A 461,373-nucleotide genomic window follows, 5' to 3' on the forward strand; every position below is an offset into this window, starting at 1 on the left:
CGTCGCGCAGCGCCGCCGCCAGCATCGTCAACTCGTATTTGTCGGTCAGCAGCCCAGTCAGGACCGGCTCGTTCATCTCGCAAACGATAATGGCCGGCGGCAACGGCCCCGGGTCTCGGTATCCTAGGGGCCATGGTTGTTGCGTCGGCGCCCACCGAGCCGAAGTCGAGGCCGGGCACTATCGGGCAACGCGAGTCGGCCCCGGTTGACGCCACAGTCAGCCCGTGGGTCACCATCGTGTGGGACGACCCGGTCAACCTGATGACGTATGTGACGTATGTCTTCCAGAAGCTGTTCGGGTACAGCGAGCCGCACGCCACCAAGCTGATGCTGCAGGTGCACAACGAGGGTAAGGCGGTGGTGTCGTCGGGCAGCCGGGAATCCATGGAAGTCGACGTGTCCAAGCTGCACGCCGCCGGTTTGTGGGCGACGATGCAGCAGGACCGGTGAGGTTCGAGGTCGTCCGGGACTTTTTGTGCGCAAATGGAAGCGCGTCGAGACTGCCAACGGTCCCCGTTTTCGGTCCGCTTTGGCCTCCCATGAGGCTGTCCTGCTCAAGAATCTCGTCACGGCGATGATCGGCTTGCTCGACGAGCGCGAATCTTCCGCGCCGGCAGACGAACTGGAAGAGATCACCGGCATCAAGACCGGGAACGCGGAACCCCCGCGCGATCCGACGCTGCGCCGGCTGCTGCCGGATTTCCACAACCCGGACGACCCGGGCGACCGGGACGACCCGGACGACGAGGCCCCGTCCCGCGGCGATGGCTACCAGAGCCTCAACGCCGCGCTGCGCAGCCTGCACGAGCCGGAGATCATCGACGCCAAACGCGCTGCGGCGCAACGGCTATTGGACACCCTTCCCGAAGGTGGCGGCCGCTTCGAGCTGGCCGAGGACGACGCGAACGCGTGGGTCGCGGCGGTCAACGACGTTCGGTTGACGCTGGGGGTCATGCTCGAGATCGGGCCCGAGGGGCCGGATCGCCTGCCGGCCGACCATCCGCTGGCCGTGCACTTCGACGTCTACCAGTGGCTGACCGTCCTGCAGGAATACCTCGTTCTGGCGTTGATGGGGCCCCGATGAACTCCATCACCGACGTCGGGGGCATCCGCGTCGGTCACCATCACCGGCTCGACCCTGACGCGTCTCTGGGCTCCGGTTGGGCCTGCGGCGTGACGGTCGTGCTCACCCCGCCCGGCACCGTCGGCGCCGTCGATTGCCGCGGCGGCGCGCCCGGCACCCGGGAGACCGATCTGCTGGACCCGGCCAACACCGTGCGGTTCGTCGACGCGGTGCTCCTCGCCGGCGGCAGCGCCTACGGCCTGGCCGCCGCGGACGGCGTCATGCTTTGGCTGGAGGAGCGCGAGCGCGGCGTGGGCATGGACGGGGGCGTGGTGCCCATCGTGCCGGGCGCGGTGATCTTCGATTTGCCGGTCGGCGGCTGGGGCTGCCGGCCGACGGCGGAATTCGGCTATGCGGCGTGTGAGGCCGCCGCCGGCGGGGACTGCGCGGTGGGCACGGTCGGGGCCGGCGTGGGTGCGCGCGCCGGGGTGCTCAAGGGCGGTCTCGGGACGGCGTCGACGACTTCGAAGACTTCGACGGCGTTGCCGTCCGGCGTCACCGTCGGCGCCCTCGTCGTCGTGAATTCCGCCGGGGACGTCGTCGACCGGGCGACCGGCCTGCCGTGGATGGCCGACCTGATCGGCGAGTTCGGGCTCAGGCCACCGCCGGCCGGGCAGATCGACGCGCTCGCGCGGCTGCCCTCTCCGCTGGAGCCGCTCAACACGACGATCGCGGTGGTCGCCACCGACGCGGCGCTGAGCCCGGCGGCGTGCCGGCGGGTCGCGATCGCCGCCCACGACGGCCTGGCCCGCACCATCCGGCCCGCGCACACCCCGCTGGACGGTGACACGGTATTCGCGCTGGCCACCGGGGCCGTCGAGGTGCCACCGCCGGCCGACACACCCGCGGCGATGTCGCCGGAGACGCGGCTGGTCACCGAGGTGGGCGCGGCCGCGGCCGACTGCCTCGCCCGCGCGGTGCTGGCCGGTGTGCTGGCCGCCGAGTCGGTCGCCGGAATACCGACCTACCGCGACATGTTGCCCGGAGCATTCGCGAGAGGGAGCAGCTGACGTGCTGGTGATCCGCGCCGACCTGGTTGAGGCGATCGTGGCCCACGCGCGCCGCGACCACCCCGACGAGGCGTGCGGGATACTGGCCGGTCCGGAGGGCTCCGATCGTCCCGAGCGGCACATCCCGATGCTCAACGCCGAGCGCTCGCCGACGTTCTACCGCTTCGACTCAAGCGAGCAGCTCACGGTGTGGCGGGCGCTTGACGAGGCCGACGAGGTCCCGGTCGTCATCTACCACTCGCACACCGCGACCGAGGCCTACCCGAGCCGCACGGACGTGAACCTGGCCGCCGAGCCGGACGCGCACTACGTGCTGGTGTCCACCCGCGACCCCGACCGCCACGAGCTGCGCAGCTATCGCATCGTCGACGGCGCCGTCACCGAGGAACCCGTCAACATCGTCGAGAAGTATTCGGAAAGGTCCGCATGAGCGTCACCGTGTCCATCCCGACCATCCTGAGGCCGCACACCGGCGGCGAGAAGCGCGTCGCGGCCAGCGGCGACACGCTGGGCGCGGTCATCGACGACCTGGAGGCCCACTACTCCGGGATCTCCGAGCGCCTGATCGATGACGGCAAGCTGCATCGCTTCGTGAACGTCTACGTCAACGACGAGGACGTGCGATTCTCCGGCGGCCTGGACACCGCGATCGCCGACGGCGACTCGGTCACCATCCTGCCGGCCGTGGCGGGTGGGTGAGCCCGTGCTCACACCAGGCGCATGACGCGCTACGACTCGCTGTTAGAGGCGTTGGGCAACACGCCGCTGGTCGGCCTGCGGCGGCTGTCGCCGCGCTGGGACGACGGGCCGGACGGTCCGCACGTGCGGCTGTGGGCCAAGCTCGAGGACCGCAACCCGACCGGGTCGATCAAGGACCGGCCGGCCTTGCGGATGATCGAGCAGGCCGAGCGGGACGGGCTGCTGGCGCCCGGTGCGACGATCCTCGAGCCCACCAGCGGCAACACCGGCATCTCGCTGGCGATGGCCGCCCGGTTGAAGGGGTACCGGCTGATCTGCGTGATGCCCGAGAACACCTCGGTGGAACGGCGTCAGCTGCTGGAGCTCTACGGCGCGCGGATCGTCTTCTCGCCGGCCGAGGGCGGGTCGAACACCGCGGTGGCCACCGCCAAGGAGCTGGCCGCGGCCAACCCGTCGTGGGTCATGCTGTACCAGTACGGCAATGCCGCCAACACCGACTCGCACTACCACGGCACCGGCCCCGAGCTGCTCGCCGACCTGCCCGAGATCACCCACTTCGTCGCCGGCCTGGGCACCACCGGGACCCTGATGGGCACCGGCCGGTTTCTCCGTGAGCGCGTCCCCGGCGTCAAGATCGTGGCCGCCGAGCCCCGCTACGGCGAGGGGGTGTACGCGCTGCGCAACATCGACGAGGGCTTCGTGCCCGAACTGTATGACCCCGACGTCCTGACCACCCGCTACTCGGTCGGCGCGGGCGACGCCGTGCGCCGCACCCGCGAGCTGGTGGACGCCGAGGGCATCTTTGCCGGCATCTCGACCGGCGCGGTGCTGCACGCCGCCCTGGGCCTCGGAGCCAAGGCCGTCACGGCCGGCGAGCGCGCCGACATCGCCTTCGTCGTCGCCGACGCCGGCTGGAAGTACCTGTCCACCGGCGCCTATGCCGGTAGCCTGGACGATGCCGAAAACGCTCTAGAAGGGCAGCTATGGGCATGAGTGCGCCGGCGACGATGCAGAGCGCAGCGATGAGTAGGAGCGGCGCGTAGTGACCGGGCCGGCGACACAATCGAAAAAGCGACCCCAGTGGATGGTCGGCGGCGCCACGATCCTCACGTTCGTGGCGTTGCTGTACCTCGTCGAGCTGATCGATCAGCTGACGCACCATTCGCTGGACCGCAACGGCATCAGGCCGTGGGAGGCCGACGGGCTGTGGGGGATCATCTGGGCGCCGTTCCTGCACGGGAGCTGGACGCACCTGTTCGCCAACACGGTCCCCGCGCTGGTGTTGGGGTTTTTGGTGACGCTGGCCGGCATGTCCCGGTTCGTCTGGGCCACCGTGATCGTGTGGATCGTCGGCGGCCTCGGCACCTGGCTCATCGGCAACTGGGGCGGCTGCCGCTTTGAGTCCGACCACATCGGGGCCTCGGGCCTCATCTTCGGCTGGCTGACGTTCCTGCTGGTCTTCGGGATATTCGTGCGCAGGTTCTGGGACATCATCACCGGCCTGGTGGTGCTGTTCGCCTACGGCGGGATCCTCGTCAGCGCCGTGCCCGTCCTCGACAAATGCGGCGGCGTGTCCTGGCAGGGCCACCTGTGCGGCGCGCTCGCGGGCGTCTTGGCCGCCTACATCTTGTCCGGCCCCGAACGCAAGGCCCGCGCCCGGCGGCCGACGACATGAGCTCGCCGTTGGCGCCCGTCGGGGTCTTCGACTCCGGCGTCGGGGGGCTGACCGTCGCGCGGGCCATCATCGACCAGTTGCCCGACGAGGACATCGTCTACGTCGGCGACACCGCCAACGGCCCCTACGGCCCGCTCACCATTTCCGAGGTGCGCGCGCACGCGCTGGCCATCGGGGACGACCTGGTGGACCGCGGCGTCAAGGCGTTGGTGATCGCCTGCAACACCGCGTCGGCGGCGTGCCTGCGGGACGCCCGCGAGCGCTACGACGTGCCCGTCGTCGAGGTGATCCTGCCCGCCGTGCGCCGCGCGGTCGCCACCACCCGCAACGGGCGCATCGGCGTCATCGGCACGCGGGCGACCATCAACTCGCACGCCTATCAGGACGCCTTCGCCGCCGCCCGCGACACCGAGATCACCGCGGTGGCCTGCCCGCGGTTCGTCGACTTCGTCGAGCGCGGCGTGACCAGCGGGCGTCAGGTGCTCGGGCTGGCCGAGGGCTATCTGGAGCCGCTGCAGCGCGCGCAGGTCGACACGCTGGTGCTGGGCTGCACGCACTATCCGCTGCTGTCCGGGCTGATTCAGCTGGCGATGGGCGACAACGTGACGCTGGTTTCCAGCGCCGAGGAAACAGCCAAGGAGGTGGTCCGGGTGCTCACCGAGCGCGACCTGCTGCGGCCCCATGACGCGCCGCCCGCCGCCCGGGTGTTCGAGGCCACCGGCGACCCGGAGGCGTTCACGAAACTGGCGACGCGGTTCCTGGGCCCCGCGATCACCGGCGTTCAGCCCGTCCGTCGCTCCCGCGTCCACTAAGGGCCCCGGAGAGATTCTCATCACACCAAAGCGGTGATGTTTTCTCCATGGTGCGATCGGGCATGGCACAGTAGTGTCCGTGCGAATTACCGTGCTCGGCTGCTCGGGCAGCGTCGTGGGTCCGGATTCGCCCGCGTCCGGTTATTTGCTTCGAGCGCCGGATACCCCGCCCCTGGTCCTTGACTTCGGCGGCGGTGTCCTCGGCGCGCTGCAGCGCTACGCCGACCCCGGTTCGGTGAACGTGCTGCTGTCTCATCTGCACGCCGACCACTGCCTGGATGTGCCCGGCCTGTTCGTGTGGCGCCGCTACCATCCGTCGCGCCCTTCGGGCAAGGCGTTGCTGTACGGCCCGAGCGACACCTGGTCCCGGTTGGGCGCCGCGTCCTCGCCCTACGGCGGCGAGATCGACGACTGCTCGGACATCTTCGACGTTCATCACTGGGTCGACGGTGAGCCGGTGACGTTCGGCTCGCTCACGGTGACGCCGCGGGTGGTGGCGCACCCGACGGAGTCCTACGGCCTGAGGATCACCGATTCGAGCGGCGCCTCGTTCGTCTACAGCGGCGACACCGGCATCTGCGATCAGCTCGTCGAGCTGGCCCGCGACGCCGACGTTTTCCTCTGCGAGGCCTCCTGGACGCACGCGCCGGATCGTCCGCGCGCGCTGCACCTTTCGGGCACGGAAGCCGGCAGGGTCGCCGCACAGGCCGGCGTTCACGAGCTGCTGCTGACGCACATTCCGCCGTGGACTTCGCGCGAGGACGTGATCAGTGAGGCCAAGGCCGAGTTCGACGGTCCGGTGCACGCGGTGGTGTGCGGTGAGACGTTCGACGTCCGCCGCTCGGAAAGGGTCTAAGACCCACGTTAGGGTTGCCTCGTGTCCAAACGAGAAGACGGCCGCCTCGATGACGAGCTTCGCCCCGTAGTCATCACCCGCGGATTCACCGAGCACCCGGCGGGTTCGGTGCTGATCGAATTCGGTCAGACCAAGGTCATGTGCACCGCCAGCGTCACCGAGGGGGTACCGCGCTGGCGCAAGGGATCGGGCCTGGGGTGGCTGACCGCCGAATACGCGATGCTGCCGTCGGCCACCCACACGCGCTCCGACCGCGAGTCGGTGAAGGGCCGCCTGTCCGGGCGCACCCAGGAGATCAGCCGGCTGATCGGCCGGTCGCTGCGGGCGTGCATCGACCTTGCGGCGTTGGGGGAGAACACCATTGCCGTCGACTGCGACGTGCTGCAGGCCGACGGCGGCACCCGCACCGCGGCCGTCACCGGTGCCTACGTCGCGTTGGCCGACGCGGTGACCTACCTGTCGGCGGCGGGCAAGCTGTCGGACCCGAGGCCCTTGTCGTGCGCCATCGCGGCTGTCAGCGTCGGCGTCGTCGACGGTCGGGTCCGGGTGGACCTGCCCTACGACGAAGATTCGCGCGCCGAGGTCGACATGAACGTCGTCGCCACCGACACCGGGACCCTCGTCGAGATCCAGGGGACCGGCGAGGGCGCGACGTTCCCGCGGTCGACGCTGGACAAACTGCTCGACATGGCGTTGGGCGCGTGCGACACATTGTTCGCCGCCCAGCGCGAGGCGTTGGCGCTGCCGTACCCGGGCGTGCTGCCGGACGGACCCCCTCCGCCCAAGGCGTTCGGCAGCTGACCGTGCCTGATGGTGACGACCCGCTACGCCCGGCTTCGCCGCCCTTGCGATCGTCACGGCTGCTGGTCGCCAGTCTGACCCTGGCCTAACTGCCCCGCGGTCTATCACCGCCGACACCGCGGCCAAGACGAGACCCATTCCAGTCGGTCATGACTCGTCCTCCCGCAGCTCGAATATCGGGATGGTGCGCGTGGTTTTTGACTGGTAGTTCGCGAACGCGAACGCGGGTACGGTCGCGTTGATCTTGGGGATGATCGCCTCACGTTCGGACGAGTCGAGCTCGCGCGCGACGACGTCGAACGAGCCGGTGGCGACTTCAACGCGCGCCCGCCGGTTGGCCCGCAGGTTGTGCACCCACGCCGGGTTGACGTCGGCGCCGCCGTAACCGGCGACGATCAGCAGCTTGCCGTCGATACGGAAGACCACCAGCGGCGCGACGCGCGGCTCGCCGGACCTCGCGCCCTTCGTAGTGAGTAGCAACAGCTCGTTGCCTTCGAATCGCCCGCCGACCTTGCCGGCGTTGGCGCGAAACTCGTCGGTGATGTTGTTATTGAGCGCCTTGAGGGTCTCGGTATCGGGTCTTTGACTCACTCTGGAGGAAGCTACTTGGTCGCCCCGTCTATTCCTTGCGCTATTCCTTGCGGAGCGTGCCGTGTTGTACGCCGTGCCGGCCTCGGGCCCAAGGCACTCGCAACTAGAGATCCACCAGGGTGGTCAGCAGCGTTGAAATGGCGGTGGCGGCCGTCGGCATCTTCACCCTCTGCACTGCTTAATGCTATTCGCGTCGCCAACCCATCGTCTCGCAGTCCGTAAGGTGTTCGGGGTGCATCGGCAACGGCCCAGACCGCACGTTTAGGAATAGATGATGACCCGCCTGCTGGTCGCCAGCCGGGTGGGCCCAAACGCACCATGACAGGGTCGGTGCAGAACAGCGTGAGGGCTGCAATCGCAGGGTTTTGGGCAACTTATTCGGCTACTACCGTGAGATGCCGCGGCTACCGGGAGCCGAGGCATAAACCTGCTTGACCACTGGTTATACGTGCGGCGCGGATGGCTACGTGTGGTAGCCTGGCTGCTAACAAAGGGATTGCTGAGGAGGTGGAAGAGTGACTCCCCCGACTTTAGACACGAGCCTGCCGCGTGACGAACGCTGCATTACATTCGCCGATCACGGTCGGGCGATGGAGGCCGTCGACCGCCAGCTCTCCCGATGGGGCAATCTTCTAGACCGCCTCGCCGAGGAGTGACCGAGTACCTGTCTGCGCAGGTAATCATAGATATAAACGCCGGTTTCGGCGGATATCCACTGGATCGGGACGGCATCGAAGCTGCTGTCTATCGGCCGGCGACGTCCGCCTTCGGCCAGGAAGCTTTTCCCAGTCTGTGGGTGAAGGCGGGCGTCTACGTCCATTCGTTCAGTTCGACGCAGTACTTCAGCGATGGGAACAAACGGACTGCTTGGATTGCCGCGGTCGTGTTTCTCGATATCAACGGATATCAGGTCCGTGACAACATCGCAGACGTGGAAGCAGAGGCGTTTGTGCTGGCTGTCTCGCGGCGGTTGTTCGACGTCGAAGAGGACCCCGACCGAACCCTCAAGAGGGCAGGCGAGTGGTTCGAGGTCAACGCTTTCCCCACAAGCGGTGCTGTATGAACAAGATGTTTGGGATTTCTTGGTGACACATCTGCTGGTTGCCAGCCGCAACCCCAAGAAGCTGACGGAACTGCGCCGGGTGCTCGACGGCGCCGGCCTGTCGGGGCTGACGCTGGTGTCGCTGAACGACGTGGCGCCGTTCGACGAACCGCCCGAAACCGGCGCGACCTTCGAGGACAACGCGTTGGCCAAGGCGCGGGACGCGTTCGCCGCGACCGGTCTGGCCAGCGTGGCCGACGACTCCGGTTTGGAGGTGACCGCGCTGGGCGGCATGCCCGGCGTGCTGTCGGCGCGTTGGTCGGGTAGCCACGGCGACGACGCCGCCAACACCGCGCTGCTGCTGGCACAGTTGCGTGACGTTCCCGACGCGCGGCGCGGCGCGGCGTTCGTGTCGGCGTGCGCGCTGGTGTCGGCTTCGGGGGAGGTCGTCGTCCGGGGCGAGTGGCGCGGGACGATTGCCCGGGAACCGCGCGGCGACGGCGGGTTCGGCTACGACCCGGTGTTCGTTCCGTCCGGCAGCGACCGGACCGCCGCGCAGCTGAGCCCGGCGGAAAAGGACGCGGTCTCGCACCGTGGTCGGGCGCTGGCGTTGCTGGTGCCGGCGCTGCGGGGGCTCGGCTGATCCCGGGTGCTCGTCCGGCCCTGGCCTAAGCCACAGCCGTCACACCAGTCTCGGCGGAGAGGCACCTACTTTGTTGCCCGACTCGTGAGCGACAATCCGTTGCGCCGCTTGCGTTGTCGCGCAGAGGCGGGCACATCGTGTGTCGCGCCTGCGTGGGACCGCTGTGGCAGGTGCGCCCCTAAAGCCCGAAGCGGACCTTGACGTCCCTGCTCTGGAAGTGCTCGACGATGATGCCCAGCAGCGGGATGGTGCCGGACAGCAGCACACCGACCGTCTTGAGAATTGGCCAACGCACCTTGACCGCCAAGTTGAATGCCGCCAACACGTAGACGAAGTACACCCAGCCGTGCACCACCTCGATCCACCGGATCTCGTGGTGGAAGACCAGATGCGAGACGATCTCATAGCACAGGGCGATGAGCCAGAGACCCGTCGTCCACGCCATGATCCGGTAGCCGAGCAACGCGGTGCGGATCTTCTCGACGGGCACGGCGGGCGCCGGTGTCTCGGGTGTGGTCATGCGATGGTCCTGTTCTGTTTTTCGGCATCGGTCTTGGCGAGCTCGGCCAGGTAGGCGTTGTACTCCCGCAGCGCGGGATCGTCGGGCGGCTGCCGCACGGGCGCGGGCCGTTCGGGCAGCAGCCCGGCGGGGATCTCGGTCATCTCGCCGCTCTTCCGTGGTTCTGGGGGTTCCTCTTCGTAGCGGACGAACTTGCGGTACGCGTAGACACAGAACCAGGCGAACAACGGCCACTGCAGCGCATAGCCGAGATTCTGAAACGTACCCGAGACCGACTGGAACCTCGTCCACTGCCACCAGCCCAGGGCCAAACACCCACACGCCGCGACGATCACCAAAGCGATCAACGCGGCCCTGCGACGACGGGTGGTGGGCACCCCTTGACGGTACCGCTCACGATTTGGGCCCAAGCTGAGGCTGTACGATCGGCACGCGCGCGGGCGTGGTGAAATTTCGGCAAACACGCCGGCTTTAGGTGCCGGTGCTCGTGAGAGCTTGAGGGTTCGAGTCCCTCCGCCCGCACCGTTTTTCGACGCTACGCGTCCAGAAAACGGGCGCGCACCTCCGGCGGCGGCAGCGGACAACTCTCGTACTTGCCGAAGACGCGGTAGCGGATATCGGCGAATCTGTCGTAGAGCCAGTCACGCAGGGGAGCCGGTATGACGCGGGCTACCTTGAACAGCTTCCACGGCCCGCCAAGGTAGTCCGCCACGCGTAACGCGGCCGCCGATCGGGCCGCCACCCGTTCGGTGGGCCGGCCGGGTTCATCGACAAACACCATGGAGTCGACGTTCTGGACGTCCGGGTGCCGATCGATGATCGCACGCGCGAAGTCGCTGTCGAGGGCCGCAAAGCGCAGGGCGCCGCGTGGATCGAACCGAAGCACCGCCCGCACGGCCCGATTGCAGAAGCCGCAGACGCCGTCGTACAGCAGCACCGGTGCGACCTGCGTCTCCACGCGGCCCAGGCTACTGGCTGGCCAGCGCCGCGGCACGGCCCCGAGGTTGACGGAAGGTAAGGCAACCCTTAGTTTGTGGGGGTAACTTACCTACTCGGAGGGTGCCGGATGCAGTCGGTTGCGTCGCGTCAGGGAGGCCGACCCGCGCTTATCGCGGTGGACGACGTCGTCCGGGTCGGCCGCGAACTCGGCATGCAGCGGCTGAGCGTCAACGCGGTCGCGCTGCGGCTCGGCGTCTCGGCGACCGCCCTGTACCGGTATGTCGAAAGCCGGTGGGAGCTCGAGCGCCTGGTCGGCGAGAGCCTGCTCGCCGAACTCGAATTGCGCGACGACCCGACGGCGGACACCGAGCGGCACCTGCTGTCGTTCGGCCTGCAGCTGCGCGACTTCACCGCCGGGCGCCCCGGGCTCGCGTCCTACCTTCAGGTGCTGTTCCCGCGCGGCGACGCCGGTGCCCGGTTGCTGGCCACCGAGGTCGAGGCGCTGAGCCGGCGCGGATACTCCGCCGACGCCGCCATGGTGTTGAGCAGCGCGGTCGCCACGCTGGCGATCAGCCTGGCCGCGCGGGAAGAGAGCAACGCCAACGCGACCGGCGGAGACCAGGCCGGCGGTTTCGCGGTGGAGCGCGACGCGGCCGCCGAACGGTTGGCCGGCAACGCGCAGCTCGGCGCCGCCCACGTCGGGTTGCCGCGGGTCTCGGATGTGGAGTTCGTGCGGCTGCTGCTGGCCGCATCGATTCGGGGTCTGGTGGCGGTGATTCCGCCCGGGCGCCCGATCGGCGAGGTGGTGGCGGAGTTGCGCGCCGCCGGAGAGGACCGCTGATGGCGCGCGGGTTTCAGGGGGTGATGCTGCGGAGTTTCGGTGCCCGCGATCACACGGCGACGGTCCTCGAAACCGTCCGCATCGCACCGCATTTCGTGCGGGTGCGGATGGTGTCACCGACCCTGTTCGAGGACGCGGACGCCGAACCGGCGGCGTGGCTGCGGTTCTGGTTTCCCGACCCGGACGGGTCGAACACCGAGTTCCAGCGCGCCTACACGATCTCCGAGGCCGACGCCGCCGCCGGCCGCTTCGCGGTCGACGTCGTGCTGCATGAGCCGGCCGGCCCGGCGTCGTCGTGGGCGCGCACGGTGCAACCCGGCGCGACCATCGCGGTCATGTCGCTGATGGGCTCGTCGCGTTTCGACGCGCCCGACGAACAGCCGGCCGGCTACCTGCTGATCGGTGATTCGGCATCGATCCCGGGCATGAACGGGATCGTCGGAACCGTCCCCCACGACGTCCCGATCGAGATGTACCTCGAGCAGCACGACGACAACGACCCGCTGATCCCGATCGCGAAACACCCCCGGCTGCACGTGCATTGGGTTGCGCGTCGCGACGAGACGTCGCTGGCGGCGGCGGTCGAAAGCCGCGACTGGTCGGACTGGTACGCGTGGGCGACGCCCGAGGCGACGACGCTCAAGCACGTCCGAACGCGGTTGCGCGACGAGTTCGGGTTTCCCAAATCCGAGATACACGCGCAGGCCTATTGGAGCGCCGGGCGCGCGATGGGCATCCGCCGCGGTGACGGCCCGGACGAAGCCGCCGCACCACCGCCGGACGACACATCGCCGGAAGTGGCTGCGGCACAGCATAAGTCACCTATGTCCCGCGGCCGGTGGCGCGCCCAGGCCGCGGGCCGGCTGCTGGCCCCGCTGCGGCCGGCGCTGATCCTCTCCGGCGCGCTGCAGGTCGTGCTGACGCTGGTGCAGCTGGCGCCGTTCGTGCTCCTGGTCGAGCTGGCCCGGCTTCTGGTGTCCGGCGCCGCGGAATCCCGGCTGTGGACGGTCGGCGTCGCGGCCGTCACGCTGCTCGGAACGGGCACCGTGCTCGGTGCCGCCCTCACGCTGTGGCTGCACGTCGTCGACGCGCGATTCGCCAGCGACCTGCGCTCACGGCTTTTGACCAAGCTGTCCCGACTTCCGTTGGGCTGGTTCACCGCCCGCGGCTCGGGCTCGATCAAGCAGCTCGTCCAGGACGACACCCTGTCCTTGCACTACCTGGTCACGCACGCCATCCCGGACGCGGTCGCCGCGATCGTCGCGCCGGTGGCCGTGCTGATCTATCTGTTCGTCGTCGACTGGCGGGTGGCGCTCGTCCTGTTCCTGCCCGTCCTGGTCTACCTGGTGCTGACGTCCTCCCTCACCATCCAGTCCGGCCCGCGCATTCCGCAATCGCAGCGTTGGGCCGAAAGGATGAGCGGGGAGGCCGGCGCCTACCTCGAGGGGCAACCGGTGATTCGCGTCTTCGGGGGCGCCGCGGCGTCCAGCTTCCGGCGCCGCCTGGACGAGTACGTCGGGTTCCTGGTGGCCTGGCAGCGCCCACTGGCCGGCAAGAAAACGCTGATGGATCTGGCCACCCGCCCCTCGACGTTCCTGTGGCTCATCGCGGTCACCGGCACCGTGCTGGTGGTCACCGGCCGGATGAATCCGGTCGACCTGTTGCCGTTCCTGTTGCTGGGCACCACATTCGGCGCACGCCTGCTCGGCATCGCCTACGGGCTCGGCGGCATCCGCGCCGGGATGCTGGCCGCCCGGCGCCTGCAGAACACCCTCGACGAGCCCGACCTGGCCGTGCGACAGCGGGAAGCGCCCCACGACGACTCGTCGGCGACGGTGGTGTTCGATCGCGTCGGCTTCGGCTATCGCCCCGGGGTCCCGGTGATCAACGACGTGTCGCTGACGCTGCGGCCCGGCACCGTCACGGCGCTCGTGGGCCCGTCGGGGTCCGGCAAGTCGACCCTGGCCGCGCTGCTGGCCCGCTTCCACGACATCGGCGAGGGTGCGATACGCGTTGGGGGACAGGATATTCGATCGTTGACCCCCGACGAACTCTACACGCGCGTCGGTTTCGTGCTGCAGGACACGCAGCTCGTGCACGGCACCGTCGCGCAGAACATCGCGCTGGCCGTCCCCGACGCCACCGCCGCACAGATTCAGGACGCCGCCCGCGCGGCGCAAATCCACGACCGAATCCTGCGATTGCCCGACGGCTACGATGCCGTGCTGGGCGCCGGCACCGGACTGTCGGGCGGGGAACGCCAGCGGCTCACCATCGCCCGCGCCATCCTCGCCGACACCCCGGTCCTGATCCTCGACGAGGCCACCGCGTTCGCCGACCCGGAATCGGAATACCTTGTGCAGCAGGCACTCAACCGGCTGACCCGAGACCGCACCGTGCTGGTGATCGCGCATCGACTGCACACCATCACCCGGGCCGATCAGATCGTCGTGCTCGATCACGGCCGGGTCGCCGAGCGCGGCACCCACGACGAGTTGCTCGCCGCCGACGGCTGCTACCGCCGGCTCTGGGACACCGGCCACGTCGATGCGGTGCCCGCGACCGCGGCCCGGGAGGGGGCGCGATGATCCGCACCTGGATACGGCTGGTTCCACAAGACCACCGCGGCAAGGTGATTGGGTACACCGTGCTGGCCGTGCTGTCGGTGGTGGTGCGGGCGGTGGCCACGGTGCTGCTCGTCCCGCTGGTGGGCGCCCTGTTCGGTGACTCACCGCACCGCGCCCTGGTGTGGCTGGGCTGGCTCAGCGCCGCGACCGTGACCGGGTGGGTGATCGACACCGCGGCCGCGCGCATCGGCTTCGATCTGGGTTTCGCCGTCCTCGACCACACCCAGCACGACATGGCGGACCGGCTTCCCGATGTCCGGCTGGAGTGGTTCACCGCCGAGAACACCGCGACGGCGCGGCAGGCGATCGCCGCAACCGGGCCGGAACTCGTCGGCCTCGTGGTGAACCTGCTGACGCCGCTGGTCACCGCGATCCTGTTGCCGGCGGCCATCGCGCTGGCCCTGCTGCCGGTTTCCTGGCAGCTCGGCCTGGCCGCCCTGGGCGGCGTGCCGCCGCTGCTCGGCGCGTTGTGGGCGTCCGCGCGGCTGGCCCGGCGCGCCGACGCCGCGGCCGCCGACGCCAACACCGCGCTCACCGAGCGGATCATCGAATTCGCCCGCACCCAGCAGGCGTTGCGCGCCGCGCGGCGCGTGGAACCCGCCCGCAGCCTGGTCGGCGACGCGCTGGCCGCACAGCGCGGCGCGACGATGCGGCTGCTGGCCATGCAGGTCCCGGGCCAGCTGCTGTTCAGCCTGGCCAGCCAGCTGGCTCTGATCCTGCTGGCCGGCGCGACCGCGGCGCTGACCGTGAACGGCACGCTCACCGTGCCGGAGGCCATCGCGCTGATCGTCGTGATCGCCCGCTACCTGGAGCCGTTCACCACCATCAGCGAGCTGGCCCCGGCCCTGGAGAGCACCCGCGCCACGCTGGACCGCATTCGCTCCGTGCTCACCGCGCCGGCCGTCGACGCCGGGGCCGCGACGCTGGCCGACGGCGCCCCATCTTCTGCGGGGGCTCCGCGCATCGAGTTCGACGACGTGGCCTTCGGCTATGAGGGCGCCGGTGCGCCCGTACTTGATGGCGTGAGCTTCTCGCTGCGGTCCGGGAGCACGACGGCGATCGTCGGTCCCTCCGGCTCGGGCAAGAGCACCATCCTGGCGCTGATCGCCGGCCTGCACGAGCCCACCCGTGGCCGCGTCCTCATCGACGGGGTCGACGCGGCGACGCTGGCCGCCGAGGCTCGGCGCGCGGCGAGCAGCGTCGTGTTCCAACACCCGTACCTGTTCCATGGCACCATCCGTGAAAACGTCTTCGCCGGAGACCCGTCCGCCGACGACGACCGGTTTGCCAGGGCGGTGGCGCTGGCCCGGGTCGACGAACTCACCGGCCGGCTGCCCGACGGCGCCGACACCGTCGTCGGCGAGGCCGGGTCGGCGCTGTCCGGCGGCGAGCGACAACGCGTCAGCATCGCGCGCGCGCTGCTCAAAGCGGCGCCAATCCTGTTGGTGGACGAGGCGACCAGCGCCCTGGACACCGAGAACGAGGCCGCCGTGGTCGACGCGCTCACCGGCGATCCGCGGCCCCGCACCCGGGTGATCGTCGCGCACCGGCTGGCCAGCATTCGGCATGCCGACCGCGTTCTCTTCCTCGACGACGGCCGGGTGGTCGAGGACGGTGCCGTCGACGAATTGCTCGCCGCGGGTGGGCGTTTCAACGAATTCTGGCGGCAGCAACGCGACGCCGCGCAGTGGCACATCCTCGCCGACTAGCCACGGGGCTCTTGCCGTATGCCTTACAGTTGACCGGTCAGTCGGCCGTGCGAGTGCTGGAGGCGTGCTGCGTATGAGCGCTGTGGTGTCGATTCCGCGCTACCCCGGCGACGTGACGCCGGAATGGTTGTCGGCCGTGCTCAGCGACGGCCGCGCACCCGTCCGGGTGTCCGCGATCGACGTCGTGGCCATCGGCACCGGGCAGACCGGGGCGACGTTTCGTGTGACGGCCGGGTACGCGACCGACCCGGGTGAGCTGCCGCGAACCTTTGTGATCAAGCTGCCCGCGCAGGACGACGCCGTGCGCGACCGGGTCACCATCGGCTATCGCAGCGAGTGCGCGTTCTATACCACGGTGGCCGACCGCGTTCGCGTGCCGAGCCCGCGGTGCTTCTATTGCGAAATCACCGAGGACGCCAGGGATTACGCGCTGCTGCTTGCCGATCAGGCGCCCGCGGTGCAGGGCGACCAGATCGCCGGCTGCGGCGAGCGGGAGGCGCGGCTCGCGGTGGTGGCGCTGGCCGGGCTGCACGGGCCCAGCTGGTGTGACCCGTTCTGGCTGAACGTGCCCGGCCTCGCGTTTCCCCGCCCGGACGAGGCGTCCGCGAAGGGCCTTGGGGACGTGGCGAAGCTGAGCGCCGAGATCACCCTGGAGAAGCTGGGCGACCGGATGAGCGCCGAAGACCGCGAGACCCTCACCGCGGCAATGGGCAAGGTGGCGCCCTGGCTCTTCGCCGAGCGGGACCGGTTCGCTCTGCTGCACGGCGACTATCGCCTCGACAACCTGCTGTTCGACCCGGACCGCGGTGGGGTGAGCGTGGTCGATTGGCAGACGCTCGGCGTGGGCCTTCCGGCGAGGGACCTCGCGTATTTCACGGCAACCAGCCTGGATTCGCGGCTGCGCGCGGCGATCGAGAAAGACCTCGTCGGCGAGTACCACACGGCGCTGCTGGGCCACGGGGTCACCGGTTACGACCGCGAAACGTGTTGGCGCGATTATCGTCTGGGGATGATTCAGGCCCTGCTGATCTCCGCCCTGGGGTTTGCGTTCGCCGCCGCCACCGAGGCGGCGACGACATGGTGTTGACCATGCTGCGGCGGGGCGGCCAGGCGATCCGGGACCTGGGGACGGTGGACCTGATCGCCTGAGTCAGCGGCTGATGCGGCCGGCGAGGTAGTCGGCGCGGCACGCGTTGCGGGCGAGCTTGCCGCTGGTCGTGCGGGGAATCGTGCCCGCGGCGACAAGGCGGACGTCGGCGACCCGGACCTGATGCTCCCGCGAGATCACCGCCCGCACGATGGCCTCGATCGGGGTCGGGTCCACGCGTCCGACGCCCGCGGCGCGTTCGGCGACGACGACCAGTTGCTCGCCGGAGTTGCCGCCCGGTGCGTCCAGGGCGTCGGCCGGAACCGAGAACGCGGCCACGTAGCCGGCGCGAATGGCGGGCGACGCCTGGCTGACGGTGGTCTCGATGTCATGCGGGTAGTGGTTCCGGCCGTCAACGATGATGAGGTCTTTGATCCGCCCGGTCAGGTACAGCTCACCGTCGAGGTAGACGCCGAGATCGCCGGTGGCCAGCCAGCAGCAGTTGTCCGGGGCGCCCTCGGCGTGGCTACCCTGTTCGAGCCGGGATTGCAGCTTGTTGCCGAACGTGCGTTGCGTTTCGTCCTCGCGTTCGAAGTAGCCGCGGCCGACGTTGTTGCCGTGCAACCAGATTTGTCCCACCGTGCCGTCCGGCACCTCGGCGCCGTCGGGGTCGGTGATCACCGCCCACAGGTCCCGGATCGGCTGGCCGCACGAGACATAGGGGACCGCGCCTGGGGTTTCCGGCGTGACGACTACCGCGTGCCCGGCGGCGAGCCGGACGCGGTCGAGGAATACGGCGCTGGCCGCCGCGTCCGGGCCAATGGTGGCGACCGCCAGCGTCGCCTCCGCCATTCCGTAGGAGGGTTTGACCGCCGTCGCGGGCAGGCCGTAGGGGGCGAACGCGCGCGTGAATTTCTCGATGGCCGATATCGTCACCGGCTCGGATCCGTTGAGCAGGCCGACGACGTTCCGCAGGTCGATATCGACGCCCTGCGGGGGCAGTCCCCGCTCCGCCGCCAACTCGAACGCGAAGTTCGGCGCGGCCGCGAACGTCCGGCCGTTGGCCGCTTCCGCGCTCAACTCCTTGATCCATCGGAAGGGCCGTCGAACGAACGCCATGGGGTCCAGCAGCGTGAGGTATCCGCCGCCGCACAGCGCCGGGAACATGATCATGATCAGTCCCATGTCGTGATAGAGCGGCAGCCAGCTCACGCTTCGGATTCCGCGGTCCAGCCTGTCGGCCAGGATCATCTGCAGCACGTTGGTACAGATGCCGCGGTGGGTGATCTCCACGCCGGCGGGGCTGCGCGTCGAACCCGACGTGTACTGCAGATAGGCGACATCATCGGTGCCGATTGTCGGGTCGGCGAACATCGACGCCAGGGTCCCCGGCACCGCGTCGACCGCGATCAGTCGCGGCCGCCCGGCCACCGGATTTGTCCGCAGGGATTCCCGTACCGCCTCGGCCGCCGCGTTGGTGGTCAGCACCACGGTGGGCCGGGCGTCGGCCAGCACCGCCGTCAACCGCTCGGCGTGTCCGGCCAGCGTCGGCGCGAACAGCGGCACGGCGACGTTTCCCGCATGGACGGCGGCGAAGAAGGCCGCAACGTAGTCGATGCCCTGCGGCGCCAGGATCGCCACCCGATCACCCGGCTTGGTGACTTGCTGGAGACGCGCCCCGATCGCGCGGACCCGCGTCCACAGCTCGTTCCAGCTGAGCTCGATGATGCGCCCGTCCTGCTCCCTCGCGTAGTCGATGAACCGGTACGACGGGAGGTCGCCGAACGCTCGCTGGTTCTGTTCGAAAAAGGAGGTGAGTGTCACCCCCTCGGGTATGACGATGGTGCCGTCAGCACGCACGTAGTCATTGATGTCAGCCATCGCGGGCTGAGCAGCATTGATCGACAGAGGGGCCCGACCCATGCAAGAGAGAATAAGAGGGCCGCCAAATGTTTTGCTGCCTCTTTGGGGTGTGGTGGCCATCACTATTCGTGATGGCTGCGATGCGCGTCGCCGCTGACCTGGCGTCCGCCCTGTTCGGCCGGGCGGAATTCGCCCTCGTTCACGACACGTCGTTCCGGCGCGGCGGCGGCATATCCGGGCCGGGCGTCAGTATTGCGTGGAGCCTTGGTCGACCGGGATCTGGGCGGCGGTGACGTTGCGCGATTCGTCGCTGGCCAGCCAGCAGACGGCGTCGGCGATCTGTTCTGGCTCGGCGATCCAGCTGGGCAGGAACGGCGTCAGCATGTGGGACAGCTGCGGGTTGGTCTCCATGGCCTTGCCGATCGCCGCGACCATGTCGCCCGATCCCATGGGGGTGTTCACCGGTCCGGGGTGCACGCTGTTGACCCGGATCGAGTGTTTGCCCAACTCGGCGGCAAAGGCGCGGGCCAACCCGGTGACGGCGTGCTTGCTGGCCGTGTAGTGCACCATGAACGGCTGCATCTTCACCCCGGCCGCCGAGCTGATCAAAATGATCGAGCCGCCGCGGCCCCCTTCGATGATCCTGTCCGCGCCGGCCATCACGGTGTTCCAGGCGCCCGTCACGTTGACGTCCATCACGTCGCGAAAGGATTCGGCCGTGATGTCGTGCCACGCCTGCGGAGCCGAGATGCCGGCGTTGGCCACGATGATGTCGAGGCGTCCCAGCGCGGCGAAACCGTCGTCGACGGCCTTGCGGAGCCCCTCCAGGTTGCGGACGTCGACGACCGAGGCGAGGATCCGGCGGTCGGTCTTTTCCACCAGGCGAACCGTTTCGGCCAGGTCCTCCTCGGTCGCCGGGGGATATGGGACGCAGGACGGGAGCTTGCCGGCGATGTCGACGGCGATGATGTCGGCGCCCTCCTCGGCCATCCGCACCGCGTGCGCCCGCCCTTGGCCGCGCGCCGCTCCAGTGATGAACGCCACCCTCCCCGCAAGCCGCCCCTCGCGTCCTCCGCTCATCGCCGTGCCGCCTTGACGAGGTTCGACCCGATGATCAGGCGCTGGATCTCGCTGGTGCCCTCGTACAGCCGCAGCAGGCGCACGTCGCGGTAGATGCGTTCGACGGGGACCCCGTGCATGTAACCGGTCCCGCCGTGGACCTGCACCGCGACGTCCGCGACCCGGCCGGCCATTTCGGTGCAGAACAGCTTGGCCGCCGACGGCGCGATCCTGCGGTCTTGGTCGGTGACCCACAGCCGTGCGGCGTCGCGGACCAGCGCCCGCCCGGCCAGCACCCCGGTCTGCTGGTCGGCGAGCATGGCCTGCACCAGCTGGAAGTTTCCGATCGGCGTCCCGCCCTGGGTCGCGGTGGCGGCGTACGAGACGGATTCGTCGAGCGCGCGTTGGGCGGCGCCCACCGCCAGGGCCGCGATGTGAATGCGGCCGCGCGCCAGCGAGGTCATCGCCGCGCGATAGCCGATGTCCTCGCTGCCGCCGACCAACGCGCCGCTGTCGACCCGGACGTCGCCGAAGCTGACATCGGCGGTCCACGCGCCCTCCTGGCCCATCTTGGCGTCCTTGGCGCCGACCTCGACACCCGGCGCGTCCGCGGGGACGAGGAAGACGGCGATCCCGGGCCCCCGGTCGTCGGCCGGCCGGGTCCGCGCGAACACGACGAACAGGTTCGCGACGGGAGCGTTGGTGATGAAGCGCTTCTGCCCCGAAATCACCCAATTATCTTCTTCGCGAACGGCTTTGGTGCGCAGGCCGGCCGGGTTCGATCCGGCCCCGGGCTCGGTCAGCGCAAAGGAGGCGACCACGTCGCCCGCCGCCATCGGCGCGAGCCAGCGCTTCCTCTGCTCGTCGGTGCCGAACCCGACGAGCACCTGCCCGGCAATGCCGTTGTTGGTGCCGAACATCGACCGCAGCGCCAGCGACGTGTAGCCCAACTCCATCGCCAGCTCGACGTCCTGCACCAGGTTCAGGCCGAGGCCGCCCCACCGTTGGGGGATCGCGTATCCGAACAGGCCCATCTCTTTGGCCTGGTCGCGAAGGCCATCGGGCACCCGATCGTCGGTCAGGATCTGCTGCTCGCGGGGAACGACGGCGGTGCGCACGAAGTGTCGGGTCTGGGCAAGGATCTCCCGAAAGTCCTCGTCGGACACTTCCTGGGCCTCGGCGGTGGTCATCGGGCAGACGCTCCTCGTTGGCATCCTCGTTCGGGCGACGGGCGCGCTCGGCCACCCGGTATCGGGCAAGATCCTATATGAAATATGATATTCGACCGACGGGGCGTCTCGGGACGCGGGCAAGTCAAGGGAGGCGGGATTCAGGTGTCGTTGCTGGACGGTCAGACCGCGGTCGTCACGGGTGGTGCGCAAGGCCTGGGCTTCGCCATCGCCCAGCGATTCGTCGCCGAGGGCGCACGCGTCGTGCTCGGTGACCTGAACCTGGACGCAACCGAGGCCGCGGCCAAGCGGCTGGGCGGCGGCGATGTCGCGGTTGCGGTCCGCTGTGATGTCACGCGGGCCCCCGACGTCGAGGCTCTGATCTCGACGGCCGTCGAGCGTTTCGGCGGCCTGGACATCATGGTCAACAACGCGGGCATCACCCGCGACGCGACGATGCGCAAGATGACCGAAGAGCAGTTCGATCAGGTCATCGACGTGCATCTGAAAGGCACCTGGAACGGCATCCGGCTGGCGGCCGCGATCATGCGGGAAAACCAGCGGGGCGCCATCGTGAACATGTCGTCGGTGTCGGGCAAGGTCGGGATGGTCGGGCAGACGAACTACTCGGCGGCCAAGGCCGGGATCGTGGGGATGACCAAGGCGGCCGCCAAAGAGCTTGCTTACCTGGGCATTCGGGTCAACGCGATCGCTCCTGGCTTGATCCGGTCGGCGATGACTGAGGCTATGCCGCAACGCATTTGGGACTCGAAGGTCGCCGAGGTGCCGATGGGCCGGGCCGGCGAGCCCAGCGAGGTCGCCAGCGTCGCCGTGTTCCTGGCCTCCGATCTGTCCTCGTACATGACCGGCACCGTCATGGAAGTCACCGGCGGCCGGCACATCTGACTATCACCGCGAGCAGACGCAAAATCGCCTTTTTGGCGGACAATTAACGCGATTTTGCGTCTGCTCGGCCTCAAGACAGGAGTCGCGATGCGTGAAGCCGTGATCTGCGAACCCGTGCGGACGCCGATCGGCCGCTACGGCGGAATGTTCAAATCGCTGACCGCCGTCGACCTCGGCGTCGCCGCCCTCAAGGGACTACTCGAGCGAACCGGAATCCCGCCCGAGGCGGTGCAGGACGTCATCCTCGGGCACTGCTATCCCAGCAGCGAGGCGCCGGCGATCGGGCGGGTGGTGGCGTTGGATTCCGGCCTGCCGGTGACGGTTCCGGGGATGCAGGTCGACCGGCGCTGCGGGTCGGGCCTGCAGGCGGTGATCCAGGCGTGCCTGCAGGTCGGCAACGGCGACCACGACCTCGTCCTCGCCGGCGGCTGCGAAAGCATGAGCAACGTGGCCTTCTACTCCTCCGACATGCGCTGGGGCGGCGCCCGCGGCGGTGTCCGGGTGCACGACGGGCTGGCGCGGGGGCGCACCACCGCCGGTGGCCGCCACCACCCGGTGCCGGGCGGGATGCTGGAGACCGCCGAGAACCTGCGCCGCCGGTACGGCATTTCGCGCCGGGAGCAGGACGAGCTCGCGGTGCGCTCGCACCAGCGCGCGGTGGCCGCGCGGAAGGACGGCATCCTGGCCTCGGAGATAGTCCCGGTCACCGTGCGCGGCCGCCACGCCGAGGAGGTGATCGACACCGACGAGCACCCGCGCGCCGACACGTCGGTGGCATCGCTGAGCAAGCTCAAACCCGTTCTGCTGGACGAAGACCCGGAGGCGACGGTCACGGCCGGCAACTCCAGCGGGCAGAACGACGCGGCGTCGATGTGCGTGGTGACCACGCCCGAGAAGGCCGACGAATGCGGCCTGACGCCGTTGGTGCGCATGGTGTCGTGGGGGGTGGCCGGTGTGGCGCCCAACGTCATGGGCGTCGGCCCGGTGCCCGCGACCGAGGCCGCGCTCGCCAAGGCGGGCCTGCGCCTGTCCGACATCGACCTCATCGAACTCAACGAAGCCTTTGCCGCGCAAGCGCTTGCGGTCATGCGGGAATGGAAGTTCGGGGCCGCCGACCACGACCGGACCAACGTGCACGGGTCGGGAATCTCGCTCGGGCATCCCGTCGGCGCGACCGGCGGCAGGATGCTGGCCACCCTGGCGCGCGAACTCGACCGCCGCCAGGCGCGCTACGGGTTGGAGACCATGTGCATCGGCGGCGGGCAGGGCCTCGCCGCGGTCTTCGAACGGGTCGCCTCGACATGAACCCGTTGAGCGGCCTCACCGTCGTCGAGGTGTCCAGCTTCGTCGCCGCGCCGCTGTGCGGCATGACGCTGAGCCAGCTCGGCGCGCGAGTGATCCGCATCGACCCGATCGGCGGCGCCTCCGACGTCCGGCGCTGGCCGCTGGCCGACGGCGGCGCGTCGATCTACTGGACCGGGCTGAACAAGGGAAAGCGTTCGGCCACCATCGATCTGCGCTCGCCCGAGGGCCAGGATCTGGTGCGGCGGCTGATCGTCGAGGGCGACGGCATCGTCGTCACCAACGCCGCCGGCCTGTCCTGGCTGAGCCATGATCGCCTGGCCGCCAAGCGTTCCGACGTCATCCACGTTCAGCTGCTCGGGCGCGGCGACGGCTCCACCGGGGTCGACTACACCGTGAACGCCGGCGTCGGGTTCCCGCTCGTCACCGGCCCGGCCGATCATGCCGGCCCGATCAACCACGTGCTGCCCGCCTGGGACGTGTGCTGCGGCCTGTACGCGGCGCTGGCCGTCGTCGCCGCCGTCCGCCGCCGCGACCGGTCCGGGGTGGGCGCGCGGATCAGCCTGGCGCTGGAGGACGTCGCGTTGGCCACGGCGGGAAACCTTGGGCTGCTGACCGAGCCCCAGGTCAACGGGACGCAACGCGAGCGGCTGGGCAACGCCATCTACGGCCAGTACGGCCGGGACTTCACCAGCAGCGACGGCGCCAGGTTCATGGTTGTCGCCTTGACCGGCAGGCACTTTCGTGACCTGGTCGAGGTGACCGGAACCGGCGCGGCGGTGTCCGCGCTCGCGGGGGCGCTCGGCGTGGACTTCGACGCCGAAGGCGACCGATACCGGTACCGCGACGTGCTGTCCGGGCTGTTCGCCACCTGGTTCGCCGACCACACGGCCGACGAGATCACCGCCGCGCTGTCGGACACCACCGTGCTGTTCGAGCGGTACCGCACCTTCGCCGAGGTCGCGGCAGGCCCGAAAGTGACCGCGAATCCGCTGTTTTCCCGGCTTCGCCAGCCCGGCGTCGGGGACTACTTCGCCGCCGGCATGCCGGCCGCGTTCGACGGCGCCCACCCCGAACCCGCACCCGCCCCCGCGCTGGGACAGGACACCGCCGACGTGCTCACCGAGTGCCTGGGTCTGACGGCCGCCGACATCGCGCGCCTGACGGCCGCCAACACGATAGGGAAAGACAGCGCATGACCAAGCTTGCCCAGACCCTCGGGCTGACCGAATTCCAGACCGAGATCCTCGCCACGGTACGGCAATTCGTCGACAAGGAAGTCATTCCCCACGCGGCCGAACTCGAACGCGGCGACACCTACCCGCAGCGCATCGTCGACCAGATGCGCGACATGGGACTGTTCGGGTTGATGATCCCGCAGGAACACGGCGGGCTGGGGGAGTCGCTGCTGACCTACGCGCTGTGCGTCGAGGAGCTGGCGCGCGGCTGGATGAGCGTGTCCGGCGTGCTCAACACCCACTTCATCGTGGCCTACATGCTGCGCCAGCACGGCACCGACGCGCAGAAGCGTCGCTTCCTGCCGCGCATGGCGACCGGCGAGTCCCGCGGCGCGTTCTCCATGTCGGAGCCGGAGCTGGGCTCCGACGTCGCCGCGATCCGAACCCGGGCGGGGCGCAATCCGGACGGCACCTACACCATCGACGGCCAGAAGATGTGGCTGACCAACGGCGCCAGTTCGACGCTGATCGCCGTACTGGTGCGCACCGACGAGGGCGCCGACAAGCCGCACCGCAACCTGACCGCGTTCCTGGTCGAAAAGCCCACGGGATTCGGCGAAGTCGTGCCCGGCCTGACGATCCCCGGCAAGATCGACAAGCTGGGCTACAAGGGCATCGACACCACCGAACTCCTCTTCGACGGCTACCACGCCAGCGCCGACGACATCCTCGGTGGAACCCCGGGCCGGGGCTTCGTCCAGATGATGGACGGCATCGAGGTCGGCCGGGTCAACGTGTCGGCGCGGGCGTGCGGTGTCGGCATTCGCGCCTTCGAGCTGGCGGTGCGCTATGCCCAGCAGCGGCACACCTTCGGCAAGCCGATCGCCGAGCATCAGGCCATCGCCTTTCAGCTCGCGGAGATGGCCACCAAAGTCGAAGCGGCACACCTGATGATGGTCAACGCGGCGCGCTTGAAGGATTCCGGGGAGCGCAACGATGTCGCCGCCGGCATGGCCAAATACCTTGCCAGCGAATACTGCTCGGAAGTCACCCAGCAGAGCTTCCGGATCCACGGCGGCTACGGCTACTCCAAGGAATACGAGATCGAACGGCTGATGCGCGACGCGCCGTTCCTGCTGATCGGTGAGGGAACCAGCGAGATCCAGAAGTCCGTCATCAGCAAGCGGTTGCTCGCCGAGTATCGGGTGTGAGGCGATGACCGTTCCGGATTTCGCCGCGCGGCCACAACTTTCCGACGACATCGCGCGCTTCATCCGCACGAGGATCTTCGACGGCACCTACGCCGCCGGGTCCTACGTTCGCCTGGACCAGTTGGCCGCGGAGTTGGGCGTCAGCGTCACACCGGTGCGTGAGGCGCTGTTCGCGCTGCGCGCCGAGGGCCTGATCGCCCAGCAGCCCCACCGGGGTTTCGTGGTGCTGCCGGTCACCGGCCGGGACGTCACCGACGTCGCGAACGTGCAGGCACACGTCGGCGGCGAGCTCGCCGCGCGAGCCGCGATCACCATCACCGACGACCAGCTGCGCGAACTCAAGCAGATCCAGGCGCAATTGGAAGAGGCCTATGCCGGTGACGACCACGAGCGCACCGTTCGGCTTAATCACGAGTTCCACCGGGCCATCAACGTCGCCGCGGACTCGCCGAAGCTGGCCCAGCTGATGCTGCAGATCACCCGCTACGCACCGGAATCGGTGTTCCCGACCATCGCGGGCTGGCCGGAGCAGTCGATGAAGGACCACCGACGGATACTGTCCGCGCTGAACAAGCGCGACGACAAGCTGGCGCGCGCCGCGATGTCGGAGCATCTCGCCGCCGGCGCGGACCCGTTGATCGACCACCTCGTCGCGCGCGGGGTCGTTGTCGACACGGGCGATTCGCGCTGACGTTACGCCACAGGCGCTTTCACGCGCCCGAGGCTCAACGGGCCGCGACCGGCCGGGTCCGCCCCCCGGCCACCTTGCGCTGCCGGGCGGGCGCGGGCTTGGTCGCTCCGTTCCCCTTTTTCGTCTCCTCGATCAACCGGCCGGCGTGGTCGAGGATGCAGTCGAGGCCGAATTCGAAATTTGTTTCGTCCGGCGCGCCGATGCGGTGGCCCTTCTCGGTGACTTGGGCAATCAGCGGAGTGGTTTGGGGATCGATGGCCACCGCGTCCTCGATGGCACGCCCCCCGCTGTCCGAGGACCGGTTCTTTTCGTAGAGCCGTTGCAACACCACCGATCCGCGGACGTGCATCGAAACCGCCGAATAGGTGTCGAAGGCGTCATCCGCGGATAGGCCGGCCTCGACCAGGTTGGCGATCGCCTTCTCCATCTCCTGGGCGCCGACGCGTGCCGCCTTGGGACTGAGGGCGGCGCGAATCAAAATCAGATCACACAGGATTGGGTTGCCCATGAAGGTCTTCCGCATCGAGCGCGCGTGATTCCGCAGCGTCTCGCGCCAGTCGCTGGCTTTGACATACGGGGTGGCGAACACGTACTCGCTCAAAGCGCGGTCCGTCATCGCGTTGAGCAGATCGTCCTTCTTCCGGAAGTACCAGTAGATGCTCGTGACGCCGACGCCCAGGTGTTTGCCGAGCAACGGCATGCTGAGGTTGTCTATCGACACCTGCTCGGCGAGTTCGAATGCGCCGCTGATGATGTCGTCGGGATTGATGGAACCGCGTTCGCGTCGCTGACGCTTTTCAGCGGTTGCCTGCTTAGCCACTACGGGCACCTCCATCACAATCTGTCCTGCATATGCGCGCGCGTGTCGCGGTTGCGCTACCTCCCTGGACCTTACCGGCCGCGGTCACCGGTGCCGATTCCATCGGGGTTTTCCCTCTGCTACTGTAATGGCTATCGTAGGCTTTTTGGTAACTGCGGCTGGACGGGCGAACATGACAGGGCCGAGGCCGTCGGGCGCGCCGCTCGGCAGGGCATGGATCTAGGGCTGGCAAATGCCGCCACGGCCGTGGTCGGCGGCGGTGGCGGGATGGGATTGGCCACGGCGCGATGCCTTGCCGAGGAAGGCGCGCGGGTGGCCGTCATCGGCCGCTCACGGTCGGCGCTTGACCGTGCGGTCGCCCAATTGAGCGGTTGCGGTAGTCCCGACGCCCTGGGGATGGTCGCGGACGTCCGCGACGGCGCGCAGGTCGACACGGTGTTCGCCGAGCTGGGCGAGCGGTGGAACGGCGAGCTGAACGCGCTCATCAACGCGGTCGGTCCGGGCTCGGTGGGCAGCTTCGAAAGCCTGACCGACGACCAGTGGCACCAGGCCGTCGAGGCGGGCGTGATGGGAATGGTGCGCTGCGTTCGCGCGGCCCTTCCGTCGCTGCGCAAAGCGCAGTGGGCGCGCGTCGTGAACTTCTCCGCGCACTCGATACAGCGGCAAAGCGTGATGCTGGCCGCTTACACCGGGGCCAAGGCCATGCTGACCAGCGTCTCCAAGAACCTGTCGCTGCTGCTGGCCAAGGACGAGATTCTGGTCAACGTCGTCTCGCCCGGCAGCATCGCGTCCGAGTCGCTGATCGGCTGGGCGGAGTCGGTCGGCGTCGACGGGAGCGACCCCTACCGCTTGATGGATGCCATCGCCGAGCATTTCGGGCATCCGGCGCACTTGCCGCGGGCCGGCCTGCCCGAGGAGATCGGGCCGGTCGTGGCCTTCCTCGCGTCGCGGCGTAATTCCTACATGACCGGGGCCAACGTCAACGTCGACGGCGGCTCCGACTTCATCTGACCTTGAAAGCGCTTGTCCGGCAAAAGGAGTGGATCGTGGCGGCAGTCGGGTGCGGGACCTGCGCGTTAAGAGTACGCCGATGAGCGCCGTCGAGCCCGAGGACGCGGTGCTCTACGAGGCCACCCCGAGCGGCGTCGCGATCATCACGCTCAACCGCCCGGAGCGCCTCAACGCCTGGGGGCCCGACATGGCCCCGGCGTTTTATGCCGCCATCGATCGCGCCGAGCTGGACGGGGCCATTCGGGTCATCGTGCTGACGGGCCGGGGCCGGGCGTTCTGCGCCGGCGCGCACCTGGGCTCGTCGGGCGCGACCGACGCCGTCGGCGATTCCCTGCAGAAGGCGGGGGAGAAGGACGTGGCGGACTTGGTCGGCGAACGCCCGCCCCATTTCGTGACGGAGCTGCGCAAGCCCGTCATCGCGGCCATCAACGGCGCCTGTGTCGGCATCGGATTGACTCAGGCGCTGATGTGTGACGTCCGCTTCGCGGCGGCCGGGGCCAAGTTCGCCGCGGTGTTCGCGCGCCGGGGGCTGATCGCCGAGTTCGGCATCTCCTGGATACTCCCGCGGTTGACGGGGTGGGGGGTGGCCCTCGACCTGTTGCTCAGCGGGCGCACGTTTCTTGCCGACGAAGCCGCCGAGCTCGGCCTTGTCAAGGAAGTCGTGGCGCCCGAGGACCTGATGAGGCGTGTCATGGAGTACGCCGAGGACATCGCCCAGAACTGCTCGCCGACCGCCATGTCGGTGATCAAGCGGCAGGCATACGGCGACGCGAACCGCGATGTCGCGGCGGCGAATTTGGCCGCCGAGGCGCTGATGTGGGAGGCGCTGCCGCGGCCGGACGTCATGGAGGGGATCGTGAGCTTCCTGCAGAAGCGGCCGCCGCGCTTTCCCGCCCTGAACCCATAGCCCCAACCCCGTGCCTTCTTGCGCGAGCAGCCTTCTTGCGCGAGCAGACACACAATCGCATTATCCGGCGCTAAATCATGCGACTCTGTGTCTGCTCGCGCAACAAGGCGCGGAGCCTTCGGATGTCGGGTTTGCCGGTGGCGCCCCGCGGGATACCCTCGTCGGAGTCCACCAGCAGCCACAGCGTCGGAACCTTGAAGGCGCTCAGCAGCTTTCGGGCGGCGCTTCGAAGCCGATCGGGTGTCATGGCGGCGGTGTCGCATACCACCGCGGCGCCGACCCGATCGCCCGTGTCGTCGGCCACGTTGGTGACGACGGCGTTTTCGACGCCGTCGATCGACCGCAGCGCCCGCTGCACCTCGCCGGGGTACACCGTCGCGCCGCTCACCTTGAACATGTCGTCGGAGCGACCGTGGTAGAAGAGGAACCCGTCGCCGTCGAGGTGGCCGAGATCGCCCGTGGGATAGAAGCCGTCGGGTGTGAACAGCTCCTCCCGGCCGCGCCGGCACATGCCGCGCATGACGTGTGGCCCGCGGATCTGGATCATCCCGCCCGTTCCGGCGGGCACGGGCGAGCCGTCCTCGGGGTCGACGATCCGAACCTCCATGCCGCCGAACGGCTTTCCGCAGCTGCCCCGGGCCGATTCGGGCATGTCGGTGTCCGCGGGGTAGCCGCAGTAGGGCCCGAACGCCTCGGTCATGCCGAACAGCCTGGCCCGCGCCCCCGGTTCGGCGCGCAGCTCGGCGGGCAGCAGCGCGTCGAGGCTGCCCGGCCGCAACGCCGACAGGTCCGCCCCGACACCGGCCGACTTGCGGGCAAGGTTTTCGGCCTGGTCCGGCCAGCCGCGAAACAGGGTGACGCGCTCGCGTTCCAGCAGCCGCAGTGTGGCTTCCGCCGAAGGGATTTCCTCGGTGATCAGTGTGCAGCCGGCCAACAACGCCGAGAGCACCCCGCTGCCGAACCCGCCCACCCAGAAGAACGGCATCGGCAGATACAGGCGGGTGTCGGCGCCGATGCAGCGGGCGGCCAGGCCGGATCGCACCGCGCCCAGCGCGTTTCCGTGCGAATGAATGACGCCCTTGGGCGCCCCGCTGCTGCCCGAAGTGAACATGATCACCATGGTGTCGCTGGGTGTCACGGTCCGCGTCATCGCGTCGGCGAGCCGAAAAGCCACACGAGGGGCGCCCAGCGTCAGCCGTTCCGCATTCCAAACGCGCTGCAGCGCGGGCAGATCAGGGTTGTCGACGACGTGCTCGAGGTAGCGGTGGCCCCGGAATTCTTCGACGCCGATGAGGAACTGCACCGAGGCGACGCGCAGCTGGTCCCGCAGCTCGCCCGCCGTCAGCAGCGTGCTGAGCGGCACCAACACCGCACCGATACGGGTCAGCGCGATGGCGGTCTGCACCCATCGCACGCCGTTGGGCATGATCAGCCCGACCCGGCTGCCCTTGGCGACGCCGGCGTCGACGAACTCCGCGGCGATCGCGCGCGTGGTCGAGTCCAGCTCGCCGTAGCTCAGGCGGGCCGACGCATCGATCACCATCGGCTTGGGTCCGTCGCGTGCCGCGCGCGACCGCACCAGCCGGTCGATGGTGGACGGGGCGTCAGCCATCGAAAACCTTTGCGAGCCTACGCATGTCGACCTTGCCGCTGGACATCAGCGGCACGTCGGAGCGGCGGATGGGGACGATTCGGCGTGGGATCTTGTACGCCGACAGCTCGGACTTCAGCTCGCGGCGCAGCGCGCCCTCGTCGACCGTGGCCTCGTCCTCGACGACAATGGCCGCCGCCACCGCTTGGCCCCGTTCGCGGTCGGGGACACCGACGACATACGCGGTCAGCCCGCCGGTGACCCTGGTGATCGCCTTGGCCACCTCTTCGGGTGACACGTTGGCGCCCGCGGTCTTGATCATCGACCCGCGCCGACCCAGGAAGTAATAGAAGCCGTCGGCGTCGGCGCGGACCAGATCGCCGGTGTGGAACCAGCCGTCGGCGTCGAAGCTTTCCTCGCGGCTGCGCCTGTGGTACCGCTGCATCAGATAGGGGCCGCGGAGGCACAGTTCACCGTCGACGATCTTGACCTCGAATCCCGGGGCGGGCCTGCCGAACGATCCGCGCCGCCGCTCGGGCTGATCGGTCTCGTCGCCGCTGAGCAGCACCACGCCGCCGGCCTCGGTCATCCCGAGCATGTTGTGACGCAGCTCGGGATCGGCGGGGCGCGCGTCCGGCGCCATGATGGGATACAGGTTGCCGCGTCGCATCGACGACAGGTCCCGGTGCGGGAAGCTCGGGTGCCGGGTCAGGTGGGCGACCGCGGCGGCGAAACCGTTGGTGATCGTGGGCTTTTCGGCCTCCAGCAGGTCGAGGGTGTCGCCGGCGTCCGCGGCGTTCGAGCACACCAGGGTCGAGCCGGCGACCAGCGTGGCAAGCAGCCCGAACGCGAACCCGCCGATCCAGAAGAACGGCGAATTGCAGAAGAGTTTGTCGTCGGCGGACAGGCCCCGGATCCCGTTGAGGTTGCGCTGGTGTTCGAGCAGACCCGCGTGGGTGTGCACCGCGCCCTTCGGGGTGTCCGTCGACCCGGACGTGTAGACGATCGCGAGCGGGTCGCAGCCGTCGACGTCGTCTTCCATCGCGGCCAGCCGCGCCTGGTCGGCCGATTCGCCCGGCTCCCAGTCGAAGAACACGTGACGCAGCAACGGGACGGCGATATCGTCGAGGACCCCGGCCAGCCGTTCGGTATAGTCGTGGGACCGAAAAGCCCGCGCGGCAAGGAGGATTCGGACGTCGCCGTGGGCCAGCTGCTCGCGCAGCTCGCGCGCCGTGCAGAACGTCGAAAACGGGACGACCACCGCGCCGATCCGTGCCGCGGCGAGCGTGGCCACGACGAAAGCCGTGCCGTTGGGGTACAGCAACCCGACGTGCGTGCCCTTGCCGGCGCCGAGCGAGAGCAGCGCACCCGCCAGCCGGGCCGAGCGGCCATCCGCCTCCGCATAACTGATCACGTCGTCGTCGCAGACCAGCAGCGGACGGTCCGCGCGGGCGCGGGCCTGCTCGCGCAGCACGCCGGCCACCGTGCTAGTCGACATGTTCGACGGCATCGCCGAAGAAGCGGCGGACCGCGCCCAGGTCGGCCTTGCCGGACGGGGTCCTCGGGATCGTGTCGACAATGGCGATGCGGGTGGGGATTTCGTAGCGCGCCAGCCTGTCGCGCAGGTACTCGGCGAGCTCGGCCGAGTCGGCCGGTGAGCGCAGCTCGACCATGGCGGCCGGGGTCTCCCCGAGCCTCTCGTCGGGCTGGCCCACCACCGCGGCGCCCCGCACGGCGGGATGGCTTTCCAACGCGGTGCGCACGTCGTCGGGGATCACCTTGAAGCCCCCGCGGATGATGGCCTGGTCGGCCCGGCCGACGATCCACAGGAATCCGTCCTCGTCGATGCGCCCCAGGTCCGTGGTCCGGATCCAGTCGGCGGACGGACCCAGCTGGCCGGGCTTCACCTCGAGCAGGCCCGGTCGGTTGGGGCCGACCGGCACGCCGTCCTCGACGACGCGCAGCTGCGCCCCGGGGTTGGCCCGGCCGACGCTGCCGCGCTTGGCTTTCCAGTACTTTTGGTAGTCGGGCAACGTCCAACCCGCCACGCCGCCACCGAATTCCGTGGCGGCGTAGGACGTCAGCACCGGGATGCCGAACTTCTCGGTGAACGCGTCGGCGTCCTCGGCCGACAGCGGCGCGGTGCCGGACGTGACGGCGCGGATGCCCGCCAGGTCTTCCCGGCGCAGGTCGGAATGCAGCACCATGCGCAGCGCGGCGGGCACCAGCGACACCGCGGCGGGCCGATGCCTGCGCACCACCGCGGCCCACCGGTCGAGCTCGAACCGCTCCAGCAGCGCAAAGGGCCGCGCCTCGGTGACGCACTGCAGCACGCGAAAGACGCCGCCGATGTGCACGAGCGGGGAGTTGACGATCGCCACGCCGCGCCGCGGCTCGGTCGGGGCCGGCGAGTTCCGCGGGTCGGGCCCCAGCACGCTGCGCGCCAGCATGTCGTAGGTGAGGTCGACGCGCTTGGGCGGGCCGGTGGTTCCGCTGGTCAGCATCCGGACCGCCACGCCGGGCCGGGTACCGGGGCCGGCGCCGGCCGACCGGGCCGGCGTCACCCGCGCGGCGTGATCCACACCGGAGATCGACACCACCGTCGTAAGCGCCGGTGGCGCACCAAGATTGGCCAGATCGTCGGGATCGCCAACCAGCACCGGCAATCCCAGCGATTCGACGTCGGCCCTGGTGCGTTCGTCGCCGCGGGAGGGATTGACGGTCACCACCGTGCCCCCCGACAGCAGGACCCCGAGGAAGGCCGCGACGTGGGCGGGCCGGTTGCGCAGCAGGATGCCCACCTCGCGTTGTGCGGCAAGGGAACCGATCCGCTCGGCCATCGCGGCGACCTGGCCCCACGAAAACCACGTGTCCGCATACTCGATCGCGCGCGCGTCGGGCGCCAGGCCCAGCACGTCGGCGATACGCCGAGTGAGCGGGTGGGTCATCAGCGGATTCTCGGCGTGCTGGGCGCGGCCGTGCCGCCCCGGGCGGCCAGCTCGGCCTTCCCGAGCGGATTGCCCAGCCGGGTATAGATCAGGCCCTGCTCCAGGGCCGCGCGATAGGGCTTGTCCAGGGACTCCCAGATGGCCTTGACGGTGCCCTGGGTCGCCGACGGCGGCTTGGCGGCGATCGTGGCGGCGATCTCGTGCGCGCGCGCCCACAGCCGGTCCGGGGGGACCACCTCGGTCACCAGACCGATCCGCAGCGCGGTGTCGGCGCCGACGCGTTCGTCGCCGCCCATCAACGCGATGCGCAGCGTCTCGCCCAGACCGATCCGACGCATCAACCCGATCGGCTCCAGCGCGCACACCAATCCCGCGCTCACGTGCGAGTCGAAGAACGTCGCGTCGGTCGAACAGAGGACGACATCGGCCTCGTTGACGAAATAGAACGCGCCCGCGGTGCACATTCCCTGCACGGCGCACACCACCGGCTTCCACATCTTCTGCCACTTCGGGCTCAGCGCCTCACCGGGATCCTCGTGGTTCCACACATTCTCGGGCTGCCCGTAGGGCGTCTTGATGTCCAGGCCCGCGCTGAAAGCCCGGCTTCCCGCCGCCCGCAGCACGACGGCGTTCACGGAATCGTCGAGCTTGACGATGCGCCATGCCTCGGCCATCTCCTCGCACATCGTCCGGTTGAACGCGTTGAGCGACTCCGGCCGGTTCAGCGTGATGGTGGCGACGCGGTCGGCCGCGTCGACGTCGAGCAGGATCGTGTCGAAGCTCATCGGCATCGCCAATTCGGGGCGCGCTTTTCCAGGAACGCCCGCGGACCCTCGAGCGAATCCTCGGTGTGCAGGTTGCGCTCGCGGAACGCCTCGGCCAACGTCTCGGCCTCGTGCAGCGGCAGGTCGAGGCCCTTGAGGATGGCCAGCCGGGTTCCCCGAACGGCCAGTGGCGCATTGGAATTGACGACGTCGGCGAGTTCGTGCGCCCGCTCGAGGAGACGGTCGTGCTCGACGATCTCGCTGATCATCCCCAGTTCATAGGCCCGCTGGGCGGTCATCCGCTCGTGCTTGCCCAGCAACGCCATCCGCAGGGCGGTCGATCGGGGCAGCACGCGGGCCAGTCGCACCACTTCGCGCGCGGCCACCAGGCCGATGCTGACGTGCGGGTCGAAGAACGTCGCCTTATCCGAGGCGATGACGATGTCACCCGTCGTCACCCAGTCCAGCCCCGCGCCGCAACAGATCCCGTTGATGGCCGCGAGCATCGGCTTGGCCATCCGCCGAAACGGCGGCGTGCCCTCCTGCGGCGCCTCCCACTGCTCGTAGGTCGACAGGTACGCCCGCTCGTCGACCACCTTGCCGTCACCGGGGATCTCCTTGACGTCGGCGCCCGCGCAAAACGCGCGCCCGGTCCCGGTGACGATGAGCAGCCACACCTTGTCATCGTTTTCGGCCTCGTCGTAGGCGGCGCGCAATTCGGTGATCATGTGCGGGCTCAGGGCGTTCAGCGCGTCGGGCCGGTTGAGCGTGATGGTGGCCTTATGTCCGTCGACCTCGTACTTGATGTCGTTGAACGACATGGTCTTCCCTTCGTCAGCGGCCACGGAAGTCCGGCCTGCGCTTCTCCCGAAAGGCCGCCAGCCCCTCCTTGAAATCGCCTGTGCGGCAGGACAGTTCGAGGTTGAAGAGCTCTTGCGTCATGGAATCGGCCAGCGAGGCATGCAGGCCATGGTGGATCGCCTGCTTGGTCAGGCCGATCGCCACCGTGGGCGCCGACGCAAGCCGTGCCAGCAGTCCTTCGACGGCTTCGGTCAATTCGGCTTCGGGCACGGCGTCGTGGATCAGTCCCCAGTCGGCGGCCTCGGACCCGGCCACCTTGTCGCCGAGCAGCAGCATCGACTTGGCCCGCGCCAAACCGACCAGCCGCGGCAGCAGCCACGTCGAGCCCGAATCGGCGCTGAACCCGCGATCGGCGAACGGCTCCCAGAACAGGGCGTCGTCAGCGGCGATCGTGAAGTCGGCGGCCAGGGCCAGATTGCAGCCGAGGCCGACGGCCCAGCCCCGCACGCCGCAGACGACCGGCAGCGCAATGGTGTGGACGAGGTCGATCACGCGGTGGGCGGCGTGCGGGATACGGCGCACCAGGTGACCGGCGCGGGGTCGCTGCCCGTCGGCGTTCGTCGCCACCCAGTCCGCACCCGCACAGAAATCGCCGCCGGCGCCCTGGATGTGGATGGCGCGCAGGGCGTCGTCCGACGCGGCCGCGGTGAGCGCGTCGACCAGCGCGTCGACCATCGAATGGCTCAGCGAGTTGCGCCTCGACGGACGGTCCAGCGTGATCCGCAGGACCTCGCCGTCACGGCTCGTCGTCACCGTTCCGTCGGCAGCGTCAACCTCGTGAGTCACCGTCGAGTAGGCCCTTCCCCGGTTGATACGGTTACCGCTACAGTAAGCAATTCGATTGCTATCGTGTACAAGTTAGCGCAGAAAGGTCGCCGACGGAACAGGCGGCCGGTGAAGAGGGTGCATGGCGGAGGACAAACCGCAATACGGTGAACGGCCGCTGCCTCAGACCATCGCGTTCGCCGGCGCCGTCCGGCGCCTGACCGGACTGGTCCTGTCGCTCGAGCATTCCGACCCCGCCGTCGACGCGATGCTGGCCCAGTTCGGCCGGTGGGAGAACGAACTGGCCGCCGCGGTCTCCCCGGACAGCGCGCCGCGCGTCGGACCCGACGCGGGCGACACCAAACGCGTCTACCTCGATCACGCCTTCGACGTCGGCGCGTACAACCCGTGCTATCCGGAGTACGAGTTCGACCGGCTCGACGCCGAAACCGCCTCCGGCCGTGTGAATTTCCCGCTGGTCTTCGAGGGGCCACCGGGATTCGTCAACGGGGGGTTCGTCGCGGTCTTCTTCGATTGCGTCACCCAGCACCAGAACTGCGCGGCGAGCCTGTCGGGCAAGACGCGTTCGCTGGGCGTCACGTTCCGGCGACCCACCCCGATCCTCACCGACTTGCGGTTCGACATCGTCCGGTCGCCGGTCGAGCGGGGTGTCCGGTCGACGGCACGGCTGCTCCGCGACGACGACGTGCTCTGCATCGGCGAGTTCGATTCGCTGGCCGCCCGTCCCGAGACCCTGACCGGCTTCCACTTCGGCAAGCGACGAACCCGATGACGCTCCGGCGCGCCGCAACGCCCTCGCCTACGGGGTGGACAAAACCATTGAGGCGAGGCCCATTTCGGGCAACGGCCGGCCTGCGAAGAAAGTGACATGCGATGACCAGCGACGAGCGCGTACTGTTCGACGTCGATCCCGGCAAGCGGATCGCCACCATCACGCTCAACAACCCCAAGCAGCGCAACTCCTATGACGCCGCCATGCGCGATGCGATCGCCCGCTGCCTCGACCGGGTCGCCGCCGACGACGACCTGACCGTCGTGTTGTTGCGCGGCGAGGGAGGCGTTTTCAGTACCGGCGCGGACATGAACAACGCCTACGCCTGGTACGGCGACCGGGACGCGGCCGCGGCACAGCGGCGCCCGAGCCAGCGTCGTCGGCTCACGGTCGACCGGAACTCGTTCGGCTTCTACCACAACTTCATGGGCTTCCCGAAGGTCACGGTCGGCGAAATCAGCGGCTACGCCCTCGGCGGCGGATTCGAGATGGCCCTGATGACCGACATCTCGGTCATCGCGCGCGACACCAAGATCGGGATGCCGGCCACTCGCTTCCTGGGGCCGGCGCTGGGAAGCCTGCACATGTTCTTTCACCGGCTCGGCCCGGTCCTCGCGCGCCGGTTGTTGCTCACCGGCGACATCATCGAGGCGGGTGCGGTCGAGCATCTCGGCATCTTCACCGATACCTGTGCGGCCGAAATGGTTTCGGCGCGGGCCAGGTACTGGGCGGAGAAGGCGGCCAAGATGCCGGCCGACGGGGTCGTCATCGCCAAAGAGGCGTTCCGGTTGGTCGAGCAGAGCCAGGCGTATCAGGGCGAGGAAGTCGCCAGCTACCTCTTTCACGCGTTCGGAACGAACCTGCAATTCGCTCCGGGCGAGTTCAATTTCGTCAAGGCCCGGGCGGAACACGGCACCAAGGAGGCGTTCCGCCTGCGCGACGAGCACTTCGAGGTCCCCGAACCGGAGTCGAGGTAGCTTTCGCCGGTGCGGTGGGTGCGGTACCGTTGCGACAACGGTAAGGCAGTCGGGTGGGAAATGCCGAAGCGTCGACCGTAAGAGTTTCGGCGGCAGGAGTGGACTCAGTTGGTCAGGGTGATGGCGGGCTTCCGGGTCCTCGAGGTCGCGCAGTTCACGTTCGTCCCGGCGGCCGGCGCCATCCTCGCCGATTGGGGCGCCGACGTCATCAAGGTCGAGCATCCGGTGCGCGGCGACACGCAGCGCGGGTTTCTGCACATGGGCGGTTTTCGCCTCGACCCCGACCGGCACCCGCTGATCGAGCACCCCAACCGGGGTAAGCGCAGCGTCGGCATCGACCTGTCGACCCCCGGCGGGCGGGAAGTGCTGTACGAACTCGCGAAGGCCTCCGACGTGTTTCTCACGAACTATCTGCCGTCGGCGCGTCAGAAGAACAAATTCGACGTGGAGCATATCCGTGCCGCCAACCCGGCGATCGTGTACGCGCGCGGCAGCGCGTACGGGGACAAGGGAGCCGAGCGCGACGTCGGCGGCTACGACGGGACGGCGTTCTGGACCCGCAGCGGCATCGGCCACTCGCTGACGCCGGCCGAGCTGGGCGCGCCACTGGCGCAAGGAATTCCCGCGTTCGGCGATTCCATCGGCGGGATGAACATCGCGGGCGGCATCGCGGCCGCGCTCCTGCATCGCGAACGCAGCGGCGAGGCCGTCGAGGTCGACGTGTCGCTGCTGAGCACGGCGTGGTGGGCGGCGGGCGCGAGCGTGACGCAGGGCATGGACACCGGCGAAGCCATGCGCGCGGAGATGCCGAAATCCGGTGGTTCTGAGGTCAACCCGTTTCTGGGCAATTACCAGACGTCCGACGGCGGAACGATCAATCTGTGCATCGTGAGCCCCACCGGGTATATTCGCGACACGTTCGAACACCTTGGCATCGCCGAGGCGGCCGATGACGCGCGCTTCGCGACCGTGCTGGCGCTGATCGAGAACGCCGAGGCGGCAAGCGATTTGATCGCCGAGGCGATCGGGGGCAGGCCGTTCGAATACTGGTGCCGGCATCTCAAGACGATGAAGGGTCAGTGGGCGCCGTTCCAAAGCCTCGTCGACCTGGGCGCCGACGAGCAGGCCATCGCCAACGACATGATCGCCGAGGTGGAGGCCGCCGACGGCGGTCCCCCGTTCAAGGTCGTGCGCGGACCGGTGCAGTTCAACCATGAGCCCCTGGTCACCACGCGGGCCCCGCAGGCGTCCGAGCACACCGAACTGGTGTTGATGGAATTGGGCATGGACTGGGACCGCATCGAAGAGCTCAAGGACTCGGGCGCCATCGCCTAAGGGGTTGGCGCCAAACCTCATTGGGCCCCGGGTTGAGGACCGGACAGCGAGAGGAGCGACATCGTGGCGACGGCAGGCCAGGCCCGGTCCTGGGCGCGAGGCGCCCTGCGCGGCATCGGCGACTCGTTGTATACCCCCTTTGCCGGTCCGGACGGTGACGAGATCGACTGGGACGCCTACCGCGAGCTCGTCCGCTACTGCGTCGCCGACCTCCAGCACCCCATGCTGTGGTGCACCAGCGGAGTCGGCGAGTTCTGGTCGCTGACGCTCGATGAGCGAAAGCGGTTGCTGGAGTTGGCGATCGACGTGGGACGCGCGGCCAACCCCGGTCTGGTGGTGCAGGCCTGCACCACGGCGGCGTCGGTCAAGGATTGCCTGGAACTGACCCGGCATGCGCAACAGGCGGGCGCCGACATCGCCTACATTCAAACGCCGGTGATGGAGACCCACGGCGGCGAAGGGGTGCTGCGCTTTTTCGCCCACATCGCCGAGCGCACCGACATCGCGCTGGGCATGTTCAATTCGCCCTCGTCGGGATACGTGCTCACCGCCGCCGAAAGCGCCCGGATCTACGAGCAGATACCGGCGGTGTGCGCGACCAAGGAGGGGGCGTTTCGGCCCCGCAACAGCAAGGCGCTGCACGACCTGGCGCCGGGCCTGGTGATCTGGGAGTGCGACCTCACGGTGTACCGGGCGGGCTGGCTGCGCGCCGGCATCGTGTGCCCGGCTCAGCTCGGCACCGTCGGCTATCTCCACGAGACGCCGCAGCGCCGGATCGTGACCGAGTACTGGGATTTGGTCTACAACGACAAACTGATCGAGGCGATGGACTTCGCGCGGGAATCCGGAATGGATCGATTCGAGGCTGACATGGGCTCGTGGTTCACCTGCTATCCGGGAAGGCCCGACTACTTCACGCACTGGGGCGCGGCGTTCAAGCACGCCGCGGCGGTCCTGGGCCTGCCCATCGGCGGCTACCCGCATTCCCGGCCCCCACAGGCGCTGCTACCCGACGCGGCGAAGAGGCAGATCGAGGGCGCCTACCGGCGGCTCGGTCTCGTCGGAAAGCGCTAGCCGACAGCCGCTTTGATCAGGCGCTTCGCCGAACCGGCGGGGGCGTTGACGCGCGTTGCAGAAAGCTGTACCGATAGGTATACAGTATCTACTACGCGGCCACGTTCGGGTGGCCGCCGATGAAGGGGACGGGTCCGAATGAGCACCGACGGCAGCGTGGTTGCCGAACGCCCGATCGCGTCGAACGAGCCGGTGCTCTACGAGGCCCACGACGGCGGCGTCGCCGTGATCACCCTGAACCGTCCCGAGCGGATGAACGCGTGGGGCGGAACGTTGACGAGCGGATTCTTCCGCTGTATCGACATGGCGGAGGCCGACCCCGACGTGCGCGTCATCGTGATGACCGGGACGGGGCGCGCGTTCTGCGCCGGCGCGTACATGGGCGATCTCGATTCCCTCTCGTCGACGACCGTCGAGTCGGCGAGCAAGACTGACGTGAGCGCCCTGGTGGCTGAAAAGCACCCGTATTTCCTCACGCAGCTGAGCAAGCCGGTGATCGCCGCGATCAACGGGTCGGTCGCCGGGATCGGCCTGTCGATGGCGTTGATGGCCGACATCCGCTTCGCGGCGGCGGGCGCGAAGTTCAGCACCTCGTTCGCGCGACGAGGGCTGGTCGGCGAGTACGGCATCTCCTGGATCCTGCCGCGGCTCGCCGGCTGGGGAGCCGCCGCCGACCTGCTGCTGTCCGGTCGCACCTTCCTCGCCGAGGAGGCCGCCGAACTGGGCCTGGTCAAGGAAGTGGTGCCGGGCGAGCGACTGATGGACCGGGTCATCGGCTACGCCGCGGACATGGCCAGCAATTGCGCGCCGAGCTCGCTGGCCGTGATGAAGCGGCAGCTCTACGCCGACGCGGAGCTCCCGATCGTCGAGACCAGCAACAGGGCCGAGAAGCTGATGCACGAATCGATGACCCGCCCCGACTTCATCGAGGGCATCACCGCCTTCTTCGAGAAGCGCTCACCGAATTTCCCGCCGCTGACCGCGCACGGCGGCCAAACTTAAGCAGCCGAAGAAGATTGAGAGGACGTCCGACCATGACGACGCTGGACTATCAGGCGATCGACGTCGACAACCACTACTACGAACCGCTGGACGCGTTCACCCGCCACCTGCCCAGGGAGTTCAAGCGCCGCGGCGTGCAGATGGTCAGGGACGGCAAGCGCACGTGGGCCGTGATCGGCGACCGGATCAATCACTTCATTCCGAACCCGACGTTCGACCCGATCATCGAGCCGGGCTGCCTGGACTTGCTGTTCCGCGGCGAGATTCCCGACGGCGTTGACCCCGCGTCGTTGATGAAGGTCGATCGGATGGAGAATCATCCCGAGTACCAGAACCGTGACGCCCGGGTGAAGGTCCTGGACACCCAGAACCTCGAGACGGTGTTCATGCTGCCGACGTTCGCCTGCGGCGTCGAGGAGGCCCTCAAACACGACATCGAGGCCACGATGGCGTCGCTGCACGCGTTCAACCTGTGGCTCGACGAGGACTGGGGTTTCGACCGTCCCGACCACCGCATCCTGTCCGCCCCGATCGTCTCGCTGGCCGATCCCGAAAAGGCCGTCGAGGAGGTCGAATTCGTCCTGGACCGGGGGGCCAGGATGGTGCTGGTGCGGCCCGCCCCGGTGCCCGGCCCGGTGAAGCCGCGGTCGTTGGGCGACCCGCTGCACGACCCGGTGTGGGCGCGGCTGGCCGAAGCCGGTGTTCCGGTCGGCTTCCACCTCAGCGACAGTGGCTATCTGGCGATCGCCGCGCTGTGGGGCGGCAAGTCCACCTTCGAGGGGTTCGGCAAGAAGGACCCGCTGGACCAGGTGCTGCTGGACGACCGGGCGATCCACGACACGATGGCATCGATGATCGTGCACCAGGTGTTCACCCGCCACCCCAAGCTGAAGGCCGTCAGCATCGAGAACGGCGCGTACTTCGTCTACCGGTTGATCAAGCGGCTCAAGAAGGCGGCCAATACCGCCCCCTACCACTTCAAAGAGGATCCGGTGCAGCAGCTGAAAAACAACGTCTGGATCGCGCCCTATTACGAGGACGACGTGAAGCTGCTCGCCGACACGATCGGCGTGGACAAGATCCTGTTCGGCTCGGACTGGCCGCACGGCGAAGGGCTCGCCGATCCGATGACCTTCACCGCCGACATTCCCCAGTTCCCGGAGTTCAGCGCCGAAGACACCCGTAAAGTCATGCGCGACAACGCGCTTGACCTGCTCGGCGTCAACGTTCCCGCGTCGGCGTAACGCGTCGCCGGGGTGCCGCCGATGAGCGAATGGACGATCGGGGCGGTCCTGGATGCGGTCGCCGACGCCGTCCCCGACCGGGTGATGACCATCTGCGGGGCCCGAAGAAGCACCTTCGCCGAGTCCGCGGACCGGACCCGTCGGCTCGCTAACTACCTGGCGCACAACGGCTTCGGCGCACACACCGAGCGCGACGCGCTCGGCAACTGGGAGTGCGGCCAGGACCGCGTGGCGCTGATCATGTACAACGACCTGTACCCCGACATGGTCGTCGCGTGCCTGAAGGCCCGGGTGGTGCCGGTCAACGTCAACCACTACTACACGCCGCGGGAGGTCGCCGACCTGCTGGCCTACGTCAAGCCCCGCGGCATCGTCTACCACCGCGGTCTGGGCGCCAAGTTCGCCGACGTCCTGCCCTGCGTGGGCGCCGACCTGTTGATCTCGGTCGACGACGGCAGCGACTACCCCGAGCTGGCCGGCGCCGTCACGCTGGAAGACGCGCTGGCGCAAGGCGATTCCGACCACGGCAACACGCCGTCACCGGATGACCTGCTGATGATCTGCACCGGCGGGACGACCGGCCGGCCCAAGGGTGTGCTCTGGCGGCAGTCCGACATCTACGTGATGTCGATGAACGGCGACGACCACGCGGCCGTCGACGAGATCCACCGGAAGGTACGGAACGCCGGACCGCCGTGGTTCGCGGTGTCGCCGCTGATGCATGCCGCCGGCATGTGGACCGCCTTTTCGGCGATCCTGTCGGGTCAGACGGCCGTCCTCTACGACACCCGGCGGAAGTTCGACCCGGCGTCGGCGCTGCAGACCGCCGAACGTGAAAGGGTCGGCATGATGACGATGGTGGGAGACGCCTACGCGGGGCCGGTGGTGGAGGAACTCGGCCGCCGCGGCTACGACCTGTCGTCGCTGTTCGCGATCGGCACCGGCGGGGCGGCGACCAACCTCAAATACCAACGGGCCCTGCTGAAATACCTGCCGCACATCACGCTGATCAACGGCTACGGCTCCTCGGAGACGGGGAACATGGGTTTCGGGCGCAGCAGGCTGGGCGCCCACGCGGATACCTTCACGTTCCGGCCCGGCGGCCTGGTGGTGTCCGAGGACTACACCCGGTTCCTCCAGCCGGGCGAACCCGAGGTCGGCTGGGTGGCCCGCACCGGTCGCATCCCGTTGGGCTACTTCGACGATCCGGCCGCGACCGCCGAGACGTTCCCGGTGGTGCGGGGGCAGCGGGTGGTGATATCCGGCGACCGCGCCAGCGTCGACCCCGACGGCACGCTGCGGCTGTTCGGCCGGGATTCGTTGGTGGTCAACACCGGCGGCGAGAAAGTCTTCGCGGAGGAGGTCGAAGAGGTGCTGCGCGCGCACCCCGCCGTCGCCGACGCGGTGGTGGTGGGCCGCGAAAGCGAGCGCTGGGGACAGGAAGTCGTCGCCCTGATCGAGCCGCGCGACGGAGCCGAGCCCGACGACGCGGCGCTGCACGCGCACTGCACGGCCGAGCTGGCGAGGTTCAAGGCGCCCAAGGCGTTCATCGCGGTCGACCGGGTGCGCAGGCTGGGCAACGGCAAGGCCGACTACCGATGGGCCAAACAGACAGCGACACAGCTAGTTCCGGCGTCGACGAACGTCGCCGGCGCCCCGGGGAGCGCAAGGACAACTCGACAATGACGCATGGTTCCGCCCGACCGGCCATCGACTGCCTGGTCAATGTGCACTTCGGCGAGACAGAGGTGCAACCGGAGTTCATGACGAAGGTCCGCGACGACTACTTCAAGGGCCCCGCGTCGATGTTCGACCCCGTGGACCTGTCGGAGTTGCTCGGCGAGATGGACGAACACGGCGTCGAAAAGGCCATCCTGATGGACAACCTGGCCAAGCCGTCGGTGACCGCCCGCAAGTTCGTCGATGCGCGCCCGGACCGTTTCGCGCTGGCCATGGGGGGCGTCAACCTGCTGCGTCCGGTGGCGTCGCTGCGGCAGCTGGCCTCGACGGCGGCCGACCTGCCGGTGGCCTACGCCGTGGTGGGTCCCAGCTTCTGGGCCGACGGCCAGTACCCGCCCAGCGACGCCGTGTACTACCCGCTGTATGCCAAGTGCGCCGAGATCGGCCTGCCGCTGTGCGTCAACACCGGCATCCCGGGGCCGCCCATCCCCGGCGAGGTGCAGAACCCGATCCACCTCGACCGGGTGTGCGTGCGCTTCCCGGAGCTGAAGCTGTGCATGATCCACGGCGCGGATCCCTGGTGGGACGTCGCGATCCGGATGCTGATCAAATACCGGAACCTGCGCCTGATGACCTCGGCGTGGTCGCCGAAGCGGTTGCCGGACAGCCTCATCCACTACATGCGCACCCGGGGCCCCGACAAGGTGATCTTCGCCTCCGACTGGCCGGTGCTGCGCCAGCATCGCGTGATTCCCGAGGCCAACGCCCTCGACCTGCCCCCGGAAGTCCTTGACAATTACCTCTACAACAACGCCAACGAGTTCTTCTTCGGCGGTGGCGCGCGGCCCGACCAGAATCAGGAGCGGTGAGGCGATGGATCGCTACGAGTTACGCCGGCAGGACTACAGCCTGACCGAGGACCACAAGGCCCTGCAGGCCGCCTACCGCCAGCTGCTGGAGGCCCACTGCCCGATCGAGACGGTGTGGGCCGCGCAGGACACCGGGTTCGACAAGAGCCTGTGGGAGCGGTTGTGCGCCATGGGCGCAACCTCCATGGCGGTCGGCGAGGACGCCGGCGGTGACGGGGCGACCCTGGTGGATCTCGCGCTCGTCGCCGAGGAGCTGGGCCGGGCGCTGGCCCCGGTGCCCTGGATCGACCACGTGTGCGCCGCGCGGCTGGCCGAACGACTCGGCGCCGTCGAGGCCGACGTGATCGAGGGCGGCCGGATTCTGGGGCTCGACGCCGCACCGGAACCCGTCGCGGGGCCGCGACTCGTCCCCTCGGCGGCGGTCGCCGACGGCCTCGTCGTCCGCGACGGCGACAAGGTGGTCCTGTTGACGTTCGCCCCCCGGCCCGCGCGGGTGCCCAACATCGGCCAGCTGCCGATGGCCTGGGTGGACCCCGGCGCGGCCGATTCGCGGACCGTGCTGGGTTCGGGCCCCGAAGCCGTTGCGGCGCACCGTCGCGCGCTCGACGAGTGGCGGCTGCTGACGGCCGCGGCGCTGGCCGGCCTGGTCGAGCAGGCGATGACCATCGCGGCCGAGTTCGCGAAATCCCGGTACACGCTTGGCGTTCCGATCTCGACGCTGCAGGCGATCTCGCATCCGCTGGCCAACATGGCGATCGTCGTGCAGGGCGGCCGTAACCTCGCCCGGCGCGCCGCCTGGTTCCTCGACAACGAGCCCGGCGAGCGCCCGGAACTGCCCGGCTGCGCGTTCGTGTTCATGGCCGAGGAAGCGGCCAAGGCGGCCACCATGGCGGTGCACATCCAGGGCGGCCTCGGGGTGTCCACGGAAGCCGCGGCGACGGCGTATCTGGTGCGGGCCCGCGGCTGGGCGCTGGCCGGGGGCGATCCCGGTGTCACGGCCAGGCACGTGGGGCGGCACGTCGCCGAACGCGAAAGCGCCGCCGCGATCTCACCCGTCTCCGTGTAAAGGATTATCGAACAATGGATTTCAGCCGCGTAGCACTCGACGACGACGACACGGCGTTCCTCGCGGAGGTGCGGGCCTTCCTCGCCGAGCACGTGACCGACGAGGTTCGCCGGCGCGACCGCGAAACCGGGGACAACTTCGACGAGGGCGTGCACCTGGCGATCGGCGCGGCCGGCTACCTGGAGAAGGAGTGGAAGCCGGCGGCCGAAGGCGGATTCAGCCGGGTTCGCCGCCGCATCTGGGAGCTCGAGAAGCGCCGGGTGCATACGCCCTGGGTGACCTGGGGTACGACGGCGATGGTGGCGCGCGCCGTCGCGACGTTCGGCAGGCCCGAACTCGTCGAGGAGGTGCTGCCCAAGGTCTTCAGCGGGCACGTGCGAATGTGCCTGGGCTACACCGAGCCCGAGGGCGGATCCGACGTCGCGACCTGCAAGACCCGGGCGGTGCGCGACGGCGACCAGTGGATCATCAATGGCTCGAAGATGTTCACCACCGGCGCGCACAACTGCCAGTACGTCTTCCTCATCACCAACACCGACCCGGACGCCCCAAAACACAAGAGCCTCACCATGTTTCTGGTGCCCCTCGACCTGCCGGGAATCGAGATCCAGGGCATCCGCACCGTCGACGGCGACCGCACCAACATCGTGTACTACAGCGACGTCCGGGTCGACGACAAGTACCTGCTCGGTGAGGTCAACGGCGGCTGGACCGTGCTGCGCGGGCCCTTGGACACCGAACACGGCGCGGTCGCCGCGGCACCGGACGGGTTGCAGGACGTCGCGATCATGGCGCACCAGGCCGGGTTCATGTCCGCGGCGGTGGACGCGGTGGCGGCCACGGTCGCACGACCGGGCCCGGACGGCGCACGCCCGGTCGACGACGGGTCGGTGGCATACCGGCTGGGCCGCAGCGTCGCCCGCGTGGAGGCGGCCCTGTCGACCCCGAGCATCTTCGGCCGCGTCGCGCAGGCGCAGGCCATGCGCGACATCGCGCCGGACCTGATGGACATCGCCGGGCCCGCCTCCGCCCTGCCCGTCGACACCGACGGCGCCGCCGACGACGGGGCCGCGGAATATCTCTACCGATTCGCCCCGCTGGCCGGGATCTACGGCGGCACCCTGGAGGTCTTCCGCAACATGATCGCCCAGCATGCGCTGGGCCTCGGCAAGCCCAACTACGCGGCGCCGGCCGGAAAATAGCAGCCCGCGAGCAGACACAGACTCGCACACGATCGCGCGAATCGATGCGAGTCTGTGTCTGCTCGGCGGTGAAAGTTTCAGGTGGTCAGGATGGTCGCCGCGGCCGTGCCCGGCGCCCCGTAGAGCTGGGTGAAGCCGACCCTGGGTTTGCCCGGAACCTGACGATCCCCGGCCTGACCGCGCAGCTGTCGGACGATCTCGTGGATTTGGCGCAGGCCCGACGCGCCGATCGGCTCGCCGTTGGCGATCAGGCCGCCGTCGGTGTTGACCGGCATCGAACCGCCGATCTCGGTGGCGCCGTCGGCGAGCAGCTTTTCCTGATCGCCGTCGGCGCAGAAACCGCACTCGGCCATGTGGATGATCTCCGCGCCGGCGTCGGTGTCCTGCAACTGGATCACGTCCACGTCGTCCGGGCCGACGCCGGCCCTCTCGAAGGCGGCCATGGCGGCATACACGGTGGGTGCGACGTCCTCCTCGACCGGGGCGAAGGTGGTGTTCACCTCGTAGGCGCCGTATCTGCGCGTGCGCACCTCGACCGCCTTCAGATAGACGGGCTTGTCCGTGTAGCGGCGGGCGATGTCGGCCCGGCACATCACCACCGCCGCCGCGCCCTCGTCCGGCGCGCAGAACATGTACTGGGTGAGCGGATAGTTGAGCATCGCCGAGTTGAGGATTTCATCCTCGGGGATCGGCTTGCGCCGGAACGCGTTCGGGTTCAGCGCGCCGTTGCGGAAGTTCTTGGCGGCCACCCTGGCCAGGGTTCGCTGGGAAATGCCATGGTCATGCAGGTAGCGGTTGGCCTTCATGCCGAAGAACTTGGTGGTGAGGTACTGGCCGTTCTCGGCGTACCAGCGCGGCATTCCGACCAGCGCGGGATCCTCGGTGAACGCCCCCTTGGGGTGCTTGTCCAGTCCGACGGCGACGCCGATGTCGTAGTCGCCCAGCCGAATCCCGTCGGCACAGGCCTTGGCCGCGCTGGCCGCCGTGGCGCAGGCGTTGAAGACGTTGGTGAACGGAATCCCGGACAGGCCGACCATCCCGACGATCGCGTCCGGGTTGGCCACCGTCCAGCTGCCACCGGTGGCCGCTTGGACATCACCCCATTGCACGCCGGCGTCCTCGACCGCGGCGAAGATGGCGTCGACGCCCATCCGCATCGCCGTCTTTCCTTCGAATCGGCCGAAGGGGTGCAGGCCCACGCCGATGATGGCCACGTCGTTCATTGCGCTTCCCGCTTTCCTGCCGGTCCGCTGTCGGCGTTCTTGACCGATCCGGCGGCTTGACCGTAACGATGCCAGAAATACTTGTCTATACTACTGTAACCATTACCGTAGATCGTGCCGAATGGGCCTGGCGACGCCCCCTAGCGAGCTGGGAAGGGACAGGAGATGACCACATCGGAGTTGGCCGTCGACGGTGCGCCCAAGGATCGGCCCGGTGCGCGCGCGAGTTCGACGCACGGATGGGGGGCGAGCGCATGACCACCGCCACGGTGCTTTTCGACCCGTTCTCCGAGGACTTCTTCAACAGCCCTTACGAGACCTACCGCCGGATGCGTGAGGAAGCTCCCGTCTACTACAGCCAGGAGTACGACTTCTACGCACTGACCCGCCATGAAGACGTGGCCGCCGCGTTCAAGGACCACGAGACCTACTCGTCGGCCTACGGGGTGGACCTCGCCCAGGTGCGCAAGGGCCACGTGACCGAGCACGGATCGATCATCGCCATGGACCCGCCCGCGCACCGCCGCATGCGCAGCCTGTTGAACAAGGTGTTCACCCCGCGCGCAATCCAGGCGTTGCGGCCGTTGGTCGCCGACGTGGTCGACAAGCATCTGTCGGCGGTGAATCCGGAAGGTTTCGACTTTGTCCAGGACTTCTCGGCGCTGTTTCCCGTCGACGTGATGGCCACGCTGCAGGGCGTGCCGGAGGACGATCGCCAACAGATCCGGCTATGGATCGACGACCTGCTGCACCGCGGCCCCGGTGAGGTCGAGATGAGCGAGGCGGGTCAAAAGTCCGCCATCGACATGGCCATCTACTATTACCGGCTCATCAAGCAACGCCGCGAGAATCTGGGCGACGATCTGCTGAGCAAGCTGATCGAATCGGAGATCGAACGCGACAACGGCGAGATGACGCCGCTCGACAACGTCGAAATCACCGAATTCGCCACGCTATTGGGCGGTGCCGGCGCCGAGACCGTGACCAAACTGCTGGGCAACGCCGCGGTGGTGTTCGCGAAGAATCCCGACCAGTGGCAGAAACTGCTCGACGACCGCGGCAAGATCCCGCTGGCCGTCGAGGAGCTGCTGCGTTACGAGGCGCCCGCGCAGTACAACGTGCGGTGCTCGTTGCGCGAGGTCACGCTGCACGGTGTGACGATCCCCGCCGGCAAACCGGTGTTCCTGGTCGGCGGTTCGGCCAACCGGGATCCGTTGGCGTGGACCGATCCCGACGCCTTCGACATCGATCGCGACCGTACTCAGGCGCAGAATCTGGGCTTCGGCTACGGCATCCACAGCTGCCTCGGTGCCGCCCTGGCGCGCATGGAGAGCGTGATCGCGCTGGACCGGATGCTGGATTTCATGCCTCGCTACGAGGTCGATTGGGCGGGCTGCAAGCGGGTCAACATGCAGAACGTGGCGGGCTGGAGCAACGTGCCGGTCCGCGGCGGGTTGCGAACCGGCGTGTCGCGTTCGCGATGACGGCAATGTCAACTGCCGCAATCAAGATCGATGGGGGCATCCCCATGGATCTTGCGCGCGTGCCGGGGGCCGCGGCCGCGCTCGAGCGGCGGCGCTACGACGGATGTTGGTGCGGTGAGATCAGCCACGATCCCTTTTTGCCCATGCTGCTGGCGGCCGAGCACACCTCGACGATCGAATTGGGCACCGGCGTCGCGGTCGCGTTCGCGCGCAACCCCATGACCGTCGCCACGGTCGCGTGGGACCTTCAGTCGTACTCGGACGGCCGGTTCATCCTCGGCCTGGGTACCCAGGTCCAGGCCCACATCGAGAAGCGCTTCAGCATGCCCTGGAGCCAGCCGGTGCGGCGGATGCGCGAGTTCGTCCTGGCGCTGCGCGCCATCTGGGACTGCTGGCAAGCCGGATCCCGGCTGAGCTTCGAGGGTGATTTCTACACGCACAAACTCATGACGCCGATGTTTACCCCCGAGCCGCTATCGTGTGCGCTACCAAAGGTATTCGTGGCGGCCGTCGGCGAAGCCATGACCCGGATGTGTGGTGAGGTCGCCGACGGCCTGATCGCCCACGCGTTCACCACCCGCCGGTACATGGACGAGGTGACCCTGCCGGCACTGCTTGCCGGCATGCGGCGGTCCGGTCGCGGGCGCGGTGATGTCGCGGTGTCCTGCCCGGTGTTTGTCGTGACGGGGCGAACCGAATCCGAGATGGCGGCCGCCGCGGCAGCCACCAGAAAGCAGATCGCCTTCTACGGGTCGACGCCGGCTTACCGCAGGGTGCTCGATTTGCACGGCTGGGGCGAGCTGCACACCGAGCTGCACCGGTTGTCCCTGCGCGGGGAGTGGGATGCCATGGGCGCGCTGATCGACGACGAGGTGCTGGGCGCCTTCGCGGTAGTCGCTCCAGTCGACGAGGTCGCCGCCGCGCTACGAGCCCGGTGTCATGGCCTGGTCGACCGTGTGATGCCGGCGTTTCCGGCGGCCCTCCCGTCGGACGTGGTCGCGGGGGTCGTCGCAAAGTTGCGTCAGGACGACAGTTCTGGGGCACGGCGCTAGAAAGGTTCGACATGGCGGAGACGTCGTGGTGGTCACATGTGTCACTCGCGTCTCGGCTTCGGAGGCACATACTTCTCTGCCCGCCTCCGAGCGACTGTGCGGTTGGCTGTCGCTCGGAGGCGGGCACATCGGTGTGTGCCGGCCGGCTGGTTACCGATGTGACACCTGGGGATTGACGCGCCACCTTGGCCCACCGCGGCCTACGTGAATACCAAACCGAGCCATCCGACGCTAATGCCGATGAGCCCGTTACGAATTCCCCTGTCCGGCCTGTTCGCGTGCCCACCGGTAGTCGGCCTTGCCCGACGGGCTGCGCTCTATTACCGGACGGAACACGATCGCCTTGGGAAGTTTGTAGCGAGCCAGCGACCGCGCGGCGTGTGCGATCAGCTCGTCGGCGTCGGCGTGGGCGCCGTCGGCGAGCGCGACGACGGCGACGACCTCCTGGCCCCAGCGCTCGCTCGGCCGCCCGGCGACCACCACGTCGCCCACCGCGGGGTGCGACGCGATCGCGGTTTCGACCTCCTCGACGAAGATCTTCTCGCCGCCGGAATTGATGGTCACCGAATCGCGGCCCAACAGCTCGATCGCGCCGTCGGCGCGGTGGCGCGCGCGGTCGCCGGGTACCGCGTAGCGCACCCCTTCGATCACCGGGAAGGTCTCGGCGGTCTTGGTCGCATCGCCCTTGTAGCCCAGCGGAACGTAGCCCCGCTGCGCGAGCCAGCCCATGCCGTCGTGACCCGGCCGTAAAATCGACAACAGGTCTTCGGTCGCCACGAACGTGTCGGGTCCGGCGTTGAAGGTGCCGGTCGACACCGCCCCCGACAGCGACATGTGGTGCATCTGCGCCCCGGTCTCCGACGATCCGACGCCGTCGACGACGACGGCGTTCGGCAGAGTTTCGATCAAGCGTTGCTTGACGAACGGCGTCAGCAGCGCGCCGCCGTTGGCGACCACGGCCAACGACGACACGTCCGCGATGCCCTTCTCGATGGCGGCCACCAGCGGTCGGGCCATCGCATCACCGACCACCGTCACCACCGTCACCCGCTCACGCTCGATGGTGCGCACGACGTCCTCGGCGTCCAAATGGTCGACGACCGAAGGGAAAACGACGGACTGCCCCGTGGTGATCGCCGTCATCACGCTCCACTGGGCCGCGCCGTGGATCAGCGGCGGCAAGATCATCAGCTTGGTTCCCGGGCCCCCGACCACCCCGGCCACGATCTCGTCGACGGAGCCAAAGGGCTCGCCGGTCATGAGATTCCGCCCGCCGAAGGACGTCATGAAGATGTCGTGCTGGCGCCAGAGTACCCCCTTCGGCATCCCCGTCGTGCCACCGGTGTAGAGGACGTACAGGTCATCGGGGGAGTGCCGCACCGCGGGAGGTTCCGGCGAACTGGATTCCAGGGCGGCCTCGTAATCCACTGCGCCGTCGAGCAACTCGTTGCCCGAGTCGTCGGCGATCTGAATCAGGACCCGCAGCCGCGGCAGGTCCGGCAGGATCTCGGCCACCCGTGGCGCGAACGCGGCATGGTAGAGCAGGGCGGTCGCCCCGGAGTCCGTCAGCAGATACTGCAGCTCGTTTTTGACGTACCGGTAGTTGACGTTGAAGGGGGCCACGCGCGCCTGGAAGCTGCCCAGCAACGCCTCGACGAATTCGTTTCCGTTGTACGCGTAGAGGCCAAGCAGGTCCTGACCGACCTCGTGGCCCTCGAGCGCGGAGCGCTCGGTGTGGCATCCCAGGCCCCGCGAGCGTAGATACGTGGCGAGCCGGTTCGACCGCTCGAGGATCTGCGCGTAGCTGTAACGCCGTTCGCCCCGGATCACCAGGTCACGGTCGGGAATCGCCGCGGCGACGGCCTCCGCGACGGCGGGCACCGTGAATTGCGTCGTGCTGTCCACTATTTCCTTTCCGCCGAGCAGCTATCTGGGGGGCTGAGGCCCCGCCGTGGGGGATGAAAATTTGGTGGTGTCGTTCGGCGTGGCTAGGTGGTTGCTTGGCGTGCTGGCGGGGTTGACGCTGGAGGGGTGTTTCGGTGGATCCCGTTGCGTCTGTGTTGTCGTGAGCACGCCGAGCAGCTTGGGACGAAGGGTACCCCGTGGTTGTGCGGGGGCCGTGGTTTGTTGCCTGTGAGCACGCGAGTGAGACTCCTGTTTGTTTTCACTCTTCCCGGAACACGCTGATTAACAACAGGTTCTAGATGATGAGGTGATTGATCATGGAGGTGGTCCATCGGCGGTGTGCAGGCCTTGATGTTTCCAAGAAGGACGCCAAGGTCTGTGTCCGGGTTCAGGGTCAGGGTCGGCGCGCCACCACGACGACGGTGAGCACGTGGGTTCGACCACCAGCCAGATCCTGGCGTTGCGCGAGCATCTGCTGGCTGAGCAGGTCAGCTGTGTGGTGATCGAATCGACGTCGGATTATTGGAAGCCGTTTTACTACCTGCTTGAAGATGCGCTGCCGGTGATCTTGGCCAACGCTAAGGCGGTGCGTAATGTGCCTGGCCGCAAGACCGATGTCTCGGATGCGATGTGGCTGGCTGACCTGGGCGCACACGGGCTGGTACGCGCCTCGTTCGTGCCGCCGCAGCCGATTCGGGAGTTACGCGATCTGACGCGGGCGCGCACCATGATCACCCGGGCGCGTACCAAGGAGATTCAGCGGCTAGAGAAACTGCTCGAAGACGCCGGGATCAAACTGTCGGCGGTGGCCTCTGACATCGTCGGGGTCTCCGGGCGGGCGATGCTCGAGGCGCTGATCGCCGGGCAGCGCGATCCGGCGGTGCTGGCTGATCTGGCCAAACAACGGCTGCGGGAGAAGATCCCCGCGCTCACCGAGGAGCTGCGCGGGCGGTTTAACGACCATCACGCGTTCATGACGCGGTTGTATCTGGATCGCATCGACGCCCACGACGCCGACGTCGCCCGCCTAGATGAACGCATCGAGGAGGCGATCCAACCCTTTCAAGCCATCCGGGAGTTACTCATGAGCATCCCGGGCTTTTCGACGATCGTGGCCGATGTGTTCATCGCCGAGACCGGCGCGGACATGAGCGTGTTTCCCACTGCGGCGCACCTGGCGTCGTGGGCTGGGGTGGTGCCCGGTTGCAACGAATCAGCGGGCCGGGTCAAATCAGCGGCCACCCGAGCGGGCAACCGCTACCTCAAAGCCGCCCTCGGGTCGCGGCCCTCTCGGCGGCCCGCAGCAAAGACACCTACTACAACGCCCGCTACCGACGCATCGCCGGCAGCCGCCCACCCCAGCCAAAACGCAGGAACAGAACCAAAGCCCAGCACAGCTCACCAGCGGGCATGATCGCCCTGGTCGCCCTGGAACACAAGATGCTCACCGACGCCTACAACATGCTGATCAACGGCGCTTTCTACCGCGACCCCGGCCCCGGCTACTACACCCGCCACCACCCCAGCAAGACCAAGGCCAACGCCATCAAGCAGCTCGAAGCCCTGGGATACAACGTCATCCTCGAACCACTCACCGAAGTCGCCTAACACCAGGGGCCAGCGACTCACCCGCTTCGGGTCACCACATTTTCGAGTGAGACACAGAATCGCACGCGCAAGCCTTGCGCGGTGCGATTCTGCGTCTGCTCGCGCAACCAACTCGGGGCGGTCATGGCCGCGTCCAGACCCGCAGCAGGTCGTCGGTCGTGGTGATGGTCGCCAGCAGCGACAGCGTGTTGGCGATGACGGCGGCGCCGTACTCGGCGGGTATGCCGGCGACGGCGTCCTTCGGGACGATGACGCGATAGGCGGCGTTGACCGCGTCCATCACGACGTTGGGGATCGCGATGTTCAGCGAGACGCCGACCACCACAATGGTGGACACCCCGAGGTTTCGCAGCACGGCGTCGAGGTCGGTGCCACCCATCGGCCCGACGCCATGCCACCGACTCAGGACCAGATCGCTTGGTTCGGGCCCCAATTCGGGTAGCAGCGCGGCTCCGGCAGTGCCGGGGGCGACGTCGACGGAGCCTTTTCCGGGGCCGCGGCCCCGGCTGAAGATCTTGGCGTTGTGGTTGGAGCCCAGCCCGTCGGGCCGTCGTTGCACCAGGCAGTGCACCACGCGCACCCCGGCCGCCCGCGCCGCCGGCAACAGCCGCACGATGTTGGGCAGCGCGACCCGGCGCGCCTCGTCGGCGAGCAGCGCCAGCCCCGCGTGCGGGCCGATGACCGCGCCCTGGCACTCCTGGGTGACGATCGCGGTATGCCCGGGCGCCGCGAGGTCGTCGAGCGCCGTCATGCCGGCACGTCGTAGAACTGAGTCGCCCACTTCCGCAGCGCCATATAGCCTTTCGCGTCGACCTTGGACAGCGGCGGATGTTCCACGTACTTCTGGTAGCGCCAGACTTCCAGATCGTCGAAGACGGTGGACAGGAACTGCCTTTCGATGAGCTCGCGCAGTTCGCCGCGCGGCACGTCGGCTGTGTCGCCGGGGATCCGTGGCCACCAGATGGAGTAGAACAGGTCCGAGCACCCGTCGTCGACCGGCGTGCAGGTGAAGATCAGCCGGTGGTTCTGCGCACCCTCGAAGACGCTGATCGCCCCGCCGAGACCGAACAGGTGGCTGTGGAATCGCAGCGCGAGATCCTCGGGGTCATCGCTGCGCGCGTCCGGCCAACCCGCAATGAATTGCCATTCGTGGTCGACGATCTTCCAGTCCAGCACCCTGGGTGTGACCGTGGCGTGGTGCACGTACTCGAAATGGGCGCTGTCGGGAGCATTTTCGGCCACGATCTGCGGATGCACCGGTTCGCGCTCCGCGCGTCGGGAGAACTCCGGATACGCCCGGTAGTAGGCCGCCGGATCGGTCTCGAATTGTGGGAATTTGCCGAAGATGTCCGGCATTTCCCACTGCGGCTCCTTGCCTTCCGGCTGATGCCAGATGAACACGCAGTCGTGCTGCTCGACCACCGGGAACACCCGCAGCCGCAGCGCGCGGTTGGGCCGGTCCGGCTGATAGGGAATGTATCGGTTGGTGCCGTCGGGGCCCCAGCGCCAACCATGAAACGGGCACTCGACGCAGTCGCCGACGACCTTGCCGCCGTGGCCGATGTGCGCGCCGAGGTGTTTGCAGTGCGCCTCCAGGACGTGCAGCTCACCCTGGTCGTCGCGGTAGGCGACCAGATCCTCGCCGAAATAATGCAGCGGCCGCGCCTCGCCGATCGGGAACTCGGGCGACCACCCGACCATGAACCACCCGGTGACCTTCCAGGTGAACGGCACTTTCACGCCGGCGCCTCCCGTGATCGTTGATACTAAATCCGTTACAGTATAGATTTCAGCAGTTCGGCCGATGCGCGGCAAGGAGTGAAATGGGTGGAGCGGCTGACGAGCTGGAAGCGATCCGTCAGCTCAAGGCGCGCTACTGCCGGTTCCTGGACATCAAAGACGTCGAGTCCTGGCGCGGCGTGTTCACCACCGACGTGGTCGTCACCCTGGACATGGCGGTCTCCACCGGCGGGGCCGACCCGATGACCGCGCCGCCGATCGAGGGCGTCGACAACTTCGTTCCGATGGTGATGGGCGGCCTGGAGAACGTCGCCACCATGCACCACTGCCACACCCCGGAGATCGCGCTGACCTCGCCCACCACCGCGACCGGCATCTGGGCGATGGAGGACCTGCTCATCTTCGGCGACGGCCGCGAGCTGCACGGCGCCGGCCACTATCACGAGACGTACGAAAAGCAAGACGGCGCCTGGCGGATCAAGACCCTGCATCTGACCCGGACCATCCTGAAGATCAGCGGCGACGATGGCTGAAGCCCGGCGCCGCACGGGCACGGCCGAATGGCGATGCGGGTCACCGAGCGATTCCTGCAAGGAGTGGTGAATTGACCGATCGCGTGCTCGACGAACTGGGCTACTACCTGCTGGCCGGGGCCGGCGGTGACGGGCCGGCAACGTTGATGGACGAGGCCCGCCGCGGCGAGGAGCTGGGCTTCGGCACCGCATTCATCTCCGAGCGTTGGAACGTCAAGGAAGCGTCGTCGCTCGCCGGCGCCGCGTGCGCGGTGACCACCCGGATGCAGATCGCCACCGCCGCAACCAATCACAACACCCGCCACCCGCTGATCACCGCGTCCTGGGCGACCACCATGCATCGCCTGTCGGGCGGCCGGTTCACGCTGGGCATCGGCCGCGGCATCGCCGCGATCTACGGCGCATTCGGCATCCCGGCGGTCACCACCGCGCAGATGGAGGACTGGGCCCACGTCATGCGCCGCCTGTGGCGCGGCGAGGTGATCGTCAACCACGACGGCCCGATGGGCAAGTACCCCATCCTGTTTCTCGACCCGGACTTCGACGAAGACATTCGCTTGGCGCTGGTGGCCTTCGGACCCAACACGCTCGCGCTCGGCGGCCGGGTGTTCGACGACGTCATCCTGCACACCTACTTCACGCCGGAGACGTTGCGGCGCTGCGTGCGGACCGTCAAGTCCGCGGCTGAAGAGGCCGGCCGCGACCCCGACAGCGTGCGGGTGTGGTCGTGCTTCGCCACCGTCGGCGACCACCTTCCCGAGCAGCTGCGGCTGAAGAAGACCGTCGCGCGCCTGGCCACCTACCTGCAGGGATACGGCGATCTGCTGGTGCGGACCAACGGCTGGGATCCCGCTGTGCTGCAACGGTTTCGGGCAGACCCGGTGGTGACGTCGATCCCGGGTGGGATCGACCACAAAGCCACGCCCGAGCAGATCGAGCACATCGCGACGCTGATCCCCGACGAATGGCTGGAACCGTCGGCCACCGGCTCGGCCCAGCAGTGCGTGGACCGCATCCGCGGGGAATTCGACTACGGGGCCGACGCGGTGATCCTGCACGGCGCGACGCCCGACGAGCTCGCGCCCGTCGTCGCGGCCTACCGAGCCGGCGCCTGACGCCGCCTAGCGAGCCGGCGCCTGACGCCCCGAGCGTGCGCAGAATGCCACGCAACACCGGCGTGTCGTGTACAAACACGCACGCTCGCGCCAAGGCGCCAAGGCGCCAAAAAACCTTAGGGCAGGATGGCGGTCCGGGTCACCGGCTCGGCGGCGGCCTGCCGGCTGGACAGGCCGCGCAGCAGGGAAGCCAGCAGGGCGTCGCGCGTCTCGCGCGGATCGATCAGCTCGTCGAAGCCCATCCCCTCGGCCGACCGATACGACGCCTGCAGCTCGGCGTTGCGCAGCTTCTCCGATAGGTCTTCGCCGGCGTGCGACGCCCTGCTCAAAGCCGCGGCACTCATCGCGCCCATCGTCGCGCCCGGATAGGCGAAGGTCGCGACCTGATGGTCGAAACCCAGCAGTGACATGACCATGGAGCCAAAGCCGTACGCCTTGCGCAGCGTGAGGTGCAGCTTCAACGTGCTGGCCGCTGTCTGGGCGGCGAACATCCGCGCGCCGGCACGCAGCACGCCGCTGCGCTCGGATCGGCTGCCGGGCAGCATGCCGGGGTTGTCGGCGAGGAAGACGATCGGCAGGTGAAACGAGTCGGCCACCATGATGAAGTGGGCCGCCTTGTCGGCCGCGTCGGCGTCGATGGAGCCGGCCAGCACCCGCGGCTGGTTGGCCACCACCGCGACCGGGTGGCCGCCGAGATGGGCCAGCGCGCAGATGATCGCCCTGCCGAACTGCGGTTGCACTTCGAACCAGTCGGGACTGTCGAAGACCACGTCGAGCACGGCGCGCATGTCGTAGACGCGGCGGTTGTCGCGGGAGACGACGTCGAGCAGTTCCGGCGTCGCTCGTGGCCCGGTCGCCTCGGAGGCCGGCAGCGGCGAAGGGTAAGACCACGCGCTCGGCGGAAAGTAGGACAAATAGTGCCGGATGTCGCCGAGCACGGCTTCGTCGTCCTCGGCGACATTGTGGATCACCCCGCTGGGCAGGGCGACGTCCGGCCCGCCGAGGTCTTCCTTGGAAATGTCTTCGCCCGTCGACTCTTTGACGACGGGAGGTCCCGCGGTGAAGATCGCGCCCTGCCTACTCATGATCCGGAAGTCGCACGCCGGAGCCACCAGCGCGCCGTGTCCGGCCGACGGTCCGAGCACGGCGGCGACGGTCGGGACCCGGCCCGAGCACTGCGCTTGGGCGAGCAGATCGGTCGGGCTGCGCCCGTAATGCCCACCGGTGGGACGAAAGCCGGCGCCTTCGAGCAGCATCACCAGCGGAATCTTGTCGCGCAGCGCCAGTTCGGCGATGCGGTATCGCTTGGAGTTGCCGCCGGGCCCGATGCTGCCGGCCATGGTGGTGAAGTCCTCGGCGCCCAGCATCACCGGCGAGCCGTTGATCGAGCCGGAGCCGACGACGAGCCCGTCGGCCGCGATCTCGCCGCCGACCAGCGTGCCGAGCTCGCGGAACGTGCCCGGGTCCAGCAGCCGCTCGATGCGCGCGCGGGCGTCGAGCTTGCCCTTGCCGCGGTGCTTGTCGAGCCGCTCGGGCCCGCCCATTCCCCATGCGCGCTCACGGCGGCGCTCGAGATCGTCGAGCGTCTCCCCCCAATCCTGGGCTTTCGTCATCCTTATGTCCTACCTCATGGGAGATTCGCCGCGCGCCTAGACCGATGGTGGCGACCCACTGCGCCCGGCTACGCCGCGCTTGCGATCGCCACTAGACCAGTAGGGTCACATACTGGATTGCTTACTGTAAAGTTACCCGCATGGGTAGCGCCCCCCGCCTCAAGCTCGACGGGGGCATCCCCAATCGACTCGAACGAGCAACCGAGGCGGCCGTCGCTCTGGAACGCGGCGGCTATGACGGCGGCTGGACCGCCGAAACCAGTCACGACCCGTTTCTGCCGCTGCTGCTGGCCGCCGAACACACGTCGCGACTGGAGCTGGGCACCAACATCGCGGTGGCGTTCGCGCGCAATCCCATGACCGTCGCCAACATCGGTTGGGACCTGCAGGCGTATTCGCAGGGCCGGTTCATTCTCGGCCTGGGCACCCAGATCCGGCCGCACATCGAGAAGCGATTCAGCATGCCGTGGAGCCACCCAGCGCCCCGGATGCGCGAATTCGTCGGCGCGCTGCATGCGATCTGGTCGGCGTGGAAGGACGGCACCAAGCTGCGCTTCGAGGGCGACTTCTACACGCACAAGATCATGACCCCGATGTTTACGCCCGAGCCCCAACCCTATTCGGCGCCGAAGGTGTTCCTCGCCGCCGTCGGGGAGGCGATGACCGAGCTGTGCGGCGAGGTCGCCGACGGTCACCTCGGTCACCCGATGGTCTCCAAGCGCTACCTCGACGAGGTGACGATGCCGGCGCTAGAGCGCGGCATGCGGCGCTCCGGCCGCGCTCGCGGCGACTTCGAGGTGTCCTGCGAGGTGATGGTGGCGACCGGCGCCAACGACGCCGAGTTGGCGGCCGCGACGGCCGCCGTGCGCAAGCAGATCGCGTTCTACGGGTCGACGCCGGCCTACCGCAAGGTCCTCGAGCTGCACGGCTGGGGCGATGCGCACACCGAACTGCACCGCCTCTCGCTGGAGGGGGAGTGGGACACCATGGGCTCGCTCATCGACGACGAGATGCTGGCGGCTTTCGCCGTCGCCGGCCCGGTCGACACGATCGCCGTCGCGCTTCGAAGTCGTTGCGAGGGCGCGGTCGACCGCGTCCTGCCGATCTTTGCGACCGCATCCCAGGACTGTATTACCGCCGCACTGAAGGAGTTTCGCGAGTGAGCACGACGACGATGGACGAGGCCGCCAGGCTGTTGGCGGATCCGCTGGCGTACACCGACGAGCGGCGGCTGCACGCGGCGCTGGCTCAGCTGCGCGCCAACGCGCCGGTGTCGTGGGTCGACGTGCCGAACTACCGGCCGTTCTGGGCGATCACCAAGCACGCCGACATCATGGACATCGAACGCGACAACATGTTGTTCACCAACTGGCCGCGCCCGGTCCTGACGACCGCGGAGGGCGACGAGATGCAGGCCGCGGCGGGCGTGCGCACGCTGATCCACATGGACGACCCGCAGCACCGGGTGGTGCGCGCGATCGGTTCCGACTGGTTCCGGCCAAAGGCGATGCGGGCGTTGAAGGTTCGCGTCGACGAACTGGCCAAGATCTACGTCGACAAGATGCTGGCCGTGGGCCCCGAGTGCGACTTCGTTCAGCAGGTCGCGGTCAATTACCCGCTCTACGTGATCATGTCGCTGCTGGGGCTGCCGGAGGACGACTTCCCACGCATGCTCAAGCTGACCCAGGAGCTGTTCGGCAGCGACGACTCCGAGTTCAAGCGCGGCACCACCAACGAGGATCAGCTGCCGGCGTTGCTCGACATGTTCGGTTACTTCAACGCGGTGACCGCGTCGCGCCGCGAGCACCCGACCGAGGACCTGTCGTCGGCGATCGCCAACGCCCGCGTCGACGGCGAGCCGCTGTCGGACATCGACACCGTCTCGTATTACCTCATCGTCGCCACCGCGGGGCACGACACCACCAGCGCGACCATCTCCGGTGGCCTGCAGGCGCTCATCGAGAACCCGGACCAGCTCGCGCGCCTGCGCGACAACCTCGAGTTGATGCCACTGGCCACCGAGGAGATGATCCGCTGGGTCACCCCGGTCAAGGAGTTCATGCGCACCGCCGCCGAGGACACGACCGTGCGCGGAACACCCATCGCGGCAGGCGATTCCGTGCTGCTGTCCTACGTGTCGGCGAACCGCGACGAGGAGATTTTCGACGACCCGTTCCGCTTCGACGTCGGCCGCGACCCGAACAAGCATGTGGCCTTCGGATACGGTGTGCACTTCTGCATGGGTGCTGCCCTGGCCCGCATGGAGGTCAGCAGCTTCTTCTCCGAGTTGCTGCCCAGGTTGAAATCCATTGAGCTGACCGGTGATCCGGAATTGACAGCCACCACCTTCGTTGGCGGTCTCAAACACCTGCCGGTCCGCTACTCGCTGACCTGAGCCAGAGCCATGTGACATACGCTGGTTCAGCGATGCCATAACCGGCAGACCAGGGACGCCACTCGCTACTCCACGACTCGGAGATGTCTAGTCGCGCCGCGCTTTCGCGGATCTGCGGGGAGTTCGAACCACGCTTCATCGGAAACTCGAATCGGCTGTTCGCTTTCAGCGAGCAAATCAGTGAAGAGCACGAGAGTTTCACCCATCCTCGTGGCTGCGGGTGCAACCAGACCGTGATACCCGAGCTGATGAGCCGCTGCGGAGACGTCTTGACAGGCCGCATAGGCGGCTCGGTCGTACGGCTCGGACTGCAGCTGCTGCCTCGACAAGCGGGCGAGGCTACGGTTGCGCGCGAGCCGCAGATCCAAGATGTCCGCGACGGATAGCTCACACGTGACGAGCACCCGGGGCCTGATGCCAGGAACGGGTCCGTCAGGTTCGGCGATGGGATCGATCAAATGTCGGTATGCCTCGACGACGACCGAATCTGTCGGCTTACCTAGGTAGAGGAGGGGAAAGCCGCCCTCGGTACCCCAGCGCCCCACGGTCGCTCGCCCGACAAGTGCGGTGTCGGTGTACTTCGCGGGGACGTGCCGCTGCCAGATGCCATCGACGGTGCTCAGCGAGGCTTGCGCCAGTCTGGCTGGCAACGGGTCCATGGGGCTACATGCCTCCGGCGACCCACTTGACTTGGTCAAGCACCTGATCGACTTGGCCCTCGGTGAGGAGGTCAATAGGGCGGCGCATGTTGAGATTTCGATTGCGCGAATGTAGCCAGATGTCGATGCCCTCGTCGGTGTAGGAATCGCCGAGTAACTCCACGATCGTGCGGATGTCCAGCAACCGTTCAGCAGCCTTGCCGCGCGGGGCATTGTGTCCGCTGGCCCAGTTCTGGACGCTCCGCGCGCCCGCACCAACCGCCTTGGCGAGTTCGGCCTGGGTGATCCCGGAACGGGTCACCTCGTCGACCACTCGCATGTAGGTCACCGACCCCGTCGAGGACGCGCCCCGGGCAGGCCGTCGCGCTTTCTTACGATTTGCAGTCTCTGTCATGGGTCGACCTCCTCCAGCCACATGCCGATCGTACTGCAAGTCCAATTGCTAACCAAATTGCTAACTGACTTGCCCATAAGTAGGCCGTCCTCTTGGTACCAGGATGGAGCGCTATGGCGCGCACTTTTGCATGGGTGCTGCACTGGCCTGCATGGAGGTCAGCAGGTCAAACACCTGCCGGCGCTACCGATCGGCGAGTTCGGCTGTGAGCTTCGATCGCAGCACCTCATTCATCGGTCACGACGGCTACGCCGAGGTCGGCGGCGTGAGCCGCGAGTCTGTCATCAAATGTGGCGATTGCCGCGCCGTGTCGCTGCGCGGTGTATAGCACGCAGCAATCGGGCATCTTGAGTTTGGTTGCGGCGCGTAGCTCGCCCAACCGAGGGGCGGCGTCAGCGGGAAGGTCGAGGGTCTGGATTTTTAGCCGAGTTAGTAGTTGGCGCAGCCGATCAGCCAACCCCGCCCGCGCTGCGCCCGCGTAGACCTCGGCTAGCGTGATGACGCTCGACGCGAACACCTCCGACAGATGATTCCGCAGTAGTGCAGTCGCGTCAGCGTGGTGCGCATCGGCACGTTCGAAATGCCCAATCAGCACGCTGGCGTCGAGGAGGATCACTCGGGCCAGTCCTCACGCAGTTCCTTCAGGTAATTGGGTCCAAAGGCACCAGTTAAAGCACCGGCGGTTGCCTCAATCGTTCGGCTACGCGTCTGGTCGCCCACAGCGCGCCGGTGAATAAGAGTGTTGCGACCGACCAGAATGAGCTGACGCAATAGCGCACCGGGCTTATTGACGAGATCGGGCCATGTTCTGCCCGCAAGTTCCAGCGCCTCTGTGATGTCGTCAGTTTCGGTAATCGCGTGGCGCCGGCGAGCTGTTGGCATCACGCAAGTGTAACACTATGTGCAAAGGTGTCACACTTTGTGCTGCCCGATCCATCGCAAGCGAGCCCGACTCGGCGGATGACCGTAAGGCGCCCAGTCCAGCCAGATTTGAACCGCCCGCTCAGTTAGGTGATCTTGGCCAGGGTGCGGTCCCACAGCTCGCGCGCAAGGTCGGGATCGTAAGCCGCGCGGTTGGCTTTCGCGATTTTGCCCTTCGAGTAGTACTCGCCGGGCGTCCAGTCAACACCGGGTTTGCTTGACGCCAGCCAGACCAGTTGGTCGGCTCCCTGGTCCGCGGTCGCGGCGAAGCGGGCCGTCAATGGCACGCGATACTTCATGAAGCCGAGGAACCGCGATCCCGACGCGTCGCCGAAGTTGGAGTTGACGTAGCCCGGGTGAAACGTCGCCGCCGACAGTCCGCCGGCATGGTATCGGCGATGTAATTCCCTGGTAAACAAGACGATTGCCAGTTTGGTCAGGGCATAGGCAGTGCTGGGCCGGCGTTGAACCGTGTTCTCCAGCCCGCCGATGGTGACCCTGGGAAGCAGCTTTTGTGACGAGCTGGTCGTGTTGAGGACGGTGGCGCGGGAATCGACGAGCGTCTCCATCAACTGCGTGGTGAGCACAAACGGCGCCAAATAGTTGACCTGGAAAGTGATCTCGTGACCGTCGGCCGTCCTGTGGACATTCGTGAACATGCCGCCGGCGTTGTTGGCCAAGACGTCGATGCGCGGGTACTGCGAACGGATTTTGTCCGCCAAGGCCCGCACCTGAGACAGGTCGGCGAAGTCGGCCACGAAGTAGTCGGCGTTCAATTCCGCGGCGACCGCGGCGGCCTTGGTTTCCGACCGTCCCACCACGACGATGTTGTCGCCGATGCGGTGTAGCCGACGGGCCGCCGCGGCGCCGATGCCGTCGCTGGCGCCGGTGATGACGATCGTCCTACGCGTCATTGCCTAGTCCTCCACGGGGAGTGTAACGATCGCCGCCGGGGTTCTCCGCGGCAGTTTCTCCGGGTGATTCCGGTGGCGATGATTGGCGCCAATGTGGTCAATCCGCCGCGCAGCGCGATGCTGTATACGTCGACGTCTGACGCTGCCGGCGTCAAGGAACGCGGCAACGGCGCCGGGTCGGCCAGTGAGGCGATGCGGATCCCGGAGATCGCCGTCGGCAAGTCCAGGTCTGGTTGCCAGCCGCCTTTGCTGGCGAGTGAGGCGAGTTCGTTCTTCGCTCCGGCGAAACAGATAGCGGACATGCCGACCTGCGAGAGCTGGTGGTCCAGGTGAGGGCGGGGAGGCGCGCTGGGCAGTCGCACCTGCGGCGATGACACCCGCGGCCATGTCCTTCGTCGGTTCTTACAGGTCGACGGGCTGGACGTACCCAAGAAGAACCAAGCCTCGTGGGACTTTCGACCGGCTTTGGGTGATCGTTTTAGCGAACGCGTACTCCGCAACTTTTGGTGAGCAGAGAAACCGCTGTTAACTATATGAATCCCAGTATCATAGCAAACTCTGTCGGCCGGCAAATAGTTAAATATGAAAATACCTATCGGTAACAAACAGGCCAGCATTCATCCCGGTGCTTAAGGTAGCTGTTGCCGCTACAACGCAATTGTTTGCCAGCGCATAGCGGACGCCGCTGTGTTTGCTGGGGGATAGCTCTTTGCCGCCGACACCGATGCCGCCGGCCGTGCTTGTCACCGAGGCGTTGTGACCTGCTGCAGCACGCGTCCCCACGATGACATTGGGAAGTACCTCGTTCTCCGGCCACCTGATCTGCCGCAGCCAGGTTTCCGCCAGCGACCAAAACCCATCCCGCGCATTCGGTCCACTGCTGCTTCGAGTTGGCCGACCCATTCGGCGATAACCCCCCATCACCGCCAGGGCCCACCTCCGTGCACACCGCTTACGGTCCACCCCAAGATTGGTGGTGGGTGCGGTACGCGCGGCCTCGTCCCAGGCGAGTGCTTGTGGTGAGTCGCCGGGCATGATGGGTATTGGCTTGTGCCACAAGCGCATACAGGCGCTGTCTGGCCTGGCGGTGCTGCTGCTCCGTGGTCGTCTTCTAGAGGCACCTATGGGCTGTCTCCTCCGTGCTGTAGCGGCACAGACAAGCCGTACGAATGTTTTCACCGCCCAGCTCGCGTCAGCATGCTGCCGCGGCTCGGTGAAATCCACCGGCACGTTGAGGGGAGTCAAATGCCTAGATATGAACGGATGGAGACGTTCCAATCATGGCTTTGTCGACACCCGACAACGACGCGCCGTGACCCCACTTCAATACTGCCACTAAATGATTGTGCCGAGGCCGCCCACTTAGCGCAATTCAGGCAGTAGTTTTCGCATATTTCGGACAGGCTTTGCTGAATATAGATATCCACCACGTCGAATTTCCTATTCTGCTGCCACGATTCGCTTAACGTAATTCTTGGGTACGTTTAATTCGTCGTTATCCAGAATCGTACAAAGGAGATGGTCGTGGATCTCGCAGCCCGCCCCCACATCACCGCTGGAGTGGCCTTGGCCAGCGCCGCTGTCCTCGCCGCAGGCCCCGTGGCCCAGCACCTACCCGACCTTCACGTCACTCGCCAGCTCTCCCAGGTGAGCATTTCCAACATCCAGCTCACCGACGCCGCCAGCAGTGTGATGGATCTGTTCTCCGGCGTGGAAAACGAACTCGCCTCATTCGCAAGCGGAGCAAGCGCGGCCGCGGTGCCTGTAGCTGCCCTCACCGACTTCATCAACCCCGCCGCACTACCCCTGCCCCTCGCGACGTGGGTGACCACTTTCCAGAACGCGGGCACCAACCTGCAGACAGCCGCTAATTTGATCCAGCAATTGCCGTTCCCGACCTTGCAACAGATTATCGCCAACTGGGCCTCATACGGCGATCTGTATGTCTCAACATGGCAAACCGCCGCGCAGGCTGCTGTCACTTACTACACCGGAACCACGGGTAACGCTTTCTGGCCACTTCTGAACACGGTGTTCACCGACTTCGCCTTAGGTAGAATCGGTGGTAACAATGGTGCAGTAGCGAACTTAATCAATGCCTTCTGGGTCACCCCACTCACAAAGATCGGGCTGCCTCTGGAAAAGATTTTGCAGATTCCCGCGAACTTCACCCAGAATCTGGCGAACGCGACCGAATATCTGACGACGACCGGCATAACCCAGATTGGTAACTTCTGGGTCAACACAGCTCCAAGCGTGGTCGGTACACCGCTCGAAAGCAGTCTTCAGGCTGCGTCTACCGCGTGGTCCCATGGGGATCCGGTGGGGGCGATCAGCAACCTGCTCAACACCCCCGGCGCAGTGGTCAACGGCTTTCTCAATGGTACTGGGAAAACGGGTTTGCTCGGCACTTTCTTCAACACCACCGTGTTGAAGACCGTTGCCCCGGGTGTGGCGAAGTCGATGGTGGCTCCCAATGCGGTGAATATCGCGACTGGTGGAAGCCTCCAAGCTGCGCTCCAGGGCTTTGTGACCCAGCTGACCAATGGCTGGCCATCCCTGAGCAACGCGGTGAGCGGCATTAGCACGGGATTGACCACGCTGCTGCAAAACGTTTCATCGCAAATGCCGTCGCTGTTGTCCGCCTTCGGTGCGACGTTCGCAAGCAATATTGGGTTGTTGATTTCTAACCTGCTCAAGTTGCTCTGAGACCGGTGTGGTCGCCGATGCGAGCCGGTGGCCACCGAACGGCGATTGGCCCCCTTCGGCAAGGAGGGGGCCAATTCGCTTTCGGTGGTGCGCTTCTCAGCTGAGCGGTTCGCCCCCGAAGTCGATGATGCCTCTGATGATGTTGCCGTTGAGCAGGTCGTCGTAGGCGTTGTTGATGTCTTCGAAGCGATAGCGTCTGGTGATCATCTCGTCGAATTGGAGCTGTCCGGTTTGGTAGAGCCTGGCTAGACGGCGATGTCGGCCTTGGGGTTGCACGAGCCGAAGATGGTGCGCGCCAGGGTCACCGCATACGTCACCGCGTATGACGCGGCGCCCTTCGCTCTCGTCGGAGTCCCCACCCAGCAGGGCCTTTGCGCCGCTACCTATTCGGCGCCGTGGACAAAGACGGGGTCAAGGTAGGAGGCGACCAAGGTGATCTGGTCTTCGAGGTTCTCCTCGCATGCGGATTCGAGGTGCTCCTTGCGGCGCCATGCGGCCCATTTCGCTTGTGCGACTGCGCCGTAACCAGCGAGGTGTGGTGCGACGGGTTCGAGGGTGACGCCGCGGTGGCGTGCGACGGCTCGTGCCGAGCGGAGCAGTTCATCGGGGTCGATGCCGTGGCGGGCGAGTGCGACGATATCGAGGTAGTCGCGCCAGCGGGTGCTGGTGATGCCGCGTTCGAGGATGGTGATGCCCTTCTCGGCGATGGTGGTCTCGGGCGCATAGCCGAGGAGTGTGATTGGGTCGCCGATGATCCGGTCGATGGTCACTTGCCGGGGTGGCGGAACGATCGGGTCTCCGGTGGATACATCCCAGGCCGCGGCGCCCTTCCATGGACCGATCGACACGGAGACCCGCACGCGCAGGCCCGGGTAGTGGGCCTGCTCGCGGATCTCCTGCACGCTGATCGTGTCGAGGTCAAACACCACCCCGTCATCGACCTCGATTGCGGCGATATCGCGGACCACCTGGCCAAGATGTTCGGCGGTGACGTCGGCGTTGACGGCATTGGAGTCGGCGTCCTTCGTTGGGCGCCGTATCCCGTAGGCGGCCAGCAGAATTCCGCCCTTGAGGACGAAGTCGCCGCCGCGGGAGGTGCGGGTGAGCCGGTCCAGGAACGATTCGAGGGTGTGCCGAATCAGGTACTCCTGTGTCGGTGCGCCGGTCCCGCTTTTCGCCGCTGTGGAACGGGCGAGGGACTGAATCCGGCGGAACACCGTGTCGCCGGAGCTCACGCCAGCATCTCTAATGCGTGTAGGACAGGGGATTTCGCTCGTGGGAGGCGGGAGGCGATGTCGATCAGGTGGGTCGGTTTGCCGCCTCGGCGTAGCCATTCGCGCAGCGCGTCTCGTGCCAGTTCGTAGCCGACCTCGCCGCGCAGCCGGAACGCGTCGGCGATCGACCGCTCGGGCGAGTAGATCCCGATCGTCTGATCTGATCCTGGGATTGTGATCTCGTCGCGTCCGATTTCGAATGTGGCCCGGTCGAAGTGATGCCAGGCGATCGCACCGGTGCTCGCCGGTGTTCTCGTCCCGCGGGGGATCGCGACGTCCAGCGCGGCGGGGATCGTGTCGGTCAGGTCGTGATGGGCGAGTGCGGAGGTCAGGCAGATCGTGGCGTCGGGGCGCCGCGTCGCGGCCTCGATCTGGTCCCAGTCGGCGGCCGAGGCGTCTGCGGGCAGGTAGATGCCGCGGGCGATGCGGTCAAACTGGCCCGCCCGTGCGCCGCGGTAGAGCGCGCTGCGCGACAGGCCGGCCTGTGCCGTCGTGCTCGGCGTCAAGGCATCCACCGATGCCACCTCCCCTTCCGAGAATGATACGGAACGTCTACAGGCAATCGTACCTGTAGACGTTCCGTATCGGGCGGGACGAGGCCGCGGATGAGCGGCGGGCAAGACGGCGGCGGCTCACCAAGACGTCTATGACTGTTCCCCCGGCCCCAGAAAAGTATGCAGCCGCGCGGACGCGGCCCAGCGGGCTGGACTATTACCGGAAGGGCCCGCAATACTATGATGCTATGCGCACCACTCTTCAAATCGATGACGATATCCTCGAAGATGCGCGGAGCATCGCTCGTTCGGAGGGCCGGTCGGTCGGTGCGGTGATTTCCGATCTGGCGCGTCGGTCGCTTCGGCCCGTCGGGATTGTCGTGGTCGACGGGCTCCCGATGTTCGATGTGCCGCCAGATGCGCCAATCATCGCCGACGAGGACGTCGCCCGGGGGCTCGAGGAAGACGTGTGACAGCGCTGCTCGACGTCAATGTGCTTATCGCGTTGAGCTGGCGTAACCATGCTCATCACTCAGCGGCACGGGAGTGGTTCACGCGGTCTTCGTCGAATGGATGGGCTACCACGCCGATCACCGAGGTGGGTTTTGTCCGGATTTCGAGCGATCGCAGGGTGGTGCAGGTGTCGACGACTCCGGCGACTGCGCTTGCTCAGTTGGAAGCGCTGAGAGCTCTTCCGGGCCATGCGTTCTGGCCTGATGACGTGCCGTTGGTGGTTGGTGAGGGGGGTGATCGTGGTGCTGTGTCGAGCCACCGCCTTGTCACTGACTGTCATCTCATCGCGTTGGTCGCCCGGTACGGTGGCCGGCTGGTCACATTCGACGCTGCACTGGCCGATTCAGCACCCGCCGGCCTGGTCGAGGTTCTGTAGTCAGCCGGTTTGCCACCCCGGCGCATCGGGCCCCAACGTCGTCACGGTGCGCTATGTTGCCCACGTCAGATGGTGGATATGCATCGCTTCCGTCAAATCCGCGTCCTGTTCTGTAATATCCTGTGTTCCAGAATAATTCGCGATTTACGGCGGCGGTGCGGTCGATGCCGAGCGCTCGTAGATAGCCCAAAGTGTGAGTTGATCGCCATGGCGCGAATCGAATTGTATGCCCGTGGTGGGATCGCCGTTAGGAGTGCTGAGCGTGTAGATCCACGCCGACATAGCCTGTGTGAGCCGCCGGTGCTTACCATCGCGGATTGCGGCAGCATCAAGATCCTGGAGTCCGCATTCCTTTGCCATAGGTAGGAATTGCCGTCTCAGCGTCGGCAAAGTCTCGTAGTGGCCGACGAGAACGAACCAGCCAGACAGCTCCGCCGAGCAGATCGAGCGAGGCTCGCGCCAGGCCCGCGGGATCTCCCCTGGACGGATAGTGGGATACAGATCGTCGGCATCCTCCACTGCGATGTCGTCCATGTCGCGGGCAGCAACAGGATCGGCGCGAAAAACCGCGAGCACCTCCAGATAGCAGGCAAGCGCCGACGAGCCCACGTAAAGAGTCCGCCAGATGCCCGCCGGATCATCCCATCTGCCGGTGAAGCGGCCGTGCTCATCGGCGAACTCCCAGGGAGTCCAATGCCATGGATCGGGCTTGTAGCCCACCCGGTAAACCGGTAGTGCATCGACACGAGAGCCATGCACCAGCCCAAAGACGGTTCTAATTCGAACCGCGTCGGCAGGCATTCAGCCGACGGCGGAGAACTGGCGCGCCGCGGCAAGAACCAAGGCGCCGTCGGTTTCCAGATCGCCGTCGCGCAACACCCGCGCCGGCGATCGGTCATCGAGGACCGGATTGAGTCCCTGGAACCACGCTTGGGCGACTTCCTTGCGATCCCGTTCGGTGATCAGTCGCGCTGCGCGGTAGGCCAACCGAAGCCGTTCCACATCGGCAGCGTTGGCGATCTCACGGCTGCCCTCGGCCCATTGGCGTACCGCGCGGGTCTCCTTGACTTTCCCTAGGTAGGCGACGAGTTTCGACCCCAGAAGCTCTCGCAACGCGGATACCAGCTCCGGGGTCGACATGGTGACCGCTTCTCGGTATGCGATCAGATCGGGCCGTGCGGGTGTCACCGTCGTCGTAGCCGCCTAACTCCACATAGAACTTAGAACACAAACTTTTAGCGTGCTAAAACACTGAACTATCACACTCTAGATCACAGGCCAGTGTACTTCGCGGGGGCGCGCTGCGGCCACGGGTCGTCGACGGTGTTCAGTGACACTTATGCCGGTCTGGCGTCCGTGAAGAGGCCGTATAGGGCGTCGTATGTCGAGAATTTTCGACGCCGCGCACGACAGCCGGGCAGTCGCCGTTGGCGGTGATAAACGAAGGTAAGACCACCACAGCGTCGGCCGTCGCATCACCCTCATACGTCAGGTCTAGTGCCTCGGAAGGCCTGTCGGCGCACCGGTTTCGCTTTGGTGCATGGCTGACGTCACTGGGCAAGTGTCTTGACGAATGCTTTGGGGACGCGGTGTTCGCATAGTCCTTGAGCACCTGCAGTTGGTAGACGAGGTGTCCGACGAGGCAATCTTGCTCAGCCGGCCGGGCGTGGAGCGGGAGCCCGGTGTGGAGTCGAGGTCAGGCAGGCCGGCAAGCTGGATGTACTCGTGAAGAACGTGGGCCCGTGGCGTTTTCGACAGGCTGTGGGTGATCGCTTCAGAAATATGCGGCTTCGCAACCATCGCGAGGTTGAAAATTACCTGTTAGTATGCGGTTGCTTTGCTTTATAGCAAACTATGTCTGCCGCTAGAATAGTTAAATACGATATTACCGATCGGTAGTGCACTGGGCCGCATTCGCTCCCGCACCTACGATAGCTATTACCACAGCAATCCAATTATTCGCCAGGACATACAGGGGCTCCTCTGGTATTTGCTGAGAGATAGCGTTTCGCCGCCGACACCGACGCGGTCAGACGGCGCTCGTCGACGACACACTGCGCTCTGTCGCGGCCGGCAACGCACGAGGACCTCGCGAGGCACCTCAATCTCCGGTCCACGTGATCTGCGACAGCCAGGTGTCCGCCACCGATGAAAACCCCTCCCATGCCCACCGGTGTTTCCGAGGCGGCCGACCCACCCGGCGAATCCTTCCGCCGTGATCGCCGGGCCACCTGCGTACGGATCGGCTATAGGTTCACCCCAAGGTAGGTGGGTGTGGTGTGCCCGGCATTGTCCTGGGTGAGCGCTTGTGGATCGACGGCGTGATCGGATTGGCTTGTGCCACAAGCACACCGGCGCCGTCCGATCCTGGTGTGCGCTGACTCTGGTTGTCGCTGGCTCTACCGACGGTGATCTCCTCGTCTCGTGGCGGTACGGGCAAGCCGCACGACTGTTTTCGCCGCCCGCTCGCGTCATTCAGCTCGGGTGCTGCTCGGTGAAATCCACCGACACGTTGAGGGGCGTGAACCGGCTGGCTGTGAGTGAATCGAGATGCTCACCTCATGGCTTTGTTGGCGCCCGGCAGCGATGCTGTGTCACGCTCTTGCTGACTAATTCAGGTTCCGCCCATAAATGATTTTAGCAGGCCACCAATGTGCTCTAAATCAGCGATGGCTTTCAATGCACTTCACACGGGTTTTGCTGCATGGGTATATCACCACAGTTAATTTTTCATTTTATTGCCGTAATTCATCCAACGTATTTCACGAGTACGTTTAACACGCCATTATTCAGAAATCATACAAAGGAGATGGTCGTGGATCTCGCAGCCCGCCCCCACATCACCGCTGGAGTCATCCTAGCCAGCGCCGCCGTCCTCGCCGCCGGTCCCATAGCCCAGCACCTACCCGAGCTTCACCTGACCCAACCGTTCTCTCGGGTGAGCATTTCCAACATCCAGCTCACTGACGCCAGCAGCAGCGTGATAGATCTGTTCTCCGGCGTCGAAAACGAACTAGCATCCATCGCCAGCGGAGCAGCCGCGGCCGCAGTGCCCGCGGCTGCCCTCGCTGACTTCATCAACCCCGCCGCACTACCTCTTCCACTCGCGACCTGGGTTAACACTTTCCAGAACGCGGCCATCAACCTGCAGACGATTTACAACACCTGGAGCAAAATTCCCTTCCCAGTCGCGCAGCAGGTCGTCGCCAACTGGGCCTCATACGGCGACTTGTACGTCTCAACATGGCAAGCCGCCGCGAAGGCCGCCGTCGCTCTGTACACCGGAACCGGCACTACCAATGTCTGGCCTACCCTGAACTCGGCGTTCAACAGCTTCGCCTCAGGCAACATCACACAAGCGGTCCAAAGCTTGTCCAATGCCTTTTACTTCAATCCAGTTGTCGGCATCGGGCTGCCTATGGAAAGTATGTTGAAGATACCCGCCTACTTCACGCAGAATCTGGCGAACGCAACCAACTATGCGATCACCGGCATAACCGATATTGGTTTGGTTGGGCTCGACACAATTCCAAGACAGGTTGCGACGGCGCTCGGACAAAGTCTTCAGGCTGCATCCTCCGCGTGGGCGGCCGGGGACCCGGTGGGGGCGATCAGCAACCTGCTCAATACCCCGGGTGCGGTGGTCAATACCTTCCTCAACGGCCCTACTGGGAACACGGGCTTGCTCGGCACCTTCCTCGACCGAACCGTGTTGACGACTATCGCCCCGGGTCTGGCCTGAGTTTGGACACCCTCGGCGATTCTGACGTGGCGTAGTTCTCTGACCTGCTGTTTCTGTCGCGCGGGTGGGTGTTTTGGGGTACTAACCGGGTAGGTTCGTGCGGTGGCGTACGTGCGGAAGGTGCGCACTGCCTCGGGTGCGGTGGCGGTGCAGGTAGCGCGCAAGGACCAGGGCAAGGTGGTGATCCTGGCGCATCTGGGCTCGGCGCATACCGATGCTGAGCTGGGCATTCTGCTCGATGTGGCCCACCAGGTGGTGCTTGACGGTCAGGCCGCTCTTGACTTTGAGGTCGGTGCTCGCGCTCAGTCGATGGCTCGGGTGGCCGACTTCCGGGAGCGCGCGTTGCTCGTTGCGCCGGTCCGGCCCAGCAACCCAGCAGCGGTGGTGGCACCGGGGCGCACGCTGGGCACCAGTTCACGACTGCTCTATGACGTGCTGGCCCACGTGTATGACTGGCTCGGTTTCGGCGAGGTCGGCGATGAAGTGTTGCGGGACCTGGTGATCGCCCGGATCGTGGAGCCGACCAGCAAGATCGACGCGCTGCGAGTGCTGGCCGACCTCGGAGCAACACTGGTGTCGTACAAGACGATCGACCGCCACGTCCGCAGCCTCCATGCCGGCCCGGCCCGGATGTGCTCGCCGCGAAATGCTTTGCGCATTCCCGTGATTGCGGCGGTCTGTCACTGCTGCTCTATGACGTCACGACCTTGCATTGGGAAGCCGAGAAAGAAGACACGCTGCGCCGGGTTGGCTATAGCAAGGACCGCAAGGTCGACCCTCAGATCGTCGTCGGACTGCTGGTGGACCGCACCGGGATGCCTTTGGAGATCGGCTGTTTCGAGGGCAACACCGCCGAGACGACCACCATCGTGCCGATCATCCGCGGATTCGTCGAACGCCACCAACTGCAAGGGACGCCGATGGTGGTGGCCGCTGATGCCGGGATGCTCTCAGCGGCCAACCTCAAAGCCCTCGATGAGTTGGAGTTGTCGTTCATCGTCGGCTCCCGAATGACCAAGGCGCCTGGGGATCTGGAGTCCCATTTCCATTGGAACGGCGATGTTTTCACCGACGGGCAGATCATCGACACCGTCACACCCCGGCACGGAAACAGCACCGTCAACGACTGCAACAAACGTGCTGAGCCGGTCTGGGACCCCGAAGCCCACCCGGGCGCCTGGCGGGCGGTCTGGGCGTACTCGGCCAAACGGGCCCGCCGCGACCAGAAAACCCTGGCCGCCCAAGAAACCGCGCGCGAGCCATCGTCGACGGCTCCAAGCAGGCCAAGACCGCCCGGTTCGTGAAGGTCCGCGGCGATGACCGGGCCATCGACGAGGCCAGCTTGGCCCGTGCCCAATCGCTGGTGGGCTTGAAGGGGTATGTGACCAATGTGCCGGTCACCGTGATGACGGCCAGCGAAATCATCGCGAAATACCACGACCTGTGGCACGTGGAGAAGTCGTTTCGGATGTCCAAGAGCGACCTGCAGGCGCGGCCGATGTTCAACCGGGTGCGTGACGCGATCGAAGCGCACCTGACCGTCGTGTTCGCCGCCCTGGCCGTCTCTCACGTCATCCAGTCGCGCACCGGCATATCCATCGCCAAAGCCGTCAAGGCGCTGCGACCGCTGCGCAGCGCCACCATCAACATCAACGGCGCCACCCAGACTTTCCCACCGGACATCCCCGACCCCGAGCGCAGGATCCTCACCGACCTCGGCTTCAAACCCGGGTACTAAGCCAAATGTCCAAACTCAGGAGGTTGCGACGGCGCTCGGACAAAGTCTTCAGGCTGCATCCTCCGCGTGGGCGGCCGGGGACCCGGTGGGGGCGATCAGCAACCTGCTCAATACCCCGGGTGCGGTGGTCAATACCTTCCTCAACGGCCCTACTGGGAACACGGGCTTGCTCGGCACCTTCCTCGACCGAACCGTGTTGACGACTATCGCCCCGGGTCTGGCGAAGAACTTGGTGGCTCCCAATGCGGTGAACATCGCGACTGGTGGAAGTCTTCAGGGCGCTCTGCAGGGGTTTGTGACCCAGTTGACCAATGGCTGGCCATCCTTGAGCACCGCCGTCAGCGGCATCAGCACGGGATTGACCACGCTGCTGCAAAACGTTTCATCGCAAATGCCGTCGCTATTGGCCAGCTTCGGTGCAACCTTCGCGACCAACATCGGGCTGTTGATCTCCAACCTGCTCAAGTTGCTTTGAGACCGGTGTGGTCGCCGATGCGAGCCGGTGACCACCGAACGGCGATTGGCCCCCTTTTCAACGAAGGGGGCCAATTCGCTTTCGTTGGTGCGCTTCTCAGCCGAGCGGTTCGAGACCGAAGTCGATGATGCCTCTGATGATGTTGCCGTTGAGCAGATCATCGTAGGCGTTGTTGATGTCGTCGAGACGGTAGCGTTTGGTGATCATCTCGTCGAGCTGGAGTTGTCCGGTGTGGTAGAGCCTGGCCAGTCGGGCGATGTCGGCTTTGGGATTGCATGAGCCGAAGATGGTGCCGGCCAGGGTTTTGTTCGTAAGGATGAAGTCCTGCAGGTCGAGGTTGACCGAGTGGGTCAGCTGTGAGGTCATGCCGGTCAGCACGCAGGTTCCGCCCTTGCGGGTGAGCTTGACCGCGTCGCGGACGTCGTCGGCGGTGATCAGGGAAGGGGAGACCACCACGGCATCGGCCATGACGCCGTAGGTCAACTCTCGCACCAGGTCCAGAGCCTCGGCGACCGTGGCGGCGCTGTGCGTCGCGCCGAACTGCAGCGCCGATTTCTGTTTGAAGTCCACCGGGTCGACGGCGACGATCTGCGCGGCGCCGTTGATCCGGGCTCCCTGGATCGCGCCGGTGCCGATCCCACCGACGCCGATCACGACGACGGTGTCGCCGGCGCGCATGTTGGAGCGGTTGGCGACGGAACCGTAGCCGGTCGGGATGGCGCACGACAGCAGCGCACTCGGCGCCAGCGGCAGGTGCGGCTCGATCTTCACCAGCGAATTCGTCGACACCACAGTGTGTTCGGCGAAGGCGCCGACCTTGGCGATGTGGCCCAGGTTCCGGCCGTCGGCGGTGTGGTGGCGAAACGTGCCGTCGGTGGGCATTCCAGGGATCATGGTGCCGATGCCGACGTCGCAGAGGTACTCGATTCCGCTTGCACACCACCGGCATTGGCCGCACACGGCGACAAAAGACATCACCACGTGGTCGCCCGGCGCGAAATCGGTGACCCCGGGACCGATTTCGCGCACGATGCCCGAACCCTCATGCCCGCCGATGGTGGGGAACATGGTGGGCAGCCCGAGGGATCGCATCACCTCGTTGGGCGCCGCCATATCACCCTTGAGGATGTGATCGTCGGAGTGGCACAACCCGGCGGCGGCCAGCTGCACCAGGACCTCCCCGGCGCGGGGCGCGTCCAGCTCGAATTCCTCGACCGACCACGGCCCGCCGACGTCGTGCAGGATCGCCGCGTGGCTCCTCATGCGACCGGGTCGAACACGACGGGAAGTTTGTTGGGCGACCGGAACGTGAGCCCGACGATCTTGGACTCGACACCGGTTCCGTCGTCGGGAACAAACGCCAGATTCTTCAGGCGATCCAACAGGCTGTTCAACATGACCCGGGTTTCCAGCCGCGCCAAGTGCATTCCGAGGCACATGTGAATGCCGCCCGCGAACGCGATGTGCGCCTGGCGCGGGCGGCCGATGTCAAAGGTGTCGGGGTCGGTCCAGCGGGTCTCGTCGCGGTTGGCCGAGCCCATGCACATGTCGATCTGCGCGTCGGGCGGGATTGTCTTGCCGCCTATTTTGACCTCCTCGGTGGTGGTCCGCATGACCATGGTGAGTGGGGTCTCGACGCGAAGGCCCTCTTCGATGGCGGCGGGGATCAGGGACCGGTCCCGCCGGATCATCGCCAGCTGCTCGGGGTGCGTCAACAGCAGGTACAACAGGTTGCCCGACGAGCGGTAGGTGGTCTCCAGCCCGGCGGGCAGCAGCAGGCGCAGGAAGGCGATGATGGCCTCGTCGGTGAGCTTTTCGCCGTCGATCTCGGCGGCGACCAGGTCGCCGATGATGTCGTCGGTGAGTTTGCGGCGCCGCTGCTCGACCTGCTCGAGGAAGTAGCCGTGCAACTCGGTGGCCGCGTTCAGCCCCGCCATGATGTCGGTCGGAATCGAGATGAGGTCCAGCGACAGCCGCCGGAACAGGTCGAGATCCTCGGCGGGGAGCCCGAGCAGCACCGAGATGATCCGGGTCGGAAACTCGAACGTCAGCGCCTTCACCAGGTCGGCGTGGCCGTCGTTCTTGATTTCGTCGATCAGCCGATCGCAGACCGGCCCGATGACCGACGGCTCCCAGCGTTCCAGCGCGGTGGCCCGGAACGCCTTGGCCACCAGGCTGCGGTGGTCGTGGTGTTCCTTGCCGCCCATCGCCAGGATGGTGTGGCCCATGACCAAACCGATCGTCTTGTCGTAGGCGGCCGACGTGAAGATCCGGTCGTCCCGGAAACCCTGGAACACACCGTCATAACCGAACAGCACCCACTCGTCGTTCGGCCGCAGCTCCTCCGGCATCTGATCGTGGTCCATGAGGGCGCCATGCCAGACCGGATCGGTGCGCCTCATGTACTCGAAGAACGGATACGGGCTGGTCTCACCGGTGGTGTCGAGGGTGACGGGCTGGCCTTTGACATCGAGACGGTTGGTGCTGAGCGTCATCAGCGCTCCTCCTGAGGTTGAATGTCGCTATCATAATATAAATAGCAACGAAGCCGAGCTCGCGCGGAGGCGGTGATCCTCAGGTGCCCCAACGTCGATTCGTGTGCTCCCTCGACGAGCTGCCGCCGGGCGAGATGAAGCTGGTCGACGTGGGTAAGTTCGGTGTGGGTGTGTACAACGTGCGCGGCGAGCTGTACGCGATCGTGAACTATTGCTCGCATGAGGGCGCCCCGCTGTGCCTCGGCCTCATCGGCGGCACCAACGAACCGGCACCGGACGAGCCGGGCGGGCTGCGCCGGGCGCGTGACGGGCAGATCGTCCGTTGCCCTTGGCACAATTGGGAATTCGACGTCACCACGGGTCAAAACGTCGCCGACCCGACGCGCCGCGTCCGCACCTACCACGTCGATGTCACCGACGGGGAGGTGTATTTAACGGCATGATCATCGACACGAATGTCCAACCGCACTTCCGCTACAACGCCGAGATCCGCCGCTACCTCCCGGAAGCCCACAAACTGCGGTCGATCCCCGACGTCGAGCAGCAGTGGTATCAGGCGCCCGGCGGCGACTACCGGCAAGACCTCTACGGCGAGCACTACCCGGGGTCGGACCCCGAGACCGTCGGCCGGCACCTGTTCGACGACATGGGGGTCACGTACGCCATCCTGAACCCGCTGACCCGCGGCAACATCGCCGATTACCTACTCAACAGCCGGATCTGCGCCGCGGTCAACGACTGGCTGCTCGACCGCTGGCTGGAGCCCGACACCGCCGATCGGTTCCGGGGCACCATCCGCGTCAACCCCGAAGACCCCAAGGGCGCCGTCGCCGAGAGCGAACGCCTCGCCGGCCACCCGAAGCTGGTGCAGGTCGGGGTTCCGATGCAGTCACGCGAGCCCTACGGCAAGCCGATGTTCGAGCCCATCTGGGAGGCCGCCGCCGCCCACGGGCTGCCGGTCGCGGTGCACATCAACGGCGGCAACGGCGTCGATCATCCGCCCACCTTCGCCGGGCACGCGCACACCTACCCGGGGTACGCGGCGTTCATGCCGCTGAACTACTTCGTGCACCTGGCCGCGCTCATCGTCGAGGGCGTGTTCGGCCGGCATCCCGGCCTGAAGTTCGTGTTCGCCGACGGCGGCTACGACATCCTCACCCCGCTCATGTGGCGGCTGGACACGTTCTGGCTGTCGATGCGCGACCAGACGCCGTGGGTCGACCGCTATCCCAGCGAGTACCTGCCCGGTCACGTCCGGTTCTGCTCCTCGGTGTTCGACGGGCCGATGGAGGCCGAAAAGACGCGGCGTTGGATGGACTTCTCGGACAAGGCCGGCCTGCTGATGTACGGGTCGAGCTACCCGCACTGGTCCACGTCGCCGCCCGAGGCCATCGCCGACGGCCTCGACGACGCACAACGAGCAAAGATCTTATGGCAGAACGCCAGTGAGCTGTACGGACTCAAGGAGCGCGTCTGATGACCACCATCGAACGAGCCGAAGCGCAGACCGGACAAGACATAGCGGTCACCATCGTCGACACCGACGTGCACCCGCTGCCCGTCTCGGCCGACGTCCTGAAGTCCTACGCGCCCGCCGACTGGGTGGACAAGATCTGGCCCACCGGAAACGCCGCCACCCCCGTTCCGCATTTCTACGACACCCCGGACTCGTACAAGACGATGTCGCTGCGCCTCGACGCCGCCCCGCCCGATGGTGGATTTGCCGGCAGCGACCCGGATTTCGCGGCCAAGCAGTTGCTTCTCGACGCCGGCGTCAGCATCGCGACGTTGGAGCCGATGTGCGACGCCCAGCTGCCGCAGGCCGAGCACGTGCTCAAGTCGAGCTACAACGACTGGCTGGCCGACGTCTGGCTCGACCGGCACAACTGGCACGGGCGCTGGCGCGGGTCGATCAGCGTGAGCGCGCAGACGCCCGAGCTGGCGGCGCGCGAGGTCGAACGCTGGGCGGGGCACCCGTACATGGCGCAGGTGCTGATGACGCCGCAGACCCGCGGAATCCCTTTCGGCAACCCGCATTTCGATCCGCTGTACGAGGCAGCGTCGCGCAATGGGTTGCCGGTGGCCACGCACCTGATGGGACAGACGCCGTTCGAGCTGATCCCGCTGTACCCGGTCGGCAACCCGGCGCACTGGCACGACTTCTTCGCGTCCTGGCCGCTGCTGTACGTCTCGCACCTGATGAGCCTGGTGTTCGACGGCGCGTTCGACCGCCATCCGGATCTGCGGGTGGTCTTCGTCGAGGGCGGCTTCACGTGGGCGATGCCGGTGATGTCGCGGATGGACCGGATCTGGGAGGCCCGCCGCGGCGACCTGCCGCACGTGCGTCGCCGCCCGTCGGAGTATGTGCGCGAACACGTCCGGTTCACCACCCAGCCGCTCGAAGACGCCGACACCGTGGCCTTCCGCGAGTACCTCGAGATGATGGACCTCGGCGACAATCTCATGTTCTCGACGGACTACCCGCACTGGAGCTACGACTCGCCGACCTACGCGATCAACCGGTTCCCCGCCGACCAGCGCGAGCGGATCATGCGCGGTAACGCGACGGCGCTGTACGGGCTGCCGGCGACGGTCAAGGCGCTTCCCGGAGAATGGCGGGCATGACGCAAACCAACACGGCCCGGCCGCAAGGCCTTGCCCGCCTCGACCCGGTGCTGCGGGACGCCGCGATCGAGCTGGGGATAGTCGAATTCCGCGCCGAGACGCTGCCCGCCGAGCGCGAACACGCCAACCTGCGGGCCGCCGAGCGGGCCGCGGCGGTCGACACCGACGGTGGTGTCGCCGTGGAATCGCGATCCATCGTCGGCCCGGACGGTCGGCCGCTGGGACTTCGCCTGTATCGGGGTCGCACGGGATCCCCGGCGCCCCTGGTGATCTACGCGCACGGCCGCGGCTTCGTGACCGGGAACCTGGACACCGATCACGCCCAGTGTGTGGAGCTGGCGGGGGAGGCCGGCTGTCTGGTGGTGTCGGTCGACTACCGGCTCGCGCCGGAACATCCATGTCCGGCGGCGCTGGACGACGTCGAGGCGGCCTTGCGCCACGCCGTCGACAATTGCGCCGACCTGGACGCGGACGCCGGCCGCATCGCGGTGATGGGCCGGGACGCGGGTGCGGCACTGGTCGCGGGCCTGACCCAGCGCATGTTCGACGAGGAGGGTCCGCAGGTCCTGGTGCAGATCCTGCATCAGCCGATGCTGGATTCCGACGCGACGCCGTCGCGACGCGAGTTTCAGCGCACGCCGGGCCTCAACGGTCCCGCTGTGAGCCGGGCGTGGAGCCACTACCTCGGCCACGCCGCCGCGAACGGTCAACACGTTCCGGCGCACCGCGCGAACCTGGAGGGGCTGCCGCCCACCTTCATCAGCTGCTCCGAAATCGATCCCTGCCGCGACGAAGCCATCGACTACGCCAACCGGCTCCTGCACGCCTACGTCCACACCGAATTGCACGTTATCGCAGCGACATTCAACGGTTTCGACACGTTGGTTCCGGATTGGGTTGTCTCCCAAGAGAACCGGGCCCTGCACGCGCAGACGCTCCGCCGCGTGTTCGCCATGTAGCGGGTCTAGACGGGGGTGAACTGGGTGATCAGCCAGGTGCCGTTGACCCGCGTCATGTGCACCAGCACGCTGCTGACCGCCAGGGACGGTTGGGCACTGTCCTTGGTGGTGGTGACCTGATCGACGAACACCAGAACGACGGCCGAATCGGGGTGCAGCTCCGTCGCCGCGGCGCCCGTCACCTTGGCCGTGGTTTTCATCGACTTCTGTTTGGCCATCGGGGCCACACTCTGCTGGGAGAAGTTGTCGTAGTAGGACAGGAAATCCCCGCCCAGGTGTGACCGGGCGGCGGCGAAGTCTTTGTCCAACGAGTCATACGAATAGGACAGCAACGCCGCCGTCCCGTCGGACGCGGCGCCGACCACCGCCTGGCCGACGCCCGCGTCGGTCTGTTGGTCGGGCCGGTACTGCTTGAAGTACAGCCACGTGGCCACGCCGCCGGAGATCAACAGGAGCAAAATCGCAGCCACGGGAAGGATTTTGCGCAGCCTGGGCGGCAGGACGCGTCGCGGGCGTTCGGGCGGCGCGGGGGCCTCCGCCTCCGCCTCGTCCTCCGCCTCGGCGGTGTCCGAGTCGTCGACCTCGGACGTGGCTTCTGGTGCGTCCGAATCGGTCTCGGCCGCAACAGCGGTTGTGTCGCGCACTTCGTCGGTCACGGTACGTACTCAACTTTCGACATCTTGTACTGCCCGCCGGCTTCCGCAACGGTCACCCTGAGCCGCCATATTCGCGGCGGTTCGTCCTTCCCGGGTGGGGAATTGGTGATCTGCGAGGTCGCCGAGACCAGTACCACCGCGGAGTCTCCGTTCATGGATTCGAGGGCGGCGGCGTTCACCGTTCCTTCGGTGACCGCTTTCGACTGCGTAACCACCGATATGAAGTCGTTGGCCCGCTGTTGGAAGTCGTCTTTGAATTGGCCGGTGGAGTTGTCGATCACGCGCTGGACGTCTTCCTTGGCTTTGTTGAAGTCGAGGGAGATCAGATTGAGGGTGCCCTGTTTGGCCCCGGCAACGAACGCCGCTTCCCGCTGTCGGTGCTTGGTGGTGTCACGGTGCTGCAGCGCCATGTATGCGCTGACACCGACAAAAACACAGCTGAGCGCGATCGCGACCACCACGGCGATCGCCGGCACCCAGCGTCGCCATCCGGCCCGCTCCGCGACGGGTTCCTCGTAATACTCGGCGGCCGATTCGTCGTAGTCCTCGTCGTAATAGTCCTCGCCGTCCTCGCCTTCTTCGGCGTCTTGGGCGCCTTCGGCGCCTTCGTCGGCGTAATACTCGGCCGGGTCGGGCAGGCCGAGGGCTTCGCGTCGCGCCCGGGCGGCGCGGGCGCGGGCCTGCGCTGCGGCGGCCACCGCCTCGGCCGCGGCGGCTTCCGCCTCGGCTTCTTCGAGCAACGCCCTGGCGTCGGCCTCCGACGGTTCGTTCGTCTCAGCCATCGCGTCTACCGCTCGTCACCATCATTATCGACTGCACTCCGGTATCTCTTACCGTATCGCCCATTGCTAACATCGAAGTCTCCGGCGAACTTCGACGAGAACCGATCAGGCGGATGATCAACCACCTCAGGAACCTTCCGGCATCATGACCGCTGTCGACTCTCCCGAAAAGATACTCTTCGCTTCCACAACCCAGGCCTTTCTCCACAAAGAAGCGTCGCTGCGTCGCGTCCGGGAACTGCACGCCGCGGGGGAATCCTTCGATCCGCAATGGTGGCGGCGCGCCGCCGAACTCGGATGGACGGCCCTGCTGGTTCCCGAGGATCTGGGCGGCGGCAGCGTCTCGGTCAGCGGCGTCGAGGATCTGGCCATGGTCGCCGAACAACTCGGCAAGACCGTGGCACCCGGACCGCTGTATCCGGTCAGCGTCGTGCTCGCGGCGCTCGTCGACTGCGCGGACCCGCAAGCGCACGCCGGCACCATCGAGTCGCTGATCTCCGGCGAAACGGTGGCGTCGTGGGCGGTCGCCGAGCCCGGCCGGGGCTGGGCGCCGCTGGATCCGTCGGTGACGGCCACCCGGACCGAGACCGGCTTCCGCATCGACGGCACCAAGGACCGGGTCGAGGCGGGGGCCGAAAGCGCGGTGCTGCTGGTCGCGGCGCGGTGTGGCCCGCACGCCTCCGAGATTCGGCAGTTCCTGGTCCCGACGGACGCGCCGGGCGTACGGATCGAGCCCCAGCAGTCGGTGGACCTGGTCAAGCGATACGCGCGGGTGCATTTCGACGGTGTGACCGTGGAGCCGTCCGCGGTGGTCGGCGGCGCGGCGGAGACCCCCGCGCTGATCGACCGGCAGGGCCAGCTCGCCCAGGTGCTGCAGTGCGCCGAGGTGGTCGGCATCCTGCAGACGGTGTTCGACTTCACCGCCGCGTGGGCGCTGGACCGGCACACGTTCGGCCGTCCCCTGGCGTCCTACCAGGCGCTCAAACACGGGTTCGCCGACATGAAGCTGTGGCTGGAAGCGAGCCGCGCCACGACGGCCGCGGCGGTCGCCGATGTCGCCGCGCGCTCACCCGCGGCGGGTTTGTCGGCCAGCATCGCCAAGTCCTACGTCGGCGAGATGGCCGGCCGGATGGTTCAGGCGTGCGTGCAGATGCACGGCGGCATCGGCGTCACCTGGGAACACGACCTGCACCTGTACCTGAGGCGAGTGACGTTGTACCGCTCCATGTTTGGCACGCCCGAGGAACACAACCTGAGGGTGTACGAGTCGGAGAAGGCGGGCCGATCCGCGAGATGACCGAATCCGTCGCAGAGTTCGCCGCCCGCGCGCGGGCGTGGTTGGCCGACAACATGCCCGCCATCGACCCCGAGTCCCCGCCGCCCGCCCCACGCGACGACCAACGGTCCTGGGACAGGGCCCGAGAACTGCAGAAGCGGCTCCACGAAGGCGGATTTGCCGGCATCTGCTTCCCGCGCGAGTACGGCGGCCTGGGTCTGGATTACGCGTACCAGAAGGCATTCGACGCCGAATCCCTCGGCTACGAAATGCCGTTGATCCTCAACACCCCGACGTTCACCATCTGCTGTGCCACACTGCTCGACACGGGCAGCGAGGAGCAGAAGACGCGGCACGTCGCCGCCGCCCTGCGCGGCGACGAGGTGCTGGTGCAGCTATTGTCCGAACCCAGCGGCGGATCGGACCTGGCCGGCGTCCTCACCCGGGCCGAGCGCCGGGGCGACCGTTGGGTGATCGACGGCGCCAAGACCTGGAGCACCAGCGCGTTCGCCGCCGACTACGGGCTGTGTCTGGCCCGCACCGACTGGGAGGTGCCCAAGCACGAGGGCCTGACCATGTTCCTGGTGCCCATCGCCCATCCGGGAATCACGTTGCGGCGCATCACCATGCTGAGCGGATCCACCGAGTTCTGCGAGGAGTTCCTGGACGGGGTGGACGTCGGCGACGACGCCGTCGTCGGCGGGGTCAACGGCGGCTGGGCGGTGGCCTCGCGGCAGCTGTATCACGAACGCCGGGCGGTGGGGCAGGGCTCCGAGTTCGCCAGCGGCAGCGGCAACGAGGGTGGCACCGCGAATCCCGTTGACTACGTTGCCCTTGCCGAGAAGATCGGCCAGGCGGACAACGAGCGCGCCGGCGAGATGGCTGGCCGGGTGCTGGTGCACCGCGCGGTGGCCGAGCAGTTGATCGACCACGTGAACCGCAGCGTCCGCGCTGGCGCGCTGCCGCCGGCCGCCGGAACGCTCATCAGGCTTTTCCATTCCGAGACCGTGACTTTGGACATGGATACGGCGCTGGCGATCGCGGGGGTCGCCGGCGTGGTGGGGGAAGCCGGCGAGGGCCTCGAAGCGGGGCTGCGGTACCTGTCCCGGCAGAACGTCGCCATCGGCGGCGGCACCACGGAGATGGCCCGCAACGTCATCGGCGAACGGGTGCTGGGCTTCCCGCGGGAATACGCCGCCGACCGCGGGGTGCCGTTCAATCAGGTTCGCCACGGCCGGGACCGCTGACCGCGGGCCGCCCTACTCGTCGCCGAAGACGTCCTCCTCGGGGTCGACGGCGACGGGCATCTGGACCAGCGACAAGACGTGATGCGCCGGGCTTCCGGGCGGGGCTATCAACACGCATTCGCCGCCCTGTCGGAGCGCCCGGTCACGGGCGGCGGCCAGCGCGTTCACACCCGCGGATCCGAGATGGGTGACCCCGCTCAGGTCGATCATCAAAGGTGCTATGCCGGAACGGCTTTCGACCGCGATCTGGCGATCCAGGGTGGATGCGGTGATGGAGTCCACCTCGCCGCTGACGACGATGCGGCCTGCGTCGCGGACCAGGGAGACGAATTCGGAGCTGACCGGCCGCTGGTGGGTTGACCGGCCCACCACCGTGTCGGTGACGAAGTTGGCCGGCCTCGACAGGCGGTGCGTCAGGCTGGCCGTCGTCCCGCCGTCGTCGTGCGCGATGTGTGCCTCGGACACCAGTGCTTCGGCCATCGCGAGCCCGCGTCCGCGGCCCCGCTCGCCCTCGCGGTAATCCTTCCACCGGCCGTGGTCGATTACCGAGGCGTGCAGGTTGCCGTCACCGGCCAGGGCGGCCTCGACGACGATCCCGTTCGGGACCCCGTCGGCGACGTCCGTCGCGTAGCCGTGCTCGATCGTGTTTTCGACGAATTCGGAGACGGCGTGCACGATGTCGCAGACGTCGTCGGGGTCGGCGCCGATCTCGGAGAGCCAGTCACGGAGCCGGGCGCGAACGGTGCGCGCGGCGTCGATCGTCGCGTCCAGCGTCATGTGCAGCGGCGGCGGCGGGGTGCGGCGCTGCGCCGCAAGCAGCGTGACGTCGTCGTTGTAACCGGTCGACCGGAGCAGCAATTCCAGTGTCTCCGAACAGATCCGGTCGATCGGCCGCCCCGGGGCGTCGATGATAAACCCGCCACTGCCGCCCGCGATATTCGCGGCCAACTCGGCGAATTCCGCGGTGCTGGCGCCCAGCGGCCGGCCGGGACGTTCGATCAGGCCGTCCGAATACAGCAGGACCGAGTCGCCCACGTCGAGCACCTCGGTGCGCACCGGAAACCCGGTGCCGCTGCCGAGCGGGCCCGCGCCGGACGGTTCCGCGTACCGCGAGTTCGCGTCGGCGCTCACCAGCAGCGGCGGCGGGTGTCCCGCTGTGCAGTACTGGAATTCGCCGGTGGCGAAGTCGAGCGAACCGACACACACGGTGGCCGACTTCGACCCGGGCACGTGTTCGCGGAAGCGGTCGACCGCCTCGAGCGCCTCGGCGATGGTGTGGCCCGCCGAAATCTGCATCCGCAGCGCGGTGCGCAATTGCGACATCACCGCCGCGGCCTCGACGCCGTGGCCCACGACGTCGCCGACGACGAGGACCAGCCGGTCCCCGAGGGCTATCGCGTCAAACCAGTCGCCGCCGGCCGCCGTGTCCTCCGCGGCGACGAGATACTCGGCGGCGATGTCGGCGCCGGGAACCACGGGCACGGACGGGGCCAGCAGCGCCTGCTGCACCACGGTGGCCGAATCGCGGACGTTGCGGTATCGCTCGGACAGCTCCTCCATGCGCGCCTCGGCGGACAGCCGGGCCCGCACCCGGGCGGTGACGTCGTCGAAGATGAGCTGTACGCCCTCGATCGATCCGTCCTCGCGGCGGCGCGGCGTGACGACGAAGTCGAAGAACCGTTCCTGAACGCCCGAACCGTCGTAGTCGGCCTGCAGCCGCCACTCCGTCCCGGATTGCGGTTCGCCCGTCTCGTATACCCGGTCGAACATCTCGAAGATCTGCTGGCTCTGGAGCTCGGGATAGACGTCGCGCGCCGGCTTGCCCACCGGCTCGAACGTCGGGCTGAACGCGCGGTAGGCGGCGTTGACCGCGACGAACCGGTGGTCGGGGCCCTCCAGGCCGACCAGCATCGCGGGAACGTTCTCGAAGACGCGGCGAACATCGTCGGCCGCGCCCACGCGTTTGTCCCAGTCCTTTTCGGCCACCAAGGGCGCCACCCAACCCGGTCAAATGCGGCGACTTACCCGCCACACGCAGGTAACCAGGTTATCAACGGGGGGCGGGCCGTCACCGAATCAGTTTGCTAACGGCGCGTTGCCGCGCTCAGGCCGAGACCGGCTTCTTCGCGGGCTTGGACACCTTCATCAGCTTCATCAGGTTGCCGCCCATGATCTTGGCGACATCGTCCTCATCGAAGTCGGTGAGCTCGTCGACGAACGAGATGGGGTCCTTCAGGCCCTCGGGGTGCGGCCAGTCGGAGCCGAACAGCACCCGGTCGGTGCCCACCATGTTGACGATCTCGGTGAACCGGTCCTCCCAGAACGGGGTGATGTAGACGCAGCGCTTGAACGCCTCGACCGGGTCCTCGCTGAACGACTGCGGCATCTTCTTGTAGACGCCCTTGAGGCCCTTGAACAGGTCGGGCACCCAGTCGGCGCCGTTCTCGATCGACAGGATGCGCAGCTCGGGGTTGCGGGACAGCGCGCCGTGGCACACCAGCGCGCCCATCGCGTCCAGGATCGGGCGATGGCCCATCGCGAAGCTGCGGAAGGCGGTCGGCTTGAACGGCAGGAACTCGTCGCCGGGCTCCCACACGTTCGCGAACTCGGAGTAACCACTGTCGGAAGCGTGCATCGAGACTGGCAGCTCGGCTTTGACGCAGGCCTGCCAGAACGGGTCGAACTCCTCGAGTCCGAACGATCGGCTGCCCTTGTAGCCGGGCACCGGCGCCGGGCGCACCAGCACGGTGCGGGCGCCACGCTCCAGGCACCATTCGAGTTCTTCCAGCGCGCGCTCGACGATCGGCAGGGTGATCACCGGGGTGGCGAAGATCCGGTCCTTGTAGTTGAACGACCACTGCTCGTGCATCCACTGGTTGAGCGCGTGGATGACGTCGTGGGTCATCTCCGGGTCGTCCTTCATGCGCTCCTCGACCAGGCTGGCGAGCGTGGGGAACATCAGGGCGTAGTCGATGCCCAGCTCGTCCATGACCTCGAGGCGCGCGCCCGGTTCGCGGAACGCGGGGATGGCCTTCATCGGCTCGCCGAGGATCTCGCGGTAGGTCTTGCCTTGCGCGCCGTTGCGGAAGTACTCCTCCTGGGCGCCGGGGCGGGCGACCACCTCGAACGTCGGGTTGGGGATGTACTCGCTGATGTGGCCGCGCACCACGATCTTGGTGCGACCGCGGACCTGCACGTAGTCGATGACGCGCTTGCGATTGTCCGGCAGGAATTTGGTCAGCGCTTCCTGCGGCTCGTACATGTGGTTGTCGGCGTCGAACACGGGGAAGGAAAGTTCGCGAGACGGCATGGCGATCTCCTTGCGGAAGTCTTGATTCTCTGTGGGTGGTAATGACGTTACCACTCCTGCGGGGCGAGGTGTAGGGGGGCCTAATCGTCGGCCCGGAGGCCCCCGGTTGGCGTCGCTCCGTCGATGATCGCGAAGTTCACGGTCGCGGTCGCGGCGAGTTCGTCGCCGTCGCCGTAGATGTCGACCTGCATGACCATCGCCCGCCTGCCCGAGCGCAGCATCCGCGGCACCGCGCGCGCGAAGCCCTGCTTGATTGGCCGCAGGTAGCGGACGAAGAGGTCGGCGGTCGTCATCGTGGTGCCCGGCCGTAGGTGTTCCAGCCCGAACTGTCCCCCCGCCACGTCGACGAGCGTGGCGATCAGCCCGCCCTGAAGGGCGCCGGACGTGTTGACCACGTGGGGGCTGACCGGCATCGTCATCGCGAACTCGCCGTTGTGGATGCCCGGGCGCATCCCGATTTGGGCGAACAGCTCGGCCAGCGAGGGCGCGGCCGACTCGTCGTCGGTGTCCCGGATGCCGAGGGCGCGGCTGCAGAAGTCGTACAGCTGGCCGACGTCGATGGGTGTGCTGATCAATTCCCTGCCGAGCCAATGCAATCGCTGCGCGCCCATGATCGTCTGCATGACGATCGCGGCAGCGGCCCCGACGTCGAGCCCGGGGTTGAAGACGCCCTCGGTGATGCCCTGGCCCACGATGTCGCGCATCAGCTGATGCAAGGGGGAGAGCACGCGGGCGTATTCGCGGGGCCGGGTTTCGGCCAGATGCTGGTTGTAGAGGCTCAACGCCCGGTTGAGGCTGTCCTGGGTGCTCGATTCGGGTTGTTGGCTGATGCGGTCGATCACCAGCTTCAGCGCGGCGGTGCTGTCCAGGTCCGTGATCTCGGCGCGCCAAGCCCGCACCGATTGCGCGATGGTCCTGTCGAACAGCGCGAGCAGCAGCTCGTCCTTGCTGCTGAAGTGCTGGTAAAAGGCCCGCAGGGAGGTCTTGGAGCGTGCGACGACCTCCTGGACCGTGAAGTCGGTGCGTCCCGTTTCGCCCAGGATCTCGACGGCCGTCTTGATGAAGCGGTCGCCGCGCGTTACGTCGGCTTCCTCGGTCGGTTCAGCCATGAGAATGAGGTTACCGTGCGTGGCGCCGCCAGACGACCCGCCGCTCGGTCACGCCTTAAAACGGCGGCGGGTCGTCGTCGTCGGCGGGTGGGGGAGATTGAAGTAGTTGGGCCTGGCCGCTCTTCGGGTCAGGCGGGTTTGGCGGTTGTGGTGGCGTTCGGTGGCGATGCGGGTGGCGCGGTCTTGGGTGCGGGTGCGGCGGCGTCGGGGCATCATCGCGGTGCGCTCGCCGCGGCGCTCGCGGTGGCACTCGGTGGTGGACGTGGTCGGTGGGGTGGGTAGTTCGCCGGTGGGTGCGCACAGGCTGGGGAATAGCAGGGCGCTGCCCGGGGTGCTGACGTAGGTCTGTCCGGTCGGGGAGGTCAAGATCAGTGTCGCGTCGGGTAGTTGCTGGTCGGTCCAGCCGCAGAACGTCTTGATTAAGTGGTGAGTTCTGCAGTAGCACTTGAGGTTGGACGCATGCGTGGCCCCACCGGCGGTGTAGGGGATGGTGTGGTCGATGTCGCAGCCGACGGCGGGGCGATCACAACCGGGCCAGCGGCACGTCAGATCCCGACAGCGCACGAAATCAGCGAGCGCTTTGGAGGGCACGTAGCCGTTCTCCGGCGCGGCATCCAGGGGGTGGACCAGCGACACCAGCCTGGCCGACATGGCCAGTTCGGCGATCAGCTCCGGCGCGATGAGCCCGTCGGCGCCCAGCGCCGAGGCGGGTCCCGCCGAGCGGCCCGCGAGGGTGGCCTGCTCGGCGATCACATGAATGACCACCGGGCCCGCCGCCGGCCGCTTTCCGGCCGCGCAATCGCCGCGTCCACAGCGGCACCCCAGCCGGTCGGCGCCGGCGGCCAGCGCCCCCACCGCGTCGGCGCGGCGCTGGGCACGGGTGCGCGGATCGTGGGTGCACACCGTGGCCGCCAACGCCGTGAGGCGCTGATCGAGGCGCGGGCATCCGGGTCAACACGGTCGCACTGATGTCGGAGAGCCCATCACCCACCGGCCCGATACACACCTCGCGGCCGGTCACGCGCTCGCGGCGCCGCCGCACCGCATCGGCGTCAGCGTTGGCCACGATCTTGTCCACCTGCGCACCCAACCGGCCCTGCGTCATCGACGGCCACCGCACCACACTGGCCGCCAGCTGCGCATCGACGGTGGCGAGCACGTCGGGATCGGTGATCAAATCCGTGCGATACACCAGTAGCTGAAATGTCCGGTAGTCGATATCGCCGGCCTTGAACACCTCACCCACCTTCGGTAGGCGCTCACGCAGCGCCCGGGCATAGCGCAGCCGACTGGACGCCAACCCTTGGCTGATCCGCAGCGCCGCGCCGATCTCGGCGGCCACCGCCTCCATCGTGTCAATCGCCCACTCCTCGGTCTCACCACACCGCGACAACCGATACGCGAACAACTCCCCGATCCCCACCAACTGGGCCGCCGCCGCCCGATTCTCCGCCCGCGAAGCCGCACCAATCCGATCCAACAGGGCCGCCGACTCCGCCGTCGTCGACGGATAACGCCGCTCGAACATCTCGTCAAACCGGGCGATTATCTCCGGCGACGATTGCTTGGACTCGAACATGTGTACTGCTTATCTGCTTAAGTGGACTTGATTCCTTAGAATTCGTCGAATGTGTTGCTAGGCAGTGATTGAGCGGTCAATAGCTGAGTTTGCTGGCGGGGTTTGCCGCCGATGATTTCGGTCAGTGGGTGAGGATCGGTGTTCATGCTTTGTTGCAGGAGCCGGTAGAAGAGCATTCCGCGTGCCTTTGACCTGCGGCGATTGAACCTGAAGGTGAACTCGTCGAGGTAGTAGGGCAGGTGCTCGCGTTCCACGCGGTAGTGGTGGGTGCCGGCGTTCCACCGTTTGAGCAGGGACGCCACGCGGTGCGGCCCGGGCAGGGTCACGTGCCCAGGCTCCGGCGAGCTGTAACCCGAGGTGTATTCGTGGCGGTAACCCTCATCGGCCAGCACTCGAAACATCCGAGCGCCGTCGGTGCGGATCAGCGAGCCTGGCTCGGCGGTCGTGCGGGCGAACTCCACCAGTTGTTTGGAACCTGGGGCATCAGCAACACCAAGTCGCACCCGACCCAGCTTTAGTTTCCGATTCACCTGTATACCAACATTTTCCACCGCGATCATCACAGGTACTTTTTCAGTGGAAGCTCCGTCTCGGCCCGCGGCGCGTCCGCCAACAAAGGACTCATCGACTTCGACCACGCCGCAGAGTAACTCGCGCTCTGGACGCACCATCGCCCGGCGCAGCTTGTGCAGCCACACCCAGGCCGTCTCGTAAGAGCCCAGGCCGAGCATGTCATGCAGGTTCTGCGCCGAGGCCCCGTTCTTCTGCGAGGTCACCAACCAGATCGCGGCGAACCACGTGCTCAGCGGGTACGCGTGCGATGAAAGATCGTTCCCGCTGTCACCGACGTCTTGCGCCCACAGCCGGCGCACTTCCAATGTGCCGTCGAGGTCTGCCAGGCCCGCTCGCCGCCACACACCGGACACCGGAAGCCCTCTGGCCAGCGCAAAAGCGCCAGATATGCCACACACGATGCATCATCGGGAAACCACGCCCGAAATTCCTGATACGTCCGGGGATAGTCCACTCCGCCGACCGGACTCTCGTCAGCTAAGTACATGCTGACCAGCATAAGTCCACTTAAGCAGATAAGCAGTACATGTGTTCGATACTACCACCCGCGACTGACATTGGTCCGGCCGGCAGCGTCGAGTCTGAGCGAAGGGGTTTGGTGAGGTGCTGTAGCGGTGGTTGCGGGCATAGGATTGACCGACATACGCCTGCGGGGGTGCGGGAGGGGTACCGGCCCTCGACCCCGGACAAGAGCCCGCGGTCGGGTCGTTAGCCGCCCCGGGCCTCGATCATCGCCGAGCGATTGACCTTCGTGGCCGCGGTACGGGGAATCGCGTCGACGAACTCGACGGTCTTGGGGACCTTGTACGACGCCAACCGGCTCTTCGCGTACTCGATCACCTGCTGCTCGGTCAGCGGCGCCGCGAGCTGGACCACCGCGTGCACCCGCCGTCCCCAGCGCTCATCGGCAAGCCCGATGACCACGACGTCGGCGATGTCCGGGTGGCCCGCGAGCGCCGACTCCACCTCCGCCGGAAAGACATTGGCGCCGCCGGTGACAATCATGTCCACGCGGCGGTCGACGATGTAGAGGTAGCCGTCGGAGTCCAGGTAGCCGATGTCGCCGGCGGAGCGGAAGCCGTCGTCGGTCGACGGCAGCGGCGGCGCGCCACCCAGGTAGCGGGATCCCGCGCTCATCGGCGCGCGCAGGTAGACGTCGCCGTGTTCCCCGGGGCCCAGCGGCTTGCCGTTGGCGTCGAGGATCCGGATCTCGGTGTCGCGGAAGCCGCGGCCCACACTGCCCGGATGCGCGAGCCACTCGTCGCCGCGCAACGCGGTGAGTCCCAGGTTCTCGGTCATGCCGTAGGCGGTCACGATCTGCTCGGGGCTCAGCAGCTCGAACCAGGTATGCATGAGCGACGGCGGCATCACGGCGGCGCCCTGCAGGATGAAGACGACGCTGGACAGGTCGCGGCGCCGGACGTCGGGCCGGGCGGCGATCCGCGCCAGCATCGTGGGTGTGGCCGTGAAGTTGGTGATCCGGAAGCGTTCGATGACATCCAAAACCAGTGCTGCGTCGAACTTTTCGAGTACCACCAGATGGTCACCGGCGAGCAGGAAGAGGAAGGTGGCGAAGCCGTTGGTGTGATACATCGGCGCGGGCACCATGATCGTCTGCGGCTGGGCCACCGGCGTCCAGTTCGTCAGGAATGGTTCGCCGTGCTGGGGTGTCCAGAGCGAGGGCGCCAAGCTGAGGATCACCTTCGGCACGCCGGTCGACCCGCTGCTGCAGATTCCGTTGGAGTTGGGGGAAACGGCTGCGGGGAGCGGGCTTTCGGACTCGCCTGCCGCGCGCCCATCCAGCTCCCACCGGGTGTTTTCGTCGACGACCACGGCGGGGTCGATCACGTCACGCACCCGGTTGCGCTCCCATTCGGGCAGATCCCAGTGCATGGGAACGGGAACCGCGCCGATCTTCCAGCACCCCAGCGCGGCCAGCACCAGGTGTTGCGAATTCGGGATCGCAAGCACCACAAGCGAACCCGCCCCAGCTCCGCCGGCCGCCAACGCCCGCCCCCACTGGTTGGCGCGGGCGTCGAGTTCACGAAAGGTCAGCGAGCTCGCGGTGCCGTCGAGCGCGACATTGGTCACGGCCGCCTCGTCGCGGCGTTGTTCGGCGAGCTGTTGGAGCTTGGCGCCGAACGGAATACCGTCCGCTAAGGGGTTGGCCGTCCCCGATTCTAGGGGCTGGGTGCTCATGCCGATACCGGCCCGCTGAACAGCGTCTCCAGGTGGCTGTCGCGGACGTCGGGTATCAGCCGCAGGGCGAACGCCTCGGCGCCCAGCGGCAACCGGATCAGCGGCTGGGTGTGCCGGTCGAGCACGCTGACATCGGATTCGTCGCAGAAGCCGAGCGCGCCCAACAACTGATGGGAGGTGCGCAGCACCTGCCGCGCGGTGTCGGCGGCCTTGCACCTGAGAACGAGTGCGTCGGCGCAATGCACTTGTACCGGCAGCGATTCCGGTCGGCAGATGGTGTATTTCGCGAGTTCGTGAAGTCCGCGCACCGCGACGGCGGCGTCCGCGACGGCGAACCTGACGGCCTGGAAGTCCGCGAGCGGCTTGCCGAACTGAACCCGGGCGCGCACGTGTTCGGTGACGATCTTCAGGGACCGCTGCACCGCGCCCAGAATCCGCCACGATCCCAGCACGAGATGGAGGTTGACGTCGGCGGCGGGGACGGTCCCATCGGGTGCGCTCAACACGGCCGGCACCAGAAACGGCCCCAGCTTGGCGCCGGTCCGCGCCCCAGGCCGCACGAGGTATCGGGTGCCGTCCAGGTCGGCGGCGATCCAACCCCCGGGCAGGTCGCCGTGGTCGATGCGCGGAGCCTCGGGGTTGACCAGGGCGAGCCGGGCGCCGTCGATCGCCAGTAGCTCCTCGACGAGGGGATAGGGCAGGGCGTTCGCGCCGGCGGCCTGGCAGACCACGGCGGCGGCCAGCAGATCGTCGGCCGCCGAGCGCACGTCGAGCTCGAACGTCCCGACGTCGCGCAGGGCCGCGCGCGCCGCGTCCCGAATGCCGTCGTCGCTCTCGGCCCGCAGCGCCGCTTGTGGCCCGCCCAGGCGGGCGAGCCGCTTGGCGGCGACGGCGGCGAAGTCGCTGATATCTTGTGGCAGTTCGGTTTTCACCGGTGCTCCCCCAGGACGTCCCTCGCCACCAGCATTCGCTGCACCTCGATGGTGCCCGACGCCACGGTGGCCGCCTGTGCGTAGCGCCAATGGTCCTCGATCGCGCCGTGCAGGGGCGCCGACGCGCCGCTGTCGAGCGCGGCCGGGCCCAGCACGTCGAAAAGCAGCTCGGCGACCTGCTGATCGCAGGTGGTGGTGGCGATGCGGGCGGCGCTGGCGGCCGCGCCCGCCGACGGGTCGTCCTGCAGCGAGATGGCCCGATAGGCCAGCAGCCTGGCCACCCGCAGGTCGACGAGAGCCCGCACCCAACGGGCCCGAATGCTCTCGGGAAGCAGGTCCCAGTCGTCGCCCAGCCCGGCGCGCACCCGGTCCAGCAGCGATTCACAGCGCGCGTAGCGCGCGATGCCGACCCGCTCGAAGGCCAGCGCTTCCCGCATCACCCGCCAGCCGTCGCCGGGCTCGCCGAGGACGTCGCCGGGGTAGGCCGGCACGTCGTCCAGGAACATCTCGTTGAGGTGATGCGGTCCGAGCATCGACGGGATCGGCCGGACGGTGAGACCGGGTCGGTCCATCGGCAGCAGAAAGAGCGTGAGCCGCTTGGCCTTTGGCGCGTCGGGATCGGTGCAGGCCGCCAGCACGCACCAGGACGCCATCTGAGCATACGACGTCCACACCTTCTGTCCGGTGATGCGCCACCCGTCCCCGCCGGGCATCGCGCGGGTGCGCAACGAGACGAGGTCGGTTCCGGCCTCCGGCTCGGAAAACCCCTGGCACCAGATCACGTCCCCGGACGCGATGGCCGACAGGTGCTTGGCCTTCTGTTCGGCCGTGCCGTAACGCATCAGCGCCGGGCCGACCCAGTTGATTCCCATGTACTGCGGACCGCGCGGCTCGTGCTGGGCCCACATTTCCTCGCGCAGCACCGTCTGCTGCCAGATCGAACCGCCTCCGCCGCCATGTTCTTTCGGCCAGGCCAGCGCCAGCAGGCCCTCGGATGCCAGCAGCTTGCAGAACGTCTCGGTGGTGGCCAGGTCTTGCGGATCCTCCGTGCAGGCGCCGAGGAAGTCGGCGGGGATGTGATGGGATATCATCTCCCGCAGGTGATTTCGCAGTCGTCCGGCGTCCTCGCCGAGGTCGTAATCCATCGTCGTCATCCCTTCGGCAGCCCGAGCAGCCGCTCGGCGATGATGTTGCGCTGGACTTCCGATGTCCCGCCGTAGATGGTCGCGGCAAGCGCGTCCTGGCGCTCGAAGAGCAGATCCGGGTCGCTCGTCGAAACCGGTCCCTCGGCGGCCGCGGCAAGCTCCCAAACCCGTTGCAAAGTAACCGATCCGAGCAGCTTCAGGATGTCGGCCTCCGGGTTGGGCCGTCCGGCCAGTTCGTTGCCCAGGGCGCGGTATCCGGTGGCCCGCAGCGCTTCGGCATCGGCCAGCAGCGACCCCAGCTCGGTGCAAAGGTCCTCGCCTCCGAGCGCCTCGCCTCCCGGCGGCGCGAGCGTGCGTGTTTGTACGCCACCGCTCGGCGCGTCGGCGTACAAACACGCACGCTCGCGGGTAAAGGCGAGGCCGCGCTTGATCTCGACCCAGTTCATGATCCAGATCATCTGGCGTTCGTGGTGCAGCGACGACAGCGCGACGTTCCATCCGCCATGCAGCGGCCCCAACAGGTTTTCCACCGGCACCTCGACGTCGTCGAGGAAGACCTCGCAGAACGTCTCGTCCGAGATCGAGGCCATCCGGATGGGCTCGACCCTCACCCCCGGGGCGTGCAGGTCGAGGATCAGGCAGGAAATGCCGCGGTGTTTCGGCGCCGCCGGATCGGTGCGGGCATACAGGGTGCACCACCGCGACTCGTGGGCCTGGGTGGTCCAGATCTTGTGGCCGTTGACCCGGAACACGTCCCCATCGCGCTCGGCCCGGGTGCGCAGGCCGGCGAAGTCGGATCCGGCCTCCGGCTCGGACATGCCCAGCGCCCACCATTCGTCGCCGCGCAGCAGGGGCACCAGCAGCCGGTCGATCTGGGCGGGCGTGCCGAACTGACAGATGCCGGGCGCGGCGACGTTGGGACCGGCGATGTTGGGCAGCTTGGGCGCGGACCGCATCGCCGCCGCGAGCCGGACCTCCATCGCGTCGCGCAGGCCGAGCGATCGGCCGCCGTGCTCGCGGGGCCAGGTCGGCTGCAGCCAGCCGGCCTCGAAGGCGGCCCGCTGGTAGTCGCGCCGCAGCGGCAGGTCCCAGCGGTACTCGCGATACCTCTCGTCGTAGTCGTTCGGCAGGAACTCGGTCAACCACGCGCCGAACTCCTCGACCACCGCCGTCATCGCGCGCCCCCCGCGAAATGGCGGCCCACCTCGTGGTAGAGCGCGCGGCTGTCGCCCAGCATCGCCGCACCCTGCCAGGCGCGCCGGACGTAGAGGTGGATGTCGTGCTCCCAGGTCTGCGCCAGCGCGCCGTGCACCTGGACCGCGGTGCGCGCGCAATTGGCCGCCGCGTCGCCGGCCGCCGCCTTGGCCAGCGCGGCCGCGGTCCAGGCATCCGCGGGCGCGGCCCCGGGATCGCCGAGGCGGGCCGCCGCCGCGTAGGTGAGGCTGCGGGCGCGTTCCACGCCGACGTAGTTGTCGGCCAGCGCGTGCTTGATCCCCTGGAAGGCGCCGATCGGCGTGCCGAACTGGCGACGTGCCTTCGCGTGCTCGACGGAGCGGTGCAGGGCGGCGCTCGCCACGCCGACCAGGTCCGCGGCGGCGGCCACCAGCGGCGCCGTCAGCGCGGATTCGAGGTCCACGGGCGCGGTGGCCAGCGGCTCGGCGTCGATCTCGACGTCGGCCACCGGTTGGGCGGGGTCGGTCGACTCGCCCGCCGTCACGGTCACCCCGTCACCACAGCGCGCGACCGCGACCACGACGCCGTCACCAGCCGTGGCCAGCGTGACGATCAGTTCGGCGCGAGACGCGTTGGGGACCGCGACGGCCCGCCCGCGCAGGCGCCCGTCGCGCAGCGTCGCCGGCGCGCCGGGGAGCCGAGACCCGGGGGAGTGGACCGCCAGGGTGGCGACGACGCCGCCGGCGATGTCGGCGAGCACCGCGTCGAGGCCGCTACCGCGCAACGCGCCGGCGGCCAGACCGACGCTGCTGAGCAACGGGATTGGCGCCAGGGCGGCGCCGCACTCCTCGAGAACCACCGCCAGCTCGACGGGTCCGTAGTCGCCGGCGGGTGCCGCGAGTTCCGTCCAGCCGAGATCGACGATCGTCTTCCACGGTGCGCGCCAGCGCTCCGGGTCCGTCAGGGCCTGGCGAGCGGCGTCGGGCGGACATTCGGCGCGCAGGATGTCGCGCACGGCGTCGCGCAGCGACAGTTGCTCCGAGCTCAGACCGACATCCATAAGACCCCTAACATAATAAAAATAGTAAACTAGCGCCTTTGTTGCAATCGGCACGAGCACAGGTTGTCGCATGGTCGAGTGGTATCTATTCCTGCCGCAGGTGCGGCTATCGGCGGCCGACATCGCGGAACGGGCCCGCCACGCCGAGGCCAGTGGTTTCGATGGGATGGCGTTCATCGATCACCTCGAGGCTCCCGGGCTCCCCGATGAAAACATCTGGGAGGCAATGGGCATCGCCACCTGGGTGGCGGCCAAGACGGAGCGGCTGCGGATCGGCCATCTGGTTCTGTGCGACGCCTTCCGCCACCCCGCCGTCCTCGCCAAACAGGCCGTCACCCTCTCCGACGCGTCGAACGGCAGATTCGAGCTCGGCCTCGGTGCGGGATCATGGCCCGCCGAATTCACCAGATTCGGTGTCGGCCAGCAGGATCCGGTCGCCAGGGTCGAACAGCTGGGGCGCCACCTCGAGCTGATCCGGCAGTACTGGGGCGACGCCGCGGGCGACACCGCCCAGGCCCCGCGCAGGTCCCATCCGATACCGCTGGTCCTGGGTGGCACCGGGCCTCGGATGATGAAACTCGTTCGCAGCTACGCGGATTGGTGGAACCTGCCGGCCAACCACCTCGATAGGTTGCCCGAGCTGGCCCCGGCGGCGGGAACGGCCCGGGTGTCGGTCCAGCAGATGGTGGGCTTCGTCCGGTCCGGCGGCGATCCGAACGCCGTGCGCGACGTGAGCACCCGGCGATTCGGCACCCTGGGGTCGGGGCTGGTGTGCGGCGACGCCGACGAGCTGATCCGGCACTTTACCGGCCTGGCCGCCCAGCGCGTCGAGCGATTCTATGTCTGGTTCGCCGATTTCGCCGTCCCGGATTCCCTGCACGAGTTCGGCGAATCGGTGATCAAGTCTTTCGCCGGCGACGGGCTTCCGTAGGCACGATCGGCGGCCGGGCGAACGGACCCCGCTGCACCGCGCCGAGCCGGATCTCCGGCAGATCAACCGACGGGTCGACGGTGTCCAGCCAGGCAACCGCCTCGGCGACGTCGGACACCCGGATCGCGTACATCTCGAAGGGAACGTCCTGCAGCATCTCGGTTTCCACCGGGCCCGGGGTGACGACGTGCACGCTGATGCCGTCACGGTCGACCTCGAGCGCCAGCGCGCGGGCGAACGCGTTCATGCCGGCTTTCGATGCGGAATACGCCGTCCGGGCCGGCATCGGCTCGTGCGCCGCCGACGACGAGATGAACACGAACCGCGAGCCCGCGCGCATCCGCGGCAGCGCGGCGGCGGTCACCACGAAGCAGGAATCCAGGTTGGCGGACATGATGGCCCGCCACTGCTCGAAGGTTTGCTTGCGCGCGTAGGTTCCGCCCAGCGCGCCGGCCGCATGAACGACGAGATCGACCGTCTCCACAGCGCTTATCGCGGCGGAGAACCCGTCGGGATCGGATGCGTCGGCCACGACATGGCGCGCACCGATCTCCTCGGCGGCCGCCCGCAGGGGTCCTTCGCGTCGTGCGGCCAGCACCACGTCGTAGCCCAGCTCGCTGAGCTTGCGGCCGCATCCCTTTCCGATCCCGCCGCTGCCGCCGGTGACCAACGCGGTTCGCGGGGACATCAAGTTCCTGGCGGCGTCAAGGGCGCCGCATGTCGCGCGGGCGGGACCCCGAACGTGAAAGGGCCTGCGGCGAAAGGGCATAGATGCGTTGATCGGGCCGGCCCGACAGCACATAGGTCTGCGTGTCGGCGAGATGGCGACCCGCGATCCGGCGAGCCCGGTCGACGTCACCCTCCGCGATGGTCTCGGCGAGCTTGACATGCGTGCTGAGCACCGCGCGGCGCTTCGCCAACGATGGGTAGGTGCCGCGCGCCGCGCTCTCGTCCGCCCACTGCTGTTCGTGACTGGTCCACAGCGTCTCCAGGCTGCCGACCACCGCGATGATCGTGTGATTTCCGCAGCCCCGGACGATGAGATCGTGGAATTGGCGGCCTATTTCGGTGAACAGCCGACCGTCGTCGAGGTGTTCGGCCATCGAATCGTTGACCCGCTTGAGTTCGGGCACCAACGTGTCCGCGCGGTCGGGGCGCTGGGCCGCCAGCGCGGCGCAGGCGGGCTCGAGTTCCTGCAACGCCATGCCCAGGTCGGCGACCTCCACGGACTCGCTCTGCAACAGCAGGCCGAGCATGTAGGCGGCGCTGGTCTTCGCCGGCGCGTGCACGACGGCGCCGCCGCGGTTGCCCCGCCGGACCGAGACCAGCCCCTCGGTTTCCAGGATTCGCAGCGCCTCCCGCAGGGAGACAAGGCTGACGTTGAACTGTTCGACGAGCACCTCCTGGCGGGGCAGGAGGTCGCCGTCGGCGAGTTCGCCGTCGATGATCTGGCGGCGCAACTCGTCGGCTACAATTTCGGCGATCCGCGGCGCCGACAATCGGCGACGGGCATCGGGGCCAATTCCCAGGGCGGTCATCCAATCCTCAGAACTCGACAGGCTTAGCTATTTTAGCAGTAATGGTATAAATAGCCGGGTGAGTCGCGCGTCCGAAAGCCGGCCGACACCGCTGCACGAGTTGCGTGTCGTCGAGATCAGTGACCGGATAGCCGGCGGTTACTGCGGGAAGCTGCTGGTCGACGCCGGGGCGCGGGTGCGGAAAATCGAACCGCCGCAAGGGGATTGGTTGCGGCGGTATTCGGCCACCTGTTCGCCGGTCGCCGACGGCGATGCGTCGCCGTTCTTCAGCTACCTCAATGCGGGCAAGCGCAGCCTGACGTGCGCTCCGGATTCCGGGCGCTACCGCGCCGAACTGGCCGCCGCCGACGTCGTGGTCGTCACCGCCGGCCGGTCGCGGGCCGCGGCGCTGGGCGTCGATCCGCGGCGGCTGCTGGCCGAGTCGCCGCGGGCGATCATCGTCACGATCTCCGACTTCGGCTGGGCCGGGCCGCATGCCGACCGCGCCGCCAGCGAGTTCACCTTGCAGGCGTGGGCGGGCTCGCCCGGCTTTCGCGGCGATCCCGCGGGGCCGCCGATCTCGATCGGCGGCGACCTGGGGGAGTACATGGGCGGCGTGTACGCCGCGTTCGGCGCGCTGGCCGCGCGCCGCCGCGTCGAACGCGGCGGCCCCGGCGAGCATCTCGACCTGTCCATGCTCGAGGCGATGACGGCGATGCAGAGCAGCGAATGGCTGCACTCGCAGCTGCTGCGCGTGCCGCCGATCCGCCGCACGCTCGAAGTGCCGTCGATCGAGCCGGCCAAGGACGGCTACGTCGGGATCACCATGGTCACCGGCCAGCAATGGCTCGACTTTTGCGCGATGGTCGAGTGCCCGCGGCTGGAGGAGATCGAACAGCTGCGTTTCCAGATCGGCCGATGGCAATACCGCGACCTGATCCGCGAACAGATCCATCCGTGGCTGGCCGAACGGACCGTCGACGAGGTCGTCGAACTCGGGCAACTGTTCCGGCTCCCGATCGCGGCGCTGGGCAACGGCTCCACGATCCGCGACATGGAGTACGTCCGGCAGCGCGGGGTGTTTGTCCGCAACCCCGCCGGCTTCGACCAGCCCCGCCCGCCGTGGCTGATGTCGGCGTGCGCGCCCGCGCAGGTGCGCGACACCCCCGCTCCCGGCGAGGGCAACGACGAACCACCGTGGCGCAGAAGCACATCCGAGCCTGATCCGGCGCCACACGGATTGCCGCTGGCGGGCGTTCGCGTCGTCGACCTGACCGCGTTCTGGGCCGGGCCCGCCGCGACCCACCTGCTGGCCGCGTTCGGCGCCGACGTCATCAAGGTGGAGTCGATACAGCGGCCCGACGGCATTCGCTACTCGGGCGGGATGCGCACCGACGTCGACGACTGGTGGGAATACGGCTGGGTGTTCCACGCCATGAACACCAACAAGCGTTCGGTCACACTGGATTTGGGCTCTAGTGAAGGACGTAGGCTGTCCCTCAAGCTGGCGGCCGGCGCCGACGTCGTCATCGAGAACTTCTCCCCGCGCGTCATGGACCAGTTCGGGCTCACCGCCGACGTGCTGCTCGACGTCAACCCCAGACTCGTCGTCGCCCGGATGCCCGCGTTCGGGCTGGACGGCCCGTGGCGCGAGCGGGTCGGATTCGCGCCCACCATGGAGCAGATCGCCGGCCTGGCCTGGGTGACCGGGCTGCCGGAGGCCCCGCCGGTGACGCCGCGCGGCGCCTGCGATCCGCTGGCCGGCGTGCACGCCGCGTTCGCCGTGCTGGCGGCGCTGAACTTCGCCGAACGCACCGGATCCGGGCAGCTGGTCGAGCTGCCGATGCTCGAAACCGTGCTCAACGCCACCGCGATACAGGCGATCGAATCCGAGGTCTTCGGGGTGACGCTGAGCCGGCGGGGCAACCGCGGCCACGGCGAGTCGATCCAGAACATCTACCGGTGCGCCGGCTCCGACGACGACTGGATCGCGGTCACCGTGCGCGACGACCGGCAATGGCGCGCGCTGGTCGACGTGATGGGTCGACCCGACTGGTGCGACGAGAGCCTGGCCACCGTCGCCGGCCAGCGGGAGCGAGCCGACGACGTCGATCGCCGGCTGCGGGATTGGTTCGCCGGGCAACCGCGGGAATCGGCGGTGGAGCGCTTGGCCGGCGCCGGTATTCCCGCCGCGCCCGTGGTGTCGCCGTCGTTGGTGACCGAGAATCCCCAGCTGCTCGACCGGGGCTTCTTCGAGGCCCTGGACCACCCGAGCACCGGCGCGGGCCTTTATCCGTGCCCGCCGTTCGCCAAGCTGGCCGGCCAGGACAGGTGGCTGCTGCGTCCGCCGCCGAGGCTGGGCGAGCACAATGACGAGGTGCTGCGCGAGCGGTGCGGGCTGACCGACGAAGAGTTGGCGAACCTGGCGGCCAGCGGGGTGATCGGGACCCGTCCGAAGGGCGTCTAGCGGCCCAGGCTACTTTTCCTGCGTCGAGATCGACGTTAGCGCGCCGCTTACTCGAACTTTCCCACGATAACGTCGATCTCGGCGCGTCGTCGACGACATGGTGGCATGGACTATCGCGGACTATCGCGGACTATCGCGCATAACGCACCAATGGCCACATGATGACCAGACGTATCGTTGATTACTCCTTTAGGGAGCGATGATGCCGACGAACTCGCCGACCAGACCACTTCGGCAACGCTGGTCGGCCCATCGGCTGAGCCGAACACCCATCGCAAAACGCCAAAGCCTAGCCTATGAGGCATGCGCGTGACGGTCGACGAGAACTTGTGTGAGGCCAATGGTTTCTGCGAATCGCTCGCCCCGGAGGTGTTTGAACTGGGCGACGCCGACGTGGTGCAGATCGCGGACGGACCGGTGCCGCCGCGCCTGGAGATCGACGTGCGCGCCGCGGTGGACCAGTGCCCCAAGGCCGCGCTGCGGCTGAGCGACTGACGCGTGACGGGGCGCCCTACTGACCTATTGCCGCTCGGACAGCGAGATCGCCATCTCGTCGTAGATCGACATGTTGGTGAGCAGGTTCGGGTGGGCCACCGTGGCCGGGCCGAGTTCGATGTCGTCGCAGCGCAGCAGCAGTTCGTCGAACACGGCGCGAAGTTCCGCGCGCGCGAGCATGGCGCCCAGGCAGTGATGCGGTCCGCCACCGCCGAACGCCACCTGCGGGTTGGGCTGGCGGCCGATGTCGAAGGTGAACGGCGAGTCGAAGACCTCCTCGTCGCGGTTCGCCGAACGCAGCATCGACACCACCCGCTCGCCCCGCGCGATGTGCTGGCCGTCCATCTCGACGTCGACCTTCGCGGTGCGCGTCCAGTACGCCACCGGTGACGCCCAGCGCAACATCTCCTCAATGGCGCTGGGCCGCAACGCTTCCCGCTCGCGATACCGCTCGATCTGCTCCGGGTTCCGCACGAACGCCTGCACCCCGGCGGCCAGCGCGTTCTTGGTGGTGTCGCTGCCGGCGAACGCCAGCACGAAGAAGAAGAACTCGAGTTCGTTGGCGGGCAGGCTGAATTGCTCGCCGTCTTCGCCGGTGATCACCGCGGTCGCCAGCGTGCTCCAGATGTCGTCGGTGGGATTGCGCCGCTTGTCCGCGGTGAGCTCCATCGCGTACCCGAAGATGGTGGCGTAGAGATCGGTGTAGTCCTGCCAGCTCGGCCGCGCGCCGACCGCGTTGGCCTTCAGGATGCGGTCCAGGCAATCGAAGATTCGCGGCCGGTCGGATTCCGGGATGCCGATGATGTCGCCGATGACCGTCATCGGCAGCGCGTCGGCGACGTCGGTGATCCAGTCGCCGCCGCCCTCGGCGAGCAGACGGTCGATCATCCGCGCTGCGCGCGCCCGGATGCCGTCCTCGAGTTTGGCGATCGCCCGCGGGTTGAACGCGTTGGCGATGAGCTTGCGGCGTTTGTTCAGCTCCGGCGGATCCATGTTGATGATCGTCGGATACGCCGAGAACATGCCGACCGGCTGGATGAGGGGACCGTCGACCGCGGTGAACGAATCCGCGTCACGGTGCAGGCGCACCGTGTGCCGGTGCTTGGTGGTTATCCAGAAGTCGCGCTGGATGCCGATCTTGGTGACACCGGGGGTGAGGTCGTGCCGGAAAAGCGGCCGGCTGCGTCGTAGCTCGGCAAACAGCTCGTCCGGAAATCCGTTGTGCCACAGCGTGAAATCGGAGAGGTCGATGTGAGCCGTCGTCGTCATGGGTCGCCCTCGTTTCGTGCGCAGCGGCCACGGATAGCAAATGGCGCCAAAGCCGCTATCTTTGCTATTTAAGCATAGGAAGGGGCGCAGTCGACGGGGACCGGATGTTGACAGACGCGCCGTCCGGTGTGATAGTTCAGGGACGCTCAAATCGAAAATGCTGTTTTCGAAAATAGGTGTCAGGATGTCGATGAGTGAGCTGGACAGATGAGCGGCCGGACGGCGAATCCCGCGGCGTGGTTGCCGTTTTCCATCGCCGAGGCGTCGTTGTCGGAGGCCGCTGACGCCGACGACCTCGATCCGGCGCGGGGATGGGCGCACCTGCTCGGCCGGTTGGCGGCGGCGGCGGAACTGGTGACGGCCAGCCCCTTCGCGCATAACGGGCTTGACCTCGCTTCCGGTCTGCGACATCTGTTGGTGCTGGCCGCAATCGGCATCGACGAGGCGCTGCGATTCGATCCGGATCCGATCCTGGCCATCTCACGGACTTCCACCGACGACGTCCTGACCTGGGGTATGGATTGTCCCGACGCGATCTATACCCGCGCGATGATGCGGGGCGGCGAGACCTATCGGCTATTCGGCAACCGGGGCACCGCCCGCTACGTCGGGCTGCAGACGATGGATGGGATCGTCGCGACCGCCAACGTCCTGGTCGACGAGCTCGAGGTGGATCCCGAGGGCAACTTCGAAGTGATCATCTCCGCGGATGAGTGCGCGGGAAACTGGATGCGGATCGACGGCGACAACCCCACTTTGGTTGTCCGCCACTTCTTCTACGACTGGGACACCGAGGTTCCTTCGTCGTTGCGGATCGAACGGATCGGCGGCGGCTCAGAGCGCGAACGCCGCACGATCGACCGGGACGCGGCGATCTCGCGGCAACTGGTGGCGCTGGGCGAGTTCGTGTACGCCAACCTGAAGTTCTTCCACGACTGGGGTGGCACGCCGACCGCCAACGGGTTCCTGGCCCCGATGAACCTCTCCTCGGTGGGCGGCGCGGCCGAAAACCGGCCCGTCATCGGACGCTGGGAACTCCAGCCGGACGAGGCGTTGATCCTCGAGGTGAAGCCGCCCAACGGCGTCTACTGGAGCTACTCGCTGGGCAATCCATGGTGGGAGACAATCCATTACGGCCGCCACCAATCCAGCCTGAACGCTCATCAAGCCGTCGTCGACCCCGATGGGCTTGTTCGCGCCGTCGTGTGCCCGCGCGACCCCGGCGTGGCGAATTGGCTCGACACCGCCGGATACAGCAACGGTGCGATGATCCTGCGCTGCGTGCGCACCGACACCGCCCCAACGCCGAGCACGCGCGTGGTGAAGTTCGACGACGTCGCATCGGCGCTGCCGAAAGAAACCAAGACGGTCACGGCCGCGGAACGGGCGGCAATCATTGCGGCGCGCCGCCGGGCCGTGCACGCGAGGTTCGCGCGGTGAGTTTCTCGGCCGACGAACTCGAGGCGGGCGCGCGCGCGGCCACCGGCCTCGACGACTTCGGCTCGCACTACTACCGCGAGGGCCTCGAACGCATCGTCGAGGCGCTGAACGCCGAGGCCGGCCTGAGCGAGGTCGGGGAGGTGATCCAGCACGCGACCATCAGCAACGCCCTCATCCAACGCCTGAAGATCGAAGACGCCTACCGGCGACACCCGGAGATCGACGACGGGGTGGTTGAGGGACCGGTCTTCATCATCGGTCTACCGCGCACGGGGACAACGGCTCTCAGCCAACTGGTGGGGGCCGATCCCCAGTTCCGCTCGCTGCGGATGTGGGAGTCGCAGGCCCCGACGCCGCCGCCCGAGGCGGCCACTCAACACGACGACTCTCGCATCGCACAGGCCCAGGCGGGTCTGGACATGTTGAACGACATGTTCCCGCGGATGAAAACCCTGTACAACTCCGAAGCCACCGCGGCGACCGAGTGCCAGGACCTCATGGGAATGAGCTTCCGTACGGTGCATTTCGACGGGGTCGTGCGCGTTCCGCGGTACCTGGACTGGGTCCTGGCCTGCGACATGCGTGAGACATACACGTATCACCGGCGAGTGCTCAAGCTCCTCCAATGGCGCTGTCCGCCCAACTTGTGGCACCTCAAGACGCCGGTGCACATGTTCTCGCTCGACGCGCTCGTCGCCGCCTACCCGGAAGCGAAATTCATGTGGAGCCACCGCGATCCGGCGAACGTGATGGGGTCGGTGTGCAGCCTCATCCGGTATGTCCGCAGCTGGAGCAGCGACCGCGACGATCCCGAAGAGCTCGGCGACGAGCAACTTCGGTGCTGGGCGGAAGGCGTTCGCAGGGCGATGGACTTTCGGAAGCGGTTCGGCGACAACCGCTTCGCCGACGTCTCTTTCGCCGAGTTGCAGACCGACCCGGTGAACACGCTGCAGAAGGGTTACGATCAACTCGGCCTGAGCTTCACCGACGACACGCACCGGTCCGTGCGGCGGTGGGCCGGCCGCCACACGCCGGGAGCACGCGGGGCCCACGAGTATGAACTGCTCGACTACGGGCTGACGCCCGAGCGCGTCCGCGAACACTTCGCCGACTACCTTGCGACGTACGATGCCACGGGTTGAGCCGGAGGCCGCTTCGACGACCGCGAGTTCGGTTGCGGCACGGCGAGGACGCGAGAGGCTGCGCCCGGACGCCGGCACGCGAGGCGCGTTGTTCTCCGCGGCGTCAAAGATCATTCGCGAACGCGGCGTACACGCGCTGACGGTGGCCGACGTCCTGGCCCGCGCAAAGCTGGGCACACGCGCCTTTTATCGACATTTCGACTCGAAAGACCAACTCGTACAAGCGGTGTTCCTGGAGATGGCGCGCGTCGAGATGCGGCGATTGCGCCGCAAGATGGCGGCGGCGTCGAACCCGGTTGCGGCGGTGGCGGCCTGGATCGACGGCCGGCTCGATCTCGCCTTCGACGAGACCGTTCGGTCCGACCTGCGCGTCCTGTCGCTCGAAGCGCAGTCGCAGATGTTCGCCGCCCCCGCGGTGGTGAGCCCGGCATACCGGGAGATGTTGACGCCGCTCATCGACCAGCTCGAACTCGGCCAGCGGCAGGGGATTTTCACCAAGACCGACCCGCTGACCCACGCGGAGTTGTTGCACGGCGCGATATGGGCATGCGTCGAACGGCAATGGGCCACCGGGGACTGCGATCACGCCAAAGCCAGGGAAGCCGCGCTGCGGTTCTGCCTGGGCGGCCTGGGCGCCCCGGAGCACCTGATCGCGCCCGTCGTCGGCCACGGCTGAGACCGCCAACACCGAGGAGACACCATGGATTTGGGCTTCGCCGGCTCGAAAGCCGTTGTCACCGGAGGCAGCAAGGGGATGGGACTGGCCATCGCCGAGACGCTGGCCGCGGAGGGCGCGAGCGTCGCCGTCATGGCACGGGGCAAACCGGCGCTCGACGCCGCGGTGGACTCCCTGAAAGCGGCGGGCGCGCCCGACGCCGTCGGAATCAGCGTCGACATGTCCGATGCCGAATCGATCGCGGCGGGATTCGCGGCGGTGGCGGATCGCTGGGGCGAACTCAACAGCCTGGTCCACACGATCGGCCCGGCCGACGGGTACTTCGAAGAGATGGACGACTCGGACTGGGACGCGGCGTTCGCGCTCGGCACCATGTCGGGGGTGCGATCGATCCGCGCCTCGTTGCCGATGCTGCGGGCCGCCGAATGGGCTCGCATCGTGACGTTGTCCGCGCATTCGATCCAGCGGCAGAACCCCCGCATCGTCGCGTACACCGCATCGAAGGCGGCCCTGAGCAGCGTGACCAAGAACTTGTCGAAAAGCCTGGCCGGGGACGGCATCCTGGTGAATTGCGTGTGTCCGGGCACCATCGTGACGGCGAGCTTCACCGAGACGCTCAGGGATATCCTCGCCGCCGACGGGCTCGACGCCGCAAACCCGCATGACGTGATGAAGTGGATCGACGACAATTTTCATCAGCCGTGCGACCTTGGCCGAGCCGGGCTGCCCGAGGAAATCGCGTCCATCACCGCCTATCTGGTGTCTCGGCGCAACGGGTACGTCACCGGCGCGACCGTGAACGTCGACGGCGGGTCGGACTTCGTCTGAGGTGATCGGCGGGCGAGTTGACGTTGAATTCCTAAGATAGTAAAAATAGACAGAAGTCCGCCCAGCGTGGCGACCAGCGGTGCGGCCGTCCGCCACGAGGCTGTGCGGGGAACGGAGAGGCAGTGACGCACACGGTTTCGGACTCCGCCATGGACCCCTCGGAACGAGAGTTCGGACAGTCCGGCATTGCGTTGTCGACCTACCGGTTCCCGACGGGCTGGTTCATCGTCGCCTTCGCCTCCGACCTCGCCGCCGGTCAGGTCAAGCGGGCCCACTACTTCGGCGAGGAGCTCGTGCTGTTCCGCGCCGAATCCGGCCGGGTGCACGTGATGGACGCCTACTGCCAGCACCTGGGTGCCAACCTGGGCGTCGGCGGCACCGTGGAGGGCGAGAACATCGTCTGCCCCTGGCACGGTTGGCGCTGGCGCGGCGACGGCACCAACGCGCTGATTCCCTACAGCAAGATCGGCTGCAAGAACAACGTCCGCATCCGCACCTACCCGAGCATGGAGTGGTACGGCTTCATCCTGGCCTGGCACGAGCGTCACGGCCGCGCGCCGTACTGGCAGCCGCCGGTGCTGCCCGAGCTGGAAACGGGGGAGTACTACCCGCTGCACCCGCACACCCAGATGCTCAACCGGGTCAAGGTGCACCCGCAGATGATCATCGAGAACGCCGCCGACCCCTACCACGTCCAATACGTGCACAAGGCCGCCAATCCCGCCACCACCGCGTCGTTCGAGGTGTCCGGTTACCACCTGCACGCCACCGTCAACGCGCATTTCGGCGGCGGCCGCGCGTCGACCTGGTTGACCCCGAACGGGCCGGTCGACGCCAAGATCGTCTACGACAACTACTCGCTGGGGCTGGGCATCGTGCGTTTCCCCAGCGAGCTGGTGGCCACCGTCCAGGTGACCGGGCAGACGCCGGTCGACGAGGACTACACCGACTACTTCTACACCCAGGCCTCCGTGCGCGAGCCCGGCGACGCCGGCGACGTGCCCACCGGCCGCGCCGCCAAGTTCCTTGCGCTGCAGCAAGAGGTCATCAAACAGGACTTCTTCACGTGGGAGAACATGAAATACCTCGAGAAGCCGAACCTGGCCCCCGAGGAGGCACACGACTACGCGGCGCTGCGCCGCTGGGCGCACCGCTTCTACCCGGGCGCGCAGCCCTCGCCCTCCGACTTCGGCTACACCGCCGAGGGTGAACCCGACCCGGCGGCCTCGAAGGCCTGATGCCGGGGCCCGCCGACTTCGGCGTCGATCGTTTCACCGTGCCGGCCGTGCTGGATCGCCGCGCCGAGCAGCACCCCGACCGGGTGATGATGTCGATCGCCGGGGTCGACGTGACCTTCGAGCAGATGCGCCGGCGGTCCTGCGCGGCGGCCAACATGCTGACCGACCTCGGCGTCGGGCGCGGCGACGGCGTGGCGTTGTTCACCGCGACCTGCCCGGAGTGGGTCTACTTCTGGCTGGGCGCGGCGCGCATCGGCGCGGTGAGCGCGGCGGTGAACGCCGCGAGCAAGGGTGACTTCTTGCTGCACACGCTCCGGCTGTCGCGGGCCAAGGTGATCCTCACCGACGGCGAGCGACGGCCCCGCGTCGACGAGGTCGCCGACGGGTTGGAGACCGTGACCGACGTTGTGGTGCAAGGTGATTCGCTCGCCGAGGCCCTGGGTGGTGCCGACCGCCCGCCGGCCGACGCTGTCGTTGGGGTGGGTGACGTGGGATCGCTGTTCTATACCTCGGGCACCACGGGACCGTCGAAAGCGGTTGCCACGACGTGGCATTACCTGTTCTCGGTGGCGGCGACGGTCGCGTCGGCCTGGGACTTTCGCGCGGGGGAGGTGCTGTGGACGGCGATGCCGCTGTTCCACCTGAGCGCGGCCCCGAGCGTGCTGGCCCCCATGCTGGTCGGTGGAACGACCGTGTTGGCCAAGGCCTTCCATCCCGGCGAGGTGTGGGACGACGTCCGGGCCCACGGCGCCATCGGCTTCGCGGGCGCCGGCGCGATGGTGTCGATGCTGCGGAATCTGCCCGAGGATCCGCGTGACGCACAGCTGCCGCTGCGGTTCATCTCCGCCGCGCCCATCGACGCGAATTCCTACCACGACATCGAAAAGCGTTACGGCTGCTGCATCGTCACGATGTACGGGATGACCGAGGCCTTCCCGATCGCCGTCAAGGGCGTGGCCGACGAGGGGGTACCCGGGACGTCGGGACGGCCGAACCCCAACTTCGACGTGCGGATCGTCGACCAGCGTGGCGACCCGCTGCCCGCCGGCACCGTCGGGGAGATCGCCTGCCGGCCCAGGCGCGCACACGTGATGAGCGAGGGCTATGTGGGCCAGGGTTCGCGGATGGACCCGCACCCGGAGTGGTTCCGCACCGGCGATCTGGGCCGGCTCGACGCCGACGACAACCTGACCTACGTGGACCGCATCAAGGATTCGCTGCGCAGGCGCGGCGAGAACGTCTCCTCGGTCGAGGTCGAAGCCGTCGTGATGCGCCATCCCGCGGTGGCCGAGGCCGCGGCGGTCGGGGTGCCCAGCGAGCTGGGCGAGGACGACATCCTGCTGATCGTGACGTTGCGCCCCGGCGCCGCGCTGGACTGCGCGGAGTTGCTCGACTTCTGCGCCGCTCGCATGCCGTACTTCTGCGTGCCGCGATTCGTCGAGACGGTCGATGAACTTCCCAAGAACGTCATAGGGCGGATACGTAAAGATTTGTTGCGTACTCGGGGTTTAAAAGCGGGCGTCTGGGATCGCGAAAAATACGGTTATGTCGTTAATCGCTAAGTTAAGTTAGTGTTACATGAGCCATTCTTTTCCGTCATTTCCCCGAGAGGCTGGAGAGCCACGATGACCCTGACCTATCAGCAAGAGCAGCTCCTCCAAGCCGTGACGGGCCGCGCCGCCATCCTGGATCTGGACGCCCGGCACAATCGGGCCTATTCCGATGGCGATCGCGAGCGCTGGATCGCCACCTTCCGCCATTCCGGCGCCAGCTACACCCGCGATAGCGAGCAGTTCACCGATCTGCGCACGGCGTTCGACGGCGGCAACGGGCAGCGCCTGGTCACCGTCGATCACGAGATCCACATCGACGGCGTCCAAGCGACCCAGCGTTGTGTCGTCGTGCTTTTCGCCGCCATGTTCGGCGACACCGCGCTGCGGGCCACCGGCACGTACAAGGACGCGCTGGTCTACGAGCGCGGCGGCTGGTTCTTCACTTCGCGCGTGCTCGAATGGGATTCGGTGCCCAGCCGGCACCCGCTCGTCATGTGAGCGGCACCGGTGAGGTGGATCAGGGCCTCAGCTACCAGCTGGCCTTCGGCAGCTACGACGATGCGCTGCGGATGGTCGGCGCGAAGAGCGAACCGCGAACCGCGCGAACGCCGGTCAGCGGCGCGCGCATTCAATTGTTCGCCGCGATGGTCCACGACGGCAATCGTTCGTATTGGGACCGCGAGTTCGCCCGGGAGAAATGGGGAGGTCTGCTCGCCCCGCCGGCTTTGTTGATGGGCTGGCTCATACCCCCACCGTGGGAGCCGCGGGGTAGGCCGCCGGCGGCGTCGGTGGCGCTGCGGGTGCCGTTGCCGGGCACCACCTTCGTCAATGCGGCCAACGACGTTGAGTTCCTGCGGCCCATCGTCGAGGGCGACCTGCTCAGCGTCGTGGAGGAGCTGGTGTCGGTGTCGCCGGAAAAGCGGACCCGGCTGGGGGCCGGGCATTTCGTCGAAACGCTGGAGACGTATCGCCGGCAGGACGGAACCGTGGTCGCCACATGCCGAAACACGTTGTTTCGCTTCACACCCGGCGGTTCGTCGTGACCGGTGCGGATCTGGACTGGGACGACATCACCGTTCCCGTCGACCTGCCCGAGGTGGTCGACCACATCAGCTATCAGCGAGTGGTCGAGAACGCGGGAGCGACGTGGGACTATTTCCCCGGCCATTTCGATCCTGCCTACGCCCAAAGCCAGGGCAACCCAACGATTTACGTCAACACCATGCACCTCGCCGGGTTCGCCGACCGCGTCGCGACCGATTGGGCGGGCCCGAGCAGCCGCGTGGTGCGCCGGTCCATGCGGCTGGCCGGTTCGGTGTATGCCGGCGACACCATGGTCGGTCGGGGCCGGGCGGTGGCCAAGCGGCGGGACACCTCGGTGGACCCGCCGCGCCGCCTCGTCGACATCCAGATCCAGGTGACCAATCAGCATGGCGCGCTGTGCTGTCCGGTCGAGCTGACCCTGCAGCTGCCCGACCGGCGGGCATGATGGATTCCGGCGCGGGCGAACTGCATCTGGCGGTGTGCCGACGGTTCGGCGAGGCCGCGACCCTTCGTGGCGCCCGGACCTTTCATAGCGGCGGCATCGGCCCGTTGCAGACCACCGATTGCAGCTCGACGTATTCGTCGAGGCCCTCCGGCCCGAACTCCCGCCCGAGGCCCGACTGCTTGAAGCCGCCGAACGGGCTGCTGATGTCGAGCATGTACATGTTGATGCCGTAGGTGCCGGTGCGCACCCGGGCGGCGATCCGCAGGCCGTGGGCGGTGTCGGCGGTCCACACCGAACCGGCCAGGCCGTAGTCGCTGTCGTTGGCGATCCGGATCGCGTCGTCCTCGTCGCGGTAGCGCAGGACGGTCAACACCGGGCCGAAAATCTCCTCCCGCGCGATGCGCATCTCGTTGGTGGCGTCGGCGAACAGGGTTGGCCGCACGTACCAGCCGCGCTCGGCCGGGCTGTCCTCGCCGCCGAGGATCATGCGCGCGCCTTCCCGCTGCCCGGACCGGATGTAGTCCTGCACCCGGCGCTGTTGCCGTTGCGCGACAAGGGGTCCGACGTCGGTGGCCTCGTCGGCGGGATCCCCGACGCGCAGGCCCGACATCATCTCCGCCAGGGCGTCGACCAGCTCGTCGTGGCGTCGTTCGCTGACCAGGATGCGGGTCTGCGCGACGCAGGCCTGGCCGTTGTTCATCAGGCCGGCCGTCTTCAGCCCGGCCACGGTCTTGCCGATGTCGGCGTCGTCGAGAACGATCGCCGCCGACTTGCCGCCCAGCTCCAGGCTCACCCGCTTGAGCTGCTCCCCGCACAGCGCCGCGATCCGGCGCCCGGTCGCGCTGGACCCGGTGAACGCGATCTTGTCCACGCCCGGATGGCGCACCAGCGCCTCGCCGACATCGGGCCCGCCGGGCAGCACCGATACCACGCCCTCGGGCAGGCCCACCCGCTCGATCATCTCGGCCAACCACAAAGCGTCCAAAGGCGTTTCGGGTGCCGGCTTGATGACGACCGCGCAGCCCGCGACGAGGGCGGGGATCAGCTTGGGCATGATCAGGAATTGCGGCACGTTCCACGGCACTATCGCGCCGACCACCCCGACCGGGGCCCGGTGCAGGTGCACGTCGCCGAGCACGCCCCGGCGGCGTTCCACCCACGGGAAGTCCCGCGCGACCGCCAGGGTGAGGTGCATCATCGACGCCGCCCCCGCGGCCTGGCCGAGTCTGCTGAAGCTGCGCGGCGATCCCATCTCCGCGGTGATCAGGTCGGCCATCTCGTCGATGTGACCGGAGTAGATCGCGGCCAGCTCGTCGAGCTTGGCCATCCGCTCCCCGGGGGTCATGCGCGGCCACGGGCCGTGGTCGAAGGCCCGTCGCGCGGCGGCGACGGCCGCGTCGACGTCCTCGGGGCCGGCCGCCTGAGCGTGGCCGATGGGCTCCTCGGAGTGCGGGGAAATGACCGTCAGGTGTTGGGGGCTGGCGGGTTTGCGCCAGTGACCGCCGACGAAAAGTTCGTCATACGAACGGTGGCAGGAATTTTCCGTCATCGGGCACTACCTCGGGGCAGGGTGAGAACGCGACCGTTACTTCGCTATTGCTGCTAACATAGCAAAAAAGCAGGGTCGAGGAAGCGCGTGACATGAAGAGCGACTGGCGCAGTTACCCATTCCGGTTGGTGCCCGGCGATCCGCAGCTCGATTTCCCGGCCGCCGAAGGCGAACACCCCGACCAGGAGTCGGACACCTGGTTCATCGCCGGTCGGCTCGACGCCACCGAGACGGACCGGTCATTCGCGTTCCTGACCATCTTCAACAAGAACCGGCCCGGCGGAACGGTGGTCGCGGACTTCTACACCATGGCGCTGTTCGACCTGGACACCGGCGATTACGGCACCTATACGGATTACGACATGCCGCCGGCCAACCTGGAGCCGGGCGCGCAGCGCAAGCTGGACATGGCCCTGGGGTATCTCGACGTCAGCTACCACAGCGGCGCCGGAACCGCGTCGTGGACGGCGTGCCGCGACGCCGACGGGAAACTGTTGCCCTACACCTACCGTGTCAGCGTGGTGGGCGAGGACCACTCGGGTCGGCGGATGCGGCTCGACCTGGCCGTAACGCCAACGCGCGCACCGACACCGGTGGGCGCGTCGACCTACAACGGGAAGATCGTCTGCTTCGGTCAAAGCGACACCTACTCGTATTTCCAGACCGGAATGGCGATGACCGGGACCTTGCGCTGGGGCGATGTGGTCGAGCAGGTCTCCGGCAGCGGGGGGCACGTCGACCGGCAGTGGTTCCCGAAGTACGCCGGCGGCGGGGGAACCGGGGGAGACCCGCGGGCCAGGTCCCACGAATGGCGCACCATCAACTTCGATAACGGCGTGGACGTGAGCATCTGGCGGCAGTTCGACCGCGCGAACGGCAATGCGCTGCAGCCGTTTACCGGCGTGACGACGAGTTATCCCGACCCGGGCATGCCGCCGCGGTGCGCCGAGGACGTCGAGGTGACGATCAGCAGCTACGTCCGGTGGCCGAACGCGGTGCGGCCGCTGGTGCGGCCGGTCGCCGCGGCCCGCTACATGCCGGATCGGCACCGGATCACTTGCGCCACACTGCAACTGGATGTCATCGGGGAGCCGCTGGTGGCGGCCCCGGCGCACGGGTTGCCGATCGAATACATGGAAGGGCCGTACCGCTATCACGGAACGCTGTGGGGCAAACCCGTGACCGGGTTCGCGTTCAACGAGCGCTCGTTGGCGCTGTACCGGGACTGGGAGCTGGTCGAGGTGCTGGCCACCACTGTCGCGAGCGCCGAACCCGCCGTCCCGGAGCTGCGGGCGATGGTGGATCGGGTGGCGCCCTTGGTGGCCTCCGGCCGTCGCGGCGAGGCGGTGGAGCTGTTGAGCGGGGTGGCGCCCGTTGAAAACGAGCTACTGGCAACCATTCTCGACGACCTGATCGCCGTGCTGTCGTCGGGCGATTAGGGCGGCCCGGGCGCCGAGCCTGTAAATCTGCAGGTGCCTACTCGCACTTCTTCTGCAAAATTACAGCCTCACCGCGGCTTGGTCGGTAGCCGAGGCGAGCGCCCGGGCCCAGGTGGCGTGGCGATGCTGCAGCCCCGGTTCGTTGCGGCCGAACAGCAGGTGATCGCGGGCGCCCGACTCGAGGTTGGCCTGCAATCCCTCGACCAGCCGGTAGTCCTCGTCGCGCACCGTGGCGTGCGCGTAGTCGAAGACGGCCTGGGCGCCGGCGGCCACGGATTCGTCGGACAGGTCCAGCGGTGTCGAGTTCTGGTGCACGGTGATCGATCTGCCCGGTCGGTCGCCCGGGTAGATCCGGAACAGCTCGCCGTTGGCGATGGTCACCGACAGCACGATGTTGGGGAACAGCGCGTAGATCACGACCATGTTGTGGAACGGGTTCCATTGCTCCTCGGGCATATCGTCCAGTTCCAGGATCGTGTTGAGCGGGAAGATCAACCGGTGATGGGGCCCGTACGCATCGAAGACCGTGCAGTTGCTGCGGGCGATCGTGGCAAACGTCTGCCGGTGCACGGTGGCGAAATGGTAGTTCTCCGAAAAGGTGTCGACCGCCAGCTTCCAGTTGATCGGGCAGTCGAGCACCTTCTCGCCCAGCGGGGACCAGCGCCCGATGCCCCAGGAGTCGAGCTCGTCGGCCAGCGGCCCCAGGTGCGCGGCGACGTCCAGGGTCGCGCCGGGATCCAATGCCACCCAGAGGAATCCGGCGAACTCGGCGGCCGGAAGCTCGGTCAGGCCGTCGGACTTGACGGTCACGTCGGGAAAGCCCTCGCGGCCCGGCACGCCGACCAACCGCCCGGTGTTGTCGTACGTCCACGCGTGGTACGGGCAGGTGAATCGCTTGGCGCTGCCGCGCCCCGTCACCACCGGCGACTGCCGGTGCAGGCAGACGTTGTCGAACGCCTTGACGGACCCGTCGGACGTCCTGGTCAGCAGGACCGATCGCCCCATCACCGTCTTGGTGCAGTACGCGCCGGGACCGGCGAGCTCCGAGACGTAGCCGACCAGCTGCGGGCTGGCCAGCAGCAGGGCCCTGTCCCGGTTGTGTCGGTCGACCGAGGTGTAGTCGGCCGCGTCGACCCGGTGGGTCGCGGGGGCGAGGTCGGTCGCCTTGTCGCGCGCCAGTTTCAAGGCGCGCCGGGTCAGGTCGACGAGCTGGTCACGGTCCATGGGCCCAGTACAGACCTTGCGACGGTTGTAAGGTCAAGGAGTGGCTGAGCAGTTGCTGATCGGCGACGTCACGGCCCTGACCGGGATCGCCTCGGGCCGCATCCGCCACTACGAGAAAATCGGGTTGCTGCGCGCGGAGCACCTGTCCAACGGCTACCGGGTCTTCGACGTCGAGCAGGTCCTCGACCTGTTGCGCATCGACCTGATGCGAAGCCTGGGCGTCGGCATCAACGACATTCAGCGGTTGGTCGACGGCGGGCACACCACCCTGGCCGATCTCCTCGACGAGCACCGCGGATTGCTGGTGCGCCAGCGGGACCGGCTGGATCAGCTGATCGCGGCCATCGACCGCGCCGCCGCCGGGAGCGCCGACGACCTCAACGAACACATCCTGCGCAGGCTGGCGACCACCCACCGCGACAGCATCGGCGTCATCGGGCGGCTCAGCGCCCCGCTGCCCGCGCCCGTCGCCGCGATGTATGCCGACCTGTTCGACGAGTGGGAGCTGCCGGTTCCGGCCCTGTTCGGGCAGATGGTTTTGCCGCCCGCGGCCAGCACGCTGCTGGCGCAGCTCGCCGAGACGCCGGGACGCCAGGTGCTCTTCGACCGATTGCGCACGCTCGCCGGCGAAGTGGTTTCGTTGGGCGAAAACGAGTCGGCCGCAGGGGAACTCGCGCGCGACTGGATCGACGAGCAGCTGGCCGACCCGTTGCCCGACGACGTGGTCGGCGCGCTGCGCGGCGTGCGGCCGCTGCTGGAGCACGAGCCGGTGATCGTGCAGGGATTCCGGGCCTGGGCCCAGTCGATCAACGCCGGGGCCGCTCACTTCCTCGACGAGATCGCCGTCCAGACCGCTCGCCGCCGTCTCGAGGCCGTGAGCGTCATCGTGCTTCCCGGCGATGCGCCAACGTGACACAGATGTGACCAATGTGGCTAACGTGTCATTTGGGGTTTGTGTCGTACCCTGTGGCATGTGTCGGTTTCGCGGCGTGACGTGCTCAAATTCGCCGCCGCCACCCCGGGCCTGCTGGGCCTGGGCGTCGCGGCGGCGTCGTTGCGCGCGGCACCGGCATCGGCATCGCTCGGCACCCTGCTGGATTACGCCGCCGGGGTGATCCCCGCCAGCCAGATCAGGGCCGCCGGGGCGGTGGGGTCGATCCGGTACGTGTCCGATCGCCGGCCAGGTGGCAACTGGATGCTGGGTAAGCCGATCCAGGTCGCCGAGGCGCGTGACCTGGACAGCAACGGGCTGAAAATCGTGTCGTGTTACCAGTACGGCAAGGGCAACACCGCCGACTGGCTGGGCGGGGCCGGCGCGGGTCTGAAACACGCGCAGCGGGGGATGCAGCTGCACGCCGCCGCCGGGGGCCCGGCCAACGCCCCGATCTACGCCTCGATCGACGACGACCCGTCCTATGACCAGTACAAGCAGCAGGTAGCCCCCTACCTGCGGTCCTGGGAGTCGGTGATCGGACACCAGCGCACCGGCGTGTACGCCAACTCGAAAACCATCGACTGGGCGCTGCACGACGGTCTGGGCTCCTACTTCTGGCAGCACAACTGGGGTTCGCCCAAGGGGTTCACCCATCCGGCCGCGAATCTCCACCAGGTTGAGATCGATAAGCGCAGCGTCGGTGGGGTCGGGGTGGACATCAACGAAATCCTCAAACCCCAATTCGGGCAGTGGGTCTGAGCGCGCTACCGCCGACAGCTCCAGCAAACACTCGTTCGCTCGTTTCCCGCCGCCGCGGACGCGGGTGGCCGCCGGCCGACGCGGCGCCGGCCGTTCACACACAACCCAATTTTCTTAACATAACGATTGCGTAACAATACTGCCTTGATCAGCGCAGTTATGGCTACTCGACCGTAACCACCTGCATGCAGGAGGTTTGTTCGCCACGACGGTGTCGCCAGTTAAACCCGGTGTTACCCACGACACGGTTACCCATGCGTAGAACTCGCCAGTAACCGATCGGCACGCAGAAAAGGCATTGATCCTTATGACACCCTTATTAGAGCCGATGCAGTCCGCCGCGCCGCCCGATCCCCGGGCGACGGCCCACCGACAACACACCGGTCAGCCGTTTTAACTGCGATTCGACGTGGAATCGACTGAGACCGACCAGGCTCCCGCCTGCCGGTGGTGCTGACGAACGAACCGAGACGTAAAGAAGCATAGGGGGATACAGCAAGGTGACGATCCACGAGCACGACCGTGTGTCCGCTGACCGCGACGGGAATAGCCCCCACACCACCCATGCTCTGGTCGACCGCCTGACGGCAGGAGAGCCGTACGCCATCGCATTCGGCGGCCAGGGCAGCGCCTGGCTGGAGACCCTCGAGGAGCTGGTGTCGTCGGCCGGGATCGAATCCGACCTGGCGACCCTGGTCGGTGAGGCGGAGCTGCTGCTCGAACCGGTGGAAAAAGAGCTGGTCGTGGTTCGTCCGATCGGTTTCGAGCCGCTGCGCTGGGTGCGCGCGCTGGCGGCCGAAGACCCGGTCCCCGCGGACAAGCACCTGACGTCGGCCGCGGTGTCGATGCCCGGCGTGCTGCTCACCCAGATCGCGGCCGGGCGCACCCTCGCGCGGCAGGGCATGGACTGGAGCGCGACGCCGCCGGTGGCCGTCGCCGGGCATTCCCAGGGCGTGCTGGCGGTCGAGGCGTTCAAGGCCTTGCAGGACGGGGCCGACCGCGACGTCGAACTGCTGGCCCTGGCCCAGCTGATCGGCGCGGCCGGGACGCTGGTGGCCCGTCGGCGCGGCATCTCGGTGCTGGGCGACCGCCCGCCGATGGTGTCGGTGACCAACGCCGACCCCGAGCGCATCCGCCGGCTGCTCGACGAGTTCGCGCAGGACGTGCGCACCGTCCTGCCGCCGGTGCTGTCCATCCGCAACGGCCGGCGGTCGGTGGTCATCACCGGCACGCCCGAGCAGCTCTCGCGCTTCGAGCTGTATTGCCGGCAGATCTCGGAGGCCGAAGAGGCCGACCGCAAGGGCAAGGTCCGCGGCGGCGACGTCTTCGCCCCGGTCTTCGACCCCGTGCAGGTGGAGGTGGGCTTCCACACCCCACGGCTGGCCGACGGCATCGACATCGTCGCGGGCTGGGCCGAGAAGGTCGGCCTCGACGTCGCGCTGGCCCGCAAGCTCACCGAGGCCATCTTGGTGGAGGGCGTCGACTGGGTGGACGAGATCACCCGGGTGCACGCCGCCGGAGCCCGGTGGATCCTCGATCTGGGCCCCGGGGACATCCTGACCCGGCTGACCGCGCCGGTGATCCGCGGCCTCGGCGTCGGCATCGTGCCCGCGGCGACCCGCGGCGGGCAGCGCAACCTCTTCACCGTCGGGGCCGTTCCCGAGGTGGCCAGGGCCTGGTCGACCTACGCGCCGACCGCGGTTCGCCTCCCCGACGGCAGGGTGAAGCTGTCGACGAAGTTCACCCGGCTGACCGGACGGTCGCCGATCCTGCTCGCGGGCATGACCCCCACCACCGTCGACGCCAAGATCGTCGCCGCCGCGGCCAACGCCGGGCACTGGGCCGAGCTGGCCGGCGGCGGGCAGGTCACCGAGGAGATCTTCGCCGACCGCGTCGAGGAGCTGTCCGGCCTGCTCGAGCCCGGCCGCACCTACCAGTTCAACGCGCTGTTCCTCGACCCCTACCTGTGGAAGCTGCAGGTCGGGGGCAAGCGGCTGGTGCAGAAGGCCCGTCAGGCCGGCGCGGCGATCGACGGCCTGGTGATCAGCGCCGGGATCCCGGACCTCGAGGAGGCCGTGGAGCTGATCCACGAGCTGGGCGAGGTCGGCATCAGCCACGTGGTGTTCAAGCCGGGCACCGTCGAGCAGATCCGCTCGGTCATCCGCATCGCGACCGAGGTGCCCACCAAGCCGGTGATCATGCACATCGAGGGCGGGCGTGCCGGCGGCCACCACTCCTGGGAGGACCTCGACGACCTGTTGCTGGCGACCTACTCGGAGCTGCGGTCGCGTTCCAACATCACCGTCTGCGTCGGCGGCGGCATCGGCACGCCCGAGCGGGCGGCCGAATACCTGTCCGGGCGCTGGGCCGAGTCCTACGGCTTCCCGCTGATGCCGATCGACGGCATCCTGGTCGGCACCGCGGCGATGGCGACGCTCGAGTCCACCACCTCGCCGTCGGTCAAGCGGATGCTGGTCGAAACACACGGCACCGACCAGTGGATCAGCGCCGGAAAAGCCCAGGGCGGCATGGCTTCCAGCCGCAGCCAGCTCGGCGCGGACATCCACGAGATCGACAACTCCGCCTCGCGGTGCGGCCGGCTGCTCGACGAGGTCGCCGGTGACGCCGAGGCGGTCGCCGAGCGCCGCGACGAGATCATCGCGGCGATGGCCAACACCGCCAAGCCGTACTTCGGCGACGTGACGGAGATGACCTACCTGCAGTGGCTGCGGCGCTACGTCGAGCTGACCATCGGCGACGGCGACTCGACCGCCGACACCGCCTCACCGGGCAGCCCATGGCTGGCCGACACGTGGCGCGACCGGTTCCAGCAGATGCTGCAGCGGGCCGAAGCGCGGTTAAACACAAGCGATTTCGGCCCGATCGAGACGCTGTTCGCCTCCGACGAGGCCCTGCTGGAGCGGCCCGACGAGGCGATCGCCACGCTGCTGGCGCACTACCCCGACGCCGAATCCGTGCAGCTGCACCCGGCCGATGTCCCCTTCTTCGTCACGCTGTGCAAGACGCTGGGCAAGCCGGTCAACTTCGTGCCCGTCATCGACAAGGACGTGCGGCGCTGGTGGCGCAGCGACTCGCTGTGGCAGGCGCACGACGCCCGCTACGACGCCGACCAGGTGTGCATCATTCCGGGCACCGCGGCCGTGGCCGGCATCACCCGGATGGACGAGCCGGTCGGCGAGCTGCTGGACCGCTTCGAGCAGGCCGCCATCGACGAGGTGCTGTCGTCCGCCGGGCAGCCCCGAGCCGTCACGTCGCGCCGGCTGGGGCGCCCCGACGTGACCGGGCCGCTGGCCGTCGTGCTCGACGCCCCCGACGTGCAGTGGGCCGGGCGCACCACGACCAACCCGGTGCATCGCATCGCCGGCCCGGCCGACTGGCAGGTCAACGAAAACCGCAGTGCCACACACTCTTCCACCGGCGCCCGGCTGCAGGTGGATTCGGACGAGCGGGTCGTGCTCAGCGTGCCGGTCTCGGGCACCTGGGTCGACATCCCATTCACGTTGCCCGCCAACACCGTTGACGGCGGCACCCCGGTGGTCTCCATCGAGGACGCCGCCACCGCCATGCGCGCCGTCCTGGCGATCGCCGCCGGTGTGGACGGGCCGGAATTCTTGCCCGCCGTCACCGACGGGACGGCCACCGTGACGGTGGACTGGGATCCGGAGCGGGTCGCCGATCACACCGGCGTCACCGCCACCTTCGGCGAGCCGCTGGCGCCCAGCCTCACCACCGTGCCCGACGCGCTCGTCGGCCCTTGCTGGCCCGCCGTTTTCGCGGCGATCGGCTCGGCGGTCACCGACGCCGGCGTCCCGGTGGTCGAGGGCCTGCTCAGCCTGGTGCACCTCGACCACGCCGCCCGCGTGGTCGGCCAGCTTCCGGCGGTGCCGGCCCAACTGACGGTGGCCGCAACGGCTTCGCGGGCCATCGACACGGACCTGGGCCGCGTCGTCCCCGTCTCGGTGACGATTGTGGACGCCGACGGCACCGTGATCGCGGTCCTCGAGGAGCGTTTCGCGATCCTTGGACGCATCGGTGCCGCCGAGCTGACCGACCCGGTCCGGGCCGGCGGCGCGGTATCCGAGAACGCCACCGACACCCCGCGCCGGCGCCGCCGCGACGTCACGCTGGCCGCGCCGGTCGACATGCGCCCGTTCGCGGTGGTGTCCGGCGACCACAATCCCATCCACACCGACCGGGCGGCCGCGCTGTTGGCGGGCCTGGAATCGCCGATCGTGCACGGCATGTGGCTGTCGGCCGCGGCGCAGCACGCGGTGACCGCCACCGACGGTCAGGCCCGCCCGCCCGCCCGGCTGGTCGGCTGGACCGCACGATTCCTGGGCATGGTGCGGCCCGGCGACGAGGTCGACTTCCGGGTGGATCGCGTCGGAATCGACCAGGGCGCAGAGGTTTTGGACGTGGCCGCCCGCGTCGGATCGGATCTGGTGATGTCGGCCACCGCGCGGCTGGCCGCCCCCAAGACGGTCTACGCGTTCCCCGGCCAGGGCATCCAGCACAAGGGCATGGGCATGGAGGTCCGGGCCCGGTCCAAGGCGGCCCGCAAGGTGTGGGACGCCGCGGACAAGTTCACCCGCGACACGCTGGGCTTCTCGGTGCTGCACGTGGTGCGCGACAACCCGACCAGCATCATCGCCAGCGGTGTGCACTACCACCACCCCGACGGCGTGCTGTACCTCACGCAGTTCACCCAGGTCGCGATGGCGACCGTGGCCGCCGCGCAGGTCGCCGAGATGCGCGAGCAGGGCGCCTTCGTCGAGGACGCCATCGCGTGCGGCCACTCGGTCGGCGAGTACACCGCCCTGGCCTGCGTGACGGGCATCTACGAGCTGGAAGCCTTGCTGGAGATGGTGTTTCACCGCGGCTCGAAGATGCACGACATCGTGCCGCGCGACGAGCTGGGCCGCTCCAACTACCGGTTGGCGGCGATCCGGCCCTCGCAGATCGACCTCCCCGACGACGAGGTCCCGGCCTTCGTTGCCGGAATCGCCGAGAGCACCGGTGAGTTTCTCGAGATCGTGAACTTCAACCTGCGCGGCTCGCAGTACGCGATCGCCGGCACGGTGCGCGGCCTGGAGGCGCTGGAGGCCGAGGTGGAGCGCCGCCGCGAGATCACCGGTGGCCGACGCTCGTTCATCCTGGTGCCGGGCATCGACGTGCCGTTCCACTCGCGGGTGTTGCGGGTCGGCGTGGCCGACTTCCGCCGGTCGCTGGAGCGGGTCATGCCGCGCGAGAAGGATCCCGAGCTGATCATCGGGCGCTACATTCCCAACCTGGTGCCGCGGCCGTTCACGCTGGATCGCGACTTCATCCAGGAGATCCGGGATCTGGTGCCCGCCGAGCCGCTCGACGAGATCCTCGCCGACTACGACACCTGGCGTCGCGACCGGCCGCGCGAGATGGCCCGCAAGGTCTTCATCGAACTGCTGGCGTGGCAGTTCGCCAGCCCGGTGCGCTGGATCGAGACCCAGGATCTGTTGTTCATCGAGGAGGCCGCCGGCGGCCTGGGCGTGGAGCGGTTCGTCGAGATCGGCGTCAAGTCCGCGCCGACCGTCGCCGGACTGGCCACCAACACCCTCAAACTGCCCGAATATGCCCACAGCACAGTGGAAGTGCTCAACGCCGAGCGCGACGCCGCCGTGCTGTTCGCCACCGACACCGACCCGGAGCCGGAGCCGGAGGACGAAGAGGCACCCGGGGAGTCGGAAGCGGTCGCCGGAGCGCCAGAAGCCGCCGCGCCGGCGCCGGCGCCTGCCGCGCCGTCCACTGGCCCCCGCCCCGACGACCTGACCTTCGACGCCGCCGACGCCACCGTGGCGCTGATCGCGCTGTCGGCCAAGATGCGCGTCGACCAGATCGAGGAGCTGGACTCCATCGAGTCGATCACCGACGGCGCGTCGTCGCGACGCAACCAGCTGCTGGTGGACCTGGGCTCCGAGCTGAACCTGGGTGCCATCGACGGCGCCGCCGAGGCCGACCTGGCCGGGCTGCGCTCCCAGGTGACCAAGCTGGCACGCACCTACAAGCCTTACGGCCCAGTGCTTTCCGACGCGATCAACGATCAGCTGCGGACCATTCTGGGACCGTCGGGCAAGCGGCCCGGCGCCATCGCCGAGCGGGTCAAGAAGACCTGGGAGCTCGGCGACGGTTGGGCCAAGCACGTCACGGTCGAGGTCGCGCTGGGGACCCGCGAGGGCACCAGCGTTCGCGGGGGCGCGATGGGCCACCTGCACGAGGGCGCGCTGGCCGATGCCGCGTCCGTCGACAAGGTCATCGACGCCGCCGTCGCTTCCGTCGCCGCGCGGCGCGGCATTTCGGTGGCGCTGCCGTCGGCGGGCGGCGGCGGTGGCGGCGCGACCATCGACGCCGCGGCGCTCTCCGAATTCACCGACCAGATCACCGGCCGCGACGGCGTACTGGCTTCGGCGGCCCGCCTGGTGCTGGGCCAGCTGGGCCTCGACGATTCGGTCGGCGTGTCGGCCGGTTTGGCTAAGGCCACCGACGCCGAGCTCATCGACCTGGTCACCGCCGAATTGGGCGCGGACTGGCCACGTTTGGTGGCACCGGTGTTCGACGCGAAGAAGGCCGTCGTGTTCGACGACCGGTGGGCCAGCGCCCGCGAAGACCTGGTCAGGCTCTGGCTGACCGACGAGGGCGACATCGACGCCCAGTGGTCGACCCTGTCGGAAAGGTTCGAGGGCGCCGGCCACGTCGTCGCCACCCAGGCCACCTGGTGGCAGGGCAAGTCGCTGGCCGCGGGCCGGCAGATCCACGCATCGCTGTACGGCCGCATCGCCGCGGGGGCCGAGAATCCGGACCCGGGCCCCTACAGCGGCGAAGTCGCCGTGGTGACAGGCGCTTCGAAGGGTTCGATCGCGGCGTCGGTGGTCGCGCGGCTGCTCGACGGCGGCGCCACCGTCATCGCGACGACGTCCAGGCTCGACGAGGAGCGGCTGGCGTTCTACCGCGGGCTGTATCGCGACCACGCCCGCTTCGGCGCCGCGCTGTGGGTGGTGGCGGCGAACATGGCGTCCTACTCCGACATCGACGCCCTGGTCGAGTGGGTCGGCACCGAGCAGACCGAAAGCCTTGGGCCGCAGTCGATTCACATCAAGGACGCGCAGACCCCGACGCTGCTGTTCCCGTTCGCGGCACCGCGCGTCGTCGGGGACCTGTCCGAGGCCGGCTCGCGGGCCGAGATGGAGATGAAGGTCCTGCTGTGGGCCGTGCAGCGGTTGATCGGCGGCCTGTCGAAGATCGGCGCCGAGCGCGACATCGCGTCGCGGCTGCACGTGGTCCTGCCGGGTTCGCCCAACCGCGGAATGTTCGGCGGCGACGGCGCCTACGGCGAGGCGAAGTCGGCCCTGGACGCCGTGGTGAGCCGCTGGCACGCCGAGTCTTCGTGGGCGGCGCGAGTCAGCTTGGCGCACGCGCTGATCGGCTGGACCCGGGGCACCGGGCTGATGGGCCACAACGACGCCATCGTCAGCGGCGTCGAGGAGGCCGGCGTCACCACCTACTCGACCGACGAGATGGCGGCGATGCTGCTGGACCTGTGCGACGTCGAGTCCAAGGTGGCCGCGGCCGGCGCGCCGATCAAGGCGGACCTGACCGGCGGGCTCGCCGACGCGAACCTCGACATGGCCGAGCTGGCCGCCAAGGCGCGCGAGCAGGCCACGTCGGCATTGGACGACGACGCTGAAGCCCCCGGGACCGCGGGCACCATCGCGGCGCTGCCGTCCCCGCCGCGCGGGTACACCCCCGCGCCGCCCCCCGAATGGGCCGACCTCGACGTCGACCCGGCGGATCTGGTGGTGATCGTCGGCGGCGCCGAAATCGGCCCGTACGGCTCGTCGCGGACCCGGTTCGAGATGGAGGTCGACAACGAACTGTCGGCGGCCGGCGTCCTGGAGCTGGCCTGGACCACCGGGCTGATCCGCTGGGAAGACGACCCCCAACCCGGTTGGTACGACACCGAATCCGGCGACCTGGTCGACGAGGCCGAGCTGGTCGAGCGCTACCACGACACCGTGGTCCAGCGCTGCGGCATTCGCGAGTTCGTCGACGACGGCGCCATCGACCCCGACCACGCCTCACCGCTCTTGGTGTCGGTGTTCCTGGACAAGGACTTCGCCTTCGTGGTGTCGTCGGAAGCCGACGCCCGCGCCTTCGTCGAGTTCGACCCGGAGCACACGGTCATCCGGCCGGTGCCCGACTCGAGCGACTGGCAGGTCATCCGCAAGGCGGGCACCGAGATTCGGGTGCCGCGAAAGACCAAGCTGTCGCGCGTCGTGGGCGGCCAGGTTCCGACCGGGTTCGACCCGACGGTGTGGGGAATCAGCGCCGACATGGCGAGTTCCATTGACCGGCTGGCGGTGTGGAACATCGTGGCGACCGTCGACGCGTTCCTGACGGCCGGCTTCAGCCCGGCCGAGGTGATGCGCTACGTGCACCCGAGCATGGTGGCCAACACCATGGGCACCGGCATGGGTGGCGGCACGTCGATGCAGACGATGTACCACGGAAACCTGTTGGGCCGTAACAAGCCGAACGACATCTTCCAGGAAGTGCTGCCGAATATCGTTGCCGCGCATGTGGTTCAGTCCTACATCGGCAGCTACGGCGCCATGATCCACCCGGTTGCCGCGTGCGCGACGGCCGCGGTGTCGGTCGAGGAGGGCGTCGACAAGATCCGGCTGGGCAAGGCCGAGCTGGTGGTCGCCGGTGGCATCGACGACCTCACGCTCGAGGGCATCATCGGCTTCGGCGACATGGCCGCCACCGCCGACACCGGCATGATGCGCGGCCGCGGCATCGAGGACTCGAAGTTCTCCCGGCCCAACGACCGGCGCCGGCTGGGCTTCGTCGAGGCCCAGGGCGGCGGCACCGTCCTGCTGGCCCGCGGCGACCTGGCGCTCAAGATGGGCCTGCCGGTGCTCGCGGTGGTGGCCTTCGCCCAGTCCTTCGGCGACGGTGTGCACACCTCGATCCCGGCCCCGGGGCTGGGTGCGCTGGGCGCGGGCCGCGGCGGCAAGGATTCGCCGCTGGCGCGCGCGCTGGCCAAGCTGGGCGTGGGCGCCGACGACGTCGCGGTGATCTCCAAGCATGACACGTCGACGTTGGCCAACGATCCCAACGAGACCGAGCTGCACGAAAGATTGGCGGTCGCACTCGGTCGTTCAGTGGGGGCCCCGCTGTTCGTGGTGTCGCAGAAGAGCCTCACCGGCCACGCCAAGGGCGGCGCGGCGGTCTTCCAGATGATGGGGCTGTGCCAGATGCTGCGCGACGGCGTGATCCCGCCGAACCGCAGCTTGGATTGCGTCGACGACGAGCTGGCGGGTTCCGCCCACTTCGTCTGGGTGCGCGAGACGCTGCGCCTCGGGGAGAAGTTCCCGCTCAAGGCGGGGATACTCACCAGCCTCGGGTTCGGCCACGTGTCCGGGCTGGTCGCGCTGGTGCACCCGCAGGCGTTCATCGCCGCGCTGGATGCCGGGCAGCGGGCCGACTACCGGCGGCGCGCGGACGCGCGCCTGCTGGCCGGCCAGCGCCGACTGGCCTCGGCCATCGCCGGCGGTCCGCCGATGTATCAGCGGCCACCGGACCGTCGCTTCGACCACCACGCGCCGGAGAAGCGTCAGGAGGCGGCGATGCTGCTGAACCCGGCCGCTCGCCTGGGCGACGGCGAGGCCTACGAGGTCTCTGCCGAATGACGTCGGCCTATTGCCCGGCTTCTCCTCGCTCCGCTGCGCGGACCGCATCGTCGCCGGGCTCGGCCATCCGTTAGCCTGTCTAGCCATGGGCATAGTCGGTGTGGGGATCGATCTCGTCTCCATTCCTGATTTCGCCGAGCAGGTCGACCAGCCGGGAACGGTGTTCTCCGAGACCTTCACGCCGGGCGAGCGGCGCGACGCCTCGGACAAGAGTTCGTCGGCGGCGCGTCACCTGGCCGCCCGCTGGGCCGCGAAGGAGGCCGTGATCAAGGCGTGGTCCGGGTCGCGGTTCGCCCAACGGCCCATGCTGCGGGAGGACATCCACCGCGACATCGAGGTGGTCACCGACATGTGGGGGCGTCCGCGGGTGCGGTTGACCGGCGACATCGCCACGCACCTGGCCGACGTGACCATCCACGTGTCGCTGACGCACGAGGGCGACACCGCGGCCGCGGTGGCCATCCTGGAGACTTCCTAATTTCCGCGATTTCCGCGAGCGTGCGTGTTTGTACACGACACGCCGGTAGTAAGCGGCATTCTGCGCACGCTCGCGGCTCGTCGAGGCGCGACTAGCCTCGAGGCCATGACTGATCTCGTTGAGCGTGTGCGCGACGTGCTGCCGTCGGTGCGCCGCGACCTCGAGGACCTGGTGCGGATCGAGTCGGTGTGGGCCGACCCCGCGCGGCGTCCCGAGGTGCACCGCAGCGCACAGGTGGTCGCGGATCTATTGTCGCAGGCCGGTTTTGACGATGTGCGGATCGTCAGCGAGGGTGGGGCGCCGGCGGTGATCGCCCGGCATCCGGCGCCCCCTGGTGCGCCCACCGTGCTGCTGTACGCCCATCACGACGTGCAGCCCGAGGGCGATCCCGGCCAGTGGGCGTCGCCGCCCTTCGAGCCGACCGAGCGCAACGGCCGGCTCTACGGCCGCGGCAGCGCCGACGACAAGGCCGGCATCGCAACGCATTTGGCGGCGTTTCGGGCGCATGGCGGTCGGCCGCCGGTGGGCGTGACGGTCTTCGTCGAGGGCGAGGAGGAATCCGGGTCGCCGTCCCTGGGCCGGTTGCTCGCCGCCCACCGCGACGCGCTGGCCGCCGACGTGATCGTCATCGCCGACTCGGACAACTGGAGCGTCGATGTCCCGGCGCTGACGGTATCGCTGCGCGGGCTGGCCGACTGCATGGTCGAGGTCGCCACGCTCGAGCACGGGTTGCACTCCGGTATCTGGGGCGGCGTGGTTCCCGACGCGCTGAGCGCGCTGGTGCGGCTGCTGGCCAGCCTGCACGACGACGACGGCAACGTGGCGGTGGCCGGCCTGCACGAATCCCAGGCCGCAGATGTCCAGTACCCGCCCGAGCGGGTCCGCGCGGACTCCGGTCTGCTGGACGGGGTTTCAGAAATCGGCTCCGGCTCGGTGCCGCAGCGGCTGTGGGCCAAACCGGCGATCACGGTGATCGGCATCGACACCACATCCGTTGCGGCCGCGTCCAACACGCTGATCCCGCGGGCGCGCGCCAAGATCAGCATGCGGGTCGCGCCCGGCGGCGACGCCACCGCGCATCTGGACGCGTTGACCGCCCACCTGCAGCGGCACGCCCCGTGGGGCGCGCGGGTCAGCGTCACGCCCGGCGAGATCGGTGAGCCCTATGCCATCGAGGCCAGTGGCCCGGTTTACGACGCCGCGCGGGCGGCATTTCGCCAGGCCTGGGGTGTTGAGCCGATCGACATGGGCATGGGCGGCTCGATCCCGTTCATCGCCGAGTTCGCCGCCGCCTTCCCGCAGGCCAAGATCCTCGTCACCGGCGTCGAAGACCCCGCAACCCAGGCACACAGCATCAACGAGAGCCTGGATCTGGGTGTGTTGGAACGCGCGGCGATCGCCGAGGCGCTGCTGCTGGCCAGCCTGGCGCCATAGCGCTAAGTGGACGGGGCCAACCGTTAAATTCTGGCCTTTGCCGGGGATGGCGTCGTCCTGCGTCCCACAGGGACTCGATTGACCGGATGATGAGCGAGTTCTTCATCTATGTGGGTAGTGGCGGGCCGGTCCAGGGCGGCCAGCGCCACGAGGCGAGCGTCTTGACGAACGCCGTGGGGTGCGGTGTTCGCGTATTTCCTCGAACACCTGTGGTTCGCGTTGGGTGACGGTGCCCGGTGGGTGAGGTGAAAGGCTCTTGCTCAGCTGGTCGGGTATCGCATGTGGGCGCGGTGTGGAGGCGACGTCAGACAGGCCCGTGAGCTGGACGTATCTGTGAAGAACCTAAGCTCGTGGCACTTTCGAGAGGCTTTGTGTGATCGGTTCAAGAACGTGTAGCTGCGCAATCCTTGCGGACCAGAAAAACTCCTGCTAGATGCGCTGAAGACAGAAGGTGTAGCAAACCTATCTGTCGGCAGACTAGTTAAATATGAAACTACTTATCGGTAACCAACCGGTCCGCATTCACCGTCACGCCTAAGATAGCTATTTCCGCAGTAATCCAATTGCTTGCCAGGGAATAGTGAACACTCTTGTGTTTGCTGACGAATAGCGCTTCACCGCCGACACCCATACGGCAGGCCGCGCTCGTCGCCACGGCGCCGCCCGATCGCCCCGCCACGATGACTTCGCGATGCACCTCGATCTGCGGCCCCACTGATCCGCCACAGCCAGGTACCCGCTGGCGAGGACAACCCCTCCCGCACCCGCCGGGCCCACCTGTTGCTTCGAGTTAGCCGCCCCGCCCCGCCGTCACCGCCCGGGCCCACCCGCCGTCCGCACCGTTTTACGGTCCACCTCAAGAGAGGTGGTGTACCTGGGTTTGTCCCGAGCGGAGCGCTTTCGGCGAGTCACCGGACGTGGTCGGTATTGGATTGTGCCACAAGCACATACCGGCGTTATCCGGTCTGACGAACGCTGATTCTCCATGGTTATCTTCGAACCCATCGACGGTTACTTCCTTGTGCGGTGGCGGTATGGACAAGCCGCGCGACTGTTTTCCTCGCCTGCTCGCGTCAGCATGCTGTGGCGCCGCGCGGCTGAAACCCGCTGGCGCGTTGACGGGGGAGCCACCTGCCTGGATATGAGCGGATCGAGACGCCGCAATCAAGGCGTGTCGACACCTGACAATGATGCCGTGTCAGGTTACTCCCATGCCGTCAAATAAATATTTTGGTGGGGCTTTTCATTTAGCCCAATTAGGGTAATAGTTTTTGTGTATTTTAAGCAGGCTTTTGCTGCACCCGCATATCGTTGTAATTAATTGTCTATTTTGTTTGTCGCGATTCATTCGCAATATTTCACAGCTACATTCAATTCGTCATTATCCAGAATCCGCAAAGGAGACGGTCGTGGACCTCGCAGCCCGCCCCCACATCACCGCTGGCATCGCCCTGGCCAGCGCCGCTGTCCTCGCCGCCGGGCCCATGGCCCAGCACCTACCCGACCTCCATGCCACCCAACACCTACGTGAAGTCAGCGTGCCTGGCATTCAGCTCACCGACGCCGCTGACAGTGTGATCGACCTGTTCTCCGGCGTGGAAAACGAACTCGCATCTCTGGCAAGTGGAGCCGCCGCGACCGCGGTGCCCGCGGCGGCCCTCACCGATTTCATCAACCCCGCCGCACTACCACTACCGATAGCGACGTGGGTTAAAACGTTCCAGAATGTGGGCACCAGCCTGCAGACAACTGTGAATTTGATGCAAAAACTCCCGTTTCCGGTTGCCCAGCAGGTCGCCGCGAACTGGGTCTCATACGCCGACGTCTACGTCAATGCGTACCAAGTAGCCGCGAATGCTGCTGTCAAATTCTACACCGGAACCGCAACTACCAATTTCTGGCCGTATCTGAACGCGGCGTTCAACAGCTTCGCTTCAGGAAGCTTCACTGGCCTCAATAAGGGCGTGGTTCCCGACTTAGTCGAGGCGTTCTACGCATACCCACTCCTAACTATCGGGCTGCCTCTGGGAACTATTTTGCACATCCCCGCAGACTTCACCCAGAATCTGGCGACCGTGACCACATACCTGTTGGAGAACAGCGTCACCAGCATTGGTACGTATTGGGCCTCCACCCTGCCAACGCAGGTCGAGACTGCGTTCGGTGGCAGTTTTCAGGCTGCGTCTACGGCGTGGTCCCATGGGGATCCAGTAGGGGCGATAAGCAACCTGCTCAATACCCCCGGCGCACTGGTCAATGACTTCCTCAACGGCAGTACTGGGTCGCAGGGCCTGATCAGTTTCTTGCTAAACCACACCATATTGACGACTCTCACCCCCAACCTGGCGACGTCGATCGTAGCTCCCAACGCCCAAAATATTGCGTCCGGCGGCAGTCTTCAGGCGGCACTGCAGGGCTTGGGGAACCAGCTGATCAATGGTTGGCCATCCCTGAGCAACGCCGTCAGCGGTATCAGCACGGGATTGACGACACTGTTGCAAAACGTGGCGTCGAAGATGCCGTCACTGTTGGCAAGCTTCGGTGCAACTTTTGCAACCAATATTGGTTTGTTGATTTCCAACCTGCTCAAGTTGCTCTGATCCCGGTGGCGGTCGCCGATGCGAGCCGGCGACCGCCACCGGCAATCGCCGCTCGCACCGGGATTCTTCTCACCTCAACCAGCTACGGATTGCCCTCATCCGAATACCCAGATCAAAGGAGATGGTCGTGGACCTCGCAGCCCGCCCCCACATCACCGCTGGCATCGCCCTGGCCAGCGCCGCTGTCCTCGCCGCCGGCCCCATGGCCCAGCACCTACCCGACGTTCACGTGGTCCAACAGCTCTCCCAGGTGAGCGTGTCGGAGATTCAGCTCACCGGCGCCGACAGCGTGTTGGACCTGTTCTCCGGTGTGGAAAACGAGCTCGCCTCCCTCGCCAGCGGCGCAAGCGCGGCCGCGGTGCCCGCGGCTGCTCTCACTGATTTCATCAATCCCGCCGGATTACCCCTGCCTATTCAAACTTGGATCAACACCTTCCAGACGGCGGGCACAAATCTGCAGACGACTGCCAATTTGATCCAAGCGCTTCCGTTCCCGACTTTGCAGCAGATCGCCGCTAACTGGGCCTCCTACGGCGATCTCTACGTCGGGCCGTATCAGGTCTCCGCGAATGCTGCTGTCAATTTTTACACCGGAACCGCAAAAGCCGACTTCTGGCCCCTCCTGAACACGGCATTCAACCAGATCGCCTCCGGCAACATCAGTACCGCAGTAAACAACTTGTACCTTGCGTTCTTCCAGGACCCATTCGTAAGCATCGGGGAACCTCTGGAAAAGATTTTGCAGATCCCCGCCTACTTCACCCAGAACCTAGCGAACGCTACCAAGTATCTGACGACGACCGGCATAGCCTTGACTGCTGCCGACTTGCTCGCAGCCCTATCGCAGACCCAGTCCGCGCTCGGAAAGAGTCTTCAGGCCGCGTCGAGCGCGTGGGCGGGTGGGGACCCGGTGGGGGCGATCAGCAACCTGCTCAATACCCCCGGCGCAATGGTCAATGGCTTCCTCAATGGCACTAATGGGACAAACGGTGCGCTCGGCTTACTCAACACTGGCGTGTTGAAGACTATCGCTCCGGGTTTGGCGAAGTCGATCGTGGCTCCCAATGCAGTAAATATCGCGACCGGCGGAAGTCTGCAAGCCGCGCTGCAGGGCTTCGCTAACCAGCTGATCAATGGCTGGCCGTCCCTGAGCAACGCCGTCAGCGGCGTGAGCTCGGGATTGACCACGCTGTTGCAAAGCGTCTCGTCGAATCTGCCGTCGATGTTGTCGAGTTTCGGTGCCACCTTGGCCACCAACATCGGGCTGTTGATTTCCAACCTGCTCAAGTTGCTCTGAATTCGTGGTGGTCGCCGTTGCGAGCCGGTGACCTACCAACGGCGATTGGCCTCCTTCACCCATGAAGGGGGCCAATCGGCATGCTCGGCGCAGTTGTCGGATGCCGATCAGGGTTGCCTGTGGGGTCGCGGACGGCGCAGTCGCGCAGTCCACAGGGTCGTTGGGTTGGCTCCTGGACGATGTCGGCGTCGCCGGGCTGCAGCTACGCGAAGGTGCCGTCGAGATCGTTGGTCGCCAAAAGGAGCATCTACAGAACATGGCATTAAACCGGAACAGCCTGCACGCAAGCGGTAGCGTCAACGATTGAGGCTGCTCTGAGCTGCATGTTCCGGATATAGGTGATTTCCGCTGGCAGCGGAACGCCGGTTTAAACCGAACGATCGCACGGCAGCCAACCCTTGGGACCTGTGCTCCGCAGCGCCCGTCGGGCACGTTCGAAAGCAGTGCACCCAACATCTATGAGAGCTATTGATCTAGCTCATCCGAACTGGCCCAGGATCTGCTTAATCTTTGACGTCGTATGTGCAGCCTTCACGTTGTACTGCGCGACGGCGATCTTGCCCTTCTCGTCGACCACGAAGGTGGAGCGAATCACGCCCGTGACGGTCTTGCCGTACATCTGCTTCTCGCCGTAGGCTCCCCAGGCCGTCAGCACCTTGCGGTCGGGATCGGACAGCAGCGGGAACGTCAGCTTCTCGGTGTCCCGGAACTTGGCGAGCTTCGCCGGTGGGTCGGGGGAGATGCCGACGACGTCGAAGCCGGCATCGTTGAGGTCGCGCAGGTTGTCGCGAAAGTCGCAGGCCTGCTTGGTGCATCCCGGTGTCGAGGCCGCCGGATAGAAGTACACGACGACGCGGCGTCCCTTGTAGTCGGCCAGCGATACCTTCTTGCCGTCGGCGTCGGGCAGGCTGAAGGCGGGCGCCTTGTCGCCCGGCGCGAGCCGCGTGGTCTCGGTCAACTCGATCCCTCTCTATTCACCGGAGCGTCGGGGTCGGCGCCAGCTGATCTAGGGTAGTTCGTCAGGTGCAGCAGCCGGACTTGGAGGGCAGACACGTGGCGGATCGGGACCCCGAGACCATCAAGCAGGACATCGACCTCGCCCGTGAGCAGCTGGCGACCACCGTCGATTCACTTGCCGAGCGTGCCAATCCCCGCCGTCTCGCCGACGACCTCAAGGCCCGGGTGATCGGATTCGTGAAGAAGCCCGTGGTGACGGCGTCACTGGCTGGAGTCGGGATCCTCGTCGTCGTGGTGGTGGTCCGCAGGATCAGGGATCGCTGACCCGCGATAACGCCCCGCCCCGGGCTCGGGCTCCCGAAATAGACAGACAGCTCTGTCTGCGGTCGAGGCTCTGCTAGCGTCGGCGTCATGGAGATCCTCGACCGGGAGGCCGCCAAAGCCACTGCCCAGTCCGTGGGATTGGTGTCCCCGGCCGTCCGGATACTCGCGGCGGCAACGGAATTGTTTGCTACACAGGGGATTCGGGCGGTGGGTATCGAGCGGATCCTGCGCGAGTCGGGCTGCGCGAAAGCGAGCCTTTACGACTCGTACGGCTCCAAGGCGGCTTTGGTGCTGGCCTATCTGGCGCAGTTGGATCGCGCTGATCGCGATCGGTGGGTGAAGGCCACCGAGGGCTTGGCCGGTCCGGTCGAAAAGGCTTTGGCCTTCTTCGATCTGGCGATCGCCAACGGGCTCAAGGGCGAATTTCCCGGTTGCCTGTATGCCAACGTGGCGACCGAGTTCCCCGGCGTGCGCTTTGAACCCATCGACGGGCACCGCCGGTGGGTGCGCTCATGCCTGACGGAGTTGATGAACTCCGCGGGGGCCGAGCAGCCGGACTTGATCGCCCGGCAGATCCAGCTGCTGTACGACGGCGCGCTGGCGGGCTCCAAGCTCGACGAATCGGTGGTGCCGATCAGGCTCGGCCGGAGCCTGGCGGCCGATTTCATCGCCCGCGCCCGCGGTCGATAGCGCGCGCCCGCGTTTCCGGTCGATTCAGATCAGCCCGATCCGATCTCGGGTGTCGGCGTCGGTCACGCCGCGTTCGGCCGTCGAGGTCATCCCTGCGCGGGTTTGCGCGGTCCGATGCGGGCAGGATCTATTCGAGCTGGTCCCTTCAAATACGCAGCGCGACAACCGGATTCCGTGCCAGGCGTGGTACACCGCGGGGCGGACGGCGGCGACGGTGGGCCACGGCGGCCACCTCGTGGAGGATGCGGGCCTCCCCGGTCTCCTGAGGAGCGCGTGCGTAGACAGAGCGGTCTGTCTGTGGCAGCGTCACCGTCGTGCCGTGCCCGGCGATGTGCGAGGCACGAGCGCGTTCCGGCCTCCCGAAAGGACAGCAAACGTGGCAACCGGCACGGTGCGAATAGTTGAGGGCCACAAGAGCTTTGGGGCGACCAAACAGGCGCTCACGAGCATCGACCTGACCATCGACGACGGCGACTTCCTGGCGATCCTCGGACGCAGCGGAAGCGGCAAGTCGACGCTGTTGCGGGTGATCGCCGGGCTGGAGAAGCTGACGCTGGGGACCGTCGAATGGTCCACGGGAAGCGGTGTGGCACGACCGCACACCGGTGTCGTGTTTCAGCAGCCCCTCCTGCTGCCGTGGTTGACCGCCGGCGAGAACGTCCTTTTCGCAGGACGTTTCGCGGCGAACCGGAAATCCTTCCAGCCCGAATACGCCCAGGAACTGCTGCGGCGCTTTGACCTCGAGGCGGTGGCCGACCAGTACCCCGACCAGTTGTCCGGCGGGCAGGCGCAGCGCGTCTCGATAATCCGTGCGGTGGCTACCCGGCCCCGACTGCTGCTGTTGGACGAGCCGTTCAGCGCGCTGGACCCCGCCATCCGCGGCGATTTGCGGGCGTGGCTGGCCGACCTCGCCGCCGAGCTCGCGATCACCGTGGTGCTGGTCACCCACGACGTGGACGAGGCCTTGCAACTGGCCAGCCGCATTGTGTTGCTCGGTCCCGACGGGCGGATCCGCCGCGAATGGCGACCCGCCGTCAGCGCCGACAACGGCGAGCTTAGGCAGCAAATTCTCGACCATTACCGCGTGGCCGAACGATGAGTACCCGCCCGGTCTCGCGCCGGTCGCTGCTGGCCGGCGCGGTCACGCTGGCCGCGGCGGGGGGCCTGGCCGGTGCGGCCGATCTCGCTCACGCCGCGACCGTCGACCGGGCCAACACCGGCGGGCAGCTGCGCATCGGATACCTGCCGATCACCGACGCGGCGCCGCTGCTGATCGCCCATGCGGCCGGGCTCTACCAGCCCGGCGTGGTCAGCCCGGCCAAGCCGGTACTGTTCCGCAGCTGGGCGTCGCTGGCCGAGGCGTTCGTCACCCGTCAGGTCGACGCCGTCCACATGCTGATGCCGACGGCCATTCAGTTGCGGTTCTTTTTGGGCAGCGCCATCCGGGTCTTGGCCTGGAACCACACCAACGGTTCGGCGTTGACCGTCGCCCCGCACATCACTGACTTCGGCCAACTGGCCGGAACACAAGTGGCGATACCGTTTTGGTGGTCGATCCACAACATCATCCTTCAGGACCTGCTGCGGGCCCACGATTTGGTGCCGGTGGTGCGCCGAAGCGCCTCGCGCAGCGCCCGGACGGTCGAGCTGATAGTGATGAGCCCGTCGGACATGGTGCCGGCGCTGGCCAACCGCTCCATTAGCGGCTACGTGGTGGCCGATCCGTTCAACGCCATGGCCCAGGTGCGCAAGATCGGCCGCATCCACACGTTCCTCGGCGACGTGTGGCGCGACCACGCCTGCTGTGTGGTCCTGGCCCACGAAGACCTCATCGAGAACCGTCCGCAGGCGGCGGCCTCCCTTGTCAACTCGATCGTGCTTGCGCAGCAACGCATCGACGGCAACCGGCCCGCGGCCGCGGCGGCCCTGTCGACCGGGGCCTATCTGCCCCAGCCGCTGCCCGCCATCAAGACCGCGCTGACCTATAACCCCAAGGATTACCGCTTCGCGCATCCGGATTGGCAACCGCAGCGGTTGGGTTTCCAGCCTTTCCCGTTCGCGAGTTTCACCCGACGGCTCGTGCAGGCGATGCACGACACCGTCGTCGACGGCGACCGGGGGTTCCTGGATCGGCTCGACCCCGCGACGGTGCACTCGCAGCTGGTCTACGACAGTTTCGTGCGGACCGCGCTGGCGGCCCACGGCGGCCCCGAAAGCTTTGGGCTCCCTTCCGATCTGATCCGAGTCGAACAGGTGCAACCCTTATGACCACACAGCGAATCAGCCCCGTCGATGCCTCGGCGTCGGGCGAGGTCGTCCTACCGGCGGCGACGTCCAGACCCAAGTGGCCGCTTTTGCGGCGCTGGTGGCCACCGACGCTCGCGATCGCGGCGGCGGTCGCCCTTTGGTGGCTGGTCACCGCCGTGCTCGCTTCCCCACGGTCCCTGTTGCGCCAGACCACGCCCGGTCATGTGGCCAAATCGCTAGTCGCGCTTTACAACCGGGGCGTGCTGCTGGCCGACACCGAGGTCAGCCTGTGGCGGCTGCTCGTTGGCTTGCTCGTGGCCGCGGTCATCGCGATTCCCGCAGGACTGCTCATCGGGCTGAGCGACGTTGCTGATCGCGCCAGCCGTCCCGTGGTGCAATTTCTGCGGATGATCTCGCCGCTGTCGTGGGCGCCAATATCGGTGGCGATCTTCGGAATCGGCAACGAGCCGGTCATTTTCCTGATCGCCGCGGCCGCGGTGTGGCCCATTTTGATCAACACCGCGGCCGGGGTCCATGCCGTCGATCCCGGCTACCTGTTGGTCGCCAGGTCATTCGGCGCAAGCCGGATCGAACGCCTGACGGCGGTAATATTGCCGGCCATCCGCGGTCACCTGCAGACCGGCTTGCGGGTCGCGCTGGGAATCGCGTGGGTGGTCTTGGTGCCGGCCGAAATGCTGGGTGTGCGTTCCGGTCTCGGCTACCAGATCCTCAACGCTCGCGACCAGCTGGCCTACGGCCAGGTGGTCGCGGTGATCGTGGTCATCGGCGTCATCGGGTACGTCCTGGATCTCGGTGCGCGGCGTGCGTTGTCGACGTCGCGCCGGGACGGGTCAACCGCGGGGTAGGGCTGTGCTCTCGGCTATGGGGCGGTCGGCAATCTTCGGCCACTCGATTTCGCCCAGCACCGCGGCGAGCATCAATTGCTCGGCGAAGTCGACGTCGTACACATCAGGCAGGTCAATGCCTAGATAAACTCGATGAGCTCAATCCACGGATCGTTGAAATCCATCAGATGCGTGGCGGCATATTCCACGTTCACGTACGCGAACTCGGCCGCGCCTAACAGCTGCGCGAACTGCGCCTGCCAGGCTGCGGCTTGCGCCGCGATGTCCTGCCAAATCGCGCCGTAGCCGTTGAAGATCGTTGCAATGCCGGCTGATACCTGGTCGGCTGCCGCCGGCACCATGGTGCTGGTCGGCGCGTTGGCCTGCGCGTTGGCTTCACCGAGCGTTCGACCGATCGCGTGGACGCCTTGGCCTGCGCTGGCGAGCGCTGCAGGGGTGACGGTGAGACTCATTTCAAACTCCCAACTCGGCCATCAGCTTCCCGGTCAATACGGTGAACCCTGGGTTGGGCCCCTGGGACCACATTCAGCCACATCGGCACCGCCGCGCTTCTCCGCGATCGATCGTCAACGTGATAGCGCCCCCCAGACTGCATCGTTACCCGCTAAGCGGCGACTTCTGGCGTTGATGTGACCAGTGTTGCGTGGTGTGCGCCACCCACCGACGCCGAGATCTGCGTTAGCGCGAGAAAGTTCGAGTGGGCGGCACGCTAACGTCGATCTCGACGCAGGGGAAGCAACCGGCCCGGCGTCGAGATCCGCGATTCCCGGAAATGAAATAGCCCGCTGTGCTCCCCGCAGCGGCTCGAACGGTTGTTTGCCGGGCGCCCCCTTTGGGCGCCGACGCGCCCACAACGCCCCACCAATGAAACGGAGCCCTGGGCCTCACGAACCCAGGGCTCCGGCAACCACACCACCCGACGCTCCCGAAAGAGCGTCGGGTTCGAGCTTAGCTTCCGCAGGCACTGGCGCCTACCCCCCTTCTGTGCCCACGCGTGGGCGGTTGCCGGTCCGGTCAACGGGGCGGCAACCAGAGTGGCGGTGGCGAGGTGTTGTCAGACCGTTGAGGCAACATATCCGATGACTAGCTGAACAGCGCCTTTGCGGCGCGCGAACCGCGTTGTGTGCCACACTGGCAGGGGTGCACGATGCGGGAAGGGTGTGAAATGACAGCTTTGATAGAACCCGACGACACCGTCGTCGTAGCGAAGGCTGCCGATCTTCGCTCTGCGGTGGCGAACGCCCTCAGCCGTGCCCATTGCAGCTTTGACGACCTCGCCACGCAGGCGCGGACGGGCAATTTCGACTCGATCCAAGCACGGCTCGCATGGGTGGCCATCGGCGACCTGTACGGTGTCGACCTTGACCAGACGTTTTGATCTGGAACGGGATTCTCGAACACTTGCTCAGGAGTTCAACGAGCTTCTCAACGGCACCGTCTGCGACGGCCCACGGCTAAGTTGCGTCATATCCCCTGGTAGAGACCGGTCGCGCGCAGTCATCGGGTACGAGCCCGGCACGCTCCTCAACACAGGGCATTCAGGCAGTGTTACTGGGCAGGGCTAAGTAATGCCGTTGAGCTGTGCGCCGTCAGGGTTTCGAACCCCGGACCCGCTGATTAAGAGTCAGCTGCTCTACCAACTGAGCTAACGGCGCCTTGGTCGGCCGAGACCGCTTGGCGACAATAACAGGGATTCCGCCGGAGGGCGAAATCCCAGGACCTTCCCAGTGTAGAACCTGACGAGCAAACCGGCTGATGTCGCCGCGGTCAGAAGCTCACACCCACTAAAATGTTGGCAACATAATTCAGGGTCAGCGGTGACCGAAGTAAGCGGAGTGATGTGAAAGGTCACTTGATGACGCCTTTGCGACGACCCCGAGCGTGGCTGGCCGCCGGGCTGGTCGTGTTTGCTGTGGTTGGCGCCGCGTGCGGCGGCGGCCGCAGTGCGGCGCCGGCAAAGGTCATCTTCGACAAGGGCACACCGTTTGCCGATCTGCTTGTCCCCAAGCTCACCTCCTCGGTGACCGACGGCGCCGTCGGCGTCACCGTCGACGCGCCGGTGACGGTGAGCGTCGCCGACGGCGTGCTGGCGTCGGTGACCATGGTCAACGAGAACGGGAAGACGATAAGCGGTCAGCTCAGCCCGGATGGGTTGCGCTGGTCGACCACCGGGCAGCTCGGCTACAACAGGCGCTACACGCTGAACGCGAAGGCGCTCGGGCTAGGGGGCGCCGCGAACCGGCAGATGACCTTTCAGACCAGCTCACCGGCTCACCTGACGATGCCCTACGTCAACCCGGGCGACGGCGAGGTGGTCGGCATCGGCGAACCGGTGGCCATCCGCTTCGACGAGAACATCGCGAACCGCACCGCGGCCCAGAAGGCCATCAACATCACCACCAACCCGCCCGTCGAGGGCGCGTTCTACTGGCTGAACAACCGCGAAGTGCGTTGGCGTCCAGAGCATTTCTGGAAGCCGGGCACGGCCGTCGACGTGGCGGTCAACACCTACGGCGTCGACCTGGGCGACGGGATGTTCGGCGAGGACAACGTCAAGACGCACTTCACCATCGGCGACGAGGTCATCTCGACGGCCGACGACACCACCAAGATGGTGACCGTGCGGGTCAACGGCGAGGTCGTCAAGACCATGCCGACGTCGATGGGCAAGGACAGCACCCCGACGGCCAACGGCTTCTACATCATCGGCGGGCGCTTCAAGCACATCATCATGGACTCCTCGACCTACGGGGTTCCGGTCAACTCGCCCAACGGATATCGCACCGAGGTCGAGTGGGCCACGCAGATGTCCTACAGCGGCGTCTTCGTGCACTCCGCCCCCTGGTCGGTCGGTGCGCAGGGCCACACCAACACCAGCCACGGATGCCTGAACGTGAGCCCCAGCAACGCCGAGTGGTTCTACGACCACAGCAAGAGCGGCGACATCGTCGAGGTGGTCCATACCGTCGGGCCCACGCTGCCCGGAACCGAGGGGCTGGGCGACTGGAACATCCCGTGGCCGGTGTGGAAGGCGGGCAACGCCAACACCTAGATGCGCAGCACGGGGGCCAGCGCCGCGAGCGGGATGTGCGCTTCGACCGTGCCGCCGTCCATGAACCACTGCAGGGCTCCCGGCGTGAAGTTGATCGGCTCGTCGTGCGCCACCGGGTAGTCGGGCATGTAGAGGATCAGCTCATCGGGGGTCAGCGCCCACGCTTTGTATGCGCCGGAGTAGACCTTGTCGGGGGTCCAGCGGTCGAGGGCGAACGGATAGCTGCCCGGGTCGTGCGGCGGCGGGGCCTGGTCGAGCGCCGTTTGGATGAACGGCGCGCCCAGCGGGGGGATGGCGGTGAGGGGATCGGACGTCGTCAGGTCCGACAGCTGCACCCGCCGGCCGCTCGCCATGTCGAACGTGAACGTGCGGTAGGCGTTGTTGGGTCTGGGCCCGTCGGCGTGGTAGTCCTCGTGGAACACGGCGCTGAGCATGCTGCCGTGCTGGAACACCTGGTAATTCTCCTCGCCGAAGCTGTCCGCGACCGTGTGCGCGCCGGCGGTCTTCCAATTGTTGACGAGGGTGCGCAGGTAGTCGCGGACGACGGGGCCCGCGGTCGGGTTGTCGACGAGGTCGCCCGGCACGGCAACCTTGATGTCGCGCACGGCATTGCGTTCGGAGGTCACCGAGGTGTGGCAATACTGGCCATCCCAGTCACCGCCGAGCTCGCCGCAGAACGACTGCGCGGATGCGTGCGCCGCGCCCGCATCGAAAACGGTTGTCGCCGCGACCAATACCGACGTTGCGATGACCCTTGTGATCAGCATCCTTGCTCCGAACGATTTAGAGCAGCTGGACTTTGCTTGCCCGCCAGCGGCCGTCGATCTTCTCCATGGTCATCTTGATCCGGCTGCGGTCGATACGCGGATCGGGCGCGGCCGTGTTGGTTACGGTCTGGTCGACGAAGACCAGCACGACAACCTTTTTCGTGGACTCGGAGGCGATCGCGGAGTCGACCACCACCCCGTGCGCGGTCGCCTTGTTGTCGATCAGCAGCTGTCGAAGCTGCACGCTGGACTGGGTGTACATGTCCTTGAACTCGCCGGTGGCGCCGTCGAGCACCTGACGGAAGTTCTGGTCGACGTTGTTGGAGTCGATGCTGGTCAGCACCTCGGCGTACTTGACGGCCGCTTGCTGGGCCTGCTGGCCGGCCAGCTTCACCTGGTGCTCTTGCCGCTGCTTCCATCCGAGGAACCCGGAAACCGCAAGGGACGCAATGAGTAACAGCGGCAATACGCTGCGGCGCAGGTATTGCCTCCATGGCCGTCGCCGCCAGCTTTTGGATTTGTCGCCGTCGGCCTCGAGGAGCGTTCCCTCTTTTGCTTCGGCGTCTTCGACGTCTTCAACGTCGCTGTCTTCAGTCTCGACGTCTTCGCTTGTGGTTTCGGGCTTTTCGTCTTCGGCATCGGTTGTCACGCCACGATCATCTCCTTGTGCTTGGCGGGATCGGTCTTAGTGCGGCGGTTCGATCGGCAGGGGCGGGCCGCCGTAGGGAGTCGGAATGGTGAAGCGGCCCCGTGGCGTGGGGTCAGTTTTGCGCCCCAGATCCGCGCCCAGCGGCGGGCCCGCGGTGTCGTCGCCTCCCGGCCGCGGCGCGTTCTTGGCCGCACGGATCCCGACCCCGGGATCGTCGTCGCGGCAATAGGTGTACATGAACGGCTCGTAGTAGTCGGCGGCAGAAGGCGGATGCGACGGTGTGCCGTAGTCGCACACGTATCGCGGGTAGAGACTGGCCGTCGCCCAGACGCCATGGTCGTGGAACGCACTTGCCACGGCGTCCAGCACCGAACCACGGTAGTCGGGGAACATCGCGTTGAGCGCGGGCACGCGCAGGTAGAGAAGCTGCGACATGGTGGCCATGCTGCCCAGCAGCTGCACCATGGTGTCGGAATTGTCGGCGAACAGGTTGTCGACGGCCGAAAGTGTTTGGGGCGCCTGCCCGGTTAAACGCCGGTAGCCGCCTTGCATTCCGGCGAGGCCGGCCAGCGTTCGGTTGAGTTCGGTGGTGGTGGCGGCGAGGCCGGCGTTCTTGTCGCTCGCCAGGGTGAGCACCACGCGGCTGGTCTTGATGATGCTGGTGGTTTGGGGCAGCACCGAATCGAGCGTCGAGAGCAGGAACGTGCCGCCGTCGACGATGGCGGCCAACTTCGCGGGTCCCTCCTTGCTGAGGCTGAGTTCCCTCTTGATCAGCTCGACCTTGTGGGGATCGACCTGTGCCAGCATGCCGTCGGCGTCGCCGAGCAACTTTGCCAAGCTGACCGGGACGCTGGTGCGGTCCGGCGCGATGACGCTGCCGTCGTGCAGGTAAGGCCCCGCATCGGATTCGGCTTCGAAATTGATGTATTGCTCGCCGGCGGGCGATAGCGCCGACACGTGCACGACGCTGTTCGCCGGGATCCGCACCTTTGATGTGATGTTGGCGACGGCATCCACGCCCCTGTCGGTGATCCGCAGCGACTCGACGCGTCCGATTCGCACACCGCGCAGGGAGACGTCCTGATTGGGCAGCAAGCCACCGGATTCCGGCAACTGCACGGTCACCTTGTAGGACGACGCGAACGGCGTCACCCGCAACGCACCGACGAGCAGGTAAGCGGTTGCCACGACCAAGGTGAGCACCAATCCCGCGACCGACAGCCAAATCTGTTGCCGGTGGCCTGCCCGCACCACGCGGACCACGGCATCGGCGAAACCGGCGACTGCTCCGGTCATCGCTGAGGTCCCGGCGCGGGCGGGGGAGGACCGGGGGCGATATCGATCTGCCCGGGGATGATCGGATCCGGCATGACGGGAACCTGCGGGGAGTTAGGGCCCCGGCCGACCACACGTTCCTGCAGGCGCCACAGGGTGTACTTGAAGGTCCCGATGAGCTCGTTCCAGTTGTATCGGTGCGGTCCGTGCAGGCCCATGTCGCCGGGGAATCCGATGTCGGGGATCGATCCGAGTATCAGCTTGTCCACGCTGACGTGCACCGAAATCGAGTTCCCCGCTGTGGTTTTCACCATCGGTGCGATCAGCCGGTTCAAGGCCAGCAGGCTCGTGTCCGGGCTCACCGCAACGTCGTTGGCGGCCCCGGCGATCGTGTTCAGGTCGCGGATCACGCTACGGCCGCTGGTGTCGGTTCCCCCGATCGACGGGAACCTGGCCAGCAACCGGGCGGTATCGCCGACCTGCGTGACCAGATCCGAAAGCTCGGTGGTGTTGGCGGACAGGGCCGAGGTGGCCGGGCGGGCCTCGGTCATCAGTTCGGTGATGGCGCGGTTCTTGGCGTCGAGTTGCTGTGAAAGGCCGGACAATTCGGTCAGTGCGGACGAGATCTGGTCGGACCGGGAGTTGAGCGTCCCGACCAGCTGGTTGGACTTGCGGATCAGGTCTCCGAACGCCTGGCCCTGGTCGCCGGTCGCCTTCCCGAAACCGTTGATGATGTTGGTGAAGTTGCGCACCGCGCCACCGTTGACCAGGATTGCCGCCGAGCTGAGCACCGATTCGACGGTCGCGGCTGCTGCCGTCGAACCCAGACCGATGGTGTCGCCGTTCTTCAGCAGCGGCGCGCTCGGATCGGCCGGCGCGGGCGGCCGAACCGACACGAACACGTCGCCAAGCGGTGTCGCCGTGCGCAATTCGGCGGTGCTCCCGCGTGGCAGTTGGACGCCATCGCGGATGCGCAGGGTGGTGACCGCCGTGTAGTTGCGGGCAACCATCGTTTCGACCTCGCCCACGTCCGCTCCGGCCAGTTTCACCTTCGCCTTCATCGGCAGGTTGAGCGCGTTGGAGAACACCGCGGTCAGCGTGTAACCGCCCGAACCGAGCCCGGGGGCCGGAAGGGGCAGGCTGGCAAGGCCATTCGTGGCGCATCCGGAGCTGACGATCGCGGCGGCCAGGATCGCGACCCCGGCCTTCCCCCGCGTGGTCATCATTTCTGTCCCATCGCGGCCAGGCCGTCCAGCACGTATGTCAACCCGAAATCCGGGCCGAAGTCCTGCAGCGTCCCGGTACTGCATCCGAGTTGTCGAAGGCCCATCAGGTTGCAGATCTCTTTGGTGTACTGGCTGTCGAAGACCATTCGGTCCGTGAGGAAACGCGCACGCACGGCGCCGTTGGCCCGGTCGACCATGTTGTAGGCGTTGTCGGCCACCAGTGGGCCAACGTCCAGAAGTTCGGCAAGGTCGCGGCGCTCGTCGGTCACCGTCTGCAGAATGCTGTTGCCGTTGGGCAGGGTGTGCTTGATGCTGTCGCGATTGGCGTCCAGGAGGTCGCCGGCCCGCTGGACCAGTTGCTGGAGCTTCTTCCCGGTGTCGCCGCCACCGATATCCTCGTCCGCCATGATCTGGCTGACTTGGTGGAGAGTGGAGGAGAATTCACGCAGCTTTGAGTCGTTGGCGGACACGGCGTCGAACAGCGTGCTGATGTTTTTGACGATGGTGGTGATCTGCTCGCGCGTCTGGGCGCCACCGTCGCTGCTGAGCCGCAGCGCCTTGGACAGTTCATCGAGCGCCGCCTTGATCTTGCCGCCGTTGCCGTCGACTACCCCGGCGCCGCTGTTGAGCACGCCGGCGATGGGCCCGCCGCCGTGGCCGTCTCCCTCAAGCGATTTGGTCACCTTGTCGAGAACGCTGAGCACGCGGCTGAACTCGACGGGTGTCCTGGTTCGGGTCAAGCCGATGGTGTCGTGGTTCTCCAAAGCGGGACCGCCGTGATAGGGCGGGGTGAGCTCGATCTGCCTGTCGGTGAGGATGGACGTCGAGACGGTCACGGCGGCAGCGTCCGCCGGGATCTTGACGTTGCGGTCGACGGTGAACTGGACCTCGACGTAGCCGCCCTTGGGGATGATCTTGGTGATTTTGCCTACCGGCATGCCCAACACGGCTACCACGTTGCCTTCGTACAATCCTGAGGCGCTGTCGAATTGGGCGGTGACGGTGATCGGGGCGTCCCTGGCGCCCAGGTACCACCACCCGGCGCCGATCGCCGCGGCCACCGCCATGACGGCGATGATGGCCGTGAACCTGAGCCTGACCCCGGGCCTTGTCACTTGCAGTCCTTGAAGTATTGGATCATGCCAAACTGTTTGGCGCGGCCGCTGATCGCGCACATCCATGAGTCGACGGCGGGGATGTTGGGGGCGTTGAAGTTGATCGCGTTGCCGTCGCCGGTGAGGTTGGCCGCCTCGCGGAAGAAGATCGGCGTGACCTGCAGGAGGTTGCGCAGCAGGTCGTCGTGTTTTGCCATCAGGGCGGTGAAGTCGCGCATGTCGTTGATCAGGGAATCAAGACCCGAACGGTCGTTGACCACGATCAGGCTCATGGTGTCGACAAGGCCGGTCAGTGATCGCATCATCGCGTGGAAAACGGCTCGCCGCGCGACGAATTGGCCCAGCAGGTCTTGCCCTTGGTCGACCAGGTTGCCGATGCCCGCCTGCTGGCGCCGCAGCGTGTTGGTCACCTGCTCCGTGCTGCGCAGGAGCTGGCCCAGTTGGTCGCGTCGCACGGCGATGATCGACGAGAGCGAGTCGATGTTCGCGATTGCCTGCGGCACGACCGAGGGCAGGCCCTTGAGTTGCTTGCCGAGCACCGTCAGGGATTGCGCAAATCTGTCAGAGTCGACCTGCTCGAAAGTTGTTGTGGCGTCTCGCAATGCGGCTTGAAGGTCGTAGGGGACTTCGGTGTGTGACACATCGAACGTGTTGTTGGGCAGGGACGCCGGGCCGTTGGGCTCCAGGGAGAGGTAACGCGAACCCAGGATGGTAGTCACCTTGATCTTCGCCTTGGAATCCCTGCCCAGCACGACATTGTCGCGAACCTTCAGGCCCGCCTCGACATGGTCGCCGACGAGTTTCATGCTGGTGACGTTGCCGACGGGGACGCCCGCGACCACGATCGGGTTGCCGGCCCGCAGGGAGGCCGCCTGCAGAAACTCCGCGGTGTAGTGCCGATACCCGGCGCCGAGCGCGTGAACCAACAACATGATGCCGATCAGCACGGCTACCACGGCGACCGCGATGGACCCAAGCCACATCTTGCTGTAGCTCTCGAGCGGACGCCTCGTCATGCTCGTAAGTCGAAGCCGCACGGACGAATCAGCCACCAGCCGTGCTCCGACATCTCGGGCTGTGCCACGCCGTGTTTCCGGGTGTGGCGGCATTGATGATGATCGGCACGATGTCGTTGAAGCCGGGCTCGAACGCCATGAAGTTCACGTCGCACACGTAGGCGTTGCCGTAGGCGCCCTGGTTGCCGACCCGGACAAGCCCCTTGAGCAGCAGCGGGATGTTGTCGCCGAAGTAGGCCAGCTGGGGTTCGATATCCATCAAGTGTCTGGTGGCGCCCGGCTTACGATCGATGAATTCGCGAAGCGCCGGATACACGTCCGTGGCGGAGGTCGACAGCCGGCCCATCACCCGGGCCAGCGTACCGACCGAGGCCTGCAACTCGGGACGACGCTGATCGAGCTTGGAAACCACGTCACGGGCCTGCGTGATGACGCCGTCGAGGTTGTCGTTCTGCTGCGCAAGGTTGCCAACCACCTTGTTGAGGTTGGTGATCACATCGCCGAGCGCCTGATCCCTTCCGGCGAAGGTCTCTGTCAGCGTGGATGTCTGGCTGATCAACGTGGCAAGGGAGGACGTATCGCCCTGCAGCGACTGGATGATGCCCTTGGTGAGGTTGTCGGCATCCTGTGGGTTCAACAGACTGAACAGCGGCTCGTAGCCGTTGAGTAGCGCGGTGACGTCGAAGGACGGTTCCGTGCGCTCCAACGGGATGACGCTCCCGGGCGGGAGCACACCGTGATTGCCTTCCTTGTCCAGGGACAGGCCGAGGTAACGCTGCCCGACGATGTTCTGGTACGTCACGGAGGCGAGCGTGTTCCCGTAGAGGCGCTGTTCCTGCTGCACCACGAACGTGACTTTCGCGAGTTTCCCGTCGAGCTCGATCTTTTCGACCCGGCCCACGCGGACACCGGCCATCCGGACGTCGTCGCCGTCTCGAAGGCCGTAGACGTCGGTGAATACCGCCGAATACGAGTCCGTCTTCCCGGCCACGTCGCGCCGCAGGCTCACGTAGACCAGCCAGGTCAGCGTCACCGCGACGATCATGAACAGGGTGAGGCCGATCAGCGGTCCCCGGAATTTCATTTGGGCCCCCCGCCTGATGGTGGATGAACAACCGAAACCGTTGTCCCGCGCGCGACCGGACCCAGCAGGAGTTGGGTGGCGTCGGATGCGGGTTGGCCGGTGATCACGCTCAACATGTTTCGTTCTTGTTGGCTGCCAACCGGTCCGACGTTGCCGCCGAAGGACATCCGAAATGAGGACTGTGGAATCCACGGCGCCTTCGGTGCCACCGGTGCGACCCACGGGGCCTCCAGCGGCGGTGACGCGGGCGCGGGCAACCCCGGCGATGGGTTATCGGGGTTGGCGCTTCCCGGCACCGGGGGCGACGGCGTCAGCCCCGCGGGGAGAGGGGGATTGGGATCGGTCAGGTTGGGATTCGGGTTGATCAGCGGCGGCCCGACGGCGACGAGGTTGCCGTCCGAGCCGATAACGGTTCCCGGTGGCGGTGCCAGATCCTTGGGCGGCTGATAGTTCTGCGGCAGCAGCACTTCCGGCAGATCGGGCCGTACCGGGACCAGCGGTGCGGTGAAACAGCTGGGTCCCTTCAGTTCGCCGTAGTGGGGGCAGTCGGCGCGTGTGTAGTCGTAGTTGGGCGTGAACGTCAGCATCGTTCGCATGTTGCCGATGTTCTTGTCCGGCATCCAGACTTCCCCCATGAATTTGTTGGCCAGGTTGTCCAGCTTGGTGACTCCCGGCACGAAGTTGTTGGACTTTTGCGCCAGCACTCCCAGCACCGGCGTGAGGTCGGTCGTGATCTTGATGAGCTGATCGATGTGATTGCCGAACGATTCACGCGTGGTGCCCACGGTGTGATCGGCGCCGGAGAGCAGCGTGGCCAATTGTCCGCGCGTCTCTGCAAAGGTCCGCATCGGCGCGACGGCCAGATGCAGGGCGTCGAAAAGATCGGGCGCGGTCGCCCGTAGGCCCCGGGTCGCGTCGACGAGGGCGGATAGCGTCGACGGGCCGGAGTCGGTGCTGACGATCGAATTAAGCTGGTCGAGAAGACGATTCAGCTGCGCCCCGTCCTTGAGCAGGGTCACCCGGCGATGGTCGGTGGCGGCGGCCAGGGCTGCCAGGATCCCTTCGGACCGGTCTTCTCGCCCGCGCCCCGCCGCGGCGAGCAGGTCCCGCAGCTTGCTGATTGTGGTTTGGAATAAGACGGTCGGCAGCCGGGTGTCCTCGGGAATGTGGGCGCCCGCGCGAATCGATGCTCCGGGGCCGTTGTCGACCAGCTGAACCGACGACACGGCGAACACATTGCTGGGTACCACCCGGGCTGTTACCGCAGCCGGGATCGACGTGGCGTATTCGGGTTTGAGGTTGATCTGGACGTAATTGGGTCTTCCGTTGGCCGCGGGGACGACGTCGTTGACGCTTCCGACGAGCACCCCGTGATACTTCACGTCGGACTTTTCCGGGAGCCCGTCGCCGACGTTGACGAGATCGGCCACCACGCGCACGTGGTCGTTGAGCCGGCCCGTCGATTTGACCAGCAGCGCCGCCGTGAGCAATGCCGCCACGACCACCACCGCTACTCCGCAGGCGAGCAGCTGTCGATCCGAGGGGCCACGCCCGTCCAGCTCAAAGGAATTGGGCATCAGCCACCAACCTAGCCATCTGCCTAGCCACCGAACCTCGCACCCGCGTCGGCGCCCCACAATGCCATGGTGAGCAGCATGTTCACCATGATCACGACGGTGATGCTGGCCCGCATGCCGTGTCCCGCGGCAACGCCCACGCCCTCGGGACCCCCGCTCGCGTAGAAGCCGTAGTAGCACTGAATCGTGGAGGCGATCCACACGAAGATAACGGCCTTGAACAACGAATAGACGATGTCCTTTCCCGCCAGCATCAGCGAGAAGTAGTGCAGGTAGGAGCCGGTGGAGCCGCCGCTGCTGATCCCGACCACCACCTGCGTGGTCAGGTAGCTGACCGCCAGGCACGCGGCGTACAGCGGGATCATCGCGATCACCGAGGCGATCAGTCGGGTGGTCACCAGGAACGGAATGGGCCGGATCGCAATCGATTCCATGGCGTCGATCTCTTCGGCGATGCGCATCGATCCCAGCTGCGCGGTGAACCGGCAGCCGCCCTGCATCGCAAACGCCAGCGAGACCATCAGCGGAGCCAACTCGCGGGTGTTGATCAACGACGAGACGAACCCGGTCGCGGGGCCCAGGCCAAGCAGGTCGAGAAAGTTGTAGCCCTCGATGCCGACGAGCGCGCCGACGGTCATCCCGAGCACAAGAGCTACGCCGGCGGTGCCGCCACCCACCACGAGCGAGCCGTTACCCCAGGTGATGTTGGACAGCAATCGCAGGAACTCGCCGCGGTATTGGCGCAGGGCGATCGGCACCGCAACCACGGCCCGGAAGAAGAAGACCAGCATGTGCCCGAGCCGGATGATCGGCTTGGTGGCCCTGCGGTGCAGCCGAACCAGCCGCCCCGCAATGGGTGCCAGCGGTAGATAGGTGGAGACCGTCATCTCAGAGCCCCGTCCTGGGCGACAACATGACGTAGAGCTGGCTGACGACGACGTTGACGATCATCAGCAGCAGGATCGCCTCGACGACCGCCGCGTTCACCGAGTTCGCGACGCCCGTCGGGCCGCCTTTGGTGGACAGTCCTTTCTGGCAGGCCACGACGGCGACGATGGCGCCGAACATGATGGCCTTCAACAACGCCAGGATCATGTCGCCCGTCGTCGCGAACGACGCGAACGTCGTGACGAAGCTGCCGGGCGCACCGTTCTGGAAGTACACGTTGAACATGTAGCTCGCAAAAAACCCGACGAAGCAGACGACTCCGGTCAGCGCGAACCCGATCATGATGGCCGCGGCGAAGCGCGGCACCACCAGGCGGCGGATGACCGATACGCCCATCACCTCCATCGCGTCGGTCTCTTCGCGCATGGTCCGCGAGCCCAGGTCGGCGGTGATGGCCGACCCGACCGCCGACGCCATGAGGATGGCGGCCACCAGCGACGCGCCCTGGCGGATGACGGCGAGCCCGCTCGCCGCGCCGGCGAGTGAGGTGGCACCGACCTGACCGGCCAGCAAAGCGAACTGAACCGACAGGGTGACGCTGACCGGCAGCGACACCAGAATCGTCGGCAGCACTGCCGTCCCGGCCATGAACGCGCCCTGCCGGACGAATTCTTGCCACTGGAACCGGCCGGTGACGAGATCAACGAAGAAGTATTGAACGGTGCGCACACCAAGTACGAACTGTTCACCGACCGTTGTGAGGGAGGCGAGCGGGTGGCGTTTGACGTACCCGACGGTCCAGTCCCGGATGGCGTCCGCGCCATCGTCCGTGCATTCGGCGCCCAATGCGAGTTCGTGTTTCGTGGTCATCGCGGCGAGACCGGCAGCTCGTCAAGCAAACCAATACTACCGGTCATCGCGTACCAGCAACCCCCGTCATCGATGATCTCATTCCCTGAGCGCCAAACAAAAGATACCGGGCTCCGTGGCGCGAAACTTGCCTAACGTGGTGCGATCAGGTTCCGCGAATCCGCAGTTCAATCGGTTTTGCGCTAACACGCTAGCCTAGTCGATAGGCACTTTCAATAGCGCAGAAACGCCCACTTCCGATCCTCGGCGGATTGCAAAATTGTGTTGAAATGTAAGATTTCGCCCCAGGGCGACGGCATGAACCCAGCAAACGCGGCGGCACCGACGACGCGGCGAGTTGCCCCGTTGATCTCGACATGGACGCCCGGCTCGGCCGTCCTGGCCGCCTCACCCGCCGATCCGATCCGCATCGATCAGCAGGGCCGACCGCCACAAATTCATTGAGCGTCGGGGCTGCTTTCCTGCTTCGATGTCGACGTTAGCGCGCTCCCAACGGCGGTCTGGCGAGCCGTCGCCGGAAGCCACCCTGCTCACAATGCTGTTGGAAATTTGATGGCGTATGCGCTATCACGCTGCTCAGGTATGCGTTCCTTTGGGGATGATTGGGCACCGCTGTGGGTAGGGGTGGTGCATCATCAGACCATGCCGTCTATCCCTGCTCCCGTGGAGACCTCTGTACTCCGCTGGGCACGTGAGTCGTGCGGATTGACCGAGCTTGCGGCAGCCCGCAAGCTCAATTTGCCCGACGACCGGGTGGCCAAATGGGAGACCGGCCAGGCGGTGCCGACCATCGCGCAACTGCGTAAGGCCGCGGAGGTTTACAAGCGGTCGCTTGCGGTGTTCTTCCTCTCCGAGCCGCCCGAAGGATTCGACACGCTGCGGGACTTCCGACGGCTCGACGGGGCCGGGTCGACGCAGTGGTCGCCCGAGCTGCACGAGGAGTTCCGGCGCGCGCACATACAGCGGGAATTCGCGCTGGAACTGGCCGAGACCGATGACAGGGACACGCCGACCACCTGGCGCATTCCGGTGTCGGCAGACGACAGCGACGTCGAAATCGCCGCCCGCATCCGCGGGACCTTAACCGAGGTCGGCCCCCTGCCAATCCCGACCGGCTCGCTGAACCCATACGAACACCTCAACGCGTGGGTGTCAGCCATCGAGGCATCCGGTGTTCTGGTACTCGCCACGCGAGGCGGCAAGGTCGCTGTCGGTGAGATGCGCGGCATGTGCCTGTATTTCGACGTGTTGCCGGTGATTGTGCTCAACGGCGGCGACTACCCGCGGCCCCGCCTTTTCTCGCTGTTGCACGAATTCACCCACCTGGTGCTTCATACGGAGGGGCTGTGCGACGTGACCGCCGACGACCGGCCACGCACCGCCGACCGGTCGTTAGAAGCTCGATGCAACGCCATCGCCGCCGCTGTGCTGATGCCCGCCGCCGCGGTTCGGGCGCGGCCCGAGGTCCTTGCCCGCACTGAAATTCCGTCATCGTGGGACTACGAATCACTGCGCCCTATTGCGGCTTACTTCGGTGTGAGCGCCGAGGCGTTTCTTCGACGGCTTAGCACGCTCGGCATAGTGTCGGTCGAGCTGTACCGTCAGCGCCGCGCCGAGTTCATTGCCGCGCACGAGGACGAGGCTGAACGCACGAGGACTAGTGGCGGCGATTGGTACCGAAACACCGTGCGTGACCTGGGCAAGGCGTACGTGCGCGCTGTCGCCGATGCCCACCGACGTCGCGTCATAGACAGCAATACCGCCGCCGTCTACCTGGACGCAAAAGTGAGCCAGATTCAGAGGCTCGCCCAATCTGCCGAGTTGCGGAACGCCGTCTGAGACCTGTCGTGCTCTATTCGTTCGACACCAGCGTCATCATCAACGGGCGACGCGACCTATTCCGGCCCACGGTATTTCGCGAACTGTGGACCTTGGTAGAGGACGCCATCACTGCCGGGGAGGTGCGCTCGGTTGACGAGGTTCGCCGCGAACTCGCCAAGCGTGACGACGCTGCAAAGCAATGGGCCGATGCACAATCCGACCTGTTCTGCCCTCTTGATCTCCCGATACAACAGAGCGCGATACAGATTCTCCGATTACACCCCGACCTCGTGAAGCAGGGCGGTCAGCGCAGCGGTGCCGATCCCTTCGTGATCGCACTCGCGATGGCCAATAAGGGCAAGGTCGTTAGCCAAGAGACCGCGAGCGGCAACATCGACAAACCCCGTATTCCCGACGTTTGTAACGCCATCGGTGTGCCATGTCTGACATTGATGGATTACATCGAGGAGCAGGGCTGGGCATGGTGACGACGGTAGACGCAGCGCCTTGGTCGGTGGAATTGGCCGCAGTGTGCTGTGCATGCTGATCATGCGGCCTTCCGGGTGTGCGCGGGGTCGAACCCGGCCGCCCTCCCCGCATTCATGCAGGTAGGGCGGCATTCCGGCGCGGGGTGAGTGACGGGACTCGAACCCGCGACCCCCAGGATCACAACCTGGTGCTCTACCAACTGAACTACACTCACCATGGCCGCCAGCCGGCATCCCGATGGGAGCCAACGAACGGCGACTGTCGATATTAGCCGCTCGGCCGCTTGGTGTCCGAATCGTTTGTTCGAGCCCCGTTCGCGTCGCCCCGAAGAGTGGCGGCCACCGCCTCGACCTCGCTGGTAGACGGCCCAGGTGGGTGGACGAACGCGGTGCGCCGGTAATACCGCAGCTCGCGGATCGATTCGTGGATATCGGCCAGCGCCCGGTGCGCGAGCCCCTTGGCCGGCTGACCATAGTAAATGCGCGGATACCAGCGGCGGCAGAGCTCCTTGATCGAGCTGACGTCGATCATCCGGTAGTGCAGGTAGGAGTCCAGTTTGGGCATGTCGCGGGCGATGAACGAGCGATCGGTGGCGATCGAGTTGCCCGCCAGCGGCGCCATCTTGGGCTGCTTGACGTGGGCGGCGACGTAGTCGAGCACCATCGCCTCGGCGGTCGCGAGGTCGACGGCGGATGCCCTGACCTCGTCGATCAGCCCGGAGCGCGAGTGCATTTCGGCGACCACGTCGATCATCGACGTGAGCGCGGCGTCGTCGGCGTGGATCACCACATCGACCCCATCGCCGAGAACGTTGAGATCGGCGTCGGTGACCAGGGCTGCGATCTCGATCAACTTGTCCGAGCCGAGGTCGAGCCCCGTCATCTCGCAGTCGATCCACACCAATTCGTCGCGCACAGCGCTCAGCGTAGGCCCGCGTCAGGCCGCCGCGGGCCCTGCCCCCGCCCGCCCCCGGCAAGTAGTGTGAGCGTTGCCGAACTTGCACGGGGAAAGACTGGGGTGAGAGGGGCGCAGCAGGATGAGCACCGAATCGGCGGCGACGTCCGCGCAGCGGATCGCCAGCGGCTACGCCGTCGAAGGCCAGGCGCTGGAATTGGGCACGGTGGTCGTCGACGGCGCGGCCGACCCGACCGCACAGATTCGCATCCCGCTGGCCACCATCAACAGGCACGGGCTGGTCGCCGGGGCAACGGGCACCGGTAAGACCAAGACGCTGCAGCTGATTGCCGAACAGCTCAGCGCGGCGGGCGTGGCCGTGCTGATGGCGGACGTGAAGGGTGACCTGTCCGGGTTGGCCCGGCCGGGGGAGGCCAACGACAAGACCGCCGCGCGCGCGAAAGACACCGGCGACGACTGGCAGGCGACGGGATTTCCGGTCGAGTTCCTGTCGCTGGGCACCGGGGGAGTGGGCGTGCCGGTGCGCGCGACCGTCGCCAGCTTCGGTCCGGTTCTATTGTCAAAGGTGTTGGGGCTCAACGCCACTCAGGAGTCGACGCTCGGCCTGATCTTCCATTGGGCCAAGGAAGCCAACCGTCGGCTGGTCACCCTGGACGATCTGCGCGGTGTCATCAGCCACCTCGCCAGCGACGAGGGCAAGGAGGACCTGAAAGACCTGGGCGGGGTGTCGTCGACGACGGCGGGCGTCATCCTGCGCGCGCTGGTGAACCTCGCCGGCGAGGGCGGGGACACGTTCTTCGGCGAGCCGAAGCTCGACCCACAGGACCTGCTGCGCGTCGACGACCAGGGCCGCGGCATCATCTCGCTGCTCGAGTTCAGCGGTCAGTCGTTGCGCCCGGTCATCTTCTCGACCTTCCTGATGTGGGTGCTGGCCGATCTGTTCACCGTGCTGCCCGAGGTGGGTGACGTGGACAAACCCAAGCTGGTGTTCTTTTTCGACGAGGCGCACCTGCTTTTCGCCGACGCCTCCAAGGCCTTCCTCGATCAGGTCGAACAAACCGTCAAGCTGATCCGCTCCAAGGGCGTCGGGGTGTTCTTCTGCACCCAGTTGCCCACGGACCTGCCCAACGACGTGCTGTCCCAGCTGGGGGCTCGGGTGCAACACGCGCTGCGGGCGTTCACCCCCGACGACCAGAAGGCGCTGAGCAGGACCGTCCGCACCTATCCGAAAACCGATGTCTACGAACTGGAGTCGGCGCTGACCTCGCTGGGCATCGGCGAGGCCGTCGTCACCGTGCTGTCCGAGAAGGGCGCGCCGACGCCCGTCGCGTGGACCCGCATGCGGGTGCCCCGGTCGCTGATGGCCTCGATCGGCACCGATGCGATCACCGCCACGGCCAAATCCAGTCCGCTGCAAGGCAAGTACGGCCAGACGGTTGAACAACCGGCGCAGCCGGCGACCACGTCGGCCCCAGCGCCGCAAGCTCGGTCCGACTACCCACCGGTCCCCTCGAATGACCCGGTTCCGCCGATGCCGGAACCGGCGGAGCCCAAGGGCCCGTCCATGTGGGAAGAAGTGCTGAAAAACCCGACGGTGAAAAGCGGCATCAACACGGCGATACGCGAAGCGGTGAAGGGCATCTTCGGGACCGGCCGGCGCCGCAAGTAGCGCCTAACCGCCGCCGAGCTTCCGGTAAAAGCTGCCCACGATCGGCGCCACGATGGCGCGGGGGGCGTACCCGCTCGCCACCGACATGGCCTTCGACGTCAACCCCGGGACGACGCGCATCTTGTTGCGGTTCAACGCATCCAGCGACGCCTGGGCGGTGTGCTCGGTGGAGATCCAGAGGAAGTCCGGCACCAGCCGTTCCACCAGCGTGGCCTCGGCGTCGTCGGGAAGGTCGGTGCGCACCGGGCCCGGCGCCAGCAGCGTGACGTGCACACCGGAGCCGCGCAGTTCGCCGCGCAACGACTCGCTGAAGGTGTTCACGAACGCCTTGGTGGCCGCGTAGGTGGCGTTGTAGGGAATCGGCGAATTGCCCGCCGCCGAACCGGAAATCAGGATCCCACCGGCCTTGCGCTCGACCATGCCCGGCAGCACCGCCAACGTAAGGTCGTGCACCCCTAGGACATTGAGCTGCAGCTGGGCCTTTTCGCCCGCCGGGTCAAGGCCGGCGACCGGACCGAACGTCGCGGTCCCCGCGTTGGCGCACAGGATCGAAATGGGGCGGGCGGCCAGTTCGTCGCACAGTTTCGCCCGTTCCGCCGGGTCGGCCAGGTCGGCGGGCCGTACGTCGACGGCGACACCGTACTTGCCGGTCAGCCGGGCCGCCAGGTCGTTGAGGAGGTCTTCGCGTCGCGCGGTGACGATCAGGCTGTGTCCGCGGGCCGCCAGCTCGGTGGCCAGCGCTTCGCCGATGTTTTGCGAAGCCCCGGTGACGACGGCGCGCGCGTCGGGACTGGGAGTTGGCACCGGCATGGCGCCAATCGTAGACAGCCGCGGGGCGCGGCCGGGCGCGGCGGGTCGTCCGCCAAACACATTAGAGTGCCGGGCATGAGTGAGCGGGGGTCGCGTCCGGTCACACCCGTGCGATCCCACATCGTGGCGTGGGCGCTGTGGGACTGCGGTTCCACCGGTCTGAACGCGATCGTGGCGACCTTCGTCTTCTCCGTCTACCTCACCAGCAGCGTGGGGGCGGGACTGTCCGGCGGTACGTCGCCGGCGAGCTGGTTGGGCCGCGCGGGGGCCATCGCCGGGTTGACCGTCGCGCTGCTGGCGCCGGCGGTTGGCGTGTGGGTGGAGTCCCCGCATCGCAGGCGGGTGGCCCTGGGCGTGCTGACCGGCCTGGCGGTCGCGCTGACGTGCGCGATGTTCTTGATCCGCGATCGCCCCGGCTACCTGTGGGCCGGGTTGGTGCTGCTCGGGGCGACGGCCGCGTGCGGCGACCTGGCCAGCGTTCCGTACAACGCGATGCTGCGCCAGCTCTCGACGCCGCGGACGGCCGGCCGGATTTCCGGCCTCGGGTGGGCATCGGGTTACTTCGGCAGCGTCCTGCTGCTGCTGGTGATCTATGCGGGATTCATTTCCGGGTCGGGCTCGGGCCCGGGCGCGGTGCGTGGGCTGCTGCGGGTGCCCGTTCACGACGGGCTCTACGTCCGGGAGGCGATGCTGGTGGCCGCGGCGTGGCTCGCCGTGTTGGCCCTGCCGCTGTTGTCCGTCGCGCACCGGTTGCCGGAGACGGCGGAGGTGTACCAGCCGACGAGCATGCTGGGCGGCTATCGCAAGCTGTGCAGAGAGGTCTCCGCGGAATGGCGGCGCGACCGCAACCTGGTCTATTTCCTGGTGGCGAGCGCGCTCTTCCGGGACGGGCTGGCGGCGATTTTCGCGTTCGGCGCCGTGTTGGGCGTCAACGTCTACGGCATCTCGCAGGCCAACGTCCTGATATTCGGCGTGGTGGCCAGCGTGGTGGCCGCGGTGGGCGCCGTGCTGGGCGGGTTCGTCGACCACCGGGTCGGATCCAAACCGGTCATCGTTGCGTCGCTGGTCGCGATCGTCGCCTTGGCGCTGACGTTGATGGTGCTATCCGGTTCTCTGGCGTTCTGGGTGTGCGGGCTGCTGCTGTGCATGTTCATCGGGCCGTCGCAATCGTCGGCGCGCGCCCTGCTGCTGCAGATGGCGAAGGACGGCAGCGAAGGGGTCGCCTTCGGCCTCTACACGATGACGGGACGGGCGGTTGCGTTCGTGGCGCCGTGGCTGTTCTCCGTCTTCGTCGACGCGTTCGGCGCCGTGCGCGCCGGCCTCGGCGGGATCTGCCTGGTGCTGATCGCCGGGCTGCTGGGGATGTTGGCGGTCCGTGTTCCGGCGCGCGGCCAACACGTGACCGCACTAACCCAGCACTAACCCGTCGCTAACCCCGCGCGTCGCAGATCGTCAGGCCCACCCCGGCCCGCTGGCTCACCTGTACTCCTCCGATGGTGACCGAGCAGGTGACGTTGTGGCCGAAGTTCACGATCGTGACGTTGGCCGGGTGGACGGCCGACTTCGCCAGGCTGACCTCTTTGCTCCACGGCAGCGCGACATTGAACTCGGTCTGTATGACATCGCCGGTGGCGATGTACATGATGCTGAGCGCGCGGCCTTCGCCGGTGACGGTGTAGACCACGTCCTGCATCGCGGCCGGGCCGGTCGTCTGGGTCGGCGGCGGCGCCGGCACGAGGGTGCGGGGCGGTGGCGGCCGTGTCGATGGGGTCGGCGTCGAAGCCTTTGTGCTCGGCTCGGGCATGGCCGGCAGCGGCGGGACGGCGGTCTGGGTCCTGATCGCGTCGTTGACGAGGACCAGGGCGATCGCCAGCGCGATCACCAGCAGCACCGCCGCCCCCGCGGCGATCCACATCCAGCGTCGCGACTTCGGGCCGCCCGGCGGCGGGGAAGCCGGGCCGTACGGAGGCAGCCCGTCCGACCGCGGCAACTCCTGCTGCCAGTACGCCGGCAGCTGCTTGGTGTCGTTCAGGCCCGGCGCCCATTGCGGGACGTGTCCGCCGTAGGTGGGCGCGTAGGGTCCCGCCTGGTCGGCGTACGCCGGGTCAGCGGGCGGCGGCGGATACGGGTAACCCTGCGATCCGGCCGGTCCTGGCCCCGGTAGAGGGGGACTCAACCGCCCGGATCGACGTGGATCGTTCATGCCCACCTCATGGTTTGCAGGGTACCTGGGGCCCGGCACCCGAGCGGTGGCTTTATCCGATTACGCGAAATTCAGGGGCATTGATTCGCGGCGCTGAGCGCGGCGACGGTCATGGCCCGCATCACGACCCGGGACCGCGCCGCGCGGGCCGCCTTGGTGCGCGAATTGTCCGGGGACTTCATGCTGTGCGGTGTCGAATTCAGCAGACCGAAGACCGCGTGCGCCGTCAGCCGGGCGTCGGCTTCGGCCAGCTTGGGATTCAGCTCACGCAGCACGCCCACCCAGACCTCGACGTATTGGCGCTGCGCCTTGCGCACCTGCTTCTCGGCGGCCGCGGGCAGGTGCGCGAGGTCGCGGTCCTGAATGCGGATCAGGTCGGGTTCGCCCAGCGCGAAGTCGAGGTGAAAGTCGATGAGGTCGTCCAACGCGGCCGCCGCCCCGGAGCTGCGGGCCCGCGCCTCCCGGGCGCCGGCGAGTAGCCGCGTGCTGATCCCCACCAGCAACTCGACCAGCAGCGCCTCCTTGTTGGGGAAGTGGCGGTAGATGGCCGGACCGCTGACGCCGGCGGCGGCGCCGATGTCTTCCAGGCGCACCGCGAGGAAACCGCGCTCGGCGAATAGGCGTTCAGCGGCCGACAGAAGTCGCAAGCGGCGGTCGGATTTCAACCGGCTGCGGCGATTTGGGGTGTCGGCGCGGCTGGACCGGCCCGCTGGCGCGGACGCCGTCATGACGACCTCCGTCCACAACTCGTCCGGTCGGTTAATCGCCACTAACGTAGCACGAGTTATTCGCCATTAACTCGCGAGTGAGCGATGCGGCGGCCGAGCGCCTCCCTTTGCTGGACGCGGCACGCGGGCGATGGTATTCTCACCCGAGTTAATCAGGATTAACTGAAGTTGGGACCGCCCGGACGGCAAGGAGGCTGCTGCGGCGATGGACGAGGTGGTGGCGACGGCCGCCGAAGCGGTCGCCGACGTAAGGGCCGCGCCGTCGTTCGCCGACGAGCACCGCCGGCTGGTCGGTGAGCTGAACGCCACGCTGGCGGCCGCGGCGCTGGGCGGCAACGAACGCGCGCGCGAGCGGCACGTCGGCCGCGGCAAGTTATTGCCGCGCGAACGCGTGGATCGCCTGCTCGACCCGGGCAGCCCGTTTCTGGAGCTGTCGCCGCTGGCCGCCCATGGAATGTACGACGACGAATCTCCGGGGGCCGGGATCATCACCGGGATCGGCCGGGTGTCGGAGCGCGAGTGTGTGATCGTCGCGAACGACGCGACGGTCAAGGGCGGCACCTACTACCCGATGACCGTCAAGAAGCACCTGCGCGCGCAGGAGATCGCGCTGCAGAACCGGCTGCCGTGCATCTATCTCGTCGACTCCGGCGGCGCCTTCCTGCCGCGCCAGGACGAGGTGTTTCCCGACCGGGAACATTTTGGGCGGATCTTCTACAACCAGGCGACCATGAGCGCCAAGGGAATTCCACAAATCGCGGCGGTGCTCGGGTCCTGCACGGCGGGCGGCGCCTACGTGCCGGCGATGAGCGACGAGGCCGTCATCGTCCGCGAGCAGGGCACGATCTTTCTGGGTGGCCCGCCGCTGGTCAAGGCCGCCACCGGGGAGATCGTCACGGCCGAGGAACTCGGCGGCGGCGACCTGCATTCGCGGGTCTCCGGTGTCACCGACCACCTGGCCGACGACGACGAGCACGCGCTGCGGATCGTCCGGTCGATCGTGGCGACCTTCGGCCCGCGTCAGCCCAGTCCGTGGGAGGTGCGGCGCTCGGTCGAGCCCACGCACCCGCAGACCGAGCTCTACGACGTCGTGCCCCCGGACCCACGGGTGCCCTATGACGTGCACGAGGTGATCGTGCGGCTGGTCGACGGCGGCGGATTCAGCGAGTTCAAGGCCAACTACGGCAAGACGCTGGTGACCGCCTTCGCCCACATCCACGGCCACCCCGTCGGCGTCGTCGCCAACAACGGCGTGCTGTTCAGCGAATCCGCCTTGAAGGGCGCGCATTTCATCGAGCTGTGCGACAAGCGCAAGGTCCCGCTGCTGTTCCTGCAGAACATCGCGGGTTTCATGGTGGGTCGCGACTACGAGGCCGGCGGCATCGCCAAGCACGGCGCCAAGATGGTCACCGCGGTGGCCTGCGCCCGGGTGCCCAAGCTGACCGTCGTGATCGGCGGATCCTATGGCGCGGGCAACTATTCGATGTGCGGCCGGGCCTACTCGCCGCGCTTTCTGTGGATGTGGCCGAATGCGCGAATCTCGGTCATGGGCGGCGAGCAGGCCGCGTCGGTGCTGGCGACCGTGCGCGGTGAGCAGCTGAGCGCGGCGGGCAAGCCCTGGTCGGCCGGCGAGGAGGAGGCGTTCAAGGCGCCCATCCGCGAGCAGTATGAGGACCAGGGCAATCCGTACTACTCGACGGCCCGCCTGTGGGACGACGGCATCATCGACCCGGCGGATACCAGAACCATTGTCGGGCTGGCTCTTTCGGTGTGCGCCCAGGCGCCGCTGGAACCGGTCTCCTACGGCGTCTTCCGGATGTGAGTGCGGTGTTCGAGACCGTGTTGGTGGCCAACCGCGGCGAGATCGCGGTGCGGGTGATCCGCACCCTGCGCCGGCTGGGCATCCGGTCGGTCGCCGTCTACAGCGACCCCGACGCCGGCGCGCGGCACGTGCTCGAGGCCGACGAAGCGGTGCGGCTGGGGCCCGCCGCGGCGCGCGAGAGCTACCTCGACATCGCCAAGGTGCTCGACGCCGCCACGCGCACCGGGTCCCAGGCGATCCACCCCGGCTACGGGTTCCTGTCGGAGAACGCCGATTTCGCGGCGGCCTGCGAGCGGGCCGGGGTGGTGTTCCTGGGTCCGCCGGCCCGGGCGATCCGGGTGATGGGCGACAAGATCGCCGCCAAGAACGCGGTCGCCGCCTTCGACGTGCCGGTGGTGCCCGGTGTGGCCAAGCCGGGGCTGACCGACGACGAGCTTGTGACCGCGGCCGAGGAGGTCGGCTATCCCGTGCTGGTCAAGCCGTCGGCGGGCGGCGGCGGCAAGGGCATGCGGCTGGTGGAGGACCCGGCCCGGCTGCGCGAGGCGCTGGCGGGCGCGCGGCGGGAGGCGGCGTCGGCGTTCGGCGACGACACGTTGTTCCTGGAGCGGTTCGTGTTGCGGCCCAGGCACATCGAGGTGCAGGTGCTCGCCGACACCCACGGCAACGTCGTGCATCTGGGCGAACGCGAGTGCAGCCTGCAGCGTCGCCACCAGAAGGTGATCGAGGAGGCGCCCTCCCCGCTGCTTGACGCCGAGACGCGCGCGCGGATCGGGGCCGCGGCCTGCGACACCGCCCGCAGCGTCGACTACGTCGGCGCCGGCACGGTGGAGTTCATCGTCTCCGCCGAGCGTCCCGACGAGTTCTTCTTCATGGAGATGAACACCCGCCTGCAGGTGGAACATCCGGTCACCGAGGCGATCACCGGCCTGGACCTGGTGGAGTGGCAGCTGCGGGTGGCCGCCGGCGAGAAGCTGGCGTTCGCCCAGGACGACATCGAGCTGCGCGGGCACGCGATCGAGGCCCGCGTGTACGCGGAGGATCCGGCGCGGGGGTTTCTGCCCACCGGCGGGCGGGTGCTGCGGGTGTTCGAACCCTCGGGCGACGGCGTGCGGGTGGACTCGTCGCTGCGGGACGGGACTATGGTCGGCAGCGATTACGATCCGATGCTGAGCAAGGTGATCGCCCACGGGGTCGATCGCGGGGAGGCTTTGGCCCGGCTCGACAGGGCGCTGTCGCGGACCGCGATCCTGGGCGTGCGGACCAACATCGAGTTTCTCCGATTCCTGCTGGCCGACGAGCGGGTGCGGGCGGGCGACCTGGACACCGCACTGCTCGACGAGCGGCTGGCCGACTTCGCTCCGCTGCCCGCACCCGACGACGTGCTCGCCGCGGGCGGCCTCTACCGCCAGTGGGCCCTGGCATGCCGCGCTTGGGGCGATCTATGGGCCGCACCGACCGGATGGCGCGCCGGCGGTGGCGCCGCGCCGGTCCGCACCGCGATGCAGACTCCGCTGCGCGCCGAGACGGTGTCGGTGTGGGGGCCGCCGGACGCCGCCCGGGTCCAGGTCGGCGGCGGCGAGATCCATTCCGCGAGCGTGCAACTCGAGGGTGACCAGATGAGCGTCACTCTGGACGGCCTGCGCCGGGACTACCGGTGGGCCGAGGCCGAGCGGCACCTCTGGATCGCCGACGAGCGGGGAACCTGGCACCTGCGCGAGGCCGAGGAACGCACGATCCATCGCGCGGCGGGCGCGCGGCAGGCGGAGATCACGAGCCCCATGCCCGGCAACGTGATCGCCGTGCGGGTCGACTCCGGCGCCGAGGTCGCCGAGGGTGACGTGGTGATGGTCGTCGAGGCGATGAAGATGGAACACCCGCTGACCGCACCGGCTTCGGGACGGGTAGAGGCGCTGGTGTCCGTCGGCGATCAAGTGAGAGTCGATCAGGTGCTGGCGCGGATCAAGGATCGGGAATCATGACGACACTGCCGCAGGAATACCGGGAACTTCGCGACACGGTGGCCGACTTCGCGCGCACCGTGGTCGCCCCGGTATCGGCCAAACACGATGAGGAGCACAGCTTCCCGTACGAGGTGGTCGCCAAGATGGGCGAGATGGGCCTGTTCGGCCTGCCGTTCCCCGAGGAATACGGCGGCATGGGCGGCGACTACTTCGCGCTGTCGCTGGCGCTCGAGGAGCTCGGCAAGGTCGACCAGTCGGTGGCGATCACCCTGGAGGCCGGCGCCAGCCTCGGCGCGATGCCGATCTACCGGTTCGGCACCGACGAGCAGAAGCGAAGGTGGCTGCCCGACCTCACCGCCGGGCGGGCGCTGGCCGGCTTCGGGCTCACCGAGCCGGGCGCCGGCTCCGACGCCGGCGGCACCCGCACCACCGCCCGGCTCGACGGCGGCCAGTGGGTCATCAACGGCAGCAAGCAATTCATCACCAACTCGGGCACCGACATCACCTCGCTGGTCACCGTCACCGCGGTCACCGGCACCGCCGCCGATGGCAAGAAAGAGATCTCGACGATCATCGTGCCCAGCGGCACACCGGGATTCACCGTCGAACCGGTCTACAACAAGGTGGGCTGGAACGCGTCGGACACCCGCCCGTTGACGTTCGCCGACGCCCGCGTCCCCGAGGAGAACCTGCTGGGCGCCCGCGGGACCGGCTACGCGAACTTCCTGTCGATCCTGGACGAGGGCCGCATCGCGATCGCCGCGCTGGCGACCGGGGCGGCGCAGGGCTGCGTCGACGAGAGCGTCAAGTACGCCAAGGAGCGCCAGTCGTTCGGCCAGCCGATAGGCTCCTACCAGGCGATCAGCTTCAAGATCGCCCGGATGGAGGCCCGCGCGCACGTCGCCCGCACGGCGTATTACGATGCGGCCGCAAAGATGTTGGCGGGCAACCCCTTCAAGAAGGAGGCGGCGATCGCGAAGATGATCGCGTCGGAGGCGGCGATGGACAACGCCCGCGACGCCACGCAAATCCACGGCGGCTACGGCTTCATGAACGAGTATCCGGTCGCGCGTCATTACCGCGACAGCAAGATCCTCGAGATCGGTGAGGGCACCACCGAGGTGCAGCTGATGCTCATCGCGCGATCGCTGGGGCTGTCGTGACGGATGCCAAATCGGTTGTGCAGCGCGGCCTGTGGTTCGAGGAGTTCGAAATCGGCACCACCTACCTGCACCGGCCCGGACGCACCGTCACCGAGGCCGACAACGTGTTGTTCACCACGCTGACGATGAACACCCAGTCGCTGCACCTCGACGCGGCGTGGGCGGCGCAGCAGCCGGGTTTCCGGGGCGAGCGGCTGGTGAATTCGATGTTCACCCTGTCGACGCTGGTGGGCCTGTCGGTGTCGCAGCTGACGCTGGGCACCATCGTGGCCAACCTCGGCTTCTCCGAGGTGTCGTTCCCCAAGCCGGTCTTCCACGGCGACACCCTGTACGCCGAGACGGTGTGCACGGCCAAGCGCGAGTCCAAGAGCCGGCCGGGCGAGGGCATCGTCACCCTCGAGCACACCGGGCGCAACCAGCACGGCGACGTCGTCGCCCGGGCCGTCCGCACCACCCTGGTCCAGAAACGGCCGGCGCGGTGAACCTGCGCGCCGCCGGCCCGGCGTGGCTGTTCTGCCCGGCGGACCGTCCCGAGCGGTTCGCGAAGGCCGCCGCGGCCGCCGACGTGGTGATCCTCGACCTCGAGGACGGCGTGGCCGAAGCGGACAAACCCGCCGCCCGCCGGGCGCTGCGGGAGACCGTGCTGGACCCGGAGCGCACCGTGGTGCGGATCAACGCGGCCGGCACCGAGGAGCACGCCCGCGACCTGGATGCCCTGGCCGACACCGCGTACACGGCGGTGATGCTGTCGAAGACCGAATCGGCCGCTCAGGTTGCCGCGCTCGCGCCGCGCGAGGTCGTCGCGCTGATCGAGACGCCGCGCGGCGCGGTGTTCGCCACCGACATCGCCGCGGCCGAGGGCACCGTGGCGATGATGTGGGGTGCCGAGGACCTGGTCGCCACCCTGGGCGGCAGCTCCAGCCGGCGGTCCGGCGGCGCCTACCGGGACGTGGCCCGCCACGTGCGGTCGACGGTGCTGCTGGCGGCGTCGGCGTTCGGCCGGATCGCGCTGGACGCCGTGCATTTGGACATCCGCGACATCGACGGCCTGCGCGCGGAGGCCGACGACGCCGTCGCGGTGGGATTCGACGGGACGGTCTGCATCCACCCGAGCCAGGTCCCGGTGGTGCGCGAGGCGTATCGCCCCAGCGAGGAGAGGCTGGACTGGGCGCGGCGGGTATTGGCGGCCGCGAAGACCGAGCGCGGGGTGTTCGCGTACGAGGGCCAGATGGTCGACTCGCCGGTGCTCAAGCACGCGGAAATGCTGCTGCGCCGGGCGGGGGAATCCGCGTCGGGGTGAGGCGTCGGCGTCGCCGCGACACGTCCTCGCCGCGACCGCGATCAACGCGGTGTCTTCGGATTTGAGCGCATAATGGGAGGTGCGCCAGTGTCGCGGCGAGCGGAGTCTTTCGGGTGGCTGGCGATCGACTTCGTCTCGCGGTAGGTCTCCTGTGCCACGCGGCTTCTGGCTAAGGAGGCGGTATGGCGGAGATCCTTCGGACGCCGATGACTGTCGACCTCGAACCGGTGCGACTCGTCGCCCCGGACGGCACGCCGACACCCGAATGCCGCTACGGCCGTGACCTTCCCGCGGAGACGCTGTGCTGGCTCTACGAGATGATGGTGGTCACCCGGGAGCTGGACACCGAGTTCGTCAACCTGAAGCGCCAAGGACAATTGGCGCTGTTCGCGTCCTGCCGTGGCCAGGAGGCCGCCCAGGTGGGCGCCACGGCCTGCCTGCGCAAGACCGACTGGCTATTTCCGCAATATCGCGAGCTCGGCGCGTATCTGGTGCGCGGCATTCCGCCCGGGCATGTGGGCGCGGCATGGCGCGGAACCTGGCACGGCGGGCTGGAATTCACCACGAAATGCTGTGCCCCGATGTCTATTCCGATCGGCACCCAGACCCTGCACGCCGTCGGCGCGGCGATGGCCGCGCAACGCCTGCGCGAAGATTCGGTGGCGGTGGCCTTCCTCGGCGACGGCGCCACCAGCGAGGGCGACGTGCACGAGGCGCTGAACTTCGCGGCCGTGTTCACCGCGCCCTGCGTGTTCTATGTGCAGAACAACCAGTGGGCGATCTCGGTGCCGGTATCCAGGCAGACCGCCGCGCCTTCCCTCGCGCACAAGGCGATTGGCTACGGAATGCCCGGAATCCGGGTGGACGGCAACGACGTGCTGGCGTGCTATGCGGTGATGGCCGAGGCCGCCGCCCGGGCCCGGGCCGGTGGCGGCCCGACATTGATCGAGGCGGTCACGTACCGGCTCGGCCCGCACACCACGTCCGACGATCCGACGCGATACCGGACGCAGGACGAAGTGGACCACTGGGCGGCGTTGGACCCGATTCCTCGTTACCGCGCCTACTTACACGGCCAGGGCTTGTGGTCGCAACGCCTGGAGGAGCGGGTCGCTGCCCGGGCGAAGCGAATGCGAGCCGAATTGCGTGACGCCGTCTTCGACGCGCCCGATTTCGACATCGACGACGTGTTCACCACGGTGTACGCGGAGATGACGCCCGGATTGCGGGCGCAGCGCCAACAGCTGCGCGACGAACTTGACCGAGGCGAGGAGGCGTGAATGACCCAGCTCGCTGATCGCCCGGTCGGCCCCGACGAAACGCTCACGGCGTTCGGCGCGCAGTCGTTGACCATGGTGCAGGCGCTCAACCGCGCGCTGCACGACGCGATGGCCGCCGACGATCGGGTCCTGGTGTTCGGCGAGGACGTCTCCGTCGAGGGCGGAGTGTTTCGGGTGACCGAGGGGCTGGCCGAAACATTCGGCGAGGAAAGGTGTTTCGACACGCCGCTGGCCGAGTCCGCCATCATCGGGATCGCGGTGGGGCTGGCCTTGCGCGGCTTCGTCCCGGTGCCGGAGATCCAGTTCGACGGATTCTCCTACCCGGCCTTCGATCAGGTGGTCAGCCACCTGGCGAAGTACCGCACCCGCACCCGTGGTGAGATCAACATGCCGGTGACGGTCCGGATCCCGTCGTTCGGCGGTATCGGTGCGGCCGAACATCATTCGGACTCCACCGAGTCGTACTGGGCGCATACCGCCGGCTTGAAGGTGGTGGTCCCGTCCAGCCCGGCGGACGCGTACTGGCTGCTTCGGCACTCCATCGCGTGCCCGGACCCGGTGATGTTTTTGGAGCCCAAGCGGCGCTACCAGGGCCGCGGCATGGTCGACGCCGGCCGGCCCGAACCGCCCATCGGCCGGGCGATGGTGCGCCGGCCGGGCACCGACGTCACCGTCGTCACCTACGGCAGCCTGGTGAGTACCGCCGTGGCGGCCGCGGAAGAGGCTCAGCGCCAACGCGGTTGGAGCCTGGAGGTCATCGATCTTCGGTCGCTGGTCCCCTTGGACTTCGACACCGTCGCCGCGTCGATCCATCGGAGCGGGCGCTGCGTGGTGTTGCACGAAGGGCCGCGCAGCCTGGGATACGGGGCGGGGCTGGCTGCGCGCATCCAGGAGGAGATGTTCTACGAGCTGGAGGCGCCGGTGTTGCGCGCCTGCGGTTTTGATACTCCGTACCCGCCGGCGCGGCTGGAGGGATTGTGGCTGCCGGGCCCGGACCGGCTGCTGGACTGCGTCGAGCGTGTGCTGGAGCAGCCGTGAGCGCCGACAATCGGATCAAGTCGTTTCGGGTCCCCGACCTCGGCGAGGGGCTCGAAGAGGTGACGGTGACCAGTTGGCACGTCGCCGTCGGTGACGAGGTCGAGCTCAATCAGACCTTGTGTTCGGTGGAGACCGCCAAGGCCGAGGTGGAGATCCCGAGCCCGTACGCCGGGCGGATCGTCGAAACGTGTGGCGCCGAAGGCGATGTGCTCCAGGTGGGTGCGGTGCTTGTCCGCATCGACACCGCGCCGGCGTCATCCGAAGCGAACGGCGAGGCCGCCGTTCCCACGTTGGTGGGCTACGGCACCGACGCCGGCATCGACGCCAGCCGGCGTGGCCGGCCGTTGGCGGCCCCTCCGGTGCGCAAGCTGGCCAAGGAGCTTTCGGTTGACCTCTCTTCGATACGGCACGTTCCCGCGGGCCGGGTGATCACCCGCGCGGACGTGTTGGCGGCGGCTCAGGACGCCGACGTCCGGCCCGTCCGGGGCGTGCAGGCCCGGATGGCGGAGAAGATGACGCTGTCCCACAGCGAAATCCCGGCCGCCAAGGTCAGCGTTGATGTGGATTGCACCGAGTTGTTGCGGTTGCGCGACCGGTTCCGTTCGGCGCATCAGGGGATCACGCCGTTCGTGCTGACGCTGCGGATGCTCGTTGTTGCGTTGAGTCACAACGAAATTCTCAACTCAACCTGGATCGATTCTCCTCAGGGCCCCGAGGTGCACGTCCATCGCTGCATTTATCTGGGATTCGGCGTGGCCACCCAACGCGGGCTGTTGGTCCCGGTGATCGCCGACGCACAGAACAAGGCGACCCGCGAATTGGCCGACCGGACAGTCGAATTGATCACCGGAGCGCGTGAGGGTACGCTGACGCCCGCCGAGTTGCGCGGCTCGACGTTCACCGTGTCGAACTTCGGTGCCCTGGGTGTCGACGACGGCACGCCGGTGATCAACCATCCCGAGGCGGCCATCCTGGGCATGGGAGCGATCAAGCCGCGCCCGGTGGTCGTCGACGGCGAGGTCGTGGTGCGGTCCACGATGACGCTGACGTGTGTGTTCGACCACCGTGTCGCCGACGGCGCCCAGGCGGCCCAGTTCGTCTGCGAGCTAAGGGATTTGATCGAATCGCCGCAGACCGCGCTGCTGGACCTATAGCGGGTCGTCGTCGTCGTCTTGGTCGTGGTGGAGGAGTTTTTCGGGGTGCCAGTAGGTGTTGGTTCTGGGTTGTCCGTGGTCGAGGTGGGCCGGGGGTATCCATTCGGTGTCGCCGTGGGTGTTTTTGCGGGTGCTCCAGCCGCCGGGTTGCACGATGTGGTGTTGGGTGGGGCACCCGAAGGCCAGGTTGTTGACGTCGGTGTCGCCGCAGGTGGTGTAGGGCTCGACGTGGTGGACTTCGCACCAGTACCCGGGCACGGTGCAGCCCGGGGCGGTGCAGCCCAGGTCTTTGGCGTACAAGACGATCCGCTGCGCGGGGGAGGCCAGCCTTTTCGTGTGGTACAGGGCTAGGGTTTTGCCTTTGTCGAAGATGGCCAGGTAGTGGCGGGCGTGGCGGGATAGGCGGATCACATCGCTCATGGGCAGGATGCTGCCCCCGCCGGTCAGGGCGCGCCCGGCGGCGGCCTCGAGCTCGGCCAGGGTGGTGGTGACGATGATGGAGGCGGGTAGGCCGTTGTGTTGGCCGAGTTTTCCCGACGCGAGCAGGGCGCGGTGGGTGGCCAGCAGCGCATCGTGTTGGCGTTGCGCGGGGCTGCGGGTGTCTTTATCGATGGCGTCTTGCGACGGGGTGCCGTCCACGGTGGGGGTCTGATCGGTGGGGTTGCACATGCCGGGGGCGGCCAGTTTGGCCCACACGGCTTCTAGGGTGGCGCGGGCTTCGGGGGTGAGCCAGCCGTGTAGTGCGGACATGCCGTCGGTTTCTTGTTTGCCCAATGTGATGCCGCGCCGCCGGGCGCGGTCGTCGTCGCTGTAGAGGCCGTCGGGGTTGAGGCAGTCGGCGAGGGTGTCGGCTAGTGCGCCGAGTTGTTCGGGTCGATGTTGGGTGCCCAGGCGGGCGAGGTGTTTTTCGGCGCGTTCGCGGGTGGCTGGGTCGATCCAGCCGGGTAGTTGGTGGTAGAACCGGCGGATCGCCGCGACTTGCGCGCCCCCCAGTTTCCCGTCGCGTTGGGCGGCTGCGGTTTCGGCTAGCACCGGCGCCAGTGGTTCGCCGGTCAGGGCGCGGCGGGGTCCGAGGTCGGCGGCCTCGTGAATGCGCCGACCCGCCTCGGCGCGGGTGATCAACGCCCACTCGGCGATGGCATGGGAGAGCGTGCCGCCCAGCTCGTCGGGGGTGGCCTGGCGGGCCAGCTGATTGATCAACGGATGCTCGATCGCCGGCACCCGGCGGCGCACCCGCTCACAGCGCTCCAACAACGCCAACCGCTCCGGCGTGGTCAACGCCTCACAATCCAACCCCAAGACCCCATCAACCGTGGCATCCAGGGCATCGAAGGCAGCCGTGATCGCCTCCCGATCCACCACGCTGCCAGCCATGACCCGAAACTATCGAAGCCCACCGACAAAAAACCCGGCCCAGTGACCACTGAAACCAAAGTGACACAAGAGATTTCTGAATACCGGTAGTGGTTGCGTGCTATCTGCGTTGTGCCGCAGCCAATTTGGCTGCAAATTCTGGTGATTGGATGGAGTACACCTGCGGTCCCAGCTCCGTGCGTATGGCGAATGCGTGTTGCTCGTTGTCCAATGATCCCGGGCTGGCGGTGGCGCGCATGGTGGCTTTGGTCGCCAGCACCACCTCACGGGGAGCGGCTCCGGGCCGCGCGGCAAGCTCGAGGGCCGCCGCGACGGGGTCGTCGGCGACGCTGAGCGCCAACCCGTGCCGTACGGCGGATTCGGCGTCGAAGCGCATGCCGAACAACAAAGCCGCGCGCGCCACCTGCGGGCCTACCGCGCGCTGCAGCATCCACGTCGCACCCCCGCCGGGATGCAGCCCCAACTGTTGGAAGCGGGCGTCGAACGATGCGGCCGGTCCGGCGATGCGCACGTCGGCGGCCAACGCAAGGTTCAGGCCCGCGCCGACGGCCGCGCCGTTGACCGCGGCGATCGTGGGCAACCGGCAATTGCTCACAGCCATGAAGCCGTCGTAGATCCGTTGCAGCCTCGACTCCGCCTCTCCACCTCCCGCGGCGCCCAGGGCGCTGAGGTCGGCGCCCGCACAAAACGCCTTGCCCGCGCCCGTGACGACGACGGCGTGTACGCCAGCGTCGGCTTCGGCCCGCTCCACCGCTTCCCGCAGCCGCGCGGACATCTCGTCGGTGAGGGCATTGCGCCGATCGGGGTCGTTGACGGTGATGAGCGCGACATGGTTGTCGATACTGAAAAGGACCGGGTCGGATTGGGCCACCGGGCACCTCTGCGTTCTCGGGTTTGCTGGGCGAGACTCAGCTAAGGGTACTCGACGATGCCCGCATCAAAAGTTCAGGCTCGAGAACATGATTCGGCGCGGGTCATACTTCTGTCTTACGGCACTCAGCCGAGAAAGGTTCGCGCCGTAGTACCGCGAAGCGGGTTGGTTGGCCTCGAGATAGTTCACATAACCGCCGACCGAATACGGTTGCACCGCTTGGTGTGCGGTGTTGAGCCAGCCGGTGGCGGCCGCCTGGTCACCGGTTTCGACGTACCACTGCACCAGTGAGGACTGCCGGCGCCAGGGGAAGGCTGTGGCGCCCGGTGCCACGGTGGCGAGCGCGCCGTCGAGGGCGTGCATGATCGCCAACATGCGTCCGGCCCCACGGGGAAAGGCGTCGACCGCCGAGGCGATCCCCTTGGCGGCGGCCGGGGTGAGGGTCGTGAAAACATCAGATCCGCCGACGTATCCGAGCGGCGACGGGTTGAGGTTCTCGACGGCCAGATACTTCACCAGGTCCAGATAGTTGAACGTGTGGTTCTCGGTCCCGGTCGGTTGCATCCCGACGGCCGAGGTGATGGCGCTCGCCACGCTGTTACCCGACCCGGCCGGGCAGGTCGCGAGGATCCGACAGTGCGTACCCATGGCGTCGACGGTGGCGTCCGCCAGCGCCCAGCTGCGTTGGTCGGCGGTGCGCAGCCAACTCTGCCAACCGAGGAGAACCTGCGCGAACGACTGCGGCGGGAAATTGAGGTTCACGGCGTCGACGTCGCTGGTGGCGAACGTGGCGAAGGTCAGCGAGGTGGTAACCCCGAAGTTGCCGCCACCGCCGCCGCGCAACGCCCAGAACAGGTCGGGCTGGCTGGCGGCAGACGCGGTGACCGTTTGGCCGCCGGGCAGCACCACCGTCGCCGAGGTCAACTGGTCGGACAGCAGGCCCGCGTGCCGGGATTGGGCGCCCAGCCCGCCGCCGAGGGCGTGTCCCGCGGCGCCGACCGTCGGGCAGGTTCCCGTCGGGATTCCCCGGCCGGCGGCGGCCAGTGCCTGGTGTATGTCAAACAAATGGGTCGCGGGCGTGACGGTGACCTGCCTGGTGGCGGCGTCGTAATTGATTCCGCCGGGCAGCTGCCGCAGGTCGAGCACCATGGTTCCGTTTGCCGTGGATGCGCCGACGTAGGAGTGCCCACCACTGCGCGGAGCGACCTTGAGGTTGTGGGCAGCGGCGAATGCCATGGCTTTTTGCACATCCGCCGCCGACGTCGGCGTGACGATCACCGCCGGCGTCGAGCCGTTGTAGTTGGTGTTGAAAACCTGTTTGGCCGCGCCGAATTGCCCGTTATCCGGGAGGATCACCTGGCCGTTGATGGCGGTGGAAAGACCGCCCCAGCCCGAGGTGGCCGGGTCGGCTGTGGCGCGGCCCGACCCGAAGACCGTCCCCGCGGCCAACGCTCCGGCGGCAGCCCGCAGAAACGTCTGCCGCGAGATCTCACGCGCCGGTCCCGGCGGTACTGTCATGCCCGCATTGTGGGCCATGTTGCGTCAAAAACGCTGTCGCCGCACGACGTGTTGCGAGGCTGATACCAAGCTGGTTACGTTCGGTGTCCGCACGCGGCCAGTGCGTCAGAGATGGCTCGCCACGAAAGTCGCGGCCTGACTGGGCATCCCGGAATGCTGATACGACAGGTGCGCCGCGGAGAACATCTCGTCATGCGTGGGCAGCGCCAAGCCGCCCGGAGAGCAAATCGGGTCGCCGGGCGCACACAAGTCAATGGCCTTAGCCCCATACCACGGGCTGATCGCGCTGATCGGCCCGCCCAGATACCTGTCCGTCGGATTCCCGAAGACGGCAACCGCGGCAACGTGATCGGCCACGTCCGCCGACAGCGTCGCCGCGTTAAAGCCCGCGACCGATGCTCGGGCGATCGTGATCAGGTCTATCACCATCGCGCCTTGGGAATATCCGCCAAGCACCAGCTTCGTGTTGGGACAGTTCGCGGCCATCGACTGAACGTGAGCGCTCGCGTCGCTGGCGCCGGCGGATGCGGACGGCGGCCAGTCTTCGGTGGCGGGGTAGTTGACGGGATACACGCCGAGGGACCGACCCCCAACCTGCGAGCGCAGCGAATCGATAAATGCCTGTCCGACGCCGCCAACACCGGGTGGCTCGTCGGTGGCGCGGGCGAACGTCACCTCGACGTCGGGGCAGGGAGCGGCGGACGCGGAGGCGATCAGGATAGGCGCGCTCAGCAGCGTCGCCCAGGTTGTCACCACCGCGGTACCCAGCGAACAAGCGAGTTGGCGTGCGTTCACGGACATCAACCTTATCTTCACGTCGAGCAGCGGAGCGCTTCGAGACCCTGGATCCAGTTCATCGGGGGCACCTTCCCGCATCTTCCGGCAGCCGGCTCGACGAGGACGCCGACCTTATCGCCCTCGACGATCGCAAGGCCGCGACGACCGATCGGCCGCTGGTTGAGCGGTGATCGTCAGTCACAGGACGATTCAACCGATTGGCGCGAACAAGGTCACGCGGTGAGAACCCTTGCGGCGCAACGGGCATTTAACGTCGCGTCGAGTCCGGATCGACAGCAGCCCACCTGGAAACACACCCACGGTGAGCTAGGTTAGCCTAACCTAATCAACACCCAACCTGAAACCCGAACCGATGAGGCTGACGATGTCGCTGCTGACGCGTCCGGTAACGCGCTGCACAGCCGGCGGTCGTCTGCCGCGATGGTCCGAGCTGCCGGGTGAAGGCCCAACCACCAGTCTCGCCGAACAGTAGGACCGTACAGAAAGGTTCACCATGGGCCACCGCCGTGATGGCGCGAACCGCCCGCCGCGGATCCGCGCGTTGCGATCGATGGATAACCTCCGCAGGATTTCGCGAGGTTGGCTGCACTTGTTCCAGGAGCTTCATCGGTTCGGGGACGCGGTTGAGTGGTCGATAGGCCCTATGCGCGAAACATTATTCTTCCATCCGGACGATGTGGGGGAAGTTCTTGCCGCCGCGGGCGCGAACGGCCCGCTCGGCAGAACTTTTCTCGGCAAATTCCAAGAATATGCCAACGTGGTCGGAAACAACGGTTTGGTCATGAGTGAAGGGCATCTCTGGAGAAGGCAGCGGCGAATTTTGCAGCCAGGAATGCATAAACAGAAAATTGCCGAATATACGAACACCATGGTCGATTTTGCCGAGCAGATGTGTGATCGCTGGGATGATGGCGCAGCTCTGGGAATGCAGAGCGAGATGGAAAGCCTTACCAGGCGCATCATGACACGAACGTTGTTTGGGGCGGATCTGACTCAGGCCGAAAGTGACGAAATCAAACGCGTCATGGACAGGCAGCTGTTGCTTAACAACATCGAGTTCGTCTTGGGGAACTGGCTGCATCCACGGATTCCGACGCCGTTGCGCGCAGCGCTGCGATCGGCGTCCGATCACCTGAGAATACTCCTCCAGAACGTCGTGGAGCGGCGTTTGAAAGAGCCTGATGAGGCCAGGCTGAAGCGGGACACGGATCTGCTCGACATGTTATTAGAGGCTCGAGACGAACAAGATCGGCCATTGCCGGAACGACAAGTGCACGATGAATTGCACAACCTGTTCCTAGGCGGGTATGAAACCTCATCGAACGCACTGGCATTTACCGGTGTTCTGCTGGCCAGAAATCCGGATCTGCAAAATCGCATACGCGCTGAAATCGAACAGGCGGCCGGCGCGGGCAAGCTGACGTTCGAACACATCAGAAGCCTGCCTCTTGTTGAAGCCGTGGTCAAAGAAACGCTGCGCCTCTACCCGCCCATCTTCGCGTTGCCGGGACATCTCGTGAAGACCAGGATCACGATGTGCGGATACGACTTCCAGCCCGGAGAACGAATTGTTGTGTGCCCCTACGTAACACAGCGAGATCCCCGTTGGTTCGCAGATCCCGGTGAATTCCGCCCCGAGCGTTGGCTCGACGGTTCCACCAACGATCTTCACCGGTACGCCTGGTTTCCGTTCGGCGGCGGTCCCAGACTGTGCTATGGGCAGCAATTCGCAATGGCAGAAATGATTCTCACTTTGGCCGTCGTGGTGCGCCGATTCGCTTTGACCTTACTCCCCGCAGCGTCCAGCGAGATCACGACGAAGCTGAGCGGGACTTTCATGCTGAGAGCGAAGAACGACACCGTGACCGTCACCGCCCGCGCCACTGCGGACCTCGAAGCTAACGAGTAGGTATTGCATTCTTGGCGGCTAGCTGCGACGCCGTGATGGGTGGTGTGGTGGCTCTTTGGCTCAGCCGAGAACCTGTCGATTAACGGCGGGACGGTGCCGAATACCGGCCCTGACGGAAAACCCCCTGATGTTAATTACCGTCGAATCGCGGACATTGGCGATGAATAAACGATGAGTCGCGGGGTCGTGCGCGGCCGCTGGCTGATCAAGCCTTGAGGGCGATTTACGGACCATTGTGTCGGGTCTGGCTCTCCGTGCGGGGCGGGTTCGAGGCAGGGGATGAGTACGCGGATCTTCGTGCTGAGAATCGAGATGTGCTGCCGCTCGGCGGGTCGGATCAAGATCGGCCGCCAAGCGATTCGGTCAACAGTTCTCCGAGGAATAGAACGTCATCGCGGGTCGTCTCTCGCCCCTCAGGGATACTTTTCATTCGACTCGCCGACGTGGCCGCGTTTCGCTCGAACCACAGTTGGACATGACGAAGCGCATCCTCGCGGATCTGAGGAGCAGCGCCGGCCAGCTGGTTACGTGCTTGCGCTCCGGTGGAGCGGTCCAGCATCAATCTCGAGATATCCAGTAGGTCAGTTGCTTCTTTGTCTTTTGCTCGATCCGGCAACGATTGAAGCTTCATCGCGACCAGGGGCCCCGGTTCGGCGACCGGAACCTCCACTGCCTCCAGGTTGTCTGCTTCGAGAAGCATCGGGGTCGCCGATGCTTCTGCCCATTCATGCGCGAGAACATGAAGCCGGCCAGTGGGATCCTCCGGAAGCTGATGCAGATCTGAGTCTTTAACTTCAATTACGTCGACTCTGATTGGGCCAGCGGGCGTGTCGATCAAGGCCCCTACTGGACCGCTCTCCTCTGCGCCCGCGCGAATCAGCAGATCGAGCTGGGACGAATCGCTTCCTCTCCGCCGATCTACCGTGTCCACATCACTGGTGGAGCGGTATGGGGCATTAATGCGGCAGATGACCGCGAGGCCGCCGATCAGAATGACAGGTCGGCCCGTGCGTGAGGTAGCGATCGGAATGGCGTGTACGAGTGCGCTCATCGATGAACCCGCGAGACTCACCCGTGGGATCAAGGGCTCTTTACCAGACACGGGTCCACCGCTCCGGCGGCGTCCATTCTGCGAGAATTTCACGCCCTCGGCCTGGGTCTTGCGCCAGGTCCAGCGCGACGAACAGCGGTTGCGCGAGAGGCCATTTTGACTCTGCGTAGCCGATTACCCGTTGGGAACACACGGCTGCGACCGGTGCCGCCCTCAGCGTGCCGGCGCGAGATGATGGGCTCGCCGCGGCCCCCAAGACGTGCAGCGCCCTATGTAGTGTGACGTCGTCGGGCACGTACAGGACTGGCGGATAGTCGCTACGAATGCCAATGGGCGCTCCGTAGAGCACGGCGGCCGGGCTGTCGCTGAGTGCCCAGCCTGGCTTGGCATTGTCGTCTAACCCAGTCTTCAGCGGCGCAAGCACCGCATGATCGCCAATGTCTGGCAGAGAATCGACATCGACGGATGGCGGATGCCAGACCGACGCCAAGTTCCAGAACAGTTCGGGTACGACAGGAGACAGATCCTCGTCGACGAGGTTCGCTTCGCGGAGTCGACCAGCTGTCTCCGACACGGTGCTCGGTGAGCGATTGATTCGTTTCGCTAGCGCCCTAATGCCGATTTGCTGTCCAGGATGCAACAGCAGCTCGACTGCGACCTCCAGACCGCTCTTACCAGTAAACGGGTCGGAATGACGTTGTGTAGTTAGGCCAGGCAGGTCGACGGCGGCGTGCACGAAGAGGCCAGGAGCTACAAGGTGTACCTGTCCCCGGAGGTCGAGCCAGCCCCAACCGCGGTCGTGCAGCACCTCTCTTGCGGCGGCCGTAATTCGATCTGCCACGAGAACCTTCTGAACCGCCTGGCCATCTACCGTTTCCGGCGATGCGCGACGCCACCGATCGATCTGGCGAGCTAGGCCATCGATGGATGCAAGCGCGGTGTACTTAACCTCAACTGGCACTCGATTGCCACCCGGAATATCGACCCAAAAATCAACGGCTGAGTCCGGGTGCACGGGCTGCCGTGCAGACACTCCGATGCTTGCCAAGGCGTCCATGAACGCCTGTTCTACTTCGGCCGCTGTTCCGAGCATAGTGAAACAATAGTATGTGTTCGGTGTTCGGTCAATACCGAACACCGAACACATACTGGGTCACTCGCCCGGCGCTCCGCGCCCCATCCTTGCGGTGAGCTTGCTGCAGCCAAATGCGACTTGCAACTCGCGTCATCGCCGCCGAAGCGCCCAAATCTCTTTTCTTTCAATCCTTCAGGCCCATCTATCTCAACAATTGCCTGCCCACTCTCGACCGACCCTAACATCTCCTAAACTACTCTCAGTAGATACCAAAACCACTGCACCCCTTCGATTCTCGCCATTTCAACACTCAAAAGGGTGCTGCCACTTTGGCACAAAGGTGCAATACTGATTTGGGATCGCGCTGCGCGCACCCCCAAATCTCATCCACTACAACTGGTTTGACTCACCAGCGTGCACGGGTTCGACCTGACGTTCGCGGCGCCGAAAAAGTGTGTCGCTGGTGCGGGCGTTGGTCGGTGATGTGGCGGAAAAGGCGGTGCAGGTCGCTCACGAGAGGGCCGTTGGTGCGGCCATGGAGTATCTGCACGCGCATGCCGGCTACACCCGGGTACACAACCCGGTGAGCGGGACCAAGGATCTGCAGTGGTTGCCGGGTTTGGTGGGGATTGCTTATCGACATGAGACTTCGCGCTGCGGTGACCCACACCTACATGCTCATGTGATCGTGCCCAAACGGCAGGCCCGCATGGATGGGGCGCTGGTGTCGCTTGACTCCAAGTCGTTGTATCACGAGGCCAAAGCCGCCGGGATCATCTATCAGGCCACATTGCGCCACGAGCTGTATGCCCAGCTCGGCCTGGAATGGACCCGCACCGATGAGCACACCGGGACGGTGGAGATCGCCGTGATCCGGAAAACTTCAACACCGCCTGGCGCGCCGTCCGCGACCAGCTCGGGATGCCCGATGTGACGTCGCACAGCTTCTGCAAGACCGTGGCGACACTAATCGACGACGCGGGCCTGTCAGCGCGGATCGGCGCGGACCACCTCGGGCACGCAAAGGTGTCCATGACCCAAGACCGCTACATGTCCCGCGGACGTGTCCACAACCAGGTCGCTGACCTGCTGGACTGCGCCGTAAGCGACATAAACGATGAATAAACGATGACCGGCGTTTTCGGCAGGACCGAAAACCACTTCTGACCAGTGCCCCCGGCACGACTCGAACGTGCGACCTAGGGATTAGAAGGCCCTTGCTCTATCCACCTGAGCTACGGAGGCAATGTGCAGGTCAGTCTATCCAACGGCGCTCACCGGCGAAGTCGGGCAACGGCACGCGCACGAAAAGCCTTCCCGCGCCGCGATTATCGGTTATGGTTTGAGCCTCGACACACGTACAACACCGGCTGGTAATCAGCCGTTAACCGCAACGAGGCGTGTGCCTAACGTCGAGGGGTGGCGTTGCTATGAGCGTGGCCTTGACCGTGACTTCGCGGTGCTCGTGGGCCGGTGCCCAGGCCCTGCGGCTGGCGGCCGATGCCAGGGATACCTATCGTGCCGGCGCGTTGTTGCTGCGTGGCTCGCCGTCCGCGGTCGGCTGGTTCGCCGGCTGGCTGTCGACCGAGTTTCCCCCGCATGTGCTCACCGGGCACGCGTTGTCCCGGGTCTCGCCGCCGTCCATCGGCCGCGTCGGCGCCGCGTGGGCGGCGCAGCGCGCGGACCAAACCCTCACCGCCGCGCTACAGGAGTGCTTCGGGCCGGACTTTCGCGACCTCGTGCGCCACCCGGGCTGCGCCCAGTCCGAGTGCACCCCCCGCGGCGGGCTATTGCACAGGCCCGGGCCGCACCGCCGGTACGCGGCGCAGACGTCCGACATCTCCTACGGTCCGGGCGGCAGCGAACACCTGCTCGACGTCTGGCGGCGCCATGACCAGGTGCCCGGCCGCCGCGCGCCGGTGCTCATCCAGGTCCCCGGCGGGGCGTGGGCCGTCAACGGCAAACGCGGTCAGGCCTACACGCTGATGAGCCGGATGGTCGAACTCGGCTGGATCTGCGTCTCGATCAACTACAGCAAGAGCCCGCGCTGCACATTTCCGGCGCACCTCATCGACGTGAAACGGGCGATCGCGTGGGTCCGCGAGAACATCGCCGACTACGGTGGCGACCCGGACTTCGTCGCGATCACCGGCGGCTCGGCGGGCGGGCACCTGGCGTCGCTGGCCGCGCTCACCCCGAACGATCCCGAGTTCCAGCCCGGCTTCGAGGACGCCGACACCAGCGTCCAGGCCGCCGCGCCGTATTACGGCGTGTACGACTTCACCGACGTGGAGAACATGCACGAGTTGATGCTGCCGTTCCTCGAGCAATTCGTTTTCAAGACCCGCTACGCCGACGACCCCGACCGGTTCAGGGCGGCGTCGCCGATTTCGTACGCGCACAGCGAGGCTCCGCCGTTCTTCGTGCTGCACGGTGAGAAGGACGAACTGATTCCCAGCGGCCAGGCCCGGGCCTTCTGCGCGGCGCTGCGGGAGGCCGGAGCGGCCACGGTGGCCCACGCCGAACTCGCCAACGCCCACCACGCTTTCGACATCACCCCGACCGTCCGATCGGGGTTGGCCGCCGACGCCGTCGCCGACTTCCTGGGCGTCGTCTACGGGCGGCGCGCCGGCTCGCTGACGGATTCGTTGCCGTTGCCGGCGACATCGGCCAGCTGAGCCACCCGGATCGCGCCTTTCACCAGCGCGGCGACCCGACTAGCGTTGTGTTGGCAATTCGGTTTGCGGGCGCGAGGCAGGAGGCGTGGTCGGCGGTGACAGGGTTGGCGCGTCGAGTTCACGGTCATGGCTGAGTCGGCCGAGGTCGTCAGGCTGTCCGACGAGCTTGGACCGGTCGACTATCTGATGCATCGGGGTGAGGCGAATCCCCGGACCCGGTCGGGGATCATGGCGCTGGAACTCCTCGACACCACGCCGGACTGGGAGCGGTTTCGCGCCCGATTCGACAACGCCTCCCGACGGGTGCTGCGGCTGCGGCAGAAGGTCGTCGTGCCGACCTTGCCGACGGCGGCCCCGCGGTGGGTGGTGGATCCTGACTTCAACCTCGACTTCCATGTGCGCCGGGTGCGCGTGTCCGGTCCCGGCACGCTGCGCGAGGTTTTCGATCTCGCCGAGGTGATCCTGCAGTCGCCGATGGACATATCCCGGCCGCTGTGGACGGCGACCCTGGTGGAGGGTCTCGCCGACGGGAGGGCCGCGACGCTGCTGCATGTCAGCCACGCGGTCACCGACGGCGTCGGCGGCGTCGAGATGTTCGCGGAGATCTATGACCTCGAGCGCGATCCGCCGCCCAAACCGACGCCCCCGCAACCCATTCCGCAGGACCTAACGCCCAATGACCTGATGCGCCAAGGCCTCAACCGCCTGCCCTTCGCCATAGTCGGCGGCGTCGTGGGCGCGGTGTCTGGGGCGGTGTCGGCGGCCGGGCGGGCGGTCCTCGATCCCGTGTCCACGGTAGGGGGAGCGGTTGGTTACGCCCTCTCGGGCCTGCGGGTGATCAACCGCGCCGCCGAGCCGTCGCCGCTGCTGCGCCGGCGCAGCCTCGCCACCCGCACCGAAGCGATCGACATCAAGCTCTCCGACCTGCACAAGGCCGCGAAGGCCGGCGGCGGATCGATCAACGACGCCTATCTCGCCGGCCTGTCCGGCGCATTGCGGCGCTACCACGAGGCCCTCGGCGTGCCGATCAGCACGCTGCCGATGGCGGTGCCGGTGAACCTGCGGGCCGACGCCGACACCGCGGGCGGCAACCGGTTCACCGGCGTCAACTTGGCCGCGCCGTTGGGCACCGCCGATCCGGTCTCCCGGATGAAGAAGATCCGCGCCCAGATGACGCAGCGCCGCGACGAGCCCGCGATGAACATCATCGGTTCCCTCGCGCCGGTGCTGAGCGTGTTGCCCACACCGGTTCTGGAGGGGATCACCGGCTCGGTGATCGGCTCGGACGTGCAGGCCAGCAACGTCCCCGTCTACCCGGGGGACACCTACATCGCCGGCGCAAAGATCTTGCGGCAGTACGGCATTGGCCCGCTGCCCGGTGTGGCGATGATGGTGGTGCTGATTTCCCGCGGCGGCTGGTGCACCATCACCGTGCGGTACGACAGGGCGTCCGTGCGAAACGAGCCGCTGTTCGCCCGGTGCCTGCTGGAGGGTTTCGACGAGATCCTGGCGCTGGCCGGCGATCCCGCGCCCCACGCGGTGCCCGCCTCGTTCACCGAACCGGCCGTTTCGCCGCGATCGGTGTCGGGCTCATGAGCGTGTCGAAAGAGCAGGGCAACGCTCGCGGGACGGCCACGCCGCCAGCCGACCTGCGGTTGCCCGGCTCGGTCGCCGAGATCATGGCCAGCCCTCCCGGCGCCAGGATCGGGGCGTTCTTCGACCTGGACGGCACGCTGGTCGCCGGCTTCACCGCGGTGATCCTGACCCAGGAGCGGCTGCGGCGCCGGGACATGGGCGTGGGCGAGCTGCTCAGCATGGTTCAGGCCGGCCTGAGCCATACCCTCGGGCGCATCGAGTTCGAAGACCTCATCGGCAAGGCCGCCGCCGCGCTGGCCGGCCGCCTGTTGGACGACCTGGAGGAGGTTGGCGAGCGGCTGTTCGTCCAGCGGATCGAGTCGCGGATCTACCCGGAAATGCGCGAGCTGGTGCGGGCGCACGTGGCCCGCGGCCACACCGTCGTGCTCAGCTCGTCGGCGCTGACCATCCAGGTCAATCCGGTGGCGCGCTTCCTCGGAATCTCCAACATGCTCACCAACAAGTTCGAGACCAACGAGGACGGGATCCTCACCGGCGGCGTGCAGAAGCCGATCCTGTGGGGACCGGGCAAAGCCGGTGCCGTGCAACGGTTTGCCGCCGAGCACGACATCGACCTCAAGGACAGCTACTTCTACGCCGACGGTGACGAGGACGTCGCCCTGATGTATTTGGTCGGCAACCCGCGGCCCACCAACCCCGAGGGAAAGATGGCCGCCGTGGCCAAGCGCCGCGGCTGGCCGATCCTCAGATTCGACAGCCGGGGTCGAGTGGGCCTGCAGCGCCAGCTTCGGACACTCGCCGGGTTCGGTTCGATGTTCCCCGTCGCCGCCGGCGCCGTCGGAATCGGGGTGCTCACCCGCAACCGGCGGCGGGGCGTGAACTTCTTCACCTCCACCTTCTCCCAGCTGTCGCTGGCGATCGCCGGCGTGAATCTCAAGGTCCTCGGCGAGGAGAACCTGACCGCGCAGCGGCCGGCGGTCTTTATCTTCAATCACCGCAACCAGGTTGACCCGGTCATCGTGGGCGCGCTGGTGCGCGACAACTGGATCGCCGTGGGCAAGAAGGAACTGCAACGGGACCCGATCATGGGCACGCTCGGCAAGCTGCTGGACGGCGTGTTCATCGACCGGGACGATCCGGTCGCCGCGGTGGAGACGCTGCACACGGTCGAAGAGCGGGCCAAGAGGGGGCTCTCGATCGTGATCGCTCCCGAGGGCACCCGGATCGACACCACCGAAGTCGGGCCGTTCAAGAAGGGGCCGTTCCGCATCGCGATGGCGGTCGGCATCCCCCTCGTCCCGATCGTGATCCGCAACGCGGAGCTCGTCGCCGCCCGAAACTCCACCGTCGTCAACCCGGGCACGGTCGACGTCGCGGTGTTTCCGCCGATTTCGGTGCGGGACTGGACGGTTGAGACGTTGCCCGAGCACATCGCCGAGGTACGTCAGCTTTATCTGGACACGCTGGCCGACTGGCCCGTTGACGAGCTGCCCGCGGTCGGCCTGTACGCCGAGAAGAAGGCGGCGGCGAAGAGAGCCGGGACGCGGGCCGTCAAGGCCACCGCGAAGAAGGCCGCCCCCAAGCCGGCGCGCAAGGCCGCGGCGAAAAGGACCGCGACCCCGGGCTCCCCGCCCAGAGGGCGGCCGTGACCACATCCGCCGCCGATGCCAGCGCAGTCCTCACGGCACAAGACTCGCTGATATTGGCGTCCATGGCCTCACCCGTCGAGAGGGAGCTGGTGACGGCCTGGGTGCGCGAGCAGCGTGCCGGCAACCCCGAGGCGACGTTCGAGATATTGGCGCTGCCGCAACGCACTTCGCCGCCGACGGCGCTGGCCGCGCTGGTGGAACAGCTTGGTTCCGGCGAGGACCGCTCGATCGTGCCGGTGCGGGTGTTCTGGCTGCCGCCGCCGGAACGCGGCAGGATCGCCAAGCTCGCCGGGCTGCTCCCCGGCCGAGACCCCTACCACCCCAACCCGCGTCAGCAGCAGCACATCGTTCGCGACGATCCGCAACGCGCGCGGGTGGTCGCCGGCGAGCCGGCCAAGGTCTCCGAGCTGCGCCAGCAGTGGCGCGACACCACCGTCGGGGAGGACGAGCGCGACTTCGCGCAGTTCGTCACCCGCCGCGCCATCCTGGCGCTGGAGCGCGCGGAGTACCGAATTCTCGGCCCACAGTACAAGTCTCCGCGGCTGGTGAAGCCGGAGATCTTGGCGTCCACGCGTTTTCGCGAAGGGCTGCACAAGATCCCGGGCGCGACCGCGGAGGAAGCCGGGAGGATGCTCGACGAGCTCGCCACCGGGTGGAGCAGGGTGTCCGTCGACCTGGTGTCCGTCCTCGGCAGGGCGCTCAGCCGCGGCTTCGACCCGGAGATCGACTACGACGAGTATCAGGTCGCGGCGATGCGCGCCGGGCTGGAAGCCCACCCGGCGGTGCTGCTGTTCTCGCACCGCTCCTACATCGACGGCGCGGTGGTGCCGGTGGCGATGCAGGAAAACCGGCTGCCGCCGGTGCACGTGTTCGCCGGCATCAACCTGTCCTTCGGGTTGATGGGCCCGCTGTTGCGCCGTTCCGGCGTCATCTTCATCCGCCGCAACATCGGCGACGACCCGCTCTACAAGTATGTCCTGCGCGAGTACGTCGGCTACATCGTCGAGAAGCGATTCAACCTGAGCTGGTCCATCGAAGGCACCCGCTCGCGCACCGGAAAGATGTTGCCGCCCAAGCTCGGTCTGCTGTCCTACGTGGCCGACGCGTACCTGGACGGGCGCAGCGAAGACATCCTGCTGCAGCCGGTGTCGATCAGCTTCGACCAGCTGCACGAGACCGCCGAGTACGCCGCCTACGCCCGCGGTGGCGAGAAGACCCCCGAGGGCATCGGCTGGCTGTACAACTTCATCCGGGCGCAGGGCGAACGCAACTACGGCAAGATCTACGTCCGCTTCCCCGAGGCGGTCTCGATGCGCCAGCACCTGGGACCGCCGCACGGTCCGCTGGCCCGGGACAGGGACGCCAAACGGCTTGCGCTGCAAAAGATGTCGTTCGAGGTCGCGTGGCGGATACTGCAGTCGACGCCGGTGACCGCGACGGGGTTGGTGTGCGCGTTGCTGCTGACCACCCGCGGCGCGGCGCTCACGCTCGATCAGCTGCACCACACCTTGCAGGACTCGCTCGACTACCTCGTGCGCAAGCACATCCCGATGTCCACCAGCGCATTGCGGCTACGCTCGCGCGACGGCGTGCGTGCGGCGGTCGACGCGCTGTCCAGCGGGCACCCGATCACCCGCGTCGACGGCGGCCGCGAACCGGTGTGGCTCATCGCGCCCGACAAACAGCACGCCGCCGCCTTCTACCGCAACTCGGTGATCCATGCCTTCCTGGAGACCTCGATCGTCGAACTCGCGCTGGCGCACGCCAGGCACGCCGAGGGCGACCGCATGGAGGCCTTCTGGGACCAGGCGATGCGGCTGCGCGACCTGTTGAAATTCGATTTCTACTTCGCCGATTCGGCGGCGTTCCGGGACAACATCGCCGAAGAGATGGCATGGCACGACGACTGGGAAGCCCACGTCGCCGCCGGGGGAGACGAGATCGACGCGATGCTGTTCGCCAAGCGTCCGTTGATGTCCGACGCGATGCTGCGGGTCTTCTTCGAGGCGTACGAGATCGTCGCCGACGTGCTGCGCGGCGCCCCGGCGGATGTCGGCCAGAAGGAACTGACGGAGCTGGCGCTCGGCGTCGGCCGGCAATACGTCGCCCAGGCCCGGGTCCGCAGCAGCGAATCGGTGTCGACGCTGCTGTTCGCCACCGCACGCCAGGTCGTCGTCGACCAGGACCTGCTCGCGCCCGCCGCGGACCTCGCCGAAAGGCGGATAGCGTTCCGGCGGGAGCTGCGGGACATCCTCCGAGATTTCGACTACGTCGAGCGGATCGCGCGCGAGCAATTCGTCGCCCGCGAGTTCACGGCGCGTCAGGGGCGTCTCGACGGCCCGACTCCGTAGGCGGCGCGCCCGCCCATACCCTGGGTGCATGACGGTTGCGCGGCCCGCGGGCACACGGCGCCCGCCGGTGTGGCCGCCGCTGATCGGCGTCGCGGTGCTGGCGGGCTGCACGGCCGCGGGGATCGGTGCGCTGTCGCTGGCGGGCGCCTTGACCGCCACCGGCTTGCCCGATCCGGGCCCGGCGACCACGCTGGGCCTGCCGTTCGTCCGGGCCGCGGGGGAGGTCGCCGCGGTGCTGGCCGTCGGGTCGTTCCTCTTCGCGGCGTTCCTGGTGCCGCCGCAACGCAGCGGCGTCCTCGACACCGGCGGATACCGCGCGCTGCGCCTGGGCACGGTGGCGTCCGGGGTGTGGGCCGTGTGCGCCGCCCTGCTGGTCCCGCTGACCATCTCCGACGTGTCCGGTCAACCGCTGGCCGATCACCTCAACCCGGTCACGATCTGGTCGCTGGCCGGCCTGGTCAACACCGCCTCCGCCTGGCGCTGGACCGCGATCCTGGCCGCGGTGGTCACGCTGGCGAGCTTGTCGGTGCTGCGCTGGTCGTGGACGCCGCTGCTGTTCGCCGGGTCGTTGGTGACGCTCGTTCCGCTCGCGCTGACCGGTCATTCGTCGGCCGGTGGTTCCCACGACCTGGCCACCAACAGCCTGCTGATCCACCTCGTCGCCGCCAGCCTGTGGGCCGGTGGTCTGCTCGCCCTGCTGGCCCACGCGCTGCGCGGCGGTGATCACCTCGCCCTGGCGGCGCGGCGGTTCTCGATGGTCGCGCTGTGGTGCTGGATCGCGATGGCGCTCAGCGGATCGGTGAACGCCCTGGTGCGCGTCCTGCCGTCCGACCTGTTGAGCACCGGTTACGGGCGGCTGGTGGTCGCCAAGTTCGTCGCGCTGTGCGTGCTGGGCGGCCTCGGGTGGCGGCAGCGGAGCTCCGCCGTGGTTGCGCTGCAAGCGGATTCGGGCCGGCAAAGAGCGCGCGGCGTGCTGATCAGGCTGGCGCTGGCCGAGGCCGCCGTGTTCGGCCTCACCTTCGGCATCGCCGTCGGGCTGGGCCGCACGGCGCCGCTACCGCCCCCAGCCCGGCTCCCGTCGATTCCCGAAGCCGAGATCGGCTACGACTTCGACGGGCCGCCCACCGTGGCCCGCATCCTGTTCGACTGGCGCTTCGACCTGATCTTCGGCACCGCCGCGATCGTCCTCGCCGCGCTGTACGTGGCGGCCGTGCTGCGGCTGCGTCGTCGCGGCGATCGCTGGCCGCCGGGCCGGACGCTATCCTGGCTGCTCGGCTGCGTCACGCTGCTGTTCGTGACCTCGTCGGGCGTCGGCCGCTACATGCCCGCGATGTTCAGCATGCACATGGTCGCCCACATGGCGCTCTCGATGCTGGCCCCGATCCTGCTGGTGCTCGGCGCCCCGGTCAGCCTGGCGTTACGGGCGCTGCCCGCCGCCGGACGAGACGATCCGCCCGGCATGCGGGAGTGGCTGCTGGCCGCGCTGCACAGCCACCTGTCACGGTTCCTCACCAACCCGGTGGTCGCCACCTTTTTGTTTGTCGCCGGGTTCTACGGGCTGTACCTGTCGAACCTGTTCGACACCACGGTGAGCAGTCACGCCGGGCATCTGGCGATGAACGTGCACTTTCTGGCCAGCGGCTACCTGTTCTATTGGATCGTGATCGGGGTGGACCCGACGCCGCGGCCGATCCCGCCGCTGGCCAAGGTGGCCGTGGTGTTCGCGTCGTTGCCGCTGCACGCGTTCTTCGGGGTGGTGCTGATGGGCACCCGAAAGGTGCTCGGCGCCGACTACTACCGTTCGCTCGGGCTGAGCTGGCACACCGACCTGCTCGGCGATCAGCGGCTGGGCGGCGGAATCGCCTGGGCGGCAGGCGAAGTGCCGCTGGTGATCGTCATGATCGCGCTGCTGGTGCAGTGGGCGCGCAGCGACGCGCGCACCGCCCGGCGGTTGGACCGGGCGGCCGACCGCGACGACGACGCCGAGCTGACCGCCTACAACGCGATGCTGGCCGAACTGGCGCGCCGCGGCGGGTCGGGCGGCCTTTGAGCTTCCGGGGGCGTCCCGCGGGCGCTTATCCACAGTCGCGGCCTTCTCCACAAGCCCCCCTACCACGCGGCGCAGGCCGGTCCGGCTTGTCGATGACCCGGCGCTGAATGGGCATCGGCACGAGCGCAACGACGAAAGGAATCTGAAGCCAATGTTCGAAACCCCGCTGACCGTGGTCGGTCACATCGTCAACAACCCCGAGCGCCGGCAGGTCGGCACCCAGGAGGTCATCAAGTTCCGGGTGGCCAGCAATTCGCGCCGCCGCACCGCCGACGGCGCCTGGGAACCGGGCAACTCGCTGTTCATCACCGTCAATTGCTGGGGGAGGCTGGTCAGCGGCGTGGGTGCCGCGCTGGGCAAGGGCGCGCCGGTGATCGCGGTGGGCCACGTCTACACCAGCGAATACGAGGACCGCGACGGCAATCGGCGCTCGTCGCTGGAAATGCGGGCGACCGCGGTGGGTCCCGACCTGTCGCGCGTCTTCGTGCGCATCGAGAAGCCCAGCTACACCGGCCCCGACACGGATCAGAGAACGACGGCCGCCACCGCTGAGGGCGCCGACGAGGCCCCCGCGGCCGACGCGCCGGTCGAGCAGGGTGACCCCGCCGCCGATCGCGGACCGCTACCGCTGTCGGCTTAGCGGTGGGCTGGAGGCCGCGGCGCGGTGCTTAGGATGGTCCGCGAGATCATCCGGCATCAGAAAGGCAAAACCGCGGCATGGCTGAGTTCATCTACACGATGAAGAAGGTCCGCAAGGCGCACGGCGACAAGGTGATCCTGGACGACGTCACGTTGAGCTTCTTCCCGGGCGCCAAGATCGGTGTCGTCGGACCCAACGGCGCCGGCAAGTCGAGCGTCTTGCGGATCATGGCCGGCCTGGACAAGCCGAACAACGGTGACGCCTTCCTGGCCACCGACGCCAGCGTCGGCATCCTGCAGCAGGAGCCGCCGCTGAACGAGGAGAAGACCGTCCGCGGCAACGTGGAAGAGGGCCTGGGCGACATCAAGGTCAAGCTCGACCGGTTCAACGAGGTCGCCGAGCTGATGGCCACCGACTACTCCGACGAGCTGATGGAGGAAATGGGCCGGCTGCAGGAGGAGCTCGATCACGCCGAGGCGTGGGACCTCGACTCGCAGCTGGAGCAGGCCATGGACGCGCTGCGCTGCCCGCCGCCGGACGAGCCGGTCAGCACACTGTCCGGCGGTGAGCGCCGCCGCGTGGCGCTGTGCAAGCTGCTGCTGTCCAAACCGGACCTGCTGCTGCTCGACGAGCCGACCAACCACCTGGACGCCGAAAGCGTGCAGTGGCTCGAACAGCACCTGGCCGCCTACCCGGGCGCGATTCTGGCGGTGACCCACGACCGGTACTTCCTGGACAACGTCGCCGAATGGATCCTCGAGCTCGACCGTGGCCGCGCGTATCCCTACGAAGGCAACTACTCGACCTACCTGGAGAAAAAGGCCGAGCGGATCGCGGTGCAGGGCCGCAAGGACGCCAAGCTGCAGAAGCGGCTGACCGAGGAGCTGGCATGGGTCCGGTCCGGGGCCAAGGCGCGGCAGGCCAAGAGCAAGGCGCGCCTGCAGCGCTACGACGAGATGGCCGCCGAGGCCGAGAAGGCGCGCAAGCTCGACTTCGAGGAGATTCAGATCCCGGTGGGGCCGCGGCTCGGCAACGTCGTCGTCGAGGTCGAGCACCTCGACAAGGGCTACGAGGGGCGCACCCTCATCAAGGACCTGTCCTTCACCCTGCCGCGCAACGGCATCGTCGGGGTCATCGGACCCAACGGGGTCGGCAAGACCACGCTGTTCAAGACCATCGTCGGTCTCGAGCAGCCGGATAGCGGCACGGTCAAGGTCGGGGAGACCGTCAAGCTCAGTTACGTCGACCAGGCCCGCGCCGGCATCGATCCCAAGAAGACCGTGTGGGAGGTCGTCTCGGACGGGCTGGATCACATCCAGGTCGGTCAGACCGAGGTGCCGTCCCGGGCCTACGTGTCGGCGTTCGGTTTCAAGGGGCCCGACCAGCAGAAGCCGGCGGGAGTGCTCTCGGGCGGCGAGCGCAACAGGCTCAACCTCGCGCTGACCCTCAAGCAGGGCGGCAACCTCATCCTGCTCGACGAGCCGACCAACGACCTGGACGTCGAAACCCTGAGCTCGCTGGAAAACGCCCTGGTGAATTTCCCGGGGTGCGCGGTGGTGATTTCGCACGACCGCTGGTTCCTCGACCGCACGTGTACGCACATCCTCGCGTGGGAAGGCGACGACGACAACGAGGCCAAATGGTTCTGGTTCGAGGGCAACTTCGGGGCGTACGAGGAAAACAAGGTGGAACGGCTCGGCGTGGAGGCCGCCAGGCCGCACAGAGTGACCCATCGCAAGCTGACCCGCGACTAATGTCAGCTCTGCCGACGCGCCGGTGCCGCCGGCATTCGCAGCGAGTTGGGAGCAACCGGTATGGCGATCGATCCCGGGGCTAAGCAGGATCTCAAGCCGTGGATCACGTTCACCAAGAGCGAGGACATTCCGGACTGGATCACCAACGCCTACGTCGACAGCTATCGCGGCCCGCGCGGCGGCCAATCGGGGACCCCGGAAACCGGTGGCACCGGTCCGGCCGACCCCGCGGCCATGGTGACCCCCGCCATGCTGCGGGCGCACTATCGGCTCGGCCAGTGCCGCCCGGAACGCAAGAGCTGCGTCTGCGTCCACCCGGCGGACGACCCCGACGGATTCGGGCCGGCTCTGCAGGTCGTCACCGACCACGGCGGCATGCTGCTGGACTCCGTCACCGTGCTGCTGCACCGACTCGGTGTCGGCTACGCGGGCATCATGGCCCCGGTGTTCGACGTGCGTCGCGGCCCGTCGGGGGACCTGCTCGGCATCGAACCGACGCCGCCCGGGGCGTCGCAATACGACGGCGAGGCATGGATATACGTCCAGCTGTCGCCGTCCGTCGACAGCAAGGCCCTCGCCGAGGTCGAACGGCTGTTGCCCAAGGTCCTGACCGACGTCGAACAGGTCGCCACCGACGCCGCGGAGCTCATCACCACCCTGGGCGACCTGGCCGCGGCCGTCGAAACCAACTCCGACGACCGCTTTTCGGCGCCGGACCGTGGGGACGTCGCGGAGCTGCTGCGCTGGCTGGGGAACGGGAATTTCCTGCTGCTGGGCTACCAGCATTGCCGGGTGCATGACGGCCTCGTCTCCGGCGACGGGTCGACCAGCCTCGGCGTCCTGCGCACGCGCACCGGCTCCCGACCCCGGCTGACCGACGACGACCACCTGCTGGTTCTGGCCCAGTCCGTCGTCGGCAGCTATCTGCGCTACGGCGCCTACCCGTACGTGATCGCGGTTCGCGAATTCGTCGAGGACGCCGACCCCGGGGTTATCGAGCACCGCTTTGTGGGGCTCTTCACGGTCGCGGCCATGAACGCGGACGTCCTGGAGATCCCGATGGTCTCGCGCCGGGTCCGCGAGGCCCTCGCGATGGCCGACAGCGACCCGATCCACCCGGGCCAGCTGCTGCTCGACGTCATCCAGACCGTCCCGCGCTCGGAGCTGTTCACGCTGAGCGCCGAGCGGCTCCTGGCGATGGCCAAAGCGGTGGTGGACTTGGGATCCGACCGGCGAGCGTTGTTGTTCCTGCGCGCCGACCGGCTGCAGTACTTCGTCTCGTGCCTGGTCTATGTTCCCCGCGACCGCTACACCACGGCGGTGCGGTTGCAGATCGAGGACATCCTCGTCCACGAATTCGGTGGCACACGACTGGAATTCACCGCTCGCGTCAGCGAATCTCCTTGGGCGCTAATGCATTTCATGGTGCGGCTGCCCCAGGAAGACGATACCACCCCCGCCGCCGCGCCGGTCGACGTCTCGGAAGCCAACCGGATCCGGATCCAGAGGTTGCTCAGCGAGGCCGCGCGAACCTGGGGGGATCGCCTGATCGCCGCCATCGCAGAGCCTTCCAAGGGCGGCGTCTCCCACGCCGACGCCGAGCATTACGCCACCGCCTTTTCCGAGGTCTACAAGCAGGCCGTCACGCCCACCGACGCCATCGAGCACATCGCCATCATCAATGGGCTGACCGACGATTCGGTCAAGCTGGTGTTCTCCGATCGCGGCGAGGACGGGATCGCCCAGCTCACCTGGTTTTTGGGCGGACACACCGCGTCGCTGAGCCAGCTGCTGCCGATGCTGCAAAGCATGGGCGTCGTCGTGCTCGAGGAGCGACCGTTCACGGTAACCCGGCCCGACGGGCTCCCGGTGTGGATCTACCAGTTCAAGATCCAACCGCACCCCACCATCTCGCTGGCCTCGACGGAGGACGAAAGGGATTCCACCGCAGAGCGATTTGCGGACGCGGTCACGGCGATCTGGCAGGGCCGCGTGGAGATCGACCGGTTCAACGAGCTGGTGATGCGCGCGAGGCTGACCTGGCAGCAGGTGGTGCTGATGCGCGCCTACGCGAAGTACCTGCGGCAGGCCGGCTTTCCGTACAGCCAGTCCCACATCGAATCGGTGCTCAACGAGCACCCCTCGACGGTGCGGTCGCTGGTTACCTTGTTCGAGGCGCTTTTCGACCCAAAGGAATCGGGGCCGACCAGCCGCGATGCCCAAGCGGCCGCCGCGGCGGTCGCCGCGGACATCGACGCGCTGGTGAGCCTGGACACCGACCGGATCCTGCGCGCGTTCGCGTCGCTGGTGCAGGCCACCCTGCGGACCAATTACTTTGTGACACGCGAGGGTTCGGCGCGCGCCCGTAATGTCTTGGCGATCAAGCTCGACGCCCAGCTGGTCGACGAGCTGCCGCTGCCGCGCCCCAAGTACGAGATCTTCGTGTATTCGCCCCGCGTCGAAGGCGTGCACCTGAGGTTCGGCCCGGTGGCGCGTGGCGGGCTGCGCTGGTCGGACCGCCGCGACGACTTCCGCACCGAGATCCTGGGCCTGGTCAAGGCGCAGGCGGTGAAGAACGCCGTCATCGTGCCGGTCGGGGCCAAGGGTGGATTCGTTCTTAAGCGTCCGCCACTGCCCACCGGCGACACCGCCGCCGACCGCGACGCCACCCGCGCCGAGGGTGTCGCCTGCTACCAGCTCTTCATCTCCGGGCTGCTCGACGTCACCGACAACGTCGACCACGCCACCGGAAACGTCAGCCCGCCACCCGAAGTCGTACGCCGCGACGGCGACGACGCCTACCTGGTGGTGGCCGCGGACAAGGGCACCGCCACCTTCTCCGACATCGCCAACGACGTCGCGAAGTCCTACGGGTTCTGGCTGGGCGACGCGTTCGCGTCCGGCGGATCGGTGGGCTACGACCACAAGGCCATGGGCATCACCGCAAAGGGCGCGTGGGAGGCCGTCAAACGCCACTTCCGCGAGATGGGCGTCGACACCCAGGCCGAGGACTTCACCGTCGTCGGGATCGGCGACATGAGCGGCGACGTGTTCGGTAACGGCATGCTGCTCTCCAAGCACATCAGGCTGCTGGCCGCCTTCGACCACCGGCACATCTTCCTCGACCCGGACCCCGACGCCGCGGCGTCATGGGAGGAACGCCGGCGCATGTTCGACCTGCCACGGTCGAGCTGGGACGACTACGACAAGTCGTTGATCAGCGAGGGCGGCGGGGTCTACAGCCGTGAGCACAAGGCCATTCCGGTCAGCCCGCGGGTCCGCGACGCCCTCGGCATCGACGGCCCGGCCGATGAGGGAGTCACCGAGATGTCCCCGCCCGAGCTGATCAAGGCGATCCTGCAGGCCCCGGTCGATCTGTTGTTCAACGGCGGCATCGGCACCTACATCAAGGCCGAATCCGAGTCCGACGCCGACGTCGGCGATCGCGCCAACGATCCGGTGCGGGTCAACGGGAATCAGGTGCGCGCCAAAGTGATCGGCGAGGGCGGCAACCTCGGCGTGACGGCGCGGGGCCGCGTCGAGTTCGACCTGTCGGGCGGGCGGATCAACACCGACGCGATGGACAACTCCGCCGGCGTGGACTGCTCCGACCACGAGGTGAACATCAAGATCCTGATCGACTCGCTGGTCACCGCGGGCAAGGTCGAGGCCGGCGAGCGCAAGGCGCTGCTGGAGTCGATGACCGACGAGGTCGCGCAATTGGTGCTCGCCGACAACGAGGAGCAAAACGACTTGATCGGCACCAGCCGCGCCAACGCCGCCAGCCTGCTGCCGGTGCACGCGATGCAAATCAAGTACCTCGAAGGGCGCGGACTCAACCGCGAATTGGAGGCGCTGCCGTCGGAGAAGGAGATTCATCGGCGCACCGACGCCGGGATGGGGCTCACGTCTCCGGAGCTGTGCACGTTGATGGCGCACGTCAAGCTGTCCCTCAAGGAGGACATGCTGACCACCGAGCTGCCGGAGCAGGATGTCTTCGCATCCCGGTTGCCGCAATACTTCCCGACGCCGCTGCGCGAACGGTTCACCCCGGAGATCCGCACGCACCAGCTGCGCCGCGAAATCGTCACCACCATGTTGGTCAACGACCTGGTGGACGCCGCGGGCATCAGCTACGCGTTCCGGATCACCGAAGACGTCGGTGTCGGGCCGATCGACGCCGTGCGCACCTACGCCGCCACCGACGCCATCTTCGGTGTGGGTGAGATCTGGCGGCAGATCCGCGCGGCGAACCTGCCCGTCGCGGTGTCGGACCGGCTGACGCTGGACACCCGGCGGCTGATCGACCGCGCCGGACGCTGGCTGCTCAACTACCGCCCGCAGCCCCTGGCCGTCGGCGCCGAGATCAACCGGTTCGCCGCGAAGGTCAAAGAGCTGACGCCACGGATGTCGGAGTGGCTGCGCGGCGACGACAAGGCGATCGTGGAAAAGGAAGCCGCGGACTTCGCGTCGCAGGGGGCGCCCAAGGACCTGGCCTACATGGTCGCGGCCGGCCTGTACCGCTACAGCCTGCTCGACATCATCGACATCGGCGACATCACCGAAATCGACACCGCCGAGGTCGCCGACACCTATTTCGCCCTGATGGACCGGCTGGGCACCGACGCCTTGCTGACGGCGGTCTCGGAGCTACCCCGACTCGACCGCTGGCAGTCGTTGGCGCGCTTGGCGATTCGTGACGACATCTACGCCTCGGTGCGGTCGCTGTGCTTCGACGTGCTCGCCGTCGGGGAGCCCGACGAGAGCGGCGAAGAAAAGATCGCCGAGTGGGAGCACATCAGCGCATCACGGGTGGAGCGGGCCCGTCGCACGCTCACCGAGATCCAGGAAAGCGGGGCAAAGGATCTCGCGACGCTGTCGGTGGCCGCGCGGCAGATCCGCCGGATGACCCGCACCAGCGGGAGGGGATCGTCGAGTTGAGCATCGGCTTCGTCGCGGGCGTGCCGGTGCGCTGGTCCGACATCGACATGTACCAGCACATCAACCACGCCACCATGGTCACCATCCTCGAAGAGGCGCGCGTCCCCTTCCTCAAGGAGCCATTCGCCGCCGACATCGCCTCCGTCGGGCTGCTGATCGCCGACGTCCGGGTCACCTACAAGGACCAGCTGCGGCTGGCCGATTCGCCTCTGCAGGTGACCATGTGGACCAAGCGGCTGCGGGCGGTCGACTTCACGCTGGGCTACGAGGTGCGCTCGGTCAACGCGGACCCGCAGTCCAGGCCCGCCGTCATCGCCGAGTCGCAGCTGGCCGCGGTCCATATCGAGGAGCAGCGGCTGGTCCGGCTTTCGCCACAGCATCGGGAGTATCTGCAACGGTGGCTCCGGGACTAGACAGGGCAGCCGAGCGCGGGCTGTGGCTGCGTGACGCCACGCACCGCGGGGATCTGGGCACGTTCGTCGATCACGCGGCGCGGCTCGACGACGCCGCCGTCATCCGGCTTCGCGCTCGATCCGCCGGGCAGCTGACGGCCTGGGTGGCAACGGGTTTCGACGTGCTGGCCAGCCGGGTGGTCGTCGGCAGGGTGCGGCCCGACGACTTGTCGGTGGCCGCGGACGCCCTGGCGCGCGGCCTGGCGGCAATGGACGCCTCGGGCTACGTCGACCCGGGCTTCGCCATGGACTCGGCGTGGCGGGGCGCGCTGCCGCCGGAATCCGGCTTCACCCACCTCGAAGACGTCCCCGCGCGGGTGATGCTGGACCTGGCGCAGCGCGGCGCGCGACTCGCCAGGGAACACGGCGGTTCCCATGGCCCGCCGGTCTCGCTGCTCGACCAGGAGGTCATCCGGGTCAGCGCGGCCGACGTCAGCGTCGGCCTCCCGATGCGCTGCGTGTTCGCCTTGACCGCAATGGGTTTCCTGCCGCAGTCACCCGATGCGATCGGCGCCGACGAGATCGTCCGGATCCGGATCCTGCCGAACTGGCTGCGGGTCGACGCCAAGTTCGGCTCGGTGTACCGACGCCGCGGCCATGCGGCGCTGGTGCTGCGCTGAGCGCATTTAGCTCAGCGCGAGTTTAAAGGGCCAGGCGGGCCCGGTCACGGGCCGTAACGCAACCAGAGCGGCAGAATCGAATCCAGGTAGTCCATGAACTTCTTGAGCCCGACCCGATATTGGCCGAATCCATAGGGATCTTCGGCATATTCGGGAAAGGCGATGCCCAGACCGAACAGGCCGGGAGCGATGATGCCGTTTTGTTGGTTGTACTCCAGCTGCCCCCACTGCGGGGTCTCCGGTAATTTTCTGCGCTCGAATCCAACGGTATAGACGACGCGGTCGCAGGCGTCGAGTTTCTCGCTGAATTCGGGGCCGGCCACCCAGCATCTCTCCAGGCGGTCCGGATATGCCCCGTCAATGTTCTCGCGGGCCCATTCGGCCGCGCGCCCTTTGAGGCCGGTGTCGTCGAACAGGATCCAATCGTCCAGATACACGGCATATTTCAGCGGGCTTTGATAGAAGTTGATCACCCTTTTGACGGGATGGCACAGCAGATTCGGTAACACGATCATCGACGAGTGCGAGGAGCCGAAGACGGCCACCGTTGCACCGTCCAACGATTGATCGGCCAGCTTCTCGGGATCGAGGGCGACCTCCACCGGAATCTCGTCCAGGCCGGGATAGTCGAGCTTCTTCGGAACCGCACCCACGGCGAGGATCACATTCTCGGAGGCGACCTCGTGACGCTCCGTCTCGATTGTCCAGTGGCGGCGGCGAAGCGAGAGGGCGGTCGCCGTCGTCTCGAAGGCGTTCACCCTTTCGCGCAGGTGCTGAGTGATCCAGACCAAGGGATCCGCGACCAGACCAAGGGCGCACGTCTCGTCGGGGTCGACTTCCCGCAGCGGCATGGGCGGCGCCTCCGAAAACCGAAACGCGGATGAGCCATTCAGGAAGCTCAGGAATGTCCCGACGATGGTGTTACTCGACACCGACCGCCACTTTTGACCCAGGTCGCCGGCCGCAAAGGCGGGATCGATCCAGGCGATCTCGTCGTTCGGAATTCCCCGGTCGAGAAGCCTTCCCACCGCCGCAATGCCCGCGGGTCCCGCTCCGATCACTGTCCACGCATAGGGCGCCATGTAACACATATAGGGCACTCGGCGGCGAGGCGCTCGATTTGGGTGGCGGCTACACCAGCCAGGCCGCCGCGTCCGGCGGCAACTTGCCGTCCACCAGCGGCGCGCTGGCCAAGATCACTTCTCCCGGTGGGAGGGCCATCGGCAGGCGGCCGGCGTTCAGCGCACACGCCAAGGCGCCGCCGTTGCGTTCGAAGACCAGCAATTCGGGGGTGGCGGTCAGCCACTCGAGCTCGCCGCCCTCGAATTCGGCTCGCTCCCTGCGTAACTCGAGTGCCTTCCGATAGAAGGACAGCGTCGAGTCGGGATCCGCGCGCTGCTTCTCCACGGTCAGCGCCGCCCACTCCGCCGGCATCGGCAACCAGGTGTCGGCGGAGCTGGAGAACCCGAACGGGGGATCCTCGCCCGACCACGGAATCGGGACCCGGCACTTGTCGCGGCCTCGCTCGGTGTGTCCCGACCGTTCCCACGTCGGGTCCTGCAGCACCTCGTCGGGCAGCTCGACGTCGGGCAGGCCCAGCTCTTCGCCGTTGTAGACGAACACCGAGCCGGGCAGGGCGAGCATCACCATCGCCATGGCCCGCGCCCGGCGCAGCCCGACCTCGCCACCGCCATAGCGGGTGACCTCGCGGCCGACGTCGTGGTTGGACAGCGTCCACGTCGGGATGGCCTTTTCGATTGCGGTGGCGGCCAACGAATTGTCTATCGCGTCGTGGATTTCTCGCGCGTCGAAGTCGATCTTGGTCAGCCGGAAGTTGAAGCCGAGGTGCAGTTCGTCGGGCCGCAGATACTCCGCCCAGCGGGCGTTGTCGGTGACCCAGACCTCGCCGACGGTCACCGCTCCGGGATAGTCGTTGACGACCTTGCGGATGTCGCGGTGGATCTCGTGCACGCTCGGGTGGTTGAAGCGCGGGTCGTCGTCGGTGTGGTGCAACACCTTGGCCTCGACGTCCGGCGAGTCCGGCAGGCCGGGCGGCTTGGCCATCCCGTGCGCCACGTCGATGCGGAAGCCGTCGACACCGCGCTCCAGCCAGAAGCGCAGCGTCTTCTCGAAGTCGTCGAAGACGTCCGGGTGTTCCCAGTTGAGGTCGGGCTGCTCGGCGTCGAAAAGGTGCAGATACCACTGGCCGGGGTTGCCGTCCGGTTCGACCACCCGGGTCCAGGCCGACCCGCCGAACACCGACGTCCAGTTGTTCGGCGGCAGCTCCCCGGCGGTGCCTCGACCGTCGCGAAAGAAATAGCGTTCCCGCGCGTCGGTGCCCGGGCCGGCGGCCAGCGCCGCCTGAAACCACGGGTGCGCCGAACTGGTGTGGTTGGGCACCACGTCCATCGTGACCTTGATGCCGCGCTCGTGCGCCGCGGCGATCAGCCGTTCGATCGCGGCCATCCCGCCGAACAGCGGGTCGATGTCGCGCGGATCGGCGACGTCGTAGCCGTGATCGGCCATCGGCGACACGGTGACCGGGTTCAGCCAGATCGCGTCGATACCCAACTGTTCCAGGTACCCCAGCCGCGCCGTCAGGCCGTCCAGGTCGCCGACCCCGTCGCCGTCGCTGTCGGCGAACGACCGCGGATACACCTGGTAAAAGACCGCGCTTGACCACCATGGCTCGGGGCTCATGCCGCTCCGTTCAGTTGCTTGGCATCACAGGGACGAATTGACCAGGGAGTGCGCGGCCATGTCCAGGTACTCGAGCAACTCGCGGCGATGCTCGTCGTCGAGGGTTTGCGAGTCGATGGACGCCACCGCGGTGTGCATGCACCGCAGCCAGGCGTCGCGCTCGAGCGGGGTGATCCGGAACGGAACGTGCCGCATCCGCAGCCGCGGGTGCCCGCGCCGGTCGGAGTAGGTCCGCGGACCACCCCAGTACTGCTCGAGGAACATGCGCAACCGCTCCTCGGCGCCGTCCAGGTCGTCCGCGGGGTACAGGTCGCGGAGGATCTCGTCCTCCGGGACCTGCGCATAGAAGCGCGACACGATCGCGTGGAAGGTCTCGGCACCGCCGACGGCATCGTAGAAGCTCACCTGATCCATCGCCTCCCATTGTGGTGCATCGGCCCGCCGGCGACGCGAGGCGACCCTCGCGACACGGCCGCGCACGCCTGCTGTTCACCGGCTCGACATGGCGCGCGTCTGCAATAGGCGTGCGATTGGCGGCGAATCATGGTGGACTATCCGCGGAGGATCTATGGCGCATGGCAAGAGACGCCGCAGCCACCGCAGTCCCGGTGCCGCGGCAGGGTTAACCGGGCCCACAACCGCGTCATCCCTGCACAGCGTCGACACTCACCCGCCCACCCGCCACGAGAGCGCGTCGATCTGGAGTCGCCGGCGGGTCCTGCTGCTCAATTCCACCTACGAGCCGCTGACCGCGCTGCCGATGCGGCGGGCCATCGTCATGGTGATCTGCGGCAAGGCCGACGTCGTGCACGACGACCCGGCCGGGCCGGTGATCCACTCGGCGACCAGGTCGATCGTGGTGCCGTCGGTGATCCAGCTGCGCTCCTACGTGCGCGTTCCGTACCGCGCGCGCGTCCCGATGACCCGCGCCGCGCTGATGCACCGCGACCGGTTCTGCTGCGCCTACTGCGGGGCGAAGGCCGACACTGTCGACCACGTGGTGCCACGCAGCCGCGGCGGCGACCACTCCTGGGAAAATTGCGTCGCGTGCTGCTCGACGTGCAACCACCGCAAGGGCGACAAGCTGCTCGCCGAGCTGGGCTGGGCGCTGCGCCGGGCCCCGCTGCCGCCGACGGGGCAGCACTGGCGACTGCTGTCGACGGTCAAGGAACTGGACCCGGCCTGGGCCCGATACCTCGGCGAAGGCGCGGCGTAGGACGCGCTTCCGATGTCCGGGTGCCGGTGGATCGCCCGGTGGGATACGGTTTGCGTCGTGAGCCTTCTGGAGATCCACCTGTACTTCATCGGAATCCCGCTGTTGCTGGTGCTCGTGCTGTCGGTGCTGATCTGGTTGCACAAGGGGCCCCACCCCGCGACCTACACGTTGTCGGAGAAGTGGACGCATGCCCCGATCCTGTGGGCCGCCACCGACGAGGACGTCGGCGGCGCGCACGGCGGGCATGGCACATCGGAATTTTCGGTCGGAGGTGGCGCCAGTGGCACGTGGTGAGGTAGCGACGATCGAGCCCAGCGAGTTGCCCGCGGGTTCGGTGATCACCACCAGCGGACGGATCTCGGGGGTCACCGAGCCCGGCGAGCTGTCCGTGCACTACCCGTTCCCGACCAAGGACCTGGTCGCCATCGACGACGCGCTGAAGTACGGCTCGCGGGCGTCGCGGGCGCGGTTCGCCATCTACCTCGGCGACCTGGGGAGCGACACCGCCGCCCGGGCCCGCGAGATTCTGGCCCAGGTGCCGACGCCGGACAACGCGGTGTTGCTCGCCGTCTCGCCCGACCAGTGCGCCATCGAGGTGGTCTACGGGGCCCAGGTCCGGGGCCGCGGCGCCGAATCGGCCGCGCCGCTGGGGGTGGCCGCCGCGGCGTCGGCGTTCGAGCAGGGCGAACTGGTCGACGGGCTGGTCAGCGCGATCCGCGTGCTCAGCGCCGGGATCTCCCCGGCCTAGCCGCCCGGCCGGCCTAGCCGTGGCCTAGCCGCCCGGTCCCCGGCGAGCGTGCGCAGTTGTACGCGACACGCCGGTCGATCCTGTACAGACACGCACGCTCGGCGTGGTTAGTTGGCGGCGGCGCTGTCGAACGCGCGGGCCCGCAGGGCCCGCTTCACGCCGGCCTGGCCCTCCAGCACCAGGCGACGCAGGGCGGGCGGCACCTCTGACTCCGGGGCGGCCAACAACTCGTCCGCGGCCGCGACCCCGGCGTCGCTGATGTCCCAGGACGGGTACAGGCCGACCACCACCGTCTGGGCGACCTCGCTGGATCGCCGCGCCCACACCCCCGGTATGGCCTCGAAGTAGCGCGCGGTGAACGGCGTGAGCAGTTCGCCTTGCCCCGGCGGAGCGAAGCCCGCGATGATCGCGCGGGCCGTGATGTTGGCCAGGGTGTCGTCCTCGACCACCGTGGTCCAGGCCTCTTCTTTGACCCGCGGTTGCGGACGCGCCGCCGCCGCCTGGGCGCCGTGTCGCTTGCCGGCGGCGGTCGGGTCGCGCTGCACCTCGGCGTCGATGAAAGGCGTCGCGGGCCCGTCGGCGTCGATGTCGCCGGCGGTGGCCAGCGCCGTCACGATGCGCCAGCGCAGGTCGGTGTCGACCTGCAGGCCGGCCAGCCCCAGGTCGGCGGGGTCGCGGTCGAGCAGGTCGGCCAGGACCACCACATGCCGGGGTGACAGCACCGACGAGCACAGCGTGTTGACGAAGGCCAGCTGGTGATCCGAGCCGGGCCGCGCGCCGCGCGCCAGTTCCAGCAGCCGGTCGGCGAACCGCGGCCAGCCCTGCTCACGCGCCCACCCCGGCTCGGCGTAGGAGCCCAGCGCCGTCTGGGCCTGCAGCAGCAGCCGCTGCGCCACCCCGACCTCGGTTTCGGCCCGCACGCCGCCCGAGACCAGCGCCACGAAATCACGGGCCCGCAGTTCCGCCTCGCGGGTCATCTCCCACGCCGCCGACCAGATCAGCGTGCGCGGCAGCGGCTCGGCGATGTCGGCGATGCGCTCCAGCGCGGTCCGCAGCGACTCGGCGTCCAGCCGAAGCGAACAATAGGTCAGGTCGTCATCGTTGACCAGGATCAGCTGGCCACGCGAAACGCCAACCAGCGCGGGGACTTCCGTGACGGAGCCCTCGACGTCGAGCTCCTCGCGGTGCACCCGCACCAGCTTGCCGGCCCCGTCCTCGTCGTAGATCCCGATCGCCAGCCGATGCACCCGGGTCTCGCCCGCACCCGGCTCCGCGCCGCCCTGCGTCACCGCGAACCGGGTGAACCTGCCGTCCGCGTTGACGCCGAAGTCCGGCCGAAGCGTATTCAGCCCAGTGGTTTTCAACCACTGCCGACCCCAATTCGACAGGTCGCGGCCCGACGCCTGCTCCAGCGCGGCCAGCAGATCGCCGAACGTGGCGTTGCCGAACGCGTGCGCGCGGAAGTAGTCGCGCAGGCCGGCCAAGAACTGCTCCAGCCCGACGTAGGCGACGAGCTGCTTGAGCACCGAAGCGCCCTTGGCGTAGGTGATCCCGTCGAAGTTCACCTCGACGGCGGCCAGGTCGGGGATGTCGGCCGCGATCGGATGCGTCGACGGCAATTGGTCCTGACGGTACGCCCACGACTTCTCGGCGGTGGCGAACGTCGTCCACGCCTCGGTGAATTCGGTTGCCTCGCTTTGGCACAACACCGACGCGAACGTCGCGAACGACTCGTTGAGCCACAGGTCGTCCCACCATGTCATGGTGACCAGGTCCCCGAACCACATGTGCGCCATCTCGTGCAGCACCGTCTCGGCGCGCCGCTCGTAGGAGGCCCGGGTGACCTTGCTGCGGAAGACGTAGTCCTCCAGGAATGTCACCGCCCCGGCGTTTTCCATTGCGCCGGCGTTGAACTCGGGGACGAACAGCTGGTCGTACTTGCCGAACGCGTACGGTAGCCCAAAGTTCTTATGGTAGAAGCCAAATCCCTGCTTGGTCTGGGTGAACAACCGCTCGGCGTCCATGTGCTGCGCCAGCGAGGCCCGGCAGTAGAGGCCCAACGGGATCTCGCCGTGCTCGTCGCTGTAGGAGTCCTTCCACTCGGCGTACGGGCCGGCGATCAGGGCCACCAGGTAGGTGCTCATCCGCGGGGTGGTGGCGAAGGTGTGCACACCGATCCCATCGGTGGCGTCGACCGCCACCGGGGCGCCGTTGGAGATCACCTTCCAGTGCGCGGGTGCGACCACCCGCAGGTCGAACGTCGCCTTGAGGTCGGGTTGGTCGAAGCAGGCGAACATCCGCTTGGCGTCGGCGGTTTCGAACTGCGAATACAGGTAGGCCTCGTCGTCCACCGGGTCGACGAAGCGATGCAACCCCTCGCCGGTGTTGGAGTAGCGGCAGTCGGCGTCGACGACGACGACGTTGCGCTTCTCCAGCCCGCGCAGGGGGATGCCGGTCGACTCGTCGTATCCGGACACGTCGAGCTCGCGGCCGTTGAGGGTGGCGCCGCGGACGGTGTCGGCGGCGATGTCGATCACCGTGTCGGCGCCGGGGAGCGCGTCGAACTCCACGGTGGTGGTGGACCGGAAGGTCCGTTCGCCGGCCGTGACGTCGAGGTCGATCCGGTAGCTGTCGACGGTGATCAAGGCGGCGCGTTCGACGGCCTGGTCCCGGGTGAGGTTAGGAAGGGCCACGCGTCCAACTTAAACGTGTCGGTGCACGCGGGGTAATCGGTGCGACGGAGCGGGAACAGGCGGACCGTGACTACGGTTGTGCAGAGCGGTGTTCTGACCGTCTGCCACCGCCAGGAGAGGACTGCTGCGATGCCCGAGAAGGCCCCCGCGAAAAACCAAGCCGATTTCTGGTTCGACCCCCTGTGTCCGTGGTGCTGGATCACGTCGCGCTGGATCCTGGAGGTTGAGCGGGTTCGCGACATCGACGTGCACTTTCACGTCATGAGCCTTGCGATACTCAACGAGAACCGCGAGGGCCTGCCCGAGAAATATCGCGAAAACATGAAGCGGGCCTGGGGGCCGGTGCGGGTGGCGATCGCCGCCGAGCAGGCCCACGGCTCCGGCGTCCTCGACCCGCTCTACACCGCGATGGGCACCCGGATTCACAACGAGGGCAACAAGGACCTCGATGAGGTCATCAAGCTGTCGCTGGCCGACGCCGGTCTGCCGGCGGAGTTGGCCGCGGCGGCCGAGAGCGACGCGTACGACGACGCGCTGCGCAAGAGCCACCACGCCGGGATGGACGCGGTCGGTGACGACGTCGGTACGCCGACCATCCACGTCAACGGTGTGGCGTTCTTCGGGCCGGTGCTGTCGAAAATCCCGCGTGGCGAGGAAGCGGGCAAGCTCTGGGACGCCTCGGTCACGTTCGCGTCCTACCCACACTTCTTCGAGCTGAAGCGGACCCGCACGGAGCCGCCCGAATTCGACTAGACCCAGTCCGGGCGGCGAGACCCGCCGGGCGGCGCGCGGCTGTGTAAGGATGACGGGCATGCGCGTCTACCTGGGTTCCGACCACGCCGGATACGAGCTCAAGCAGCGGATCATCGAGCACCTCACGCAATCCGGGCACGAGCCGATCGACTGCGGCGCCTTCGGCTACGACCCCGACGACGATTACCCGGCGTTTTGCATCGCCGCCGCGACACGCACCGTGGCCGACCCCGACAGCCTGGGCATCGTGCTGGGCGGGTCGGGCAACGGTGAGCAGATCGCGGCCAACAAGGTCCCGGGGGCGCGCTGCGCGCTGGCGTGGAGCGTCGAGACCGCGACGCTGGCCCGTCAACACAACAACGCGCAGCTGATCGGCATCGGCGGGCGCATGCACACCGTGGCCGAGGCGCTGTCCTTCGTCGATGCGTTCCTGAACACGCCGTGGTCGAAAGCGCAACGCCACCAACGTCGTATCGACATCCTCGCCGAATACGAACGCACGCACCAGGCGCCTCCGGTGCCCGGCGCGCAAGGCTGAGAGGTGCCCGAGGGGCATACCCTGCACCGGCTGGCCCGGCTGCACCAGCGCCGGTTCGCCGGTTCGCCGGTCGCGGTGTCCAGCCCGCAGGGCCGATTCGCGGGCCCGGCGGCCGTGGTGGACGGCCGGGTGCTGCGGCGGACCAGCGCCTGGGGCAAGCACCTGTTTCATCACTACGCCGACGGCCCGATCGTGCACGTGCATCTCGGTCTGTACGGCGCCTTCACCGAATGGGAACGGCCCAACGGCGCGCCGCTGCCCGAACCGGCCGGACAGGTGCGGATGCGGATGGTCGGCGCCGACTACGGCACCGACCTGCGCGGCCCGACCGTGTGCGAGGTGATCGACGAAGGTCAGGTCAGCGATGTGGTGGCCAAGCTGGGTCCCGACCCCTTGCGCGCCGACGCCGACCCGTCGTCGGCGTGGGCCCGGATTACCAAGTCGCGCAGGCCCATTGGCGCGCTGTTGATGGACCAGACCGTCATCGCCGGCGTGGGCAACGTGTACCGCAGCGAGTTGCTGTTCCGCCACCGCATCGATCCGTTCCGGCCCGGCCGGGCGATCAGCGAGCCGGAATTCGACGCGGCGTGGACCGACCTGGTGGCGTTGATGAAGGTCGGTTTGCGCGGCGGCGCGATCGTCGTGGTGCGGCCCGAACACGACCACGGCCCGCCGTCGTACCTGCCCAGTCGGCCCCGGACGTATGTGTACCGGCGCGCGGGGGAGGCGTGCCGGGTGTGCGGGGGACCCGTCCGCACGGCGGAGCTGGAGGGCCGAAACGTGTTTTGGTGCCCGGCGTGCCAGCGATGAGACGTGGGCCCAAGCCCGGTGGAAGGCGGTTTACGTGTGCGCCCGCTCGATGACCCCCAGCGCGGCGTAGACCTCGTTGCTGAGGGCGACGCTGCGCGGGTCGGCATTGGCCTTGGTGGCATCGAAGCGATTCGTCACGTACGCGTAGCCGATTCGGTGTTCCAGGTCGACGAAACCGAACGAGCCACCCAGGCCGCCGTGGCCGAAGATCCGCGGGTTGGGGCCGTTGATGCCGCGCTGGTTGAGCATGTAGCCGAGGCCCCAGCCGTGGTCGGCGACCCGCGGGCCCAGCACCAAGTCGGTGTCGAAACCGCCCTGCGGCACCCGGACCACGTCCATGTGCTCACGGCTCAGGAGTTTCTCCTGCGCGAGCGCGTTGTAGAAGGTCGCCAACCCCAGCGCCGACACCTGGCCGTTGGTGCCGGGGAACTCGAGCTGGCGCCACAGCTCGAGGTCGTGGGAGCCGAGTTCGTCGTCGGGGGCGAATCCCATCGAAATCGACAGCGCAGCCTTGGGGTGTTCGGTCAGGCTGGTCGGGTGGCCGGGGGCGTTCACGTCGGCCAGCAGATCTCGCGCGTGCGGCTTGTTCACCCGCTCGGCGCAGCGGCGTTGGTCGGCCGGGGACAGCCCGATGTGGACGTCGGCGCCCAGCGGTTCGGCGATCTCGGTGCGCAGGTACTGGCCGACCGTCCGACCGGTGACCCGGCGGAACACCTCGCCGAGGATGAAGCCGAAGGTGGTCATGTGGTAGCCCTGGGCGGTGCCCGGCTCCCACCAGGGCTCCGCGGCCGCGAGCTGCTCGCAGACGAAGTCCCAGTCGGCGACTTTTTCCCAGCTCATTCGGGTGCGGGGCCCGATGACACCGGAGCGGTGGCCCAAGACCATGGCCAGGGTGATGGCGTCCTTGCCCGCCTGCCCGAACTGGGGCCAGTAGCGGGCGACCGGCGCGTGCAGGTCCAGCTCGCCGCGGTCGGCCAGTTGGTGGACGCAGGTGGCCGTCAGCCCCTTGGTGCCCGAGAGCACCGTGGTCAGGGTGTTTTGTTGCCAGGGCCGGGTGCGGGCCGCGTCGGCCCAGCCGCCCCAGAGGTTGACGACGAGCTCCCCATCGACCCAGGCCGCGACCGCCGCGCCAACCTCATCTCGCAGCACAAAGTTGCGCTCGAACGCGTCGCGCACGCCGGCGAAGTCCGACGCGCATGAGCCCTGAATGCCGACGTGGCTCATGGCCCCCCTGTGCACAGATCGTTAGCCGGAGCGGGCGACGGGAATCGAACCCGCGTAGCTAGTTTGGAAGACTAGGGCTCTACCATTGAGCTACGCCCGCAAGTGTTAGTCGAGCGAGACTGTATCTGGCGGTCACTTTCAAATCTAATCGAAGCGGTTCCGTGATCGCTCCGTGAGGTCTTGGGGCCGCCGCGCGGCCTGTGGCGAGCCCGACCCCGACGGGCCTTAGGATCATCGAGGTCAGCGCGGGGTGTAGCGCAGCTTGGTAGCGCATCCGCTTTGGGAGCGGAAGGCCGCAGGTTCAAATCCTGTCACCCCGACCAGACCGGCGCCGTACCGCGGCACGACCAGACACCGAGGAGCGACACCCGTGAAGAGCAGCGTCGAGCAGTTGAGCCCCACCCGGGTGCGCATCAACGTGGAGGTGCCGTTCACCGAACTGGAACCCGATTTTCAACGGGCCTACAAGGAGCTGGCCAAACAGATTCGGCTGCCCGGTTTCCGGCCCGGTAAGGCGCCCGCGAAGCTGCTCGAGGCCCGCTTCGGCCGGGAGGCGATGCTCGACCAGGTCGTCAACGAGGCGCTGCCCGCCCGGTACGGACAGGCGGTGGCGGAGTCGGACGTGCAGCCGCTCGGCCAGCCCAGCATCGAGGTCACCAAGAAGGAGTACGGCCAGGAGCTGGCGTTCACCGCGGAGGTCGACGTCCGTCCCGAGATCACCCTTCCCGACCTGGGTGGGCTGACGGTCTCGGTGGATCCGGTCGAGGTCACCGACGCCGACGTCGACGCCGAACTGGAGTCGTTGCGTGCCCGGTTCGGCACCCTGAAAGGGGTGGACCGGCCGGTGGCTCTCGGTGACTTCGTCTCTATCGACCTGTCGGCCACCGTCGGCGGCGAGGACGTGCCCAACGCCCGCACCGAGGGACTGTCCCACGAGGTCGGCTCCGGCCGGCTCATCGAGGGCCTCGACGACGCGCTCGTCGGCCTGTCCGTCGACGAATCCCGGGAATTCACCGCGACGTTGGCGACCGGCGAACACGCCGGCCAAGACGCGCAGGTCACCGTCACCGTCCGGTCGATCAAGGAACGTGAACTGCCGGATCCCGACGACGAGTTCGCCCAGTTGGCCAGCGAATTCGACACCATTGACGAGCTGCGGTCCAACCTCCGCGACCAGGTGGGTCAGGCCAAGCGCGTGCGGCAGGCCGCGCAGATTCGCGACGCGGCGATCGAGGCCCTCCTCGATCAGGTCGACGTGCCGCTGCCGGAGACGATCGTCAAGGCCCAGTTCGACAGCGCCCTGCACGGTGCACTCAGCGGTGTGAACCACGACGAGGCCCAGTTCGAACAGATCCTCGCGGGCCAGGGCAAGTCTCGCCAGCAGTTCGAGGTCGACGCGCACAACGCCGCGGAGACGGACGTCAAGCGGCAGCTGCTGCTGGACGCGCTGGCCGACGACTTGCAGGTCCGCGTCGGCCAGACCGACATCACCGAACGACTGGTGATGGCGGCCCGGCAGTACGGCGTCGAGCCGCAGCAGCTGTTGGCCTACCTGCGGGAGCACAACCAGCTGTCGGCCATGTTCGCCGATGTCCGTCGCGAGCTGACCCTCGCCGCGGTGATCGACGCGGCCACCGTCACCGACACCGACGGAAACGCCATCGACACGAGCGAGTTTTTCGGCAGGCGCCCGGAGGGTGACGAGGCCGAACCGGTGGGTGTGTCTGAGGAGGCCGACAAAGCCGGCCCGGAGGGTGACGATGCCGAGCCGGTGGGTGAGGCTGAGGAGGCCGACAAAGCCGGCCCGGAGGGTGACGATGCCGAGCCGGTGGGTGTGGCTGAGGAGGCCGACAAAGCCGGCCCGGAAGCCGACGCCGGGGACGCCGCCGACGATGAAGCCAAGTGACCGGCTATGACGCTGTGAGCGAACGCGCCCGTTTCAGGGGGGTGCGCGGCCGCCGCACAGGGGCTTGGTTGGTTAGGGTCGGTGCAGAGAAGAACTCGAGAAAGCAGGTGTCCCAACTGTGAGCAAAGCGACTGACATGCGTTCGAACTCGCAGGGTCTCAACCTCACGGACTCGGTCTATGAGCGCTTGCTCTCCGAGCGCATCATCTTCCTGGGCTCGGAGGTGAGCGACGAGATCGCCAACCGGCTGTGCGCACAGATCCTGCTGCTCGCCGCCGAGGACGCCACCAAGGACATCTCGCTGTACATCAACTCGCCGGGCGGCTCGATCAGCGCCGGGATGGCGATCTACGACACCATGGTCCTGGCGCCCTGCGACATCGCCACCTACGCGATGGGCATGGCCGCCTCGATGGGCGAATTCCTGCTGGCGGCCGGCACCAAGGGCAAGCGCTACGCGCTGCCGCACGCCCGCATCCTGATGCACCAGCCGCTGGGCGGGGTGACCGGCAGCGCGGCCGACATCGCCATCCAGGCCGAGCAGTTCGCCGTCATCAAAAAGGAAATGTTCCGGCTCAACGCGGAATTCACCGGCCAGCCGATCGAGCGCATCGAGGCCGACTCGGACCGGGACCGCTGGTTCACCGCCCAGGAAGCCCTGGAATACGGGTTCGTCGACCACATCATCACCCGCGCCGCCCACATCACCAACGGAGAAGCCCAGTGAATCAGATCCAGCCCCAGGCGCGGTACATCCTGCCGTCGTTCATCGAGCACTCCAGCTTCGGCGTCAAGGAGTCCAACCCCTACAACAAGCTGTTCGAGGAGCGCATCATCTTCCTCGGCGTCCAGGTCGACGACGCCTCGGCCAACGACATCATGGCCCAGCTGCTGGTGCTCGAGTCGCTGGACCCCGACCGCGACATCACCATGTACATCAACTCGCCCGGCGGGGGGTTCACCTCGCTGATGGCGATCTACGACACCATGCAGTACGTGCGCGCCGACATCCAGACGGTGTGCCTGGGTCAGGCCGCCTCGGCGGCGGCGGTGCTGCTGGCCGCCGGGACGCCGGGCAAGCGGATGGCGCTGCCCAACGCGCGGGTCCTGATCCACCAGCCGTCGCTGTCCGGCGTGATCCAGGGCCAGTTCTCCGACCTGGAGATCCAGGCCGCCGAGATCGAGCGGATGCGCACGCTGATGGAGACCACGCTGGCCCGGCACACCAATAAGGACGCCGCGGTGATCCGCAAGGACACCGACCGGGACAAGATCCTGACCGCCGAAGAGGCCAAGGACTACGGGATCATCGACACCGTCCTGGAATACCGGAAGCTGTCCGCGCAGACCGCGTAGCCCCCTTCGCCGAGCGTGTTCTGAGGGCGAGAAATCGGCCGATTTTGCGCCCTCAGAACACGCTCGGCGAAAGTGCCGGCGCCAGTTCGGCGATGTCGGCGGGCCGCACGCGGCAGCAGCCGCCGACGATGCGCGCGCCGGCCGCCGCCCACCGCGTCGCGAGCCGCGCGGAGAACCTTCGCGGCCCGACCCACGCGCGGCCGTCCCAGCGCTCGCCGCTGTTGGGGTAGACGATCACCGGCTTGCCGACATCGGACGACATGCCGATCGCCGGCAGCACGTCGTCGGGCGCACAGCAGTTGACGCCGATCGCCACGATCTCGTCGGCCCCGGCGGCCACCGCGAACGCCTCGGCGAGTGGCTGCCCGGCGCGGGTCCGCGTCCCGTCGATGGTGTAGCTGAGCCAGGCGGGCACGCCGACGGAGCGAACCAGATCGACCAGCGCCTCGGCCTCGTCGAGATCGGGCACGGTTTCCAGGGCGAGCACGTCGGCGCCGGCGTCGGCCAGGATTTCCAGCCGGGGCCGATGCCAGCGCATCAACGCCGCGACGGACAGGCCGTAGCGTCCGCGATATTCGGACCCGTCGGCCAGCGCCGCGCCGTACGGGCCGACCGAGGCGGCGACGAGCAGCCCAGCCGCGCCGGCTTCGTCACGCGCGGCCTTGGCGAGTTCGACGCTGCGGCGCAGCAACGCGGCGGCGTCCCGTCGGTCGATTCCACGGGCCGCGAAGCCCTCGAACGACGCCTGATAGCTTGCGGTCGTCGCAATCTTGGCGCCCGCACGAAAATATGCGGAGTGCACCGCGACGATCTCCCGCGGGTCGTCGGCCAGCAGCCTGGCCGACCACAACGGGTCGGACAGGTCATGACCGCGCGCTTCGAGCTCGGTGGCCAGGCCGCCATCGGCGATCAGCACGGATTCGCGGGGCAAAGCCAATCCCACTCAATCACTCTAGGGTGGACGGGCGTTGGGCTGGCCAAACAGCCATCGGGTGGACGGCGCATCCGGCTCGAACGGGTAACGACCGCGACACGCCAAAGACACGGAAGGCGCGTCTCAGCGAGTGACCGGCGGGGTCTGCCTATATGTTTCATTCAGACCGACAGGCATGAATACCATGAATACCAACGAATACCAACGACGCTATTCGGCGCTAATGGTCGCCGCGAACGCGAGCAAGCGGGTAGCGTCGGGGGATACATGCGGCAGAGCAAGACGACCGGCGAACAGGAAGTAGGCCCTCAGCACCATGGCGCGCATCGGAGACGGCGGCGACCTGCTTAAGTGCTCGTTCTGCGGGAAGAGCCAGAAGCAGGTCAAGAAACTCATTGCGGGTCCCGGTGTGTACATCTGCGATGAGTGCATCGACCTCTGTAACGAGATCATCGAAGAGGAACTCGCCGACGCCGACGACGTCAAGCTCGACGAACTGCCCAAGCCCGCCGAGATCCGCGAATTCCTCGAGGGATACGTCATCGGGCAGGACACGGCGAAGCGGACGCTGGCCGTCGCGGTTTACAACCACTACAAGCGGATTCAGGCCGGCGAGAAGGGCCGTGATTCCCGGGCGGAGCCCGTGGAGCTGACCAAGTCCAACATCCTGATGCTCGGGCCCACCGGCTGCGGTAAGACCTACCTGGCCCAGACGCTGGCCAAGATGCTCAACGTGCCGTTCGCCATCGCCGATGCCACCGCGCTGACCGAGGCCGGTTACGTCGGTGAGGACGTCGAGAACATCTTGCTGAAACTCATCCAGGCCGCCGACTACGACGTCAAGCGCGCCGAGACCGGCATCATCTACATCGACGAGGTCGACAAGATCGCCCGCAAGAGCGAGAACCCGTCGATCACCCGCGACGTCTCCGGTGAGGGCGTCCAGCAGGCCCTGCTGAAGATCCTGGAGGGCACCCAGGCGTCGGTTCCCCCGCAGGGCGGCCGCAAGCACCCCCATCAAGAGTTCATCCAGATCGACACCACCAACGTGCTTTTCATCGTCGCGGGCGCGTTCGCCGGGCTGGAGAAGATCATCTACGAGCGCGTCGGCAAGCGCGGGCTGGGCTTCGGCGCCGAGGTTCGCTCCAAGGCCGAGATCGACACCACCGACCACTTCGCCGACGTCATGCCCGAGGACCTCATCAAGTTCGGCCTGATCCCCGAGTTCATCGGGCGGCTCCCGGTGGTTGCCTCGGTCACCAACCTCGACATGGAGTCGTTGGTCAAGATCCTGTCCGAGCCGAAGAACGCGTTGGTCAAGCAGTACACCCGGCTTTTCGAAATGGACGGCGTGGAGCTGGAGTTCAGCGACGACGCGCTGGAGGCGATCGCCGACCAAGCGATCCACCGCGGCACCGGCGCCCGCGGTCTGCGCGCGATCATGGAGGAAGTCCTGCTGCCGGTGATGTACGACATCCCGAGCCGCGACGACGTCGCCAAGGTCGTGGTGACCAAGGAGACCGTGCAGGACAACGTGTTGCCGACGATCGTGCCGCGCAAGCCGTCGCGCAGCGAGCGCCGCGACAAGACCGCCTAACGCTTCAGCGCGCCGTCGACCTCCCGCGGAACCCGCATCACCGCGGGGCCGGGCGTGATCAATAACACAGTTTCGAGTGATCCGCACCCCATCCCCATGCTGACTTCGGCTTTAGCGACAAACTCGCTGCATGCAATGGGTCCGAGACGCCCATGCGCCCCAGGGAGCAGTGCCATAATTGGTACCGCTAGTGACACACAAGCGTGAGGGCGCGGGGAGTCCGCCGGCGGCGCGTACCCTAAAGCTCCAGCGGAGTCTTATCCGCACAACGAATGGAAGGCGGAGACGTGGATCCGAACGGCAGCGGAGCCGGGTCTGATTCTCGCGATGGCTCCCCTCGGAATGGGTCCTCTCGCACCGGGTCCGAGCGGCAGCGTCTGGAACAAGTCGTCATCCGGTTCGCCGGGGACTCCGGCGACGGCATGCAGCTGACCGGTGACCGGTTCACGTCCGAGGCGGCGCTTTTCGGCAACGACCTGGCGACCCAGCCGAACTATCCCGCCGAGATCCGCGCTCCCGCAGGCACTTTGCCCGGGGTCTCGTCCTTCCAAATCCAGATCGCCGACTACGACATCCTGACCGCCGGCGACCGCCCCGACGTCCTCGTCGCCATGAACCCGGCGGCGCTGAAGGCCAACATCGGCGACTTGCCGCGCGGCGGAATGGTGATCGCGAACTCCGACGAGTTCACCAAGCGCAACCTGACGAAGGTGGGTTACGTCACCAACCCGCTGGAGTCCGACGAATTGTCCGACTACGTCGTGCACTCCGTCGCCATGACCACGCTGACCCTCGGGGCCGTCGAGGCGATCGGCGCGTCGAAGAAGGACGGTCAGCGCGCCAAAAACATGTTCGCCCTTGGCCTTTTGTCCTGGATGTACGGGCGGCCGATCGAGGCCAGCGAGAAATTCATCCGGGAGAAGTTCGCCCGCAAGCCCGACATCGCGGAGGCCAACGTCCTCGCGCTCAAGGCGGGCTGGAACTACGGCGAGACGACCGAGGCGTTCGGCACCACCTACGAGGTGTCGCGGGCGACCCTGCCGTCCGGCGAATATCGCCAGATCTCGGGCAACACCGCGCTGGCGTACGGCATTGTGGCGGCCGGTCAGCTGGCGGGCATTTCGGTCGTGCTCGGCAGCTATCCGATCACGCCGGCCTCCGACATCCTGCACGAGCTGTCCAAGCACAAGAACTTCAACGTGATCACCTTCCAGGCCGAAGACGAAATCGGCGGCATCTGCGCGGCGATCGGCGCGTCCTACGGCGGCGCGCTCGGCGTCACCAGCACGTCCGGGCCGGGGATTTCGCTGAAGTCGGAGGCGTTGGGCCTCGCGGTGATGACCGAGCTGCCGTTGCTGGTCATCGACGTGCAGCGGGGTGGTCCCTCGACCGGCCTGCCCACCAAGACCGAGCAGGCCGACCTGCTGCAGGCGTTGTACGGCCGGAATGGGGAGTCACCCGTGGCGGTGCTGGCGCCACGGTCGCCGTCCGACTGCTTCGAGATCGCCCTCGAGGCGGCGCGCATCGCGGTGTCCTATCACACCCCGGTGATCGTGTTGTCCGACGGCGCGATCGCCAACGGCTCTGAGCCATGGCGAATTCCGGACGTCGGCGCGCTGCAGCCCATCAAGCACACCTTCGCCAAATCGGGCGAGCCCTTCCAGCCGTACGCGCGCGACCCGGAAACGCTCGCCCGCCAATTCGCCGTGCCGGGCACCCCCGGGCTGGAGCACCGCATCGGTGGCCTGGAGGCGGCGAACGGCTCGGGCAACATCTCCTACGAGCCGGTCAACCACGACCTCATGGTCCGGTTGCGGCAGGCCAAGATCGACGGCATCGCCGTTCCCGACCTGGAGGTCGACGACCCGACCGGGGACGCCGAGCTGCTGCTGATCGGGTGGGGCAGCTCGTACGGTCCCATCGGTGAAGCCTGCCGGCGCGCGCGGCGCAAGGGCATCAAGGTCGCGCACGCCCACCTGCGCCACCTCAGCCCCTTCCCGGCGAACCTGGGCGACGTGCTCCGGCGCTACCCGAAGGTGGTATGCCCGGAGATGAACCTGGGCCAGCTGGCGCTGGTGCTGCGGGGCAAGTATCTGGTCGACGTGCAATCGGTCACCAAGGTTCAGGGTGTCGCGTTCCTCGCCGACGAGATAGGGCGCGTCATCCGCGCCGCGCTGGGCGGAACGCTGGCCGAGGTTGAGCAAGACAAGACGATGGTCGCCAGAATGGCGGCGGCAACGGTTGGAGCGGGAGCTAGCGCATGACCGACATGACTGACGTGATCGGCGATCTGGCGGGCACGGACCTCGGGCTGACTCCGAGGTTGACCAAAAACGACGGGGTGCCCACCGTCTCTGTTGAAGACCAGCCGCAGAAGGCCAAGGACTTCACCACCGACCAGGAGGTGCGCTGGTGCCCGGGCTGCGGTGACTACGTCATCCTCAACACCATCCGCAACTTCCTGCCGGACCTCGGGCTGCGCCGCGAGAACATCGTGTTCGTCAGCGGCATCGGCTGCTCGAGCCGCTTCCCGTACTACCTGGAGACCTACGGGTTTCACTCCATCCACGGCCGCGCGCCGGCCATCGCGACCGGTTTGGCGCTGGCCCGCGAGGACCTGTCGGTGTGGGTGGTCACCGGCGACGGCGACGCGCTGTCGATCGGCGGCAACCATCTGATCCACGCGCTGCGCCGCAACGTCAACATCACGATCCTGCTGTTCAACAACCGGATCTACGGGCTGACCAAGGGCCAGTACTCGCCGACGTCGGAGGTCGGCAAGGTCACCAAGTCGACACCGATGGGGTCGCTGGATCACCCGTTCAACCCGGTCTCGCTGGCGCTGGGCGCCGAGGCCACCTTCGTCGGTCGCGCGCTGGACTCCGACCGCAGCGGCCTCACCGAGGTGCTGCGCGGCGCCGCCGAGCACCGGGGCGCGGCGGTTGTCGAAATCCTGCAGGACTGCCCGATTTTCAACGACGGCTCCTTCGATGCGCTGCGCAAGGAGGGCGCCGAGGAGCGGGTGATCAACGTCCGCCACGGCGAGCCAATTGTGTTCGGCGCCAACGGCGAATACTGCGTGGTGAAGTCGGGGTTCAGCCTGGAGGTGGCGAAGACCGCCGACGTGGCCGTCGAGGAGATCGTCGTCCACGACGCGCACGCCGACGAGTCGGCCTACGCGTTCGCGCTGTCCCGACTCTCCGATCAGAACCTCGACCACACCGTGCTGGGCATCTTCCGTGACGTCAAGCGCCCCACCTACGACGACGCGGCGCGCTCCCAGGTTCGTGCCGCCCGGTCGTCGAAGCCGTTCGACTCCGGCGCCCTGCAGTCGCTGCTGCGCGGGCGCGACACCTGGACCGTCGACTGACGTGGCCGAGCGCGTGCCCGACGCGGCGGAACAGGCCGGGTCGCTGGCGGGGATAGTCCTCGCAGGAGGCGAATCGCGGCGCATGGGCCGTGACAAGGCCGGCCTGCCGGGGCCCGGCGGCGCGGCCACCCTGGCCGAGTTCGTCGTGGGTGTTGTCGCCCAGCGCTGCGAACCCGTTTTCGTGATGGCCGCCCCGGGACAACCGTTGCCGGCGCTACGGGCCCGCATCATCCGCGACGAGGTGCGCGGGCTGGGACCGCTGCCGGCGACCGGGCGTGGACTGCGCGCGGCCGCGGAGGCGGGCGCGCGGTTCGCCTTCGTGTGCGCCGTCGACATGCCGCTGCTGACCGTCGAATTGATCGACGACCTCGTCCGCCTCGCCACCGAGACCGACGCCGAGGTGGTGTTGCCCTGGGACGGTCGCAGCCACTACCTGGCCGCGGTGTACCGCACCGACCTGGCCGACCGGATCGACGCGCTGGTCGCCGCCGGGGAGCGCAAGATGAGCGCCTTGATCGACGCTTCAGACGCCCAGCAGATCGTCCTGCCGGATTCGCGGCCGCTGACGAACGTCAACACGGACGCCGACCTGCGCGCCCTGGTACGGCCGGGGGCTTGAGAATAGGCCCGCCGCCACGCGCGGCTTGAATCGGCTTGAATCGGCTTGAATCGGCGTGGTGCGGCCCTTTATATCTTTTGTGTAAAGTCCGGGATTTTTATCGGATTCGACAATTCTTTTCCGGACAAATCGAATTAGCGCCGCCCCGGCGCGAGCGGCGCGCCTCGCCGGCCTATCTCCTATTGTGTTGCGGCAGCACGGATCTCGCCACCGAACCCGCGTAATCGCAAAGAATTCGCCGCCTTGTGCGGCAAATTTGCTGTGCGCGATGGGCAAAGCATCGCGTCGCCCGCTGGCCTCCGTGCCACCGTGATGTCAGTCGACGGCCGAAAGCGATTGCTGTTGCGGTGAATTCGCCGAAAGCGGCTGCCGGTTCGCCGTCGGGCGGTCCGGGCCGCTTCCGGGCCGTGGCGCTGGGGGTGGCTCCACAAATTTCGTGGTCCAGCTCACAATATTGGCGTGATTCGGCTCACGATTTGGTTGTCCCAGCGATGGCTGGGCACCGGCCTAAAAGGCGTAGCTGACCAGCAAGAATGGCTTCGCGATCGCACCGTGATTGGTCCGTTATCGAACCGAGATATCCCTTTTCCGAAGATGACGGATGCGGTCCGGGTCCCCTACGGTCCCACGTAGCCCGAAACGGGTTAACCGAAAGTAATCGAAAATTGAATCACGGACCCGCGTGCGAGCGGGGCCTGTGGACGCCATAGCGCCACAGCCGGTGGGCAGTTCCCCACCCGGGCCGATCCGGCCCGCCGCTGGCGTGCCCGGAGACACGGCACGTCCCAGAGCACCTATCCCGTAAGCCAAGCATCCCCCAACCCACACCCGTGGGTTGCTTTGGCGCGCGCGCACCGCGAAAGGAAGAAATTTGAAGAACGTCCGTAAGACGCTCATTCTCGCCGCGATCGCGGGCACGCTCGCGAGCGTGCCATCGGCGACCGCCAGCGCGGACGCGATGGGCATTGACCCGAACGTGCCCGCCGCCGGGGTCGCCCCTGACGCGCCCCCGCCGCCGGCCCCGGACGCCGTGCCCCCGCCGCCGGCTCCGGATGCCCCGCCGCCGCCGGCTCCCGATGCGCCGCCGGCGCCGGTGGGCTTCGATCCGAACGTTCCGCCACCGCCGGGCCCGGACGCGCCGCCCCCTCCTCCCGTTCACCAGGCGTACAGCGTGAACTGGGATGCCATCGCGCAGTGCGAGTCGGGCGGAAACTGGGGGATCAACACCGGTAACGGCTACTCCGGCGGCCTGCAGTTCACGTCGAGCACCTGGCACGCCAACGGTGGCTCGGGCTCCCCGGCCAGCGCGAGCCGCGAGGAGCAGATCCGGGTGGCCGAGAACGTGCTGCACACGCAGGGCATCGGCGCGTGGCCGGTCTGCGGTCGGCGCGGCTGATCGCCGCCGTCACAGGTACAGCAGGTAGGGGTGGTGCCGGGCCTTGGGCCCGGCGCCACCCGTCTGCGGGTCGGGTAGCGTCGGGTTGGTGACCGCAACGTCGCGCGAGTTCGACATCGTGTTGTACGGGGCGACCGGCTTCGTGGGCAAGCTGACCGCCGAATACCTGGCACGCGCCGGCGCGGGCGCGCGAATCGCGTTGGCCGGCAGGTCGCCGGACCGCCTGCGCGCCGTTCGCGACACCCTGGGCGACTCCGCCCGGGACTGGCCCGTTCTGACCGCCGACGCGTCGTCGCCGTCGACGCTGAACGCGATGGCCACGCGGGCGCGGGTCGTCGTCACCACGGTCGGCCCCTACACCCGGTACGGGTTGCCGTTGGTGGCCGCGTGCGCGGCGGCCGGCACCGATTACGCCGACCTGACCGGCGAGGCCATGTTCGTCCGCGACAGCATCGATCTCCACCACAAGCAGGCCGCCGACACCGGCGCCCGCATCGTGCACGCCTGCGGATTCGATTCGGTCCCCTCGGATTTGAGCGTGTACGCGCTGTACCGCGCGGCGCAGCGGGACGGGGCCGGCGAGCTCGGCGACACGTCCTTCGTGGTGCGCTCCTTCTCCGGCGGACTGTCCGGCGGCACCGTCGCGTCGATGATCGAGGTCCTGGACGCCGCCTCGAGCGACCCCGACACGCGCCGCCAGCTCGCCGACCCCTACACCTTGAGCCCCGATCGCGGCGCCGAACCCGAGCTCGGCCGGCAGCCCGACCTGACGTGGCGCCGTGGTCGTGACATCGCGCCGGAACTGTCGGATCTGTGGACGGCGGGATTCGTGATGGCGCCCTACAACACCCGAATCGTGCGACGCAGCAACGCGTTGCTGGACTGGGCGTACGGTCGGCGGTTCCGCTACAGCGAGAACATGAGCGTCGGGTCTTCGGCTCTCGCCCCGGTGGCATCGGCCGTCGTCAGCGGCGTCGGTAACGCGATGTTCGGGTTGGGCAGCCGCTACTTCCGGCTGCTGCCGCGCCGCCTGGTCGAGCGCATCGTGCCCAAACCCGGCACCGGCCCGAGCGCGGCGGCTCGGGAGCGCGGGTACTACCGGGCCGAGACCTACACCGCCACCACCGGCGGCGCCCGCTACGTGGCGCGCATCGAACAGCGGGGCGATCCGGGCTACAAGGCGACGTCGGTGCTGTTGGGGGAGTGCGGACTGGCGCTGGCACTGGACCGCGACAAGCTCTCCGATCTGCGCGGCGTGCTGACTCCCGCCGCCGCGATGGGTGACGCGCTGCTCGCGCGATTCCCGGCCGCCGGCGTGTCACTGCGAACCGAACGGCTGAACTGACCGGGCGCCGATTCGGCGGCTCAAATCCGTCCTGCGCGAAGGCTGTTGGCCGAGACCGCAGGCGTCTAGTGTCGTAGTTGACGTGGCTCTACATCCCAGGAACGAAGGTGGGCACACCGATGGCCGGTCTCGACGATCTGTACAACAGCATTCCCACGTCTGAAATCGCAAGCAAGCTCGGCGCCGACCAAGGCGACGTCGACAGCGCCGTTCACACCCTGGTGCCGGCGCTGCTCGGCGGACTGCAGCAGAACTCGCAAGATCCCGACCACGCCAGCAGGATCGAATCCTTGGCAAGCAGTCATGCCGGCCTGCTCGACGTTGGCGGGGGGCCGGGCGAGGGCGACGGGCACCAGGCGGTCGCGACGCTCTTCGGCGGTAATGACGCCGACCAGGTCGCCTCGGCGCTGGCCGAGCGCGGGGCGGGCAACCGTGATCTGCTCAAGCAGTTGCTGCCGGTGGTGCTCCCAATTGTGCTGGCATACATCGGAAAACAGCTCGGCTCCGGCGGCGGGAGCGGTGCGCCCCAGAAAAAGGAGGCGGCCGCCAGCGGCGGCCTCAGCGAAGTTCTGGGCAGCATCCTCGCCGGCGGCTCCGGCGACAAATCCCTTGGCGGCATCCTCGGCACCGTGTTGGGCGGAAAGGGCGGCGCGCTCGGCGATATCCTCGGCGGCCTGCTCGGTGGCAAGAAGTAGCGGGCGCCCGCCCGGATTGTTCACCGCCGGTTCCCCGATGGTTTCGATTGCGTCGAATTCAAGGGTGCCCAAGACAACCCAAGATGAGTAGGTTCGTTGTTATCGGACACAGGAAAATACGTCCGACCTCAGTCGGCCGGACGGCGACGACGAGAGGGGAATGCAGTGTCAGACACGCTCACCGCAGGACAGAAGCTGGTGCGGGGCGAATCGCTCACCTCGAACAACGGTGCCTACACCCTCACACTGCAAGACGACGGCAACCTGGTGCTGGCGTCCCGCGGCCAAGCCATCTGGGCCAGCGGGACCGACGGCCAGAATGTGGTGCGCGCCGAGGTGCAGCCCGACGGCAATTTCGTTGTGTACACGGCGGACAAGCCGGTGTGGCACAGCCACACCCAGGGCAAGAAGGACGTCAAACTCGTGCTCCAGGACGATCGCAACCTGGTGCTGTACGCCGCCGACGGGCCGGCCTGGTCGACAAAGACCGAGACGGACGCGCCGCCGCCGGCCCCCGAGGCCGAGGAGCCCGCCGCCGAGGAGGCCGCTCCGGAAGCCGTCGCGGAACCCGTCGCCGAAGGAGCTCCTGAGCCGGAACCCGCCGTTCGGACGTACACCGTCGAATCCGGTGACAGCCTGTGGGCCATCGCGGAGCGCTTCTACGGCGACGGCAACAAGTACCAGGTGATCGCCGATGCGAGCGGAATCCCCAACCCCGACCTGATTCAGCCCGGCCAAGTGCTGACCATTCCCTGATTCGTCGGGGACGGCGGTTGCGGTCGAATCCGCGTGACCTGCGGGTTCGGCCGCTTACGCGCGCGCAAACGAGTCTCCCTAGAATTGACCGGTGACCGCCAGCCGCAGCTCCGCCGCCGACCTGCCCAAGTCGTGGGATCCCGGCGCGGCGGAGGGTGCGATCTATCAGAAATGGCTGGACGCCGGCTACTTCAGGGCGGACCCGGCCAGCGCCAAGCCCGCCTACTCGATCGTGCTGCCGCCGCCGAACGTCACGGGCAGCCTGCACATGGGCCACGCGCTGGAACACACCATGATGGACGCGCTGACCCGCCGCAAGCGGATGCAGGGCTACGAGGTGCTGTGGCAGCCGGGCACCGACCACGCGGGCATCGCGACGCAAAGCGTGGTGGAACGCCAGCTCGCGGTCGACGGCAAGACCAAGGAGGACCTCGGCCGGGAGCTGTTCACCGAGAAGGTCTGGGAGTGGAAGCGCGAGTCCGGCGGCGCCATCGGTGAACAGATGCGCCGGCTCGGCGACGGCGTGGACTGGAGCCGCGACCGGTTCACCATGGACGACGGCCTGTCGCGGGCGGTGCGAACCATCTTCAAGCGGCTCTACGACGCGGGGCTGATCTACCGGGCCGAGCGGCTGGTCAACTGGTCCCCGGTTCTTCGGACGGCGATCTCGGACCTCGAGGTGAACTACCTTGACGTCGACGGCGAACTGGTGTCGTTCCGGTACGGCTCGCTGGACGACTCGCAACCCCACATCGTCGTCGCCACCACCCGGGTCGAGACGATGCTCGGCGACACCGCGATCGCGGTGCATCCCGACGACGAGCGCTACCGCCACCTGGTCGGAACCAGCCTGGCGCACCCCTTCGTGGACCGGCAGCTCATCATCGTGGCCGACGAGCACGTGGACCCCGAATTCGGCACCGGCGCCGTCAAGGTCACGCCCGCGCACGACCCGAACGACTTCGAGATCGGGCTGCGGCACCGGCTGCCGATGATCTCGATCCTGGACACCACGGGCCGGATCACAGACACCGGAACGCAATTCGACGGGATGGACCGTTTCGAGGCCCGCGTCGCGGTGCGCGAAGCCCTGGCGGCGCAGGGCCGCATCGTCGAGGAGAAGCGGCCCTACCCGCACAGCGTCGGGCATTCCGAGCGCAGCGGCGAGCCGATCGAGCCGCGGCTGTCGCTGCAGTGGTGGGTCCGGGTGGAGTCGCTGGCCAAGGCCGCCGGCGACGCGGTTCGCAACGGCGACACCGTGATTCACCCCGCCAGCCTGGAACCGCGCTGGTTCGCCTGGGTCGACGACATGCACGACTGGTGCATCTCGCGGCAGCTGTGGTGGGGCCACCGCATCCCGATCTGGTACGGGCCCGACGGCGAACAGGTGTGCGTCGGGCCCGACGAGACGCCCCCCGACGGCTGGGAGCAGGACCCCGACGTGCTGGACACCTGGTTCTCGTCGGCGCTGTGGCCGTTCTCCACGCTGGGCTGGCCGGAAAAGACCCCGGAACTGGAAAAGTTCTATCCGACAAGCGTTCTGGTCACCGGCTACGACATCCTGTTCTTCTGGGTCGCGCGGATGATGATGTTCGGCACCTTCGTCGGCGGAGACGACGCCATCACGCTCGGCGGCCGCCGCGGCCCGCAGGTGCCCTTCACCGACGTCTTCCTGCACGGGCTGATCCGGGACGAATCCGGCCGCAAGATGAGCAAGTCCAAGGGCAACGTCATCGACCCGCTGGACTGGGTGGAGAAGTTCGGGGCCGACGCGCTGCGGTTCACGCTGGCCCGCGGCGCCAGCCCCGGCGGTGATTTGGCCGTCGGCGAGGACGCCGTCCGGGCGTCGCGCAACTTCGGCACCAAGCTGTTCAACGCCACCCGGTACGCGCTGCTCAACGGCGCCGCCCCGGCGCCGTTACCCGCGCCGGCCGGGCTCACCGATGCCGATCGCTGGATTCTCGGGCGGCTGGAAGAGGTTCGCGCCGAAGTCGATTCGGCCTTCGACGGCTACGAGTTCGGCCGGGCCTGCGAATCGCTCTACCACTTCGCGTGGGACGAATTCTGCGACTGGTACGTCGAATTGGCCAAGGCACAGCTTTCCGAGGGGCTCACCCACACCACCGCCGTGCTGGCCGCGGTGCTCGACACGCTGCTGCGGTTGCTGCACCCGGTCATCCCGTTCCTCACCGAGGCGCTCTGGCGGGCGTTGACCGATGCGGAGTCGCTGGTGATCGCCGAGTGGCCGAAGCCGTCGGGGATCACCCCGGATCCGGTTGCCGCGCAGCGGATTACCGACATGCAAAAACTGGTGACCGAGGTCCGCCGGTTCCGCAGCGACCAGGGTCTGGCCGACCGGCAGAAGGTGCCGGCCCGGTTGACCGGCGTCGACGAGTCGGATCTGGGCACCCAGGTGGCGGCCGTGACGTCGCTGGCCTGGCTCACCACGCCGGGGCCGGATTTCCGGCCGTCGGCGTCGGTGGAAGTTCGCCTGGGCCCCAACGTGGACCGCACCGTCGTCGTCGAACTCGACACCTCGGGCACCATCGACGTCGCCGCCGAGCGCCGCCGCCTCGAAAAGGATCTGGCGGCGGCGCACAAGGAGCTGGCGTCGACCGCCGCCAAGCTGACCAACGCGGACTTCCTCGCCAAGGCGCCCGAACACGTCGTCGGCAAGATCCGCGACCGCCAGCGCGTGGCCCAGGAGGAAACCGGCCGGATCGCCGCCAGGCTGGCCGCGCTGCAATGAGTTTGGTGCCTCCCACGCCGGACGAGATCGCGTCCCTGCTGCAGGTCGAACACCTGCTGGACCAACGCTGGCCGGAGACCAAGATCGAGCCGAGCCTGACCCGGATCGGGGCGCTGATGGACCTGCTGGGCTCACCGCAACTCGGCTATCCGTCGATCCACATCGCGGGCACCAACGGCAAGACCTCCGTGGCGCGGATGGTCGACGCGCTGGTGACCGCGCTGCACCGGCGCACCGGCCGAACCACCAGCCCGCACCTGCAATCGGCGGTCGAACGGATCGCGATCGACGGACGGCCGATCAGCCCGGCCCAGTACGTGGCGACGTACCGGGAGATCGAGCCGTTCGTGCAGATGGTCGACGCGCAGTCGGAGGCCGGCGGCGGCCCGAAGATGAGCAAATTCGAGGTCCTCACCGCGATGGCGTTCGCCGCGTTCGCCGACGCGCCCGTCGACGTCGCGGTGGTCGAGGTCGGCATGGGCGGGCGCTGGGACGCCACCAACGTGATCAACGCGCCGGTGGCGGTCATCACCCCGGTCGGCATCGACCACGTCGACTACCTCGGCGACGACATCGCCGGGATCGCCGGCGAAAAGGCCGGCATCATCACCAAGGCGCCCGACGGCGCGCCCGACACCGTCGCCGTCATCGCGCGCCAGGCGCCCGAGGCGATGGAGGTGCTGCTGGCCCAATCCGTGCGCGCCGACGCCGCGGTGGCCCGCGAGGATTCGGAGTTCGCGGTCTTGGGCCGCCGGGTCGCGGTCGGCGGACAGGTCCTGCAGCTGCAGGGCCTCGGCGGGGTGTACTCCGACGTCTACCTGCCGCTGCACGGCGAACACCAGGCGCACAACGCGGCGGTGGCGCTCGCGGCGGTCGAGGCCTTCTTCGGCGCCGGTGCGCGGCGACAGCTCGACGTCGAGGCGGTCCGCGCCGGTTTCGCCGCGGCGACGAGCCCCGGCCGGCTGGAGCGGATGCGCAGCGCCCCAACAGTTTTCATCGACGCCGCGCACAATCCGGCCGGCGCCGCCGCGCTGGCGCGGACGCTGGCCGGCGAGTTCGACTTCCGGTTCCTGGTCGGCGTGCTCGCCATCATGGCCGACAAGGACACCGACGGGATCCTCGCGGCGCTGGAGCCGGTGTTCGACTCCGTCGTCGTCACCCACAACGGCTCGCCACGCGCGCTCGACGTCGAATCGCTGGCGCTGGCGGCCCGTGAGCGGTTCGGACCCGACCGGGTGACGACCGCCGAAAACCTGCGCGACGCCATCGACGTCGCGACCGCCCTGGTCGACGACGCCGCCGCGGACGGGGCGGCAAGGGAGGCGGGGGAGGCGTTCGCCGGCACGGGGATCGTCATCACCGGCTCGGTCGTCACCGCCGGGGCCGCACGGAGCCTGTTCGGTCGTGATCCGGATTGACCGAGCAGAGTCCCGACCCCTGGAAGAGCTTCCGCGCGGTGATGGCCGCGACGCTGATGCTGGAGGCGATCGTGGTGTTGCTGGCCATACCCGTGGTGGGCGCCGTCGGTGGCGGGCTGACGGCCGCGTCGCTGGCCTACCTGATCGGCCTGGCCGCGGTGCTGATCCTGCTGGCCGGGCTGCAGCGCAGGCCCTGGGCGATCTGGGTGAACCTGGGTGTCCAGGCGCTCCTTCTCGCGGGCTTCGCGGTGTACCCGGGGGTGGGATTCATCGGGGTGCTGTTCACCGGGTTATGGGCGTTGATCGCCTACTTCCGCGCCGAGGTCAGGCGCAGGCAGCGGTAAGGCAGCGGTCGACGCCGCCCGGTTCTGTACGCTGTGCGCCGTGACCGAACGGACCCTGGTACTGATCAAGCCCGATGCCGTCGGGCGCCACCTGATAGGCGAGGTCATCAGCCGCATCGAGCGGAAAGGCCTCACCATCGCGGCGCTGGAGCTTCGGCAGGTCAGCGGGGAGCTGGCCGCCCAGCATTACGCCGAACACGAGGGCAAGCCGTTCTTCGAGCCGTTGCTGGAGTTCATCACCTCGGGACCGTTGGTCGCGGCAATCGTGGAGGGACCGCGCGCGATCGCGGCGTTTCGGCAGATCGCCGGCGCCACCGACCCGGTGGAGCAGGCCACGCCGGGCACGATTCGGGGCGATTTCGCGCTGGAGACGCAGTTCAACCTGGTGCACGGGTCCGATTCGACCGATTCCGCCAAGCGCGAGATCGCGCTCTGGTTCCCCGGTCTGTAGGCCCGGCACCCGGGCGCCCGTGTCGGGGGCGAATTGGCCCGCCGGGTGATGTGGGATACTGACAGCGGGTGAACGTCGCCGGACCGGCGTCAGACACCCGAATGAAGACTTAGACAAGCGCGACCATTGCCACCGCGCCATGTTGCGCCGCATGTCAGGCCGTCATTCAGCACGGCGCCGAGCGAGTTCTACCTGAGCCGCTCGGGGCGAGACCATCACAAGCCTGGGAGAAGCGACCCGGGCCCATAGGGAAGCCCTCGCGTGGCCGCGTCGAAACGACGCGCCCGGGGGCTAAAGGAGAATACGTGGTAGACGGTGCACCACCTACAGAATCATCACAAGAGCCGACGCAGCACGAGGACCTGCCGGACCGCCTGAGGGTCCATCAGCTGGCACGAGCGCTGGGCAGCACCAACAAAGAGGTGCTCGACGCGCTCAACTCGTTCGACGGGCAGCCCCGCACTGTGCATTCCGGCGTGAACCGCGACGACGCGCTGCGGGTGCGTGACCTGCTCTTCGCGAAGCCCCTGCAGAACATCCCGGGCTTCAGCAGCGCACCGGCCCCGGTCGCCGCGAGACCGGCATCCCGGCCGGCGCCGGGGACCGCGACCGACCCGCCGCAATACATGCCGCTGTTCGTCGCTCCGCAGCCGATGGAGGCGGAGGAGGGCGGCGGCGATGCGGACTCGGGTGGTTGGGAGGCCGACTCCGACGACGCCGACACCGATGCCGACACCGACGACGACCAGACCGACCGCCCGGCCAACCGGCGCCGGCGTCGGGGCCGCCGCGGGCGGGGCCGCGGCCGCGGCGAACAGGGCGGACCCGACGGCCAGGAGTCCGGCGACGAGGACGGCGACGACTCCGAGGACTCCGACGAGCCCGACGACTCCGATGCCGGTGACGACGAGAACGGTTCGTCCGACGCGGCCACTCGCCGCCGCCGCAGGCGCAGGCGCCGCAAGTCGGGATCGGGTGACGACAACGACGAGGGCCTCTCGCCCGACGATCCGCCGAACACCGTCGTCCACGAGCGGCCACCGCGCTCCGGCAAGAACGGTTCGGACGAGAACGGCGCATCCAGCAGCGAGATCAAGGGCATCGACGGCTCCACCCGGCTGGAGGCCAAGCGGCAGCGCCGCCGCGACGGGCGCGACGCCGGGCGGCGCCGCCCACCGGTGCTGACCGAGGCCGAGTTCCTCGCGCGCCGCGAGGCCGTCGAACGGATGATGGTGGTGCGCGACAGGATCCGCAGCGAACCGCCGCACCCCGGCGCGCGGTACACGCAGATCGCGGTGCTCGAGGACGGCATCGTCGTCGAGCATTTCGTGACGTCGGCGGCGTCGGCCTCCCTGGTCGGCAACATCTACCTGGGGATCGTGCAGAACGTCCTGCCCTCGATGGAGGCGGCCTTCGTCGACATCGGTCGCGGCCGCAACGGCGTGCTCTACGCCGGGGAGGTCAACTGGGAGGCCGCGGGGCTGGGCGGGTCCGACCGCAAGATCGAGCAGGCCCTCAAACCCGGCGACTACGTCGTCGTCCAGGTCAGCAAGGACCCGGTCGGGCACAAGGGCGCGCGGCTCACCACGCAGGTGTCGCTGGCGGGCCGCTACCTGGTGTATGTCCCCGGCGCGTCGTCGACCGGGATCAGCCGCAAGCTGCCCGACACCGAACGCCAGCGGCTCAAGGAGATCCTGCGCGAGGTGGTGCCGTCCGACGCCGGGGTGATCATCCGCACCGCATCCGAGGGCGTCAAGGAGGACGACATCCGCAAGGACGTCACCCGCCTGCAGGAGCGCTGGCAACACATCGAGGCCCGGGCCGCCGAGACCAAGAAGAAGGCCGCCGGCGCCGCGGTGGCGCTCTACGAAGAGCCCGACGTGTTGGTCAAGGTCATCCGTGACCTGTTCAACGAGGACTTCGCCGGCCTCATCGTCTCCGGCGACGAGGCGTGGAACACGATCAACGAGTACGTGAATTCCGTTGCGCCCGACCTTGTTTCGAAGCTGACCAAGTACGAGCCGGCCGAGCCTGCCGAGGGGGTGCCGGCCCCGGACGTGTTCGCGGTGCACCGCATCGACGAGCAACTCGCCAAGGCGATGGACCGCAAGGTGTGGTTGCCGTCCGGCGGCACGCTGGTGATCGACCGGACCGAGGCGATGACGGTGATCGACGTCAACACCGGCAAGTTCACCGGCTCCGGGGGCAACCTCGAGCAGACCGTCACCAAGAACAACCTGGAGGCGGCCGAGGAGATCGTGCGCCAGCTGCGGCTGCGCGACGTCGGCGGCATCGTGGTCATCGACTTCATCGACATGGTGCTGGAGTCCAACCGCGACCTGGTGCTGCGCCGGCTGACCGAGGCGCTGGCCCGTGACCGCACCCGCCATCAGGTGTCGGAGGTGACCTCCCTGGGCCTGGTGCAACTGACCCGCAAGCGGTTGGGAACCGGGCTGATCGAGGCGTTCTCGACGTCGTGCCCGAACTGCGGCGGCCGGGGGATCCTGATGCACGCCGACCCCGTCGATTCGGCGCCGTCGAACGGGCGCAAGTCCGAGTCCGGCGGCCGCCGGGGCAAGCGATCGAAGAAGGGCCGATCCGAGGAGCCCGCCGAGAAGGGCATCGTGGCCAAGGTGCCCGCACACGCTCCCGGCGAGCACCCGATGTTCAAGGCGATGGCCGCGGGCGCCGCGGGGGGCTCGGGGGCGGCCGATCAGGGCGACGAGGAGGCCGACGAGTCCGGTGCGGAGGCCATCGCCAAGGGCGGCGAGGAGACCGAAGAGCGCGCCGCCGCCGGCCTGGAGGACACCGACCAGGAGGGCTTCGAAGACTCGGAGGACTCGGACGAAGACACCGAGGACACCGAGGACACCGAGGACGACGAGGAGGACGAGCTCGACGACGACGAGGATCTCGATGAGGAAGACCTCGGCGACGACGACGAGGACCTTGACCTCGACGATGACGACCTGGACGTCGAGGATTCGGACTCCGACGAAGACTCGGAGGACGGCGACACCGCGGAGAGCTCCGGCGCTGGCTCGGCCCTTGGTCGTCCGCGCCGCCGGCGCGCGGCCGGGCGGCCCGCAGGCCCGCCGATTCACGTGGACTGACCTGCGGCGGGCGCGCGGTTTGACCCTGTAGCCGCTGGTCAAGTACCCTTGGACAGTTGTCGCGGGCCCGTGCTCGGCGACGAGCGGGACTACCGGGCGATCGCGCGGACCCCCACCCCAGACCCACCACGCACACGCCGGTGGCACGCGCGCGAAGCGCCGGGCAGAGGCTAGAGGAAGAGGCAGGAGCAACGATGGCGACCTACGCAATCGTCAAGACGGGCGGCAAGCAGTACAAGGTCGCCGTCGGGGACGTGGTCAAGGTCGAGAAGCTCGACTCCGAGCCGGGCTCGAACGTGTCGCTGCCGGTCGCCCTGGTCGTCGACGGCGCCAAGGTGACGACCGACGCCGGCGCGCTGGCCAAGGTCGCGGTGACCGGCGAGGTGCTCGAGCACACCAAGGGCCCCAAGATCCGCATCCACAAGTTCAAGAACAAGACCGGCTACCACAAGCGTCAGGGTCACCGTCAGCAGCTGACGGTCCTGAAGGTCACCGGGATCAAGTAGCGGGAGTCCACAAAAATGGCACACAAAAAGGGCGCTTCCAGCTCGCGCAACGGCCGCGATTCGGCCGCGCAGCGGCTGGGCGTGAAGCGGTTCGGCGGCCAGGTCGTCAAGGCCGGCGAAATCCTCATCCGCCAGCGTGGCACCAAATTCCACCCCGGCGCGGGCGTCGGGCGTGGCGGCGACGACACCTTGTTCGCCAAGGAAGCCGGGGCCGTCGAGTTCGGGGTCAAGCGCGGGCGCAAGACCGTCAGCATCGTCGCGGCCGGGCGGACCACCGACTGAGCCGACGCGAGTGTGCAACCGCTGCGACAATTCGAGGCTTAGCTCGCGGTAGCTGCACACTCGGCGGCCCGAGAGGACCCTCGATGCCTCGGTTTGTCGATCGCGTCGTCATCCACGCGCGGGCGGGTTCCGGCGGCAACGGCTGCGCGTCGGTCCACCGCGAGAAGTTCAAGCCGCTGGGCGGCCCCGACGGCGGCAACGGCGGCCGCGGCGGCAGCATCGTCCTGGTCGTCGACCCCCAGGTCCACACCCTGCTGGACTTCCATTTCCATCCGCACGTCACCGCGCCGTCGGGCAAGCAGGGGATGGGCAACAACCGCGACGGCGCCGCCGGCGCGGACCTGGAGGTGAGGGTCCCCGACGGGACGGTCGTGCTGGACGAAAACGGCCGGCTGCTGGCCGATTTGGTGGGCGCGGGCACCCGCTTTGAAGCCGCGGCCGGCGGCCGCGGCGGCCTGGGCAACGCGGCGCTGGCGTCGCGCGCCCGCAAGGCCCCGGGTTTCGCGCTGCTCGGCGAGGAGGGCCAGTCCCGCGACCTGACGCTGGAGCTCAAGTCCGTCGCCGATGTGGGCCTGATCGGGTTTCCCTCGGCCGGGAAATCGTCACTGGTCTCCGCGATTTCGGCCGCCAAGCCGAAGATCGCCGACTACCCGTTCACCACGCTGGTGCCCAACCTCGGGGTGGTCTCGGCGGGCGAGCACACCTTCACCGTCGCCGACGTGCCCGGCCTGATCCCGGGCGCGTCCCAGGGCCGCGGCCTGGGCCTGGACTTCCTCCGGCACATCGAGCGGTGCGCCGTGCTGGTACACGTGGTGGATTGTGCGACCGCCGAACCGGGCCGCGACCCGATTTCCGACATCGACGCGCTGGAAGCCGAACTCGCCGCGTATTCGCCCACGCTGCAGGGGGATGCGGCCCTGGAGGACCTCGCCGAGCGGCCGCGGGCGGTGGTGCTCAACAAGGTCGACGTGCCGGAAGCCCGTGAGCTCGCCGAATTCGTCCGCGACGAGATCGCCGAACGCGGCTGGCCGGTGTTCCTGGTGTCGACCGTCAGCCGTGTTGGCTTGCAGCCCTTGATCTTCGGCCTCTGGCAGATGGTCTCGGACTACGCCGCCGCGCGACCGCAGATCGCGCCGCGCCGGCCGGTGATTCGGCCGGTGCCCGTCGACGACAGCGGCTTCACCGTCGCGCCGGACGGGCAGGGCGGTTTCGTCGTCACCGGCGCGCGGCCGCAGCGCTGGGTCGGCCAGACCAACTTCGACAACGACGAGGCCGTCGGCTATCTCGCCGACCGCCTGGCGCGCCTCGGTGTGGAAGAGGAATTGCTGAGGCTGGGCGCCGAACCCGGGTGCGCGGTGACCATCGGAGACATGACGTTCGACTGGGAGCCGCAGACGCCCGCGGGCCAGCAGGTTGCGTTGTCTGGACGAGGCACCGACGCGCGGCTGGAACGCAGCGAGCGTGTCGGCGCCGCCGAGCGCAAGGCCGCCCGGCGCCGGCGCCGCGATCCGGGTCCCGAACACGGTGGCGATTCGTGAGCGGGCAGCGCGACACCATCCGAACGGCGCGCAGCCTCGTGGTCAAGGTCGGGACCAACGCGCTGACCACGCCGTCCGGGGTGTTCGACGCCGGCCGGCTGGCCGGGCTGGCCGAGGCGATCGAGGCGCGCATGAAGGCGGGGACCGACGTCGTCATCGTGTCGTCGGGCGCCATCGCCGCGGGCATCGAACCGCTCGGATTGTCGCGTCGCCCAAAGGATTTGGCGACCAAGCAGGCCGCGGCCAGCGTCGGGCAGGTGGCGCTGGTGAACGCCTGGAGCGCGGCGTTCGCCCGGTACGGCCGCACGGTCGGGCAGGTGCTGCTGACCGCCCACGACATTTCGGTGCGCGCCTCCCACACCAACGCCCAGCGCACCCTGGACCGGCTGCGCGCGCTGCACGCGGTGGCGATCGTCAACGAAAACGACACCGTGGCCACCAACGAGATCCGGTTCGGCGACAACGACCGGCTCTCGGCGCTGGTGGCCCACCTGGTCGGCGCCGAGGCCCTGGTGCTGCTCTCCGACATCGACGGGCTCTACGACTCCGATCCCAGGAAAGTGCCCGGGGCGCGGTTGATTCCCGAGGTGGGAGGGCCGGCGGATCTCGACGGCGTGGTCGCCGGTCCGGGCAGCGACCTGGGCACCGGCGGAATGGCGTCGAAGGTGTCGTCGGCGCTGCTGGCCGCCGACGCCGGGGTCCCGGTGCTGCTGGCCGCCGCGGCCGGCGCCGCGACCGCGCTGACCGACGCCTCGGCCGGCACGGTGTTCGCCGCGCGGCCGGATCGGATGTCGGCCCGCCGGTTCTGGGTGCGGTATGCCGCCGAGGCGGCCGGTTCGCTGACGCTTGACGAGGGCGCGGTGCGCGCGGTGCTGCGGCAACGCCGCTCGCTGCTGGCCGCGGGGATCTCCGCGGTGTCGGGCCGGTTCTATGCCGGCGATGTCGTCGAATTGCGCGGACCGGACGCGACCATGGTGGGCCGGGGCGTGGTCGCCTACGACGCGGCCGAACTGGCCACCATGATGGGCCGGTCGACCTCCGAGCTGCCCGGTGAGCTGCGCCGGCCCGCGGTGCACGCCGACGACCTGGTCGCCGTGTAGCCATCCAGCACCACGAAAGTGCCACTGGCAACACATTTCCCGGGTAGCGCCATCGGTGGTTGCACTCTCGCGGCGCCGCCCGGATCGGTGTTAAGCCGATGCCGCCTTGAGATACAAGGCGCCCCAGATGATGTGGGCCAGCGTCGCGGCCAGCTCGGCGTCGTAGGAGTCGGGAGCGGCGGGGAGATTCTGCTGGCACGCCCGCTCGACCATCCAGGTCAGCGCGCTGGCGGTGGTGGCCGCGGGCAGCTCGGGGCGGATGGAGCAGTCGGCCTGGCCGTCCTCGATGACGCGGGTCATTCGCCCCGTGATGGCGGTCAGCAGATCGCGATAGGTCGCCCCGACCAACGGGTCATAGGCGGCCATCTCGTTCAGCGCGACCAGCACCGGTTGGTGACGCCGGTAGCTTTCGATGATGCCGGCCATCGCGGCGCGGACGTCGTCGGGATCGTGCCGCCACGCCACGCTCCACCAGCGATCCGCGCCGTCGGCGAGGTCGGCGAACACCTGGCCGGCCAGGCGGCGCAGCAGGTGGCCCTTGTCCTCGAAGTAGATGTAGAAGCTGGCCCGCGAAATGCCGGCCTCGGTCGACAGCCGGTCCACGCTGAGCTCGGTGAAGCTGGCGCCGTCGCGCATCAGCCGCTCGGTGGCATCCAGCAACCGGCGCTCCATCTGCTCGCGCCGCTGCTGTCGCCCCTGACCGCGACCGGCCTGCGGCTTCCTGGTGACCGACGGCATTCGCCCAGCATAGCCAACCGCTCGACATATTGACTAGACGATATGTCTAGGCATATCGTCGGTTCCAGCCTGGGAGGATCGCCATGACCGTGCTGACCGGGATGTCCGGCACCGACAAGCCACGCCGCGCCTACGACGCGATCGACCTGTCCTCGCGCGCGTTCTGGTCCACGACGGCGGCCGAGCGGGAACGCTCGTTCGCGGTGCTGCGAGCCGAGCGCCCGGTGAGCTGGCATCCCCCGGTCGAAGACGCCCTGATGCCCGATCCCGACGATCCCGGCTACTGGGCGGTCACCCGGCGCTCCGACATCGTCGCGGTCAGCCGCGACAACGACGTCTTCCGGTCCGGCAAGGGCGTGATGTTCGAGAACATCCCCACGGAGCTGCTCGAAGCGTCGCAGTCCTTCCTGGCGATGGACCCGCCGCGGCACACCAAGCTGCGCAAGCTCGTCAGCGCCGCGTTCACCCCGAGGCAGGTCCGCCGCATCGAGGACTCGATCAAGGCGAACGCCAGGGCCATCGTCGAAGAGCTCCGGGCCGCCGGCAGCGGGGCCGATTTCGTCGACCACTGCGCCAAGGAACTGCCGATCCGCACGCTGTCCGACATGGTGGGGATCCCGGAATCCGAGCGAGAGCACATGGCGCACGCGACCGACGCCATGGTGTCGTGGGCCGATCCCGCCTACCTCGGCGGCCGCCACCCGATGGAGGTGTTGGTCGAAAACCAGACGTATGTGCATCGGGTGGCCGGGGCGCTCGCCGCGGAGCGCCGCGAGCGCCCCGGCGACGACCTGATCAGCGGCCTGGTGCACGCCGAGGTCGACGGCGACCGGCTTTCCGATGCCGACGTGGCGGCGTTCTTCGTGCTGCTCTCGGTGGCGGCCAACGACACCACCCGCCAGACCACCAGCCACGCGCTGAAGGCGCTGACCGACTTCCCCGAGTAGAGGGCCTGGCTGCTCGAGGATTTCGACAACCGGATCGGCACCGCGGTCGAGGAGTTCGTCCGTTGGGCCTCGCCGGTCATGACCTTCCGCCGCACGGCCGCAACGGATGTCGAGCTCGGCGGCCAGAGGATCCGGGCGGGGGACAAGGTGGTGATGTTCTATTCCTCCGGCAACTGGGACACCGAGGCGTTCGACCGCCCGGAGCGGTTGGACCTGAGCCGCAGCCCCAACCCACACGTCGGCTTCGGCGGCGGCGGGGTGCACTTTTGCCTTGGGGCCCATGTGGCCCGCGCGCAACTGCGCGCCATCTTCGGCGAGCTGCTGCGCCAGCTGCCGGACATCCGGGCGGGCGAGCCGACCTATGTCGCGGGCAACTTCATCCACGCCGTCCGCAGCATGCCCTGCACCTTCTAAATCCCCCCGCGCGAGCGTGCGTGTTTGTGCAGCGACACGCCGTCGCGGCCGGCATTCTGCGCACGCTCGCGCCAGGGTTCAGCCGAGGCAGTCGGCCGCCGTCGTGAGTTCGGCGGACATGTTCTTCTCCATCATCTTCAGCGCCGCCGCACCCAGCTCGGGGTCGATGTGGGCGACCGCGTCGGTCGGAATCACGACGCGGAAGTGGCGCACATAGGCGTCGAGCGCCGTGTAGAGGATGCACTGCTCGGTGACCTGGCCGGTCACGATCAGCCGCGTGGTGCCCAGACGGCCGAGCAGGTACGCCAGCGCCGTCGAATAGAATGCGCTGTGCCGGACCTTTGTCAGCGCGCGGCAATCCCCCGGCGGCAGGATCGGCGTCACCAGATCGGGCCGCGCCCCCTCGCGCGCGGCGCGGACGATGTCGGAAAACTGGGCGGTGAAATCGCCGTAGTTGTCGTTGACGTACACCAGGTCGACGCCGTCGGATTCGCGCGCGCGCCGGACCAGATCGGCCAGCGGATCGACGATCGCGCCGACATTGGGCATCAGTCGTTCCGCATCGGGATGGCGGTAGCTGTTCATCATGTCGACCACCACGACAGCGTCACTCATGCCGAGGTGATACCCGGCGACCCTGCCTTGACACCCGCCAGGCGACAATGGAAGGGCGATGAACGTTCACAAGGACTTCTACAACAGCTACGGGCAGGGTTTCGTCCGCGTCGCCGCATGCACGCACCACACCACGATCGGCGATCCGGCGGCTAACGCTGAGTCGGTTCTGCGGCTGGCCCGCGAGTGCCACGACGACGGCGTCGCGGTGGCCGTCTTCCCCGAGCTGACGCTGTCCGGCTACTCCATCGAGGACATCGTCCTGCAGGACCTGTTGCTCGACGACGTCGAAGCCGCCCTCGCCGGAATCGTGGCATCGTCAGCGACATTGTTGCCGGTGTTGGTCGTCGGCGCGCCGCTGCGCCACCGGCACCGCGTCTACAACACCGCGGTGGTCATCCATCGCGGGGCGGTGCTCGGTGTGGCGCCCAAGTCGTACCTGCCCACCTACCGCGAGTTCTACGAGCGCCGCCAGATCGCGCCCGGCGACGACGAGCGCGGCACGATCCGGATCCGCGATATAGAGGCCCCGTTCGGCCCCGACCTGTTGTTCGCCGCGTCCGACCTGCCCGACTTCGTGCTGCACGTCGAGATCTGCGAGGACATGTTCGTGCCGATCCCGCCCAGCGCGGAGGCGGCGCTGGCCGGCGCGACGGTGCTGGCGAACCTGTCCGGCAGCCCGATCACCATCGGCCGCGCCGAGGATCGTTGCCTGCTGGCCCGCTCGGCGTCCTCGCGGTGCCTGGCGGCCTACGTCTACGCCGCGGCGGGGGAGGGCGAATCGACGACCGACCTGGCCTGGGATGGCCAGACCATGGTGTGGGAGAACGGCGTGCTGCTCGCCTCATCTGAGCGCTTTCCGAAGGGGGAGCGGCGCAGCGTCGCCGACGTCGACATCGAGCTGCTCCGGTCGGAACGGCTGCGGATGGGGACCTTCGACGACAACCGGCGCCACCACCGCGCGTCGGCGGAGTCGTTCCGGCGCATCGAGTTCCGGCTCGACCCGCCCGGCGGCGACATCGGGCTGCGCCGCGAGATCGAGCGGTTTCCGTTCGTGCCGGCCGATCCGCAACGGCTGCAACAGGATTGCTACGAGGCGTACAACATCCAAGTTGCCGGGCTCGAGCAGCGGTTGCGCGCGCTGAATTACCCCAAGGTCGTCATCGGGATTTCCGGCGGGCTGGACTCCACGCACGCGCTGATCGTGGCCGCCCGCGCGATGGACCGCGAAGACCGGCCCCGCGGCGACATCCTGGCGTTCACGCTGCCCGGCTTCGCCACCGGGGACCGCACCAAGCGCAACGCCGTGGAGCTGTGCCGCGCGCTCGGTGTCACCTTCGCCGAGATCGACATCCGCGAGACCGCGCAGCTGATGCTCAAGGAGATCGACCACCCGTTCGGGCGCGGCGAGAAGGTGTACGACGTCACGTTCGAGAACGTTCAGGCCGGCCTGCGCACGGACTATCTCTTCCGGCTGGCCAATCAGCGCGGCGGCATCGTGCTGGGCACCGGTGACCTCTCCGAGCTGGGGCTGGGTTGGTCGACATACGGTGTCGGCGACCAGATGTCGCACTACAACGTCAACGCCGGCGTGCCCAAGACGCTGATCCAGCATCTGATCCGCTGGGTCATTTCGTCCGGTCAATTCGAATCGGACGTGTGCGAGGTGCTGCGGTCGGTGCTCGACACCGAGATCACCCCGGAGCTCATTCCCAGCGGCGAGGAGGAAGAGCTGCAGAGCAGCGAGGCGAAGATCGGGCCGTTTGCCCTGCAGGACTTTTCGCTGTTTCACGTGCTGCGCTACGGATTCCGCCCGTCGAAGGTCGCGTTCTTGGCGTGGCACGCGTGGAGCGATCCCAGGCAGGGCAACTGGCCGCCCGGATTCCCCGAGGACAAGCGACCGTCGTACTCGCTGAAGGAGATTCGGCATTGGCTGCAGGTGTTCGTGCAGCGCTTCTACTCGTTCAGCCAGTTCAAGCGCTCGGCGCTGCCCAACGGCCCCAAGGTGTCGCACGGCGGCGCGCTGTCGCCGCGCGGCGATTGGCGCGCCCCGTCGGACATGTCGGCGCGCATCTGGCTCGACGAGATCGAACGCGAGGTCCCCGAAGACTAGCCGGCGAGTCGCGTTAGCGAATCAGGCCGACGCCGGGGACGAACCGGCCCACGCTGGCGGTGTAGGCGCGATAGGCGTCGCCGTGTGTCCGCGACAGGTACGGCTCCTCGACGCGGCGGACCTGGAGATGGATGGTGGCGACCAGCAGGATAAAGCCGATGAAGGCAACCGGATTCGGCGTCACCAGGGCTATCCCGATGCCAAAGGTCAACATGGCGGTGTAGATGGGGTTGCGGATCCGGCCGAACACGCCGGTGCGCACCAGCGTGGTGGTCTCCCTTTCGTCCACCCCGATTCGCCAGGAATCGCCCATCTCGAGTTGCGCGTAGACCGTCGCCGCGATGCCGGCCGTTGCGACCACGATGCCGACGGCCTGGGCCCACGCCGCGCCGAGCACGCAGACGGGCCCGATGATCCCGGCCTCTTGCAGGATCGGGGCGCTCACCGCCACCAGGAGCGCGACCACAAAGCCCACCCCGGCGACGCGTTCCACCGGGCCGCCGGCGCCGACGCCGCGAAGGCCGGCGGAGCCGGTGCGCCGATACTGGAGCCAACTGCGCCAGCCGAATCCGAGCACGCCGAACACCGCGAAGAGCACGAGGGCCATGTCGGCGGCGGCCGTCGGTGCCACTCGGCGGCCTCCTTCCTCGCGGCGCGTTCGGACCGTGCTATTTCATCAGGTTCGCAGCGCCGCGTCGATGGCGTCCGCATCCGGTGCGCAGTCACCGGCGCCGGGCACCAGCGTGGACAGGGTCGCCGCGGCGCAGGCCCGCTGCAACGCGGCCAGCCGCTCGGCCCGCGAACCGGGGTTGCCTGGCCAGTTCGCGGCCAGCACCCCGGCGAAGACGTCGCCGGCGCCGGTGGTGTCCACCGCTTTGACCGCCGGGGCGGGCACCCAGAACTCGTCGTCGGGGCTGACGCAGCGGGCGCCGCGCGCACCCAGGGTGGTCACCAAGTGGGTTGGCCGCCAAGGCCATTCGGCGATCTCGGCTTCGTTTGCGATCACCACGTCCGCGACGGACGCCAGTTCGGCCAAGGAGCTTCGGTCCGAGCCGGCCGGTGACGCGTTGACGATGACGACCGCCCCGGCGGAACCGGCTTCGCGCGCGGCCGCCACCGCCGTCGGCACCGGAATCTCCAACTGGGTCAACAGCACATCGCAGCCGGCAACGACCTCGCGAACATTGCCGGCGGCCAGCGTCAGCTGCCCGTTGGCGCCGGGCGCCACCACGATGGTGTTCTCGCCGCCGGCATCGACCACGATGACCGCGGTGCCGCTCGGCCCGGCCAGCGCGACCGTCCCGTCCAGCCCAACGTGGTTGGTCTGCAGGTGGGCCCGCAACCGGTCGGCGGCGGGATCGTCGCCGACCGCGCCGACGAATTGCACCCGCGCGCCCCCGCGCGCCGCCGCCACGGCCTGATTGCCGCCCTTGCCGCCGGGCGCGGAGGTCAACGACGACGCCAGCACCGTCTCGCCCGAGCGTGGAAGGGAGCTGACGTTGAACGTCAGATCCATGTTCACGCTGCCGACCACGCAGACCCTGGCCATGACGCCGAGGGTAGTCGGGTTCGCTTTGCGACAAATGCGATTTATCGTGATGTTCGCGCGTTAGTCTGCTGCGTGATCGGTGCGTCGAGAGAAAGGAACGCGGTTGACGGCTGTCGAAGCAACGGACCCGGTACCGGACACCGAGACCGCGCCGGCCTCCAAGGCCCGCAGGCGCATGCGGCGGCCGCTGCCGTGGAACCGCTTCCGGTTCGGCATCCAGTCCAAGATCCTGGTGGCAATGCTGCTTTCGAGCATCCTGGGCGTGGCGGTGATCGGTCTCATCGGGGCTTTATCCGGCCGCAGCGCGCTGCAGCAGGTCGAGTCCGAGCGGTTGATCGAGTTGCGCGAGTCGCAGCGGCAGCAGGTGCAGGCGATGTTCCGGGAGGTGACGAATTCGCTGATCGTCTACAGCGGCGGATTCAGCGTCGTCGAGGCTACGGCGGCGCTCACCGCGGGCTTCAACCAATTGGCCAACGCGACGATCAGCGCCGCCCAACAGCAGGCGCTTGTCAACTACTACGACACCCAGATGATCAAACCGATCAAACAGATGACCGGTGACGCGATCGACATCAACGCCGTCTTGCCGAGTTCCAACGCGCAGAAGTACCTTCAGGCGTACTACACGGCGTCGCCCAGGTCGGGCACCGACTCGCTGCCCGTCGAGGAGGCCGACGATGGTAGCGCGTGGTCGGCGGCCAACGCGCGCTTCGATTTCTATATGCGCAGCATCGTCACCCGATTCGACTATCGGGACGCCCTGCTGCTCGACATGCAGGGCAACGTCGTTTACTCCGTGATGAAGGGCCCCGACCTGGGGACCAACATCTTCACCGGTCCGTATCGGGAATCGAAGCTGCGGGACGCGTACCAAAAAGCGCTGCGCTCCAACGACGTAGAGTTCGTCTGGATCACCGACTTTCAGCCGTACCAGCCGCAGCTCGACGCCCCCACGGCGTGGGTGGTGTCGCCCGTCGGCATGAACGGCAAGATCGACGGTGTCATGGCCTTGCCGCTGCCGATCGTGAAGATCAACAGGATCATGACCGCCAACAAACAGTGGGAAGCCGCCGGCATGGGCACGTCCACCGAGACGTATCTGGCGGGCGCCGACGATTTGATGCGTTCCGATTCACGGCTTTTCGTGGAGGACCCGAAGGAATACCGGCGCGAGGCCATCAACGCCGGCACTCCACCCGACGTCGTGGAGAAGGCGATCCGGTTGGGTGGCACGACGCTGGTGCAGCCGGTCGCGACCGCGGGCCTGCGCGCCGCCCAGCGCGGGGAGACCGGGGTCGTCGGCGCCACCGACTACACCGGCCATCGGGAATTGGAAGCCTACGCCCCGTTGGACATTCCCAACTCCGACCTGCACTGGTCGATTCTGGCGACGCGGGACGACTCCGATGCTTTTGCGCGGCTGGGCAGGTTCAGTAAGACGCTCGTCATCGCGGTCACGGCGATGGTCTTCGCCATCTGCGTGGCCTCGATGATCATCGCTCAGGCCGCGATGCGGCCGGTCCGACGCCTTGAGGAGGGCACCCGCAAGATCAGCTCCGGCGACTACGACATCAACATTCCGGTGCTGACGCGCGATGAAATAGGGGATCTCACCGCGGCTTTCAACGAGATGAGCCGGAATCTCGCGATCAAGGAAGAGCTGCTCAACGAGCAGCGCAGCGAGAACAATCGGCTGCTGCTGGCGCTGATGCCCGAGCCCATCGTCCGGCGGTACCGCGAGGGTGAGGCGACCATCGCGCAGAAACACCAGGACGTCACCATCATCTTCGCCGACATCGTCGGTCTCGACGAGATTTCCAACGATCTTCCGGGCGATGAATTGGTCGGCATAGTCGACGAATTATTCCGGCAGTTTGATTCGGCGGCCGAAACCCTTGGCGTCGAACGGATTCGCACGTTCCATAACGGCTACCTGGCCAGTTGCGGGGTCATCACTCCGCGATTGGACAGCATTCACCGAAGCGTCGAGTTCGCCCTCGAAATGCGTCGCATCATCGACCGGTTCAACAGCGAGACCGGTCACGAGCTGGGCCTCCGGGTCGGCATCAACACCGGCAACGTCATCAGTGGGCTGGTGGGCAGGTCGAGCCTCGTCTACGACATGTGGGGCGGCGCGGTGAGCCTGGCCTACCAAATGCACAGCGGCGCACCGCAGCCCGGCATCTATGTCAGCTCTCAGGTGTACGAAGCGATGCGCGACGCGCGGCAGTTCACATCCGCCGGCACGATTTCGGTCGGCGGAACCGATCAGACGATCTACCGATTGTCGGAGCGATGATGAACGCCTGGCATGCCTCGTGGTTCTACTGGGCGATCGGTATCGCGGTCGGATTTCCGGTCGGGCTGATCCTTCTCACCGAGGTGCACCACGCGCTCGTCCGCAGGAACAGCCGCCTGGCCCGCCACGTGGGCCTGCTGCGCAACTATCTGCTGCCGCTCGGCGCGCTGCTGCTCCTCGTCAAGGCCTCCCAGATCCCGGCCGGCGACGTCCCGGTGCGGCTGCTGACCACGGTGTTCGGCTTCCTGGTGCTGGTGCTGTTGTTGTCGGGGCTCAATGCCACCATGTTCGAAGCCGCGCCCGAGGACAGCTGGCGCAAGCGACTGCCCGTCATTTTTCTCGACGTCGGCCGCTTCACGCTGATCGGCGTCGGCCTGGCTCTGATCCTGTCCTATATCTGGGGCGTCCGGGTCGGAGGCCTGTTCACCGCGCTGGGCGTCACGTCCGTCGTCATCGGCCTGATGCTGCAGAACTCCGTCGGTCAGATCGTGTCGGGGTTGTTCATGCTGTTCGAACAGCCGTTCCGGCTCAACGACTGGCTCGATACACCCACCGGGCGCGGACGCGTCGTCGAGGTGAACTGGCGGGCCGTGCACATCGACACCGGCAGCGGAACACGCATCACGCCGAACTCGGTGCTGGCCACCACGTCGTTCACCAACCTCAGCCGCCCGGCGGGCGCGCACAAATTGGCGCTGACGACCACGTTTGCGGCCGCCGACCCGCCCGACCGGGTCTGCGCGATGCTGTCGCGCGTCGCCTGCGCGCTGCCGCAGCTCAAGGCGGACAGCGCGCCGCGCTCGGTACCCGTCGGCGGCGCCGAGTACCGGACCACCATCGGGCTGGACTCACCCGCCGACGACGGCGCCGCGCGCGCGACGTTTCTGCGCTGGATCTGGTACGCGGCCCGGCGGGAAGGGCTGCACCTCGACGACAGCGACGACGACTACTCGAGCGCCGAGCGTGTGGAGAAGGCGGTGCGCACCGTGGTGGCCCCGGCGTTGCGGCTCAACGCCGACGAACAGCGGTCGCTGCACGCCTGTGCCAGGCTCGTCCGCTACGGCGCCGACGAAATCGTGGAGTACGCCGGTCAGGTGCCTTCGGGGATGACGTTCCTGGTCGCCGGGCGTGTCCAGATGACCACGACCGCCGACGACGGGTCGGTCGTGGCGATCAGCACCCTGGTCGAGGGCTCGTTCCTCGGGCTCACCGCCCTGACCCGGCAACCGAACCTGGCGAGCGCGTACGCGCTCGAGGAAGTCACCGCGCTGGAAATCGATCGCGAACACCTCGAGCATCTCGTGATGCGAGAACCGGTGCTGCTACAGAACTTTGGCCACATCCTCGAGGAGCGGCGAAGAAAGGTGCGGGACGCCCGCCGCGGCGAGCGGGTGGCGTGAGGCGCCGGCGCCGTGGCGATCGCAAGCCCGGCGTAGCCGGGTGCTGGGGGTCGCCACCATCGGATCGGGCGCCCGGTGTGGGGCAGCCTGACCCGGCCGGCCCAAGACCGATACCCTGGTTCAATGAGTGTGCAAGCTCCATCGCGTCCTGACCTGCGCGGCGAGGTCCATAACGCCGCGCGCCGAGCCCGGGTCGCCAGCCGCGCGCTGGCGTTGTTGCCGACGGCCGCCAAGGACGCGGCGCTGCAGTCCGCGGCAGACGCGATAGGCGCCCACACCGACCGGATCCTGGCGGCCAACGCCGAAGACCTTGCGGCCGCCCGGGCCGCCGGCACGCCGGCGGCGATGCTCGACCGGTTGGCCCTGGACTCCACGCGCGTCGACGGGATCGCCGCCGGTCTGCGGCAGGTCGCCGGGCTGCCCGACCCGGTCGGCGAGGTGCTGCGCGGCTACACCCTGCCCAACGGGTTGCACCTGCGCCAGCAGCGGGTTCCGCTCGGCGTGGTCGGCATGATCTACGAGGGCCGGCCCAACGTCACCGTTGACGCCTTCGGTTTGGCGCTCAAGTCGGGCAATGCCGTGCTGCTGCGCGGAAGTTCGTCGGCGGCACAGTCCAACCGGGCGCTCGTCGACGTGTTGCGCGCGTCGCTGGTCGGCGAGGACCTGCCCGCCGACGCCGTTCAACTGCTGTCGTCGAACGATCGCGCCACGGTCACCCACCTGATCCAGGCCCGCGGCCTGGTCGACGTGGTGATCCCCCGCGGCGGAGCGAGCCTGATCGACGCGGTGGTGCGCGACGCGCAGGTGCCCACCATCGAGACCGGCGTCGGCAACTGTCACGTCTACGTGCACGAGGGCGCCGACCTCGACGTGGCGGAACGGATCCTGCTCAACTCCAAGACCCGTCGGCCCAGCGTCTGCAACGCCGCCGAGACGCTGCTGGTCGACGCCGCCATCTCCGGGGAGGCCGTGCCCAGGCTGGTGGGCGCCCTGCAAGACGCCGGGGTCACGGTGCATCTCGACGCGGGAGAGGACGACTTGCGCCGCGAATACCTGTCGATGGACATCGCGGTGGCGGTGGTCGACGGCGTCGACGCCGCGATCGCCCACATCAACGAGTACGGCACCGGACACACCGAGGCCATCGTCACCACGAATATGGCTGCGGCGCAACGATTCAGCGACGGGGTCGATGCCGCCGCGGTGATGATCAACGCGTCGACGGCGTTCACCGACGGTGAGCAGTTCGGCTTCGGCGCCGAGATCGGCATCTCGACGCAGAAGCTGCATGCGCGCGGACCGATGGGGTTGCCGGAATTGACCTCGACCAAGTGGATCGCGTGGGGAGACGGGCAGATCCGATTGTGAGCGTGCCCGCCCGGCCCACGCACCTGTTCGCCGACATCGACGACGTCTCGCGGCGGTTGACCGAAACCGGCTATCTGCCCGACACCGCCACCGCCACGGCGGTGTTCCTGGCCGATCGGCTCGGCAAGCCGCTGCTGGTGGAGGGCCCGGCCGGCGTCGGCAAGACCGAACTGGCCCGCGCCGTCGCGCAGGCCACCGGCTCGGGCCTGGTCCGGCTGCAGTGCTACGAGGGGGTCGACGAGGCGCGCGCGCTCTACGAGTGGAACCACGCCAAGCAGATCCTGCGGATCCAGGCCGGTTCGGGGGACTGGGACGCCACCAAGATGGACGTGTTCAGCGAGGAGTTCCTGCTGTCCCGCCCGCTGCTGACCGCCATCCGGCGCACCGAGCCGACGGTGCTGCTGATCGACGAGACCGACAAGGCCGACATCGAAATCGAGGGCCTGCTGCTGGAGGTGCTGTCCGACTTCGCGGTGACCGTCCCGGAACTCGGCACGCTCACCGCCGAGCGCGCGCCGTTCGTGGTGCTGACCTCCAACGCCACCCGCGAACTGTCCGAGGCGCTCAAGCGTCGCTGCCTGTTCCTGCACATCGACTTCCCCAGCCCCGACCTGGAACGGCGCATCCTGCTGTCCCGGGTGCCCGAGCTCCCCGCGCACCTGGCCGAGGAATTGGTGCGCATCATCGGCGTGCTGCGCGGGATGCAACTCAAGAAGGTGCCGTCGGTCGCCGAGACGATCGACTGGGGTCGCACGCTGCTCGCGCTGGGCCTGGACACCATCGACGACGCGGTCGTCGCGCAGACGCTCGGCGTGGTCCTCAAGCACCAATCCGACCAGCAACGCGCCGCCGGGGAGCTGAGGCTGAACTGATGGCCGCCCGCCGCGTCCGGCCCTCCCGCCCGCTGGCCCCGCACGGGCTGCCGGGCCACCTGGTGGGGTTCGTGGAAGCGCTTCGCGGGCACGGCATTTCCGTCGGCCCGTCGGAGACGGTGGACGCCGGCCGGGTGATGGCCACCCTCGGCCTGGGCGATCGCGAGGTGCTGCGCGAGGGCATCGCCTGCGCGGTGCTGCGCCGGCCCGATCACCGGGAGACCTACGACGCCATGTTCGACCTGTGGTTCCCGGCGGCGCTGGGCGCGCGGGCGGTCGTCTCGGACGACGAGGCCGCCCCCGGTGACGACTCGTTGCCGGCCGACGACGTCGAGGCGATGCGCCAGCTGCTGCTGGACCTGCTCACCGAGAACCCCGACCTGGCCGACATGGACGAGCGCCTGGTCGCGATGATCGCGCGGATCGTGGAGGCCTACGGCAAGTACAGCTCCAGCCGCGGCCCGTCGTTTTCGTCGTATCAGGCGCTCAAGGCGATGGCGCTGGACGAGCTGGAGGGCAAGCTGTTGGCGGGGCTGCTCGCCCCGTACGGCGACGAGCCCACGCCCACCCAGGAGCAGATCGCCAAAGCGCTCGCGGCGCAGCGGATCACGCAGCTGCGCAAGATGGTCGATGCCGAGACCAAGCGGCGCACCGCCGAGCAGCTCGGCCGCGACCACGTCCAGATGTACGGCATCCCACAGCTTTCCGAGAACGTCGAGTTTCTGCGGGCCTCCGGCGAGCAACTGCGCCAGATGCAACGGGTGGTGGCGCCGCTGGCCCGCAGCCTGGCGACCCGGCTCGCGGCCCGGCGGCGACGCTCCCGCGCCGGGGCGATCGATCTGCGCAAGACGCTGCGCAAGTCGATGTCCACCGGCGGGGTGCCGATCGACCTGGTGCTGGCCAAACCGCGTCCCGCGCGCCCGGAGCTGGTGGTGCTGTGCGACGTATCCGGTTCGGTGGCCGGGTTCAGCCACTTCACCCTGTTGCTGGTACACGCCCTGCGACAACAGTTTTCGCGCGTCCGGGTGTTCGCCTTCATCGACACGACCGACGAGGTGACCCATATGTTCGGGCCCGAGGCCGACCTGGCCGTGGCGATCCAGCGGATCACCCGGGAGGCCGGGGTGTACAGCCGCGACGGGCATTCCGACTACGGCAACGCGTTCGCCTCGTTCGCGCAGGCGTTTCCCAACGTGCTGTCGCCACGCGCGTCGCTGCTGGTGCTCGGGGACGGCCGCACCAACTACCGCAATCCGGAGACCGAGCTGCTGGCCCACATGGTGACCGCGAGCCGGCACGCGCACTGGCTCAATCCCGAACCCAAGCATTTGTGGGGCAGCGGCGACTCGGCGGTGCCGCGCTACCAAGGGGTGATCACCATGCACGAATGCCGGTCCGCCAAGCAGTTGGCCGCGGTGATCGACCAGCTGCTGCCGGTGTGAGCCCCGCCCCGCCCCGCCCCGCCGAGCGTGCGTGTCTGTGCAGCGACACGCCGCGTGGGCTGTACATCTGCGCACGCTCGCGCGGACGCGGGGCACGCTCGCGCGGGCGAGGGGCACGCTCGCGGTGGCGCGGGGCACGCTCGCGCGAGCGCGGGCCGAGCAACCGGCCCTGATCGGGGGCTCAAGTAAGCTGGCACATCGTGCAAAAGCAGCTTCGCAGGTTGGGAGTGATGGGCGGGACGTTCGATCCCATCCATTACGGCCACCTGGTTGCCGCCAGCGAGGTCGCCCACCTGTTCGACCTCGACGAAGTGGTGTTCGTGCCCAGCGGCCAGCCCTGGCAAAAGAGCCGACACGTCTCCGCCGCCGAGGACCGCTATCTGATGACGGTGATCGCCACCGCGTCCAACCCCCGCTTCTCGGTGAGCCGGGTCGACATCGACCGCGCCGGGCCCACCTACACCAGGGACACGCTGCGGGACCTGCACGCCCTCAACCCCGACTCCGAGCTGTACTTCATCACCGGCGCCGACGCGCTGGCTTCCATCCTGTCCTGGCAAGGCTGGGAAGAGCTGTTCGCCCTGGCGCGCTTCATCGGCGTCAGCCGTCCCGGCTACGAGTTGCGGCGCGAGCACATCACCGGCGTCCTGGGCGAGCTGGCCGACGACGCGTTGACGTTGGTCGAAGTCCCGGCGCTGGCGATCTCGTCGACCGACTGCCGGCGGCGCGCCGAGCAGCGCCGGCCGCTGTGGTACCTGATGCCCGACGGTGTCGTGCAGTACGTCTCCAAGCGCCGGCTCTACCGCCGGGAGGCCGCCAGCCCGGCCACGTCCACCCTGGCCTCCGGGAACAACGCGTGACCGCCACCCGGGAGGCGATCGACATGGCGACCGTGGCCGCCGGCGCGGCCGCCGCCAAGCTGGCCAACGACGTCGTGGTCATCGACGTCTCGGGCCAGCTGGTCATCACCGACTGCTTCGTCATCGCCTCGGCGTCCAACGAGCGGCAGGTCAACGCCATCGTCGACGAGGTGGAAGAGAAGATGCGCAAGGCCGGCTACCGGCCCGCCCGCCGCGAAGGTGCCCGCGAAGGGCGATGGACGCTGCTGGACTACCGCGACATCGTCGTACACATCCAGCATCAGGACGACCGCAACTTCTACGCCCTGGACCGGCTGTGGGGCGACTGCCCGGTGGTGCCGGTGGATTTGGGCGAGAACTCCGGCGACTCGGCGAGCGCGCAATGAGGACGCAATGAGAATCAGACGCCTGGTGATGCTGCGGCACGGGCAGACCGATTTCAATCTCGGCAGCCGGATGCAGGGCCAGCTGGACACCGGGCTCAGCGAACTGGGCCGCGCGCAGGCCGTCGCCGCCGCCGAGGTGCTCGGCAAGCTGCAGCCGCTGCGGATCGTTTCGTCGGACCTGCGGCGCGCCTATGACACGGCGATCAGGTTGGGGGAGCGGACCGGGCTCGAGGTGTGGGTCGACGACCGGTTGCGGGAGACCCATCTCGGCGACTGGCAGGGCCTGACCCACGCCCAGATCGACGCCGAGGCGCCGGGCGCCCGGCTGGCCTGGCGCGAGGACGCGGCGTGGGCACCCCATGGCGGGGAAAGCAGGGTCGACGTCGCCGCACGCAGCCTGCCGTTGGTTGCCGAGCTGGTGTCCGGCGATCCCGAATGGGGCGACCCGAACCAGCCGGATCGGCCGGTGGTGCTGGTGGCCCACGGCGGCCTGATCGCCGCGCTATCGGCTGCGCTGCTGAAGCTTCCGATCGCCAACTGGCCGATCCTGGGCGGCATGGGCAATGCGAGTTGGGCCCAGCTGTCCGGGCACTCGGACGGCTCCGGCGCCGATTTTGACGGCATCCGTTGGCGCCTCGATGTGTGGAACGCCTCGGCGCAGGTGTCCAACGATGTCCTCTGAGCCGCGGCCCAGGCCCACCCTGCTGGTGTTCGCCGACTCGTTGGCCTACTACGGGCCTACCGGGGGGCTGCCCGCCGACGATCCGCGCATCTGGCCCAATATCGTTGCGTCGCAGTTGGGTTGGGATGTGGAACTGATCGGGCGCATCGGCTGGACCTGCCGGGACGTCTGGTGGGCGGCCACCCAGGACCCGCGCGCCTGGGCGGCCCTGCCCAGGGCGGGCGCGGTGATCTTCGCGACCGGCGGCATGGATTCGCTGCCGTCGGTGTTGCCGACCGCGTTGCGCGAGCTGATCCGCTACGTCCGGCCGCCGTGGCTGCGGCGCTGGGCCCGCGACGGCTACGCCTGGCTGCAGCCCAGGCTCTCGCCGGTCGCCAGGCCCGCGCTGCCGCCGCACTTGAGCGCCGAATACCTCGAACAGACGCGTGGCGCAATCGATTTCAACCGCCCCGGCATTCCGATCGTGGCGTCGCTGCCGTCGGTGCACGTCGCGCCGACATACGGCAAGGCTCACCATGGCCGCCGGGGGACCGCGGCCGCGATCACGGAGTGGGCGCACCAACACGATGTTCCCCTGGTGGACCTCAAAGCCGCTGTGGCCGAACATGTTATGAGCGGGCGTGGCAACCCGGACGGGATTCACTGGAATTTCGAAGCACACCAGGCGGTTGCGGAGCTGATGCTCAAGGCGCTGGCTCAGGCGCGCGTGCCCGGCGAGAAACCGGAGCGGCGCTCGTGACTGTCGTGGTGGTCACCGACGCGTCCTCGCGCCTGCCGGCCGACCTGCTCGAAAAGTGGGCGATACGCGTGGTTCCGCTGCACATCCTGCTCGACGGCGTCGACCTGCGCGACGGCGTGGACGACATCCCCGAAGACGTCTTCAAGCTCCACGCCACCACGGCCGCGGCCACCCCGGCCGAGCTGGCCAACGCCTACCAGCAGGCGTTGGCCGACAGCGGCGGGGATGGCGTGGTGGCGGTGCACATTTCGTCGGCGTTGTCGGGAACCTGCGGCGCCGCCGAACGGACCGCGGCCGACCTCGATCCGAAGGTGCGGGTCGTCGACTCGAGGTCGGCCGCGATGGGCACCGGCTTCGTCGCGCTGGCCGCCGCGCGGGCGGCGGCCGCGGGCGCCGGCCTGGACGCCGTCGCGGGCGCCGCGAGCGCGGCCGTGTCGCGCGGCCGGGCGTTCGTGGTGGTGCACCGGCTGGACAACCTGCGCCGCAGCGGGCGCATCGGCGGGGCCCAGGCGTGGCTGGGCACCGCGCTGGCGCTCAAGCCGCTGTTGCGCATCGACGACGGCAAACTTGTTCTGGCCCAACGGGTGCGCACGGTCAGCCACGCGACGGCGGCCATGATCGACCGGGTCTGCGAGGTCGCCGGCGAAAGGCCCGCCGCCCTGGCGGTGCACCACGTCGCCAATCCGGACGGCGCCCACGAGGTGGCCGCCGCGCTGGCACGGCGCCTGCCGGCGTGTGAGCCGGCGATCGTCACGCCGTTGGGGCCGGTGCTCGCCCTGCACGTCGGCGCGGGCGCCGTCGCGGTCTGCCTGGAGCTACCGGATTAGTGGCGATCACAAGCGCGGCGTAGCCGGGGGCAGTGGGTCGCCACCATCGGGGCTAGGCGCTGACCGCCCGCCGGGCGTTGTCGCCGCGCGGGTGGACGACTTGCGGCCACCAGAACCAGCGCCCGAGCAGGGTCGCGATCGACGGCATCAGCAGCGTGCGCACGATCAGCGTGTCGAGCAGCAGACCGATACAGACCGTCGACCCGAACTGGCCGAGCACGCGCAAGTCGCTGCCGAGCATGGACGCCATGGTGAAGGCGAACACCAGGCCCGCGGCCGTCACCACCCCGCCCGTGCCGGCCATCGACCGGATGATCCCCGTCTTGAGCCCGGCGTGGATCTCTTCCTTGAACCGGGAGACCAGCAGCAGGTTGTAGTCAGAGCCGACGGCCAACAGGATGATCACGGACAGCGCCGCGACGATCCAGTGGATCTTGATGCCGAACAGATCCTGCCAAATGAGCACGGACAGCCCGAACGACGCGGCGATGGAGCTGGCCGCGGTGCCGACGATCACCAGCGCCGCCACCGCGCTCCGGGTCAGCAGCAGCATGATCATGAAGATCAGCGTCAGCGCCGAGACCACCGCGATCATGAGGTCGTATTTCTCGCCGTCGGCCATGTCCTTGAAGGTCGCGGCGGTGCCGCCGAGATACACCTTGGCGTCCGAGAGGGAGGATTGCTTCAGCCCCTCCTGCGCCGCGGTTCGCTCCGAATCGACGCGCGAGATCCCTTCCGGCGTCATCGGATCGCCCTGGTGGGTGATGAAGAAGCGCGCCGACTTGCCGTCCGGCGACAAGAACATGCGAAGCCCCGTCTGAAAGTCCGGGTTGTCGAAGGCCTCCGGCGGCAGGTAGAAGAAGTCGTCGTTCTTGGAGGTGTCGAAGCTTTGCCCCATGACGATCGCGGTGTTGCTCATGGCCTCCATCTGGTCGATCATCGCCCTGAACGTCTGGTAGAGCGTCAGCGTGATCCCTTTGGTGGTCTTCAGCGTCGCAATCAGCGTGGGAAACAGCGCGTTCAGGTCGTGTGTGGCGTTGGCGGTGTGCTGGATATCGGTTGTGAGGTAGTGGAACTGCTCGGCGAGCTGGTCGAACCCGTCGAACGTGTCGAAGAGGGACCGCAACCCGACGCACACGGGAATGTCGTAGCAGTGCCTCTCCCAATACAAGTAGCTGCGTAGCGGCCGGAAGGTGTCGTCGAAATCCGCGATGTGGTCGCGCAGGGTGTCGGTGATTTGCGACGTTACCGCCGTGGTCCGTGCGCTGTCGTCGGCGGCATTGGCGAGGTCTAGCGACACCTCGTACTGGCGCTGCGTGGTATCGATCTGGGCCTGCAGCTCGTCGGCCATCCTGAGGATGTCGGCCATGCGGTCCTTGAGAAAGGCCATGTTCTGCATGGTCGTTTGGCTTTGCATGCTGTTCTGGAACGGAATCGAGCTGTGCTGTATCGGAATGCCCAGCGGCCTGGTGATGTCCTGGATCATCGCGATGCCGACCGTGCGCATGACGTTCTTGGCGACCCTGTCCAGGACCAGCATGTCCGCGGGATTCCGCATGTCGTGGTCGGCCTCGATCATCAACATGTCCGGGTTCATCCGGGCCTGCGAGAAGTGCCGGTCCGCGGCCGCTTGCCCGACGTTGGACGGGGCCGAGGTCGGCAGGTAGTAGCGGTCGTTGTAGCTCGTCTTGAAGCCGGGCAGGGCGACCATGCCGACCAGGACGATCGCGCCGCTGACGGCCAGAATCGGTGCGGGCCAACGCACGACCGCGGTGCCCATCCGCCGCCACAGCCGCCCCTGCCTGGCCGCCCGTTTGGACTCGAACAGATGGAAGCGGCTGCCCGCGACGACGACCGCGGGACCTAGCGTGAGGCCGGCCAGCACCACGACGAGCATGCCGATCGCCACGGGTGCGCCCATGGTGTTGAACCAGGGCAGCCGGGCAAAGCTCAGGCAGTAGGTCGCCCCGGCGATGGTCAGGCCCGACCCCAGGACGACGGGAGCCACCCCGCGAAACGTGGTGTAGTAGGCGGTTATTCGGTCCTCGCCGGCCCGCAGCGCCTCTTGATAGCGGCCGATGAGGAAGATCCCGTAGTCCGTCCCCGCCGCGATCGCCAGCATGGTGAGGATGTTGGCGGCGAATGTGGTGAGCCCAAAGACGTTGTGGTATCCGAGAACCGCCACGACCCCCCGCGAGGATGCCAGCGCGATCCCGGTCATGAACAGCTGGACCAGTGTGGTGACGATGGAGCGGTACACCAGCAGCAACATGATCGCGATGGCGCCCAGGGTGAACAGCGTGATCTTGGCCAGGCTGGCGTTACCGATGATGTGCATGTCATCGGAGAGCGCGGCGGGACCGGTGACGTAGGCCTTGACGCCGGGTGGCGGCTGGTTTCGCTCGATCACCGTGCGGACGGCGTCGACGGAATCGTTGGCCAGCGTGGTGCCCTGGTTGCCGGCGAGGTTCAGCATGACGTAGGCGCCCTTGGCGTCGGCGCTCTGCGCCCCCGCGGCCGTCAGCCGGTCGCCCCAGAAGTCCTGGATGTGCTGGATGTGCGTGGAGTCCTGCCGCAGTTGGCGAATCAGGTTGTCGTAGTAGCGGTGCGCGTCGTCGCCGAGGGGTTGCTGACCCTCCAGCACGATCATGACCGTGCTGTTGGAGTCGAATTCGCGGAAGTTGTGACCCAGGCGCATCATCGCCTTCATGGACGGCGCGTCCAGGGGCGTCATCGGCGCCGAGTGTTGCTCGCTGACGACCTCCAGCCGGGGAACGATGACGTTCACCAGGACGGTGAAGAACACCCAGGCCAAGATGATCGGCACCGCGAACCAGCGGATCATGTGCGGGATGAGCGGCCAGTGGCCGCGCTCGGGGCGCCCCGACTCCTGGACCTTGATCGGCCCCGTGGCCTCGGAGTCGTCGGCGCCTTTGATGCCGGAGTGGCTCGTGCTGTTCAGGTCGCTCATGCGGACTTCACCAGGCAGAAGGTCTGGGCGTTGTGGCCGTCGGCGTTTTGTTGTTCGCGGACCACACCGTCCACGGTGATTTTGCAGCTGATCTGGTTGCCGTCGCCTTGCGCCATGATGTTGGCGCTCACGGCCGGCAGCGTCGTCGAGATCGTGGTCGACCACGGCAGCGGCACCGCATTGACCTGATGCGTGTTGGCGTTCTCGTCCCAGTAGTTGATGTTCGCGGTGGTCCCGGGTGGGCCGGACACCTCGTAGACGACCACCTTCGGGTTGAACTGGACGATCTCGATCCCGGCCCCGGCGTTCGCGTTGAGGTCCTGTGACCCGAAGACCTTGTGGAGCCGCGACACGATCAATCCGGAGACCGCGAGAACGACCACCAGCACCAGCGGTATCCACGCTCGCTTGACGGCCCGGGTTATGGCGCCGGTACGTGGTCTAGCCCTCACCTGACCGCCTTCCGCTCGCCGCTGTCCCGGTCGACAACGCCGGCTGTCGACGGAACCTTTGCTCGGCTAAGCATCCTAAACCTTAGTGCACGGAAGCGTTCCTCGGGGCCCCTTCGGTGTGGGCAACGACATAGGCCTATCGCGGATCCATCGCGCCGATCCGGCCGGTGACCGGCGGCAAATCGGCGAGCGTCACGATGCCCGGTCTGGCGGCCACCACCGCCGGGACGGCGTTGGTCACCGGCATCGCGGTGTAGATCATGCCCAGGCCCATGAAGCCGGGCTCGGTCCAGTCCTTCGGCGGCAGGCAGTGCAGCACCGTGCGCATGTTGGGCAGCCCGAACACCTGGATGACGTGACCGTGCTCGAGCGGTTTGGGCGGGACCACGTGGCTGCCCATGGTCCAGTTGAATCCGACACTGACGACGTTGCGGTCGCCGACCCAGCCGCGGTGATAGCCGTAGACGCTGCCGACCGTTCCCGCCGGGATCTTCATGAAGCCCAGGTCGGAGTCGGCGGTGGCCGCGGTGAAGGTGACGTCGAAGGTCATCCTGTCCAGCTTGGCGCCGATCGCGTCGGCCATCATCGCCGCCGACTCCGCGAACACCTCGCTTTCCCGGCGCACGCTCTCGGCGAGCCCCGGCGTGTCGGGGTCCTGTGAGAACCCCATCGCCGTCTGGGTTTCCGCCGACTCGTACGTCGAGCAGTCCACCGACTCGGTGATCCGGATCTCGTCGACGCGCTCGCAGGAGCCGGACAGCGCCATGCCGACCATGTTCGTCATCCCGGGATGCGCGCCGCTGCCGAAGATCGTCGAGTTGCCGCGCGCACAGGCGTCCTCGATGCGCTTCCGGTCCTGCGGCGTCTGCTTGCCGCCGGTGATCCAGGCCGCGCTGGAGCACACGTTGACGCCCGATTCCAGCAGCCGCACGAGTTCGTCGACGTTGGGCCACAACGGGTTGTAGCAACACGCGTCGGCGCCCAGCGCGAGCAGCGCGTCGATGTCGTTGGTCGCCCGCACCCCCGTCGGCTCCGGCCGGCCGGCCAGCTCGGCGGCGTCGACGCCCACCTTGTCGGCCCCGTGCGCGTACACCCCGACCAGTTCCATGTCGGGCCGGCCGATGATGGCGTGCAGCGAACGCCGCCCTATGTTGCCGGTCGTCCACTGGATCACCCGCAGCGGGCGGTCGGTGCTGGCTGTGCTCATCGGGGTCTCCTTTGCGGCGGGTGCGATTGGACCCATTATGTTCAACCCGGCCCACGCGCACGCGAGCCGGGCGCCCCAATGGCCGACCCGGTTTTTTCTAGGCGTCCAACCGGGTGAATCGGTCTTCGCGGTACTGCTCGACACAGGCGGCGCGCCGGATCTTGCCGCTCGTGGTCGTGGGAATCGACCCGGCCGGCACCAGGACGAGGTCCCCGATATTCAGGCCGTGCGCGTTGGAGATCGCGGAGGTGACATCGCTCTTGACCTCGCTGAGCCAGCGCATCGCGTCCTCGTCGGGGTGGCTCCGCTTCTTGAGCTCGATGATCGTGACCAGCTGCTCGGTGCTGTTCACCGGGACCGATATCGCGGCGACCCGGCCGCGGGTGATCTCTTGGACCGTCGCCTCGATGTCCTCGGGATAGTGATTGCGCCCGCGGATGATCAACAGGTCCTTGATGCGCCCGACAATGAACAGCTCACCCTCGGAGAGGAAACCCAGGTCGCCGGTTCGTAGCCAGGGCCCGTCGGGCGTGCCCGGCGACGGGTCGACGAGCGTCGCGCCGAAGCAGCGCTGCTCCTCCGGGGGTTTGCGCCAATAGCCGTCGGCGACGTTGTCGCCATGCACCCAGATCTCACCGACCACGTCCTGCGGGCACTCGCGGCATGTGTCGCCGTCGACGATCCGCAGGATGGGCGATTGCGGGACTTTGTATTTGACCAGCGCCGTGCCGGTCCCGGGCGCACACCGCCGAACGCGGCCCGCGCCCAGTTCCCCGACGTCGAAGTGGGCCGCCGGCGATGATTCGCTCCACGTGCCGGTCGCCACGAAGACGGTCGCCTCGGCCATCCCGTAGGAGGGACGCATCATGTGGTCCCGAAAATTGAAGTGCGCGAACCGATCGACGAAGCGCCGCAGGGTGGCCGGCTCGACACGTTCGGCGCCGCTGATGATGCCCAGCACGCCGGAGAGGTCGAGCCCGGCCAGGTCGCCGTCGGTCGTCTTGCGGGCGGCCAGGTCAAAGGCGAAGTTGGGCGCCGACGACCACGTATGGGGATTCTCGGCCAGGGCTCGCACCCACCGGGCCGGCCTTTCCAGGAACGAAACCGGGCTCGTCAGCTCGGCGCGATGGCCGCTGAGGATCGGTGCGCAGACCCCCAGCACCAAGCCCATGTCGTGGTAGAAGGGCAACCACGACACAATCGTGGCGTCGGACGGGACTTTGGAGTCCGCGAAAAAGCTGCGCATCAGCTGCTCGAAGTTCACCTGGAGGTTGCGGTGCGAGAGCATGACTCCGGTCGGCAGCCGGGTCGAACCCGAGCTGTACTGCAAATACGCCGTGCTGGGTAAATCCCTTGTCTGAAGGCTTGTTCCGCCGTCGGCGTCCAGGTTCATCGAATCGATTTCGAGGACCTCGGGAACGGCGTCCAGGCGTGCTTGATCGACATAGTCGGTGATGTCTTCCGCGACCGCGGACGTTGTGAGGACGACCGAGGGCGACGTATCGGCGAAGACCGCGCTCACCCGCTCGTGATTCGAGCCGCGGTGCGGCAACGGGAGCGGGACCGCGATCAGCCCGGCCTGCATGGATCCCAAAAACGCCAGGATGTAGTCAAGGCCCTGCGGGGCCAGGATTACCGCCCGGTCTCCGACGGAGCCATGACGGCTGAGCTCGCGTGCCACATTGAGAGTTCGGCGGGATAACTGCGACCACGTGAGGCTCTCGGGGACACCCTCCCAATCGTGCTCGTAATTGGTAAAGGTGAACGCTAAATCGTTGGGCCGCAGGCTGGCACGCCCGTGCAGCATCGAGAGAATGGATGACTGGGGCCCCGGTGTCATTGGCGTCACATCACGTCCGTCGGTTCGGATTCAGTGGTCGGCCTGTCCCGGGCCGTGCGACAACACGGACATGGCGCCACTGAGGATCTGCGAGAACGGATCGGCGCCGCCGCCGAACGTCGCCTGGTTGGCCGGCGCGGTGACCTCCGCCGGGTCGAAGCCGCGCACCGGATCCACCTGGACCGGAGCGGTCGACGGGTCGTCGTTTCGCGCATAGCCCGCGTTCACCCGGGGGATCAGGATCGCGTCGAGCTTGTTCAGCGTGTCTTCGTCAATCCCGATGTATTTCAGCGGCATGACAAGGGGAAGGTGCTTCTCCGGGACCATGATCGTCGTGTCCTTGGCGCCCCTGGAGTTGATCGTCGTCCTGATGTTCTGCGGCGGCACCATGCTCGAGTTGGTGAAGGCCACCGCCGTGTGACCGGTCGCGAGGCCCATGAGCGTGTTGGCGAGGGCGAACATGTTGTCCGGCCGGTCGGGGAAGTCCGCGATCGAGTCGTAGGCGGCCACGAACCTGTTGGTGTCGTACTGGCTCTCGTACGGCGGCGGCATGCGGTAGTCGAGTGCGGGAACGACGCTGCCCACCGGGAACATGGCGGTCAGGAAACTCTGACCGAAGGCGTGATGCCCGACCGGGTCGCCGAATGTGGCGAAGTTCAGCGTGTTCGGCGGGGGAGCGGTCGGGTCATTCGCCAGCCGGGCCTGCTCGCCGTCGACCACGAACCCGCCCTCGGACAAGCCGATCGCCGTACCGGGGCGACCGGTGCGGATCGCCGCATCGAGGTTGTTCACTCCCGCGTCGACCGACTCGCCAACGCTGGGGCCGTCCAGACCCAGGCCCGGGAACAGCTCCTCGCCGATCTTGCCGATGCCCGGGAAGAGCCGCTCCAGCACGTGGCCCTGAACCTGCCCCGCCGGGTAGCGGACGATCTCGCGGTTCTGGCCCGGGAACCATTGGGCGCCCTCCTGGCGGATGTACTCGTCGTAGGGGATGCCCAGCACGTGAGCGCCGCCGAGGGCGAACGCGGTCTGGTCGCCCGGCGCCCCGGGCGTCGGCGGCCCGCCGACGGGCGTGTCATCGGCCGACGCGGTCCCGACGCCGAAACATCCTGTGGCGCTGACGGTTACCAGCGCCGTCAGTCCTGCGAGTAGTTTCCTCATGCCTGCCCCCGACGGCTCGCCTTCGTCTCGTAGTTTCACATACATCATGCGTGGTGCGCTAACTCGGTTGCGGCTCGGCGCGTCCGCCGCGCGCCCATGCGCGACGGCCACCAGTTCGCCCGGCCGACCAGCGCGGCGACGGCGGGAACCGTGACGGTGCGCACCAGGAAGGTATCCAGCAAAATTCCCACACCGATCACGAAACCGCCCTGGACCACGGTGCCGATGCTGGAGAACAGGAGGCCGCACATCGAGGCGGCGAAGATCAGGCCCGCCGCGGTGATCACGCCGCCCGTCGAACCCAGGGTGCGAATGATGCCGTAGCGCATGCTGTGCGGAGACTCGTCGCGCATGCGCGAGACGAGCAGCATGTTGTAGTCGGCTCCCACCGCGACCAGCACCACGAATGCCAGCGGCGGCACGCTCCAATGCAATTGCTGGCCGAGGAGGAATTGAAACACCAGAGCGCCGATGCCCACCGCCGACAGATACGAAATGACCACGGAAGCAACCAGATACAGCGGCGCGACGATCGCACGCAGCAGCGCGATCAAGGTCACGAGCACGACGAGCAGGGTCACCGCGATGATGAACCGGATGTCGTGTTGGTAGTAGTCGCGCGTGTCCTTCAGCCCAACGGTGTATCCCGCCATCGATACCGTGGCGTCCGCCAACGCGGTATTCGGTTGGGCCCCCCGGGCGGTCGCACCGATCGCGTTGACCTGATCCATGGCTTCGGTGCTGAACGGATTGAGTTTGGTCTGAACCAGATACCGCACCGAGCGGCCGTCGGGCGAAATGAATACCTTGGCGGCCTGCTGGAATTCCTTGAGGTGCAGGAGCTGGGACGGGATGTTGAACCCGGCCATCGCCGGTTGTGCCGCATCATGTTTCAGCGACAGCAGGAACGCCGCCGACTCGCTGAGCCCGGCGCCCAGCTGTTTGACCTGGTCGACGAGTTGAGCCACCGCGTCGGCGACCTGGCGGCTCCCGCCGGCGAACCGGTTGGCGCCGTCCTGCAGCTTGTTCAGGTTCCCCTGCAGCCCGCCGGGCTGGTCCATCCCCATGGAGCGCAGCACGTTGGTGAGCTTCGCCAGCGCCGCACGCAGGCGGTCCGTCGACGCCTTCAGTGCCCGTTTGTCCGGGTAGTCCTGCAGTTGGTGGGCCAGGTCGTTGATCGCGTCGAGGTCCCCCTGATCGCGCGCACCGACCAGCTGCTCGAATGTCCCGCGGGTGGCGCTGCACGACGGATCGGTGTCGCAGACCGGGTTACCCTGCAGCGCCGCCAGCACCGGGCCTATCCAGGCGAACATGTTCTTGGCGGCCGAGAAGTTCCAGCCCATCGTGTTGCTGAGCGAGTTGACGTGGTCGACGAGTTGGGCGGCGATGTCGACCTCTTTGACCAGCGTGTCGCCGCTGTACTGGTTCTTCACCGAGGAGAAGGCATTCTCCAGTTCCTGCACGCCGGCAGCGATCTGGCTGACCTGGCCGCGCACGTCGCCGAGGCTGTCGGCCAGCGTGCCGGCCCCTTGGACCAGCCGGTTGAGGTCGTTGGTGTGGTCGCTGATCAGGGTCGACCCGCCGGCCAGAAAGGTGCCGATGGCGCCCGCCTGATAGGTGGCCCTGAACTGTTCCGGCACGTTTCCGGTGGGACGGGTGATGCCGCTGACGGCCGCGATGTTCGGCAATTGGCTGACCCGGTCCGCCATCTGTTCCAAGTCGGCAAGGGCCTGCGGCGTGCGAAGGTCGTGCGGCGATTGGATAAGGATGTACTCCGGGATGGACTGATTCACGGGGAAATGGCGATCCAGCGCGGCATACCCGAGGGAGCTGGGAGCGGAAGGCGGCAGGGCCTTGCGATCGTCGTAGTTGTAGCGCACCAGGCCGGCGCAGCTGGCCAGGACGATCAACACCAGCACGCTGGCGACCAGATGGGCTTTCGGCCGGCGCACGATGCGGATGCCGGAGCGCCGCCAGAACCGGGCGGTCAGTTCGCGCCGCGGCTTGACCCAGCCGCGCGGCCCGGCGAGCACCAGGATCGCCGGCAACAACGTCACCGCGGCGAGGAATGCCACGCCGATCCCGATCGCCGACGACACCCCGACCGTCTTGAACACGCCCATTCGGGCGAAGCTGATGAGCAGAAATGTGATTCCCACGGTGGCGGCGGAGGCGGCGATCACCTTTCCGATCGAGATCATCGCCCGCCGGACCGCCTGGTCGAAATCCGCGCCCGACCGCAGATGGTCGTGATAGCGGCTGATGAGAAAGACCGCGTAATCCGTTCCGGCGCCGGCCATGATCGCGCTCAGGAACACGATGGACTGGTTCGAGACGCCCGAGCCGGTCAGCTGGGAGTAGCCCGCCACCACCGCCTGCGCGATCACCAGGGACAACCCGATCGTCAGCAACGGCAGCAGCATGGTGACGGCGCTGCGGTACACCATCAGCAGGACGATGAGCACCGCGACGGCGATCGCCAGCTCGATCGGCATCCGGTCCCGATCGCCCGCGACCGTGAGGTCGGCGACGGTCGCCGCGGGCCCGGTGAGGTGTGCGGTGAGATGCGTTCCGGCGGGGGCCTGTGTCAGGGCGTGTTTGACGATGTCGCCGATCCGGTTGAAGGCGGCGTAGGACCGTGGGGTGCCCAACTCGCCCGCAACGCCGACCGGCAGCACCCACGCCTGGTGGTCTTCGCTGGTCACGACCGAGCGCAGGGGCGGCGTGCTGAGGAAATCCTGCACCATCACGACATCTCGCGTGTCCTGGCGCAGCGCGTCCACCACGTTGCGGTAGGCGGCTTCGTCGGCGGGGCCCAGCCCTCGCGGGGATTTGTCGTCCGTCAGGACCACCAACAGGAGGTCTTCCGAGCCCGATTCGTGAAACGCCTCGGTCATCTTTCGGGCGGTGACGCTCGACGGCGCGTCGCTGGGCAAGATGGCGAGCGGATGCTTCTGGGCCATCTCGCCCAGGGAGGGGAGTGTCAGCGGCAGGGCGACCGCAACCGCGACCCAGAGCCCTATCACCGCCCAGGGCCACCGCACCACGAAATCGGCTAGCCGTCGCATATCGCCCTCACCCCAGCACCCCGAGCCATTCACGAGCCATCGAACTACCCCACGCTACGCAACGCGTCCCCAATGCCCGCTGTCGGCGACCCGCACGCATACGGATTTCATCGCCTCCACGTAGCGGAGAACCGATTTCTGGGCGACCGGATTGTCGGGATACATGATCGCCATTGCCGTGCCCTCCCCGTACCGAAAGAGATAGCTGGTCAATTGATAGGAATACCGGCCGTCAGAGTAGATCCCGATGTTGTTCGCAAGGCCCAGTTCGGCCGCCGCGAGGACAGCGTTGAGCGGGGCGGCGCCGCCATGCAAAAAGTTCGTCACCAGAAAATCTGGCTGTGGCCAACTCAACCACGGCGCCAGCTCCAGTACGCGGTAGTACGGCACCTTCGCCAAGTCCAGACCCGAATCGAAGGACGCCTGCGCCGCCCACGCGGCATCGCCGAAAGAGGCCGCGGCTATTGGCACGGTGATCGGGACCAGGCCGGTAAACCAGCCCTGCGTCATAAAATTATCCGTCGTTCTGCGCGTATCCCGTGGAGTGAGGCCGTAATACGTGAGAGCGCCCGTGAACTCGTGCTCCACCAGGGCGATGCAGGCGAACAAGCCGCCGATGAAGCGCGCGCCGGCCGCTGTGCAGGCCGATTCGAACCGCTCCGTCTGTTCCGCGTCCATCAGGAGTTCGGAGACCATGTCACTGTCACTCGGTTCCAACGGGTTACCCAGCGGGAGTGGGAATTCAGGAAAGCCGCCATTGTTGTTTTCGGCGAAGTCAATCCACGCGCGTACCTCAGGCGAATCCACGGTCAGCGTCGACGTGTACTGGCGTTCACGGGCGCAGAAATCGTCGAAGCTGCCGGCATCGGGAAGCGCAAGGGGTTCGCCGCCTCCGCTCAACGCCGCATACATTCCGTTGGCCTCCAGCATCGTGGTGCCGATCAACGTCGCGTCCCCGTGGACATGATCCATGGCGGCAAAGAAGGTGAAGCGGCCCTCGCTCTGGATGATCCCGAAGGTGAAGCAGCCCCACTCCAGCGGATTCGGTATGGCCACGACATGGGCGCGTATTTCGTCAACCGTCATGTCGCCGTGCTCGATCGGCGTGAATTCGATGTCGGCGGGGTCGCTGACGGTGTGCCTGACGAACTCGCCGTTACCGGTGCGCTCGAACCAACTGCGGAACGTGTCATGCCGACGCAGGTACGCGTTGACGGCGTGATCCATGGCGGCGATATCACAGCGGCCGGGCACCTCACAGGTGGCGATGATCTGCCGTGAAAAGTCCAGCCCCGCGGCCGTCCGTTCGTGATAGTTACGAAGGTGTTGGCGCTGCATGTAGCTGACCGGCACGGAACTGGCCGGCGCCCGTCGGACCTTTTCGGCGGCCGCGGCCGTCGGGTGCCAGGAGATCACCGATCCTGGGGTCGGCGTCCAATCACCGAGCGAGCCGATCGTAATTTTCCCGATGCGCAATCTTTCTCCCCGGTCTGGACAGCTGCAGTTCGGCCGGCCCCACGATCGACGATACCTGCGCGCCGCGGTGCCCCGAACGACCCACAGTTGTCATACTTGGCATCGGAGGTGATTCGGCTTAGGGCAACCGGGCCGGGCATGTGTACATTCGCGATCACGGTCGCTGGAGGCAGTACACCGGGGGGAGTTCGGCCAGGTCTGGTCCGGGGTATGTGCGATGAGCGGCCTACGACGTGATTCGTAGCTACCGCGGCCCGGTGCCGCGAGGGCCGCGGGCATCCAACCTTCGCCGACCGAAACAGGGAGGACAACGGCATGGCATCCGTCGAAGATCTGATGCAGGGGGGCGCGGGGTTCGCGATCGTCGGCTACGCGGCGCGCTTGCCGGGTGCCGCCGACGCGGACGAATTCTGGCGGGTGCTGGCCGAAGGCCGGGATGCGATATCGGAGGTGCCCGCCGACCGGTGGGATGCCGACGAATTCTTCGACCCCGATCCCGACACGCCCGGGAAGGTTGTGACCCGTCGGGCGGGCTTCGTCGATGACGTGGCGGGGTTCGACGCGCCGTTCTTCGGCATGTCGGCGCGCGAGGTCCGATTGCTGGACCCGCAGCATCGGCTCTTGCTGGAGACGGCGTGGCGGGCGGTGGAGCATTCGGGCACCGCGCCAACGGCTTTGGCGAACACCAACACCGGCGTGTTCATCGGTTTGTCCACCCATGACTACCTGGGAATGGCATCCGACGAGCTGACTTTCCCCGAGATCGAGGCCTATATGGCGATCGGGACGTCGAATGCCGCGGCGGCGGGCCGGATCAGCTATCGGTTGGGGTTGCAGGGCCCGGCGGTCGCCGTCGACACGGCCTGCAGCTCGTCGCTGGTGGCGATCCATCAGGCGTGCCAGGCGCTGCGCTTGGGGGAGTGTGACCTCGCGCTGGCCGGCGGCGCGAACGTCCTGCTCACCCCGGCGACCATGATCACCTTTTCCAGCGCGCACATGCTCGCGCCCGACGGCCGGTGCAAGACCTTCGACGCGGCCGCGGATGGCTACGTGCGCGGCGAGGGCTGCGGCGTCATCGTCATCAAGCGGCTCGAGGACGCGATCCGCGACGGCGACCGGGTTCGGGCCGTCATCCGGGGCAGCGCGATCAACCAGGACGGCGCGTCGGGTGGTTTGACGGTGCCGAACGGCATTGCCCAGCAACGGGTTATCGCCGAGGCGCTGAAGCGCGCCGGCGTCGCGCCCGGCGACGTCGGATACCTGGAGGCGCACGGGACCGGGACGTCGCTGGGCGACCCGATCGAGGCCCAGGCCGCGGGCGCGGTGCTCGGCGCCGGGCGCGAACCCGGCCGGCCGCTGCTGATCGGCTCGGTGAAGACGAACATCGGGCATCTGGAGGCGGCCGCGGGGATCGCGGGTGTCATCAAGGTCATCCTGTCGCTCGAGCACGAGTTACTGCCGCAGCACCTGCACTTCCGCAATCCGTCGCCGCACATTCCGTGGGACCGGCTCGCGGTGCAGGTTGTCAAGGAGGCGACCGCCTGGGAACGCAACGGCCGGCCCCGCATCGCGGGGGTCAGCTCGTTCGGGTTCGCCGGGACCAACGCGCACGTCATCGTCGAAGAAGCGCCCGATGAAGCGGGTCGGGCCGCGGCGGCACCGAGTCCGGCCGACCGGCGGCGCTTCAGCGTTCTCCCGCTGTCGGCCCGCACGCCCGCCGCACTGGTGCAGATCGCCGGCCAATACCGCAGCTGGTTGAGCGCGCACCCGGAGGCCACCCTGGCGGACCTCTGCCTCACCGCCGGGGTGGGGCGAGCGCACTTCGAGCACCGGGCCGCGTTGGTGGTCAATTCCAGACAAGCCGCCGGCGAGTTGCTCGGCGCGCTGGCGGACGACCGCCCGGCGCCCGGTCTGGTGCGCGGAGTGTCCGACGACACCCCGAAGACGGCGTGGCTGTTCACCGGTCAGGGCAGCCAGTACCCGGGCATGGCCCGGGAGCTGTTCGACACCGAGCCGGTGTTCGCCGAGACGCTGACCCGCTGCGCGGCGGTGGTCGCCGATGTTCTCGAAAAGCCTTTGCTGGACGTCATTTTCGATGGGGATGGCGCCGGCGGCCCGGACGGCCCGGACGTCGGAGAGACGCTGCGGCGGACCTCCTACGCCCAGCCCGCCCTGTTCGCGGTGGAGATGGGCCTGGCCCGGCTCTGGCAGTCGTGGGGCTTCGAACCCGACGTGGTGCTGGGCCACAGCGTCGGCCAGTATTCGGCAGCCTGCGTCGCGGGCGTGTTCAGCCTCGAGGACGGCGCGCGGCTGATGGCCGAGCGCGGGCGACTCTTCGGCAGCCTGCCCGCGGGCGGCCGGATGGCGGCGGTATTCACCGCCGCCGAGCGCGTCGAGAGCCTCACCGACGAGTTCCCCAGCCTGTCGGTGGCCGCCTACAACGGCGCCAACACCGTGCTGTCAGGGCCCGCACAGGATCTGGACCGGGCGGTGGCCCGGTTGGCGGCCGACGGTGTCCGGTGTGACTGGCTGGACACCAGCCACGCGTTCCACTCGGCGCTGCTGGATCCGATCCTCGACGAGTTCGAGTCGTATGCGAACCGGTTCGATTACGGCCCGCCGCAACGGATCTTGGTGGACAACCGCACCGGCGCCGCGCTCGGCAGGAGCGTGAAAATCGACGGCGCCTACTGGCGTCGCCACGCACGCCAGCCGGTCGAGTTCGCGAAAAGCGTGCGCACGCTTGCCGATCTGGGTTGCAAAGTGCTGCTCGAGATCGGCCCGCAACCGGTGCTCACCGCCGCGGCCCTGCGGGCATGGCCCGACCCGGCCACCGCACCGCGGGCGATCGCGTCGCTGCGTCGAAACACCGCCGACCACCGCCAGATCACCGAGGCCCTCGCCGACGCGTACATCCTGGGCCACCTGCCCGACTTCGGCGCTTTGCGGCAGGCGCACGCGCGAAAGCTCGACCTGCCCACCTATCCGTTCCAGCATCGCCAGTACTGGTACCGCGACAACCGGGAACTGCCCAACCAACAATCCCACATGGCGGTGACGACCGAAGCCGTCCGGCTTCTCGAGGACGGCCGGATCGAGGAACTCGCCACGCTTTTGAACGGTGGTGCGAGCGGCGACCAGCAGACCGTCGACGTGCTGACAAGGCTTGCCGCACAACACAACCAACAGCGCAAAACCCGGTCGATCGCGGACGACCGCTACGAGATTCGCTGGGAGAGATCCGCCGTGGCCTCGGACGCGCAGGCCGACGAGGCGGCCACCTGGCTGCTCATCGGCGATGATGGCGACGTCGTCCGGCCTCTGGTCGACGCGCTGACCGCGCGGGGGCACCGGCATCGGATCCTCGGGTTGCCGGCGTCCGACGCGGACGAGGAACGGCTCGAGGCCGCGTTGCGCGCCGCGGCGGCGGACGAACCGGCGCTGCGCATCCTGCATGTCGCGGCCCTCGGCCCCGACACCGTGCCCTCGACGGGGTCGCTGTCGCGGATGCAACACCGAGTCCTGGGCGGAACGCGGCGACTCTTCCGCGCCGCGGCCGCCGCCGAACTGCGCACACCCATCTGGGTGGTAACCCGTGGCGCGCAACGGGTCACCGACACCGACACCGTGTCACCGGATCAGAGTTGCCTGTGGGGATTCGGTCGTGCCGCCTCGCTGGAGCATCCGCGAGTGTGGGGCGGACTGGCGGACCTGGCGCACGGCACCGCTGACGAATGGGCACGGTTGATCGACCAGATCATGGCGCCGCGCGACTCGGCCATCAGGGAAGACCAACTGGCCGTGCGTGATCAAACGGTCTATGTTCCCCGGCTGGTTCGGCGGGTGGGGGCACCGAGCGCGACGCCGCCGGCATTGCGCGATGACGCAACGTATCTGGTGACCGGGGGGCTGGGTTCGGTCGGGCTGGAAATCGCCGGATACCTGGCCGCGCACGGCGCCCGGCACCTGGTGCTGACCGGCCGGCGCCCGCCCAGCGATGCCGCCCAACGGCGCGTCGACGCGCTACGCGAACGGCACGGCTGCGAAATCCGGGTCGCCGCGGCCGATGTCGCCAACGCGGACGACGTCGCGCGCCTGCTCGCCACCGTGCAGGCCGAACTGCCGCCGCTGGCCGGCATCGTCCACGCCGCGGGCGAGATCGGCACCACCCCGCTGAGCGCACTCGACTTCGAATCCCATCAAGCCGAAGTGGATCGGGTGTTCGCCGGGAAGGTCTGGGGCGCATGGTATTTGAGCGAAGCGGTCGCGGGCCTGCAGCTGGACTTCTTCCTCAGCACCTCCTCGATCGCCTCGGTGTGGGGCGGATACGGCCAGACCGCCTACGGCGCGGCCAACGCCTTCCTCGACGCGCTGGCCTGGCGGCTGCGCGAGCGCGGCATCCCGGGGATCAGCGTTAACTTCGGACCGTGGTCGGCGGGCATGGCCGACCAGGAGTCTCGCGCGCGACTGGATCAACGCGGCGTCAAGACATTGTCACCTGCCGATGCGCTGGCGGGCATGGCCGATCTCCTGGCGGCGTCTGCCGCGCAGGGGGTTTTGGCCCGGATCGACTGGGCCCGCTTCCTGCCGCTCTACCAGCAGGCCGGGCGGCGGTCCTTCCTGGCGGAGCTGGAACGCGAGCTGCCCGAGTCGGTGCCGGCACTGACGTCGTCGGGCAAGACCCAGCTGGTCGAGCGGCTCACCCACGCCCCGGTGCAGCGGCGCAAGAAGCTTATGACGGACTACCTGCGCGAGGTGGTGGCGGAGGTGACGCGCGTCGACGCCGCGGAGATCCGCGAGGACGCCGGATTCTTCGATCTCGGCATGGATTCGCTGATGGCCATCGAATTGCGGCGCCGCCTCGAGCAAGCGGTGGGCAGGGAGATACCGGCGACCCTGGCGATGGACTACCCGCGCCTGTCCGACGTGGCGGATCACCTGCTCGGCGACGTGCTCGGGCTCAGCGAGCAGGCCTCCGCTGGTTCGGCGCCTCAGCTCGCCTCCCTGGCAAAGGGGGGCACGGACGAGCCGATCGCGATCGTCGCGGTGTCGTGCCGTTTCCCAGGCGCGCCCGATCCGGAAGCCTTCTGGGAGGTGCTGTCCGGCGGTGTCGACGCGATCCGGGAAGTCCCGGAGGACCGATTCGACATCGACGAGTTTTACGACCCGGATCCAGAAACCCCGGGCAAGATCTACAGCCGCTTCGGCGGATTCCTCGACGGAATCGACGGATTCGACCCGGAGTTTTTCGGCATCTCCCCGCGCGAGGCCGTGTGGATCGAGCCGCAGCAGCGGCTGATGCTGGAAACCGCGTGGGAGGGCTTAGAACGGGCGGGGTACGCGCCGGCGAACCTGCGCGGCAGCCGAACCGGCGTCTTCGTGGGGGTCGCCGCCAACGAGTATGCCCATCTGCTGTCCGCCGAGTCGGTCGACAAAATCGAGCCCTACTTCATCACCGGCAATGCGCTCAACGCCATCTCGGGCCGGGTCGCCTTCGCGCTTGGGCTGGAAGGACCGGCGGTGGCGGTCGACACCGCGTGCAGCTCGTCGTTGGTGGCCGTCCACCAGGCCTGCCAGGCATTGCACTCCGGCGACTGCGATTTGGCGTTGGCCGGCGGCGTGAACGTCTTGCTGAGTCCGGTAACCATCATCGCCGCCTCACGCGCCAGGATGCTTTCCCCCGTCGGGCGATGCAAGACCTTCGACGCCTCCGCCGACGGCTACGTGCGCAGTGAGGGCTGCGGGATTCTGGTGCTCAAGAGGCTGAGCGACGCGATGCGCGACGGCGATCGGGTGTGCGCGGTCATCCCGGGCAGCGCGGTCAACCAGGATGGCGCGTCCAGCGGTTTGACGGTGCCCAATGGTGGCGCACAGCAACGGCTTATCGGCGGGGCGCTGGCCCGCGCCGGTCTCGCAGGCGGGGACGTTGACTATCTTGAGGCGCACGGAACGGGTACGCCGCTGGGTGATCCGATCGAGGTGCAGGCGGCCGGGGCCGTCTACGGCGCCGGCCGTGACGCGGACCGGCCGTTGCTGATCGGATCGGTGAAGACCAACATCGGCCACCTCGAGGCGGCATCGGGGGCCGCCGGTCTGATCAAGGTCGTGTTGTCGCTGCAGCACGAAATGCTGCCGCAGAGCCTGCACTTCGAGACACCGTCGCCGCATATCCCGTGGGACTCGCTGCCGGTGCGGGTCGTGGACAAGGCGATTCCCTGGCAGGCCAACGGCAGGCCGCGACGCGCCGGCATAAGTTCCTTCGGGTTCACCGGCACGAACGCGCACGTGCTGATCGAGGAGGCGCCACCACAATCGGCGACCGCCGACGAATACTCCACGGGCGCCGTCTTACCCAACGCCACCGTGGCATCGGAGCCGGACGGCCAAGATGAGCCGGTCGAGGTGCTGCCGTTGTCCGCGCGGTCACCGCAGGCGCTGGTGGCCTTGGCGCAGCGGTATGGCGAGTGGTTGAACACCCACCCCAAGGTCGACATCGCCGATGTGTGCTTCACGGCCGGGGCCGGGCGTTCGCATTTCGAACACCGGGCCGCGCTGGTGGTGGATTCGGTTCAGGGCGCCCGCGAGGGGCTGGCCGAGTTGGCCGAGAACCGGATGCGACCGGGAGTGGTCCGCGGCGAGTGCACGGACCCGCCGACGACGGCATGGTTGTTCACCGGGCAGGGCAGCCAGTACCCGGGGATGGCGCGCGAATTGTTCGACGCCGAGCCAGTTTTCGCGGAAACGGTGACACGCTGCGCGGACGCGGTCGACCCGATCCTGCCGCGGCCGCTGCTGGAGGTGCTGTTCGCCACCGACCACGACACCGGTAGTGAGGCCGGCGGTAACGTCGGTAAAGGGCTGGGCCACACGTCGTTTGCGCAGCCCGCGCTTTTCGCCGTCGAGATGGGCCTGGCCCGGCTGTGGCAGTCGTGGGGCGTCGAGCCCGACGTGGTGCTGGGGCACAGCGTGGGCCAGTACGCGGCGGCGTGTGTGGCCGGCGTCTTCAGCCTCGAGGACGGGGCACGGCTCATGGCCGAGCGCGGCCGGCTGTTCGGCAGCCTGCCCGACGGCGGACGAATGGTGGCGGTGTTCGCCGACGCCAAGTACGTCGAGGAGATCGCCAACGAATTCCCCCGAGTGTCGGTCGCCGCCTACAACGGACCCAACACGGTGCTGTCGGGTCCCGGCGCGGATCTGGAACAGATCGTCGCCAGGTGCGGCACTGAGGGGACCCGGTGCAGTTGGCTGGAGACCAGCCACGCCTTCCATTCGGAGCTGCTGGAGCCGGTGCTCGGTGAATTCGAGTCGTACGCGGCGCGATTGCCGTTCGCCGTGCCGACGTTGCCGCTGGTCTGCAACCGCACCGGCGCGGTGCTCACGGCGGAAAGCCCGCTGGACGCCCAGTATTGGCGGCGGCATTCCCGCCAGCCGGTGCAGTTCGCCGAAAGCGTGCGCACCGTGGCGGCGCTGGGATGCTCGGTGCTGATGGAGATCGGCCCGCAGCCGGTTCTGACCGGGGCCGCGGTGCAGGTCTGGCCGGAGCACCTGGCCGCGCCGCGCGCGATCGTCTCCCTGCGCAAGGGTGTCGGCGACCGGCGCCAGATCGCCGAGGCGCTGGCGGGGGCCTACGTCAGCGGTCATCGGCCCAAGTTCGCCGCGCTGCACCGTCAACCTCGCCGCAGACTCGAACTGCCCACCTATCCGTTTCAGCGCCATCGCTTCTGGCCCAAGACTTCCGGTATTGCCGGCCTCGACGGACAAGGCGGTTCCGCATCCGGAATCCTGGGTAGCGCAAAGGATCTCGCCTCCGGCGATTCCGTCTACACCAGCCGGCTGTCGGTCAAGTCGCAGCCGTGGCTTTCCGATCACGTCATCTATGGCACGGTCGTCGTTCCGGGGGCGACGTATGCGGCGATGGCGCTGGCCGCCGTCGGGCCGCCGGGGCGGGTGCAGGACGTCTTCTTCTACGAGCCGATCATCCTGCCCGAGAAGACCTCTCGCGAGGTGCAGCTGACGCTGCATCCGCTGGAGGACGGCTTGCAGAACGGGGGGGCCTGGGGCTTCCGTGTGCACAGCCGCCCATACGGTGTCCGTGACGCCGAATGGTCGCTGAACGCCGACGGCACCGTCATCGCCGGTGTCGAGAACGAGCCGGCACCCGAGCAGGCCGATCCCGCGGAGCCCCTCCAGGCGGCAACCGAGCGGATGGAGCGCATGCGTCCGCAGGAGCTGTTCGACACCTTCGCCGACATGGAGCTGGCGTGGGGGGCTAACTGGTCCGGTTCGTTGAAGTCGCTGTGGCTCGGCGAGGGTGAGGCGATCGGCGATATCACCGTCGGCGAAGAACTCACCGAACATCTCGGAACCGAGCCGATGCATCCGGTCCTGATGGATCTGTGCACCGGCGTCGCCTTCCCGGCGTTCCCGGCGCTTCTCGCGGCCGAACAGGGCGTGCACGATCTGTTCTTGCCCTTGCGGTACGGGCGGGTGGAGCTGCGGGAGAGGATGCCCCGGCGGTTCTACTGCCGCGCGAGGTGGCACGCCAGCGCCCTCGACGCCGAAACCCAGGTGTTCGATCTCGATTTCGTCGATCGGGATGGCCGTCGCTTGGGTGGGATTCGCGAGTTCACGGTCAAACGCGCGCCCCGGGAGGCGTTGTTGCGCGGGCTCGGCGGCGACGCCACCCGGCTGCTGTATGCCCTCGGCTGGCACGAGGTGCCGGCCCCGCCGTCGAGTGACAGCTCCGAAAACATCAGCGGCACCTGGCTGATCGCCGGATTCAACGAGCTGGCGGCCGAGCTGCCGGGCTGCATCCCGTTCGACAGGGCTACGGATGTCGAGCCCCTGGGGCGGGTGTTGGCGCAGGCGCACGAACGCGGCATGCCGTTCGCCGGCATCGTCTGGCGCAGCGCCGGACCGCGTGCCGACGAGTCGAGCGCCGAATCCATCGCGCGGCTGGAGACCGAGATCGGTCATCTGCTCAGCGCCGTGCACACCGCGCAGGCCGACGACGCGGTGAAGCTGCCCGGCGGGCTGTGGATCGTCACCGAACGGGCGGTGGCGACCGAATCCGGCGAACCGGTCGACCCGGTGCAGGCGGCGCTGTGGGGACTCGGGCGCACCATCGTGAACGAGGAACCGGCCCTGCGCTGCAAGCTGATCGACCACGACGGGTCCGAGGAGGCCGTGCGCTCGCTGGCCGGCCTTCTCGGCGCCCCGATCGACGAGCCCGAACTCGCGCTGCGCCAAGGAAAGTTCTTGGCGTCCCGGCTACTGCAATGGTCGCGCAGCGGCCATCTCAGCGTGCCGCGCGCCGCCGATTACGCCCTGGCCCCCACGGAGCGCGGCGCGATCGACAACCTGCGCCTGACCGAGACGGAAGTGCCGCCGCCCGACGACGGCTACGTGCAGGTCCGGGTTGAGGCCGCCGGTTTGAACTTCCGGGATGTGCTCAATGTGCTGGGCCTCTACCCGGGCGATCCGGGCCCGATCGGCGGCGACTTCGCCGGCACCGTCACCCAATTGGGCAGCGGCGTCACCGGCCTCGAGGTGGACATGCGCGTCTATGGCTTCATGCAGGGCGCGTTCGCCAGCCGGTTCAACGTGCCGGCCCAGTTGCTGGCGCCGATTCCCGCTCGCGTGAGCGCGATAGAAGCGGCGACCATTCCCGCCGCGGCGCTCACGGCGCGGCTCGCGTTCGACTGGGCGCGGCTGAAGCCCGGTGACCGGGTGCTCATCCACGCCGCCAGCGGTGGCGTCGGATTGGCCGCCATCCAGATGGCGCAACGGCACGGTGCGATCGTCTTCGCCACCGCCAGCACCTACAAACGCGCGACGCTGCGCAAGCTGGGTGTGGAATACGTGTACGACTCGCGCAGCACGGATTTCGCCGACCAAATACTGGCCGACACCGACGGTGCCGGCGTTGACGTGGTGCTCAACAGCCTGACCAATGAGGGGTTTGTCGAAGCGACCGTGCGGGCCACCGCCCAGAATGGCCGTTTCGCCGAGATCGCCAAACGAGACATCTGGACTCCCGAGCAGATGGCGGCGGTTCGTCCCGATATCGCCTACGAGATCGTCGCGCTGGACGCGACCACCTTCCAGGAGCCCGAGCGTATTCGCGGCCTGCTGGGCGAGGTGTCGGACGGGTTGGCCATGGGCGAGTGGACGCCGCTACCCGCCGAGATCTACCCGCTGACGGAGGCGAAGACGGCGTTTCGCCGCATGCAGCAAGCGCGGCATATCGGAAAGATCGTGCTGCACATGCCGAAACCGCTACAGCCGCGCGGCGATCGGAGCTATCTGATCACCGGTGGGCTCGGCGCGATCGGCCTGCACACGGCGTCGTATCTGGCCCAACTCGGTGCCGGTGACATCGTGTTGACCAGCCGGCGGGAGCCCGATGCGGACGCACAACGCGCAATCGGGGAGATCGCCGAGCGTTACAAGTGCCGCATCCACACCTTCCCCGCCGACGTCGGCGAGGAGTCGGAGGTCGCACAGCTGCTGGAGCGGATCCGCGCGGAGCTGCCTCCGCTCGCGGGCGTGGCGCACTTGGCGGGCGTGCTCGACGACGCGCTGCTGTCCCAGCAGGACCCGGAGCGTTTCCGGGCGACGTTGGCGCCCAAGGCGTTCGGCGCCCTTCACCTGGACCGGTTGACGAAGGATGACGATCTCGACTTCTTCGTCGTGTCCTCCTCGGTGTCCAGCCTGCTCGGTCCACCCGGCCAGGCCAACTATTCGACCGCCAACGCGTTGCTCGACGGGTTGGTCGCGGGACGACAGGCGCGAGGCGCGCCGGCGACCGGGGTCAACTTCGGTCCCTGGGCGCAGGGGGGCATGGCCTCGTCGGAGGCCGCGCGCGCCAATATCGGTGCGCAAGGGCTGGTTCCGCTGGAACCCTCGGCCGCCCTCGGCGCGCTCGCCGAGGTTGTCGCCAACGGAACCGCGCAGGCGACCGTCATCAAGGCCAACTGGCAGCGTGCCGCGAAGGTGTTGGGCAGTTCTCGCCCACCGATTCTGGACCTCGTGTTGCCGAGCGCCGTCGGGGAGACGACCGGCGACAGCGAGTTGCTCCGGCAACTGCAGGAGATACCGGTGGCGCAGCGCGCCAGCTTCATCACCGAATTCCTGCAGCGCGAGGTGCAGGGTTTCCTGCGGCTCGCGCAACCGCCCGCCGCGACCAGCCGGTTCCTGGACCTGGGTACGGATTCGCTGATGGCGGTCGAGCTCCGCAACCGGTTGCACAGCCAGTTCGGTGGCGCGTTCACGATCAACGCCACCGCGGTGTTCGACTATCCGACGATCGGGGGGCTCGGAGAATATCTCGCGGCTCAGCTGCCCGAGTCGGAATCACCGTCGGGCGAGGCGGAACCGGTTGCGGCGCCGGAGTCGGACCCGGAATCCGTTGCGGCGCCGGAACCGGACCCGGAATCCGTCGCGGTGCCAGAGCCGGGCTGATGCCGGCGGTCAGCCGGCGATGTTGAACGCCGAGATGACCTCGGCGGACAGTTCCGCAAACCCGGCCATGCGCTAGAGCCTGGCCAGGTCGTAGTCGGCGACGTGGTCGGCGAGCACCCGCAGGTGGTCCTGCGACGAGCCCAGCGTGTGTTCGATCGCGGTGAGCCGGGCGGCGTAGTGGCCCACAGGATATTCGGCGGTCATGCCGATGCCGCCGTGCATCTGGATCGACTCCTGCGCGATATGCCGGCCGGACCGGCCGACCTGCAACTTGGCCCGTGACGCGATCACCGGGTCGAGGTTGCCGTCGGCGATCGACATCGCGGCGTACAGGCTCATGCTGCGGGCTAATTCGAGCGACACGTACATGTCGGCCGCCCGCTGGGTGAGCGCCTGGAACTTGTTGAGCGTGACGCCGAATTGCTTGCGGGTCTTGAGGTAGTCGGTGGTCAGGCGCAGCGCTTCCTCCATCGCGCCGACGGCCTCGGCGCACAACGCCGACTGGATGCGGACGATGGCGTCTCGGATGGCGGGGGAGGCGTCTCGGACGTCCACCGCGTCGCCCAGCGGCTCGGCGGGCGCGGAATCCAGGTCGATCTGGGCGCCGCGCTGCCCGTCGAACGTCGGGTAGGGGCGCCTGTTCACGGCCTCACCCTCGACCAGGAACAGCCCGGTGCCGCCGTCCGGCAACGCGGCGCTGACCACCAGCGCGTCGGCGCAGTCGCCGGCCAGGACCGGGTTCTTGGTTCCGCTCAGGGTCCACGAATCGCCGTGCCGCACAGCGCGAGTCGTGACCTCGGGGGTCGGCTTCCGGTGACCGGTCTCCAGGTGGGCGAACGCGAGCAATCTTTGACCCGCCGCGACCTCGTCCAGCAGCTGCTTTTGCGCGTCGCTGCCGTGTTCGGCGATCAGCGCCCCGGGCGCAAGGGCGGCGTGCACGACGGGTTCGGGCGCCAGCCGCCGCCCGATCTCGGTGAGCACCACCATGATTTCGATCTGGCCCGCCTCGTCCGGCTCGAACCCGAGGCTCAGGATCCCGGTGTCGGCGAGCTGGCCCCAGACGTCACGGCTCCAACCCAGATCGGTCTCGATGATCTTGTTGCGGCTTTCCGGGTCGTACGTGCGTGACAGGAGGTCGCGGGTGGTGTCGCGGAGCAGGGCCTGCTCGTCGCTCAGCTGAAAGTCCATGGCTGCCTCACAATCCCAGGATGGTGGACGCGATGATGTTGCGCTGCACCTCGTTGCTGCCGCCGTAGATCGAGGTCTTGCGATAGTTGAGATAGCGCGGGGCGCTGGATTGGGCCCAGGGGGGTGACGCGATGTCACCGTCGCCGATGGGTAAGGCGTCGGGCCCGGCGACCTCGACGAGCAGCTCGGTGGCGATCTGCTGCAACTGGCTGCCGCGCATCTTGAGCACCGACGAGGCCGGGCTCGGCTTACCGTTCGCGGAGTCGGTGGTCACCCGGGACTGCGTGAGTTCCAGTGCCAGCACCTCGTTTTCGGCCTCGGCCAGGCGCGCCGCGAACAAGGGGTCGTCCAGTAGCCCGGTCTGCCTGGCGCGCTTTTTCACCTCGGCGAGGCGGACCTTGGTCCGGCCCACCCCGGCGATGCCGGTGCGCTCGTTGCCCAGCAGGAACTTCGCGTACGTCCAGCCCTGGTTCTCTTGCCCCACAAGCTGATTGGCCGGCACCCGAACGTCGGAGAAGAACACCTCGTTGACCTCGCGGCCGCCGTCGATCGTCTTGATCGGCCGCAGGCTGATGCCCGGCGTCGCCATGTCGATCAGCACAAACGAGATGCCGGCCTGGCGCTTGGGTGCCTGCGGGTCGGTGCGCACCAGGCAGAAGATCCAGTCCGCGTACTGACCCAGCGTCGTCCAGGTCTTCTGCCCGTTGACGACGTAGCTGTCGCCGTCCCGCACGGCGGTGGTGCGCAGCGAGGCGAGGTCGGAGCCCGCTTCCGGCTCGGAGAAGCCCTGGCACCACCAGATGTCGATGCTGGCCGTGGGGGGAAGGAAGCGCCGCTTGAGCTCCTGGGACCCGAATTCGGCGATCACCGGTCCGACCATCTTGGCGTTGAAGTTCAGCGGCTCCGGGACGCACGCCAACTGCATCTCGTCGGCCCAGATCTGATGCTGCGTGGGCGTCCAGTCCCTGCCGCCCCATTCGACCGGCCAGTTCGGCACCGCCAGCCCGTGGTCGTTGAGGATCTTGTGGCTGGTGACGATCTGGTCGCGGGACAGCGATGAGCCCTGACGCACCAGCTCGCGGAGCTCCTCGGGGATCTGGGTGGTGTAGAAGGCGCGAAGCTCGTCGCGGAAGGCGGCTTCCTCGGGCGTGAGCGCCAGTTGCATGGCAGCCTCCTGTCGTCTGGGGGCGAGCGTGGCGACCCGCTGCGGACGGGTCGTCCGGCCCCGGTGAGTGGCTCCGGCTTCCATCTTGACCCATCCCGGGCGGCGCTTGTGCACAGCCTCGGATTAGTCCACACGCGGGCGTCGCGACGCCGTTTCGCGGCCCGTTGGGGAGGGCCGGCGCGCCTACGGTCGGCCCATGCGAACAGAACTCCCCGCCGAGCGACTGCACCGACGGCTCGGTGCCGACCCGGATGCCGATTCGCGCGCCGACGCCGCGGGCGAACCGGAAGAACCGGACGGTGCCCCGGAGCACGACCAGAACTCGCTGTTGCCGCGGTGGCTTCCCGATGCGTCGCCGAGCCGGGGCTGGGTGGCCAGGGTGCGCGCCGATCCCGGCCGCGCCGGTGCCATCGCGCTGGCGGTCGTGGCCGCCCTCGCGGTGCTGGTCACGGTGTTCACCCTGCTGCGCGACCGGCCCGCGCCGGTGATGTCGGCCAAGCTCCCGCCGGTCGAAAAGGCGTTCACCGCAAGCCCCAGGCCGTCGGCGAATCCCGCCCAACCGGTGGTGGCCAGCGTGGTCGGCCTGGTGCACACCCCCGGGCTGGTCACCCTGGCGCCCGGCGCGCGCGTCGCCGATGCGCTGCAGGCCGCCGGGGGCCCGGTGAACGGCGCCGACACCATCGGGCTGAACATGGCCCGCCCGGTCGGCGACGGCGAGCAGATCGTCGTCGGGCTTGCTCCCGCCCCGGGGCAGCCGACGGCGCTGGGCAGCTCGGTGGCCTCCGGTTCGGCGCCGGCATCCGGGGCGCCGCGACCGGCGGGGCCGGGGTCGGGGGCGGTGAAGCCGAAGGCGGCCGGGGCGCTCGACCTGAACACCGCGACGGCGGAGCAGTTGGACGCCCTGCCCGGGGTGGGACCGGTCACCGCCGCCGCGATCGTGGCGTGGCGGCAGGCCAACGGCAAGTTCACCAGCGTCGACCAACTCGCCGACGTCGACGGCATCGGTCCGGCGCGCCTGGACAAACTGCGCAGCCTGGTCCGTGTCTGACACCGGTGCACCACCCGGGCCACGCCGAATCGGCGCCCGCGCACCTCGATGCGCGGCTGGTTCCGGCCGCGCTCACCAGCTGGTTGGTCACCGCCGCCGGGATCTACTGGCCGGTCGGCCGGGCGCTGGCGTCGTGCGGTGTGGCGCTGGTCGCCGCCGCGGCCGCGCTGGTGTGCTGTGCGGCGCGCCGGCCCGGGCGAGCCCGGCGGCTGCCGGGGATCGGCGCCGGCTTGGCCGCGGTCGGCGTCGTGGGCGCGGGGTTTGGGCTCGCGATCGCGTTGCGGGCCGACGCGGTGGGTCGCCATCCGATCACCGCGGCGTTCGGAACGGTCGTCCCGGTGACGGTCACCCCCACCGAGAGCGCGGTGTCGGTGGGCCAGGGCCGGCTGATGTTTCGCGCCACCCTGCGGCGCCTGCGCGCCGACGAGATGTCCGGCCGGGTCGTCGTTTTCGCGCGGGCGTCGGACTTCGGCGACATGATGGTGGGCCAGCCGGTCCGGTTCACCGCGCGCGTCAACCGCCCGGCCCGCCGTGACCTCACGGTCGCGGTGCTCAACGCGTCGGGCCGGCCGACCATGGGCACCGCCGGCGCGGCGCAGCGGGCCGCTCACGCCGTGCGCGGCCGGTTCGCCGCGGCCGCTCGCGAGACCCTGCCCGCCGGCCGGGCCGCGATGCTGCCCGCGCTGGTCCTCGGGGACACCTCGGCGGTGGCGGCCGAGACCGGCCGCGACTTTCGCGCGGCGGGCATGACGCACCTGATGGCGGTATCGGGGGCCAACGTCACGATCGTGTGCGGGGCGGTGCTGTTCTCGGCCCGGTTGATCGGCCCGCGCGCCGCCGTCGCGCTGGCCGCGGTGGCGTTGGTGGCGTTCGTCATCGTCGTGCAGCCGACGGCGAGCGTGCTGCGGGCGGCCGTGATGGGCGCGATCGCGTTGGCGGGCATGCTGTCTTCGCGTCGGAGGCAGGCGATTCCGGCCCTATCGGCCACGGTCTTGGTCCTGATGGCCGTCGCCCCGCAGCTGGCCGTCGACGTGGGATTCGCGCTGTCCGTGCTGGCGACGGCGGCCCTGGTCGTCATCGCGCCGGCCTGGTCACGCCGCCTGGTCGGCCGGGGCTGGCCCAGGCCGCTGGCCGACGCGCTCGCGGTCGCGTGGGCCGCGCACGTGGTGACCGCCCCGCTGGTCGCCGGCATTTCGGGCCGGGTCAGCATGGTCGCCGCCGCGGCCAATCTCGCCGTGGCACCCGTGATAGCGCCGATCACCGTGCTGGGCAGCGCGGCGGCCGTGTTGTGCCCGTTGTGGCCGGCCGGGGCGCAGCTGTTGATCCGCTTCACCGGGCCGGAGCTGTGGTGGGTGTTGAGCGTCGCGAAATGGGCGGCCGGTGTGCCCGCGGCGACGGTGCCCGTCCCCGAAGGCGTGCCCGGTGTCGTGGTCGTCGCGTGCGCCACGGCGCTGGTGGTTGTGCTGTGGCGGTGGCGGTCCTTTCGGGCCGTCGCGGGGCCGGCCGCGATGGTGGGCGCCGGCTGCCTGATCGCCTGGTCGCTGTCCGGGCTGGTCGGCCCGTAGTCAGACGCACGTGACACCATCGTGGGGTGAGCGAGGCTTCGCCGTTGCACCTGGTCTTGGGTGACGAAGAGCTACTGGTCGAGCGGGCGGTGGCCGACGTGCTGCGGTCGGCGCGCGAACGGGCCGGCGCCTCCGGGAACCCGGACGTTCCCGTGAACCGGATGCGGGCCGGCGACGTCGGGACCTACGAGCTCGCCGAACTGCTGAGCCCGTCGTTGTTCGCCGACGAGCGCATCGTGGTGCTCGAGGCCGCCGCCGAAGCGGGCAAGGATGCGGCGGCGGTGATCGCCGCGGCCGCCGCCGAGGTCCCGGCGGGGACGGTGCTGGTGGTGGTGCACTCGGGCGGGGGGCGGGCCAAAGCACTGGCCAGCGAGCTGCAGTCGCTCGGCGCCGTGGTGCATCCGTGCGCGCGGATCACCAAGGCGAGCGAACGCGTCGACTTCGTCCGCAAGGAGTTTCGTGCGCTGGGGGTCAAGGCCGGCGAGGACGCGGTGACCGCCCTGCTGGACGCCGTCGGCTCCGACGCGCGCGAGCTCGCCGCCGCGTGTTCGCAGCTGGTCGCCGACACCGGCGGTCGCGTCGACGCCGCGGCGGTGCGGCGCTATCACAGCGGAAAGGCCGACGTGAAGGGCTTCGACATCGCCGACAAGGCGGTGGCCGGCGACGTCGCGGGGGCCACCGAGGCGCTGCGGTGGGCGATGCTGCGCGGAGAGCCGTTGGTGGTGCTGGCCGACGCGCTGGCCGAAGCCGTGCACACCATCGGCCGGGTGCGCCCGCTTTCCGGGGACCCCTATCGTCTGGCGGGGCAGCTGGGGATGCCGCCCTGGCGGGTGCAGAAGGCGCAGAAGCAGGCCCGGCGCTGGTCGCGCGAGTCGGTGGCGACCGCGATGAAGGTGGTGGCGGAACTCAACGCCAACGTCAAGGGGGCCGTCGCCGACGCGGACTACGCGCTGGAGTCCGCGGTCAGGCGGGTTGCCGAGCTGGTGGCCGACCGAAGCCGATAGGTCGGCGACTGGCCTCAGATCTTGTTGAGGACCCGCGCCAGCGCCGACTTCTTGTTGGCCGCCTGGTTCTTGTGGATCACGCCCTTGCTGGCCGCCTTGTCCAGCTTGCGGTTGGTCGACACCAGCAACTCCGCGGCCTTCTCCTTGTCGCCGGTGTGGGCGGCCTCGCGGAACGCGCGCACGGCGGTGCGCAGCGAGGACTTCACCGACTTGTTGCGCAGGCGGGCGCGCTCGTTTGTCTTGATGCGCTTCTGCTGCGACTTGATGTTGGCCACGCGTGATTTCCTTCGTCGATTCGGTGATTGCGGTGTTTGTCCCGGGGCGTCCCACACCCGATCGCGACTGCTCAGGTTAGCAGTCCGTTACGTTTTCTCCCAAAAGGGGAACCCTGGCCTGCCAGAACGTCAATTTGGGGCACCATCTCTAAAGTGAGTCTTCCGAGCCGGCTCGAGGTCGCCAAGCGTGCGCCGCGCGGCGGCGCCGTGCGGCCGGATGCGCGTTCCGGGCGCATCTTCGGCGGATACACCATGTCGGACTCCCATGCTGGCGTTTATTCCAAGGCCTTCGATGAGATGTTCGACGCCCAGGGCGCCGTCCGCGGCCCGTACAAGGGCATCTACGCCGAGCTCGCGCCCGCCGACGCGGCAGACCTCAAGGCGCGCGCCGAGGCGCTGGGCCGGGCGTTCATCGACCAGGGCATCACGTTTTCGCTGTCGGGTCAGGAGCGGCCGTTCCCGCTCGACCTGGTGCCGCGGGTGATCTCGGCCGCCGAATGGAGCCGGTTGGAACGCGGCATCACCCAGCGGGTCAAGGCCCTCGAGCTGTACCTCGACGACATCTACGGCGACCAGGAGATCCTGAACGACGACATCATCCCGCGGCGCCTGATCACCTCCTGCGAGCATTTTCACCGCCAGGCGTTCGGCATCGTCCCGCCCAACGGCGTGCGAATCCACGTCGCCGGCATCGACCTGATCCGCGACGAGAAGGGCAACTTCCGGGTTCTCGAGGACAACCTGCGCTCGCCCTCGGGCGTGTCGTATGTCATGGAGAACCGCCGCACCATGGCGCGGGTCTTCCCGAACCTGTTCGCCACCCACCGGGTGCGCGCGGTCGACGACTACTCGTCGCACCTGCTGCGCGCGCTGCGCAACTCGGCGGCCACCAACGAGGCCGACCCCACCGTCGTGGTCCTGACTCCCGGCGTGGCGAACTCGGCCTACTTCGAGCACTCGCTGCTGGCGCGTCAGATGGGCGTCGAGCTCGTCGAGGGCCGCGACCTGTTCTGCCGCGACAACCAGGTCTACATGCGGACCACCGAGGGCGAGCGCCAGGTCGACGTCATCTACCGGCGCATCGACGACGCCTTCCTGGACCCGCTGCAGTTCCGCGCCGACTCGGTGCTGGGGGTGGCCGGCCTGGTCAACGCCGCCCGCGCCGGGAACGTCGTCATCTCCAGCGCGATCGGCAACGGCGTCGGCGACGACAAGCTCGTCTACACCTACGTGCCGGCCATGATCGAGTACTACCTGGGCGAGAAGCCGCTGCTGGCCAACGTGGAGACGTACCGGTGCTGGCTGGACGACGAACGCGAGGAGGTGCTGGACCGGATCGGCGAATTGGTCCTCAAGCCGGTCGAGGGCTCCGGCGGCTACGGCATCGTGTTCGGGCCGGAGGCTTCCGAGAAGGAGCTGGCCGCCGTCGCCAGGAAGATCCGCGACGACCCGCGCAGCTGGATCGCGCAGCCGATGATGGAACTGTCGACCGTGCCGACCCAGGTCGAAAGCACGCTGGCCCCCCGCTACGTCGACCTGCGGCCGTTCGCCGTCAACGACGGCAACGACGTGTGGGTGCTGCCGGGCGGACTGACCCGGGTGGCCCTGGTCCCCGGCTCGCGGGTGGTCAACTCGAGCCAGGGTGGCGGCTCGAAGGACACCTGGGTGCTGGCGCCCCGCGCGTCGGCCGGCGACCGTGAGCTGGGCGCCGCCGAGGTGGTCCGGTCGCTGCCGAAGTCCATCCCGGACCCGGCGCTCGACGGTTCACATCCGACCGAGGTGCACGACCAGCAGCCCCAGCAGCAGCAACAGTAGGAGGCGAGGCACTGATGTTGGCCCGCAACGCCGAGGCGCTCTATTGGATCGGTCGCTACGTCGAGCGCGCCGACGACACCGCGCGAATCCTGGACGTGGCGCTGCACCAACTGCTCGAGGATTCCAGCGTCGACCCCGACCAGGCGTCGCGGCTGCTGCTGCGGGTGCTCGGCATCGACCCGCCGGACCACGACCTGGACGTCTGGTCGCTGACCGACCTGGTGGCCTTCGGCACCAACGTGTCGGGCGGCTGTTCGATCGTCGACGCCATCACGGCCGCCCGGGAAAACGCGAAGTCGGCCCGGGAGATGACGTCCAGCGAAATCTGGGAGTGCCTCAACACCACCTATCACGCCCTGGCCGAACGCGAGCGCGCCGCCAAACGCCTTGGGCCGCACGAGTTTCTGTCGTTCATCGAAGGACGGGCGGCCATGTTCGCCGGCCTGGCCGACTCGACGCTGTCGCGTGACGACGGATACCGCTTCATGGTGCTGGGACGCGCGATCGAGCGGGTCGACATGACCGTGCGGCTGCTGCTCTCGCGGGTCGGGGACAGCGCGTCCTCCCCGGCGTGGGTGACGCTGCTGCGCTCCGCGGGTGCGCACGACACCTACCTGCGCACCTACCGCGGCGTGCTGGACGCGGGCCGGGTGGTCGAGTTCATGCTGCTCGACCGGCTGTTTCCGCGTTCGGTGTTTTACTCGCTGCGGCTGGCCGAACACAACCTGGAAGACCTGATGCACAATCCGCAGAGCCGGATCGGGGCCACAGGCGAGGCGCAGCGGTTGCTCGGGCAGGCCCGCAGCGAACTGGAATTCGTGCAACCCGGGGTGCTGCTCGAGTCGTTGGAGAGCCGTTTGGCGGGCCTGCAGGGAACCTGCCGTGACGTTGGAGAAGCGTTGTCGCTGCAGTACTTTCACGTGACTCCGTGGGTGGCGTGGTCGGATGCCGGCGAGCGCGCCCGGCTGGTCGGCAGGCAGGGCGATTCCTGATGTGGCGGCTGCGGGTGGTGCACACCACCGGGTACGCCTACCAGTCGCCGGTGACCGCCTCCTACAACGAAGCCCGGCTGACCCCAAGGTCGGATTCCCGGCAGAACGTCATCCTGAATCGCGTCGAAACCATTCCGGCGACGCGGTCCCACCGCTACATCGACTATTGGGGCACCGCCGTCACGGCGTTCGACCTGCACGCCCCGCACACCGATCTCACGGTGACGTCGTCCTCGGTCGTCGAGACCGAGCGGCCGGAGCCGCCGGCGACCGAGGTCGGCTGGAGCGACCTGCGCTCGGACGCCGTGATCGATCGGTTCGACGAATTGCTTCGCCCGACCGCGCACACCCCGACCAACAAACGCCTCGCGTCCGTGGCCAAAAAGATCGCCAGGACTCGCGACCCCGCCGACGCCGTCGTCGCCGTCGCCAAGTGGGTCCGCGACGAGCTGGACTATCTGCCGGGGACCACCGGCGTGCACTCGTCCGGCCTGGACGCGCTGAACGAGGGCAGGGGCGTCTGCCAGGACTTCGCGCACCTGTCGCTGATCCTGTTGCGCAGCATGGGAATTCCCGGCCGCTACGTATCGGGCTACTTGCACCCCAAGCGTCACGCCGTCGTGGGCGATGCCGTGGACGGGCGAAGCCACGCCTGGATTCAGGCGTGGACCGGTGATTGGTGGAACTACGACCCCACCAACGACACCCCGATCACCGAGCAATACGTCAGCGTGGGCGCCGGCCGCGACTACACCGACGTTTCCCCGCTGAAGGGCATCTACTCCGGGCAGGGGGCGACCGATCTCGACGTCATCGTGGAGGTCACCCGGCTGGCTTAGCGATCTGGTGCGCAGGTTCGTCGGGGTCGTTACTCTAGGCCGCTGGCACCGAGTCTGCGCTGGTGGTATCGAGTCTGCGTTCAGGGCTGGCTTTTCCGGCTTGCCGTCACCCCCACCGCAGTCTCGGCGCTATGCCATCACTTGGCCGGCTGGACAATCGTGCGGTAACCAGGGTGGACGTGCGGCGTCAGGCCCTGCTGCTGCGCCACCGCGGCGAGAAGGGTACGCAGGGCGCTGCGTTGCTCCGGGTCAAGCGCGGCAGTGAGCCGGAGTTCGTGCTGGAGCGCGAGTTCGGAAAGCTTGCGCATCAACCTTTTCCCGGCCGCGGTGAGGTAAAGGGCATGCAGCCGGCGGTCGTTCGGGTTGCGGCGACGCTCGACATAGCCACGCTCCTCGAGTTCGTCGACGTAGACGACGATGCGGCTGGGCAACACGCCCAATTGAGCGCTGAGCGCTTGCTGGCTGCGGCCGGGCTCGTCGGCGATCGCGCGCAGGATTCCCGCGTGTGCCGGGCCCAGCTCGATGGTGGCAGTCGCTTCGGCGAACATCGTCGCGGCATGGTGGCCGAGCTGAGCCAACAGGAAGGCCACACCATCGGGACGGTCGCTGGCTGGAGCTGATGACACCGACGCATCATAGTCTCTGCGAATAATTCTTCTGATGAATCCTGGTGGGTCTTGCCAGGGCACAGGTCTGGGCATACCGTTCATAACATGAATGATTCGTCTCGAGATGGAACTGGGTCGGTCTCGACTCGCCGCCAGCAAGGTGGACCGCCGCTGGTACTGCTCTCGGCGATCTGCGTTGGGCTGCTCTTCGGCGGCATAGCCATCGGGGTCGCGCTGGGCGGCGTGATGCCGTTGCCCTACGGGCCGGCCGCCGCGGTCGCGGCGTACGTGCGCGCCCAGCCGGTCGCCGTGCAGGTCATCGCCACCGCGACGTTCGCGGCGTCGGTGCCGTTGGCGATCTACGCGGCGACGGCCAGCACCCGGTTGCGGCAGCTCGGCGTCACCGCGCCGGGGGCCACGATCGCGCTGACGGGCGGCACCCTGGCGGCCGGCGCGCTGGGTCTGACCGGATTGTTGGCCTGGACGCTGTCGCGACCGGAGGTCAGCGCGGACACCGCCTTGGTGCGGGCGGTCTACTTCCTGGTGTTCCTGGTCGGCGGCCCGGGGCACATCGTGGCCCTGGGTCTGCTGGTCGCCGGCATGGCGGTGCCCAGCCTCATCCTGGGGCTGACGCCCAGACCGGTGGCCTGGACCGGCCTGGCGATCGCCGCCCTTGCCGAGCTGACGACGGCGGTGCTGGTCTGGCCGCAACTGGGCGTGATCCTGCCGATCGCGCGCGTCTCGGCGTTGGTCTGGCTGGTCGTGGTCGGCGCGCTATTGCCGTTGCGCCGCACCGACATTCGCCACCCGGCCGGCGCCGCCGTCCGCGAATGATCGTTACGCTCGCGCCTTGACCTCGACCCGGTGCAGGTCGTCGCCGAGCTCGATCGTCCCGCCGAACTCGCCGGCCGCCAGCGCGCGCCACTGCTCCTCCTGGCCGGGGATCAGCGCCGGCACGTAGTGCGTCATCACCAGGGTGCCCACGCCGGCGCGGGCCGCCGTCGCCGCCGCTTCCTGCACCGACGAGTGGTAGTCGCAGATGTCCTGCAGCCGCTGCTGCGGGATGTTGATGACGATGTCCTTGCGGATCACGGTGTGCACCAACGCGTCGGCACCGGCCGCCAGCTCGTCGAGCCCGGCGCAGGGCACCGTGTCTCCCGCCAGCACCACCGAGGCGTCGCCGGATTCGATGCGGAAGCCGATCGTCGGCGCCACCGGCCGGTGATCGGTCGGGGCCACCCGGATCGAGACGCCGTCGCGGTCCCAGACCGGGCCCTCGGTGTATTCGTGCACCTCGACCGCCGGCGGCGCGTTCAGGTCGGCGTGATGGGCGATCCGGTAGCCGATGTCGTGGTCGAACGCCTTGAGCGTCGCCGCTACGACCTCGGCGGTGCCGGGCGGCCCGATGATCGGCAGCGGGGCCGGGTCGGGCGCGAAGGTGCTGATCCAGCGCGTGATGAGCACGTCGCCGAGGTCCCCGATGTGGTCGCTGTGCAGGTGGGTGAGCAGCAGCGCCGACAACCCGGCGGCGCCCACGCCGACCGCCGCCGCGCGCTGCAGCACCCCGCGCCCGCAGTCCACCAGGAACACCTGTCCGCCCGCCCGCACCAGCGTCGACGGCCCGGCGCGGTTCGGGTCCGGGATGGGGCTTCCGGTTCCCAGCAGCGTGATCTCGATCATGGCCCTATCCTTGCAAGCCGTATGAGCGCCGCGTGGCCCAATCAACTGAATTAGCTGGCGGACAAGAGGATTCGGCCCACACGCCGCGGCCGACCCATAAGCCGCCAGGTTGCGGACCCAGAATCCCTGCGGCCGTAGCGGGCTAGCGAGGGTCGACTTGCAGTAGCCGCGAAGAACCTAGCGCGTGGGACTTTCGATGGGTTTTGGGTGATCGCTTCAGGAATGTGTGGCTCCGCAATCGTCGTAGAGTCAAAGAGTTCCTGGTAGACGGGTTGTAGGCAGGCGTGATAGCAAACACCATCCGCCGCTATAATACTTCAACGTGAAAATACCCATCGGTAACCAACGGATCCGCATTCGACCCCACGCTTACGATAGCTATCACCGCGACACGACAATTGTTCGCCAGGGCATAACGACCGCTCTCGTGTTTGCTGACGGATAGCGCTTCACCGCCGGCAAGGACGGGGTCAGGTCATGCTCGTCACCGAGGCGCTGCGATCCGGCGCAGCATGCCGCGCACGATGACATCGCGATGCACCCTGATCTTCGGGCACGCGATCTGTGACAGCCGGCGTTGGCCTGCCTTCCGCATGCACCGGGCTCGCTGCTTGCCCGGAGGCGGCCGACCCCGCCCCGCGTCGCGGGGGCCGGCTGCGTGCGGACCGTTTTATGGTCCACCCCCACAAGGGACGCGGCGGGTGTGTTGTGCCCGACCTCGTCCGGGCGAGCGGTCACTGGACGTGACCGGTATTGGCTTGTGCCACAGGCACACATCGGCGCTGTCTGGTTTGGCGGGCGCTGACCCTGTGTGGTCGTCTCCGGTCCCACCGACGGTTATCTCACTCGTGCCGTCGCGGAACGGACCAGCTGCACGAATGTTTCCTCGCTAGCTCGCGTCCCGCTGCCGGGTGCTGCGCGGTGAATTCCAGGGGGCAACTGCCTGGTTATGAGCGGATCGAGACGCCCACCTGGCGACGAGGCTCCGTCACGCTACTTCAATGCTGCCAATAAATTGATGGTGCCTGGGCTGTCCATTTCGTCTGCGGTCAGGCACTGGTTTTTGGGCGCGCCTCGGGCAGATTTTGCTGCATAAAGATACCAGCACAGTTAATTGCCTATTTTGCTGCCGCAATTCGCTCAACGTAATTCGCGGCTACGTTTAACTCGTCGTTATCCAGAATTGTATAAAGGAGATGGTCGTGGACCTCGCAGCCCGCCCCCACATCACCGCTGGAGTCGCCTTGGCCAGCGCCGCTGTCCTCGCCGCAAGCCCCATGGCCCAGCACCTACCCGATTTTCACCTGGCCCAACAGCTACGCCAGGTGAGTGTGTCAAACATTCAGCTCACCGATGCCGCCTCCGGCTTGGTCGACCTATTCGCTAACGTGCAGAGCGAACTCACCTCACTCGCAGGCAGCGAAGCGGCCGCCGCAACGGTTCCCGCGGAGGTCATCAGCAGCGCTGTCAACCCGCTCCAGACGTGGGTTAACATCGTCCCGCAGACCTTGGCCAACATCCAGGGTATTGCGAACGAGTGGCTCACGATACCTGCTCCAGTCCTGCAACAGGTTCTCGCCAACGGGATCGACTATGCAAGTCTCTACGTTGCACCGTTTCAAGCAGCGGCTAAAAGCGCCGTCACTTACTTCACCGCAACTAAGGGTGTCGCATTGACGCCGCTACTTATAGCCGCACAGAAAGCTTTTAATAGTGGAAACATGGTCACGGGCGTGAACAATTTAGTTGCAGCACTTTATTCGGACCCCATAGTTCAAATCGGGCTTCCCCTTGATAAGATACTTCAGATACCTGTGTATTTTATGCAAAACGCTTCCAACGCGACTACCTATCTAGTAAATAACACTATTCCGACAGTGGTTAACTTTGGCACTGCAGTTGTCCCTGCCGCTTTCAAGGGACTGGGCCTCAGCCTTCAAAATGCCTATAATGCGTGGGGCGCCGGGGATACGATCGGCGCTGTGACCAACGTGCTGGACATCCCAGGTCAAATGACTAATGGCTTTATCAATGGTTTCCCAAACGCAAAGGGCATAATGAACAACGGGCTTCTGTCAAGCCCGCCTGGTAACGGTACGGTTAACGTGATTGTGACCCAGATGCAGGGTCTGGCCGAACAAATCGTCGCCCCAGGTGCTCAGAACATCATGACGGGCGGCAGCCTCGGAGTCGGATTCCAGAATTTGGTGAACCAGCTGATTAACGGCTGGCCGTCGCTGACACCTGTCATCAACGAGCTCGGCGCTGGACTGACGCAACTGCTGCAAAGCATCCCGTCGGTGCTATCGAATCTGCCGTCGATTTTGGGCAACTTCGGTGGTGCGTTGGCAAGCAATATCGGGTTGTTGATTTCTAACCTGCTCAAGTTGCTCTGAGTTCGTGGTGGTCTCCGTTGCGAGCCGGTGATCACCGACGGCGATTGGCCCCCTCGGTGAGAAGGGGGCCAATTCGCTTTCATTGGTGTGCTTTTCAGCTGAGCGGTTCGAGACTCGACCACGGTTCATCCATGATGCCGACGTTACTGAAATCGGTTTTATTCCAGGGACTTTAACCAAGCATGCTGGCGGAGGCGGCGAAGAGCTGCAGCCCACTGAGCTGCTTTGATCAGACCTGGTCCACCGAATTCGTTGAGACCTCGCCATGCGCCGCTCCTGTGGCACGTGAGACCGAGTTTGCAAGCAGGCGTTATCACAAGTAGCAAGGCGTTGGACACGGCCGCCATCGGCAGTTGCACTTTCGGCCGGCACAGGCGCGACCACGGCTTCCGGCCCGTAGGCGTGCCGTACCGAAACCTATGAGGCGTCCGCGTATGGGCTTTTGACTGGGTATGCAGGAGTCCAGTAGGTCAACAAAATTCTCGGCAGCGGCGCGCAGCGTAAAGACGTCGGAGGCCTCGGTTGTCGGTGCTTGCCGTGGCTTTCCCGGCGCGCGAGTTAGCCGTAGCCTGGTGTGAAGCGGATCACAACCGGTGGAGGCCCTGATGCGGATTGCGGACGTCTTGCGGAACAAGGGTGCGGCGGTGGTGACGATCAACCCGGATGCGACGGTCCGGGAGTTGCTTGCCGGCCTCGCCGACCAGAACATCGGCGCCATGGTGGTGGTCGGCGACGAGGGGGTCGTCGGCATCGTGTCCGAGCGCGACGTCGTGCGCCAGCTGCACACGCATGGCGCCAGCGTGCTGTCCCGGCCGGTCTCCAAGATCATGACCGCGACGGTTGCCACGTGCACGAAGAATGACACGGTCGACACCCTCAGCGTGCTGATGACCAGGAACCGGGTGCGCCACGTGCCGGTGCTGGACGGGAGGAAGCTGATCGGCATCGTCAGCATCGGCGACGTGGTGAAGACCCGGATGGAAGAGCTCGAGGCCGAGCAGCAGCAGCTGCACTCCTACATCACGCAGGGGTAGTTCCGCTTCGCCGAACGTGCTCTGAGGGCGAGAAAATCGCCGGATTTTCGCCCTGAGTACACGCTCGGCGAAGGGTTAGCGCTGGGTCAGCCCAGCGTTAGGTCCAGGCGTAGTCCGCGCGCAGCCGGGTGGCCACCACCTCGAAGATGTAGCGGTCCAGGATCGCGCCCTCGCGGCGAATGCCCTCCTCGGGCACGTCGAGCACCCGGTCCAGCCGGACCCAGCTTTCGCGGCCTTCGTAATCCCAAGCGCCCGAGCCAATCCCGACCCAGTCCGGGTCGCCGGCGTGGCGCTGTTGGCTGGACACCATCAATCCCAGCAAGACGCGCCGGTCGCGGCCCACGACGAGGACCGGCCGGTCCTTGCCGCGGGTGGGATCGTCCTCGTAGACCACCCACGTCCACACGATCTCCCCGGGGTCGGCTCGGCCATCGAGATCCGGGGCGTACACGAGCTTGCGCGCCCGCTGCGCGGTGGGGAAGCTGCCGCTGGTCACCGGCCGTCCCGCGGTGATCGCACCGGGTGGTTGCGGCGCGGCCGCGGCGATGACGTTCGCCGTGATCTTCACCGCGTGCTGGAGTTCCCGCAGCACGGTCTGCGAGTTCTGCACGTGCCGGACCAGGCGCGGAGCCCCGGCGAAAACAAGATTCTCCGCAAAACGCTGAAACGTCTTCCACTGCGATTTCCGCGCAGACGCCATATTCGCAGCATAGACGCGGGCGGCCGGGTGCGATTGTGTCCCAGTGTGTCCCGGCCACCCCGCATGGATACGCTGGACGCACCAGCAAACCGCCGCTCAAGCGGCCGCAAGCGTGCGCAGACCAGGAGATTCCCATCAGCAGTTTCGCCGACAAGACCTTCACCGCGCCGGCGCAGATTCGGAACTTCTGCATCATCGCCCACATCGACCATGGCAAGTCGACCCTGGCCGACCGGATGCTTCAGCTCACCGGCGTCGTCGACGAGCGGTCGATGCGCGCCCAGTACCTGGACCGGATGGACATCGAGCGCGAGCGCGGGATCACCATCAAGGCGCAGAACGTGCGGCTGCCGTGGAGAGTTGATGACACGGATTACGTGCTGCACCTGATCGACACGCCGGGCCACGTCGACTTCACCTACGAGGTGTCGCGCGCGCTGGAGGCCTGCGAGGGCGCGGTGCTGCTGGTCGACGCGGCCCAGGGCATCGAGGCCCAGACCCTGGCCAACCTCTACCTGGCGCTGGACCGCGACCTGACGATCATCCCGGTGCTCAACAAGATCGACCTGCCGGCCGCCGATCCGGATCGCTACGCCGGCGAGATCGCCCACATCATCGGCTGCGAGCCGACCGAGGTGCTGCGGGTGTCGGGCAAGACCGGCGAGGGCGTGGCCCATCTGCTCGACGAGGTGGTCCGTCAGGTGCCGCCCCCGCAGGGCGACGCCGACGCGCCCACCCGCGCGATGATCTTCGACTCGGTCTACGACATCTACCGCGGCGTGGTCACCTACGTCCGCGTGGTGGACGGCAAGATCAGCCCGCGCGAACGCATCGCGATGATGTCCACCGGCGCCACGCACGAACTGCTCGAGGTCGGCATCGTCTCGCCCGAACCCAAACCCAGCGAGGGCCTGGGCGTGGGGGAGGTGGGCTACCTGATCACCGGGGTCAAGGACGTCCGCCAGTCCAAGGTCGGCGACACCGTGACGACCGCGCGGCACGGCGCCACCGAGGCGCTCACCGGCTACCGCGAACCCAAGCCGATGGTCTACTCGGGGCTGTATCCCGTCGACGGGTCGGATTACCCGAACCTGCGCGACGCCCTGGACAAGCTGCAGCTCAACGACGCGGCCCTGACCTATGAGCCGGAAACGTCGGTGGCGCTGGGCTTCGGGTTCCGGTGCGGCTTCCTGGGCCTGCTGCACATGGAGATCACCCGCGAGCGCCTGGAACGCGAATTCGACCTCGACCTCATCTCGACGTCGCCGAACGTGGTGTACCGCGTGGAAAAAGAGGACGACACCGAAATCGTGGTGACGAATCCGTCGGACTGGCCCGAGGGCAAGATCCGCACGGTGTACGAGCCCGTCGTCAAGACGACCATCATCGCGCCCAGCGAGTTCATCGGCACGATCATGGAGCTGTGCCAGTCCCGCCGCGGCGAGCTGGGGGGCATGGACTACCTGTCGCCCGAGCGGGTGGAGCTGCGCTACACCATGCCGCTCGGCGAGATCATCTTCGACTTCTTCGACTCGCTGAAGTCGCGCACCCGCGGCTACGCCAGCCTCGACTACGAGGAGGCCGGCGAGCAGGAGGCCCAGCTGGTCAAGGTCGACATCCTGCTCCAGGGCGAGGCCGTCGACGCGTTTTCCGCGATCGTGCACAAGGACTCGGCGTTCGCCTACGGCAACAAGATGACCACCAAGCTCAAGGAGCTGATCCCGCGCCAGCAGTTCGAGGTGCCCGTGCAGGCGGCCATCGGATCGAAAATCATTGCGCGCGAAAACATCCGCGCGATCCGCAAGGACGTGCTGTCCAAGTGCTACGGCGGTGACATCACCCGCAAACGCAAGCTTCTGGAGAAGCAGAAGGAAGGCAAGAAGCGGATGAAGACCATCGGGCGCGTCGAGGTGCCGCAGGAGGCGTTCGTCGCCGCGCTGTCCACCGACGCCGCCGGGGACAAGGGCAAGAAGTGACGTTCACGCGAGCGGTTGCCGCACTGGGCACGGGCCTGCTGGCCGCGGGCTGCACGGCGGTTGTCGGTGGCACCGCGCAGCCGGCGCCGAACCTGAAGCCGCGACCGCTGACGGGCGACGCCATCAGGCAGGTGCTTCTCGACGACGCCGCGCTGTCGCGGATGCTCAGCCAGCCCTTTGTGGCCCGTAAGCCACCCGTGTTCGGCGGACCCGACGAGCTCTTCCAGAGCGGCGCAACGGTGTCGCCGGCCGCGTGTCAGGGCGTGACGGCGATGCTGCAGAAAAGCGTCTACCAATCCGGCCCCCAGCCTGCCGACGTCACGAATTTCGCGGCGGTGTCGTGGTGGAACAACGGCGAGCCGGCCCAAGTGATCAGCGTTATGGAGGGCGTGGTCGCGCTGTCCTCGGCCGCGCAAGCCGAGGCGCTGTTCGCGAAATTCTCGGAGCAGTGGCAGCGGTGCAAGGGCACCACGACGACGGAACACAACGGCCCGATCAGCACGACGACCGATATCGGCGACGTCCGCGTTGCCGATTCCTCCAATACTGTTGTCGCGGCGACCAATACCGCGACGTCGACACTGCCGAACATGCCGGCCCTGCGACCCACGCCGCAGGCGCGGGCCATCGGTATCCAGTCGAACTGCCTCGTCGAGGTCGAGGTGGTCTTCTTCGGCGAGCGGCGCTCTTCCGACCCGGGATCGGCCAATCTGGACACCAGCGCCATCGACATCGCGCACGGCATGATGGACAAGGTCAACGCCCTGAGCTGACGCGCGGTGCTGAAAAGAGCCTGAGACATCGCTGCCGTTGGGCTGTGGCTTGGCGTGGCGTGCTGCGGTCGCCCCACCCGCGAACGTAAACTGTGGGTGAACTCAAAGCGAATTTAGGAAGTTGACGAAGACCGTCGGGGGCTGTGACCGCATGAGAAGCCGCTGGTTCGTCGTGGTCGCGCTGGCGGCCGTGACGCTGGTCGCCGGCTGCACCGCGGCCGTCGGGGGCACGGCCCGGCGGGCGCCTGGGCCGACGCCGCGATCGCTTACCGGGCAAGCCATCGAGCGGGTGCTGCTCGGCAACAGGACGCTGTCGCGAATCCTCAAGCAGCCGTTGAATCTTGATCCCCGCTTTCCGCCGCGGTTCGGGGGCCCCGAGGAGTTGCAGGACGACGCGTTGGGCTCGCCCGCCGATTGCCTCGGCGTCGCCGCGATGCTGCAGCACAGCGTCTACCAATTCGCCAGGGTGACCAACGTCGCGGTCGAGACCTGGCGGCACAGAGCCGTGTCCGCGGAGGTGACCAGCGTGAAGGAGGCCGTGGTCAGCGTGCCCACGGCCGCTGACGCCGACGCGCTGTTCGCGAGCTTTTCCCGGCAGTGGCAAAAATGCGATGGCGCGGCGATGTCGTTGCCGGGCAGCATCTTCCGGCTCCAAGGCAAGATCAGCGACGTCCACGTTGCCACTTCTCTCCTCGCGGCCACCGTTTCGATCGGATGGACGTCGGCCCGCCCGGACTCGGCATCCATTCCGGCGGGCCGCGCCATCGGCGTGCGGGGCAATTGCCTTATCGAGGTCGAGGTCGACTTCTTCCACCCGTCGAACCCGTCGCGCGGGCCGGGCGACATCGACAACACCGCCACCGACGTCGCGCACAGCATGATGGACAGGGTCAGCGCGCTGATCTGACCGCGAGCAGACGCAGAGTCGCACGATTCCGGCGGAATTCGTGCGACTCTGCGTCTGCTCGCCGCACTGTCACAGGGGCGCGTTCGCGGGCTGGAAGCCCCCCGTGCTGTCGGCCTCCTCCTCGGCGCGGATGACGTGGACCACCGCGTTGATCAGCGCCAGGTGGGTGAACGCCTGCGGGAAATTGCCCAGGTGCCGGCCGGTCCGCGGCTCGATCTCCTCGGCGTAGAGGTGCAGCGGGCTGGCGTAGGACAGCAGCCGCTCGCACAGCCGCTTGGCGCGGGCCACCTCGCCGATCTCGACCAGCGCGGACACCAGCCAGAACGAGCAGATCGTGAACGTGCCCTCCTCGCCCGACAGCCCGTCATCGGTCTCCTCGACGCGGTAGCGCAGCACCAGGCCTTCCTCGGTGAGCTCGTTGGCGATCGCCAGCACGGTGTTGCGCACACGCGGATCGTCCGGCGGCAGGAATCGGGTCAGCACCACCAGCAGCAGCGACGCGTCCAGCGCGTCGCTGCCGTAGCGCTGGGTGAACACGCCACGCGAGTCCACCCCGTGCTCGAGGATGTCGGCCTTGATCTCCTCGGCGATGGCGTGCCACTGCTGGGCGTAGCTCTTCTCGCCCTGCCGCTCGGCCAGCTTGGACCCACGGTCCAGGGCGACCCAACACATCACCTTCGAGGAGGTGAAGTGCTGCGGCTCGCCGCGCACCTCCCAGATTCCCCGGTCGGGCTCCCGCCAGTGTTTGATCGCCTCCTCCACCTGCTTCTTCAGCACCGGCCACAAGGTCTCCGGGATCTGCTCGCGCGATTTGGCGTGCAGGTAGAACGAGTCCAGGATCGAGCCCCAGATGTCGTGCTGGACCTGGTCGTAGGCGCCGTTGCCGATCCGCACCGGGCGGGCGTGGTCGTACCCGGACAGGTGGTGCAGCTCGTCTTCGACCAGGCTGCGCTCGCCGCCGACGCCGTACATCACCTGCAGCGGGTGGCGCTCGTTGCTGTTGGCGCCGGACACGTCGGCGATGAAGGCGAAGAAGTCGTCGGCCTCGCGGTCCAGCCCCAGCGTGTAAAGGCCCCACAACGCGAACGTCGAGTCGCGAACCCAGGCGTAGCGGTAGTCCCAGTTGCGTTCGCCCTGCGGCGTTTCGGGCAGCGACGTGGTGCTGGCGGCCAGCAGCGCGCCGGTGGGGGAATACGTCAGCCCCTTCAGCGTCAGCGCGCTGCGCTGCAGGTAGGCCCGCCACGGGTGGTCGGGGAAATTGCCGATGTTGATCCACTGCCGCCAGCACTCGGTGGTCTGCCACATCCTGTCGGCGGCCTCTTCATAGGTCTGCGGCGCCGGGTGCTTGGTCCAGCTCAGCGCGACGAACACGTCGTCGCCCTCTTTCATCCGGGTGCGCGCCCGCGCTTCGCGGCCCTCCAGCCCGATCCGCAGGTTGCTGGTCAGCCGCAGCGTCGGATGGGTGTCCGGCTGCCTGCTGGCGCGCGCGATGGCCTCGCCGTACGCGTTGGCCGAGTATTCCCAGACCGCCCCGACGCGGTGGTAGTCGAAGGCCGGCTCGCAGCTCATCATCAGCTCGGCGGTCCCGCTGACGCAGCGCACCGTGCGCAGCAGGATGTGTTCGGCGTCCCAGTCCATCGGCGTGCGGCGGTGCGTCCGCGATCGGCGCTCGATGTCGTGCCACGGCCCCATGACCAGCGCGTCGCGTACGATCAGCCACCCGGTCGGGGTCTGCCAGGTGGTCTCCATGATCAGGCTGCCGGGCAGGTAGCGGCGCGCCGACGGGACCGAGACGCCGTAGGGGCCCAGCCGGAAATGGCCGGCGCTGCGGTCCAGGATCGCGCCGAACACGCTGGGGGAGTCCGGCCGGGGCACGCACAGCCACTCCACCGACCCGGCCGGCGAGATCAGGCACGTCGTCTCCCAGTCCGACAGGAACGCGTAATCGGCGATCGGCGGAAACGGGTTCCGCAGCGACCCGCTCGGCGCGAGGGGCCCGGGCGCATTGAAGTCGATCGGCGACGCTAGGACCGTTTCGGGGGCCGTTTCGAACGCCTCCTCGGGGGCGCCGTCGGCGGGGTCGGCGTGCAGGACCATGCCGACATCATCGACTGTCGACGTGCCCCGCGTCCATTTTTTGCGCCGGGTGTTGCGCCCTATGCGGGGCGCCTGGCGAACTTCGGCGCGTGTTCGGGTAGCGGGCCGATCGCCACCATGTAGCCGATGAATCGCCGCAGCGCCCGCGTTCGGCTCACCAGCAGCACGGCCCGCGGCGGTCGTGGATCGGCGCCGACGACGGCGGCCGCGATGACGTTGGCGTGGATCATCCGTTGTGCCGCCTGCAGAATCGCCGTCGGGAGCCACCGGCGCGCCTGCACCCGGGCCAGCTGCCGGGCGGACACCCGTCCCGCGCGCAACGGGCGGGCCAGTATGTGCGCGGCGGCCACCGCGTCGGCCACCGCCAGGTTGATGCCGACACCGCCCACCGGCGACATCGCGTGCGCCGCGTCGCCGATCAGAAGCACCCCGTCGGAGTACCAGCGGCGGAGCCGATTGAGCTGCACGTCAAGCAGTTTCACGTCGTCGAACGACGTCAGCGTGTCCACGCGGTCGGCGAGCCAGGGCACCATGCTGACCAGCGCCCGGTGCAGCGCCTCGATGCCCTGGGCCCGCATCGCGGCGTCGCTTCCCTTCGGGATGATGTAGGCGATCTGGTAGTAGTCGCCGCGGTCGATCGTGATCGCCGCGTGCCCGGCCCGGAGCACGCCGGCCAGCCCGCTCGGATCGTCGGGCCGGCGGGGTAACCGGAACCACCACACGTCCATCGGGGCGCCGAAGCTGTGCGGGGTCAGGCCAACCGCCGAGCGCACCGTCGACGAGCGGCCGTCGCAGGCCACCGTCAACTCGGCGCGCATTTCCCTGATTTCGCCCGCCTGGTCGCGGTAGGTGACGCCGGCGATTCGGTCGGCGCGCCCGCCGTCGCGGATCACGTCGAGCACCTCGGTGCTGCGCAACAACCGGAAGGTCGGCTCGGTCTCGGCGACGCTGGCCACCAGCTCGAGGAAGTCCCACTGCGGCACCAGGGCGATGTGCTGGTGCGCGCCCGGAAGGCGGGTCAGGTCGAGGCTCACCGGTACGTTCTGGATCTCCATGTGGACGGCGTCGATGAGGCGATGCGGGATCTGCGCGAACCGCGGCCCCAGACCGAGCTCGTCCAGCAGCCGCAAGGTGCTCGCGTGCACCGTGTCGCCCCGAAAGTCGCGCAGGAAGTCGGCGTGTTTTTCCATCACCGTGACGTCGACGCCGGCGCGGGCCAACAGCAGGCCGAGGATCATGCCCGCCGGCCCGCCGCCGGCGATGAGACAGGTCGTTTCGTCGGATCCGGGTGGCATGCGCCGATCTTGACACATTGGTTTTACGGTGTCGGCACGAATAGGGTGAGCCGGATGGACGCGTTCCTGAATTGGTGGGACGGCAACGAGCTGTGGCTTTCCGGGCTTGCCTTCGTGCTGCAGGCCATGATCGTGATGCCCGTCGTCTTGGCGGTGGCCTACGTCACGGCGGTGCTGCTGGACGGCCTGCTGGGCAAGGGCATCCGGTTGATGCGCCGCCTCCGGCACGCGGATGGGGCACCCGGGTAACGCGCATGCCCCGGTCGCACGTGACGTTGATTCTGATCACGCTCGTCGTGCTGGTGATCGTCACGTGGCTGTTGACGCACTGAGGCACGCCGCGTCGGGCGTTGCCGACCTGCCGGCGGACGGCTCCGGTGGCGGCCCAGCGAATTCCTGTTAGGCTTCGCGACATGCACGAGGCATCCGGTGTTTTGGAATGCGCCGTTTTCGTGCACTGTTGTCGCTGACTCCCGAACCCGTGCGCGGTCTGGTATGGAGTCGTGAATCTCCTGCATTTCGAGGCGCCTTTCCGCGGTAACGGGACACCAGCCCCATAAGTCCCGCCCCACATCGCACCGAAAGGCCACCCATGCTTGACGACATCGGCAGCGCCCCGCGCCGGCGGCCCGTCCGGCACGTCGGGGCGCTCGCCCTGATTGTCGGTGTCGTTGCCGCGTGTCACGGTGGTGCCAGCGACGTCGTCGGTGGCGGCGGGCTGGCCAACGCGCACACGAGCATCACGCTGGTCGCCTATTCGGTCCCAGAACCGGGCTGGAGCAAGGTGATTCCCGCGTTCAACGCCTCGGACGAGGGCAAGGGCGTGCAGGTGATCACCTCGTATGGCGCCTCCGGCGACCAGTCGCGCGGCGTCGTCGACGGTAAGCCGGCCGATGTCGTGAACTTCTCCGTCGAGCCCGACATCACCCGATTGGTCAAGGCCGGCAAGGTTTCCAAGGACTGGAACACCGACGCCACCAAGGGAATCCCGTTCGGGTCGGTGGTTACGCTGGTGGTGCGCAAGGGCAATCCGAAAAACATCAGGGATTGGGACGACCTGTTGCGGCCCGGCGTCGAGGTCATCACGCCCAGCCCACTGAGTTCGGGGTCGGCCAAGTGGAATCTGCTTGCCCCGTACGCCGTCAAGAGCGACGGCGGCGCCAACGGTCAGGCCGGCGTTGACTTCATCAACAAGTTGGTGCGGGAGCACGTGAAATTGCGTCCCGGGTCGGGGCGGGAGGCCACCGACGTCTTCGTCCAGGGCAGCGGCGACGTGTTGATCAGCTACGAGAACGAGGCCATCGCCACCGAACGGGCGGGCAAACCGGTCGAGCACGTCAACCCGCCGAAGACCTTCAAGATCGAGAATCCCGTGGCGGTGGTCACCACCAGCCCGCACCTCGACGCCGCCGTCGCCTTCAAAAACTTCCAGTACACCGCCGCGGCGCAGAAGGTGTGGGCGCAGGCCGGATTTCGGCCGGTGGATCCGGCCGTCGCGGCCGACTTCCGGGACCGATATCCGGTTCCGGTGAAACTGTGGACGATTGCCGACCTCGGCGGTTGGGGGACGGTGGATCCGCGGCTGTTCGACAAGAACTCCGGGAGCATCACCAAGATCTACACGCAGGCCACCGGATGACGACCACCGTGACACCCGACCCTGAGGCGATCCGGCCCGAGATCGACGGCGGCGCCACTGAGGCGCCGCCGGGCGCGCGAGTTGTGCACGGGTCGGGAGCCACCTCGCTTCGCGTCGGTGTGGCGACACTGTGGCTTTCGGTGATCGTGCTGCTGCCGCTGGCGGCCATCGCGTGGCAGGCCGCGAGCGGCGGCTGGCACGACTTTTGGCTCGCGGTCACGTCGAATGCCGCGCTGGAGTCGTTCCGGGTGACGCTGACCATTTCCGCCGGGGTGACGGCGGTCAACCTGATCTTCGGCCTGTTGATCGCGTGGGTGCTCGTGCGCGACGACTTCGTCGGCAAGCGGCTCATCGACGCGATCATCGATCTGCCGTTCGCGTTGCCGACCATCGTCGCCAGCCTGGTGATGCTGGCCCTGTACGGGAACAACAGCCCGGTGGGTCTTCACTTGCAGCACACCGCATGGGGCGTGGCGGTGGCGCTGGCCTTCGTCACGCTGCCTTTCGTGGTGCGCGCCGTTCAGCCCGTGCTGCTGGAGATCGACCGGGAAACCGAGGAGGCGGCGGCGTCGCTGGGCGCCGGCGGCCCGAAGATCTTCACCTCGGTCGTGCTGCCGTCGCTGACGCCTGCGCTGTTATCCGGTGCGGGGCTGGCGTTTTCGCGAGCGATCGGCGAGTTCGGGTCGGTGGTGCTGATCGGCGGCGCGGTGCCGGGCAAGACGGAAGTGTCGTCGCAGTGGATACGGACGTTGATCGAGAACGACGACCGCACCGGTGCGGCCGCGATATCCATTGTGCTGCTGGCGATCTCGTTCGTCGTGCTGTTCATCTTGCGGATCGTGGGCGGGCGGGCGGCCAAGCGTGAGGAGTTGGCCGGATGACATCCTCGCCGCGGGTTCGCTACCTGATCCGGTCCGCCGCGCTCGCGTACATCTTCGTCCTGCTCGTCGTTCCGGTGACGCTGATCCTGTGGCGCACGTTCCGGCCCGGGTTCGGTCAGTTCGTCGACTGGGTGAGCACGCCGGCCGCGATATCGGCGCTGAATTTGACGCTGCTGGTGGTCGCCATCGTGGTGCCACTCAACGTGATCTTCGGCATCCCGACCGCGCTGGTGCTGGCGCGCAACCGCTTTCGCGGCAAGGGTCTGCTGCAGGCGATCATCGATCTGCCGTTCGCGGTGTCGCCCGTGATCGTGGGCGTGGCGTTGATCCTGCTGTGGGGATCGGCCGGCGCGTTCGGGTTTGTCGAAAAAGATCTCGGGTTCAAGATCATTTTCGGCCTGCCCGGCATCGTGCTGGCCAGCATCTTCGTCACCCTGCCGTTCGTGGTGCGCGAAGTCGAGCCGGTGCTGCACGAGCTGGGAACCGACCAGGAGGAGGCGGCGGCGACGCTGGGTTCGAGTTGGTGGCAGACCTTTTGGCGGATCACGCTGCCGTCGATCCGGTGGGGCCTGACGTACGGCATCGTGCTCACCGTCGCGCGCACCCTCGGCGAATACGGCGCCGTCATCATCGTGTCGTCCAACCTGCCGGGCAAGTCGCAAACGCTGACCTTGCTCGTCTCGGACCGGTACAACCGCGGCGCCGAGTACGGCGCCTACGCGCTGTCGACGCTGCTGATGGGCGTCGCCGTCCTGGTCCTGATCTTCCAGGTCGTCCTCGATGCCCGCCGGGCACGGGCGACCAAGTAGGCCCGACAAGGAGACTCGTAGATGAGCGATAACGGAACCGAGCGCGGCGACCACGCGATCGTCGTGCGCGACGCGTACAAGCACTACGGCGACTTCGTCGCGCTGGACCACGTGGACTTCGTCGTGCCCACCGGTTCGCTGACGGCGCTGCTGGGCCCCAGCGGTTCGGGCAAGTCGACCCTGTTGCGGGCCATCGCCGGCCTCGACCAGCCCGACAGCGGAACCGTCACGATCAACGGCCATGACGTCACCCGGGTCCCGCCGCAGCGTCGCGGCATCGGATTCGTGTTTCAGCACTACGCGGCGTTCAAGCACCTGACCGTTCGCGACAACGTGGCGTACGGGTTGAAGATCCGCAAGCGGCCCAGGGCCGAGGTCAAGGACAAGGTCGACAACCTGCTGGAAGTGGTGGGGCTGAGCGGGTTTCAGACCCGCTACCCCAACCAGCTTTCCGGCGGTCAACGGCAGCGGATGGCGCTGGCCCGGGCGCTGGCCGTCGACCCGCAGGTGCTGCTGCTCGACGAGCCGTTCGGGGCGCTGGACGCCAAGGTCCGCGAGGACCTGCGGACCTGGTTGCGGCGCCTGCATGACGAGGTGCACGTCACCACGGTGCTGGTCACCCACGACCAGCAGGAGGCGTTGGACGTGGCCGACCGGATCGCCGTGCTCAACAAGGGCCGCATCGAGCAGGTCGGCTCTCCGACCGAGGTCTACGACTCGCCGTCGAACGCGTTCGTGATGTCGTTCCTGGGTGCGGTGTCCGAGCTGAACGGAGCCCTGGTCCGCCCGCACGACATCCGGGTGGGCCGCAATCCCGAGATGGCGATCGCCGGTGGTGACGGCACCGCCGAGTCCATCGGGGTCGTGCGCGCCACCGTCGACCGGGTGGTGGCGCTGGGTTTTGAGGTGCGCGTGGAATTGACCAGCGCGGCCACCGGAGGCGCCTTCACCGCCCAGATCACCCGCGGCGATGCCGAGGCGCTGGCCTTGGGCGACGGCGACACCGTGTATGTGCGCGCCACCCGGGTGCCGCCGATCGTCGGTGGCGTGGCGGGTCCCGGTAGTGACGGTGCCGCCGAAGATCGGACCACGCTGACGTCGGCGTGACTTTACGGGTCGTCTTCGTCGTCGTGGTGGAGGAGTTTTTCGGGGTGCCAGTAGGTGTTGGTTCTGGGTTGGCCGTGGTCGAGGTGTGGGGGTGGGATCCATTCGGTGTCGCCGTGGGTGTTTTTGCGGGTGCTCCAGCCGCCGGGTTGCACGATGTGGTGTTGGGTGGGACACCCGAAGGCCAGGTTGTTGACGTCGGTGTCGCCGCAGGTGGTGTAGGGCTCGACGTGATGGACTTCGCACCAGTACCCGGGCACGGTGCAGCCGGGTGCGGTGCAGCCAAGGTCTTTGGCGTACAAGACGATCCGCTGGGCGGGGGAGGCCAGCCTTTTGGTGTGGTACAGGGCTAGGGTTTTGCCCTTGTCGAAGATGGCCAGGTAGTGGCGGGCGTGGCGGGACAGGCGGATCACATCACTCATGGGCAGGATGCTGCCCCGCCGGTCAGGCCCCGCCCGGCGGCGGCCTCGAGCTCGGCCAGGGTGGTGGTGACGATGATCGAGGCGGGTAGGCCGTTGTGTTGGCCGAGGTTTCCGGAGGCGAGCAGGGCGCGCAGCGCGGCATTGAGACCATCGTGTTGGCGCTGCGCCGGGGAGCGGGAGTCTTTATCGATCACCTCTTGGCTGGGCGCGCCGTCCACGGTGGGGGTGTCATCGGTGGGGTTGCACATGCCGGGGGCGGCTAGTTTGGCCCACACGGCTTCTAGGGTGGCGCGGGCTTCGGGGGTGAGCCAGCCGTGTAGTGCGGACATGCCGTCGGCTTCCTGCTTACCCAGGGTCAGGCCGCGCCGGCGGGCGCGATCGTCGTCGCTGTAGGTGCCGTCGGGGTTGAGGCAGTCGGCGAGGGTGTCGGCCAGTGCGCCGAGTTGTTCGGGTCGATGTTGGGTGCCCAGGCGGGCGAGGTGTTTTTCGGCGCGTTCGCGGGTGGCTTGGTCGATCCAGCCGGGTAGTTGGTGGTAGAACCGGCGGATCGCCGCGACTTGCGCGCCCCCCAGTTTCCCGTCGCGTTGGGCCGCGGCGGTTTCGGCGAGCACCGGCGCCAACGGTTCGCCGGTCAACGCGCGGCGGGGTCCGAGGTCGGCGGCTTCGTGAATGCGCCGGCCCGCTTCGCCACGGGTGATCAACGCCCACTCGGCGATCGCATGCGAGAGCGTGCCGCCCAGTTCTTCGGGGGTGGCCTGGCGGGCCAGCTGATTGATCAGCGGATGCTCGATGGCTGGCACGCGGCGGCGCACCGTCTCGCAGCGCTCCAACAACGCCAACCGCTCCGGCGTGGTCAACGCCTCAAAATCCAGACCAACTACCCCGTCAACCGCGGCATCCAGGGCGTCGAAGGCAGCCGTGATCGCCTCCCGATCGGCCGCTCTCGAATGCATGTTCGAATACTATGACCGGGCACCGACAAAACCCATCTGGCAAAACCACTGAGGCGCAGGTGGCCTAGGCGGCGGGATCAGGCCGCGATGCGCCGGGCGCCTTCGTTCAACGCCTGATCGAAGCGATCCAGCACCGTCTCGGCCACCAGCCGGTGCGCCCCCAGCGGGGCCGCAATCTCGATGCCGGCGCGGTCAGCGAACGCGCGCACCCGGTCCGGCAGCAACCCCGGCGCCAGGAACCACGGCGCGATGATCACCCGTCGGGCGCCTTGGCGGCGCAACCTGCCGGCGGCTTCGGCCAGCGACCGTTGCGGTCGGGTGGCGAACGCCGTCGTCGCGCCGACCCAACCAGTGCCCACGAGCAGCTTCGGCGCCACCCGCGCGGTGCGCGCGTTCGCTACGGGATCCGACGAGCCGATCGCCACGACGAGCACTCCGAGCGTGTCGTCGAGCCGCGAAACCCCCAACCCCGTCACGCGCTGACGCAGCACCGACACCAACCGGTCGTCCTCGCCGAGCACGGGCGCCTGGCGCACCCGCTGCGGCGTCGTGCAGCCGGCGATCTGGCGGGGGATGTCGACGCGGGCGTGGTAGGCGTTTGCCAGCAGCAGCGGGGCGACGACAGCCCGCCCGGCGCCCGATAGCCCGTCCAGCACGTCGACCAGGCTGGGCGCGTTCAGCTCGCAGAAGGCCAGCCGCACGTCCAGCCCGGGGCGCAGGAGCGCCACCCGGTCGGCGACGGCCCGCGCATTGGCGGCCGACCGAGGATCCTTGCTTCCGTGGGCGGTCAGCACGAGTGCCGTCACGACGCGTGCAACCCACATTCTGTCTTGGTCAGGCCCTGCCAGCGCCCGCTGCGCGGGTCGGCGCCCTCGACCGGCTTGGCCGTGCACGGAGCGCAGCCGATCGATGGATAGCCTTCGTAGACAAGGGGATTGACCAACACATCGTGTTCGGCGATGTAGTCCTGCACGTCCTGATCGGTCCACGCCGCCAGCGGGTTGACCTTCACCAGCTTGAACGCGTCGTCGAAGCCGACGAGCGGGGCGTTGGCGCGGGTCGGCGCCTCGACCCGGCGCAGCCCGGTGACCCAGGCCGAGTAGCCACGCAGCGCTTTGCCCAGCGGGGCGACCTTGCGCAGCCGGCAGCACTCGCCGGGGTCACGGGCGAACAGGTCCTTGCCCAGCAGTTTGTCCTGCTCGGCCACCGAGTGCTCCGGGGTGACATTGAGCACCCGCACGTCGTAGACCGACTCGATCGCGTCCCGGGTGCCGATGGTTTCCACGAAGTGATAGCCGGTGTCGAGAAACAGCACCGGCACGCCCGGCCGCACCTTGGCGGCCAGGTCCACCAGCACGGCGTCGGCCATGTTCGAGGCCACCACGTAGTTGCACGTCGCCCAGCCGCGCGGCCCGTTGACACCGCCGAAGTTCTCCTCGGTCCACCGCAGCAGATCGGTGGCGCTGGCGCCCACGAGTTCCGCCGCGCCGCGGGCGGCCAGCTCACGCAGTTCGGCCTCGCTGCGCTTGGTCGCTTCGCCGCTCATCGCAGGTCGCCTTCCTCGGCGCGAACGACCCACTGCGCGAATCGTTCACCGTCGGAGCGGTGTTTGATGAAATTCCGCACCACCCGTTCGATGTAGTCGCCCAGCTCGTCGCTGGTGACCTTGTGCTGGCGCAGTTTTCGGCCGAAACCACTGTCCAGGCCGAGGCTGCCGCCCAGGTGCACCTGGAAGCCCTCGACCGAGGCGCCGTGACCGTCGTCGACCATCTGGCCCTTGAACCCGATGTCGGCGACCTGAATCCGCGCACACGAGTTCGGGCAGCCGTTGATGTTCACCGTGATCGGCACGTCGAGCTCGGAGTTGATGTCCTCGAGGCGGCGCTCCAGCTCGGGCACCAATCCCTGTGCCCTGCCCCGTGTTTCGGCGAACGACAGTTTGCAGAACTCGATCCCGCTGCACGCCATCAGATTTCGGCGCCAATGCGACGGGCGCGACTGCAGGCCCAAGGCCTCCACCCCGGCGATCAGATCCTCGAGCTTGTCGTCGGGAACGTCGAGGATGACCAGCTTCTGGTAGGGGGTGAACCGGATTCGGTTCGAGCCGGCCCGCTCGGCCAGGTCGGCCACCGCCGTGAGGACGGTGCCCGACACGCGTCCGGCGATCGGCGCAACCCCGACGGCGTTGAGCCCGTTCTTCAGCCGCTGCACGCCGACGTGGTCCACCGCGTGCTTGACCGGCTCCGGGGCCGGGCCGTCGATCAGCGGGCGCTTGAGGTATTCGGTTTCGAGGATTTCCCTGAATTTTTCGACGCCCCAGTCCTTGATCAGGAACTTCAGCCGCGCCTTGGACCGCAGCCGCCGGTAGCCGTAGTCGCGGAACACCGACGTCACCGCCGCCCACACCTCGGGCACCTCGTGCAGCGGAACCCACGCGCCGACCCGTTGGGCCAGCATCGGATTGGTGGACAGGCCGCCGCCGACCCACAGGTCCAGGCCGGGACCGTGCTCGGGATGGTTGACGCCGATGAACGCGATGTCGTTGATCTCGTGCGCGACATCCTGCAGGCCCGAGATGGCGGTCTTGTACTTGCGCGGCAGGTCGGCGAAGTCGGGCTTGCCGATGTAGCGGCGGACGATCTCGTCGATCGCCCAGGTCGGGTCGAGCACCTCGTCGAGCGACTCGCCGGCCAGGGGTGAGCCCAGGATCACGCGCGGGCAGTCACCGCACGCCTCGGCGGTCTGCAGTCCGACGTCGGCGAGCCTGCGCCAGATTTCGGGGACGTTCTCCACCTCGATCCAGTGCATCTGCACGTTCTGCCGGTCGGAGATGTCGGCGGTGTCGCGTCCGAACTCCGTCGAGATCTCGCCGATCGTGCGCAGCGCGGCGGTGGACAGGGCGCCGCCGTCGCAGCGCACCCGCATCATGAAGTATTTGGCCTCGAGCAGGTCGGCGTTCTCGTCGCCGGTGAACGACCCGTCGTAGCCCTGCTCACGCTGGGTGTAGAGGCCCCACCAGCGGAAGCGGCCGCGCAGATCGCTCTTGTCGATGCTGTCGAAGCCGGCCTTGGCGTAGACGTTTTCGATGCGCTCCCGCACCTCGAGCGGGGCGCCGGCCCGCTTCATCTCTTCGTTGGCGTTGAGTGGCTCGCGATCTCCCAGCGCCCACTGGCCCTCGCTGCGGGCTTTTGCGGGACGGGCTGTGGTCATTCGGAGGTTCTCCTTCGCGAATGTTGCAGGCGTGGACGCGCGGCTCACCGTTCTTTCGGCGGCGCAGATCCGGCGCCAGCTGGACGTACAGGTGGGCGGGTCTACGACATCAAGGCAGACAGCTACAGCTGCAGACACGCTTGAGATCGATATGCCGCCGCGCCACGAGGGCTGTCCCGGCATTGCAGCGCGGGTTGTAGCGGGCGGCGGTCACGCGCCCATTCTGCCACGGATGGCGACCAGCCGCGCCACCAGGTCAAATTTGTTCTCACAGTGATTAAAACTACGGGCGAATCCTGGGTGGTTGGGTTGACAAAACCGAGAATCCGCTGAGAGGCCTCCAGTTCGGCGGGCGTGGGAAGATTTGGCATGCCCCCTCACGAGGCCCCCGTGGACCTGCCCGCCCTGCGGCCGAATCCCGGGCGGCCGTTCGGCTTGTACATCCACGTTCCGTTCTGCATAACGCGTTGCGGCTACTGCGACTTCAACACGTACACGCCGGCCGAACTGGGCGGCGTCAACCCGGACGCCTGGCTGAACGCGCTGGGATCGGAGCTCGAACTGGCGGCCGCGCGGTTGGGCGGACCGACCGTCGGCACGGTGTTTGTCGGCGGGGGGACCCCGTCGCTGCTGGGCGGCGAACGCATGGCCACGTTGCTGGGCATGGTGCGCGGCCACTTCGTCCTGGCTCCCGACGCCGAGGTGACCACCGAGGCCAACCCCGAGTCGACGTGGCCGGAATTCTTCGCGGCGATCCGGGCCGCCGGATACACGCGGGTGTCGCTGGGCATGCAGTCGGTGTCACCGCGAGTGCTCGGGGTCCTCGACCGGGTACACACGCCGAACCGGTCGGCGGCCGCGGCCCGCGAGGCGTTGGCCGAGGGCTTCGACCACGTCAGCCTCGACCTGATCTATGGAACGCCGGGGGAGTCCGACGACGACCTGGCGCGCTCCGTCGACACCGCGGTCGGCGCCGGCGTCGATCACGTGTCCGCGTACGCCCTGCTCGTCGAGGAGGGCACCGCGCTGGCCCGGCGCGTTCGGCGCGGGGAACTGGCCGCACCCGACGACGACGTGCTGGCGCACCGCTACGAGTTGGTCGATGCCCGGCTGTCCGCGGCCGGGATGGCCTGGTACGAGGTGTCCAACTGGTCGCGACCGGGCGGCGAGTGCGGGCACAACCTCGGCTACTGGGACGGCGGCGAGTGGTGGGGCGCCGGGCCCGGGGCGCACGGACACGTCGGTGCGACGCGCTGGTGGAACGTCAAGCACCCCAACGCGTATGCGGAGATGCTGGCCGGTGCCGCGCTGCCGGTGGCGGGTTTCGAGGAGCTGGACGGCGACGCCCTGCACACCGAGGACGTGCTGCTGAAAACCCGCCTGCGCCAAGGGCTTCCGATAGACCGGCTGGGCGTGGCCGAACGCGAACGCGCCGAAACCGTCGTCGCTGACGGCCTGTTGGTGACCGACGGCGACCGGCTGGTGCTCACCCCGCGCGGGCGGCTGCTGGCCGACGCGGTGGTGCGCTCGCTGCTCGGCTAGCGCTCAGGCGCCCGGGAACCAGTGCCCGACGATGCGGACGATCTCGATGTACAGCGGGATCCCGATGGTGACGTTGTAGGAGAACGTCAGGCCCAGCGAGGCGGCCAGCGGCAACGTCGGGCTCGCCTCGGGAATGGCCAGGCGCTGGACCGCCGGGACGGCGATGTAGGACGCCGCACCGCACAGCACCGCGAACAGCACGTACGTTCCCGTCTTGAAGCCGGCATGGGTCAGGTCGGAGTAGGTGTAGGCGACAAAAATCCCCAGCGTCGCGAAGATGTTCGGCGCCAGCAGGCCGTAGAAGATGAAACCGACGCCCGCCGATCTCAGGTCCTTTAATTTTCGCGACGCCGTCATGCCCATCTCGAGCAAGAACAGGCAGAGCACGCCCTGGAACGCCAAGACGAAGAACTTGTCGTCGTCTTGCACGACCTTCTGCCCCTGCAGACCACTGACGAGGCCGATGATGATTCCGCCGAAGAGCAGGACCAGGCCGGGGTTGAGGAATACCTCCTGGAAGAGCTCGCGGGAGAAGAGCGGCATCTTCTTGCCCGCCGGCGCGGGCGGGGGTTGGCCGGGCTCCCAGTCCGGGTGGTCCAGTCGCTCCATCGAGAGCTCCAGTTCCTGCTCGACTCCCCGGTCGTGCTCGGCCTCGAGGCTCCGGCCATGCGGAGGCTTTGCCGCCGTGCCGGGCCCGACCCCGACCTTGACGGGTGGCGTGTAGCCGGCCTCGTCGGGCATGTACCCCGCCGAGTCCATTTCCCGGTGCCGCAGCCGCGCCACCAGGTACAGCGCCACCAGGCAGCCCGGAACCTCCATGATCGCCAGCATGACCGGCATGTACGCGTTGAAGGCGATGCCAACGGCCGTCAGGACCGCCACGCAGGTGGCGAAGGTTCCCGCCGAGTCCGACCCGTAATAGCCGGCGACCGTCGCCCGGTCCACCTTCCGCAGGGACGTCAGCCACCCCAGGAGGACGTAGGCGACGCATCCGATGAGGAAGTTCAGTACGAAGCCCAGCACCATGAATCCCACGATGGCGCCGATGCTGGAGGCGCTGACGTTGGCCAGCTCCTCGCCGCCGTGCCAGCCGATGGCCAGCAGCAGGTACATCGTCAAGCCCTGGTAGATCACGTAGGGGAATTCGAACCGCACCTTCAGGATCGGGATCAGGAACCCGAAGTAGAAGAACAGCAGGAGCGGCTTGAACAGGTTATGGGTGAAGTTGTGCCAAAACTCTTGGACCATGGGTGCCTCTCTCATTGATGCGGTGATCAGGGGAAGCACCGTCCGCAACCGTGCCAACCACGAACATCCCGAGACCGTGCCAAAATTTATCCCCGCCGATGCGGGTCCGCCACTCGGACACGACGCAAAAAGCCCAGGTTTTGCCGAGGTGCGCCCGAATGGCCGGTTTTGCTAAAGCCGGTGGTCAGAGCCGCGCAGGTGGGGCCGCGTTAGGGTCGATTGACGTGAATCCGCTGTCACTTCCCTGTGATTTCGCTGTGTGGATCGACGCCTCGTCGGCGCGCCGCGAATGCGGCGACGGCTTTGGGCCGACTCCGGTGCGGCGACCTGCCACCGGGCCTCACGCGGAAGGCGAGCGGCGCGTGAGGATTTCCCCCGAGCCGTGCGGGCGCGACGCGGGGCCGCACGCCGGTTTCGCGATGATCGGCGGCTCGTCGTTCAGGCCGCGCGGGCCCGGCGGTGGCCGCTCGCCGAAACGACGGACGGTTCGACGTCGTCCCGGTCGCCCGCGGGCCGGCCGGCGAACGGTGTTAGCTGCGCTGGGCCGCCGGGCGCGCCGTTAAAGTTTCGTTAAAGCTGCCCGGTGGGCCTTTCCCCGCCGGCGCGGTCGCTGCGTCGTTGCGTGACCCCGACGGGAGGGGTTGCGCCCGCTTACATAGGTTAGGCTACATTTACTTACCGTGACCGAGGTCAGCGTCGAGACAAGCCCCGGCGGCGTCGCGTCACCACCGATCCCCCTGCCGCCCGGCATCCATCCGCCCGACCTGGCGGCCGAGCTGGCCGCGGTGCTGCCGGAGCGGCTCGGCGAGGAATACGTGCTCTACGAACACGACGGTCAATGGGTGCTGGCCAGCGGCGTGCGGGCGATGGTCGAGCTGGACAGCGACGAGCTGCGGTTGGTCCGCGACGGCACGATCGAGCGGCAACGATGGTCGGGACGGCCGGGACCGGTCCTGGGCGAAGCCATCGACCGGCTGCTGCTGGAAACCGACCAGCTGTTCGGCTGGATCGCCTTCGAATTCGGCGTCTACCGCTACGGGCTGCAGGAGCGGCTGGCGCCGCACACCCCGCTGGCGCGGCTGTTTTGGCCACGCACCCGCATCGTGGTGACCAGGGACGTGGTTCGCCTCTTCGGCGCGGCGGCCGGCCACCGCGAGGCGGTGCGCGAGTTGCTGGGCGGCGGCGTGCGCGACGTGGGGGACGCCCGCGCGATCGACGTGACCGCCGACCCGTCCGGATACCGCGATCGGGTGGCGGCGGCCGTGGGTGAGATCGCGGCGGGCAGTTATCACAAGGTGATCTTGTCCCGTTGTGTCGAAATCCCGTTCGCGCTGGACTTCCCGTCCACCTACCGGCTGGGCCGGCGGTTCAACACGCCGGTCAGGTCGTTCCTGTTGCGGCTGGGCGGAATTCGCGCCGTGGGCTACAGCCCCGAACTGGTTGCGGCCGTCCTCCGCGACGGCACGGTGGTGACCGAGCCGCTGGCCGGCACCCGCGCCTTGGGCCGGGGTGCGGCGCGGGATCGTCAGGCTCGCGACGAACTGGAATCGAACTCCAAAGAGATTGTGGAGCATGCCATTTCGGTGCGCAGCTCGCTGCGGGAGATGACCGAGATCGCCGAACCGGGCACCGCGGCGGTCACCGACTTCATGGCGGTGCGGGAGCGGGGGAGTGTGCAACACCTCGGCTCCACGATCAGCGCGCGCCTGGGCCCATCGAGCGACCGGATGGACGCGCTGGAGGCGCTTTTCCCGGCGGTCACCGCGTCGGGCATCCCGAAGGCCGCCGGCGTCGAGGCCATTCTGCGCCTCGACGAATGCCCGCGCGGCCTGTATTCCGGTGCGGTCGTGATGGTTTCGGCGGACGGCGGGCTGGACGCGGCGCTGACGCTGCGGGCGGCCTACGAATGCGACGGGAAGACCTGGTTGCGGGCCGGCGCCGGCCTCATCGAGGAGTCCGAACCCGAGCGCGAATTCGAGGAGACCTGCGAAAAGCTGTCCACCCTCGCGCCATATCTCATCGCACGCCACTAGCGTCCGCTCCCCGGCCTGCCGTTCCGGGCCTTCAATGTGCCCGGGTGCCCGACCCCATTTCGGCCCCGGGGGACTTTCGGCCCTAGTTGAGCGGGCGCGCGCGTGTCAGCTTGATGTAACCGTGTGACACAGATACATTCACTGTTACTGGCCGAAACACATAACTGGGGAGGACCCGTGTCCGAGGGCTTGACCAATCTGCAGCTACTCCACGAGCTTGAGCCCGTGGTCGAGCGCCTGCTCAACCGCCACCTGTCGCTGTTCAAGGAATGGAATCCGCACGACTACGTCCCGTGGTCGGACGGCAAGAACTTCTACGCTCTCGATGGCCAGGACTGGGAGCCCGGTCAAAGCCGGCTCTCCGACGTGGCGCAGGTCGCGATGGTGCAAAACCTGCTGACCGAGGACAACTTGCCGTCGTATCACCGCGAGATCGCGATGAACTTCAGCCTGGACGGCCCGTGGGGGCAGTGGGTGAATCGGTGGACCGCGGAGGAGAACAGGCACAGCACGGCGCTGCGCGACTACCTGGTGGTCACCCGCGCCGTCGACCCGGTCGAGCTGGAAAAGCTCCGCATGGAGCAAATGACCAGGGGCTTCAGCCCGGGCCAGAACCACCAGGGCGACATGTTTGCTGAGAGCCTGTTCGATTCGGTCATGTACGTGTCGTTTCAGGAATTGGCCACCCGCGTCGCGCACCGCAACACCGGCAAGGCCGCCGACGACGCCATCGCGGAGCAGTTGATGGCCAGGGTGTCGCACGACGAGAACCTGCACATGATCTTCTATCGGGACGTCAGCGCCGCCGGCCTCGACATCGCCCCCAATCAGGCGATGAAGTCGGTGCACCGGATCCTGCGCAACTTCAAGATGCCCGGGTTTACCGTGCCGGAGTTCCGGCGCAAGGCCGTGATCATCGCGGTCGGCGGCGTCTACGACCCGCGCATCCACCTCAACGAGGTCGTCATGCCGGTGCTGAAGAAGTGGCGCATCTTCGAACGCGAAGACTTCACCGGTGAGGCCGCACGGATGCGCGACGACCTCGGCGCCCTGGTCAAGGAGCTCGAGGTGGCCGGCGACAAATTCGACGAATCCAAGCGGCGCTACCTGGAGCGGGAAGCCCGCAAGACCGAAAAGATCACCGCCGGCAAGGTGCTCCAAACCAAGGGGACGCTGACGCTCAGCGGGCGGTAATCGGTCGCGAGCCGTAACGCGGCCGCGAATTCTCGCGCGGGTTTACGGCCCACCGAGCTGGCGCGCGATCGCCTTTTTGTCGACCTTGCCGATCGGGGTGGTGGGCAGCGCCGCCATCGCGACCAGCACGTCGGGCCGGGCGTGGGCGGCCACCCCGCGCCTGTCGAGGTGGGCGTTCAACTCCGCAAGGCCGATCGGTTCCCCTACGAAAACGACCGCGGCGCAGATCTTTTCGCCCAGGTAGGGATCGGGCAGCGCGACCGCGGCGGCGGAAAGGATCGCGGAATGGCTCAGCATCTGCTCCTCGAGGTCGGCCGCGGCGATCGTTTCGCCGCCGCGGCAGATGACGTCCTTGACCCGGCCGGTGACCACCAGGTAGCCGTCGTCGCGGCGGCGGACCAGGTCGCCGCTGCGGAAGAAGCCGTCGGGATCGAAGCAGCGCTCGTTGTCCCGCTCGGCGCGGAAATAGCCGTTGAACGTGTACGGTCCGCGCACCAGGAGCTCGCCTTCCTCGCCGGGCCGCACCGGCCGGCCGACGGCGTCGACGATGCGGAGTTCGTCGGCGGCGCACAACGGCCGCCCCTGGGTGTTCTCGACGACCTCCGGCGGATCGTCGAGGCGGGTGAAGCTCAGCAGCCCCTCCGCCATGCCGAACACCTGCTGGAGGCCCGGGGTGAGCGCGGCGCGCACCAGCCGGGCGTCCGCCGGATCCAGCCTGGCCCCGCCGACCTGCAAGAGCCGCAGCGACTTCGGCGTCACCGGCTCCCACTCACACGCGTGCGCCCACAGCTTGGCCAGCGCCGGCACCAGCGCGGTCACCGTGACGCCGTGCCGAGCGATGGCGGCAAAGGTGGCCTCCGGGCTGGGGTCGGCGCCGAACACCGTGGTGGCGCCGACCGTCATCGCGCCGAGCAGCCCGGGACAGGCCAGCGGGAAGTTGTGGCCGGCGGGCAGCACGGCGAGATGGACGTCGTCGGCGCCGAGCCGGCAGACCTCGGCGCTGGCGGTCGCGTTGAACACGTAGTCGTCATGGGTGCGGGGGATCAGTTTGGGGGTGCCGGTGGTGCCGCCGGACACCAACAGCAAGGCGGGCGCCGCCGGGTCGGCCGGCGCCGCCGGCGGCCGGGCGGGGTTCGCGTCGCACAGGCGCGCCCAGGAGATGAACGGCCCGGGGTCGCCGTCGACGATGACATGTCGGAGCGTGGGGTGATCCTCGACGAGGTCTCGCGCCATCGCGCGGTAGTCGAAACCGTGTGCGGCATCCGCGATCACGAGCCCGGTCGCCCGGCTGACCGCGGCGAAGTGCGTTAATTCGGCGGCCCGGTGGCCGGGAAGGCACATCACCGGCACCGCCCCGGCGCGCAACAACCCGAACAGAGCGACCGCGAACTGGGAGCCGTTCGGCAGCTGCAGCAGGACCCGGTCACCCGGCGCGACGCCCAGCCCGCGCAGCCCGGCGGCGGCGCCGTCGGCCCGCTCGTCGAGCTCCGCATAGCTCAATCCGGCGTCCGCCATGGCGTCGATGACCGCGACCCGGTCGGGCCAGCGCCGCGCCGCGTCGGAGAGGATCGTGTCGAGGGTTTGCCCGGTCCAATAGCCGGCCGCGCGGTAGGAGGCGGCCCGGTCGGCCGGAAACGGGACGAATCCCTCCGGCCGGCCCGCCGGGGGCCGCGTTGCGTTCGGGGGCATCTGTCTCCTATGGCCTTGGACCGGGGGTGGTAGCGGCGACGCGGGGATCGAGGATAGGGTAACCAAACAACTTAGGGCAGCCTGTGCTAATTCAGGAGGATTTCGTGGTGCATGCCCCGGCGTGCTCGGAGGATATCCGTGCGGAGGTGGCCGAACTGCTCGGCGTCCACGCCGACACCATCCACCCAAGCGGCAACCTCATCGGCCAGGGCCTGGACTCGATCCGGATGATGACGCTGGCCGGTCGCTGGCGCCGCCAGGGCATCGCCGTCGATTTCGCCACGCTGGCGGCCGCGCCGACGATCGAGGCCTGGGCCGAGGTGGTGACGGCCGGCTCCCGGGCCGCCGGCGCCGACCAGGACGCCGGGGAACCCGCCCCGCCCGTCGGCGCCGGGCCATCCGGGGAAGGCGAGCCCTTTCCGCTCGCCCCGATGCAGCACGCGATGTGGGTCGGCCGCGACGACAACCAGCGGTTCGGGGGCGTGGCCGGGCACCTCTACGTCGAGTTCGACGGCGGGCCGATCGAGCCCGACCGCCTGCGCGCCGCGGCCACCCGGCTGGCGCTTCGCCACCCGATGCTGCGGGTGCGGTTTTTGCCCGACGGCACGCAGCGCATCGCCGCCGCCGACTGCGGAGACTTCCCCGTCACCGTGGTGGACCTGCGCGCCGACGAGGGCCGCGCCGAGCGGCGCCTTGCGGCCATCCGCCACGCCAAATCGCACCAGCAGCTCGACGGCGCGGTGTTCGAACTCGCGTTGACGCTGCTTCCCGGCGGGCGGTCCCGGCTGCACGTCGACCTGGACATGCAGGCCGCCGACGCGATGAGCTACCGCACCCTGATGGCCGATCTGGCCGCCCTCTACCTCGGCCGCGACCTACCCGAATTGGGTTACACCTACCGCGAATACCGCCTGGCCGTCGAGGCGCGGCAGGCGCGGCCGCAACCGGCCCGCGACGCCGACCGCGACTGGTGGGCGCGGCGCATCCCGCAGCTGCCCGACCCGCCGGCGCCGCCGTCGACGGGCGGCCGGGGCGCGCGCACGAGCACCCGGCGCTGGCACTGGCTGGACCCGGCAACCCGCGACGCCCTGTTCGCCCGCGCCCGGGCGCGCGGCGTCACCCCCGCGATGGCGCTGGCCGCGGCGTTCGCCGACGCGCTGGCCCGGTGGTCGACCACCGCGCGGTTTCTGCTGAACGTCCCGCTGTTCGGGCGTCAGGCGCTGCACCCCGACGTCGACCTGTTGGTCGGCGACTTCACCTCCTCGCTGCTGCTCGACGTCGACCTGACCCGCGCCAGCACCGCGGCGGAGCGGGCACACGCCGTGCAGGACGCCATGCGGGCCTCCGCCGCCCACGCCGCCTACCCCGGGCTGTCGGTGCTGCGCGACCTGGGCCGCCATCGCGGCACCCAGGTGCTGGCGCCGGTCGTCTTCACCAGCGCGCTGGGCCTCGGCGAGCTGTTCGATGCCGACGTCACAACGCAATTCGGCACGCCCGCGTGGATCATCTCCCAGGGGCCCCAGGTGCTGCTCGACGCGCAGGTCACCGAGTTCGACGGCGGGGTGTTGGTGAACTGGGACGTGCGCGACGGCGTCTTCGCGCCGGGCGTCATCGACGCCATGTTCGCCCACCACGTCGACGAGCTGCTCCGGCTGGCCGCCGCCGACGACGCCTGGGACGCGGCCGGGCCGTCGGCGCTGCCGGCCGCGCAGCGCGCCGTGCGTGACGCGGTCAACAGCCCCGCCGCCGAGCCGAGCGGCGATGCGCTGCACGACGGGTTCTTCCGCCAGGCCGAGCGGCGGCCCGACGCCCCCGCGGTGTTCGCCGGTTCCGGCGGCCTGACCTATGCGCAGCTGCGTGAGCAGGCGCTCGCGGTGGCGGCGGCGCTGCGTGCGGCGGGCATCGGCGCCGGCGACACCGTCGCGGTCGTGGGCCCCAAGACCGCCGAACAGGTGCCGGCCGTGCTGGGCATCCTGGCCGCCGGCGGCGCCTATCTGCCGATCGGCGTCGACCAGCCCCGCGACCGCGCGGAACGCATCGTGGCCGCCGGCGCGGTCCGGTTGGCCCTGGTCTGCGGCCACGAGCGGATGTCGCTACCGGTGCCGACCCTGCGGGTCGCGGACGCGCTCGCCCACACACCGAACGAATTCGTCCGCGCGGCAAGAGATCCCACCCAACTGGCGTACGTGCTGTTCACGTCGGGCTCGACCGGGGAACCCAAGGGCGTCGAGGTCACGCATGACGCCGCGATGAACACCGTGGAGTGCGTCACCCGGCGCTTCGGCATCGGGCCCGCCGATCGTTTCCTGGCCCTCTCGGCCCTGGAAGCCGACATGTCGGTGCTGGAGATCTTCGCGCCCCTGCGGGCCGGCGGCGCCATCGTCGTTGTCGACGAGGCACACCGGCGCGATCCCGACGTTTGGGTCCGGCTCATCGACACCCACCAGGTGACCATGCTCAACGTCATGCCCGGCTCCCTGGACATGCTGCTCGACGCCGGTGCCGGGCCGGGGCTGTCGTCGCTGCGGGCGGTGCTGGTCGGCGGCGATTGGGTGCGCCCCCGCCAGGCCCGTCGGCTGCGGCTCGAGTCGCCCGGCGTGCGGTTCGCGGGGCTGGGCGGCGCGACCGAGACCGCCGTGCACGCAACGATTTTCGAGGTGCTCTTCGAGGCCGGCGAACTCGCCAACCTGCCGGCGGACGCGACCGCGGTTCCGTACGGCGTGCCGTTGCCGAACATCGCCTGCCGGGTCGTCAACGGGGCCGGCGAGGACTGCCCCGACTGGGTGGCCGGTGAGTTGTGGGTGTCCGGGCGCGGAATCGCCCGCGGCTACCGCGGCCGACCCGACCTGACCGCCGAGCGCTTCGTCACGCACGACTCGCGGACCTGGTACCGCACCGGCGATCTGGCGCGCTACCGGCCGGACGGCGTCCTGGAATTCGTCGGCCGCGCCGATCACCGCGTCAAGCTCCGTGGGTACCGCGTCGAACTCGGCGAGGTCGAGGCCGCGATGCAACGGGTGCCGGGCGTGCGCGGGGCGGTGGCCGCCGTCGTCGCGGGACCGGCGGGGTCCGACGCGCTGGCCGCGGCGGTCTGTGCGGACGATGCCGCGCTGACCGCGCAGCGGATTCGGGAAGGCCTCGCCGATCTCGTTCCCGCACACATGATTCCGCGCCATATATCGCTGGTGGAGCGCATCCCGGTCACCGGCGCGGGCAAGATCGACCGCCGTGCGGTCGCCGACCGACTGCGGGCCGCGGTTTCCCGCTCGGATCAACCGGGCCGCCGGGCCCCGTCGACGGCGCTGGAAGCCGCCCTCGCCGCCCTCGTGGGAGACACGCTCGGCTTGGAGGCGGTGGGCCTCGACGACGACTTCTTCGCGCTCGGCGGGGATTCGGTGCTGGCCACCCGGGCGGTCGCCCGCATCCGCACCTGGCTGGACACCCCCGACGTCATGGTCGCCGACATCTTCGCCACCCGAACCGTTTCGGCGCTTGCCGGCTTGCTCGCCGGCCGCGAGCGCGACGGCGGGCGCCTCGATCAGGTCGCCGAGCTGTACCTGGAAGTCGTCGGCATGGATGCGGACTCGGTTCTGTCCGCCACTCAAGGTTCCGTCAAAAGCGAAGCGGCACAATGACGTTAAGCGTGCCCACGACCTTTGCGCCCTGGATCAGGCTGGTTCCCGGGCGCGACGAGGCGCGACGCAGGGGCGCGACCGTGCTGTTCCCGCACGCCGGGGCGGCCGCCGCGAGCTACCGGACGTTGGCCACGGCGCTGGCCGCCGGCGGGGGCGACACCTACGTCGTGCAGTATCCGCAACGGGCCGACCGGCTGCGCGACCCCGCCCCCCACACCGTGCATGACCTGGCCGACGGCCTGTTCGGGGCCGGACCGTGGCATCGCGTCGCGCCGCTGCGGCTGTTCGGCCACAGCATGGGCGCCGTCGTCGCCTTCGAATTCGCCCGGATCGCCGAGGCGCGCGGCGCGCGGGTCCACAAGCTCTGGGTGTCGGCCGGTCCCGCGCCGTGCGCGATCGCCGGGATGCCGGAGTTGCCGACCACCGACCACGGGTTGCTCGCCGACATCGCCGACCTGGGCGGGACCGATCCCGAGCTGCTCGCCGACGACGAGTTCGCCGAACTGTTGACCACCGCGGTGCGCGCCGACTACCGGGCGTTCAATCGCTACGCCCCCGGCCCCGGCGTCCGCATTCGCGCGGACATACACGTGCTGGGAGGGCGCGACGACCACCGCGTCGACGCCGACGCCCTGCGTCGGTGGCACGACCACACCGAGGGCGCCTTCGGGCTGTCGTTCTACGACGGCGGCCACTTCTACGTCAACGACCACATCGACGCCGTCGCCGCGCTGGTGAATGCCGATGCCTGACAACCACGTCGACGCCCACACCGACCCCGTCGTCGTGGTCGGCATGGCGATCGAGGCGCCGGGCGGTGTCGAGACCGCCGAGGGTTACTGGGAGCTGTTGTCCCGGCAGCGGGAGGGGCTGTCCCCATTTCCCACCGACCGGGGCTGGCCGATCCGCGAGCTGTTGGCGGGGTCTCGCCGCGACGGCTTCAAGCCGATCCATGACTCCGGCGGATTCCTCGCCGGGGCAACGACATTCGATCCGGCGTTCTTCGGCATTTCACCCCGCGAGGCCATCGCGATGGATCCCCAGCAGCGGGTCGCGCTGCGGGTGGCGTGGCGCGCGCTGGAGAACGGCGGCATCAACCCCGACGACCTCGCCGGACACGACGCCGGCTGCTATGTTGGCGCCTCGGCCACCGGCTACGGCCCCGAGATGGCCGAGTTCTCCCAGCACAGCGGCCATTTGATCACCGGCACGGCGCTCGGCGTGATCTCCGGCCGGATCGCCTACACGCTGGGGCTCGCCGGTCCGGCGCTGACGATCGACGCCTCGTGCGCGTCGGCGCTGGCGGCGTTTCACGTGGCGGCTCAGGCGGTTCGCTCCGGCGACTGCGACCTCGCGCTCACCGGCGGCGTCTGCGTGATGGGCTCGCCGGGTTTCTTCGTGGAGTTCTCCAAACAGCACGCGCTGTCCGACGACGGCCACTGCAGGCCCTTCACCGCGCACGCCACCGGAACGGTGTGGGCGGAGGGCGCGGCAATGTTTGTGCTGCAACGCGAATCGGCCGCGCGGCGCGACGGCCGCCGGGTCCTCGCCGAGGTCCGCGCGAGCGCCGTCAACCAGGACGGCCGGAGCGCCGGCCTGACGGCCCCCAGCGGCGCGGCGCAGACCCGCCTGTTCCGCCGCGCCATCGCGCAGGCGAACGTTCGGCCCGACGAGGTCGGGATGATCGAGGGCCACGGCACCGGGACCCGCCTCGGCGACGGCACCGAACTGCGTTCGCTGGCGGAGACATACGGCGACGCGGAGCCGGGCGCCGGCGCCCTGCTCGGGTCGGTGAAGTCCAACGTCGGGCACGCGCAGGCCGCGGCCGGGGCGCTGGGGCTGGCCAAGGTCCTGGTGTCGGCCGAACGCGGCGCGGTCCCGCCCACCCTGCACGCCGAGGAGGCGAGCCGCGAAATCGACTGGGACGCCCAGGGGTTGCGCCTGGCCCGGTCGCTGACGCCGTGGCCCGCGAGCGACGGCCGCCGGATCGGCGCGGCCTCCGCGTTCGGCATGAGCGGCACCAATGCGCACGTGGTCGTCGCCATTCCAGAGGCGGCCGCCCAACCGGGGGCGGGTGCCGCGTGATGCCGGCTCATCCGCTGCCCGACGGCCGCATCCCCGTGCTGCTCAGCGCCCACGAGGAAGACCTGATCGGCCAGGACGCCGCCGCGATCGGCGACTACCTGCGGCGCGCCCCGGAAGCGTCGGTGGCCTCGGTCGCCGAGACGTTGTTGCGCACCCGGCGGGTGCGCCGCCACCGCGCGGTGGCGCGCGCGGCCGACGCCACCGAGCTGGCGGCGGCCCTCGCCGCCCTGGCCGGCGGCGACGACCATCGGCTAATTGCCCGGTCATCCGAAACCGCCACGCCGCGAACCGCCTTCGTGTTTCCCGGGCAGGGCAACCAATGGCCGTCCATGGGCGCCGACGCGTACCGCCGGCTGGCCGCGTACCGATCGGAGGCCGACCGCTGCTCGGAGGCGTTCACGGCGGCCGGGCTGCCGTCGCCCCTGGTGTATCTGGTCACCGGCCCGGAGCGGGCGTGGTCGCAGCTCGACGTCCAGGCCGCGCAGTTCACCCACGCGGTCAGCCTGGCGCAGGTGTGGCGATCGTGCGGCGTCCTCCCGGACATCACGCTGGGACACAGCCTCGGCGAGGTGGCCGCGGCCTACGTGGCGGGCAGCGTCGGGCCGGCCGACGCCGTCGCCGTCATCGCGGCGCGGGCCGCCGTCGTGGAACGGCTGGCGGGCCCCTACGGCATGGCGGTGCTGGGCGCCGGCGTCGACGAAGCCGAGCGGCTGATCACCGAAACCACCGGATGGCTGGAGGTTTCGGTGGTCAACTCGCCCTCGTCGACCGTGGTGTCGGGAGACCGTGACGCCGTGGCCCGCATCGTGACGCAGGCCGAACGGCGGGGCCTGTTCGTCCGGGAGATCGACGTCGCGTTCCCCGCGCACACCAGCGCGCTGGAACCCCTGCGCGGCGAGCTGGCCGAGCTGCTGCCGGCGTCGGGGTTCGTGGACAGCCCGGTGGAATTCATCGGATCGGCCCACGGGGACATCGTGCTCCCCGGCACCGATTTCACCGGCTACTGGTACGACAATCTGCGCAACACCGTGCGATTCGACCGCGCGGCGGCGGTCGCCGCGCAACGCGGCGTCGGCACGTTCGTCGAGATGTCGGCGCACCCCTCGCTGGCGTACGCGCTCACCGACCAGCTGGACGGGGCGCTGGTCGTCGGCTCCGGACGTCGCGATGAGCCCGTCGTGGAACAACTTTCGGCCAACATCGCGGCCGCGGCGGTGGCCAACCCCGGGTACCGGTGGGTCGACGTGGTGGGAACGGTGGGCGGGCCCACGCTGCCGGGGTTCCCCAACGCGCCCATGCGCGCGGTACATCTGTGGGCCGGGGCGGAATCCCCTCCCGATGAACCTGCCCTGACCGTCGCGGTCGAGGAATGGGAACCGGGCCACGACCCGTCCACCGGGACCGGTTGCGCCATGGCGGTTGTCGCGCTCACCGGGGCCCCCGGGGCCGAGCCGTTGGCGGCGCGGCTGACCGCCGCCATCGACGGCCATCCGCGGTGCCGCCTGGTCGCGCCCGAGGAGGCCGAGATCGCCGTGCTGATCGCGCCTGATCTGCCTGACCGCGACGTGACCGTCGCCGCCGCGGAGATCCGGGGCGCGATCGGGGCCGGGCTGAACTACACCGCGTCGCTCGGTCCCCGCTGCCGCCGCGCCTGGCTGATCACCGCCAACGCCGAGTGCGTCGGGCCCGAGCAGCGGCTGCCGGCACAGGCGGCGCTGGCCGCGATGCACCGCAGCGTCGGCTTCGAATTCCCCGACTGCACGTTCGCCCATCTCGATCTGCCCGACCGGGATCTCGGTGCCGGCGACGCGCTGGCATGCGTTGACGCGCTGCTGGACGACGGCGACACGGAGGTGGCGCTGCGCGGCGGCGCTTCCGGGTTGCGCCGCCACGTCAGGGTGCTGCGCGAGCGCGCTCAGCTCGCGCCGCGGCGGCGACTGGATGCCCGCGCGCTGGACCACGTGGTGATCACCGGCGGTGGCGGCGGCATCGGCATGCGGTATGCCCGGCACTGCGTCGAGCGGGGCGCCCGGAGGCTGACCCTGCTGAGCCGCAACGGCATCGACCGCGAGCGCCTCGGCGGGTTGATCGACGGTCGCGACGTCGAGGTGTACGCCCCGGCGTGCGACATCACCGACCCGGAGATGCTGTCGGCGGTCGCGGCCGAATACGCCGCCGACGGTGCGTCATTGCTCATCCACGCGGCCGGGGCGGCGGGATTCGCCCCGCATTGCCGGCTCGCCGGCGCCGACCTGGCGGCCATGTTCGGCGCCAAGGTGATCGGCCTGGCGCGGATGGTCGAGGCGTGGCCGATGCTTCAGGGTTCGCGGATCCTGCTGTGCTCGTCGGTGTCCGGGGTATGGGGCGGCTACGGGCATGCCGGATACGCCGCGGCCAATCGCCTGCTCGACGTGCTGGCCGGGCAGCTACGGGCCAACGGGCTGGACTGCACGTCGGTGCGCTGGGGGCTGTGGCCGGGCACCGGGATCGCCGGGGCCGATGAGATCGCGCGGGTCGAACGGTCCGGCATGGTCGCGATGGATCCCGGCGCCGCCGTCGACGCCGGCCTGCGCCACGACGCCGCCGACCCGCTGATCTTCGCCGCCGACTTCGAACGGCTCCGGATGTTCTTCGAAAGTCAGGGCGCCGCAATGCCATTCGGCACCAGGTTGCGCGATCGGGGTGCGGACACCGCGGGCGACAAGACCGTCGCCGGGCTGGTGCGCGCCGAACTGGCCGCCGCGTTGCGGCTCGCCGGGCCCGAGTCGGTGGACCTGAACGCGACGCTGACCGACCTCGGCGTGGACTCGCTGCTGGCGCTGGATCTGCGCAAGCGGCTGCGCCGCGGCGTCGGCCGCTCGGTTCCGCTGGGCCGGCTGCTCGGCGGAATCACCGGCATCGAGCTGATCGACGCATTGGGGCCGGACAGGCCCTTGGAAAGGCTGGAATCCTCGCGTGACTGACACAGCGGGCGCCGGCGCTCGCCTCGACGACGAGCGCCTGGAGCTGTTGCGCCGCAAGATCGCCGAACGCGGTTTGGCCCGGCCGTCGGTGCGGGCGGACGCGGCGGTGGCGACGCTCCCGGAAATGTCCGCCGGCCAGCGCCGGATGTGGTTCGTGCAGTCGGTCGACCCGGACAGCGCGCTGCTGAACATCTGCGTCTCCTACCGCGTCACCGGCGTCGTCGACGTCGCGCGGTTGCGCCGCGCGGTGGAGGCCGTCACCGCGCGGCACCCGGTGCTGCGCACGACCTACCGGACGGACAGCGACGGCGACCCGCAGCCGGTCCTTCGCGGCGACGTGCGGCCCGGATGGGCGGAACACGACCTGTCGGGGCTGGGCGAGCAGGCCCGGCGGCTGCGGCTGGAAGTCCTGGCGCAGCGCGACTTTGGGCGCCCGTTTGACTTGGCCAACGACTCGCCGCTGCGGGTCACCGTGGCACGGGTGGGCGCCGGGGAGCTGATCCTGTTGCTGACCGCCCACCACATCGCCTGGGACGACGGATCGTGGGCGCCGTTTTTCGCCGACCTGACTCGCGCCTACACCGACCCGGACGCCGTCGAGGGGACGCCGATGTCGGCGGCCCCGGGCCCCGACGGCGCGGGCAACCTCGAGGAAGACCTGGCCTACTGGCGGTCGCTGGTCACCGATCTGCCCGAGCCGCTTGAGCTTCCGGGGCCGAACGGCACCGTGGTGCCGAGCACCTGGCGCTCACAGCGCGCGACGGCGCGGCTGTCGGCGGCCACGATCGACCGGGCGGCGGCGCTGGCGCGGGAAACCGGCGCCACCCCGTACATGGTGCTGATGGCCGCGTTCGGCGCGCTGGTGTACCGCTACACCCACGCCACCGACTTCCTGGTCGCGGCTCCAGTGCTGAACCGCGGCGCCGGAACCGAGGACGCGATCGGCTACTACGGCAACACCGTGGTGATGCGGATGCGGCCGCGGCCGCGCCGGACGTTCCGCGAGCTGGTCGCCGAGACCCGCGACAACGCGCTGGGCGCCTTCTCCCATTCGCGCGTCGACCTGGAATGGCTGGTGCGCGAGGTGAACCCGGACCGCCGGCACGGCGCCGAGCGCATGACCCGGGTCAGCTTCGGGCTGCGCGAGCCCGACGGCGGTGGCTTCCGCCCGCCCGGGGTGGCCTGCGAACGCGCCCAGCTGCGCGGTCACCTCAGCCAGCTGCCGCTGAGCCTCATGATCGAAATGCCCGGTGCGGCCGGCGCCCTGGTCGAGGCCGAGTACCTGGTCGAGGTCCTGGATCGGCCGCTGGTGGAGCAGCTGCTCGAGCACTACGCCGTCCTGCTGGACGGCATGCTGGACAGCCCCGACACACCGTTGTCGACGGCCAGGGTGATGAGCGACGCCGACGCCGACCGGCTGCGCCGGGCCTCGGCCGGCGCGAGGTTCGTGACACCGGCGGCCACCCTCCCCGCCCTGGTCGCCGAGCGCGCCGCGCTGACCCCCGATGCCGTCGCCGTCGTCTACGAGGGCCGCCGCTACAGCTACCGCGAGATCAACCAGGAGGCGAATCGGCTGGCGCACTGGCTGATCGAACGGGGCATCGGCACCGAGGACCGGGTCGCCGTGCTGCTGGACAAGTCACCCGAACTGGTTGTCACCGCGCTGGGCATCCTCAAGGCCGGCGCCGTCTACCTGCCGATCGACCCCACCTATCCCGACGACCGGTTGACGTTCATCCTGGGCGACGCGGACGCCACATTGGTGCTGCGCGAGCCGGTTACCGGCCTGGGCCGGTATCCGTCCGCCGACCCGGCGCCGGGGGAGTTGGTCCGCCCGCTGCGCCCGGGCAACACCGCCTACCTGATCTACACCTCGGGTTCGACCGGTCTGCCCAAGGGCGTTCCGGTCCCGCACGCGCCGATCGCCGAGTACTTCGTCTGGTTCGGCGACGAATACCGCGTCGACGAAACCGACCGCCTGCTGCAGGTCGCGTCGCCCAGCTTCGACGTGTCCATCGGCGAAATCTTCGGGACCTTGATTTGCGGTGCGCGCCTGGTGATTCCGCGGCCGGACGGGCTGCGCGACATCGGATACCTGACCGACCTCCTGCGCCGCGAGGGCATCACCTCGATGCACTTCGTGCCGTCGCTGCTGGGGCTCTTCCTGTCGCTGCCCGGCGTCAACCAATGGCGCACCCTGCGTCGGGTGCCCATCGGCGGGGAGCCGCTACCCGGCGAGATCGCCGACAAGTTCCACGCCACCTTCGACGCGTTGCTGTACAACTTCTACGGCCCCACCGAGACCGTCGTCAACGCCACCAGCTACCCCGTGGAGGGCGCCCAGGGCACCCGGGTGGTGCCGATCGGCCGGCCCAAGATCAACACGCAAGTCCATCTGCTCGACGACGCGCTGCAGCCGGTGCCGGTCGGTGTGATCGGCGAAATCTACATCGGCGGAACGCACGTCGCGCACGGCTACCACCGCCGGCCCGGGCTGACGGCCGAGCGTTTCGTCGCCGACCCGTTCACCCCGGGTGGACGGCTGTACCGGTCCGGCGACCTGGCCCGCCGCAACGCCGACGGGGATATCGAATTCGTCGGCCGCGCAGACGAACAGGTGAAGATCCGCGGTTTCCGCATCGAGCTGGGCGAGGTCGCCGCCGCCATCTCGGTCGACCCCAGCGTCGGGCAGGCCGTCGTGGTGGCCACCGACCTGCCGCGGCTGGGCAAGAGCCTGGTGGGGTACGTGACCCCGGCCGGTTCGGACGCGGTCGACGTCGAGCGCATCCGGGCCCGGGTGGCCGCGGCCCTGCCGGAGTACATGACGCCGGTCGCCTACGTGGTCCTCGACGAAATACCCATCACCGCGCACGGCAAGATCGACCGCGCCGCGCTGCCCCAGCCCGAGATCGCTGCCCGCGCCGAATACCGCGACCCGACGACGGCGTCCGAACGGCGAATCGCCGCCCTGTTTTCCGCGTTGCTCGGCCACGAACCGGTGGGCGTGGACGACTCGTTCTTCGACCTCGGCGGGCACTCGCTGGTGGCCACCAAGCTGGTCGCCGCCATCCGCTCGGACTGCGGCGTCGAACTCGGCATCCGGGACGTGTTCGAACTGGCGACGGTCGGCGGGCTCGCCGACCGGGTCGACCAGCTTCGCTCCGGCGGTCTCGCGCCGTCGCGACCCAAACTGGTCGCGACCACCCATGACGAGCCATTGCCGCTGTCGGCCTCGCAGCTGCGGAGCTGGTTCGCCTTCCGGGTCGAGGGCCCCAGCCCGGTCAACAACATTCCGTTCGCGGCAAGGCTCACCGGGCCGTGGGACGTCGAGGCGCTGATCGCCGCGGTCGGCGACGTGGTCGCCCGGCACGAAATCCTGCGCACCACCTACGTCGAGATCGACGGCGTCCCTTACCAGGTCGTCAATCCCGTCGCGGGACTGCCGGTGCGCCGGGCCACCGGCGACGACGAGGCGTGGCTCGCCGAGCAGCTCCACGTCGAGCGCCGGCACCGCTTCGCGCTGGACGTCGAGTGGCCGATTCGGGTCGCCGTGCTGCGCACCGGTGACGAGCACGTGCTGTCGTTGGTGGTCCACCACATCGCCGCCGACCACTGGTCGGCCGGCGTGCTGTTCGCCGACGTGATGGCCGCCTACCGGGCCCGCCGCGCGGGCGAAGCCCCGTCGTGGGCGCCGCTGCGCGTGCAGTACGCCGACTACGCCGCCTGGCAGGGCGCGTTTTTGGGCGACGCCTCCGGACACGAATCCCCCGTCGCCGGTGCGCAACGCGAGTACTGGACCCGCCAGCTGGCCGGGCTGCCGGAAGACACCGGGCTGCGGCCGGATTTCCCGCGCCCGCCGGTGCCCAGCGGGGACGGCGGGTCGGTCGAATTCCGCATCGACTCGGCGACTCGCGCCAAGCTCGCCGGGCTCAGCCGCGAGCTGGGCATCACCGAGTTCATGCTGCTGCAGGCCGCCGTCGCGGTGGTGCTGCACAAGGCCGGTGGTGGCGTGGACATTCCGCTGGGCACGCCGGTCGCGGGCCGCACGGAAGCCGAATTGGACCAGTTGGTCGGGTTTTTCGTCAACGTCGTGGTGCTGCGCAACGACCTGAGCGGCAACCCGACGCTGCGTGAAGTGCTCGGCAGGGCCCGGGAGACGGCGCTGGCCGCGTACGCCCATCAGGATCTGCCCTTCGACCGGGTCGTCGACAGCGTCAACCCGGTGCGTTCGCTGGCGCGCAACCCCCTGTTCCAGGTCGTGGTCCACGTCCGCGATCAGCTGCCGACCGGGCGCGTGGTCGATTCGGCGCCGCACGACCGGGCGCAGGAGACGGTGTGCACCGCGCTGGAGCCCACCTTCGACATGGCGCAGGCCGACCTCAGCGTCAACTTCTTCGGCACCGACGGCGCCGGGGCATCTCGGGACACCGGCTATCGCGGCAACGTCATCTTCCGCACCGAGCTGTACCGCACGGCCACCATCGAACGGCTCGCCGGCTGGCTGACCAAGGTCATCGAACAGTTTGCTAGCAACATCGATCAGACTTTGCGGGATGTGCAGCTGATCGACGAGCGGGAGCGGCGGCGCATCCTGGACGACTGGAGCCGCGGCGACGAACCGGGGCCCGGTCGCCCGCGCACGATCCCGGAGCTGTTGGAGCCCGGCCGGCGGTGGGGACCGGACCGCATCGCCGTGCGCTGCGGCGACGAACGCATCAATTACCCCGAGCTGCACCGACGTTCGGATAACCTGGCCGCGCTGCTCGCCGATCACGGCGTGGGGCCGGGATCGCTGGTCGGGCTGTCGACCCGCCGCGGCATCGACCTGGTGGTCGCCCTGGTCGCCATCATGAAGGCCGGCGCCGGCTACTTCCCGATCGATCCCGGTTACCCCTTGGCGCGCAAGCGGTTCATGCTTGACGACGTCGAGCCGCGGGTGGTCGTCGTCACCTCGGAGGCCGCCACCAGCATGCCGGAACGCGCCGGCATGACGCTGGTTTCGCTGGACGACCCGGCGGTGCGGGCCGCGATGGACCGCACGGATCCGGTCGGGCGCCGGTTACCGGCGCCGCACCCCGACGACCCGATGTACCTGGTGTTCACGTCCGGGTCCACCGGTGCGCCCAAGGGCGTGCTGGGCACCCATCGGGCGATGGCGACGCGACTGGACTGGCAGCTGCTGCGTTATCCGGTGCCCGGCAACGACGTTCGGCTCGCGCAGGCCTCCATGACGTTCCTCGAGGGCAGCATGGAGACGTTGGCGGGGCTGGGCGCCGGTGCCACGATGATCCTGGCCGACGATGCCGAGCACCGCGACCCCGAAGCGCTGGCCGCGCTGGCGCAACGCCATTCGGTGGCGCAGGTGACGGCGGTGGCAAGCCTGGTCTCGGCCATGATCGGTTCGCCGTCCGCGGTGGCCGCGGTGCGGTCGCTGACGCGGCTGGTCTGCAGTGGTGAGCCGGTGAGCGCGTCGCTGCTGCAGCGGCTGTCGGCCACCTGTGACGGGCCCGAGGGTCCCGAGCTGCTGAACAACTTCGGCGCCACCGAGACCGCTGGCGGGCTGGTCCGCGGGCCGCTGACGCCGCCGGTCCCGTTGCTGGGCACGCCGACGGCCGATTCGCAGGTGTACCTCCTCGACGAGGGGCTGCGGCCGGTGCCCGTCGGTGTGATCGGCGAATTGTATTACGCCGGAGGTCAACTCGTCCGGGGCTACTGGAAGCGACCCGGCCTGACGGCGTCGCGGTTCGTCGCCAACCCGTACGCCCGCGAACCCGGGGCGCGGTTCTACCGCAGCGGCGACCGCGCGCGATGGACCGAGGACGGCCGTTTGGAGTTCGTCGGCCGCGCCGACCACCAGGTGAAGGTGCGCGGGTTCCGCGTCGAGCTGGGAGAGGTCGAGGCCGCGCTGGCGGCGGCCGACGGTGTCGCCGCGGCCGCGGCGCGGACCTGGGAGGTGGCCGGCAGCACGACGCTGGCCGGATATGTTGTGCCGCAACGGCCGCCCGCCGACGAGGCGGAGAGGTCCGCGTTCGCGCAGTCGGTGCGCGCCGCGGTCGCCACGACGCTGCCCGGCTACATGGTGCCGTCGTCGGTGACCGTCCTGGACGCGCTTCCCAAGACCGAGTCGGGCAAGCTGAACCGGCCCGGGCTGCCGCGCCCGGCCGTCAGCACGAGCGGCCGGACCGAGCCGCCGCGCACCGCCACCGAGCGGGCGCTGGCCACGGTGTTCGCCGACCTGTTGGCGACCCCCGAGGTGGGGCGCTTCGACGACTTTTTCGCCCTCGGTGGCGACAGCATCCTGTCGGTGCAACTGGCCGCGCGGGCGCGGGCGGCCGGCCTGGCGGTGAGCCCGCGCATGGTGTTCGAGAACCCGACCGTGTGCCAATTGGCCGCCGCCCTGGATTCGCTTGGGGAAGAGGAGGATCAAACGGCGCGGGCCGACGCCAGCTTCGCCCCGATGAGCGCCTCCGGGCTCTCGGCGACCGAACTGGCCGCGGTGACACAGCTGTGGTCGACCTCGCGGGACGCCGCGCCATGACCGCGACCGAAACCGGCTCGGGGCCTGCCATCGCCCCGGACATCGAGGACGTGATGGCGCTGAGCCCCCTGCAGGAGGGCCTGTACTCGCTGACCACGCTGGCCGAATTCGGCCACGGCGCGCCGGCCGACGATCCGTATGTGATCGGGATGGCCGCCGACGTTTCCGGTGCGCTGGACGTCGCGCTCTTGCGTGACTGCGCGGCAACGATGTTGGCGCGCCACCCGAACCTGCGCGCCAGCTTCTTCAGCCGGGGGATCGCGCGCCCGGTGCAGATCGTGCCGTCGCGCGTCGAGCTACCGTGGCGGCATGTCACCGCCGCGCCCGGGGACGCCGCGGCGGTGGAGGCCGACGAGCGGCGACGGCCGTTCGATTTCGAGCGGACGCCGGCGATCCGCTTTTTGCTCATCGAATTGCCGGAGGCCCAATGGCGTTTCGTGATCACCGCGCATCACATCGTCATCGACGGCTGGTCGCTGCCGGTGTTCGCCGGCGAGCTGATCGCCCTGTACCGGGCGGGGGGAGACCTGGGTGCCCTGCCGCCCGCCCCGCGGCCGTATCGGGACTACATCGGCTGGCTGGCCAACCGTGACCTCGCCGCCAGCCACGAGGTTTGGCGCCAGCACCTGGCCGGATTGCCGGGCCCGACCCTGCTCTCACCGGCCCTGGGCGCCCACGACCTGGTCGAGGCGGGCGAAACGACCCTCCCGCGCCGCACCGAACTACGAATGGACGCCGACGCCACCGCGCGGCTGATCGACGGCGCCCGATCCCGCGGCGTCACGGTCAACACCCTGATGCAGATGGCCTGGGCGGTGCTGCTGTCGAGGCTGACCGACTGCGGCGACGTGGTTTTCGGGGTCACCGTGTCGGGCCGGCCGGCCGAGCTGACCGGCGTCGAAACCATGATCGGCTTGTTCATCAACACCGTGCCGCTCCGCGTGCGGCTCGACGCCGCGGCGGGGGTCGGCGACCAGTGCCGCGCCGTGCAGCGTAACGCCGCGATGCTGCGCGAGCACGGCTACCTCGGACACGCCCAGCTGCGGGCGCTCGGCGGCGTCGGCGAGATGTTCGACACGCTGCTGGTCTACGAGAACTTCCCGATGGGCGGGCTGGCCGCGGGCGGCGAATTGACCAGTGGCGAGGTGACTTTCCGGCCGGCCGCCCTGGAGAGCCTGTCCCATTTCCCGATCACGCTCGCCGCCCACATGGCCGACCGCGAACTGGTCGTGCTGGTCGAGGTCATCGACGGCGCGCTGGGCGACACGACCGCCGCGACGCTGGGCCGCCGGCTGCTGGCCACCGCCGAGCGACTCCTGCGGCTGTGGGACCGCCCGCTGCGGGAGGTCGGCGTGCTGCTCGACGACGAGGCGGCGCCGCTGCGCGCCACCGACGCGTCCACACCGCCCACGCAGCTCGGCGTGCACGCCCGGTTCGCCGAGATCGCCAAGGCGACGCCCGACGAGCCCGCGGTGAGCTGGTCGGGTGGCACCATGAGCTACCGCGAACTGGACGCGTCGGCCAACCGGCTGGCCGCCACGCTGACCGCCGGGGGGGCGGCGGCCGAAACCCCGGTCGCCATACGGCTTTCCCGCGGGCCGCGCTACATCGTCGCGATGCTCGCCGTGCTCAAGGCCGGCGCCATGTGCGTGCCGCTGGAGCCGGCGATGCCCGCGGAACGCGTGAATTCTATTCTGCGCCAAAGCGGCGCGGCGATCGTGATCGACGACGAGCTGCTCGAGGCCCACGACGACGCGCGCGGTGACTTCCGCCCGGTCGACGTCGCGCCCCAGCAGGCGGCCTACGTGGTCTTCACGTCCGGCACGACCGGAGAACCCAAGGGCGTCATCGGGACTCACGCGGCCGTGGGCGCCTACGCCGACGACCACCTGGACGCCGTGCTGCGGCCCGCGGCCGCCCGGTTGGGTCGCCCGCTGCGCATCGCCCACGCGTGGTCGTTCGCGTTCGACGCCGCCTGGCAGCCGCTGGTCGCTCTCCTGGACGGCCACACCGTGCACGTCGTCGACGAGCACACCCAGGCCGACGCCGAGGCGCTGGTTCGGGCCATCGCCGAGCACCGCATCGACATGATCGACACCACCCCCTCGATGTTTGCCCAGCTGAAAGCGTTCGGTTTGCTGGCAACGGTGCCGCTGGCGGTGCTGGCGCTCGGCGGCGAGGCCCTCGGCAGCGCCGCATGGGCGACGATCCGCGCCGAGTGCGACCGCACGGCCATGGCCGCCCACAACTGCTATGGCCCCACCGAGGCGACGGTCGAGGCGGTGGTGGCCGCCATCGTCGAGCACGATGAGCCGTCCATCGGTCGGCCCACCCGGCATACCCGCGGCTACGTGCTGGACTCCGCGCTGCGCCCCGTGCCGCACGGGGCGACCGGCGAGCTGTATCTGGGGGGCGCCCAGCTCGCGCGCGGCTACCTGGGCCGCGCGGGGGAGACGTGCGCGCGGTTCGTCGCGGACCCGTTCGCGGCCGGTGAGCGGATGTACCGCACGGGCGACCTGGTGCGCCGCCGGCCCGACGGCTCGCTGCGGTACGTGGGGCGCGTCGACGCCCAGGTGAAAATCCGCGGCCATCGCGTCGAGCCCGGCGAGATCGCCGCCGCGCTCGAGTCCCACCCCGCCGTCCGGCACGCGGGTGTTCTGGTGCACCGGCGCCAGGGGGTGCCGCGGCTGACCGCCTACGTGGCCGCCACCGGCGCGGCCGGGCGGCCGTCGGCGGCCGAGCTGCGCGGCATGCTGAGCGCCCGGCTGCCGCGCTACATGGTTCCGCAGCGCATCGTCATGGTCGACGAAATCCCGCTCACGCCCAACGGCAAGCTGGACGAGGCCGCGCTGGCCGCCGCCGACACCGCGGAGGGTTTCTCGGTAGGGTCCGAACCCGAAACACCAACGGAATCCGTTGTCGCCGAGGTGCTTACGGAGCTGCTGGGAATGCCGCGGGTCGACGTCACCGCGGACTTCCTGCAGCTGGGGCTGGACAGCATCGCGGCGCTGTCGGTGGTGCAGGCGGCGCGGGCGCGGGGAATCGCCCTGCGCGCCAGGCTGATTCTGGAGTGCGGCAACGTCCGGGAACTCGCCGAGGCCATCGACTCCGAAGCGGCGACCGCCGCGCGGCGCGCGCAGGACGATACCGGTCCAATCCCGTTGCTGCCCAACGCCCACTGGCTCTACGAACACGGCGAGCCCCGCCGGCTGGCGCAGACCGAGGTCATCCGGCTGCCCGACACCGTCACCCGCGAGCAGCTGCGCGCCGCGTTGGCGGGCGTCGTCGATGGGCACGAAGTGCTTCGCACCAGCCTGGACCGCGCCACCATGACGCTGCGCCCGGGTCCGGCCGCCGACGTCCTCAGCGAAGTCGAGGTCGACGACCTGCGCGCGGCGGTCGCGGCGCACGCCGCCAAGGCCGTCGACCGCCTCGACCCCGAGCGGGGAATCCTGCTGGCCGCGGTGTGGCTGCGACCGCCGACCGGGCAGAGCGCCTTGCTGCTGGCCGCCCACGTCCTGGCGATGGATCCGGCCTCGTGGCGGGTGGTGCTCGGCGAACTCGACGCCGCCCTGCGGGCCCTGGCCGCCGGCCATTCGCCGGCGCCGGTTCGCGAGCACACCAGCTACCGGCGCTTCGCCGCGGCACTCGCAACGCGCGCCCGGCGGCTGGACACCGTCGGGTTCTGGAGCGCCCAACTCGAGGGCGACGATCCCGCCCTGGGCGCCAGGCGACTCCGCGAGGGCAGCGACCGGGCCCGCGACCTGATCGTCCGGACGGCCGTGACCGACGCCGAAACCACCGGCCGGCTGCTGGATTCGGGCATGCCGATGGTGGACGTGCTGGTCGCCGCCGCGGCGGGCACCGTGACGCGCTGGCGGCGGGAACGCGGCCAGCCCACGCCGGCGCCGCTGCTGGCGCTGGAAACCCACGGCCGCGCCGACGCCGTCGTGGCCGGCCCGGAGCCGATCGACACCGGCGACACCGTCGGACTGCTGAGCAGCATCTACCCGCTGCGGGCGCCCTCGGCCGACCCGCGAAGCGTCGGGGAGCGGCTCGCGGCCATCCCGGGCGACGGGGTCGACTACGGCCTGCTGCGCTACCTGCGCGCCGACACCGCCGACCGGCTCGCCCGGTTCCCCTCCCCGCAGCTGTTGCTGAACTACCTCGGGCACGCCGGCGCGGGCGGTACCGCGCTGCGCCTGGACCGTGGGCTGCTGGCCGGGGTGTCGCCGACGCCCGAGCCCGACCTGGCGGTGCGCCACGAGCTGACCATCCTGGCCACGGTGCTGCCGTTCGACGGAGGGCGAGTCCTGGCCACCCAGTGGCGGACGCTGCCCGACATCCTCGGTGACGCGGATATCGCCGCGCTGCAAGGATTTTGGGACGAGACACTGCGGGAGATGGCGATATGAGCACGCTTGCGGTCCTGGGCGCCGGAGCCAAGGCGGTCGCCGTCGCGGCCAAGGCGTCGGTGTTGCGCGACATGGGTGTCGAGGTCCCCGACGTGGTCGCGGTGGAACGCATCGGGGTCGGGGCCAACTGGCAGGCCAGCGGCGGCTGGACCGACGGGGCCCACCGGCTGGGCACCAGCCCGGAAAAGGACGTCGGCTTTCCCTACCGGTCGGCGCTGGTGCCGCGCCGCAACGCCGAGCTCGACGAGCGGATGACCCGCTACAGCTGGCAGTCCTACCTGATCGCCACCGCGTCGTTCGCCGAATGGATCGACCGCGGCAGGCCGGCGCCGACCCACCGCCGGTGGAGCCAGTATCTGGGCTGGGTGGCCGACCACGTCGGCCTGAACGTGGTGCACGGCGAGGTCGAGGAGCTGGCCGTCACCGGGGACCGCTGGGCGCTGCGCACCCACGAGACGACCGTGCACGCCGACGCCCTGATGATCACCGGGCCCGGGCAGGCCGAAAAGTCGCTGCTGCCCGGCAACCCGCGAATGCTGTCGATCGCCCAGTTCTGGGACCGCGCCGCCGGCGACGACCGGATCAGCGCCGAGCGGGTGGCGGTGATCGGCGGCGGCGAGACGGCCGCGTCCATGCTCAACGAGCTGTTCCGGCACCGGGTTTCGAGCATCACCGTCATCTCCCCGCAGGCCACGCTGTTCACCCGCGGCGAGGGCTTCTTCGAGAACTCGCTGTTTTCCGACCCCACCGACTGGACCGCCCTGACGCCGGACGAACGCCGCGACGCGCTGGCCCGCACCGACCGCGGGGTGTTCTCGGCGAACGTGCAGGACGGGCTGCTGGCCGACGACCGCATCCACCACCTGCGCGGCCGGGTCGCCCACGCGGTGGGGCGGGACGGGCAGATCCGGCTGACGCTGTCCACCAACCGGGGCAGTGAGAACCTCGAGACGGTGCACGGTTTCGACCTGGTCATCGACGGTTCCGGCGCCGACCCGCTCTGGTTCACCTCGCTGTTCAGCCAGGACGCGCTGGACCTGCTCGAACTCGGGCTGGGCGGCCCGCTGACGGCCGACGGTCTGCAGGAGGCGATCGGCTACGACCTGGCGGTCAGCGAGGTCACCCCGAAGCTGTTCCTGCCGAACCTGTCCGGCCTCAACCAGGGGCCCGGGTTTCCGAACCTGAGCTGCCTGGGATTGCTGTCCGACCGGGTGCTGGCCGCGGAGTTGTCCACACACCCCACGATGAGGAGAAGCGATGAGCACCAATCCCTTTGACGACGACGACGGCTCCTTTCTCGTCCTGGCCAACGACGAGGAGCAGCACAGCCTGTGGCCGGCATTCGCCGACGTTCCCGCCGGCTGGCGCGCGGTCTACGGCGAGGCAAGCCGCGCGGCGTGTCTGGACTACGTCGAACGGAATTGGACCGACATGCGGCCGAAGAGCCTGCGCGACGCCATGGCCGGCGACTGACCTTCGCGCCGCACGGCTGTGGGCCGCCCTACAGCCGGCACACAGGTTATTCATGCCGTCTCCACATACCTTGCCCATAACGTGACCGTCTCGAGACACGAAACAGCAGCCACACAAGGCACACTGACACCACATGCCGTGGACGTGAGGGATCGCTCCGTCACGTTTCGCGCGCGTCGTAAGGGGGAACCGTGAAAACCGTGAAATCGATCGCCGCCGCCGCGGCGGCCCTGGCCGCCATCGGGGGCGTGGCCGCGGGTACGGCTTCCGGCGCACCACAGAGCGCGCCGAACCCGGTGCAACTCGCCGCGGTCGGCGCGCCTTATGGACCGGCGCTGCCGCAGGATCCGCCGCCGGTCCCGGACGTCGACGTCCCGAGCACCGCCCAGCTGACCGGCCTGCTCAACAGCCTCGCCGACCCCAGCGTCCCGTTCGAGGACAAGAGCAATCTGGTCGAGGGCGGCATCAGCGGCACGGAGGCGCATCTGGCCGACCACGAGCTGAAGAAGGCCGCCAAGAACGGGGACCTGCCGCTGACGTTCAACGTCACCAACGTCCAGCCGGCCGCGCAGGGGTCGGCCACCGCCGACGTCGTGGTCTCGGGTCCGAAGCTGCCGAACCCGGTCACGCAGAGCGTCACGTTCGTCAACCAGGGCAGCTGGATGCTGTCGCGCGCCTCGGCGATGCAGCTGTTGCAAGCCGCGGGGCACTAACTCGCATCGATCATGGGCACTGAAGGGGGAATCGTGAAATCCGTAGCCACAAGCGTGGCGGCGTTGGCCGTCCTCGGCGGCGCAGCCGCAGGCTTTCCCGCTCTGGCGGCTTCCGTCGCACCGCCGGGCGCGCCGGTTCAGGTGCGACTGGCCGCGGTCGGCGCGCCCGATGCGCCGGCATTGCCGCAGGACCCGCCCCCGCCGCCGGCGCCGGGGCAGAACCTGCCGACGCCGGACCAGTTGTCGACCCTCTGCAACCAGGCGACCGATCCCGGCGTGTCGTACACGACGAAGAACAACCTGGTCCAGGGCGGCATCAGCCCGGACGAGGGGCACGTGGCCGACCACGATCTGCGAAAGGCCTACCGGGACGGGAAGTTTCCGGAGCAGTTCAACGTGACGAATATCGCGCCGGCCGGCCCGAATGCGGCCACCGCCGACGTGGCCATCTCGGGGCCGAAGCTCGCCGGACCGGTCTCCAAGAACCTCGCGTTCGTCAATGAGGGCGGGAACTGGATACTCCAACACGACTCCGCGATCGCCCTGATCCAGGCGGCGACAGGCTAAGACGGCTAAGAGCCCGCTACGGCGCTCAGGTCGATCCGCGCGATGCGGGCCGGGTCGGCCAGCACGTCGATCGCCGCGATCCGCCCGTCGCGCACCACGAATCCCATGATCGCCGTCGGCCGCCCGGCGACGAAGACGACCGCGCCCGCGGCGCCGTTGACGGCGGCGGCGCGCGCCTCGCGCTCGGGAGCCGCGTAGCTGCGGGCGAGCTTGGCCACCGAGGCCGCGCCCTCGGCGCGAAACGCGGCGGCGCCCGGGCCGAAGTCGCCGCGCAGGACCACGCCGGGATGCAGCACCGACACCAGCCGGTCGAAGTCGCCGGTGCGCCCCGCCGCGAAGAAGGCGTCGACGGCCTCGCGTTGCGCGGCGATGTCGCCGTCGGGAGCCGGTTGGGACCGTTCGATCCGGCGGCGCGCCCGGCTGGCCAGCTTGCGGGTGGCCTCCGGCGTCCGGTCGACGATGGGTGCGATCCGGTCGAACGGGACGGCGAACACGTCGTGCAGCACGAACGCCAGCCGCTCCGCCGGCGGCAGCGTGTCCAGCACCACGAACAGCGCCAGACCGACCGCGTCGGCCAGCATCGCGCGGTGCTCGGGGTCGAATTCCCCGTCGGCGTCCACGATCGGGTCCGGCAGGTGCGCCACCGGCTCCTCGCGGCCGCGGGCATGGCGGTCGCGCAGCGTGTTCAGGCAGATGCGGGCCACCACGGTGGTCAGCCACGCCTCGAGGTTGTCGATGGCCTGGTCGGTGCGGCTCAGCCGCAGCCACGCCTCCTGCACGGCGTCCTGGGCGTCGTCGACCGAGCCCAGCATGCGGTACGCGATGGCGCCCAGCTGGGGCCGCGCCGCCTCAAAACGCGCCGACAGCGACGCGTCCGACGCGCCCGGCGCGCCCGGCGCCGTCACGCGCGGCCGGTCTCCGGCAGGGCGCACACCCGGTCGCCCGAAAAGCCGGACGACCCGATGCCGAGCGCGATGTTGAACCGGGCGCGCAGGTTGCCCAGCGTGATGACGTGGGTGAGCCCGACGAGCTGGGGGGTGTCGAAGTGGGCGCGCAGCGCCTCGAACAGCTCGTCGCTCACCTCGACCGGGGTGCGGCTGATCGCGGTGGCGTACTCCAGGATCAGCTTGTCGACGTCGGAGAAGCACGCGGCGTTGCGGTAATCGGCCATCCCGAGCAATTCCTCGTCGGTGATTCCCCACCCCCGCGCGATCTGCGAGCCCAGGTCGATGCAGTACTCGCAGCGCACCGTCGTCGCCGACTTCAGCTCGGCCAGCGCGCGGTGGCGGGGGCTGAGGATATCCAGTTTCGACTCGGCCTGTTCCAGCCTGCCGTAGGCGTTGAGCAACCTGGGGATGTGCGCGTACATCCGCAGCGGTTCGAGCATCCCCGCGGTCTCCAGCCCGGTCATCTGCGCCAGCTTGCGCTTGGTGAAGAAGAACGCGATCCTGGCGCCCAGGCCGGCGTCGCGGTCGGAAACTCCTTTGAGCCGGGACATGGCGGTCCTCCCGAATCGATTGTCGCTGGACCCCTTCGGTCCTCACTGCGTCTCACTAGGTCGACACCCGGCGACGCCCGAACGTGACCGCCGGCGCGCGCTACGTCTGCTGGCCCAGCGGCATGTCCATGTCGAACACCCGGGCGTGGAGCACGGTGCGATTCCGCAGCGCGGCGCGCACCGCGCGGTGCAGGCCGTCCTCCAGATAGGTGATGCCCTTCCACCGCACGGCATGCGGGAAAAGATCGCCGTAGAAGGTGGAGTCCTCCGACAGCAGGCGGTCCAGCGCGAGCACGGTCGTCGTGGTGACCAATTCGTCGAGCCGGATCTGCCGCGGCGGTATCCGGGACCAGTCCCTGTAGGACAGCCCGTGGTCGGGATACGGCTTGCCTTCGCGGACGCCCTTGAAAATCATCGGCCGGTCTTCGTGGCCGTTCCGGACGCGTCGCTTCGACCCGACGTGCACATGCCGGACAGGCTAGTCCGGAACGTACCGACGGTGACCGCCAGACGCCCGCCATGGGAAGTCGGCACCGGTTGAGACCGTAAAATGGACGCGGTCAAGGAGGTGGGAGCCGATGGGAAGCGCCGACGAGCGTCGCTTTGAGGTACTGCGCGCCATCGTCGCCGACTTCGTCGCCACCAAGGAACCGATCGGCTCGAAGACCTTGGTGGAGCGCCACAACCTGGGCGTCTCGTCGGCGACCGTCCGCAACGACATGGCCGTGCTGGAGGCGGAGGGCTACATCACCCAGCCGCACACCAGCTCCGGGCGGGTGCCCACCGAAAAGGGCTACCGCGAGTTCGTCGACCGGCTCGACGACGTCAAGCCGCTGTCGTCGGCCGAACGGCGCGCCATCCAGGGCTTCCTGGAATCCGGTGTCGACCTCGACGACGTGCTGCGGCGTGCGGTCCGGCTGCTGGCGCAACTGACTCGCCAGGTGGCGGTGGTGCAGTACCCGACCCTGTCGACGTCGACCGTTCGCCATCTGGAAGTGGTCGCGCTGACGCCGGCCCGGCTGCTCATGGTGGTCATCACCGACTCCGGCCGGGTGGACCAGCGCATCGTCGAACTCGGCGACGTCATCGACGATCACCAGCTTTCCCAGTTGCGGGAGATGCTCGGCCAGGCGCTGGTGGGCAAGAGGATCTCCGCGGCGTCGACCGCGGTCGCCGACCTGGCGGTGGAGGTCGACGGCCGCGGCGGGCTGTCCCACAACCTGAGCAACGCCGTCGGCCGCTCGGCGACGGTGCTGCTGGAGTCGCTGCTGGAACACACCGAGGAACGCTTGCTGATGGGCGGGACCGCCAACCTGACCCGGAACGCCGCGGATTTCGGTGGCTCGCTGCGGTCCATCCTGGAGGCGCTCGAGGAGCAGGTGGTCGTGCTGCGGTTGCTGGCGGCCCAGCAGGAAGCCGGCAAGGTGACCGTGCGCATCGGCCACGAGACGGCCGTCGAACAGATGGTCGGCACCTCGATGGTGTCCACCGCGTACGGCACCTCGGATACCGTGTACGGCGGAATGGGCGTGCTGGGGCCTACCCGGATGGACTATCCGGGAACTATCGCCAGCGTCGCCGCGGTTGCTCTGTATATCGGCGAAATTCTGGGTGCCCGATGAACGCGCACCCGTTGCGGAGCTTGTTGACGGCCGTGGCATCGCGGCCTGAAAAGGCCCTTGGAAAGCCTTAGAAAGGTCAGGCGTGGCACGCGATTATTACGGGCTGCTCGGCGTGAGCAGAAACGCCAGCGATGCGGACATCAAGCGCGCGTACCGCAAGCTGGCGCGCGAGTTGCATCCCGACGTCAACCCCGATGAGGCCGCGCAGGCGAAGTTCAAGGAGATCAGCGTCGCCTACGAGGTGCTGAGCGATCCCGAGAAACGCCGGATCGTCGACTTGGGCGGGGATCCGCTGGAGAGCGCCGCGGCGGCGGGCGGCGGGTTCGGCGGCTTCGGCAATCTGGGCGACGTCTTCGAGGCCTTTTTCGGCGGAGGCTTCAGCGCCGGCTCGGCGTCACGCGGCCCCGTCGGCCGGGTGCGGCCGGGGTCGGACTCGCTGCTGCGGATGCGGCTGGACCTCGAGGAGTGCGCCACCGGCGTGACCAAGCAGGTCACCGTCGACACCGCCGTGTTGTGCGACCGGTGCCAGGGCAGGGGCACCAACGGCGATTCCGCGCCGATCCCCTGCGACACCTGCGGTGGTCGCGGCGAGGTGCAGACGGTGCAGCGTTCGCTGCTGGGCCAGATGGTGACGTCGCGGCCGTGTCCCACCTGCCGGGGCGTCGGAACGGTCATCCCCGACCCGTGCCACCAATGCATGGGCGACGGCCGGGTGCGGGCCCGCCGGGAGATCAGCGTCAAGATCCCCGCCGGCGTCGGCGACGGGATGCGGGTCCGGCTCGCCGCCCAGGGTGAGGTCGGGCCCGGGGGAGGGCCGGCCGGCGACCTGTATGTCGAGGTGCACGAGCAGGCTCACGACATCTTCGTCCGCGAGGGCGACGACCTGCACTGCACGGTCTCGGTGCCGATGGTCGACGCGGCGCTGGGGGCGACCGTCACCGTCGACGCCATCCTGGACGGCACGAGCGAGATCACCATCCCGCCCGGCACGCAGCCCGGTTCGGTCATCACGCTGCGCGGCCACGGGATGCCGCACCTGCGGTCGGGCGTGCGGGGCAACCTGCATGTCCACGTCGAGGTGGTGGTCCCGGCCCGGCTGGACCACCACGACACCGAACTGCTGCGCGAGCTGAAGAATCGCCGCAGCCGCGACGTGCCCGAGGTCCGCTCGACGCACGCCGGCGGCGGCCTGTTCAGCCGGCTGCGCGAGACCTTCACCGGCCGCTAGCTTTAGGGTCCCCTGCCTGTGGTGGCTGGAATATCCACGCTGTTCTACGTCGACGCGCTGCCCGAGACCGGCGCGCTGGCCGTCGTCGACGGCGACGAGGGCTTCCACGCCGCCACCGTGCGGCGCATCCGTCCCGGCGAACAACTCGTGCTCGGCGACGGCGCCGGCGGCCTCGCCCGCTGCCGCGTCGAGCGCGCCGGGCGCGACGGGCTGCAGGCGCGGGTGCTGGGACGCTGGAGCGTCGCGCCCGGGCGCCCGGCGGTCACGGTGGTGCAGGCCGTGCCCAAGTCCGAGCGCTCGGAGTCGGCGATCGAACTGGCCACCGAGGCCGGCGCCGACGCGTTCCTGGCCTGGCAGGCCGCCCGCTGCGTGGCCAACTGGGACGGCGCCCGCGCCGAAAAGGGCCTGCGCCGGTGGCGCGCCGTCGCCCGTTCGGCGGCCCGGCAATCCCGCCGGGCCCACATCCCACCCGTCGACGGAGTGTTGTCCACCGCGGCGCTGATCCGGCGGGTCCGCGACGAGGTGGCCGCCGGGACGGCGGTGCTGGCCCTGCACGAGTCGGCTGCCGACCAGCTCGCCGAGTGCCATGTCGCCCAAGCGGATTCGGTGTTCCTGGTGGTCGGGCCCGAGGGCGGCATCGCGCCGGAGGAGGCCGCCGCGTTGACCGAGGCCGGCGCGGTGGCGGTCCGGCTCGGCCCCCAGGTGTTGCGGACCTCGACGGCCGCCGCCGTGGCGTTGGGGGCGCTGGGCGTGCTCACCCCCCGCTGGGAAGGTTCGTCGAGCCTGTAATTCTGCAGGCCCCCACTCGAACTTTCCCTGCACGATTACAGGCTCGCGGAGTTATCTTCTGCTGATGGCCGAGGCTGCCCACGATCTGAGCGCGCTCTTCGACGAGCACGTCGCCGACGAGTTCGTCGCCAAGGACGTCGCCGCCACCATGGCGACCATGACCGCGCACCCCTTCGTCAACCACGTGCCCACGATGATGGGCGGCGTCGGCGCCGACGAGGTGGCCGACTTCTACCGCGAGCACTTCATCGGGCACTGGCCCGCCGACACCGCGATCATCCCGGTCTGTCGCACCGTCGGCGCCGACCGCGTCGTCGACGAGATGATCATGTCGTTCACGCACGACGTCCCGATGCCGACGTTCCTTCCGGGGGTGCCGCCCACCGGCCGCGCCGTCAAGCTGCCGGTGGTGGTCGTGATGGGGTTCGACGCCGACTCCGATACGCCCAAGGTCGCCTTCGAACGGATCTACTGGGATCAGGCCTGTCTGCTGGTGCAGGTCGGCCTGCTCGACGGCACGTCGCTGCCCGTCACCGGCGCCGCCCAGGCCAGCAAGGTGCTGGACGAGGACCAGCCGTCGAATACGCTGCTGAAGGCTGACCATCCAAGGGCCCCGGCGTAGACTGAGGCGGCCGAGCAAACCCCTGAAAAGCCCAGAAAGCAGGCATCGGAAGCCACGTGACGCCCCGCGAGACCAGCGCTGCTGACACGGTCCCTTCGGTTCGCAGCAGCATCGACGTTCCGCCCGATCTCGTCGTGGGCCTTCTCGGTTCGGCAGACGAGAACCTGCGCGCACTGGAACGCACGCTCAACGCCGACCTGCATGTGCGCGGCAACGCCATCACCCTGTCGGGCGAGCCGGCCGACGTCGCGCTGGCCGAGCGGGTGATCTCGGAGCTGGTCGCCATCGTGGGCGGCGGTCAGCCGTTGACGCCGGAGGTGGTGCGCCACAGCGTCGCCATGCTGGTCGGCGCCGGCGACGAGTCGCCCGCGGAGGTGCTCACCCTCGACATCCTGTCGCGCCGCGGTAAGACGATCCGGCCCAAGACGCTCAACCAGAAGCGTTACGTCGACGCCATCGACGCCAACACCATCGTCTTCGGGATCGGCCCGGCCGGCACCGGCAAGACGTACCTGGCGATGGCCAAGGCGGTCAACGCGCTGCAGACCAAACAGGTGAGCCGCATCATCCTGACCCGGCCCGCGGTGGAAGCCGGTGAGCGCCTGGGCTTTCTGCCGGGCACGCTCAGCGAGAAGATCGACCCGTATCTGCGGCCGCTGTACGACGCGCTGTACGACATGATGGACGCCGAGCTGATCCCGAAGTTGATGTCCGCCGGGGTCATTGAGGTCGCGCCGCTGGCATACATGCGGGGTCGCACGTTGAACGACGCGTTCATCGTCCTCGACGAGGCGCAGAACACCACCGCCGAGCAGATGAAGATGTTCCTCACCCGACTGGGCTTCGGGTCGAAGATCGTCGTCACCGGGGACATCACGCAGGTCGACCTGCCGGGTGGCGCCAGGTCCGGCCTGCGGTCGGCGATGGAGATCCTGGACCGCGTCGACGACATTCACATCGCGGAGCTGACCAGCGTGGACGTGGTGCGCCACCGGCTGGTCTCGGAAATCGTCGACGCCTACGCGAAATTCGAAGAACCCGGCCTGACGATGAATCGGGCGGCTCGGCGGGCTTCCGGTTCCCGCAATCGCCGATGATGGGTGCGGTGAGCAAGCTATGACCATCGAGGTATCCAACGAGTCGGGCGTCGACGTCTCCGAGGCCGAATTGGTCAGCGTCGCACGGTTTGTCATCGCCAGGATGGACGTCAACCCGGCCGCCGAGCTGTCGATGGTGCTACTGGACACCGCGGCCATGGCCGACCTGCACATGCGCTGGATGGACCTGCCCGGGCCGACCGACGTGATGAGCTTCCCGATGGACGAGCTCGAGCCCGGCGGCCGGCCCGACGCCCCCGAGCCGGGGCCGTCGATGCTGGGCGACATCGTGCTGTGCCCGGAATTCGCCGCCGAACAGGCCGCCGCGGCCGGCCACAGCCTCGGACATGAGTTGGCGCTGTTGACGATTCACGGAGTGCTGCATCTGCTCGGCTACGACCACGGCGAGCCGGCCGAGGAAAAAGAGATGTTCGCCCTGCAGGACCGGCTGCTCGAAGAGTGGGTCGCCGAACAGGTCGAGGCCTACCACCAGGACCGCCAGGAGGAACGCGACCGCCGGTTGCTGGACAAGTCAAGGTATTTCGACCATTGACCGGACTGTCTCAACTGCTCGGCGCGATCGCCCTGATCGCTCTGGGCGGGCTCTTCGCGGCGATCGACGCCGCCATCAGCACGGTGTCGCTGGCCCGGGTGCAGGAACTGGTGCGCGACGAGCGGCCCGGCGCGGTGTCCCTGTTGGGGGTGATGACCGAGCGGCCGCGCTACATCAACCTGGTCGTGCTGCTGCGCATCATCTGCGAGATCACCGCCACCGTCTTGCTGGTGGTGTTCCTCTATGACAACTTCGGCATTACCTGGGCGTTGTTCGGCGCCGCGACCATCATGGTGGTGACCAGCTTCGTCGTCATCGGCGTGGGCCCGCGCACCCTCGGCCGCCAGCACGCCTATTCCATTTCGTTGACGACGGCCCTTCCGCTGCGGGTGATTTCGTGGCTGTTGATGCCGATCAGCCGGTTGCTGGTGGTCCTGGGCAACGCGCTCACCCCCGGGCGGGGCCTGCGGAACGGGCCGTTCGCCTCCGAGATCGAACTGCGCGAGGTCGTCGATCTGGCCCAGCAGCGCGGCGTGGTCGCCGCCGACGAGCGCCGGATGATCCAGTCGGTCTTCGAACTCGGCGACACCCCGGCGCGCGAGGTGATGGTGCCCCGCACCGAGATGATCTGGATCGAAAGTGACAAGTTCGCCAGCCAGGCGATAACCCTGGCCGTGCGCAGCGGCCATTCCCGCATCCCGGTGATCGGCGAGAACGTCGACGACGTCGTCGGGGTCGTGTACCTGAAAGACCTTGTCCAGCAGACCTTTTTATCGCCCGACGGCGGCCGCGACACCAAGGTGTCACAGGTGATGCGTCCGGCGGTGTTCGTGCCGGACTCCAAGCCGCTGGACGCGCTGCTGCGCGAGATGCAGCGCGACCGCAACCACATGGCCCTGCTCGTCGACGAGTACGGGGCAATCGCCGGGCTGGTCAGCATCGAGGACGTGCTGGAGGAAATCGTCGGCGAGATCGCCGACGAGTACGACGAGGCGGAGACGGCGCCGATAGAGGAGTTGGGCGACAAACGTTTTCGGGTGTCGGCGCGGCTGCCGATCGAGGACGTCGGCGAGCTGTACGGCGTGGAGTTCGACGACGACCTCGACGTCGACACCGTGGGCGGCCTGCTGGCCCTGGAATTGGGCCGGGTTCCGCTGCCGGGCGCCGAGGTCGTGTCGCACGGCCTGCGGCTGCGCGCCGAGGGCGGCCCGGATCCCCGTGGACGGGTGCGGATCAACACCGTTCTGCTCAGCCCGGCCGACCCCGAGCCCAACGGTGGGGAGGCCGATCGGCATGGCTGAGCAGCTGGACGCCGAGGACGCCAAGCTGGTGGTGCTGGCGCGGGCCGCGATGGCCCGCGCCGAAGCCGGCAGCGGCGCAGCGGTCCGGGACGCCGACGGCCGCACGTATGCGGCCGCGCCGGTGGCCTTGTCGACGCTGAACCTGACCGGATTGCAGGCGGCCGTGGCCGCGGCCGCGTCCAGCGGCGCGACCGGGTTGGAGGCCGCCGTCCTGGTGGCGGCGTCCGCCGACGATCCCGGGATCGCCGCGGTGCGCGAACTGTCGCCGACGGCCCTGATCATCGTCACCGACCGCGCCGGGAACCTGGTATGACGCCGAACGTGCACTCATGGCGAGAAATCCGCGCAAAAGCCGCCCTGTGTGCACGCTCGGCGATAGGCCCGGGCAGGTCCGACCCCACCTCGCGCATCGTCGTCGGGTGCCATGGCTGAATTCCGTTCGGGCTTCGTGTGTTTGGTCGGTCGACCGAACACCGGCAAGTCGACGCTGACCAACGCGCTCGTCGGCGCCAAGGTGGCGATCACCTCGACGCGGCCGCAGACCACCCGGCACACCATTCGCGGCATCGTGCACCGGGAAAACTTCCAAATCATCCTGGTCGACACCCCCGGCCTGCACCGGCCGCGCACCCTGCTGGGCAAGCGGCTCAACGACCTGGTCCGTGACACCTACGCCGAGGTCGACGTCATCGGGTTGTGCATCCCCGCCGACGAGGCGATCGGCCCGGGCGACCGGTGGATCGTTGAGCAGGTTCGCGCGATCGCTCCCAGGACCAAGCTTGTAGTCGTCGTCACCAAGATCGACAAGGTGCCCAAAGACCGGGTCGCCGCGCAGCTGATGGCGGTCAGCGAGCTGGTCGGCGATTCGGCCGAAATCGTTCCGGTGTCGGCGGTAACCGGCGCGCAGATCGACGTGCTGATCGACGTGCTGGCCGCGGCGCTGCCCGAAGGCCCGGCGTATTACCCCGACGGTGAGCTGACCGACGAGCCCGAGGAGCTCCTGATGGCCGAGCTCATCCGCGAGGCCGCCCTGGAGGGAGTGCGCGACGAGCTGCCGCACTCGTTGGCGGTGGTGATCGACGAGGTCAACCCGCGCGAGGGCCGCGATGACCTCATCGACGTGCACGCCATCCTCTACGTCGAGCGGGACAGCCAGAAGGGCATCGTCATCGGCAAGGGCGGCGCGCGGCTGCGGGACGTGGGCACCGCCGCGCGCGCCCAGATCGAGAAGCTGCTGGGCACCAAGGTCTACCTCGACCTGCGCGTCAAGGTCGCCAAGAACTGGCAGAGCGACCCCAAACAGCTTGGCCGGCTGGGTTTTTAGCGTTCACGGCCTCACGCCAGCACCCGGACGGTCCGCAGCGACGGGTCCGCCGCGTCGGGGACGTTCATGCCGGCGCGCACACCCGAGCAAAGGTAGTCCAGCACGGCGTCGTTGAGGCGCTCGCCGGGCACGACGGCGGGGATGCCGGGCGGGTACGGCGTGACCTGTTCGGCGGCAACACGTCCCGACGCCTTCTCCGACGGCACCGCCTCGACGCGTCCGAAGAACGCGTCACGGGGCAGGCAGACTGTTTCCAACTGCAGCTGCCCGGGCGAGGGCAGGTCGATTCGCGGCGGCGGGTCGAGGCCGTCGGCCGCCGCGCGCCACGCCCGCAGCGCCTCGCTGAGACGGCCCGCGGTGGTCTTGTCGTCGGCGAAGGACAGGGTCGCCAGGATGCGGCGGTGATCGCTCATCCCGACGTCGATGTGGGCCTGCGCGCGCAGCCAGTCGGCGGCCTGATAGCCCGAGGCGCCGGTGCCCGAGACGTCCATCATCACCTGCAACCGGTCCAGGTCATGGGATGCCTGCACGCCGAGCAGCTCATCGTCGAGCACCTCCACATCCGGGATGAGTTCGATGTCCTCGCGCAGCTGACTCGCCAAATCCAGTGCGGCACCGAGCAATTCGTGGCCGTGCTCGACCATCTGCCGCCGCCATCCGTCCATCGCGGCATACACCAGGACGTTCGGGCTGGTGGTCATCAGCAGATCCGCGCAGGCCGAAAGCCGGTCCCGGTCGATCCGATCGCCCTGCAGGTGAAACACGGAGCCCTGTTCGAAACCGGCGCCCATCTTGTGCACGCTGACCACGCAGATGTCCGCGCCGGCATCCATCGCCCAGGTCGGCAGGTCCTCATGAAACGGCAGGTGCGCGCCCCACGCCTCGTCGATGATCAGCGGCTTGCCGCGCGCGTGGCAGACCTCGGCGATGCCGGCGATGTCGGCGCAGGTGCCGTACGGGCTGGGGCTCACGACGAGCGCACCGGCGGCGTCGGGGTGCCTTTCCCACGCCTCCTCGACCTGCCGCGGTGAGGGCGGATGCGAGAAATGGCGCTCCGCGTCCCAGCGGGGCGTGATCCAGCGAGGCTGCACGCCGGAGAAAATCAGGCCCGCCACGATGGACTTGTGGCTGTCCCGGCCCACCAACAAACTGCCACTGGAGCCTCCGCCGCCGGCGACGGCCATCATCGCCGCCTTCACCGACAGCGAACTGCCGCACGTGGAGAACCATGCCATGTCGGCGCCCACCGCGTCGGCCATGAGGTCCTCCGCGCGCGTCAGGTACTCGTTGCTGGTCCTGCGGTCATCCAGCCCGCCGGTGGCCAGCACGTCGTCGAGGAACGGTTCGCGGCCCAGCACGGCCAGGACCCGGTCGTCGGCGCCGCGGCCCTGGCGGTGGCCCGGTGGCGTGAACCCGTACCGGTTCTGGTCGCGGTAGTCGGCCAGCGCGTCAAGCAGCGGAGCATCGGATTGGTCCATCCCGAACGGGTACCCGCGTTGTCGCGGGCTAACGCCGGCGTCAGCGGTGCGGCGGCGGCGCGCCGGCCGGCGGCGGGCCGCCGGTATCGGCGTTCCACCACACCGCCGGCTGCTTGGTCGACCACCCGCACACGGCCTCCAGCTCCGCGGCCAGCGAGATCAGCATCCCCTCGCTGTTTGCCGGACCCATCAGCTGCACGCCGATCGGCAAACCTTCCGAGGTGAACCCGGCCGGCACGTTGATCGACGGCCAGCCCAGCACGTTCCACGGAAAGGTCAACGGGCACGCGGCGATCATGGCGCGGTCGGTGCCGAAGCTGCTTAACCGGTCGAAGGCGCGCGCCAGCGGCGGTGGTTGCGCGGTGGTCGGTGCCAGCACCACGTCGACGATGTCGAAGATCGAGCCGACCCGACGCTGGTCGGCGGCCTCGTGCCGCCGGGCGCTGCGCAGGATCGCCTGTCCCAGCACGTGGCCCATGCGCAGATTGGACACCGTGCGGGCGTCCAGGATGACCCCGTCGCCCAGCCGCTCCTCCCAGTCCCGCAGGCCCGCCGTCGAGCGGGCGAGAAAATCCCACGACAACCGCCAGCCGTAGTCGGGGTTGCCGGGCACCACGGTGTGGCCGAGCAGCTCGAGCTGCCGGGACACGGCCCGCGTCGCGGCGAGGATCTCGGGGTGCAGTTTGGGCCGGAAACCGGTGTTGGGGAACCGGGTCGACAGCGCGATGTTCAGCGGGCCGGGCGCCTTCCCGACGTAGTCGGATGCGGTGATCGGGGGCGGTTTGTGCCGGTCGCCCTCGACGTTGCCGGACGCGGCGTCGAGCACCAGCGCCGCGTCGGCCACCGTGCGGGCCAGCACGCCGTTGACCGTGATGCCGTTGAACGCCTCCGGCAACGGCCAGGTGGAGATGCGGCCGCGCTGCGGCTTGATGCCCACCAGGTGCGTCCACGCCGCGGGGATGCGGATGCTGCCGGCGCCGTCGGACCCGATCGCCGCGGTGACCAGGCCCGCCGCCACCGCGGCCGCGCTGCCGCCCGACGATCCGCCGGGAGTGTGCCGACGCGACCAGGGATTGCGGGTGTGCCCGAAGCCGGGTCCGCTGGTGAACGGCCACTGGCCCAGCTCGCAGGTGTTGGTCTTGCCGACGATCACCGCGCCGGCCGCCTTGAGGCGGCGAACCACCTCGGCGTCGTGGGTGGCCGGCGCGACATCCCCCTCGGTGCCGAAGGCGGTGGGCACTCCAGCGGCGTCGACGTCGTCTTTGACCGCGATCGGGATGCCCAGCAGCGGGGCCGTGTCCCCGGCCGCCCGCCGCCGATCGGCCTCCGCCGCGTCGGCCAGCGCGGATTCGGTGAGCACCACCCTGAAGGCGTTCAGGGTGGGCTGGCTCGAATGAATGGCGTGCAGGGAGCGGCCCACCAATGTGACGGACGTCACCGCGCGGCTGGCCAGCTGATACAGCAGGTCGGTCAGCGTGGGCAGGCGCTGGCCGCCGGGCCCGGAACCCGAGCCGGAAAGGGCCCCAAAAGCGGACCCGGAAGCGCCAATCACGGGGTACGAGACTAACGGCGCGGATACCCGCAATGTCGCGGCGGGGTGCAAAACTATTGTGATGCGGCTGTATCGAGACCGAGCGGTGGTGTTGCGCCAGCACAAGCTCGGTGAAGCCGACCGGATCATCACCCTGCTGACCCGCGATCACGGGCTGGTTCGCGCGGTGGCCAAAGGCGTTCGCCGCACCCGCAGCAAATTCGGTGCGCGACTGGAGCCGTTCGCTCACATCGACGCGCAACTGCACCCCGGCCGCAATCTCGACATCGTCACCCAGGTCGTCTCCCTCGACGCGTTCGCCACCGACATCGTCAGCGACTACGGCCGGTACACCTGCGGGTGCGCGATGCTGGAAACCGCCGAACGCCTCGCCGGCGAGGAGCGGGCCCCGGCCCCGGCCCTGCACCGGCTCACGGTGAGCGCGCTGCGGGCGGTGGCAGACGGACACCGGCCCCGTGACCTGTTGCTGGACGCCTACCTGCTGCGGGCCATGGGCATCGCCGGGTGGGCGCCGGCGCTGACCGAGTGCGCCCGGTGCGCCACGCCCGGCCCGCATCGGGCGTTTCACATCGCCGCCGGGGGCAGCGTGTGCACGCATTGCCGCCCGGCCGGTTCGACGACGCCGCCGCTGGGCGTGCTGGACCTGATGTCCGCGCTGCACGACGGAGATTGGGAGGCCGCCGACAAGGCGCCGCAATCGCACCGCAGCCACGTCAGCGGGCTGGTGGCCGCGCACCTGCAATGGCATCTGGAACGGCAGCTCAAAACGTTGCCGCTGGTAGAGCGGACCTACCAGGTCGACCGCACCATCGCCGAACGGCGCGCAGCGCTGATCGGGCAGGATACGGCCTGTGGCTAACAAGGCCGAACGCAAGCTGAAGTCGACCGGCTTCCCGCAGCTGCCCCCGGCGCCCGACGATTACCCCGTCTTTCCCGACACGTCGACGTGGCCGGTCGTCTTCCCCGAACTGCCGCCGTCCGCCGACGGTGGCCCGCGCCGGCCGCCGCAGCACGTCTCGAAGGCGGCCGCGCCGCGGATTCCGGCCGACCGCTTGCCCTTTCACGTCGCCATCGTGATGGACGGCAACGGCCGCTGGGCCACCCAACGCGGCCTGAGCCGCACCGACGGCCACCGGGCCGGCGAGGCGGTCGTGATCGACATCGTCTGCGGCGCAATCGAACTCGGGATCAAGTGGCTCAGCCTCTACGCCTTCTCCACCGAAAACTGGAAGCGTTCCCCCGAGGAGGTCCGCTTCCTGATGGGATTCAACCGCGACGTCGTGCGGCGGCGCCGCGAGAACCTCAAAGCGATGGGGGTCAAGATCCGGTGGGTGGGTTCGCGGCCGCGCCTGTGGCGCAGCGTGATCAACGAGTTGGCGATCGCCGAGGCGATGACGCAGGGCAACGACGTCATCACGGTCAACTATTGCGTCAACTACGGCGGCCGCGCCGAAATCACGGAATCCACAAGGGAAATCGCTCGCCTGGTGCAGGCGGGCAGGCTGCAGCCCGACCGGATCACCGAGTCGACGATCTCCCGCCACCTGCAACGGCCCGACATCCCCGATGTCGACCTCTTTCTGAGGACCTCCGGAGAACAGCGGTCCAGCAATTTCATGCTGTGGCAGGCGGCGTACGCCGAGTACATCTTCCAAGACAAGCTGTGGCCCGACTACGACCGCCGCGACCTGTGGGCGGCCTGCGAGGAATACGCGGCCCGCAACCGACGGTTCGGCAGCGCCTGATGCCGTCGCTGCAGGAACGCCTGGCCCCGATACTCCGCGACGTCCTTCCCGTCGAGGAGGAACCCGACGGCGCGCTGACGGTGCGCCATAACGGCACGTTGGCGTCGCTGCGGGTGGTCACCATCGCCGAGGGCCTCGACCTGGTGTCGCTGACCCAGATAGTGGCCTGGGATCTGCCGCTCACCAAGAGGATCAGCGACCGGGTCGCCAAGCAGGCGCACGACAGCAACTTCGGCAGCGTGACGTTGGTCGAGAAGGTCAACGACAAGGCGGTGCGGCGCAACTCGGGCAAAGGTGCGTCCAAAACCGCGGACGTGATGCAGCGCTACAACTTTCCCGGGGCCGGCCTGACCGACGACGCCCTGCGCACCCTGATCCTGTTGGTGCTGGACACCGGCGCCGAGATACGCCGTGCGCTGACTTCCTGACTGGGCCGCGAAATCGACGGCAGCGCGGAAAAGTCCGAGAGAACATCTCGGTACCGTCAATCTCGGTGCCGCAACGGATGTTCCGAGCCGCCCCGCGCCCTAAGACCGGCAGTCAGAGCACGTTCCGAAGATCTCGATGGTGTGGCTGACATCGGAGAAGCCGTGCTTGGCCGCCACCTCCGCCGCCCACTCCTCGACCTCGTGGTCGCCCACCTCGACGGTGGAACCGCAGCCGCGGCACACCAGATGGTGATGATGATGGTCCGAGCACCTGCGGTAGACCGACTCGCCGGTGTCGGTGCGCAGCGTGTCGACCATGCCCGCCGCCGCCATGGACTGCAGCGTCCGATAGACGGTGGTCAGGCCGATGTTCTCGCCGCGGCGCCGTAGCTCGTCGTGCAACTCCTGCGCCGAGCGGAAGTCGTCGAGCGTCTCCAGCAAGGTCGAAATCGCCGCGCGCTGGCGGGTGGAACGCACACTCGCGCCGGTCATACCGTGTCCTCGCTCGCGTGCGCGACGGCGTCGACAACGATGTGCGCGAGGTGGTGGTCGGCAAGCCGGTATAGCACCTCGCGGCCGGATCGCTCCCCGGTCACCACGCCCGCCGCCTTGAGGATCTTCAAATGCTGGCTGACCAGCGGCTGTGGCACCCCGAGCGCGTCGACCAGCTCGTGGACGCAGCGGTGGGATTCGCGTAGCTGCAGCACGATGGCGATCCGCACCGGTGCGGCCAGCGCGCGCAGCAGCTCCCCGGCGGCGTCGAGAATCTCCCGCGACGGCGGCACGGGGTACTCGGGGAAGGCGGAGTGTGCGCCGGGCCCCGCGCCGGCATGCGGGTGCGTCAGCACGCCGCCGGCGGCGGTGGTCGGCCCTGACGAGGGCATCGAGGAGGACATCGCCATGGGGGAGTCATCACCTCGAGAAGTGCCGGGTACTGGGAATGCCCGCCGCTGGAGGACGATGGGCCGCCTTCCACTGTCACATGCGTGATGACGCATGTCAAAGACCGTGGCGCCGGTCGATACCATGACTGGTGTTTTGCGAGCGGCGATCGCCGCCGCGCATGTCTGCCCCGACCCGGAAAGGGAGTGCACCGCCCCGTGGCGTCCGTCATCGACACCGTAGTCAACCTGGCCAAACGGCGGGGCTTCGTCTATCCCTCGGGCGAGATCTACGGGGGTACCAAATCGGCGTGGGATTACGGCCCGCTGGGCGTGGAGCTCAAGGAGAACATCAAGCGGCAGTGGTGGCGTTCGGTGGTCACCGGCCGCGACGACGTCGTCGGCCTCGATTCGTCGATCATCCTGCCGCGGCAGGTGTGGGTGGCCTCCGGCCACGTCGAGGTCTTCCACGACCCGCTGGTCGAGTCGCTGATCACCCACAAGCGCTACCGGGCCGACCACCTCATCGAGGCCTACGAGGCCAAACACGGGCAGCCGCCGCCGAACGGGCTGGCCGACATCCGCGACCCCGACACCGGCGAGCCCGGGCAGTGGACCGAGCCGCGCGAGTTCAACATGATGCTCAAGACGTATCTCGGACCCATCGAAACCGAGGAGGGGCTGCACTACCTGCGGCCGGAAACGGCGCAGGGCATCTTCATCAACTTCGCCAACGTGGTGACCACGGCGCGCAAGAAGCCGCCATTCGGGATCGGCCAGATCGGCAAGAGCTTCCGCAACGAAATCACCCCGGGCAACTTCATCTTCCGCACCCGCGAATTCGAACAGATGGAGATGGAATTCTTCGTCGAGCCGTCGACCGCGCGGGACTGGCATCAGTATTGGATCGACACCCGGCTGCAGTGGTACGTCGACCTCGGCATCGATCCGGCGAACCTGCGGCTGTACGAGCATCCCAAGGACAAGCTGTCGCACTACTCGGACCGCACCGTCGACATCGAGTACAAATTCGGCTTCGTCGGCAATCCTTGGGGCGAGCTGGAAGGTGTGGCGAACCGGACGGACTTCGACTTATCAACGCACGCAGAGCATTCCGGCGTCGACCTGTCGTTCTATGACCAGGTCGCCGACACCCGGTACACGCCGTATGTCATCGAGCCGGCGGCGGGTCTGACGCGGTCGTTCATGGCCTTCCTGATCGACGCGTACACCGAGGACCAGGCGCCGAACGCCAAGGGCGGCATGGACAAACGCACGGTGCTCCGGCTCGACCCGCGGCTGGCGCCGGTCAAGGCGGCGGTGCTGCCCCTGTCGCGGCACGCCGACCTGAGTCCCAAGGCCCGTGACCTGGCCGCTGAATTGCGGAAATGCTGGCACATCGATTTCGACGACGCCGGTGCCATCGGGCGCCGCTATCGGCGCCAGGACGAGGTCGGTACGCCTTTCTGCGTGACGGTGGATTTCGACTCACTCGAGGACGACGCCGTCACCGTGCGCGAGCGCGACGCCATGACGCAGGACCGGGTCGCGATAGGCGGTGTCGCCGACTATCTGGCGGTGCGGTTGAAGGGCTGTTAGCGCCGGCTGCTTGTGGTTTTCGGTAACGATCGGATCCGCCGTCCCGATTAATCGGTGGAGGAGGGCGGCCGATGAGCTTTGCGCTGCCGTCGGAAAATCATTTTGTTTGCCGAATGCGTCGAATTCCGTCTTCTTTAACATGGGCACCGATAACTCGGGCTGCCGGCAGAACAACTCGCCGGCGGCGGAAACTCCGGCTTTCAAAACTCGGGTCTCGACAATTCGGGTTACCAGAACGCGGCCGTCGATGGCGCCGGTATCTTTGTCACCGGTGCCGCGAGTTCTGTGCGGCGCACCTCCAGGACGGCCAGCTCCGGCGTGTTTTGTCTCCGGCGATGGGGTTTCCGGTTTGTTCACGAACTCGTTCTGGCGATGTTGTGGGCGAAAAGGCATCTGTAAGCGGATCAGAATCGTTCTGCTCGGGCACGGCTCGCGCAGAAACCCGACATAGTTTGCCCGGGTTTTTGACAGTTCGTCTTTACCCAGCCTTGACCGGCCGTCTGGACAGTCGTCCGGTTAGCGGGGGATCCCGCCGTTGTCGTCCGACGGGAAATGATTTGGTGAAACTCATGATTTTCAGGTGTGATTGTCTTAGGATTCAGCGGTGGCGGTAGGCGGGTGCCTCGTCGCTTCGGATGAACGTTGGCCAGGTGGTTGTCGGAGCCGCTGAGGCGGCTGGATGGGGTTGTGATGGTTCCTGCTTTTACGTTCTTGCCTCCGGAGATCAACTCGGCGTTGATGTTCGCTGGCGCGGGTTCGGGACCGCTGTTCATGGCCGCGTCAGCCTGGGACGGGTTGGCTTCGGACCTGTCGGCCGCGGCGTCGTCGTTTCAATCGGTGGTCTCGGGGCTGACCGGCGGGCCGTGGGCGGGTCCCTCGTCGGCGTCGATGGCGGCCGCGGCCACCCCGTACGTGGGCTGGTTGAGCGCGGCCGCCGGGCAAGCCGAGGCCGCGGCCGCTCAGGCCCGGGCCGCGGCGTCGTCGTTTGAGTCCGCGTTGACGGCGACGGTGCCCACGGCGGCGGTGACGGAGAATCGCGTTCAGCTGCTGGCCTTGATCGCGACGAACATCCTGGGCCAGAACACCCCGGCGATCGCGATGACCGAGTTCGAGTACATGGAGATGTGGGCCCAGGACGTCGCCGCGATGGTGGGCTATCACGTGGGAGCCACCTCGGTGGCCGCGGCCCTGCCGTCGTTCAGCCTGCCCCCGGTGAGCCTGGCCGGCCTGACGGGGTTGCTGTCGACGCCGCTGTCCGGCGTGGCGTCGGAATTTGCCGGTCTCGCCTCGACGGCGGAAGCCGCATTGGCCGCTCCGATGCAGTCCGCGGTGGCGGCGGTTGGGCCCGCGGTGTCGGAGGTGTCGTCGCTGGCCTCCGCCGCGCCGATATCGTCCCTGCAGTCGGTCGCGCAGGTGGCCATGTATCCGGCGAGCATGATGATGTCGCCGATCATGATGGCGGCCCAGGCCGGCATGGGTGCGCATCCGGCGCTGGCCGGTGCCACGAACGTGGCCGCAGATGCGCCGAAATTCGTCAGCAGCGCTGTTCCGGCCGCGAAGGGGCTGGGTGGCGGGCTGGGCGGTTTGGGGGGCGCGGCGGGCCTGGGTAAGGCGCGGTTGGTCGGGGCGATGTCGGTTCCCCCGACGTGGCAGGGCTCGGCCCCGTCTCGGATGGTCAGTTCGGCGATGTCGGGGCTGGGTGGCGAGATGCCCGGCCCCGCCGCCGCGGCCGCCGGGGCGCCGACGGGTGGCATGCCGATGATGCCGATGCCGATGGGCGGCATGGGCGCGGCCGGCGGCATGCCCGGCGGAATGCTGGGCCGCGGCGGCGCCAGCCCGAACCATGTGGTGCAGACTCGGCCCAGCGTGGTGCCGCGGACCGGGGTCGGATAAACGATGCGCTGCGGCGCGTGATTCGAAAGTTCATCGGAAAGGAGCGGTGTGGTGGCTACTCGGTTTATGACTGACCCGCATGCGATGCGGGCGATGGCCGGTCGTTTTGAAGTACATGCGCAGACTGTTGAGGACGAGGCCCGCAAGATGTGGGCGTCGTCGATGAACATCGCCGGGGCCGGTTGGAGTGGTCAGGCGCAGGCGACGTCGTATGACACCATGGGCCAGGTCAACCAGGCCTTTCGCAACATCGTGAACATGCTGCACGGGGTGCGCGACGGGCTGTTCCGCGACGCCAACAACTACGAGCAGCAAGAGCAGGCTTCCCAGCAGATTTTGAGCAGCTAGCGCTTTCAGCGCATGAGGAAGGCATGAGGAAGGTTGTGCGATGACGATTAATTATCAGTTTGGCGATGTGGATTCGCATGGCGCGTTGATTCGTGCGCAGGCCGCGTCGTTGGAGGCCGAGCATCAGGCCATCGTTCGTGATGTGTTGGCCGCGGGTGACTTTTGGGGTGGCTCGGGTTCGGTGGCGTGCCAGGAGTTCATCACCCAGTTGGGTCGCAACTTCCAGGTGATCTACGAGCAGGCCAACGCCCACGGCCAGAAGGTGCAGACCGCCGGCAGCAACATGGCCAGCACCGACAGCGCCGTCGGCTCCAGCTGGGCCTAATCAGCCACCAAGGCGCGGGCAACACCCCGGGGGGAACGCGGTGTTGCCCGCGCCTTCGGCATGCCGGCGGCACGCTTCGTGAAAAGAGCGAAATCGGTCAATCCCGGATATTGTCCTCATGATTGACTTACGATTCGGAGTGCTTGGTGGTGCTTAGCGCGCCACCGAGTGCGAGTGTAGGGATATCGGCTGTGGAAGGGGGCAGCGTGCTTTTGCCTCTTAGTTCGCCGCTGCCGGACGATTCGGTGTCGGCGATTCGTGGTGAGTCAGGCATGCTCGGCGGCCTATCGGTTCCGCTCAAGTGGGGAGTGGCTGTTCCGCCGGACGACTATGACCATTGGGCACCGGAGCCGGAAGACGGTGCCGATGCCGATGCCGCTGACACGACGGCCGCCGGGCTGAGCCAGGAGGCGGCCCCTGACGGCGTGGATGAATGGAATGAGTGGGGCGAGTGGAGCGAGTGGCAAGGCGACGCCGAGCCCCGCTTCGACATGCCGCGGACGACCAGCGTGATACCGAATTCTCCGGCCGCCGGTTGAGAGAGAGGGGGAAGACTGTCGGTATTTCACGCGTGATCGGCGGCTCCGGTGTCTTCGTGGCCGGCCAATTACGACGACCAATCTGCATGACAAGTCCAGGAAGTTAGTCCAGAAGGAGATAGCCGAGATGGCAACACGTTTTATGACCGATCCGCACGAGATGCGGGCGATGGCGGGCCGTTTTGAGGTGCACGCCCAGACCGTTGAGGACGAGGCCCGCAAGATGTGGGCGTCGTCGATGAACATCGCCGGGGCCGGCTGGAGTGGGCAGGCGCAGGCGACCTCGTATGACACCATGGGCCAGGTCAACCAGGCCTTCCGCAACATCGTGAACATGCTGCACGGGGTCCGCGACGGACTGATCCGCGACGCCAACAACTACGAGCAGCAAGAGCAGGCTTCCCAGCAAATCCTCAGCAGCTAGCCTTCGGCGCTGCTGTCCACCACTTTTGACTTTGAGAGGACGCAAACATGACCATCAATTATCAGTTCGGCGATGTGGATTCGCATGGCGCGTTGATTCGTGCGCAGGCCGCGTCGTTGGAGGCCGAGCATCAGGCCATCGTTCGTGATGTGTTGGCCGCCGGTGACTTTTGGGGCGGCTCGGGTTCGGTGGCCTGCCAGGAGTTCATCACCCAGTTGGGTCGCAACTTCCAGGTGATCTACGAGCAGGCCAACGCCCACGGCCAGAAGGTGCAGACCGCCGGCAGCAACATGGCCAGCACCGACAGCGCCGTCGGCTCCAGCTGGGCGTAGAAGACCGGTCGGCGGCGGCGCGCCGGTTTCCCGGCGCGGGCCCCCATCGGTGAAAGTGCATGACCTGCCCCCGGGCGCTTGGCGCCCGGGGGCAGTCGCGTCTTTGGGCTCCATGTCCGCCGGGTGACCGGCTCAGAATCGTCCGCCGCCGCCCATCAAGCCGCCGCCGCCGGACGAGCCGCCGAACGATGTCGGGCTCCATCCGCCGAACCCGCCCCGCATGCCTCCGCTGAGGAGGTCGCCGATGATGATGCCGCCGATCATCGCGCCGGTGTCGCTGCCCCCGCGGCCGGCGTAGACGCGCTCAGCCTGCTGCACGTCGGCATTGGCGAGCGCCTGCGCGTTGGCAGCCAGCGCCGACGCCGCGTTGGCGTGGGCAATCGCCTCGGTCAGGTTGGTCGCCCGCTTGCCCCGTGCGGCGTCGAGGTGCCGTCTGGCCTCGGCGAGCCGGGTCCGGGCCTCGGCGCCGATGCTGCCCCGGCGGGTGTCGATGTATTCGGAGACGCCGCGGACCCGCGACTCCGCGGTGAACAGCGCCTGCTCGAACGAACGGTTGAGCCGCTCGGCGTTCGCCTGCTCCTGGGCCACGGTGGCCAGGACCCGATTGAGGTCGGCGTCGGCCTTGGTGAGCCGGGCGAACGCGGCCAGCGGGTCGGCCGAGCCACCGCCGCGGGTGCTGTCCAGGGCGCCCGTCGCCGCGTCGCGCGCCGCGGTCAGCTCGGCGGTGTGGCCCGACGCGGGCTTCTGCAGCTGCCGGCCCGCGCGCTCGATGCCCGCGTGGATGTCGTCGATCACCGATGGCAACGCGGCGACGGCGCGCTTGATATCGGCGGCCGCGTTGTCGATCGCGTCCAGCAGCGCGCGCGCTTGCCCGAGCGCCGACTCGGCGGCGCGGACCGCGTCCACCAAAGCGGTCTGCTGACCGCCCTGGACGGCGACCAGGTCGCGGGCCGAGCCGATGTTGCGGTCGGCGAACGCGAGCCTGTCGTTGGCGGATGCGATATTGCCGGACACCGAAGCCAGTGTCGCAGCGCCGAATTCGTCGTGCAGCTCGGCCAGCCGCCGCTCCGCCGGGGCGACGCGAGCGGTGAGTTCGACATATTGCACGGTCAGCGCGTCCAGCCGGGACCGGGCGTTGATCACCAAATCCCGCAGCTTTTCGAACGCGTCGGTCTGCGACGCGAGTTCGCGATCGGCGCGGGCCGCCGACACGATCACCCGGGTCAACAGCTCGCGCCGCTCGCCCGGGGTCTCGGGCGTGCTGTCGTCAAGCTGATGGCGGACCGTAAAGGCCTGAGACAGAGCGGCTTTGGCGTTGTTCACCGCCTGGGTGAACGGTTGGGTTCGCTCTTCACCGAACTCGTCGATCGCCAGCGTGAGCTCGTTGGCGCTCGTGCGCACCGCGTTGTCGACCTCGACCACCATCGAGTGCGAGAGGTCGTCGAGGGCGTCCAGCGGCACGGCGGCCAACGCGTCCGCGTCGGTGGGGTCGACCCGGCGTGCCGCGGCAAGCGCGGCGGCGCGCCGTCGTCGGCGGCGATAGCGCATCACGACCAGCAGGGCCGCCGCGGCGATGACGATGACACCCAGCGTGACCAGCAGCATCGCGGGAGCCCACGAGCGCGGTGACGCGTTGAGCCCGTCGGCCGCCGCGACCGCCGCGCCGCTCCAGTCGTCGCGGTGGAGCGCGGGTTCGATCTTGCCGCGCCGCAGCCCATCAACCTCGCTCGCGTTGATGCTCTTGATCGTGGACGGCACCAAAAAGGCGTATGCCCGGTCGGTGGTGGCCACCGCGAGCAGCGCGTCGTAGTCGCCCAGGTCGCTGGTGATCCTGGTGTGCCTTGCCCAGCCCTCCGGGCCCTGCCCGGAAAAGTTGTCGACGTAGACCACCCACAGGCGGATGTGGCGGGCGGCGTACAGCCGGTCGATGGCCGACGTCACCGCGGCGCGCCCGGAATCCGACAGGACGTTCGCGTTGTCGGTGACGTAATCCGGCAGCCGCAGCGGCGGTTGGGCGCCGCCCGGCGGCGCCAGGAGCAGCCCCCAGCCGAGGCCCGCGAGGATCGTCAGGATCACGCCGAGCAGGCGACGAGTGCGCATAGGTCAATCTAGCCGTCCGACGATTCAGGCCGTAGGCCTGAGAACCGGCGTTCCCTGGCAGACTGTGCGTCGGTGACTAAGGAGGCGAACACGAATCAGCAAGACCCTTACGACGACTTCGACCGTGCGCGGCGGGTGCCCGAAGCGCCGAAGACCGCGGGTCTGCCGGGTACGGAGGGTCAGCATCGCACCGACTTCGCCCGGGACCGGGCCCGGGTACTGCACAGCGCGGCCCTGCGCCGGCTCGCCGACAAGACGCAGGTGGTCGGGCCGCGGGAGGGTGACACTCCGCGCACCCGGTTGACGCACTCGCTGGAGGTGGCCCAGATCGGGCGCGGAATGGCGGTCGGGCTGGGCTGCGACCTCGACCTCGTGGAGCTGGCCGGCCTGGCCCACGACATCGGGCATCCGCCCTACGGGCACAACGGCGAACGCGCGCTGGACGAGTTCGCCGCCGCGCAGGGCGGCTTCGAGGGCAATGCCCAGAATTTCCGGATCCTGACCAGTCTTGAGCCCAAAGTCCTTGATGCACAAGGCAACAGCGCGGGGCTGAACCTGACCCGCGCGTCCCTGGACTCGGTCACCAAATATCCGTGGACCCGCGGTGACGGGCGTGGAAACGGGAGAAGCAAATTCGGCTTCTACGACGAGGACCGCGAGCCGGCGGCCTGGGTTCGGCAGGGAGCGCCGGCCGGCCGGACGTGCCTGGAAGCCCAGGTGATGGATTGGGCCGACGACGTCGCCTATTCGGTGCACGACGTCGAGGACGGCGTCGTGTCGCAACGCATCGACCTGCGCGTGCTCGCCGACGACGACGAGGCGGCCGCGCTGGCCAAACTCGGGGAAAGCGAATTCTCCCGGGTGAGCGCCGACGACTTCATGGCGGCCGCGCGCCGGCTGTCGGGTCTGCCCGTGGTCGCCGCGGTCGGCAAGTACGACGCCACGCTGGCCGCGTCGGTCGCGCTGAAGCGATTGACCAGTGAGTTGGTGGGCAGGTTCGCCTCGGCCGCCATCGCGACCACGCGCGCGGCCGCCGGTCCCGGCCCGCTGGTGCGCTACCGGGCCGACCTGCAGGTGCCCGACGTGGTGCGCGCCGAGGTCGCCCTGCTGAAGATCCTGGCGCTGCAGTTCATCATGTCCGACCCGCGGCATCTGGACACCCAGGCCCGGCAACGCGAACGCGTCCACCGGGTCGCGCACTGGCTGTATTCCGGGGCGCCCCGAACGCTCGATCCCGTGTTCGCCGCGGCGTTCAACACCGCCGCCGACGACCGGGCCCGGCTCCGGGTCGTCGTCGATCAGATCGCGTCCTACACCGAGGGCCGGCTGGAGCGCATCGACGCTCGCCAAGCGACGGGCTAGCGTTAGGCTCCCGTCATGACCAAACTCACCGCCGTTGCCACCCTCTTGCTGTCGGTTCCCGTCGTGGCCGTGGGCGCATGCAGCTCGCCTCAGCATCCGAGCAGCCAGCCGGGCACCACGCCCGCGGTCCAAAGCGGTCCCCCCGGCTCGTCGGCGACGTCGAGCCCGGCGCCCGCCGCTGGATCACTCACAGCGCAATTGAAGACGGCCGACGGGCGGGAAGTGGCCACGGCCACCTTCGATTTCAGCAGCGGCTATGCCACCATCACCGTCAAGACGGTGGCCGCCGGGATACTGGCGCCCGGTTTCCACGGCCTGCACGTCCACGCGGTCGGCAAATGCGAGCCGAACTCGGTTGCCCCGACCGGCGGTCCGCCCGGAAACTTCCTGTCCGCCGGCGGGCACTACCAGGCGCCCGGACACACCGGGATGCCCGAAAGCGGCGACCTGACGTCGCTGGAGGTGCGCTCGGACGGCTCCGCGTATCTGGTGACCACCAGCGATGCGTTCACCAGGGACCAGCTGCTGGCCGGCGACAAGACCGCGTTGATGATCCACGGCGCCGACAACAGCGACAACGCGATGGAACGGATCGCATGCGGCGTCATCGGGACCGGATAGCGCGATCGGCCGTCCCGGGTCGGGCGGCCGTCGAAGCGGGCGCTTTAGACTAGGCCGATGGCTGGCCGGATCCCCGATCGCGACATCGCCGCCATCCGCGAAAAGGTGCGCATCGAGGATGTCGTCGGCGACTATGTGCAGCTGAAGCGCGCCGGCGCCGACTCGCTCAAGGGGCTGTGCCCGTTCCACAACGAGAAGTCACCGTCGTTTCACGTCCGCCCCAACCACGGTCACTTCCACTGCTTCGGCTGCGGCGAGGGCGGCGACGTCTACGCGTTCGTGCAGAAGATCGAGCACGTCAGCTTCGTCGAGGCGGTCGAATTACTCGCCGACCGGATCGGCCACACGATCAACTACACCGGCCCGGCCACCAGCGTGCAGCGCGATCGCGGCAGCCGCAGCAGGCTCATCGCGGCCAACGCCGCCGCGGCCGAGTTCTACGCGGCGGCGCTGGAGTCCGATGAGGCGGCGCCGGCCCGCCAGTATCTGAAGGAGCGCAACTTCGACGCCGAGGCCGCGCGACGCTTCGGCTGCGGATTCGCCCCGTCGGGCTGGGAGATGCTGACAAAGCACCTGCAGCGCAAGGGTTTTGAGTTCAAGGAGCTCGAGGCCGCCGGCTTGTCCCGGGAGGGGCGGCGCGGGCCGATGGACCGCTTTCACCGCAGGCTGCTGTGGCCGATCCGCAGCTCGGCCGGTGAGGTGATCGGCTTCGGCGCCCGGCGGCTCTTCGACGACGACCCGATGGAAGCCAAGTACGTCAACACGCCCGAGACGCTGCTGTACAAGAAGTCGTCGGTGATGTTCGGCATCGACCTGGCCAAGCGCGACATCGCCAAGGGGCACCAGGCGGTCGTCGTCGAGGGCTACACCGACGTGATGGCGATGCACCTGGCCGGCGTCACCACCGCGGTTGCGTCGTGCGGCACCGCGTTCGGCGACGAGCATCTGGCGATGCTGCGCCGACTGATGATGGACGACAGCTTCTTTCGCGGCGAACTGATCTACGTGTTCGACGGCGACGAGGCCGGTCGCGCCGCGGCGCTCAAGGCCTTCGACGGCGAGCAGAACCTGGCGGGGCAGTCCTACGTCGCCGTCGCCCCGGACGGCATGGACCCCTGCGACCTGCGCCTGAAGTCCGGCGACGGCGCGCTGCGCGACCTGGTGGCCCGGCGAACCCCGTTGTTCGAGTTCGCGATTCGCACCGCGCTTGCCGAGATGGACCTGGACAGCGCCGAGGGCAGGGTCGCCGCGCTGCGCCGCTGCGTACCCATGGTGGGTCAGATCAAGGACCCCACGCTGCGCGACGAGTACGCCCGCCAGCTCGCGGGCTGGGTCGGCTGGGACGACGTCCCACAGGTCATCGACCGGGTGCGCGGCGAGGCCAAAAGGTCCAAGTCCTCGGGCCGGGGTGGCTCCGCATCCCACGCGGGCCGCCGGGTCGAGCGGCGGCCCGCCGCCGCGGCCGCGGCCGAGCCCGCCGCCGCCCGTCCCGACCCGCGCGACCCGACCCTGTGGCCCCAGCGCGAGGCGCTCAAGTCGGCGTTGCAGTACCCGGCGCTGGCCGGCCCGGTGTTCGACGCGCTGACCGTGGAGAGCTTCACCCACCCGGGGTACGCGGCCGTCCGCGCGGCCATCGAGGCGGCCGGTGGCACCTCCACCGGCGTCACCGGGGCCGAGTGGATCGAGACCGTGCGCCAGCAGACGACGTCGGCCCTGACCGCGGGCCTGATCAGTGAGCTGGGGGTGGAGGCCATCGCGGTCGACGAAGAGAAGCTGCCGCGCTACATCGCGGGCGTGCTCGCTCGTCTGCAGGAAGTCTGGATGGGCCGGCAGATCGCCGAGGTGAAGTCAAAACTGCAGCGCATGTCGCCGATCGAGCAAGGCGACGAGTATCACGCGCTATTCGGCGACCTGGTCGCCATGGAGGCGTATCGGCGCAGCCTGCTGGAGCAGGCTAGCGGCGACGATCTGACGGTGTGAGGGCCGCCTCGGCCGGCCGCCCGGCTCGGCGCTCCGGGCGCTCCTCGACGGCCGTCTGGTCGTCGATCTCGGCCACGGTGACAAAACCGGCGTCGGGCGAGATCCGGTTCGCGACCTTGCGCCGCCCTCCCTCGATCACCGATTTGGCCAGGGGACTGCTGGTCAGCGCGCGATAGGTGCCGGCGATCTGCTCGTATCGGCGACGCCCGGCCTTCGAGCCCAGCACGTAACCCAGTCCAAGCACCACGACATATCGGATCAAAGCGTTCCTCCCGACGATCGATGGCTCCATCCTGCCTCACGCGGCCCGGTGCGTGCGCGGCCGATCCCTTCTAGTTGGGCGCTGGGTGGCCGGTGCCTCTAGTTGGGTGCGGGTCGGCCAGTACGCTAGAGTCGTCCAGCGATCTGCGCCAGGTTGGCGTGGACCGGGTTAATCCCCTGTAGCTCAATTGGCAGAGCGTTCGGCTGTTAACCGAAGGGTTCCTGGTTCGAGTCCAGGCGGGGGAGCAGGCTAACGCTGCCGGGGCCGAGTCGCGTCTTTCGTGATGGTCCCCGTCCGAGGCTGGTATCGCTCACGACCCGGCTGATCCACGTCGATGAGCCATGCCGCGGAAATCCCGAATATCTCTTGAATGCGCAACGTGACCGCTCGGATGTCGTGGGGTTTCGCGCGATCTGTTTCCCACTGTGCCAGGGAGGCCTCACCGACATCGATAGCGTCTGCGAATTCGGCCTGAGTCATTCTGGCAACACTGACGCGCACCTTACGAATGCGGTCGCCGAACGACCATTCAGGAATCACCCAGCCAGTGTCTACTGTCATAGGCAAACTATGGCATACCTAGGTAAACCCCAGCAAGCCTAGGTAGGTTTAAGGTAACTAATACGAATGTGAAGTGCCTGGTCAAGGATATGGCCTTGCCAACTTTGCATAAGGATGCTTAGTCTTGCACTCATGCCGAGTAAGTATCCTGACACGGGTTCAGAGCTCTTAGCGGTCGGTGCGGCGGCAGGCCTGGTAGGTGTGTCCGTCGACACTCTACGGCGATGGGAGCGCAATGGACGCATAATCGCGCTTCGCACGCCCACCGGTCATCGGCGCTTTCGCCGTGCCGACATCGAGGCACTGCTTGCCGAGGAGGTTAGCGTGTCGTGACGACCGGTGTTCTGCCACGGCGCCGCATTACGACCGCGCGATGCCGAACTCTGACGCGCCACACCCGAGTAGCCGAGGTCATTCTCGCCGAGCAGCACGGCATTGAGATCCGTTGCCGCACCCAGGAATCAACAATGTGGCCATTCGATCGTGTTGTCGCAGTGCGCAGGTCACATCGTAAGTGAAGCCGGCCGCAGTGATCGATCACCTGAAGCTAGACGACGATGCGTGGTCTCATCCGGTGATACAAAATCCCGGCGACTATGTCGGGCGGCACCGGATTCGAGCGAATTATCTGTGGCGCACAACCGACACCCACGACTTTCGAATCAATCCCGATACGGCAAAGAAATTCAGGGACGGCCCGCTCGTGATTTCACCTGGCGTCAAACCCGACTTGGCTCACGGTTCGTGACTTGGGGTGGCGGCGTGGTGGTCCCACGTAGGCACTGGACCGGACACGTCGTGGTGGTCACACGTGTCACCCGCGTCCCGGCTTCGCCGGCACATACTCTTCTGCCCGCCTACGCGCGACAACCCGGGCTGTTTCGGAATTCCGCTGCGGCTCGGGCGATTCCGCGGCCGGGCGAAGCGATTGAATCCCAGGTTGTGTTTGCCGTGGGCAAATCCCTTGGCCGCCAACAGATCATCGATACCAATTGTGAGGCAGCCCGCAAGCGGTTGTCGCTGTGAGGTGGGCACATCGCCTATGCCGGCCGGCGAGTTACCGTTGTGGCAGGCGGGAATTGACGCGCCACTTTGGCCCCACTTTGGCCCCCCGCCAGTGTGGGTGTGGCCCGCACCGGCGAGCCGAATTCGCCGCGGCCCCCGCACCGTTGGATCAACTCATTCGACGAAGTGGACCCGCTACAGCAAGTAAGTGAGGCCCCATTCCTTTTCGGCGGCGAGCTGGGCGGCGCTCACGCCACTCTCACCCCCGACGCCCCCACTGGCCAGGGTCACCAGGGCCCCGGCCAGCTTGAACATCGGCACCTCGTGCCGCTCGCTGGCGCTGAGCAGCTCCCGAAAAGCGGTGTGAGTGCTGCACCTGCGCCACCCGACGAGTATGCCCACCGCCGTGTCGAGGGCCCGACTGGCCTGCTGGCGGCTGGCATTGAGATGTTGCTGGCTCGCGATACTCTCGATCATGTCTCGTCGACCTCCCGGTCTGAATGTTCTGTAAGGCAAGGTAATAGGGAAAGCCCCGAAGGATTTATGAACGCTCACGCCGTACCGCCGCACAAAAAGGAATGCGCGAGCGTCAGCCCGCGGCGCAACAGCGCAGAGTAATGACGAAGCGCCCCCGAACGTGTGACATGGCCCCACTATAGGGTCCCGTCAAGAGGTTGTCACCGAGCGCCGGCGGATTGTATGTGTTTGATTCACAACAGATTTAAACCTTGCCCACGCCGTAACCTCGGATAGAATCGGCGGCGCTCAGATGGATCAGATAGAGAAGTCCTCGCCGTGCCAGACCCCGGCTTCGGGTGGCCGGATGACGTGGCCCTGCTGCGGGCCGCCGTCGGCCAGGGCCTCCAGCCTGGCCACCCTGGTGAGCAGGGACTGCAGGCTGGCGCCCACGAGATCGGGCAGGTCGTCGGAGCTGCTCGGTCCGGGGCGGCTGCGGCCGATGACCTGGCCGGGAACGCCGACGACCACGGCGCTGGACGGGACCTCCTTGACGACGACGGCGTTGGCGCCGATCCGGCTGTCGTCGCCGATCTTGATCGGGCCGAGCACCTTGGCGCCGGCCCCGATGGTCACCCGATCCCCGACGGTGGGGTGGCGCTTCCCGCTGTCGGCGCCGGTGCCGCCGAGCGTGACGCCATGGAAGATCGTGACGTCGTCGCCCACCTCCGCGGTTTCCCCGATCACCACGCCGGTCGCGTGGTCGATGAACAGGCCGCCGCCCAGGACGGCGCCGGGGTGGATCTCGACCCCGGTCGCGATGCGGGTGAGCTCCGCGAGCACCCGCGCCGCCAGCCGGGCGCGATGGTGCCACAGCCAGTGGCCGATGCGGTGGCTCCAGATGGCGTGCACGCCGGGGTAGGCGAAGACTACCTGCAACGTCGTGGGCCGGGCCGGGTCCCGCTCCCTGGCCGCCCGGATGTCGTTGCGTATCGCCGCGAGCATGGCTAATCGGCCAGGTCGGCGAAGAGCGGCGTGCTCAGATACCGCTCACCGAAGTCGGGAAGCACGACGACGACCAGCTTGCCGGCGTTCTCTGGCCGGCGCGCGACCTGCAGGGCGGCCACCACCGCCGCGCCCGAGGAGATGCCGACCAAAAGGCCCTCCTCGCGCGCCAACCGCCGGGCCACGTTGAGCGCGTCCTCGTTGCCGACGGTGATGATCTCGTCGACCAGGTCCAGCTCGAGCACCGGCGGGATGAACCCGGCGCCGAGGCCCGGGATGGGGTGGGGGCCCTTCTGGCCTCCGGACAGGACCGGCGACGCGGCCGGCTCCACGGCCACGAACCGGGCCGAGGGTTTGCGTTCCTTGATGACCTCGGCGACGCCGGTGATGGTGCCGCCGGTGCCGATTCCGGACACGAAGATGTCGACCTTCCCGTCGGTGTCGCGCCACACCTCCTCGGCGGTGGTCTTGCGGTGGATCGCCGGGTTGGCCGGGTTCTCGAACTGCTGTGGCACGAAGTACCGCTGGTCGGATTTGGCCAGTTCCTCGGCCTTGGCGATCGCGCCCGGCATGCCCTCGGCGCCCGGCGTCAGGACGAGCTCGGCGCCGAGCGCGCGCAGCAGCATCCGCCGCTCGGTGCTCATCGTGTCCGGCATCGTCAAGACGCAGCGGTAGCCGCGCGCCGCGGCCACCATCGCCAGCGCGATGCCGGTGTTCCCGCTCGTCGGCTCGAGGATGATGGTGTCGGGTTTGATCAGGCCCGCCTGCTCGGCCGCGTCGATCATGGCGACGCCGATGCGGTCCTTCACGCTGTTCGCCGGGTTGAAGAACTCGAGCTTGGCGACGACGTCGGCGACGGCGCCCTCGGTGACGCGGCGCAGCCGGACCAGCGGCGTGTTTCCGATTAACTGCGTGACGTCCTCAGCGATGCTCATACAACTCCCTTAGGCGATTTCGGTACAGGGCTCGTCGGCCTGCCAGGTGATGTCGAATTCGATGGCCACGTCGGTGGGAACGGTGAGGGCGATGGGCGTGAATCGGTGCGGTGCGCCCCCCTGGGCCACTCCGGTCAGCACCCGGCCGGTGAGCCCGTGCGGCGTGGTCGCGGTCATCGTCGTCGCCGACGTGCCCGGTGCCGGACGCAGATAGAAATCCGTGCCCGGGTGGACCGTATCGCGGATGGCCAAACCGTTGGCGCCGACGAGCGTGTGCCCGTCAGTGACACTGAGCCGCAATGGGATTGGCACTTGGAACGGTCCTATGAGTTTGGGTTCGGCGGTTGCTTGGCTTTCGACTAGGTGGAGTTCGTCGGTGCTGCGCAAGGCGTTGCTTGCCCCTATGAGTAAGTAATTGTAGAGGTGCACGACTCGATCGGCATTGCGGTAGTGGCTCGCACCGGTCAACCAAAAGCGGACATCGCCGATCGCGCGCGCGGCGGCGTCCGTCGCCGCGATCAACCGGTAGTGGCGGTAACCGCGGCCGCCGCCGCCGTGGCTGGCGGCCGAAAGTGTGCTTCCGACACCGAGCGTGCGTTGATAGCGTCCCCTGCCCGCGTCGGTCGTCAATCGTGAACCGGAAACGTCTTGCCAGTCAACGCCATTGGCCGACTTTTGCAGCTTGAGCTCGACGGCCGCGTTGGAGTTCGCCCACAGCGAGTAGCCGCCCAGCTGTGGGTGGCCGTCGAATTCGAAGGTGATCACCGGCCCGGGCCCGCGCCGTACCGCGATGGGAACGTTCAGCGGCCGGGTGTCGAGCGCGAGGCCGTTGGTGAAATGCCAGATGGCGGCCTGGGTTGCGGCGATGGCTTCGTGTTCGCTGATGTTGGCCGCGCCCAGCGGGTAGCCGGCGGCGCGCAGCCGCTGGCTGAGGTCCGCGATGGTGCGCATCGGGAAGGAGTGGCGCAGGATCCAGTCGACCTCGGCCTCGTGGCCGCGGGCGCGCAGGTGGGGCAGGGCCGACCAGGTTCCCAGCCGGTACCGCGACGGGTGATGGGGAGCGACGCCGGTGAAGTCCAGCGAGTAGGCCCGCAGGTTGGGGTTGACCCTGATCAGGTCGGTGCGCGCGGAGCTGCCGTCGGCGAAGACGATCGTGTCGACGGTGTGCGAGTAGGTCCCCCCGCGATAGCGCGTCATCTGGGTGACGTCGGTGGCCGGCCGCACCAGGATGCGGCGGCGGGTCGCCACCCGCGCCGGGGCGCGATGGGGCATGGATAACACGGTCATGAGTGGTTGATCTTCCTGAAAGGTGGCCCGAGATTTGACTGCGCGCATCTCATCCCGCTGGACGAACCGTGAGGTCCACTCCGTTGCGGGGAAGGCGCGAGGATTTCTACGTCGTCAGAAGGCGTCAGGAAATCAACAACAGCAACAACAACAACAGCAGCACGCGGCGACGCAGCGCGAAGGAATGAAGCGCGGCTGTGCGGCTTGTTGCATGCGCCCCACTATAGGGCAGTTCCCCATTTCGGCGCGGCGCGCCCCATTCGGCTCACGCCTGCTCTAAACCCTTCGCCCCGGTCTTAGACTTGCCTAGGCTCGGCGCGCGGATGCGTATCACGGCGGGCGATCACGGACCCGCCGAACCCGCCGCAGTATTCGACCAAGGACGGAAGGACCACGATGACGGCGCCTCAACAGGGGGCTCAAAACGAGTCTCAGGCACTTGGCGATCTCGCCGCCCGGCAGCTCGCCAATGCGACCAAGACCGTCCCGCAGCTGTCGACCATCACGCCGCGCTGGTTGCTTCACCTGCTCAGCTGGGTGCCGGTGGAAGCGGGTATTTACCGGGTGAACCGTGTGGTCAACCCCGAGCGAGTCGCCATCAAGGCCGAAGAGGGTGCCGGCACCGAAGAGCCGCTGCCGGAGACCTATGTCGACTACGAGACCAGTCCGCGCGAATACACGCTGCGCACGATCTCGACCCTGCTTGATATTCACACCCGGGTCTCCGACCTGTACTCCAGCCCGCACGACCAGGTCGCCCAGCAGCTGCGGCTGACCATCGAGACCATCAAGGAGCGCCAGGAATTCGAACTGGTCAACAGCCCGGAGTACGGGCTGCTCGCCCAGGTGACCCCCGAGCAGACGATCCAAACGCTGGCCGGCGCCCCGACGCCCGACGACCTGGACGCGCTGATCACCAAGGTCTGGAAAACGCCCAGCTTCTTCCTGACCCATCCGCTCGCCATCGCCGCGTTCGGCCGCGAGGCCACCTACCGGGGCGTGCCGCCGGTGGTCGTGAGCCTGTTCGGCGCGCAGTTCATCACCTGGCGTGGCATTCCGCTGATTCCGTCGGACAAGGTGCCGGTGGAGGACGGCAAGACCAAGTTCGTCCTGGTGCGCACCGGCGAGGAACGCCAGGGCGTGGTGGGCCTGTTCCAGCCGGGCCTGGTCGGTGAGCAGGCGCCGGGGCTTTCGGTGCGGTTCACCGGCATCAACCAGTCGGCGATCGCGACGTACCTGGTCACCCTCTACACGTCCCTGGCCGTCCTCACCGACGACGCGCTCGCCGTGCTCGACGACGTCGCCGTGGACCAGTTCCATGAGTACAAGTGAGTATCGGTCGGTAGACGCCGAAAGCGAGCTGCCCGTCAGCGCCGCGGAGATCGCCGCGCTGGCCACGCAGCTTTACGCGGCCAGCATTCGGCCCGGACCCGACACCCCGCCGCAGGCCGTGCCGGTGGCCCCGCGGGGCAGCGTGCCGGACGTGACGGCGGCCCCGTCGGCGGGCGTTGCCGAGCCGTTTCTCCCGCCGGGTGACCTGACCGCATTCGCGGTGCCCCGGGGCATCGTGCCGACGGTGCCCGGGGTGCTGGCCGGCGCGATAAGCCCGGCGCCACCGACCGTTCCGGTGGCCCCGCGCGGATCGGCGCCGTCGTGGCTTCCCGGGGCGCCGTCGGTGCCCGACCTGGGCTGGTCCGCGGCGCCGGCGGCCGCGCCGGACGGTGACGAGGCGAACTACCACTTCCTCACGGCGAGCGATCCGGTTCCGCGGCTCCCGGACGAGCACGAGGTCTTCGACGTTCGGGCGGTGCGCGCGGACTTCCCGATCCTGGCTGAGACCGTCAACGGCAGGCCGCTGATCTGGTTCGACAACGCCGCGACCACGCAGAAGCCGCAGGTGGTGATCGACCGCCTGGCCTACTTCTACGCGCACGAGAACTCCAACATCCACCGCGCGGCGCACGAGCTGGCCGCCCGGGCGACCGACGCCTACGAAGAGGCCCGCGAGACGGTCCGGCGTTTCATCGGCGCGCCGAAGAGCGAAGAGATCGTGTTCGTCCGCGGCACCACCGAAGCCATCAACCTGGTCGCCTATGCGTGGGGCGGCAAGCATGTGCTGCCGGGCGACGAGATTGTGATCACCCATTTGGAGCACCACGCCAATATCGTTCCCTGGCAACTGCTTTCGCAGCGGACGGGCGCGATCCTCAAAGTGGCGCCGGTCGACGATGCGGGCAATTTACTGCTCTCGGAATTCGAGGACCTGCTGGGTCCTAAAACGAAACTCGTTGCCGCGACCCAGGTGTCGAACGCGTTGGGCACCGTGACGCCGGTCGAGAAAATCGTCGAACTGGGTCACCGTTACGGCGCCCGGGTGCTGATCGACGGCGCCCAGTCGATTCCGCATCTGCCGATCGACGTCGCCGAGCTCGGCGCCGACTTCTTCGTGTTCTCCGGGCACAAGATCTACGGCCCGACCGGGATCGGCGTCCTGTACGGGACCGAGGAGGCGCTGGCGGAGACCCCGCCCTGGCAGGGCGGCGGCAACATGATCGCCGACGTCACGCTCGAACGGTCGCTGTATCAGGGCCCGCCCAACAAGTTCGAGGCCGGCACCGGCAACATCGCCGACGCGGTCGGGCTGGGCGAGGCGCTGCGCTACGTCGAGCGGGTGGGCATCGAGCGCATCGCGGGCTACGAGCACGAATTGCTCGAGTACGCGACCCCACGGCTGGCCGACATCCCGGGCGTTCGCCTGGTCGGCACGGCGACCGAGAAGGCCAGCGTGCTGTCGTTCGTGCTGGCCGGACACGAGCCGCTCGAGGTGGGCAAGGCGCTCAACGCCGAAGGCATCGCGGTCCGGGCCGGGCATCACTGCGCGCAGCCGATCCTGCGTCGCCTCGGCCTGGAGGCCACCGTGCGCCCGTCATTTGCCTTCTACAACACGTTCGAAGAAATCGACGTGTTCATCGACGCGGTGCGCCGGATTGCCGAGGGCGGCACCAACGTCGGCTGACGATCACGAGATTATTTCTGCTTGATCGCAACCCTATAGACCCCCATCGGGCTGCCCATAAGCTGGCGTCGTGTTTCTATCTGCAATCAGGCGGCGTGGCAAAGTCCTCCCCGCGAGCATGGTTAATCCATTGCGGGACAAGTAATTACGACGCCTTTGAGTGCATTGACGAGGACGGGCAAATCCGGGGGGTGAACGGAGCTGATTAACGCCACGACCGTCGCAAAGCCGATGAACGCCCTGGGCCAATTCTTCCTCCTCGGCGCGGAGTCATTGGTCGCGGTGGTGCGCGGGCCGTGGGCGTGGCGCGAGTTGCTGGAGCAGATCTGGTTCGTCGCGCGGGTTTCGATTTTCCCGACGATCATGCTGTCGATTCCCTACACGGTGCTCATCGTGTTCGTCCTCAACATCCTGCTCGTCGAGATCGGCGCCGGGGACCTCTCGGGCGCCGGCGCCGCGCTGGCGTCGGTGACCCAGGTCGGGCCGGTCGTGACCGCGATGGCCGTCGCCGGCGCCGGATCGACCGCGATGTGCGCCGACCTGGGGGCGCGGACCATCCGCGAGGAAATCGACGCGATGAAGGTGATCGGCGTCAATCCGGTTCAGGCCCTGGTCGTTCCGCGCATCATCGCGGCGACGTTCGTCGCGCTGCTGCTGTACTCGGTGGTCGCGGTGACGGGGTTGACGGGCAGCTACATCTTCGTGGTGTTCGTTCAGCACGTCACGCCGGGCGCCTTCATCGCCGGGATGACGCTCGTGACGGGGCTTCCGCAGGTGGTGATCTCGCTCATCAAGGCGACCCTGTTCGGGTTGTCCGCCGGACTGATCGCCTGCTACAAGGGCCTGTCCGTGGGTGGGGGCCCCACCGGCGTCGGTAACGCGGTCAACGAGACCGTGGTCTTCTCGTTCATGGCGTTGTTCTTCATCAACATCGTGATCACGGCCCTCGGCGTGAAGGTGACCGCCAAATGACCGACGCCGCACGCGAACCCGCCTGGGTTGCCAGCCTTGGCCCCAGGTTGGTGGCCGCCACCCGGCGGCTGGGCGAACAGACCGAGTTCTACGGGAAATCGTTGGCCGCCACCGCCGATGCGGTGCGGCGCTACCCGGGGGAAGTGCTGCGGCTGATCGCGGAGATGGGCATGGGCACGGGCGCGCTGGCGGTGATCGGCGGCACCGTGGGCATCATCGGCTTCCTGACGCTGACCACCGGCGCCCTCGTCGCGGTGCAGGGCTACGACACGTTGTCCAACATCGGCGTCGAGGCGCTGACCGGGTTTCTGTCCGCGTTCTTCAACGTCCGCATGATCGCGCCGTGCACGGCCGGCGTGGCTTTGGCGGCCACGATCGGTGCCGGCACCACCGCGCAGCTGGGCGCGATGCGCATCAACGAGGAGATCGACGCGCTGGAAGTGATGGGGATCCGCGCGATCACCTATCTGGCGTCGACGCGGATCATCGCCGGCGTGCTCGTCGTCGTCCCGCTCTACGCCGTCGCCGTGCTGATGTCGTTCATCGCCGCCAAGTTCGGCACCATCTACATCTACGGCCAGTCACGCGGCGTGTACGAGCACTACTTCTCCACGTTCTTGCGCCCGACCGACCTGTTCTGGTCGTTCCTGGCGGCGCTGACGATGGCGACGGGCGTGATGGTCGTGCACACCTACTACGGATTCACCGCGACGGGTGGTCCCGCCGGTGTGGGGGAGGCTGTCGGTCGTTCGGTGCGGTCATCGATGATCGTCACGGCGTTTGTGTGCCTGATGATTTCGTTGTCCGTCTACGGGCAGTCCGGCAACTTCAACCTGTCGGGATGACTCTATGAGCAACCACACCGACGGCGGGCCGCGCACGCGAAACAGGGTCCGCAGCAGCAGGGTCGACCCGATCTGGTGGGCGCCAACGTTGTTCATCGTCGTCGGGATCCTGATCGCGCTGACCGCGGGGTCGTTCTCGGGCACGTTCGAAGAATCCGTCCCGCTCACGCTGGTCTCGGACCGGGCGGGCCTGGTGATGGAGCAGGGCGCCAAGGTCAAGCTGCGCGGGGTGCAGGTCGGCCAGGTCGCGTCGATCGGCACCGACGTGAAAGCGGCGCGGCTGCAATTGAAGATGCAACCGGGCCCGTTCAAATACCTGCCGAGCAACCTCGAGGCCGAGATCAAGTCGACCACCGCGTTCGGGTCCAAGTACGTCGACCTGATCGTGCCCGACCAACCCAGCCACACACCGCTGGAGCCCGGCGCGGTGCTGCGCTCCCGAAACGTCACCGTGGAGGTCAATACGGTGTTCGAGAACCTGCAGGCGGTGGTCAGGGCCCTGGACCCGGCCAAGCTGAACGCGATCCTGTCGGCCTTCTCGGAGTCGTTGCGCGGCAAGGGGGAACGCCTCGGGGAGGCGATCACCGGCGCGAACAACCTGTTGCTGACCGTCAACCCCCGCATGGAAACCATCCACCACGACTGGCGGCTGTTCGGCAAGGCGACGGCCGCCTATTCGAATGCGGCGCAGGATCTCCTGTCGATCCTCGACTCGGCGGCAACCACCAGCACGACCCTCACCGAGAATCAACGATCGCTCGACGCGCTGCTGTTGTCGGCGGCGGGCTTCAGCCAGACCGGCATCAACGTGATCGGCGGGAACGAAGCCAACATCGTGCGGTCCTTCAACCTGCTCGATCCGACCACGGCGTTGCTGACGAAATACTCGCCGACCTTCGCGTGCCTGTTCCAGGGCGCGCAATGGTATGTGGACCACGGCGGCCGGGACGCGTTGGGGGGCAACGGCTACTCGGTGATCCTTGATGCCGCGCTGCTCTTTGGCGACGACCCGTACCGATACCCCAGACATCTCCCCAAGGTCAACGCCACCGGCGGCCCGGGGGGCAGGCCCAGCTGCGGCTCGCTGCCCGACCCGAGCGCCAACTTCCCGGTGCGCGCGCTCGTCACCGACACCGGGTGGGGCGCCGCGCCCGACGAGATCCGCACCACGCCGTGGGTCGGTAATCCGTGGTGGGCCAACTACTTCCCGACCACCAAGAACCCGCCCGAACCGCCGCGCTACTTCTACCGCGGGGGGCCGCCGCCGCCATGAAAAGACGGAAGATGTCCGCCATCGTCCTGCGCGTCGGGACATTCACGGCGGTCTGCCTGGTGTTCACCTTTTCGCTGATCGCCGTGTTCGGCCAGCTGCGCTTCGAAGACCGCACCGGCTATCAGGCGGTCTTCACGAACATATCCGGCCTGAAGTCCGGCAACTTCGTGCGCATCGCCGGCGTCGAGGTCGGCAAGGTGGGCGATCTTGCCCTGCATCGCGACGGCACGGTCACGGTCGGCTTCTCCGTGGACAAGGGGGTGCGACTCGGCGAGGGCACCAAGGCCGTCGTGCGCTACGAAAACTTGATCGGTGACCGCTATCTCGCGCTCGAGGAGGGCCCCGGCCCGCCGCGCCGCCTGCCGCCGGGCGCGACGATTCCGCTGGCAAGGACGTCGCCCGCCCTGGACATCGACGCGCTGATCGGAGGGTTCCGGCCGCTGTTCCGCGCGCTGGATCCCGATCAGGTCAACGCACTGTCCGGCGAATTGCTGCGGATTTTCCAGGGCCAGGGCGGCACCCTCGCCTCGGTGTTGGCGCAGACCTCGGTGCTGACCTCGACCCTGGCCGGTCGAAGCGAGCTGATCGGCGAGCTGATCACCAACTTGAACACCGTGCTGCACACCTTCGCCACCCGTGACCGCGAGTTCTCCGACGGCCTGGACAATCTTTCCCGGTTCGTGAACGGCTTGGCGCAGCGCAAGAATGACATCTCCACCGGGCTCGCCTATATCAACGCCGCGGCCGGGTCGGTCGCCGATCTGCTTGTTCAAGCGCGCCAGCCGATCAAGGACGTGGTGCGCGAGACCGACCGCATGTCCGGGCAGGTGCTATCGGACCGCGACTATGTCGACGACCTGCTCAAGCAGCTTCCCGACATCTACCAGGTGCTGTCCCGGCAGGGCCTCAATGGTGACTACTTCGGCTTCTATTTCTGCGAAGTGTTGCTCAAGCTCAACGGCAAAGGGGGCAACCCGATCTTTGTCAAGCTGCTCGGCCAGCCCAGCGGGCGGTGCACGCCGCGATGAAGCTACCCAAGCTCACACCGCTCGGGCGGCGGAGCCCCCTCATGGTCGGGGTGATGGGCAGCGCGATCCTCGTCTGCGTCACCGTCGCCGCCTTCCAGTACGACAAGTTGCCATTCGTCAAGAACACCAACGACTATGCGGCCTACTTCGCCGAGGCCGGCGGCATCAAACCCGGTAACTCGGTGCGGGTTTCCGGCATGGGCGTCGGCAGGGTCTCGGACATCCGGCTGGAGGGCACCAGGGTCCGGGTGGGCTTCACCGTCCGCAAAACCATCGAGCTGGGCGACCGCACGGAAGCGGCGATCAAGACCGAAACGATATTGGGCAGCAAGATGCTCGAGCTCACCTCGCGCGGCGACGGAAGGCTGAGCGGCCCCATCCCGCTGGAACGCACCCACTCGCCCTACGACCTTCCCGACGCGCTGGGCGACCTCACGACAACGATCAGCGGACTGGACACCGCCCAACTATCTTCGGCCCTAACGACTCTGGCGAACACCTTCAAGGAGACACCGGCGGATCTCAGGCCCGCGCTGCGGGGCGTGGCCCGGTTCTCGGACACCCTGAACAACCGCGACGCGCAGCTGCGCAGCCTGTTGGGCAATGCCAACAAGGTCTCGGGGGTGCTCGGCCGGCGCAGCCAGCAGATCGCCACCCTGGTGGCCGATTCCAACGCGCTGCTGGCGGCGCTGCTGGACGAACGGGACTCGCTGGACGCGCTGATGAACAACCTCACGGCGGTGTCGCATCAGATTTCGGCGCTGGTCAACGACAACCGGACCCAGCTCAAGCCGGCCCTCGACAAGCTCAACGGGGTGCTCGAAGTCCTCGACAACCGCAAGGAAGACCTGCAGAAGACCCTGCCGAAGTTCAAGCGGTACGCGATGTCGTTCGGCGAATGCCTGGGCTCGGGGCCGTTTTTCAAGGCCTACGTGGCCAACCTGATCCCCGGGCAGATAAGCGGGCCGACGATCGACGCGCGGATGTACGACCGGTTCTTGAACCCCGACCAGGGGCTGCCCTCGGAGTCGCTGGACCCGCCGACCGGCACGCCACCCGTGCCGCCGGAAAACGCGCCGCACCCGATCTGGTCCCAGCCGCCCTCCCCGGGGCCCGCCCCCGGCCCCGCGCCCGCCGAGGCGGGGGGCCGGTGATGGGTCGGCGCACACTTCGAGCGGTGACCGGCGTCAGCCTGGTCGCCACCCTCGTCGTGGCCTCGTTCCTCGTCGGCGCGAAGCTGCTCAACCACGTCGAAAGGAACACCTACACCGCCTATTTCGCGGAAGCCAACGGCCTGTTCGTGGGCGACGAGGTTCGGATCCTCGGGGTCGCGGTCGGCGCGGTGGACAAGATCGAGCCGCAGCCGACCAGCTCCAAGGTGACATTTTCCGTGGACAAGCAGTACGCGGTCCCGGCCGATGCGCGCGCCGCGATCCTGTCGCCGTCGCTGGTGACATCCCGGGCGATCCAGCTCGTCCCGGCGTACTCCGGCGGACCCACGCTGAGCCCCGGCGCGTCGATCCCGCTGAGCCGCACCGCGGTCCCCGTCGAATGGGACGACTTTCGCAGGCAGCTGGAGAAGCTGACCGACGCGCTGCAGCCCACCGCCCCGGGCGGGGTGAACTCGGTCGGCGAATTCATCGACTCGGCCGCCGACAACCTGCGCGGCGAGGGCGACACCGCCCGCGACACCGTCATCAAACTGTCCGAGGCGATTTCGGCGCTGGGCGATCACGCCGACGACATCTTCAGCACCGTGCGCAATCTGCAGCTGCTGGTGTCGGCGCTCTACTCCAGCAGCGATCTGCTGGCCTCGTTCAACCAGAACCTGGCCGGCGTGACGACGGTGCTCTCGAACACGCCCAACGAAGTGGCGAACGCGGTGAAGGGGCTGGACGGGGCGCTAACCGACCTGCGCGACTTCCTCGCCGAGAACCGGGACGCGGTCGGCGTCACGTTCGACCGGCTGGGTTCCATCACCACCGCGCTCAACGACAGTCGCGGCGACATCAAACAGATCCTCCACATCGCCCCGACCGTGTTCCAGAATTTCCTGAACATCTACCAGCCGGCTCAGAGCGCGATGACCGGCATCATCGCGCTGAACAACTTCGCCGACATCCCGCAGTGGATCTGCAGTTCGATCGAGGCCGCCTCCCGGCTGCGCCTGGACCGGGTCTCGAAGCTCTGCCTGCAGTACATCGACCCGATCATCAAAAACCGCATCTACAACTACATTCCGGCGGGCATCAACCCGTTCGTCGGGACGCAGGCCCGGCCGAATGAGATCACGTACAGCGAGGATTGGCTTCGGCCCGGCGCTGCGCCCCCGCCCGAAGCGGCCCCGCCGCCGGACGCGCCGCCGCCGGCCGAGGCGCCGCCACCACCGCCGAACGGCAGGGTCGACTCGACGCAGGTGCTGCGGGACCTGATGCTTCCGACGGGGGCATCGTGAGACGCGCGCTCGTCTCGGCGCTCTGCCTCGCAGGCATCGCCGCGCTGTCATCGTGCGGCTGGAAGGGCCTGAATTCGTTCACCCTGCCCGGTACCGCCGGTGGCGGCCCGGGCTCCTACACGATCCAGGCGCAAATGCCCGACGTCGTGACCATTCAGGAGAACACCCGGGTTCGGGTGGACGACGTCAACGTCGGCAACGTCACCAAGATCGAGCTCCAAGACTGGCACGCGCTGGTCACGATGCGCATCAACGGCGACGTTCACCTGCCGGCCAATTCGACCGCCAAACTCGGGCAGACCAGCCTGCTCGGCTCGATGCACATCGAACTCGCGCCCCCCAAGGATGAGCCGCCCGTCGGCCAACTCACAACCGGGTCGGTCATCCCGTTGTCGCGCGCGAGCATGTATCCGACCACCGAACAGACCCTGGCCTCGGTGTCGATCCTGCTCAACGGCGGCGGGCTTGGTCAGCTGCAGGAAATCACCCGGGCGCTCGCCAGGGCGTTCGCCGGCCGCGAAAACGACATGCGCAGCCTGCTCGGCCAGCTCGACCAATTCATCGCCGGCACCAACGCCCAGACCGACGACATCATCAGGGCCGCCGAGAATCTCAACGCGCTGGCGGGCCAGGTCGCCGCGAAAGATCCCGTCGTCGACAGGGCGCTGACGACCGTGCCGAAAGCGCTTGCGGTGCTGGCCGAAGAGCGCACCAAGATCGCCGACGCCGTCGATCAGCTCGGCAAGTTCAGCGCGATCGCGGCCGACACCATCCACCAGAGCAAGGAGTCTCTGGTGAACAACCTGCGCAACATCGCGCCGGTGCTGCGGTCGCTCGCCGACGCCGGGCCGTCGCTCACCAGGGGCCTGGACGGCTTGGTCGCCTATCCGTGGCCGGCGTCCACCGCGCGGAACTGGTTCCGCGGCGACTACGCGAACCTCACCCTGGTCGTCGATCTGACGTTGAGCCGCATCGACCAAGGGATCTTCACCGGCTCGCGGTGGGAGGGAAACCTCACCCAACTCGAACTGCAGTGGGGACGCACGATCGGCATGCAGCCGAGCCCGGCCACGGCGGGCAACCCGCTGACCTATCCGTACCACTTCGGGGGATACTGAATGCTGCGCCTGAACCGCCGCACCTGGATCCAGTTGTCGATCTTGACGCTGGTGACCGTGGTGTCTTGTGGCGCAATGGCGTTCAACTTCATGAAGCTGCCCGCGACGCTGTTCGGGATCGGGGAGTACAGCGTCACGGTCGACCTGCCTCAGTCGGGTGGCCTCTATCAGACCTCGGTCGTCACCTATCGCGGCACCGACGTGGGTCAGGTGAAGTCGGTCGAGGTCACCGCCACCGGGGTGCGCGCGGTGCTCGCCATGAGGTCCGGGGTCAAGGTTCCCTCCGACGTCCAGGCGTCGGTGCACAGCCGGTCGGCGATCGGCGAACAGTACCTCGAACTGACCCCGCAACCCGGCAAGGACGGAGAACATTCCCGGCCGCTGCGCGCGGGCGACGTCATTCCCGCCGGCCGCGTCGACGTGCCCGTCGACATCGGGCATCTGCTCGACCTGACCAACCGTGCGCTGCAGGCGATTCCGCGTGACAACCTGCGCACGGTGATCGACGAGAGCGACCGCGCGGTCAGCGGCCTAGGGCCGGAGTTGTCGCGGATCGTCGACGGGTCGACGGCCCTCGCCATCGCCGGCGGCCGGACCGTCGACCCGCTCGCCGCGCTGATCGACCAGTCCCCGCCGGTGCTCAACTCGCAGGTGCGGACGGCGGACGACATCGCCACGTGGGCCAATCGAGTCGCGGCCATCACGGCCCAGTTCAAGGCGCAAGATGCGGCGCTGCGAGACCTGTTGACGCAGGGCACTTCCGGGCTGGAGGAAGGTCGCGCGCTGTTCGACCGGGTCGCGCCCGCGGTCCCGGTGCTGTTCGCCAACCTGGCGAGCCTGGGTGACATCGCCGTCGTCTACCGCCACGACATCGAACAACTCCTGGTGCTGTTGCCGCAAGGCATCGCGGCCATGGCGGCAATCGTCGTGCCCAGCTCCAACACCAAGCAGGAATACAAGGGCGCCCAGTTGGACTTCAACCTCAACATCAACCTGCCGCCGCCGTGCACGACCGGCTACCTGCCCCCCACACAGCGCCGTTCACCGGCCAGCGTGGACGCCCCCGACCGCCCCGCCGCCGACCTGTTTTGCCGCGTGCCGCAAGACTCCGAGTTCAATGTCCGTGGGGTGCGCAACATTCCGTGTGAGGCCAAGCCGTGGAAGCGTGCGCCCACGGTCGAGCTGTGCGAAAGCGACGAGGAGTACGTGCCGCTCAACGACGGCTACAACTGGAAGGGAGACCCCAACGCCACCTACAGCGGGCAGGGCGTTCCGATGTATCCGCCGGGACAAGATCCGCGGCTGCCGGCGCCGCGCGGCACAGCGCCGCCGGCGCCCGCGCCGCCGCCGCCCGCGCCGCCGCCGCTCGCCGTCGCGACCTACGACCCCGCCACCGGTGACTACATAGGGCCCGACGGGCACCGCTACACCGAGGCCGACTTGGCGCACCCGCGCGCCAAAAGCTGGCAATCACTTCTGGGTCCGACGCCGTAAGCATTCGAAGGAGCACCATGACCGAAGAGGCCAAAGAACCCGAGGCCGCCGACGAGATCGATGACGCCGGCAGGGTCGACGGGGACGAAAGTCAATCTAAGGATCGGCTCGCGCGCTGGCGGGGGCGGGCCACCCCCCGCCTCTCCCACCCGGCGGCGGCTTTGGTCGCCAGCGCCGCCGTGGTGGCGGCGCTGGCCGGATTGGCCGGCTGGCTGGGCCACCGGGCGTACGAAGCGCATGAGGCTAACGCCAAGCGCGAGTTGTACGTTCAGGTCGCTCGGCAGGGCGCGGTGAACCTGACCACGATCAACTACACGGAAGTCGATGCGGACGTGCAGCGGATCCTGGACTCATCCACCGGGGCTTTCCGTGACGACTTCGAGCAACGGTCCAAGCCGTTCGTCGAGGTCGTCAAGGCGGCGCAGTCGAAATCGGAAGGCACCATCACCGACGCCGGGCTGGAATCAGAGCGGGGCGACTCGGCGCAGGTGCTGGTGGCGGTCGCCGTCAAGTCCCGCACCGCCGGCGGCGAGGAGGCGCCGCGGGAATGGCGGATGAGGATCGAGGTCCGGTCGGTCGGCCCCGACGCCAGAGACGCCAAGGTGTCCAACGTGGTGTTCGTGCCATGACGACGCTCCGCGACGCCACCGGGCGCGACGAGGAGACAGCCAACGCTGACTCGCAAGCCGCCGAGGTCGACCACGCATCCGATGACGGGTCGACCGGCGGGGAAACGCGGCCGATCGCGTGGCCGCGCGTGTTCGCCTACGGCGTCCTGCCCGCGATCGCGTTGCTGCTGGCGCTGGCGGCGGGCTACCTCACGTGGGTGGCCGGGTTGGCCGACGACCTTGCGCGTGCCCGTGCCGAATCGGTGCGGGTCGCCGGCGAAGACGCGGTCGCCCTGTTGTCCTACAAGGCGGATTCCGTGGAGAAGGATCTCGGTGCGGCGCGCGAACGGCTGACGGGCGATTTCAAGGATGCGTACACCGAGCTGACCCGCCAGGTCGTCATCCCCGGGGCGAAAGAAAAGCACATCTCGGCGGTGGCCAAAGTGAATGCGGCGGCCTCGGTTTCGGCGACCGCCAACCACGCCGTGGCCCTGCTGTTCGTCGACCAAACCGTGACCATCGGCGACGGCGCTCCCACGGACACCCAGCCCGTCGTCCGGGTGACGCTGGACAGGGTCGACGGCCGATGGCTGGTTTCGCATTTCGACCCGGTCTGATGCGAGGTCTCAGCGCCCGGATGGTGCCCGCCGCCGTGATCGCCGCGGTGGCGGGGGCGTCGCTGGCCCCCGCCGCGGGTGCCGATAACAAGCGGCTCAACAGCGCCGTCGTCTCCGCCGTCTACACCCTGCAGCACCAGGCGGGCTGCACGAACGACGTCGTCAGGAACAACGCGCTGACGCTGGCGGCCGAATGGCACGCGGAAGACATGATCAACAATCGAAACATCAACGGCGACATCGGGTCCGACGGCTCGACGCCGCAGGACCGCGCCAACGCCGCCGGATTCCGCGGCGCGGCCGCCGAGACGGTGGCGATCAACCCGGCGATGTCGATCAGCAGCCTCGAACTGGTCAACCAGTGGTATGACAACCCCGACGACATGGCGATCATCCGCGATTGCGCCAACACCGCGATCGGGGTGTGGTCGGACAACAGCATCGACCGCACCGTCGTGGTGGCGGTCTACGGGCAACCGGTGGCGGCGCTGAAGCCGCGCTAGGGGTCTCTGGCGCCGTTGGCTGGGGCCGCCGAGACTGCGGTGGTGGCGGCGCCCCAGGCGAAAAGCCAGCCGTGGACGCAGGCTCGATGCCACCAGCGCAGACTCGGCGCCGGCGGCACCTACCTTTTCGTCCGCTTCACAGCGGCGCGCGCGGGTGGCTGTCGCGCTGAGGTGGGCACATCGTCGTATGCCGGCCGGCCAGTGACCGATGTGGCACCTGCGGATTGGCGCACGGCCACGCGCCCGACATTCACGTGGCCCGCTCAGTCGTAGACCGGCGTCCACATCGTGTCGGCGACGGCCCGCGCCACGTCGTCGTGCGTCTGCGTGGCCACCCCGTCTTCGACGGCGGCGTGGTAGACGGCCTCGGCCACCGCCGTCGAGATCGCCCGCAAGTTCTGCACGTCCGGCAGCAGCGAGTCCCCGGGGTCGGTCGGGCTGGCCTGCGCCACAATCGCTTTCGCCGCCGCCTGCAGCATGCCCGGGGTGACGGTCCTGGCCCGGGCGACGATGACGCCCAGGCCGATGCCGGGGAATACCAGCACGTTGTTGGCCTGGCCGATGGTGTAGACGGTGCCGTCGTATTCGATGGGGGCGACGGGAGTGCCGGTGGTGATCAACGCCCTGCCGTTCGACCACTCCAGCACGTCGGCCGGCATGGCCTCCATGCGTGAGGTCGGGTTGGACAGCGGAAAGATCATCGGCCGTTCGCAGGAGGCGGTCATCGCCTCGACGACCTTTTGCGTGAACGCGCCGAACACCGTCGAGGAGCCCAACAGGATGGTGGGCGAGGCGAGCTTGATCGCGTCCACCAGTCCCACCCGGTCCCCGGCGGCCACGCCCAGTTGCTTGCGGTTCTTCGCGTACGGCACCTGGAAATCGCGCAGGTCGTCCATGTCGTCGAAGAGCAGGCCCTGCTTGTCGATCGGCCAGATCTGGGACCTGGCCCGCTCGGCCGTGGCGCCGTCGGCGACCATCGCGTCACGGATCTGGTCGGCGACCCCGATCCCGGCGGTGCCGGCTCCGAAGACGATCGTCTTCTGGTCGCGCAGCGGGACCCCGGTGACGTGGCATCCGCCATACACGGCGGCAACCACCACCGCGCCGGTTCCCTGGATGTCGTCGTTGAAGACGCAGTACTCGTCGCCGTAGGTCTGCAAAATCTTGCGGGCGTTGAGCGGCCCGAAGTCCTCGAAATGCAGGATGGCGTGCGGAAACAACCGGTGCGCGGTCTCGATGTAGCGCTTGATGAAGGCGTCGTACTCCTCGCCGCGGCGCCGGGCGTGGCGGTTGCCCAGGTAGAACGGATCCTGCAGCAGCTGTTCGTTATCGGTGCCGACGTCGAGCGACACCGCGAGGCAACGCCGCGGATCGATCCCGCCGCCGGCGGTGTAGAGCGCCAACTTGCCGACGGCGATTTGGATTCCGCCCACACCCCAGTCGCCGATGCCCAGGATCGCCTCGGCGTCGGTGCACACGATCAGGTCGACGTCGTCGGGGCCGAGGCCGAAAGTCTCGAAGGCCTCGGTGATCTCGTCCGGCTCGTCGATGCTCAGGAAGAGTCCCCGCTGCCCGCGGTATTCATCGGAGAAGCGCTGAATGGCCTCCCCGACGGTGGGCGTGTACACCACCGGCATCAGCTCGGGCAGATGGTCTTCCAGCACCTTGAAGTACAGCAGCTCGTGGCGGTAGTGCAGCTGCTCGAGGAGCAGATTGCGGCCGAGATCCGTAGCGAGGCTTTGGAGTTGATGCCACACGCGGTCGGCCTGCTCGTCGAGCGTGAGCACCGCCGACGGAAGCCGGCCGGTCAGCCCCAGCCGTCGGCGCTGCTCGTGAGTGAACCCCACCCCACGATTGAGGCTCGGCGCGGCCAGCGCAGGGGGGATCCGCGGCGTGTGGGGATCGCTCATCACAACCTCCGTCCGATGACCCAGACCACCACGCCACGGTAGCGCCGATCCCACGGAACTCAGTGAACGCACCCTGAAGGGTGTCTGAAGGGGACGGCCGTGGGACGGCTATCGACCGGAGACGGACTCGGCCGCGTCCGGGTAGACGAGTCCGCGGTCGGCCGCGATGTCGCAGGCGCACGGCGACCCGGCGCGCCACAGCTGAGCCCCGCGCCTGCGCATCAGGTGCTGCACGTAGACCTTGTCCCGCTGGTCCCGGGAGAACGCCAGGTCCAGGTTGATGGGCAAGCCGGCCCAATCGACGTGGCCCGGCGCCGACGACCGGCCGTCGGTCGTGCCGTCGAACCGCAGCCGGCAACGCAGCGGGCAGTCAGCCCTCACGACCCCATCGGGCCCATCACATTCGCGAGCCACCCGTACGTCACTCCTTCAGGTGCGCGACCTCCTGAGGGAATCGTCCGACACGGATGTTTCGGCGGCGGGTGGGCGACGTTTCCGCCGTATTACGCGTTTCCTCGCACGCGGCAGTGGGTCAGTAGACGTCGCGGTGGTAGCGCTTGTCGGCGCTTAACGACTGGACGTAGGCCTTCGCCGCGTCCGGGCCGAGGCTGCCGTGCTCGGCCGCGATCTCGCAGAGCGCGCGGTCGACGTCCTTGGCCATCGGATCGGCGGTGCCGCACACATACAGCTGCGCGCCGTCCTGCAGCCACGCCCACAGCTGGGCCCCGCGCTTGCGCATCAGGTGCTGCACGTAGACCTTCTCCTGCTGGTCCCGGGAGAACGCGAGGTCGAGCTCGTTGAGGAATCCGTCGGCGTGCATTCCTTCGATCTCGTCGCGGTAGTAGTAGTCGGTGGCGGCGTGCTGCTCGCCGAAGAACAGCCAGTTCGGACCGGTGTGGCCGAGCGCGCGACGCTCCTGCAGGAAACCGCGGAAGGGTGCGATGCCGGTGCCGGGGCCGATCATGATCATCGGCGTGTCCGACTCGCCCGGCGGCCGGAAATTGCTCGACGGCTGCAGATAGACCGCGACTCGATCGCCGGGGGAGCGGTCGGCGAGGTAGGTCGAACACACGCCGCGGCGCGGGACGCCCTGAAAGTTGTAGCGCACCGGCGAAACCGTCAGGTGCACTTCCCCGGGGTGCTCCTTGGGGCTCGACGAGATCGAGTACAGCCGCGGCTGAAGGCGTTTGAGGACCCGCAGCCACTCGTGGGCCGATGCGGAGACCGGCAGCCGCGCCAGCAGGTCGACGGACTGGCGCCCCCATGTCCAATTGCTCAGGGCGGTCTTGTTTTCCGGCCGCAGCAGTTCCGCGAGTTTCTGGTCGCCGGTGCGCTCCTGCACGAACCGCACCAGGTCCCGGCTGATGTGGGCGATCTCGATTCGCTCGGTGAGCGCCGAGCGCAGCGACATCAGGCCATACTCGCCGACCTCGACCGGGGTCTGCCCGTCCAGCCCGGTGACGGACAGCCATTCGTCGACCAGTTGGTCGCTGTTGCGCGGCCACACCCCGAGCGCGTCACCGGCCTCGTAGCTGACGGCCTCCTCGGGCAGGTCAAACACCAACTGCCGCACGTCTTTCACCGATTCCGGCTGGCTCAGCACGGTGTTGCGGACCATGCCGGTGATCAGCGGATGTTTTTTGTTGTAGGCGGGTGTCGCGGGTTGCGCCGCCGGGCGGGGCGCGGCCGCGGCCGTCGCCGTGGCCGGGGCGGCGCCCTGGCCGACCGGGGTGGGCGTGCGCGTCAGCGACTCGATAACCGCGCTTAGCCAGCCGGCGGCGGCCTCCTCGTAGTCGGGCTCGCAGTCGACGCGGTCGGCGATGCGTGTCGCGCCCAGCTCCGCCAGCCGCTCGTCGAGCTTGCGCCCATAACCGCAGAAGTCGTCGTAGTTGGAGTCGCCCAGTGCGAGAACCGTGTAGCGGGTGCCGGCGAGCCGCGGTGCGCCCTCGCCGGTGAGCGCCCGCCACAGGCCGGCGCCGTTGTCGGGGGCCTCGCCGTCGCCGGTGGTGCTCGTGATCACCAATAGCTCTCGCGTGGTGGGCAAGTCGGCCACCGGGAAGTCGTCCATGCTGTGCAATGCGACCGACAGCCGAGCCTCACCGAGCTTGGCGGCGACCTCGGCGGCGAGCTCCTCGGCGTTTCCGGTCTGCGAGGCCCATAACACCACGACCGGCGCCCGGTCGGGCGTTGGGACCGGCGGGTCCTCGGCGGCCGGCGCGGGCGCCGGCGCCGGCCGCGGTGCCTCGGTGCGGGCGAACAGCCCGGCGAGCAGACCGTCGACCCACAGCCGGGTGCTGGAGTCGAACGGGGCGGTGTGGGGCAGGGTCGGCACCCCGGCGGTGCGCAGGCCGGCTTCCGACCGCAGCCCGGCTATCAGTCCCGCGAGGTAGGAGCGGCCGAGCGGGCCGATCTGCGGCGCCGGTTCGTTTGCGACGCCGAGCACTTCGGCGAAGGCGTCGACGCGGGCGAGGTCGATCGCCGCCACGTCGTCGCGGCGATCGGGATCCGGCGCGATGGCCGTCCCGGGACCGGTGGGCGGGTCGGCCGTGGCGACGGCGACCTTCGTCAGCGTGACCGCGCACGCCTTGAATTCCGGTTGATACGAAAGCGGATCGACGGCGTCGTTGGTGACGGCGTTGATCGACAGGTATTCGCCGAACGCGTCGTTCCAGTGGAAGGGGGCGAAGCAGTTACCGGGCCGCACCCGGTCGCTGATCACGGCGGGCAGCACGGCACGGCCGCGCCGGGAAGCGATTTCGACGTGGTCGTCGTCGTGGATCTGCAGCCGGGCGGCATCGTCGGGGTGAATCTCGACGAACGGTCCGGGGTTGAGCTTGTTGAGCTTGGCGACCTTGCCGGTCTTCGTCATCGTGTGCCATTGGTGCGGCAGCCGCCCGGTGTTGAGCAGGAACGGGAAGTCGTCGTCGGGCATTTCCTCGGGCGGCAGGTGCGGGCGGGCAAAGAACGTCGCGCGGCCGCTCGGCGTCGGGAAGGCCAGCCGGGGCACGCTGCCGTCGTCGCGGACCAATCGAGTCTGGCTCACACCGTCGTTCAGGTAACGGATCGGGTTGCGGTCGCCGGTGCCCTCGGGCGGGCACGGCCACTGCAGCGGCGTCTGCCGCAGCCGGTCGTAGCTGGCCCCCCGTAGGTCGTAACCGGTCGCGGGATTCCAGAACCGCGTGATCTCCTCGAATACATCCGCGGCGGAGTCGTAGCTGAACGACGCCGAAAAGCCCATCTCGCAAGCGATCCGGGCGATGATCTGCCAGTCCGGCAGCGCCTGGCCCGGCGCCGTGACCGCCGGCTGGAACAAGGTCAGGTTGCGCTCCGAATTGACCATCACCCCCTCGGACTCCGACCACAGGGCGGCGGGCAGCGCGACGTCGGCGTACTCGTTGGTCTCGGTCTCCAGGAACGCGTCCTGGGTGATCACGAATTCGGCGCGCTCCAGGCCGGCCAGCACCGTCTTGCGATTCGCCACGCTGGCAACGGGATTGGTGCAGATGATCCAGCACGCCTTGACCGCGCCGTCGGCCATGCGGGAGAACAGGTCGATGGTTCCGGTGCCGACCTCGGTGCGCAGCGACCCGCGGGGAATGCCCCACTGGTCCTCGACGAAGTCGCGGTCGGCCTCGGACGCCACCGAGCGCTGGCCCGGCAGACCCGGCCCCATGTAACCCATCTCGCGCCCGCCCATGGCGTTGGGCTGACCGGTGAGCGAGAACGGGCCGCTGCCCGGCTTGCAGATCGCGCCGGTGGCCAGGTGCAGGTTGCAGATCGCGTTGGTGTTCCAGGTGCCGTGGGTGCTCTGGTTGAGGCCCATCGTCCAGCAGCTCATGAAGTTCTCGGCCTCGCCGATCCAGCGGGCCGCGGTGCGGATGTCTTCGGCTGGGATGCCGGTGATTTCGCTGACCTTGTCGGGGGTGTACTGCTCGAGGAAGCTGGGCATCACCTCCCAGCCTTCGGTGAATTCGGCGATGAATTCGGGATCGGTGTGCCCATCTTCGATGATCAGGTGCAGCAGCCCGTTGAGCAGCGCGAGGTCTGCCCCCGGCGCGATCTGCAGGAAGAGGTCGGCATTCTCGGCGGTCGCGGTGCGGCGCGGGTCGACGACGATCAGCTTGGCGCCGGCCTTGACGCGATCCATCATGCGCAAGAACAGGATCGGATGGCAGTCGGCCATATTGGCGCCGATGACGAAGAACACATCGGCCCGGTCGAAATCCTGGTAGGAGCCGGGCGGCCCGTCCGCGCCGAGGGACAGCTTGTAGCCGGAACCCGCGCTGGCCATGCACAGCCGCGAGTTCGACTCGATCTGGTTGGTTCCGATGAACCCCTTGGTCAGCTTGTTCGCCAAGTACTGGGCCTCGATGGACATCTGGCCCGACACGTACATGGCGAAGGAGTCGGGGCCGTGCCGGTCGATGATCGCCCGCAGCCGCTTCGCGCACCGGGTGATCGCGCTGTCCATGCCGAGCGGCTCAAGGGGCTCGCCGCGGTCGGCCCGCAGGTAGGGCGAATCCATCCGGCCCGGTGCGGCCAGCATGTCCGACGTGGTCGCGCCCTTGGTGCACAACCGGCCGAAGTTGGCCGGGTGGCTTTTATTTCCAACCGATTTCGTAACGTGACGGCGGCCGCTTTCGGGGTCGGTTGTGACCTGTAACACCATGCCGCAGCCGACACCGCAGTACGCGCACATGCTGTTCACCGCGTGCGGACGGGCGCCGTTACGCTCATCGGCCACGCCTACTTCCTCCCCTCCAGCGCGCAAGGGCCTACGCGCCAAATAGTGCGGCAGGGATGTTTCGGCATCGGGCGTCCGATGTTTCCGCCGTTTTACGGCTTCCTCTCACCGGCTCCGGACTGATATGTGAAATGTCCGGAAAACCCGTCGCCGACGGGATAGTCGCAGGTCAGCGCCGATCTGCGACGTTGCCCAGACTACCCGCGGGCCCCGCCGAATTACCCCTCGGAACGGGGGTTCCGACGAAACAAATGGGACATTCACAGTTTTCGTTAAGCTCACAATGTGCGTCGTCAGTTTGTGATTCTGCTCATTTTGTTGGTTTCGGCTTGCGGCGGAAAACCAACGGCCCCGCCGGCATCGCGGGCCGATACGTGCAAGGACTCCGACGGGCCGACGGCCGACACGGTGCGACAGGCCATCGCCTCGGTTCCGGTCGAGGTCCCGGGCTCGAGCTGGGTCGAAATCGCGCGGGGGCACACCAAGAAGTGCCGCTTGTATTGGGTTCAGATCATCCCGACCATCGCCAGCGAGTCGACGCCGCAGCAGCTGCTGTTCTTCGACCACAACACCCCGCTGGGCCCGCCCACCCCGAACCCGAAGCCGTACATCGCCGTGCTGCCGCCGTCCGATGACACCATCACGGTTCGCTACCAATGGCGGGTCGGCAACGACCAGCCATGCTGCCCCACCGGGATGGGCACGGTGAAGTTCCAAATCGGCTCGGACGGCAAGCTGCGGGCGCTCGGCAAGATCCCGCATCAGTAGCCTTGACGCGCAACCGCTTTGAGGATCAGGCGGGCAGGTTCTCCGGGTGCAGCATCTCGGCGTAACGCAGCGGTTCCGGGATGCCGAATCCGTCGACGAGCGTCTTCGCGTGCGGCCGCAGCGCACGGCACCGATCGTTGATGCCCCGGGTGACCGCCTTGGCCCGCCCGGTGGACAGGTAGCCGTGCTCGATGTACCACGCCTTGTCGTCCTCGATCACCGACAGCGCATACAGGTCGCAGACGAGCTCCAACAGGTCGCGGGCCTCCTTGTCCTCGCACGAGTCGATCCCGGCGACGAAGGCCTCCAACACTATCCGGTCGATGTGCGCGCTCGCCGCGTGCAGCACGTGGTCCTGCACGGCATTGAACGCGTCGAACGCCGACATCTCCTTGGATTTGCCCTGCAGCCGGCGCGCGACCGAAGACAGCAGATAATCCTCGCGCTCCTCGAACATGGTCACCTGGGTGCCGCGGTTGAACAGGCTGCCCTCCTCTTCGCTGTCCTGGCGGGCGTCGATGATCGTCTGCATAATCGCCTCGGCCGCGGTGCGTTTCCTCACCCGCTCACCGACGGCGTTGGCGGCGAAGCGCACCCATTCGACCGGGCTCATGCTGCGGATGTCGTCGGCGTACGCCGTCAGCAGCTCCTTGGCCACCAATTGGGTCAGCACGTGATTGTCGCCCTCGAACGTGGTGAACACGTCGGTGTCGCCGCGCAGCGCGATCAGCCGGTTCTCGGCCATGTACCCCGCACCGCCGCAGGCCTCGCGGGCCTCCTGGATGGCCCGGGACGCGTGCCAGGTGTTGGCCGCCTTCAGCCCCGCCGCGCGCGCCTCCAGCTCGCGCTGCTCCTCGGCGTCGGGCGCGTCCGCCGTCTGGATGTCGTGGCACTTGCCGACCAGCTCGTTCTGGGCGAACTGCAGCGCGTAGGACCTCGCGATCAACGGAAACAGCCGGCGCTGATGCACCAGGTAATCCATGATCAGCACCTCGGTGCCCTCGTCGGGTGCGCTGAATTGCCTGCGCTGCAACGCATATCGGGTGGCGATATCCAGCGCGACGCGGGCGGCGGCGCCCGCGCTGCCGCCCACGGTGATGCGGCCGCGAACCAGGGTGCCCAGCATGGTGAAGAACCGGCGATTGGGGTTGTCGATCGGGGAACTGTACGTGCCGTCCGGTGCGACGTCGCCGTACTTGTTGAGCAGGTTCACCCGCGGGACGCGGACGTGGTCGAACACGATGCGGCCGTTGTCGACGCCGGGCAGCCCGCCCTTGTAGTCGCAGTCCGACGTCGTCACCCCGGGCAGGTCGTTGCCGTCGGCGTCGCGGATCGGGACCAGGAGGCAGTGCACGCCGTGGTTGACCGGCTTGCCGTCGTCGGTGGTGATCAGTTGCGCGAAAACCGCTGCCATGGTTGCGGTTTCGGCGGCACCGCCGATGTAGTCCTTGCGGGCCGTCGGGGTGGGGGAGTCGACGACGAATTCTTCGGCCTCGGCGTCGTAGGTGGCCGTGGTCTCCAGCGACTGGACGTCGCTGCCGTGTCCGGTCTCGGTCATCGCGAAACAGCCGCGCAACTCGAGGCTGATGATCTTCTGCACGTAGGCCTTGTGGTGGCGCTCGGTGCCCAGGTTTTCGACGGCGCCGCCGAACAGCCCCCACTGGACGCCGGCCTTCACCATCAGCGACAGGTCCGACATCGCCAGCATCTCGATCATCGTGATCGCCGCGCCGACGTCGCCGGTCCCGCCATGCTCCTTGCGGAAGGAGTCGGCGGCGGCGCCGAACGCGGCCATGATCCTCATCTGCTCGGCCACCTTGGTGCGGGCGATCACCGTGTTCGGCGTGTAATGCGGCCGGAACAGCTCCTCGGTCAGCGTGCCCCGCATCCGGTTCTTCACGTCGCGCCAACGCCCGTCGAGGGCGTTGCGCAGGTGCTCGGCGGTGCTTGTCGTGTCTGGCGCCATAAAGCGACGGTAACCCGCGCCGTCAACCCCATCGCCCAACGTGCACTCAGGGCGGAGATCGTGGCGGATTTTCGCCCTGAGAGCACGCTCGGCGCTCCCGGCCGGCCGATCCCGGAGCCCGGCGAACTGCTAGCTTAGGACCGGGATGCCGCAATACCTCGCCGCTGTCATGGTCGTGCTCCTCATAGGCACGGTCGTGTGCAGAGTCGTGTTGCTGCGCAGAACCGGCACGCAAGCAATGCATTTCGGGAAGCTCGACAAGACGGATTTCCTGATTCCCCCGGTGGCGCTGTTCTACTTCTACACGGTGTTCGCCGCCGCCTTCGGTTGGCCCCTGGCCAGCCGCGAGCGCTTCTTCCAGTCGACGATTCTCGCCTGGCTGGGGGTGGCGCTCTGCCTGGTCGGGGTCCTGATTCTGGTGCTCAGCCTGGTGTCGTTCGGCGACAGCTTCCGGGTCGGCATCGATGCCGACCAACCGGGCGGGCTGGTGACGACGGGCATTTTCGCGGTGAGCCGCAATCCGATCTACGTCGGTTTCTTCGTCTTTTTGGTCGGTCAGCTGTTGGTGTTTCCCAACTGGGTCCCGCTGCTCTATCTCGTCGGCGCCACCGCGCTGTTCCACCGGCAGGTGTTGCGCGAGGAAGAATTCATGCGGCAGCGGTACGGCCATCTCTACGCCGACTACTGCCGGCACGTCAGGCGGTATCTCTAGCGCCGCGGCGGCGGGCGCCGCTTAGATGGCCTCATGGCCCAGCCAGACACCCCGTCGCAGCACCCCGGCCCGGCGTACGACGTCGGGCACACCCATTCCGATGTCAGCGGAGGCTGGTTGCGCGCGGCCGCCTTCGGCGCCATGGACGGCCTGGTCAGCAATAGCGGCCTGATCGCCGGCGTCGCCGCCGGTGAAAGCGCGCACGCGGTCACGGTCGCCGGCATCGCCGGCCTGCTGGCCGGGGCGTTCTCCATGGCGCTGGGCGAGTACACGTCGGTGACGACGGCCAACGAGCAGATCGAATCCGAGGTCTACGTCGAACGCCGGGCCCTGCGCACCCGCCCGCAAGCCGAGCGGGCCGAACTCGTCGGCATGCTCGTCGGCATGGGCATGACCGAGAAAACCGCACAGACCGCCACCGACGAGATCCACCGGGACGAGAACCGGGCCGTCAACTTCCACATCGTGCAGGAGGTCGGGCTCGATCCGGCCGAGAAGCCGTCCGCCCGGCTGGCCGCCGTCTCGTCCTTCGTGACGTTCGCCATCGGCGCGGTAATCCCGCTCCTCCCTTACCTTCTCGGGTATGGGTCGCTGGCGACGGGTCTGGCGTGCGGGGCGGCCGGCCTGCTGGTCGCGGGCGGCCTGACCGCCCGATTCACCCGCAAACCGGTGTGGTGGGCCGGGTCGCGGCAGCTGCTCTTCGGCGCCGTCGCCGTCGCCGCCACCTATGCGCTCGGTCTGCTCGTCGCAGCGGTCATGTGATGCCCGCCGCCGCCCGCTGGCCCCGAACGCCACGCCGCCGGTGGTGCCCCCCGACCCGGAGGGCATCGCCTTCGACCCCCGCCGGCAGCGGCTGTACTGGAGCTCGGAAGGCGAGCGGCTCACCGCGGGCCCGGTTTTGCTGGACCCGTGGGTGCGGACCGCCGGGCTTGACGGCGCTTACCTGGGGCAGTTCACCCTGCCGCCCAACCTGGCGATGTCGGCCCAGCACACCGGGCCCCGCCGCAACAAGACGCTCGAGGGGGTGGCGCTCACCCCCGACGGCGAATCGCTGTTCGCCGCAATGGAAGACCCCGGCTACAACGACGGGCCGGCAAGCGACGGCGCCCGCGGCGTGCTGACCCGGGTCACCAAATTCGACGTCGCCACCGGCGCACCCACCGCCCAGTACGCCTACCCGATGGAGCCGCCCGCGCCGCCCGCCGACCTCAACGGCGTCTCGGACCTCGTCGCGCTGTCCGACACGGCGTTCCTGGTGCTGGAACGGTCCTCCGCCGCGCCGCCGACCGTCCGGATCTACCGCGCCGAGGTCGGTGCGGCGACCGACGTGTTGCCGATGCCGTCGATGCAGCGCGCGTCGGTGACCCCGATGAGCAAGACGCTGGCGGTCGACCTGTCCGCGACGCCGGGCCTGGCGCCCCTGGATAACGTCGAGGGCATCACGCTGGGACCGACACTGCCCGACGGCCGCCAATCGGTGGTGCTGGTGAGCGACAACAACTTCTCACCCGCCCAGGTCACCCAGTTCCTGCTGTTCGCGATGTAGCGACCGATCGCGGGCTTCCCGCGTGGGCGGCCGCAGCCGGTACCGGGCGAACCCGGCCGCCACCGCGCCCAGGGCGACCAGCATCACCATGTCGAACACCCACCACCCCGAATAGTGGGTCCACGTCGCGGCGTTGGCGGCCAGCGCGTCGACCCTGCGCAGATCCACGGTCGACGCCGACGCCGCGAAGCCCCACCGGGCGGGGACGAACCAGGAGATCTGCTGAAAGCCCCACGTGCCCACCAGCCGAACCAGGCTCCCGTCGAACAGCAGCGAGGCCAGGATCACCGGCACGGCCAGCGGCACGACTTCCCGGAGGCGGGCCCCCAGCGTGGACAGCGCCAGCCCGACGATCGCCGAGACGACGGCCGTGACGGCCACGCTCGCATAGAGCTCGACCGTGCCGTTGTGCAGCACGACGGCGCCGTGCACCGGGCCGCCTTTGACGGCGACGACGATGGCGAACACGAGGGCCGTCAGGACGGCCGCGGCCACACCGAAGACGACGATCTTGGCGGCCAGGTACGCCGACGCCGACAGCCCGATGGCCTGCTCACGCCGGAAGACGCGCCGCTCCTCGACCAGGGCGCGGATGGTCAGCGCGGTTCCCACGATCACCGCGGCGAGGTTCAGCGCGGCCAGGATCTCAATGGCCTCGTGGGGATTGGGGCTGCTCGGGTTGGGTCGTTCCAGGCCGGAATCGCCCGGTATCAGCAGGGTCAGCGCCGCCAACACGAACGGCAGGACCGCCAGGAACAAGAAGTGAATGTGGTCGGCGAAGAGCAGGCGCAGCTGGCGGCGGGCCACCAACCGGAATTGCCGCTTCCCGGGAAGCTCGGAGGGAGGCGGCCACGGCGCGGCGACCGCCGGCGGCGCGGGCGGGGCCACCGCTTGATGGCGGGCTCGAAACGCGCGATGCGCACCGTCGGGATCGGCGCCCGCCCGCTCCAGGACCGTCGACCAGTCGGTGGTGCCCATCGACGACCCGACCTGCAGCGGCGCCCCGAGGAAAGCCATCGCGCCCCTGGAGGTGAGCACCAGCACCTGGTCGCACATGGTCAGGCTGCCCAGCGACGCCGGCGACGACACGGCCATTACCACGGCGCAGCCGATGTCGGCCTGCCGGCGCAGGACCGCCAGCACGTGGTTTCGCTGCGCCGCATCCAGCGGGGCGCTCGGCTCGTCAACCACGAGCAGCGTCGGCCGGGTGACGAGTTCGACCGCCAGCGAAACGCACCGGCGCACCCCGGGCGCGAGCTTGTTGATCCGGGTCGCGCGGTGCGGCGTCAGCCCGAGCTCGTCGAGAACCTGGTCCACCACCCGGCGGCGGTGCTCGGGGGAGGTGTCGGGCGGCAGGCGCAGTTCGGCGGCGTACCCCAGGGCCCGTTCGACGGTGAGCCGTGGGTGAACGCGCTCGTCGCGCCCCACGATCCCGATCCGGGCGCGCATCGACTCCGGTTCGGCGCGCACGTCGTGGCCGTCGACGGTGACCTGGCCGGAGCCGAGGTCCCTGGCGCCGGCCAGCAACTGCAGCAGCGCCGAGTTGCGCGCCGCCGACGGCCCGACGACCGCGGTCAACGTGCCCGGACGCGCCGAAAACGAAATGTCCGTGAGCATCTCGTGCCCGTCGACGCTCAGCCCCAGCCGGTGCGCGATCACCCCGGTGGTGCGGGCCCCCGGCTTGAGCGGCAGCCGAAAGGTGGAGTCGGCCTCGTCGGTGCGGAAGGAGGGCTGCGGGACGCGCAGTGATCGCGTGATCATCCGCTCGATCAGGCCCCGGTCCTTCGGCCGGTCGTCCGCGGCGGTCAGCGGTGGGCCGGGTCGCCGGTCCGCGCGCGGCTGGGGTGGGGCGATCCGGATCTGCTGGGTGGCCCGCTGCGTCGGGACCCGCAGGTGGGGGTCGCTGGGGCGGTCGGGTGGGCCGGCGGGGGGACCGATCTGGAAAACCAGCCGCGGACCCCGTTGCGGATCGCCGATGGTGATCGCCTGGCCGGAGCGGATGTCGAGCGTCGACACCCGGGAGCCGTCGACGAACATGCCGCGGGGACCGCTGTCGATGGCCACCCAGTGGTGACCGGTGAATCGCAACACCACATCGGGGCGAGGCGGCGGCGCGGGCGGGCCGGCGTTGACCGGCCGCCGCAGGGGGACGTCGACCCCGTGGCCGTAGCCCACCAACACGTCGCGGCCCGGGGCGAAAACGTACCTGGTGGATCCGACCCATACGGTCAACGGGGAGGCCGGGAAGGCCGGGACCTCGGGCCGCATCACCGCCCCCTCTCGTCACCGGTCAGACCGAACCGGTCCCGCCTCCAGACACCGCTTCCAGTGTCTACCCGCCCGCGGCGGTCCAGCCACCGGGGCGGGCGCCCTCACAGGGTGTGGCGGCGCGCCGATGTCGCGGCGTTGTCCAGGAGCCGGCGCAGCACCTGGACCGCTTCCGTCAGCACCTGGCGGTCCGCCGGCTCGAGCAGGGCCAATTGCGGTTCGATGGCGGCGGCGCGGTCCGCCCGAACCGCGTTGAGCGTGCGTATCCCCTGGGGCGTGATGCGGATTCGGACCGCCCGGGCATCGCCGGGATCGACGGCTCGGGTGACCAGGCCGGCGTCCTCGAGCCGGCGCACCTGCGTGGTCATCGTCGGCTGCGAGCAGTGGTCGACGGCGGCCAGGTCACCGATTCGGGCCTCCCTGTGGGCCTCGATGGTGGCCAGCAGCCTGGCCTGCGCGGCCGGCAGGGGCATCTGGATGCGCTGGGTGGCCAGTCGGTTGAGCCGCGCGACCACAGCGAGCAGATCTGCTCCCAGGCCGGGCTGCGGCTCGGTGTTTGCGGCGTCAACGACATCGGTGTGGTTGGCGGCGGATGCGTTCATGCGTCCATAGTTGCATAGCTTTGCTAAGCGAGACGAGCCCCACACGCCTTGGCGGGAAAACCCAGGCGGCGCGGTGTGCTACGGGGACTTGGCGCCGCGGCCTGGCAGAATCGATAAAGTGACCGTCCCCAGACCATTCCGTTCACCCCATCGGGGCGGACCGCTGCGGCCGGTCGAGTTGGCACAGGCCTCGGTCATGGGCGCACTGTGCGCGGTGGTCGCGATCATCTCCGTCGTCGTCCCCTTTGCGGCGGGACTGGCCTTGCTGGGCACCGTGCCGACCGGGCTGCTGGCCTACCGCTACCGGCTGCGGGTGCTGATGGCCGCGACCGTCGCCGCCGGGGTGATCGCCTTCTTGATCGCCGGTCTGGGCGGTTTCATGACCGTCGTCCATTGCGTCTACATCGGCGGTCTGACCGGAATCATCAAGCGCAGGGGCCGGGGCACACCCACCGTGATCGTCTCGTCCCTGATCGCCGGGGTCGTGTTCGGTGGCGCGATGGTCGTCATGCTGGCCGTGCTGGCCCGGCTGCGGCACCTGATCTTCGAGGTCATGACCGCGAACGTGGATGGGGTCGCCGCCTTCATGGGCCGGGCGCACATGCCGGGGGCCGCCGCCGATCTGCAGCGCTATTTCGCCGAGGCGCTGCACTACTGGCCCTGGGTGATGCTCGCCTATTTCACCGTCGGGATCATGATCGTGTCGTTGATCGGCTGGTGGGCGTTGTCCCGTCTGCTGGAGCGGATGCGGGGCATCCCCGATGTGCACAAACTGGACGGGTGGGACTGGAGCGAGGGCGAGGAAGCCCCGGTCGGGCCGGTCCCGGTGCGGTTGGACAAGGTGCGCTTCCGTTACCCCGGCGCCCGCCAGGACGCGCTGCGTGAGCTCAGCCTGGAGCTCCGGGTCGGCGAACACGTCGCGGTCACCGGCGCCAACGGCTCCGGGAAGACCACGCTGATGCTGATCCTGGCCGGCCGGGAGCCGACGTCAGGCACGGTGGACCGCCCGGGATCGGTGGGTCTGGGCAAGCTCGGCGGCACGGCCGTGGTCCTGCAGCACCCCGAGAGTCAGGTCTTGGGCACCCGGGTCGCCGACGACGTGGTCTGGGGCTTGCCGCCGGGCACCAGGATCGATGTGGACCGGTTGCTGCGCGAGGTCGGCCTCGAGGGACTCGCCGAACGCGACACCGGCAGCCTGTCCGGCGGTGAGTTGCAGCGCCTCGCGCTCGCGGCCGCGCTGGCCCGGGAGCCGGCGCTGCTGATCGCCGACGAGGTCACCACCATGGTCGACCAGCGGGGCCGGGACGCCTTGCTGGGCGTGCTGTCGGGCCTCACCGAACGACACCGGACCGCCCTGGTGCACATCACGCACTACAACAACGAGGCCGTCTGCGCGCAGCGCACAATCGATCTCAGCGATTCGCCGGACAACGCCGGCATGGTCGAGTCCACGGACGCGCCGGCCAGAACCGTCACGGTCGCTCACGGCTCGCGCGCGCCGGTGCTCGAACTCATCGGCGTGGGCCACGAATACGGCTCCGGCACCCCGTGGGCCAAGACCGCGCTGCGCGACGTCAGCTTCGCGGTGGAGCAGGGAGACGGGCTGCTGATCCACGGCGGCAACGGCTCCGGCAAGTCGACGCTCGCGTGGATCATGGCCGGACTCACCGTTCCGACCACCGGCACCTGCCTGATGGATGGCCGGCCCACCCACGAGCGGGTCGGCGCGGTGGCGTTGTCGTTCCAGGCGGCACGGCTGCAGTTGATGCGCAGCCGCGTCGACCTGGAAGTGGCCTCGGCGGCGGGCTTTTCGCCCCGCGACGAGGATCGCGTCGCCGCCGCGCTGGGCGTCGTGGGGCTCGATGCCACCCTGGCCAAGCGCCGGATCGACCAGCTCAGCGGCGGTCAGATGCGCCGCGTGGTGCTGGCCGGGCTGCTGGCATGTTCACCGCGCGCCCTGATCCTCGACGAGCCGCTGGCCGGGTTGGACGCCGCCAGCCAGCGCGGCCTGCTGCGGCTGCTGGAACACCTGCGCCGTGAGCAGGGCCTGACGGTGGTGGTCATTTCGCATGACTTCGTCGGGCTGGAGGATCTGTGCCCGCGCACCCTGCATCTGCGCGGCGGCAGGCTGGAACCCGTACCGGCCGCGGCGGGGGGTATGGCGTGACCACGACCTCCACCCCGGCCCGGCGCCCCTCTCGCCCGGTGGTGCTGCTCGTTCCGGTGCCGGGAACCTCGACCATCCACGACCTGTGGGCGGGCACCAAACTCCTGGTCGTTTTCGGTGTTTCGGTGCTGCTGACGTTCTACCCGGGGTGGGTGACGATCGGGTTCGTGGCGGCGCTGGTGCTGGCGGCGGCCAGGATCGCCCACATCCCGCGTGGCGCGCTGCCGTCGGTGCCGCGGTGGCTGTGGATCGTCATCGCCTTGGGCGGCATCACGGCCGCGCTGGCCGGCGGCAGCCCGAAGGTCTCGATAGGCGGGCTCGAGATCGGACTCGGCGGTGGCCTGAACTTCCTGCGCATCACGGCGCTGTCGATCGTCTTGTTGGCGCTCGGGGCGATGGTGTCGTGGACCACCAACGTCGCCGAAATAGGGCCCGCGGTGGCGACTTTGGGCCGACCCCTGCGACTGTTGCGGATCCCGGTCGACGAATGGGCGGTCGCGCTGGCGCTCGCCCTGCGCGCCTTCCCGATGTTGATCGACGAATTCCAGGTGCTCTACGCCGCCCGCCGGCTCCGGCCCAAACGGATACCGCGCAACCGCAGGGCCCGCCGCCGGCGGCGCGCCCTGGAGCTGATCGACCTGCTGGCCGCCGCCGTCACCGTGACGTTGCGGCGCGCCGACGAGATGGGCGATGCGATCACCGCGCGCGGCGGCACCGGCCAGCTCTCGGCCAATCCGGCGCGCCCGAAGCTGGCGGACTGGGTGACGCTCGCGATCATCCTCGCGACCAGTGGCGCGGCGGTGGTGCTCGAGACGCTGGTCCACACCACCCCCTACTAGTGGTCTCGCCCGGAGGTCGTCGGGGCGCTGTTGGCTGGGGCGCCGAGACTGCGGTGGGTGCGGCGTCCGAGGCGAAAAGCTAACCCTGAACGCAGGCTCGATGCCACCAGCGCAGACTCGGCGTACGGACCAGACCCCTAGGCGCGAAAAGAGGCCCAAAACAGGGCAAGTCGGCCATCCATCGCGTAGCTTGAGCGGGTGGCCGACATTCACCGCACCCGCACCATCGCGGCCGGCGTCGGCGAGATCTGGGGCGTCCTCGCGGACTTCGGCTCGCTCAGTTCATGGGCCGGCAACGTCGACCACTCGTGCATCCTGTCTTCCGGCCCGGACGGGGGACCGGTCGGCACCGCCCGGCGAGTTCAGGTCAAACGCGACGCTTTCGTCGAGCGCATCACCGAGTTCGACCCGCCGCGCGCCCTCGCCTACGACATCGAAGGCCTGCCGCGCCGCCTGCGCAGGGTGGCCAACCGGTGGACGCTGGAACCGGCCGCCGGCGCCTCGACCGTCGTCACCGTGACCAGCACGGCCGAAATCGGCCCTCGCCCAGTCCAAAAGCTGGCCGAAGGCGTGCTGTGTCGCTTTCTCGCACGACAGTCCGACGCGATGCTCGCCGGGCTCGCCAACCGATTGGAGAACGCCCGTGTCTGAACGGCCCGATGTCGTCGTCGTGATGACGGACGAGGAACGCGCGGTGCCACCGTACGAGGCTCCCGGGGTGCTCGCGTGGCGCGATCGAACGCTGTTGGGCCGCAAGTGGTTCGACGATCACGGCGTCAGTTTCGGCCGGCACTACACCGGCTCGCTGGCCTGCGTGCCCAGTCGCCCAACGATTTTCACCGGGCACTATCCCGACCTGCACGGGGTCACCCAGACCGATGGCATCGGGAAGACGGCCGACGATTCCCGCATGCGCTGGCTTCGCCCGGGCGAGGTGCCCACCCTGGGCAACTGGTTCCGCGCGGCGGGATACGACACGCATTACGACGGCAAGTGGCACATCTCGCACGCGGACCTCACCGACCCGGCGACGGGCCGTCCGTTGGCCACCAACGACGACGACGGCGTCGTCGATCCTGCCGCGGTGCGGCGCTACCTGGACGCCGATCCGCTTGGGCCGTTTGGCTTTTCGGGATGGGTGGGCCCCGAGCCGCACGGGGCGTCGCTGGCCAACGCGGGCGTCCGCCGCGACCGCCTGATCGCCGACCGCGTCGTCGCCTGGCTCGCTGACCGCTACGCCCGCCGCAGGGCGGGCGACCCCGCCGCGCTGCGCCCCTTCCTGCTGGTGGCCAGCTTCGTGAATCCCCACGACATCGTGTTGTTCCCGGTGTGGTCGCGCCGAATCCCATTGGAGCCCTCACGAGCGGATCCGCCGCCGGTGCCCCCGGCGCCCACCGCGGGCGAGGACCTGTCGACGAAGCCGGCCGCGCAGATCGCTTTTCGCGAGGCCTACTACTCGGGCTACGGCCCGGCGCCGGCGATCAGCCGAACCTATGAGCGCAACGCCCAGCGCTACCGCGACCTCTACTACCGCCTGCACGCCGAGGTGGACGGGCCGATCGACCGGGTCCGGCGGGCCGTCACCGACGGCGGCTCGGCCAATGCGGTGCTGGTGCGCACGGCCGACCACGGCGACCTGCTGGGCGCCCACGGCGGACTGCACCAGAAGTGGTTCAACCTCTACGACGAGGCCACCCGCGTGCCGTTCGTCATCGCCCGCATCGGCGAGCGCCCGACGCGGCCACGGGTCGTCACCGCGCCCACGTCGCACGTCGACCTGGTCCCGACGCTGCTCTCGGCGGCCGGTTTAGGCGTGGGGGACCTCGCCGCCACTCTGGCCGAGACCTTCTCGGAAGTCCACGAGCTGCCGGGACGCGACCTGATGCCGATCGTCGACGGCGCGCCGGCCGACGACACCCGGGCCGTCTACCTGATGACGCGCGACAACATGCTCGAGGGGGACAGCGGCGCCTCGGGCCTGGCGCGCCGCCTGAAACGGACGGTCAACCCGCCTGCGCCACTGCGCATCAGGGTGCCCGCACACACCGCGTCCAACTTCGAGGGACTGGTCGTCCGCGTCGACGACGCGACGGCGACAGGGGGCGCCGGGCACCTGTGGAAGCTGGTCCGCACCTTCGACGACCCGGGCACCTGGACCGAACCCGGCGTGCGCCACCTGGCGGCCACCGGGCTGGGCGGCGAGGCCTACCGGACGTCTCCCCTTGACGACCAGTGGGAGCTGTACGACCTGAGGGCCGACCCGATCGAAGCCGACAACCGTTGGGCGGATCCGGATCTGGACGACCTGCGCCGGCACCTGCGAACGCAGCTGAAGCACGCCCGGGCCAGCTCGATCCCGGAGCGAAACCGGCCGTGGCCCTACGCATCCCGCCGCCCCCCGCGGGCGTCGGAGTCCAGGCTGGCGCGCTGGTTCGGCGCTCGCTGACCTACGTCCGCATGCGGTCGATGAGGTTCGACAGCACGACGATGCTTTCGCTGCGTTCGATGTCCGCGCTCGACCGGATGTGCTCGAGGACCGACTCGAGGTGAAGCATGTCGCGGGCCAGCACGTGCAGGATCGCGTCCGACGTGCCGGTGACCGTCGCCGCGCTGACCACTTCGGGCATGTCGACCCAGGCCGCGCGCAGCTGATGGGGCGCGATCGTGCCGTGGCAGAACACCTGCACGTAGGCCTCCGTGTTCCAGCCGAGCGCATTGCGGTCGACGACGGTGGTGAAGCCTTTGATCACACCGCTGTCGAGCATCCGGTCGACGCGACGCTTGACCGCCGGCGCCGACAGATTCACCATCTGCCCGATCTCCGCGAAGGTGGCCCGCGCGTTGTGGGTCAGCTCGGTGAGGATGCGCTCGTCTGTGCCATCCAGACGGTCCATCACCACTCCTTGCCTTGCGTTGTCTTGCGACAACAGATCGCCATAGTAGCGACTTCGGCACAATGAATCAGCTATAGACACGCAAAAATCGTCGCTGGCTTGCTCGACGAAGGCCAAATATCGTTGATTTATGACGGATTCGTCTGTCGCCGGGACCCGGCCCGTCAAGCGGGCCCGCACGTCGCGGACCCGCCGGTACGCGATGACCGCGCCGGCCTTCTTCGCCGTCGAGTATGCGATCAACCCGTGGATGGACGTCACCACACCCGTCGACGCCCACGCCGCGGCGACGCAGTGGGAGCGTCTGCATCAGACCTACCTGCGCCTGGGCCACCGCGTGGACCTGATCGAGCCCGTGCCCGGGCTCCCGGACATGGTCTACGCCGCCAATGGCGGGCTCATCGCGCGCGACATCGCCATCGTCGCCCGGTTTCGGTTCGCCGAGCGGGCCGGCGAGTCGCGGGCCTACGCCGAGTGGATGTCGTCGCTGGGCTATCGGCCGGTGTCGACTCGTCACGTCAACGAGGGGCAGGGCGATGTGCTCATGGTCGGCGAAACGGCGTTGGCCGGCTACGGCTTTCGCACCGACCGGCGGGCCCACCCCGAAATCTCGGCGGCGCTGGGCGTGCCCGTCGTCTCGCTGGAGCTGGTGGACCCGCGCTTCTATCACCTCGACACCGCGCTGGCCGTCCTCGACGATCACACGATCGCGTTCTATCCGCCGGCGTTCAGCGCGGCGGCGCGGGACCGACTGCATGCGCTGTATCCCGACGCTCTTCTGGTCGGCAGCGCCGACGCGTACGTGCTGGGCCTCAACGCCGTCTCCGACGGCCTGCACGTCGTGCTTCCGTCCGCCGCAACGGGTTTCGCCGCACAGCTGCGTGCGGCCGGCTTCGAGCCCGTCGGGGTGGAACTGTCCGAGCTGCTCAAGGGCGGCGGTTCCGTCAAGTGCTGCACGTTGGAGATATTCCCATGACGCTTCTCGGCGCCCGGACCTCGGAAGCGGTCGACCAGTTCGCCGCGGCCTGGCGGGGGGCGGCCATAATCGGCTGATCGGCGACAGGAGGCTCCCTTGCCAACCAGTTCGATCGGCCTGACGGAACAGATGCTGCGGCGCCGCCCGGTCGTCGGCGCCCGTGTGGCGCACGGGGCCGCGGACCACCTCAAGCGCAGCATCGGCACCTTCCAGCTGACCATGTTCGGGGTCGGCTCTACGGTCGGCACCGGGATCTTCTTCGTCATGTCCCAGGCGGTGCCCGAGGCCGGCCCCGCGGTGATCGTCTCCTTCCTCATCGCCGGCATCGCGGCCGGGCTCGCGGCCATCTGCTACGCCGAATTAGCCTCCGCCGTCCCGGTTTCGGGCTCGTCGTACTCCTACGCGTACACCACGCTGGGCGAGGCGGTCGCGATGGGCGTGGCGGCCTGCCTGTTGTTGGAGTACGGGGTGTCCACCGCGGCGGTCGCGGTTGCCTGGAGCGGCTACCTCAACAAGCTGCTGAGCAATGTGTTCGGATTCCAACTGCCGCTCGCCTTGTCGGCGGCGCCGTGGGATTCCCAACCGGGCTATGTGAACCTGCCGGCGATCATCCTGATCGGGATGTGCGCGCTGCTGCTGATCCGCGGCGCCGGCGAATCGGCCACCGTCAACGCGGTCATGGTGCTGATCAAGCTGGGCGTGCTGGTCATGTTCGTGATCATCGCGTTCACCGCCTTCGACGCCGACCGGCTCAAGGACTTCGCCCCGTTCGGCGTCGCCGGCATCGGTTCGGCGGCCGGAACCATCTTTTTCTCCTACATCGGCCTCGACGCGGTCTCGACGGCGGGCGACGAGGTGAAAGACCCGCAGAAGACCATGCCGCGCGCGATCATCGCGGCGCTGCTGACGGTCGCGGGCGTTTACGTGCTCGTCGCGCTGGCCGCGCTGGGCACCCAGCCGTGGCGCGACTTCGCCGCGCAGCAACAGGCCGGGCTGGCCACGATCCTCGACAACGTGACGCACAGCAGGTGGGCCAGCACCATCCTGGCCGCCGGCGCGGTGATCTCCATCTTCAGCGTCACGCTCGTCTCCATGTACGGCCAGACCCGGATCCTGTTCGCCATGGGGCGCGACGGGTTGCTGCCGGCGCGGTTCGCCACGGTGAACGCGCGCACCATGACCCCGGTGACCAACACGGCGATCGTCGGGGTGGCCGCGGGGGGCCTGGCGGCCTTCGTGCCGCTCGAAAAACTGGCGGACATGGTGTCCATCGGCACCCTGACGGCCTTCATCGTCGTGTCCGTCGGCGTGGTCATCCTGCGGGTCCGCGAACCCGATTTGCCGCGGGCGTTCAAGGTGCCCGGTTACCCTGTCACGCCGGCCCTTTCGGTGCTGGCATGCGGCTACGTCCTGGTCAGCCTGCACTGGTACACCTGGATCGCATTCACCGGATGGATCTCGCTGGCGTTGGTCTTCTACTTTCTCTGGGGTCGCCACCACAGCGCGCTCAACTCCGGCGAGGCCGCCTGAACCACCCGCCGACTGTCACGCCAGCGTGGCGGTGACGTCCGAACGTCACGCTAGCGTGACGTTCGCGCCGCGGACCGGCTCCCGCTAGCGCCGCGCGGCGGCGTTGGCCGCCGCCTGGGCCCTTTTCAGGATCACCGCGACATCGCCTCGGCCGAGGAACATTTCGTCGAAGTAGCTCTGCAGGGCCGTGCTCCCCGCGGCGAAGCCGGCACCGCCCGGCGCCGGAATGCGCGGGCCGTTCAACACCGAGAAAAAGGGTGTGACGTCGACGCCCTCGGCCGCCCAGTAGTCGAAGTAGCCCCGCTGAGCCGACAGCACCGCGGGGATGGCCGCGCCCCGACGGCCCAGGTATGCGTTGCCCTCACGGCTGCCCATCCAGGTCAGCACCTGGCGCACCGCATCCGGGTGCTTCGTCGCCGAATTGCCCGCCGCGGCAATGCCATTGGTGACGCTCACGCGGCCGGCGGGGCCCGCGGGCAGCATCGCCACGCCCCAATGGAAACGCGCGTCGCGGGCCACCGGGGCCAGGTTGTAGGTGCCGGACTGAAAGAGCGCCATCCTGCCGGCCAGGAACTGGTTGCGGGAGAAGTCGCCGTTGTCGTTGGTGTCCGCCGCGGGCGGCGCGACGTGGTCGTGGTTGATGAGACCGACCAGATAGCGGAACGCCTCCACCGCCTCGGCGTTGTCGAACGCGAACTCGTCGCCCCGCTGGAACACGCCGCCGGCCGAGCCGATGTAGTTCAGGTAGATCCCCTGGGGGTCGTTGGCCGCGTTGTATCCCCACTGGCGGACCCGGCCGGCATCGAAACCCGGTGCGCTTGCCGCGTTTCCGTCGGCGTCGACGGTCAGCCGGGCCAGCAGGGGCCGCAAGGTGTCGTCGCCGTCCGGGCTCCACCGCAGGCCGTTGAGCTGTGCGGGCTGGACTCCGGCCGCCGCGAGCAGGTCCGCGTTGTAGTACAGCGCAATTCCGGCGTCGGTCAGCTGCGGCACGCCCCACAGGACGCCGCCGCGGGTGAACTGGTCCACCACCGCCGGCTCCCAATCCGCGGCGGCGGCCGGGCCCAGGGTCTTGCCGATGTCGAGCAACCGGCCGTTGTCGGCATAAGCGGCAAAGTACGCGTTGGACAGCCAGAAGATGTCGTCGGCGCTGCCGCCGGCGACGTCGGTGCGCAGCGTGTCGAAGTATGTCGAATACGCCACCATGTCGAGGCGCACCTCGATGTTGGGATGCGTCCGGCCGAACGCCTCGAACGACTGCCGATACGCCTCGGCGATCTGGTCGGCCCAGAGCCGCACCCGCACGACGATCTTGCCGCCGTGGGGTTCGCCGGAGTAGTTCAACAGCGCCGCCATGGCGGCCAACAGCGCCGCGACGAGCACCAGCGACGCGGCGATCAGCGAGGAACGGCGGGGCCTCACTTGAGCCCCGAGACGACGATCGAGGCGACGATGTGGCGCTGGAACCCCACGAACAGGGCGATCAGCGGGACGATCGCGAGCGTCGTCGCCGCCATCACCAGCGTCCACTGGGAGTTGAACCGCGACTGCAGGTCGGCCGTCGCCACCGTGAGCACCCGCCACTTGTGGCCGCTGGTGATCACCAACGGCCACATGAAGTTGTTCCACTGTGAGACCACGGTGATCAGCGTCAAGGCGGCCAGGACCGGCCGGCTGGACGGAATCACCACGTGCACGATCACGTCCAGCGTGTTGGCGCCGTCCAGGCGCGCGGCGTTGATCAAGTCGTTGGGGATCATGCGAAAGTGCTCGCGCAGCAGGAAGATCGCGTAGGGCGAGCCGAACATGAACGGCAGCACCAACGCCCAGAACGTGTTGCGCAGACCCACCTGGGCCATCATCAGGTACATCGGCACCACCGTGACCGTCCCGGGCACCATCAGCGTGGCGATGTAGACCCAAAACAGCGCGTCGCGTCCACGAAACTGCAAGCGCGCGAACGCGTATCCCGCCAGCACCGAGAAGGTCAGCTGGCCCACCAGGATCACCGCCGTCATCAACGCGGTCACCGCGGCCGCGCGGCCGAAGCCGGCGCCGCCCAGATCGGCGTAGTTGGACAACGTGGGTGGCCGCGGCCATTGCAGCGGCGTGCCCGTGGCGAATTGGTGTGCCGACGTGAACGAGGTCAGCAGGCCGAGCGCGAACGGCGCCAGGGCGATCAGCGAGCCCAGCGCGAGCCCGGCATAGATCACGGTGTTGGAGAGGCGGCTAAACAAGGTCATAGCTGATCCGCCGCCGGAAGTAGAGATGCTGGACGATGGTGACGCCGATCAGAATGACGAACAACACCACCGCCATGACCGCCGCCCGACCGATCGCCGCCGAGCCGAAGGCCTCGGCGTAGATGCGGTGGGCCACCAGGTCGGTGCTGCCGGCCGGGCCGCCGCCGGTGAGCGCGTAGACCGTGTCGAAAACCTGTGCGGTGCTGACGATCCCGGTCACCAGAACGAAGAACATCGTCGGGCGCAGCATGGGCAGGGTGATGCGCCAAAACCGCTGCCACGCGTTGGCGCCGTCGGTGCGCGCGGCGGCGTGCACGTCGTCGGGAATGGCCAGCAGGCCCGCCAGGAACGACAGCGAGACGTATCCGACGTTCGTCCAGACCACGACGGCCGACACCAGCGGCAGCGCGAACGTGGGATCGGACAGCCACCCGATGCTGTGTCCCAGTGCGGCGCTGACGGCGCCGTCGGTGGGCGCCAGGATCCAGCGCCACAGCACCGCGATCGCCAGCGGCGCGCAGATCCACGGCAGCACGTACACCGTGCGAAACAGGCCGGTGCCGGGGAGCCGGCGGGCCAGCATCGATGCGGCCAGCAGTCCCAGCGCCGTCTGCGCCGGGACCACGATCGCCACGAACGCGGCCGTGACCAGCAGCGAGTTACCGAAGCCCGCGTCGGCCAGCACCGACCGCCAGTTGGCCAGGCCTACATAGCGCAGCGGGCCCAGCAGATCCCACCGATACAGGCTGAGCCAGATCACGACGAGGATGGGCAGCAGCAGGAAGGCGACCACACCGAACAGGCTGGGTGCCAGCAGGGCGTAGCCCAGCGCGGTGGATCGAGGGCGTTTCCCCGGAGCGGCGCCGGCCATGGAGGTATTAAAGCGGGCCGCCATGAGGAGTCGATACGGTGTAGCCGTGACACCGAACCGGGGGATCGATGCCGACTTCCTGGACCTGCCGCGCCACGAACTTGCCGACGCCGCGTTGTCGGCGGCCAAAGCGGCCGGGGCCAGCTACGCCGACCTGAGGCTTCACCGCCTCAGCACCGAGATGATCCAGCTGCGCGACGGCGAGCTGGAGACCGCCGTCGTCAGCCGCGAGGTCGGCCTGGCGGTGCGGGTGATCGTCGACGGCACCTGGGGATTCGCGTCGCACGCGGAGTTGGCGCCGGCGGTCGCGGCCGAGACCGCGCGCCGCGCCGTGCACGTGGCCACCACGCTCGCGGCGCTGAACAGCGAACGCGTCGAGCTGGCGCCCGAGCCGGTGTACGCCGACGCCACCTGGGTGTCGAACTACCGGATTGACCCGTTCGAGGTCCCCGCCCACGACAAGATCGCGGTGCTGGAGGAGTACTCCGGGCGGCTGCTGGGCGCCGACGGCATCGACCACGTGTCGGCCGGCCTGACGGCGGTCAAGGAGCAGACGTTTTACGCCGACACCTTCGGGTCGTCGATCACCCAGCAGCGCGTGCGGGTGCTGCCGTCGCTGGATGCGGTGACCGTCGACGCCGCGGCGGGGAGCTTCGATTCGATGCGCACGCTGGCTCCGCCGATGGGGCGAGGCTGGGAGGCGGTGGCCGGCGACGAGGTGTGGAACTGGACCGACGAGCTCGCGCAGCTGCCCGCGCTGCTGGCCGAGAAGGTCAAGGCGCCCAGCGTCATTGCGGGGCCGACTGACCTGGTGATCGACCCGACCAACCTGTGGCTGACCATTCACGAATCCGTTGGTCACGCAACCGAATACGACCGCGCGATCGGCTACGAGGCTGCCTACGCCGGAACGTCGTTCGCCACCCCCGACAAGCTGGGCACCCTGCGGTATGGCTCGCCGGTGATGAACGTGACCGCCGACCGCACCGTCGAACACGGCTTGGCCACCATCGGTTACGACGACGAGGGGGTGGCGGCGCAAAGCTGGGACCTGGTGCGCGACGGTGTGTTCGTGGGCTATCAGCTCGACCGGGTCTTCGCGCCGCGGCTGGGGCGGCCGCGCTCCAACGGGTGTTCGTACGCCGACTCGCCGCATCACGTGCCGATCCAGCGGATGGCCAACGTGTCGCTGCGGCCGGCCTCGGGTGAGATCAGCACGGCCGATTTGATCGGCCAGGTCGAGGACGGCATCTACGTCGTCGGCGACAAGTCGTGGTCGATTGACATGCAGCGCTACAACTTTCAGTTCACCGGCCAGCGGTTCTTCCGCATCCGCGGCGGGCGGCTGGGCGGCCAGGTGCGTGACGTCGCCTACCAGGCGACCACTACCGACTTCTGGAACTCCCTCGAAGCCGTGGGCGGCCCGTCGACATGGCGGTTGGGTGGCGCGTTCAACTGCGGCAAGGCCCAGCCCGGCCAGGTCGCGCCGGTGAGCCATGGCTGTCCTTCGGCGTTGTTCCGAAATGTCAGCGTGCTCAACACCGTTGCCGAGGGTGGCCGATGATCCGCGCCGGTGACGATGCAGAACGAAGTGATGCTGAGGAGCGGCGCCGATGATCCGCGCCGGTGACGATGCAGAACGAAGTGATGCTGAGGAGCGGCGCCGATGATCACCGCGCAGCACGTCGTCAACATCGTGTTGGACGAGGCGGCCAAACGTGACGGCGCCGACGAGACCATGGTGCTGGTCACCGACAAGGTCGAGGCGACGCTGCGCTGGGCGGGCAACTCGATGACCACCAACGGGGTTTCGGTCAGCCGCAGCGTCACGGTGATTTCCGTTGTGCGCCGGGGCGATACCGCACACATCGGCACGGTGGTCTCCGCCGAGGTGGATCCGCGGGTGATCCCCGGTCTGGTGGCGGCGTCCCAGGAGGCGGCCCGCTCGGCGCCGGAGGCCGGCGACGCCGCGCCGCTGCTGGCCGATGCCGGGGTGCCCGCCGATTGGGACGCGCCGGTGCCCGGCACCGGGCCCCTGGTCTTCGCCGATGTCGCCGACTCGTTGAGCCGGGCTTTTCGCGGCACCGACCGACTGTACGGCTTTGCGCACCATAGCGTTTCGACGACGTTCCTGGCCTCCTCGACCGGGCTGCGCCGACGTTACACGCAGCCCACCGGCGCGGTGGAGATCAACGCCAAGCGCGGCGACGCCAGCGCCTGGGCGGGTATCGGCACGGCCGATTTCGTCGATGTGCCAACGGATTCGCTGCTCGAGCAACTGTCGACGAGGCTCGGCTGGGCTAAGCGCAGCGTCGAGCTGCCCGCGGGCCGCTACGAGACGATCATGCCGCCGTCGACGGTGGCCGACATGATGATCTATCTGGCCTGGTCGATGGCCGGCCGCGGCGCGCAGGAGGGCCGCACCGCGTTTTCGGCGCCCGGGGGCGGAACGCGGGTGGGGGAGCGGCTCACCGAGTTGCCGTTGACGTTGTTCTCCGATCCGATGGCGCCGGGCCTGGCGTGCACGCCCTTCGTCGCGGTGAGCAGTTCGTCGGAGACGGTGTCGGCGTTCGACAACGGCATGGAAATCGCCCAGGTCGATTGGATCCGCGACGGGGTGATCAACGCGCTGGCCTATCCGCGGGCCACGGCCGCCAAGTTCGGCGCCCCGGTCTCCGTCGCCGCCGACAACCTGGTGATGACCGGCGGGTCAGCGGAGCTCGCGGACATGATCGCGGCCACCGAGCGCGGCCTGCTGCTGACGACGTTGTGGTACATCCGCGAGGTCGACCCGGCCACACTGCTGCTCACCGGGCTGACCCGCGACGGCGTCTATCTCATCGAGGACGGCGAGGTGGTCGCGGCGGTCAATAACTTCCGGTTCAACGAGAGCCCGCTGGATCTGCTGCGACGGGTCACCGAGGCCGGCGCCAGCGAGAAGACCCTGCCGCGCGAATGGGGCGATTGGGCCACCCGGGCGGCGATGCCGTCGCTGCGGATACCGGATTTCCATATGTCATCGGTGAGCCAGGCGCAATAATGCTGTGATGCTGGATCAGCTGGTGGCTTTCTCTCCCGGAGACGGTCGTCTGACCGGGCTGGTGCGTCGGGTGTGCGCGCAGACGCTGTCGCTGCCACCGTTGCCTGCTTGCGTCGAGGTGGGCGAGCCCGCGTCGGAGGCCGAGGCCGTCGTCGCCGAGTTCGCCGAGCAGTTCAGCGTCGACGTGTCGGCGATCACCGCCGGGCAGCGGTCGCGGCTGTTTAAGTCGTTGGGCGACCGCACTTTCGGTGTCGTCGTGCTGATGTATATCGCCGACTTCGTGCCGCGGGTGCGCGCCGGGCTGGAGGCGCTCGGTGTCGGCTCGGAGTATCTCGGCTGGGTGAACGGGCCGATCGCGTGGGACCACGTCACCGAGCCGTCGGACGTGGTGTTCAACGAGTTCCTTCCCGCGGTGGCCCGGATGCGCGCGCTGGACCCGGTCACCTCCGAGCTGGTTCGGCTGCGTGGCGCGGCGCAGCACAACTGCCGGCTGTGCAAGTCGTTGCGCGAGGGCACCGCGCTCGACGCCGGGGGCACGGAGACGCTGTACGGCGACATCGAGCGCTACGAGGCCTCGCGGTCGTTGACCCCACGCGCTAAGGCAGCGCTGCGCTATACCGATGGGTTAATTTGGACCCCTGCGCACCTCGTCGCCGACGTTGCCGCCGAGGTGCGCTCCCGGTTCTCGGAGGCCGAGGCCGTGGAGCTCACCTTCGACGTCATGCGCAATGCCAGCAACAAGATCGCCGTATCGCTCGGGGCCGACGCCCCGCGCGTTGAGCACGGCACCGAGCGGTACCTGCTCGACGCCGATGGTCAAACGGTGTTCGGCTGACGGCGGTGTGTGTTTCGGTGCGGCGTCGTGGCACCATGGGTGCCGCGCCATATCGGGGCGGTAGCTCAGTTGGTTAGAGCCGCGGACTCATAATCCGTTGGTCGCGGGTTCGAGCCCCGCCCGCCCCACTTCAGAGGCTATTTTTGGAGACTACTGTCGCCGAGTCACCGTTTATTCACCGCTTTTAGCGACGGTTCGGTCGAGAAGGTCGGCCACTTGCGCGTGGATTCGTCCGCGCGTCATGTAACGGTCTTGAGTCATCGAGACGTGACTGTGACCGAGGTGGTCGGCCCCGATTCGGGCTGAGAGACCGTCCTCATCAATGAGGGTTGCGACCGTCTTTCGGAAGCTGTGGGTGGTGACCTCGGGGACACCTAGCTCCTCCCGCACAGTGCGCCACTGCTTACCGAAATTGTTCGGATCGCGCAGGGCGGACAAAGATGGGGCAGGCCCCGATGGGCAGCCGGGCAACGTGGGGGCCGACGCTGTCGATTCCGATGAAAACAGGTTCAGCCGCGTCTGCTGCGAGCTGCTGCGAGGGTGGCAGGACCCGATGCTGGGCACGGTGGCTGGTGCTACGCCAGACCCCGACCTGATGCACGCGTGGATCGGTAGAGCGCGCGAAGAACTCAAGGTTCGGCAGCGAGCGGGGGTCGCCTCGATGGCGATCGGCGAAGCGCTCGCCGGTACAGCGACCGACGAGGACGGGACCTGGCCGTGCGTCGCGGTGCGTGAAGTGCTTGAACGCGAGCAGGACCACGACCTCGAACGACATCTCGCGATTTCACGGCTGAACCAGCGCGGCATGACATGTCGCCGCCCCCACGAAGGAGGAGCGCAGGAGCGGAAGCTTGCGCTGAAGTACCGCGGCTGGGCAGACGCGGTCAGGGACCAATGGCCGCGGTCCGGCAAGTTACTGGACGAGATCGCCGAGTCGTACGAAGTAGATGTTGGCCGAGAGGACAATGAGTCCGAGCAGTATCTGAGCGAATAAAGAATAGGCCTGTTGCCGGATTCTCTCGCGGCGAACCCCCATCGCTCGGCTCGCAGCAGATCCGGATGCGGGATTCTGTCATCCGTTGGTTTTCGCAGTGGTGGCTATGCTCCCAGGAACTGATGGTCTGGCGATTGCGCCTCTACTGCGGGCACACGATCGAGCGGACTGCGCACCGAACCCATCTGACCGTGCATGCCGCATTTAGCGGGTCGGTCAGATGTACTGAATGCGGTGCGACCCGGCGACGGTCGTTGACGCGCGAGCAGTTGGCCTGGCTGCGCAGCCGGCGCGCGCCGAATCAGCTCCCGTTGCGCGGAAACCTACATGGGCAGCACCCGAACGCCGGATCGCGGAACTCGAAGCAGAGGTCGCGCGGCTGCGCGGCATCTAAAAGAGCCCGACAATTCTTGACGTGGCATTAGATTCCCCGCTCAACCATCGACAACTCGAAGTTCTGCGGTGGATCAGCGATCGGTGTCCCGATGGTCGGTGGACAGATTTCACCTTCAAGACCACGGCAGCCGCGCTGGCATCACGGCGTCTTGTGACGGTATCGAAGCGACGCGGTGTCTGGAGTGCCGCCATCCTGCCCGCTGGCGAGCATTATTTGACGAAAGGCCAGTATCCCGAGGGGCATTGGGTCAAACGGCCACGTGGGCCACAGGTGGATCTCGAACCACCGGTGAAACCGGCGGTAGTCGCGAAGCGGCCGGTCGACCCCCACCCAGGAAGTCCGGTAACAGCGCAGTCGAAGAAGCAACCACCCAGTAGGGCGCGGGAACTGGTCGCTGAGGTGATCGCTGCCGGCGGGGAAGTCCAGCGTGAGTCCAAAGAGGGTCGGCGGCCGTACGCATTGCTGGTCGCCGCAGTCAATCGTCACAAGCTTGCGCCCGAAGGCAAGCAACTGACCATCGAGATGGGCAGCCGTTGGGAGATCTCAGTGATACGCCTGGAGGACGCCCCCCATTGGCGGACCACCCCCGCAACCGAAGTCGTTCAGGCAGAACGCATCAGCAGATGGCACCCCGCCCTCGCGGGCCTTCGTGAGCGAGACTTCATGACGATGTCGGCCGCGTCGGAACGTCGAATGCTGCGCATACTGCAAGCGCTCGCAGTGGAGGCTGACGCACGAGGACATCGCGTCGAACCCGCCAATCCGCCACGCCGCTACCACTTTCGCCAATCTGAACACGGCCACATTGCGATCAAGATCCGCAGCTACCGCTACACGATCGCCGTTTGGCAAAAATACCGGGAGGTGCCGCCCCCGCGGTGGGGGAAGCCGCCGAAGCGGCCCGACGCCGACGCCGGGGATTCCCTTGCTGTCGGCCTCATCTGGGAGTCTGGCGGCAGCTCAGGGATCAGTGAATCGTGGTCGGATTCGCCTGCCAAGCGAACGAGGGTCGAGAGCCTGCTTGCGGCGATTTTGTGGGAGATCGAGCGACAGTCTGACCAGGCCGACCGCCGCCGCGAGCAGGAACGACTGGCGGCGATTGAGCGAGAACGACTGCAGGCCGAAGCCGAGCGCCGAGCGCTCATTCTTCACGTTGAGAATGTTCGAGCCGAAGTCCTGCGGGACCAGCACGCGCGGTGGCGCGAGGGGTTACAGCTACGCGAGTACATCGCCGCGATGGATCGCGCCATCGAGCGCTTACCGGACGATGTCGACCGGGCTGCCGCATCGCAATGGCGCGCATGGTGCCAGGAATACGTCGACACCGTGCTCGATCCGCTTGGCCAGCCGCTCGCGATGCCCGAAATCCGAGAATGGACGCGCGACGAACGACATTCATTGGAAAAGCAGATACTTCGCCACCTCGAACACACCTCGCGGGCCTGAGGATCTGCGCGGCTGGCGCGTCGCGTTACCGCCGCCGGAGCCAACGGCGGGGGTCTACTTATCGTCGAGGAGCGCGGCGATCGCCGTGACGTAGTGACGACTCCGGCAAACCGATAGTAGATACAGACAATCCATCGGTTCAACTAATGAGTTGTACGAATAATGATCCGGTCTGGGGTCGGTCCATGATTTGTAGTCAACGCGGGGTTGTGGCCAAACGTCTGGCCCGCCTCGGCGCCAGTTCGCTTTTGCTTCATCCGCTGCTGTCATCGTAGGCACTACGCGCATGGCTTCGAGGTTGCCGCGGACGGCCTCGTATAGATCCTGAGCCCCTACGGCCGAAATAAGGTCCATGAGAACGGTTGCGATGTAACTCTGGCGCCGCGCCTGAAGAGTCGTGCCGGCCAGCGAACCCCCGAGTACGCGTTCGATTGCCACCTCTTCGCTCTCTTGAAGGTCCGCCAGTCCCAGGCCGCTGTGAGCAGGATCGTGGCGGTCGAGAAGCCATGTGGCAACGGACTTTAGGTAGGAGGTCGCGACACCTCGGTCGTGGCGCGCCAACACAACTGTGGGCGCGATCAGTGATACAGCGAACTGATCGGCGATTGGGCGGTAGCAGCCGGGGTGATCGGAGCACAACCGGCGTACCGCTTCTGCGGCCCGATCAGCCAAATTCGCGCCGGCTCCGAGCGCCAGCAGTCCGAATATTTCGATCATCCTGCTGCAGGCCGCGGGGTAGATGACAACTGACAGTGGGTCGACGGTAAGCGCACCCGCAAGAGCTCTCGGGTCCCCGAGAAGTGGTTCGACCTGCTCAAGTAGCTCGATAGCGTAAGCCGTGAAGAGCCTCAGCGCTGACTCCGCCACGGTGCCAGGGAGCGCCTGCCACGCAGTCCTATACAAGTGCAACGACATAAGGGCTGCCAGATCGAGTCGCTGCGATTTCCGCAAAAGGCTACAGACAACCGACGTCTCGATCGATGCTCGCTTAAGGCGGGATTCGATCGATTCTCCGGCAAGCCATCGCCGGGAGAACCGTTCGAGCTCGGGTTCGGTGACCGAGCCGCCGTTTATCGAACTAACCAGTGCCAGTAGCTCATCCTGTACGTTGGCCGCGGTCAGCCCTAACGTGGGATCGTTGCACAACCAGTTTAAGAGATTTTGCTCATCCCAAATTTCAAAGCTGGCCAATCCCCTTGATTTGCAGCTCTTTTTGAATTGCTGAGCATCTGGTGCGGCTGCGCCTTTGAGATGTCCGGTGGTAACCAGTACGGCCACGCGGGGGAGCGATTCATCGAAGGAGGGGTGGCTGAGCGTGTTGTACTCACATTCCTCAAGCTGAGGCCGCACCGCGCGCCACTCGGCGAGACCGATGTCTCCGGCTTTCGATTGAATTGCGTACTGGCGGATGCGGGACGATTTGCCCCACCGAAGGAGGATCCGCAGGCGCGAAAGTATGCCGGCGTGAGCCGCTTCCTTTTTCGCAATGACGTCTTTGCCGAACTCGAAGCCGCCGTGCGTGAAGTGGATATCGGTGAACCCCTGGCTCGACAGCATCGCGAGGAGAGGACCGTCGAACTCGCGCTCCGTCAGGGATTTAAGGAAGTTCTCGACGACGGCGCGCAGCATTCCACTCGTCCCGCTTTCGACTGACTATGGTCGCCAATTTCTCCTCTTGCTCTGGAGTGGGCGGTGTCTTCGGTGCGTCGTCTGGATGCAGCAGAATCGAATTCTGTAGTGCGCCATCGTCGTCGAATGCCAACTCCATCTGTTCAGCGGCTTCAATGATGACGTCGTAGAAATCGCGGCCGGTCGCATCGATGACGCTTCCTGTCTGCTTGCAGATCTCGCCGATGTGTTCCGCTGCCGCGCTCACCAACTGGCCACCCATCTCGTCCGCTGCCGCTGCGATGTTGGTGAGGAGCGAGTCAGTATCGAAAGACAGCACTTCGTCGACACTTGTAGTCCATTCATGCTGGACGACGATGCTGCGGTACAGCGGCGACTGCGTACCACGATTCAGGGGGTCTCCCTGGCCCTCAGGCCCCGCGGCCGGCATCGTCGATCTTGTTGGTGTCGGTCGGGTGCACCTCGGGTAGATCGATGACCGTCGTTCGCCCGAACTCGGCCAGTATCGGATGTATCTCGCGAGACAAATCGTGTATCGCCCGCGACAGCCACTTTGCGCCGCCAGAGCAATACTCACGCGGTACAAGCCAAAGCGGCGAGGCGGCCGGCACTGCACCCTCAACATTCGCTTCCATTGACACGAGCCTACGTCGCGTCGAGCTGACCGGAAGCTAACTTGCCTGCCAAGCCTCTATGCTCCGCTCGCGGATGCGACAAGCTCACCCTGCACGTTAAGCCCAGGCAATGACAGCCGGAGGCGAACGGCGGCCGTGCGCTGAGCGGTTGGCGACGATGCCGCGGCGACGATGCGCCGTCAGAGTGTCTCTTCGAGTGTGTCGTTCTGCGCCCGAAATGACGCAAGCTCTTTGTCGACTTCGTATCGATGGCGCTCATTGCACTCGAGCCACCGCCGCTCGTCCGCATTCAGCTCGGTTAGGAAGGCATAACGGCTGCGCACAACGCCGATCCAGTCGTCGATCCGAACGGGCTTAGTGAGGTAACCGATGTCCTCTTCGCGGAACTCGCTCGCGGTGCGCGGCCTGAGCACATCGTTTGGGCTTAAAGGCTTGTCGCCCCGATCGTCGACCACGATGTCACGGTAGACCTTGAGCACCCAAAGCCGCCGGACGAGTGCCTCATCGAACGCGCCGCCGGTCGCGAACCATTGCAGATCGTAAAGGTCGCGTGCAAGTGGCACCCGGCGATAGCGGGCTAGCTTCTCAGATGCAGCTTCCTCTACTCGGATCGTCGGAGTCGGGGCCAAGGTGAAGTCGTAGCGGTCATGAATTGGCAGGGTTATCGGGATGAGGAACTCGGGCTCAAGGCTGAGTTGGTGGCGCGCCAGCTCCACTTTCGCGCCGAGTCGTGGGCGGCCGAACGGTGTGTCAACGATGAGGTCGCCTCGCCGGCCGTCGTCACCGAAATTCTCGATCGCAAACGAGAAGCCGCCGATGGTGACGCCGTCGAGAGCAGCCAGGACGGCGAGTGCCACGTCATCATCGGGTGCGGCGAAGTCAAGGTCGGTTGAGAAGCGGCCCGCGTTTCCGGCTCTGAATTTCCGCAGCGCGGTGCCCCCTTTAAATACAAGGTCCTGGTCGAACAACCCGCGGTCGTGCAGCAGGTGCAGCGCGTGGTCCTGTGCGATATCAAGTAGAGAGGCATCACGTCCGCCCTTGAGTCCTTGGTAGTGCCGCGCGAGGTGTCCCTCGGTGATCCGCGTCATGCTCCAGTTCCCGCGCTGAGGTAGGGATGCAGCAGTGTGTCGTTGACCTGCGCCTCGGGGTCGAAGACGCCTTTACCGGCGAGCCGGGGGCCGAGCCAGGCCGCTTCGTTTGCCGGGTAGGCCCCGATTACCTCGAATTTGGCATCGTGATTGCCCGACGCGCCGAGCAAGTATGCAGCGCGCTGCGCTGTCGCGCGCGGCATGTCTGCGAGCAGGGCAATGATGGCGTCGGTGTTGACGATTTCGTCGACTTGGGGCAGCCACTGCGCCAGGCCAGGTACGTCCTTATAGGCGGATGGCCGAGCGGCGATACCGACGATCAACCCTTCTAGGTTCCAGGACGGCAACCCGTCGATTGTCGTCAGCCCAGCGGCGGACAGCTCGATGCGCACGTAACGCCATGCTCCCCTGAGCGACTTCGGGAGAGGCTGGTTGTCGGGGAGGGCAACGACCTCTTGCTCGGGGAATCGTTGGGCCAGACTGAGTACGGTGGCGGCGGATTCCATCGCGAGCACCCCGCGCCATGTTGGGTCCACAGCGCGCAGCGCGCGGAATTCGATGAAGCGATCGCCTCCGCTGTAGGCGCCCCCGCGGGCTCCCGGGAGGAATTCCCAAACGTGTCGGGTGCGCAGTTGGCCCAGCCAGCCCGCCCGCTGGAGTTCATATGCGAGGCGGCGGACGTCATGTTCGTCACCGTCGAGGCCGGCGTGTCGCATGGCCGTGGCCAGCCGGTCTGCTGTGATCAACAAGTCGCCGTCTAGCTCGAGTTGCTCGATCACGTCGGCCACGCTGCGCTGTATCGTACGTGCCACTGTCATTCACCGCCCTTCTTTGTGTCATATTAACAAAATAAGGCTGTGAATGACAGTATCACCAGCACATTTACTTAAGAGGCTATAGCTTGCCATCAGCGTGGTGCAGCACGATTTGATATCGAGTCACATTTGCTGTGGCGCGGTATTACATCGGCCCCGGTGACCGAGTGCTGGCTGGCCGGGCGGCCGTCTTAACAGGCCGAGCGGCTGGTTCGGCCAGCAACGACATCAACAGCAGCGACAACAGCAGCAGCACCATGGGCAGCGGCGGCGGAGGGAGCGGCGGCGGCGCGCGGGAGGCAGACCACCCGCCGACCGCCGCCTATGTTCGCGGCGCGCATGTGCAGCCGAATGCGATGTCGCCAAGGCGTTCGGCGCTGATCTTGCCGCACCTACGGCAACGGACGTGGTGCGGATCGTCGGGCAGCGATGGGGCCGTCAGCGGTCCGAAGTAGTCGTATCCATTCTCCTCCGCGCATGACCGAGCTTTTTCGTATGGCACGGGTTCGAGGTGCGCCCAAGCTCCCTGCAACGTCCTCGCGTGGGCGGCCCAACTTCGCCAGTAGCAGGCTCGGCACGTTACCTCACCAATGTCGTTCTTTTCCAAGGTGTAGTTGAACCGATAATGCGCCGCGACGGTGCACGTCAGGCACTCGGTGAGCTGCCAATCGTCGGGATGGGTGAACGTCTCCAAGGGCCTGATCCCGCCACGCCGCTGCAATGCGACGATGTGCTCGTCGCACCATGTCGGCTTCGAGCGCGTCAAGAATGCGGCAGTGCTGGTGCATCCCTCGGCGGAGCACGTTTGGTCCGTTAGCGAGCGGCGCTCCCGCCGCAGCGGCCTCGGGGGTTTGGGCGGCTTGGGCTTAGGACGTTCAGCCAACGGCACCTTTCGGAGATGGCTGGGGACGGCGGCTGGCTTCTCCGATGGTTCGCCGGAAGCCAGCAGGTTCTCCCCGCCGTCCAGGGGTTTCCCTTCTAAGCATCGAAGGAAGTCGTCCTCGGTCATCACTTCGATCTGCTGGCCCTTGCTTTGGCGTTCAAACGCCATCTCCGCCTTTTTGGTTAAGGTCGCGCCAGGGCGGAGAACGGCGGGATTGATGTCACCGATGACGAGCACATTGGTTCGTTTGGTGGTGTCCTGTTCAGCTATTGCCCCGATGGCGGAGCACTCGTTCCATGCGAGCTGGCGAGTCATCGACATCAGGGTGCCCGTAAAGACGACGACTCGGCCGAACAGATAGCCGTCGGGGTCGGCGTCGGGGTTCAATTCGCAACGCACAGGCCGCCATCCGCCGCCTCCCGCTGACACGCTGCCCTTGTATATGCCGGCGCTCATGTGGCCAATACACGCACCAACCGACTTGGCTAGTTGATCGAGGTCATCGACACCGCGCATGGTGGAGAGCCCACGGACGACATCCACAACGGCACGGGCATCCGCGAGAGGATCGTGGTGATCGTCGATGGAACCGCCTAGCGCGTCAAGGACAAACGGCAAGCGGTAGGAGGGAAGTCGTAACGCCCGACGCGCAAGAACCATCGTGCACAGGAACCGCATCTCTGGCCACTCGATGTTATCGACTGCACAGGCGTAGCGGATGACGCCGATGTCAAACCCGGCGTTATGGGCGATCACAATGTCGTCTCCGACAAAGTCCATCAGGTGGGGCAGGACTTCTTTCCAACGGGGTTTGTCCGCCACCATGTCGGCAGTGATGCCATGAATCCATGTGTTGTAGCCGTCGAAATAATCGACTTCTTCGGGAGGTCTGATCAGCCAACTGTGTTCGGCGACTGGCCTTCCGTCGCGGACACGAACGAGACCGACGGCGCACGGCGAGCCGCGATAGGAATTTGCAGTCTCGAAGTCGATGGCTACGTAGTTGAGCATCGCGTCGTGGGCTCCGGTTTCGCGAGTTCTGCGAACTCTGGTGGAAACTCCGCGACCACCGGATCGCCTAGTTCCTCGGGCATAATCCACGGGGGCTTTTTCGTCTTCGGGTTGATGGTGCGGCGGACACGTTGCTCGTCGGTGATAATCCAAGTCCGCCATACCTGGGCGACGTAGTTGGCAACAGACAGCGCACGAAATTCGGGTTCGTTGCGCACATCCATCGTGAGCTTGGGCCGGTCCTTCGAGAAGTCGGGTATCACCAGGTTCCGGTTGCGGGTTTTTTGCGCATAGGCAGTCACCGCATCGGCGATTAGTTGCTGGCGGGCCGCTGTCTCGTCAATCAGGACATCGAACGCTTCGATGCCGAGCGCATGCACGAACGAGATCGGCGGTGTGGTGCCCTGGGTGAGGACGACAGCGCGGTCGGCCGTTAGAGCCCAGACCGTGTCATCGTGCCGTTCATCGTCGTGCTGGACTACGACTGCGTTGGTGTGGTTGACCAGCAGAGAACCTTCAACACGGCTTGTAAGCCACACAGCAGTCGCGTTTGCCTTCGGTTGCCGATCAACGATTGCGAACCCGAGCATGTCGCTCCCTCTCACCGACCTTCGTGTCGGCTGCTAAAGCTATGACAGGAGGGGGACATGTCGCAGTGATTTGATCCAGCGAGTTATGCGTAGCGGTCATACGGTCATTACCGCGGGGTGGTCTGTTTCCCGATCAACCGACCGGACGGCCGGCTCGACCGGTCGGCCGGAACCGAACGGCGGCGTATCAGCGGTGCGGTTCCGTCCGCTCCGTGTCCGCCGGCCAGTCGACTAAAAGGGGCCGGCGTCCCCTGGTACGGCACGCGGGCCGCTCCTGCGGATGAATGTCGGTCCGCTGTGTCAGGCTGATCTGACGTTTAATGCGATCTCAATCCGAGCAAGGCCCTGTGATGACACAAAGACACGATGGCAGTTACCAGCCGCCTCAGGATCCACCCCCTCCAGATCCACCGCCACCTCCGACGGTGACAGCTGCGGCCTGGGTGGACCCGTGGACTGACGACAACGTGAGGGCAAGTCAAGGTGACAGGCAACGTGAGCGCCGAGTCGTCATCCAGCCCCGGTGAGCCGCTAGACCCGCAGCGAGTGTCTGCGGCTGGCCAGATATATCAGGCAATGGTCAGCGACTTGCTGAAGTGCGAATTTGACCGGCGTAGGGCGCTGGAGGGCCGCGGCGCGACGCTCGTTACATCGAGCGGAGCGCTGCTGACGCTGATCTTCGGCCTGACCGTGCTTGTCACGGGTAAAGACCAAGTATTTCAAAATCGTTGGGCCATCTGGGTTCTTCTCGCGGCGCTGGTAGCTTTTGTCGCGTCGGCGCTGATCGCTATCTTCATCCAAAGCTGGGGCTTCAAGTACGCGATTACCAGCCGGAAGACGCTGAAGAGCCTTGCCCGGGACAACACCGAGTGGGCCCGTCTAGCCGACGACGCGACGCGCAGTTGGCTCACCAGACAGGTCAACACAATCTGCAGCTTGCGCGACGGCAACGACATGAAGGCCAAGCTCGTGACATGGAGCTTGGGGTTCCAGGTCGCGGCGATCACCCTACTGTCGGCCTCTGTCGGAATCGACCTGTCCGGGCGGGTCTGACTCAGCTCTTGGCGGATGATTCGGCAAGCACCTTCAAGTTTGCGCAACTTCGAATGCGCGGCTAGTTGTCGGCTAGTTGCCGTTTATTCGTCGCAATTGAATGAGAATTGATGGAAATCGTCGGGCTCCCGATGAGCTTGGATCTCAACCAAACATGTTGCGGGACAGGAAAATTATCGTAGATTTCGGGGCCTAACGCGAAGTGCCTTTTGGTAATCCGTTGGTCGCGGGGTTCGAGCCCGCCCGCCCCACGAACAGCCCCCACGAACAGCCCCACGTCCGAGTAGGTAGTTAGCCCACCTATTCGCACGATCCGACCTTTATTCGTACTATATGGCGCGGTCCAGGGCGGCGACCTCGGTGTGCACGCGCCCCGCGAGACATGTAGCGATCCTGTGTCATCGACACTTTGGAATGCCCGAGGTGATCGGCGCCCACGCGAGCCAACAGGTCCTCCTCGTCAATCAGCGTTGCAACAGTCTTGCGGAACGAGTACGTGGCAACACCTGGTACGCCGAGTTCATCACGGACTTTCCGCCACTGCTTGCCAAGGTCGTTGGGGTCGCGAAAGATCCCTGCCGTCGATGGAAAGACTACAGTCGATTCGCCAAAGTACGGACATGTGCGGCGGTCCTGAAGCGCGCCGACGGCGAAGCGCGGCAAGGTATCGTGCGCTGGCCCGCGTCAGTCTTAGTGTCGTCGGTCCGTTGTAGGCCTACTCCGACTACGCGAACCACCTTTCCGGTGACCGCAATCGTTTCTTTCGTCTCGTTGAAGTCGGTCCACCGCAAACGCCAGCAGCTCGGAGCGGCGAAGCCCGGTGGCGATTAGGACGGTGAACTCGTTTGATTACGTGTTTTGCAGACGGTAGTGGATGATTCGCGTCGAGGACGCGCAGCGCCGAATGGCGTACCCGGAGTGGCACAGGGTTCACTGGTCGGGGCTGCTCCTGTCCGATGTCAGGTTACTGGCCTGCTGACGCCACGGCCCGTTTGGCCGCCTCGACCAGATAGGAAGCGGCGCGATTCATCTTCTTGCACTCAGCGGTGGACAGCGCCTGGTGGGTGTAGGCCGCCTTATTCTTCAAGCCGAGCAGGGTGCTCAGGTGTTTTTCGGATCCCTTGTCCGCCGTTTTCAGCAGGGTGACGGCTCCGCTGTGGGTCCCACTTGACGAATGTACGCCGAGCCGGACGCAGCAGATGACGTCGGAAGCGGCGATACCGGCGTCCACGAATAGATCACCCGCCGCGTTGGGCATGTCGGCTTCCAGATGCTCAGCGGCGTCGAAGAACTCAACCGCCTTGGACAGGCGCCCTGCGGTGACGGCGGAATTGCACTTACGTGTCCCCGCCATCAGGCCCTCCGCGCTGCCGCAGCCTTGCCTACCGGGCGTAGCTGCCTATTGAGCCATGCCCGTGTTCCGGCGACGGTTAGGCCTTGCCTGACCACGTCGCTCAGGAGCGGCTCACCGGCAGTGGCCGCGGCGCGAAGCTCATCTTCGGTGTACTCGACGACGCGGCCGTCGTTGCCGGTCCACGCGGTGACCGACCGTGCGAGTTTGGCCACCCGTTGCTCCCACACCTCCGAATCCCCCTGGCGGCCATCGTGTTCGGAGTCGGAGGCGCGCACCAGGAACAGGTCGATGTCGCTGCCGAGAGTCATCCGTCCCGTTGCCGCTGACCCGAACACCGCGGCGTACTTGAGCTCCTCTCCCCACCCTTCCAGGTGCGATTCGAGGCGGTCCAGGAACGTTGCGGTTAGCCGCGACAGCGCCAGGATCGGCTCTGCCGCAAGATGTTCGGTGTTGAGTCGGTAGGTGTTGGTCCTGCCGACCTGATCACGGAGCACCACGCCCTGGACAGTCAGGCGGGTGAGGACTTTGCGGATGCCTTCCCCCGACGCGGTGGTCAGGATGCGCTGGATCTGGGTGATCGTGAACGTCACCTCGCTGGTCGCGAGAACGCCGAGCACGTCGCCGTCCAACGTCGGCGTCACCGTGGCGAACGGCCGGTTCAGCTGCATCGCGCGCCCCTCCTTTATCTACAACTAAAGTTAGAGTATCACAACTATAGTTGGAATTTCCGCCGCGTGCCACGCCATGGTGGCGATCACGGCCGCATGGTCTTGACGTTGTTAGTGTTATCGGTAGGTGGGCACGGTGTCGACTTTGGGCCTTTGTTCGGCTCTGGCTGGTCTCGCCGCCAGCTCGTCTTTTATTGGTCGTTTATGGTCGAGAAACTACGAGGATCGACGGCGACGATGAGTGTCTAATGAACACTGTAATTGGTTGGCGGACAAGCAAATACTGGACAGACCAGTCTGCATCGCACATGGTGGGCGGTAATCCGTTGGTCGCGGGTTCGAGCCCCGCCCGCGCCACCAGGAACAGCCCCACGAGGGATGGCGGTTAGATTACTCGTATGCGCATTGTTCGCCTGTTTGGTGCAGTCCTGACGATCCTCACAGCGGGGTTACTGCTGGCAACCCCCGCCGGCGCGCAACCGCCGTCCAAGCTCACGGATCACATCACTGACAGCACCGGGGCGTTGACGGATTCCGGTCGGGCGGCGGTCAGCTCGGCAATCGACCGGCTTTACCGCGATCGGCACATCCAGCTGTGGGTGGTCTACGTCGACAACTTCTCCAGGTTCAAACCCGAGAACTGGGCCGACCGAACCCGCAGCGCCAGCGGGATGGGCAACCACGACGCCCTGCTGGCCGTGGCCACCAACACCAAGCTGTACGCGTTCACCGTGCCGCCTAAGGGGCAGGGCCTCACAGCGGCCGAGCTAAACAACCTGCGAAGCAATCAAATTGAACCGGCGGTGGCCGCCAAAGACTGGAGCGGTGCTGCGGTCGCTGCGGCCGACGGGTTGGACAAATCGGCAAGCTCATCAAAGCGGGCCTGGCTGCCGATCGCGATCGGCGTCATCGTCGTCGTGGTCGTAATTGTGGTGATTCTGATGCTCTATCGTGCACGCCGCCGCCGGCGCGCGCGGCGGGTTGACCCCAGCGATGGGCAGGTGAACATCGAAGGGCGCGATCATTCGTTGGGACAGGCGTTGTCCACGGCGGACGCCAGATTGCGCCAGATCTCCGACTACGTCGCCAGGCATCACGAGAGCATCGACGGCGAGGCCCAGGCCCGGCTCGAAGAGGCGAAACGGTATTTGGCGGCAGCGCACGGCAAGGAAGCAAGCAACGACACCGAAGCAATCGCGTATGCCAACAGGGCATCGACGCTGGCCGCTCAGGCGCAAACGCTGGCAAACGCCAACGTGCTAGCAGCCCACCGCCCGCCACGACGTCGAGGCACCGCATCCACACAATGATCGGTGGGGTCAAGGGTCGCCAAAAGGAAAGGCCCGCAGACCATTTGATGTGCGCGTCCCGGCAGAGCCAGCTGGCCGAGGCCGTTTTGTAGCCGTACCAAAGCCTAGGCGCCATCGCCACAAGCACTAATCGATTTTGTCGACGCCAGATGGGGGTGGTTTCACAATCACGATGGGCAATGGGCGGTTCTGGGCAGCGGTGACGCCCATGGAACGTCCACCCATGCTCGTACCGCTCATGGCGCGTCCCGCCATGCTCGCCAAAGCCAGATCGCTGAGCATGCTTCCCTCGCCTCCCGCAGCAAGGGCGGGGGCGACGCTAAACCCGCCGCCCGGCAGCGCCTCGGCGGCAAGCCTGATCTCCGGGGCGGCGGTGGTCCACCCGTACGGCACCGACAGCGCCCCGACCGAGGACGCCTGTGACAGACTCCCCGATACCGCGCCGCCCAATCCCGTTGAGCCCAGCGGGCTGACCGCTGAAGCGAGCCCGGCTCCGACCGACCCCGCACTCTCGGCCGCCCCCGCGCCTGCATCCGCCGCCGCAGCCGCGGCCGCACCGCCGCCCTCCATGCCGGCGAAATCGGTCATGGTGCCTAGGAAGTTGCCCGGCATGTAAAACCCAGACGAAAATATGGTGTTCAGGAAATTGTCGTTCAGGAAGGCGCCCATGGGCGACCCGTCCGTTCCGGCCAAGAAATTCAGGATTCCCTCCGGCGTCGAGAGGTCCGCTCCCCCGAGCCCGATCGAATTCATCATTGCGGAGGTGGGCGAAGTGGGCGATGTGAGGCCTTGGAGCGCGGTCGGCACCGCCGACAGCAGCTGCGACAGCTCCGTCTGTATGTTCGACGCTGCCGAGGCGCCCGTGGTCTGGGCGCTTGTGGCGGCCTGCACGGCCTGCCCCGCCGGGTTGGTGGTCTGCGGTGGCGGCGTGAAGGGGTTCACCGCCGAGGCGGCGGCCGAATCGGCGGCGTAGCCGTACATGGCGGCGGCGTCCTGGGCCCACATTTCGCCGTACTGAGCCTCGGCGGCGGCGATCGCCGCGGTGTTCTGCCCCAGGAAGTTCGTCGCCACCAGCGACGTCAACAAGCTGCGGTTGGCGGCGATCACCGACGGCGGCACCGTCATCGCGAACGCCGCCTCATACGCGTTCGCAGCAGCCCTGGCTTGGGTGGCCGCCTGCTCCGTCTGCGCGGCGGTGGTGCTCATCCACGCCACATAGGGCGCGGCCGCGCCCGCCATCGACGTCGACGCCGGACCTCGCCACCCACTGGTCAGTTCCGAGATCACCGAGGAATAGATCCCGGTCGCGGAATTCAGCTGGGAGGCCAAGTCGTCCCAGGCGGTCGCGGCGGCCACCATCGACCCCGACCCCGGCCCGGCATACATCAAGCCGGAGTTGATCTCCGGCGGTAACGCCCCGAAATCCATTGTCCCCCGCCTTATCCGGCGGCCACCGCACAGCCGGCAGCCTGCAGATTGCTCGCGGTCGCAGCCACCGTTTCCGGTTGTGCCGTGACGAACGACATGACATCTCTCCTCAGCGAGACAGACAGCGCCTACCCGTCTTTAAGCACCGCAAAATGATGCTCTCCCGCGTGGACGTTTACTATCCGGAAACGACCCCGACTATCCACTTTTCGTTGCACGACAGCGCATTCGGGATCGATCGCGGACACAACGTCTGAACCCGCACGGGACAACGTTGAGAACCGCTACGTATGGCGATCCAGCCGGATCAGTTGGTGGCTGCCAGCGCGCGGCGTCGCGACTGGGAGGGCAGTTCGCCGAACCGACGCGAGTAGCCCTGGGAAAAGCGACCAAGATGCGTAAAGCCGCACGCGAGGGCCGCGTCCGTAACGGACATTCCATCGACCGGGTCAGTGAGCAGACTGTGGGCGGCTTCCAGCCGCAGGTTGCGGACGTGAGCCACCGGCGTGGTCCGCCAGTGGCGGCGGAACGCGTTCTCCAGGGCTCGCGTGCTGACGCCGGCAGCGGCCGCGATATCTACTAGGCCGATCTCGCCGGCGAGGTTCTCTCGAATGTACCGATCCGCGCGAAACAAGCACGCTGGTAAGTCATCTGGTGCAGACACCGCTACGGCCGAGTTGGGAAGTAGGTGCAGCAGGGCTTTCGTCAGGTGGTTGCCCGCGCTGCGGTCGATAACGCTTGAGCGCGCACGGCCCTGCGTCGTGAGATCCCGCCACAAGAACTTGACGAGGTCGTCGAGCGGGCCGGGCAGCGGATCCGAGGATTGCTCGAAAATGACCGGCCGGTCCTCGCTGTCGGCGCGCGCCAGCCGATCGACGGGCCTCCGCGGAAGTTTGACGATCAGCTGGGTGGCGTCGCTGCTCCATCGTTCGCGATAAGCAGTGCTGGGATTGACCACATAAAAGCCTCCCGGACCGATCTCGGCCCGGCCTTCAGTCGTCGTGACGTCGCATGTTCCTGCCAACGTCAGCTGCAGCAGGTAGCAATCGATGAGCCCTGATGTGAAGACTTCGACATCGGAGCCGTACGAGATCTCGAAAAATGTTATGCAGTCCAGCTGCGCCTGACGAAGCGTAAAATCAACCGTCCCTTCAGGATTTAGCACGCGCAACGAGTGACGCCCCAACCGGTCTTGCAGAATCGCGCGAGCCTGATCCGCGTGTCGCGTCCGCAGACTGGTACCGGATGCCGCGTCAGGAGCTACTCGCATGTCACTCCATCCCGGCGTGGTTAGCGGGAAATCTCCTGCTGCACGGCCCATTTCACCTCGATTCGGCCGTAGCGCCAGACGAGTAGGGCGATCGCCCAGGTGAGGACGAACATTCCGACGACGACGAAGCCGACGGTGTTGAGGTCGAGCCCACCGAGCCAGTCCCAGAAGGTGCCGTGCCAGCCGAATTGGCCGGCGAACAGGCCGAGCAGTTCGATGCTGCCGATCAGCAGCGCGACGGCCACCGAGAGCCCGGTGATGGTGATGTTGTAGTAGATCTTGCGCACAGGGTTGGAAAAGGCCCAACCGTAGGCGAAGTTCATGAACGAGCCGTCGATGGTGTCCAGCAGGCACATGCCGGCGGTGAACAGCACCGGCAGACACAGGATGGCGTACCAGGGCAGCCCGGCCGCCGCGCTGGTGCCGGCCAAGACCAGCAGCGCGATCTCGGTGGCGGTGTCAAAGCCCAGCCCGAACAGCAGCCCGACGGGGTACATGTGCCAGGACTTGGTGATCGAGGTGGTGAAGCGGCCCAGGAGGCGGTTGAGCAGGCCGCGGTTGTTCAGGTGGCGGTCGAGTTCGGCCCCGTCTTTTTCCAGGTCGTAGTCGCCGCGACGCAGTCGGGCGAACACCCGCAGGATGCCGACCAGGACGATGACGTTGAGCAGGGCGATCAGGTACAGGAACACCCCCGAGACGCTGGTGCCGATCAGGGCGGTGTAGTGATGCAGCGTCGAGGAGTCGTCTTGGACGGGTCCGATGAGGGCCTTGGCCCCGGTCGCCAGCAGCAGCGCCAGCGCAAAGACCACCGTGGAGTGGCCCAGCGAGAAGAAGAAGCCGACGGCCAGGGGGCGCTGCCCGTCGCTCATCAGCTTGCGGGTGGTGTTGTCGATGGCGGCGATGTGGTCCGCGTCGAACGCGTGCCGCAGCCCCAGCGTGTAGGCCGTCAGCCCGACACCGATGCCAAAGGCCTTGCCGCCCACGCTGAGCCGCGCCGGATCCACGACGCCCACCAGGGTGATCCAGCCGACCAGATGCAGCGCGACGACCACGGCCAACATCGATCCCATCCGCAGCCACTCATCGGGAGACGATGCACGGCGCAGCCTGGACCACCACGACAGCTGCGGCTTGATGGTGCCGATGGTCATCCCGCGTCACCTTCCCCGTGAACCAAGACACAGCAAAGTGAATCTATGCCTTCATGCGATCAACTTGCAAGTGTGCTGGTGGTTGCCGCCCGTCGGTCGCCGGCTGCGGACGAAACGCAGTGGAAATGCGGACGAAACCGCCCGGCGTCGATCGCGTTGTGTCTGAATTGCGGGTAGACGGAAGGTTTCGCACGCAGCGGGCAAACTCGCTCGTGAGGCGCGACGCTGAAGGGGTGCCCACCAAACCACCGGCGTCTGCGACGTTTCGCGCACGAGCTACGCATTGGCAATGACGTACGCGGACAAAGCCGCGAAGTCGGCGCCGGATGTGGCCAGCAAAGCCGACGGTGAACATCGCCAGGGGGCGATGGCCTACCTTGCGGGGGCCGTCATGTTCATGTGCCAGGCGGAAATGGTTGACCCACCCGAAGCGCCGAGCGGTTCCTGACGGAGCCGACCGCCGCCGAATCCCAGTGTGGCACAGGAGCCCCGAGTAAACACGCGAAGTCGCTACCCGTGGTAACCGCTCATGTTTGTGGTACCGCCGCGGCGATCTTGGCGACGACCTCGCCCGCTTGGTTCACGGTGTCGAATCCACACCACAGCGTCTCGATGATGACGTTGTTGCGCACTCCCATCGCGCGCTGGCACGCAAAGCCGTCGCCGCCGCCGAGCGTATGCATGATGGCCAGCGTGTTGTCGGTGGACACCAGCTCGCCCAAGGTCCACGTGACCGGGTCGCTGTCGGGTTGGGTGATGGTCAGTGACCGGTGGGCGCAGGCGGACCACCGCGGTGTGGCTTGGCCGAAGAATTGCTGGGCCGCGTCGGCGTCGCGGAACCCGACCACGGCCTGCAACAAGGCGTGCTTGCGCGAGTCGGCCGGCGAGTGGGCGTTGTCGAGGAGCCGGCCCCGCAACGCCACCCAGCCGCTGCCGCCGTAGACGGCGGCCTCGGTCGGCGAATAGACATCCAGACAGTTCCGATCGGCAACCAGGCCCTCGCCGTGCGACATCTCGGAAAACTGCCTGCGCAGCGTCATGGTCGTCGTTTGCCCAATGGCGTCGACGTCGCGGGCGCTCAACAGCAAGTCCCCCAAGTGTCGGTCGGGGATCGTCGGCGGCCGCCAATGACCGAGGCCGGGAGCCGCCGTCGGGCGCCCGACGGCGGACACGGTGCAGCCGGTCAGCGCCAGGCACAGACCCACCACCGCGAGGATGACGTAGCACACGACACCGGCGGGTTTGAATGCCTTCACTGACATTGCGGTCATCTCCTGTCTGATTCTCAACCCCGTACAACACCGAAACGGAGGATTAAATTCGGTGTGTCGTCGACGCGCGCCCCCGCCGGGTGAGCGCCGACGTTTCATCGCCGCCCGATCCGATTGGTCCTGTGAAATCACCCAAACGCCGGTCGAGGAGGCCGTGCAACGATTAAATCAGTACCGAGTGGCATTGAGCCCGCATCGAATACTCGGGAGCTGGTCGTTGACCGGAGGAGGACCGCCATGACGGCAACCGCGGCGAGAGGCCATCATGGCCGACCATCGCCGGACGACGGAAAGGTGACGTCTGCGATGAGGCATCTGCTACGCCGTTGCGCGATCGGCGCCTTCGCTCTCGTGTTGCCGGGATTGCCGACGATCGGACTCTCCGCGCCGGCGATAAGCAGGGCCGACGACCAGTGCGCCCCCGGCTGGGTGTGGAGCCCCGATTTGAACCAATGCGTGTTCTGGCTTCCGACCGCAAACGGACCCGGCGGCCCGGGTGGTCCGGGCGGACCTGGGGGACCAGGCGGACCGGGGGGACCCGGTGGGCCCGGCGGCCCGGGAGGGCCGGGCGGCCCCGGACGGCACTAGGGCCGGCTCGCTTCCCGCGCTGTGCGACCCGGGCCCGATCGCCCGAACAACAAGGCGCCCAAGCACCTCCGGTGGTTGTTAAGCTGGCTAAATAACGCTCCACCGCGACATTGGAGGGCACGCCTATGCGACGTTCCGAAGGCGAACCGAACACCGTTCACCGTGGCCTCGTGCTCGGCACATGATGGCAGCACAACGCCGCGGGCTCAACGACGCGGTCACCCGGATGTGGAGTTTCGTCGCTCCGGCCTACGACCTGCCGTTCTTGCAGCGGTGGGTTTACCGCCCGCCACACAACGAGGTGATCGCGCAGCTGCGCGCCCACGGATCCCGCAGAATTGCTGACATCGCATGTGGCACAGGCATTCTCAGCGATCGGATCGAGCGCGAACTGCATCCCGACGAGATCTACGGCGTCGACATGTCCGACGGCATGCTCAACCAGGCCCGCGCGCGATCCGGCCGGGTGCGGTGGCTGCGCGCCCCGGCAGAGCAGCTGCCCTTCGACGACGGGACGCTCGACGCCGTCGTAACGACCTCGGCGTTTCATTTCTTCGACCAGCCGGCGGCGTTACGGGAATTCCATCGCGTGCTCAGGGCCGGGGGACTGGTCGCCGTCTCGGCCCTCAGCACACGGCAACCGCGGCTGCAGGTGCCGTCGGCCAATCGGTGGAAACCGCAGCACAACGCGTCACCGGCCGAAACGCGGGCGCTATTCGAGGAAGCGGGATTCGCCGTCAGCGATCAGCACCGTATCCGGCGACCTGCCTGGGCGCGGATCGTGTCCGATCTGATAACCGTGGGCACCAAGCGGTAGCCCGTCGGACCGGGACTGTGCCGCGGCGATCGAGGAGATCGAACCAAAGTGGCCGGGTGACAACCCGACTCGATCACGCCGACGGCCGCCCCGCCAGTTGGCGAAGCGGCAGTCGGTGCGATCGCTGGTTTTACAGCGGGACCCAGACCCCGAAGAACCAGAAGCCCCACTGGTTGAATCCGGGATCCCACACGGGCGTTTCGTTGTATCCGAAGTAGTTGACGGGGCCGTACCCCCATTGCCCACCGGGAGGCGGGAGCGGCCTGTCCCAAGCTGGCCGAGGCGGCTCACCATATCCCCAGGGTGCGGGTCCGTCGCCCCACGGGGCGTTGTGGAAGTAACCGCGCTGGGGATCGCCATGCCATGGCCCGCCGGGACCGCCCGGGCCGCCGGGCCCGCCCGGTCCACCGGGTCCACCCGGACCGCCGGGGTGGCCGGGCGGGGGTCCGCCTGGCCCGCCGGGCCCGCCGGGGCCACCTGGTTCGCCCGGGTGACCGGGCGGGGGCCCACCCGGGCCGCCAGGTCCACCGGGGCCACCGGGTCCGCCGGGGCCTTCGGGTCCGCCGGGACCACCCGGATGACCGGGCGGGGGTCCACCCGGACCACCTGGGCCGCCAGGTCCACCGGGGTCACCCGGGCCGCCGGGTCCGCCTGGGTCATTGGGCCCGGTCGGGGCGTGGAAATTTCCGGGCGCGGGCGCGCCGTGGTTACCGGGAGCCGGTTGCGGGCCCGGAGCGGCGTTCGCCAAACCGGCGCCCATACTCAACGCGGCAGCGCCAAGAGCACCGGCGATGGTTCCCCCCGCGATCAATTGCTTTAGTTTCATGGTCCTTCACCTGTCTGATAGTGAGTTCCTTGAACCCCCCCAACACGTTCACAGGTTAAATAACGTAGCTATGGATTTCCTGTGACGCGCCCATGCAAAACTTTTGGCCGGCTCCCCAGATCGACGCCAGCGCGGAAAAGTTCGAGTGAGGTGCGCGCTGACGTCAATCTCGGCGACGGCCGCAGGGCAGGGCGCGACGGCCGCAGGGCAGGGTGCGACGGCCCCAGGGCGAGGGGACGAAGCCCGCAGGGGACGAGAGCCTGCCCACCGCGGCCACCGCAGGGCCCGGACGGCCGGACATCGCGACTGGAAGAGAAACTGTAACGTCTACAGTTGTCATCCTCGCGGGCCGGAGCTCGTTGAGGGCCCCCATCACGGGAGAGTCGTGCAGTGACGGAAACGAACATCGTGCCGGAGGACGTCGATACGGCGGCCTCGATGCCGTACTTTCTGCGCGACGAAAGCCGTTACGTGCCAACCCAGATCGCGCGTGGGGGTTGGGGGCCGTCGTTGAGCGGCCACGTCGTCGGCGGCCTGTTGGGCTGGGCGGTCGAGCGCGCGGTCGACGACCCGCAGCTGCAGCCGGCGAGGCTGACCGTCGACCTTCCGGCGCCCACCGCGCTGGAACCGATCGAGGTGCACACCCGCGTTCACCACGACCGCCGGCGGCTGCGGCTCGTCGAGGCCGTTCTCGTCCAGCGTGGCGCCCCCGTCGCGCGGGGGAGCGCCCTGTTTCTGCGGCGCGGTCCGCAGCCCGACGGGCAGGTCTGGTCACCATCGGTGCGGATGCCGCCGCTACCGAGCGAGGACGGTGTCCAGCCGTCGCTCTTTATGCGCACCTACGGCTGGGGCGCCGGCATCCAGAATCCCGATCCCGCCTGGGCCGACACCGCCGGGCCGAAATACACCTGGCTGCGGGAAACGCGCTCGTTGATCGACGACGAACCGCTGAGCCCCTTCACCCGCGCGGCGATGGCCGCCGACATCACGGCCTCGATAGCCAACTGGGGCACCAACGCCTTGCAGTTCATCAACGCCGACTACACCCTCACGCTGAGCAGGCTGCCTGACGGACCACACATCGGGCTGGCCTCACTGACGCACTCCAGCCACGACGGGATCGCCACCGGCTCGGCCGTCCTCGTCGACCGCATGGGCCCGATCGGCAGCGGTCTGTCCGTCTCGATAGCCCACTCCGGATTCCGGCCGGCATCGGTGAATTCGCCGCCCGGATGAAGACCGGACGCGACGCCACCTACTGGGCGTTGATCGCCGGCGCGGCACGGCGCGGATCGAACCGTCCGCTTCTCGCCGACGAACACGGCCGCAGCCTGACCGCGCGCCAGTTTCACGACGACGCGTGCGCGACGGCCGCCGCGTTTGCGCGACGCGGGATAGGCGAGGGGACCGTCGTGTCCTGGCAGCTGCCCACCACGCTCGAGACCATGGTCGTCATGGCGGCGCTGGCCCGGCTCGGCGCCGTGCAAAACCCGATCATCCCGGCGCTGCGGGAACACGAGGTCGGCTTCATCACCGGGCAGCTGTCGTCGGAATTCCTTGTGGTGCCTGAGCTTTGGCGCGGATTCGAGCACGGCGGGCTGGCGCGGGCATTGGCCGCGGATAGGGGCTTCGGGGTCATCACCGTCGATCTGGCGACGCCCCCGGTCGCCGGCGAGCTACGGCTGCCCCGCGCACGCGCCGATGCGCTCCCGCCGCCACCGGAACCCGCGGGCGACACCCGATGGATCTACTACTCGTCGGGAACCACCGCGGCGCCCAAGGGAATCCGTCATACCGACGCATCGGTGATCGCCGCCGCGACGGGCCTGGTGGGCACGATCGGCATCACCGGCGGCGACGTCGATCCGATCGCCTTCCCGATCGCGCACATCGGCGGCGCCGTGATGCTGGCCGCCGCGCTGCTGACCGGCATGCGGTTGGCGCTGTTCGAGGCCTTCGATCCGGCCAGGACCCCGCTTTCCATCGCGGCGCACAACCCGACATTCCTGGGCACGGCGACCCCCTTTTTCGTGGGATTCCTTGAGGCCCAACGAGCCCACGGCAGGCGGCCGCTGTTCCCGTCGCTGCGGGGCTGCCTGGCGGGCGGCGCACCCATCACCGCCGAACTCGGGCGGCGGGTCCGCGAAACCTTCGGCGTGGCCGGCATCGCCAACGCTTGGGGGCTGACCGAATTCCCGGTGGCGACCTCACCGTCCCTGTCCGCCGTGCCCGACGCGCTCGACTGCACCGTGGGCGCGCCGGTGCCGGGGGTCAGCGTCCGGGTGGTCGACAACGGGGAAATCGAACTGCCCGCCGGGCGCGAGGGCGAGCTGCGGCTCAAGGGGCCCCAATGCTTTCTCGGGTACGCGGACGCCACGCTCGACACCGACGCGTTCGACACGGACGGTTGGCTGCGCACGGGCGATCTCGGGCTGATCGACGCGGACGGCAACGTCCGCGTCACCGGTCGCATCAAGGACGCGATCATCCGCAACGCGGAGAACGTCTCGGCCCTCGAAGTCGAAAATGCGCTGGCGACCCATCCCGCGGTCGCCGACGTCGCGGTCATCGGAGTGCCGGACCCGCGCACCGGCGAGCGCGTGTGCGCCGTGGTGGTACCCGCGTCGGTCGATGGTGTGTCGCTGGAATCCCTGGTGCGGCACTGCCGTTCGCGCGGGCTGAGCCGCTACAAACACCCCGAGCGACTCGTGATCGTCGACGCCCTACCGCGCAACCAATTCGGAAAGGTGATCAAGAAAGACCTCCGCGAGGCCTTCGGGTGAGAGGCTACAGCCCCTTGGGCGCCTCGCGGACCGCCTGGACGGCCGCCGCATCCCCCTCGAACTCGACCCGGGCCTGGCGCCCGACGGAGAACAGCAGCAGCTCCTCGGGGGCGCCGGTGACCGTGACGGCCGGGCCGCTCCCGGCCGTCAGCACCGTCTTGCCCTCCGGGGTGCGCAGCGCCACCCGGCCGGGCACCTTCGCGAGCGTCAGCCGGGCCATCAGGGGCAGGGTGCGGCGCAGCGCCGAGGCCAGCGCGGGTTCCAGCACGCGCGGCTCCCAGCCCGGCTGCGCGCGGCGCACGTCCTCGTGGTGGATGAACATCTCGGCGACGTTGGCCACCGGGTCGAGCAGTTTGAGCGGCGAGTAGATCGGCGGACCCGAGGCGACCTTGTCCACCAACTCGTCCCACTCGGTCCGCTCGGTCACCTGGTTCTGCACCCTGGCGGTGTGGGAGGCGAAGAACGGGATCAGGATGCCCGGTGCGGCGTCGGGGCGATATTCCCGGATCATGAGGTGGGCGGCCAGGTCTCGCGTCGTCCAGCCTTCGCACAGGGTGGGCGCGTCCGGGCCGACGCCGCGCATGGTCTCGACGAGGGCGGCACGTTCGCGTTGGGCAACGGACACCTGATCTCCCTTCGGTCACGTCGGCTAATCTCATGACGCTCGTCTCGTCACCGCGAGCGGGCCCCAGCTTCCGATCTAGGTAAATTCGCATGATATGTCGTCGAAGGAAATCGCATGAACGCACGTGTCGAGCAGTTGGAGTTTCAGGCGGAGGCCCGGCAACTGCTGGATCTGATGATCCACTCGGTCTACTCCAACAAGGATTTGTTTCTGCGGGAGTTGATCTCGAACGCCTCCGATGCGCTGGACAAGCTGCGGCTTGAGGCGTTCCGCAACAAGGACCTCGACCCTGATGGCACTGTCACCTCCGACCTGCACATCGAGATCGACGTGGACAACGACGCCCGCACCCTGACGGTCCGCGACAACGGCATCGGGATGACGCGCGAGGAGGTGGTGGACCTGATCGGCACGCTGGCCAAGTCGGGCACCGCCGAGCTGCGTCAGCAGCTAAGGGAGGCCCCGAACCTGAAGAGCACGGCGGCCTCCGAAGAACTCATCGGGCAATTCGGCATCGGTTTCTACTCGAGCTTCATGGTCGCCGACAAGGTCGAGCTGCTGACGCGCAAGGCCGGCGAGAGCGAGGCCACCAGGTGGGAATCGAGCGGCGAGGGCACCTACACCATCGAATCCGTCGAGGGCGCCCCGCAGGGCACCTCCGTCACCCTGCACCTCAAGCCCGAGGACGCCGAGGACGAGCTGCACGACTACACCGCGGAGTGGAAGATCCGCAACCTCGTCAAGAAGTACTCCGACTTCATCGCCTGGCCCATCCGGATGGAAGTGGAGCGACGCACCCCGCCCACCGAAGAAGGCGGTGACGAGACCGTCACCGTCGAAACCGAGACCCTCAACTCGATGAAGGCGCTGTGGGCCAGGCCCAAAGACGAGGTCTCCGACGAGGAGTACAAGGAGTTCTACAAGCACATCGCGCACGCCTGGGACGACCCGCTCGAGGTCATCGCGATGAAGGCGGAGGGCACCTTCGAGTACCAGGCCTTGCTGTTCATCCCGTCCCACGCCCCGTTCGACCTGTTCAACCGCGACGCGAGGACCGGGGTCCAGCTGTACGTCAAGCGCGTGTTCATCATGGGCGACTGCGACGAGCTCATGCCCGAGTACCTACGGTTCATCAAGGGCGTGGTCGACGCGCAAGACCTGTCGCTCAACGTGTCCCGCGAAATTCTGCAGCAGGACCGGCAAATCAAGGCGATCCGCCGCCGTCTGACCAAGAAGGTCCTCTCGACGATCAAGGATCTGCAGTCCGAGCGGCCGGAGGACTACCGCACCGTGTGGACGCAGTTCGGACGGGTCATCAAGGAGGGCCTGCTGTCGGACTTCGACAACCAGGACACCCTGCTGCGCATTTCCTCGTTCGCCTCGACGCACAGTGACGACGAACCCACCACCCTCGCCGAGTACGTCGAGCGCATGAAGGACGGCCAAGAGCAGATCTTCTACGCCACCGGCGAGACCCGTCAGCAAATCCTGAAGTCGCCGCACTTGGAGGCGTTCAAGGCCAAGGGCTACGAGGTCCTGCTGCTCACCGACCCGGTCGACGAGGTGTGGGTGGGAACGGTGACGGAGTTCGACGGCAAACCGCTGCAGTCGGTGGCCAAGGGCGAGGTCGACCTGGGTTCCGAGGAGGACAACAGCGACGCCGAGCGCGAGGAGCAGGAAAAGGAGTTCGCCGACCTGCTGGCGTGGCTGAAGGAGACCCTGAGCGATCACGTCAAGGACGTGCGGCTGTCGACCCGCCTGACCGAGTCACCGGCCTGCCTGATCACCGACGCCTTCGGGATCACCCCGGCGCTCGCCCGCCTTTATCGCGCTTCCGGGCAGGACGTTCCGGTCGGAAAGCGGATCCTCGAGCTGAACCCGAATCATCCGCTCGTCACCGGGCTGCGGGAAGCGCAAAAGAAGGCGGACGACGACACTGCGCTCGCTGAGGTCGCCGAGACCGCCGAATTGCTCTACGGCACGGCCCTTCTGGCCGAAGGCGGCGCGCTCGAGGATCCGGCACGGTTCGCCGAGCTGCTCGCCGACCGGCTGGCCCGGACGGTGTAGTCGGGGCGCTGGCCGCGGAGCAGTTTCATACGCTCATCACAGCAAATCATGCGTGATTGAAAGGTGGGCGCGAGGGATAATCATCTCTCATGGCCAGGTTCCGAGTTGTCGACCCGCATGGCGAGATCGTGGCGACCAAGAATTTTGACAACGCCGAGGCCGCGCACGCGTGGTTTACCGCCTCCATTCACAGTTCCGAGCTGGGTTGGCGCATGGAGGTCGACGACGACGGGCAGTGGGCGTTCTTCGATGACACCGAGGGCTTCACGGCGCTGGCGAGCCGTCCCCCCGCGTCGCCCGTGAGCCACGGCGGCCGAAAGGCTAGCGGCTGAGCTGGATGGCTTTGACGACCAGTAACAGCGCGCCGACGATCAGATAGGCGCGCAGCGCGATCATGCCGAGCCGGGTACCCGGGGACCAGGTCACCGGCTCGAGCAGGGTCAGCGGCGGCATCCGCCAGGTGTTGCGGTCGACCGGGCGCGCCGGGAGTTGCGGGGACGGTGGCGCGGGCTGCCGGCGGGCCATCCAGCGCAGCGTGGGTCCCGCGGCGGCGCCGAGTGCGACCAGAGCCAGCGCCAGGTAGCCGGCAACCGCGACGACGTCGATGTCGGGAAACAAGGTGGTGGCCATCAGGATGCCCGACAACAGCAGCAGGACGCCGACGATCAGCCCGGCGACCCAGTTGAGCCAGGGCCGATTGACCCAGGGGCCCAACACTTCCCGGTCGTTGCACAACAGCAACAGGAACACGCTGGCGCTCGGGAGGAGCAGACCGGCGAGGGCCTGCACCGCCGTCGTGATCAAACCGAGTGGGGCGCCGGGGATCAGCACGATCGCCGCGGCCAACACCACCATTGCGGTGTAGGACAGGTAGAACTGTTTGGCGTCGGCGAAACCGCGGTGCAGCGAATGCTTCAGCCCGAACACGTCGCCGAAGGCGTAACTGGTGGCCAGGGTCACCGCGGCGGCGCCGATGATCGAGGCGTCCATCAGCACGATGGCAAACAGCGAGCCGAGCGTCGCGCTGTGTTGGCCGAGCAGGTGGGCGATGGCGCCGGCGTCGGTGAAATTGCCCGCCGTGTTGGTGGAGCGGGCCGCCCATTCGCCGGTCATCAACAGCGCCGCGGCGCCGACGATCACGACGAAGGCCCCGATGACGGTGTCGGCGCGTTCGTAGGCCATGAATCGCGGGGTGATGCGTTTGTCGACGACGTTGGACTGCTGAAAGAACAGCTGCCAGGGCGCCACCGTCGTGCCGACGATGGCGATGATCAACAGCACCGCGTCCGAGCTGATGCCGCCGGAAATGCTGGGCACCACAAAGGACTTCGCCGCATGGATCCACTGCGGGTGCGACATCAACAGCATCGGGATCTGCACCAGGGTGATCGCGATGAAGACGAACATGGCCCGCTCCCAGCGGCGGAAGCTGCCGCTGGCCATGATCGCGACCAGCGCCGCCGCCGAGACCGGCACCACAACGTATTTGGAGACGCCGATGTACTCGGCGGCCAGGGTGATGCCGATGAACTCGGTGACGATCGTCAGGAAGTTGAGCAGGAACAGGTCACCCACGGAAAACCAGCCCCACCCGCGGCCGAAGCGTTCGTTGATAAGCCGGGCGTGCCCCACCCCGGTGACCGCGCCGAGCCGCACCACCATTTCCTGGTTGACGATGAGCACCGGCACCAGAAGCAGCAGCACCCACAGCAGGGAGTAGCCGTAGTTCTGCCCGGCCTGCGCGTAGGTGGCCACCCCGCCGGCGTCGTTATCGCCGACCATCACGATGATGCCGGGACCGACGATGGCCAGCAGGGTGAGCAGCCGCGCCTTCCAGGTGCGGGGATGGTCCGTATCGCCGACGCTGATGCGCCCGAACGCGCCCTCGATGTCGCCCAGGTGCGCGGTGTCGAGCACGGCGCTGCGCCGTTCGGCGGCCGGTTGGGCGACCGCCGCCACGGGGCGGGTGGTCTTGTCGGGGCTTGAGGTCACGGCGCCTCGCCTCCCGGCACGGGCGCATTGCGGTCGCCCTCGGCTGGGGTGATTTCGCGAAGCGGACGGGGGGCGGGTTCTCGTCGGCGCCAGTCCTCGGGGATGGTCGCCTCCAGGACGTCGTCGACGGTGACCACGCCGAGTATGCGGTCGTGCTCGTCGACGACGGGGATGGAATAGAGGTTGAAGTCGGCCATCAGCAGCGCGACGTCGGTCAGGTCGGTGTCGGGGCTGACCCGCACCGGGTCGGAATCCATGATCTCCGCGACGCTTTCGCGGGGCTCCGAATGCAGCAGGCTGATCACCGACACTGCACCGGCGAGGCGTTTGTCCTCGTCGAGAACGTGGACCTTGATCAGCGCCTCCGGCTGTATGGTGCGGGCGGCCGCGATCAGCGCCAGCGCCCCCGCCGCCGTCGTGGTGGTGGCGCAGGAGACGAAGTCGACGTTCATCAGCCCGCCGGCGCTTTCGGGGTTGAATCCCATCAGGGTGATCACCTTGGTGCGCTGCGGGGCGGGCATCAGGTCCAGGACGCGGCGGCGCCGTGATTGGCGCAGGTCTGTGATCGCGTCGGCGGCGTCGTCGGCGCGCATCCGGCCCAGCAACGCGGCGACCTCGTTGTCGGGCATGCCGTCGAGCAGCCGGCTGGCCTTCTCGGGGTCCAGCTCTTCGAAGACGTCGGCTTCCAGTTCCGGGTCGCTGTGGACGCGATCGAGAATCTCGCCGACCTCGCCCTTGTCGGCCTCTTCGAGGAGATCGGCGATCTCGGCGGGCTTGAACCCGCCGACCCGGCCCGACCCGCGGCGCAGGGCATGCGAGCGGGCATGACCGATCAGCGGTTCGAACGCCTTCCAATCTCGGGCCGCATGGCCGCCGGAGCTCTTGATCAGCCCGAACAACCGTGGTGGGCGGCGGGTGTCCAGCCGGGTGAGTACCCATCCGGCGCCGGTGTCTTCCAGCTCGACGTCGTAGGCGCGGATGAGTTCGACCGCGGCCACGTCGATCAGCCGGTGGCCGAGCACATCGGCACGCAGCAGCACCTCGCCGTCTCGTCGCTCGAAACCGCGGAGGTCAACCTTGTTCTTCGCCAAGATAATTCGTTCCGGCGTGAACTCGTCGATGGTGTTGCTGCCGACGAACACCCGCCGCCCGCCCATCTCGGCCACGATCCCGGTCACCAGCGGATACTCGTCGGCCCTGCGCAGCCGCACGATCACGTCCTCGACGCGGCCCACATTTTCGCCCGAGCGGGCCAGCACCGGCGCGCGCAGTAGCTGGGAGAGATGGATTACCGGCAGCCCGGCGCGCGGTGCCTTGTCTGGTGTGCTCACTTGTCCTCCTCGACGCGGTGCGACCCGAACCCGCGGCCCATGTGTCGCGAGGTCAGTGCGGGTACGGCTGCAAACCAGGTTTGGTGATGGCGCAAGTATCGTGGCTTGACCGGTTCGGCCGCCAGAGCGTACGCCGCCGTCGCGGTGAGTAGCTACAGCCGATAGGTAAACGGTGGGCAGCCATTCGGCGACAAAGATCAACGCGGCGACGTGCCGGCGCGATGCGTCCGGGGTTGGGATGGCGGACGCCGAAAGTGCAACTACCGACGCGTTTCCCGAGGCGGGGCATCGGTGGTTGCACCCTCGCGGGACGGCACCGGCCCCGTTACTATTGCCCATACGGTATTTGATACGATTCGCGGGTTCGACCGCCCTTATCCCGCCTGTGCTGCCGACCGCAGCCATCACAGCTTTGAGGTTGAGAACATGGCTACACCCGTGATCGTCGGAGCCGTCAGGACGGCGATCGGCCGCTCCTTCAAGGGCACGCTGGTCAACACGCCGCCCGAGGCGCTGATCACCACGGTGCTTCCCGAGGTGGTGCGCAGGTCGGGCGTCGACCCGTCGGCCATCGACGACATCATCTTCGCCGAATCCCATTACGGGGGCGGGGATTTGGCTCGGTATGCCGCCGCCGCGACCGGCATGGAGGACATTCCCGGGCAGTCGGTGAACCGGCACTGCGCGGGGAGCCTCACCGCCATCGGCAACGCCGCGGCCCAGATCGGGTCGGGGATGGAGCGTGTGCTGATCGCCGGCGGCGTGCAGTCGCTGTCGATGACGCCGCTGATGAACCAGCGGATTCCCGGCCCCGAGCTGCAGTTCGAGGAGCGGTGGCTGCCGCCGACGCACGTCGAGGCGCCGGACGCGCCCACCAGGGACATGTCGATCACCGTGGGGTGGAACACCGCGCAGGCGGCCGGCATCACGCGCGAGGAGATGGACGCCTGGGCGGCCCGGTCGCATCAGCGCGCGATCGCGGCCATCGACGCGGGCAAGTTCCTCGACGAGATCGTCCCGCTCAAGATCACCCGGCCCGACGGCACGGTGACCGAGTTCTCGGTCGACGAGCATCCCCGCCGCGACACCATCGTCGAGAAACTCGCCGCGCTCAAGGCGCTGCACCCCGAGATCGAGGGCTTCTCGATCACGGCCGGCAACAGCAGTGGCACCAACGACGCCGCCGCGGCCGTCGCGCTCGTCGACCGCGGCTACGCCGACGCCGAGAAGCTCGACGTGCTGGCCACGGTCAAGGCGTGGGCCGCTGTGGGTGTGGCGCCCAGGGACACCGGCCTGGGTGCCGTCAAGGTGATCGGGAAGGTGCTGCAGCGGGCCGGGCTGTCGGTGGACGACGTGGCGCTGTGGGAGATCAACGAGGCGTTCGCCTCCGTGCCCATCGCGGCGTGCCGGAAGTACGGCATCGACGAGGACAAGGTGAATTTCTTCGGCAGCGGCTGCAGCCTCGGGCACCCCATCGCGGCCTCGGGCGCTCGCATGGTCACCACGCTGACCTACGAGCTGGCTCGCCGCGGCGGCGGCATCGGCGTGGCGGCCATGTGTGCGGGCGGCGGCCAGGGCGGCGCCGTCGTCATCGAGGTCTGAGCGGCGATCGCGAGGTCAGCGGCTGATCGCCGCCAGCCGGTTCAGCAGAGGGTCGCCGCCATCAGGTCGAGCGGTTAGTTGCAGAACGTGTAGCCGATGAATTGGGCGTCGCGGTCGTTGGCGCCCGAATAGTCGACGTAGTGCACCGCCGGCATCCCGTTGTACTGGGTGTTCATCTTCTGCGCGGCGGGCGGTGGGGGCGCTTTGGGGAACGCCAGGATCATGTCCGCAAAGATCTTCAGGCCCCCCTGGCAGATGGCGTCGGGCCGCGGCGGCTGCGGATTCCACGCGTGCACGACGACCGGATCGGCGAGCTGATACCCGGTCGCGCAATTCGGGTCGCAGATCTTGAAAACGGCGGTGCCGGTCCCGTCGGCGCCGTCCGGGCCCCATGAGGTCCATGACATGTCTTGCAGCGCAACGGCTACGCTGGCGCACCCCAAAATGTTCAGCTTCTTCGGCCGCTCTACCGGCGGGATCGACGGGTTGTAGCAGCCCGGAATGGCGAAGCTGGTCGGCGGCGGCGGGCGGGTAGCGGCCGGGGCCGGAGCGCTTTCGCGGTCCCGCGCCAGCTTCACCCCGACGAAGGCGAGCGCACCGATCAGCAAAACAGCCAGCACGACGCCGACCACGGGCAGGTGTCCCCGGGGAAACCGCAACCGGCTCGATGACGAGACGTTGCCGCTCACGTTCACAAGGTTATGGCAGAAACGTCACACCCGGGTGGCGACGGCCGCCGGAATCGTCGCACTGTAAATTTGGTCAACGCAACCAACATATCGAGGCGCAACCAACATATCGAGGATTGTGAGTCGCCGATGAATGACCACGCACTGGCCGCGCGGTTGGCCACCGAGGCCGGCCGGTTGCTGCTCGGAGTCCGGCAGGAATTCGCCGATGCCGACGTGAGCGAGCGGAAAGCCGCGGGTGACAAGCGATCCCACGACTTTCTGATGGACGTGCTCGCCAACGAGCGGCCCGGCGACGCGGTGCTGTCCGAGGAAGGCGCCGACGACCCGGCGCGGTTGCGCTCCGAGCGGGTATGGATCGTCGATCCGCTCGACGGGACCCGCGAGTTCTCCGAGCTGGGGCGCGACGACTGGGCGGTACACGTCGCGCTCTGGCAGGCCGGCGAGCTGGCCGCCGGTGCGGTGGCGCTGCCGGCGCAGGGCGTCACGTTGGCGACGCCCCGCGTCGATGCGCCCCCGGCCGCCCCGGCCAAGGTGCGCATCGTCGTCTCGCGCACCCGGCCGCCCGCCATCGCGCTGGCCGTCCGCGACGCCCTGGGCGGCGTCCTGGTGGAAATGGGTTCTGCCGGAGCCAAAGTGGCGTCCATCGTTCAGGGATCGTCCGACGTGTACGTGCACGCCGGCGGCCAATTCGAATGGGACTCCGCCGCCCCGGTCGCGGTGGCCCGAGCCGCCGGTTTGCATACCTCCCGCATCGACGGGTCCGCGCTGGCCTACAACCGGCCGGACCCCAAGCTGCCGGATCTGGTGGTCTGCCGTCCCGAGCTTGCCGAGGCGGTGCTCGCGGCCACTCGCTGACCGCGGATCGGCTCGGTCACCTTCGCGGGCGGCGCCGGCGTCCCCCGGCGTCGTCTGCCCATTCCTTCTCGATCCGTCCGATCTCGAGCGAGAGCAGCATGAGAGTCGGGTTGTCACAATGGACTTCATGGGCGGTGCGGAATTTCGCCGCTTCGCCGGCGCTCGGCAGGTACGGCCGCAAGCCCTCGAACCACTCGTCGCCGACGACGTTGGGCGGCTCGCCATCGCGGGGTCCGCAGGCCCACTGCCGGTAGGCGTCCCGCGCCTCGGCCAGGCCGCTCCGCCACCGTTGGACCGCGTCGCGGCGTTGCGAATGCAGCTGCATCTTCAGCTGGTGCTTATTGTTGTTGCTTTCCAGCATCCCCGGGAGCAGGGTATCGGCGGCCGACCGCGCAACGCCGGCGATGCCCACGGCCGACGCACCCACGACCGTACCCATGAGGCCCATCATCACCATGTCCATGCGCTGATCGTTGCATCCGGGGGCGCCTGACAACAACGAAACGACGCGTTCAGCGCGGCGCGGTGGGGCCCGTGGCCGACGGCACCGAGACCCGTTGCGCAGGGCCAAGGTCGGCCTCCCGCGCCCGGTCAGCACCCGTCAGCGCAGGCCTGCTGCCAGGCCAGAACGCGTTCGGCCAGTTCGGGTCCGGCGTCTTCCTGGATGAAGTGGCTGGCGTTGATGCGGGCGTGCGGCTGGCCGGCCGCGCCGGGGATGTGCTGGATCAGGGGACGGTCCCCCCGCCCGAGAATGGGGTCGCGGGCTCCGAAGATGGCCAGGAAGGGCTTCTCCCAGCGGCCCAGCGCGTCCCACGCCGCCCGATTGGCCGGAATCGCCGGATCGTCGGGTGAGGTCGGCACCAACTGGGGAAACGCCCGGGCCCCGGCCTGATACGCCTTGTCCGGGTACGGCGCGTCGTAGCCCGCCCGCACCTTGGGGGGGACCCTGCGGACGGTGCCGGCGGCGACGATGCGGCCGGCGGGCAGCACGGGGGAGTAGCGCGCAAAGGCCCGCCACGCGTAGAAGGCGGGAGGCGTGCGCCGCTGGGCCGTGGGAAGAAAACCATTCGCCACCACCAGGCGCGCGATCCGGTCACCCTGCTCGGCCGCGATGCGCAGGCCGATCAGGGATCCCCAGTCCTGCACGAACAGCGTCACGTCCTTCAGGTTGAGGCGCTCGAACCACGAGCTCACCCACTCGACGTGCCGCAGATAGGTGTAATCGCCGATCCGGCCGGGCTTGTCGGAGCGGCCGAAACCGATCAGGTCGGGCGCGAGCACCCGGTTCCCGGCGTCGGCCAGCGGGGGAATCATCGTGCGGTACAGGTAGCTCCACGTGGGCTCGCCGTGCAGGAGCACGATCGGCGGCCCATCGGCCGGCCCCTCGTCGAGGAAGTGCATCCGCAGCGGCTCGGTGTCGCGTGCCGCCACGTCTATGTAGTTCGCTACGAACGGATAGCCCTCCAAATTTTCGAATCGGGAGTCTGGGGTTCGCAGCACATGCATATTCAGCTCCTCCGGGGCGGGCACCTTTGCAAGCCTCTCTCCGCGGCGCGATTTCGTCCAGTGCGAGATTCACGCGGCGGCGAGGGCCCGGCCCATCCGTGATATCGCCTCGACGAGGATGGCTTGCGAGGTCGCGAAGTTCAACCGCACATGGCCCGCCCCGCCGGTTCCGAAGACGTGACCGGAGCTGAGCGCGACGCGGGCGTGATCGAGAAACCAGCGCGCCGGACCCGACATGTCGGCGACCACCGCAAGCCCGTCGGCGGCCTCTTCGTCGAAGCCGAGATCGCGACAATCGAGCCACGCCAGGTAAGTTCCCTGCGGCCGTTGATATTTCACTCCGGGAAGGTGCTCGGCGACCAGATCGCCCAGCAGGTCCCGGTTCCCGTCGAGGCCACGCAGCAGCGTGTCGAGCCAATCGCCACCGGTCCGAAAGGCTTCGGCGTGGGCGATGACCCCCAGGTGGCTGGGGCCGTGGCCGACCTCCTCCGGCATCCGGCGAAGGTCCGCGGCCGCCTCCGGGCCGGCAATGGCCAGCGCGGCCTTCAGCCCGGAAAGGTTCCAGGCCTTCGAGGCGGAAGTCAGGGCGAGGGCGTCCTCGGCACCCGGCACGGTCAGGTACGGGGTGAACCGCGACCCCGACAAGACGACCGGCGCGTGAATCTCGTCCGACACCACCCGGACACCGAACCGGCGGGCGAGCTCGGCAACCCCGCGCAGCTCGTCGACGGTGTGCACCGATCCCGTCGGGTTGTGCGGATTGCACAACAGGTATGCGACCTTCCCACCCGAAGCGCCGGCGCGCGCGAACGCTTCCCGTAAGGAGCCCAAGTCAATTCGGCCGTCGACGCCCAGGGGCGCCTCGATCACCCGGCGGTCGTCGTGAGACACGAACGCGTAGAACGGGGCGTACACCGGGGGGTTGACGATGACGGCGTCACCGCGGTCGGTGACCAGCCGCAGCATCTCGACGGCGCCGAGCATGACATCGGGAACGACGGCCGTGCGGCCGACCTGCAGGTCGTGCCATTGCCAACGCCGGGAAGCGAATTCAGCGACCGCTTCGGCAAGGGCGGTGCCGTAAGGATATCCGGTGTCACCGATGTCGACGGCCCTGCGGAGGGCCTCGGCCACCGTCGGCGCCAGGTTGACGTCCATCTCGGCGACCCACAGCGGCAACACGTCGGCCGGGTGCGCACGCCATTTCATGCTGGTGCGGAGCCGCAGCTGCGGCAGCGTGAGTTCCTCGAGCGGATTAAACGTCACCCCGGCAGATTAAGCCGTCGCGGACGGGGTCCGACTCGCGCGGTGACGAATGCGCGCTTCGGCCGCCGTCGGCGCCGTCGGGGCCGGTGCCCGACAACCGTGCCGCGGCACGTGTTTTGACCAAACGTTGACGCGGATCTCGGACCGGACGTAGCGTACGGGGACAAATCTTAGGTCACCGAGGAGCTGGGTGTGTTCACGCTGCGCTTCGACATGCGTGCCCCGTCGTGGGGGGCGCCCCCGGCCGCCCTGTACGCCGCGGTGCCCGAGATGTGCGGGTGGGCCGAGGACCACGGAGGAATCGCCGGCGTCTTCTGCGAGCATCACGGGTCCGAGGACGGCTACCTGCCGTCCCCGTTTTTGTTGGCGTCGGCGGTGGCCTCGCGCACGCAGCGTCTGGCGCTCAGCCTGATCCTGATCCTTCCGTTCTACGAACCCGTACGACTCGCGGAGGACATGGCGGTCCTCGACCTGATCAGCGGCGGGCGGGCGTCGTACATCCTGGCCCTGGGGTACCGGCCGGAGGAATTCGAGCACTTCGGGTTGGCGCTGCGGGATCGCGGCCGGCTCGCCGACGAGAAGCTCGCGCTGCTGCGCCGCCTGCTCGCCGGCGAGACCGTCGTCGAAGACGGGCGGCGGATCATGGTGACACCGCGCCCGCGGACCGCCGGCGGGCCGGGGCTGACGTGGGGCGGCGGAAGCGTGGCGGCGGCCCGGCGGGCGGGCCGATACGGCCTGGGCCTGTTGGCGAACGCCAATGTCCCGGGCATGTCGGAGGCCTACGAGGCCGCCTGCCGCGAGCACGGCCATCAGCCCGGGCCCACGCTGCTCCCCGACCGCGGCCACCCGTCCGTGGTCTTTGTCGCCGACGACGTGGAGCGGGCCTGGTCGGAGCTGGGCGAGTATCTGCTCCATGACGCGCGAACCTATGCCGAGTGGAATCCCGGCAACCAGATCTCGGCGGGTTTCTCGCACGTAGAAACCGTTGCCGAGCTGCGCGAGGCCGCGGCGTCGCACGTGATCATTTCTGTGCCCGAGGCGATTTCGCGCGTTCGCGCCGGCCAGGTGCTCAACCTGGCGCCATTGTGCGGCGGGCTGCCGCCGGACGTCGCGTGGCCCTATCTCGAGCGCGTGGGCGACGTCGTGTTGCCTGAGGCCCTGTCGGAAAGAAAGACACCGCTATGACCGGGACAAGCACGGCCGAGGTTTATTACGACCCGTTCGATTTCGACATCGACGACGACCCGTATCCGATCTGGCGGAGGCTGCGCGACGAAGCCCCGCTGTATTACAACGACAAATACGACTTCTACGCGCTCAGCCGCTACGAGGACGTCTCGCGCGGGCTGATGAACTTCGACACCTACCGGTCGGGCCGTGGCACCACCATGGACATCATCATGAGCGGCATCGACGTTCCGCCCGGCGTCATCCTCTTCGAGGACCCGCCGATCCACGACGTTCATCGCCATGTGCTCTCGAAGGTTTTCACGCCGCGGCGCATGGAGGCGATCGAGCCCCTCACGCGCGCGTTCTGTGCGCGTGCCCTTGACCCGCTGGTGGGCTCGGGACGGTTCGACTTCGTCGAGAACCTCGGCGCGATGGTCCCGATGCGTACCATCGGCTACCTGCTGGGCATCCCCGAAGACGATCAGGAAGCGATCCGCGACCGGGGCGGCAGTCAACTCACGCTGAAGGAGGGCACGTTTCGGGCCGTGCCGCAGGACTTTCTGGAGCACAGCCACGAGATGTTCTCCAACTACATCGACTGGCGGGTGGAGCATCCCTCCGACGATCTGATGACGCAGTTGCTCAACGCCGAGGTCGACGACGACGGGGCGACGCGGCGGCTGACCAGGTCCGAGGTGCTGCTCTACACCAGCATGATCGCCGGCGCGGGCAACGAGACGACGACCCGTCTGATCGGCTTCATCGGCCAACTCCTGGCCGAGCACCCCGACCAGCGCCGCCAGATCGTGGCCGACCCGTCGCTGATTCCGATGGCCATCGAGGAGGTCTTGCGCTACGAGGCGCCGTCGCCGGTGCAGGCGCGCTACGTCGCCCGCGACGTCGAATGCCATGGCACCGCGGTTCCCGAGGGCTCGATCATGTTGTTGCTCAACGGATCCGCCAACCGCGACGAGCGCAGGTATCCCGATGGGGAGGGATTCGACATCCATCGCGGCGCCACCCATCTCAGCTTCGGCCATGGGCTGCACTTCTGCCTGGGGTCGGCGTTGGCCCGCATGCAGGCGCGGGTGGCGCTGGAGGAGGTCATCATGCGCTGGCCGGACTGGGAGGTCGACTACGCCAACGCCAGCAAGGCGCACACGTCGAGCGTGCGGGGATGGGCGAAGCTCCCCGTCATCACCGGTTAAAGCGAGCTGGTTCATCCTCGAACGTCACGCTGGCGTGACGCCCGCTTTCGAGCGTCACGCCAGCGTGACATGCGACGGCGTTACGAGGCGGTTTGGTCCACCAGGACGGTGCCGTCGGGTTGGTTCCCGAGCGTTTGAAGCGCGATGTCCCCGCCCTGGGCTGTGAGGCGGACGATCTGCGCCAACTGCCCGGGGGCGTCGCACTGCACATAGTGATCGGCGCCGGGCACCATCCAGTAGCGGTTCCGGCCGGGCTTGCTCTTCAGGTAGGTCTGCCAGACGTGGTTGGGAACGCGCAGGGGCGCGATGCCGTCGTGCAGGCCCCACACCACGGTCGTATCGACCCGGCTCCTGGAAAGCGCTTCCAGCCAACCGGTTTCGTCGGCGGCGCGCTCGTTGAGGTATTGAATCGTGTCCGGCAGCACGCCGATTCCGTCGTTGTGGGCGAAGCACTTCGCCAGCGCGGAGATCTCCGGGTCTTCCAGTGTCCGCCGGGGCATGAAGGCGCTGACGCCCAATCCGGCCGCCAGCATCTCCGGTGTGGTGGCGGCCGCCGTGCCCCGCCCGGTGGCGGGGTCGAGCAGGGCGGTCTGGAACGCGGTGAGGTTGGAGAGCGGGAGGTAGATGTTGGCGTTCGTCACGATGAGGTCGACGGGCACGGCCGGCGGGTCTTGGGACGCCAACATCTCCAGCGCGATCATGCCGACGCTGCTGCCGCGATCGTGGGTGAGCATGCGGTATTCGGTCAGCTTCCACACCTGGGTGATCGCGTGGGCGAGCAGACGCGCGTCGTCGTACAGCGAATAGACATGCGGCGCAGGCGGTTTGTCCGACAATCCATAACCCGGGAAATCGAGCACGAAGATGTCGAACTCGGCGCTCAGTTCGCGGGCCAGGGCGAAATAGTCGATGCTCGACGTCGGGAAGCCGTGCACCAGCACCAACGCGGGTGCGCCCGGTGTGCCGCAACGGCGGCTGAACACGCCGACTTCCCGCCCGTCGTTGGCGGCGGTCGTCGACCGCCAGCGCAGTTCGGTCCCGCCTTTTTGCCACTCTTCGAAGATGTTCAAGCCGCCAGCATCTCAGAGGGCGTCGCGATGGACAACCACGTCGTGCAGCGACCGCTCAGGGACAGGTGACGTGAATCCCGAACATCACCTGGTGGACATCGCCCTGACTCGGCGACACCCCCTGGCCCGTCCCGGTCACCGTGTAACTCTTGCCGTCCTTGGTGGCCTGGACCTGGGTTGCGGACTGGGGCGCCTGATAGGGCAGCTCGTAGTGACCGGACCCCGTCTTGAGCGAAACGGCAAAGCCGTCGACACTGGGCGGCTTTTCGTCCGACACGGCCAGCGATATCGACGCCGAGTCGTCGTGAACGTTGATGCGGGTCGTCAGGTCGCCCGATTCCGCCGGCGTCGCACTGGGTTGCGCTGCCGACCTGTTGCACTCGACCCTCGCGACCATCGTGTGCTTGTTGCCCTCGATCATGACCGTCGTGCTGGCGACACCCGGGCTCGAAGGAGCGGCGGCGGACGGCTGACCGCTCGTGCTGGAGCAGGCCGGCAGGCCGGCCCCCGTCACCATCACGCCGAGCTCGACGGCGGCGAGAACGAGTCGCCGTCGCGTTCGGCGGCGACAGTCCGGGTTGGTCATCCCACTCCCTTTGCTCGGCGTCACGAGGACTACGTCACGAGGACTATAGGACCGTTGCGGAAGGTCTCATTTCCCCGGCGCCCCGTCAAATGCGTCCCCACCGATTCACGGCCAGGCTTCCCACGCGACCATTGTCCGCAACGGTCCGGCAAAGACCGGTCGCACCGCGGTCGAGCGCCACCGCTCCTCGACAAGCGCGGCCACGGCGCCGGTGGTGGCAAGCGGGTCGCCGTCGAGGTAAACGACGGTGACGTACTGGTGGTCGGTCCGCCACCCGGAGGGTAGGTGGCTCCATCCGGTGCTCGAGCCGAAAGTCCATGCGCCGGCGGTGCCGGGCGTGGCAAGCAGCGCCGGATAGTGCTCGGCGTGCAGCCATCGCAGCCACTCGTTCGGGCGGCCATCGGTGGGCTCTTCGACGATCAGCAGAATTCCGCGGTGCGGCCGAAACGGCACCACCTCCGCGGAAATGAGCGCGTGCGGAGAGGACTGCCACTGCAGCAGGCGCAAGCCCGCCACTTGCAGCGACGGTCGCGCGACCGGAAAGCGACCGTTCTCGCGCAGCGCTCGGCCGAGCGCGACGAAGTCGTCGAAGGTTTGTTCAACGGGGTCACCGACCAGGTAGTGGACGGCGTTGCCGACCTGCCCGAGTGGCCCGTGGGCCGCCAGGCGGTGGGCCGGGTAGTCGCCGTCGGCGATCCAGCGCAACCCGTGCACGATGCCCGGCAGTCGGTATTGCTCCGGCAGGTGATCCAGCAGGTGCCAGCGCAGGTAGCTGCCGTCATCGTCGGGCGGAGCGGGAGGGGTGAGGCTGAAAATGCCTGCCTTGACTCGCATCGCTTTCACTCGGGACCGCGGGCGACGGCACGGGTCGGATCCGAACACCACTCCGACCATGACCCGGGATACAGCGCCGCCTCCCGGCCCGCCGCGGCGAGGGCCGCGATCGTGATGGCCGCGGTGACGCCGGAGCCGCAGTAAACACCCACGCGGCCGCCGATGCCGTTGTCGGACAGCAATTGCGCGAGCGCGGAGTCTCCGATAAACGTGCCGTCGCCCGCCAACACGGCGCCGCTGGGAAGGTTCTTCGCGCCGGGGATGTGACCGGCGACCGGGTCGAGGGGTTCGACATCGCCGCGGAACCGTTCCGGCGCGCGAGCATCGAGCAGCGTCACACCGCGTGCGCCGGTCTGCTCAGCCGTCAGCGTGGGCCGGGCGCCGGCATACAAATCATGGTGCGGCACAGTCACATTCCCGGGCTGCCGGTCGACCGGACTGGTCTCCAGGCTCCGCCCGTCCGATCGCCACGCGGAGAGACCGCCGTCCAGAATGCGGACCGTCTCGAGCCCGGCCGCGGTGAGCGCCCACCACGCCCGCGCGGAACCGGCGCGATTCCAGTCGTCGTACACCACCACCAAATCGCCCTGCTCGATTCCCCATTGGCGCGCGGCCGCCTCGAGGTTGCGCCCCGACGGCAGCGGGTGACGCCCGCGGCCGTCGATCCCGCGATCGCTCAGTTCGTCCTCCAGTGACACATACACCGCGCCCGGTATGTGGCCCTGGAGGTAGGCCGCGCGTCCGTCGGGATCGTCGAGCCGCCAACGCACGTCGAGTATCGCCGGTGGATCGCCGGCCTCGATCAGGGCGGCCAGCTCGCCGGCCGTGATCAGCACCTGGTCACGCGTTTCCACGTGTGCGCCTCCTTAACTCTTTTCCAGCGAGCCTAATCGCGCGGCGGGAAATGAACTCCATCGGAATTAAAGATGAACGGCGGATTGAACGATTGTCGCCCCCAACGACGCTAGCTGGACGATCGATTTAAATTCAACCGGAACTAAAAGTAAACGGCGGGTGGAAGTTTGGGTTTTGGCCGCGCTATGGCCACCGGGCTATTGACCACCACCGGCGCGCGCGGAAGGATTAAGCGCATCGGGCTCTTCCGACGCGCCTCGTGCTGATCCGGGGTTGATGTGAAGCTGCGAAAGTGATGGACGAAATGACGAAGAAGATCGCCGCGTGCGCGTTCGGCACGCTATTCGCTGTCATGCTGGTGCCGACGGCCGTCGCGCATGCCGACGACGGGGAATTCAATACCTACCTCCAGTCGCACGGCATCAACCTGGGCACGCCGGCGCAGGCGGTGAACATGGCCCACGTGATGTGTCAGGATCTCGACGCGGGCTACAGCCAAAAGGACGAGGTCGACCAACTGACGGGGTCGCACAAGCTGACCCAGGCGCAGGCCGAGACGTTCATCGGCGCGGCCACCGCCGAGTACTGCCCGGGCAAGCACAGCCCCAACAAGCCGAAAAGCTAACGGCGTCGCCGCCGACCACGCTCCGTTAGGTCGCGCACTTCCGCCGAGCTATTAGGCGCTTGCTTCGGAGTCGGTCCCCAGCGATGCCAGCATGCCCGCCGCCGCCCGTTGCCAGGTGAAGCTTTCCGCGCGGCGTCTCGCGGAACTGCGGCGGTGCTGTTCGGGTCGGCTGACGACGGTGCCGACCGCTCTCGCGATGGCGAAGGGGTCGTTGTCGGCCAGGGCGCCGCTGTCGGGGGTGACGATCTCGGTCAGCGCCGACGTGCGCGACACGACGGCCGGTGTTCCGCACGCCAGCGACTCCAGCGCGGCCAGCCCGAAGGTCTCATGCGGCCCGGGCGCCAGCGTCACGTCGGCCGAGGCCAGCAGCCCGGCGACCGTGTGGCGGTTGTTGATGAATCCGGTGAAGTCGATCGGAAGCCGGGCGGCGTGCCTCTCCAGCCTGGCCCGCAGCGGGCCCTCGCCCACGACGACCAGCCGGGCGTCGATGCCGGCGTGGCACAACGCGCCCAGCGCGTCGATGCTGCGGTCGACGCGCTTTTCCACCGACAGCCGGCCGCAGTGGACCAGCAGCATCTGCTGCGGCGCGGCCCAGCGCTGCCGCACCAGGTACGAGTGTCGGCGTGGGTGAAACGTCTGCAAATCCACGCCCAGCGGCACGGTGACGGTGTTGGTCGCGCCGATCCGGTCGAATTCTTCGCGCGCGAAACCCGTGGTGCACACCACGGTGTCGTAGTTGGCGGCGGTGCGCCTGTTGGCGAAGTCCGCGAACTTCTCCGCGGTCCGACGCGGAAGGACCTGTCCCACAAGGCGATCCAGGCGCTCATGGGAGATCATCACGGTCCTGGCGCCGTATTCGCGGCCCCACGGCCCCAGCGATCTCAGCGTGAGGCGATCGGAGACCTCCAACGCGTCGGGCCGCAGCGACTCCAGGAGCGTCTTGACGGGCCACGGCAGAACGGCGCGATAGCCCCCGGTGTATGGAATCAGCCTAGCGGGCAAGGTGATTCGCACCACGCCGGTAGGCAGCTGGGTGCGTTCGGCGTATCGGCCGGGGACGATGAGAAACACCTCATGCCCGTTGGCGCAGTATTCCGCGCCCAGCCGGTCCACCGCGGTGCGAAGGCCGCCGGAGCGAGGGCCATAAAAGTTGGCGACCTGGACAACACGCATACCGTGAGGACACGCGGTGCGCATGTGCAGCCAACGATATGGAATTAACGCCGACCTGAACAGTCCATGAATTCCGGCAATCGAAGGACCGCGGACGGTCGGCGCTTTCTCCAGCGGCCGTCGAGCATGCGAACAAGCTGCCCGACAACGCGATTGGCCCTCCTCAGTCGTCCTCGGCGGCGTCGAGAAGCTGGACTTCCTCGAGGTCCATCTCCTGCTGCAACTCGCGCAGCACGATGTCGTCGATCAGGTTTTGGTTACGGAGAGCGGTGATTTCGTGGCGCTTGCGTTCGAGCACGCCGAGGCGCACCCGCCGGACCTTCTCCTTGCCTTTGACCAGCCGGTCGTTCGTCGAACCGTCTTCGGTGGCCACAACGAGCGCGGCCTTTTCCTCGTATTCCTTTTCCAGGCGCCGCCGTAGGTCGTCGCTGATGCCGACCTCGTCGGCCACCGTTGGCAGGGCGTCGAGAGCCGCTTGGACACCCCGGGTGCGGGCCAGTTGCAGTTCCTTGGCGTGGGTGACGTCCTCGGGGATCCTGGCCCAGCGGACCACCGCCGGCAGCGTGATCCCTTGAACCAGGACCGTCACCAGAATCACGAAGACCACGATGAAGATGAGCAGGCTGCGGTCCGGGAAGGGCGCGCCGGCGAGCGTGGTGGTCGGGACGGCCACCGCCGCCGCCAGCGACACGGCTCCGCGGAATCCCGCCCATGCGGTGACGAAACGCTGACGCAAGCTGACGCGACGCTCGCGCTGCGCTTGGCGGCGGTCGATGAGGCGAATCAGCACGGTGGTGATTTCGCCCCAGAAGACCCGCGACAGGATCACCACGCCGGTGACCGCCAGGGCGATGTAGGCGGCGTGGCGAAGTCCGCCGTCCACGTTGGCGATACCGCGCACCGCGCCAGGGATCTGGACGCCGACGAACACCCACAACGAGCCGTTGATCAGGAATGTCGCGATGTCCCAAAATCCGTAGGCCTGCAGGCGCGAACGGGCCCGGATCACCACCGGGCCGGAGTAGGCGAGCACCAGCGCCGACACCATGACCGCGACCACGCCGCTGCAGTCGACCGCCTGGGCCAACAGGAAGGCCGCGAACGGCGTCAGCAGGCTCAAGGCCCCTTCCTCTTGCGGCGCGTCGATTCGTTTGCGCACCAGGGTCGCCAATCCGCCGACAAGCAGCCCGGCGGCGATGCCGCCGAGATAGGACACGACAAACCGGGCGGCCACCTCGGGTGGGCTGATCGCGGCCCCGCCGATCGCGACGTGGACGCTCACGGCGAACAGCACCAGCGCGGTGCCGTCGTTGATGAGGCTTTCCGCTTTCAGCACGGTGAGCGACCGGCGCGGCA

382 protein-coding genes, 8 tRNA genes and 15 pseudogenes (2 of these 405 running past the window's edge) are annotated in these 461,373 nt (G+C 68.0%); 243 read left to right on the forward strand and 162 right to left on the reverse strand.

Annotation, left to right across the window (positions count from 1 at the left end; all coding sequences use genetic code 11):
* Nucleotides 1-76, reverse strand: partial view of a nicotinate phosphoribosyltransferase gene (locus G6N25_RS16665; RefSeq protein ID WP_083073469.1) — the beginning only. 1,232 nt of this gene lie to the left of the window's left edge; the window shows 76 of its 1,308 coding nt (coding positions 1-76); its start codon is at nucleotides 74-76; the stop codon falls past the left edge of the window.
* Nucleotides 77-132: 56 nt separating this feature from the next.
* On the opposite strand from G6N25_RS16665, the gene clpS reads away from it, so the two are divergent.
* The 10 genes from clpS (at nucleotide 133) to rph (ending at nucleotide 6,976) form a co-directional block, all read left to right on the forward strand.
* Nucleotides 133-450, forward strand: a complete 318-nt coding sequence (clpS, locus tag G6N25_RS16670) for an ATP-dependent Clp protease adapter ClpS (protein ID WP_083073468.1) — start codon at nucleotides 133-135, stop codon at nucleotides 448-450.
* A 25-nt stretch (nucleotides 451-475) separates the two neighbouring features.
* A complete protein-coding gene (gene aosR, locus G6N25_RS16675) occupies nucleotides 476-1,084 on the forward strand; it encodes an oxidative stress transcriptional regulator AosR (RefSeq protein ID WP_083073467.1) in 609 nt (202 codons plus the stop codon).
* Complete coding sequence (locus G6N25_RS16680; protein WP_083073466.1) at nucleotides 1,081-2,133, forward strand: P1 family peptidase; 1,053 nt, start codon at nucleotides 1,081-1,083, stop codon at nucleotides 2,131-2,133. Before aosR ends, G6N25_RS16680 begins: the two co-directional genes overlap by 4 nt.
* 1 nt (nucleotide 2,134) lies before the next feature.
* Nucleotides 2,135-2,563 carry a Mov34/MPN/PAD-1 family protein gene (locus G6N25_RS16685; RefSeq protein ID WP_083073465.1) on the forward strand — a complete coding sequence of 143 codons (429 nt, stop codon included), beginning with the start codon at nucleotides 2,135-2,137 and terminating at the stop codon, nucleotides 2,561-2,563.
* Nucleotides 2,560-2,832: a MoaD/ThiS family protein gene (locus tag G6N25_RS16690; protein ID WP_083073464.1), complete on the forward strand. Its 273-nt coding sequence runs from the start codon at nucleotides 2,560-2,562 to the stop codon at nucleotides 2,830-2,832. Before G6N25_RS16685 ends, G6N25_RS16690 begins: the two co-directional genes overlap by 4 nt.
* Nucleotides 2,833-2,853: 21 nt before the next feature.
* A complete protein-coding gene (locus tag G6N25_RS16695) occupies nucleotides 2,854-3,825 on the forward strand; it encodes a cysteine synthase (protein ID WP_083073463.1) in 972 nt (323 codons plus the stop codon).
* 91 nt (nucleotides 3,826-3,916) lie between these two features.
* Nucleotides 3,917-4,507, forward strand: a complete 591-nt coding sequence (locus tag G6N25_RS16700; RefSeq protein WP_083073462.1) for a rhomboid family intramembrane serine protease — start codon at nucleotides 3,917-3,919, stop codon at nucleotides 4,505-4,507.
* Nucleotides 4,504-5,319 carry a glutamate racemase gene (murI, locus tag G6N25_RS16705; protein WP_083073461.1) on the forward strand — a complete coding sequence of 272 codons (816 nt, stop codon included), beginning with the start codon at nucleotides 4,504-4,506 and terminating at the stop codon, nucleotides 5,317-5,319. Before G6N25_RS16700 ends, murI begins: the two co-directional genes overlap by 4 nt.
* 73 nt (nucleotides 5,320-5,392) lie before the next feature.
* A complete protein-coding gene (locus G6N25_RS16710) occupies nucleotides 5,393-6,175 on the forward strand; it encodes a cyclic nucleotide-degrading phosphodiesterase (protein ID WP_083073460.1) in 783 nt (260 codons plus the stop codon).
* Nucleotides 6,176-6,196: 21 nt separating this feature from the next.
* Entirely contained in the window at nucleotides 6,197-6,976 is a 780-nt protein-coding gene (rph, locus tag G6N25_RS16715; protein WP_083073459.1) for a ribonuclease PH, read from the forward strand.
* Nucleotides 6,977-7,123: 147 nt separating this feature from the next.
* Here rph and G6N25_RS16720 read toward each other — a convergent pair whose 3' ends face one another.
* Nucleotides 7,124-7,567 carry a nitroreductase/quinone reductase family protein gene (locus G6N25_RS16720; protein WP_083073458.1) on the reverse strand — a complete coding sequence of 148 codons (444 nt, stop codon included), beginning with the start codon at nucleotides 7,565-7,567 and terminating at the stop codon, nucleotides 7,124-7,126.
* A 652-nt stretch (nucleotides 7,568-8,219) separates the two neighbouring features.
* On the opposite strand from G6N25_RS16720, the gene G6N25_RS16725 reads away from it, so the two are divergent.
* Complete coding sequence (locus tag G6N25_RS16725) at nucleotides 8,220-8,630, forward strand: type II toxin-antitoxin system death-on-curing family toxin (RefSeq protein ID WP_158084861.1); 411 nt, start codon at nucleotides 8,220-8,222, stop codon at nucleotides 8,628-8,630.
* Between the two features lie 19 nt (nucleotides 8,631-8,649).
* Nucleotides 8,650-9,252: an RdgB/HAM1 family non-canonical purine NTP pyrophosphatase gene (gene rdgB / locus G6N25_RS16730; RefSeq protein ID WP_142272564.1), complete on the forward strand. Its 603-nt coding sequence runs from the start codon at nucleotides 8,650-8,652 to the stop codon at nucleotides 9,250-9,252.
* A gap of 178 nt (nucleotides 9,253-9,430) precedes the next feature.
* Here rdgB and G6N25_RS16735 read toward each other — a convergent pair whose 3' ends face one another.
* Nucleotides 9,431-9,772, reverse strand: a complete 342-nt coding sequence (locus G6N25_RS16735) for a DUF3817 domain-containing protein (protein WP_083073456.1) — start codon at nucleotides 9,770-9,772, stop codon at nucleotides 9,431-9,433.
* On the reverse strand, nucleotides 9,769-10,149 hold the full coding sequence (locus G6N25_RS16740) for a hypothetical protein (protein ID WP_083073455.1): 381 nt from the start codon (nucleotides 10,147-10,149) through the stop codon (nucleotides 9,769-9,771). The genes G6N25_RS16735 and G6N25_RS16740 overlap by 4 nt, the downstream gene beginning before the upstream one ends.
* Nucleotides 10,150-10,208: 59 nt before the next feature.
* Here G6N25_RS16740 and G6N25_RS16745 point away from each other — a divergent pair.
* A tRNA-Leu gene (locus G6N25_RS16745) sits at nucleotides 10,209-10,294 on the forward strand.
* Nucleotides 10,295-10,307: 13 nt separating this feature from the next.
* Here the strand turns inward: G6N25_RS16745 and G6N25_RS16750 are convergent.
* Nucleotides 10,308-10,730 (reverse strand): thiol-disulfide oxidoreductase DCC family protein, encoded by a 423-nt coding sequence (locus G6N25_RS16750; protein WP_232065820.1) that lies wholly within the window; start codon nucleotides 10,728-10,730, stop codon nucleotides 10,308-10,310.
* A gap of 156 nt (nucleotides 10,731-10,886) precedes the next feature.
* Between G6N25_RS16750 and G6N25_RS16755 the strand changes: the two genes are divergently transcribed.
* The 4 genes and pseudogenes from G6N25_RS16755 (at nucleotide 10,887) to G6N25_RS16770 (ending at nucleotide 17,037) form a co-directional block, all read left to right on the forward strand.
* Nucleotides 10,887-11,552: a TetR/AcrR family transcriptional regulator gene (locus G6N25_RS16755; protein ID WP_232065821.1), complete on the forward strand. Its 666-nt coding sequence runs from the start codon at nucleotides 10,887-10,889 to the stop codon at nucleotides 11,550-11,552.
* Complete coding sequence (locus tag G6N25_RS16760; RefSeq protein ID WP_083073453.1) at nucleotides 11,552-14,140, forward strand: ABC transporter ATP-binding protein/permease; 2,589 nt, start codon at nucleotides 11,552-11,554, stop codon at nucleotides 14,138-14,140. The genes G6N25_RS16755 and G6N25_RS16760 overlap by 1 nt, the downstream gene beginning before the upstream one ends.
* Nucleotides 14,137-15,888 (forward strand): ABC transporter ATP-binding protein, encoded by a 1,752-nt coding sequence (locus G6N25_RS16765; protein ID WP_083073452.1) that lies wholly within the window; start codon nucleotides 14,137-14,139, stop codon nucleotides 15,886-15,888. Before G6N25_RS16760 ends, G6N25_RS16765 begins: the two co-directional genes overlap by 4 nt.
* 73 nt (nucleotides 15,889-15,961) lie before the next feature.
* Nucleotides 15,962-17,037: pseudogene (locus G6N25_RS16770) on the forward strand (phosphotransferase family protein).
* A gap of 1 nt (nucleotide 17,038) precedes the next feature.
* Here the strand turns inward: G6N25_RS16770 and G6N25_RS16775 are convergent.
* The 3 genes from G6N25_RS16775 to G6N25_RS16785 all read right to left on the reverse strand — a co-directional run bounded on the left by G6N25_RS16775 (nucleotide 17,039) and on the right by G6N25_RS16785 (nucleotide 21,087).
* A complete protein-coding gene (locus G6N25_RS16775) occupies nucleotides 17,039-18,898 on the reverse strand; it encodes a fatty acyl-AMP ligase (RefSeq protein WP_083073451.1) in 1,860 nt (619 codons plus the stop codon).
* A gap of 186 nt (nucleotides 18,899-19,084) precedes the next feature.
* Complete coding sequence (locus G6N25_RS16780) at nucleotides 19,085-19,918, reverse strand: mycofactocin-coupled SDR family oxidoreductase (RefSeq protein ID WP_083073450.1); 834 nt, start codon at nucleotides 19,916-19,918, stop codon at nucleotides 19,085-19,087.
* The gene (locus G6N25_RS16785) at nucleotides 19,915-21,087 is read right to left on the reverse strand and encodes an acyl-CoA dehydrogenase family protein (protein ID WP_083073449.1); all 1,173 of its coding nucleotides are present in this window, start codon (nucleotides 21,085-21,087) and stop codon (nucleotides 19,915-19,917) included. The genes G6N25_RS16780 and G6N25_RS16785 overlap by 4 nt, the downstream gene beginning before the upstream one ends.
* Nucleotides 21,088-21,171: 84 nt before the next feature.
* Here G6N25_RS16785 and fabG point away from each other — a divergent pair, with 84 nt between their 5' ends.
* From fabG to G6N25_RS16810, 5 genes are all read left to right on the forward strand, one after another.
* Nucleotides 21,172-21,972, forward strand: a complete 801-nt coding sequence (gene fabG, locus G6N25_RS16790; RefSeq protein ID WP_083073448.1) for a 3-oxoacyl-ACP reductase FabG — start codon at nucleotides 21,172-21,174, stop codon at nucleotides 21,970-21,972.
* A gap of 87 nt (nucleotides 21,973-22,059) precedes the next feature.
* A complete protein-coding gene (locus G6N25_RS16795; protein WP_083073447.1) occupies nucleotides 22,060-23,277 on the forward strand; it encodes an acetyl-CoA C-acetyltransferase in 1,218 nt (405 codons plus the stop codon).
* On the forward strand, nucleotides 23,274-24,473 hold the full coding sequence (locus tag G6N25_RS16800; protein ID WP_083073446.1) for a CoA transferase: 1,200 nt from the start codon (nucleotides 23,274-23,276) through the stop codon (nucleotides 24,471-24,473). The genes G6N25_RS16795 and G6N25_RS16800 overlap by 4 nt, the downstream gene beginning before the upstream one ends.
* Nucleotides 24,470-25,663, forward strand: a complete 1,194-nt coding sequence (locus tag G6N25_RS16805; RefSeq protein WP_083073445.1) for an acyl-CoA dehydrogenase family protein — start codon at nucleotides 24,470-24,472, stop codon at nucleotides 25,661-25,663. Before G6N25_RS16800 ends, G6N25_RS16805 begins: the two co-directional genes overlap by 4 nt.
* Before the next feature lie 4 nt (nucleotides 25,664-25,667).
* Nucleotides 25,668-26,354, forward strand: coding sequence for a GntR family transcriptional regulator (locus tag G6N25_RS16810; RefSeq protein ID WP_083073444.1), 687 nt, complete (start codon nucleotides 25,668-25,670; stop codon nucleotides 26,352-26,354).
* 34 nt (nucleotides 26,355-26,388) lie between these two features.
* Here the strand turns inward: G6N25_RS16810 and G6N25_RS16815 are convergent, their stop codons facing one another.
* Nucleotides 26,389-27,189 carry a TetR/AcrR family transcriptional regulator gene (locus G6N25_RS16815; protein WP_083073443.1) on the reverse strand — a complete coding sequence of 267 codons (801 nt, stop codon included), beginning with the start codon at nucleotides 27,187-27,189 and terminating at the stop codon, nucleotides 26,389-26,391.
* Nucleotides 27,190-27,387: 198 nt separating this feature from the next.
* On the opposite strand from G6N25_RS16815, the gene G6N25_RS16820 reads away from it, so the two are divergent.
* The gene (locus G6N25_RS16820; protein WP_083073442.1) at nucleotides 27,388-28,185 is read left to right on the forward strand and encodes an SDR family NAD(P)-dependent oxidoreductase; all 798 of its coding nucleotides are present in this window, start codon (nucleotides 27,388-27,390) and stop codon (nucleotides 28,183-28,185) included.
* A gap of 79 nt (nucleotides 28,186-28,264) precedes the next feature.
* A complete protein-coding gene (locus tag G6N25_RS16825) occupies nucleotides 28,265-29,092 on the forward strand; it encodes an enoyl-CoA hydratase (protein WP_083073441.1) in 828 nt (275 codons plus the stop codon).
* Nucleotides 29,093-29,162: 70 nt separating this feature from the next.
* On the opposite strand, the gene G6N25_RS16830 is transcribed toward G6N25_RS16825, so the two are convergent.
* The 6 genes from G6N25_RS16830 to G6N25_RS16855 are packed head-to-tail and all read right to left on the reverse strand — an operon-like array spanning nucleotide 29,163 to nucleotide 36,042.
* A complete protein-coding gene (locus tag G6N25_RS16830; RefSeq protein WP_083073440.1) occupies nucleotides 29,163-30,704 on the reverse strand; it encodes a class I adenylate-forming enzyme family protein in 1,542 nt (513 codons plus the stop codon).
* Nucleotides 30,697-32,193 carry a class I adenylate-forming enzyme family protein gene (locus G6N25_RS16835; RefSeq protein ID WP_083073439.1) on the reverse strand — a complete coding sequence of 499 codons (1,497 nt, stop codon included), beginning with the start codon at nucleotides 32,191-32,193 and terminating at the stop codon, nucleotides 30,697-30,699. Before G6N25_RS16835 ends, G6N25_RS16830 begins: the two co-directional genes overlap by 8 nt.
* Nucleotides 32,171-33,634, reverse strand: a complete 1,464-nt coding sequence (locus G6N25_RS16840) for a class I adenylate-forming enzyme family protein (RefSeq protein ID WP_179961730.1) — start codon at nucleotides 33,632-33,634, stop codon at nucleotides 32,171-32,173. The genes G6N25_RS16835 and G6N25_RS16840 overlap by 23 nt, the downstream gene beginning before the upstream one ends.
* On the reverse strand, nucleotides 33,631-34,422 hold the full coding sequence (locus G6N25_RS16845; RefSeq protein ID WP_071510107.1) for an enoyl-CoA hydratase/isomerase family protein: 792 nt from the start codon (nucleotides 34,420-34,422) through the stop codon (nucleotides 33,631-33,633). The genes G6N25_RS16840 and G6N25_RS16845 overlap by 4 nt, the downstream gene beginning before the upstream one ends.
* Complete coding sequence (locus G6N25_RS16850) at nucleotides 34,413-35,216, reverse strand: enoyl-CoA hydratase/isomerase family protein (protein WP_083073545.1); 804 nt, start codon at nucleotides 35,214-35,216, stop codon at nucleotides 34,413-34,415. The genes G6N25_RS16845 and G6N25_RS16850 overlap by 10 nt, the downstream gene beginning before the upstream one ends.
* A 13-nt stretch (nucleotides 35,217-35,229) precedes the next feature.
* Nucleotides 35,230-36,042, reverse strand: a complete 813-nt coding sequence (locus tag G6N25_RS16855) for an enoyl-CoA hydratase/isomerase family protein (RefSeq protein WP_083073437.1) — start codon at nucleotides 36,040-36,042, stop codon at nucleotides 35,230-35,232.
* A gap of 121 nt (nucleotides 36,043-36,163) precedes the next feature.
* On the opposite strand from G6N25_RS16855, the gene G6N25_RS16860 reads away from it, so the two are divergent.
* From G6N25_RS16860 to G6N25_RS16905, 10 genes are all read left to right on the forward strand, one after another.
* On the forward strand, nucleotides 36,164-36,814 hold the full coding sequence (locus G6N25_RS16860; RefSeq protein ID WP_083073436.1) for a hotdog family protein: 651 nt from the start codon (nucleotides 36,164-36,166) through the stop codon (nucleotides 36,812-36,814).
* A gap of 101 nt (nucleotides 36,815-36,915) precedes the next feature.
* The gene (locus G6N25_RS16865; RefSeq protein ID WP_083073435.1) at nucleotides 36,916-37,791 is read left to right on the forward strand and encodes an enoyl-CoA hydratase/isomerase family protein; all 876 of its coding nucleotides are present in this window, start codon (nucleotides 36,916-36,918) and stop codon (nucleotides 37,789-37,791) included.
* A 108-nt stretch (nucleotides 37,792-37,899) separates the two neighbouring features.
* Nucleotides 37,900-39,126 carry a CaiB/BaiF CoA transferase family protein gene (locus G6N25_RS16870; protein WP_142272563.1) on the forward strand — a complete coding sequence of 409 codons (1,227 nt, stop codon included), beginning with the start codon at nucleotides 37,900-37,902 and terminating at the stop codon, nucleotides 39,124-39,126.
* A 63-nt stretch (nucleotides 39,127-39,189) separates the two neighbouring features.
* A complete protein-coding gene (locus tag G6N25_RS16875) occupies nucleotides 39,190-40,200 on the forward strand; it encodes a dihydrodipicolinate synthase family protein (protein WP_083010936.1) in 1,011 nt (336 codons plus the stop codon).
* A 138-nt stretch (nucleotides 40,201-40,338) separates the two neighbouring features.
* Complete coding sequence (locus G6N25_RS16880; RefSeq protein WP_083073433.1) at nucleotides 40,339-41,202, forward strand: enoyl-CoA hydratase; 864 nt, start codon at nucleotides 40,339-40,341, stop codon at nucleotides 41,200-41,202.
* Nucleotides 41,203-41,234: 32 nt separating this feature from the next.
* Nucleotides 41,235-42,446 carry an amidohydrolase family protein gene (locus G6N25_RS16885; protein ID WP_071510115.1) on the forward strand — a complete coding sequence of 404 codons (1,212 nt, stop codon included), beginning with the start codon at nucleotides 41,235-41,237 and terminating at the stop codon, nucleotides 42,444-42,446.
* A 21-nt stretch (nucleotides 42,447-42,467) separates the two neighbouring features.
* A complete protein-coding gene (locus G6N25_RS16890; protein ID WP_083073432.1) occupies nucleotides 42,468-44,132 on the forward strand; it encodes an acyl-CoA synthetase in 1,665 nt (554 codons plus the stop codon).
* On the forward strand, nucleotides 44,129-44,995 hold the full coding sequence (locus G6N25_RS16895; protein WP_083073431.1) for an amidohydrolase family protein: 867 nt from the start codon (nucleotides 44,129-44,131) through the stop codon (nucleotides 44,993-44,995). Before G6N25_RS16890 ends, G6N25_RS16895 begins: the two co-directional genes overlap by 4 nt.
* A gap of 4 nt (nucleotides 44,996-44,999) precedes the next feature.
* Nucleotides 45,000-46,061 (forward strand): acyl-CoA dehydrogenase family protein, encoded by a 1,062-nt coding sequence (locus G6N25_RS16900; protein WP_083073544.1) that lies wholly within the window; start codon nucleotides 45,000-45,002, stop codon nucleotides 46,059-46,061.
* A gap of 14 nt (nucleotides 46,062-46,075) precedes the next feature.
* The gene (locus G6N25_RS16905) at nucleotides 46,076-47,263 is read left to right on the forward strand and encodes an acyl-CoA dehydrogenase family protein (RefSeq protein ID WP_083073430.1); all 1,188 of its coding nucleotides are present in this window, start codon (nucleotides 46,076-46,078) and stop codon (nucleotides 47,261-47,263) included.
* 77 nt (nucleotides 47,264-47,340) lie between these two features.
* Here G6N25_RS16905 and G6N25_RS16910 read toward each other — a convergent pair whose 3' ends face one another.
* A complete protein-coding gene (locus G6N25_RS16910; protein ID WP_083073429.1) occupies nucleotides 47,341-48,486 on the reverse strand; it encodes a thiolase family protein in 1,146 nt (381 codons plus the stop codon).
* A gap of 254 nt (nucleotides 48,487-48,740) precedes the next feature.
* On the opposite strand from G6N25_RS16910, the gene G6N25_RS16915 reads away from it, so the two are divergent.
* On the forward strand, nucleotides 48,741-49,970 hold the full coding sequence (locus G6N25_RS16915; RefSeq protein ID WP_083073543.1) for a cytochrome P450: 1,230 nt from the start codon (nucleotides 48,741-48,743) through the stop codon (nucleotides 49,968-49,970).
* On the forward strand, nucleotides 49,967-51,022 hold the full coding sequence (locus G6N25_RS16920; RefSeq protein ID WP_083073428.1) for an LLM class F420-dependent oxidoreductase: 1,056 nt from the start codon (nucleotides 49,967-49,969) through the stop codon (nucleotides 51,020-51,022). The genes G6N25_RS16915 and G6N25_RS16920 overlap by 4 nt, the downstream gene beginning before the upstream one ends.
* 249 nt (nucleotides 51,023-51,271) lie before the next feature.
* Here G6N25_RS16920 and G6N25_RS16925 read toward each other — a convergent pair whose 3' ends face one another.
* Nucleotides 51,272-52,930, reverse strand: a complete 1,659-nt coding sequence (locus tag G6N25_RS16925) for an acyl-CoA synthetase (RefSeq protein ID WP_083073427.1) — start codon at nucleotides 52,928-52,930, stop codon at nucleotides 51,272-51,274.
* A 314-nt stretch (nucleotides 52,931-53,244) separates the two neighbouring features.
* Here G6N25_RS16925 and G6N25_RS16930 point away from each other — a divergent pair.
* Nucleotides 53,245-54,535, forward strand: a pseudogene (locus G6N25_RS16930) (IS110 family RNA-guided transposase).
* A gap of 121 nt (nucleotides 54,536-54,656) precedes the next feature.
* Here G6N25_RS16930 and G6N25_RS16935 read toward each other — a convergent pair.
* Together G6N25_RS16935 and G6N25_RS16940 are read right to left on the reverse strand one after the other, a co-directional pair.
* On the reverse strand, nucleotides 54,657-55,286 hold the full coding sequence (locus G6N25_RS16935) for a cysteine hydrolase (protein ID WP_083077324.1): 630 nt from the start codon (nucleotides 55,284-55,286) through the stop codon (nucleotides 54,657-54,659).
* Nucleotides 55,283-56,275, reverse strand: coding sequence for a Rieske 2Fe-2S domain-containing protein (locus tag G6N25_RS16940; protein WP_083077325.1), 993 nt, complete (start codon nucleotides 56,273-56,275; stop codon nucleotides 55,283-55,285). The genes G6N25_RS16935 and G6N25_RS16940 overlap by 4 nt, the downstream gene beginning before the upstream one ends.
* Before the next feature lie 83 nt (nucleotides 56,276-56,358).
* Between G6N25_RS16940 and G6N25_RS16945 the strand changes: the two genes are divergently transcribed.
* Nucleotides 56,359-56,808, forward strand: coding sequence for a nuclear transport factor 2 family protein (locus G6N25_RS16945; RefSeq protein WP_083077327.1), 450 nt, complete (start codon nucleotides 56,359-56,361; stop codon nucleotides 56,806-56,808).
* Nucleotides 56,809-56,879: 71 nt separating this feature from the next.
* Nucleotides 56,880-57,923 (forward strand): TIGR03857 family LLM class F420-dependent oxidoreductase, encoded by a 1,044-nt coding sequence (locus G6N25_RS16950; RefSeq protein WP_083077328.1) that lies wholly within the window; start codon nucleotides 56,880-56,882, stop codon nucleotides 57,921-57,923.
* Nucleotides 57,924-58,039: 116 nt separating this feature from the next.
* Here G6N25_RS16950 and G6N25_RS16955 read toward each other — a convergent pair whose 3' ends face one another.
* On the reverse strand, nucleotides 58,040-59,536 hold the full coding sequence (locus G6N25_RS16955; RefSeq protein ID WP_083077330.1) for an acyl-CoA carboxylase subunit beta: 1,497 nt from the start codon (nucleotides 59,534-59,536) through the stop codon (nucleotides 58,040-58,042).
* Nucleotides 59,537-59,676: 140 nt separating this feature from the next.
* Between G6N25_RS16955 and G6N25_RS16960 the strand changes: the two genes are divergently transcribed.
* Nucleotides 59,677-60,699, forward strand: a complete 1,023-nt coding sequence (locus G6N25_RS16960; RefSeq protein WP_083077331.1) for an LLM class F420-dependent oxidoreductase — start codon at nucleotides 59,677-59,679, stop codon at nucleotides 60,697-60,699.
* A gap of 11 nt (nucleotides 60,700-60,710) precedes the next feature.
* A complete protein-coding gene (locus tag G6N25_RS16965) occupies nucleotides 60,711-61,931 on the forward strand; it encodes a cytochrome P450 (RefSeq protein WP_083077350.1) in 1,221 nt (406 codons plus the stop codon).
* A gap of 65 nt (nucleotides 61,932-61,996) precedes the next feature.
* Here the strand turns inward: G6N25_RS16965 and G6N25_RS16970 are convergent, their stop codons facing one another.
* The 5 genes from G6N25_RS16970 to G6N25_RS16990 form a co-directional block, all read right to left on the reverse strand.
* A complete protein-coding gene (locus G6N25_RS16970; protein WP_142272876.1) occupies nucleotides 61,997-62,590 on the reverse strand; it encodes an RES family NAD+ phosphorylase in 594 nt (197 codons plus the stop codon).
* Nucleotides 62,591-62,594: 4 nt separating this feature from the next.
* A complete protein-coding gene (locus tag G6N25_RS16975; protein WP_158084939.1) occupies nucleotides 62,595-62,909 on the reverse strand; it encodes an antitoxin Xre/MbcA/ParS toxin-binding domain-containing protein in 315 nt (104 codons plus the stop codon).
* 301 nt (nucleotides 62,910-63,210) lie between these two features.
* Complete coding sequence (locus G6N25_RS16980) at nucleotides 63,211-63,600, reverse strand: type II toxin-antitoxin system VapC family toxin (protein ID WP_083077335.1); 390 nt, start codon at nucleotides 63,598-63,600, stop codon at nucleotides 63,211-63,213.
* A complete protein-coding gene (locus G6N25_RS16985; protein WP_083077337.1) occupies nucleotides 63,597-63,866 on the reverse strand; it encodes a hypothetical protein in 270 nt (89 codons plus the stop codon). Before G6N25_RS16985 ends, G6N25_RS16980 begins: the two co-directional genes overlap by 4 nt.
* A gap of 125 nt (nucleotides 63,867-63,991) precedes the next feature.
* On the reverse strand, nucleotides 63,992-64,819 hold the full coding sequence (locus G6N25_RS16990; RefSeq protein WP_083077339.1) for an SDR family NAD(P)-dependent oxidoreductase: 828 nt from the start codon (nucleotides 64,817-64,819) through the stop codon (nucleotides 63,992-63,994).
* A 63-nt stretch (nucleotides 64,820-64,882) separates the two neighbouring features.
* Between G6N25_RS16990 and G6N25_RS16995 the strand changes: the two genes are divergently transcribed.
* Complete coding sequence (locus G6N25_RS16995; protein ID WP_083077340.1) at nucleotides 64,883-65,152, forward strand: hypothetical protein; 270 nt, start codon at nucleotides 64,883-64,885, stop codon at nucleotides 65,150-65,152.
* 243 nt (nucleotides 65,153-65,395) lie between these two features.
* Here G6N25_RS16995 and G6N25_RS17000 read toward each other — a convergent pair whose 3' ends face one another.
* Nucleotides 65,396-65,566, reverse strand: coding sequence for a hypothetical protein (locus tag G6N25_RS17000; protein ID WP_158084940.1), 171 nt, complete (start codon nucleotides 65,564-65,566; stop codon nucleotides 65,396-65,398).
* A 777-nt stretch (nucleotides 65,567-66,343) separates the two neighbouring features.
* On the opposite strand from G6N25_RS17000, the gene G6N25_RS17005 reads away from it, so the two are divergent.
* The gene (locus G6N25_RS17005) at nucleotides 66,344-67,528 is read left to right on the forward strand and encodes a hypothetical protein (protein ID WP_142272878.1); all 1,185 of its coding nucleotides are present in this window, start codon (nucleotides 66,344-66,346) and stop codon (nucleotides 67,526-67,528) included.
* A 96-nt stretch (nucleotides 67,529-67,624) separates the two neighbouring features.
* Here G6N25_RS17005 and G6N25_RS17010 read toward each other — a convergent pair.
* From G6N25_RS17010 to G6N25_RS17020, 3 genes and pseudogenes are all read right to left on the reverse strand, one after another.
* Nucleotides 67,625-67,830, reverse strand: a pseudogene (locus G6N25_RS17010) (alcohol dehydrogenase); the annotation flags it as partial.
* Nucleotides 67,831-67,911: 81 nt separating this feature from the next.
* The gene (locus G6N25_RS17015; RefSeq protein WP_179961677.1) at nucleotides 67,912-68,763 is read right to left on the reverse strand and encodes a nucleotidyl transferase AbiEii/AbiGii toxin family protein; all 852 of its coding nucleotides are present in this window, start codon (nucleotides 68,761-68,763) and stop codon (nucleotides 67,912-67,914) included.
* Complete coding sequence (locus tag G6N25_RS17020; protein WP_083077353.1) at nucleotides 68,760-69,317, reverse strand: type IV toxin-antitoxin system AbiEi family antitoxin domain-containing protein; 558 nt, start codon at nucleotides 69,315-69,317, stop codon at nucleotides 68,760-68,762. The genes G6N25_RS17015 and G6N25_RS17020 overlap by 4 nt, the downstream gene beginning before the upstream one ends.
* Nucleotides 69,318-69,544: 227 nt before the next feature.
* Between G6N25_RS17020 and G6N25_RS17025 the strand changes: the two genes are divergently transcribed.
* A complete protein-coding gene (locus G6N25_RS17025; protein WP_083010950.1) occupies nucleotides 69,545-69,769 on the forward strand; it encodes an antitoxin in 225 nt (74 codons plus the stop codon).
* The gene (locus tag G6N25_RS17030) at nucleotides 69,766-70,185 is read left to right on the forward strand and encodes a type II toxin-antitoxin system VapC family toxin (protein ID WP_083077343.1); all 420 of its coding nucleotides are present in this window, start codon (nucleotides 69,766-69,768) and stop codon (nucleotides 70,183-70,185) included. The genes G6N25_RS17025 and G6N25_RS17030 overlap by 4 nt, the downstream gene beginning before the upstream one ends.
* A gap of 144 nt (nucleotides 70,186-70,329) precedes the next feature.
* Here G6N25_RS17030 and G6N25_RS17035 read toward each other — a convergent pair whose 3' ends face one another.
* Nucleotides 70,330-70,986, reverse strand: a complete 657-nt coding sequence (locus G6N25_RS17035) for an RES domain-containing protein (RefSeq protein WP_142272879.1) — start codon at nucleotides 70,984-70,986, stop codon at nucleotides 70,330-70,332.
* Nucleotides 70,987-71,325: a hypothetical protein gene (locus G6N25_RS17040; protein ID WP_083077346.1), complete on the reverse strand. Its 339-nt coding sequence runs from the start codon at nucleotides 71,323-71,325 to the stop codon at nucleotides 70,987-70,989. It lies immediately after the preceding gene.
* Nucleotides 71,326-73,000: 1,675 nt separating this feature from the next.
* On the opposite strand from G6N25_RS17040, the gene G6N25_RS17045 reads away from it, so the two are divergent.
* The 3 genes and pseudogenes from G6N25_RS17045 (at nucleotide 73,001) to G6N25_RS17055 (ending at nucleotide 76,140) form a co-directional block, all read left to right on the forward strand.
* Nucleotides 73,001-73,927: a hypothetical protein gene (locus G6N25_RS17045; protein WP_142272880.1), complete on the forward strand. Its 927-nt coding sequence runs from the start codon at nucleotides 73,001-73,003 to the stop codon at nucleotides 73,925-73,927.
* A 102-nt stretch (nucleotides 73,928-74,029) separates the two neighbouring features.
* A pseudogene (locus G6N25_RS17050) lies at nucleotides 74,030-75,665 on the forward strand (IS1634 family transposase).
* Between the two features lie 85 nt (nucleotides 75,666-75,750).
* A complete protein-coding gene (locus tag G6N25_RS17055) occupies nucleotides 75,751-76,140 on the forward strand; it encodes a hypothetical protein (RefSeq protein WP_163672474.1) in 390 nt (129 codons plus the stop codon).
* A 96-nt stretch (nucleotides 76,141-76,236) separates the two neighbouring features.
* On the opposite strand, the gene G6N25_RS17060 is transcribed toward G6N25_RS17055, so the two are convergent.
* Both G6N25_RS17060 and G6N25_RS17065 read right to left on the reverse strand, forming a co-directional pair.
* On the reverse strand, nucleotides 76,237-77,403 hold the full coding sequence (locus G6N25_RS17060) for a Zn-dependent alcohol dehydrogenase (protein WP_083077515.1): 1,167 nt from the start codon (nucleotides 77,401-77,403) through the stop codon (nucleotides 76,237-76,239).
* Nucleotides 77,400-78,635 (reverse strand): cytochrome P450, encoded by a 1,236-nt coding sequence (locus tag G6N25_RS17065; protein ID WP_083077517.1) that lies wholly within the window; start codon nucleotides 78,633-78,635, stop codon nucleotides 77,400-77,402. Before G6N25_RS17065 ends, G6N25_RS17060 begins: the two co-directional genes overlap by 4 nt.
* 101 nt (nucleotides 78,636-78,736) lie before the next feature.
* Here G6N25_RS17065 and G6N25_RS17070 point away from each other — a divergent pair, with 101 nt between their 5' ends.
* The 4 genes from G6N25_RS17070 to G6N25_RS17085 are packed head-to-tail and all read left to right on the forward strand — an operon-like array spanning nucleotide 78,737 to nucleotide 82,219.
* Nucleotides 78,737-79,078: a Rieske (2Fe-2S) protein gene (locus G6N25_RS17070; RefSeq protein WP_232065825.1), complete on the forward strand. Its 342-nt coding sequence runs from the start codon at nucleotides 78,737-78,739 to the stop codon at nucleotides 79,076-79,078.
* A complete protein-coding gene (locus G6N25_RS17075) occupies nucleotides 79,075-80,112 on the forward strand; it encodes an amidohydrolase family protein (RefSeq protein WP_083077520.1) in 1,038 nt (345 codons plus the stop codon). The genes G6N25_RS17070 and G6N25_RS17075 overlap by 4 nt, the downstream gene beginning before the upstream one ends.
* Nucleotides 80,112-81,260 (forward strand): amidohydrolase family protein, encoded by a 1,149-nt coding sequence (locus tag G6N25_RS17080; protein WP_083077521.1) that lies wholly within the window; start codon nucleotides 80,112-80,114, stop codon nucleotides 81,258-81,260. The genes G6N25_RS17075 and G6N25_RS17080 overlap by 1 nt, the downstream gene beginning before the upstream one ends.
* The gene (locus G6N25_RS17085; RefSeq protein WP_083077534.1) at nucleotides 81,257-82,219 is read left to right on the forward strand and encodes an alpha/beta hydrolase; all 963 of its coding nucleotides are present in this window, start codon (nucleotides 81,257-81,259) and stop codon (nucleotides 82,217-82,219) included. The genes G6N25_RS17080 and G6N25_RS17085 overlap by 4 nt, the downstream gene beginning before the upstream one ends.
* A 5-nt stretch (nucleotides 82,220-82,224) precedes the next feature.
* Here G6N25_RS17085 and G6N25_RS17090 read toward each other — a convergent pair whose 3' ends face one another.
* On the reverse strand, nucleotides 82,225-82,875 hold the full coding sequence (locus G6N25_RS17090; RefSeq protein ID WP_083077523.1) for a hypothetical protein: 651 nt from the start codon (nucleotides 82,873-82,875) through the stop codon (nucleotides 82,225-82,227).
* Nucleotides 82,872-83,657, reverse strand: coding sequence for a hypothetical protein (locus tag G6N25_RS17095; protein WP_083077524.1), 786 nt, complete (start codon nucleotides 83,655-83,657; stop codon nucleotides 82,872-82,874). The genes G6N25_RS17090 and G6N25_RS17095 overlap by 4 nt, the downstream gene beginning before the upstream one ends.
* 145 nt (nucleotides 83,658-83,802) lie before the next feature.
* Between G6N25_RS17095 and G6N25_RS17100 the strand changes: the two genes are divergently transcribed.
* Both G6N25_RS17100 and G6N25_RS17105 read left to right on the forward strand, forming a co-directional pair.
* Nucleotides 83,803-84,954 carry an acyl-CoA dehydrogenase family protein gene (locus G6N25_RS17100; RefSeq protein WP_083077526.1) on the forward strand — a complete coding sequence of 384 codons (1,152 nt, stop codon included), beginning with the start codon at nucleotides 83,803-83,805 and terminating at the stop codon, nucleotides 84,952-84,954.
* On the forward strand, nucleotides 84,951-86,180 hold the full coding sequence (locus G6N25_RS17105; protein WP_083077528.1) for an acyl-CoA dehydrogenase family protein: 1,230 nt from the start codon (nucleotides 84,951-84,953) through the stop codon (nucleotides 86,178-86,180). The genes G6N25_RS17100 and G6N25_RS17105 overlap by 4 nt, the downstream gene beginning before the upstream one ends.
* Before the next feature lie 12 nt (nucleotides 86,181-86,192).
* Here the strand turns inward: G6N25_RS17105 and G6N25_RS17110 are convergent, their stop codons facing one another.
* From G6N25_RS17110 to G6N25_RS17155, 10 genes and pseudogenes are all read right to left on the reverse strand, one after another.
* Nucleotides 86,193-88,169 (reverse strand): SpoIIE family protein phosphatase, encoded by a 1,977-nt coding sequence (locus G6N25_RS17110; protein ID WP_083077536.1) that lies wholly within the window; start codon nucleotides 88,167-88,169, stop codon nucleotides 86,193-86,195.
* Nucleotides 88,170-88,284: 115 nt separating this feature from the next.
* Nucleotides 88,285-89,490, reverse strand: a complete 1,206-nt coding sequence (locus G6N25_RS17115; RefSeq protein WP_083077530.1) for an amidohydrolase family protein — start codon at nucleotides 89,488-89,490, stop codon at nucleotides 88,285-88,287.
* Nucleotides 89,491-89,570: 80 nt separating this feature from the next.
* Nucleotides 89,571-90,599, reverse strand: a complete 1,029-nt coding sequence (locus tag G6N25_RS17120) for a hotdog fold thioesterase (protein ID WP_083077532.1) — start codon at nucleotides 90,597-90,599, stop codon at nucleotides 89,571-89,573.
* A gap of 55 nt (nucleotides 90,600-90,654) precedes the next feature.
* Nucleotides 90,655-92,178: pseudogene (locus G6N25_RS17125) on the reverse strand (HNH endonuclease signature motif containing protein).
* A 35-nt stretch (nucleotides 92,179-92,213) separates the two neighbouring features.
* Nucleotides 92,214-93,238 (reverse strand): annotated as a pseudogene (locus tag G6N25_RS17130) (IS1595 family transposase).
* Between the two features lie 221 nt (nucleotides 93,239-93,459).
* Entirely contained in the window at nucleotides 93,460-94,950 is a 1,491-nt protein-coding gene (locus tag G6N25_RS17135; protein ID WP_083071937.1) for a class I adenylate-forming enzyme family protein, read from the reverse strand.
* Nucleotides 94,947-95,882 (reverse strand): acyl-CoA dehydrogenase family protein, encoded by a 936-nt coding sequence (locus G6N25_RS17140; RefSeq protein ID WP_083071938.1) that lies wholly within the window; start codon nucleotides 95,880-95,882, stop codon nucleotides 94,947-94,949. The genes G6N25_RS17135 and G6N25_RS17140 overlap by 4 nt, the downstream gene beginning before the upstream one ends.
* Nucleotides 95,879-97,036 (reverse strand): acyl-CoA dehydrogenase family protein, encoded by a 1,158-nt coding sequence (locus G6N25_RS17145; RefSeq protein WP_179961678.1) that lies wholly within the window; start codon nucleotides 97,034-97,036, stop codon nucleotides 95,879-95,881. The genes G6N25_RS17140 and G6N25_RS17145 overlap by 4 nt, the downstream gene beginning before the upstream one ends.
* Entirely contained in the window at nucleotides 97,033-98,202 is a 1,170-nt protein-coding gene (locus G6N25_RS17150; RefSeq protein WP_083071939.1) for an acyl-CoA dehydrogenase family protein, read from the reverse strand. Before G6N25_RS17150 ends, G6N25_RS17145 begins: the two co-directional genes overlap by 4 nt.
* Nucleotides 98,199-99,260 carry an acyl-CoA dehydrogenase family protein gene (locus G6N25_RS17155; RefSeq protein WP_083071940.1) on the reverse strand — a complete coding sequence of 354 codons (1,062 nt, stop codon included), beginning with the start codon at nucleotides 99,258-99,260 and terminating at the stop codon, nucleotides 98,199-98,201. The genes G6N25_RS17150 and G6N25_RS17155 overlap by 4 nt, the downstream gene beginning before the upstream one ends.
* Before the next feature lie 70 nt (nucleotides 99,261-99,330).
* On the opposite strand from G6N25_RS17155, the gene G6N25_RS17160 reads away from it, so the two are divergent.
* Nucleotides 99,331-100,191, forward strand: a complete 861-nt coding sequence (locus G6N25_RS17160; RefSeq protein WP_083010972.1) for an LLM class flavin-dependent oxidoreductase — start codon at nucleotides 99,331-99,333, stop codon at nucleotides 100,189-100,191.
* On the opposite strand, the gene G6N25_RS17165 is transcribed toward G6N25_RS17160, so the two are convergent.
* Together G6N25_RS17165 and G6N25_RS17170 are read right to left on the reverse strand one after the other, a co-directional pair.
* Nucleotides 100,160-100,879, reverse strand: coding sequence for an SDR family oxidoreductase (locus tag G6N25_RS17165; protein ID WP_083071941.1), 720 nt, complete (start codon nucleotides 100,877-100,879; stop codon nucleotides 100,160-100,162). The genes G6N25_RS17160 and G6N25_RS17165 overlap by 32 nt on opposite strands.
* 16 nt (nucleotides 100,880-100,895) lie before the next feature.
* A complete protein-coding gene (locus G6N25_RS17170; protein ID WP_071510160.1) occupies nucleotides 100,896-101,729 on the reverse strand; it encodes a FadR/GntR family transcriptional regulator in 834 nt (277 codons plus the stop codon).
* A 58-nt stretch (nucleotides 101,730-101,787) separates the two neighbouring features.
* Here G6N25_RS17170 and G6N25_RS17175 point away from each other — a divergent pair, with 58 nt between their 5' ends.
* Together G6N25_RS17175 and G6N25_RS17180 are read left to right on the forward strand one after the other, a co-directional pair.
* A complete protein-coding gene (locus G6N25_RS17175) occupies nucleotides 101,788-104,175 on the forward strand; it encodes a CaiB/BaiF CoA-transferase family protein (RefSeq protein ID WP_372506714.1) in 2,388 nt (795 codons plus the stop codon).
* Nucleotides 104,176-104,478: 303 nt separating this feature from the next.
* A complete protein-coding gene (locus G6N25_RS17180) occupies nucleotides 104,479-104,670 on the forward strand; it encodes a ferredoxin (protein WP_071510163.1) in 192 nt (63 codons plus the stop codon).
* Between the two features lie 24 nt (nucleotides 104,671-104,694).
* On the opposite strand, the gene G6N25_RS17185 is transcribed toward G6N25_RS17180, so the two are convergent.
* Entirely contained in the window at nucleotides 104,695-105,939 is a 1,245-nt protein-coding gene (locus G6N25_RS17185; protein WP_083071943.1) for a cytochrome P450, read from the reverse strand.
* Nucleotides 105,940-106,146: 207 nt separating this feature from the next.
* Here G6N25_RS17185 and G6N25_RS17190 point away from each other — a divergent pair, with 207 nt between their 5' ends.
* The 9 genes from G6N25_RS17190 to G6N25_RS17230 all read left to right on the forward strand — a co-directional run bounded on the left by G6N25_RS17190 (nucleotide 106,147) and on the right by G6N25_RS17230 (nucleotide 114,305).
* The gene (locus G6N25_RS17190; RefSeq protein WP_083071944.1) at nucleotides 106,147-107,379 is read left to right on the forward strand and encodes a hypothetical protein; all 1,233 of its coding nucleotides are present in this window, start codon (nucleotides 106,147-106,149) and stop codon (nucleotides 107,377-107,379) included.
* Entirely contained in the window at nucleotides 107,376-108,521 is a 1,146-nt protein-coding gene (locus G6N25_RS17195) for a sulfotransferase family protein (RefSeq protein WP_083071945.1), read from the forward strand. The genes G6N25_RS17190 and G6N25_RS17195 overlap by 4 nt, the downstream gene beginning before the upstream one ends.
* Nucleotides 108,508-109,197: a TetR/AcrR family transcriptional regulator gene (locus tag G6N25_RS17200; RefSeq protein ID WP_083071946.1), complete on the forward strand. Its 690-nt coding sequence runs from the start codon at nucleotides 108,508-108,510 to the stop codon at nucleotides 109,195-109,197. Before G6N25_RS17195 ends, G6N25_RS17200 begins: the two co-directional genes overlap by 14 nt.
* A 24-nt stretch (nucleotides 109,198-109,221) precedes the next feature.
* Complete coding sequence (locus tag G6N25_RS17205) at nucleotides 109,222-110,025, forward strand: SDR family NAD(P)-dependent oxidoreductase (protein ID WP_083071947.1); 804 nt, start codon at nucleotides 109,222-109,224, stop codon at nucleotides 110,023-110,025.
* Between the two features lie 149 nt (nucleotides 110,026-110,174).
* On the forward strand, nucleotides 110,175-111,263 hold the full coding sequence (locus tag G6N25_RS17210) for an aromatic ring-hydroxylating oxygenase subunit alpha (RefSeq protein WP_083071948.1): 1,089 nt from the start codon (nucleotides 110,175-110,177) through the stop codon (nucleotides 111,261-111,263).
* The gene (locus tag G6N25_RS17215; protein ID WP_083071949.1) at nucleotides 111,263-112,825 is read left to right on the forward strand and encodes an AMP-binding protein; all 1,563 of its coding nucleotides are present in this window, start codon (nucleotides 111,263-111,265) and stop codon (nucleotides 112,823-112,825) included. Before G6N25_RS17210 ends, G6N25_RS17215 begins: the two co-directional genes overlap by 1 nt.
* Nucleotides 112,826-112,888: 63 nt before the next feature.
* Nucleotides 112,889-113,314: a nuclear transport factor 2 family protein gene (locus tag G6N25_RS17220; protein ID WP_083071950.1), complete on the forward strand. Its 426-nt coding sequence runs from the start codon at nucleotides 112,889-112,891 to the stop codon at nucleotides 113,312-113,314.
* Between the two features lie 71 nt (nucleotides 113,315-113,385).
* Nucleotides 113,386-113,859, forward strand: coding sequence for an FAS1-like dehydratase domain-containing protein (locus G6N25_RS17225; protein WP_232065962.1), 474 nt, complete (start codon nucleotides 113,386-113,388; stop codon nucleotides 113,857-113,859).
* Complete coding sequence (locus tag G6N25_RS17230; protein ID WP_083071951.1) at nucleotides 113,856-114,305, forward strand: MaoC family dehydratase; 450 nt, start codon at nucleotides 113,856-113,858, stop codon at nucleotides 114,303-114,305. Before G6N25_RS17225 ends, G6N25_RS17230 begins: the two co-directional genes overlap by 4 nt.
* A gap of 82 nt (nucleotides 114,306-114,387) precedes the next feature.
* On the opposite strand, the gene G6N25_RS17235 is transcribed toward G6N25_RS17230, so the two are convergent.
* Nucleotides 114,388-115,854, reverse strand: coding sequence for an aldehyde dehydrogenase (locus G6N25_RS17235; RefSeq protein WP_083071952.1), 1,467 nt, complete (start codon nucleotides 115,852-115,854; stop codon nucleotides 114,388-114,390).
* Nucleotides 115,855-115,946: 92 nt separating this feature from the next.
* Here G6N25_RS17235 and G6N25_RS17240 point away from each other — a divergent pair, with 92 nt between their 5' ends.
* Entirely contained in the window at nucleotides 115,947-117,293 is a 1,347-nt protein-coding gene (locus tag G6N25_RS17240; protein ID WP_083071953.1) for a secreted hydrolase, read from the forward strand.
* Between the two features lie 60 nt (nucleotides 117,294-117,353).
* Here G6N25_RS17240 and G6N25_RS17245 read toward each other — a convergent pair whose 3' ends face one another.
* Nucleotides 117,354-118,517: an aromatic ring-hydroxylating oxygenase subunit alpha gene (locus G6N25_RS17245; RefSeq protein WP_083071954.1), complete on the reverse strand. Its 1,164-nt coding sequence runs from the start codon at nucleotides 118,515-118,517 to the stop codon at nucleotides 117,354-117,356.
* A gap of 40 nt (nucleotides 118,518-118,557) precedes the next feature.
* On the opposite strand from G6N25_RS17245, the gene G6N25_RS17250 reads away from it, so the two are divergent.
* The 5 genes from G6N25_RS17250 to G6N25_RS17270 all read left to right on the forward strand — a co-directional run bounded on the left by G6N25_RS17250 (nucleotide 118,558) and on the right by G6N25_RS17270 (nucleotide 131,868).
* Nucleotides 118,558-119,430 carry a MerR family transcriptional regulator gene (locus G6N25_RS17250; protein WP_083071955.1) on the forward strand — a complete coding sequence of 291 codons (873 nt, stop codon included), beginning with the start codon at nucleotides 118,558-118,560 and terminating at the stop codon, nucleotides 119,428-119,430.
* A gap of 60 nt (nucleotides 119,431-119,490) precedes the next feature.
* On the forward strand, nucleotides 119,491-120,210 hold the full coding sequence (locus G6N25_RS17255; RefSeq protein WP_083071956.1) for a DUF1906 domain-containing protein: 720 nt from the start codon (nucleotides 119,491-119,493) through the stop codon (nucleotides 120,208-120,210).
* Nucleotides 120,211-120,710: 500 nt separating this feature from the next.
* The gene (locus tag G6N25_RS17260; protein ID WP_083071957.1) at nucleotides 120,711-129,956 is read left to right on the forward strand and encodes a type I polyketide synthase; all 9,246 of its coding nucleotides are present in this window, start codon (nucleotides 120,711-120,713) and stop codon (nucleotides 129,954-129,956) included.
* 85 nt (nucleotides 129,957-130,041) lie between these two features.
* A complete protein-coding gene (gene acpS / locus G6N25_RS17265; RefSeq protein ID WP_083071958.1) occupies nucleotides 130,042-130,434 on the forward strand; it encodes a holo-ACP synthase AcpS in 393 nt (130 codons plus the stop codon).
* Nucleotides 130,435-130,539: 105 nt separating this feature from the next.
* Nucleotides 130,540-131,868: a dipeptidase gene (locus tag G6N25_RS17270; RefSeq protein ID WP_083071959.1), complete on the forward strand. Its 1,329-nt coding sequence runs from the start codon at nucleotides 130,540-130,542 to the stop codon at nucleotides 131,866-131,868.
* Nucleotides 131,869-132,361: 493 nt separating this feature from the next.
* Here the strand turns inward: G6N25_RS17270 and G6N25_RS17275 are convergent, their stop codons facing one another.
* On the reverse strand, nucleotides 132,362-132,583 hold the full coding sequence (locus tag G6N25_RS17275) for a hypothetical protein (RefSeq protein ID WP_142272431.1): 222 nt from the start codon (nucleotides 132,581-132,583) through the stop codon (nucleotides 132,362-132,364).
* A 694-nt stretch (nucleotides 132,584-133,277) separates the two neighbouring features.
* On the opposite strand from G6N25_RS17275, the gene G6N25_RS17280 reads away from it, so the two are divergent.
* Together G6N25_RS17280 and G6N25_RS17285 are read left to right on the forward strand one after the other, a co-directional pair.
* Nucleotides 133,278-134,468, forward strand: coding sequence for a hypothetical protein (locus tag G6N25_RS17280; protein ID WP_083071960.1), 1,191 nt, complete (start codon nucleotides 133,278-133,280; stop codon nucleotides 134,466-134,468).
* 127 nt (nucleotides 134,469-134,595) lie between these two features.
* Nucleotides 134,596-135,765: a hypothetical protein gene (locus G6N25_RS17285; RefSeq protein ID WP_142272432.1), complete on the forward strand. Its 1,170-nt coding sequence runs from the start codon at nucleotides 134,596-134,598 to the stop codon at nucleotides 135,763-135,765.
* A gap of 478 nt (nucleotides 135,766-136,243) precedes the next feature.
* Here G6N25_RS17285 and bcp read toward each other — a convergent pair whose 3' ends face one another.
* A complete protein-coding gene (bcp, locus tag G6N25_RS17290; RefSeq protein WP_083071962.1) occupies nucleotides 136,244-136,723 on the reverse strand; it encodes a thioredoxin-dependent thiol peroxidase in 480 nt (159 codons plus the stop codon).
* Nucleotides 136,724-136,818: 95 nt separating this feature from the next.
* Here bcp and G6N25_RS17295 point away from each other — a divergent pair, with 95 nt between their 5' ends.
* The 5 genes from G6N25_RS17295 (at nucleotide 136,819) to G6N25_RS17315 (ending at nucleotide 140,849) form a co-directional block, all read left to right on the forward strand.
* Nucleotides 136,819-137,046 (forward strand): DUF3618 domain-containing protein, encoded by a 228-nt coding sequence (locus G6N25_RS17295; protein ID WP_083071963.1) that lies wholly within the window; start codon nucleotides 136,819-136,821, stop codon nucleotides 137,044-137,046.
* 87 nt (nucleotides 137,047-137,133) lie between these two features.
* On the forward strand, nucleotides 137,134-137,736 hold the full coding sequence (locus G6N25_RS17300) for a TetR/AcrR family transcriptional regulator (RefSeq protein ID WP_083071964.1): 603 nt from the start codon (nucleotides 137,134-137,136) through the stop codon (nucleotides 137,734-137,736).
* A gap of 376 nt (nucleotides 137,737-138,112) precedes the next feature.
* On the forward strand, nucleotides 138,113-138,835 hold the full coding sequence (locus tag G6N25_RS17305; RefSeq protein ID WP_083071965.1) for an ABC transporter ATP-binding protein: 723 nt from the start codon (nucleotides 138,113-138,115) through the stop codon (nucleotides 138,833-138,835).
* Complete coding sequence (locus G6N25_RS17310; RefSeq protein ID WP_083071966.1) at nucleotides 138,832-140,004, forward strand: ABC transporter substrate-binding protein; 1,173 nt, start codon at nucleotides 138,832-138,834, stop codon at nucleotides 140,002-140,004. Before G6N25_RS17305 ends, G6N25_RS17310 begins: the two co-directional genes overlap by 4 nt.
* Nucleotides 140,001-140,849, forward strand: coding sequence for an ABC transporter permease (locus tag G6N25_RS17315; protein ID WP_083071967.1), 849 nt, complete (start codon nucleotides 140,001-140,003; stop codon nucleotides 140,847-140,849). Before G6N25_RS17310 ends, G6N25_RS17315 begins: the two co-directional genes overlap by 4 nt.
* 119 nt (nucleotides 140,850-140,968) lie before the next feature.
* Here G6N25_RS17315 and G6N25_RS17320 read toward each other — a convergent pair whose 3' ends face one another.
* A complete protein-coding gene (locus tag G6N25_RS17320; RefSeq protein ID WP_083071968.1) occupies nucleotides 140,969-141,301 on the reverse strand; it encodes a PE family protein in 333 nt (110 codons plus the stop codon).
* A gap of 713 nt (nucleotides 141,302-142,014) precedes the next feature.
* Here G6N25_RS17320 and G6N25_RS17325 point away from each other — a divergent pair.
* Nucleotides 142,015-142,227, forward strand: a complete 213-nt coding sequence (locus G6N25_RS17325; RefSeq protein WP_083071969.1) for a hypothetical protein — start codon at nucleotides 142,015-142,017, stop codon at nucleotides 142,225-142,227.
* Nucleotides 142,228-142,431: 204 nt separating this feature from the next.
* Here the strand turns inward: G6N25_RS17325 and G6N25_RS17330 are convergent.
* Nucleotides 142,432-142,504, reverse strand: a tRNA-Lys gene (locus G6N25_RS17330).
* 200 nt (nucleotides 142,505-142,704) lie between these two features.
* Here G6N25_RS17330 and G6N25_RS17335 point away from each other — a divergent pair.
* Nucleotides 142,705-143,901: a L,D-transpeptidase gene (locus G6N25_RS17335; RefSeq protein ID WP_083071970.1), complete on the forward strand. Its 1,197-nt coding sequence runs from the start codon at nucleotides 142,705-142,707 to the stop codon at nucleotides 143,899-143,901.
* Here the strand turns inward: G6N25_RS17335 and G6N25_RS17340 are convergent.
* From G6N25_RS17340 to G6N25_RS17390, 11 genes are all read right to left on the reverse strand, one after another.
* Nucleotides 143,898-144,668, reverse strand: a complete 771-nt coding sequence (locus G6N25_RS17340; protein WP_083071971.1) for a mannan-binding family protein — start codon at nucleotides 144,666-144,668, stop codon at nucleotides 143,898-143,900. The two genes, G6N25_RS17335 and G6N25_RS17340, sit on opposite strands and share 4 nt — an antisense overlap.
* 16 nt (nucleotides 144,669-144,684) lie before the next feature.
* Nucleotides 144,685-145,317: a hypothetical protein gene (locus G6N25_RS17345; RefSeq protein WP_083071972.1), complete on the reverse strand. Its 633-nt coding sequence runs from the start codon at nucleotides 145,315-145,317 to the stop codon at nucleotides 144,685-144,687.
* Between the two features lie 36 nt (nucleotides 145,318-145,353).
* The gene (locus G6N25_RS17350; RefSeq protein ID WP_083071973.1) at nucleotides 145,354-146,613 is read right to left on the reverse strand and encodes an MlaD family protein; all 1,260 of its coding nucleotides are present in this window, start codon (nucleotides 146,611-146,613) and stop codon (nucleotides 145,354-145,356) included.
* Nucleotides 146,610-147,815 (reverse strand): MlaD family protein, encoded by a 1,206-nt coding sequence (locus tag G6N25_RS17355; protein WP_083071974.1) that lies wholly within the window; start codon nucleotides 147,813-147,815, stop codon nucleotides 146,610-146,612. The genes G6N25_RS17350 and G6N25_RS17355 overlap by 4 nt, the downstream gene beginning before the upstream one ends.
* Nucleotides 147,815-148,885 (reverse strand): MCE family protein, encoded by a 1,071-nt coding sequence (locus tag G6N25_RS17360; protein ID WP_142272444.1) that lies wholly within the window; start codon nucleotides 148,883-148,885, stop codon nucleotides 147,815-147,817. Before G6N25_RS17360 ends, G6N25_RS17355 begins: the two co-directional genes overlap by 1 nt.
* A gap of 44 nt (nucleotides 148,886-148,929) precedes the next feature.
* Nucleotides 148,930-149,949 carry an MlaD family protein gene (locus G6N25_RS17365; protein WP_083071976.1) on the reverse strand — a complete coding sequence of 340 codons (1,020 nt, stop codon included), beginning with the start codon at nucleotides 149,947-149,949 and terminating at the stop codon, nucleotides 148,930-148,932.
* A 28-nt stretch (nucleotides 149,950-149,977) separates the two neighbouring features.
* Nucleotides 149,978-151,033: an MCE family protein gene (locus G6N25_RS17370; RefSeq protein WP_083071977.1), complete on the reverse strand. Its 1,056-nt coding sequence runs from the start codon at nucleotides 151,031-151,033 to the stop codon at nucleotides 149,978-149,980.
* Nucleotides 151,030-152,610: an MlaD family protein gene (locus G6N25_RS17375; RefSeq protein ID WP_083071978.1), complete on the reverse strand. Its 1,581-nt coding sequence runs from the start codon at nucleotides 152,608-152,610 to the stop codon at nucleotides 151,030-151,032. Before G6N25_RS17375 ends, G6N25_RS17370 begins: the two co-directional genes overlap by 4 nt.
* Nucleotides 152,611-152,633: 23 nt before the next feature.
* Nucleotides 152,634-153,497: an MlaE family ABC transporter permease gene (locus G6N25_RS17380; protein WP_083071979.1), complete on the reverse strand. Its 864-nt coding sequence runs from the start codon at nucleotides 153,495-153,497 to the stop codon at nucleotides 152,634-152,636.
* A 1-nt stretch (nucleotide 153,498) separates the two neighbouring features.
* Complete coding sequence (locus tag G6N25_RS17385) at nucleotides 153,499-154,368, reverse strand: MlaE family ABC transporter permease (RefSeq protein WP_083071980.1); 870 nt, start codon at nucleotides 154,366-154,368, stop codon at nucleotides 153,499-153,501.
* Nucleotides 154,369-154,580: 212 nt separating this feature from the next.
* Nucleotides 154,581-154,778 (reverse strand): hypothetical protein, encoded by a 198-nt coding sequence (locus tag G6N25_RS17390; RefSeq protein WP_083071981.1) that lies wholly within the window; start codon nucleotides 154,776-154,778, stop codon nucleotides 154,581-154,583.
* Between the two features lie 172 nt (nucleotides 154,779-154,950).
* Between G6N25_RS17390 and G6N25_RS17395 the strand changes: the two genes are divergently transcribed.
* Nucleotides 154,951-156,207, forward strand: a complete 1,257-nt coding sequence (locus tag G6N25_RS17395; protein ID WP_372506711.1) for an XRE family transcriptional regulator — start codon at nucleotides 154,951-154,953, stop codon at nucleotides 156,205-156,207.
* A gap of 8 nt (nucleotides 156,208-156,215) precedes the next feature.
* Entirely contained in the window at nucleotides 156,216-156,677 is a 462-nt protein-coding gene (locus G6N25_RS17400; RefSeq protein ID WP_083071982.1) for a DUF4411 family protein, read from the forward strand.
* A 142-nt stretch (nucleotides 156,678-156,819) separates the two neighbouring features.
* Here the strand turns inward: G6N25_RS17400 and G6N25_RS17405 are convergent.
* Both G6N25_RS17405 and orn read right to left on the reverse strand, forming a co-directional pair.
* A tRNA-His gene (locus tag G6N25_RS17405) sits at nucleotides 156,820-156,892 on the reverse strand.
* Between the two features lie 53 nt (nucleotides 156,893-156,945).
* Complete coding sequence (gene orn, locus G6N25_RS17410) at nucleotides 156,946-157,593, reverse strand: oligoribonuclease (RefSeq protein ID WP_083071983.1); 648 nt, start codon at nucleotides 157,591-157,593, stop codon at nucleotides 156,946-156,948.
* A gap of 121 nt (nucleotides 157,594-157,714) precedes the next feature.
* On the opposite strand from orn, the gene G6N25_RS17415 reads away from it, so the two are divergent.
* Entirely contained in the window at nucleotides 157,715-159,262 is a 1,548-nt protein-coding gene (locus tag G6N25_RS17415; protein WP_083071984.1) for a helicase HerA-like domain-containing protein, read from the forward strand.
* A gap of 3 nt (nucleotides 159,263-159,265) precedes the next feature.
* Here G6N25_RS17415 and cmrA read toward each other — a convergent pair whose 3' ends face one another.
* Nucleotides 159,266-160,072 carry a mycolate reductase gene (gene cmrA, locus G6N25_RS17420; RefSeq protein WP_083071985.1) on the reverse strand — a complete coding sequence of 269 codons (807 nt, stop codon included), beginning with the start codon at nucleotides 160,070-160,072 and terminating at the stop codon, nucleotides 159,266-159,268.
* A 75-nt stretch (nucleotides 160,073-160,147) separates the two neighbouring features.
* Here cmrA and G6N25_RS17425 point away from each other — a divergent pair, with 75 nt between their 5' ends.
* Entirely contained in the window at nucleotides 160,148-161,494 is a 1,347-nt protein-coding gene (locus G6N25_RS17425) for an MFS transporter (protein ID WP_083071986.1), read from the forward strand.
* A gap of 7 nt (nucleotides 161,495-161,501) precedes the next feature.
* Here the strand turns inward: G6N25_RS17425 and G6N25_RS17430 are convergent, their stop codons facing one another.
* Together G6N25_RS17430 and G6N25_RS17435 are read right to left on the reverse strand one after the other, a co-directional pair.
* Nucleotides 161,502-162,275 (reverse strand): MmpS family transport accessory protein, encoded by a 774-nt coding sequence (locus G6N25_RS17430; RefSeq protein WP_232065827.1) that lies wholly within the window; start codon nucleotides 162,273-162,275, stop codon nucleotides 161,502-161,504.
* A gap of 71 nt (nucleotides 162,276-162,346) precedes the next feature.
* Complete coding sequence (locus G6N25_RS17435) at nucleotides 162,347-163,003, reverse strand: SACE_7040 family transcriptional regulator (RefSeq protein ID WP_083072111.1); 657 nt, start codon at nucleotides 163,001-163,003, stop codon at nucleotides 162,347-162,349.
* A 205-nt stretch (nucleotides 163,004-163,208) separates the two neighbouring features.
* Between G6N25_RS17435 and G6N25_RS17440 the strand changes: the two genes are divergently transcribed.
* The 8 genes from G6N25_RS17440 to G6N25_RS17475 all read left to right on the forward strand — a co-directional run bounded on the left by G6N25_RS17440 (nucleotide 163,209) and on the right by G6N25_RS17475 (nucleotide 172,721).
* Nucleotides 163,209-164,825, forward strand: a complete 1,617-nt coding sequence (locus tag G6N25_RS17440; RefSeq protein WP_083071988.1) for a carboxyl transferase domain-containing protein — start codon at nucleotides 163,209-163,211, stop codon at nucleotides 164,823-164,825.
* Nucleotides 164,826-164,830: 5 nt separating this feature from the next.
* On the forward strand, nucleotides 164,831-166,804 hold the full coding sequence (locus tag G6N25_RS17445) for an acetyl/propionyl/methylcrotonyl-CoA carboxylase subunit alpha (protein WP_083072112.1): 1,974 nt from the start codon (nucleotides 164,831-164,833) through the stop codon (nucleotides 166,802-166,804).
* Complete coding sequence (locus G6N25_RS17450) at nucleotides 166,801-167,949, forward strand: acyl-CoA dehydrogenase family protein (RefSeq protein WP_083071989.1); 1,149 nt, start codon at nucleotides 166,801-166,803, stop codon at nucleotides 167,947-167,949. The genes G6N25_RS17445 and G6N25_RS17450 overlap by 4 nt, the downstream gene beginning before the upstream one ends.
* Nucleotides 167,931-168,431, forward strand: a complete 501-nt coding sequence (locus tag G6N25_RS17455; protein ID WP_372506718.1) for a MaoC family dehydratase — start codon at nucleotides 167,931-167,933, stop codon at nucleotides 168,429-168,431. The genes G6N25_RS17450 and G6N25_RS17455 overlap by 19 nt, the downstream gene beginning before the upstream one ends.
* Entirely contained in the window at nucleotides 168,428-169,249 is an 822-nt protein-coding gene (locus G6N25_RS17460; RefSeq protein WP_083071991.1) for an HpcH/HpaI aldolase/citrate lyase family protein, read from the forward strand. The genes G6N25_RS17455 and G6N25_RS17460 overlap by 4 nt, the downstream gene beginning before the upstream one ends.
* Before the next feature lie 182 nt (nucleotides 169,250-169,431).
* Nucleotides 169,432-170,529, forward strand: a complete 1,098-nt coding sequence (gene pdhA, locus G6N25_RS17465; protein WP_083071992.1) for a pyruvate dehydrogenase (acetyl-transferring) E1 component subunit alpha — start codon at nucleotides 169,432-169,434, stop codon at nucleotides 170,527-170,529.
* Nucleotides 170,530-171,567, forward strand: a complete 1,038-nt coding sequence (bkdB, locus tag G6N25_RS17470) for a 3-methyl-2-oxobutanoate dehydrogenase subunit beta (protein ID WP_083071993.1) — start codon at nucleotides 170,530-170,532, stop codon at nucleotides 171,565-171,567.
* Nucleotides 171,564-172,721 (forward strand): dihydrolipoamide acetyltransferase family protein, encoded by a 1,158-nt coding sequence (locus G6N25_RS17475; RefSeq protein ID WP_083071994.1) that lies wholly within the window; start codon nucleotides 171,564-171,566, stop codon nucleotides 172,719-172,721. Before bkdB ends, G6N25_RS17475 begins: the two co-directional genes overlap by 4 nt.
* Here the strand turns inward: G6N25_RS17475 and G6N25_RS17480 are convergent.
* The 4 genes from G6N25_RS17480 to G6N25_RS17495 all read right to left on the reverse strand — a co-directional run bounded on the left by G6N25_RS17480 (nucleotide 172,716) and on the right by G6N25_RS17495 (nucleotide 177,285).
* Nucleotides 172,716-174,095, reverse strand: coding sequence for an HNH endonuclease signature motif containing protein (locus G6N25_RS17480; protein WP_083071995.1), 1,380 nt, complete (start codon nucleotides 174,093-174,095; stop codon nucleotides 172,716-172,718). The genes G6N25_RS17475 and G6N25_RS17480 overlap by 6 nt on opposite strands.
* A 100-nt stretch (nucleotides 174,096-174,195) precedes the next feature.
* The gene (locus G6N25_RS17485; protein WP_083071996.1) at nucleotides 174,196-174,966 is read right to left on the reverse strand and encodes an enoyl-CoA hydratase; all 771 of its coding nucleotides are present in this window, start codon (nucleotides 174,964-174,966) and stop codon (nucleotides 174,196-174,198) included.
* Nucleotides 174,967-175,032: 66 nt separating this feature from the next.
* On the reverse strand, nucleotides 175,033-176,484 hold the full coding sequence (locus G6N25_RS17490; protein ID WP_083072113.1) for an FAD-binding oxidoreductase: 1,452 nt from the start codon (nucleotides 176,482-176,484) through the stop codon (nucleotides 175,033-175,035).
* Nucleotides 176,485-176,589: 105 nt separating this feature from the next.
* The gene (locus G6N25_RS17495; RefSeq protein WP_083071997.1) at nucleotides 176,590-177,285 is read right to left on the reverse strand and encodes a cutinase family protein; all 696 of its coding nucleotides are present in this window, start codon (nucleotides 177,283-177,285) and stop codon (nucleotides 176,590-176,592) included.
* A 490-nt stretch (nucleotides 177,286-177,775) separates the two neighbouring features.
* On the opposite strand from G6N25_RS17495, the gene G6N25_RS17500 reads away from it, so the two are divergent.
* A complete protein-coding gene (locus tag G6N25_RS17500) occupies nucleotides 177,776-179,191 on the forward strand; it encodes a cytochrome P450 (protein ID WP_083071998.1) in 1,416 nt (471 codons plus the stop codon).
* Nucleotides 179,192-179,528: 337 nt separating this feature from the next.
* On the opposite strand, the gene G6N25_RS17505 is transcribed toward G6N25_RS17500, so the two are convergent.
* The gene (locus tag G6N25_RS17505) at nucleotides 179,529-180,293 is read right to left on the reverse strand and encodes a prevent-host-death protein (RefSeq protein WP_142272433.1); all 765 of its coding nucleotides are present in this window, start codon (nucleotides 180,291-180,293) and stop codon (nucleotides 179,529-179,531) included.
* Nucleotides 180,283-181,335 (reverse strand): transcriptional regulator, encoded by a 1,053-nt coding sequence (locus G6N25_RS17510; protein ID WP_142272434.1) that lies wholly within the window; start codon nucleotides 181,333-181,335, stop codon nucleotides 180,283-180,285. The genes G6N25_RS17505 and G6N25_RS17510 overlap by 11 nt, the downstream gene beginning before the upstream one ends.
* 396 nt (nucleotides 181,336-181,731) lie before the next feature.
* On the opposite strand from G6N25_RS17510, the pseudogene mobF reads away from it, so the two are divergent.
* Both mobF and G6N25_RS24330 read left to right on the forward strand, forming a co-directional pair.
* Nucleotides 181,732-182,203, forward strand: a pseudogene (gene mobF / locus G6N25_RS17515) (MobF family relaxase); the annotation flags it as partial.
* Nucleotides 182,176-182,442, forward strand: a pseudogene (locus G6N25_RS24330) (tyrosine-type recombinase/integrase); the annotation flags it as partial. The pseudogenes mobF and G6N25_RS24330, both read left to right, overlap by 28 nt.
* Before the next feature lie 46 nt (nucleotides 182,443-182,488).
* Here the strand turns inward: G6N25_RS24330 and G6N25_RS17525 are convergent.
* Nucleotides 182,489-182,562, reverse strand: a tRNA-Arg gene (locus tag G6N25_RS17525).
* A gap of 185 nt (nucleotides 182,563-182,747) precedes the next feature.
* Between G6N25_RS17525 and lipQ the strand changes: the two genes are divergently transcribed.
* The 10 genes and pseudogenes from lipQ to G6N25_RS17575 all read left to right on the forward strand — a co-directional run bounded on the left by lipQ (nucleotide 182,748) and on the right by G6N25_RS17575 (nucleotide 200,048).
* Entirely contained in the window at nucleotides 182,748-183,995 is a 1,248-nt protein-coding gene (gene lipQ / locus G6N25_RS17530; RefSeq protein ID WP_083072001.1) for an esterase LipQ, read from the forward strand.
* Nucleotides 183,996-184,121: 126 nt separating this feature from the next.
* On the forward strand, nucleotides 184,122-185,591 hold the full coding sequence (locus G6N25_RS17535) for a WS/DGAT/MGAT family O-acyltransferase (protein ID WP_083072002.1): 1,470 nt from the start codon (nucleotides 184,122-184,124) through the stop codon (nucleotides 185,589-185,591).
* A pseudogene (locus G6N25_RS17540) lies at nucleotides 185,588-187,219 on the forward strand (HAD-IB family hydrolase); the annotation flags it as partial. The gene G6N25_RS17535 and the pseudogene G6N25_RS17540, both read left to right, overlap by 4 nt.
* A 17-nt stretch (nucleotides 187,220-187,236) precedes the next feature.
* Nucleotides 187,237-189,591, forward strand: a complete 2,355-nt coding sequence (locus G6N25_RS17545) for a glycerol-3-phosphate 1-O-acyltransferase (protein WP_083072004.1) — start codon at nucleotides 187,237-187,239, stop codon at nucleotides 189,589-189,591.
* Nucleotides 189,592-189,619: 28 nt separating this feature from the next.
* Nucleotides 189,620-191,641, forward strand: a complete 2,022-nt coding sequence (locus tag G6N25_RS17550) for a cytochrome c oxidase assembly protein (RefSeq protein WP_083072005.1) — start codon at nucleotides 189,620-189,622, stop codon at nucleotides 191,639-191,641.
* 151 nt (nucleotides 191,642-191,792) lie between these two features.
* Complete coding sequence (locus tag G6N25_RS17555) at nucleotides 191,793-192,281, forward strand: single-stranded DNA-binding protein (protein ID WP_083072006.1); 489 nt, start codon at nucleotides 191,793-191,795, stop codon at nucleotides 192,279-192,281.
* Nucleotides 192,282-192,358: 77 nt separating this feature from the next.
* On the forward strand, nucleotides 192,359-194,035 hold the full coding sequence (gene ettA, locus G6N25_RS17560; RefSeq protein ID WP_083072007.1) for an energy-dependent translational throttle protein EttA: 1,677 nt from the start codon (nucleotides 192,359-192,361) through the stop codon (nucleotides 194,033-194,035).
* Nucleotides 194,036-194,095: 60 nt separating this feature from the next.
* Nucleotides 194,096-198,976 carry an NAD-glutamate dehydrogenase gene (locus G6N25_RS17565; RefSeq protein WP_083072008.1) on the forward strand — a complete coding sequence of 1,627 codons (4,881 nt, stop codon included), beginning with the start codon at nucleotides 194,096-194,098 and terminating at the stop codon, nucleotides 198,974-198,976.
* Complete coding sequence (locus tag G6N25_RS17570; RefSeq protein WP_083072009.1) at nucleotides 198,973-199,389, forward strand: acyl-CoA thioesterase; 417 nt, start codon at nucleotides 198,973-198,975, stop codon at nucleotides 199,387-199,389. Before G6N25_RS17565 ends, G6N25_RS17570 begins: the two co-directional genes overlap by 4 nt.
* Nucleotides 199,374-200,048 carry a hypothetical protein gene (locus G6N25_RS17575; RefSeq protein ID WP_083072010.1) on the forward strand — a complete coding sequence of 225 codons (675 nt, stop codon included), beginning with the start codon at nucleotides 199,374-199,376 and terminating at the stop codon, nucleotides 200,046-200,048. The genes G6N25_RS17570 and G6N25_RS17575 overlap by 16 nt, the downstream gene beginning before the upstream one ends.
* 44 nt (nucleotides 200,049-200,092) lie before the next feature.
* Here the strand turns inward: G6N25_RS17575 and G6N25_RS17580 are convergent, their stop codons facing one another.
* The 3 genes from G6N25_RS17580 to G6N25_RS17590 all read right to left on the reverse strand — a co-directional run bounded on the left by G6N25_RS17580 (nucleotide 200,093) and on the right by G6N25_RS17590 (nucleotide 203,162).
* Entirely contained in the window at nucleotides 200,093-201,109 is a 1,017-nt protein-coding gene (locus G6N25_RS17580; protein WP_083072114.1) for an FAD/NAD(P)-binding protein, read from the reverse strand.
* 70 nt (nucleotides 201,110-201,179) lie between these two features.
* Nucleotides 201,180-202,748, reverse strand: coding sequence for a glycoside hydrolase family 13 protein (locus G6N25_RS17585; RefSeq protein WP_083072011.1), 1,569 nt, complete (start codon nucleotides 202,746-202,748; stop codon nucleotides 201,180-201,182).
* 24 nt (nucleotides 202,749-202,772) lie between these two features.
* A complete protein-coding gene (locus G6N25_RS17590; RefSeq protein ID WP_083072012.1) occupies nucleotides 202,773-203,162 on the reverse strand; it encodes a globin in 390 nt (129 codons plus the stop codon).
* Between the two features lie 154 nt (nucleotides 203,163-203,316).
* On the opposite strand from G6N25_RS17590, the gene G6N25_RS17595 reads away from it, so the two are divergent.
* From G6N25_RS17595 to G6N25_RS17605, 3 genes are all read left to right on the forward strand, one after another.
* Complete coding sequence (locus G6N25_RS17595) at nucleotides 203,317-203,964, forward strand: HNH endonuclease (RefSeq protein ID WP_083072013.1); 648 nt, start codon at nucleotides 203,317-203,319, stop codon at nucleotides 203,962-203,964.
* Nucleotides 203,965-204,030: 66 nt separating this feature from the next.
* Nucleotides 204,031-204,258 carry an aa3-type cytochrome oxidase subunit CtaJ gene (gene ctaJ / locus G6N25_RS17600; protein ID WP_083072115.1) on the forward strand — a complete coding sequence of 76 codons (228 nt, stop codon included), beginning with the start codon at nucleotides 204,031-204,033 and terminating at the stop codon, nucleotides 204,256-204,258.
* Nucleotides 204,245-204,712 (forward strand): DUF5130 domain-containing protein, encoded by a 468-nt coding sequence (locus G6N25_RS17605; protein ID WP_083072014.1) that lies wholly within the window; start codon nucleotides 204,245-204,247, stop codon nucleotides 204,710-204,712. Before ctaJ ends, G6N25_RS17605 begins: the two co-directional genes overlap by 14 nt.
* Before the next feature lie 107 nt (nucleotides 204,713-204,819).
* Here G6N25_RS17605 and pepN read toward each other — a convergent pair whose 3' ends face one another.
* Complete coding sequence (gene pepN, locus G6N25_RS17610) at nucleotides 204,820-207,405, reverse strand: aminopeptidase N (RefSeq protein WP_083072015.1); 2,586 nt, start codon at nucleotides 207,403-207,405, stop codon at nucleotides 204,820-204,822.
* A 129-nt stretch (nucleotides 207,406-207,534) separates the two neighbouring features.
* Here pepN and G6N25_RS17615 point away from each other — a divergent pair, with 129 nt between their 5' ends.
* The 3 genes from G6N25_RS17615 to G6N25_RS17625 are packed head-to-tail and all read left to right on the forward strand — an operon-like array spanning nucleotide 207,535 to nucleotide 209,506.
* Nucleotides 207,535-208,158 (forward strand): Rv2466c family mycothiol-dependent reductase, encoded by a 624-nt coding sequence (locus G6N25_RS17615; protein WP_083072016.1) that lies wholly within the window; start codon nucleotides 207,535-207,537, stop codon nucleotides 208,156-208,158.
* Nucleotides 208,159-208,216: 58 nt separating this feature from the next.
* Nucleotides 208,217-208,696 carry a ribose-5-phosphate isomerase gene (locus tag G6N25_RS17620; RefSeq protein WP_083072116.1) on the forward strand — a complete coding sequence of 160 codons (480 nt, stop codon included), beginning with the start codon at nucleotides 208,217-208,219 and terminating at the stop codon, nucleotides 208,694-208,696.
* 3 nt (nucleotides 208,697-208,699) lie between these two features.
* Complete coding sequence (locus G6N25_RS17625) at nucleotides 208,700-209,506, forward strand: Fpg/Nei family DNA glycosylase (RefSeq protein WP_083072017.1); 807 nt, start codon at nucleotides 208,700-208,702, stop codon at nucleotides 209,504-209,506.
* 30 nt (nucleotides 209,507-209,536) lie between these two features.
* On the opposite strand, the gene G6N25_RS17630 is transcribed toward G6N25_RS17625, so the two are convergent.
* Nucleotides 209,537-210,730 carry a serine hydrolase domain-containing protein gene (locus G6N25_RS17630; protein WP_083072018.1) on the reverse strand — a complete coding sequence of 398 codons (1,194 nt, stop codon included), beginning with the start codon at nucleotides 210,728-210,730 and terminating at the stop codon, nucleotides 209,537-209,539.
* Nucleotides 210,731-210,759: 29 nt separating this feature from the next.
* Nucleotides 210,760-210,830: transfer RNA gene (locus G6N25_RS17635), tRNA-Gly, on the reverse strand.
* Nucleotides 210,831-210,976: 146 nt separating this feature from the next.
* Between G6N25_RS17635 and G6N25_RS17640 the strand changes: the two genes are divergently transcribed.
* The 4 genes from G6N25_RS17640 to clpP2 all read left to right on the forward strand — a co-directional run bounded on the left by G6N25_RS17640 (nucleotide 210,977) and on the right by clpP2 (nucleotide 213,992).
* A tRNA-Pro gene (locus tag G6N25_RS17640) sits at nucleotides 210,977-211,053 on the forward strand.
* 47 nt (nucleotides 211,054-211,100) lie between these two features.
* Nucleotides 211,101-212,636, forward strand: a complete 1,536-nt coding sequence (tig, locus tag G6N25_RS17645) for a trigger factor (RefSeq protein WP_083072019.1) — start codon at nucleotides 211,101-211,103, stop codon at nucleotides 212,634-212,636.
* Between the two features lie 118 nt (nucleotides 212,637-212,754).
* Nucleotides 212,755-213,363, forward strand: coding sequence for an ATP-dependent CLP protease proteolytic subunit ClpP1 (gene clpP1 / locus G6N25_RS17650; protein WP_142272437.1), 609 nt, complete (start codon nucleotides 212,755-212,757; stop codon nucleotides 213,361-213,363).
* Entirely contained in the window at nucleotides 213,360-213,992 is a 633-nt protein-coding gene (clpP2, locus tag G6N25_RS17655) for an ATP-dependent CLP protease proteolytic subunit ClpP2 (protein ID WP_083072020.1), read from the forward strand. The genes clpP1 and clpP2 overlap by 4 nt, the downstream gene beginning before the upstream one ends.
* Before the next feature lie 52 nt (nucleotides 213,993-214,044).
* Here clpP2 and mmuM read toward each other — a convergent pair whose 3' ends face one another.
* Nucleotides 214,045-214,929 (reverse strand): homocysteine S-methyltransferase, encoded by an 885-nt coding sequence (gene mmuM, locus G6N25_RS17660; RefSeq protein WP_163672621.1) that lies wholly within the window; start codon nucleotides 214,927-214,929, stop codon nucleotides 214,045-214,047.
* 313 nt (nucleotides 214,930-215,242) lie between these two features.
* Here mmuM and clpX point away from each other — a divergent pair, with 313 nt between their 5' ends.
* The 17 genes from clpX to proB all read left to right on the forward strand — a co-directional run bounded on the left by clpX (nucleotide 215,243) and on the right by proB (nucleotide 236,205).
* Nucleotides 215,243-216,523 carry an ATP-dependent Clp protease ATP-binding subunit ClpX gene (clpX, locus tag G6N25_RS17665; protein ID WP_083072022.1) on the forward strand — a complete coding sequence of 427 codons (1,281 nt, stop codon included), beginning with the start codon at nucleotides 215,243-215,245 and terminating at the stop codon, nucleotides 216,521-216,523.
* A 287-nt stretch (nucleotides 216,524-216,810) separates the two neighbouring features.
* On the forward strand, nucleotides 216,811-218,787 hold the full coding sequence (locus G6N25_RS17670) for a 2-oxoacid:acceptor oxidoreductase subunit alpha (RefSeq protein WP_142272438.1): 1,977 nt from the start codon (nucleotides 216,811-216,813) through the stop codon (nucleotides 218,785-218,787).
* A 5-nt stretch (nucleotides 218,788-218,792) separates the two neighbouring features.
* On the forward strand, nucleotides 218,793-219,893 hold the full coding sequence (locus G6N25_RS17675; RefSeq protein ID WP_083072117.1) for a 2-oxoacid:ferredoxin oxidoreductase subunit beta: 1,101 nt from the start codon (nucleotides 218,793-218,795) through the stop codon (nucleotides 219,891-219,893).
* Between the two features lies 1 nt (nucleotide 219,894).
* Nucleotides 219,895-220,512: a molybdenum cofactor guanylyltransferase gene (gene mobA, locus G6N25_RS17680; RefSeq protein WP_083072024.1), complete on the forward strand. Its 618-nt coding sequence runs from the start codon at nucleotides 219,895-219,897 to the stop codon at nucleotides 220,510-220,512.
* A gap of 871 nt (nucleotides 220,513-221,383) precedes the next feature.
* Nucleotides 221,384-221,908, forward strand: coding sequence for a transglycosylase family protein (locus G6N25_RS17685; RefSeq protein WP_163672476.1), 525 nt, complete (start codon nucleotides 221,384-221,386; stop codon nucleotides 221,906-221,908).
* A gap of 88 nt (nucleotides 221,909-221,996) precedes the next feature.
* Nucleotides 221,997-223,253, forward strand: a complete 1,257-nt coding sequence (locus G6N25_RS17690; protein ID WP_083072119.1) for a saccharopine dehydrogenase family protein — start codon at nucleotides 221,997-221,999, stop codon at nucleotides 223,251-223,253.
* A gap of 119 nt (nucleotides 223,254-223,372) precedes the next feature.
* Complete coding sequence (locus tag G6N25_RS17695; protein ID WP_083072120.1) at nucleotides 223,373-223,948, forward strand: DUF937 domain-containing protein; 576 nt, start codon at nucleotides 223,373-223,375, stop codon at nucleotides 223,946-223,948.
* Between the two features lie 165 nt (nucleotides 223,949-224,113).
* On the forward strand, nucleotides 224,114-224,704 hold the full coding sequence (locus G6N25_RS17700) for a LysM peptidoglycan-binding domain-containing protein (RefSeq protein ID WP_083072025.1): 591 nt from the start codon (nucleotides 224,114-224,116) through the stop codon (nucleotides 224,702-224,704).
* A 91-nt stretch (nucleotides 224,705-224,795) separates the two neighbouring features.
* Nucleotides 224,796-227,453 carry a valine--tRNA ligase gene (locus G6N25_RS17705; RefSeq protein ID WP_083072026.1) on the forward strand — a complete coding sequence of 886 codons (2,658 nt, stop codon included), beginning with the start codon at nucleotides 224,796-224,798 and terminating at the stop codon, nucleotides 227,451-227,453.
* Entirely contained in the window at nucleotides 227,450-228,871 is a 1,422-nt protein-coding gene (gene folC, locus G6N25_RS17710) for a bifunctional tetrahydrofolate synthase/dihydrofolate synthase (protein WP_083072027.1), read from the forward strand. Before G6N25_RS17705 ends, folC begins: the two co-directional genes overlap by 4 nt.
* Nucleotides 228,872-228,912: 41 nt before the next feature.
* Complete coding sequence (locus G6N25_RS17715) at nucleotides 228,913-229,215, forward strand: DUF4233 domain-containing protein (protein WP_372506717.1); 303 nt, start codon at nucleotides 228,913-228,915, stop codon at nucleotides 229,213-229,215.
* Between the two features lie 40 nt (nucleotides 229,216-229,255).
* Nucleotides 229,256-229,666, forward strand: a complete 411-nt coding sequence (ndk, locus tag G6N25_RS17720; protein ID WP_083072029.1) for a nucleoside-diphosphate kinase — start codon at nucleotides 229,256-229,258, stop codon at nucleotides 229,664-229,666.
* Between the two features lie 305 nt (nucleotides 229,667-229,971).
* Nucleotides 229,972-232,779, forward strand: coding sequence for an Rne/Rng family ribonuclease (locus G6N25_RS17725; RefSeq protein ID WP_083072030.1), 2,808 nt, complete (start codon nucleotides 229,972-229,974; stop codon nucleotides 232,777-232,779).
* A gap of 194 nt (nucleotides 232,780-232,973) precedes the next feature.
* On the forward strand, nucleotides 232,974-233,285 hold the full coding sequence (rplU, locus tag G6N25_RS17730; RefSeq protein WP_083072031.1) for a 50S ribosomal protein L21: 312 nt from the start codon (nucleotides 232,974-232,976) through the stop codon (nucleotides 233,283-233,285).
* A 15-nt stretch (nucleotides 233,286-233,300) separates the two neighbouring features.
* A complete protein-coding gene (rpmA, locus tag G6N25_RS17735; RefSeq protein ID WP_083072032.1) occupies nucleotides 233,301-233,567 on the forward strand; it encodes a 50S ribosomal protein L27 in 267 nt (88 codons plus the stop codon).
* An 83-nt stretch (nucleotides 233,568-233,650) separates the two neighbouring features.
* Entirely contained in the window at nucleotides 233,651-235,105 is a 1,455-nt protein-coding gene (obgE, locus tag G6N25_RS17740; protein ID WP_083072033.1) for a GTPase ObgE, read from the forward strand.
* Complete coding sequence (gene proB / locus G6N25_RS17745; protein ID WP_083072034.1) at nucleotides 235,102-236,205, forward strand: glutamate 5-kinase; 1,104 nt, start codon at nucleotides 235,102-235,104, stop codon at nucleotides 236,203-236,205. Before obgE ends, proB begins: the two co-directional genes overlap by 4 nt.
* A gap of 90 nt (nucleotides 236,206-236,295) precedes the next feature.
* Here proB and G6N25_RS17750 read toward each other — a convergent pair whose 3' ends face one another.
* Nucleotides 236,296-236,943 (reverse strand): TetR/AcrR family transcriptional regulator, encoded by a 648-nt coding sequence (locus tag G6N25_RS17750; RefSeq protein WP_083072035.1) that lies wholly within the window; start codon nucleotides 236,941-236,943, stop codon nucleotides 236,296-236,298.
* An 83-nt stretch (nucleotides 236,944-237,026) separates the two neighbouring features.
* On the opposite strand from G6N25_RS17750, the pseudogene G6N25_RS17755 reads away from it, so the two are divergent.
* Nucleotides 237,027-238,304, forward strand: a pseudogene (locus G6N25_RS17755) (cytochrome P450).
* Nucleotides 238,305-238,382: 78 nt separating this feature from the next.
* On the opposite strand, the gene G6N25_RS17760 reads toward G6N25_RS17755, so the two are convergent.
* The gene (locus G6N25_RS17760) at nucleotides 238,383-238,919 is read right to left on the reverse strand and encodes a cysteine hydrolase family protein (RefSeq protein ID WP_083072036.1); all 537 of its coding nucleotides are present in this window, start codon (nucleotides 238,917-238,919) and stop codon (nucleotides 238,383-238,385) included.
* A gap of 58 nt (nucleotides 238,920-238,977) precedes the next feature.
* Here G6N25_RS17760 and G6N25_RS17765 point away from each other — a divergent pair, with 58 nt between their 5' ends.
* Nucleotides 238,978-241,032 carry an NAD(+) synthase gene (locus G6N25_RS17765; RefSeq protein ID WP_083072037.1) on the forward strand — a complete coding sequence of 685 codons (2,055 nt, stop codon included), beginning with the start codon at nucleotides 238,978-238,980 and terminating at the stop codon, nucleotides 241,030-241,032.
* Between the two features lie 13 nt (nucleotides 241,033-241,045).
* On the opposite strand, the gene G6N25_RS17770 is transcribed toward G6N25_RS17765, so the two are convergent.
* Nucleotides 241,046-241,465, reverse strand: coding sequence for a methyltransferase family protein (locus tag G6N25_RS17770; RefSeq protein ID WP_372506715.1), 420 nt, complete (start codon nucleotides 241,463-241,465; stop codon nucleotides 241,046-241,048).
* A 243-nt stretch (nucleotides 241,466-241,708) separates the two neighbouring features.
* Nucleotides 241,709-242,581, reverse strand: a complete 873-nt coding sequence (locus G6N25_RS17775) for a ribokinase (protein WP_083072038.1) — start codon at nucleotides 242,579-242,581, stop codon at nucleotides 241,709-241,711.
* Between the two features lie 103 nt (nucleotides 242,582-242,684).
* On the opposite strand from G6N25_RS17775, the gene G6N25_RS17780 reads away from it, so the two are divergent.
* The 10 genes from G6N25_RS17780 (at nucleotide 242,685) to G6N25_RS17825 (ending at nucleotide 253,456) form a co-directional block, all read left to right on the forward strand.
* Nucleotides 242,685-244,880 (forward strand): adenylate/guanylate cyclase domain-containing protein, encoded by a 2,196-nt coding sequence (locus tag G6N25_RS17780; RefSeq protein WP_083072039.1) that lies wholly within the window; start codon nucleotides 242,685-242,687, stop codon nucleotides 244,878-244,880.
* On the forward strand, nucleotides 244,880-246,280 hold the full coding sequence (locus tag G6N25_RS17785) for a mechanosensitive ion channel domain-containing protein (protein WP_083072040.1): 1,401 nt from the start codon (nucleotides 244,880-244,882) through the stop codon (nucleotides 246,278-246,280). Before G6N25_RS17780 ends, G6N25_RS17785 begins: the two co-directional genes overlap by 1 nt.
* 123 nt (nucleotides 246,281-246,403) lie before the next feature.
* A complete protein-coding gene (locus G6N25_RS17790) occupies nucleotides 246,404-247,648 on the forward strand; it encodes a glutamate-5-semialdehyde dehydrogenase (RefSeq protein ID WP_083072041.1) in 1,245 nt (414 codons plus the stop codon).
* Nucleotides 247,645-248,520: an AAA family ATPase gene (locus G6N25_RS17795; RefSeq protein WP_083072042.1), complete on the forward strand. Its 876-nt coding sequence runs from the start codon at nucleotides 247,645-247,647 to the stop codon at nucleotides 248,518-248,520. Before G6N25_RS17790 ends, G6N25_RS17795 begins: the two co-directional genes overlap by 4 nt.
* Complete coding sequence (locus G6N25_RS17800) at nucleotides 248,520-249,962, forward strand: vWA domain-containing protein (protein ID WP_083072043.1); 1,443 nt, start codon at nucleotides 248,520-248,522, stop codon at nucleotides 249,960-249,962. The genes G6N25_RS17795 and G6N25_RS17800 overlap by 1 nt, the downstream gene beginning before the upstream one ends.
* 200 nt (nucleotides 249,963-250,162) lie before the next feature.
* A complete protein-coding gene (gene nadD, locus G6N25_RS17805; protein WP_083072044.1) occupies nucleotides 250,163-250,822 on the forward strand; it encodes a nicotinate-nucleotide adenylyltransferase in 660 nt (219 codons plus the stop codon).
* A complete protein-coding gene (rsfS, locus tag G6N25_RS17810) occupies nucleotides 250,819-251,208 on the forward strand; it encodes a ribosome silencing factor (protein ID WP_083072045.1) in 390 nt (129 codons plus the stop codon). The genes nadD and rsfS overlap by 4 nt, the downstream gene beginning before the upstream one ends.
* A gap of 7 nt (nucleotides 251,209-251,215) precedes the next feature.
* The gene (gene gpgP / locus G6N25_RS17815; RefSeq protein ID WP_083072046.1) at nucleotides 251,216-251,890 is read left to right on the forward strand and encodes a glucosyl-3-phosphoglycerate phosphatase; all 675 of its coding nucleotides are present in this window, start codon (nucleotides 251,216-251,218) and stop codon (nucleotides 251,888-251,890) included.
* Entirely contained in the window at nucleotides 251,880-252,629 is a 750-nt protein-coding gene (gene octT, locus G6N25_RS17820; protein WP_083072047.1) for a diglucosylglycerate octanoyltransferase, read from the forward strand. The genes gpgP and octT overlap by 11 nt, the downstream gene beginning before the upstream one ends.
* Complete coding sequence (locus G6N25_RS17825) at nucleotides 252,626-253,456, forward strand: DegV family protein (RefSeq protein ID WP_083072048.1); 831 nt, start codon at nucleotides 252,626-252,628, stop codon at nucleotides 253,454-253,456. Before octT ends, G6N25_RS17825 begins: the two co-directional genes overlap by 4 nt.
* A 52-nt stretch (nucleotides 253,457-253,508) precedes the next feature.
* Here G6N25_RS17825 and G6N25_RS17830 read toward each other — a convergent pair whose 3' ends face one another.
* The 7 genes from G6N25_RS17830 to G6N25_RS17860 all read right to left on the reverse strand — a co-directional run bounded on the left by G6N25_RS17830 (nucleotide 253,509) and on the right by G6N25_RS17860 (nucleotide 265,631).
* Nucleotides 253,509-256,427, reverse strand: a complete 2,919-nt coding sequence (locus G6N25_RS17830) for an MMPL/RND family transporter (protein ID WP_083072049.1) — start codon at nucleotides 256,425-256,427, stop codon at nucleotides 253,509-253,511.
* On the reverse strand, nucleotides 256,424-256,852 hold the full coding sequence (locus G6N25_RS17835; protein ID WP_083072122.1) for an MmpS family transport accessory protein: 429 nt from the start codon (nucleotides 256,850-256,852) through the stop codon (nucleotides 256,424-256,426). Before G6N25_RS17835 ends, G6N25_RS17830 begins: the two co-directional genes overlap by 4 nt.
* 163 nt (nucleotides 256,853-257,015) lie before the next feature.
* The gene (locus G6N25_RS17840) at nucleotides 257,016-258,086 is read right to left on the reverse strand and encodes an NAD(P)H-dependent amine dehydrogenase family protein (RefSeq protein ID WP_083072050.1); all 1,071 of its coding nucleotides are present in this window, start codon (nucleotides 258,084-258,086) and stop codon (nucleotides 257,016-257,018) included.
* A 97-nt stretch (nucleotides 258,087-258,183) separates the two neighbouring features.
* On the reverse strand, nucleotides 258,184-259,926 hold the full coding sequence (locus G6N25_RS17845; protein ID WP_083072051.1) for an AMP-binding protein: 1,743 nt from the start codon (nucleotides 259,924-259,926) through the stop codon (nucleotides 258,184-258,186).
* 30 nt (nucleotides 259,927-259,956) lie between these two features.
* Entirely contained in the window at nucleotides 259,957-261,087 is a 1,131-nt protein-coding gene (gene pe / locus G6N25_RS17850) for an acyltransferase PE (RefSeq protein ID WP_083072052.1), read from the reverse strand.
* 44 nt (nucleotides 261,088-261,131) lie between these two features.
* Nucleotides 261,132-264,155, reverse strand: a complete 3,024-nt coding sequence (locus G6N25_RS17855) for an MMPL/RND family transporter (RefSeq protein WP_179961679.1) — start codon at nucleotides 264,153-264,155, stop codon at nucleotides 261,132-261,134.
* A 54-nt stretch (nucleotides 264,156-264,209) separates the two neighbouring features.
* Nucleotides 264,210-265,631, reverse strand: a complete 1,422-nt coding sequence (locus G6N25_RS17860) for a condensation domain-containing protein (RefSeq protein ID WP_083072053.1) — start codon at nucleotides 265,629-265,631, stop codon at nucleotides 264,210-264,212.
* 315 nt (nucleotides 265,632-265,946) lie between these two features.
* Between G6N25_RS17860 and G6N25_RS17865 the strand changes: the two genes are divergently transcribed.
* Nucleotides 265,947-277,094: a type I polyketide synthase gene (locus tag G6N25_RS17865; protein ID WP_083072054.1), complete on the forward strand. Its 11,148-nt coding sequence runs from the start codon at nucleotides 265,947-265,949 to the stop codon at nucleotides 277,092-277,094.
* 72 nt (nucleotides 277,095-277,166) lie between these two features.
* Here G6N25_RS17865 and G6N25_RS17870 read toward each other — a convergent pair whose 3' ends face one another.
* Together G6N25_RS17870 and G6N25_RS17875 are read right to left on the reverse strand one after the other, a co-directional pair.
* Nucleotides 277,167-278,282: an acyl-CoA dehydrogenase family protein gene (locus G6N25_RS17870; RefSeq protein WP_083072055.1), complete on the reverse strand. Its 1,116-nt coding sequence runs from the start codon at nucleotides 278,280-278,282 to the stop codon at nucleotides 277,167-277,169.
* 7 nt (nucleotides 278,283-278,289) lie between these two features.
* Nucleotides 278,290-279,447, reverse strand: coding sequence for an acyl-CoA dehydrogenase family protein (locus G6N25_RS17875; protein WP_083072056.1), 1,158 nt, complete (start codon nucleotides 279,445-279,447; stop codon nucleotides 278,290-278,292).
* A gap of 196 nt (nucleotides 279,448-279,643) precedes the next feature.
* Here G6N25_RS17875 and G6N25_RS17880 point away from each other — a divergent pair, with 196 nt between their 5' ends.
* From G6N25_RS17880 to holA, 3 genes are read left to right on the forward strand one after another with little or no spacing between them, the layout of a single operon-like run.
* On the forward strand, nucleotides 279,644-280,495 hold the full coding sequence (locus G6N25_RS17880) for a ComEA family DNA-binding protein (protein WP_083072057.1): 852 nt from the start codon (nucleotides 279,644-279,646) through the stop codon (nucleotides 280,493-280,495).
* A 5-nt stretch (nucleotides 280,496-280,500) separates the two neighbouring features.
* Entirely contained in the window at nucleotides 280,501-282,060 is a 1,560-nt protein-coding gene (locus G6N25_RS17885; RefSeq protein ID WP_083072058.1) for a ComEC/Rec2 family competence protein, read from the forward strand.
* A 44-nt stretch (nucleotides 282,061-282,104) separates the two neighbouring features.
* A complete protein-coding gene (holA, locus tag G6N25_RS17890) occupies nucleotides 282,105-283,064 on the forward strand; it encodes a DNA polymerase III subunit delta (RefSeq protein WP_142272447.1) in 960 nt (319 codons plus the stop codon).
* A gap of 14 nt (nucleotides 283,065-283,078) precedes the next feature.
* On the opposite strand, the gene rpsT is transcribed toward holA, so the two are convergent.
* Nucleotides 283,079-283,339: a 30S ribosomal protein S20 gene (rpsT, locus tag G6N25_RS17895; RefSeq protein WP_083072060.1), complete on the reverse strand. Its 261-nt coding sequence runs from the start codon at nucleotides 283,337-283,339 to the stop codon at nucleotides 283,079-283,081.
* 144 nt (nucleotides 283,340-283,483) lie between these two features.
* Here rpsT and G6N25_RS17900 point away from each other — a divergent pair, with 144 nt between their 5' ends.
* The 3 genes from G6N25_RS17900 to G6N25_RS17910 are packed head-to-tail and all read left to right on the forward strand — an operon-like array spanning nucleotide 283,484 to nucleotide 286,985.
* Entirely contained in the window at nucleotides 283,484-285,154 is a 1,671-nt protein-coding gene (locus G6N25_RS17900) for a circularly permuted type 2 ATP-grasp protein (RefSeq protein WP_083072123.1), read from the forward strand.
* A gap of 14 nt (nucleotides 285,155-285,168) precedes the next feature.
* Nucleotides 285,169-286,146 carry an alpha-E domain-containing protein gene (locus G6N25_RS17905; RefSeq protein WP_083072061.1) on the forward strand — a complete coding sequence of 326 codons (978 nt, stop codon included), beginning with the start codon at nucleotides 285,169-285,171 and terminating at the stop codon, nucleotides 286,144-286,146.
* Entirely contained in the window at nucleotides 286,146-286,985 is an 840-nt protein-coding gene (locus G6N25_RS17910; protein ID WP_083072062.1) for a transglutaminase family protein, read from the forward strand. Before G6N25_RS17905 ends, G6N25_RS17910 begins: the two co-directional genes overlap by 1 nt.
* Nucleotides 286,986-287,122: 137 nt before the next feature.
* On the opposite strand, the gene G6N25_RS17915 is transcribed toward G6N25_RS17910, so the two are convergent.
* Nucleotides 287,123-287,611: a MarR family winged helix-turn-helix transcriptional regulator gene (locus G6N25_RS17915; protein WP_232065832.1), complete on the reverse strand. Its 489-nt coding sequence runs from the start codon at nucleotides 287,609-287,611 to the stop codon at nucleotides 287,123-287,125.
* An 87-nt stretch (nucleotides 287,612-287,698) separates the two neighbouring features.
* On the opposite strand from G6N25_RS17915, the gene G6N25_RS17920 reads away from it, so the two are divergent.
* The gene (locus tag G6N25_RS17920; RefSeq protein ID WP_179961680.1) at nucleotides 287,699-288,427 is read left to right on the forward strand and encodes a hypothetical protein; all 729 of its coding nucleotides are present in this window, start codon (nucleotides 287,699-287,701) and stop codon (nucleotides 288,425-288,427) included.
* Nucleotides 288,428-288,430: 3 nt separating this feature from the next.
* Here the strand turns inward: G6N25_RS17920 and G6N25_RS17925 are convergent, their stop codons facing one another.
* Complete coding sequence (locus G6N25_RS17925) at nucleotides 288,431-289,273, reverse strand: ribonuclease Z (RefSeq protein WP_083072063.1); 843 nt, start codon at nucleotides 289,271-289,273, stop codon at nucleotides 288,431-288,433.
* A gap of 1,202 nt (nucleotides 289,274-290,475) precedes the next feature.
* Between G6N25_RS17925 and G6N25_RS17930 the strand changes: the two genes are divergently transcribed.
* Together G6N25_RS17930 and G6N25_RS17935 are read left to right on the forward strand one after the other, a co-directional pair.
* Complete coding sequence (locus tag G6N25_RS17930) at nucleotides 290,476-291,669, forward strand: hypothetical protein (protein WP_142272440.1); 1,194 nt, start codon at nucleotides 290,476-290,478, stop codon at nucleotides 291,667-291,669.
* Nucleotides 291,670-292,274: 605 nt separating this feature from the next.
* Entirely contained in the window at nucleotides 292,275-292,703 is a 429-nt protein-coding gene (locus G6N25_RS17935; protein ID WP_083072126.1) for a CBS domain-containing protein, read from the forward strand.
* Nucleotides 292,704-292,800: 97 nt separating this feature from the next.
* On the opposite strand, the gene G6N25_RS17940 is transcribed toward G6N25_RS17935, so the two are convergent.
* Entirely contained in the window at nucleotides 292,801-293,403 is a 603-nt protein-coding gene (locus G6N25_RS17940; RefSeq protein WP_083072065.1) for a type II toxin-antitoxin system PemK/MazF family toxin, read from the reverse strand.
* On the opposite strand from G6N25_RS17940, the gene lepA reads away from it, so the two are divergent.
* The 3 genes from lepA (at nucleotide 293,385) to G6N25_RS17955 (ending at nucleotide 297,059) form a co-directional block, all read left to right on the forward strand.
* Nucleotides 293,385-295,379, forward strand: a complete 1,995-nt coding sequence (gene lepA, locus G6N25_RS17945; RefSeq protein ID WP_142272441.1) for a translation elongation factor 4 — start codon at nucleotides 293,385-293,387, stop codon at nucleotides 295,377-295,379. The genes G6N25_RS17940 and lepA overlap by 19 nt on opposite strands.
* The gene (locus tag G6N25_RS17950; RefSeq protein WP_083072066.1) at nucleotides 295,376-296,152 is read left to right on the forward strand and encodes a sensor domain-containing protein; all 777 of its coding nucleotides are present in this window, start codon (nucleotides 295,376-295,378) and stop codon (nucleotides 296,150-296,152) included. The genes lepA and G6N25_RS17950 overlap by 4 nt, the downstream gene beginning before the upstream one ends.
* A gap of 151 nt (nucleotides 296,153-296,303) precedes the next feature.
* Nucleotides 296,304-297,059: a sensor domain-containing protein gene (locus G6N25_RS17955; protein ID WP_197745681.1), complete on the forward strand. Its 756-nt coding sequence runs from the start codon at nucleotides 296,304-296,306 to the stop codon at nucleotides 297,057-297,059.
* Between the two features lie 69 nt (nucleotides 297,060-297,128).
* On the opposite strand, the gene G6N25_RS17960 is transcribed toward G6N25_RS17955, so the two are convergent.
* Entirely contained in the window at nucleotides 297,129-299,156 is a 2,028-nt protein-coding gene (locus G6N25_RS17960; RefSeq protein WP_083072067.1) for a glycoside hydrolase family 15 protein, read from the reverse strand.
* A 59-nt stretch (nucleotides 299,157-299,215) separates the two neighbouring features.
* On the reverse strand, nucleotides 299,216-300,451 hold the full coding sequence (locus G6N25_RS17965) for an FAD-dependent oxidoreductase (RefSeq protein ID WP_083072068.1): 1,236 nt from the start codon (nucleotides 300,449-300,451) through the stop codon (nucleotides 299,216-299,218).
* 54 nt (nucleotides 300,452-300,505) lie between these two features.
* Here G6N25_RS17965 and G6N25_RS17970 point away from each other — a divergent pair, with 54 nt between their 5' ends.
* The 5 genes from G6N25_RS17970 to G6N25_RS17990 all read left to right on the forward strand — a co-directional run bounded on the left by G6N25_RS17970 (nucleotide 300,506) and on the right by G6N25_RS17990 (nucleotide 304,887).
* Complete coding sequence (locus G6N25_RS17970) at nucleotides 300,506-300,700, forward strand: hypothetical protein (protein WP_083072069.1); 195 nt, start codon at nucleotides 300,506-300,508, stop codon at nucleotides 300,698-300,700.
* A 343-nt stretch (nucleotides 300,701-301,043) separates the two neighbouring features.
* Nucleotides 301,044-302,090: a sulfate ABC transporter substrate-binding protein gene (locus tag G6N25_RS17975; protein ID WP_083072070.1), complete on the forward strand. Its 1,047-nt coding sequence runs from the start codon at nucleotides 301,044-301,046 to the stop codon at nucleotides 302,088-302,090.
* A complete protein-coding gene (gene cysT / locus G6N25_RS17980; RefSeq protein ID WP_083072071.1) occupies nucleotides 302,087-302,971 on the forward strand; it encodes a sulfate ABC transporter permease subunit CysT in 885 nt (294 codons plus the stop codon). The genes G6N25_RS17975 and cysT overlap by 4 nt, the downstream gene beginning before the upstream one ends.
* Nucleotides 302,968-303,780: a sulfate ABC transporter permease subunit CysW gene (gene cysW, locus G6N25_RS17985; RefSeq protein WP_083072072.1), complete on the forward strand. Its 813-nt coding sequence runs from the start codon at nucleotides 302,968-302,970 to the stop codon at nucleotides 303,778-303,780. The genes cysT and cysW overlap by 4 nt, the downstream gene beginning before the upstream one ends.
* Nucleotides 303,781-303,801: 21 nt before the next feature.
* A complete protein-coding gene (locus G6N25_RS17990; protein WP_083072073.1) occupies nucleotides 303,802-304,887 on the forward strand; it encodes a sulfate/molybdate ABC transporter ATP-binding protein in 1,086 nt (361 codons plus the stop codon).
* A gap of 2 nt (nucleotides 304,888-304,889) precedes the next feature.
* Here the strand turns inward: G6N25_RS17990 and G6N25_RS17995 are convergent.
* From G6N25_RS17995 to G6N25_RS24490, 5 genes and pseudogenes are all read right to left on the reverse strand, one after another.
* Nucleotides 304,890-306,259: pseudogene (locus G6N25_RS17995) on the reverse strand (HNH endonuclease signature motif containing protein).
* 77 nt (nucleotides 306,260-306,336) lie between these two features.
* Nucleotides 306,337-307,083 carry a sirohydrochlorin chelatase gene (locus tag G6N25_RS18000; protein WP_179961681.1) on the reverse strand — a complete coding sequence of 249 codons (747 nt, stop codon included), beginning with the start codon at nucleotides 307,081-307,083 and terminating at the stop codon, nucleotides 306,337-306,339.
* Nucleotides 307,062-307,805: a phosphoadenylyl-sulfate reductase gene (locus G6N25_RS18005; RefSeq protein WP_083072076.1), complete on the reverse strand. Its 744-nt coding sequence runs from the start codon at nucleotides 307,803-307,805 to the stop codon at nucleotides 307,062-307,064. Before G6N25_RS18005 ends, G6N25_RS18000 begins: the two co-directional genes overlap by 22 nt.
* Nucleotides 307,802-309,469 (reverse strand): nitrite/sulfite reductase, encoded by a 1,668-nt coding sequence (locus tag G6N25_RS18010; protein ID WP_083072077.1) that lies wholly within the window; start codon nucleotides 309,467-309,469, stop codon nucleotides 307,802-307,804. Before G6N25_RS18010 ends, G6N25_RS18005 begins: the two co-directional genes overlap by 4 nt.
* Before the next feature lie 109 nt (nucleotides 309,470-309,578).
* Entirely contained in the window at nucleotides 309,579-309,683 is a 105-nt protein-coding gene (locus G6N25_RS24490; RefSeq protein WP_408632423.1) for an Ms4527A family Cys-rich leader peptide, read from the reverse strand.
* A gap of 155 nt (nucleotides 309,684-309,838) precedes the next feature.
* Here G6N25_RS24490 and hemW point away from each other — a divergent pair, with 155 nt between their 5' ends.
* Nucleotides 309,839-311,011: a radical SAM family heme chaperone HemW gene (gene hemW / locus G6N25_RS18015; RefSeq protein WP_083072078.1), complete on the forward strand. Its 1,173-nt coding sequence runs from the start codon at nucleotides 309,839-309,841 to the stop codon at nucleotides 311,009-311,011.
* Nucleotides 311,012-311,014: 3 nt separating this feature from the next.
* Here the strand turns inward: hemW and G6N25_RS18020 are convergent, their stop codons facing one another.
* Nucleotides 311,015-312,259: a sodium-dependent bicarbonate transport family permease gene (locus tag G6N25_RS18020; protein WP_083072079.1), complete on the reverse strand. Its 1,245-nt coding sequence runs from the start codon at nucleotides 312,257-312,259 to the stop codon at nucleotides 311,015-311,017.
* A 680-nt stretch (nucleotides 312,260-312,939) separates the two neighbouring features.
* On the opposite strand from G6N25_RS18020, the gene G6N25_RS18025 reads away from it, so the two are divergent.
* Nucleotides 312,940-314,292, forward strand: a complete 1,353-nt coding sequence (locus G6N25_RS18025) for a salicylate synthase (RefSeq protein WP_083072080.1) — start codon at nucleotides 312,940-312,942, stop codon at nucleotides 314,290-314,292.
* A gap of 177 nt (nucleotides 314,293-314,469) precedes the next feature.
* The gene (locus tag G6N25_RS18030) at nucleotides 314,470-315,486 is read left to right on the forward strand and encodes an acyl-ACP desaturase (RefSeq protein ID WP_083072081.1); all 1,017 of its coding nucleotides are present in this window, start codon (nucleotides 314,470-314,472) and stop codon (nucleotides 315,484-315,486) included.
* A 42-nt stretch (nucleotides 315,487-315,528) separates the two neighbouring features.
* Here G6N25_RS18030 and G6N25_RS18035 read toward each other — a convergent pair whose 3' ends face one another.
* A complete protein-coding gene (locus G6N25_RS18035; protein ID WP_083072082.1) occupies nucleotides 315,529-317,175 on the reverse strand; it encodes a (2,3-dihydroxybenzoyl)adenylate synthase in 1,647 nt (548 codons plus the stop codon).
* Between the two features lie 104 nt (nucleotides 317,176-317,279).
* On the opposite strand from G6N25_RS18035, the gene G6N25_RS18040 reads away from it, so the two are divergent.
* The 10 genes from G6N25_RS18040 to G6N25_RS18085 all read left to right on the forward strand — a co-directional run bounded on the left by G6N25_RS18040 (nucleotide 317,280) and on the right by G6N25_RS18085 (nucleotide 339,564).
* Nucleotides 317,280-320,810, forward strand: a complete 3,531-nt coding sequence (locus tag G6N25_RS18040) for a non-ribosomal peptide synthetase (protein ID WP_083072128.1) — start codon at nucleotides 317,280-317,282, stop codon at nucleotides 320,808-320,810.
* Nucleotides 320,807-321,562, forward strand: a complete 756-nt coding sequence (locus G6N25_RS18045) for a thioesterase II family protein (RefSeq protein ID WP_083072083.1) — start codon at nucleotides 320,807-320,809, stop codon at nucleotides 321,560-321,562. The genes G6N25_RS18040 and G6N25_RS18045 overlap by 4 nt, the downstream gene beginning before the upstream one ends.
* The gene (locus G6N25_RS18050) at nucleotides 321,555-322,895 is read left to right on the forward strand and encodes a beta-ketoacyl [acyl carrier protein] synthase domain-containing protein (RefSeq protein WP_083072129.1); all 1,341 of its coding nucleotides are present in this window, start codon (nucleotides 321,555-321,557) and stop codon (nucleotides 322,893-322,895) included. The genes G6N25_RS18045 and G6N25_RS18050 overlap by 8 nt, the downstream gene beginning before the upstream one ends.
* Nucleotides 322,895-325,858: a mycobactin polyketide synthase MbtD gene (gene mbtD / locus G6N25_RS18055; RefSeq protein WP_083072084.1), complete on the forward strand. Its 2,964-nt coding sequence runs from the start codon at nucleotides 322,895-322,897 to the stop codon at nucleotides 325,856-325,858. Before G6N25_RS18050 ends, mbtD begins: the two co-directional genes overlap by 1 nt.
* Nucleotides 325,851-332,396: a non-ribosomal peptide synthetase gene (locus tag G6N25_RS18060; protein WP_083072085.1), complete on the forward strand. Its 6,546-nt coding sequence runs from the start codon at nucleotides 325,851-325,853 to the stop codon at nucleotides 332,394-332,396. The genes mbtD and G6N25_RS18060 overlap by 8 nt, the downstream gene beginning before the upstream one ends.
* Entirely contained in the window at nucleotides 332,393-336,811 is a 4,419-nt protein-coding gene (locus G6N25_RS18065; protein WP_083072130.1) for a non-ribosomal peptide synthetase, read from the forward strand. The genes G6N25_RS18060 and G6N25_RS18065 overlap by 4 nt, the downstream gene beginning before the upstream one ends.
* Nucleotides 336,808-338,088 (forward strand): NADPH-dependent L-lysine N(6)-monooxygenase MbtG, encoded by a 1,281-nt coding sequence (gene mbtG, locus G6N25_RS18070; RefSeq protein ID WP_083072086.1) that lies wholly within the window; start codon nucleotides 336,808-336,810, stop codon nucleotides 338,086-338,088. The genes G6N25_RS18065 and mbtG overlap by 4 nt, the downstream gene beginning before the upstream one ends.
* The gene (locus G6N25_RS18075) at nucleotides 338,069-338,284 is read left to right on the forward strand and encodes an MbtH family protein (RefSeq protein WP_083072087.1); all 216 of its coding nucleotides are present in this window, start codon (nucleotides 338,069-338,071) and stop codon (nucleotides 338,282-338,284) included. The genes mbtG and G6N25_RS18075 overlap by 20 nt, the downstream gene beginning before the upstream one ends.
* A gap of 191 nt (nucleotides 338,285-338,475) precedes the next feature.
* Nucleotides 338,476-338,997 carry a hypothetical protein gene (locus tag G6N25_RS18080; protein ID WP_083072088.1) on the forward strand — a complete coding sequence of 174 codons (522 nt, stop codon included), beginning with the start codon at nucleotides 338,476-338,478 and terminating at the stop codon, nucleotides 338,995-338,997.
* 12 nt (nucleotides 338,998-339,009) lie between these two features.
* A complete protein-coding gene (locus G6N25_RS18085; RefSeq protein ID WP_083072089.1) occupies nucleotides 339,010-339,564 on the forward strand; it encodes a hypothetical protein in 555 nt (184 codons plus the stop codon).
* A 5-nt stretch (nucleotides 339,565-339,569) separates the two neighbouring features.
* Here the strand turns inward: G6N25_RS18085 and G6N25_RS18090 are convergent, their stop codons facing one another.
* From G6N25_RS18090 to G6N25_RS18100, 3 genes are all read right to left on the reverse strand, one after another.
* Entirely contained in the window at nucleotides 339,570-340,469 is a 900-nt protein-coding gene (locus G6N25_RS18090; RefSeq protein WP_083072131.1) for a sigma-70 family RNA polymerase sigma factor, read from the reverse strand.
* Nucleotides 340,466-341,062, reverse strand: a complete 597-nt coding sequence (locus G6N25_RS18095; protein WP_083072090.1) for a carboxymuconolactone decarboxylase family protein — start codon at nucleotides 341,060-341,062, stop codon at nucleotides 340,466-340,468. Before G6N25_RS18095 ends, G6N25_RS18090 begins: the two co-directional genes overlap by 4 nt.
* A gap of 100 nt (nucleotides 341,063-341,162) precedes the next feature.
* Nucleotides 341,163-341,477: a type II toxin-antitoxin system VapB family antitoxin gene (locus tag G6N25_RS18100; RefSeq protein WP_083072132.1), complete on the reverse strand. Its 315-nt coding sequence runs from the start codon at nucleotides 341,475-341,477 to the stop codon at nucleotides 341,163-341,165.
* 163 nt (nucleotides 341,478-341,640) lie between these two features.
* On the opposite strand from G6N25_RS18100, the gene hrcA reads away from it, so the two are divergent.
* The 9 genes from hrcA to era all read left to right on the forward strand — a co-directional run bounded on the left by hrcA (nucleotide 341,641) and on the right by era (nucleotide 349,598).
* Nucleotides 341,641-342,684, forward strand: coding sequence for a heat-inducible transcriptional repressor HrcA (gene hrcA, locus G6N25_RS18105; RefSeq protein WP_083072091.1), 1,044 nt, complete (start codon nucleotides 341,641-341,643; stop codon nucleotides 342,682-342,684).
* Nucleotides 342,685-342,766: 82 nt separating this feature from the next.
* Entirely contained in the window at nucleotides 342,767-343,912 is a 1,146-nt protein-coding gene (gene dnaJ / locus G6N25_RS18110; protein ID WP_083072092.1) for a molecular chaperone DnaJ, read from the forward strand.
* Nucleotides 343,913-343,942: 30 nt separating this feature from the next.
* The gene (locus G6N25_RS18115; RefSeq protein ID WP_083072133.1) at nucleotides 343,943-344,701 is read left to right on the forward strand and encodes a 16S rRNA (uracil(1498)-N(3))-methyltransferase; all 759 of its coding nucleotides are present in this window, start codon (nucleotides 343,943-343,945) and stop codon (nucleotides 344,699-344,701) included.
* A gap of 64 nt (nucleotides 344,702-344,765) precedes the next feature.
* Nucleotides 344,766-345,323: a nuclear transport factor 2 family protein gene (locus G6N25_RS18120; RefSeq protein ID WP_083072093.1), complete on the forward strand. Its 558-nt coding sequence runs from the start codon at nucleotides 344,766-344,768 to the stop codon at nucleotides 345,321-345,323.
* A gap of 56 nt (nucleotides 345,324-345,379) precedes the next feature.
* The gene (locus G6N25_RS18125) at nucleotides 345,380-346,420 is read left to right on the forward strand and encodes a PhoH family protein (RefSeq protein WP_083072094.1); all 1,041 of its coding nucleotides are present in this window, start codon (nucleotides 345,380-345,382) and stop codon (nucleotides 346,418-346,420) included.
* A 19-nt stretch (nucleotides 346,421-346,439) separates the two neighbouring features.
* Nucleotides 346,440-346,973 carry an rRNA maturation RNase YbeY gene (gene ybeY, locus G6N25_RS18130; RefSeq protein WP_083010401.1) on the forward strand — a complete coding sequence of 178 codons (534 nt, stop codon included), beginning with the start codon at nucleotides 346,440-346,442 and terminating at the stop codon, nucleotides 346,971-346,973.
* The gene (locus G6N25_RS18135) at nucleotides 346,970-348,274 is read left to right on the forward strand and encodes a hemolysin family protein (protein WP_083072095.1); all 1,305 of its coding nucleotides are present in this window, start codon (nucleotides 346,970-346,972) and stop codon (nucleotides 348,272-348,274) included. Before ybeY ends, G6N25_RS18135 begins: the two co-directional genes overlap by 4 nt.
* Nucleotides 348,267-348,587, forward strand: coding sequence for a cytidine deaminase (locus tag G6N25_RS18140; RefSeq protein ID WP_083072096.1), 321 nt, complete (start codon nucleotides 348,267-348,269; stop codon nucleotides 348,585-348,587). Before G6N25_RS18135 ends, G6N25_RS18140 begins: the two co-directional genes overlap by 8 nt.
* Nucleotides 348,588-348,698: 111 nt before the next feature.
* Nucleotides 348,699-349,598, forward strand: a complete 900-nt coding sequence (era, locus tag G6N25_RS18145) for a GTPase Era (protein ID WP_083072097.1) — start codon at nucleotides 348,699-348,701, stop codon at nucleotides 349,596-349,598.
* 11 nt (nucleotides 349,599-349,609) lie between these two features.
* On the opposite strand, the gene G6N25_RS18150 is transcribed toward era, so the two are convergent.
* Both G6N25_RS18150 and G6N25_RS18155 read right to left on the reverse strand, forming a co-directional pair.
* Complete coding sequence (locus tag G6N25_RS18150) at nucleotides 349,610-351,076, reverse strand: aminotransferase class I/II-fold pyridoxal phosphate-dependent enzyme (protein WP_083072098.1); 1,467 nt, start codon at nucleotides 351,074-351,076, stop codon at nucleotides 349,610-349,612.
* Between the two features lie 40 nt (nucleotides 351,077-351,116).
* Nucleotides 351,117-352,628, reverse strand: a complete 1,512-nt coding sequence (locus G6N25_RS18155) for an amidase (RefSeq protein ID WP_083072099.1) — start codon at nucleotides 352,626-352,628, stop codon at nucleotides 351,117-351,119.
* Between the two features lie 61 nt (nucleotides 352,629-352,689).
* Between G6N25_RS18155 and recO the strand changes: the two genes are divergently transcribed.
* From recO to G6N25_RS18170, 3 genes are read left to right on the forward strand one after another with little or no spacing between them, the layout of a single operon-like run.
* Nucleotides 352,690-353,487: a DNA repair protein RecO gene (gene recO / locus G6N25_RS18160; RefSeq protein ID WP_083072100.1), complete on the forward strand. Its 798-nt coding sequence runs from the start codon at nucleotides 352,690-352,692 to the stop codon at nucleotides 353,485-353,487.
* Entirely contained in the window at nucleotides 353,480-354,373 is an 894-nt protein-coding gene (locus G6N25_RS18165; protein ID WP_083072101.1) for a decaprenyl diphosphate synthase, read from the forward strand. The genes recO and G6N25_RS18165 overlap by 8 nt, the downstream gene beginning before the upstream one ends.
* Entirely contained in the window at nucleotides 354,373-354,801 is a 429-nt protein-coding gene (locus tag G6N25_RS18170; RefSeq protein ID WP_083072102.1) for a hypothetical protein, read from the forward strand. Before G6N25_RS18165 ends, G6N25_RS18170 begins: the two co-directional genes overlap by 1 nt.
* Nucleotides 354,802-354,900: 99 nt before the next feature.
* On the opposite strand, the gene G6N25_RS18175 is transcribed toward G6N25_RS18170, so the two are convergent.
* Both G6N25_RS18175 and G6N25_RS18180 read right to left on the reverse strand, forming a co-directional pair.
* Nucleotides 354,901-355,293, reverse strand: coding sequence for a Fur family transcriptional regulator (locus tag G6N25_RS18175; protein WP_083072103.1), 393 nt, complete (start codon nucleotides 355,291-355,293; stop codon nucleotides 354,901-354,903).
* Complete coding sequence (locus tag G6N25_RS18180) at nucleotides 355,290-355,703, reverse strand: ArsR/SmtB family transcription factor (protein ID WP_142272442.1); 414 nt, start codon at nucleotides 355,701-355,703, stop codon at nucleotides 355,290-355,292. Before G6N25_RS18180 ends, G6N25_RS18175 begins: the two co-directional genes overlap by 4 nt.
* A 186-nt stretch (nucleotides 355,704-355,889) precedes the next feature.
* On the opposite strand from G6N25_RS18180, the gene G6N25_RS18185 reads away from it, so the two are divergent.
* The 7 genes from G6N25_RS18185 (at nucleotide 355,890) to G6N25_RS18215 (ending at nucleotide 361,142) form a co-directional block, all read left to right on the forward strand.
* Nucleotides 355,890-357,281 carry a glycine--tRNA ligase gene (locus G6N25_RS18185; RefSeq protein ID WP_083072104.1) on the forward strand — a complete coding sequence of 464 codons (1,392 nt, stop codon included), beginning with the start codon at nucleotides 355,890-355,892 and terminating at the stop codon, nucleotides 357,279-357,281.
* 690 nt (nucleotides 357,282-357,971) lie between these two features.
* Nucleotides 357,972-359,174 (forward strand): PPE family protein, encoded by a 1,203-nt coding sequence (locus G6N25_RS18190; protein WP_083072105.1) that lies wholly within the window; start codon nucleotides 357,972-357,974, stop codon nucleotides 359,172-359,174.
* A gap of 51 nt (nucleotides 359,175-359,225) precedes the next feature.
* Nucleotides 359,226-359,522, forward strand: coding sequence for a WXG100 family type VII secretion target (locus tag G6N25_RS18195; protein ID WP_083072135.1), 297 nt, complete (start codon nucleotides 359,226-359,228; stop codon nucleotides 359,520-359,522).
* A 40-nt stretch (nucleotides 359,523-359,562) separates the two neighbouring features.
* On the forward strand, nucleotides 359,563-359,847 hold the full coding sequence (locus tag G6N25_RS18200; RefSeq protein WP_083072106.1) for a WXG100 family type VII secretion target: 285 nt from the start codon (nucleotides 359,563-359,565) through the stop codon (nucleotides 359,845-359,847).
* 272 nt (nucleotides 359,848-360,119) lie between these two features.
* Nucleotides 360,120-360,386: a hypothetical protein gene (locus G6N25_RS18205; protein ID WP_083072107.1), complete on the forward strand. Its 267-nt coding sequence runs from the start codon at nucleotides 360,120-360,122 to the stop codon at nucleotides 360,384-360,386.
* 127 nt (nucleotides 360,387-360,513) lie between these two features.
* Nucleotides 360,514-360,810: a WXG100 family type VII secretion target gene (locus tag G6N25_RS18210; RefSeq protein ID WP_003874404.1), complete on the forward strand. Its 297-nt coding sequence runs from the start codon at nucleotides 360,514-360,516 to the stop codon at nucleotides 360,808-360,810.
* Between the two features lie 47 nt (nucleotides 360,811-360,857).
* A complete protein-coding gene (locus G6N25_RS18215; protein ID WP_083072106.1) occupies nucleotides 360,858-361,142 on the forward strand; it encodes a WXG100 family type VII secretion target in 285 nt (94 codons plus the stop codon).
* 132 nt (nucleotides 361,143-361,274) lie between these two features.
* On the opposite strand, the gene G6N25_RS18220 is transcribed toward G6N25_RS18215, so the two are convergent.
* Nucleotides 361,275-363,242, reverse strand: a complete 1,968-nt coding sequence (locus G6N25_RS18220) for a TPM domain-containing protein (RefSeq protein WP_083076209.1) — start codon at nucleotides 363,240-363,242, stop codon at nucleotides 361,275-361,277.
* Nucleotides 363,243-363,314: 72 nt separating this feature from the next.
* Between G6N25_RS18220 and G6N25_RS18225 the strand changes: the two genes are divergently transcribed.
* The 3 genes and pseudogenes from G6N25_RS18225 to dnaG all read left to right on the forward strand — a co-directional run.
* Nucleotides 363,315-364,604, forward strand: coding sequence for a deoxyguanosinetriphosphate triphosphohydrolase (locus G6N25_RS18225; protein WP_083076211.1), 1,290 nt, complete (start codon nucleotides 363,315-363,317; stop codon nucleotides 364,602-364,604).
* Between the two features lie 15 nt (nucleotides 364,605-364,619).
* Complete coding sequence (gene sodC / locus G6N25_RS18230; protein WP_083076213.1) at nucleotides 364,620-365,225, forward strand: superoxide dismutase[Cu-Zn]; 606 nt, start codon at nucleotides 364,620-364,622, stop codon at nucleotides 365,223-365,225.
* A gap of 57 nt (nucleotides 365,226-365,282) precedes the next feature.
* Nucleotides 365,283-367,205, forward strand: a pseudogene (gene dnaG, locus G6N25_RS18235) (DNA primase); the annotation flags it as partial.
* On the opposite strand, the gene G6N25_RS18240 reads toward dnaG, so the two are convergent.
* The gene (locus G6N25_RS18240) at nucleotides 367,180-367,467 is read right to left on the reverse strand and encodes a hypothetical protein (RefSeq protein WP_083076268.1); all 288 of its coding nucleotides are present in this window, start codon (nucleotides 367,465-367,467) and stop codon (nucleotides 367,180-367,182) included. The pseudogene dnaG and the gene G6N25_RS18240 overlap by 26 nt on opposite strands.
* A gap of 172 nt (nucleotides 367,468-367,639) precedes the next feature.
* Here G6N25_RS18240 and G6N25_RS18245 point away from each other — a divergent pair.
* Nucleotides 367,640-367,712, forward strand: a tRNA-Asn gene (locus G6N25_RS18245).
* A gap of 4 nt (nucleotides 367,713-367,716) precedes the next feature.
* Here the strand turns inward: G6N25_RS18245 and G6N25_RS18250 are convergent.
* Nucleotides 367,717-368,028, reverse strand: coding sequence for a helix-turn-helix transcriptional regulator (locus tag G6N25_RS18250; protein ID WP_142272815.1), 312 nt, complete (start codon nucleotides 368,026-368,028; stop codon nucleotides 367,717-367,719).
* Between the two features lie 132 nt (nucleotides 368,029-368,160).
* On the opposite strand from G6N25_RS18250, the gene G6N25_RS24495 reads away from it, so the two are divergent.
* Both G6N25_RS24495 and G6N25_RS18260 read left to right on the forward strand, forming a co-directional pair.
* Complete coding sequence (locus tag G6N25_RS24495) at nucleotides 368,161-368,361, forward strand: MerR family transcriptional regulator (protein ID WP_083076223.1); 201 nt, start codon at nucleotides 368,161-368,163, stop codon at nucleotides 368,359-368,361.
* 196 nt (nucleotides 368,362-368,557) lie between these two features.
* Nucleotides 368,558-368,776 carry a hypothetical protein gene (locus G6N25_RS18260; protein ID WP_142272817.1) on the forward strand — a complete coding sequence of 73 codons (219 nt, stop codon included), beginning with the start codon at nucleotides 368,558-368,560 and terminating at the stop codon, nucleotides 368,774-368,776.
* A gap of 452 nt (nucleotides 368,777-369,228) precedes the next feature.
* Here G6N25_RS18260 and G6N25_RS18265 read toward each other — a convergent pair whose 3' ends face one another.
* From G6N25_RS18265 to G6N25_RS18280, 4 genes are all read right to left on the reverse strand, one after another.
* Entirely contained in the window at nucleotides 369,229-369,510 is a 282-nt protein-coding gene (locus G6N25_RS18265) for an ANTAR domain-containing protein (RefSeq protein ID WP_083076227.1), read from the reverse strand.
* Nucleotides 369,511-369,807: 297 nt separating this feature from the next.
* Complete coding sequence (cysE, locus tag G6N25_RS18270) at nucleotides 369,808-370,494, reverse strand: serine O-acetyltransferase (protein WP_083076229.1); 687 nt, start codon at nucleotides 370,492-370,494, stop codon at nucleotides 369,808-369,810.
* Between the two features lie 2 nt (nucleotides 370,495-370,496).
* Entirely contained in the window at nucleotides 370,497-371,429 is a 933-nt protein-coding gene (cysK, locus tag G6N25_RS18275) for a cysteine synthase A (protein WP_083076231.1), read from the reverse strand.
* Nucleotides 371,430-371,438: 9 nt separating this feature from the next.
* Nucleotides 371,439-372,716 (reverse strand): TQXA domain-containing protein, encoded by a 1,278-nt coding sequence (locus G6N25_RS18280; RefSeq protein ID WP_083076233.1) that lies wholly within the window; start codon nucleotides 372,714-372,716, stop codon nucleotides 371,439-371,441.
* Between the two features lie 396 nt (nucleotides 372,717-373,112).
* Between G6N25_RS18280 and G6N25_RS18285 the strand changes: the two genes are divergently transcribed.
* From G6N25_RS18285 to G6N25_RS18345, 13 genes are all read left to right on the forward strand, one after another.
* Nucleotides 373,113-374,048 (forward strand): family 2A encapsulin nanocompartment shell protein, encoded by a 936-nt coding sequence (locus G6N25_RS18285; protein ID WP_083076235.1) that lies wholly within the window; start codon nucleotides 373,113-373,115, stop codon nucleotides 374,046-374,048.
* Nucleotides 374,035-375,732, forward strand: coding sequence for a family 2A encapsulin nanocompartment cargo protein cysteine desulfurase (locus G6N25_RS18290; protein ID WP_083076237.1), 1,698 nt, complete (start codon nucleotides 374,035-374,037; stop codon nucleotides 375,730-375,732). Before G6N25_RS18285 ends, G6N25_RS18290 begins: the two co-directional genes overlap by 14 nt.
* 204 nt (nucleotides 375,733-375,936) lie before the next feature.
* Nucleotides 375,937-376,704 (forward strand): MlaE family ABC transporter permease, encoded by a 768-nt coding sequence (locus G6N25_RS18295; protein ID WP_083076238.1) that lies wholly within the window; start codon nucleotides 375,937-375,939, stop codon nucleotides 376,702-376,704.
* Nucleotides 376,701-377,549, forward strand: coding sequence for an ABC transporter permease (locus G6N25_RS18300; RefSeq protein WP_083076240.1), 849 nt, complete (start codon nucleotides 376,701-376,703; stop codon nucleotides 377,547-377,549). Before G6N25_RS18295 ends, G6N25_RS18300 begins: the two co-directional genes overlap by 4 nt.
* 4 nt (nucleotides 377,550-377,553) lie before the next feature.
* Entirely contained in the window at nucleotides 377,554-378,822 is a 1,269-nt protein-coding gene (locus G6N25_RS18305) for an MCE family protein (RefSeq protein ID WP_083076242.1), read from the forward strand.
* Nucleotides 378,819-379,850, forward strand: a complete 1,032-nt coding sequence (locus G6N25_RS18310) for an MCE family protein (protein WP_083076244.1) — start codon at nucleotides 378,819-378,821, stop codon at nucleotides 379,848-379,850. The genes G6N25_RS18305 and G6N25_RS18310 overlap by 4 nt, the downstream gene beginning before the upstream one ends.
* Entirely contained in the window at nucleotides 379,847-381,004 is a 1,158-nt protein-coding gene (locus G6N25_RS18315) for an MCE family protein (RefSeq protein ID WP_142272818.1), read from the forward strand. Before G6N25_RS18310 ends, G6N25_RS18315 begins: the two co-directional genes overlap by 4 nt.
* The gene (locus tag G6N25_RS18320) at nucleotides 381,004-382,305 is read left to right on the forward strand and encodes an MCE family protein (RefSeq protein ID WP_083076246.1); all 1,302 of its coding nucleotides are present in this window, start codon (nucleotides 381,004-381,006) and stop codon (nucleotides 382,303-382,305) included. The genes G6N25_RS18315 and G6N25_RS18320 overlap by 1 nt, the downstream gene beginning before the upstream one ends.
* Nucleotides 382,302-383,423 carry an MCE family protein gene (locus G6N25_RS18325; protein WP_083076248.1) on the forward strand — a complete coding sequence of 374 codons (1,122 nt, stop codon included), beginning with the start codon at nucleotides 382,302-382,304 and terminating at the stop codon, nucleotides 383,421-383,423. Before G6N25_RS18320 ends, G6N25_RS18325 begins: the two co-directional genes overlap by 4 nt.
* Nucleotides 383,424-384,917: an MCE family protein gene (locus G6N25_RS18330; RefSeq protein ID WP_083076250.1), complete on the forward strand. Its 1,494-nt coding sequence runs from the start codon at nucleotides 383,424-383,426 to the stop codon at nucleotides 384,915-384,917.
* A gap of 17 nt (nucleotides 384,918-384,934) precedes the next feature.
* Nucleotides 384,935-385,546 carry an Mce protein gene (locus tag G6N25_RS18335; RefSeq protein WP_083076252.1) on the forward strand — a complete coding sequence of 204 codons (612 nt, stop codon included), beginning with the start codon at nucleotides 384,935-384,937 and terminating at the stop codon, nucleotides 385,544-385,546.
* Complete coding sequence (locus G6N25_RS18340; RefSeq protein WP_083076254.1) at nucleotides 385,543-386,142, forward strand: hypothetical protein; 600 nt, start codon at nucleotides 385,543-385,545, stop codon at nucleotides 386,140-386,142. Before G6N25_RS18335 ends, G6N25_RS18340 begins: the two co-directional genes overlap by 4 nt.
* A 20-nt stretch (nucleotides 386,143-386,162) precedes the next feature.
* A complete protein-coding gene (locus G6N25_RS18345) occupies nucleotides 386,163-386,645 on the forward strand; it encodes a CAP domain-containing protein (RefSeq protein ID WP_083076256.1) in 483 nt (160 codons plus the stop codon).
* Nucleotides 386,646-386,908: 263 nt separating this feature from the next.
* Here G6N25_RS18345 and G6N25_RS18350 read toward each other — a convergent pair whose 3' ends face one another.
* The 3 genes from G6N25_RS18350 to G6N25_RS18360 all read right to left on the reverse strand — a co-directional run bounded on the left by G6N25_RS18350 (nucleotide 386,909) and on the right by G6N25_RS18360 (nucleotide 393,254).
* Nucleotides 386,909-388,555: an NAD-dependent malic enzyme gene (locus G6N25_RS18350; protein WP_083076258.1), complete on the reverse strand. Its 1,647-nt coding sequence runs from the start codon at nucleotides 388,553-388,555 to the stop codon at nucleotides 386,909-386,911.
* A 108-nt stretch (nucleotides 388,556-388,663) separates the two neighbouring features.
* Nucleotides 388,664-388,936: a hypothetical protein gene (locus G6N25_RS18355; protein WP_232065834.1), complete on the reverse strand. Its 273-nt coding sequence runs from the start codon at nucleotides 388,934-388,936 to the stop codon at nucleotides 388,664-388,666.
* Between the two features lie 151 nt (nucleotides 388,937-389,087).
* The gene (locus G6N25_RS18360) at nucleotides 389,088-393,254 is read right to left on the reverse strand and encodes a bifunctional nitrate reductase/sulfite reductase flavoprotein subunit alpha (protein WP_083076274.1); all 4,167 of its coding nucleotides are present in this window, start codon (nucleotides 393,252-393,254) and stop codon (nucleotides 389,088-389,090) included.
* A gap of 345 nt (nucleotides 393,255-393,599) precedes the next feature.
* Here G6N25_RS18360 and G6N25_RS18365 point away from each other — a divergent pair, with 345 nt between their 5' ends.
* On the forward strand, nucleotides 393,600-394,067 hold the full coding sequence (locus tag G6N25_RS18365; RefSeq protein ID WP_083076260.1) for an LppP/LprE family lipoprotein: 468 nt from the start codon (nucleotides 393,600-393,602) through the stop codon (nucleotides 394,065-394,067).
* 25 nt (nucleotides 394,068-394,092) lie between these two features.
* Here G6N25_RS18365 and G6N25_RS18370 read toward each other — a convergent pair whose 3' ends face one another.
* Nucleotides 394,093-396,033: an acyl-CoA dehydrogenase family protein gene (locus tag G6N25_RS18370; protein WP_083076262.1), complete on the reverse strand. Its 1,941-nt coding sequence runs from the start codon at nucleotides 396,031-396,033 to the stop codon at nucleotides 394,093-394,095.
* Nucleotides 396,034-396,178: 145 nt separating this feature from the next.
* Here G6N25_RS18370 and G6N25_RS18375 point away from each other — a divergent pair, with 145 nt between their 5' ends.
* From G6N25_RS18375 to G6N25_RS18385, 3 genes and pseudogenes are all read left to right on the forward strand, one after another.
* Entirely contained in the window at nucleotides 396,179-396,745 is a 567-nt protein-coding gene (locus G6N25_RS18375; protein WP_083076264.1) for a methyltransferase family protein, read from the forward strand.
* A gap of 33 nt (nucleotides 396,746-396,778) precedes the next feature.
* Nucleotides 396,779-397,507, forward strand: coding sequence for a VIT1/CCC1 transporter family protein (locus tag G6N25_RS18380; protein WP_083076266.1), 729 nt, complete (start codon nucleotides 396,779-396,781; stop codon nucleotides 397,505-397,507).
* A gap of 13 nt (nucleotides 397,508-397,520) precedes the next feature.
* Nucleotides 397,521-398,291, forward strand: a pseudogene (locus G6N25_RS18385) (esterase-like activity of phytase family protein); the annotation flags it as partial.
* Here the strand turns inward: G6N25_RS18385 and G6N25_RS18390 are convergent.
* Together G6N25_RS18390 and G6N25_RS18395 are read right to left on the reverse strand one after the other, a co-directional pair.
* Complete coding sequence (locus tag G6N25_RS18390) at nucleotides 398,250-400,559, reverse strand: ATP-binding cassette domain-containing protein (RefSeq protein ID WP_163672478.1); 2,310 nt, start codon at nucleotides 400,557-400,559, stop codon at nucleotides 398,250-398,252. The pseudogene G6N25_RS18385 and the gene G6N25_RS18390 sit on opposite strands and share 42 nt — an antisense overlap.
* Before the next feature lie 104 nt (nucleotides 400,560-400,663).
* Complete coding sequence (locus tag G6N25_RS18395) at nucleotides 400,664-401,161, reverse strand: MarR family winged helix-turn-helix transcriptional regulator (protein ID WP_083077004.1); 498 nt, start codon at nucleotides 401,159-401,161, stop codon at nucleotides 400,664-400,666.
* Nucleotides 401,162-401,279: 118 nt separating this feature from the next.
* On the opposite strand from G6N25_RS18395, the gene G6N25_RS18400 reads away from it, so the two are divergent.
* From G6N25_RS18400 to G6N25_RS18415, 4 genes are all read left to right on the forward strand, one after another.
* Nucleotides 401,280-403,328, forward strand: a complete 2,049-nt coding sequence (locus tag G6N25_RS18400; RefSeq protein ID WP_372506807.1) for an ATP-binding cassette domain-containing protein — start codon at nucleotides 401,280-401,282, stop codon at nucleotides 403,326-403,328.
* Entirely contained in the window at nucleotides 403,325-404,167 is an 843-nt protein-coding gene (locus G6N25_RS18405; RefSeq protein WP_083077008.1) for an energy-coupling factor transporter transmembrane component T family protein, read from the forward strand. Before G6N25_RS18400 ends, G6N25_RS18405 begins: the two co-directional genes overlap by 4 nt.
* Nucleotides 404,168-404,365: 198 nt before the next feature.
* Complete coding sequence (locus G6N25_RS18410) at nucleotides 404,366-404,818, forward strand: SRPBCC family protein (protein ID WP_083077010.1); 453 nt, start codon at nucleotides 404,366-404,368, stop codon at nucleotides 404,816-404,818.
* Nucleotides 404,811-406,613 carry a sulfatase-like hydrolase/transferase gene (locus G6N25_RS18415; protein ID WP_083077012.1) on the forward strand — a complete coding sequence of 601 codons (1,803 nt, stop codon included), beginning with the start codon at nucleotides 404,811-404,813 and terminating at the stop codon, nucleotides 406,611-406,613. The genes G6N25_RS18410 and G6N25_RS18415 overlap by 8 nt, the downstream gene beginning before the upstream one ends.
* 1 nt (nucleotide 406,614) lies before the next feature.
* Here the strand turns inward: G6N25_RS18415 and G6N25_RS18420 are convergent, their stop codons facing one another.
* Complete coding sequence (locus G6N25_RS18420; RefSeq protein WP_083077049.1) at nucleotides 406,615-407,061, reverse strand: Lrp/AsnC family transcriptional regulator; 447 nt, start codon at nucleotides 407,059-407,061, stop codon at nucleotides 406,615-406,617.
* A gap of 130 nt (nucleotides 407,062-407,191) precedes the next feature.
* Between G6N25_RS18420 and ddaH the strand changes: the two genes are divergently transcribed.
* Together ddaH and G6N25_RS18430 are read left to right on the forward strand one after the other, a co-directional pair.
* On the forward strand, nucleotides 407,192-408,037 hold the full coding sequence (ddaH, locus tag G6N25_RS18425; protein WP_083077014.1) for a dimethylargininase: 846 nt from the start codon (nucleotides 407,192-407,194) through the stop codon (nucleotides 408,035-408,037).
* Nucleotides 408,038-408,133: 96 nt separating this feature from the next.
* Nucleotides 408,134-409,567 carry an amino acid permease gene (locus G6N25_RS18430; RefSeq protein WP_142272855.1) on the forward strand — a complete coding sequence of 478 codons (1,434 nt, stop codon included), beginning with the start codon at nucleotides 408,134-408,136 and terminating at the stop codon, nucleotides 409,565-409,567.
* A gap of 84 nt (nucleotides 409,568-409,651) precedes the next feature.
* On the opposite strand, the gene G6N25_RS18435 is transcribed toward G6N25_RS18430, so the two are convergent.
* The 3 genes from G6N25_RS18435 to G6N25_RS18445 are packed head-to-tail and all read right to left on the reverse strand — an operon-like array spanning nucleotide 409,652 to nucleotide 412,678.
* The gene (locus G6N25_RS18435) at nucleotides 409,652-410,986 is read right to left on the reverse strand and encodes an ABC transporter substrate-binding protein (RefSeq protein WP_083077016.1); all 1,335 of its coding nucleotides are present in this window, start codon (nucleotides 410,984-410,986) and stop codon (nucleotides 409,652-409,654) included.
* Nucleotides 410,983-411,807 carry a carbohydrate ABC transporter permease gene (locus G6N25_RS18440; RefSeq protein ID WP_083077019.1) on the reverse strand — a complete coding sequence of 275 codons (825 nt, stop codon included), beginning with the start codon at nucleotides 411,805-411,807 and terminating at the stop codon, nucleotides 410,983-410,985. Before G6N25_RS18440 ends, G6N25_RS18435 begins: the two co-directional genes overlap by 4 nt.
* A complete protein-coding gene (locus G6N25_RS18445) occupies nucleotides 411,794-412,678 on the reverse strand; it encodes a carbohydrate ABC transporter permease (protein WP_083077021.1) in 885 nt (294 codons plus the stop codon). Before G6N25_RS18445 ends, G6N25_RS18440 begins: the two co-directional genes overlap by 14 nt.
* Nucleotides 412,679-412,724: 46 nt before the next feature.
* Here G6N25_RS18445 and G6N25_RS18450 point away from each other — a divergent pair, with 46 nt between their 5' ends.
* The 4 genes from G6N25_RS18450 to G6N25_RS18465 all read left to right on the forward strand — a co-directional run bounded on the left by G6N25_RS18450 (nucleotide 412,725) and on the right by G6N25_RS18465 (nucleotide 416,681).
* On the forward strand, nucleotides 412,725-414,242 hold the full coding sequence (locus G6N25_RS18450) for a TldD/PmbA family protein (protein ID WP_083077023.1): 1,518 nt from the start codon (nucleotides 412,725-412,727) through the stop codon (nucleotides 414,240-414,242).
* Between the two features lie 102 nt (nucleotides 414,243-414,344).
* Nucleotides 414,345-415,718, forward strand: coding sequence for a TldD/PmbA family protein (locus G6N25_RS18455; protein WP_083077025.1), 1,374 nt, complete (start codon nucleotides 414,345-414,347; stop codon nucleotides 415,716-415,718).
* Nucleotides 415,719-415,725: 7 nt separating this feature from the next.
* Entirely contained in the window at nucleotides 415,726-416,553 is an 828-nt protein-coding gene (locus G6N25_RS18460) for a carboxymuconolactone decarboxylase family protein (RefSeq protein ID WP_083077056.1), read from the forward strand.
* Between the two features lie 54 nt (nucleotides 416,554-416,607).
* Nucleotides 416,608-416,681, forward strand: a tRNA-Ile gene (locus G6N25_RS18465).
* 43 nt (nucleotides 416,682-416,724) lie between these two features.
* On the opposite strand, the pseudogene G6N25_RS24335 reads toward G6N25_RS18465, so the two are convergent.
* Nucleotides 416,725-416,979, reverse strand: a pseudogene (locus G6N25_RS24335) (tyrosine-type recombinase/integrase); the annotation flags it as partial.
* A 46-nt stretch (nucleotides 416,980-417,025) separates the two neighbouring features.
* On the opposite strand from G6N25_RS24335, the gene G6N25_RS18475 reads away from it, so the two are divergent.
* Together G6N25_RS18475 and G6N25_RS18480 are read left to right on the forward strand one after the other, a co-directional pair.
* On the forward strand, nucleotides 417,026-417,547 hold the full coding sequence (locus tag G6N25_RS18475; RefSeq protein ID WP_083077027.1) for a hypothetical protein: 522 nt from the start codon (nucleotides 417,026-417,028) through the stop codon (nucleotides 417,545-417,547).
* 415 nt (nucleotides 417,548-417,962) lie between these two features.
* Complete coding sequence (locus G6N25_RS18480) at nucleotides 417,963-419,390, forward strand: hypothetical protein (protein ID WP_142272857.1); 1,428 nt, start codon at nucleotides 417,963-417,965, stop codon at nucleotides 419,388-419,390.
* 54 nt (nucleotides 419,391-419,444) lie between these two features.
* Here G6N25_RS18480 and G6N25_RS18485 read toward each other — a convergent pair whose 3' ends face one another.
* The 6 genes from G6N25_RS18485 to G6N25_RS18510 all read right to left on the reverse strand — a co-directional run bounded on the left by G6N25_RS18485 (nucleotide 419,445) and on the right by G6N25_RS18510 (nucleotide 426,041).
* Complete coding sequence (locus tag G6N25_RS18485) at nucleotides 419,445-421,019, reverse strand: hypothetical protein (protein ID WP_083077034.1); 1,575 nt, start codon at nucleotides 421,017-421,019, stop codon at nucleotides 419,445-419,447.
* A complete protein-coding gene (locus G6N25_RS18490; protein WP_083077036.1) occupies nucleotides 420,988-421,449 on the reverse strand; it encodes a hypothetical protein in 462 nt (153 codons plus the stop codon). The genes G6N25_RS18485 and G6N25_RS18490 overlap by 32 nt, the downstream gene beginning before the upstream one ends.
* 384 nt (nucleotides 421,450-421,833) lie before the next feature.
* Nucleotides 421,834-422,742 carry a nucleotidyl transferase AbiEii/AbiGii toxin family protein gene (locus G6N25_RS18495; protein ID WP_083077038.1) on the reverse strand — a complete coding sequence of 303 codons (909 nt, stop codon included), beginning with the start codon at nucleotides 422,740-422,742 and terminating at the stop codon, nucleotides 421,834-421,836.
* The gene (locus G6N25_RS18500) at nucleotides 422,739-423,530 is read right to left on the reverse strand and encodes a type IV toxin-antitoxin system AbiEi family antitoxin (protein ID WP_158084930.1); all 792 of its coding nucleotides are present in this window, start codon (nucleotides 423,528-423,530) and stop codon (nucleotides 422,739-422,741) included. The genes G6N25_RS18495 and G6N25_RS18500 overlap by 4 nt, the downstream gene beginning before the upstream one ends.
* 349 nt (nucleotides 423,531-423,879) lie before the next feature.
* The gene (locus G6N25_RS18505) at nucleotides 423,880-425,451 is read right to left on the reverse strand and encodes an exonuclease domain-containing protein (RefSeq protein WP_158084931.1); all 1,572 of its coding nucleotides are present in this window, start codon (nucleotides 425,449-425,451) and stop codon (nucleotides 423,880-423,882) included.
* Complete coding sequence (locus G6N25_RS18510; protein ID WP_158084932.1) at nucleotides 425,436-426,041, reverse strand: hypothetical protein; 606 nt, start codon at nucleotides 426,039-426,041, stop codon at nucleotides 425,436-425,438. The genes G6N25_RS18505 and G6N25_RS18510 overlap by 16 nt, the downstream gene beginning before the upstream one ends.
* Nucleotides 426,042-426,536: 495 nt before the next feature.
* Between G6N25_RS18510 and G6N25_RS18515 the strand changes: the two genes are divergently transcribed.
* Nucleotides 426,537-427,094 (forward strand): hypothetical protein, encoded by a 558-nt coding sequence (locus G6N25_RS18515; protein ID WP_142272858.1) that lies wholly within the window; start codon nucleotides 426,537-426,539, stop codon nucleotides 427,092-427,094.
* A 329-nt stretch (nucleotides 427,095-427,423) separates the two neighbouring features.
* On the opposite strand, the pseudogene G6N25_RS24340 reads toward G6N25_RS18515, so the two are convergent.
* The 3 genes and pseudogenes from G6N25_RS24340 to G6N25_RS18530 all read right to left on the reverse strand — a co-directional run.
* Nucleotides 427,424-427,928, reverse strand: a pseudogene (locus G6N25_RS24340) (tyrosine-type recombinase/integrase); the annotation flags it as partial.
* Between the two features lie 130 nt (nucleotides 427,929-428,058).
* On the reverse strand, nucleotides 428,059-428,448 hold the full coding sequence (locus G6N25_RS18525) for a hypothetical protein (protein ID WP_083074464.1): 390 nt from the start codon (nucleotides 428,446-428,448) through the stop codon (nucleotides 428,059-428,061).
* Nucleotides 428,448-429,116 (reverse strand): nucleotidyltransferase domain-containing protein, encoded by a 669-nt coding sequence (locus G6N25_RS18530; RefSeq protein ID WP_083074463.1) that lies wholly within the window; start codon nucleotides 429,114-429,116, stop codon nucleotides 428,448-428,450. The genes G6N25_RS18525 and G6N25_RS18530 overlap by 1 nt, the downstream gene beginning before the upstream one ends.
* A 398-nt stretch (nucleotides 429,117-429,514) precedes the next feature.
* Here G6N25_RS18530 and G6N25_RS18535 point away from each other — a divergent pair, with 398 nt between their 5' ends.
* Nucleotides 429,515-430,426: a TPM domain-containing protein gene (locus tag G6N25_RS18535; protein ID WP_083074462.1), complete on the forward strand. Its 912-nt coding sequence runs from the start codon at nucleotides 429,515-429,517 to the stop codon at nucleotides 430,424-430,426.
* Nucleotides 430,427-430,552: 126 nt separating this feature from the next.
* Here G6N25_RS18535 and G6N25_RS18540 read toward each other — a convergent pair whose 3' ends face one another.
* The 3 genes from G6N25_RS18540 to nicT form a co-directional block, all read right to left on the reverse strand.
* Entirely contained in the window at nucleotides 430,553-431,854 is a 1,302-nt protein-coding gene (locus tag G6N25_RS18540) for a PPE family protein (RefSeq protein WP_083074461.1), read from the reverse strand.
* Between the two features lie 307 nt (nucleotides 431,855-432,161).
* The gene (locus G6N25_RS18545; RefSeq protein WP_083074460.1) at nucleotides 432,162-433,175 is read right to left on the reverse strand and encodes an AraC family transcriptional regulator; all 1,014 of its coding nucleotides are present in this window, start codon (nucleotides 433,173-433,175) and stop codon (nucleotides 432,162-432,164) included.
* The gene (nicT, locus tag G6N25_RS18550) at nucleotides 433,145-434,275 is read right to left on the reverse strand and encodes a Nickel transporter NicT (RefSeq protein ID WP_083074459.1); all 1,131 of its coding nucleotides are present in this window, start codon (nucleotides 434,273-434,275) and stop codon (nucleotides 433,145-433,147) included. Before nicT ends, G6N25_RS18545 begins: the two co-directional genes overlap by 31 nt.
* Nucleotides 434,276-434,564: 289 nt before the next feature.
* Here nicT and G6N25_RS18555 point away from each other — a divergent pair, with 289 nt between their 5' ends.
* Nucleotides 434,565-434,723, forward strand: coding sequence for a hypothetical protein (locus tag G6N25_RS18555; protein WP_158084885.1), 159 nt, complete (start codon nucleotides 434,565-434,567; stop codon nucleotides 434,721-434,723).
* A 79-nt stretch (nucleotides 434,724-434,802) separates the two neighbouring features.
* On the opposite strand, the gene G6N25_RS18560 is transcribed toward G6N25_RS18555, so the two are convergent.
* Nucleotides 434,803-435,537: a sensor domain-containing protein gene (locus tag G6N25_RS18560; RefSeq protein ID WP_158084884.1), complete on the reverse strand. Its 735-nt coding sequence runs from the start codon at nucleotides 435,535-435,537 to the stop codon at nucleotides 434,803-434,805.
* Nucleotides 435,538-436,315: 778 nt separating this feature from the next.
* On the opposite strand from G6N25_RS18560, the gene G6N25_RS18570 reads away from it, so the two are divergent.
* The gene (locus G6N25_RS18570; RefSeq protein ID WP_083074456.1) at nucleotides 436,316-436,951 is read left to right on the forward strand and encodes a class I SAM-dependent methyltransferase; all 636 of its coding nucleotides are present in this window, start codon (nucleotides 436,316-436,318) and stop codon (nucleotides 436,949-436,951) included.
* Nucleotides 436,952-437,081: 130 nt separating this feature from the next.
* Here G6N25_RS18570 and G6N25_RS23930 read toward each other — a convergent pair whose 3' ends face one another.
* A complete protein-coding gene (locus G6N25_RS23930) occupies nucleotides 437,082-437,777 on the reverse strand; it encodes a chitin-binding protein (protein ID WP_083074455.1) in 696 nt (231 codons plus the stop codon).
* A 390-nt stretch (nucleotides 437,778-438,167) separates the two neighbouring features.
* Between G6N25_RS23930 and G6N25_RS18580 the strand changes: the two genes are divergently transcribed.
* A complete protein-coding gene (locus G6N25_RS18580; RefSeq protein WP_083074454.1) occupies nucleotides 438,168-439,013 on the forward strand; it encodes a thioesterase family protein in 846 nt (281 codons plus the stop codon).
* The gene (locus G6N25_RS18585) at nucleotides 439,010-440,560 is read left to right on the forward strand and encodes a class I adenylate-forming enzyme family protein (protein WP_083074453.1); all 1,551 of its coding nucleotides are present in this window, start codon (nucleotides 439,010-439,012) and stop codon (nucleotides 440,558-440,560) included. Before G6N25_RS18580 ends, G6N25_RS18585 begins: the two co-directional genes overlap by 4 nt.
* Nucleotides 440,561-440,564: 4 nt before the next feature.
* On the opposite strand, the gene G6N25_RS18590 is transcribed toward G6N25_RS18585, so the two are convergent.
* The gene (locus G6N25_RS18590) at nucleotides 440,565-441,185 is read right to left on the reverse strand and encodes a TIGR03085 family metal-binding protein (RefSeq protein ID WP_083074452.1); all 621 of its coding nucleotides are present in this window, start codon (nucleotides 441,183-441,185) and stop codon (nucleotides 440,565-440,567) included.
* A 114-nt stretch (nucleotides 441,186-441,299) separates the two neighbouring features.
* On the opposite strand from G6N25_RS18590, the gene htpG reads away from it, so the two are divergent.
* Nucleotides 441,300-443,252, forward strand: coding sequence for a molecular chaperone HtpG (htpG, locus tag G6N25_RS18595; protein ID WP_083074451.1), 1,953 nt, complete (start codon nucleotides 441,300-441,302; stop codon nucleotides 443,250-443,252).
* Between the two features lie 89 nt (nucleotides 443,253-443,341).
* Nucleotides 443,342-443,584, forward strand: a complete 243-nt coding sequence (locus tag G6N25_RS18600) for a hypothetical protein (RefSeq protein ID WP_083074450.1) — start codon at nucleotides 443,342-443,344, stop codon at nucleotides 443,582-443,584.
* Here G6N25_RS18600 and G6N25_RS18605 read toward each other — a convergent pair.
* On the reverse strand, nucleotides 443,574-445,244 hold the full coding sequence (locus G6N25_RS18605; RefSeq protein ID WP_083074449.1) for an NRAMP family divalent metal transporter: 1,671 nt from the start codon (nucleotides 445,242-445,244) through the stop codon (nucleotides 443,574-443,576). The genes G6N25_RS18600 and G6N25_RS18605 overlap by 11 nt on opposite strands.
* Nucleotides 445,241-446,575, reverse strand: coding sequence for a magnesium transporter MgtE N-terminal domain-containing protein (locus G6N25_RS18610; RefSeq protein WP_083074448.1), 1,335 nt, complete (start codon nucleotides 446,573-446,575; stop codon nucleotides 445,241-445,243). Before G6N25_RS18610 ends, G6N25_RS18605 begins: the two co-directional genes overlap by 4 nt.
* Before the next feature lie 426 nt (nucleotides 446,576-447,001).
* Between G6N25_RS18610 and G6N25_RS18615 the strand changes: the two genes are divergently transcribed.
* Nucleotides 447,002-448,177, forward strand: coding sequence for a thiolase family protein (locus G6N25_RS18615; RefSeq protein ID WP_083074447.1), 1,176 nt, complete (start codon nucleotides 447,002-447,004; stop codon nucleotides 448,175-448,177).
* Nucleotides 448,178-448,251: 74 nt separating this feature from the next.
* On the opposite strand, the gene G6N25_RS18620 is transcribed toward G6N25_RS18615, so the two are convergent.
* Nucleotides 448,252-448,809, reverse strand: coding sequence for a hypothetical protein (locus G6N25_RS18620; protein ID WP_083074479.1), 558 nt, complete (start codon nucleotides 448,807-448,809; stop codon nucleotides 448,252-448,254).
* A gap of 186 nt (nucleotides 448,810-448,995) precedes the next feature.
* On the opposite strand from G6N25_RS18620, the gene G6N25_RS18625 reads away from it, so the two are divergent.
* Nucleotides 448,996-449,724 (forward strand): 3'(2'),5'-bisphosphate nucleotidase CysQ, encoded by a 729-nt coding sequence (locus G6N25_RS18625; protein WP_083074446.1) that lies wholly within the window; start codon nucleotides 448,996-448,998, stop codon nucleotides 449,722-449,724.
* A 16-nt stretch (nucleotides 449,725-449,740) separates the two neighbouring features.
* Here G6N25_RS18625 and G6N25_RS18630 read toward each other — a convergent pair whose 3' ends face one another.
* The 3 genes from G6N25_RS18630 to G6N25_RS18640 all read right to left on the reverse strand — a co-directional run bounded on the left by G6N25_RS18630 (nucleotide 449,741) and on the right by G6N25_RS18640 (nucleotide 452,439).
* A complete protein-coding gene (locus G6N25_RS18630) occupies nucleotides 449,741-450,187 on the reverse strand; it encodes a hypothetical protein (protein ID WP_083074445.1) in 447 nt (148 codons plus the stop codon).
* Between the two features lie 128 nt (nucleotides 450,188-450,315).
* The gene (locus G6N25_RS18635) at nucleotides 450,316-451,230 is read right to left on the reverse strand and encodes a haloalkane dehalogenase (RefSeq protein ID WP_083074478.1); all 915 of its coding nucleotides are present in this window, start codon (nucleotides 451,228-451,230) and stop codon (nucleotides 450,316-450,318) included.
* Between the two features lie 69 nt (nucleotides 451,231-451,299).
* Complete coding sequence (locus G6N25_RS18640) at nucleotides 451,300-452,439, reverse strand: MalY/PatB family protein (RefSeq protein ID WP_276004806.1); 1,140 nt, start codon at nucleotides 452,437-452,439, stop codon at nucleotides 451,300-451,302.
* A gap of 249 nt (nucleotides 452,440-452,688) precedes the next feature.
* Between G6N25_RS18640 and G6N25_RS18645 the strand changes: the two genes are divergently transcribed.
* Both G6N25_RS18645 and G6N25_RS18650 read left to right on the forward strand, forming a co-directional pair.
* Complete coding sequence (locus G6N25_RS18645; RefSeq protein WP_083074443.1) at nucleotides 452,689-453,681, forward strand: LLM class flavin-dependent oxidoreductase; 993 nt, start codon at nucleotides 452,689-452,691, stop codon at nucleotides 453,679-453,681.
* Complete coding sequence (locus G6N25_RS18650; protein WP_083074442.1) at nucleotides 453,678-454,874, forward strand: cytochrome P450; 1,197 nt, start codon at nucleotides 453,678-453,680, stop codon at nucleotides 454,872-454,874. Before G6N25_RS18645 ends, G6N25_RS18650 begins: the two co-directional genes overlap by 4 nt.
* 80 nt (nucleotides 454,875-454,954) lie before the next feature.
* On the opposite strand, the gene G6N25_RS18655 is transcribed toward G6N25_RS18650, so the two are convergent.
* The 4 genes from G6N25_RS18655 to G6N25_RS18670 form a co-directional block, all read right to left on the reverse strand.
* Complete coding sequence (locus G6N25_RS18655; protein ID WP_083074441.1) at nucleotides 454,955-455,944, reverse strand: alpha/beta fold hydrolase; 990 nt, start codon at nucleotides 455,942-455,944, stop codon at nucleotides 454,955-454,957.
* Nucleotides 455,945-455,999: 55 nt separating this feature from the next.
* Nucleotides 456,000-456,530: a lipoprotein LpqH gene (locus G6N25_RS18660; RefSeq protein ID WP_083074440.1), complete on the reverse strand. Its 531-nt coding sequence runs from the start codon at nucleotides 456,528-456,530 to the stop codon at nucleotides 456,000-456,002.
* Nucleotides 456,531-456,635: 105 nt separating this feature from the next.
* Nucleotides 456,636-457,364 (reverse strand): hypothetical protein, encoded by a 729-nt coding sequence (locus tag G6N25_RS18665; RefSeq protein WP_083074477.1) that lies wholly within the window; start codon nucleotides 457,362-457,364, stop codon nucleotides 456,636-456,638.
* Nucleotides 457,365-457,369: 5 nt separating this feature from the next.
* Nucleotides 457,370-458,218 carry a sulfurtransferase gene (locus tag G6N25_RS18670; protein WP_083074439.1) on the reverse strand — a complete coding sequence of 283 codons (849 nt, stop codon included), beginning with the start codon at nucleotides 458,216-458,218 and terminating at the stop codon, nucleotides 457,370-457,372.
* A gap of 296 nt (nucleotides 458,219-458,514) precedes the next feature.
* On the opposite strand from G6N25_RS18670, the gene G6N25_RS18675 reads away from it, so the two are divergent.
* Nucleotides 458,515-458,844: a DUF732 domain-containing protein gene (locus tag G6N25_RS18675; protein ID WP_083074438.1), complete on the forward strand. Its 330-nt coding sequence runs from the start codon at nucleotides 458,515-458,517 to the stop codon at nucleotides 458,842-458,844.
* Nucleotides 458,845-458,895: 51 nt separating this feature from the next.
* Here G6N25_RS18675 and G6N25_RS18680 read toward each other — a convergent pair whose 3' ends face one another.
* On the reverse strand, nucleotides 458,896-460,017 hold the full coding sequence (locus G6N25_RS18680; RefSeq protein WP_083074437.1) for a glycosyltransferase: 1,122 nt from the start codon (nucleotides 460,015-460,017) through the stop codon (nucleotides 458,896-458,898).
* Nucleotides 460,018-460,180: 163 nt separating this feature from the next.
* Nucleotides 460,181-461,373, reverse strand: the 3' portion of a protein-coding gene (locus G6N25_RS18685) for a Na+/H+ antiporter (protein ID WP_083074436.1). 400 nt of this gene lie beyond the right edge of the window; only the last 1,193 of its 1,593 coding nucleotides appear in the window; the start codon falls outside the window, past its right edge; the stop codon is at nucleotides 460,181-460,183.

Source organism: Mycobacterium heidelbergense (assembly GCF_010730745.1).
In the GTDB taxonomy this organism is placed as follows: Bacteria; Actinomycetota; Actinomycetes; order Mycobacteriales; family Mycobacteriaceae; genus Mycobacterium; species Mycobacterium heidelbergense.

Excerpts from the sequence above, each read along its gene's own strand:
- clpS (WP_083073468.1), top strand. The coding sequence starts at position 133 with ATGGTTGTTGCGTCGGCGCCCACCGAGCCGAAGTCGAGGCCGGGCACT.
- G6N25_RS16680 (WP_083073466.1), top strand. The coding sequence starts at position 1,081 with ATGAACTCCATCACCGACGTCGGGGGCATCCGCGTCGGTCACCATCAC.
- G6N25_RS16690 (WP_083073464.1), top strand. The coding sequence starts at position 2,560 with ATGAGCGTCACCGTGTCCATCCCGACCATCCTGAGGCCGCACACCGGC.
- G6N25_RS16695 (WP_083073463.1), top strand. The coding sequence starts at position 2,854 with ATGACGCGCTACGACTCGCTGTTAGAGGCGTTGGGCAACACGCCGCTG.
- G6N25_RS16700 (WP_083073462.1), top strand. The coding sequence starts at position 3,917 with ATGGTCGGCGGCGCCACGATCCTCACGTTCGTGGCGTTGCTGTACCTC.
- murI (WP_083073461.1), top strand. The coding sequence starts at position 4,504 with ATGAGCTCGCCGTTGGCGCCCGTCGGGGTCTTCGACTCCGGCGTCGGG.
- G6N25_RS16735 (WP_083073456.1), bottom strand. The coding sequence starts at position 9,772 with ATGACCACACCCGAGACACCGGCGCCCGCCGTGCCCGTCGAGAAGATC.
- G6N25_RS16760 (WP_083073453.1), top strand. The coding sequence starts at position 11,552 with ATGGCGCGCGGGTTTCAGGGGGTGATGCTGCGGAGTTTCGGTGCCCGC.
- G6N25_RS16765 (WP_083073452.1), top strand. The coding sequence starts at position 14,137 with ATGATCCGCACCTGGATACGGCTGGTTCCACAAGACCACCGCGGCAAG.
- G6N25_RS16775 (WP_083073451.1), bottom strand. The coding sequence starts at position 18,898 with ATGGGTCGGGCCCCTCTGTCGATCAATGCTGCTCAGCCCGCGATGGCT.
- G6N25_RS16780 (WP_083073450.1), bottom strand. The coding sequence starts at position 19,918 with ATGAGCGGAGGACGCGAGGGGCGGCTTGCGGGGAGGGTGGCGTTCATC.
- G6N25_RS16785 (WP_083073449.1), bottom strand. The coding sequence starts at position 21,087 with ATGACCACCGCCGAGGCCCAGGAAGTGTCCGACGAGGACTTTCGGGAG.
- fabG (WP_083073448.1), top strand. The coding sequence starts at position 21,172 with ATGATATTCGACCGACGGGGCGTCTCGGGACGCGGGCAAGTCAAGGGA.
- G6N25_RS16795 (WP_083073447.1), top strand. The coding sequence starts at position 22,060 with ATGCGTGAAGCCGTGATCTGCGAACCCGTGCGGACGCCGATCGGCCGC.
- G6N25_RS16800 (WP_083073446.1), top strand. The coding sequence starts at position 23,274 with ATGAACCCGTTGAGCGGCCTCACCGTCGTCGAGGTGTCCAGCTTCGTC.
- G6N25_RS16805 (WP_083073445.1), top strand. The coding sequence starts at position 24,470 with ATGACCAAGCTTGCCCAGACCCTCGGGCTGACCGAATTCCAGACCGAG.
- G6N25_RS16810 (WP_083073444.1), top strand. The coding sequence starts at position 25,668 with ATGACCGTTCCGGATTTCGCCGCGCGGCCACAACTTTCCGACGACATC.
- G6N25_RS16815 (WP_083073443.1), bottom strand. The coding sequence starts at position 27,189 with ATGGAGGTGCCCGTAGTGGCTAAGCAGGCAACCGCTGAAAAGCGTCAG.
- G6N25_RS16820 (WP_083073442.1), top strand. The coding sequence starts at position 27,388 with ATGGATCTAGGGCTGGCAAATGCCGCCACGGCCGTGGTCGGCGGCGGT.
- G6N25_RS16825 (WP_083073441.1), top strand. The coding sequence starts at position 28,265 with ATGAGCGCCGTCGAGCCCGAGGACGCGGTGCTCTACGAGGCCACCCCG.
- G6N25_RS16830 (WP_083073440.1), bottom strand. The coding sequence starts at position 30,704 with ATGGCTGACGCCCCGTCCACCATCGACCGGCTGGTGCGGTCGCGCGCG.
- G6N25_RS16835 (WP_083073439.1), bottom strand. The coding sequence starts at position 32,193 with ATGCCGTCGAACATGTCGACTAGCACGGTGGCCGGCGTGCTGCGCGAG.
- G6N25_RS16845 (WP_071510107.1), bottom strand. The coding sequence starts at position 34,422 with ATGCCGATGAGCTTCGACACGATCCTGCTCGACGTCGACGCGGCCGAC.
- G6N25_RS16850 (WP_083073545.1), bottom strand. The coding sequence starts at position 35,216 with ATGTCGTTCAACGACATCAAGTACGAGGTCGACGGACATAAGGCCACC.
- G6N25_RS16860 (WP_083073436.1), top strand. The coding sequence starts at position 36,164 with ATGGCGGAGGACAAACCGCAATACGGTGAACGGCCGCTGCCTCAGACC.
- G6N25_RS16865 (WP_083073435.1), top strand. The coding sequence starts at position 36,916 with ATGACCAGCGACGAGCGCGTACTGTTCGACGTCGATCCCGGCAAGCGG.
- G6N25_RS16880 (WP_083073433.1), top strand. The coding sequence starts at position 40,339 with ATGAGCACCGACGGCAGCGTGGTTGCCGAACGCCCGATCGCGTCGAAC.
- G6N25_RS16885 (WP_071510115.1), top strand. The coding sequence starts at position 41,235 with ATGACGACGCTGGACTATCAGGCGATCGACGTCGACAACCACTACTAC.
- G6N25_RS16890 (WP_083073432.1), top strand. The coding sequence starts at position 42,468 with ATGAGCGAATGGACGATCGGGGCGGTCCTGGATGCGGTCGCCGACGCC.
- G6N25_RS16895 (WP_083073431.1), top strand. The coding sequence starts at position 44,129 with ATGACGCATGGTTCCGCCCGACCGGCCATCGACTGCCTGGTCAATGTG.
- G6N25_RS16900 (WP_083073544.1), top strand. The coding sequence starts at position 45,000 with ATGGATCGCTACGAGTTACGCCGGCAGGACTACAGCCTGACCGAGGAC.
- G6N25_RS16905 (WP_083073430.1), top strand. The coding sequence starts at position 46,076 with ATGGATTTCAGCCGCGTAGCACTCGACGACGACGACACGGCGTTCCTC.
- G6N25_RS16910 (WP_083073429.1), bottom strand. The coding sequence starts at position 48,486 with ATGAACGACGTGGCCATCATCGGCGTGGGCCTGCACCCCTTCGGCCGA.
- G6N25_RS16915 (WP_083073543.1), top strand. The coding sequence starts at position 48,741 with ATGACCACCGCCACGGTGCTTTTCGACCCGTTCTCCGAGGACTTCTTC.
- G6N25_RS16920 (WP_083073428.1), top strand. The coding sequence starts at position 49,967 with ATGACGGCAATGTCAACTGCCGCAATCAAGATCGATGGGGGCATCCCC.
- G6N25_RS16935 (WP_083077324.1), bottom strand. The coding sequence starts at position 55,286 with ATGACGGCGCTCGACGACCTCGCGGCGCCCGGGCATACCGCGATCGTC.
- G6N25_RS16945 (WP_083077327.1), top strand. The coding sequence starts at position 56,359 with ATGGGTGGAGCGGCTGACGAGCTGGAAGCGATCCGTCAGCTCAAGGCG.
- G6N25_RS16955 (WP_083077330.1), bottom strand. The coding sequence starts at position 59,536 with ATGACGAAAGCCCAGGATTGGGGGGAGACGCTCGACGATCTCGAGCGC.
- G6N25_RS16960 (WP_083077331.1), top strand. The coding sequence starts at position 59,677 with ATGGGTAGCGCCCCCCGCCTCAAGCTCGACGGGGGCATCCCCAATCGA.
- G6N25_RS16965 (WP_083077350.1), top strand. The coding sequence starts at position 60,711 with ATGGACGAGGCCGCCAGGCTGTTGGCGGATCCGCTGGCGTACACCGAC.
- G6N25_RS16970 (WP_142272876.1), bottom strand. The coding sequence starts at position 62,590 with ATGGACCCGTTGCCAGCCAGACTGGCGCAAGCCTCGCTGAGCACCGTC.
- G6N25_RS16975 (WP_158084939.1), bottom strand. The coding sequence starts at position 62,909 with ATGCGAGTGGTCGACGAGGTGACCCGTTCCGGGATCACCCAGGCCGAA.
- G6N25_RS16985 (WP_083077337.1), bottom strand. The coding sequence starts at position 63,866 with ATGCCAACAGCTCGCCGGCGCCACGCGATTACCGAAACTGACGACATC.
- G6N25_RS16990 (WP_083077339.1), bottom strand. The coding sequence starts at position 64,819 with ATGACGCGTAGGACGATCGTCATCACCGGCGCCAGCGACGGCATCGGC.
- G6N25_RS17025 (WP_083010950.1), top strand. The coding sequence starts at position 69,545 with ATGCGCACCACTCTTCAAATCGATGACGATATCCTCGAAGATGCGCGG.
- G6N25_RS17035 (WP_142272879.1), bottom strand. The coding sequence starts at position 70,986 with ATGCCTGCCGACGCGGTTCGAATTAGAACCGTCTTTGGGCTGGTGCAT.
- G6N25_RS17040 (WP_083077346.1), bottom strand. The coding sequence starts at position 71,325 with ATGTCGACCCCGGAGCTGGTATCCGCGTTGCGAGAGCTTCTGGGGTCG.
- G6N25_RS17060 (WP_083077515.1), bottom strand. The coding sequence starts at position 77,403 with ATGAGGAGCCACGCGGCGATCCTGCACGACGTCGGCGGGCCGTGGTCG.
- G6N25_RS17065 (WP_083077517.1), bottom strand. The coding sequence starts at position 78,635 with ATGACGCTCAGCACCAACCGTCTCGATGTCAAAGGCCAGCCCGTCACC.
- G6N25_RS17075 (WP_083077520.1), top strand. The coding sequence starts at position 79,075 with ATGATCATCGACACGAATGTCCAACCGCACTTCCGCTACAACGCCGAG.
- G6N25_RS17080 (WP_083077521.1), top strand. The coding sequence starts at position 80,112 with ATGACCACCATCGAACGAGCCGAAGCGCAGACCGGACAAGACATAGCG.
- G6N25_RS17085 (WP_083077534.1), top strand. The coding sequence starts at position 81,257 with ATGACGCAAACCAACACGGCCCGGCCGCAAGGCCTTGCCCGCCTCGAC.
- G6N25_RS17095 (WP_083077524.1), bottom strand. The coding sequence starts at position 83,657 with ATGGCTGAGACGAACGAACCGTCGGAGGCCGACGCCAGGGCGTTGCTC.
- G6N25_RS17100 (WP_083077526.1), top strand. The coding sequence starts at position 83,803 with ATGACCGCTGTCGACTCTCCCGAAAAGATACTCTTCGCTTCCACAACC.
- G6N25_RS17105 (WP_083077528.1), top strand. The coding sequence starts at position 84,951 with ATGACCGAATCCGTCGCAGAGTTCGCCGCCCGCGCGCGGGCGTGGTTG.
- G6N25_RS17115 (WP_083077530.1), bottom strand. The coding sequence starts at position 89,490 with ATGCCGTCTCGCGAACTTTCCTTCCCCGTGTTCGACGCCGACAACCAC.
- G6N25_RS17120 (WP_083077532.1), bottom strand. The coding sequence starts at position 90,599 with ATGGCTGAACCGACCGAGGAAGCCGACGTAACGCGCGGCGACCGCTTC.
- G6N25_RS17135 (WP_083071937.1), bottom strand. The coding sequence starts at position 94,950 with ATGAGCACCCAGCCCCTAGAATCGGGGACGGCCAACCCCTTAGCGGAC.
- G6N25_RS17145 (WP_179961678.1), bottom strand. The coding sequence starts at position 97,036 with ATGACGACGATGGATTACGACCTCGGCGAGGACGCCGGACGACTGCGA.
- G6N25_RS17150 (WP_083071939.1), bottom strand. The coding sequence starts at position 98,202 with ATGACGGCGGTGGTCGAGGAGTTCGGCGCGTGGTTGACCGAGTTCCTG.
- G6N25_RS17155 (WP_083071940.1), bottom strand. The coding sequence starts at position 99,260 with ATGGATGTCGGTCTGAGCTCGGAGCAACTGTCGCTGCGCGACGCCGTG.
- G6N25_RS17160 (WP_083010972.1), top strand. The coding sequence starts at position 99,331 with ATGGTCGAGTGGTATCTATTCCTGCCGCAGGTGCGGCTATCGGCGGCC.
- G6N25_RS17165 (WP_083071941.1), bottom strand. The coding sequence starts at position 100,879 with ATGTCCCCGCGAACCGCGTTGGTCACCGGCGGCAGCGGCGGGATCGGA.
- G6N25_RS17170 (WP_071510160.1), bottom strand. The coding sequence starts at position 101,729 with ATGACCGCCCTGGGAATTGGCCCCGATGCCCGTCGCCGATTGTCGGCG.
- G6N25_RS17180 (WP_071510163.1), top strand. The coding sequence starts at position 104,479 with ATGCGCGTGACGGTCGACGAGAACTTGTGTGAGGCCAATGGTTTCTGC.
- G6N25_RS17185 (WP_083071943.1), bottom strand. The coding sequence starts at position 105,939 with ATGACGACGACGGCTCACATCGACCTCTCCGATTTCACGCTGTGGCAC.
- G6N25_RS17190 (WP_083071944.1), top strand. The coding sequence starts at position 106,147 with ATGAGCGGCCGGACGGCGAATCCCGCGGCGTGGTTGCCGTTTTCCATC.
- G6N25_RS17200 (WP_083071946.1), top strand. The coding sequence starts at position 108,508 with ATGCCACGGGTTGAGCCGGAGGCCGCTTCGACGACCGCGAGTTCGGTT.
- G6N25_RS17205 (WP_083071947.1), top strand. The coding sequence starts at position 109,222 with ATGGATTTGGGCTTCGCCGGCTCGAAAGCCGTTGTCACCGGAGGCAGC.
- G6N25_RS17210 (WP_083071948.1), top strand. The coding sequence starts at position 110,175 with ATGGACCCCTCGGAACGAGAGTTCGGACAGTCCGGCATTGCGTTGTCG.
- G6N25_RS17215 (WP_083071949.1), top strand. The coding sequence starts at position 111,263 with ATGCCGGGGCCCGCCGACTTCGGCGTCGATCGTTTCACCGTGCCGGCC.
- G6N25_RS17220 (WP_083071950.1), top strand. The coding sequence starts at position 112,889 with ATGACCCTGACCTATCAGCAAGAGCAGCTCCTCCAAGCCGTGACGGGC.
- G6N25_RS17225 (WP_232065962.1), top strand. The coding sequence starts at position 113,386 with ATGGTCGGCGCGAAGAGCGAACCGCGAACCGCGCGAACGCCGGTCAGC.
- G6N25_RS17235 (WP_083071952.1), bottom strand. The coding sequence starts at position 115,854 with ATGACGGAAAATTCCTGCCACCGTTCGTATGACGAACTTTTCGTCGGC.
- G6N25_RS17240 (WP_083071953.1), top strand. The coding sequence starts at position 115,947 with ATGAAGAGCGACTGGCGCAGTTACCCATTCCGGTTGGTGCCCGGCGAT.
- G6N25_RS17245 (WP_083071954.1), bottom strand. The coding sequence starts at position 118,517 with ATGGACCGTGACCAGCTCGTCGACCTGACCCGGCGCGCCTTGAAACTG.
- acpS (WP_083071958.1), top strand. The coding sequence starts at position 130,042 with ATGGGCATAGTCGGTGTGGGGATCGATCTCGTCTCCATTCCTGATTTC.
- G6N25_RS17270 (WP_083071959.1), top strand. The coding sequence starts at position 130,540 with ATGACTGATCTCGTTGAGCGTGTGCGCGACGTGCTGCCGTCGGTGCGC.
- G6N25_RS17300 (WP_083071964.1), top strand. The coding sequence starts at position 137,134 with ATGGAGATCCTCGACCGGGAGGCCGCCAAAGCCACTGCCCAGTCCGTG.
- G6N25_RS17310 (WP_083071966.1), top strand. The coding sequence starts at position 138,832 with ATGAGTACCCGCCCGGTCTCGCGCCGGTCGCTGCTGGCCGGCGCGGTC.
- G6N25_RS17315 (WP_083071967.1), top strand. The coding sequence starts at position 140,001 with ATGACCACACAGCGAATCAGCCCCGTCGATGCCTCGGCGTCGGGCGAG.
- G6N25_RS17320 (WP_083071968.1), bottom strand. The coding sequence starts at position 141,301 with ATGAGTCTCACCGTCACCCCTGCAGCGCTCGCCAGCGCAGGCCAAGGC.
- G6N25_RS17325 (WP_083071969.1), top strand. The coding sequence starts at position 142,015 with ATGACAGCTTTGATAGAACCCGACGACACCGTCGTCGTAGCGAAGGCT.
- G6N25_RS17335 (WP_083071970.1), top strand. The coding sequence starts at position 142,705 with ATGACGCCTTTGCGACGACCCCGAGCGTGGCTGGCCGCCGGGCTGGTC.
- G6N25_RS17340 (WP_083071971.1), bottom strand. The coding sequence starts at position 144,668 with ATGCTGATCACAAGGGTCATCGCAACGTCGGTATTGGTCGCGGCGACA.
- G6N25_RS17350 (WP_083071973.1), bottom strand. The coding sequence starts at position 146,613 with ATGACCGGAGCAGTCGCCGGTTTCGCCGATGCCGTGGTCCGCGTGGTG.
- G6N25_RS17355 (WP_083071974.1), bottom strand. The coding sequence starts at position 147,815 with ATGACCACGCGGGGGAAGGCCGGGGTCGCGATCCTGGCCGCCGCGATC.
- G6N25_RS17360 (WP_142272444.1), bottom strand. The coding sequence starts at position 148,885 with ATGGCGGTGGCCGCGGCGATCGGCGCCGGGTGGTGGTACCTGGGCGCC.
- G6N25_RS17365 (WP_083071976.1), bottom strand. The coding sequence starts at position 149,949 with ATGACGAGGCGTCCGCTCGAGAGCTACAGCAAGATGTGGCTTGGGTCC.
- G6N25_RS17370 (WP_083071977.1), bottom strand. The coding sequence starts at position 151,033 with ATGAAATTCCGGGGACCGCTGATCGGCCTCACCCTGTTCATGATCGTC.
- G6N25_RS17375 (WP_083071978.1), bottom strand. The coding sequence starts at position 152,610 with ATGCCCAATTCCTTTGAGCTGGACGGGCGTGGCCCCTCGGATCGACAG.
- G6N25_RS17380 (WP_083071979.1), bottom strand. The coding sequence starts at position 153,497 with ATGACGGTCTCCACCTATCTACCGCTGGCACCCATTGCGGGGCGGCTG.
- G6N25_RS17385 (WP_083071980.1), bottom strand. The coding sequence starts at position 154,368 with ATGACCACGAAACACGAACTCGCATTGGGCGCCGAATGCACGGACGAT.
- G6N25_RS17390 (WP_083071981.1), bottom strand. The coding sequence starts at position 154,778 with ATGCGGATCGGATCGGCGGGTGAGGCGGCCAGGACGGCCGAGCCGGGC.
- G6N25_RS17395 (WP_372506711.1), top strand. The coding sequence starts at position 154,951 with ATGCGTTCCTTTGGGGATGATTGGGCACCGCTGTGGGTAGGGGTGGTG.
- G6N25_RS17415 (WP_083071984.1), top strand. The coding sequence starts at position 157,715 with ATGAGCACCGAATCGGCGGCGACGTCCGCGCAGCGGATCGCCAGCGGC.
- cmrA (WP_083071985.1), bottom strand. The coding sequence starts at position 160,072 with ATGCCGGTGCCAACTCCCAGTCCCGACGCGCGCGCCGTCGTCACCGGG.
- G6N25_RS17425 (WP_083071986.1), top strand. The coding sequence starts at position 160,148 with ATGAGTGAGCGGGGGTCGCGTCCGGTCACACCCGTGCGATCCCACATC.
- G6N25_RS17430 (WP_232065827.1), bottom strand. The coding sequence starts at position 162,275 with ATGAACGATCCACGTCGATCCGGGCGGTTGAGTCCCCCTCTACCGGGG.
- G6N25_RS17435 (WP_083072111.1), bottom strand. The coding sequence starts at position 163,003 with ATGACGGCGTCCGCGCCAGCGGGCCGGTCCAGCCGCGCCGACACCCCA.
- G6N25_RS17440 (WP_083071988.1), top strand. The coding sequence starts at position 163,209 with ATGGACGAGGTGGTGGCGACGGCCGCCGAAGCGGTCGCCGACGTAAGG.
- G6N25_RS17450 (WP_083071989.1), top strand. The coding sequence starts at position 166,801 with ATGACGACACTGCCGCAGGAATACCGGGAACTTCGCGACACGGTGGCC.
- pdhA (WP_083071992.1), top strand. The coding sequence starts at position 169,432 with ATGGCGGAGATCCTTCGGACGCCGATGACTGTCGACCTCGAACCGGTG.
- bkdB (WP_083071993.1), top strand. The coding sequence starts at position 170,530 with ATGACCCAGCTCGCTGATCGCCCGGTCGGCCCCGACGAAACGCTCACG.
- G6N25_RS17480 (WP_083071995.1), bottom strand. The coding sequence starts at position 174,095 with ATGGCTGGCAGCGTGGTGGATCGGGAGGCGATCACGGCTGCCTTCGAT.
- G6N25_RS17490 (WP_083072113.1), bottom strand. The coding sequence starts at position 176,484 with ATGACAGTACCGCCGGGACCGGCGCGTGAGATCTCGCGGCAGACGTTT.
- G6N25_RS17495 (WP_083071997.1), bottom strand. The coding sequence starts at position 177,285 with ATGTCCGTGAACGCACGCCAACTCGCTTGTTCGCTGGGTACCGCGGTG.
- G6N25_RS17500 (WP_083071998.1), top strand. The coding sequence starts at position 177,776 with ATGGGCCACCGCCGTGATGGCGCGAACCGCCCGCCGCGGATCCGCGCG.
- G6N25_RS17510 (WP_142272434.1), bottom strand. The coding sequence starts at position 181,335 with ATGCTCGGAACAGCGGCCGAAGTAGAACAGGCGTTCATGGACGCCTTG.
- lipQ (WP_083072001.1), top strand. The coding sequence starts at position 182,748 with ATGAGCGTGGCCTTGACCGTGACTTCGCGGTGCTCGTGGGCCGGTGCC.
- G6N25_RS17535 (WP_083072002.1), top strand. The coding sequence starts at position 184,122 with ATGGCTGAGTCGGCCGAGGTCGTCAGGCTGTCCGACGAGCTTGGACCG.
- G6N25_RS17550 (WP_083072005.1), top strand. The coding sequence starts at position 189,620 with ATGACGGTTGCGCGGCCCGCGGGCACACGGCGCCCGCCGGTGTGGCCG.
- G6N25_RS17555 (WP_083072006.1), top strand. The coding sequence starts at position 191,793 with ATGTTCGAAACCCCGCTGACCGTGGTCGGTCACATCGTCAACAACCCC.
- ettA (WP_083072007.1), top strand. The coding sequence starts at position 192,359 with ATGGCTGAGTTCATCTACACGATGAAGAAGGTCCGCAAGGCGCACGGC.
- G6N25_RS17565 (WP_083072008.1), top strand. The coding sequence starts at position 194,096 with ATGGCGATCGATCCCGGGGCTAAGCAGGATCTCAAGCCGTGGATCACG.
- G6N25_RS17585 (WP_083072011.1), bottom strand. The coding sequence starts at position 202,748 with ATGAGCCCCGAGCCATGGTGGTCAAGCGCGGTCTTTTACCAGGTGTAT.
- G6N25_RS17590 (WP_083072012.1), bottom strand. The coding sequence starts at position 203,162 with ATGGATCAGGTGAGCTTCTACGATGCCGTCGGCGGTGCCGAGACCTTC.
- G6N25_RS17595 (WP_083072013.1), top strand. The coding sequence starts at position 203,317 with ATGGCGCATGGCAAGAGACGCCGCAGCCACCGCAGTCCCGGTGCCGCG.
- G6N25_RS17615 (WP_083072016.1), top strand. The coding sequence starts at position 207,535 with ATGCCCGAGAAGGCCCCCGCGAAAAACCAAGCCGATTTCTGGTTCGAC.
- G6N25_RS17620 (WP_083072116.1), top strand. The coding sequence starts at position 208,217 with ATGCGCGTCTACCTGGGTTCCGACCACGCCGGATACGAGCTCAAGCAG.
- G6N25_RS17630 (WP_083072018.1), bottom strand. The coding sequence starts at position 210,730 with ATGAGCCACGTCGGCATTCAGGGCTCATGCGCGTCGGACTTCGCCGGC.
- clpX (WP_083072022.1), top strand. The coding sequence starts at position 215,243 with ATGGCGCGCATCGGAGACGGCGGCGACCTGCTTAAGTGCTCGTTCTGC.
- G6N25_RS17675 (WP_083072117.1), top strand. The coding sequence starts at position 218,793 with ATGACTGACGTGATCGGCGATCTGGCGGGCACGGACCTCGGGCTGACT.
- G6N25_RS17695 (WP_083072120.1), top strand. The coding sequence starts at position 223,373 with ATGGCCGGTCTCGACGATCTGTACAACAGCATTCCCACGTCTGAAATC.
- folC (WP_083072027.1), top strand. The coding sequence starts at position 227,450 with ATGAGTTTGGTGCCTCCCACGCCGGACGAGATCGCGTCCCTGCTGCAG.
- G6N25_RS17715 (WP_372506717.1), top strand. The coding sequence starts at position 228,913 with ATGGCCGCGACGCTGATGCTGGAGGCGATCGTGGTGTTGCTGGCCATA.
- rplU (WP_083072031.1), top strand. The coding sequence starts at position 232,974 with ATGGCGACCTACGCAATCGTCAAGACGGGCGGCAAGCAGTACAAGGTC.
- rpmA (WP_083072032.1), top strand. The coding sequence starts at position 233,301 with ATGGCACACAAAAAGGGCGCTTCCAGCTCGCGCAACGGCCGCGATTCG.
- obgE (WP_083072033.1), top strand. The coding sequence starts at position 233,651 with ATGCCTCGGTTTGTCGATCGCGTCGTCATCCACGCGCGGGCGGGTTCC.
- G6N25_RS17750 (WP_083072035.1), bottom strand. The coding sequence starts at position 236,943 with ATGCCGTCGGTCACCAGGAAGCCGCAGGCCGGTCGCGGTCAGGGGCGA.
- G6N25_RS17760 (WP_083072036.1), bottom strand. The coding sequence starts at position 238,919 with ATGAGTGACGCTGTCGTGGTGGTCGACATGATGAACAGCTACCGCCAT.
- G6N25_RS17765 (WP_083072037.1), top strand. The coding sequence starts at position 238,978 with ATGAACGTTCACAAGGACTTCTACAACAGCTACGGGCAGGGTTTCGTC.
- G6N25_RS17775 (WP_083072038.1), bottom strand. The coding sequence starts at position 242,581 with ATGGCCAGGGTCTGCGTGGTCGGCAGCGTGAACATGGATCTGACGTTC.
- G6N25_RS17785 (WP_083072040.1), top strand. The coding sequence starts at position 244,880 with ATGAACGCCTGGCATGCCTCGTGGTTCTACTGGGCGATCGGTATCGCG.
- G6N25_RS17790 (WP_083072041.1), top strand. The coding sequence starts at position 246,404 with ATGAGTGTGCAAGCTCCATCGCGTCCTGACCTGCGCGGCGAGGTCCAT.
- G6N25_RS17800 (WP_083072043.1), top strand. The coding sequence starts at position 248,520 with ATGGCCGCCCGCCGCGTCCGGCCCTCCCGCCCGCTGGCCCCGCACGGG.
- gpgP (WP_083072046.1), top strand. The coding sequence starts at position 251,216 with ATGAGAATCAGACGCCTGGTGATGCTGCGGCACGGGCAGACCGATTTC.
- octT (WP_083072047.1), top strand. The coding sequence starts at position 251,880 with ATGTCCTCTGAGCCGCGGCCCAGGCCCACCCTGCTGGTGTTCGCCGAC.
- G6N25_RS17830 (WP_083072049.1), bottom strand. The coding sequence starts at position 256,427 with ATGAGCGACCTGAACAGCACGAGCCACTCCGGCATCAAAGGCGCCGAC.
- G6N25_RS17840 (WP_083072050.1), bottom strand. The coding sequence starts at position 258,086 with ATGAGCACAGCCAGCACCGACCGCCCGCTGCGGGTGATCCAGTGGACG.
- G6N25_RS17845 (WP_083072051.1), bottom strand. The coding sequence starts at position 259,926 with ATGACACCGGGGCCCCAGTCATCCATTCTCTCGATGCTGCACGGGCGT.
- pe (WP_083072052.1), bottom strand. The coding sequence starts at position 261,087 with ATGAGGAAACTACTCGCAGGACTGACGGCGCTGGTAACCGTCAGCGCC.
- G6N25_RS17855 (WP_179961679.1), bottom strand. The coding sequence starts at position 264,155 with ATGCGACGGCTAGCCGATTTCGTGGTGCGGTGGCCCTGGGCGGTGATA.
- G6N25_RS17865 (WP_083072054.1), top strand. The coding sequence starts at position 265,947 with ATGGCATCCGTCGAAGATCTGATGCAGGGGGGCGCGGGGTTCGCGATC.
- G6N25_RS17870 (WP_083072055.1), bottom strand. The coding sequence starts at position 278,282 with ATGGACTTTCAGCTGAGCGACGAGCAGGCCCTGCTCCGCGACACCACC.
- G6N25_RS17875 (WP_083072056.1), bottom strand. The coding sequence starts at position 279,447 with ATGCAACTGGCGCTCACGCCCGAGGAAGCCGCCTTCCGCGACGAGCTT.
- G6N25_RS17880 (WP_083072057.1), top strand. The coding sequence starts at position 279,644 with ATGCGAACAGAACTCCCCGCCGAGCGACTGCACCGACGGCTCGGTGCC.
- G6N25_RS17905 (WP_083072061.1), top strand. The coding sequence starts at position 285,169 with ATGTTGGCCCGCAACGCCGAGGCGCTCTATTGGATCGGTCGCTACGTC.
- G6N25_RS17910 (WP_083072062.1), top strand. The coding sequence starts at position 286,146 with ATGTGGCGGCTGCGGGTGGTGCACACCACCGGGTACGCCTACCAGTCG.
- G6N25_RS17920 (WP_179961680.1), top strand. The coding sequence starts at position 287,699 with ATGAATGATTCGTCTCGAGATGGAACTGGGTCGGTCTCGACTCGCCGC.
- G6N25_RS17925 (WP_083072063.1), bottom strand. The coding sequence starts at position 289,273 with ATGATCGAGATCACGCTGCTGGGAACCGGAAGCCCCATCCCGGACCCG.
- G6N25_RS17935 (WP_083072126.1), top strand. The coding sequence starts at position 292,275 with ATGCGGATTGCGGACGTCTTGCGGAACAAGGGTGCGGCGGTGGTGACG.
- G6N25_RS17940 (WP_083072065.1), bottom strand. The coding sequence starts at position 293,403 with ATGGCGTCTGCGCGGAAATCGCAGTGGAAGACGTTTCAGCGTTTTGCG.
- G6N25_RS17955 (WP_197745681.1), top strand. The coding sequence starts at position 296,304 with ATGAGAAGCCGCTGGTTCGTCGTGGTCGCGCTGGCGGCCGTGACGCTG.
- G6N25_RS17960 (WP_083072067.1), bottom strand. The coding sequence starts at position 299,156 with ATGGTCCTGCACGCCGACCCCGCCGACGGCGCCCCCGAGGAGGCGTTC.
- G6N25_RS17965 (WP_083072068.1), bottom strand. The coding sequence starts at position 300,451 with ATGCCACCCGGATCCGACGAAACGACCTGTCTCATCGCCGGCGGCGGG.
- G6N25_RS17970 (WP_083072069.1), top strand. The coding sequence starts at position 300,506 with ATGGACGCGTTCCTGAATTGGTGGGACGGCAACGAGCTGTGGCTTTCC.
- G6N25_RS17975 (WP_083072070.1), top strand. The coding sequence starts at position 301,044 with ATGCTTGACGACATCGGCAGCGCCCCGCGCCGGCGGCCCGTCCGGCAC.
- cysT (WP_083072071.1), top strand. The coding sequence starts at position 302,087 with ATGACGACCACCGTGACACCCGACCCTGAGGCGATCCGGCCCGAGATC.
- cysW (WP_083072072.1), top strand. The coding sequence starts at position 302,968 with ATGACATCCTCGCCGCGGGTTCGCTACCTGATCCGGTCCGCCGCGCTC.
- G6N25_RS17990 (WP_083072073.1), top strand. The coding sequence starts at position 303,802 with ATGAGCGATAACGGAACCGAGCGCGGCGACCACGCGATCGTCGTGCGC.
- G6N25_RS18000 (WP_179961681.1), bottom strand. The coding sequence starts at position 307,083 with ATGTGGGTTGCACGCGTCGTGACGGCACTCGTGCTGACCGCCCACGGA.
- G6N25_RS18005 (WP_083072076.1), bottom strand. The coding sequence starts at position 307,805 with ATGAGCGGCGAAGCGACCAAGCGCAGCGAGGCCGAACTGCGTGAGCTG.
- G6N25_RS18010 (WP_083072077.1), bottom strand. The coding sequence starts at position 309,469 with ATGACCACAGCCCGTCCCGCAAAAGCCCGCAGCGAGGGCCAGTGGGCG.
- hemW (WP_083072078.1), top strand. The coding sequence starts at position 309,839 with ATGCCCCCTCACGAGGCCCCCGTGGACCTGCCCGCCCTGCGGCCGAAT.
- G6N25_RS18020 (WP_083072079.1), bottom strand. The coding sequence starts at position 312,259 with ATGGTCCAAGAGTTTTGGCACAACTTCACCCATAACCTGTTCAAGCCG.
- G6N25_RS18035 (WP_083072082.1), bottom strand. The coding sequence starts at position 317,175 with ATGCCCCCGAACGCAACGCGGCCCCCGGCGGGCCGGCCGGAGGGATTC.
- G6N25_RS18045 (WP_083072083.1), top strand. The coding sequence starts at position 320,807 with ATGACGTTAAGCGTGCCCACGACCTTTGCGCCCTGGATCAGGCTGGTT.
- G6N25_RS18050 (WP_083072129.1), top strand. The coding sequence starts at position 321,555 with ATGCCTGACAACCACGTCGACGCCCACACCGACCCCGTCGTCGTGGTC.
- mbtD (WP_083072084.1), top strand. The coding sequence starts at position 322,895 with ATGCCGGCTCATCCGCTGCCCGACGGCCGCATCCCCGTGCTGCTCAGC.
- G6N25_RS18065 (WP_083072130.1), top strand. The coding sequence starts at position 332,393 with ATGACCGCGACCGAAACCGGCTCGGGGCCTGCCATCGCCCCGGACATC.
- mbtG (WP_083072086.1), top strand. The coding sequence starts at position 336,808 with ATGAGCACGCTTGCGGTCCTGGGCGCCGGAGCCAAGGCGGTCGCCGTC.
- G6N25_RS18075 (WP_083072087.1), top strand. The coding sequence starts at position 338,069 with ATGAGCACCAATCCCTTTGACGACGACGACGGCTCCTTTCTCGTCCTG.
- G6N25_RS18085 (WP_083072089.1), top strand. The coding sequence starts at position 339,010 with ATGGGCACTGAAGGGGGAATCGTGAAATCCGTAGCCACAAGCGTGGCG.
- G6N25_RS18095 (WP_083072090.1), bottom strand. The coding sequence starts at position 341,062 with ATGTCCCGGCTCAAAGGAGTTTCCGACCGCGACGCCGGCCTGGGCGCC.
- G6N25_RS18100 (WP_083072132.1), bottom strand. The coding sequence starts at position 341,477 with ATGATTTTCAAGGGCGTCCGCGAAGGCAAGCCGTATCCCGACCACGGG.
- hrcA (WP_083072091.1), top strand. The coding sequence starts at position 341,641 with ATGGGAAGCGCCGACGAGCGTCGCTTTGAGGTACTGCGCGCCATCGTC.
- G6N25_RS18120 (WP_083072093.1), top strand. The coding sequence starts at position 344,766 with ATGGCCGAGGCTGCCCACGATCTGAGCGCGCTCTTCGACGAGCACGTC.
- ybeY (WP_083010401.1), top strand. The coding sequence starts at position 346,440 with ATGACCATCGAGGTATCCAACGAGTCGGGCGTCGACGTCTCCGAGGCC.
- G6N25_RS18140 (WP_083072096.1), top strand. The coding sequence starts at position 348,267 with ATGGCTGAGCAGCTGGACGCCGAGGACGCCAAGCTGGTGGTGCTGGCG.
- era (WP_083072097.1), top strand. The coding sequence starts at position 348,699 with ATGGCTGAATTCCGTTCGGGCTTCGTGTGTTTGGTCGGTCGACCGAAC.
- G6N25_RS18150 (WP_083072098.1), bottom strand. The coding sequence starts at position 351,076 with ATGGACCAATCCGATGCTCCGCTGCTTGACGCGCTGGCCGACTACCGC.
- recO (WP_083072100.1), top strand. The coding sequence starts at position 352,690 with ATGCGGCTGTATCGAGACCGAGCGGTGGTGTTGCGCCAGCACAAGCTC.
- G6N25_RS18170 (WP_083072102.1), top strand. The coding sequence starts at position 354,373 with ATGCCGTCGCTGCAGGAACGCCTGGCCCCGATACTCCGCGACGTCCTT.
- G6N25_RS18175 (WP_083072103.1), bottom strand. The coding sequence starts at position 355,293 with ATGACCGGCGCGAGTGTGCGTTCCACCCGCCAGCGCGCGGCGATTTCG.
- G6N25_RS18180 (WP_142272442.1), bottom strand. The coding sequence starts at position 355,703 with ATGGCGATGTCCTCCTCGATGCCCTCGTCAGGGCCGACCACCGCCGCC.
- G6N25_RS18190 (WP_083072105.1), top strand. The coding sequence starts at position 357,972 with ATGGTTCCTGCTTTTACGTTCTTGCCTCCGGAGATCAACTCGGCGTTG.
- G6N25_RS18200 (WP_083072106.1), top strand. The coding sequence starts at position 359,563 with ATGACGATTAATTATCAGTTTGGCGATGTGGATTCGCATGGCGCGTTG.
- G6N25_RS18205 (WP_083072107.1), top strand. The coding sequence starts at position 360,120 with ATGCTCGGCGGCCTATCGGTTCCGCTCAAGTGGGGAGTGGCTGTTCCG.
- G6N25_RS18210 (WP_003874404.1), top strand. The coding sequence starts at position 360,514 with ATGGCAACACGTTTTATGACCGATCCGCACGAGATGCGGGCGATGGCG.
- G6N25_RS18215 (WP_083072106.1), top strand. The coding sequence starts at position 360,858 with ATGACCATCAATTATCAGTTCGGCGATGTGGATTCGCATGGCGCGTTG.
- G6N25_RS18220 (WP_083076209.1), bottom strand. The coding sequence starts at position 363,242 with ATGCGCACTCGTCGCCTGCTCGGCGTGATCCTGACGATCCTCGCGGGC.
- sodC (WP_083076213.1), top strand. The coding sequence starts at position 364,620 with ATGACCAAACTCACCGCCGTTGCCACCCTCTTGCTGTCGGTTCCCGTC.
- G6N25_RS18250 (WP_142272815.1), bottom strand. The coding sequence starts at position 368,028 with ATGACAGTAGACACTGGCTGGGTGATTCCTGAATGGTCGTTCGGCGAC.
- G6N25_RS24495 (WP_083076223.1), top strand. The coding sequence starts at position 368,161 with ATGCCGAGTAAGTATCCTGACACGGGTTCAGAGCTCTTAGCGGTCGGT.
- G6N25_RS18265 (WP_083076227.1), bottom strand. The coding sequence starts at position 369,510 with ATGATCGAGAGTATCGCGAGCCAGCAACATCTCAATGCCAGCCGCCAG.
- cysE (WP_083076229.1), bottom strand. The coding sequence starts at position 370,494 with ATGCTCGCGGCGATACGCAACGACATCCGGGCGGCCAGGGAGCGGGAC.
- cysK (WP_083076231.1), bottom strand. The coding sequence starts at position 371,429 with ATGAGCATCGCTGAGGACGTCACGCAGTTAATCGGAAACACGCCGCTG.
- G6N25_RS18280 (WP_083076233.1), bottom strand. The coding sequence starts at position 372,716 with ATGACCGTGTTATCCATGCCCCATCGCGCCCCGGCGCGGGTGGCGACC.
- G6N25_RS18285 (WP_083076235.1), top strand. The coding sequence starts at position 373,113 with ATGACGGCGCCTCAACAGGGGGCTCAAAACGAGTCTCAGGCACTTGGC.
- G6N25_RS18290 (WP_083076237.1), top strand. The coding sequence starts at position 374,035 with ATGAGTACAAGTGAGTATCGGTCGGTAGACGCCGAAAGCGAGCTGCCC.
- G6N25_RS18300 (WP_083076240.1), top strand. The coding sequence starts at position 376,701 with ATGACCGACGCCGCACGCGAACCCGCCTGGGTTGCCAGCCTTGGCCCC.
- G6N25_RS18305 (WP_083076242.1), top strand. The coding sequence starts at position 377,554 with ATGAGCAACCACACCGACGGCGGGCCGCGCACGCGAAACAGGGTCCGC.
- G6N25_RS18310 (WP_083076244.1), top strand. The coding sequence starts at position 378,819 with ATGAAAAGACGGAAGATGTCCGCCATCGTCCTGCGCGTCGGGACATTC.
- G6N25_RS18315 (WP_142272818.1), top strand. The coding sequence starts at position 379,847 with ATGAAGCTACCCAAGCTCACACCGCTCGGGCGGCGGAGCCCCCTCATG.
- G6N25_RS18320 (WP_083076246.1), top strand. The coding sequence starts at position 381,004 with ATGGGTCGGCGCACACTTCGAGCGGTGACCGGCGTCAGCCTGGTCGCC.
- G6N25_RS18330 (WP_083076250.1), top strand. The coding sequence starts at position 383,424 with ATGCTGCGCCTGAACCGCCGCACCTGGATCCAGTTGTCGATCTTGACG.
- G6N25_RS18335 (WP_083076252.1), top strand. The coding sequence starts at position 384,935 with ATGACCGAAGAGGCCAAAGAACCCGAGGCCGCCGACGAGATCGATGAC.
- G6N25_RS18340 (WP_083076254.1), top strand. The coding sequence starts at position 385,543 with ATGACGACGCTCCGCGACGCCACCGGGCGCGACGAGGAGACAGCCAAC.
- G6N25_RS18345 (WP_083076256.1), top strand. The coding sequence starts at position 386,163 with ATGGTGCCCGCCGCCGTGATCGCCGCGGTGGCGGGGGCGTCGCTGGCC.
- G6N25_RS18350 (WP_083076258.1), bottom strand. The coding sequence starts at position 388,555 with ATGAGCGATCCCCACACGCCGCGGATCCCCCCTGCGCTGGCCGCGCCG.
- G6N25_RS18360 (WP_083076274.1), bottom strand. The coding sequence starts at position 393,254 with ATGTGCGCGTACTGCGGTGTCGGCTGCGGCATGGTGTTACAGGTCACA.
- G6N25_RS18370 (WP_083076262.1), bottom strand. The coding sequence starts at position 396,033 with ATGGCGCCAGACACGACAAGCACCGCCGAGCACCTGCGCAACGCCCTC.
- G6N25_RS18375 (WP_083076264.1), top strand. The coding sequence starts at position 396,179 with ATGCCGCAATACCTCGCCGCTGTCATGGTCGTGCTCCTCATAGGCACG.
- G6N25_RS18380 (WP_083076266.1), top strand. The coding sequence starts at position 396,779 with ATGGCCCAGCCAGACACCCCGTCGCAGCACCCCGGCCCGGCGTACGAC.
- G6N25_RS18390 (WP_163672478.1), bottom strand. The coding sequence starts at position 400,559 with ATGCGGCCCGAGGTCCCGGCCTTCCCGGCCTCCCCGTTGACCGTATGG.
- G6N25_RS18395 (WP_083077004.1), bottom strand. The coding sequence starts at position 401,161 with ATGAACGCATCCGCCGCCAACCACACCGATGTCGTTGACGCCGCAAAC.
- G6N25_RS18420 (WP_083077049.1), bottom strand. The coding sequence starts at position 407,061 with ATGGACCGTCTGGATGGCACAGACGAGCGCATCCTCACCGAGCTGACC.
- ddaH (WP_083077014.1), top strand. The coding sequence starts at position 407,192 with ATGACGGATTCGTCTGTCGCCGGGACCCGGCCCGTCAAGCGGGCCCGC.
- G6N25_RS18440 (WP_083077019.1), bottom strand. The coding sequence starts at position 411,807 with ATGACCTTGTTTAGCCGCCTCTCCAACACCGTGATCTATGCCGGGCTC.
- G6N25_RS18445 (WP_083077021.1), bottom strand. The coding sequence starts at position 412,678 with ATGGCCGGCGCCGCTCCGGGGAAACGCCCTCGATCCACCGCGCTGGGC.
- G6N25_RS18455 (WP_083077025.1), top strand. The coding sequence starts at position 414,345 with ATGATCACCGCGCAGCACGTCGTCAACATCGTGTTGGACGAGGCGGCC.
- G6N25_RS18460 (WP_083077056.1), top strand. The coding sequence starts at position 415,726 with ATGCTGGATCAGCTGGTGGCTTTCTCTCCCGGAGACGGTCGTCTGACC.
- G6N25_RS18485 (WP_083077034.1), bottom strand. The coding sequence starts at position 421,019 with ATGCTGCGCGCCGTCGTCGAGAACTTCCTTAAATCCCTGACGGAGCGC.
- G6N25_RS18490 (WP_083077036.1), bottom strand. The coding sequence starts at position 421,449 with ATGCCGGCCGCGGGGCCTGAGGGCCAGGGAGACCCCCTGAATCGTGGT.
- G6N25_RS18495 (WP_083077038.1), bottom strand. The coding sequence starts at position 422,742 with ATGACGCGGATCACCGAGGGACACCTCGCGCGGCACTACCAAGGACTC.
- G6N25_RS18505 (WP_158084931.1), bottom strand. The coding sequence starts at position 425,451 with ATGCTCAACTACGTAGCCATCGACTTCGAGACTGCAAATTCCTATCGC.
- G6N25_RS18510 (WP_158084932.1), bottom strand. The coding sequence starts at position 426,041 with ATGCTCGGGTTCGCAATCGTTGATCGGCAACCGAAGGCAAACGCGACT.
- G6N25_RS18525 (WP_083074464.1), bottom strand. The coding sequence starts at position 428,448 with ATGGCGGGGACACGTAAGTGCAATTCCGCCGTCACCGCAGGGCGCCTG.
- G6N25_RS18530 (WP_083074463.1), bottom strand. The coding sequence starts at position 429,116 with ATGCAGCTGAACCGGCCGTTCGCCACGGTGACGCCGACGTTGGACGGC.
- G6N25_RS18535 (WP_083074462.1), top strand. The coding sequence starts at position 429,515 with ATGCGCATTGTTCGCCTGTTTGGTGCAGTCCTGACGATCCTCACAGCG.
- G6N25_RS18540 (WP_083074461.1), bottom strand. The coding sequence starts at position 431,854 with ATGGATTTCGGGGCGTTACCGCCGGAGATCAACTCCGGCTTGATGTAT.
- G6N25_RS18545 (WP_083074460.1), bottom strand. The coding sequence starts at position 433,175 with ATGGGCCGTGCAGCAGGAGATTTCCCGCTAACCACGCCGGGATGGAGT.
- nicT (WP_083074459.1), bottom strand. The coding sequence starts at position 434,275 with ATGACCATCGGCACCATCAAGCCGCAGCTGTCGTGGTGGTCCAGGCTG.
- G6N25_RS18555 (WP_158084885.1), top strand. The coding sequence starts at position 434,565 with ATGACGTACGCGGACAAAGCCGCGAAGTCGGCGCCGGATGTGGCCAGC.
- G6N25_RS18560 (WP_158084884.1), bottom strand. The coding sequence starts at position 435,537 with ATGTCAGTGAAGGCATTCAAACCCGCCGGTGTCGTGTGCTACGTCATC.
- G6N25_RS18570 (WP_083074456.1), top strand. The coding sequence starts at position 436,316 with ATGATGGCAGCACAACGCCGCGGGCTCAACGACGCGGTCACCCGGATG.
- G6N25_RS23930 (WP_083074455.1), bottom strand. The coding sequence starts at position 437,777 with ATGAAACTAAAGCAATTGATCGCGGGGGGAACCATCGCCGGTGCTCTT.
- G6N25_RS18585 (WP_083074453.1), top strand. The coding sequence starts at position 439,010 with ATGAAGACCGGACGCGACGCCACCTACTGGGCGTTGATCGCCGGCGCG.
- htpG (WP_083074451.1), top strand. The coding sequence starts at position 441,300 with ATGAACGCACGTGTCGAGCAGTTGGAGTTTCAGGCGGAGGCCCGGCAA.
- G6N25_RS18600 (WP_083074450.1), top strand. The coding sequence starts at position 443,342 with ATGGCCAGGTTCCGAGTTGTCGACCCGCATGGCGAGATCGTGGCGACC.
- G6N25_RS18615 (WP_083074447.1), top strand. The coding sequence starts at position 447,002 with ATGGCTACACCCGTGATCGTCGGAGCCGTCAGGACGGCGATCGGCCGC.
- G6N25_RS18625 (WP_083074446.1), top strand. The coding sequence starts at position 448,996 with ATGAATGACCACGCACTGGCCGCGCGGTTGGCCACCGAGGCCGGCCGG.
- G6N25_RS18630 (WP_083074445.1), bottom strand. The coding sequence starts at position 450,187 with ATGGACATGGTGATGATGGGCCTCATGGGTACGGTCGTGGGTGCGTCG.
- G6N25_RS18635 (WP_083074478.1), bottom strand. The coding sequence starts at position 451,230 with ATGCATGTGCTGCGAACCCCAGACTCCCGATTCGAAAATTTGGAGGGC.
- G6N25_RS18640 (WP_276004806.1), bottom strand. The coding sequence starts at position 452,439 with ATGAAATGGCGTGCGCACCCGGCCGACGTGTTGCCGCTGTGGGTCGCC.
- G6N25_RS18650 (WP_083074442.1), top strand. The coding sequence starts at position 453,678 with ATGACCGGGACAAGCACGGCCGAGGTTTATTACGACCCGTTCGATTTC.
- G6N25_RS18660 (WP_083074440.1), bottom strand. The coding sequence starts at position 456,530 with ATGACCAACCCGGACTGTCGCCGCCGAACGCGACGGCGACTCGTTCTC.
- G6N25_RS18665 (WP_083074477.1), bottom strand. The coding sequence starts at position 457,364 with ATGCGAGTCAAGGCAGGCATTTTCAGCCTCACCCCTCCCGCTCCGCCC.
- G6N25_RS18675 (WP_083074438.1), top strand. The coding sequence starts at position 458,515 with ATGGACGAAATGACGAAGAAGATCGCCGCGTGCGCGTTCGGCACGCTA.
- G6N25_RS18680 (WP_083074437.1), bottom strand. The coding sequence starts at position 460,017 with ATGCGTGTTGTCCAGGTCGCCAACTTTTATGGCCCTCGCTCCGGCGGC.